Source organism: Singulisphaera sp. GP187 (assembly GCF_900129635.1).
Lineage (GTDB): Bacteria > Planctomycetota > Planctomycetia > Isosphaerales > Isosphaeraceae > Singulisphaera.
This window is the reverse complement of record NZ_FSRB01000001.1, coordinates 173,015-595,000: the sequence shown is the minus strand read 5'-3', so window position 1 is coordinate 595,000 and position 421,986 is coordinate 173,015. Positions and strand designations below refer to the sequence as shown.

338 protein-coding genes, 7 tRNA genes and 8 pseudogenes (1 of these 353 running past the window's edge) are annotated in these 421,986 nt (G+C 62.6%); 157 read left to right on the top strand and 196 right to left on the bottom strand.

The features are described from left to right. Positions 1 to 163: 163 nt before the first annotated feature. The 3 genes from BUS42_RS02430 to BUS42_RS02420 form a co-directional block, all read right to left on the bottom strand. Positions 164 to 2,500 carry a prenyltransferase/squalene oxidase repeat-containing protein gene (locus tag BUS42_RS02430; RefSeq protein ID WP_074304962.1) on the bottom strand — a complete coding sequence of 779 codons (2,337 nt, stop codon included), beginning with the start codon at positions 2,498 to 2,500 and terminating at the stop codon, positions 164 to 166. A gap of 97 nt (positions 2,501 to 2,597) precedes the next feature. Further along, a complete protein-coding gene (locus tag BUS42_RS02425; protein WP_074304960.1) occupies positions 2,598 to 3,452 on the bottom strand; it encodes a MotA/TolQ/ExbB proton channel family protein in 855 nt (284 codons plus the stop codon). Positions 3,453 to 3,583: 131 nt separating this feature from the next. Continuing rightward, positions 3,584 to 6,619 carry a tetratricopeptide repeat protein gene (locus tag BUS42_RS02420; RefSeq protein WP_254053253.1) on the bottom strand — a complete coding sequence of 1,012 codons (3,036 nt, stop codon included), beginning with the start codon at positions 6,617 to 6,619 and terminating at the stop codon, positions 3,584 to 3,586. Between the two features lie 501 nt (positions 6,620 to 7,120). Between BUS42_RS02420 and BUS42_RS02415 the strand changes: the two genes are divergently transcribed. From BUS42_RS02415 to BUS42_RS02380, 8 genes are all read left to right on the top strand, one after another. Then, complete coding sequence (locus BUS42_RS02415; RefSeq protein ID WP_074304956.1) at positions 7,121 to 7,636, top strand: hypothetical protein; 516 nt, start codon at positions 7,121 to 7,123, stop codon at positions 7,634 to 7,636. A gap of 509 nt (positions 7,637 to 8,145) precedes the next feature. Next, entirely contained in the window at positions 8,146 to 8,442 is a 297-nt protein-coding gene (locus BUS42_RS02410; protein WP_074310590.1) for an RNA recognition motif domain-containing protein, read from the top strand. 217 nt (positions 8,443 to 8,659) lie between these two features. After that, positions 8,660 to 9,484 (top strand): NYN domain-containing protein, encoded by an 825-nt coding sequence (locus BUS42_RS02405; protein WP_074304954.1) that lies wholly within the window; start codon positions 8,660 to 8,662, stop codon positions 9,482 to 9,484. Between the two features lie 74 nt (positions 9,485 to 9,558). Beyond that, the gene (locus tag BUS42_RS02400) at positions 9,559 to 10,341 is read left to right on the top strand and encodes a hypothetical protein (protein WP_074304952.1); all 783 of its coding nucleotides are present in this window, start codon (positions 9,559 to 9,561) and stop codon (positions 10,339 to 10,341) included. Between the two features lie 305 nt (positions 10,342 to 10,646). Then, positions 10,647 to 11,984, top strand: a complete 1,338-nt coding sequence (locus BUS42_RS02395; protein WP_074304950.1) for a hypothetical protein — start codon at positions 10,647 to 10,649, stop codon at positions 11,982 to 11,984. A gap of 126 nt (positions 11,985 to 12,110) precedes the next feature. After that, complete coding sequence (gene msrB, locus BUS42_RS02390) at positions 12,111 to 12,533, top strand: peptide-methionine (R)-S-oxide reductase MsrB (RefSeq protein WP_074304948.1); 423 nt, start codon at positions 12,111 to 12,113, stop codon at positions 12,531 to 12,533. 29 nt (positions 12,534 to 12,562) lie between these two features. Then, positions 12,563 to 13,912: a sigma-54-dependent transcriptional regulator gene (locus BUS42_RS02385; RefSeq protein ID WP_074304947.1), complete on the top strand. Its 1,350-nt coding sequence runs from the start codon at positions 12,563 to 12,565 to the stop codon at positions 13,910 to 13,912. A gap of 524 nt (positions 13,913 to 14,436) precedes the next feature. Beyond that, complete coding sequence (locus tag BUS42_RS02380; RefSeq protein ID WP_074304945.1) at positions 14,437 to 16,140, top strand: glucoamylase family protein; 1,704 nt, start codon at positions 14,437 to 14,439, stop codon at positions 16,138 to 16,140. 263 nt (positions 16,141 to 16,403) lie between these two features. Here BUS42_RS02380 and BUS42_RS02375 read toward each other — a convergent pair whose 3' ends face one another. Next, positions 16,404 to 18,407, bottom strand: coding sequence for a dipeptidyl-peptidase 3 family protein (locus BUS42_RS02375; RefSeq protein ID WP_074304943.1), 2,004 nt, complete (start codon positions 18,405 to 18,407; stop codon positions 16,404 to 16,406). A 249-nt stretch (positions 18,408 to 18,656) separates the two neighbouring features. Between BUS42_RS02375 and BUS42_RS02370 the strand changes: the two genes are divergently transcribed. Together BUS42_RS02370 and BUS42_RS02365 are read left to right on the top strand one after the other, a co-directional pair. Beyond that, complete coding sequence (locus tag BUS42_RS02370; RefSeq protein ID WP_074304941.1) at positions 18,657 to 20,552, top strand: hypothetical protein; 1,896 nt, start codon at positions 18,657 to 18,659, stop codon at positions 20,550 to 20,552. Positions 20,553 to 20,859: 307 nt separating this feature from the next. Then, positions 20,860 to 21,357: a hypothetical protein gene (locus BUS42_RS02365; RefSeq protein ID WP_074304939.1), complete on the top strand. Its 498-nt coding sequence runs from the start codon at positions 20,860 to 20,862 to the stop codon at positions 21,355 to 21,357. A 40-nt stretch (positions 21,358 to 21,397) separates the two neighbouring features. Here BUS42_RS02365 and BUS42_RS02360 read toward each other — a convergent pair whose 3' ends face one another. Continuing rightward, the gene (locus BUS42_RS02360) at positions 21,398 to 22,219 is read right to left on the bottom strand and encodes a ThuA domain-containing protein (protein ID WP_074304937.1); all 822 of its coding nucleotides are present in this window, start codon (positions 22,217 to 22,219) and stop codon (positions 21,398 to 21,400) included. Positions 22,220 to 22,366: 147 nt separating this feature from the next. Then, positions 22,367 to 24,451 carry a PAS domain S-box protein gene (locus BUS42_RS02355; protein WP_074304935.1) on the bottom strand — a complete coding sequence of 695 codons (2,085 nt, stop codon included), beginning with the start codon at positions 24,449 to 24,451 and terminating at the stop codon, positions 22,367 to 22,369. Between the two features lie 465 nt (positions 24,452 to 24,916). On the opposite strand from BUS42_RS02355, the gene BUS42_RS02350 reads away from it, so the two are divergent. Both BUS42_RS02350 and BUS42_RS02345 read left to right on the top strand, forming a co-directional pair. Further along, positions 24,917 to 27,337 carry a DUF3536 domain-containing protein gene (locus BUS42_RS02350; protein ID WP_074304933.1) on the top strand — a complete coding sequence of 807 codons (2,421 nt, stop codon included), beginning with the start codon at positions 24,917 to 24,919 and terminating at the stop codon, positions 27,335 to 27,337. Between the two features lie 80 nt (positions 27,338 to 27,417). After that, the gene (locus BUS42_RS02345) at positions 27,418 to 28,380 is read left to right on the top strand and encodes a metallophosphoesterase family protein (protein WP_074304931.1); all 963 of its coding nucleotides are present in this window, start codon (positions 27,418 to 27,420) and stop codon (positions 28,378 to 28,380) included. A 188-nt stretch (positions 28,381 to 28,568) separates the two neighbouring features. On the opposite strand, the gene BUS42_RS02340 is transcribed toward BUS42_RS02345, so the two are convergent. Continuing rightward, the gene (locus BUS42_RS02340; protein ID WP_074304930.1) at positions 28,569 to 29,705 is read right to left on the bottom strand and encodes a YncE family protein; all 1,137 of its coding nucleotides are present in this window, start codon (positions 29,703 to 29,705) and stop codon (positions 28,569 to 28,571) included. Positions 29,706 to 30,067: 362 nt separating this feature from the next. Here BUS42_RS02340 and BUS42_RS02335 point away from each other — a divergent pair, with 362 nt between their 5' ends. The 3 genes from BUS42_RS02335 to BUS42_RS02325 all read left to right on the top strand — a co-directional run bounded on the left by BUS42_RS02335 (position 30,068) and on the right by BUS42_RS02325 (position 31,910). After that, complete coding sequence (locus tag BUS42_RS02335; protein ID WP_074304927.1) at positions 30,068 to 30,481, top strand: GatB/YqeY domain-containing protein; 414 nt, start codon at positions 30,068 to 30,070, stop codon at positions 30,479 to 30,481. A 62-nt stretch (positions 30,482 to 30,543) separates the two neighbouring features. After that, a complete protein-coding gene (locus BUS42_RS02330) occupies positions 30,544 to 31,398 on the top strand; it encodes an arylamine N-acetyltransferase family protein (protein ID WP_074304925.1) in 855 nt (284 codons plus the stop codon). A gap of 173 nt (positions 31,399 to 31,571) precedes the next feature. Continuing rightward, positions 31,572 to 31,910 (top strand): hypothetical protein, encoded by a 339-nt coding sequence (locus tag BUS42_RS02325; protein ID WP_074304923.1) that lies wholly within the window; start codon positions 31,572 to 31,574, stop codon positions 31,908 to 31,910. 41 nt (positions 31,911 to 31,951) lie between these two features. Here the strand turns inward: BUS42_RS02325 and BUS42_RS02320 are convergent, their stop codons facing one another. From BUS42_RS02320 to BUS42_RS02310, 3 genes are all read right to left on the bottom strand, one after another. Then, positions 31,952 to 32,917 (bottom strand): hypothetical protein, encoded by a 966-nt coding sequence (locus tag BUS42_RS02320; protein ID WP_074304920.1) that lies wholly within the window; start codon positions 32,915 to 32,917, stop codon positions 31,952 to 31,954. Between the two features lie 430 nt (positions 32,918 to 33,347). Beyond that, a complete protein-coding gene (locus BUS42_RS02315) occupies positions 33,348 to 36,893 on the bottom strand; it encodes a serine/threonine-protein kinase (RefSeq protein ID WP_074304918.1) in 3,546 nt (1,181 codons plus the stop codon). Beyond that, positions 36,890 to 37,522, bottom strand: a complete 633-nt coding sequence (locus BUS42_RS02310; RefSeq protein ID WP_074304917.1) for a sigma-70 family RNA polymerase sigma factor — start codon at positions 37,520 to 37,522, stop codon at positions 36,890 to 36,892. The genes BUS42_RS02315 and BUS42_RS02310 overlap by 4 nt, the downstream gene beginning before the upstream one ends. Positions 37,523 to 37,889: 367 nt before the next feature. Here BUS42_RS02310 and BUS42_RS02305 point away from each other — a divergent pair, with 367 nt between their 5' ends. Continuing rightward, on the top strand, positions 37,890 to 38,522 hold the full coding sequence (locus BUS42_RS02305) for a hypothetical protein (protein ID WP_074304915.1): 633 nt from the start codon (positions 37,890 to 37,892) through the stop codon (positions 38,520 to 38,522). A gap of 52 nt (positions 38,523 to 38,574) precedes the next feature. On the opposite strand, the gene BUS42_RS02300 is transcribed toward BUS42_RS02305, so the two are convergent. Continuing rightward, positions 38,575 to 40,500, bottom strand: a complete 1,926-nt coding sequence (locus tag BUS42_RS02300; protein WP_074304914.1) for a RecQ family ATP-dependent DNA helicase — start codon at positions 40,498 to 40,500, stop codon at positions 38,575 to 38,577. A 223-nt stretch (positions 40,501 to 40,723) separates the two neighbouring features. Between BUS42_RS02300 and BUS42_RS02295 the strand changes: the two genes are divergently transcribed. The 3 genes from BUS42_RS02295 to BUS42_RS02285 all read left to right on the top strand — a co-directional run bounded on the left by BUS42_RS02295 (position 40,724) and on the right by BUS42_RS02285 (position 44,202). Then, the gene (locus tag BUS42_RS02295) at positions 40,724 to 41,917 is read left to right on the top strand and encodes a M24 family metallopeptidase (RefSeq protein ID WP_074304912.1); all 1,194 of its coding nucleotides are present in this window, start codon (positions 40,724 to 40,726) and stop codon (positions 41,915 to 41,917) included. Between the two features lie 391 nt (positions 41,918 to 42,308). After that, entirely contained in the window at positions 42,309 to 43,634 is a 1,326-nt protein-coding gene (locus BUS42_RS02290; protein WP_074304910.1) for a glycosyltransferase, read from the top strand. 235 nt (positions 43,635 to 43,869) lie between these two features. Next, positions 43,870 to 44,202: a zinc carboxypeptidase gene (locus tag BUS42_RS02285; RefSeq protein ID WP_074304908.1), complete on the top strand. Its 333-nt coding sequence runs from the start codon at positions 43,870 to 43,872 to the stop codon at positions 44,200 to 44,202. A 225-nt stretch (positions 44,203 to 44,427) separates the two neighbouring features. Here the strand turns inward: BUS42_RS02285 and BUS42_RS02280 are convergent, their stop codons facing one another. The 5 genes from BUS42_RS02280 to BUS42_RS02260 all read right to left on the bottom strand — a co-directional run bounded on the left by BUS42_RS02280 (position 44,428) and on the right by BUS42_RS02260 (position 49,091). Further along, positions 44,428 to 44,601: a DUF1328 domain-containing protein gene (locus tag BUS42_RS02280; protein ID WP_074304906.1), complete on the bottom strand. Its 174-nt coding sequence runs from the start codon at positions 44,599 to 44,601 to the stop codon at positions 44,428 to 44,430. A gap of 86 nt (positions 44,602 to 44,687) precedes the next feature. Beyond that, the gene (locus BUS42_RS02275) at positions 44,688 to 44,882 is read right to left on the bottom strand and encodes a hypothetical protein (protein ID WP_074304904.1); all 195 of its coding nucleotides are present in this window, start codon (positions 44,880 to 44,882) and stop codon (positions 44,688 to 44,690) included. Positions 44,883 to 45,176: 294 nt separating this feature from the next. After that, positions 45,177 to 45,887 (bottom strand): phosphoesterase, encoded by a 711-nt coding sequence (locus BUS42_RS02270; RefSeq protein WP_074304902.1) that lies wholly within the window; start codon positions 45,885 to 45,887, stop codon positions 45,177 to 45,179. A 109-nt stretch (positions 45,888 to 45,996) separates the two neighbouring features. Continuing rightward, the gene (locus tag BUS42_RS02265) at positions 45,997 to 46,857 is read right to left on the bottom strand and encodes an outer membrane protein assembly factor BamB family protein (RefSeq protein ID WP_074310588.1); all 861 of its coding nucleotides are present in this window, start codon (positions 46,855 to 46,857) and stop codon (positions 45,997 to 45,999) included. Between the two features lie 233 nt (positions 46,858 to 47,090). After that, the gene (locus BUS42_RS02260) at positions 47,091 to 49,091 is read right to left on the bottom strand and encodes an NAD(+) synthase (RefSeq protein WP_074304900.1); all 2,001 of its coding nucleotides are present in this window, start codon (positions 49,089 to 49,091) and stop codon (positions 47,091 to 47,093) included. A gap of 427 nt (positions 49,092 to 49,518) precedes the next feature. On the opposite strand from BUS42_RS02260, the gene BUS42_RS02255 reads away from it, so the two are divergent. From BUS42_RS02255 to BUS42_RS02230, 6 genes are all read left to right on the top strand, one after another. Then, complete coding sequence (locus BUS42_RS02255) at positions 49,519 to 49,965, top strand: BON domain-containing protein (protein WP_074304898.1); 447 nt, start codon at positions 49,519 to 49,521, stop codon at positions 49,963 to 49,965. Between the two features lie 339 nt (positions 49,966 to 50,304). Beyond that, positions 50,305 to 51,084, top strand: coding sequence for a glycosyltransferase family protein (locus tag BUS42_RS02250; RefSeq protein WP_074304896.1), 780 nt, complete (start codon positions 50,305 to 50,307; stop codon positions 51,082 to 51,084). Positions 51,085 to 51,373: 289 nt separating this feature from the next. Then, on the top strand, positions 51,374 to 52,483 hold the full coding sequence (locus tag BUS42_RS02245; protein WP_074304894.1) for a serine/threonine-protein kinase: 1,110 nt from the start codon (positions 51,374 to 51,376) through the stop codon (positions 52,481 to 52,483). Between the two features lie 132 nt (positions 52,484 to 52,615). Continuing rightward, positions 52,616 to 52,930 carry a DUF485 domain-containing protein gene (locus BUS42_RS02240; protein WP_074310586.1) on the top strand — a complete coding sequence of 105 codons (315 nt, stop codon included), beginning with the start codon at positions 52,616 to 52,618 and terminating at the stop codon, positions 52,928 to 52,930. Next, entirely contained in the window at positions 52,927 to 54,828 is a 1,902-nt protein-coding gene (locus BUS42_RS02235) for a solute symporter family protein (protein ID WP_074304892.1), read from the top strand. The genes BUS42_RS02240 and BUS42_RS02235 overlap by 4 nt, the downstream gene beginning before the upstream one ends. A 459-nt stretch (positions 54,829 to 55,287) precedes the next feature. Beyond that, positions 55,288 to 56,169, top strand: coding sequence for a hypothetical protein (locus BUS42_RS02230; protein WP_074304890.1), 882 nt, complete (start codon positions 55,288 to 55,290; stop codon positions 56,167 to 56,169). A gap of 226 nt (positions 56,170 to 56,395) precedes the next feature. Here BUS42_RS02230 and BUS42_RS02225 read toward each other — a convergent pair whose 3' ends face one another. Both BUS42_RS02225 and BUS42_RS02220 read right to left on the bottom strand, forming a co-directional pair. Then, a complete protein-coding gene (locus BUS42_RS02225) occupies positions 56,396 to 56,878 on the bottom strand; it encodes a DUF302 domain-containing protein (protein WP_074304888.1) in 483 nt (160 codons plus the stop codon). Positions 56,879 to 56,925: 47 nt separating this feature from the next. Next, positions 56,926 to 57,477: a TetR family transcriptional regulator gene (locus BUS42_RS02220; RefSeq protein WP_074304886.1), complete on the bottom strand. Its 552-nt coding sequence runs from the start codon at positions 57,475 to 57,477 to the stop codon at positions 56,926 to 56,928. Between the two features lie 250 nt (positions 57,478 to 57,727). On the opposite strand from BUS42_RS02220, the pseudogene BUS42_RS02215 reads away from it, so the two are divergent. Further along, positions 57,728 to 58,039: pseudogene (locus BUS42_RS02215) on the top strand (carboxymuconolactone decarboxylase family protein); the annotation flags it as partial. A 342-nt stretch (positions 58,040 to 58,381) separates the two neighbouring features. On the opposite strand, the gene BUS42_RS02210 reads toward BUS42_RS02215, so the two are convergent. Further along, on the bottom strand, positions 58,382 to 59,347 hold the full coding sequence (locus tag BUS42_RS02210; RefSeq protein WP_074304882.1) for a hypothetical protein: 966 nt from the start codon (positions 59,345 to 59,347) through the stop codon (positions 58,382 to 58,384). Positions 59,348 to 59,459: 112 nt separating this feature from the next. After that, complete coding sequence (locus tag BUS42_RS02205) at positions 59,460 to 59,930, bottom strand: hypothetical protein (RefSeq protein WP_254053252.1); 471 nt, start codon at positions 59,928 to 59,930, stop codon at positions 59,460 to 59,462. A gap of 562 nt (positions 59,931 to 60,492) precedes the next feature. Between BUS42_RS02205 and BUS42_RS02200 the strand changes: the two genes are divergently transcribed. The 6 genes from BUS42_RS02200 (at position 60,493) to BUS42_RS02175 (ending at position 68,910) form a co-directional block, all read left to right on the top strand. Further along, positions 60,493 to 60,990 (top strand): DUF3365 domain-containing protein, encoded by a 498-nt coding sequence (locus tag BUS42_RS02200; protein ID WP_143206217.1) that lies wholly within the window; start codon positions 60,493 to 60,495, stop codon positions 60,988 to 60,990. 66 nt (positions 60,991 to 61,056) lie between these two features. Then, positions 61,057 to 64,125, top strand: a complete 3,069-nt coding sequence (locus BUS42_RS02195; RefSeq protein ID WP_074304877.1) for a DUF1501 domain-containing protein — start codon at positions 61,057 to 61,059, stop codon at positions 64,123 to 64,125. A 21-nt stretch (positions 64,126 to 64,146) separates the two neighbouring features. Then, positions 64,147 to 65,484 carry a Gfo/Idh/MocA family protein gene (locus BUS42_RS02190; protein ID WP_074304875.1) on the top strand — a complete coding sequence of 446 codons (1,338 nt, stop codon included), beginning with the start codon at positions 64,147 to 64,149 and terminating at the stop codon, positions 65,482 to 65,484. Positions 65,485 to 65,593: 109 nt separating this feature from the next. After that, complete coding sequence (locus BUS42_RS02185) at positions 65,594 to 66,352, top strand: tetratricopeptide repeat protein (RefSeq protein WP_074304873.1); 759 nt, start codon at positions 65,594 to 65,596, stop codon at positions 66,350 to 66,352. A gap of 250 nt (positions 66,353 to 66,602) precedes the next feature. Next, positions 66,603 to 67,121 (top strand): GNAT family N-acetyltransferase, encoded by a 519-nt coding sequence (locus BUS42_RS02180; RefSeq protein WP_074304871.1) that lies wholly within the window; start codon positions 66,603 to 66,605, stop codon positions 67,119 to 67,121. A 502-nt stretch (positions 67,122 to 67,623) separates the two neighbouring features. Beyond that, complete coding sequence (locus BUS42_RS02175) at positions 67,624 to 68,910, top strand: IS4 family transposase (RefSeq protein ID WP_254053251.1); 1,287 nt, start codon at positions 67,624 to 67,626, stop codon at positions 68,908 to 68,910. 141 nt (positions 68,911 to 69,051) lie between these two features. Here BUS42_RS02175 and BUS42_RS42460 read toward each other — a convergent pair whose 3' ends face one another. The 3 genes from BUS42_RS42460 to BUS42_RS02160 all read right to left on the bottom strand — a co-directional run bounded on the left by BUS42_RS42460 (position 69,052) and on the right by BUS42_RS02160 (position 70,812). Then, entirely contained in the window at positions 69,052 to 69,237 is a 186-nt protein-coding gene (locus BUS42_RS42460) for a hypothetical protein (RefSeq protein WP_143206216.1), read from the bottom strand. Between the two features lie 383 nt (positions 69,238 to 69,620). Then, a complete protein-coding gene (locus BUS42_RS02165) occupies positions 69,621 to 70,190 on the bottom strand; it encodes a DNA-3-methyladenine glycosylase (RefSeq protein WP_074304865.1) in 570 nt (189 codons plus the stop codon). Between the two features lies 1 nt (position 70,191). Next, positions 70,192 to 70,812 (bottom strand): TlpA disulfide reductase family protein, encoded by a 621-nt coding sequence (locus tag BUS42_RS02160; protein ID WP_074304863.1) that lies wholly within the window; start codon positions 70,810 to 70,812, stop codon positions 70,192 to 70,194. A 439-nt stretch (positions 70,813 to 71,251) separates the two neighbouring features. On the opposite strand from BUS42_RS02160, the gene BUS42_RS02155 reads away from it, so the two are divergent. The 8 genes from BUS42_RS02155 to BUS42_RS02120 all read left to right on the top strand — a co-directional run bounded on the left by BUS42_RS02155 (position 71,252) and on the right by BUS42_RS02120 (position 76,962). Then, entirely contained in the window at positions 71,252 to 71,833 is a 582-nt protein-coding gene (locus BUS42_RS02155; RefSeq protein ID WP_074304861.1) for a hypothetical protein, read from the top strand. Positions 71,834 to 71,866: 33 nt separating this feature from the next. Beyond that, positions 71,867 to 72,301, top strand: coding sequence for an SET domain-containing protein (locus tag BUS42_RS02150; RefSeq protein ID WP_074304859.1), 435 nt, complete (start codon positions 71,867 to 71,869; stop codon positions 72,299 to 72,301). 100 nt (positions 72,302 to 72,401) lie between these two features. Beyond that, positions 72,402 to 72,641, top strand: coding sequence for a type II toxin-antitoxin system Phd/YefM family antitoxin (locus BUS42_RS02145; protein ID WP_074304857.1), 240 nt, complete (start codon positions 72,402 to 72,404; stop codon positions 72,639 to 72,641). Next, positions 72,638 to 73,030 carry a type II toxin-antitoxin system VapC family toxin gene (locus BUS42_RS02140; protein ID WP_074304855.1) on the top strand — a complete coding sequence of 131 codons (393 nt, stop codon included), beginning with the start codon at positions 72,638 to 72,640 and terminating at the stop codon, positions 73,028 to 73,030. The genes BUS42_RS02145 and BUS42_RS02140 overlap by 4 nt, the downstream gene beginning before the upstream one ends. Before the next feature lie 350 nt (positions 73,031 to 73,380). Then, positions 73,381 to 74,058 carry a hypothetical protein gene (locus tag BUS42_RS02135; protein ID WP_074304853.1) on the top strand — a complete coding sequence of 226 codons (678 nt, stop codon included), beginning with the start codon at positions 73,381 to 73,383 and terminating at the stop codon, positions 74,056 to 74,058. Continuing rightward, positions 74,051 to 74,800 carry a hypothetical protein gene (locus BUS42_RS02130; protein ID WP_074304850.1) on the top strand — a complete coding sequence of 250 codons (750 nt, stop codon included), beginning with the start codon at positions 74,051 to 74,053 and terminating at the stop codon, positions 74,798 to 74,800. Before BUS42_RS02135 ends, BUS42_RS02130 begins: the two co-directional genes overlap by 8 nt. Continuing rightward, a complete protein-coding gene (locus BUS42_RS02125; protein WP_074304848.1) occupies positions 74,778 to 75,893 on the top strand; it encodes a ComEC/Rec2 family competence protein in 1,116 nt (371 codons plus the stop codon). The genes BUS42_RS02130 and BUS42_RS02125 overlap by 23 nt, the downstream gene beginning before the upstream one ends. 787 nt (positions 75,894 to 76,680) lie before the next feature. Next, the gene (locus BUS42_RS02120) at positions 76,681 to 76,962 is read left to right on the top strand and encodes a hypothetical protein (protein ID WP_074304847.1); all 282 of its coding nucleotides are present in this window, start codon (positions 76,681 to 76,683) and stop codon (positions 76,960 to 76,962) included. A 245-nt stretch (positions 76,963 to 77,207) separates the two neighbouring features. Here BUS42_RS02120 and BUS42_RS02115 read toward each other — a convergent pair whose 3' ends face one another. Continuing rightward, positions 77,208 to 78,104 (bottom strand): sugar phosphate isomerase/epimerase family protein, encoded by an 897-nt coding sequence (locus BUS42_RS02115; protein ID WP_254053250.1) that lies wholly within the window; start codon positions 78,102 to 78,104, stop codon positions 77,208 to 77,210. 465 nt (positions 78,105 to 78,569) lie between these two features. On the opposite strand from BUS42_RS02115, the gene BUS42_RS02110 reads away from it, so the two are divergent. The 3 genes from BUS42_RS02110 (at position 78,570) to BUS42_RS02100 (ending at position 88,074) form a co-directional block, all read left to right on the top strand. Further along, entirely contained in the window at positions 78,570 to 83,687 is a 5,118-nt protein-coding gene (locus tag BUS42_RS02110; protein ID WP_074304843.1) for a DUF1549 domain-containing protein, read from the top strand. Between the two features lie 135 nt (positions 83,688 to 83,822). Continuing rightward, positions 83,823 to 85,301, top strand: coding sequence for a DUF1501 domain-containing protein (locus BUS42_RS02105; RefSeq protein ID WP_074304842.1), 1,479 nt, complete (start codon positions 83,823 to 83,825; stop codon positions 85,299 to 85,301). Between the two features lie 163 nt (positions 85,302 to 85,464). After that, positions 85,465 to 88,074, top strand: coding sequence for a c-type cytochrome (locus BUS42_RS02100; RefSeq protein WP_074304840.1), 2,610 nt, complete (start codon positions 85,465 to 85,467; stop codon positions 88,072 to 88,074). A gap of 275 nt (positions 88,075 to 88,349) precedes the next feature. Here BUS42_RS02100 and BUS42_RS02095 read toward each other — a convergent pair whose 3' ends face one another. Further along, positions 88,350 to 90,320 (bottom strand): FG-GAP repeat domain-containing protein, encoded by a 1,971-nt coding sequence (locus tag BUS42_RS02095; protein ID WP_074304838.1) that lies wholly within the window; start codon positions 90,318 to 90,320, stop codon positions 88,350 to 88,352. A 45-nt stretch (positions 90,321 to 90,365) separates the two neighbouring features. Continuing rightward, entirely contained in the window at positions 90,366 to 91,661 is a 1,296-nt protein-coding gene (locus BUS42_RS02090) for a Gfo/Idh/MocA family protein (RefSeq protein ID WP_074304836.1), read from the bottom strand. 396 nt (positions 91,662 to 92,057) lie between these two features. Here BUS42_RS02090 and BUS42_RS02085 point away from each other — a divergent pair, with 396 nt between their 5' ends. Further along, positions 92,058 to 93,515 carry a pectate lyase gene (locus tag BUS42_RS02085; RefSeq protein WP_083670025.1) on the top strand — a complete coding sequence of 486 codons (1,458 nt, stop codon included), beginning with the start codon at positions 92,058 to 92,060 and terminating at the stop codon, positions 93,513 to 93,515. A gap of 50 nt (positions 93,516 to 93,565) precedes the next feature. Further along, positions 93,566 to 94,522, top strand: a complete 957-nt coding sequence (locus BUS42_RS02080; RefSeq protein ID WP_074304834.1) for an alpha/beta hydrolase — start codon at positions 93,566 to 93,568, stop codon at positions 94,520 to 94,522. Between the two features lie 375 nt (positions 94,523 to 94,897). Here BUS42_RS02080 and BUS42_RS02075 read toward each other — a convergent pair whose 3' ends face one another. From BUS42_RS02075 to BUS42_RS02045, 7 genes are all read right to left on the bottom strand, one after another. Then, positions 94,898 to 98,917 (bottom strand): FtsK/SpoIIIE domain-containing protein, encoded by a 4,020-nt coding sequence (locus BUS42_RS02075; RefSeq protein ID WP_074304832.1) that lies wholly within the window; start codon positions 98,915 to 98,917, stop codon positions 94,898 to 94,900. Beyond that, positions 98,914 to 99,153: a hypothetical protein gene (locus tag BUS42_RS02070; RefSeq protein WP_074304830.1), complete on the bottom strand. Its 240-nt coding sequence runs from the start codon at positions 99,151 to 99,153 to the stop codon at positions 98,914 to 98,916. The genes BUS42_RS02075 and BUS42_RS02070 overlap by 4 nt, the downstream gene beginning before the upstream one ends. Before the next feature lie 40 nt (positions 99,154 to 99,193). Then, entirely contained in the window at positions 99,194 to 99,847 is a 654-nt protein-coding gene (locus BUS42_RS02065) for a hypothetical protein (RefSeq protein WP_254053249.1), read from the bottom strand. A gap of 469 nt (positions 99,848 to 100,316) precedes the next feature. Then, on the bottom strand, positions 100,317 to 102,482 hold the full coding sequence (locus BUS42_RS02060) for a glycoside hydrolase family 32 protein (RefSeq protein WP_074310582.1): 2,166 nt from the start codon (positions 102,480 to 102,482) through the stop codon (positions 100,317 to 100,319). A 173-nt stretch (positions 102,483 to 102,655) separates the two neighbouring features. Further along, positions 102,656 to 104,086 (bottom strand): sulfatase family protein, encoded by a 1,431-nt coding sequence (locus BUS42_RS02055; RefSeq protein WP_074304828.1) that lies wholly within the window; start codon positions 104,084 to 104,086, stop codon positions 102,656 to 102,658. Between the two features lie 166 nt (positions 104,087 to 104,252). Beyond that, entirely contained in the window at positions 104,253 to 109,217 is a 4,965-nt protein-coding gene (locus BUS42_RS02050; protein ID WP_074310580.1) for a DUF3320 domain-containing protein, read from the bottom strand. 267 nt (positions 109,218 to 109,484) lie between these two features. Further along, positions 109,485 to 110,042, bottom strand: a complete 558-nt coding sequence (locus BUS42_RS02045; RefSeq protein WP_074304826.1) for a YqgE/AlgH family protein — start codon at positions 110,040 to 110,042, stop codon at positions 109,485 to 109,487. A 370-nt stretch (positions 110,043 to 110,412) separates the two neighbouring features. Between BUS42_RS02045 and BUS42_RS02040 the strand changes: the two genes are divergently transcribed. Then, positions 110,413 to 110,832 carry a thioredoxin family protein gene (locus tag BUS42_RS02040; protein WP_074304824.1) on the top strand — a complete coding sequence of 140 codons (420 nt, stop codon included), beginning with the start codon at positions 110,413 to 110,415 and terminating at the stop codon, positions 110,830 to 110,832. A 596-nt stretch (positions 110,833 to 111,428) separates the two neighbouring features. On the opposite strand, the gene BUS42_RS02035 is transcribed toward BUS42_RS02040, so the two are convergent. The 4 genes from BUS42_RS02035 to BUS42_RS02015 form a co-directional block, all read right to left on the bottom strand. After that, positions 111,429 to 112,211: a class I SAM-dependent methyltransferase gene (locus tag BUS42_RS02035; protein ID WP_074304822.1), complete on the bottom strand. Its 783-nt coding sequence runs from the start codon at positions 112,209 to 112,211 to the stop codon at positions 111,429 to 111,431. A gap of 796 nt (positions 112,212 to 113,007) precedes the next feature. Beyond that, complete coding sequence (locus BUS42_RS02025; RefSeq protein WP_074304818.1) at positions 113,008 to 113,841, bottom strand: 3-keto-disaccharide hydrolase; 834 nt, start codon at positions 113,839 to 113,841, stop codon at positions 113,008 to 113,010. A gap of 94 nt (positions 113,842 to 113,935) precedes the next feature. After that, a complete protein-coding gene (locus BUS42_RS02020) occupies positions 113,936 to 114,991 on the bottom strand; it encodes a cytochrome d ubiquinol oxidase subunit II (protein ID WP_074304816.1) in 1,056 nt (351 codons plus the stop codon). Then, the gene (locus BUS42_RS02015; RefSeq protein ID WP_074304814.1) at positions 114,988 to 116,325 is read right to left on the bottom strand and encodes a cytochrome ubiquinol oxidase subunit I; all 1,338 of its coding nucleotides are present in this window, start codon (positions 116,323 to 116,325) and stop codon (positions 114,988 to 114,990) included. Before BUS42_RS02015 ends, BUS42_RS02020 begins: the two co-directional genes overlap by 4 nt. A 175-nt stretch (positions 116,326 to 116,500) precedes the next feature. Between BUS42_RS02015 and BUS42_RS02010 the strand changes: the two genes are divergently transcribed. From BUS42_RS02010 to BUS42_RS01980, 6 genes are all read left to right on the top strand, one after another. After that, positions 116,501 to 116,878, top strand: coding sequence for an ArsR/SmtB family transcription factor (locus BUS42_RS02010; RefSeq protein WP_074304812.1), 378 nt, complete (start codon positions 116,501 to 116,503; stop codon positions 116,876 to 116,878). A 175-nt stretch (positions 116,879 to 117,053) separates the two neighbouring features. Further along, positions 117,054 to 118,079 carry a low molecular weight phosphatase family protein gene (locus BUS42_RS02005; protein WP_074304811.1) on the top strand — a complete coding sequence of 342 codons (1,026 nt, stop codon included), beginning with the start codon at positions 117,054 to 117,056 and terminating at the stop codon, positions 118,077 to 118,079. A gap of 24 nt (positions 118,080 to 118,103) precedes the next feature. Then, positions 118,104 to 118,994 carry an arsenite methyltransferase gene (gene arsM / locus BUS42_RS02000; protein ID WP_074304809.1) on the top strand — a complete coding sequence of 297 codons (891 nt, stop codon included), beginning with the start codon at positions 118,104 to 118,106 and terminating at the stop codon, positions 118,992 to 118,994. A 538-nt stretch (positions 118,995 to 119,532) separates the two neighbouring features. Then, positions 119,533 to 119,919 (top strand): hypothetical protein, encoded by a 387-nt coding sequence (locus BUS42_RS01995; protein ID WP_074304807.1) that lies wholly within the window; start codon positions 119,533 to 119,535, stop codon positions 119,917 to 119,919. A gap of 171 nt (positions 119,920 to 120,090) precedes the next feature. After that, entirely contained in the window at positions 120,091 to 120,639 is a 549-nt protein-coding gene (fae, locus tag BUS42_RS01990) for a formaldehyde-activating enzyme (RefSeq protein ID WP_074304805.1), read from the top strand. Positions 120,640 to 121,318: 679 nt separating this feature from the next. Continuing rightward, complete coding sequence (locus tag BUS42_RS01980; protein ID WP_074310578.1) at positions 121,319 to 122,446, top strand: DmpA family aminopeptidase; 1,128 nt, start codon at positions 121,319 to 121,321, stop codon at positions 122,444 to 122,446. 49 nt (positions 122,447 to 122,495) lie between these two features. On the opposite strand, the gene BUS42_RS01975 is transcribed toward BUS42_RS01980, so the two are convergent. Both BUS42_RS01975 and BUS42_RS46120 read right to left on the bottom strand, forming a co-directional pair. Further along, the gene (locus BUS42_RS01975) at positions 122,496 to 123,794 is read right to left on the bottom strand and encodes a M48 family metallopeptidase (protein WP_074304801.1); all 1,299 of its coding nucleotides are present in this window, start codon (positions 123,792 to 123,794) and stop codon (positions 122,496 to 122,498) included. A 204-nt stretch (positions 123,795 to 123,998) separates the two neighbouring features. After that, positions 123,999 to 125,192, bottom strand: coding sequence for a hypothetical protein (locus BUS42_RS46120; protein WP_074304799.1), 1,194 nt, complete (start codon positions 125,190 to 125,192; stop codon positions 123,999 to 124,001). A 330-nt stretch (positions 125,193 to 125,522) separates the two neighbouring features. Here BUS42_RS46120 and BUS42_RS01965 point away from each other — a divergent pair, with 330 nt between their 5' ends. Further along, positions 125,523 to 127,085 (top strand): ascorbate-dependent monooxygenase, encoded by a 1,563-nt coding sequence (locus tag BUS42_RS01965; protein WP_074304797.1) that lies wholly within the window; start codon positions 125,523 to 125,525, stop codon positions 127,083 to 127,085. 60 nt (positions 127,086 to 127,145) lie between these two features. Here the strand turns inward: BUS42_RS01965 and BUS42_RS01960 are convergent, their stop codons facing one another. The 4 genes from BUS42_RS01960 to BUS42_RS01945 all read right to left on the bottom strand — a co-directional run bounded on the left by BUS42_RS01960 (position 127,146) and on the right by BUS42_RS01945 (position 135,095). Continuing rightward, positions 127,146 to 129,386 (bottom strand): DUF1549 and DUF1553 domain-containing protein, encoded by a 2,241-nt coding sequence (locus BUS42_RS01960; RefSeq protein WP_074304795.1) that lies wholly within the window; start codon positions 129,384 to 129,386, stop codon positions 127,146 to 127,148. A 28-nt stretch (positions 129,387 to 129,414) separates the two neighbouring features. After that, on the bottom strand, positions 129,415 to 130,857 hold the full coding sequence (locus BUS42_RS01955) for a DUF1501 domain-containing protein (RefSeq protein WP_074304793.1): 1,443 nt from the start codon (positions 130,855 to 130,857) through the stop codon (positions 129,415 to 129,417). Positions 130,858 to 131,159: 302 nt separating this feature from the next. Further along, on the bottom strand, positions 131,160 to 132,890 hold the full coding sequence (locus BUS42_RS01950) for a hypothetical protein (protein ID WP_074304792.1): 1,731 nt from the start codon (positions 132,888 to 132,890) through the stop codon (positions 131,160 to 131,162). 453 nt (positions 132,891 to 133,343) lie between these two features. After that, a complete protein-coding gene (locus tag BUS42_RS01945) occupies positions 133,344 to 135,095 on the bottom strand; it encodes a hypothetical protein (RefSeq protein ID WP_074304790.1) in 1,752 nt (583 codons plus the stop codon). A gap of 263 nt (positions 135,096 to 135,358) precedes the next feature. Here BUS42_RS01945 and BUS42_RS01940 point away from each other — a divergent pair, with 263 nt between their 5' ends. The 9 genes from BUS42_RS01940 (at position 135,359) to BUS42_RS01900 (ending at position 147,218) form a co-directional block, all read left to right on the top strand. Beyond that, entirely contained in the window at positions 135,359 to 136,213 is an 855-nt protein-coding gene (locus BUS42_RS01940) for a class I SAM-dependent methyltransferase (protein WP_074304788.1), read from the top strand. Positions 136,214 to 136,325: 112 nt separating this feature from the next. Then, a complete protein-coding gene (locus tag BUS42_RS01935; protein ID WP_074304786.1) occupies positions 136,326 to 137,228 on the top strand; it encodes a peptidyl-alpha-hydroxyglycine alpha-amidating lyase family protein in 903 nt (300 codons plus the stop codon). A gap of 86 nt (positions 137,229 to 137,314) precedes the next feature. Further along, positions 137,315 to 138,019 (top strand): 3-keto-disaccharide hydrolase, encoded by a 705-nt coding sequence (locus BUS42_RS01930; RefSeq protein ID WP_074304785.1) that lies wholly within the window; start codon positions 137,315 to 137,317, stop codon positions 138,017 to 138,019. Between the two features lie 134 nt (positions 138,020 to 138,153). Beyond that, positions 138,154 to 139,869, top strand: coding sequence for a sigma-70 family RNA polymerase sigma factor (locus tag BUS42_RS01925; protein WP_074304782.1), 1,716 nt, complete (start codon positions 138,154 to 138,156; stop codon positions 139,867 to 139,869). 188 nt (positions 139,870 to 140,057) lie between these two features. Beyond that, positions 140,058 to 141,635: a sulfatase family protein gene (locus BUS42_RS01920; RefSeq protein ID WP_074304780.1), complete on the top strand. Its 1,578-nt coding sequence runs from the start codon at positions 140,058 to 140,060 to the stop codon at positions 141,633 to 141,635. A 171-nt stretch (positions 141,636 to 141,806) separates the two neighbouring features. Continuing rightward, a complete protein-coding gene (locus tag BUS42_RS01915; protein WP_074304778.1) occupies positions 141,807 to 143,198 on the top strand; it encodes a DUF1501 domain-containing protein in 1,392 nt (463 codons plus the stop codon). A gap of 133 nt (positions 143,199 to 143,331) precedes the next feature. Beyond that, positions 143,332 to 144,693 carry a hypothetical protein gene (locus tag BUS42_RS01910; RefSeq protein ID WP_074304776.1) on the top strand — a complete coding sequence of 454 codons (1,362 nt, stop codon included), beginning with the start codon at positions 143,332 to 143,334 and terminating at the stop codon, positions 144,691 to 144,693. Between the two features lie 254 nt (positions 144,694 to 144,947). Further along, a complete protein-coding gene (locus BUS42_RS01905; protein ID WP_074304774.1) occupies positions 144,948 to 145,985 on the top strand; it encodes a S1C family serine protease in 1,038 nt (345 codons plus the stop codon). 228 nt (positions 145,986 to 146,213) lie between these two features. Continuing rightward, positions 146,214 to 147,218 carry a nuclease-related domain-containing protein gene (locus tag BUS42_RS01900; RefSeq protein ID WP_254053247.1) on the top strand — a complete coding sequence of 335 codons (1,005 nt, stop codon included), beginning with the start codon at positions 146,214 to 146,216 and terminating at the stop codon, positions 147,216 to 147,218. Between the two features lie 202 nt (positions 147,219 to 147,420). Here the strand turns inward: BUS42_RS01900 and ltrA (BUS42_RS01895) are convergent, their stop codons facing one another. The 8 genes from ltrA (BUS42_RS01895) to BUS42_RS01855 form a co-directional block, all read right to left on the bottom strand. Further along, on the bottom strand, positions 147,421 to 148,752 hold the full coding sequence (gene ltrA / locus BUS42_RS01895; RefSeq protein WP_083670024.1) for a group II intron reverse transcriptase/maturase: 1,332 nt from the start codon (positions 148,750 to 148,752) through the stop codon (positions 147,421 to 147,423). Positions 148,753 to 149,359: 607 nt separating this feature from the next. Next, on the bottom strand, positions 149,360 to 150,994 hold the full coding sequence (locus BUS42_RS01890) for a hypothetical protein (RefSeq protein WP_074304771.1): 1,635 nt from the start codon (positions 150,992 to 150,994) through the stop codon (positions 149,360 to 149,362). 73 nt (positions 150,995 to 151,067) lie between these two features. Next, on the bottom strand, positions 151,068 to 151,994 hold the full coding sequence (locus BUS42_RS01885; RefSeq protein ID WP_074304769.1) for an ABC transporter ATP-binding protein: 927 nt from the start codon (positions 151,992 to 151,994) through the stop codon (positions 151,068 to 151,070). 301 nt (positions 151,995 to 152,295) lie between these two features. Continuing rightward, positions 152,296 to 153,654: an efflux RND transporter periplasmic adaptor subunit gene (locus tag BUS42_RS01875; protein WP_074304764.1), complete on the bottom strand. Its 1,359-nt coding sequence runs from the start codon at positions 153,652 to 153,654 to the stop codon at positions 152,296 to 152,298. Positions 153,655 to 153,665: 11 nt separating this feature from the next. Continuing rightward, positions 153,666 to 156,842 (bottom strand): efflux RND transporter permease subunit, encoded by a 3,177-nt coding sequence (locus BUS42_RS01870; protein WP_074304762.1) that lies wholly within the window; start codon positions 156,840 to 156,842, stop codon positions 153,666 to 153,668. Positions 156,843 to 157,210: 368 nt separating this feature from the next. Then, positions 157,211 to 157,732 (bottom strand): 3-hydroxyacyl-ACP dehydratase FabZ family protein, encoded by a 522-nt coding sequence (locus BUS42_RS01865; RefSeq protein WP_074304761.1) that lies wholly within the window; start codon positions 157,730 to 157,732, stop codon positions 157,211 to 157,213. A gap of 527 nt (positions 157,733 to 158,259) precedes the next feature. Further along, on the bottom strand, positions 158,260 to 158,646 hold the full coding sequence (locus BUS42_RS01860) for a hypothetical protein (protein ID WP_254053246.1): 387 nt from the start codon (positions 158,644 to 158,646) through the stop codon (positions 158,260 to 158,262). A gap of 325 nt (positions 158,647 to 158,971) precedes the next feature. Then, positions 158,972 to 159,640, bottom strand: coding sequence for an HAD family hydrolase (locus BUS42_RS01855; protein WP_074304756.1), 669 nt, complete (start codon positions 159,638 to 159,640; stop codon positions 158,972 to 158,974). Between the two features lie 234 nt (positions 159,641 to 159,874). On the opposite strand from BUS42_RS01855, the gene BUS42_RS01850 reads away from it, so the two are divergent. Then, positions 159,875 to 160,909 (top strand): ADP-ribosylglycohydrolase family protein, encoded by a 1,035-nt coding sequence (locus tag BUS42_RS01850; RefSeq protein WP_254053245.1) that lies wholly within the window; start codon positions 159,875 to 159,877, stop codon positions 160,907 to 160,909. A 25-nt stretch (positions 160,910 to 160,934) separates the two neighbouring features. Here BUS42_RS01850 and BUS42_RS01845 read toward each other — a convergent pair whose 3' ends face one another. The 4 genes from BUS42_RS01845 to BUS42_RS01830 form a co-directional block, all read right to left on the bottom strand. After that, a complete protein-coding gene (locus tag BUS42_RS01845; RefSeq protein WP_074304755.1) occupies positions 160,935 to 162,194 on the bottom strand; it encodes a PP2C family protein-serine/threonine phosphatase in 1,260 nt (419 codons plus the stop codon). 147 nt (positions 162,195 to 162,341) lie between these two features. Continuing rightward, complete coding sequence (locus BUS42_RS01840; RefSeq protein ID WP_074304753.1) at positions 162,342 to 162,731, bottom strand: tautomerase family protein; 390 nt, start codon at positions 162,729 to 162,731, stop codon at positions 162,342 to 162,344. Between the two features lie 133 nt (positions 162,732 to 162,864). Further along, the gene (locus BUS42_RS01835; protein ID WP_074304751.1) at positions 162,865 to 163,437 is read right to left on the bottom strand and encodes a pyridoxamine 5'-phosphate oxidase family protein; all 573 of its coding nucleotides are present in this window, start codon (positions 163,435 to 163,437) and stop codon (positions 162,865 to 162,867) included. A gap of 40 nt (positions 163,438 to 163,477) precedes the next feature. After that, positions 163,478 to 164,266 (bottom strand): class I SAM-dependent methyltransferase, encoded by a 789-nt coding sequence (locus BUS42_RS01830; protein WP_074304749.1) that lies wholly within the window; start codon positions 164,264 to 164,266, stop codon positions 163,478 to 163,480. A gap of 222 nt (positions 164,267 to 164,488) precedes the next feature. On the opposite strand from BUS42_RS01830, the gene BUS42_RS01825 reads away from it, so the two are divergent. Beyond that, complete coding sequence (locus tag BUS42_RS01825) at positions 164,489 to 165,349, top strand: DMT family transporter (RefSeq protein WP_074304747.1); 861 nt, start codon at positions 164,489 to 164,491, stop codon at positions 165,347 to 165,349. 250 nt (positions 165,350 to 165,599) lie between these two features. Here BUS42_RS01825 and BUS42_RS01820 read toward each other — a convergent pair whose 3' ends face one another. Continuing rightward, on the bottom strand, positions 165,600 to 166,979 hold the full coding sequence (locus BUS42_RS01820; protein WP_254053244.1) for a sigma-70 family RNA polymerase sigma factor: 1,380 nt from the start codon (positions 166,977 to 166,979) through the stop codon (positions 165,600 to 165,602). Between the two features lie 206 nt (positions 166,980 to 167,185). Beyond that, the gene (locus BUS42_RS01815) at positions 167,186 to 167,671 is read right to left on the bottom strand and encodes a peroxiredoxin (protein WP_074304745.1); all 486 of its coding nucleotides are present in this window, start codon (positions 167,669 to 167,671) and stop codon (positions 167,186 to 167,188) included. Positions 167,672 to 168,171: 500 nt separating this feature from the next. Here BUS42_RS01815 and BUS42_RS01810 point away from each other — a divergent pair, with 500 nt between their 5' ends. The 5 genes and pseudogenes from BUS42_RS01810 to BUS42_RS44640 all read left to right on the top strand — a co-directional run bounded on the left by BUS42_RS01810 (position 168,172) and on the right by BUS42_RS44640 (position 173,331). Next, positions 168,172 to 170,448, top strand: a complete 2,277-nt coding sequence (locus BUS42_RS01810; RefSeq protein ID WP_074304743.1) for a DEAD/DEAH box helicase — start codon at positions 168,172 to 168,174, stop codon at positions 170,446 to 170,448. Positions 170,449 to 170,683: 235 nt separating this feature from the next. Further along, a pseudogene (locus BUS42_RS46260) lies at positions 170,684 to 170,827 on the top strand (helix-turn-helix domain-containing protein); the annotation flags it as partial. Positions 170,828 to 171,179: 352 nt separating this feature from the next. Further along, positions 171,180 to 171,890 (top strand): DDE-type integrase/transposase/recombinase, encoded by a 711-nt coding sequence (locus BUS42_RS43455; RefSeq protein ID WP_074304738.1) that lies wholly within the window; start codon positions 171,180 to 171,182, stop codon positions 171,888 to 171,890. Between the two features lie 210 nt (positions 171,891 to 172,100). Beyond that, a pseudogene (locus BUS42_RS46255) lies at positions 172,101 to 172,448 on the top strand (helix-turn-helix domain-containing protein); the annotation flags it as partial. A gap of 289 nt (positions 172,449 to 172,737) precedes the next feature. Next, on the top strand, positions 172,738 to 173,331 hold the full coding sequence (locus tag BUS42_RS44640) for a hypothetical protein (RefSeq protein WP_254053243.1): 594 nt from the start codon (positions 172,738 to 172,740) through the stop codon (positions 173,329 to 173,331). Positions 173,332 to 173,441: 110 nt separating this feature from the next. On the opposite strand, the gene BUS42_RS01790 is transcribed toward BUS42_RS44640, so the two are convergent. The 5 genes from BUS42_RS01790 to BUS42_RS01770 form a co-directional block, all read right to left on the bottom strand. Then, a complete protein-coding gene (locus BUS42_RS01790) occupies positions 173,442 to 174,809 on the bottom strand; it encodes a transposase (RefSeq protein ID WP_074304734.1) in 1,368 nt (455 codons plus the stop codon). Between the two features lie 196 nt (positions 174,810 to 175,005). Further along, on the bottom strand, positions 175,006 to 175,404 hold the full coding sequence (locus BUS42_RS01785; protein WP_074310572.1) for a GNAT family N-acetyltransferase: 399 nt from the start codon (positions 175,402 to 175,404) through the stop codon (positions 175,006 to 175,008). A gap of 266 nt (positions 175,405 to 175,670) precedes the next feature. Beyond that, positions 175,671 to 176,468, bottom strand: a complete 798-nt coding sequence (locus BUS42_RS42450; RefSeq protein WP_143206213.1) for a hypothetical protein — start codon at positions 176,466 to 176,468, stop codon at positions 175,671 to 175,673. Positions 176,469 to 176,739: 271 nt separating this feature from the next. Further along, positions 176,740 to 178,491 (bottom strand): IS1634 family transposase, encoded by a 1,752-nt coding sequence (locus BUS42_RS01775; RefSeq protein ID WP_083670021.1) that lies wholly within the window; start codon positions 178,489 to 178,491, stop codon positions 176,740 to 176,742. A gap of 364 nt (positions 178,492 to 178,855) precedes the next feature. Beyond that, entirely contained in the window at positions 178,856 to 181,111 is a 2,256-nt protein-coding gene (locus tag BUS42_RS01770; RefSeq protein WP_143206212.1) for an NACHT domain-containing protein, read from the bottom strand. Positions 181,112 to 181,574: 463 nt separating this feature from the next. Between BUS42_RS01770 and BUS42_RS41680 the strand changes: the two are divergent. From BUS42_RS41680 to BUS42_RS42445, 5 genes and pseudogenes are all read left to right on the top strand, one after another. After that, positions 181,575 to 181,758 (top strand): annotated as a pseudogene (locus tag BUS42_RS41680) (transposase); the annotation flags it as partial. A gap of 85 nt (positions 181,759 to 181,843) precedes the next feature. Then, a pseudogene (locus BUS42_RS46250) lies at positions 181,844 to 182,206 on the top strand (helix-turn-helix domain-containing protein); the annotation flags it as partial. Between the two features lie 109 nt (positions 182,207 to 182,315). After that, complete coding sequence (locus tag BUS42_RS44225; RefSeq protein ID WP_254053242.1) at positions 182,316 to 182,804, top strand: transposase; 489 nt, start codon at positions 182,316 to 182,318, stop codon at positions 182,802 to 182,804. A gap of 6 nt (positions 182,805 to 182,810) precedes the next feature. Further along, positions 182,811 to 182,990, top strand: coding sequence for a hypothetical protein (locus BUS42_RS44220; RefSeq protein WP_216820996.1), 180 nt, complete (start codon positions 182,811 to 182,813; stop codon positions 182,988 to 182,990). 84 nt (positions 182,991 to 183,074) lie between these two features. Next, positions 183,075 to 183,215, top strand: a pseudogene (locus BUS42_RS42445) (IS5/IS1182 family transposase); the annotation flags it as partial. Positions 183,216 to 183,516: 301 nt separating this feature from the next. Here BUS42_RS42445 and BUS42_RS01750 read toward each other — a convergent pair. Both BUS42_RS01750 and BUS42_RS01745 read right to left on the bottom strand, forming a co-directional pair. Beyond that, positions 183,517 to 183,960, bottom strand: a complete 444-nt coding sequence (locus BUS42_RS01750; RefSeq protein WP_074304726.1) for a GNAT family N-acetyltransferase — start codon at positions 183,958 to 183,960, stop codon at positions 183,517 to 183,519. Between the two features lie 82 nt (positions 183,961 to 184,042). Continuing rightward, a tRNA-Ala gene (locus tag BUS42_RS01745) sits at positions 184,043 to 184,115 on the bottom strand. Between the two features lie 218 nt (positions 184,116 to 184,333). Between BUS42_RS01745 and BUS42_RS46245 the strand changes: the two are divergent. Further along, positions 184,334 to 185,086, top strand: a pseudogene (locus tag BUS42_RS46245) (pseudouridine synthase); the annotation flags it as partial. A 214-nt stretch (positions 185,087 to 185,300) separates the two neighbouring features. Here BUS42_RS46245 and BUS42_RS44630 read toward each other — a convergent pair. After that, positions 185,301 to 186,089, bottom strand: coding sequence for a hypothetical protein (locus BUS42_RS44630; RefSeq protein WP_254053240.1), 789 nt, complete (start codon positions 186,087 to 186,089; stop codon positions 185,301 to 185,303). A 349-nt stretch (positions 186,090 to 186,438) separates the two neighbouring features. Here BUS42_RS44630 and BUS42_RS01735 point away from each other — a divergent pair, with 349 nt between their 5' ends. Then, entirely contained in the window at positions 186,439 to 187,317 is an 879-nt protein-coding gene (locus BUS42_RS01735; protein ID WP_074304721.1) for a dihydroorotate dehydrogenase electron transfer subunit, read from the top strand. An 18-nt stretch (positions 187,318 to 187,335) separates the two neighbouring features. On the opposite strand, the gene BUS42_RS01730 is transcribed toward BUS42_RS01735, so the two are convergent. Beyond that, positions 187,336 to 188,100: a UvrB/UvrC motif-containing protein gene (locus BUS42_RS01730; RefSeq protein WP_074304720.1), complete on the bottom strand. Its 765-nt coding sequence runs from the start codon at positions 188,098 to 188,100 to the stop codon at positions 187,336 to 187,338. Positions 188,101 to 188,325: 225 nt separating this feature from the next. Between BUS42_RS01730 and BUS42_RS01725 the strand changes: the two genes are divergently transcribed. The 7 genes from BUS42_RS01725 (at position 188,326) to BUS42_RS01685 (ending at position 195,617) form a co-directional block, all read left to right on the top strand. Further along, a complete protein-coding gene (locus tag BUS42_RS01725; protein WP_074304718.1) occupies positions 188,326 to 189,627 on the top strand; it encodes a hypothetical protein in 1,302 nt (433 codons plus the stop codon). Between the two features lie 244 nt (positions 189,628 to 189,871). Beyond that, positions 189,872 to 189,944: transfer RNA gene (locus BUS42_RS01720), tRNA-Lys, on the top strand. A 444-nt stretch (positions 189,945 to 190,388) separates the two neighbouring features. Then, positions 190,389 to 190,664, top strand: coding sequence for a hypothetical protein (locus BUS42_RS01715; protein ID WP_074304716.1), 276 nt, complete (start codon positions 190,389 to 190,391; stop codon positions 190,662 to 190,664). Positions 190,665 to 192,965: 2,301 nt separating this feature from the next. Then, the gene (locus BUS42_RS01700) at positions 192,966 to 193,361 is read left to right on the top strand and encodes a hypothetical protein (protein ID WP_254053239.1); all 396 of its coding nucleotides are present in this window, start codon (positions 192,966 to 192,968) and stop codon (positions 193,359 to 193,361) included. A gap of 481 nt (positions 193,362 to 193,842) precedes the next feature. Further along, on the top strand, positions 193,843 to 194,448 hold the full coding sequence (locus tag BUS42_RS01695) for a sigma-70 family RNA polymerase sigma factor (RefSeq protein ID WP_254053238.1): 606 nt from the start codon (positions 193,843 to 193,845) through the stop codon (positions 194,446 to 194,448). Next, the gene (locus tag BUS42_RS01690) at positions 194,445 to 195,140 is read left to right on the top strand and encodes an anti-sigma factor family protein (RefSeq protein ID WP_074304711.1); all 696 of its coding nucleotides are present in this window, start codon (positions 194,445 to 194,447) and stop codon (positions 195,138 to 195,140) included. Before BUS42_RS01695 ends, BUS42_RS01690 begins: the two co-directional genes overlap by 4 nt. 81 nt (positions 195,141 to 195,221) lie before the next feature. Continuing rightward, positions 195,222 to 195,617: a rhodanese-like domain-containing protein gene (locus tag BUS42_RS01685; protein WP_074304710.1), complete on the top strand. Its 396-nt coding sequence runs from the start codon at positions 195,222 to 195,224 to the stop codon at positions 195,615 to 195,617. A gap of 86 nt (positions 195,618 to 195,703) precedes the next feature. Here the strand turns inward: BUS42_RS01685 and BUS42_RS44060 are convergent, their stop codons facing one another. Then, positions 195,704 to 195,865 (bottom strand): hypothetical protein, encoded by a 162-nt coding sequence (locus BUS42_RS44060; protein ID WP_173878233.1) that lies wholly within the window; start codon positions 195,863 to 195,865, stop codon positions 195,704 to 195,706. Here BUS42_RS44060 and BUS42_RS01680 point away from each other — a divergent pair. From BUS42_RS01680 to recD, 4 genes are all read left to right on the top strand, one after another. Then, complete coding sequence (locus BUS42_RS01680; RefSeq protein ID WP_173878232.1) at positions 195,864 to 197,123, top strand: hypothetical protein; 1,260 nt, start codon at positions 195,864 to 195,866, stop codon at positions 197,121 to 197,123. The genes BUS42_RS44060 and BUS42_RS01680 overlap by 2 nt on opposite strands. Before the next feature lie 354 nt (positions 197,124 to 197,477). After that, a complete protein-coding gene (locus BUS42_RS01675; RefSeq protein WP_074304708.1) occupies positions 197,478 to 200,945 on the top strand; it encodes an exodeoxyribonuclease V subunit gamma in 3,468 nt (1,155 codons plus the stop codon). Continuing rightward, positions 200,942 to 204,469 (top strand): UvrD-helicase domain-containing protein, encoded by a 3,528-nt coding sequence (locus BUS42_RS01670; RefSeq protein ID WP_074304707.1) that lies wholly within the window; start codon positions 200,942 to 200,944, stop codon positions 204,467 to 204,469. The genes BUS42_RS01675 and BUS42_RS01670 overlap by 4 nt, the downstream gene beginning before the upstream one ends. Continuing rightward, positions 204,466 to 206,529, top strand: a complete 2,064-nt coding sequence (gene recD / locus BUS42_RS01665; protein ID WP_074304706.1) for an exodeoxyribonuclease V subunit alpha — start codon at positions 204,466 to 204,468, stop codon at positions 206,527 to 206,529. Before BUS42_RS01670 ends, recD begins: the two co-directional genes overlap by 4 nt. A 223-nt stretch (positions 206,530 to 206,752) precedes the next feature. Here the strand turns inward: recD and ltrA (BUS42_RS01660) are convergent, their stop codons facing one another. After that, on the bottom strand, positions 206,753 to 208,084 hold the full coding sequence (ltrA, locus tag BUS42_RS01660) for a group II intron reverse transcriptase/maturase (RefSeq protein WP_074304705.1): 1,332 nt from the start codon (positions 208,082 to 208,084) through the stop codon (positions 206,753 to 206,755). Between the two features lie 861 nt (positions 208,085 to 208,945). Further along, positions 208,946 to 212,302, bottom strand: coding sequence for a PVC-type heme-binding CxxCH protein (locus BUS42_RS01655; protein ID WP_074310566.1), 3,357 nt, complete (start codon positions 212,300 to 212,302; stop codon positions 208,946 to 208,948). Positions 212,303 to 212,766: 464 nt separating this feature from the next. Between BUS42_RS01655 and BUS42_RS01650 the strand changes: the two genes are divergently transcribed. The 4 genes from BUS42_RS01650 to zigA all read left to right on the top strand — a co-directional run bounded on the left by BUS42_RS01650 (position 212,767) and on the right by zigA (position 216,696). Continuing rightward, complete coding sequence (locus BUS42_RS01650) at positions 212,767 to 214,011, top strand: multiheme c-type cytochrome (RefSeq protein WP_074304704.1); 1,245 nt, start codon at positions 212,767 to 212,769, stop codon at positions 214,009 to 214,011. Next, positions 213,995 to 214,843 carry a hypothetical protein gene (locus tag BUS42_RS01645; protein WP_074304703.1) on the top strand — a complete coding sequence of 283 codons (849 nt, stop codon included), beginning with the start codon at positions 213,995 to 213,997 and terminating at the stop codon, positions 214,841 to 214,843. Before BUS42_RS01650 ends, BUS42_RS01645 begins: the two co-directional genes overlap by 17 nt. A gap of 376 nt (positions 214,844 to 215,219) precedes the next feature. Continuing rightward, the gene (rpmG, locus tag BUS42_RS01640; RefSeq protein ID WP_074304702.1) at positions 215,220 to 215,396 is read left to right on the top strand and encodes a 50S ribosomal protein L33; all 177 of its coding nucleotides are present in this window, start codon (positions 215,220 to 215,222) and stop codon (positions 215,394 to 215,396) included. 76 nt (positions 215,397 to 215,472) lie between these two features. Next, positions 215,473 to 216,696, top strand: a complete 1,224-nt coding sequence (gene zigA / locus BUS42_RS01635) for a zinc metallochaperone GTPase ZigA (protein WP_074304701.1) — start codon at positions 215,473 to 215,475, stop codon at positions 216,694 to 216,696. Between the two features lie 106 nt (positions 216,697 to 216,802). Here the strand turns inward: zigA and BUS42_RS43450 are convergent. From BUS42_RS43450 to BUS42_RS01545, 21 genes and pseudogenes are all read right to left on the bottom strand, one after another. Continuing rightward, a tRNA-Cys gene (locus tag BUS42_RS43450) sits at positions 216,803 to 216,873 on the bottom strand. A gap of 42 nt (positions 216,874 to 216,915) precedes the next feature. Further along, positions 216,916 to 216,986, bottom strand: a tRNA-Arg gene (locus tag BUS42_RS43445). A 434-nt stretch (positions 216,987 to 217,420) separates the two neighbouring features. Next, positions 217,421 to 218,365: a DNA glycosylase family protein gene (locus tag BUS42_RS01630; protein WP_074304700.1), complete on the bottom strand. Its 945-nt coding sequence runs from the start codon at positions 218,363 to 218,365 to the stop codon at positions 217,421 to 217,423. Between the two features lie 201 nt (positions 218,366 to 218,566). Continuing rightward, entirely contained in the window at positions 218,567 to 219,421 is an 855-nt protein-coding gene (gene hypB, locus BUS42_RS01625; RefSeq protein WP_074304699.1) for a hydrogenase nickel incorporation protein HypB, read from the bottom strand. Next, positions 219,421 to 219,750, bottom strand: a complete 330-nt coding sequence (locus tag BUS42_RS01620) for a hydrogenase maturation nickel metallochaperone HypA/HybF (RefSeq protein ID WP_074304698.1) — start codon at positions 219,748 to 219,750, stop codon at positions 219,421 to 219,423. The genes hypB and BUS42_RS01620 overlap by 1 nt, the downstream gene beginning before the upstream one ends. A gap of 9 nt (positions 219,751 to 219,759) precedes the next feature. Continuing rightward, a complete protein-coding gene (locus BUS42_RS45945; RefSeq protein ID WP_256386116.1) occupies positions 219,760 to 219,882 on the bottom strand; it encodes a hypothetical protein in 123 nt (40 codons plus the stop codon). 166 nt (positions 219,883 to 220,048) lie between these two features. Beyond that, positions 220,049 to 220,609, bottom strand: a complete 561-nt coding sequence (locus tag BUS42_RS01615; protein WP_074304697.1) for a hydrogenase maturation protease — start codon at positions 220,607 to 220,609, stop codon at positions 220,049 to 220,051. Beyond that, positions 220,606 to 220,920, bottom strand: coding sequence for a hypothetical protein (locus BUS42_RS01610; RefSeq protein WP_074304696.1), 315 nt, complete (start codon positions 220,918 to 220,920; stop codon positions 220,606 to 220,608). Before BUS42_RS01610 ends, BUS42_RS01615 begins: the two co-directional genes overlap by 4 nt. Beyond that, positions 220,913 to 221,983, bottom strand: coding sequence for a hypothetical protein (locus BUS42_RS01605; protein WP_074304695.1), 1,071 nt, complete (start codon positions 221,981 to 221,983; stop codon positions 220,913 to 220,915). The genes BUS42_RS01610 and BUS42_RS01605 overlap by 8 nt, the downstream gene beginning before the upstream one ends. Beyond that, a complete protein-coding gene (locus tag BUS42_RS01600) occupies positions 221,980 to 222,639 on the bottom strand; it encodes a DUF6084 family protein (protein WP_074304694.1) in 660 nt (219 codons plus the stop codon). Before BUS42_RS01600 ends, BUS42_RS01605 begins: the two co-directional genes overlap by 4 nt. After that, a complete protein-coding gene (locus BUS42_RS01595) occupies positions 222,627 to 223,277 on the bottom strand; it encodes a DUF5947 family protein (protein WP_074304693.1) in 651 nt (216 codons plus the stop codon). Before BUS42_RS01595 ends, BUS42_RS01600 begins: the two co-directional genes overlap by 13 nt. Before the next feature lie 45 nt (positions 223,278 to 223,322). Further along, positions 223,323 to 223,904 carry a NifU family protein gene (locus BUS42_RS01590; protein WP_074304692.1) on the bottom strand — a complete coding sequence of 194 codons (582 nt, stop codon included), beginning with the start codon at positions 223,902 to 223,904 and terminating at the stop codon, positions 223,323 to 223,325. A gap of 6 nt (positions 223,905 to 223,910) precedes the next feature. Beyond that, positions 223,911 to 225,713 carry a nickel-dependent hydrogenase large subunit gene (locus BUS42_RS01585; protein WP_074304691.1) on the bottom strand — a complete coding sequence of 601 codons (1,803 nt, stop codon included), beginning with the start codon at positions 225,711 to 225,713 and terminating at the stop codon, positions 223,911 to 223,913. 23 nt (positions 225,714 to 225,736) lie between these two features. Beyond that, positions 225,737 to 226,810 carry an NADH-quinone oxidoreductase subunit B family protein gene (locus tag BUS42_RS01580; protein WP_074304690.1) on the bottom strand — a complete coding sequence of 358 codons (1,074 nt, stop codon included), beginning with the start codon at positions 226,808 to 226,810 and terminating at the stop codon, positions 225,737 to 225,739. 369 nt (positions 226,811 to 227,179) lie between these two features. Next, positions 227,180 to 228,268 carry a hydrogenase expression/formation protein HypE gene (gene hypE, locus BUS42_RS01575; protein WP_074304689.1) on the bottom strand — a complete coding sequence of 363 codons (1,089 nt, stop codon included), beginning with the start codon at positions 228,266 to 228,268 and terminating at the stop codon, positions 227,180 to 227,182. After that, entirely contained in the window at positions 228,265 to 229,428 is a 1,164-nt protein-coding gene (hypD, locus tag BUS42_RS01570) for a hydrogenase formation protein HypD (protein WP_074304688.1), read from the bottom strand. The genes hypE and hypD overlap by 4 nt, the downstream gene beginning before the upstream one ends. Further along, the gene (locus BUS42_RS01565; RefSeq protein WP_074304687.1) at positions 229,425 to 229,676 is read right to left on the bottom strand and encodes a HypC/HybG/HupF family hydrogenase formation chaperone; all 252 of its coding nucleotides are present in this window, start codon (positions 229,674 to 229,676) and stop codon (positions 229,425 to 229,427) included. The genes hypD and BUS42_RS01565 overlap by 4 nt, the downstream gene beginning before the upstream one ends. A gap of 10 nt (positions 229,677 to 229,686) precedes the next feature. After that, positions 229,687 to 231,968 (bottom strand): annotated as a pseudogene (hypF, locus tag BUS42_RS46240) (carbamoyltransferase HypF). A 211-nt stretch (positions 231,969 to 232,179) separates the two neighbouring features. After that, on the bottom strand, positions 232,180 to 234,561 hold the full coding sequence (locus tag BUS42_RS01555) for an FdhF/YdeP family oxidoreductase (RefSeq protein WP_074304686.1): 2,382 nt from the start codon (positions 234,559 to 234,561) through the stop codon (positions 232,180 to 232,182). Between the two features lie 25 nt (positions 234,562 to 234,586). Then, the gene (gene fdhD / locus BUS42_RS01550) at positions 234,587 to 235,474 is read right to left on the bottom strand and encodes a formate dehydrogenase accessory sulfurtransferase FdhD (RefSeq protein ID WP_254053234.1); all 888 of its coding nucleotides are present in this window, start codon (positions 235,472 to 235,474) and stop codon (positions 234,587 to 234,589) included. A 391-nt stretch (positions 235,475 to 235,865) separates the two neighbouring features. Continuing rightward, positions 235,866 to 236,147, bottom strand: coding sequence for a hypothetical protein (locus BUS42_RS01545; RefSeq protein WP_074304684.1), 282 nt, complete (start codon positions 236,145 to 236,147; stop codon positions 235,866 to 235,868). Positions 236,148 to 236,578: 431 nt separating this feature from the next. Here BUS42_RS01545 and BUS42_RS01540 point away from each other — a divergent pair, with 431 nt between their 5' ends. The 34 genes from BUS42_RS01540 (at position 236,579) to BUS42_RS01380 (ending at position 260,695) form a co-directional block, all read left to right on the top strand. Beyond that, positions 236,579 to 237,892, top strand: coding sequence for a nucleotide disphospho-sugar-binding domain-containing protein (locus BUS42_RS01540; protein ID WP_074304683.1), 1,314 nt, complete (start codon positions 236,579 to 236,581; stop codon positions 237,890 to 237,892). A 429-nt stretch (positions 237,893 to 238,321) separates the two neighbouring features. Then, the gene (locus BUS42_RS01535) at positions 238,322 to 238,597 is read left to right on the top strand and encodes a hypothetical protein (RefSeq protein WP_074304682.1); all 276 of its coding nucleotides are present in this window, start codon (positions 238,322 to 238,324) and stop codon (positions 238,595 to 238,597) included. Beyond that, positions 238,584 to 239,057, top strand: coding sequence for a hypothetical protein (locus BUS42_RS01530; RefSeq protein WP_074304681.1), 474 nt, complete (start codon positions 238,584 to 238,586; stop codon positions 239,055 to 239,057). The genes BUS42_RS01535 and BUS42_RS01530 overlap by 14 nt, the downstream gene beginning before the upstream one ends. A gap of 331 nt (positions 239,058 to 239,388) precedes the next feature. Further along, positions 239,389 to 239,622, top strand: a complete 234-nt coding sequence (locus BUS42_RS01525; RefSeq protein ID WP_074304680.1) for a hypothetical protein — start codon at positions 239,389 to 239,391, stop codon at positions 239,620 to 239,622. 13 nt (positions 239,623 to 239,635) lie between these two features. Continuing rightward, on the top strand, positions 239,636 to 239,854 hold the full coding sequence (locus BUS42_RS01520; protein WP_074304679.1) for a hypothetical protein: 219 nt from the start codon (positions 239,636 to 239,638) through the stop codon (positions 239,852 to 239,854). 203 nt (positions 239,855 to 240,057) lie between these two features. Then, on the top strand, positions 240,058 to 240,384 hold the full coding sequence (locus tag BUS42_RS41670; RefSeq protein ID WP_083670018.1) for a hypothetical protein: 327 nt from the start codon (positions 240,058 to 240,060) through the stop codon (positions 240,382 to 240,384). Then, positions 240,381 to 241,265 carry a hypothetical protein gene (locus BUS42_RS01510; RefSeq protein ID WP_074304677.1) on the top strand — a complete coding sequence of 295 codons (885 nt, stop codon included), beginning with the start codon at positions 240,381 to 240,383 and terminating at the stop codon, positions 241,263 to 241,265. The genes BUS42_RS41670 and BUS42_RS01510 overlap by 4 nt, the downstream gene beginning before the upstream one ends. Before the next feature lie 52 nt (positions 241,266 to 241,317). Further along, a complete protein-coding gene (locus BUS42_RS01505) occupies positions 241,318 to 241,770 on the top strand; it encodes a hypothetical protein (protein ID WP_074304676.1) in 453 nt (150 codons plus the stop codon). After that, the gene (locus tag BUS42_RS01500; RefSeq protein WP_074304675.1) at positions 241,767 to 241,979 is read left to right on the top strand and encodes a hypothetical protein; all 213 of its coding nucleotides are present in this window, start codon (positions 241,767 to 241,769) and stop codon (positions 241,977 to 241,979) included. The genes BUS42_RS01505 and BUS42_RS01500 overlap by 4 nt, the downstream gene beginning before the upstream one ends. Further along, a complete protein-coding gene (locus tag BUS42_RS01495; RefSeq protein ID WP_074304674.1) occupies positions 241,976 to 242,200 on the top strand; it encodes a hypothetical protein in 225 nt (74 codons plus the stop codon). Before BUS42_RS01500 ends, BUS42_RS01495 begins: the two co-directional genes overlap by 4 nt. A gap of 1 nt (position 242,201) precedes the next feature. Next, the gene (locus BUS42_RS01490; RefSeq protein WP_074304673.1) at positions 242,202 to 242,546 is read left to right on the top strand and encodes a hypothetical protein; all 345 of its coding nucleotides are present in this window, start codon (positions 242,202 to 242,204) and stop codon (positions 242,544 to 242,546) included. Then, positions 242,543 to 242,686 carry a hypothetical protein gene (locus tag BUS42_RS44055; RefSeq protein ID WP_173878231.1) on the top strand — a complete coding sequence of 48 codons (144 nt, stop codon included), beginning with the start codon at positions 242,543 to 242,545 and terminating at the stop codon, positions 242,684 to 242,686. The genes BUS42_RS01490 and BUS42_RS44055 overlap by 4 nt, the downstream gene beginning before the upstream one ends. A 25-nt stretch (positions 242,687 to 242,711) precedes the next feature. After that, entirely contained in the window at positions 242,712 to 242,951 is a 240-nt protein-coding gene (locus BUS42_RS01485) for a hypothetical protein (protein ID WP_074304672.1), read from the top strand. Between the two features lie 101 nt (positions 242,952 to 243,052). Further along, a complete protein-coding gene (locus BUS42_RS01480; protein WP_143206211.1) occupies positions 243,053 to 243,574 on the top strand; it encodes a helix-turn-helix domain-containing protein in 522 nt (173 codons plus the stop codon). A gap of 39 nt (positions 243,575 to 243,613) precedes the next feature. Next, positions 243,614 to 245,005 carry a phage terminase large subunit gene (locus tag BUS42_RS01475; RefSeq protein WP_074304670.1) on the top strand — a complete coding sequence of 464 codons (1,392 nt, stop codon included), beginning with the start codon at positions 243,614 to 243,616 and terminating at the stop codon, positions 245,003 to 245,005. A gap of 406 nt (positions 245,006 to 245,411) precedes the next feature. Then, on the top strand, positions 245,412 to 246,887 hold the full coding sequence (locus tag BUS42_RS01470) for a phage portal protein (RefSeq protein ID WP_143206210.1): 1,476 nt from the start codon (positions 245,412 to 245,414) through the stop codon (positions 246,885 to 246,887). 74 nt (positions 246,888 to 246,961) lie between these two features. After that, positions 246,962 to 248,245, top strand: coding sequence for an HK97 family phage prohead protease (locus BUS42_RS01465; protein WP_159452149.1), 1,284 nt, complete (start codon positions 246,962 to 246,964; stop codon positions 248,243 to 248,245). 271 nt (positions 248,246 to 248,516) lie between these two features. Further along, positions 248,517 to 249,884, top strand: coding sequence for a phage major capsid protein (locus tag BUS42_RS01460; protein WP_074310564.1), 1,368 nt, complete (start codon positions 248,517 to 248,519; stop codon positions 249,882 to 249,884). Between the two features lie 78 nt (positions 249,885 to 249,962). After that, the gene (locus tag BUS42_RS01455; RefSeq protein ID WP_074304667.1) at positions 249,963 to 250,424 is read left to right on the top strand and encodes a hypothetical protein; all 462 of its coding nucleotides are present in this window, start codon (positions 249,963 to 249,965) and stop codon (positions 250,422 to 250,424) included. A 51-nt stretch (positions 250,425 to 250,475) separates the two neighbouring features. Beyond that, on the top strand, positions 250,476 to 250,721 hold the full coding sequence (locus tag BUS42_RS01450; protein ID WP_074304666.1) for a hypothetical protein: 246 nt from the start codon (positions 250,476 to 250,478) through the stop codon (positions 250,719 to 250,721). Beyond that, complete coding sequence (locus tag BUS42_RS01445; RefSeq protein ID WP_074304665.1) at positions 250,715 to 250,924, top strand: hypothetical protein; 210 nt, start codon at positions 250,715 to 250,717, stop codon at positions 250,922 to 250,924. Before BUS42_RS01450 ends, BUS42_RS01445 begins: the two co-directional genes overlap by 7 nt. Then, a complete protein-coding gene (locus BUS42_RS01440; protein WP_074304664.1) occupies positions 250,896 to 252,587 on the top strand; it encodes a hypothetical protein in 1,692 nt (563 codons plus the stop codon). The genes BUS42_RS01445 and BUS42_RS01440 overlap by 29 nt, the downstream gene beginning before the upstream one ends. Positions 252,588 to 252,602: 15 nt before the next feature. Beyond that, the gene (locus BUS42_RS01435) at positions 252,603 to 252,836 is read left to right on the top strand and encodes a hypothetical protein (RefSeq protein WP_074304663.1); all 234 of its coding nucleotides are present in this window, start codon (positions 252,603 to 252,605) and stop codon (positions 252,834 to 252,836) included. 34 nt (positions 252,837 to 252,870) lie between these two features. Beyond that, entirely contained in the window at positions 252,871 to 253,527 is a 657-nt protein-coding gene (locus BUS42_RS01430) for a hypothetical protein (RefSeq protein WP_074304662.1), read from the top strand. A 6-nt stretch (positions 253,528 to 253,533) separates the two neighbouring features. Then, positions 253,534 to 254,538 (top strand): hypothetical protein, encoded by a 1,005-nt coding sequence (locus tag BUS42_RS01425; RefSeq protein ID WP_074304608.1) that lies wholly within the window; start codon positions 253,534 to 253,536, stop codon positions 254,536 to 254,538. Positions 254,539 to 254,540: 2 nt separating this feature from the next. Next, positions 254,541 to 254,897: a hypothetical protein gene (locus BUS42_RS01420; protein WP_074304661.1), complete on the top strand. Its 357-nt coding sequence runs from the start codon at positions 254,541 to 254,543 to the stop codon at positions 254,895 to 254,897. After that, positions 254,894 to 255,355 (top strand): tail completion protein gp17, encoded by a 462-nt coding sequence (locus BUS42_RS01415; RefSeq protein WP_074304660.1) that lies wholly within the window; start codon positions 254,894 to 254,896, stop codon positions 255,353 to 255,355. The genes BUS42_RS01420 and BUS42_RS01415 overlap by 4 nt, the downstream gene beginning before the upstream one ends. A gap of 87 nt (positions 255,356 to 255,442) precedes the next feature. After that, positions 255,443 to 255,961 carry a hypothetical protein gene (locus tag BUS42_RS01410; protein WP_074304659.1) on the top strand — a complete coding sequence of 173 codons (519 nt, stop codon included), beginning with the start codon at positions 255,443 to 255,445 and terminating at the stop codon, positions 255,959 to 255,961. 52 nt (positions 255,962 to 256,013) lie between these two features. After that, complete coding sequence (locus tag BUS42_RS01405) at positions 256,014 to 256,406, top strand: hypothetical protein (RefSeq protein WP_074304658.1); 393 nt, start codon at positions 256,014 to 256,016, stop codon at positions 256,404 to 256,406. Between the two features lie 162 nt (positions 256,407 to 256,568). Beyond that, positions 256,569 to 257,180 carry a hypothetical protein gene (locus tag BUS42_RS01400; RefSeq protein WP_074304657.1) on the top strand — a complete coding sequence of 204 codons (612 nt, stop codon included), beginning with the start codon at positions 256,569 to 256,571 and terminating at the stop codon, positions 257,178 to 257,180. Further along, positions 257,170 to 258,045, top strand: a complete 876-nt coding sequence (locus tag BUS42_RS01395; protein WP_074304656.1) for a hypothetical protein — start codon at positions 257,170 to 257,172, stop codon at positions 258,043 to 258,045. The genes BUS42_RS01400 and BUS42_RS01395 overlap by 11 nt, the downstream gene beginning before the upstream one ends. A gap of 4 nt (positions 258,046 to 258,049) precedes the next feature. After that, on the top strand, positions 258,050 to 258,880 hold the full coding sequence (locus BUS42_RS01390) for a hypothetical protein (RefSeq protein ID WP_074304655.1): 831 nt from the start codon (positions 258,050 to 258,052) through the stop codon (positions 258,878 to 258,880). Positions 258,881 to 258,886: 6 nt separating this feature from the next. Beyond that, complete coding sequence (locus BUS42_RS01385; RefSeq protein WP_074304654.1) at positions 258,887 to 259,258, top strand: hypothetical protein; 372 nt, start codon at positions 258,887 to 258,889, stop codon at positions 259,256 to 259,258. Between the two features lie 3 nt (positions 259,259 to 259,261). Then, positions 259,262 to 260,695 (top strand): hypothetical protein, encoded by a 1,434-nt coding sequence (locus BUS42_RS01380; protein ID WP_074304653.1) that lies wholly within the window; start codon positions 259,262 to 259,264, stop codon positions 260,693 to 260,695. Positions 260,696 to 261,091: 396 nt separating this feature from the next. Here the strand turns inward: BUS42_RS01380 and BUS42_RS01375 are convergent, their stop codons facing one another. Together BUS42_RS01375 and BUS42_RS01365 are read right to left on the bottom strand one after the other, a co-directional pair. After that, complete coding sequence (locus BUS42_RS01375; RefSeq protein WP_074304652.1) at positions 261,092 to 262,612, bottom strand: prepilin-type N-terminal cleavage/methylation domain-containing protein; 1,521 nt, start codon at positions 262,610 to 262,612, stop codon at positions 261,092 to 261,094. 813 nt (positions 262,613 to 263,425) lie between these two features. After that, positions 263,426 to 264,964 carry a type II secretion system protein gene (locus BUS42_RS01365; protein ID WP_074304650.1) on the bottom strand — a complete coding sequence of 513 codons (1,539 nt, stop codon included), beginning with the start codon at positions 264,962 to 264,964 and terminating at the stop codon, positions 263,426 to 263,428. Positions 264,965 to 265,728: 764 nt separating this feature from the next. Here BUS42_RS01365 and BUS42_RS01360 point away from each other — a divergent pair. Next, a complete protein-coding gene (locus BUS42_RS01360; RefSeq protein WP_074304649.1) occupies positions 265,729 to 266,034 on the top strand; it encodes a hypothetical protein in 306 nt (101 codons plus the stop codon). A 238-nt stretch (positions 266,035 to 266,272) separates the two neighbouring features. Next, positions 266,273 to 267,508, top strand: coding sequence for a polysaccharide pyruvyl transferase family protein (locus BUS42_RS01355; RefSeq protein WP_074304648.1), 1,236 nt, complete (start codon positions 266,273 to 266,275; stop codon positions 267,506 to 267,508). Positions 267,509 to 267,597: 89 nt separating this feature from the next. Here BUS42_RS01355 and BUS42_RS01350 read toward each other — a convergent pair whose 3' ends face one another. Both BUS42_RS01350 and BUS42_RS01345 read right to left on the bottom strand, forming a co-directional pair. Further along, entirely contained in the window at positions 267,598 to 267,906 is a 309-nt protein-coding gene (locus tag BUS42_RS01350; protein WP_074304647.1) for a hypothetical protein, read from the bottom strand. Between the two features lie 306 nt (positions 267,907 to 268,212). Continuing rightward, on the bottom strand, positions 268,213 to 270,756 hold the full coding sequence (locus BUS42_RS01345; RefSeq protein WP_074304646.1) for a CehA/McbA family metallohydrolase: 2,544 nt from the start codon (positions 270,754 to 270,756) through the stop codon (positions 268,213 to 268,215). Between the two features lie 506 nt (positions 270,757 to 271,262). Here BUS42_RS01345 and BUS42_RS01340 point away from each other — a divergent pair. Then, positions 271,263 to 271,544 (top strand): hypothetical protein, encoded by a 282-nt coding sequence (locus BUS42_RS01340; protein WP_254053233.1) that lies wholly within the window; start codon positions 271,263 to 271,265, stop codon positions 271,542 to 271,544. A gap of 27 nt (positions 271,545 to 271,571) precedes the next feature. On the opposite strand, the gene BUS42_RS01335 is transcribed toward BUS42_RS01340, so the two are convergent. Then, positions 271,572 to 272,033, bottom strand: a complete 462-nt coding sequence (locus BUS42_RS01335; RefSeq protein WP_254053232.1) for a hypothetical protein — start codon at positions 272,031 to 272,033, stop codon at positions 271,572 to 271,574. A gap of 288 nt (positions 272,034 to 272,321) precedes the next feature. On the opposite strand from BUS42_RS01335, the gene BUS42_RS01330 reads away from it, so the two are divergent. From BUS42_RS01330 to clpX, 3 genes are all read left to right on the top strand, one after another. Continuing rightward, on the top strand, positions 272,322 to 272,612 hold the full coding sequence (locus tag BUS42_RS01330) for a hypothetical protein (protein ID WP_074304643.1): 291 nt from the start codon (positions 272,322 to 272,324) through the stop codon (positions 272,610 to 272,612). A gap of 99 nt (positions 272,613 to 272,711) precedes the next feature. Then, positions 272,712 to 273,203: a hypothetical protein gene (locus tag BUS42_RS01325; protein ID WP_074304642.1), complete on the top strand. Its 492-nt coding sequence runs from the start codon at positions 272,712 to 272,714 to the stop codon at positions 273,201 to 273,203. A gap of 209 nt (positions 273,204 to 273,412) precedes the next feature. After that, positions 273,413 to 274,732, top strand: a complete 1,320-nt coding sequence (gene clpX, locus BUS42_RS01320) for an ATP-dependent Clp protease ATP-binding subunit ClpX (RefSeq protein ID WP_074304641.1) — start codon at positions 273,413 to 273,415, stop codon at positions 274,730 to 274,732. A 1,040-nt stretch (positions 274,733 to 275,772) separates the two neighbouring features. Here the strand turns inward: clpX and BUS42_RS01310 are convergent. Next, positions 275,773 to 276,168, bottom strand: a complete 396-nt coding sequence (locus BUS42_RS01310; RefSeq protein WP_074304639.1) for an HU family DNA-binding protein — start codon at positions 276,166 to 276,168, stop codon at positions 275,773 to 275,775. A 502-nt stretch (positions 276,169 to 276,670) separates the two neighbouring features. Here BUS42_RS01310 and BUS42_RS01305 point away from each other — a divergent pair. The 4 genes from BUS42_RS01305 (at position 276,671) to BUS42_RS01290 (ending at position 285,550) form a co-directional block, all read left to right on the top strand. Next, positions 276,671 to 279,607: a sigma-70 family RNA polymerase sigma factor gene (locus tag BUS42_RS01305; RefSeq protein WP_074304638.1), complete on the top strand. Its 2,937-nt coding sequence runs from the start codon at positions 276,671 to 276,673 to the stop codon at positions 279,605 to 279,607. 181 nt (positions 279,608 to 279,788) lie between these two features. Continuing rightward, positions 279,789 to 282,713 (top strand): sigma-70 family RNA polymerase sigma factor, encoded by a 2,925-nt coding sequence (locus BUS42_RS01300; RefSeq protein ID WP_074304637.1) that lies wholly within the window; start codon positions 279,789 to 279,791, stop codon positions 282,711 to 282,713. Between the two features lie 77 nt (positions 282,714 to 282,790). Next, positions 282,791 to 284,173: a DUF1800 domain-containing protein gene (locus BUS42_RS01295; RefSeq protein WP_074304636.1), complete on the top strand. Its 1,383-nt coding sequence runs from the start codon at positions 282,791 to 282,793 to the stop codon at positions 284,171 to 284,173. A 117-nt stretch (positions 284,174 to 284,290) separates the two neighbouring features. After that, positions 284,291 to 285,550 (top strand): DUF1501 domain-containing protein, encoded by a 1,260-nt coding sequence (locus tag BUS42_RS01290; RefSeq protein ID WP_074304635.1) that lies wholly within the window; start codon positions 284,291 to 284,293, stop codon positions 285,548 to 285,550. Positions 285,551 to 285,604: 54 nt separating this feature from the next. On the opposite strand, the gene BUS42_RS01285 is transcribed toward BUS42_RS01290, so the two are convergent. Beyond that, positions 285,605 to 288,424, bottom strand: a complete 2,820-nt coding sequence (locus tag BUS42_RS01285; RefSeq protein WP_074310562.1) for a PAS domain S-box protein — start codon at positions 288,422 to 288,424, stop codon at positions 285,605 to 285,607. A 335-nt stretch (positions 288,425 to 288,759) separates the two neighbouring features. Between BUS42_RS01285 and BUS42_RS01280 the strand changes: the two genes are divergently transcribed. After that, the gene (locus BUS42_RS01280; protein WP_254053231.1) at positions 288,760 to 289,743 is read left to right on the top strand and encodes a protein-tyrosine phosphatase family protein; all 984 of its coding nucleotides are present in this window, start codon (positions 288,760 to 288,762) and stop codon (positions 289,741 to 289,743) included. A gap of 19 nt (positions 289,744 to 289,762) precedes the next feature. On the opposite strand, the gene BUS42_RS01275 is transcribed toward BUS42_RS01280, so the two are convergent. From BUS42_RS01275 to BUS42_RS01215, 9 genes are all read right to left on the bottom strand, one after another. Continuing rightward, on the bottom strand, positions 289,763 to 290,938 hold the full coding sequence (locus BUS42_RS01275; RefSeq protein WP_074310558.1) for an NAD-dependent epimerase/dehydratase family protein: 1,176 nt from the start codon (positions 290,936 to 290,938) through the stop codon (positions 289,763 to 289,765). Positions 290,939 to 293,275: 2,337 nt separating this feature from the next. After that, positions 293,276 to 294,286, bottom strand: coding sequence for a sensor histidine kinase (locus BUS42_RS01255; RefSeq protein ID WP_074304631.1), 1,011 nt, complete (start codon positions 294,284 to 294,286; stop codon positions 293,276 to 293,278). Next, positions 294,283 to 295,077 (bottom strand): response regulator transcription factor, encoded by a 795-nt coding sequence (locus tag BUS42_RS01250; protein ID WP_074304630.1) that lies wholly within the window; start codon positions 295,075 to 295,077, stop codon positions 294,283 to 294,285. Before BUS42_RS01250 ends, BUS42_RS01255 begins: the two co-directional genes overlap by 4 nt. Before the next feature lie 588 nt (positions 295,078 to 295,665). Beyond that, complete coding sequence (locus BUS42_RS44615) at positions 295,666 to 298,362, bottom strand: hypothetical protein (protein WP_074304628.1); 2,697 nt, start codon at positions 298,360 to 298,362, stop codon at positions 295,666 to 295,668. Beyond that, positions 298,328 to 299,095, bottom strand: a complete 768-nt coding sequence (locus BUS42_RS01235) for a PP2C family serine/threonine-protein phosphatase (RefSeq protein WP_074304627.1) — start codon at positions 299,093 to 299,095, stop codon at positions 298,328 to 298,330. The genes BUS42_RS44615 and BUS42_RS01235 overlap by 35 nt, the downstream gene beginning before the upstream one ends. A gap of 12 nt (positions 299,096 to 299,107) precedes the next feature. Continuing rightward, positions 299,108 to 299,782 carry a vWA domain-containing protein gene (locus BUS42_RS01230; RefSeq protein WP_074304626.1) on the bottom strand — a complete coding sequence of 225 codons (675 nt, stop codon included), beginning with the start codon at positions 299,780 to 299,782 and terminating at the stop codon, positions 299,108 to 299,110. A gap of 548 nt (positions 299,783 to 300,330) precedes the next feature. Then, complete coding sequence (locus tag BUS42_RS01225; protein WP_143206209.1) at positions 300,331 to 301,572, bottom strand: GYF domain-containing protein; 1,242 nt, start codon at positions 301,570 to 301,572, stop codon at positions 300,331 to 300,333. Positions 301,573 to 302,286: 714 nt separating this feature from the next. Beyond that, positions 302,287 to 303,651, bottom strand: a complete 1,365-nt coding sequence (locus tag BUS42_RS01220) for an IS701 family transposase (protein WP_074304624.1) — start codon at positions 303,649 to 303,651, stop codon at positions 302,287 to 302,289. 221 nt (positions 303,652 to 303,872) lie between these two features. After that, positions 303,873 to 305,120: an IS256 family transposase gene (locus tag BUS42_RS01215; RefSeq protein WP_074304623.1), complete on the bottom strand. Its 1,248-nt coding sequence runs from the start codon at positions 305,118 to 305,120 to the stop codon at positions 303,873 to 303,875. 131 nt (positions 305,121 to 305,251) lie between these two features. Between BUS42_RS01215 and BUS42_RS01210 the strand changes: the two genes are divergently transcribed. Next, complete coding sequence (locus BUS42_RS01210; RefSeq protein WP_074304622.1) at positions 305,252 to 306,460, top strand: ISAzo13 family transposase; 1,209 nt, start codon at positions 305,252 to 305,254, stop codon at positions 306,458 to 306,460. Positions 306,461 to 306,507: 47 nt separating this feature from the next. Here BUS42_RS01210 and BUS42_RS43440 read toward each other — a convergent pair. From BUS42_RS43440 to BUS42_RS01190, 5 genes are all read right to left on the bottom strand, one after another. Continuing rightward, positions 306,508 to 306,569, bottom strand: a tRNA-OTHER gene (locus tag BUS42_RS43440). A gap of 398 nt (positions 306,570 to 306,967) precedes the next feature. Further along, a complete protein-coding gene (locus tag BUS42_RS01205; RefSeq protein WP_074304621.1) occupies positions 306,968 to 307,915 on the bottom strand; it encodes a ParA family protein in 948 nt (315 codons plus the stop codon). A gap of 274 nt (positions 307,916 to 308,189) precedes the next feature. Then, complete coding sequence (locus BUS42_RS01200) at positions 308,190 to 308,648, bottom strand: hypothetical protein (protein ID WP_074304620.1); 459 nt, start codon at positions 308,646 to 308,648, stop codon at positions 308,190 to 308,192. A 259-nt stretch (positions 308,649 to 308,907) separates the two neighbouring features. After that, positions 308,908 to 309,909: a hypothetical protein gene (locus tag BUS42_RS01195; protein WP_074304619.1), complete on the bottom strand. Its 1,002-nt coding sequence runs from the start codon at positions 309,907 to 309,909 to the stop codon at positions 308,908 to 308,910. A 70-nt stretch (positions 309,910 to 309,979) separates the two neighbouring features. Continuing rightward, entirely contained in the window at positions 309,980 to 310,249 is a 270-nt protein-coding gene (locus BUS42_RS01190) for a hypothetical protein (protein ID WP_074304618.1), read from the bottom strand. A gap of 831 nt (positions 310,250 to 311,080) precedes the next feature. Here BUS42_RS01190 and BUS42_RS01180 point away from each other — a divergent pair. Next, complete coding sequence (locus tag BUS42_RS01180; protein ID WP_074304616.1) at positions 311,081 to 311,569, top strand: hypothetical protein; 489 nt, start codon at positions 311,081 to 311,083, stop codon at positions 311,567 to 311,569. Positions 311,570 to 311,594: 25 nt separating this feature from the next. Continuing rightward, on the top strand, positions 311,595 to 313,685 hold the full coding sequence (locus BUS42_RS01175; RefSeq protein ID WP_074304615.1) for a hypothetical protein: 2,091 nt from the start codon (positions 311,595 to 311,597) through the stop codon (positions 313,683 to 313,685). Positions 313,686 to 314,059: 374 nt separating this feature from the next. On the opposite strand, the gene BUS42_RS01170 is transcribed toward BUS42_RS01175, so the two are convergent. The 16 genes from BUS42_RS01170 to BUS42_RS01080 all read right to left on the bottom strand — a co-directional run bounded on the left by BUS42_RS01170 (position 314,060) and on the right by BUS42_RS01080 (position 326,926). Continuing rightward, entirely contained in the window at positions 314,060 to 316,168 is a 2,109-nt protein-coding gene (locus tag BUS42_RS01170; RefSeq protein WP_074304614.1) for a M13 family metallopeptidase, read from the bottom strand. Between the two features lie 107 nt (positions 316,169 to 316,275). Beyond that, a complete protein-coding gene (locus BUS42_RS01165) occupies positions 316,276 to 317,610 on the bottom strand; it encodes a M56 family metallopeptidase (RefSeq protein ID WP_074304613.1) in 1,335 nt (444 codons plus the stop codon). Next, positions 317,607 to 318,032, bottom strand: coding sequence for a BlaI/MecI/CopY family transcriptional regulator (locus BUS42_RS01160; RefSeq protein WP_074304612.1), 426 nt, complete (start codon positions 318,030 to 318,032; stop codon positions 317,607 to 317,609). The genes BUS42_RS01165 and BUS42_RS01160 overlap by 4 nt, the downstream gene beginning before the upstream one ends. 402 nt (positions 318,033 to 318,434) lie before the next feature. Beyond that, entirely contained in the window at positions 318,435 to 318,806 is a 372-nt protein-coding gene (locus BUS42_RS01150; protein ID WP_074304610.1) for a hypothetical protein, read from the bottom strand. Then, complete coding sequence (locus tag BUS42_RS01145; protein ID WP_074304609.1) at positions 318,803 to 319,159, bottom strand: hypothetical protein; 357 nt, start codon at positions 319,157 to 319,159, stop codon at positions 318,803 to 318,805. Before BUS42_RS01145 ends, BUS42_RS01150 begins: the two co-directional genes overlap by 4 nt. A 2-nt stretch (positions 319,160 to 319,161) precedes the next feature. Further along, a complete protein-coding gene (locus BUS42_RS01140; RefSeq protein ID WP_074304608.1) occupies positions 319,162 to 320,166 on the bottom strand; it encodes a hypothetical protein in 1,005 nt (334 codons plus the stop codon). A 6-nt stretch (positions 320,167 to 320,172) separates the two neighbouring features. Beyond that, entirely contained in the window at positions 320,173 to 320,829 is a 657-nt protein-coding gene (locus BUS42_RS01135) for a hypothetical protein (RefSeq protein WP_074304607.1), read from the bottom strand. A 69-nt stretch (positions 320,830 to 320,898) separates the two neighbouring features. Then, the gene (locus BUS42_RS01130; protein ID WP_074304606.1) at positions 320,899 to 321,189 is read right to left on the bottom strand and encodes a hypothetical protein; all 291 of its coding nucleotides are present in this window, start codon (positions 321,187 to 321,189) and stop codon (positions 320,899 to 320,901) included. 40 nt (positions 321,190 to 321,229) lie between these two features. Beyond that, positions 321,230 to 321,463, bottom strand: a complete 234-nt coding sequence (locus tag BUS42_RS01125) for a hypothetical protein (protein WP_074304605.1) — start codon at positions 321,461 to 321,463, stop codon at positions 321,230 to 321,232. A 15-nt stretch (positions 321,464 to 321,478) separates the two neighbouring features. After that, positions 321,479 to 322,963: a hypothetical protein gene (locus BUS42_RS01120; RefSeq protein WP_143206208.1), complete on the bottom strand. Its 1,485-nt coding sequence runs from the start codon at positions 322,961 to 322,963 to the stop codon at positions 321,479 to 321,481. Positions 322,964 to 323,780: 817 nt separating this feature from the next. Continuing rightward, on the bottom strand, positions 323,781 to 324,773 hold the full coding sequence (locus BUS42_RS01105; RefSeq protein ID WP_143206207.1) for a hypothetical protein: 993 nt from the start codon (positions 324,771 to 324,773) through the stop codon (positions 323,781 to 323,783). A 265-nt stretch (positions 324,774 to 325,038) separates the two neighbouring features. Next, positions 325,039 to 325,269: a DUF551 domain-containing protein gene (locus BUS42_RS01100; protein ID WP_074304600.1), complete on the bottom strand. Its 231-nt coding sequence runs from the start codon at positions 325,267 to 325,269 to the stop codon at positions 325,039 to 325,041. Next, positions 325,262 to 325,465 carry a hypothetical protein gene (locus BUS42_RS01095; RefSeq protein ID WP_143206206.1) on the bottom strand — a complete coding sequence of 68 codons (204 nt, stop codon included), beginning with the start codon at positions 325,463 to 325,465 and terminating at the stop codon, positions 325,262 to 325,264. Before BUS42_RS01095 ends, BUS42_RS01100 begins: the two co-directional genes overlap by 8 nt. Before the next feature lie 68 nt (positions 325,466 to 325,533). After that, positions 325,534 to 325,758 (bottom strand): hypothetical protein, encoded by a 225-nt coding sequence (locus BUS42_RS43435; protein WP_159452148.1) that lies wholly within the window; start codon positions 325,756 to 325,758, stop codon positions 325,534 to 325,536. Then, entirely contained in the window at positions 325,755 to 326,693 is a 939-nt protein-coding gene (locus BUS42_RS01085; protein WP_083670016.1) for a ComEC/Rec2 family competence protein, read from the bottom strand. Before BUS42_RS01085 ends, BUS42_RS43435 begins: the two co-directional genes overlap by 4 nt. Beyond that, entirely contained in the window at positions 326,690 to 326,926 is a 237-nt protein-coding gene (locus BUS42_RS01080; protein ID WP_074304598.1) for a DUF3006 domain-containing protein, read from the bottom strand. The genes BUS42_RS01085 and BUS42_RS01080 overlap by 4 nt, the downstream gene beginning before the upstream one ends. A 622-nt stretch (positions 326,927 to 327,548) precedes the next feature. Between BUS42_RS01080 and BUS42_RS01075 the strand changes: the two genes are divergently transcribed. Further along, the gene (locus tag BUS42_RS01075) at positions 327,549 to 327,848 is read left to right on the top strand and encodes a hypothetical protein (protein ID WP_143206205.1); all 300 of its coding nucleotides are present in this window, start codon (positions 327,549 to 327,551) and stop codon (positions 327,846 to 327,848) included. 1,264 nt (positions 327,849 to 329,112) lie between these two features. On the opposite strand, the gene BUS42_RS01065 is transcribed toward BUS42_RS01075, so the two are convergent. The 20 genes from BUS42_RS01065 to BUS42_RS00965 form a co-directional block, all read right to left on the bottom strand. Further along, the gene (locus BUS42_RS01065) at positions 329,113 to 330,081 is read right to left on the bottom strand and encodes a hypothetical protein (RefSeq protein ID WP_074304595.1); all 969 of its coding nucleotides are present in this window, start codon (positions 330,079 to 330,081) and stop codon (positions 329,113 to 329,115) included. A gap of 752 nt (positions 330,082 to 330,833) precedes the next feature. Further along, positions 330,834 to 331,121 carry a hypothetical protein gene (locus BUS42_RS01060; protein ID WP_074304594.1) on the bottom strand — a complete coding sequence of 96 codons (288 nt, stop codon included), beginning with the start codon at positions 331,119 to 331,121 and terminating at the stop codon, positions 330,834 to 330,836. 13 nt (positions 331,122 to 331,134) lie between these two features. Further along, positions 331,135 to 331,500, bottom strand: a complete 366-nt coding sequence (locus BUS42_RS01055; protein WP_143206204.1) for a hypothetical protein — start codon at positions 331,498 to 331,500, stop codon at positions 331,135 to 331,137. A 151-nt stretch (positions 331,501 to 331,651) separates the two neighbouring features. Then, on the bottom strand, positions 331,652 to 332,680 hold the full coding sequence (locus BUS42_RS01050) for a hypothetical protein (protein WP_074304592.1): 1,029 nt from the start codon (positions 332,678 to 332,680) through the stop codon (positions 331,652 to 331,654). Positions 332,681 to 333,163: 483 nt separating this feature from the next. Then, positions 333,164 to 334,360: a hypothetical protein gene (locus BUS42_RS01045; protein ID WP_074304591.1), complete on the bottom strand. Its 1,197-nt coding sequence runs from the start codon at positions 334,358 to 334,360 to the stop codon at positions 333,164 to 333,166. Between the two features lie 286 nt (positions 334,361 to 334,646). After that, positions 334,647 to 337,400 (bottom strand): GAP1-N1 domain-containing protein, encoded by a 2,754-nt coding sequence (locus BUS42_RS01040; protein WP_074304590.1) that lies wholly within the window; start codon positions 337,398 to 337,400, stop codon positions 334,647 to 334,649. Further along, on the bottom strand, positions 337,397 to 338,326 hold the full coding sequence (locus BUS42_RS01035) for a TRAFAC clade GTPase domain-containing protein (protein WP_074304589.1): 930 nt from the start codon (positions 338,324 to 338,326) through the stop codon (positions 337,397 to 337,399). The genes BUS42_RS01040 and BUS42_RS01035 overlap by 4 nt, the downstream gene beginning before the upstream one ends. 4 nt (positions 338,327 to 338,330) lie before the next feature. After that, positions 338,331 to 339,128: a TRAFAC clade GTPase domain-containing protein gene (locus tag BUS42_RS01030; RefSeq protein WP_143206203.1), complete on the bottom strand. Its 798-nt coding sequence runs from the start codon at positions 339,126 to 339,128 to the stop codon at positions 338,331 to 338,333. 227 nt (positions 339,129 to 339,355) lie between these two features. Then, positions 339,356 to 340,462 (bottom strand): GTPase-associated system all-helical protein GASH, encoded by a 1,107-nt coding sequence (locus tag BUS42_RS01025; RefSeq protein WP_074304587.1) that lies wholly within the window; start codon positions 340,460 to 340,462, stop codon positions 339,356 to 339,358. 17 nt (positions 340,463 to 340,479) lie between these two features. Continuing rightward, positions 340,480 to 341,811, bottom strand: coding sequence for a metallophosphoesterase (locus tag BUS42_RS01020; RefSeq protein WP_143206202.1), 1,332 nt, complete (start codon positions 341,809 to 341,811; stop codon positions 340,480 to 340,482). A gap of 511 nt (positions 341,812 to 342,322) precedes the next feature. Further along, positions 342,323 to 343,306, bottom strand: a complete 984-nt coding sequence (locus tag BUS42_RS01015) for a hypothetical protein (RefSeq protein ID WP_143206201.1) — start codon at positions 343,304 to 343,306, stop codon at positions 342,323 to 342,325. 472 nt (positions 343,307 to 343,778) lie between these two features. Beyond that, positions 343,779 to 344,393 carry a hypothetical protein gene (locus BUS42_RS01010; protein ID WP_143206200.1) on the bottom strand — a complete coding sequence of 205 codons (615 nt, stop codon included), beginning with the start codon at positions 344,391 to 344,393 and terminating at the stop codon, positions 343,779 to 343,781. Positions 344,394 to 344,437: 44 nt separating this feature from the next. Next, positions 344,438 to 344,833 carry a TubC N-terminal docking domain-related protein gene (locus BUS42_RS01005; protein WP_074304583.1) on the bottom strand — a complete coding sequence of 132 codons (396 nt, stop codon included), beginning with the start codon at positions 344,831 to 344,833 and terminating at the stop codon, positions 344,438 to 344,440. Then, positions 344,830 to 346,845 carry a hypothetical protein gene (locus tag BUS42_RS01000; protein WP_143206199.1) on the bottom strand — a complete coding sequence of 672 codons (2,016 nt, stop codon included), beginning with the start codon at positions 346,843 to 346,845 and terminating at the stop codon, positions 344,830 to 344,832. The genes BUS42_RS01005 and BUS42_RS01000 overlap by 4 nt, the downstream gene beginning before the upstream one ends. Further along, positions 346,838 to 347,440: a toprim domain-containing protein gene (locus BUS42_RS00990; protein ID WP_074304580.1), complete on the bottom strand. Its 603-nt coding sequence runs from the start codon at positions 347,438 to 347,440 to the stop codon at positions 346,838 to 346,840. The genes BUS42_RS01000 and BUS42_RS00990 overlap by 8 nt, the downstream gene beginning before the upstream one ends. 1,298 nt (positions 347,441 to 348,738) lie before the next feature. Further along, positions 348,739 to 349,476: a hypothetical protein gene (locus tag BUS42_RS42435; RefSeq protein WP_143206198.1), complete on the bottom strand. Its 738-nt coding sequence runs from the start codon at positions 349,474 to 349,476 to the stop codon at positions 348,739 to 348,741. Between the two features lie 269 nt (positions 349,477 to 349,745). Further along, complete coding sequence (gene xerC / locus BUS42_RS00980; RefSeq protein ID WP_074304578.1) at positions 349,746 to 351,062, bottom strand: site-specific integrase; 1,317 nt, start codon at positions 351,060 to 351,062, stop codon at positions 349,746 to 349,748. A 119-nt stretch (positions 351,063 to 351,181) separates the two neighbouring features. Then, positions 351,182 to 351,254 (bottom strand) — tRNA-Val (locus BUS42_RS00975). 251 nt (positions 351,255 to 351,505) lie between these two features. Further along, positions 351,506 to 352,087 (bottom strand): LysM peptidoglycan-binding domain-containing protein, encoded by a 582-nt coding sequence (locus BUS42_RS00970; RefSeq protein WP_074304577.1) that lies wholly within the window; start codon positions 352,085 to 352,087, stop codon positions 351,506 to 351,508. A gap of 112 nt (positions 352,088 to 352,199) precedes the next feature. Next, complete coding sequence (locus BUS42_RS00965) at positions 352,200 to 353,099, bottom strand: DMT family transporter (protein ID WP_074304576.1); 900 nt, start codon at positions 353,097 to 353,099, stop codon at positions 352,200 to 352,202. A 753-nt stretch (positions 353,100 to 353,852) separates the two neighbouring features. On the opposite strand from BUS42_RS00965, the gene BUS42_RS42430 reads away from it, so the two are divergent. The 4 genes from BUS42_RS42430 to BUS42_RS00940 all read left to right on the top strand — a co-directional run bounded on the left by BUS42_RS42430 (position 353,853) and on the right by BUS42_RS00940 (position 357,237). Continuing rightward, positions 353,853 to 354,236 (top strand): hypothetical protein, encoded by a 384-nt coding sequence (locus tag BUS42_RS42430; RefSeq protein ID WP_143206197.1) that lies wholly within the window; start codon positions 353,853 to 353,855, stop codon positions 354,234 to 354,236. 136 nt (positions 354,237 to 354,372) lie between these two features. Continuing rightward, positions 354,373 to 354,936: a hypothetical protein gene (locus BUS42_RS00950; RefSeq protein WP_143206196.1), complete on the top strand. Its 564-nt coding sequence runs from the start codon at positions 354,373 to 354,375 to the stop codon at positions 354,934 to 354,936. A 154-nt stretch (positions 354,937 to 355,090) separates the two neighbouring features. After that, positions 355,091 to 355,786 carry an ABC transporter ATP-binding protein gene (locus tag BUS42_RS00945; protein ID WP_074304572.1) on the top strand — a complete coding sequence of 232 codons (696 nt, stop codon included), beginning with the start codon at positions 355,091 to 355,093 and terminating at the stop codon, positions 355,784 to 355,786. A gap of 221 nt (positions 355,787 to 356,007) precedes the next feature. Continuing rightward, positions 356,008 to 357,237 carry a DUF1444 domain-containing protein gene (locus tag BUS42_RS00940; protein ID WP_254053230.1) on the top strand — a complete coding sequence of 410 codons (1,230 nt, stop codon included), beginning with the start codon at positions 356,008 to 356,010 and terminating at the stop codon, positions 357,235 to 357,237. Here the strand turns inward: BUS42_RS00940 and BUS42_RS00935 are convergent. The 4 genes from BUS42_RS00935 to BUS42_RS00925 all read right to left on the bottom strand — a co-directional run bounded on the left by BUS42_RS00935 (position 357,198) and on the right by BUS42_RS00925 (position 359,694). Continuing rightward, positions 357,198 to 357,809, bottom strand: coding sequence for a hypothetical protein (locus BUS42_RS00935; protein WP_254053229.1), 612 nt, complete (start codon positions 357,807 to 357,809; stop codon positions 357,198 to 357,200). The genes BUS42_RS00940 and BUS42_RS00935 overlap by 40 nt on opposite strands. Positions 357,810 to 358,005: 196 nt before the next feature. After that, positions 358,006 to 358,155, bottom strand: a complete 150-nt coding sequence (locus tag BUS42_RS43430) for a hypothetical protein (RefSeq protein ID WP_159452147.1) — start codon at positions 358,153 to 358,155, stop codon at positions 358,006 to 358,008. 7 nt (positions 358,156 to 358,162) lie between these two features. Further along, positions 358,163 to 358,591 carry a hypothetical protein gene (locus tag BUS42_RS00930; RefSeq protein ID WP_143206195.1) on the bottom strand — a complete coding sequence of 143 codons (429 nt, stop codon included), beginning with the start codon at positions 358,589 to 358,591 and terminating at the stop codon, positions 358,163 to 358,165. An 89-nt stretch (positions 358,592 to 358,680) separates the two neighbouring features. Continuing rightward, positions 358,681 to 359,694: a Gfo/Idh/MocA family protein gene (locus BUS42_RS00925; protein ID WP_074304569.1), complete on the bottom strand. Its 1,014-nt coding sequence runs from the start codon at positions 359,692 to 359,694 to the stop codon at positions 358,681 to 358,683. Between the two features lie 693 nt (positions 359,695 to 360,387). On the opposite strand from BUS42_RS00925, the gene BUS42_RS00915 reads away from it, so the two are divergent. Further along, positions 360,388 to 361,209 carry a DUF1559 family PulG-like putative transporter gene (locus tag BUS42_RS00915; protein ID WP_074304567.1) on the top strand — a complete coding sequence of 274 codons (822 nt, stop codon included), beginning with the start codon at positions 360,388 to 360,390 and terminating at the stop codon, positions 361,207 to 361,209. A gap of 263 nt (positions 361,210 to 361,472) precedes the next feature. On the opposite strand, the gene BUS42_RS00910 is transcribed toward BUS42_RS00915, so the two are convergent. The 4 genes from BUS42_RS00910 to BUS42_RS00895 all read right to left on the bottom strand — a co-directional run bounded on the left by BUS42_RS00910 (position 361,473) and on the right by BUS42_RS00895 (position 368,856). Then, entirely contained in the window at positions 361,473 to 362,831 is a 1,359-nt protein-coding gene (locus tag BUS42_RS00910; RefSeq protein ID WP_074304566.1) for a serine hydrolase domain-containing protein, read from the bottom strand. Positions 362,832 to 363,082: 251 nt separating this feature from the next. Next, a complete protein-coding gene (locus BUS42_RS00905; protein ID WP_254053228.1) occupies positions 363,083 to 364,807 on the bottom strand; it encodes a reverse transcriptase family protein in 1,725 nt (574 codons plus the stop codon). Positions 364,808 to 365,152: 345 nt separating this feature from the next. After that, positions 365,153 to 366,847: a hypothetical protein gene (locus tag BUS42_RS00900; protein WP_074304562.1), complete on the bottom strand. Its 1,695-nt coding sequence runs from the start codon at positions 366,845 to 366,847 to the stop codon at positions 365,153 to 365,155. Continuing rightward, positions 366,844 to 368,856, bottom strand: a complete 2,013-nt coding sequence (locus BUS42_RS00895) for a hypothetical protein (RefSeq protein WP_074304560.1) — start codon at positions 368,854 to 368,856, stop codon at positions 366,844 to 366,846. Before BUS42_RS00895 ends, BUS42_RS00900 begins: the two co-directional genes overlap by 4 nt. A 363-nt stretch (positions 368,857 to 369,219) precedes the next feature. Between BUS42_RS00895 and BUS42_RS00890 the strand changes: the two genes are divergently transcribed. Then, positions 369,220 to 370,428 (top strand): ABC transporter permease, encoded by a 1,209-nt coding sequence (locus BUS42_RS00890; protein WP_074304558.1) that lies wholly within the window; start codon positions 369,220 to 369,222, stop codon positions 370,426 to 370,428. Positions 370,429 to 370,566: 138 nt separating this feature from the next. On the opposite strand, the gene BUS42_RS00885 is transcribed toward BUS42_RS00890, so the two are convergent. Together BUS42_RS00885 and galE are read right to left on the bottom strand one after the other, a co-directional pair. Continuing rightward, positions 370,567 to 371,016 (bottom strand): pyridoxamine 5'-phosphate oxidase family protein, encoded by a 450-nt coding sequence (locus tag BUS42_RS00885; RefSeq protein WP_074304557.1) that lies wholly within the window; start codon positions 371,014 to 371,016, stop codon positions 370,567 to 370,569. 28 nt (positions 371,017 to 371,044) lie between these two features. Continuing rightward, positions 371,045 to 372,031 carry a UDP-glucose 4-epimerase GalE gene (gene galE / locus BUS42_RS00880; protein WP_074304555.1) on the bottom strand — a complete coding sequence of 329 codons (987 nt, stop codon included), beginning with the start codon at positions 372,029 to 372,031 and terminating at the stop codon, positions 371,045 to 371,047. A gap of 357 nt (positions 372,032 to 372,388) precedes the next feature. Here galE and BUS42_RS00875 point away from each other — a divergent pair, with 357 nt between their 5' ends. Then, positions 372,389 to 374,185 carry a DUF1501 domain-containing protein gene (locus BUS42_RS00875; protein WP_254053227.1) on the top strand — a complete coding sequence of 599 codons (1,797 nt, stop codon included), beginning with the start codon at positions 372,389 to 372,391 and terminating at the stop codon, positions 374,183 to 374,185. Here the strand turns inward: BUS42_RS00875 and BUS42_RS00870 are convergent. Together BUS42_RS00870 and BUS42_RS00860 are read right to left on the bottom strand one after the other, a co-directional pair. Continuing rightward, positions 374,127 to 375,428, bottom strand: coding sequence for a pepsin/retropepsin-like aspartic protease family protein (locus tag BUS42_RS00870; protein WP_074304553.1), 1,302 nt, complete (start codon positions 375,426 to 375,428; stop codon positions 374,127 to 374,129). The genes BUS42_RS00875 and BUS42_RS00870 overlap by 59 nt on opposite strands. A 761-nt stretch (positions 375,429 to 376,189) precedes the next feature. Beyond that, the gene (locus BUS42_RS00860; RefSeq protein ID WP_074304549.1) at positions 376,190 to 376,405 is read right to left on the bottom strand and encodes a DUF551 domain-containing protein; all 216 of its coding nucleotides are present in this window, start codon (positions 376,403 to 376,405) and stop codon (positions 376,190 to 376,192) included. Between the two features lie 771 nt (positions 376,406 to 377,176). Here BUS42_RS00860 and BUS42_RS00855 point away from each other — a divergent pair. Next, entirely contained in the window at positions 377,177 to 378,361 is a 1,185-nt protein-coding gene (locus BUS42_RS00855; protein WP_074304547.1) for a helix-turn-helix domain-containing protein, read from the top strand. After that, complete coding sequence (locus BUS42_RS00850; RefSeq protein ID WP_074304545.1) at positions 378,358 to 378,876, top strand: hypothetical protein; 519 nt, start codon at positions 378,358 to 378,360, stop codon at positions 378,874 to 378,876. Before BUS42_RS00855 ends, BUS42_RS00850 begins: the two co-directional genes overlap by 4 nt. A gap of 444 nt (positions 378,877 to 379,320) precedes the next feature. Here the strand turns inward: BUS42_RS00850 and BUS42_RS00845 are convergent, their stop codons facing one another. The 3 genes from BUS42_RS00845 to BUS42_RS42420 are packed head-to-tail and all read right to left on the bottom strand — an operon-like array spanning position 379,321 to position 380,978. Further along, on the bottom strand, positions 379,321 to 379,800 hold the full coding sequence (locus tag BUS42_RS00845; RefSeq protein ID WP_074304543.1) for a hypothetical protein: 480 nt from the start codon (positions 379,798 to 379,800) through the stop codon (positions 379,321 to 379,323). Continuing rightward, positions 379,800 to 380,525 (bottom strand): helix-turn-helix domain-containing protein, encoded by a 726-nt coding sequence (locus BUS42_RS00840; RefSeq protein ID WP_143206193.1) that lies wholly within the window; start codon positions 380,523 to 380,525, stop codon positions 379,800 to 379,802. Before BUS42_RS00840 ends, BUS42_RS00845 begins: the two co-directional genes overlap by 1 nt. A 21-nt stretch (positions 380,526 to 380,546) precedes the next feature. Continuing rightward, on the bottom strand, positions 380,547 to 380,978 hold the full coding sequence (locus BUS42_RS42420) for a hypothetical protein (protein WP_143206192.1): 432 nt from the start codon (positions 380,976 to 380,978) through the stop codon (positions 380,547 to 380,549). A gap of 511 nt (positions 380,979 to 381,489) precedes the next feature. Here BUS42_RS42420 and BUS42_RS00830 point away from each other — a divergent pair. Both BUS42_RS00830 and BUS42_RS00825 read left to right on the top strand, forming a co-directional pair. Continuing rightward, a complete protein-coding gene (locus tag BUS42_RS00830) occupies positions 381,490 to 382,173 on the top strand; it encodes a hypothetical protein (protein WP_074304537.1) in 684 nt (227 codons plus the stop codon). 68 nt (positions 382,174 to 382,241) lie between these two features. Continuing rightward, a complete protein-coding gene (locus BUS42_RS00825) occupies positions 382,242 to 382,910 on the top strand; it encodes a hypothetical protein (protein WP_074304536.1) in 669 nt (222 codons plus the stop codon). A 415-nt stretch (positions 382,911 to 383,325) separates the two neighbouring features. Here BUS42_RS00825 and BUS42_RS00820 read toward each other — a convergent pair whose 3' ends face one another. Further along, positions 383,326 to 384,471, bottom strand: coding sequence for an ISAs1 family transposase (locus tag BUS42_RS00820; RefSeq protein WP_074304534.1), 1,146 nt, complete (start codon positions 384,469 to 384,471; stop codon positions 383,326 to 383,328). 282 nt (positions 384,472 to 384,753) lie between these two features. Continuing rightward, positions 384,754 to 385,011 carry a hypothetical protein gene (locus BUS42_RS00815; protein WP_143206191.1) on the bottom strand — a complete coding sequence of 86 codons (258 nt, stop codon included), beginning with the start codon at positions 385,009 to 385,011 and terminating at the stop codon, positions 384,754 to 384,756. A 327-nt stretch (positions 385,012 to 385,338) separates the two neighbouring features. On the opposite strand from BUS42_RS00815, the gene BUS42_RS00810 reads away from it, so the two are divergent. Beyond that, positions 385,339 to 385,950, top strand: a complete 612-nt coding sequence (locus tag BUS42_RS00810; protein ID WP_074304529.1) for a hypothetical protein — start codon at positions 385,339 to 385,341, stop codon at positions 385,948 to 385,950. A gap of 183 nt (positions 385,951 to 386,133) precedes the next feature. On the opposite strand, the gene BUS42_RS00805 is transcribed toward BUS42_RS00810, so the two are convergent. From BUS42_RS00805 to BUS42_RS00780, 6 genes are all read right to left on the bottom strand, one after another. After that, the gene (locus tag BUS42_RS00805) at positions 386,134 to 387,441 is read right to left on the bottom strand and encodes a tyrosine-type recombinase/integrase (protein WP_074304527.1); all 1,308 of its coding nucleotides are present in this window, start codon (positions 387,439 to 387,441) and stop codon (positions 386,134 to 386,136) included. 152 nt (positions 387,442 to 387,593) lie between these two features. Beyond that, entirely contained in the window at positions 387,594 to 387,893 is a 300-nt protein-coding gene (locus BUS42_RS00800) for a hypothetical protein (protein WP_254053226.1), read from the bottom strand. 497 nt (positions 387,894 to 388,390) lie between these two features. After that, positions 388,391 to 388,810, bottom strand: coding sequence for an SWIM zinc finger family protein (locus BUS42_RS00795; RefSeq protein ID WP_074304525.1), 420 nt, complete (start codon positions 388,808 to 388,810; stop codon positions 388,391 to 388,393). A gap of 100 nt (positions 388,811 to 388,910) precedes the next feature. Next, positions 388,911 to 389,264, bottom strand: coding sequence for a hypothetical protein (locus BUS42_RS00790; protein ID WP_074304523.1), 354 nt, complete (start codon positions 389,262 to 389,264; stop codon positions 388,911 to 388,913). 213 nt (positions 389,265 to 389,477) lie between these two features. After that, complete coding sequence (locus tag BUS42_RS00785) at positions 389,478 to 389,900, bottom strand: hypothetical protein (protein WP_074304520.1); 423 nt, start codon at positions 389,898 to 389,900, stop codon at positions 389,478 to 389,480. Positions 389,901 to 390,091: 191 nt separating this feature from the next. Then, entirely contained in the window at positions 390,092 to 390,406 is a 315-nt protein-coding gene (locus tag BUS42_RS00780; RefSeq protein WP_074304518.1) for a hypothetical protein, read from the bottom strand. A gap of 737 nt (positions 390,407 to 391,143) precedes the next feature. Between BUS42_RS00780 and BUS42_RS00775 the strand changes: the two genes are divergently transcribed. After that, positions 391,144 to 391,731, top strand: coding sequence for a hypothetical protein (locus BUS42_RS00775; protein ID WP_074304516.1), 588 nt, complete (start codon positions 391,144 to 391,146; stop codon positions 391,729 to 391,731). A gap of 660 nt (positions 391,732 to 392,391) precedes the next feature. On the opposite strand, the gene BUS42_RS00770 is transcribed toward BUS42_RS00775, so the two are convergent. Then, a complete protein-coding gene (locus tag BUS42_RS00770) occupies positions 392,392 to 393,108 on the bottom strand; it encodes a PEP-CTERM sorting domain-containing protein (protein ID WP_074304514.1) in 717 nt (238 codons plus the stop codon). A gap of 722 nt (positions 393,109 to 393,830) precedes the next feature. On the opposite strand from BUS42_RS00770, the gene BUS42_RS00765 reads away from it, so the two are divergent. After that, on the top strand, positions 393,831 to 394,154 hold the full coding sequence (locus tag BUS42_RS00765; RefSeq protein ID WP_074304512.1) for a hypothetical protein: 324 nt from the start codon (positions 393,831 to 393,833) through the stop codon (positions 394,152 to 394,154). A gap of 551 nt (positions 394,155 to 394,705) precedes the next feature. Here BUS42_RS00765 and BUS42_RS00755 read toward each other — a convergent pair. The 25 genes from BUS42_RS00755 to BUS42_RS00620 all read right to left on the bottom strand — a co-directional run bounded on the left by BUS42_RS00755 (position 394,706) and on the right by BUS42_RS00620 (position 418,671). Beyond that, positions 394,706 to 395,149 carry a hypothetical protein gene (locus tag BUS42_RS00755; protein WP_143206190.1) on the bottom strand — a complete coding sequence of 148 codons (444 nt, stop codon included), beginning with the start codon at positions 395,147 to 395,149 and terminating at the stop codon, positions 394,706 to 394,708. A 101-nt stretch (positions 395,150 to 395,250) separates the two neighbouring features. After that, complete coding sequence (locus tag BUS42_RS42415) at positions 395,251 to 395,967, bottom strand: hypothetical protein (protein ID WP_143206189.1); 717 nt, start codon at positions 395,965 to 395,967, stop codon at positions 395,251 to 395,253. 485 nt (positions 395,968 to 396,452) lie between these two features. Beyond that, on the bottom strand, positions 396,453 to 396,989 hold the full coding sequence (locus BUS42_RS44605) for a hypothetical protein (protein ID WP_254053225.1): 537 nt from the start codon (positions 396,987 to 396,989) through the stop codon (positions 396,453 to 396,455). Positions 396,990 to 397,093: 104 nt separating this feature from the next. Further along, the gene (locus BUS42_RS44600) at positions 397,094 to 398,251 is read right to left on the bottom strand and encodes a hypothetical protein (protein WP_254053224.1); all 1,158 of its coding nucleotides are present in this window, start codon (positions 398,249 to 398,251) and stop codon (positions 397,094 to 397,096) included. A 2-nt stretch (positions 398,252 to 398,253) separates the two neighbouring features. Continuing rightward, positions 398,254 to 398,841, bottom strand: coding sequence for a hypothetical protein (locus tag BUS42_RS00730; RefSeq protein ID WP_083670012.1), 588 nt, complete (start codon positions 398,839 to 398,841; stop codon positions 398,254 to 398,256). A 41-nt stretch (positions 398,842 to 398,882) separates the two neighbouring features. Continuing rightward, a complete protein-coding gene (locus BUS42_RS00725) occupies positions 398,883 to 399,497 on the bottom strand; it encodes a hypothetical protein (RefSeq protein WP_074304502.1) in 615 nt (204 codons plus the stop codon). Continuing rightward, positions 399,487 to 400,095, bottom strand: a complete 609-nt coding sequence (locus tag BUS42_RS00720; protein WP_074304500.1) for a hypothetical protein — start codon at positions 400,093 to 400,095, stop codon at positions 399,487 to 399,489. Before BUS42_RS00720 ends, BUS42_RS00725 begins: the two co-directional genes overlap by 11 nt. A gap of 65 nt (positions 400,096 to 400,160) precedes the next feature. Next, a complete protein-coding gene (locus tag BUS42_RS00715; RefSeq protein WP_074304498.1) occupies positions 400,161 to 401,939 on the bottom strand; it encodes a hypothetical protein in 1,779 nt (592 codons plus the stop codon). A 57-nt stretch (positions 401,940 to 401,996) separates the two neighbouring features. Beyond that, a complete protein-coding gene (locus BUS42_RS00710) occupies positions 401,997 to 402,671 on the bottom strand; it encodes a hypothetical protein (protein ID WP_074304496.1) in 675 nt (224 codons plus the stop codon). A gap of 133 nt (positions 402,672 to 402,804) precedes the next feature. Continuing rightward, positions 402,805 to 403,071 carry a hypothetical protein gene (locus tag BUS42_RS00705; RefSeq protein ID WP_074304494.1) on the bottom strand — a complete coding sequence of 89 codons (267 nt, stop codon included), beginning with the start codon at positions 403,069 to 403,071 and terminating at the stop codon, positions 402,805 to 402,807. Between the two features lie 403 nt (positions 403,072 to 403,474). Next, on the bottom strand, positions 403,475 to 403,852 hold the full coding sequence (locus BUS42_RS42410) for a hypothetical protein (protein ID WP_143206188.1): 378 nt from the start codon (positions 403,850 to 403,852) through the stop codon (positions 403,475 to 403,477). 383 nt (positions 403,853 to 404,235) lie between these two features. Beyond that, complete coding sequence (locus BUS42_RS00690; protein ID WP_074304488.1) at positions 404,236 to 404,814, bottom strand: hypothetical protein; 579 nt, start codon at positions 404,812 to 404,814, stop codon at positions 404,236 to 404,238. A gap of 442 nt (positions 404,815 to 405,256) precedes the next feature. Then, a complete protein-coding gene (locus tag BUS42_RS00680) occupies positions 405,257 to 406,321 on the bottom strand; it encodes a hypothetical protein (protein ID WP_143206187.1) in 1,065 nt (354 codons plus the stop codon). An 86-nt stretch (positions 406,322 to 406,407) separates the two neighbouring features. After that, the gene (locus BUS42_RS00675; RefSeq protein ID WP_074304483.1) at positions 406,408 to 406,743 is read right to left on the bottom strand and encodes a hypothetical protein; all 336 of its coding nucleotides are present in this window, start codon (positions 406,741 to 406,743) and stop codon (positions 406,408 to 406,410) included. Positions 406,744 to 407,342: 599 nt separating this feature from the next. Continuing rightward, a complete protein-coding gene (locus tag BUS42_RS00670) occupies positions 407,343 to 409,406 on the bottom strand; it encodes a DNA primase family protein (RefSeq protein ID WP_074304481.1) in 2,064 nt (687 codons plus the stop codon). 15 nt (positions 409,407 to 409,421) lie between these two features. Then, positions 409,422 to 410,174, bottom strand: a complete 753-nt coding sequence (locus tag BUS42_RS00665) for a hypothetical protein (RefSeq protein ID WP_143206186.1) — start codon at positions 410,172 to 410,174, stop codon at positions 409,422 to 409,424. A 356-nt stretch (positions 410,175 to 410,530) separates the two neighbouring features. Next, positions 410,531 to 410,875, bottom strand: a complete 345-nt coding sequence (locus BUS42_RS00660; RefSeq protein ID WP_074304477.1) for a DUF1580 domain-containing protein — start codon at positions 410,873 to 410,875, stop codon at positions 410,531 to 410,533. A 216-nt stretch (positions 410,876 to 411,091) separates the two neighbouring features. After that, positions 411,092 to 412,369, bottom strand: a complete 1,278-nt coding sequence (locus tag BUS42_RS00655) for a tyrosine-type recombinase/integrase (protein WP_074304475.1) — start codon at positions 412,367 to 412,369, stop codon at positions 411,092 to 411,094. Positions 412,370 to 412,478: 109 nt separating this feature from the next. Beyond that, positions 412,479 to 412,552: transfer RNA gene (locus BUS42_RS00650), tRNA-Arg, on the bottom strand. A 150-nt stretch (positions 412,553 to 412,702) separates the two neighbouring features. Next, positions 412,703 to 414,010: an efflux RND transporter periplasmic adaptor subunit gene (locus BUS42_RS00645; RefSeq protein WP_074304473.1), complete on the bottom strand. Its 1,308-nt coding sequence runs from the start codon at positions 414,008 to 414,010 to the stop codon at positions 412,703 to 412,705. Between the two features lie 35 nt (positions 414,011 to 414,045). Continuing rightward, positions 414,046 to 414,780, bottom strand: a complete 735-nt coding sequence (locus tag BUS42_RS00640) for a hypothetical protein (protein ID WP_254053715.1) — start codon at positions 414,778 to 414,780, stop codon at positions 414,046 to 414,048. Positions 414,781 to 415,027: 247 nt separating this feature from the next. Next, a complete protein-coding gene (locus BUS42_RS00635) occupies positions 415,028 to 415,963 on the bottom strand; it encodes an NAD-dependent epimerase/dehydratase family protein (RefSeq protein WP_254053223.1) in 936 nt (311 codons plus the stop codon). Beyond that, positions 415,960 to 417,015 carry an N-acetylmuramoyl-L-alanine amidase gene (locus BUS42_RS00630; RefSeq protein WP_074310548.1) on the bottom strand — a complete coding sequence of 352 codons (1,056 nt, stop codon included), beginning with the start codon at positions 417,013 to 417,015 and terminating at the stop codon, positions 415,960 to 415,962. The genes BUS42_RS00635 and BUS42_RS00630 overlap by 4 nt, the downstream gene beginning before the upstream one ends. A gap of 161 nt (positions 417,016 to 417,176) precedes the next feature. Then, positions 417,177 to 418,127: an SDR family oxidoreductase gene (locus BUS42_RS00625; protein WP_074304471.1), complete on the bottom strand. Its 951-nt coding sequence runs from the start codon at positions 418,125 to 418,127 to the stop codon at positions 417,177 to 417,179. Position 418,128: 1 nt separating this feature from the next. After that, a complete protein-coding gene (locus tag BUS42_RS00620; protein WP_074304469.1) occupies positions 418,129 to 418,671 on the bottom strand; it encodes an inorganic diphosphatase in 543 nt (180 codons plus the stop codon). Between the two features lie 411 nt (positions 418,672 to 419,082). Here BUS42_RS00620 and BUS42_RS00615 point away from each other — a divergent pair, with 411 nt between their 5' ends. The 3 genes from BUS42_RS00615 to BUS42_RS00600 form a co-directional block, all read left to right on the top strand. Next, positions 419,083 to 420,675, top strand: coding sequence for a hypothetical protein (locus tag BUS42_RS00615; protein WP_074304467.1), 1,593 nt, complete (start codon positions 419,083 to 419,085; stop codon positions 420,673 to 420,675). A 512-nt stretch (positions 420,676 to 421,187) separates the two neighbouring features. Continuing rightward, positions 421,188 to 421,418 (top strand): IS5 family transposase, encoded by a 231-nt coding sequence (locus BUS42_RS00605; RefSeq protein ID WP_074304464.1) that lies wholly within the window; start codon positions 421,188 to 421,190, stop codon positions 421,416 to 421,418. 38 nt (positions 421,419 to 421,456) lie between these two features. After that, on the top strand, positions 421,457 to 421,986 hold the 5' end (the start) of the coding sequence (locus BUS42_RS00600; RefSeq protein WP_159452146.1) for a DUF2268 domain-containing putative Zn-dependent protease. 706 nt of this gene lie beyond the right edge of the window; the window shows 530 of its 1,236 coding nt (coding positions 1–530); its start codon is at positions 421,457 to 421,459; its stop codon lies beyond the right edge, outside the window.

Genomic DNA, 421,986 nt, shown 5'->3' with positions numbered 1-421,986 from the left:
GCAGATTTTGTCGGGTGGGCACGGCCCATCAGGCTACCTGACGAGTGGCTTTGCATTGATGAGGTGCCTTACTTTCTTGGGGCGAATCCTGGTGGGCCGTGCCCACCCGACAAAGCACACCGGCTGACCACGATGGTGGAAGCGAGATCGTGGGAGAGCCACACTAGGATCGATCGCGCGAGGGGGAGCGGGTGAAGCGTCCTGGAGGAGGGGTCGCTGGTGTGTGAGTGGAGGACGGCTCCTCGTAGAGTCTGAGGAAGCGGTAATAGACTTCCAGGGTGAGTGTCGCCATGGCCGTGCAATAGATCCGGCCTCCCCGGGCTCCGTAGTCGCTGTCGTCGGGGTCCCAACTCCCCGCGCGGTGGCCTTCGAGTTGCTGGCGACGGACGATCTGGTCGCGGACGCGATCGTTCCAGCGAGTCCAGGCATTCCCTCCTTGCTGATACATGGCCAGGGTGCCGTAGTACCAGTAGTAAAGGTTATACGAGTCGCGTCCTTTTTTGCCCGGCCCGTTTTCGAGCAGGTAGCTGGCGGCTTCGTTGCTCATCGGCCCTGGACCGCCGACCCCAAGGAACTGGCGGCAGACCCAGGCTTCGGCGGTCATGGTGGGGGTGGCGGGTTGGCCGGGCTGATAGCTGGCCAGTCCTCGTTCGGGTCCGCTGGCCACCTTGCCGAGCCAGCCAAGCGTGCCGCTCTGGATTGAGGCGGAGATCGGAATCCCCGAGACCTTGGCCGACTTCAGGGCCATAACCACCCAGCCCAAGATGCTCGTGTCCCCCCGATCGGCCCCGGGCAAGTAACGCCAGGAGAGTCCGTCGCGAGCGCGGGAACGGCTCAAAAAGCCGACCGCACGTTCGACCGCGCCGCGGAGTTGCACGTCACCCGTCAGGGCGTAGGCCTCGCAAAGGGCCAGCGTGGCCATGGCGTGGCAATACATGCCAACCGATCGGCTGTCGCCGCGGAGGTCGCCGTCAGGTTTCTGGGTCAGACGAAGGAACTCAAGGCCCCGGCCGACGGCATCGGCGTATTTTCCATCCGTGTGGGTATAGCCCGAGCCTAGGAAAGCCAGCAGCGCCAGTCCGGTGACGGCGGTATCGGCCTCCCAGTAAAGGCACTCACCGGCACAGGGTTCCCCGGGAGGACAGTGGATCGTGAAGTCGTCATCTCCCTTGACCGGCGTGCCATCGGCGTGCCGCGCGGTGCCGGAATCCCAACGACCGTCGGCGTCTTGGTGGCGAGACAACCAGGCCAGCGCTCGTTCCACGGCCTGCTCGCTCGCCGCGGTGGCTCCGGCCCGCTGCGCCAGGGACGAGCGGTTGGGATCGAGCCGCGAGCGATAGACTTCGGGAACATCCTGCAAGGGACGCCCCCCCATGGCCCCCTGGATCTCGGGGAGCCGAGGAAGGCCGTTCGGCGTCGCCCGCGACAAGGTGAGCGGCCCTAAGGACTCGGCCAACGAACGGACGGCGGGAGCCGGCACGGAAGCGGGGCGCTGGGTGCGTAAGAGGCGGCGAACGTCGGTCCCGGCCAGTTCAGCCAGCGGAGGCGCAACCTGAGCACGGCGAACGACCTGCAGATCCACGCCCGAGGACGTCGGGTCGCCCGCCACCTCACCCGCTGCGGTGCCCGAGCGGAACGATCCCGCTGATTCTCTTCGAGGAGCCGCGATGGTTTCTCTCTTCGCCTCGGCGGTTTCGGGTCGCGCGAGCGTCTGGGCATCGAGCGAAGGGACCGCCGGCAACACGAGGGTAGGAGCGGAGCGGGGCGTGGCAAGTGTCAGTTCGCCCGATCGAGTCGCCAACGCACCGGGCCGCCGCTCGGCCTGCTCGGCCTGGCCCGGGCGAGGCCGCGCGGGGATCCGATCGAGGGGGGACGACGCATCCATCTCAGGAGCACTCGAGGTGGTGAGCACGGGGGCCGCGATCTCGCTGGGATCACTCGGCGCGGCCTGAGGCTGCGGCGGCTCGATCACGACCGATTCCGCGGCGGGCGGCGGCTCGGCAACCGCCGCGACGGCCGGCTTGACGTCGGGTACGGTTGGCGGAGGGAGGTCCGGCAGCAAATTGGGACGAGCCGGCTCCGAAGGCGCGGATTCCGGTCGAGGCGCGGCAACCTTGGTTTCGTTCAAAGCGAGCACGTCGCGCGGTCGGTCCCACGGATCCTGAAGGGGCTTACCGCGTCCGCCGGCCGCTAGCTTCCCCGGCCGAGACGGCCCTTCGGACCAAGGCGTGATCCGGATCTGCTGGATCCGCTCACGAGTGGACTCCCCCTTGTCCTTGGGGTGGAGCACCAGCAGGACTTGCGGCAAGGTGCTCCCATAAAAGCCGAGCACCATGTGCGAAGCGACCGAGAGCACCAGGCACTTGCGCAAGACGCGGCGTGACCCCCAGCTTGTCCAGGTCATCAACGCGAGCAGCAGGGCAATCACGCCCAAGGTCGTCCAGACGCCGACGTCGGCCCTGAGTAAGTGGAGGAAGCTTTCCAGGTTCAGGCCGGTCATCGCGTCATGCCTCGACAGGGATCCAGAGCCTAGGTCGGTTCATTGAACGGTGAGGATTCCATCGTACCGACTCTGCCGGCCAACGCACCGGATGGATTCAGGCGTAGTCATTCTCGCGGTCGACGGGACGAAGCTGGGTCTCGGGAATCTCGACCCGGAGCGAGTGAGGCGTCCGACCGGCCCGAGGCTCGAGCGGCGTATTCATCGCGATCGCGTCGACGGTCTCGGTGCCCACTCGTTCGAGGTTTCCCACGAGCGCGTCGATCCGTCCGGCCAAACCGTCGTAGGCCACCAGCGCGAGGATCGCCAGGGCGACTCCCGCGGTGAACGGGCCGAGTGCCGAGCCGAGGGCGGGTGCCCAGTCGGTTCGCGTCGACGTCAGCGCCCGGGTGGTCGACATCAGGGTCCCGAGCAAGCCGAGCAAGGGGGCCAACGCCGCGATTCGGCGGAGCGTCCCAACGTTTCGCCGGAGCCGCTCGGCCTCGACCCGGACCGTCATCGCGAGCGCCCGTTCCTGGTCAGTCACGGGCCGATCCCAGCGGCGAACTACGCCGAGGGCGACTCGCGCCGCCGGGCTCGGATTGAGCTCGCAGAAGTCGAGCGCCTTGCCTCGATCCAGCTTACCGTCCTGGAGCCGGACAAGGAAGCGTGCATGGAAGTCGCGCGGGATGATCCGTTTGGCGCGAAGTCGGACCAAGCGGCCAAGCAGCACGAGCGAACCGAGCCCCGCACAGGCCGTCAAGCCTCCCCAGGCCACCCGATCGGCGGGCGGGGTCTTGTGATACCAGGCCATCCCCCGGGTCCAGGCTTGCCTGGCCGGTTGGGCCAGGAATTCCAGATCAGCGCCCAGGCTGAGACCTCCGTCGGCCCCTCCGGAGAACAGAAGGGCGAGCAGGGCGAGGGCAAGTCCGGCTCGGGCCGGTTTACGGCCCCGGGTCGACGGTCGTTGCATGGACGAAATCCTTCTCGAGTCGTGGAAGGGACCCGCACTCTTCTTCTGGAAGCTCAGGCGACTTCCCACCGTGGCGTCAGCCCATGACGCGTCATCGTCATCATCGGCCGTCGACCTCGGTCAGAACGTCGTCAGCGTGTTTCCGTCTCCGAGGAAGCTTGAGCGTGCCTACGGGCCGCCTCGAGCCGGGTCTTGGCCTCCGAGGCGGTCGGATCCTTGGGAAACTTCGCGCGCAGCTCTTCATAAGTTTCGGCGGCCACCGCCCACTGGTCGAGTCGTTCGTAAACTTTTCCCGCCTCGAGCAGCGCGGCGGCCTGCCAGGCAGGGGCATCGTAGAGGGTGGCCACGCGGAAATATTCGCGGAGCGCCTCCTTATATTGCTTCTGCCAGAAATACGACTCGCCGCGCATCAACTGGGCACGGGCGGCGAGATCTCCCCCTTTGCGGGCGTCGATCACCGCCTGATAAGCCGCCAGCGCCTCGTCGAACCGGGACAGTTGCTGCAAGGCCCGACCGCGGTCGTACTCAACCTCGGCGATCAGCGGATCCTTGGCTCCAAACGACTTGAAGTCGGCGGCGGCCTCGATCACCTTGTCCCATTGCTTGAGCGCGACCAGGCTCTGGATCCGACCACGGCGAATCGCCACACCGAACCGTTCGGGGTCGGTTTCGGCCGGGGGTTCGGTGGCGAGCGCCTCGAACCCAAGGGCAGCGGCCCCGGCATCCCCCCCCTTCAGGGCGATATCCGCCCTCAAGAACCGCGCCTCGCGGCGATAGCGATCCTCGGGAAATTCCTTGAGCAGGCGGTCGATCGCCTTGGCCGCCTCGTCCAGCTCCGCGCGTTTGTCGCGGGCCCGGCCCATCAAGAACAGGGCCGAGGGCAAGAGCCGAGGCGCAGTGTTGGCCCCCTCGGCCACGAGTGGAGTGAGCAGGCTCACCACTTCGTCATAAGTTTTGGCATCATAGGCAGATTGAGCGAGGATGAGTCGCGCATCCGCGGCCCGGACACTCTCCGGATACTCGCTCAGGAGGCGACCAAAGACGCGATCGGCCTCCGCCGTCTTCTCGGCGTCGAGCAAGGCCCAGCCCCACTCGGCCAGCACGGCGTCGGGTTCGGCCCCCTTGGGTGCTTTCGCGGCCTTGTCAGGATAATCGGTGAGGTAGCGCTGGAAAATCTCGGCCCCTTCGGCGGGCTGCTTGAGCTCGACCAGCAACCGGGCCCGAGCCAGGTCGGCCTGCACCGCCTGGTCGGTCTTCGGGTATTTCTCGGCGATGAGGGCGAACGCTTTCAGGGCGTCCTCCGGTTGTTTGGCCGTTTGCAGCGCCTGGGCCCGCCCGAGCGCGGCTTCGGGGGCCAGCTTATCGTCGGGAGCCGAGTCGAGTAGGGTGGCAAATTCCGCGGCGGCCTCGACCGGGCGTTCTGCCTCGAGCAAGGCCCAGCCGAGACGGAGCCGGGTCGAGGGCAAGGTCTCGGACTTCGGGAACCGTTGGGCCAAGCGACCGAGCGCCTTGGACGCCTCATCGACCTGGCCGAGCTCGAGGCGTGACCAGACGATGTAGGTCATGGCATCGGCGGCCACTTCGCCATTGGAGTTGCCGGCGAGGTATTTCTCGAGGGCGGGGATCGCCTCGGCAAACCGCTTCGCCTCGAAATGGCCCTGGCCGACAAGATACTGAGCGTTGGCCGCGGCCGGCGCAGCGGGGGTCTTGGCCAGCGAGTCGAGCACCTCGTCCGCTTTGGCTTTCTGCCCATCGGCCCGATAGGCCAGCCCGAGGTAGTAGAGCGCGGCCTGCGCGGTCTCGGGCGCCGGCTTCGCTTCCGCCAGCAACTGGCTCAGGATCTGAATCGCCTGCTTGGCTCCCCCCTCGTTGTACGCCACCTGCCCTTCGATCAACTTCGCGTCGGCGCGGAGCGGACTCTCAGGAAACTTGGTTGCGAACGAGCCGGCGAGCGCCTTCGCGGCGGCCTTATCGCCTGACTCCAGGGCCAGCCGCGAGGCCCGAATCAAGGCGTCGTCGGCCCAGGGGTGTTTCGGATCCGAGTCCGCCGCCTTCTGGAACCGGGTCCGGGCCTCGTCCAACTGACCGAGCTTCTGCGCCGCTTCACCAGACCGGAAAATCAGGGCAGGCGCCAGCGCTGTCTTGGCGAACTTCTCCGAGGCCTGATCGAACGTGGCAAGCCCCTCGGCCGCCCGGCCCCCTTCTAGTTGCGAGCTGCCGAGCGCGAAAGCGGCCTGCGCGGCCAGGTTCTGAGACGAGTCGGCCATCAGGCCACTGAGGAGGGTCTCACCTTCGCCACGACGATCGAGCAGAATCAAAGCCTCCGCGCGGCCGAGTCGGGCTTCCCCCACGAGCGGGCTCTTGGGGGTGACCCGTTCCAAGGTCTCGAACGCCTCGACCGCGGGGGCGAACTGCTTGGCCTCAACCTGGGATTGACCGATCTGAAGCCAGGCTCGGTCCGTCCAGTCGCCTCCGCCCTGCTCGGCCAGTTCGGTGAGAATCTTGACCGCCTCGGCCGACTTCCCCTGCAGGGCCAAGGTCCGCCCCAGGCCAAACCGCGACCGATCAGCCAAACGGCCTTTCGGGTGGAGTTGGAGCGCCTGCTCATACGCCTGGGTGGCTCGGGGCAGGTCCTGCATCCGCAGGCAGACCTCTCCCAGATAGGGCCAGGCCGTCTCGAGGTTCCGGTGCCCCTTGGCGTTGGCGGTAAACGACTCCAGAGCCCGCCGCGCGACGGGCAAGTCGCCCAACATGTAAGAGGTCTCGCCGACGCGATACAGGGCCGTCAGCCGATTGGCATGCTGAGGAGCCGCCTCGAGAAAGGCCTCGAACTGACGACGGGCCTTGTCGTACTGCCCCTGAAAGAGCCGAGCGTTGGCCAGGCCGAATCGTGCCTCGTCGGCGTGAGCACCCTTGGGCGACTCGTTCAGGAACCGCTCGTATTCCTCGGCGGCCAACTCGTAGCGGCGATCGCGGAAGAGGCCGTTGGCATAGTTCAGGCCCTCGGGGACCGGCTCGGCCCGGGTCGACGAGACCGCGGCGGATTTCTCCTTGGGGGCCTCCTGAGCGGGGACCGAACCGGGCCAAACGGCGGAGAGTAAACCGAGAGCGAGTATCGGCGTCAGCCGGTCGCGGCCCGACCGGGCCTGAGTCGGGGTGAGGGGCACGAGTCCGTCTCCCTGGACGTCGACAACCACTAACGTCCACTTGTGAATTGAGTTGCGCCGAGCGACCAGACACGCCATTGTCGCCACTCACGGCATCCGCTTTGTTATACCCGCTCCCGCTCAATCCGCTCAAGGCCGAGAACCGCGGCCGCTCTCGTCGCTGGAGGTGGCAGAATCTCTCATCGGAATTCCTCGGGGACCTTCCCGAGTCGAGTGCGGTACGATTCTCGGCTCACGTCCGGGAACCGCGGGCTTCGTCTGACAATTTCGGCAAAACCGAAACAAAACCCAAGAAAAGGCACCTGATTCGCCGTCATAATCCCTACGTTCCACGACAACCACCAATATCCGGCATATTCTTCTGAAAATCCGCAAAACACCCAGAGACCGCAGTTATTTATCAAGTATAATAGAGCAAACCATGACCGGATCGGGTCTGGTTTTTTCGATCACGGTAGACGGTTGAGGTTGGCTTCGCACCCCGTTGAGGAGACACAATTCATGAATTTCCGCCGCATCTTTGGTATCGCCGGCGCAACGCTGGCCTTCGGCCTGACCTCGTCGGCCATGGCGCAAACCGCGCAGACCCCGGCCAAGGTCCTGCCCGAGGCCCAGGCTCCTACGAAGGTCGCCCCCGCGCCCCAGGCCCCCACCAAGGTCGCCCCCGCGCCCCAGGCTCCCTCCAAGGTCGCCCCCGCGCCCCAGGCCCCCACCAAGGTTGCCCCGGCTCCGGAAGCTCCCTCCAAGGTGGCTCCGGCTCCCCAGGCTCCCTCCAAGGTCGCCCCCGCGCCCCAGGCCCCCACCAAGGTTGCCCCGGCTCCGGAAGCTCCCTCCAAGGTGGCCCCCGCTCCTCAGGCTCCCTCCAAGGTTGCCCCCGCTCCCCAGGCCCCCTCGAAGGTTGCCCCCGCTCCTCAGGCTCCCTCGAAGGTTGCTCCGGCTCCCCAGGCCCCCTCGAAGGTTGCCCCCGCTCCGCTTCCGGCCCCGCAGGCTCCCGTCAAGGCGGCCCCGCAGGCTTGATCGGATCGTCAACTCGAAGCCTACCCCCGGCCGTTCTTACGGCCGGGTTTTTTTTTGTCGATCGGCAGGGAACCCCGTCTCACCGGTTCCAAACCGGTTCGACGCGAAGGGAGCGAGTCAGCCAAAATGACTCGAAGTTCGTCCCGCCATACGCGCAATCCTTCCTCGTGGGCTCCGGAGTGGAAGACGGATGCCCCTGGCAGGCCAGCCTCATATCCGTTAAACTGCCATGATCGCCGAGGTCGCGTGTGAGGGGTTGCGAAGTCTGAGTGTGGCGACGTCGCCCCGTCCCGAGCGCCTTTCCGTACAGTTTTGAGGGATGACCACACGCCTGACCTGCCCCTCGGGTGGGGCCGCTGGCGCTTTTATGGTTGTTTTCGAGACTGAATCGCCTTGTTGACGTCAGGACGTTGGGGTCGCCTTGGCTCCTCCCTCCGGGCGTTCGAGGACGTGACTGGTCTCGATTGGTGATTTCTGTCGTCTTGCTTGATGAGGAGTTGAAGCCCGTCATGATGATCTATGTCGGAAACTTGGATTACGCCGTGACTTCAGACGATTTGCGGGCCTTGTTCGACCCGCTGGGCGCGGTGACGCTGGCCGAGGTGCAGGTCAAGTCGCGGACCGGTCAGTCGCGTGGTTTCGGCATGGTGGAGATGCCTAGCGACGCGGAAGCCAAAGCGGCGATCGCCGCTTTGAACGGCGCTGAGCATCGCGATCGAAAGTTGACGGTCAATGAGTCTCGCCCACGTCGTACGGTGCGCGACCTCTACGCCGGTGGTGGTTGGTTTGGCGGGGGTGCCGGCTAAGTCGCCTGGCATCGGCCTCTCTGACAGACTGATTGAGCGGATGAGACAATCCGGCCGGCCCGCGAAATTCCTCGCACCGTGCCGGGTTGCGGCACAGCGACTTCCAGCGTAAGTTGAGAGGTCCCTCCGCTCTTCCTCCCACTCCTCGTGGGCGAGCGGGAGAGAGATTTATCCCACGTGGCTGGGCCTTCGCATGCCGCGGGTAGTTGAGCGATTCATGTCTAAAACCGATCGGGAACGCAGCCTCGCGGTCTTTGTGGATCTGGAAAACCTCGCCATGGGGTTTCAGAACCAGCGCAAGACCAAATTTGAAATCCAGAAGGTTCTCGAACGGTTGGTGGAAAAAGGGAAGCTGATCGTTAAAAAGGCTTACGCCGACTGGAACCGTTACCAAAACTACACGGCCCCGTTTCACGAAGCCGCGATCGAGCTGATCGAGATCCCCAAACGTAGCCAGACCGGGAAGAACTCGGCCGACATCCGACTGGTCGTCGACGCGATGGACCTGGCCTGGAGCAAGCCCCACATCGACACCTTCGTGATCGTCTCGGGCGATTCCGACTTCTCGCCGCTCGCCTCGAAGCTCAAAGAGAACGGCAAGCATGTCATCGGCCTGGGCATGAAGGGCTCAACCTCCAACCTGCTGCGCGACAACTGCGACGAGTTCATCTACTACGAAGACCTCGAACGCCAAGAACAAGATGAACAGCAACTGGCGGTGAACGTCTTCGCCGACATGCCCGAGCGGAAACGCGAGGTTTACACGCTGCTGATCGAAGCCTGCAATGCTTTGAGGCGCGAGAACCACGAGGTCCTCTACGCATCAATGATCAAGGACACGATGAAGCGGAAGAAGCCCTCGTTCGATGAGAGCTATTACGGCTATCGCAGCTTCACTCATCTGCTGGAAGAAGCGGACAATCAAGGCGTCGTCGATATCGAGCGCAACCCGAAGAGTGGGACCTACGTCGTCACCCGCTTCGGCGTCCGCGAGCCCGCCAAGGACGCGACCGAAAAACCGCGTCCTTCACCGCGGCGGTAGCGTGAAACCCGACACAATCGTTGCCACCTCTCCGGATTCGCCACCACCCTCACACCCCCGGAAGGTTCGATCCCATGGTGGGCCCTCTCAATGATCGCGAGACACCCCCCACCGCCAGCAAATCATGCACGGCCCCGTCGATCCCGATGATCGCCGGGGTCTGCGTTTTGCTGGCGATCGTGGCCGCCTCCGCGACGAACTCGCTGGCCGGGAACCCGGTCGCGTCGGATCCATCCGCAGCCGCGACGCCAGCCGACTCGCTCAGCTCGCTCAAGACGGAAATCGAGCGGCTCTCGGCCCGGCTCAAGACGCTCCAGGAACGGATGGTCACGACCTCCAAGTCGAGCCCTGCCGCCGAGCTCGACGCGCTCCGAACCAAGATCGACGGGTTCGCCAAAGCGACCGAGGCGCTCGCCCCCCTCCTCAAAAAGGTCGAAGCCCTCGACGGCCGGGTCACCGCCATCGACAACCAGGTCACGACGGTACGCGAACAGGTCAGGGCGTTGAAGGCGGCCCGTGAGAAGGCTGCCAACTCCGTCCAGCCTACGGAAGCCGATGAAATTGCGCAAGGGATTGAGGCATTCAAGGCATCAAGGTACAAGGAGGCGAGCGACCTCTTCCGTGCCCTGACCGTGTCCCGGCCCGAGGACGCCCGAGTCTGGTACTACGCCGCTCTGAGCCACGGCCTGGCCACGAACGAATGGAAGGACGAAACGATCCGTCTCTTCAAGCAAGCGGTCGAGCGCGAGAAGGCCGGCACGCCCGACAAGGCCAAGATCGACGCCAGCCTGGCCACCGTGACCGAGCCCAGCGTCAAAAAATGGGTCGACTACTTCCGCAGAGCCGCCCAGCGCTGAGCTCGTTCTCGAGCCAAACGAACGCGTTGCTCCGCGAAAAAGGTCGCCGCCGCCGTCACCGACATCGACGATCTCGAGGTTCATCCCACGACGCGGACAGTTCCACTCAGCTCCGCATTCCTGCCCGCACCCGTGGGAGGCTCCGTCCTCGAGACATTCTCCGGACGCCGTGGCGGGTGCGCTGGATTTCATCGTGCGATTGAGTGAACCATCAATCAATCATCAAGACCACGAGAAAAACCATGTCGATACCTCCCAAAGACCGACGAACGATGCCCCCTCTCCCGGCCGCGGGAGTGCGTCCCATGGCTCACGACGAGTCCTCGGCGCAGGATGACCCGATACCGGACAACCCGGCGGTTCCCCCGCAGTCGGGCTCTGGTCCCGAGCCGAATGCCACCCCGAAGTCCAACGCCATCAACATGACTTTGCTCGAGCTTCAGGGGGACAACAATTCCGCGGACAGTCCCGCTCCGCCGACCGAGCCGGCTCGACCTGCCAGCGAGCCAACGGCGCCGGAAAGCCGACTCACCACACCGCTGGTCGAGAACCCGGTCGCCGCGCCGGTTCCACCGGCGCCTCAGCCCGAGCCCGAAAGCGTCGCGGCCGCTCGCGAACCGTTGACGGTTGAACCCACGTCGGCTCCGGTATCGGGAACGCTGTCGTCGACTCCCCCCATCGCCGGACGACTCGAACGGCCGAGCCAACGGCCAACGCCTACTGAGCCCCACACACCTCTGCCAGCGACCGAGAACGGCCCCTCGCTCACCACTGTGCTGATTGCGGCGGCCGTCGTTTCGCTCGCATTCGGCCTCTTAGGGGCCTGGACCTACGATCATTTCTTCCAGGAAGGTAAGCCACCGATCGAATCGGCCGTGGCCTCCGAGCCGAGCGCACCGGACGTGGTCGCTCCACCCAGTCTGAGCACGGCGGAGCTCAAGCCCCTGAAGACCCGGCTCGGCGAACTCGGCGAGCAAGTGGACGCGTTTGAGAAGCAACTCGACGAAGCCTCGTCTCAACCCTCGGCAACCACCGACCTCGCGCCGATTCGCCAACAGATCGATGGCGTCGCCAAAGCGGTGGCCACAATCGACCCGCTCTCGAAACAACTCGAGGGCATCAACGCGCGGATCGAAGGACTCGAAACGTCGCTCAATGGTCTCAAGGAGGACCTGGGATCGCTGGAAACGAAAACGGTCGAGCCCGAGAAGGGAAATGACCCACCTTCCGCAACTCCGACCAGCAACACTCCGACCCCCGTTCCGGCGGCCGCCGAGCCAAGCACGCCCGCTCCGCTTACCCTTGAGAATGCCGACGCCAACCTTGAGAACAACGCCTTGTCGGAGGGGGTCGAACTCTTTAAGCTGGGCAAATATCAGCAAGCCTACAATTTTTTCGAGAAGCTCGAGAAGACGAACGAGAAAGACGCGCGGGTTTGGTATTACGCCGCCTTGAGTTATGGCCTGGCCAGTGGAGATTGGGGCGAGACGACGCCGACGACGACGAACTTGGTCAAGAAGGGGGTCGAACGCGAGAAGGCGGGATCGCCTAAATCCTCAGAGATCGACGCCTTTTTCCGTGATCTGGACACGGGCACCGGCAAGGAATGGCTGGCATTCCAACGCAAGAATGTTACCAAATAAATGACATGCCAGCATTTTGAGTTGCAAGCTCGTTCCTTCGTTCAAGCAGATCCGAGTGGCCGCAACCGCGACCACCAGGACTCGGGTCTCCGGCATGATTCCCAGGAACCTTGAGGAGCCAGGCAGATGGCCGAGAACCACCCCAAGACGGATCAGCAGTGGCGCGAACAACTGACCCCCGAGCAGTACCACGTCCTCCGCGAGAAGGGGACGGAACGCGCCTTCACGGGCGCGTACTGGAACACTAAGACCCCGGGCCTCTATCATTGCGCGGGCTGTGGCCAAGAGCTCTTTGAATCGGACATGAAGTTCGACTCGGGCTGTGGCTGGCCCAGCTTTTCCCAGGCTCTGGAACCGGGAAGGATCGACGAGCATCGCGACGTCAGCCACGGTATGATCCGGACCGAGGTCACCTGCAGCCGTTGCGGCGGGCACCTCGGGCACGTCTTCAATGACGGGCCGGCGCCCACCGGGCTGCGTTATTGCATCAACTCGGTCTCGGTCCAACTCGAGAAGAAAGAGGGGGCCGGGGAAACGAGCGGATCCTGACTCGTCACCACTCCCTTGGATCCGCCACCATGCGCGTCCTGATCGTCGATGACGAGCCGAATATTCGACGCACCCTCCGGGTGGCGCTCGAGGCGACGGGGCACGCGGTTGAGGAGGCGGACTCGCCGACCACCGCGCTCCGCCACGTGGAACGGCACCCGTTCGACGCCGCCTTGCTCGACGTCCGGCTCGGCGATGAGTCAGGGCTCGACCTGATCGAAACGCTGTTGACCCAGTTGCCGCGCCTGGCGATCGTCGTGATCACAGCGCACGCCAGCGTCGACACCGCGGTCGAGGCAATGCGCCGAGGCGCGTTCGACTATCTGCCCAAGCCGTTCACCCCCGCCCAGGTCCGTGGAGCGCTGGAACGGATCGCCAAGGTCCGCGGCCTCCGCGATCAGGTGGCCGGCCTGACGGAGCGGGTACGTTCCGAAATTCCCGAGGTCGAGCTCGACAGCCCCGACCCGCAGATGAAGCGGCTTCTGGAGCTCGCCCGCGTGGTCGCCTCGTCCGACGCCGCCGTGCTCATCCGAGGGGAAAACGGTACCGGAAAAGGCGTGCTCGCCCGCACCTTGCATGCCTGGAGCCGGCGCGCCCAAGAACCGTTCGTCACAGTCAGTTGTCCCAGCCTGAACCCGGAATTGCTCGAGAGCGATCTGTTCGGCCACGCCAAGGGGGCATTCACGGGCGCGATCCGCGAGACCGCCGGCAAGGTCGCCGCCGCCGAGGGGGGCACCCTCTTCCTGGACGAGGTGGGGGACTTGCCCCCTGCCCTGCAACCGAAACTGCTCCGGTTCCTCCAGGAGAAGCGCTACGAGCGCGTCGGTGAGTCAAAGACCCGGTCCGCCGACGTCCGACTGATCTCCGCCACCAACCGAGGACTCGAGGAGGCGGTTACCGCCGGAACCTTCCGCGAAGACCTGCTCTACCGCCTCAACGTGGTCGAGCTGACGCTCCCTCCGCTCCGCTCACGGACCGACCTGCTCGCCCTGGCCGAGCACCTGCTGGCGTTCTTCGCCCGCCAGACCAACCGCCCCCTGACTGGCTTCAACGCCGAGGCACGGACCGCCCTCACACGCCATACCTGGCCGGGCAACCTCCGCGAGCTCCGCAACGCCGTCGAGCGGGCCGCGATCCTCGCCTCCGGCCCCGAAGTGGGCCTGGCCGACCTGCCGGAACGGATCGCGCAGACCCGGTCGCAACGCGGCCCCGTGACTGCGATCCGGGTCGGCGCGGCAGTGAGCCTGGAGCAAGTCGAAATCGAGCACATCCGCCAGATCCTCGCCACCACGGCCAGTCTCGACGAGGCGGCTCAAATCCTCGGCATCGACGTCAGCACCCTCTACCGCAAGCGCAAGCTCTACGGCCTCTCGGTCTGACCCACGTCGTGCCAACTCCCGTTCGCGGCGAAAAGAGACGTTGGGTTGCATAGGCCCGGTGCCGACCCTCAAAAACTCGGCCAGGATCTCATATTTTCGATTCAGAATCGTTCAGAGCGAGATCCGGGCCGATAATTCCATGGGAACGACCGCCGGTTTTCCCAGGAGAGCCCGGGCCCCCGGTGCTTCGTCAGTGCCGCGTGCGAGCGTGACGGAGAGGCGGGCATCCATCGTCGTGCCTGGATGCTTGGTGACTCAAAAACCCGATTTCCAACCGTCCCAACATGATCGGGAGGCCGTAGAAGCTCCGTGGCAAGCGATCCTTGGACCAGGTTGTCCGAGGCCGCAATTCCGATTCAAGGGAGAGGCGCCAGGGGCGAACCGAGTGCGAGCGAGCTTCGTAACAAAAGTATACATGCGATCCCTCGATGGCCTGTTCCTCGCGACGGATCGGCTCGGACCGGGTCTTCGGTGAGAGAAGCCTGGTTCGACCGCGCCTCGAAGGTGACATGGGAGTAAATCCAATGACCCCACGTAAGGTCGCAGCCACCGTGGCGCTCACCTTGCTCAGTCCGGCCGTGTCGACGGCTCAACCGAGCGGGCTTGGACCGGAAGACCGGGCGCAGTTGGCCACCTACGCCCGAGACACCTGGCGGTCGATCGAGACGATCACGTCCGGTGTCGATTTGCCGGCCGACGCACTCCGGCGCGAGGGGGACGTCTGGATTCCCACCGGGCTCACCTCGCCATCGAACATCGCGGCCTACCTCTGGAGCACTCTGGCCGCGGAAAACCTCGGCCTGATCACTCGTGATGAGTCGACCCGGCGACTCTCGCGAACGCTCGAGGCGGTCGCTCGCCTCGAGCGTTCGAACGGTTTCTACTACAACTGGTACGACCCAACAAGCGGAGCAAAATCACGGACCTGGCCGGGAGGTGGTCTGGTCCGCCCTTTCCTCTCGAGCGTCGATAACGGCTGGTTGGCGGCCGCCCTGATGGTCCTCAACAACGCCCGTCCCGAACTCCGCCCCGTGGTCGCGCCGCTCCTCGACCCGATGAATTTCGCCTTCTTCTACAACCCGTACGACGCCAATGATCCGGTCGCGCACCCCGGCCAGCTTCGGGGAGGGTACTGGCCCGACGAACGAGTGTTCACGGAGTTTCATTATGGAACGTTGAACACCGAGCCGCGAATTGCCAGCTACGTCGGGATCGCCCGGGGCCAGTTGCCCGGCGCACACTATTACCACATGCACCGCGCGGGGGGCTCGCCCGGAGCGCCGACGCGAAGTTATGCCGGCGTTTCCGTGGTGGAAGGGAGTCAGGAAGTTCGCGGCATGCGGCTCGTGCCCACCTGGGACGGCACGATGTTCGAGGCCTTGATGGTCACGCTGTTCGTCCCTGAGGCCGAGTGGGCTCCCGAGAGTTGGGGCGTCAACCATCCGCTCTACGTAAAGGCTCAGATCGACTTTGGCTTGAACGACCCGCGACTCGGTTTCTGGGGCGTTTCCGCCTCGTGCGATCCCGAAGGGGGGTACTATGCCTTCGGCGTGCCGGGCGTCGGCGCCTGGTCGAGCCTCAATCCGCCGGCACATGGGCGCGAGGGCGTGGTCACTCCTCACGCGTCGCTCCTGGCGCTTCGGTACGCACCGGCCGAGACCATGGCCAACTTGCGGGCCATGGCCGCGCGGTTCCCGGTCTACGGCCCCCACGGCTTCGCCGACTCCGTCGACGTCATCACGGGGCGCGTCTCCGACCGAGTCCTGATCCTCGACCAGGGGATGATCCTGGCGGCGATCGCCAACGCGTTGCACGACGACGTCCTGGTCCGCGCCTTCAGCGACGGTGCGGTCGAAGCGACGGTCCGCCCCTTGATCGCCCCCGAACGATTCGAGGCGGGACTCACCAGCCACACGTCCTCGCGAACCCCGCGAGCCGTCCCGGTGAGCCTGGCGACCGCGAGCGTCCTCGCGGCCGAGACCGAGTGGCTGAGCGACTCGCCCACCGTTCCGCCAATCCCAGCGCCCCATCTCAGCCCGAGCCGGCAAGCGGTCAAGGCTCCGTTTGCGCTCGGAGACACGCTGCAAGCCACGACGGAAGGTCGTCCCAACCCGCCCCCGAAGCGCCGGAGCCGCAAGGGACGCCGCAACAAGGATGGCGAATTCGCCGACCAGGAACGGCTCGTGCAAGCTCCTCCCGACGAACGCGACTTCCTCCAAACGGGCTGACCCTTGTCTTGCCGGGTGGGCCATGCCCACCCGGCAAGCAAGCCACTTCCTCACACAAAATCTCCAACGACCCGAAACAGGGCCAGACGACGCGGAGCGTCGGGGACGGCATTCCCACCTATGCCTTACCCACAAGTCGTAAGTCGTTAGCAATCCGGAGGTTACGGAAGGGGGCTGTGGCCCGAGCTGGATACCACAACTGGAGGACTCTCAAGCACTTGCAACGAGGGTGATTCCTCGCTCTCTAGCGGGTCGTTCAAAATCTAACGCGTTTTACCCGCGGCCGAGAACTCGAGCATCTGCTCGGTCAGGTCCTTGGGATAAGAGATCGTCACGTCACGAATCGTGCCATCGTCGCCCTTGACCGGCGTCAGCCTGGGCATAACGTAGCCGGTATAGGAGGGCAGGTCGAGCGTCTTGACCCGGGCCAGAACCTCGTCGCGGAGCTTCGGGTCGAAGTGGATCCCGTACGTCTCGAAGAGTTTTTTGGCGGCCGCGTAGTCCCCTTGAGACTTGATCCGCTGGACCTCGGCCAAGAGCTTGCCGACTCCTTCGTGGAACGCCTTGACATCGGTCATGACGTAGTATGTTTTGCCATCGCGTTGACGGACGTCGATCGCCTTGGTCTGATCGATCAGCCAGCGTACGACCATCTGTCGATTCCGCATATGATCTTCCTCGATCTGCGATCCCGTGGGGATCCGACGGAGTTGGACCAAGGCGTTGCGTGCGTAGTTCTCATAGACGGCCTGGGTGACCTCCGCCTGATCCTCGGCTTTAACCAAGCCGAGCTCGGCGAGCCTGGGGTCGGGCATGAAGTAGAGCGCCACGAGGTCGGCACGCCCTTCCTCCAGCGCCGAATACTGCTCCTTGAGCAGGTCCTGCGGCTTTCCCTGGAGCTTCGGGTCGATCCGTCCCGAGGCGTGGCCGATCACCTCGTGCATGTTGACCAAGAGCTCACCGCCCAGCACGCTCCACTTCGTCGCTCGGGCCACTTCCTCGGGGGTCCAGGAGAACTCGGCCCGAAACGTGGTCGGCGTCGACTTGTCACTCGCTTCCAGGACGTTCGAGAGCGAGACCGACTTGCTCCCGTACCGCTCGCGAACTTCTTGATCGTTCGGCAAGTTAATCCCGATCGGCGTGATCGGTCCACAGTCGCCGGTCTCGATCACCACCTCGATCGCGTTGGCCGTGATCCCCTGGACGTTCGGCTTGCGATACTCCTTGATCCAGGGCATGTGGTCCTCAAACCACTGCGCATCGGCCGCCAGCTTACGAATCTCCCCCGTCTTCTCCTGATTGACGAAGAAAACGACCGATTCCCACGAGCCTTTGACTCCGCGTGCATCCATATACACTTCAATAAACCCGTTAATCGTATCGACGGGTGAATTCTTATCGCGAACCCAGGCGATGTCGTACTTCTCGCGATCCGCGTTCGCACCGGTCCGATAGAACTGAACCAGTGCCAGCAGGGCGTCCTGCATGGTCGCCGGCGCGTGCTTGGCCGCTTCCTCCAGATGCCCCGTGATCCGCCTGATCTGCGTGCTGTACATGCCCCCAATCCGGTAGGGCTCCTCCACCAACTGGCCCTCGCGCTTGACCAGACGCGAATTCAACGGGTACTGCTCGCGGAACCCGTCGAGGTCCTTCATCTCGACCCCGACGTAAAGGTTGTTCGCGCTGGTAGCGAGGATGTCCTTCCCCGGCCCCGGCGTCTTGTTGGTCACGATGGGCTCGAAGCTCGCGTCAAAGAACGACGGCCGAAGTCGTTCGAGCAGCGCTTCGAGGGTCTCACCATCTTTTGACGGGAACGTGGCCCCCGCCTTGACCGCGCTCTTGGCCGCGGCCGCGAACGCTTCAGGCGTACACTTGAGGACGAACTTACGAGCGGTCAAGTGGTTGTACGGACCGCTGTTCAGCCAGAAGAGCTTGGTGTAGCGACGAACCTCGTCGAGCGTCGCGGGCTCAACCTCCACGCCGTGGGTGAGGATCGCCTCGAGGAGATCGCGCATCACGAGCGAGTGCACGTAGCGCTGATCGTAGTAAATGTCGCGGCCCGCCACGGCGGCCTGATAGAGGTGATAAAGCAACACCTTCTGGTCGAGCGGCAGTTTCGTAAAGCCATCGGCATACAATCTCGTGACGGCCGCATCATCAACGCGTTCGAGCAAGTAGGGGCGGTCGGGATTCGGCTCGGCGGCCAGCGTGGGAGCCGCGAGGAGGGGAACGATGAGGGTCGGGAGCAACCAGGCGGTTGAACGCATCCGTTAGCGACTCCTATGGGTGCAGGCGCAAGACATCTCGACTCGCTTCGCAGGCGCGCCGCGAGCCTCCAGATGGCCGCCATCATAACAGAGAGGATGGCCACTCCACTTCAGAAAGCTCATTCAATCGGGTCAAGACGATTTCGTTGGATTTACGGTATCATGAGATCCGCCAGGGGTGATTCTTAAGCTCAGGTCAACCTGACGTATTGTATTCCCAAGGGATCCGCTCGGTGGAGTCTCAAGACGATGATCCAGGCTGCGCTTTTCCTGATGCTGTCCCTCGTCACCGCCGAACCCGCGGCGGAGCGGTTCTTCACGATTGAGGTCGTCGACGATCAGTCCGGCCGCGGCATTCCGCTCGTCGAGCTCCGGACCGTGAACGACATTCGGCTCGTCACCGACAGCAATGGGATCGCGGCCTTTGAGGAGCCAGGGCTGATGGATCAGCCGGTCTTCTTCCATGTCCGTAGTCACGGCTACGAATTCCCCAAGGACGGCTTCGGCATCCGAGGCAAAGCGCTTCCGGTCCGTCCCGGGGGGTCGGCGCAGTTGAAGCTCAAGCGGATCAACATCGCCGAGCGGCTCTACCGTGTCACCGGAGGGGGAATCTACCGCGACAGTGCGCTCGCGGGCCGCCCGACTCCGCTTCGGCAGCCGGTCATCAATGGCAAGGTCCTCGGCTCGGACAGCGTGGTCAACACGGTCTATCAAGGCAAGATCTACTGGTTCTGGGGCGACACCAACCGCCCTGGCTACCCTCTGGGCAACTTCAACGTCCCCGGTGCCACCTCACGACTCCCGGGCGAAGGCGGGCTCGACCCCAACCGCGGTGTCGACCTCGATTATTATGTGGGAGAGGACGGCTTCGCCCGCGCCGAGGCTCAGATGCCGGGCAGTGGCCCAACCTGGATCGACGGCCTGGTGGCGATCCGCGACGGGTCGGGACGAGAACGGATGTTTGCCGGATACGCCAAGATCCGCAACCTTCTCGACGTCTATGAACGAGGACTTGTGGAGTTTGACGATCCGACTCAGCGGTTCAAAAAGGCCGCAACCTTCCCGCTGGACAGCCCTGTCATTCCTGGCGGGCACCCCTTCCTCAAGGTTGTCGACGGCACCGAGTATGTTTATTTTTCCAAGCCATACCCTTTAGTCCGGGTCAAGGCCGACCCGGAGTCCCTGGTGCGTCCCGAACGGTACGAGGCGTTCACCTGCCTGGTGAAAGGGAGCCGGCTGGACGCGCCGAAGATTGACCGCGCGGAGGATGGCTCAGCACGCTATTCCTGGAAGACCGACACGCCGGCCCTGTTCGCCGCCGAGCAGGCGAAGCTCGTGCAAGAAAAACTCCTCAGGCCGGACGAAGTCCTGCTCTCATTGCAGGACGCCGACACAGGGAAAGCGGTCACCGCCCACGGCGGTTCGGTCTACTGGAACAACTACCTCAAACGCTGGGTCATGATCACGGTCGAGTTGGGCGGCACCTCGCTGCTCGGCGAAGTCTGGTTCGCCACCGCCGGCTCGCCGCTCGGACCGTGGGTCTACGCCCGTAAGGTCGTCACCCACGACAACTACAGCTTCTACAACCCCAAACAGCACCCGATGTTCGACCAGCAGGGGGGCAAGCGAATTTTCTTTGAGGGAACGTACACTCACACATTCTCAAGCAACAAGGACGCGACTCCACGGTACGACTACAACCAAGTCATGTACCAGCTTGACCTGGCCACCCCTCAGCTCAATCTCCCGGTCGCCGTCTATCGCCAGGACGATACGTTCGTCCTGGGCCAGTCGCGTCGCAAAAACGTTGAGCCCGCGAGCGGATCCGTGCCCTTTTTCGCCTTGGAACGCCCTGGGCTGAAGACGGTGCCCGTCTTCGCGACGACGACCGAGGGCACCCTGAAATTGACCCTCCGCGCAAGCCCGGACCAAGCGGTTTCCTCCCCCTCGTTCCACGCCTTGCCGGCCGACGCTGAGGATCCGCCCGCGACCACCGTGCCGCTCTACGAATTCACCAGCTCCGATGGTAAATCACGGGTCTATTCCACGGAAACCACCCGGCCCGAACCGGGCTATCGTCGGACCGAAGCCGCCTTCTGCCGGGTCTGGCGAAACCCCTCACGCTTTAACCCGCCTTGGGAATAAGCCATGCTCATGTCTTCACTCTTCATGATTCGCTTGCCTGCAAGGAGCTCCCTGGGACCGCGGGCGACCCGCCCGCTCTTGCATTGAATTGAAATATCAAATCGAATGGAATTGCGGGCGGGACGCCCGCGGTCCCAGGGGGGGACGTAAGCGCCCCGCTCACCTCTTGAATCCGCTTCGCTCGCCTCGGAGTGTGTTCGTTTCGTGCGGTTCCGTACTATAATGGTGGGAGAGCAAGTGGGCACGGCATCGAAGCCGTCACCCTTGGGGCAAAGCGCACGACCCAGGCCACGAGGAGGAACTCGCGATGATGACTCCGCTTTCCAAGCCGATCCGGATCCTGGCGCTCGCGCTCTTGGTCCTGATTGTGCCGGCGACCCGCTCCCGCGCTCAGGGCTTCGGGTATGGTGGTTATGGCTACCCGGGCTACGGCTTCGGCTACGGATATGGGTTTCCGCCGGGGGGATACTACGGCTACGGCGGCGCCTTGGGTTTTGGCGGCGGGCTCGGGTTCGGCTATGTTCCGACGAGCTACGGCTACTTCGGGAACGCCTACCCACCAGGGCTCCAAGCCCCACTCATCTCCGGCGTCGGCGACACGAACCCTCTGATGGGGTTAGGTCTGACCCCCCTGGGGGTTCAGAGCGCTTTGGCCGAGGGAACCTTGCTCCGAGGCGCGCGAGCACCGATCGTCGTCCGACCCGGCGTCGCCAACCAGGCTCCCGGAACCGGCCTGACCAACCCACTTCCCAGGACGAGCGCGGCGAGCCAGTATTCCGGGACCGGCTCGGCTCGGCCGCGTTGAGCCGTCGTGCCGGTCCCGTCACGAGTTGTCCCACGCACGCTCAGTCGGTCGAAGCGGTTCCGTAACCGGGCTTGGGCGTGCCATCTTTCTCGAGCTTGTCGCAAGCCCAGAGGAGGCCCCGAGTCAGCATGTCGAGATAGACTTTGTCACGCATCGTCGTGTTGTTGTGTGCAAGCGTGGTTCCGAAGACGCGTCCCTTGCCGTAGGTATTGGTCCAGATGACGGCGTGATCCTTTTTGTTGTCGAGCGCGTAGGCCTGGGCCAGAGGGACTGCGCCGGGCCATACCTTTTCGATGGCGTAGAGTTCCTCATTCCCGGTGGTCCAGACGGCGGGAAAGCCTTTCATGATCGGGTTATCGGGAGCGAGGTTCTTGACCTCGAGCGGCTGTTGCGGACCGTGACGCCGCGTGGTCACACCCACGCATTCACGCCATTCATCGGTCTTCAGATCGCGAAAGGTGTGCATTGCGCAGTGGATCATGACCGCGGGAGTGCCCTGGTGATGCGCGGCCACCACTTGCTTGATGAAGTCGCGGTCGCCCACCCCGCTGAAGCATTCATTGTGGACCACCACGTCATAGTTTTTGGCCCAGTCGGGATTCGAATAGATGCTGACTCGATGATTACTCGTACTGCCTCCCTCGTGAACGATCGTCCATTCGACCGGGGCTCGGGCGCTGATGCCCTGGGAGAGGATCACCTTCTGGGCGTCATAGTCATGGCAGCAGCCCCCCGTGATGAGCAACGCACGCAGCGGTTTGCCCGGCGTGGAATCGTCGGCTCGGGCCGGTGAGAGCGGGGACAGTAACGCCCCCACGGCAACCACGACCGTCAGCGAAAGCCACCTTGGAAGCAGGCGCATCGTCACAATCTCCTCGAAGTCGCTGGAAAAAGACGGGAGAGCACGAGATCAGGAATCTCGCGTCCTACCCTATCCCAGCGGAGGACCGGACGATAGGCCGTGGCCGGCCCGCCGCCCTCGCCTCGAACGAGGTCTCTCCAACTTCCCTCAGAGGATGGTGGTCGTCGGCTCGACTTCGGTCGTTTTCAAGGGGAGCCGGATGATGAAGGTGGTCCCGTGGCCCGGTTCCGACTCAACGTCGATCGTTCCGCCATGGGACCGGACGATTCCATAGCTGATCGAGAGGCCGAGGCCCGTCCCCTCACCCACCGGCTTGGTGGTGAAGAACGGGTCGAAGATCTTATGGCGGATGGCCGGATCGATCCCTTTACCGGTATCAGTGACATGGATCTCGACCCCGCTGTCGACGGGGTGGGTATGAACCGTCACCCGGCCCCCTGAGTCGGTGGCGTCGATCGCGTTGGAGAGCAAGTTCAGGAGCACCTGATTCACCTCGCCCGGGTAGCAGGCCACGTTTGGCAAGGGGGCCAGGTCGGTCGTCAGGTCCACCCCCTTGGTGCGGGCTCGGCCTCGGATGATGTTGACCGTGGATGCGACCCCATCGTTGAGGTTCACCTCTTTGAAGTCCCCTTCATCGAGTCGAGCGAAGTCGCGCAGGTCTTTGACGATCTGCCTGATCCGCCTCAGCCCTTCGCTCGAGCGGTTGAGCAGCCCATCCAGGTTCTCGAGCATGAAGGGAAGATCGATTCGCTCCGCGCGTTCGCGAATCTTCTCGAGCAATTCGGGGCGGTGGATCGCCAGCGTGTCGGACGCCTCGAGGCAGAGGGCGAGCAAGTCGCGAAGGTGGCCCACTTCGCGCCTGAGCACCGACACGTCGCTGGTGACGAAGGCGAGCGGGTTATTGATCTCATGGGCGACCCCGGCCACGAGTTGCCCCAAGGCGCTGAGTTTTTCGGCATGGACGAGCTGACTCTCGGCCCGTTTGAGCGCGTCGTGCGCCTGGCGCTCCGACCTGACCGCTTCCAGGAGCAGCTCGTTCTGGCGGAGGAGTTGTTCCTCGGTCCGCTTCCGATCGGTAATGTCGGACGAGATCCCGCCGACGGCCCAGGGCGAGCCCGACGAGGTCCGCAACGGGAACTTGATCGAGATATAGGTGTGCAGGCCATCGGAGTGGGGGATCTCCTCCTCGAACGCGATCGGTTTCCCCTTGCGAAGGACTTCGCGATCGTTGGCCCGCACCGCGTCGGCCTGGTCCCGCGGCCAGATCTCGTGATCGGTCTTGCCGAGGATCCAGTCACGCGGGAGCTTGAACAAGGTCTCATACCACCGATTGACAAGAATATACCGCCCATCGGCATCCTTGACGTAAATCACTGCCGTCGAATTGTCAAGAATGGCCTGGAGCTGCTCCTGGCTTTCCCGAAGCGCCTCCTCCGCCTCCTTCCGCGCCGAGATGTCGCGGGAGGCGCACTGGATCTCGACAACCTCGTCGGTGAGCGGGTCCCGAATCGTGCGGACCGTAGACTCGAGCCAGATCAGGTGGTCATCCTTGCAGTGCACGCGAAAGACGACCGTGGAAGTCTCCGTCGACTCGAGAATTTGCTCATGCGTCGTGGCGACCTCGAGCTGGTCGTCGGAATGAACGAATTCGTAGGGTGAGCGGCCGATCAGCTCCTCGGGCTCGTAGCCCACGAGTGCGCGGCAGGCAGGTGAAATATAGAGATACGTCCCGTCCGGATCGTGCCGCGAGATCATGTCGGTGGAGTTTTCGGCGAGCAGGCGATACTTCTCTTCGCTCTCCCGGAGCGCGAGTTCGGCCCGCTTCGAATTGCTGATATCGCGAAACGCGATCACCACGACCTCGACGCTCCCCGCCTCGCCCTGCATCGGCGTCAGCATCGTCTGCCAGGTGCTGGTCACCCCTTGCGCCGTGAGCTCCACCTCGCCGACAAGCGATCGACCCGTGTCGAAAACGACCTCGCGTTGCAGACGCAGAGCCTCGGTCGTCGCATGGGGGATCCCCAACTCCGGCCAGGTCATGCCGAGGACCTCCTCTCGCTCGAGCCCCCAGTGCCGGGCTCCCGAGACATTCACGTAGAGGATCGTCCCGGCTCGGTCGCAGAGGTAGACACAGTCGGGGGTCGCCGCGAGCACCGCGTCAAGCGTCCCGGTGCGCCACTCACGACCCGCGGAGAAGGGGTTGTTGTGATTCCCGTCGCGGGCAAAATCCATGGTCGGAACTCCAAAAGGGAGCCACAACGACACCCTGACTTGCCCGAAGCCAATCCCCGGCCCGCGGGGCACTTGGGAACTCTTCCAGAGAACCCGCGCAGTTTTCACGGCGGGGGAAGAGGGACGTGTTCCGCTTGATGCTGGAGAATGAATCGCTACCGCGGCCGACGACGTGAGTCGTCCTTTCCGCTCACCCCATTCACGACGTCATCATCCTGGATGCTACCAGGGGCCGGCAACCCGGTCAATCGCGAGACATGAGGGCATACCGATCGTTTTTTTCACGAGGTAGGGCACACCGGCACCCCGTCAACCGAGAGCGCGTGGCGGCGACGGAACCGTGTGGAACGCCGGAAGGCGTTGTCGGCTATGGGTTCAAACTGATAGGGTTGGGTCAAGAAAAACGCCGAGGAATCCAGGCGCGTCGCCGCCAGGACGAATCAGATTGCAGGTCTGAGGGCACGTATGAGTTCACCACGCTATCTTTGCATCCACGGTCATTTTTACCAACCGCCCCGCGAAAACCCTTGGCTCGACGTGGTTGAGGTTCAGGACTCCGCGCAGCCGGACCACGACTGGAATGAGCGGATCACCCGCGAATGCTACGGCCCCAACACCAGGTCCCGTCTGCTCGATGACCACGGCCGGATCCTCAATCTCTCGAACAATTACGCGCGGATGAGCTTCAACTTCGGTCCGACGCTGCTCTCCTGGCTCAAAACGTCCGCGCCTGAAGTACTCGCCGGGATCGTCGAGGCCGACCGCCTCAGCCACGAGCGCCGGGGCGGGCATGGCAATGCCCTGGCCCAGGTCTACAACCATATCATCCTCCCCCTGGCCAACGCACACGATAAGCGGACGCAGGTGCTCTGGGGGATCGCCGACTTCCGCCACTACTACGGCCGCAACCCCGAGGGAATGTGGCTGGCCGAGACCGCCGCCGACGTCGCCTCGCTCGAGGCCCTCGCCGACGCCGGGATTCGGTTCACCGTGCTGGCGCCGCACCAGGCGAAACGCTGGCGCCCCATCGGCAAGCAAGAATGGGACGAGATCCCCGGCGGAATCGACCCCTCGCGCGCGTACACGATCCGGCTCCCCTCGGGAAAATCGCTGGCGATCTTCTTCTACGACGGCATCGTCTCCCGCCAGGTCGCGTTCGAACGGCTGCTCGACAGCGGCGAGAAGTTTCTCGACCGGTTGCTCCGCGGGTTTGACGACTCTCGCAGCCACCCCCAGCTCATGCACATCGCCACCGACGGCGAATCGTACGGCCACCATCACCCGCACGGAGACATGGCGCTGGCGTACGTGCTCGACCGGCTGAGCCACGACCCGAACATTCGGCTCACGAACTACGGCGAGTTCCTCGAGCTTCACCCGCCGGCGTGGGAGGTCGAGATCCACGAGAAGAGCGCCTGGAGCTGCGCCCACGGCGTCGAGCGCTGGAACTCCGACTGTGGTTGTCGGACCCGGGGAGACTGGCACCAGAAATGGCGCGGACCGCTTCGCAAGGCGTTCGACCTGCTCCGGGAACAGATCGATCACCTGTTCGCCACCAGGGGCCGCGAGTGCTTCCCCGACCCCTGGGCCGCGCGTGACGCCTACCTTGAGGTGATCCTCGACCGCAGCCCGCGCTCGGTCCGCCACTTCCTCAAGGAACAGGGCCATGCCGACCTCGACGACACCCAGATTCGCGACGCCTTGCGACTTCTGGAAATGCAGCGCGACGGCATGCTGATGTACACAAGTTGCGGCTGGTTCTTCGACGAGATTAGCGGCATCGAAGCGACCCAGTGCCTCCACTACGCCGCCCGCGCCATCCATATGGCCAAGCACTTCCATCGCGACTTCGAAGGCAAGTTCGCCCAGGCCCTGAAGCCGGCCCTGAGCAACCTTCCCCAGTTCAAGAACGGTCGCGGAGTCTGGGACCAGATCATCCGCCCCGCTGTGGTCGACCTCGACCGGGTCCTCGCCCACTACGCCGTGAGCCTGATCTTCCCACCTCGCGAAACCAACACCCGGCTCTATTCGTTCAACCTCGATGTCCTCGACCAGGAAGTCCGCGGTCGAGGCGCCAGCCACCTGGCCGTGGGCCGGCTCCGCGTCCGCTCGGACCAGACCTGGGACGAAGCCGAAACCGCGTTCGTCGTCATCCACTACGGCGGCCTCGACTTCCACACGGTCCTCCGACACGTGGACTCTGTCAAAGAATATGACAACTTCAAACTTCGACTGATCAACGCCTACAAGACCGGCTCGATGGCCGACGTCACCACCCTGGTGGCACGCGAGTTCGAGGGCAAGGTGCGCCGGCTCGACGACCTGTTCGTCGACGAGCAACGGCGGATCATCGGCATCGTTCTCCAAGACCGCATCGAAGAATATCAGCGCACTTTCGAGCGGCTCTCCTCGCTCGACGACGATGTGCTCAACCGCCTCGGCCAGATGCACTACCCGATCCCAAAGCCGCTCCAGGAGGCCGCGTCGTCCTACCTCGACCTCGCGCTGAGCCAGGAACTCACTGAGCTTGAACCCGACGGCAACCTGGCGCGCATCCAGGGGCTCTACGAACGAGGCCGAACCTGGGGCTATCATCCCGAGCGCGAACCGTTGGAGCAGACGATCTCCCAGGCCCTCGAACGCATTCTCCGGGGTCTCGCCCCTGACGCCGACCTCGCGGCGATCGTCGCCCACGCGGCGCTCCTGCTCGATGCCGCCACGTTCCTGGGACTCGGCCCCGACCTCTGGCAGGTGCAGAACCAGTTGCTCGACGCCTACGTCCAGCTCTCCGATTCGGGCGCAATGAATCAGCCGCTTCAAAATGTTTTTGCCAGTCTGGCCGTCAAGCTGAACATGAGCCAGAACCTGCTCGGCTGGCGTCCGTGATGCGTTGCGATCGGCCTGCGATCGGTTAATCTTGTCGGGTGGGCCATGGCCACCCGACCTCCGTTTGAGGGATCCATTCGATGCCACTCCAGATCTTGCCAGCGACTCCGCCAACCCCAACTTCACGCGAACTGGGATCCCTCGACAGCCCGCCAAGCCGCCGCGAGTTCCTGGCCGGGCTCGCCGTCGGCGGCGCATCCCTGCTGCTCGGGACGCCCGCCCGGAGCGCAACGGCCGAGGATCCGACCGCCTGGTACGCCCTGGTCTCCGACATCCACATCGCGGCCGATCCGTCGACCCAGTTGCGCGGACAGGTCATGGCCGACAACCTCCGCGCCGTCGTGTCCGATATCCTCGCCGCGGACGCAGCGCCTCGGGCCGTCCTGATCGACGGCGACCTCGCCCTCCAGAAGGGTCAATCCGCCGATTACCGCACCGTCGTCACACTCCTCGATCCGCTCCGCAAGGCAAAGCTGCCGATCTACCTGGGGCTCGGAAACCACGACGATCGGACCAACTTCCGCGAGGTGCTCCAGGGCGTCATCCCGCACGAGTCCAAGGTCGTCGATAAGCAGACCGAGACAGTCGACGGCCCTGGGCTCAGGTTCGTCGTGCTCGACTCGCTCGACCAGTGCAACGTCACCCCCGGCAAGCTCGGCAGCGCCCAGCTCGACTGGCTCACCGCGGAGCTGGATGCACAGCCCGAGAAACCCACGCTCGTCTTCGTCCATCATAATCCGGTGCCGGTCCAACCCCCGCCCCCGAGCCTGCTCGACACCGAGGCGTTCCTGGCCATCCTGCGGCCGCGCCGCCAGGTGAAGGGCGTGGTCTTCGGCCACACCCACGTCTGGAACGTGCGTCAAGAGGAAGGTCTGTACATGATCAACCTCCCCGCCGTGGCCTACTCCTTCGCCCCGGCTCAGCCACTGGGCTGGTGCCGGTTCCGCCCCGAACCGGGAGGCGGCCAGCTCGAGCTCCGCTGCATCGGAGGCAATCGCGAAGCCGACCAGCAACGCATCGCCTTGCGTTGGCGTGAGGCGTGACCCTCCTGGAGAACGACATACCCGCCATGACACCCGGACTTGGCAAATCGGGGTGGTCATGGCAGAGTCTCCAGTTTCGAAGCGAACGCAGATGCACCCAACACCGATGGCTCAGACCGACGCCGCCGGTAAACCGGTGTAGCTCAATGGAACGCCAGTTAGACCATGGGAGAGAGAAACCCAAAACATCAAGGCGTGATCACTCGTCCCAGACCGAACTGGTCACCGTTGCGGACCGGTTGGGCGCCGGCGAAGTCGATCTCGAGCATTTTCTCGCTCTGGACGGCCGCGCCATGTTCGTCGGTCAGGTTCGCGACGATTTTGCGAGTCGCGGTGTCGATCACGTCGCCGGTCGAGGGGTAGGCATAGCGGCCGTCGAGGGTGAAGGTCAACCAGCCCGGCTCGTCGCGGACTTTGAGGCTCTCGAGTTGCTTGGGGGGCTCGGTGGTGGCGTCGAAGATGTGGACGTGCTCGTTGTGGGCGTCGACAACCCACAATTCTTTCTCGTTGGGCGTCAGGCCGATCCCGTGACTCGGGCAACCGTGCCGCTTGACCGGCCCTTGTTTGTAGCCGGCCACCTCGACGCGATGGAGCGGCTTGCCCGTGGTCAGGTCGCCCACCTCGAAGCCAAGCAGCTCATTCACGTTCACGAAGCAACGGGTCTGTCGGCCGTTGACCGTGAACGGACGGATGCTCTGGCTGAAGGGGCCGACGGTCCGCTCGGCCTTGAGTTCCTTGGTATTGGCGACCGTCAGGAGCGGCGACTTCAGACCGGCCAGGTAGGCCTCTTTGCCATTCAGGCCGGCGACTGTGTTGTGCGCTCCGGAGCGGGGGATGATCTTGGCGAGCACGTCGCCGTTGCGGGCGTCGACCACATGCCAGTGATCCTTCTCGAACGAGGGGAGATAGATCGCCGATCCGTCCGGGGTCATCGACATCCGGTCGCAACCCCCTTCATAGGCGCGTTCCCAGAGGATTTTCTCGGTGACGAGGTCGAGGCAAGTCAGCGTCTTGGTCGTGCTGATATAGAGGCGCTGGGTCGCCGCGTTGGCGCAGACTCCTTTGACGTTGTCCGGCTTCCCCTTGTCATCGAGGCCCGCGATCGGGATTCGCTTGACGAACTTGTGGCCGTGGTCGATGTCAAAGACCAGCAAGCCGTGGCCGCCGTACTCGAGGTAATTGCGAATCCCAGGCACGGCCACGTAGAGCAGCCTGCGCTCCTCGGCATCCGCGGCCGAAGCCCGGCCGAGAAAACCGGCATTCAGCACGAGCAGGGCAAGCGCGGCCATGAGCCTGTGAAAGAACAAGGCATGCGAACTCATCATGGTTGTTTCGCCTGATTTTGATCCCGGTTGTGGGTTCGACTCGCACGAACGAGGAGGGGGTCCGGCTCACGCAATCGCCTGATTTTGGCCCGATGTCCCCAACAGTAACCTCCGTCGTCGGCCTCCACAACGCTCGACTCTCGACGAGACGCTGTCCGTTTGTCTCGCCACCGTCGGCCTCGCTTTGTTAAGATAGAGTGGCGAGTCACCAGGCGGTCGGGCGAGTCCGAGCCGGTGACTGGTTGTGGGAAGACTCGTCGTTGGCCCGAACGCAATCCAGCCGGACCGTGTCTCATCAAGCGATGTCACGGGATCGGATCGGGCGCCGCAGGGCGCGACGAGTTGAAAGAGGAAAGGCAATCATGACGATCGTGCAGCGAATGCGGGCCAGCCTGACCGAGTCGATGAAAGCGCGCGACGCGACGCGTACGCAGTTCCTGCGTTACTGGATCGCGGGCCTGACGCTCGGGACCGGTGAGGAAATGCCCGACGCCGACGCGGTCAAGAAGATGCGCGGCGTCCTGAAAGAAGCGAAGGGCGGGACCACCACGTTCACCGCCGAAGAACTCGCCTTGCTGCAAGACTGGGTCCCCCCGGCCATGTCCCGGGAGCAGGTCAGCGAAGCCCTCGCTCCCATCGCCGAGCAGATCCGCAAGGCGCCGAAGGAGGGCATGGCCATCGGCATCGCCATGAAGACCCTGGCGGGCCAGCCCGCGGATAGCGACGACGTCAGAGCCGTGATCGCCGAGTTGCGTCAGGGCGTCGAAGGCGTTTGAGAAATGGGCGGGAATGGGATCGGTCGGATCTGACAACGCACTCAAAGGAGCGCACCACTCGCATGGATCCGGTCGACCCCGCCCCCAACGTCAACATCCACGCCATCGACGTCGATGCCTACCTGGACCGCATCGGTTACTCCGGCGCTCGGACGCCGACGCCGGAGGTTCTCGAGCAACTCCAGTTCTGCCACCTCACCCGGATCCCGTTCGAGAACCTCGACATCCATCTCGGGCGGCCGATCCGGCTCGACCTCGCGAGCTTGCAGGCCAAGCTCGTCGGCCGCCGCCGCGGGGGCTACTGCTTTGAGCAAAACACCTTGTTCGCCGCGGTCCTGGAGCAACTCGGATTTACGGTCACCCGGCTCTCCGGTCGCGTGCGACTGGGGACGGATCGGGTCTTACCACGCACTCACATGCTCTTGAACGTTACGATCGAGCAGACCCACTGGCTCACGGACGTCGGCTTCGGCGGCGAAAGTCTCTTTCGGCCCATCCCGATGGTGAGCGGACGCTGGTTCGAACAGCATGACCGGACGTTCCGGTTGAATGACGACGAGGGCCCCTGGTGGGTCTTGCAGTCCCTGATCGAAGGGGTCTGGACCAACCTCTACGCCTTCACTCTCGAGCCCCAGTTCGACGTCGACTACGAGGTCGCGAGCTATTATACGTCGACCCACCCCGACTCACGCTTCGTCCACACCCTGACCGTTCAGTCGCGGACGCCGGACGTCCGCCAGACCTTGCACAATCGAGACCTCGAGATCAAACGCAACGGGCAGGCGACCCTGCGCGCGATTGACGATCACGACGAGCTCCTGAGCGTCCTGACCGAGCGCTTCGGCCTGGAGTTCCCCCCCGGCACTCGGTTTCAGGCCCCTGCTCCGCCCATGACTGTCGATGAGCACCCATCCTAAAAAGGTTTCGTGATGCGTCCCGATTCCTCAAGGCCAGTTCGCTCCCCCGTTCCAACGATCAATCTCTCGGACCACGGCATCTACCATCGATCGGCCGACCGCGATCGACGCCAAGGCGTGACGCCTTTCCTCCACTCACTCGAGCCGCGCACGCAACCCAGGAGAAACGCCTGATGGGAGCTTTCAATACCGTTCGGAGCGAACAGACATGCGCGTCGTGCGGCCGCCTCAGCGCATTCCAGGTCCAATATAAATACGGCGAGCTCTGGCAATATGAGTATCAGATCGGCGACTCAATCGCCTGGTCCACCAAATACAAGAAGTCCGAGGCGGGAAAGCCGGGGCGCCCGCAAGTCGTCGTGGAAGGAATCGCCGAGAACTGTCCGCATTGCCGGGCTGAGGGAGGAGAGTTCGAGGTCTGGCTTGCCCACGACCAAATCGTCGACGTGCGTCCACTGACCGACCCCAAAAAATTCATCGAAAGCAATTTCATCGTGCCCGAGAAACATTAGTTCATCAGCAAACCAGCGACCGGTGAGGGCGACGAATGACGTCATCGCCCCGCGGTTCTTGACAGGTCGGCCCGGGCCCGGACGGCAAGAGGGGCGTACCGCGTTTGGAGTTCGGTCTCGAGTTTTGCCACGGACTCGGCGTTGAAGTGGCGAACGGAGGCCAAGGTCGAGAGCGGTGGTGAGAACCGGATCGGTGTGCCTTGGGGGATTCGGGCCACGGCAAAGGCGTCGTCCGAAGGGATCCCGAAGGTGAACTTCTGCCCGTCCACACTCATGACCCGATCTTCACGGAGCGACGTCGGCAGGAGTTGCAAGGTTGTCTCGGCCCGGGCATAGCCCCCTTTACCGTTCGAGCCCAGGAGCCAGACGAACGTGGTGAGCCGGCCCGTTTGGGGGGCGACGAGGATCACGTGGCGGATCACCATCCGGCAATGCTTGCCATCGTAGCGGACATAGGCGTGGGCGTCGAAGACGAGCATCGTCCTGGTTCGCGCGACCTGGCGAAAGTCGTTGGCCAGCACGCGCTCCCCTTTGGCGAAGACTTTCTTACCGAGAAACCCAAGCTCGTTGCCAAAAGTCTGGTCGCTGGTCGCGACGATGGTCTTCCCTCCCCCCTCCAAGGCGCCTCCCACCGCAACCTTTTCCAGGAAGAAGCTCGGCGCATCGGTCCCGTTCGCGGTCTCGGCCACATTCGCCAGGACCGTGAACAGAAACGTTCCGCTGTATTGGGCCGCCGTCTTGGAGACCGAATCGACGTCGCCGATGCCGAGACGCGGCTTGGCGAGCATCACCAGGTTCGTCCAACCTTTCGGGGCCTCTTCCCCTGCGCCGATGATCGTGCCCACCGGAATCTGGGCGAGCGGCTTGGGGCGAACATCGACCGTCGCGACAGCCTTGGAGGCTGACCCGGCGGCAGGCACCGGATTCGCTTCCGCGCCCCGGGCCGGAACCAAGGCGCCCGGAATCAGCAAAGCCGCGAGCCAAGAGACCAGGATCTTTCCGTTCACGGCGGCCCTCCAGATTCGCGGTACCGAAGGAGAGATCGCAAGACGAGAAGGCCCGACTCGCCTGAAGCTCCGTGGCCTCAACCTCAAGTTGACCCGACTCGCGGCGGTCTTCGTCGCTCAACGAGCCATGGGGGCAACTCCGCCCGCTCCTGCCCGTCGATCGCCGGTATCGTAATCATCGTTGGCGGACGGATCATTTACCATCTGGCTCTGTTTTTGTAAAGAAGAGTTGGAGTTCCTCAAGCTCCGCGCACCGGGCCTTCACCCCCGCGCTCTCCGACATCTCCCCACGATGCCGAAACACATGCGTCGCCACAACTCGCGGCCAACCTAACCCACAAAACATTCGCAATAACCATATATCATGATTTCACAAACAACAAAAACACACCGCGGCGCCCTTCAACGCGTGCAAATGTTAACATAATAATTAATTCGATTTCCAATTTTTCAGACGATCTCGCTTCTCACGCCAGGTCGCGTTGTCGAGAGACAGGATAACCCCTCGGGTCGCATCGAGACTTAACCCCGTGAAAACCTCGATCGCGGTGGCCACCTGTTCCAGATCGTCCGGAAACGCCTGGGGGACGGCGAAGATCCGCGCGGTGCTGGCGGTATCACCGGTCAGAATCGACTTGCCGTCGGGAGCGTAGCCGACGGACCAGACCTGGCTCGAATGCGGGAACGGCGGTCCGATCGGCTGGCCGGTGGCGGCATCCCAGAGCCGCGCCGTTTGATCGCGGCCTCCGGTGAGCACCGACTTACCGTCGGGGCTGAATGCCACTGCAAAGACCCAGTTCTGGTGGGCAAGCGGTGGCACGCGAAGGTCGCCCGTGCTCAGGTTCCAAATCCGAGCCAGGCCATCCTCACACCCCGTAACGATGGTCTGACCATCCGGGCTAAACGCCACCGCGCCCACCGCACCAGGGTGTCGAAAGGCAGGTCCGACAGGACTCCCCTTCGTCAAATCCCAGAGCCGGGCGGAGCCGGTATCACAGCCGACAGCGATCGTTTTGCTGTCGGGGCTGAACCTGAGGGCGTCGACCGGCCCGGCGTGGCGGGCGGGCGTGCCGATCGGATCACCGGTGATGGCATTCCAAAGGCGAGTCGTCTGGTCCCTTCCTCCGGTAGCGACGGTCTTGCCATCGGGGCTGAACGCCACGACATGGGCCCCACCAGGGTGGGCGAGCGCCCGTCCAAAGGGGAGGCATGTGGTCGCATTCCAGAGTCTCGGCAGCGATCCGCTCGCCACGAGGGTCTGACCATCGGGACTGCACGCGACGCTCAAGTCCGGCCCTTCCGACTCCATATCTTGCCCGACCGGGAGTTCAGTCGCGACGTCCCAGAGCCGAACCATACCGCCCCGATCCGCGGCGAGGAACGACTGACCGTCGGGACAAAAAGTGACGGCTTGCCCACCTCCCGTGATTTCCAAGCGAGGCCTGAGGGTTCGGCATGACTCGGTGTTCCACACCCGCACGGTATGGTCGCTGCTGGCAGTCAGAAGGGATTTGCCATCGGCTTGAAACGCCACGGCCACAACCGGTCCTTGATGAACCAGGCTAGGGCCGAGCGGGTGATGGCTGAAAGCATCCCAAAGCCGTGCCGTTTTGTCCTCGCTCCCCGTCAAGTAGCTTCGCCCGTCGGGGCTGTAAGCAATGGCACGGACGGAACCTCGATGGGGACTCAACCTGCTCCCGACCTGTTGCCCGGTGGCAACGTCCCACGCGTCGACCGTATTGCCCCACTTCCCGGTGAGCAGGGTTCTCCCGTCCGGACTGAACGCCACGGCAAGGAGTTGCGTCGTTTGGATCGCGGAGGGACCAATCGAGTTCCCGTCAGAGGGATCCCAGAACCGCGCCATGCCGTCTTTGCTCGCGGTGACAACGAGATCGCCTTCGGGATTGAACGCGAGGGATGAGATCGCCGCCTCACACACGAGTGGTGGTCCGATCGGCTGGCCGGTCGCGGTATTCCAGAGCCGCGCCGTCTGATCCAGGCTCCCCGTGAGCAGGGTCATGCCGTCCGGGCTGAACGCCACGGCGACGACTCCATCCGAGTGCCGCATCGGTTGCCCGACGAGCTCTCCGCTGGCGATATCCCAGAGTCGAGCCAGGCCGTCGGCTCCCCCGGTGAGGGCGGTCTTGCCGTCCGGACTGAACGCCACGGCTTGGACCGTGGCCGGATGGTGTAAGTGGTGGCCGATCGGCCGAGCCGTGGCCGCATCCCAGAATCGCGCGGAGAAATCCTCCCCACCGGTGAGAATCGTCTTGCCGTCCGGACTGAACGCCGCGGCGCAGACGGGGCCGGCGTGCGAGAGGACCCCCTCCAGGCGGGGATGGTGGACGCTCCATGCGGCGAGATTGGTCAGCGCGACGCGCTGCCAGGCGGCATCCCCCGCATCAATGGCCAACCGCCAGCTCGCCAGCAACCAAAGCAGGCCGGGCCCGACTTGTTGCTTCTCGAAGGCGGTCTGGCTGCGATCGAAGTTGCGAATGGCCAGGACGCGTCGCGATTCGGCCAGCGATGCCCGGAGGCTTTTCCGTTCCGTGCCAAGTGCGGTGACGAGACCACGGATCTCGCGTGCCGACTTGCCTTGTTCATAGGCGTAGATCATGGACATCGCCACCGTCGCCGCAATCGCCGCGGCGACGACGACGACCGCCCCGGCCCCCGCCGGATTGCGCTTGCACCAGCGCCAGACATGCTCGATCGTGCTGGACCGACGCGCCAGGATCGGCCGGCCCGCAACGAACCGCCGGAGATCCTCCGCGAACTCCTTGGCCGTCATGTAGCGTTCGTTGGGCGCGTTGGCAATCGCCTTGAGAACGATGGTCTCCAGGTCGCGAGGAATCCGCCGGTCAAGCTGGCGGAGCGGCGTCGGACTGCCGTGCATGATCCGATCGATCAACTTGATCCGGTCCGGCTCGTCGAACGCGGCCCGGAACGTCAAGAGCTCGTACAACGTCGCCCCCAGGGCGAAGATATCGCTCCGAGGGTCGGACCAGCCGTTGAACCGCTCGGGCGCCATGTACCGCAAGGTCCCGACGATGTCGCCGGTTCGCGTCAGCTCGTCGCCGTCGTGGGTCTTGGCCAACCCGAAATCGGTGACCCAAACATGCCCATGCACATCCATCAGAAGATTGGATGGCTTGATGTCGCGATGGAGAACGCCCTCCTGATGCGCATATTCGAGGGCTTCGGCCACCTGCACCCCGACCCAGGCCACACCGCGGAAGTAGCGGGGCTCACCCTGACTCGACAGACCGGACCAACTGACACGCGTTGTCGAGAGGTGCGACCTTGGCTCGCCGCCAGGGTCTGCGCCCAGCGGGGAATGGGGGAGAAATCGGCCCTGGTACAGGCCCCAAGCCAGTCGGCTCGGAAGATCGGGCCCGTCCGTCGCGTCGCCGGTTTCTCCCGGAGCGACCGGATCGCGCCGCAAGCGATCGACCTCACGAAGCACCGAGTCGAGCCCATGCCCACGAATGAACTGCATGGTGTAGAAGTCGATGCCGTCGTGTTCGCCGATTCCGAACACGGGGACAATGTGGGCATGTTGCAGCCGCGCCGCCGCGAGAGCCTCGTGGCGAAAGCGTTCAAGACGTGTCCCGTCGTCGGGGTGACGATAGGGAAGGGTCTTCAGGGCCACGTGCCGGCCAAGCGACTCCTGGATCGCCTCATAAACGACCCCCATGCCTCCCGAACCAATCACTTGAATCAGGACATAATCACCCAGGCGATGAGGCATCCGAGTCAGCGACCCGGACCGCCCGGATTGCGGGCCGACCTCGCTCTCAGGGCCGAACTCCTCGAGAACCAACATGGCCGGGACAAGCGATCGGATTCGCGCGGCATACTCGGGGTGGGCGGCGGCGAATTCGGTCAATGACGGCCGCTCACCCCGTCGGTATCGATCCAGAAACGCGTCGACCAGGACCTCGAGCGGGTCGGCTTCGGAAGACAGGTCGCTCATGGCACGTCGCCCTCGAAGCGACCGAGAATCTGCTTCAGCTTCTCGAGGGCCCGGATGTACCGCTTGCCAGCCGCGGCCTCGGAGACTCCGAGCACTGCCGCGATCTCCGAGCGGCTCAATTGCTCGAAATGCCGTAACGCCAGCACCTCGCGATCGAGCGGGGACAGACTCTCGAGCCCGTTCTGAACCCGTTCCTTCAGCTCTTCGCGGATCGCGGCTTCACTCGGTCGGGTGTCTTGGTTGACGAAATGGGCGGCCATTGCGGCGGAAGACGCGCCCGGGACCAGACCCTGCCCCAACGCCACCTCCTGGCCGGCAGCCCTCATCTGGACGCCCAGGTGGTGCCGGTGCAAGGTGACCAACTTCTGGCCGGTGAGGAACCGAAGCCACAAAAAGAAGGGCATTGAGGGAGCGCGCAAGTAGGTCGTCAAGCGAGCCGAAGCCTCGAGATACGTCTCCTGGATCACATCCGAGGGGTCGATCCGCTTGCGGAGCCGCTGATCGAGCCGTACGGCGACCATGCGGCGAAGCCGTTGACGATACCGCCCCAGCAGCAACTCCAGCGCCTGCCCATCCCCCTCAGACACCCGTTCGAGCAATCGGTTCGTCTCGCTGGAGTCGCAGTTCATCGCAGTGCACCACAACGGTTACGCATGACCTCTGTCGAGCTGGGTCGACAACCAGGAGACCGCGGATTGCGGTCGCGCACGCCCCCTCAAAGAACAGAACCGCGCCAACAGCTCGATCCGAGACAAAGATCACGAAAAAATTAAGAGTATACCCCGATCAACCTCGATCGTCAGCCGTCCGGATCGCCCCCCAGTCCATCGCGAGCGAGAGAGAACGCGATGAGCCTGTGCCGAGCGTCACCCCGCCCCAGCGCGGCTCGGTGCCCCTGTGGTGAATTTTCCAACCGACTTGTCCCGGTCGGGTCAAGCCGCGCGGTTCAGGTATTAGAGCCTATTCCAACCCTAGCGGCCTCGGTGAGATTTCGCCATGCCCCGCTCGTTCTCCACCAGCCTCGAACGCTCACCAACCCGGCTGCTCACGACCGAAATCAACGATCGAGGCACGGGTCGCCCCACTCACGGTTGGCTCCAACGTCTTCTCACCGTCAAGGGAGAGAAGATCATGATCGGCTTCTTCCTCGCCACGGCGATGACCGGGTTGGCGGGCGTGAACTTGAATGGGATCCGACCGGCTCAAGGCAATGACAACGACGAGGTGGCGGGCGCGGGCATCATCGTCCGATCCGAGGTCCTTCACCTCTGGTTGCCCGAGACGTTCCGGGAGTTAGCCTACAGTCCGGCGCAAACCGTCCGGGATCACCAAGAATTGCGGCAATTCCTCGAACAACGGCATCTGGAAACGCTCAGGTATTCCGTGACCACGCGAGGCCACCAAGTCGACGGAGGTTACTCCGACATCAGGTACACTCGTCAACCGTACGAAGACGCTCACCAGTTTCAGGAATTTCTGGATATCCTGGCGGGAGTTGGCGGAATACCGGATCACGACCTTGCCGCCGCCTTCCCCGGCGCCTCGGTTCACTTCATCGCAGAGGCCCTCGGTGACGTTGGCCGTCCGGATCGTTCCCCTCAAGGGGAGCGCGTGAGCTCCGTACCCTGATTCTGAACCAGAAGCCGACGATGGTGGGCCGCGCCCGCCCTCTACAATTTAATCACATGTGCTTTTCTACAAAATCAAGCACGCGAGGAAAGGGCACGTCGGCCAGGGCGGCGAACTGGCGATGCTTGGCGAGCTTGCCTCGGCTGGAGGCGGGGGACAAGAGACCGCACAAAAACCGGGTGAGCTGGCGCGACGTGGTCAGCGCTTTGTGCCGTTCGGACCGCACGCCCTGGAGGATCTCGTTCTCAAGGACGCCCAGGACTCGCTCGGGCACCGGCGGCAGGGGCAGCGGGGGTTCACCCAGGCAACGCGCACAGTGACCGCAATCGCCCGCGAGGGCTTCGCCGAAATAGGCGAGGAGCCGGCCAGTGAGACAGCCCTCGGCCTGGGCGTATGCGAGCACGGAATTGACGCGTGCGATGTCTCGGCGCTCGCGGTCGAGAAACCGGACGATCAGCCGCTCGCGCAGCTCGTCCAGGTCGGCTTCTCCCGTGGTCCGACGATAACCTTGGCGAAGACCGGCGAGTTGAAGCTCGACGTCCCCCTTCTCTTCCAGGTGGTTCAAGGCCGCACTGATGCGTTCGCGCGGCTCATTGAGGGATCGGGCCACCTCGGGCACGTCGAGCGCGAACCAGATCTTGCCCGGGCGGGCCTGCCGGAAGATCTGACGGAGGAAGGCGGCCCGCGTCGGGTCGTATTGCGCGAGGATCTCGCCCGAGGAGCGCAACGGACGGAACTTGCAGTCCGAGTAGAACGGCCCGGTCGCTTCCAGAATGCCTTGAAGCTCGAGATAAGTCATCAGCGTCTGCACGACGAGTTGTCGGATATCGTGCCGCTGCGCGAGGTCGTAGGCCGAGATATCGAACGTGGGCCCAAGGCCCAGGAGTTCCCCAAGCAGGCCGGAGATCGCTTCCGGGGTCGGGGTGTCGCCGTACGTGAAGTTTCCGAGCGTCAAAACATCCTCAGCGCACGCGAATAACTCACACCGAGCCGGTTCTCCATCGCGCCCGGCGCGGCCGATCTCTTGGGCAAAGTTCTCGAGACTCTTGGGTAAGTTGAAGTGATAGACCGCGCGGATGTTGGACTTGTCGATCCCCATGCCAAAGGCGATCGTCGCCACGACGATGCCTGCCTTGCACGCCATGAATTGATCCTGGACGACGTGCCGCCGCTCATCATTCATCCCGGCGTGATAAGCCATCGCGTCGAACCCGTGCCCGACAAGGTAGGCGGCGAGATCCTCGGCCGTTTTCTGGAGGGTGACGTACACGATCGTCGGTCCCGCCGAGCCATTTTTGAGGCTCTTGAGCAGCCTCGCGTGCCGATCCTCCGCGGCGCACGCATTGGCGTGCAGCTCCAGGTTCCGGCGATGGAACCCAGTGATCACGACGTCGGCCTCGGCGATCCCGAACGCGCGGGCGACCTGCCCCGCCACGTCCGGCGTGGCGGTCGCGGTCAGCGCCAGCACGCGAGTCACTCCGAGCCGCCTGGCAAGGCGTGCAAGCTTGAGGTATTCCGGCCGGAAGTTGTGGCCCCACTCGCTGATGCAGTGCGCCTCGTCCACCGCCAAAAGCGCGACTTTGGTTTTGCTCAGCGTCTGAAAGAACCGCTCGCTCGCGAGCCGCTCCGGGGCCACGTAGAGCAGCTTGAGCCGATCAGCCCGGAGGTCGTCGAGGATCCGCCGCGCCTCGACGGGTTCGAGTGTAGAATCGAGCCGAGCGGCGGCGATGCCGCGTCCGACGAGGAAGTCGACCTGGTCCTTCATTAGCGCGATCAGCGGCGAGACCACGACCGTCAGACCGTCGAGCAAGAGCGCGGGGAGTTGATAGCAGAGGCTCTTGCCGGCCCCGGTCGGAAAGACGGCCAAAACCGGACGGCCCTCAAGGAGCGCGCTGATCGCGGGCTCCTGCCCGTCGCGAAACCGGGTGAAGCCGAAGGTCTCTTGGAGCGTCCGCCGGGCGTCGTCGATATCGCTCACAGAGCATTCTCCCGTCGCGAGGCGTCGCGTGCAGGGTCCGGTAACCAATCGAGCCCTATCATAACGTACCTCCCCCCAAAGGATTCCCGGCCGATTTCGGGACCGAGCCGAAGATCGGTTGAGTTCCCCGCCCTCTGAGGACAAACTTGGGGGGAGAACGAATTTGTCCCCTGATCGCTCGACAGACGAACACTACTCTCGTCCCCCGATGGAGTCAAGCTCGATGTTCGACCTCTCCGCCGTCCAGTCCGCGCTCCGCCAGTTTGGTTTCGACGGCTGGTTGCTCTGCGACTTCCGGGGCGGGAACGTGCTGGCCCGGCGGATCCTCGAACTCCCCGACACCCTGCTGACCTCACGCCGGTTCTACTACGTGATCCCGGCCGAGGGCGAACCGCGCAAGCTCGTCCACCGCATCGAGTCGGGCGTGCTCGACCACCTTCCGGGCGAGGCGCGCGTCTATCTCCGCTGGCAAGAGCTCGAGGCCGGAGTGGCGGAGCTCGTGACGGGAATGAATCGGGTCGCAATGGAATACTCGCCACGCAACGCCAACCCCTACGTCTCGAAGGTCGACGCCGGAACGGTCGAGCTGGTGCGAGCGTCGGGCGTCGAGGTCGGCTCGTCGGGGGACCTGGCCCAGATGTTCGAGGCCACCTGGGACGACGACCAGTGGCGGATGCACCGCGCGGCCGAAACCCACACCTGTTCGGCGTTTGATCTCGCCTGGGCGTTGATCGCCGAACGCACCCGCAACGGCCAGTCGGTCACCGAGTGCGAAGTGCAGACCGCGATCGTGAACCACTTCCACCAAAATGGCCTGATCACCGACCACTCGCCGATCGTGGCCGTCGGCCCGCATAGCGGCAACCCCCACTACGCCCCCGACCCGACCGCCGACACCCCGATTCGCGCGGGCGACTTCGTGCTGATCGACCTCTGGGCCAAGCTCGACCAGCCTCGGGCCGTCTATAGCGACCTAACCCGGGTCGGCTTCGTCGGCGATCAGGTCCCCGCCCTCTACGAAGACGTCTTCCAGTTGGTGGCCCGCGCCCGCGACGCCGCCATCGCGCGGGTCAAAACCGCGTTCGCGGCAGGTCAGCCGTTGCGTGGCTGGGAAGTCGACGCGGCCGCGCGCCACGTCATTGAAGCGGGGGGTCAAGGCGCGAAGTTCGTCCACCGCACCGGGCATAGCATCGGCCAGGAAACCCACGGCAACGGCGCCAACATGGACGACCTCGAAACCCACGAGGAACGGCTGGTCCTCCCTCGCACCTGCTTCTCGATCGAGCCCGGCATCTACGACCCCACAACATTCGGAATCCGCAGCGAGGTGAACGTCTTCGTCGCTCACAACGGCCAGGTCCACGTCACCGGCGGACTCCAGACGTCGGTCGTGCCCATCCTGGCCGGGCAACCCTGAGCGGAACGCCGGCAGGCCAGACCAGGCGCCTTACCTAAGACCTTTGGGCGCCACGGGTTGTACTCAACCCGCGAGCGATCGCCCAGGTTTTTGGCTCACGGGTTGAGGACAACCCGTGGCACCCAGAGCTTGCACATTATTCAATATCAAGGCAGAATAGGTCCACCTGGTTACCGCTGTTTACCCTCGAGTGGCTCACGTCTGGGTGGCTGGGGTCCACTCGAACGTAAACCACTGAAGACTCTTCAATCGCGGCCTCGCGAGCCACCCACTCCGAGGCCGTGAACCGCTTCCGCATCCACACGTCTCGAACGTTTAGCTTTACTTCCCGTCACGACCCTCTAGAATGACTTTGTGAATGATTTCACGAAGGATCCGAGGATATTCGGCGATGAACCCGAGGGATTTGACCAAGGATGGTGGGGAGGTCGGAAGCGTGGTGACGGCGCGACGGATCGTCCTGGCGACGTTCGGATCGCTGGGGGATTTGCACCCGTTCATTGCGTTGGCCAAGGAGTTACAGGCCAGGGGGCACGTCCCGGTCATCGCGACGAGCGCGTATCACCGCGAGCGGATCGAGCGGCAAGGGATCGAGTTTTACCCGGTCCGCCCCGACTTACTGGATGTCGAGACCAAGCCGGAGTTCTTCCGCGAGTTGATGGATCGGAAGAAGGGGTCGGAGAACGTGATCCGCCAGGTCTTCATGCCGAGCTTGCGCGAAAGCTACGACGACCTTCGACAGGCGGTTCAGGGGGCGGATCTCCTGGTGTCGCACATGATCGCGTTCGCCGGCCCGATCGTGGCCGAGACGACCGGAATCCCCTGGATCTCGGCGGTGCTCTCGCCGATCTCGTTGCTGTCGAAGCATGACCCATCCGTCCCTCCCCAAGCGCCTTGGCTCAGGCACCTGCGCTCGCTCGGGCCGCGGTTCCACGGCTCGCTCCACGGTCTGGCGCGGCTGACCCTCCGCAAATGGACCGAGCCGGTCCAACACCTGCGTCAAGAGTTGGGCTTGCCCGCGGGGGCCGACCCGCTCTTTGAGGGCGGGACGTCTCCCACCTGCATGCTCGTCTTCTTCTCGAAGGTCCTGGGCGAACCCCAGCCCGACTGGCCGTCGCAGGCGGTCCAGACCGGATTCGCCTTCTTCGACGATGTGCAGGCGACCGGAATGACGGCCGAGTTGAAGCAGTTCCTCAGCGCAGGGCCACCGCCGATCGTCTTCACGCTCGGATCGTCGGCCGTAATGGACGCGGGCACGTTCTACGAACGGAGCCGGGCCGCGGCCGAGCAACTCGACCGCCGAGCGGTCTTTCTGATCGGGATCGACCCCCGCAACCTGCCCCGCGAGCCCCTTCCCGAGTCGATGCTCGCCCTGGAGTACGCCCCGTATTCGGAACTCTTCCCCCGCGCCTCGGCGATCGTCCACCAAGGAGGCGTGGGCACCACGGCACAAGCCCTCCGAGCGGGACGGCCGATGCTGGTCGTTCCCTGGGCTCACGACCAACCCGACAACGCGTACCGGGTCTGCCGATTGGGGGTCGCGCGAACGCTCACTCGCGACCGCTACACCGTCCGACGCGCCGCCACCGCCCTCCGGCACCTGCTCGACGAGCCGACCCACATCACGCGTGCCAGCGAGGTAGGACGCATCGTCCGCGCGGAAGAAGGCGCAGCCTCAGCCTGTCTTGCGATCGAACGTGCCCTCGCCGTCCGTTAAGCGCCGACAGACCCAATGCGCAAGCAGGAAATCGAGTGCTCGATTCCCGAAACACCGAATCTCATTGCCCAGTCCCTGCTGCAAAAATGCCCACTTTCCCTGGAAATGGGCGTGAGCTTCGTCACGGGTCCCTGCCTTGCAAGGTAGACGATAAGATCGATCGATGATCGCAAGGGTTCGGGGAGCGTCGGGCTCGGCAACGATCCCTCGGGTGGGGTTAAGGAGCGCCGTGAGTATGGGCTTGTTGAGATGTCCCTCATGCAACAGTAAAGGCGAAGTGCTCGGCAATGATCCTCAGGGCCGGTTCCGCTGCGCCCAGTGCGGGCACCGCTTCCTTGCCGGTGAGGCGAACGCAACTCAGGAGTACAACATCCTCGCCGACGACTCGCCCCCCTTCTTGTCGGACGCCACGTTCGAACGCTATGACCTGGGGGTTGAGCCGAGTTGGCGAGAGTGGGTGAGCCGGCTGGCCGAATATCGCGGCCTCAGTGAGGACGATCTCATCCACCGCGCCCTGGTGGAGTTCGCGAAACGAACGGGGTTTTCCGAGCCACCTCCCCACTCCTAAGCCGTTGGTCTCGGTTTTCTTTGATTTTCTGAGGGGCGACCGTCGCGATAAACATCCAGACATCTCGGCCATCAACAAAAAAACAAGACCGCGACCCTTGGCGGCTGCCAAGGGTCGCGGTCTTTCGCTTGCGTGTCGTCTCGACCTGACCGAGATGAGGCTCGAAGGCGCGGACCTTCACCTGGGGTCTCCGTGGGTGGACAACGCCCACCCGACGAAGACCCGCTAGACAATAGGGCCGCCGGCTCTCCGGCCGAAAATCAGGGAGACCACGAACAAGATCAGGAAGAGGAAGAAGAGGATCTTGGCGAACTGCATCAGCGTCCCCTCAAGGCCGCCAAAGCCGAGAACGCCCGCGATCAAAGCAAGAATCAAGAATGCAAGTGACCAACGCAACATGGTGGTGAGATCCTTTCGCAAGCAAGTTCAGTCAGCAAAGGAATGACGCGACGTCAGAGATCAACAAAAAAAAGGGAAAAGCCGGCTTACTTCCCCAGATCCTTGACCTTCTCGCCCGCGTTCTCGATGTGCTCTCCCGCTTGATGAGCGACGTCCTTCGCCTTGTTCGTGGCTTTCTCCGCGACGTCTTTTGCTTTGTCCGAAACTTTTTCCGTCACTTCCTTGGCTTTCTCAGCGGCAGTGTCGATCCCGCTTTTGACCTTGTCTTTGAAATCGGACATGGCATCGCCTCGCTTCGCTGAACTGAAGAGAAGAAGTGGGAAACTGGTTGACCATCAAGCAGGTGGCATGCCAATCCTGAGGATTACTGACAAATTTGATGTGAGGTTTCGAGATCGAGGGCACTTGATGACCGTGGTGACGCAGTCACAGAAGACCGGGCGCGAGCCCAAGTCATCGAGCGACTCGCTTGGGGCTCGCGGAACGCCTCGATTCAGGGCGCAACCACGGACAACAAGTGATTCGAAGCATCCATGTTCTTTGGCGTGTGTGCCATGCGAGCGAGAACCGCTCGATCAGCCCCGGGAGGAGCGACCGCGAAACGGATCGAATTGTCCGCTCTCTCGTTTCAAGACTTCGAGGGCCTGGAGCTTGGGACGAAGGCAATCGAGAATCTCATCGAGCGACCAGACCTGATAGTCGTGACCGTCGAAGCCGACGTCGAGTGCGGCCCAGGCCTGGGAATACTTGATCGGACACGACTCCAGATCGCGCTGATAGAGAGCGTGAACATGCCCATAGAGATGAATGTTTGGGCGTTCCACCGAGCCGTGGTGCTGTCCGCTCCAGGTGAGCATCGGGTAGTGGTTGAGCGTCATTCGGACGTCTCCCAGGTTGATCTCAACCTGGTCGAAGGTGGCCGCGAACAGGTTGCCGATCCTCCGATCGTCGTGGTTGCCCCAGACGAAATTGATCGTGCGGCAGTGAATCTGGTCGCGAAACCAACGCGCATTGCGAAAGTAGTCTCCGCCGTAGCCAAACACCCAGTCGCCTAGAAACCAGAGCACATCATCGGATCCGACCCGCGCGTTGATATTCGCAACCAAGCCCCGATTCATCTTATCGATCGACTCGTCGCTGATACGGAGTGATCGAAAGTCTCCCCCGGAGGACTCGAGCTCGAGAAAGGCCGCAAGGTCGGAAGGGGTCATAAAGGCGGTTCGACGGCAATACTTCATGATATTGCCGTGGAAGGCGTGGGAATCGCTACAAAAGTACGTGGACATCTCGGCCTCTTCTCCACCGGCAGGCGGCCGTCGGGGTCAATCCCAAACGGCCGGACCGCCAGAGTCCCCACGGCTGGTCGTCCGGCCGGGATGGATATCCCTGATAAGATTATTCGTCGACCACAACCAGAGTGCACGGATGCTTCATCGCAGGGCTCCGAACGGTGCGGACGGTCTTCTTGTCGGGGGAAACCTCGCGGAGAACGCCGTCCTGGGCGATCGAGATGATCGTGTTGCCGTTGGCTTTCCGGACGAAACCGGAGGGCCAGTTCAGGTGCTGGTCGGCGGGGCTGTCCTTGCCACCGTACTTCCAGACGACTTCGCCCTTGCCGTCAACCTCGACCAAGAAGTATCCCGCCTCGCTGCCGTAGCCCGCGCCGCTGCTGATGAGGGTGTGGCCATTCTCGAGCCGCGTCGCCAGGTAGGGGAACGGAAGCGCGTAGCTCCAGACCACCTGCTTGTCGGGCGAGACTTCGAGAACCTTGTCCTCGGTGCTGGCACAGATCAGGGTGTTGCCGTTCGGCAAGCGGCGAACTTGCCGCATCGTCGGGGTGGGGCGTTTGTTCGTATTCGCCACGTCGTACTCCCAGACGATCTCCTTCTTGGGGTTGATCTCGATCACCCGGTGCCGCCCGTTGTCGGCGATCACCGTGTTGCCGTTCGCCAATCGCTGGGCCGACTCCGCAACGTCGACGACCGGCTTGCCAACCTCCCAGACCACCGACTTGTCCGGAGCGATTTCCTGAACGGTCTGGCCGTTGATGATCAACAGGTGACCGTCAGGCAGCAACTGGACGTCGTGGCCGTTGTTGTTCGTCGCATCCCAGAGGAGGGTGCCGTCCTCCTTGATCTTAATCACTTTCCGGGTTTCATGATCGGCAACGTAGATGTGGGTCTCGGCGATGGCTGCCGCCCCCGCCCCCAGTGCCAGCCAACCCGCCGTAAACGCAGCCAGACCTCGGGTTCGCATCAATCGCAGTCCCTTCCGAGCCAAGGAAACGGAGCGCGGGTCGTCACGGGAGAATCGATCGACCCTGATCACGCCCACTCTCCGAATGTCATAACCGAGCCGCCCCGCAAACGCCACAGGTTGCGGGACCGGTTCACGCCTCTCCCACCCCGGCCGTGGGATTTTCTGCCTGGCGATCCGCTCCCCGCTCGGCTTCAGAATCGAGAACCGAGTGCGGATCGTCCCGGACTTCCTTAACGAGCCTGATCCCACTGGAGCCAGACCGACGGATCGGCGTCACTCGGCATCCGCCAATCGCCCCGCGGCGAAAGGCTGACCGAGCCGACCTTGGGGCCGTCGGGAACACAAGAACGCTTGAACTGTTGACTGAAGAACCGCGTAAAAAAGGTTCGCAACGCCCGTTCGATCGGCTCACGGGTGTAAGGCTTGGTGAATCGGGCATGCTCGGCGAGAAAGAGGATTTTTTCGGGGGTGTACCCGCAGCGGATCGCGTTGTAGAGGATGAAGTCGATGAGCTCGTACGGGCCAAGGATGTCCTCGGTCGACTGAACGATCTGCCCCTCCGCGTTGAGGGGGAGAAGCTCGGGCGAGATCGTCGTGCCCACGATCGAGAGCAGAGTCTCCCGCACCGGTCCGTCCTCAAACTCATTGAGCGCCACGTACCGGACCAAGAACGTCACCAAGGTCTTGGGAATCGAGCTATTAGGATTATACATGCTCATATGGTCTCCATTGTACGTGCTCCACCCGAGCGCCTGCTCGGAGAGATCGCCCGTACCAATGACGAAACCACGTGACATGAGCAAAAATGTACGAAGTCGAGCCTGTACATTCTCAAAAGTGAGGTCGTGACGCCGCTCCGGCGGGAGGGTGGCCAGCTCCGCCATGAACGACGCGACGTCGGTGGTCCGGGTGTCGATCCCGAACGGGGCGTGGCCGAGCGCCTGGAACGATTGCAGGCTGAGCTCGGTGATGTCGATCGTCTCGCTCGTGATCCCGAGGTGCTCCATCAAGCCCAACGCGTTCGTCCTGGTGCGCTCGGTGGTGCCAAAGCCGGGCATCGTGATCCCCTGGATCGTGCGGCGCGAGACACCGAGCATGTCGCACGTCTTGACCGCCACCAGCAGCGCCAGCGTGGAGTCAAGCCCTCCCGAAATGCCGAGATTCAGCGGCGTGCCGGTGGGAAGCTGCTCCAACCGCTTGGCCAGCCCCGCGCACTGGATCCCGAAAATCTCCGCGCAACGGCCGTGCAACTCACTCCCTTCGCGGGGGATGAACGGCGTGCCCGACACGGTCCGCGCCAGCCCGCTCATCCCCGGTGCGAGCCGGAACGGGACCTTGCGGAACGGGCTGAGATACTTGCGACAATCGTCGAAACTCGTCGTCGATCGCCGGTCGGTCTGGAGCTTCTCGATATCGACATCTCGGCTCAGGAAATAGCTCCCCCGTTCGATCGGTCCGCCATCGCCGACCCTGGCCGATTCCCCCAGGAGCACGCCATTCTCGGCGATCAGGCAGTGGCCGCCGAAGACGAGGTCGGTCGTGGATTCGGACGGACCGGCGCTGGAGTAGGCATAGGCGGCGATGCAGCGGCCCGACTGGCCCACCACCAGCTCGGTGCGGTATCGGCTCTTGCCGATGGTTTCGTTGCTGGCCGAGAGGTTGAGCAGGAGGTTGGCCCCGGCAACCGCTTGCACGGAGCTCGGCGGGATCGGCATCCAAAGGTCTTCGCAAACTTCGATCCCAACCAGGACTCCCCCTTCGGCCGCGAAGAGCAGGTCGATTCCAAACGGCACTTCACAACCGCCGAAATCAATCGAACGAGGCTCCCTCCCGGTGGCCGAGCTGAACCAACGGCTCTCGTAGAACTCCTTATAGTTCGGAATGAACTGCTTGGGCACGATCCCAATCACCGCGCCTTCGGCGATCGCCACTCCGCAGTTGTAGAGGCTGTTGCCAACCGCGACGGGCAGGCCCACGACCACCAGTTGCTCGCGTCCCCGGGTCGCCTCGGCGATCCGGGCCACGGCGGCAATACCAGCCTCGAGCAGCGCGGACTGGCCGAACAGGTCCGCGCACGTATAGCCCGTCACCCCCAGTTCGGGGAAGAGGATGACGTCGCTGTCGCGAACCTGGTCCAGCACCTGGACCATCTCCTCGGCGTTGGCCCTGGGATTGGCCACCACCGTCTTGGTCGAGGCGGTCGTGATGCGGACGAACCCATAGCGATTCATGTCGATTCATATCCCGAGGCTTCAAACCCGCCTGGGTCGCAGCCCCGATGAAGCGAAGGGGCGGCCTTTGCGGTAATTCTGGTTCCGACCCGCGATAGTCTACCTGCCCGAAGCGGTTGCAAACAGTTTGAGTTCGCGGTCCCTCGAGCGAGCGGCGCGAATGCGCGGGCTGCCTTCGCAGCCTGGCTTGACAGCAATCACGATTCCCAATAGGGTGACGCCCCCAAGCGTCGAACGGCTCAAGCGGAGGCCAAATCGGCTGCGGCTGTGACGGCCCCATCGCGCGAAACGATCGCACCGATGGGGTTTTCTGTTGCGCCTTGGGGGGGTCGCTCCCTCTCGAATGAAATAAAGAAATGGAATATGGGCACGCAGGTCGAGCCCCGGCGGCTTCCACCCTCGTTCTCTGACCAGGAGCCGGACAAGGATGCGAACGCGATTGGCCTTACTCGGAGTTCTGAGTCTGTCCGTCATCGGCCTGGCGACCAATGCCGGTCTCGCCCAAGGGGTGGCCGCACGCGCCGGCCAGGCCATCGACGGCGTGGGCCGAGGGATCAAGCAAGAGGCTCAGAACGTCGGAAGCGCGTTGCGCAGACGGTTTGATGCCGTGCGGAACGAAGTCAACCGGATGGGAGTCCCCTCCCGTGTCTACTCCCGCTTGCATTGGGACAAGGCCCTGGTCTCCTCGCGAATCGAGGTCCATCCCGTTCGAGGCGGCTCGATTCTGTTGCGGGGAACCGTCCCCGACGCCGAGACGAAGCTCCGCGCAGTGACTCTAGCCAGCGAAACGGTGGACGTCACCTCGGTGATCGACGAGTTGACCGTCCTGACCACGGCAACCACGGTGATCGCGCCGGGACGCGTGATCCGTTGACGGGCCCGCGTGAGCTCGGGGTCGACGGCGACCGCAAGTCGCTCCCGTCGCTTCATGCTCGCATGCACATCGACCGAGGTTCGCCTTGACCGATCGGTGAGCTTCGGGTAGGAACCTCTATCTCAGTCCTATTTTTATCATTCAGGCTGGGTCGGCCAGAACATCTCGGACATCCACATCCCCTGACAACCGAACTGGACTGACCTCCTCTCTCGAAGAGGGGAGGGAAATCGTGCGGGTGCCCGTCGCGATTGCGCCGGGGTCTTCCCGTCGAAGGAGAGTGGCCCACCGCGGGTGGCCTCTTCTTTGAGTGAATCATCACGTCGAAGGGAGAGCGCGATGGGCGGATTGAGAGGGGTCACGATCCTGCTGGCCATCAGCTTGGGGCAGGCTCTGGCGCTCGGCGCACCTCCCGAGCCCGCGGCTGCTCCTGAGCCTGTGAAAACCCAGGAAAAGCCCTCGGCCTTGGAATTCATCAAGGCAGGGGCCTACCTTTATAACAAAGGGCAGGTCGACAAAGCATCGAGTTATTTCAAAGCCGCCGATCGGTTCCGCGACCAGCTCACCGAAAATGAAGAGGTCGTCCTCGAGGTCTACCTCGAGGAGGTTGAGAACTACTACAAGAAACGTACGGCCACGGCGGTGGCCCCAGTCCAGCCCCCGGTCGACGCGGCGGTGGCGCCCGCAAGCACCACGGCCACCGCGCTGCCCCACCTGGTGGAGACTGCCCGGTCCGCGGTGCCGATGGCCTCCCAAGGCCGAGCGAGCATGATGCCCGACCTCCAGGGCGTTCGCCAGCCGTCTCGCTTTGACTCGATCGATCCCAAGCAAAAAGCACGCTGGCTGCTTCAGGAAGCACGCGAACAAATGGCCCAGGGACACTACACGGAAGCCGCACGGAAGATCGCCGAGGCGAAGGCGATGAACGTGAAATGGGGCTTCCTTGACGAGTCGCCCGACAAGGCCTCGAAGCTGCTTCAAAAGGTGATGGCCAAGTCTCCGAACGGGCCCTCGACCCCTTCGGCTCGCCCCCTGGGCGTTCGTGTGCCCGACTCCACCTCGCCCCAACCCGCAGGGACCGGGATCGCGCCGGCGGGCACGCCGAACCGCAAGCTTTGACCGCAATCGGTGACCGCGCCGGCCTTGGAAAATCCAGGGAGAGCCAAAGCCATGTCGATCCGGTTCGACATGGCTCTCGAAGGCCGATTCGTGGTACAAGGAAAGACTGGAGACATGGAACCTGTTGACGCGGGAGCGGTGGGATTCCGTTCCAAGGCTCGACCGACATGTCGCTCTTCTTCTCGTGCGCCCCAACCCAAAGCCCCTATCTCCCCCCATTTAGGGATCGACTCGCTCCTCAACAACGAGCGAGCGAGGCGCTTGCCATGCCCGACACCGAGGTGAAACGATGCAGCAGACGACCATCAGCTCCTACGACGGAAAGGAGTCGATGATCCTCTCTGACGCCTCTTCTCCCCCCCCGCCCCATGACTTGATGACCCGGTACGCGGGTCTCCTGCAAGAGCCCCGGCTCGCCTGGATCGAAAGTCATCGTCGGCTCCGGAGGTTGGGTGAAGGCGGTCAGGGCGTCGTCTATCTCTGCGAGCGCCTCGGAGCCGACAACTTCACGATTCCGGTCGCGATCAAGGTTTTTTCGCCCGAGCGCTACGACAGTATCTCCGCCTACGACAAGGCGATGGCCCTCCTGGCGCGGGTGGCCTGCCGGATTGCCATGATCCAGCAGGACAACCTGATCGACGTCCACAACCTGATCGAGCTCGACCGGATCCGGGTGATGGAGATGGAGTGGGTCGACGGCTACGACCTGCTGCAACTGCTCACCCCGAAGATGCTCCAACGCGCCCGCGACCGGGTGAACGACGACCGCTGGAACTACATCAACGACGTCATCGTCACCAGCGGACCGACCCAGCCTCGCCTCAAGCCGGGCGTGGCCATCGCCGTGCTTCGCGACGCCCTGGCCGCCCTCTCGGCCCTCCATCGCGAAGGGATCGTCCACGGCGACGTCAAGCCCTCGAACCTCATGCTCAAGCGGACCGGCGACGCCAAGCTCGTCGACATCGGCTCGGCCTTCGCGTGGTCGCCAGGCGCCGGGTCGCTGACCTGCACGCCGGCCTACGCAGCCCCCGAGGCCATGGAAGGCGTCGGGGAATCACCGCAATCCGACCTCGCCAGCCTCGGATATGTGCTTGTCGAAATGCTCGCGGGGCTTCGACCCTTCGGCGCCGTGCAAGACCGCGATGAGCTGCTCACGCTTAAACAGACGCTCCCCGAGCGACTGCCCCAGATCCTTCCCGAAGACGTCGTCCGCAACGAGCTGCTGATGAGCCTGATCCAGGGCCTGATCGCCCCTGACCCGGCCAACCGATTCCCCAGCGCCGAGGCAGCCGACCTGGTCGAAAAGGGAGCCGCCAACTTCCATCGGCAACTCGTCCGAGGCAACCTCGCCAGCGAGTACAACAACGAGATTCGGGTCTGGCTCGAAGAGCTCGAATAACCGCCATCAGCGGCGCCCGCGGCACACCTTTCAGGATGATCGCTCGTTTTCTTTGTTGAGAAACGTCGATCCGACCGCTAATCTACCAGCCTCTCGACTCCAATTCGCAGTCTCCGACCCTGGGTGTTGCCCGTGCATATTCAGCCCGAGTCCGCCCCATCGGGTGCGACCGCCGCCCCCTCCGATGACGATCACCCGGAGCTCGCCGCGGCCAACGCCCAGGCCGGGCTCTGGTTGTTCGCGGTCTACCTCGCGTTCTACGCAGGGTTCGTGGGCCTGAGCGCCTTCGCCCCCGAACTCATGGCGCGAAGCCCGTTCGGCGGTCTGAACCTGGCCGTCCTCTATGGGTTCTTCCTGATCGTCATGGCATTGGTCCTTGCCTTGATCTACATGGCCGCGTGTCGACGCGCGGCCGGTCGGCATCCGTTGGAGGACCGTGGACAATGATCTACGAACCTTCACTGACCGCCGTGATCGTTTTCGCCAGCTTCGTGGCCGTCGTGCTCGGGCTCAGCTTCGTCCTCGGGGCCAAGGCCAAGTCGTCCCAGGGCTACTTCGCCGCGCACGGGCAGATCCACTGGTTCATCAACGGCGTCGCGTTCGCCGGCGACTACCTCTCGGCCGCCTCGTTCCTGGGCATCTGCGGGATGATCGCGTTCTACGGCTACGACGGATTCCTCTACTCGATCGGCTACCTGGCGGGCTGGGTCGTCGCCCTGTTCGTGATCGCCGAACCGCTCAAACGACTCGGCAAGTTCACATTCGCCGATGCGTTGGACAACCGCTTCCAATCACGCGGGATCAAGTTTTCGGCCGCCCTGAGCACCCTGGCCGTGAGCCTCTTCTACCTGATCCCCCAGATGGTCGGCGCGGGGACCCTGGTCCGTCCGCTGCTCGGCTTCTCGCATCAGGCCGGCGTCCTCACGGTCGGCGTGGTCGTGATCCTCATCGTCGTGACGGCCGGAATGGTCTCGACCACTTACGTCCAATTCATCAAAGGGGCGATGCTCGTCGCCTTCTGCACCCTTTTAACCGTGATGATCCTCCGCCGCGGGCTGACGGCCGAACCGGTCGCCTTCGCCGAACCGACCCAGTCGAGGATGCTCGGAGCGCCCGGAACCCACCAGCTCGCCGAGAGTGGAGGCTGGAAGGGGAAGCCGTATGTGCGCGTCGAGGAGACCGCCACCGGCGTCGTCACCGTCTGGCACAAAGATGAGTCCGCACGCATGGGACTCGCGGCCACCCAGACCCTGACCGTGTTGCCCGACGGCAAGAAGCTGGCCAACGGCCTGCCCCAAGGCAAAGGGAAAGGGCAGACCGACCTCGCTCCCGTCGGCCGCGTGCTCGAACTCCCCGACGGCCGCACCCAGACCGGACCGCTCGGCCCGTTGTCGTTCCTGACCACACTCCAGAACAGCAAGGTTGAGCTCTGGGGGTCGGACAAGATCCGTGATGAGGATGGCTCCGAGACGACCGTCTACTACCCCAAGCCCACCGAAGGCCGCGACATCCTCGTTTCCGGGGCGAGCCCGACGTTCAAGGGAGTGCGAAGTCCCAAGCTGACCGACAAGCTCGACTTCTTCTCGCTGATGCTCGCGCTCTTTTGCGGCACCGCATCGCTGCCTCACATTTTGATCCGTTACTACACCGTCAAGGACCAGACCGCCGCGCGGCGGAGCACGGTCGTCGGAATCGCGGTCATCGGGTTCTTCTATGTTCTGACGCTCTACCTGGGGCTCGGAGCAATGACCGGCGGTGCGCTCGACGTGACCAACTCGAACATGGCCGCCCCCCTGCTCGCCCGCACCTTCGGAGAGCTCCCGTTCGCGGTGATCTCGGCGGTGGCCTTCACCACCGTGCTCGGCACGGTCAGCGGCCTGATCCTGGCCGCCAGCGGCGCGGTCGCTCACGACCTGATGGACAGCGTCATGGGCATCAAGATGACCGACCACGGCAAGGTCCGCGCGGGCAAGACCGCGGCCGTAATCATCGGCGTGGCCGCCATGGCCTTGGGCATCGTCTTCGAGAAAATGAATGTGACCTTCCTCGTCGGCTGGGCGTTCAACGTGGCCGCCTCGGCCAACCTCCCGTCGCTCGTCATGCTCCTCTTCTGGAAGAAGACGACCAAGGAAGGAATCACCGCCGCCATCCTGGTCGGCATGGCAAGTTCCCTGGCCTGGATCCTCTTGAGTGCGCAAGCCTACCGCGACGTCTACGGCCTCCCGCCCGAAACTGCGCCCGTCCCGTTCAGCCAGCCGGGGCTCGTGACCATCCCGCTCGGGTTCCTCGTGCTCGTCGTTGCCTCGCTCCTGACGCAACCGAAGGGTCAGAAAACGCACGGCTGACGAATCGATCCCGGCCGGGCCTGCTTGCAGTCGCCCGGCCGGGATCGGCCGCCCACAGAGAGTCGGCCACCCCTCCCCTGGGATACAGACCGGATCGTCGGGACAATCTTGCGCCCACTTGCCCCATGGTGGAAGGCCAGGCAGTCATCGTCAACGGCAGGTCGGAGTGGGCGTCCCACAAGGGAGAATGTCGATGGGACGGGTGCCAACGCGAGAAATCACTGAATTGACACCGGGGTTCCCAGGGCGTGAGCGTGGAGATTGGCAAGAGATCGCTGGGCATTCGGTGACCCGGCTGATGCTCTTCACATTGGCGACAAAAATAAGAGAAGCGGGATATAGTCTGGCGATTTTCGAACTGAGATAATAGCCAATCTCTTGCAAGCTGGCATGCAGGTGATCACGTAGTCAAGGGTGGGCAGAATCCAAAGCTTCGAGCCTCGTACAGGAAGAGTGGAAATGCGATTCAGGCCCGCGACCATTAATCTTGTTGCCAAATTTGTATGTGGCGATACACCGCTACCTTTCCCCTACCGCACTGCCGCTGAGATACAGAACTTCTTTAGAGGATTCGGACATAAGTGTCCACAGGAAGGACAAAGTCGCAATCTGACGGCTCAGCAAATGCTGATATCGATAAATCTTGCATCCTCCATCGAAAGCGACATGCCTTCTCCTGATATGACCGCGATCATTGAAGAGCTGATGAACAGCGTCTATTTCGAGGAGTCACGGGACGCAAAGGCGATGTACCGTGAAGCCCTGGACAAGCTGAATGGCATATTGATTCAGGACTTGTTAGTAATGACGCAATCGCATTTAGGAGGGAGTGCGAAGCTGCAGAAATTGAATAGCAGCTACATTTCATCGGCCCAACCAGAGCTTGAAGCATTTAGAAAAATCACGTTTTGCCCATCGGTATTCAAGGTACCAACAAAGGATGCAGTACAGGACCTGGCGGCAGTAATGATGCCGTTTGCAGCACATTTCAGCCCAGTTTACGCGTCAATAAGAGGGGCATGCCAGTGGGCTTCGTTACGCTGCGAACGTGCCGATGAGATCTGGAACAGCAGCGCAGTGATACAGGACATTTTCGAGCTAATCTTCATTTCACGCATCGTGATTGTTGATTTCTCTGAGCGAAACCCCAATGTCATGTATGAAACAGGAATAGCACACACGCTTGGCAAACACGTCGTTCCCATAACGCAATCAATGGATGACGTGCCATTTGACTTAAAGCAGCATCGGGTACTGAAGTATCTACCGAACAAAGAGGGGCTTGCGAGGCTTCGGGAAGAGCTATCGCGACGACTCATAACAATATGCAAGGAATTCTAAATAGGATATCTCTAATTTTTGACGCAGCCTGGGCAAGATCATCCTTGTGTGACTCCGTGCAACATCCCATATCGCCCAAACAACGGCAACATTGAGAAATGCCCCCATTTTCGATCCGAGTTGAAGACAGAGGTCATGACCGAAAATGATGACCTCTGCCATGCACTCCTCATCGCCTGTCTCGACGCCCCGTGCAAGCTTAGCTTAAAGGATGCAGCTTGACCTCTCATTGTGTAGCCGTCGCGATCAAGGCCTCCAGTTTTCGGTCCAGCGAATCGGCAACCCGATTGACGCGATCGTCGCCGAATTGGCCGAAAAGCGACGACGGGAGGTCGTATTCCACGCAGGTCCCTCCGCTTTCGTCCTCGTAGATCAAGACGCGCAGGGGAGCGTAGAGGGCCGCCCCGATGGCGTGCTGAGTCATCTCGACGGCGATCAAGGGATTGCCGAGAAGGTATTGCAGCGCCTTCCTCGGCTTGCCGACGAGCCGAAGGACAGCGCCATGGTCGCTCGTGCGGAACAGCATGAAGCCGCTCGGTCCGGCCATGGACTCCAGTCTGGCCCTGACCGCCTGCGAATCCCCGTCCTCGACGAACCCCTCGTAGGCACTCGGATCGAAGTGCCCGAGCTGACCCTCGAAAGTCGCACGGAACTCATCAAATGGCTTGCCAACCGTCTGGCGAACGTGCTCGATGCTGATCCGGCTCATGGTCCTTCTCCCGGGATGTTAGGCCATCGTATGTTCGCTTTTCTCATTCACAACCGACTGATGCTTGCCTCCGCCTCTTGGAGGATCTCCGCCGACAAATTGGTGTCGTTGACCATCCGCGCCATCGCCAGTGCACCGATCATGGTCGAGGCCGACACCAGGGCCCGCCGCCGGGCTTCCTCGGGGGAGAGCTTGGCGAACTGCCCAGCGAGGATGCCGACGAGCCGCTCGAAGCCCGCCGTCGCCACCTCCCGTGTCCTCTCGTCGCATCGGGCGAGTTCGGAACCCAACGCGGCGAGCGGGCATCCGTCGGCCGGGTTGTCGCGGTGACGGGCGGAGAGGTAGGACGCCACGGCCGAGCCCTTCGAGGCATTGGCTGCAACCTTCTCCGCCAGCGCCCTCCCCGCCTCGGCACAAGCCTCGGCAATGAGTTGGTCCTTCGACTCGAAGTGCTTATAGAAGCCGCCGTGGGTGAGCCCGGCGGCCTTCATCAGGTCGGATAGCCCGGTCGCGACGATCCCGTTCTTGCGGAACTCAGCCGCGGCGGCGGCGACGATCCGCTTCCGGGTCTCCGCGGCCTCAGCCTTCGACTTCCTCATGACGCCCCCAGACTTTATGGATTTCGGTTGACATCCAAATTATACCGCCTACCATTGGGATGTCGAGGCAAATCTTAGTCAGCGAACCGCGGAAAATCCTGGTGAGTCGGGGGCAAGGCACTGGTCGCCGGCGCTCCGGGGGACGCCCAACCAGGAAACCCGCGATGAACGTCGTCAAGGCGGCCGCCGTCCAGTTGAGCCCGGTGCTCTACAGCCGCGAAGGGACGATGGCAAACTGGCCCCCGAGGCCATGCGGGCGCTCGACTCGCTCGGCGCATACCTTGCAAAGTGTGGTCTCGAGCGCCCGCTCCTCGAACTGGTCAAGATCCGGGCGTCGCAGACCAACGGCTGCGCCTACTGCATCGACATTCATACGAAGGACGCCCGGGCGGCGGGAGAGACGGAACAGCGGATCTACGCGCTGAGTGCCTGGCGAGAAACGCCTTTCTACTCGGACCGGGAGCGAGCGGCGCTATTGTGGACGGAAGCCGTCACGCGCGTCGGCGATGGCGTGACCGATGCCCGGTTCGCGGAGGTGAGGGAGGAGTTCTCCGAGAAGGAGAATGGCAGGTAGAAACAGGCCAAGGTGATGAAGTCTGGGACGGCCCATTTCCGCGAGCGTCCGCCGGTTGGGCGGGAAAGGAGAGGAGAGCCACTACGGAGCCGCTCAAGAGCAGGAGGAGCACGGCGAGCGGGGCGTTGAAGAGGGCCACGGCAATGATACCTACAGCGAGCATCAGGCCTCGGATCGTGAACCACCAGCGGCAAAGGTTCATGTTCCAGACTTCAACGGGCAACCGGTTCGGTCAATTCCGGGCCGTGGCCTCCTGCACCCACCTTAGTTCCACCCCAATCCGGTCCAGGCTGGCGCCGGGCTCTGGTCTTGCCTACCGCCCGGACGGCATCACGGAAGGCTCTGTTTGATGCGGGGGCAGAGGAGTTCGGACACCACCGAGTAGTGTTCCATCAGCCCTTTTTCGATCAGCGTCGACCAGTACTTATCGGAGTTGTCCAGGAGCGGATCGACGATCCTCCGAACCTCCTCGTAGCGATTGCCGGCCTTGGCCCTGGCGAGGATGTCGTCAGTGGACTGGAAGGCCACCATGTCCAGCTCCGCGCCCGGCAAGGCCGGGGCAAGAAACACGTTTCTCATCCGACCCGCGGCCGGGATCGGGCTCTTGGGAGTGCCGTAGACCCGCTTCCAGAAGCCGAGCACATCGGCATTATCCGACGGCTTGGTGCCTTTCCCAAAATAGAAGTAGAGGGGAATGCCCGTCCGCGCCTTGGCCCACTGGAACCAGGACTGTCCGTCGCCGTACAGGCAGTCGAATCCCCAGCACTCGCGGAGCCTGTCTTTATAACTGCCGAGTGCGGCGACGGCGCTGATGATGCCACTCCCCCCGCCCGAATGGCCCGCGATGTAGAGATTGGCGAGCTGGAACTTGGTGGGTTCCCCGCCCATCTGCGCTCGCTCGCCGGCGATGAACGTCCTCTCGTACCAGTCGGACAGGGCGCCGAGGATCTGGTCGAGATAGAGTGCGGTCTTGCTGCCACCTCCCAGGGCCGACGCGTCGTACTCCGCGTGCGTCTTGTCGCGCAAACCCAGCGCGGGTGCCACCAGGATGACGTCCTTGTTGGACTCGCTGACGGCCTTCAAGAGTTGGGTGGCCTCATGATAGAACAAGTACGGAGCGTCTTTGACCCGATAGCCGTGAAACCAGAGGAGCAGCGTCACCGCTTCGTGACTGTTCGTGATTCCCGCTTGGGGCACGAAGACCCCCGTCGGCCTGATCCAGCCGCTCCCGCTGGAGAAGAGCACGAACCCGTCTCCCTTATTGCTTTTATCTTCAACGAGCGCAAGTTTACTCATAAGAATTCTTTCCCGACCGGCAGCCGGTCGCATGGGTGGTGCAAAACGGCCCGATGACGTGGTGGCACGAGACGACGTGACACCGGCTCGGCCAGCCGGTCGCAAGGCTTGCTCAGTGTTTCCGCAACGACGTCCCACACATATCCGTCGAGAACGAGGTCCCGTGATCCTCGCCACTGACCGACCCGGAGATGAAGGTAATGTCCCAGTGGTTGGACTCTCGCGCGTAAATGTTGCCCGCGCCATCCTTGAACATCTTGGCGCCGTCGCCACGCACCCCCACCGCTTCGAAATGGGTCTCGATAAAATCACTGACGCAGACGCTGGGGTTGATATCCACCTTGAAACCGTTCCAGTGACTCTTGGTCGAGGTCGAATGGCCGGTCTCGGTGCCCCCGGTGATTCGGACGTCACATCCGCTCAGCTTCTTGAAGGAAATGATCCCCTCGACGGTCTCGGAGTTGATCTCCTCGAACGAGGTACAGCGTTTGTTATTGCGGTCGCTGCAATTTCCGCTCGACGACCAGGTAATTCCCGCATCCTGAAGCTTCTTGGCCGCTTCCGCTTGAGTCAGTTTTGCCATGGCTATCACCTCCAATTTCACGTGATATCCCCTGCGTAAACATACATCGGCCATCTCGCGTTGTGACAGAGGGGCTCGGCAGGAGGGCGATGGTGCCGACGCGTTGCGATGGCTGAGGCATGCGGCCTGTCCTGGCGCAACCCATCACAAACGACGGTCGCCGGGTGGGCCACTTCGGGCTTCGAGCGGAATCGCCCGGAGGAAGTTCCCACAAATCACGGCAGACTCAGTGGTTCCGGGCATTCCAACCTCACATCCTATTCATTAGGACGCGTAGGGTGAATCAGCTTCAATGATGTAAACTATCCCAGGTTTCTCCTTGGCTTTTGATGGGAGGTCATTCATGCCCTACCGACTCGCCGGCCTCTTCGCAATCCTGGCGACAACCTCCGCATTCGCATCCTTGTACTGGACAAACTCGTTGTTGGACGTTCGATCCAAAGTCAGAACCATGACCTCGGTGACAACGCCAACAACAACCTCGCTCGCGGAGAAAGAGTGCCCGATCGAGGGAATGAACCAAACCATTCAAAGTCGATTTCATGCGCAGACGAAATTTGGCATGTCCCGGTTGCCGATTGCTCATTTAGCAGCCCGGTACTTTAAGCCGGAAACGGCCCTGGAGCAGACGGTCGTTGCGGACTTCGAGAAAAACGATTGGGAAGTTTCTCTCTACTTGGTCGGTCGTGAGGCGTTGACGTGGGATCTGAGCAAGGCCGAAGAGAATTTCGATGAGTGGATGGATCCCAGAGCGATCAACGGGCCGGTCCTGATCACCGCGGCGACGGTCCCCAAGGATCATCCTTCGGGCCGGGAACTCCGAGAGTTCGGCCGGGATGCCTTGATCAAGGCGGCATCGGGTGACTCGTTCATGACCACCAGCGGCCGCTGGAAAATCGAGGCGCGGCCGGTGCGAGCCGATCGCCAGTCCTGCCTGAACTGCCACACGTCGGAAAGAGCGACTGCAGATCCCACGATTTGGGAAAAACAGGGACCTCCACTTCGGGTGGGTGATGTGCTTGGTGTCGTCCTCTACCTCTATGCTCGCAATCCGAAGTGAGTTAAGATCGGCCTGATCGACTCCAATCCACTCGACTTCTGACTCAGGCGATTCATGAGGGCGCCGATGCGTAGGCTCGCCTTGCTGTCCCTCTCCCTTGGGCTATTCGGCGGATGGGCGGCCGCACAAGCCGACGAGCCTATCGCCACCCCCGACGGGGTCGCCTTCTTCGAACAGAAGATTCGCCCGGTCCTGGCGGAGCATTGCCTCAAATGCCATGGCGGCGGTCCGACGGACAAGATCAAGGGGGGGCTGCGACTCGACTCGCGCTCGGCGATCCGCAAAGGGGGTGACGGCGGCCCGATCATCGTCCCGGGCGACCCGGAAGCCAGCCGCCTGATCCAGGCCCTCCGCCACGACGACGATGAGCTCAAAATGCCGCCTAAGCAGCCGCTCTCGGACCGGGAGATCGCTGACTTCGTGACCTGGGTGAAACTGGGGGTCCCCGACCCGAGTGAGGCACTCGCCGCAACCCCCGGCCAGCCTGCCGAGCGCAGCGCGATCGATTGGGCCAAGGCGCGGGAGTTCTGGTCGTTCCGGCCAATCACTGACCCCGCGGTCCCCGAGGTTCACGACCAAGCTTGGGCTCAGAACGATGTCGACCGGTTCCTGCGCGCGAAGTTGGCAGCCAAGGGACTCTCCCCTGCCCCTTCGGCCAGTAAGCGGACCTTGATCCGTCGTGCCACGTTTGACCTGACCGGGCTGCCGCCCACGCCCGAGGAAGTGGACGCGTTCCTCGCCGACGAATCGCCAAACGCCTTCGAGAGCGTGGTCGACCGCCTGCTCGCCTCACCTCACTACGGCGAGCGCTGGGGTAGGCACTGGCTCGACCTGGTCCGCTATGCCGACACCTCGGGATGCAACTCCGACTACCCCGTCCCCTCGGCCCACAAATATCGCGACTATGTGATCGACGCGTTCAATCGCGACACGCCGTTCGACCGCTTCGTTCAGGAGCAGGTCGCGGGCGATCTGCTCCCGCACCAGAGCGAGGCCGAGCGAGTCGAACAGATCGTGGCCACCGGCTACCTGGCGATCGCACGCCGGTTCGGGTCGCACAACAACGAGTTTCACCTGACCTATGAGGACATGATCGACAACCTGGGCAAGACGGTCCTCGGCCTGAGTATCAGTTGCGCCCGCTGTCACAATCACAAGTTCGACCCAATCCCCCAGCGCGACTACTACGCGATCTACGGGATCCTCCAGAGCACGAAATACGCTTTCCCCGGCACCGAGATCTACCAGCATCCCAAAGACTTCGTCGCGCTCGGTACGCTCGAGGAAGCCGAAGCCCTGCGAACCCACGAGACGCGACTCGACGAAGTGAGTCGCCAGGTCCTGAAACTGGGTGTGGAGAAGAAGGCGCTCCTCGCCCTCGAGAAGACGAATCAGGCCGCCGTCCTCAAAGGTCGGACCCTCCTCGAAGTGAGGGCCGAGCTCGGCGACGCGCTGGACCTTCTCAAGAAGCTCGAGAACGATCCGCCGGACGTTGAGAAAGCGTTCGCAGCCTCCGAAGGCACTCCGGGCGACGCGAAACTTCAGCGCAAGGGGGATCCCAAGAACGAGGGGGATCCGGTCCCACGCGGCTTCTTGCAAGTCCTCGGCGGCAACCGAGTCTCCGAAGGATCCCCCACGAGCGGGCGACTCGAACTGGCCAGGTGGCTGACCGCCAAGGACAACCCGCTGACGGCGCGGGTGATGGTCAACCGGATCTGGCAACACCACTTCGGCCGTGGCATCGTCGCCACTCCCAACGACTTTGGCACCCGAGGCCAGCCGCCGACCCATCCTGAATTGCTCGACTGGCTGGCGACCCGGTTCATTGAGGAGGGCTGGTCGGTCAAGGCGATGCACCGTCGGCTCATGCTCACGCGCGGCTACCAGATGGCAAGCGTCGATGACCCCGCCCGGGCCAAACGGGTCATCTTCCTCTACATGAGTGGTGGGGTCTCGCACCTGGACTCGTTCGACCCCAAGCCTCGGCTGGTGGCCGATCAAGGGAAGCCGAAGGCGAACGTCCCGGGAGCACGCCCTTACTTGCCCCCCTTCTGGGAATTCCAACCGCGCGGGCAGTGCGGCACCGAGATCAGCAACCTCTTTCCGAATCTCGCCGAGAGTGCCGACGAACTCTGCCTGATCCGGTCGATGCACGGAGACCACAACGACCACTTCCAGGCGACACTGGGGATCCACACCGGCTCGGTCAGCGTGGCGCGGCCGAGCTTCGGTTCTTGGGTCAGCTACGGACTCGGCACGGTCAACCAGAACCTCCCATCGTTCGTGGTGCTGGCCCCGCGCTTGCCCTATGCCGGCAGCCAGGTTTGGAGCGCCGACTTCCTCCCGGGCTGCCACCAGGGAACGCGCGTGCTGGCGGGCGCCGAGCCGATCCCCGACCTCAACCGCCGCAGTCCGTCGCCGCGGATCCAGCAAGCGGAACTCGGGCTGCTCGATCGCCTGAACCAGCGTCATCAGCACGACCGGCCGGGCGAACCCGCATTGGCGGCGCGGATCCGCTCGTTCGAGACCGCGTTCGGGATGCAGCAGGCGATGCCCGACGTCCTCGACCTCACGCGCGAAACCAAGGCGACGCTCTCGCTCTACGGCCTGGAACGAGGCCAGACGCAAGGGTTCGCCTGGCAATGCCTGGTCGCCCGGCGCATGGTCGAGCGCGGGGTCCGCTTCGTGGAGTTGATCGACTCGGGATCCTCAAACAACTGGGATTCCCACGCCGACATGAAAGCACACGGTCCGATGGCACGCAACGTGGACCGGCCGATCGCCGGCCTGCTCCGCGACTTGAAGTCGCGGGGCTTGCTCGACGACACGCTCGTCGTCTGGACCTCGGAGTTTGGCCGGACGCCAACCACCGACGGCCCGACCGGCCGGAGCCATCAGAGCAGCGCCTACTCGTCATGGCTGGCGGGGGCCGGGGTCAAGGGGGGCCTCGTCCACGGCAAGACCGACGACTACGGCGCCAAGGTCGTCGAGGACGGGGTCCACGTCCACGACTTCCACGCGACCATCCTCCACCTCCTTGGCTTCGACCACGAGCGGCTCACTTATCGCCACGCCGGCCGCGACTTCCGACTGACGGACGTCGAGGGCCGCGTCGTTGAAGAAATCCTGGCCTGATCTCATCCTCGGAGACAAGACATGCATCGTCGCCGATTCCTTCAAGCAGGCTCCGCCGGTGTCGCGGCGTTCTCGTCCGTGGGGGGCCTCGCCGCGGAGTTTGCGGGCGCCGAGCCAAAGCGGGTCGGCCTGATCGGCTGTGGTTGGTACGGCAAGGCCGACCTGTTCCGCCTGGTCCAGGTGGCGCCCGTCGAGATCGTGTCGCTCTGCGACGTCGACACGTCGATGCTCGCCGGGGCCGCCGAGATGGCCGCTGCACGCCAGACGTCGAAGAAAACTCCGCGCACCTACGCCGACTACCGCGAAATGCTCAAGGAGCAAGACCTCGACATCGTCCTGGTCGCCACCCCCGACCACTGGCACCCCTTGGCGATGATCGCCGCGGTCGAGTCGGGGGCCGACGTCTACGTTCAGAAGCCGATCAGCGTGGACGTCGCCGAGGGCCAGGCCATGCTCGCCGCGGCCCGCAAGCACAAGCGGGTCGTTCAGGTCGGCACCCAGCGCCGGAGCACCCCGCACATCATTGAGGCCCGCGACCGGATCATCAACGAGGACAAGCTCGGCAAGATCGGACTCGTGGAAATCTACTGCTACTATCATATGCGTGCGAAAGGAAACCCGCCCGACACCGCCCCGCCGGAGTCGCTCGACTACGAGATGTGGACCGGGCCAGCTCCGATGCGGCCCTACAATGCGCTGGTTCATCCGAGGCGGTGGCGGTCGTTCACGGAGTATGGCAACGGGATCGTGGGCGACATGTGCATTCACATGCTCGACATGGTCCGCTGGATGCTTGGCCTGGGCTGGCCGAAACGGATCAGCTCCGCGGGGGGCATCCTGCTCGACAAGCAGAGCAAGGCGAATATTCCCGACACACAGACCGCCACGTTCGAGTTCAACGACCTACCGGTGATCTGGCAGCACCGAACCTGGGGACACGCGGCCGACCCGAAGTATCCCTGGGGCGCAACCTTCTACGGCGACAAGGGCACGCTCAAGGTCGGCCTGCAGAGCTACGACTTCACGCCGATGGGCCAGGGCAAGCCGATCCATGGTGACGTCGTCATGGAGCTCGACCAGTACCCCGAGGACCGGACCGAGAAAGACCTCGAAACGCATGTCGCCCCGGCGATCCGTGGCCATATGCAGGATTTCCTGAAAGCGATCGGGACCCGCGGAAAACCGGTCGCTGACATCGAGCAAGGTTACATCTCCACCGCCAGTTGCATCCTGGCCAACAACGCGCTTCGGCTCGGACGCACGCTCGCCTGGGATGAGCAGGCGGGGCGCGTTGTCGGTGACGACCAGGCCAACGCACTCCTGAGCCGGCCCTATCGCCAGCCCTGGATCCACCCCTGAATCGGGCCGGAACCGTGATCACCCTTGTCGAGTGGCAGGAGCCCCCGAATCATTCACCAAGGAGCATGGCGGGCTCTGCCACACGACACGGAGACGGAATCAAGACGCGATGTTGCACACCTGCACGATGAATCTGGCCCTCCTGGTCATGGCGCTGACCGGCCAACTGAAGTCGGCGGATGGTACGCCGAGCGAGGTCCTGAGCGACTGGCAGATCGCGAACGACGCCGGATGGAGAGCCTTCCTCCGTGGCGACTTAACCCAGGCCGAGGAGCGTTTCAAGGCAGCCAGTGAAGTGGTGCGTCCCTACCAGAAGGGCGATCCGCGACTCCTGGCGCGGAGCTATTGCGACCTCGCCCAAGTTCTCATGAACCAGTCGCGCTATGACCAGGCCGAGCCCCTGGCGAAGTGGGCCTTGAAGGTCAGGGAGCTCCATCCTCGCATCCAGACCGAGACGCTTTATCAGAACCTTTATGTCCTGGCCCAAATTCATTGCGGCCAGGGCCGGCTCGCCGAAGCCGAGCCCCTGCTCCGCCGGGCACTCGCGCTCCAAGAAAAGGCGCTCGGCCCCGAGCACGCCTCGCTGGCCGAAACGCTCAATGACCTGGCCTGGGTCGACTCCGAAGTCGGGCGACTCACCGAGGCCGACGCGCTCTACTCCCGGGTCCTGGCCATCCGTACGAAAACGCGGCCGACCAACAATCTCGAAATCGCCGAAACGTCGGAGCACTATGCCGTCCTCCTCCGACGACTGGACCAGTTGACCAAGGCCCAATGGCTGGAAGCCCGCGCCAAGACAATCCGCAGCGAAGCCGCCGCGGCAATCCTCGCCATCCCCCATGATCGGACCAGCGACAGAAAGCCCTAAAAACCGATACGATATTGTCTGCCGCAAGGGAACTGGGCCGTCTGTCTGCCTCGGAGGCCAGAATTCGCGGCCCCACCCGCCGGGGAGGACGACGCAGAGCGTCGGGGACGGCATTCCCACGCAGAGCGTGGGAACGAGATTCCTGCATCCTTGCTACAATCTCATAACTGTAGAACATTATTTTCTGCTCGGACCGTGAGTGGGAGCTCCCCTACGTCGTTTCGGACGCCTTTCCGAGGTTCACCCGACCATGAGAACGCTGCGGATTCGGCCATTTCGTGCCGGAGAGGAACATCGGCTTCGTGAAGTGTTCTATTCGTCTGTTCACGAAGTCGCTTGTTCGCATTACTCCAAAGAAAAGCGCGATGCGTGGGCCCCGAGAGCGTATGACGCCGAAGCTTGGGTAGAACGAATGCGTCGTAATCGTCCGTTTGTCGCAGAGCTCGACGACATCATCGCGGGCTTCGCCGACGTTCAGCCGGACGGCCATATCGACCAGTTCTTTGTTGCCAAGCACGCCGTGCGCCAAGGCATTGGCAGCGCACTCATGCGGCATCTCGAGCAACATGCACAGACGTTGAATCTGACAAAGCTCACGTCCCATGTCAGTCTGAGTGCTCAGCCTTTTTTCCGTCACTCAGGATTTTTGATCGAAGCTGAGCAGACGGTCACGGTACGGGGAGTTTTCTTGGCAAATGCCAGAATGTTCAAGATCTTACCGACGAGCCAGTCGTCCCAGGCCCACGATCCTGGCGTGGCACCAGGTTAAGATTGGGGCCAAGAGGCCGCCCCCCCCCAAAAAAAACAACCACCCGATCCAGGGCCAGGAAGCCGCTCGCAACTCGTTCCCACGGTCCCCCGTGGGAATGCAGTCTGGGACGCTCGGCGTCCTCGGCTTGCGAGGGCCAGACGACGCGGAGCGTCGGGGACGGCATTCCCACGCAGAGCGTGGGAACGAGGGGGATTCCTCGCTCTTTGGCGGGGCGTTGAAAAAACTCGGAACTCGATCAAACACTTCGGTTCATCCCAAGAGGGAACCGGACGCCGCGCTCGGCGTCGACGTACCTGATGGGGCGGCCGCGGGGGGCGAACCGACGGTGCTGGACGCTGGCGTGGAAGTCGTTGTGGCTGAGAGTGAAGGTGGTGGAACGGGGGGCGGCGTGAATTCCGGAGTCATCAGACTCACGAGCACTTTTTCCAATAGTGTCCGGGATCGACCTTCATCAAATCTTCGCTTGCGCTTTTGGTTACGGTCGGCCACAGTATTCGTCATGGCGGCCAAGAAACCACCCCTGGTTGACACTCCCCCTTCCCAGCGACCTGAACGGGTCGGGGCACCGGGGTGGCTCTCTCGTGATTTGCCCATCTGGCCCGATCAAGTGGTCGGGGCCAAGCACATCCATTCGATCGAACGGCTCATCGCACAACTTCGCGACCAGGACCCCCATGGCAACCGCGACCTCTTCCTCGACGACGTCTTCGTTGCCATGCTCCTGGCCTTCTTCAACCCCACTCTGCGGACCCTCAGGACGATCGAGGATTTCAGCCAAACCCGACAAGCCCAAAAATTCCTCTCGATCCAGAAACTCTGCAAAAGCACCCTCTCCGACTTCAATAAGTTGGCCGACCACACTCGCTTGCAGCCGATCCTCGATCAGCTCCGACGCAACGTTCTCAAGCCCAGTCCCAACCCGAACCAGGCCGCCGATCCCCTGAGCTCGCTTCACCGCCAGGTCCTCGCCGTCGATGGCACCTTCCTTCATGCCGCCGCCTCAGTGGCCTGGAGCGTCCGCCGCCGCGGCGGCAAGACCGGCGCTCGACTCGACTTCCATGTCGATGCCCAAACCTGGCTCCCCGAGCTGATCGTCGTCCCCGAGGCCGGCCAGAGCGAGGCGACCACCGCCGCGTACTCCATCACCCCCGGGGCGATCCATCTCTACGACCGGGGGATCTTCAGCTTCAAGCTGATCAAGGCCCACGTAGAACCGGCGGCGGATTTCGTGATGCGGTTCCGGAAACCCGGAGAACGCACCCCCAACCTCGAGACGACCGAGACGAGGGAACTCACCCAAGAGGCCCGCGACGCGGACGTCATCTCCGATCGACTGGTCCGTTTTCCCGGCTCGACGCATCGCAAACCGCTGGGCATCGTCCTTCGCGAAGTGGTCATCGTCCCCAAGGATGACCCCGAGAATCCGGTCTACCTCTTGACGACCCTGCTCGAGCCTGACGCATCAATTATCGGAGTATTATATCGTCATAGATGGCAAGTTGAACTGTTTTTCCGCTGGCTGAAAAGCTACGCGCGGTTCGATCATCTGATCAGTCACAGCCGCGAGGGTGTGCTGTTGAGCTTCTACGTCGCCGTGATCGGCGTCACGCTCATGTACATCCATACAGGGAATCGCCCCAGCAAGTATATGTTTAGCCTGCTGGGAATGGTGGCCAACGGCACGGCGACGATGGACGAGATCATGCCGATCCTTCGCGAGCGGGAGCGTCAGTGCCAATTACAGCGTGACCGCGTTGCGCGGAAGCGTGCCGAAAAACCCAAATAAGCGATCAGGGCCCGTCCACGCGCTGCGGACGAGGTCATGCCGCGGCATGCGCCGGGATCGCCCTCCAAACCGAAGGAGGCGGCTGCAAGGCTGTTCAAATCGAATTATTCTGGGATGTCCTGACGAAAAGCCTCCTCGCCATCAGGAATCCCGGACACTATTGACTTTTTCTGGGGTGGGAAGCCCATTCCCCTCGGTGGGAAGCGGGAGCGGCTTGCCCTGTTGCGGATAGAACCGGGCCAGGATCAGCTTGTCCGGTAGCGCCTTGGGCTGCTGCCCCTCAACATACATCTGCTTCGCCCCGTCCGGCGAAAACCCATGAGACATCGCGATATCGACGTTGATCTTGGAGGACGTTGAGGGTGAGAGGAACGGGCTGAAGTTCGGGAACGGTACAGGTACGGGGGAAGGCCCCACCTGCTTGAGACACTCGAAAGCTTTGACCTCCGCGGGGGAAAACGGAGCCGATTTAGGACCTAAGAATGAGAGGAATGACATGATGCATTCTCGATAGGTTCTCCGCGATTCCCGCCACCAACGCGTCGGGGCGGCTCCAAGAATCTATCCAGGACGCCCGCCAATCGCAATCAGGCCTTTCCAATATCTGAGAACCATTGATTTTGCGAAACCCCGTGGATCACGATGTCATTTCCCCAAGCAACATCGCCAGATCTTACCGACAACCGCCGTTCACCGGGGGCACAAACCACTCATTTCCGCGAGATAAAGGCGTTTCCCTGGATGTAGAAGCGGAGCGGCCGCCCGGCCCACTCCCCTGCGTAGTCCACGCCGACCCGCGGCCGCTTGACGATCTCGAACGGCTCGGATCGCTCGGGCGCGGCGATGAAGAAGTCATCGCTCGTGAGGTCGTGTCCGTAGAGCCGGCGGTCGATCCCCATCGCGCGGCAGAGGAGGCCCGGGCCTTTTGTCCCCCCTTCGAGATTCTCGATCGGCTCCAGCGCACGGAAGAGGACGGCCGACCCATGACCTGCCGCTTCGGTCACGGCATTCAAACAGTGATAGATCCCGTAAATCAAGTAGACGTAAGCATAGCCGGGCGGACCGAACATCACCTCCGTGCGTGCGGTCCGCCCTCGTGAGGTATGAGCGGCGAGGTCGTGAGGACCGAGGTAAGCCTCGGTCTCGACGATCCGCCCGATGCGCGGCTGACCGTCAACGCGATGCACCAAGTGCATCCCGAGGAGCTCTTTGGCCACCGTTTCCGTGTTGCGATCGTAGAACGTTCGCGGGAGCGTGTGCCCGGGGACAACCCACCTCACTTCAGTTCACCTTCTCGGCCAGGAGGAGCTTGATGGCATCCTCAACGTGATCATTCTTGCAGTCGAGGATCCGAAGCTTGCCGGCGCGGTCGATGAAATAGTAGTCGGGGAAGCTGTCCACGGCGAAGGCCGCGACGGTCGCACCGTCGACGTCGGCGGCAACCGGGTACTTGATCCCCTTGTCGTCGGCCGTCTTGCCCATCAGGTCGGCCCCGCGACTATGGCAGACCCCAATCAGGACGAGTCCGTCCCCCTTGTAACGCGCGTAGAGGTCATTGTTGTGGGGAATGCTCGCGAGGCAAGGCCCGCACCACGTGGCCCAGAAGTCGAGCAGGACGACCTTGCCCTTGAGATCGCCCCACGCCAACGACTCGGCGTTCTTCCATTCCCCGACCTTCAGCGCCGGTGGGTTGTCCCCCTCCTTCAACAACTCGGCGAACCGCTTGGCCCGCGCGCTCCGGGTTCCCTCGAGCCACGCGTCGGGAACCTGGCTCGGACCGGCCGGAGCCGGCACTTCGTCGGCGGGCCGATCCGCCCCCAGGCTCACGAGTCCGAGACCGAGGGCGATTCCGAACGCCGCGACCAGCCCCACGCCACGACGAAACACGTCCGAACTTGGCATCGCAGGCCCTCCCGAAGCGAATGAGACCGAGCTCACCAACCCGCGCCCCGCCGATCGGAGCGTTTCAAACCCAGACGTTCAGCTTGACCCGCTTCACTTGCGTACGCAAGCACGCAGTCGCCCGGGTCGCAACAGCGCCTTGGGTGGAGTGCCTAGGACGTCCCGACATTCCACACCAGCCCGACAACCCCTACAGGCGGCCGGCCCTGACCAAAAAACCCCAGGTCTCAACCGGTATTTGGGGACTCAGTTTGCCGATGAGCTAAACATAAGCTTCTCTTATACGGGCGGTCGATGAAAATCTGCGATTCGGACAAGAGGGGTCCTCGTAGGGTGGGCACCGCTCACCCTCTTCTGGGTCTCGAGGCCGACAACGCGGGTGTTGTGAGCCGCGGGTCAGTCGTACTCCGGTCACTCCATCTTCAAAAGGAGGGCGGCGGTGGATGATCTTTCGTCATCGAGCAAGACATTCGACAGCCTCTCATCCTTCTGCCGCTCGTTCTCGAGAAGGTCACGGCCCTCGGGCGTCCACAAGCCGCACATGGTGAGCTACGCCGAGCTCGCGCCGCTGACGGTCGTCACCGAATCGATCGCCAATCACCGCGCCCTGGCCATCGAGCAGACCGAGTCGGCGCTCGATCACTTCCTGGAACTCAAGCATCGGCTGACCGAAGTTCGCCGCCGGCTCGAAAACAGCAAGCACTTTCAGGAGGAGGCCGGAGCGTTCGGTCGGAGCCATGCCGCGATCGAAGAAAAGCGAGCCTGGGAGAGGTGGATGAACGTCATTCAACGAGCGCTACAGAACGCCGAGGAAGAGATCATCCTGGCGGTCCAGGCGTGGGAAGAGTCGCGCAGATCCTCCGAGGCAAGCGACCGATCCGCAAGTGGAGTGATCTACAAAGGGCACCTCTATCTCACCGTCCCCACCGACGATGGCAATCGGCACCGCCTGCTGGTGGCCGACCTGAAGTCGTCATTGAATCTCGACCGAAGCCTCGCCGTCGTCGACCTGATGGGTTGACGGGGCGGGAGCAGGGACCGCGGAGCGCAAGGGATGGTGCTTGAGCATTCGGACGCGATTGAGGTCCGGCGTTCCCCGGGCAAGGGACGCGGTGTCTTCGCGCGCCGGCGAATCGAAGCGGGTGAGGTGATCGAACGGGTTCCCGTGCTCGTCGTGCCCGTCGAGGATCTCAATCAGGGCTCGGCCTGGACGAGCCTCGGGAACTACTGCTTCGTGTGGAACAAGAGCACCGTGGCCTTGGCCCTCGGCTACGGTTCGCTCTACAACCATTCGTTCCGCCCCAACGCCCGCTATGACGACCGGGGCCAACAGATCAAGGTCTTCACATCGCTTCGCGAGATCGAGCCGGGCGAGGAGATCACGGTCAACTACAACGGCGATCCGGACGATCAATCGGCGGTCGGGTTCGCGGTCGTCGAGGCCAAAGCCGAGGCCCCAACCCGACCGCGGAAGCGAATCAAACCTTAGCCCGGCCCCCGGATGGTGCCACGCAGGTTCCCTGTGCAATCCGAGGGAAAAACCGCTCTCAACCTACTCATGTCCGCGTGGACGGGATAGAATAACCTCTATGAGTACCATCAGCCTGCAAGACCTGGAGCGGGACCCCTCCGGGCTCCTCGACCGCGTCGAGGCCGGGGAGCGCCTTGTCGTCGCCCGCGACGGCCGACCGGTGGCCGAACTCTGCCCGCTTGCTTCGGCCGCCCGCGGGCCGCGACCGTTCGGGCTGGCCGCCGGGTCGTTCACCGTACCAGCCGACTTCGACGCCCCGTTACCCGACGACCTCCTTCGGGCGTTCGAGGAGCGATGAAGCTGCTGCTCGATACCCATGTGTTCCTCTGGTACATCACCGCCGACCCGAGGCTGCCCGCGCCCTTCCTGGCCGCCATCCAGGAGCCCGCGAACGAAGTGTACCTGAGCGCCGCCTCGATCTGGGAGGCGGTCATCAAGCACGGCTTGGGGAAACTCCCGCTCCCTGCCCCGCCGGCCGACTACCTGCCTCAGCAGCGGGATGCCCACGGCATCGATGCCCTGCCGATCGATGAGGGTGCGATGCCCCACCTCGCCAACCTCCCCGCACTGCATCGCGACCCGTTCGACCGCCTGCTGATTGCCCAGGCACTTCAACACGGGCTGACAATCGCCACTGTCGACTCCCATGTCGCCGTGTATCCGGCAGCTCGGCTTCCCGTGGCCTAGGTCGTGAAACCACAATGACGCGCATTGTAAACCCAGGCTCGCAATGCATGTCCTTGTCATTGGATCCGCATGAGGCCTGCCTGCACGATGTTTGCACGGATGCGGCGCCTCGTGAATTAGTGGTCAAATGGCCACACGCCAACAGCACCACCATTCAAGCAGTCATAAATCTCGTTCTAGCGGCTAAGGGGTGTTGATTATCCGCCTTGAACCGTCCGCGACTGTCAACTGACTCCTTGTCTCCACCACTCGTCCCGGATATCGTTAGAGAACGTGAGGTATATTCATTGGCAAGAGGCGAAGCCTGAGAATTCTGGAGAATTTCGCTTAGAGGGCGAGAGCGGTTGAAAATGGCTATCCAACTCCGACTGTCCAAGACTCAAATCTCCGACTTAAAAGCAATCGTCGAGCTTGGGTCGGAAACACTGAACCGGCTGGCTGAACAGATTGAGACCGTCACACCTCCGCCATTTTCTCCGCCTGAGCTGAACCGCGTGGTCACGGAAACCATCCGAGAGAACCCGGAGGCTGTCGATCCAGTCACACGGCAGCTACTCTCCTTCGCCAGTCTTCGTCGCCGTCGTGGGCTTGAAGTCGATGATGTGCTTAGCGGGCTGAAGGCCGCCCTGCGGGACAGCGGGACGGAGGTCGCGGCCGCGTGGGAGGGGACCGAGGCGGCGTTCCGCCGTTTGCTCTCTTCCGGTAGGATCGCCACGATCGCTAAGGCCCTGGACCTGTCCTATGATTACGAGAACCTGGTTCAGTCGGCGCGCATTGTTACGGACGTACGGCCCGTCTTCGATGACGAGCTAAGCCGGATCGATGGTGCGGTTGTTTCCTTCACCCTCCGCTTGAAGTACGTGAGCCTGGAGGGGGACAACGGCATCAGCCTCGCCATGGACAAGGGCGACGTCGAAATGCTTCTGCGGGAATGCGAGCGAGCCTTGCAAAAGGCGACTCTCGCCACCGAAACGCTCTCCAAACTGCCTATCCGAACACTGATTTCCGGGGCTGGCACTCATGAATAAGGAACTGATAGGAGGAAGCATCGCACGGAGCGGGCGTGAACGGTATCCAGTCACTCGCTGGACGGAAGACATCCAGATCGCGTCCTTCGATTACGAGGATGCGGAAGAGGCGGAAGAGGCGGAAGAGGCGGAAGAGGCGGAAGAGGCGGAAGAGGCGGACCGCGTGCTGAAGGACGAAGTCCCCACCCCTGCCGATCCCAAGTCGATCTTCCTGGAATCCGCGCGGTTACGGAACAAAGACGCCAAGCAACACGGCGTCGTGAAGATGCCTGAACGCGACACGAAGGTTAGCCCTCGCGCCGTGACCGCACCCGTAGATGCGAAGCTGGCGGATGTGCTTGCCAAAATTTCAACCCTTTTGGAAGGGAACGCTCTGCCAGAGGCTCAGTCCCTTCTCGAATCGCTGAAACGGCAGATGCTGCTCTCCAGCCCCAAGGTGGAGACCGTGCTTGAAACTTTAGACGGGGTGCTGAACTGCATCGACGGGGATACCGCCAGCCTGACGCTCACGAGCAGAGCCAATGGCAGGGTGTACTACGCTCAGTATCCCGCCGCAGAGTTCGCCGAAAAGGGGATCGAGGAAGAGGACCGCTTCATCTGCAAGACGGTCGAAACGGATGGCGGAACCCGCATCGAGATCGAAGCCGTCCCCGACGTCGAGCTGACTGACGAAGACATTAGGGCGATCCGCGAGAAGATTAATAAGGTCCTCCCCCGAAATGACCCAGGCGTCAGGTATTGAAAAGGCGTCCCTAGAGGTTCATATCCTCGGCGGTGGGCAGGGCGAGAGCATTGTAATCAGGATGCCGGACGGTCGGTGGGGCGTGGTTGACTGCTTCACCACATCTCCGGACAGCGGCGATTACAATTCAACCGCCCTGTTTCTGCGTGCGCACGAAGTGCCCCAGCTCCATTTCGTCTGCCTGACGCATCCCCACCAAGACCACTTCATGGGGATGGCCGAGCTGCTTGAAGAATTCCGCCCGCGCGAGTTCTGGCGGTTCGGGAGCTTGTCGCACGAGCACATCAACAACCTGATCCACTACTACGAGGCTAAGGCCATCGTAAAGGGGCAAAGCGAGTTCAGCCGGACGGCGGACGAGCTGCTCGCCCTCTTCGGAAAATCGCTGGAAGGCGTTCAGTCCAATACCATGAACGTGGAGTACGCCACGGGACGGGCGTCGCTCTACCCGCCAGCCATCGAAGGGCCGAAGCAATACCACATCGAAAGCCTGTCGCCCACGGGCAACCAGGCCGAACTCTACCAGGCGGCTATCATCGGCTGCGTCACGCCGGAAGGAAAACTGGGCAAGAAACTCACCAGGACGCACCACAACAACATATCAGTTGTTCTAAAATTAACTTACGGAAAGACGGTAGTTTTCCTCGGCGGCGACCTTGAAAAGAAGGGATGGGAGGAGCTGTTAGGCAGGTATGCCGACCACATGCTGAAGGCAACGGCGGTCAAGGTCAGCCATCATGGCTCGCCGAATGGCTACTGCGATCAGCTCTGGGAACGATTCTGCTGGAAGGACAAGCCTGTCGCGGTCGTCACCCCGTCGAATCACCATCAGCTCCCTAAAGAATCTGCGGTGACGCACATCAAGCAGCACGCCTCCGCCGTTTACTCAACCTGCACGCCTTGGAACGTCTCCGACGCCCCCGCCCCTGAGCCTGAGTCCTCGCAGCAATCACTGAAGAGCCTGGGCGCCCTTCTCGGGAAAATGTCTGCCGTCCTTGCCCCCTCACGCCCTACTGCAGGCTGTTGCTCCCTCATCTTCGACGACGAAGGCGGCTGCACGGTTTATTTGACGAGGCCAGCCCAGAAGCTTTGACTTCCAGCCTTCCTTCGCTTTAGAGGGTGCTTCGATTCCTGGAGCTGGGTCGTTGTACGCCCGTGCGCCACGGAAGAAACCGCTTGCGTGAAGGGACAGAATGCCCCATGCTCCGCCTCAGAAACGAACTGAGTGGAGCGGCGGTGACGAAGCAAGGAGGAATTCAAAGGGGTCATGAGACGATATAATCATATCATCTATTTTCGCATTTGAATTTTTGTGAAACAAGAGCACCGTGGCCTTGGCCCTCGGCTACGGTTCGCTCTACAACCATTCGTTCCGCCCCAACGCCCGCTAGGATGAGCGGAGCCAACAGATCAAGGTCTTCAGATCGCTTTGCGAGATCGAGCCGAGGAATCCACCAGGACATGCATTGTGAACCCAGGCTCGCAATGCCTGTCCTTGCTTTCGGACTTGGATTGGCAACCACAAGATCGGGGGCCGGGGAGTCGCGGGATGGGCCGAGGGGTGAGATCAAGTGGCGAAGGCTGATCAGAGCGGCTAAACTCGCCGGAACTGCCCAGGGAAGGGATTCAGGTCCCGCGGACGGGGCCGGTTCCATTGGGGGCCAGATACTCGTTTGGATACCCGCATATGAGGAGGAACTGAGATCCAAGCCAATCCCAAGGGCATCGAGGCTCCAAAGCCTCAAGCTGCGCCGACCCTGTCGATCGACGATATTCGATTGGTGGTTTTTATGATTCGGTGTGCAAGAACAATCGCATTTCTCCAGCAATTCGTGCCCGAAAGATATTTGCCACCACACGAGGACAGAGTACCACCGGCGTTGTTGAAACGACTGATTTACGAGTTGAAGAAGCTGATTCCAAGGTGGAAATGGACGTCATCTGCGCGGGTGGTCCCGCTTTCGCCCGCCAAGCTCGGCGACGAATTCTTCTATGCGATCACAGCGCTGCGCTTGAGCCGCATGGAACTCTGGCGGGCGGGCTACGCGGATTGCGTTGCGGTCCTGGATGACACCTACTCACTCCTGTTTTCGATAGGAATCCGAGCGAGAGAACGGAAACACCGCTCGAAATCGCAGCAACCCGAAGTGCCAACGCAGTGAAACGACTTGCCGGAGAATTCAAAGGGGTCAGAAGCTGATATAGCCATATCGGCTCCTGACCCCTTAGAATTCTCCAACAGATCAAGGTCTTCACATCGCTTCGCAAGATCGAGCCAAGCGAGGAGATCACGGTCAACGACAACGGCGACCCGGACGATCCATCGGCGGTCGGGTTCGAGGTCGTCGAGGCCAAAGCCGAGGCCCCAACCCGACCGCGCAAGCGAATCAAACCTTAGCCCGACCGATCATGCTCCCGCATGCTTCAGGCCGGCGAGGGCACCCCGCACATAACCGATGCTCTCGGCGACACCGGGTAGCGGGTCGTTCATATCGGCTTCGTACTCGAGACCGACGTGGTAGGGATACTTGATCTCGAGCAGGGCACGTAACATCGCGAGCGTGTCGAGCACTCCCCAGCCGACGACCACCGGCTTCGACTTCCCCTCGCGGCTGCTCAGGTCCTTGAAATGCAGGTCGTAGAGCCGGGGCGCACACTTGCGAATCGCAACGGCGGGGTCCACCCCACACCGCGCGGTGTGGCCCACGTCGATACAGACGCCGATCCGCTCGTCGAAGGGCTGCACGGCCTCCCAGGCATCGAGCGGCGAGGGCCAAACTTTGTCTTCGGGACCGTGGTTGTGGATGGCCAGGCGAATATTGAACTCTTTGACCAACTTATCCAGTTGCGCGAGGGATTGCCGCGTCGGCTTGCAGACGATGGTCGGGATGCCGGCGTCACGCGCGTACTCGAACGCGTTGCGGAGGCTGGCCTCATCGTCGTTCAGGCCCACCACGCCGCAGCTCAAGGGAGTGATCCCGGCGTCGCGGAACTTGCGGACCACGGCTTGCCGCTGCTCGGCAGTGCTCTTCAGCGAGAGGTGGGAGTCCTTGATCGAGACGTAGTTCACCCCGACCCGACGAATGCCCTTGATCGCGTCGTCGAGCGCGAGCTTGCTGAGGCTGTAAGAGGCCACCCCGACCTTGAGGCCCAACCAAGGATCGTCCCCCACTTTGGCGGATTCCGCTTCACCCGCCGCGGCCACCACGCGTGGAGCCAACCCGGCCAGCGGCGCAAGCAGGGCGGCCGACGCCCCGAGCCGGACCAAGCCCCGTCGAGAAACACCCGTCGATGAACTCATCATCGTTCTCCCTGGTTCATTCCTGCTGAGACAAGCCGGCAACGCCTCGATCCGCCGCCGCTTCGGTCGATGGAAGTCGGTCGCCCCGACCGCAGCCGATTTTTATGATACCGCGGCTCCCAAGGCCGGTCGCCCTGGCACCGACTTGCGCCCCAAAATCGGTTTCGGAGCCACGCGCATGACGCTTCGGTCAACCCCCAGTTCGCGGCTGGTCCCCGGCCCCGACTCGAGGGGTTCTGGAGAGAACCGTCGCGTTTGACGTTGGATTTCACCATTGCGTTGACAGCGGCGACTTTCGCTCGCTACAGTGCAAAGGTTAAACCTTCCCTAAACTGATCGCCCGTGGGTTGCCCACGCGACACCGACTTTCCGCCCGCCTCGACCGTTGTGCGTCCCGGTCCGACTTCGTTCGTTCCAAGTTTCCGCCCCCTTGGAACCAGCCACGGGCCCTATCGAGGAGTGAGCCAGATGGCAATGAGACAGACGTGGAACCTGCGGGTTCTGGCCTTCTCGATCCTGGTCGCGCTTCCCATCGCCGCACGTGCGGCCGACGACCCCGCGAAGCCCGCCGCGACCGATGAGGCGGTCAGCTACTACAAGCAGATTCGCCCGATCTTCCAGGCGCAATGCCAGGGCTGCCATCAACCGGCCAAGGCGGGCGGTGGATACGTCATGACCGCGTTCGACCGGCTCCTGGCCGGTGGCGAGTCGAAACTGACGGCGATCGTCCCCAAGAATCTCGAGGAGAGCCACCTGCTCGAGCAGGTCACTCCCGAGGCGGGGAAAGCGGCGATGCCCAAGGAGAAGCCCCCCTTGAGCCCGGCGGAGCTCGACCTGATCCGCCGCTGGGTCGCGCAAGGGGCCGGCGACGATACCCCGGCCGCCGCCTTGGTCCGCTATGATAAGGACCATCCCCCCGTCTACACGCGTCCCCCGGTCATCACCGCGCTCGACTACTCGCCCGACGGCCAGGTCCTGGCGATTGGCGGATTCCACGAAGTCCTGCTCTGGAAGGCGGACGGCTCCGAGCTGGTCGGCCGCTTGATCGGACTCTCCGAACGGATCGAGTCGGTCCGGTTCTCGCCCGACGGCAAGCGGCTCGCGATCACCGGCGGCCGTCCCGGGCGCATGGGTGAGGTGCAAGTCTGGACCGTCGCGCCCCAGAAGCTCGCGATGTCGGTTCCGGTGACGTTCGACACCGTCTATGGCGCAAGCTGGTCGCCCGACGGCGGCAAGATCGCCTTCGGCTGCTCCGACAACACGGTCAGGGCCATTGACTCCCAGACCGGCCAGCAGGTCGTCTACATGGGGTCGCACAACGACTGGGTGCTCGACACCGCGTTCTCGACCGATGGCTCCCACCTGATGTCGGTCGGCCGCGACATGACGGCCAAGCTGACCGAAGTGGCCACCCAGCGGTTCGTCGACAACATCACGTCGATCACCCCCGGGGCCCTCAAAGGGGGCCTGGCGTCGGTCACACGGCACCCCAACCGCGACGAGATCCTCATGGGAGGGTCGGACGGCGTCCCCAAGATCTACCGGATCCATCGCGAGACCGCACGCAGGATCGGCGATGACGACAACCATGTCGCTTCGTTCGAGGCCATGCCCGGGCGGATCTTCAGCGTCTCCACCAGCGCGGACGGCAAGCGGTTCGCCGCCGGCAGCAGCCTCGACGGCCGGGGGCAAATCGACATCTACGCCTATGAATTCGACCCGGCCAAGGCGTCCGACCCGATCAAGAAGATCCTGGCGAAGGAAGGCAAGAGCCGCTCGGCCGAAGAGCGGACCGAGCTGAACAAGGCTCAAAAAGACTCGGCGAAGCGACTGGCAAGCCTCCCCGTGCCCCAAGGCGGCATCTATGCGGTGGCGGTTCGGCCCGACGGCCTGGCCGTCGCCGCGGGCGGGGCCGACGGTCTCATCCGCCTCATCGAGACCGAGGGGGGCAAGCTCACCAAGGAGTTCCCACCGGTCCCGCTGGGTGGCACCCCGCCCGAACGACCGGCCTCGGTGGCGAATGCAGTCAGCCAGCCGCAAGGGCCGACCGCGACCGAATCGCTCCCCAAGGGCGCGTCGATCGCCGAACTGACGGTCCAACCCCCGGCGGTCGAGCTCAGGAATCGGTTCGACTACGTTCAACTCGTCGTGACGGCGAAGACGGAGACCGGCGACCGGATCGACGTGACCCGGCAGGTGACCGCGAACTTCTCGACCCCCGTGGCCGCGACCACGCCCGGCGGCCTGATCCGACCGAAGAGTGATGGCAAGGCCACCTTGAGCCTGTCGATCGGCGGCAAGACCGCCGAGGTGCCGGTGACGGTCATCGGGGCCGACACCGCGATCCGGGTCGACTACGTCCACGACGTCAATCCGGTCCTCTCACGCCTCGGTTGCAACGCGGGGACCTGTCACGGCTCAGCCCAGGGGAAGAACGGCTTCAAGCTCTCCCTCCGCGGCTACGACCCGTTGTTCGACGTCCGGGCCCTGACCGACGACCACGGCGCCCGCCGCGTGAACCTCGCCTCGCCTGACGATAGCCTGATGCTCTTGAAAGCAACCAGCAGCGTTCCCCACGTCGGCGGCCAGGTCATGCAGCCCGGCGAGCCCTACTACGAGATCCTCCGCGACTGGATCAACGACGGAGCCAAGCTCGAGGCCGCGACCCCCAAGGTTCAGAAAATCGAGGTCTTCCCGGCCGACCCGGTCGTCCAGCAAATCGGCGCCCGGCAGCAGCTCCGCGTCCTGGCGACCTACGCCAGCGGCGAGATCCGCGACGTGACCCGTGAAGCGTTCCTCGAGAGCGGCAACAACGAGGTGGCGATCGCCGACCGGGGCGGCCTGATGACCGCACTCCGACGCGGCGAGGCCCCCATCCTCGCTCGCTACGAAGGTGCCTATGCCGCCTCCACGCTCACCGTCATGGGCGACCGCACCGGGTTCGTCTGGGAGCAGCCCCCCACCTACAACAAGATCGATGAGCTGACGGCCGCCAAGTGGCAGCGGATGAAGATCCTCCCCTCGGAGCTCTGCTCCGACGGCGAGTTCCTCCGCCGCGTCTACCTCGACCTGACCGGGCTTCCCCCCTCGGCCGATGACGTGCGTCACTTCCTCGACGACCCGAAAGAGTCGCGCGTCAAGCGCGACGAGCTGGTCGATCGACTTATCGGCAGCCCCGACTATGTGGACTACTGGACCAATAAGTGGGCCGACCTGCTGCAAGTGAACCGGAAGTTCCTCGACGTCGCGGGGGCCTCGGCCTTCCGCCAGTGGATCCGCCAGCAGGTCGAGAAGAACCTGCCGTACGACCAGCTTGTCCGGACGATCCTGACCTCCTCGGGCTCGAACCGAGTCAACCCCGCGGCGGCCTATTACAAGATTCTCCGCGAGCCGACCGCGATCATGGAGAACACCACCCAGCTCTTCCTGGGAGTTCGGTTCAACTGTAATAAGTGCCACGACCACCCGTTCGAGCGCTGGACGCAAGACCAGTACTATGAGACGTCGGCCTACTTCGCGCAGGTCGGCTTCAAGGAAGACCCCGAGAGCAAGGGAAGGAAGATCGGCGGGACGGCCGTCGAAGGCGCCACCGCGCTCTACGAAGAGGTGTTCGACAAGAAGACCGGTGAGGTCCAGCACGACCGCACCAAGCAGGTCACGCCGCCGAAGTTCCCCTTCCCCGCCTCGCACAAGGTCGTCGAAACGGCTAGCCGTCGCGAAAACCTGGCCGACTGGATCACGGCCAAGGACAACCCCTACTTCGCCCGGAGCTACGTCAACCGGCTCTGGGGCTACCTCTTCGGCGTCGGGGTCATTGAGCCGATCGACGACATCCGCGCGGGCAACCCGGCCACCAACCCCGAGCTGCTCGACTACCTGACCCAGGAATTCGTCGGCTCGAACTTCGACGCCCGGCACATCCTGCGGCTGATCTGCAAGTCGCGGACCTACCAGCTTTCGGTGGCCACGAACAAGTGGAATGAAGACGACAAGATCAATGGCTCGCACGCGGCCGCCCGGCGTTTGCCGGCGGAAGTGTTGCTCGACGCGGTCTACCGGGTCACCGGATCGCAGTCGAAGTTCCCAGGCGTGCCGGCCGGCATCCGCGCCGCGGCCTTGCCCGACTCCGGGGTGGAGTTGCCGAGCGGCTTCCTGTCGACGTTCGGCCGCCCGGTCCGCGAAAGTGCCTGCGAGTGCGAACGGTCGAGCGGCCTCCAGCTCGGCCCGATCATGGCCCTGGTGAGCGGCCCGACCCTGGCCGACGCCATAGCCGACCCGGGCAACGAGATCTCGAAGCTGGTGGGCCGCGAGACGGACGACGCCAAGCTCGTCAACGAGCTCTTCATGCGGGTCTTGAATCGCGCGGCCACCCCGCCCGAAATTGCGGCCTGCCTGAAGGACCTCCAGTCGATCGATGAAGATCACCGGACGATGGCCATGGAGTTGGGTAAGCGTGAGGCCGAGTTCGCCCTCAAGCGTCCCCAACTGGAACGCGAACGGGAAGCCGGCATCGCCACGGCTCAGGCGAGCCTGACCGCCTATGAGGCGGAGCTCGCCCCCAAGCTGGCCGAACGCGAGAAGCAGAAAGCCGAGCAGACCGCCAAGCTCGAGGCCGATGCGAACGCCTACGAGGCCGGCCTGCCCGCCAAGGTCGCCGCCTGGGAGAAAGGGCAGTCGCCGATCGCGCAGTGGCAGCCGCTGACCCCGTCGGCCGTCGACGACCGCAACGGGGCCAGCTTCAAGATCCTGCCCGACGCGACCGTCTTGGTCTCGGGCAAGGACGAGCAAGGCGTCGTGCGATTCGTCGCCCCGACCGACCTGACCGGGATCACCGGGATCCGGCTCGAGCTCTTGCCCGACGACAGCCTACCGAACAAAGGGCCGGGACGGGCTTCGGACGGGAACTTCGTGATCAACGAGATCAAGGTGACCGCCGCGTCCAAAGCTGACCCCAAGAAAACGAAGCCGATCATGCTGACCACGCCGCTGGCCGACTTCAGCCAGGCCGGCTTCGAGATCAAGCATACGGTCGACGGCTCTCCCAACGGCGGCAAGGGCTGGGCGATCTCGCCCGCGTACGGTGTGAACCACTGGGCGACCTTCGAGACCGGCGAGCCGGTGGGCTTCGACGGTGGGACCGTGCTCACGGTCACCATGAGCCACCTGTTCAACGGCAAACAGTTCATGCCGGGCCGGTTCCGGGTCTCGGTCACGCGCCTGGCCAAACCGATCGGCCTGGGCCTACCCGAAGACCTGCGAGCGATCGTGGCGACCGCCCCCGAGGTCCGGACCAAGGCCCAGCAAGAGGTTCTCCTCGCCTACCACCGCGCGGTCGACCCGGAGTTCACCAAGAAGCGCAACGCCGTGAACGCAAGCAAGGCCCCCCTGCCGGTCGATCCCAAGCTTCAGGACCTACGGAACCAGCTCGAGTTTGCGCGCAAGCCGGTGCCGGTCGACACCACCCTGGCCCAGCTTCGCAAAGACGTCGAGATGAGTATCCAGCAGGCCACCGCGAGACGACTCACCACCGCCCAGGACGTCGCCTGGGCCTTGATCAACAGTCCGGCGTTCCTGTTCAATCATTGATGATCCCGCTCAAGGTCTCAAACTCGGGTCTCACGCGCTGAGGCCAACCCGCCGATCGCTCCGACTGACCTCTTCCCTCCGGCTCACGGCTGGGGGAGAATCGGTCGGAACGCTCGAACCACAAGGAGCTTCGCGATGATCATTGTCCCCGGACGGCCTGGGAAAGACCTGTGCGACTCACACCTGGGGATGACCCGCCGGGACATCCTCCGTGTGGGCGGATCGAGCCTGATGGGCCTCTCGCTCGGCTCGCTCTTCCAGCTCCAGGCCGCCTCGGCCGCCACGACAACCGCCCCTAAAATCGGGGGCGCAGGCTGGGGGAAGGCCAAGAGCATCATCATGGTCTACCTCCAGGGGGGGCCGAGCCACCTCGACCTCTGGGATCCCAAGGACAACGTGCCGGACAACGTCCGGAGCGAGTTCAAGCCGATCGACACCAAGGTCCCCGGCGTCCGGTTCACCGAGATCCTCCCCAAGCTGGCGCAGATCACCGATAAATTCACGCTGATCCGGTCGATGAGCTACACGCCCAACGGCCTGTTCAACCACACGGCCGCCATCTACCAGATGATGACCGGCTACACGACCGACAAGGTCAGCCCGTCCGGTCAGCTCGAGCCCCCGAGCCCGAAGGACTTCCCGAACTTCGGGTCGAACCTGATCCGGCTCAAGCCGCCGACCGAGCCGATGCTTCCGTTCGTCATGCTTCCGCGCCCGCTCCAAGAGTCGAACGTCGTCGGCAAGGGGGGGACGGCCGGCTTCCTGGGCAAGGCGTTCGACCCCTACACCCTCTATCCCGAGGGTGACGACATGGACATGGCGAAGATGAGCCGGATCAAGGTCGACGACCTTCAGCTCCGGCCCGAAGTCTTCTCCGTCCGGCTCGAGCGCCGGGCCAAGCTCCGCGACGCGATTAACTCGGGCATGCCGGTGCTCGAAAAGGCCGTGACCGACTACAACCTCGACGAGTATTACGATCGCGCCCTGAAGCTGATCGTCTCGGGCCGGGCGCGTGAGGCGTTCAACCTCGAGCAAGAGACCCCCAAGACGCGCGACTCCTACGGCCGGAACACGTTCGGGCAAAGCTGCCTGCTCGCTCGACGCCTGGTCGAGGCCGGCACCCGGGTCGTCGAAGTGGTTTGGCCCAAGGTGGCGAACTCCGACAACCACTCGTGGGACCACCACGTCGGCCTGACCCAGCGGATGAAGGATCAGTCCGGGCCGATGCTCGACACCGGCCTGTCCGCCCTGCTCACCGACCTCGACGAGCGTGGGATGCTCGATGAAACGTTGGTGGTGGCCGTCGGCGAGTTCGGCCGGAGTCCGCAAAAGGGGGTCAGCACCTCGGGCAACGGCAACAGTGCCGACGGCCGAGACCACTGGCCCTACTGCTACACGGCCGTCGTCGCGGGCGCCGGGATCAAGCGCGGCAACGTCCACGGCAAGTCGGACAAGACCGGATCGGCCCCCGCGGAAGACCCGGTCCACCCCGGCGAGCTGCTGGCGACGATCTACCGCACGTTCGGGATCGACCCGGCGACCATCGTCTACAACCACCTGAACCAGCCGCGCGAGCTGGTCAAGGCCGAGGCCGTGACCCGGCTCTTCGTCTGAAATCCGCGCGAATCGCCACGCGGACCGTCCGGCCCCGCCATCTGGGGTCCTCGGTCCGCGTTCTCGTCTCTCCGGAACCATCTCGAGCCGGCCGAATCGTCGGCCGGTTCCTCTCTTTCCCGGCCGAGCGGGCCGGGGGCCACTTCGATAGGGTCCGACCACGATGCATCGCTCTTTGACGCGTACGGCGCTGGCCATCGCGCTGTTCGCCACGTGCTCGACAGCCACCTGGGCGGCCGACCGCCCCAGTCGCGCCTCCGCCACACCGGCCGAACGGCTCAAGCCGCTCAAGGGCTTTCAAGTCGACCTCCTCTACTCGGTCCCCAAAGACGAGCAAGGGTCGTGGGTCAACATGACGACCGACCCGAAAGGCCGGCTCATCGTCTCGGACCAGTACGGCAAGCTCTACCGGGTCTCGCTCCCGGCGATCGACGGCAAGGCCGAAGACCTCAAGGTCGAGCCAATCGCCGTCGAGATCGGCGAAGCGCAGGGGTTGCTCTGGGCGTTCGACAGCCTCTACGTCGTCGTGAACACCGGCGGCAAGTTCAAGAGCGGACTCTACCGGGTCACCGACACCAACAACGACGACCAGCTCGACAAGGTCGAACTGCTCCGCCAGATCGATGGCGGGGGGGAGCACGGCCCACACGCGGTCCTGCTCAGCCCGGGCGGTAAGTCGCTCACGATCGTCTGCGGCAACGCCACCAAGCCGATCGCCGTGGATGAGTCGCGCGTGCCGCGGATCTGGGGTGAAGACCACCTGCTCCCGCGCATGCCCGACGGCAACGGCTTCATGCGCGACACCCTCGCCCCCGGCGGCTGCATCTACCAGACCGATCCCGACGGCAAGAAGTGGGAGCTGATCGCCAACGGCTTCCGCAACGAATTCGACGCCGCCTACAACCATGAAGGGGAGCTGTTCGCCTACGACGCCGACATGGAATGGGATATGAACACGCCCTGGTATCGCCCCACCCGGGTCAACCACGTCGTCAGTGGCGCGGAGTTCGGCTGGCGGAACGGAGCCGGCAAGTGGCCCGCCTACTACCCGGATAGCCTCGGGGCCGTGGTGAACATCGGCCCTGGCTCGCCCACGGGCGTCGTCTTCGGCTACGGAGCGAAGTTCCCGTCGAAGTATCAGCAGGCCTACTTCATTTGCGACTGGAGCTACGGCAAACTCTACGCCGTGCACCTCAAGCCCGATGGAGCCTCGTTCACGGGTGAGCTCGAGGAATTCATCTCCGGCACCCCGCTCGCCTTGACCGACCTCGTCATCAACCCCAAAGACGGCGCCATGTACTTCGCCGTGGGCGGCCGGAAGACCCAGTCGGGCCTCTACCGCGTCACCTACACCGGCGATGAGCCGACGAACCCCGCCATCACCGGGACTATCGACGCCGGCTCCGAAGCCCGCACCCTTCGCCGCCAACTTGAAGCATTCCACGGCCACCGCGACCCGAAAGCCGTCGACACCGCCTGGCCCCACCTGGGCAGCCCCGACCGCTTCATCCGCTGGGCCGCCCGGGTCGCGATCGAGCACCAAGACCCCGACACCTGGCGCGACCGCGCCCTGGCCGAGCAGGATCCGCAAGCCTCTCTCTCCGCCCTCCTGGCCCTCACCAGGGTCAGCGCCAACGACCCGTTCCACCGCAAGCCGACCGACGCCAAGCCCGATCCCGCGCTCCAAGGGCGAATCCTCGAGTCGCTCAACCGACTGACCTGGACCAAGCTCTCCGACGCTCAAAAGCTCGACCTGCTCCGCGTCTACGAAGTCGTCCTCAATCGTCTCGGTCGCCCCGATGCCGCGACCGTCTCCCGCCTGACCGCCTTCTTCGACACGATCTACCCGGGCAGCGGCCCCGCCATCAACGCCGAGCTGGCGTCCATCGTCGTCTTCCTCGAAGCCCCCTACGCCGCCGCCAAGACGGTCGCCTTGCTCCAGCAGTCTCCCACCCAGGAGGAGCAGTTGGAATACGCCCGCTCCCTCCGCGTGCTCAAGACCGGCTGGACGCCTGAGCTCCGCAAGGCCTACTTCGAATGGCTGGGGCAAGCGAACGGCTACCGGGGAGGGAACAGCTTCCGCGGGTTCCTCAAGATCATTCGCAACGACGCAATCGCCACGCTCAACGACGCCGAAAAGTCCGCGCTGGGATCGCTGCTCGCCGAGCCGCCCCCGCCGAAAGCCATCGTCGCGGCCGGTCCGCCCCGGCCGTTCGTGAAGGCCTGGACCCTCGATGAACTGGTTCCGATCGTGGATAAGGGCCTGAAAGGCCGCAACTTCGATCGCGGCCGCCTCCTCTTCGGCGCCGCCCAGTGCGCCTCATGCCATCGCTACAACAACGAAGGGGGCTCGTTCGGCCCCGACCTGACCGGCGCCTCCGGCCGATTCAGCGCCCGCGACCTCCTCGAGTCGATCGTTCAGCCGAGCAAAACGGTCAGCGACCAGTACGAGGCCGTGACCATCGCCACGGTCAACGGTGACATCATCACCGGCCGGATCGTCAACCTCAACGGCGACCACCTGACGATCAACGTCAATATGCTCGACCCCAACGGCCTGGTGAACGTCGACCGCACCAAGATCGAAGAAATGAAGCCGTCCCCCGTGTCCATGATGCCCGAGGGCCTGTTCAACACGCTCAACCAGGACGAAGTCCTCGACCTGACCTCCTACCTCCTCTCACGGGGCGATCGCAACAGCGAGATGTTCCGCCAAGCCGGTCGAGCCGATCAAGGGGGATCCGTCAAGGCTGAGAGCCGAGCGGCGAAGTGAGCCCTTGAGGTGATCTGTAAACCGAATCCTTTGCAGACATCAGGGACTCTCAACAAGAGAAAGGCCCCGGTTGCGTTGCAACCGGGGCCTTTCTCTTGGTTCTCGAGTCATTGAACAGACTTGCGAACCAAAAGCCGGCCAGCGTTCTTTCTTTCCCTGGGACCGCGGGCGACCCGCTCGCTCTTCAATTCGATTCCATTCAAATACAAGAGCGGGCGGGACGCCCGCGGTCCCAGGGGGAAGCAATTCAGGCGGAAGCGGCTCGCGAGTGAAGTTCAGCGGGTCCGAGGGTTCTTGAGGTAATAGAACCGCCCGTCCTCGGCGCCGACGAGCAGGTCGGGGACCTTGTCACGGTTCCAGTCGACGACCGTCGGGCTCGTGTCATGACCCGCCAAAACACGGCCGTCGAGCGCGCCGAGGCCAACGAAATTGGTCTGACCATCGGTCGTCCCGGTGTTGCGTAAGACGTCGACGTTGCGGGTATTGACCAGCAAATCGAGTTGGCCGTCGCCGTCCCAATCCGTCACGCAGAGCTTCCGTCGGCCGCTCTTGCCAGCCTTGCCCGCGTTGAGCCGGAGCAATCCACCCGTTTCGTTCGTCGGCTTATGATTGGCATCGAACTCTGACGCCGAGTCAATGCGGAACACACGCCGTGGAGGAAGCAGCTTCAAGGCACCGCCCTGCTCGACGCGTTCGAAGAGCGCCAGGTATCCCTCGTGGTCGAGCATGACAAGGTCCGGCAGTCCATCCTGAGTCCAGTCGACCACCACGGGGGTCGTCCGCCACTGGGTGGCGAGCGCCTTGCCCGCCGGCTCCCACCAGGTCCATTCCGGTTTGACTGGGGTGCCAGGCCATTCGACCTCGATGGGCCGGGCCGCTTCGAGGACCGGCTTGGAGCGAGTACCAGCGTTGCGATACCAGATGACCTTGCCCCAGATCGAGTTGACGATGAGATCAGGCTGGCCGTCGCGATCCCAGTCGGCCACGCTCAGGGTCGTATACCCCCACTTGGCTTCGCACGGGCCTTGGATTGAGCCGTTCGGACCGGCCATGATCCGGATCGGAGCGCCGGCGGCTTCCAGGAGACGCGGGGCCGCCCAGCGCGGAGGGTTGCCACCATCGAGGTTCTCGATCAGGCCGATCACGCCCGACGAATTGCCGCAGACCAGGTCCTCATCGCCGTCGCCGTCCCAATCCACGCTGCAAGGGGTAACCAGGGCGCCGAACTTGAGGTCGGCAGCCTGTTGGCGAAAGTAGGCCGGGGTCTGGAACCGAGGCAAGCCGGCAACGACCTTCCCCGTGTGCTCGATCAGGGCGACCCGGCCGTCCTCATCGCCGACGACCAGGTCAACGTCGCCGTCCTTGTCCCAGTCGATCGCGACCGGCACGATCATCTCGAGGTTCATGAGAATTGGCTTGTCCTGGCCGTCGACCAGGCGGCGGCCCCTGGCGTAGACCGGGGCTTGCCTCGTTCCGGTATTCTCGAAGTAGGTCAGGCCGTCGACGAACTCACCGCAAATGAGGTCGAGGTCGCCGTCCCCATCGAAGTCGGCCAGGTTGGGGGATGGCATGCCGAACGTGTCGATCGGCCGGCCCCCGGCCTCGACCTTCACGGGCTTGGCGTATTCGGGCTTGGCGTTGGTCCCCTGGTTCCGGAGCCAGTAAACCACCCCGTGCAACGGCCCGCGCATCCAGCGCCCGCGTGCATCGAACGTGTCATCCCAACCGTACTCGCTCCAGTCCTCCACTCCCACAATCAGGTCGAGCTTCTCGTCCCCATCAAAATCGGCGTACTTCCACTGATTGGCCCGGAGCTTCGCCTTGGGGTCGTGAACATTCTCTTGCGGGTAGACGCGATTGAGCTTCGCGGCCTGGCCCCCCCGAAAGTCGACGAGTTCCTGCGCAGGCGTCAAGAGCCGGACCTCGCCATCGACGTACGAGGGCTGAATGTTCCTGTGGGCCGGCCCCAGTCGCACCGGCGGCTTGAACACGGGGGCCTTCGGATCGCCCCCCGGGTTCTCGAAAAAATAGAGCCCATTGAACGGGACGTCGGGGCAGGAGACGAGCAGGTCAAGGTCGCCGTCCCGGTCATAGTCCATGGGCAAGGGCCAGGCCCAGAGGCCGACGCCAAGGTCGACCACCAGGCCTGGGTTATTGTACTGGATCGGCTCCAGACCGGCCGCGGTCGCCGCTCCCGCCGTACCGAAAATTGTCAGGAACGCGAGCGAGCGAAGTCGTTCGATCATGAGAGTCCGATCTCTGCACAAGTTCATTTTTTCACAGGAACACAGTTATGACAGTGCCCAACCCTTACGGTACTCGCGCTGGAGGTACGCATCGGCGTTGGGACAGTTGGTCGCCTTCAGGTTGACGGCGTCCCACTCGATCTTCTGGCCGAGGCGATAGGCGACGTTGCCCAGCAGGACCGACTCCGTCAGCGCTCCGGAGTAATCAAAGTTGCAGGTGGTCGGGCTCCCCGTCTTGCACGCGGTGATCCACTCAGCGTGGTGTCCGGTCGACGCCGCGATGGTCGGCTCCGGGGCTTTGAAATCGCGGAAATCATCTTTGGGGAAGAGCAGCCGTTGACCGTAGTCGGCCATGAGCATCCCCTTCTTACCCACGAACAGGACGCCCATGTCCCAGGCAGGCAACTTCGCTTCCGCGAGGAGAGGGGGCCGCTTCTCGCCGTCGTACCAGTTCAGCTTGATTGGAGGCGCATCGCCTCGGGCGGGGAACTCGTACTTGACGACCATCCAGTGGGGCGTGGTCTCGGGGTGGACCGGCGGTCCCGCTGACTCCACCGAGGTGGGATGCCGCAGGTCGAGTGCCCAGAACGGCAAGTCCATCAAGTGGCAGGCCATGTCCCCGAGCGTGCCGCTGCCGAAGTCCCACCACCGCCGCCAATTCGCGGGCTGATAGGTCGGGTGGTACGGTCGTTCGGGAGCCGCACCGAGCCAGAGGTCCCAGTGGATGTTCTTGGGAACCGGCGGAGTGTCCTTCGGCCGTTCCCCTCCCGACCAGGTCTTCCCGCACCAGACGTGGCACTCGCTGATCGGGCCGATCGCCCCGGAACGCACGAGTTCGACGACCCGGCGGTAGTTGTCGGTCGCGTGGATCTGCGTCCCCATCTGGGTCGCGACCTTGGTCTCGGCCGCCACCTTGGCGGCGAGCCGAGCCTCCGACACGAAATGGCTGAGCGGCTTCTCGCAATAGACGTGCTTGCCAAGCCGCATGGCCATCACGGCGGCCGGGATGTGGGTGTGATCGGCCGTGCTGATGACGACCGCGTCGAGGTCGCGCTGCTCTTCGAGCAACTTGCGGAAGTCGACGTAAGTCTTGGCGGCCGAGAACTGGTCACTGGCGCGGCCGAGCAGGAGGTCGTCAATGTCGCAGACGGCGACGATATTCTCCCCCTTCACCCCGTCGATATTCCCCAGGGCACGCCCGGACGTGCCAATGATCCCGATGTTGAGCTTCTCATTGGCCGACTTCGGGGCCGCCCAGGCCGGCAAGCCGCTCGCGGCCAGTGCCGCGGAGGTCGCGGCCATCCGACGGAAGAGATCACGACGATTTAGCTGATTGGCCATGCGCAGAGTCTCCGTGCCAGGAAGGGTTTACCCGATGCTATCGGCAGAAAAGGCCGACCGCAATCAGCAACCGAGGCGTTGTTAAACAACAACGACCCGCCAAAGAGCTAAGGATCCCCCTCGTTCCCACGGTCCGGTCCTCCGTGGGAATGCCGTCCCCGATGCTCCGCGTCGTCTGGTCCTCGAAAGCCGAGGACGCAGAGGGTCCCAGACTTCATTCCCACAGGGGACTGTGAGAACGAGTCGCAAGCGGCTTCCTACCCTGGATCGAGTCGTTGATAATAAGATCGCGACGGCAGGTTCGTCGCCTCGAACCATGCTTATCCTCCAAGCGAACACACATTGATTTCCTGAATTATCCATGAGATTTTTTGTCGAGAAAGTCGAGGATCCAGGATGACGCGAACCGGGGCTTTTACCTTGGTCCTGGGCCTCGGTAGTTTGCTCGGGCCACTGGGCTTTCTCAAGGCGGCCGAACCGCCCCTCCGCGCACGGGTCACGGAAGCGTTGCGGCGGGCGACGGACGGTTTCCGCACGGAGGTCGCCGCCGAAGGGGGCTACCTCTGGCGCTACACCGCAGACCTGTCCTACCGTGAGGGGGAACGGCCGGCCACCGCGACGATGGTCTGGGTCCAGCCGCCGGGTACGCCCTCGGTGGGGCTCGCCTACTTGCATGCGTTTGCGGCGACCAAGGACCCCTTCTATCGCGACGCGGCCCGCGAGGTCGCCAGGGCGCTCGTCAAGGGGCAGCTCCGATCGGGCGGTTGGGACTATCTCATCGAGTTCGACCCGAAGCTGCGAGCCCGATACGCCTACCGGGTCGATCCCGGGCCGGGGGGAAAACAGAATGTCTCGACCCTGGACGACAATACGACTCAGGAAGCCGTTCGACTCTTGATGCGCGTCGACCAGGCCCTCGAATTCCGCGACCAGGCGATCCATGAAGCCGTCGAATATGCGCTGAGCCGGCTGATCGAGATCCAGTACCCCAACGGCGCGTGGCCCCAACGGTTTACCAACCCGCTCGACCCCGCCCCGTTCCCGGTCAAGAAGGCAAGCTACCCCGAGTCATGGTCGAGAACCTACCCGGGCAAGGACTACAAAACCTTCTACACGCTCAATGACAACGCGATCTCAGACACGATCGACGTGATGCTCGAGGCGTCGAAGGTCTACGCGAACCCGAAGTACGAAGCCTCGGCCAAGCACGGGGGCGACTTCTTCCTCCTGGCTCAGATGCCCGAACCGCAACCCGCCTGGGCCCAACAGTACGACGCCGACATGCACCCAGCCTGGGCCCGCAAGTTCGAGCCCCCGGCAATCACCGGCCTCGAATCCCAGTCGGCCATTCGGACGCTCCTCGAACTGTACCGAGCGACCGGCGACGCGAAGTATCTCGAACCGATCCCGCGGGCCCTCGCCTACCTCCGTAAGTCGCGACTGCCCGACGGTCGAATGGCCCGGTTCTACGAGCTCAAAACGAATACGCCGCTCTACTTCACCAAGGACTATCAACTGACCGAGAGCGATGCCGACATGCCAACCCACTACGGGTTCAAGGTCGGCGACGACCTCGATTCTCTTGGCAAAAGGTATGAAGCGCTTCGCACCCAGGGCTCAGAGAAGCCGACGCCTGGGTCGGCCAAACCTCGATCACCATCGCGGTCGAGCAAGCCGGCTTCGGAACAGGTGGAAGCGATCGTCAAGGCTCTCGACGCGCGTGGCCTCTGGTCGACCGAGGGGCGGCTCAAAACCCAACCCGCCGACCACCCCAGCCGACGACAGATCGACACAAGCCTGTTCATCAAAAACGTCAAAACCCTGTGCCGCTACCTCGAATCGACCCGGCCCTGAGAACCTGGCCGGACGTCGAACCCTCCTTTTTTTCCTTCAGGAACGCATTCATGCACCGTTATCGCTTCCTCCTGCCGTTCGCCCTGATCGCCCCCTTGGCCATGATCGCTCCGGCCGCCACGAGGGGAGACGAACTCCCGTACACTCATCAGGAAGATATCATCTATGGACGCAAGTTCGGCACAGCGCTGACCTTGGACCGGTTCACGCCGAAGCGTGAAGCCAACGGCGCGGCGATCGTCCTGGCCGTCAGCGGCGGCTTCTTCTCGTCACACGAGTCGATCAACCCGTCGCTGGTCCTTCCGCTGATCAACCGGGGCTACACGGTCTTTACCGTGGTCCACGGCAGCCAACCGCGGTACACCGTCCCCGAGATCGTTGAGGACATGAACCGGGCCGTCCGCTTCATCCGCCATCACGCCGCCGACTACAAGATCGACGCCAACCGGATCGGCGTCACGGGCGCCTCGGCCGGAGGCCACCTTTCCCTCATGCTGGGAACCGCCGGCAGCCAAGGGGATCCGCAAGCCAAGGACCCGGTCGATCGCGAGTCGAGCCGGGTTCAGGCGGTCGCCTGCTTCTTCCCGCCCACCGACCTCTTGAACTGGGGCAAGACCGGCAAGGAAATGATCCACGCCACCGATCATGACCCGCGCTACCGCCCGGCCTTCGACCACCGCGAACGCGACGAAAAGACCGCCCTCTGGGTGCCGATCACCGACCCCGAGAAGCTCCGCCAGATCGCCCACAAAATCTCTCCGATCGACCACGTCACGCCCGATGACCCGCCGACCTTGATGATCCATGGCGACGCCGACCCGGTCGTCCCGGTCCAACAAGCGCAAACCATGGCCGAAGCGCTCAAGAAGGCAGGCGTCGAGACCAAACTCATCATCAAGGAAGGAGCCGGCCACGGCTGGCTCAGCATCCTCAACGACGTGAATCTGTTCGTCGACTGGTTCGACGCTCACCTCAAAAAGGCCGACGCTTCGGACGGAGCGAAGTAGATCTGGAACCCCCTGAGCCGTCAGCCTCGGTTATCTTTGCCATTCTGACATGTTAACGCGGAGACACACAGCTCACTGGCTACTACGTGTTGGACTCAACCCGTGAGCGATTGCCCAGGTTTTTGGAGACTGTAGCAAGGATACTGGGATCTCGTTCCCACGCTCTGCGTGGGAATGCCGTCCGCGACGCTCCGCGTCGTCTTCCCGAGCGGGTGGGGCCGCAGAGCGGCCAAGACGGCATTCCCACGCGGAGCGTGGGAACGAGTTTCTCCCGCGAATTTCGGCCTCCGGGGCAGACAGACGACCCGGTTTCCTTGCGACAGCCTCGGCTTCGGACTCACGGGTTGGGTACAACCCGTGGCACCCAAGCCTCACTCAGATGATCGAATTTTCAGACGATTTCTCACCGTTGACCGCCGCGGCTCGCTTCTGGAGTTGCATTCGCACCTGGGCGAGCCAATCTTCGCCAGGCAGACCGTAGGGGCGGAACTTCTCGAGCCGGTTCTGCTCTTCGCTGGAGAAGAGGGCGCGATGGGGGCCGAGGCGGCTGGCGTGGGGGGCGTCGAGCAGGTGACCGGAATCGTTCGGGCTCATCTGGAAGAGGACGCGGAGCTCGAACTCACGCAGCAACTGGTGATCGAAATAGCGGTTCAGGTTGTTCAGGTTGTCGCACCAGGTGAGAACATGAACACCCAGGCTCGGGCCTTCGCGCACGATGGTGGCGAAGTGGTCGGAGGGGCTCGCCTCTTCGTCGCGCCGGGAGAAGCCGTAGTCGTTCTCGCGTTTGCGGAGGTCGCGGAACCGGGGCAAGTCGTGGACCAGGAGGAAGAGCTCGGGGCCATCGGGGGCGTCGGGTTGCTGACGCCGTTCGACCTCCCTGGCCACCTCGGCGACAATCCGACCGGCGTCGCGCCAGCCGCCGGCCAGGACGGGCTGGGGGATGACCCCGGCCACCCGGGTGAGAAGGCCCGCCTCACTCTGGTCCTCGGGAGTGCCGTCGAGCACGTAGAACCGCGCGCCCGAGCGCGTGGTGTCCGACTCCGACCCCGAGACCGAGTCGGGGGGCGGATACTGAGCGGCGAGACTCACGAGCGCTGAGCACATGATGCCAAGTGCCGACTCGTCATTCTGGCCGACAATTAAGAGGTGGTTTCCCCCTTGGCGGCGGAACAGGGCCGAGGTCGGATCCTTGATCGCGATCGGGTCGCCCAGCCAGGCGAGCGCCGAGCGGGGCGTGGCAGGCCAGGTCGCCGGGGCGAGCCGCGCCTTGAGAAGCGGGTTCCGCGCCAGATCGGCCTGGGCGTCCCCTTCGAACACCAAGGGAGTCCGCGCGAGGACCGGCTTGCGCTCGCGGGCCAGCGCGCGAATCTGCTTCAAATACGCCTCGCGGCGCTCGTCGGAGAGCCAGACCACCTGGAAAAAGTGGTTCCCTTCAACCAACCCGTTCGCGTCGTTATAGACCGCCTCGCCGGGGCGTGACAGCAAGTGAGCGGCCGGGTTCTGTTCGCTCAGGATCAACGCGGCGTCCGAGTCGCTGCACTGCAAGGCAATCCGAACCGCCATCTGGCCAAGTGTCGTCCGCGCCAGGGCATAAGCCCCCCCCAGCGACTGCGAGCCGAGATGAACGTGGACGCCGAACGCCCGCCCTTGACGAACCAGCCGGTCGAGCAGGAGTGCGGCCTCTTGCGCGAGCTTGTCCTCCTCGACGAAGAACTCCTGGAACTCATCCACAATCAAGAGGATCCGCGGCAGTGGAGGCGTCCCGGGTGCATTGCGGTAGCCGTTCAGGTCTTGAACGCCGGCGTCGCGGAACAGGTCGGCCCGCTCTCGCATGGCAGTGTCGAGCCGCTGCAACACGCTGATCCCGAACTCACGCTCACTCTCGATCGCCACGACGCTCGCGTGCGGAAGCTCCTGAGTGGCGTAGACCTTGAACTCAACCCCCTTTTTGAAGTCGATCAAATAGAGGTCGATCTCGTCGGGGCTGTAGTTGAGCGCCAGGTTCGTGATCAAGGCATGCAACAGCGTCGATTTCCCCGAGCCGGTTCGTCCGGCGAGCAGGACGTGCTGGGAGGTCCCTTGCCCCAGTGTCAGGTGTTGTCGCTTCGTGGCGCCTGCCTTGCCAAGCGGGATATCGATCCCGGCGCGGCTGTCCTTGGTCCACCAGAGCTCGGCCGGAGGGCTGATGAATTCGAACGGGACCTCGACGCGTCGCGCGTCCCGGGCGGCGGCGCCGGTTTTGACGATCAGGCGGGTGGCGAACTCGGCTGGCGCGGGGGGATCGAGGTGCAACGGATAACGGGAGAAACCCGGGTCGTCCCAGACAAGCCGCCCCTCTTCCCAGGAGAGGATGACCGCACTGCGGCGGAGGTCGTCGAGCGAGAACCCGGTCGGCAGCGGACGGTCCCGGTCGACAACGACCAGGGTCAAGACCCCGCAAGGAACACCGGAGGCCGCGATGCTGGCCAGACGTGCCGCGGACTTGTCGTCGAAACCGGCCGGAAAGTCGGCGACGACCAGGACGCGGTAGGGTTCCGCGACTTCCTCCGCAACGGCGTTGTATTCTTCGATCGTTGCATATTCATTGCGCAAGTATTTCTGGGTCACTTTCTCCATGTGCGCAGAGAGGTCGGCCAGCCGCTCCTCGATCTGCCGAGGCTCGGTCCAGACCTGGCTGGTGACCAGCGCCTCATCGAAGTCGGCCAGGTGCATGAACGCACCAAAGCCACGGCCAATCCCGATCGGATCGACGATCGTGAAGCGAACCTGGCCGGGAGGAAGGCTCGTCAACAGCCTCAACATCGCCGCCTGGAGGACCTCGGTCGCCCTCCCCTTGCCCGCTCCGGGAGCGTCCACCAGGAGGTTCATCTGGCTCGGGAATGGCAGGAGCGCGGGGATCGTGAAGCCTCGAGGAATCCCGTCCATCAACCGGGGGTCGGCGGCAATCCCGTTCGGGATTCCCTCGAGCTCGACCCGGACGTCGCCGATCCGAACCACCGGCGGGACCAGGCGCGGCGTGGGGTGGTCGCTCCAGGCGGGGTCATCCCACCGCGGCCCGTACCCGTCGACCTCGCGGTTAATCTCGTCCAGGGTCGAAACCACCTGCTCGACCCCGGTGCGCCAGCGCTTGGCCAGTTCGTTCCAGGCGGTTTCGTGCTGAACCTTGATCTTGGCCTTGAGGTCGGCAAATTTCTCGTCGAGCTTCTGGGTGTTCGCCTCGTACGAAGTCCGAACGTCGACCTGGCGGCGCTCGTACGAGGCGATCGCCGCGCGCATGTCGGTTTGCTGGGTCGTCTGGATTTCGACCATCCGCTGCGCAAAGACCTCGTTGATCCGCCGCAGCCGATCATCACGCATCGTTTCGCCTTCGGCGATCGACTTCGCTTCGGCGAGCTTCACCTGTTGCAGGTCATTCTGTCGTCGCACGGTGGTCTGAGCGCGGTCGGATTTGAGCCGCTCGGCGGCCAGCGATCGGAAGTGGTTGGCCATCGCCTCGGTGTCAACCAACGACTGGAAAACCGGGTAGTAGAGACGGCTGACTTGCTGCCATGCCAGCGCATAGATCCGGCCGCGAAGTAAATACCCGATCACTGCCGCGCTCACGACGGCCACCCCAAACCCCGTCGCCGGATCCGAAAGCTTCGCCGCCGGAACGATCAGGATCAGGAACAAAACCAAGTACATCCAGAGATAACGATTTCCCTTGAGCATCCTCGGGAGATAGAGGGCTTCCAGCAGTGCCAGGTCGGGCTCGACCCTCGTCAGGCCATCGAAGAGCGGGCCGGTCGGATCTTCAAAATCGTAACGTTGCCGGGACGACGTCGTCGGCGGTTCGGCCAGACCGAACTTGCGATAGTGCTCGAACACGACCCCGAGTCGCTCGCGCATCGACTCGAGCCGCTTCATCGCCTGGTCGATCGGCCGGATCGCCTCGGTGTACTTGGCCAGCGACTCGCGTTCCCCCTTATCGTACGCGGCGGCCGCTTCGGCCTTGCCGCGGTGAGCGACCTGCTTGGCCCGTTCGCGAGAGCCTTCGTAGTCCGCGGCGATCCGTCGGCTCGACTTGGCGAACTCGGACTTCGCCTCGTTCTCTCCCGTGACAGCGGCATCGACGATCGCCCGGCGCCGCTCTTCGTCAAGCTTGCGATCCTCTACCGTCCGCGTCGTATACCGATCGGCCTGATCCTGTTTCGAGGTCTGATAACCCTGCTCGGCGGCCGTGGCGGTCGACGCATAACGAGACGTCACCGACGTCTCCGCCGAAGCCCGCTCAGAAATGAGTCGGAGCAGCTCTTGCAGCGTCTCGCGCTCACGCTCGATGATCGCCGGCTCGGAGCGAGGGTCAGTGACAGGGCCGGGGAGAACGGGCTCGGTGATCGGGGGCGTCGCACTCACAGCATCTCGCTCCGGTCGGAACAATCGCGACGAACGTGGTCGAGGATCTCGGCGAGCTTCTGCATCCCGATCAAGGCGGCGTCGACGGCCGGGTCGAGCGGCATGAGGTGACGCTCCTCGAACTTGCGCCGGACCGAGTCGTTCCAGGTCGATTCGGTGGCCAGCCAGTGTTCTTGAAGCGTCTTGATCGCGTGTTTCAGCCGATGGGAACCGGCCATGACGTTCGCGTTGGCCATGCGTCTCTGCCTCGATCGAAGTGGTTTGAGGACCGTCGAATCAATGCGACGGCTTAGCTTCATCGTGTTCCGCCGCAGGTGTCGGTGTCGGAATTGGACCCGGCTCCTCGGCGGTTGGCACGGGCTCCGGCTCTGGCTCTGGCTCCTCGTCGAGAATCGTGTTCGCGATCGACTCGAGCGGCGAGGCCGAGGCCTCGCCCCGGCCCGACGGCGGGGTCACGCGGAGATAGGCTTCAAGGGCGTCGACCATCCGTTCCAGCTTGAGCATGGCTCGCGGGACGTCGCCGCTCGAGAGATCCTTGATCCGGCGGATGCTCCCGTGGTACTCGAACACAGCCTGCTGCAAGGCTGTGTCCCACTTCTTCACCATCGCCGACCGCATTTCCGCGTCGTGCAGGCTCGCTTCGGCTCTTCTCAGGAGTTCCTTTTGCTCGCCGCACGACGGTGACGAGTCGGGCCGCTTGCCCAGTTGCCGCCGAAACAGTTCGGCCTGGGCCGAGGCCACTTGCTCCCGGCGCCGCTTGAGCTGGTCCTGCCAGTACATCCGCCGGTCATGCTGCAACCACTGGACCGTCCGCCGCGCCTCCATCTCGACGGCGCCCAAGGCACTCAACGCATCCTCCGAGAACAAAGCCAGGGCGACCCGCAGGTCCTTCAACGCCTCGATCGAGTGGACGGCGGCCTGGTTGCTCATGGGACGTTGCCTTCGTCTGGATCAGTGACGGAATCTCGCCGGTACAGGGGAGTTGTCTACTAAGACTAAGGTCTCTACCTCGAGACATTCTCTTCGTAACGAGGGTTACGGTCCACCATTCCAATCGGGCAGAGCGACGCGAGCCTGGGCCTTGCTTTGATGTCTCTTGTCGGGTGGGCACGACCCATCATCCGGGAATTGGTGGGCCGTGCCTACCCGACAAGAGAGTCACGCGGTGGATACTGGCTCGTTTCGCACCGAGACATGGAGGCCGAACATCGTTCGACACGTCAGAATCCAAGACCGATCAAAGGCGTCATCCCACGGAAACCTCGATCCGTTTGGCCGGATCGCAACGGGCCAAACTCTCATGCTCGCATGGGCGAGCGTAACACGCCCCTCCCATCCTGTAAAGCTGGGCGATTCGCCGCTTGGCGTTCCCTTGGAGGAGAAATGCCGAGGGCATCAATCAACGCCAGGTTGAGCCCAGCTCATCGACCTCCAGCAGGCGAATCCGGGGCGGCTCTCCATCGGTCGAGGCGGAGAGCGGCTGCACCCCTTTGGCCGGAATCACGCCCAGGGAAATCGCAACCTGGCCGTCGTTGCCAAAGACTTCGATCGAGCCGCGATCGACCAGGATCTGAAGCCTCACGGTGCCCTTGTTCGACGTCAAGGGGGCGGAATGCTTGCCGCAGGAGAGCCTGTTCTTGCCGGCGTCGTACACGACCGGCACCCCACGCACTCGCAGCGTCAGCTTGCTGGTGGGACCGACCTCGGCCTCCACCTTGATTTCGAGGAGCTCAGCGGTCACTGCGGCGAGCGGGTCACGGGCGAGCTCCGACGCGCCGAGGTCGCGCCAAGCATGATGTTTGGTATGGAGCGAGGCGAGCTCGGCTACCGGGCGGGCGAACATCCGGATTCCCTCGTCGGTTGTCCGCAAGCTCAGCTCGGCGGGGATCGCCATCTGCTGGTTGAACGGCATGGCGGGGAAGGAAATCTCGCGGCCCCAGCCGATCTGGATCCGACGCTGGTCGGGGGTATCGCTGAAGGTCTGCGCCGCATAAAAGTCGCCATACCAGGTCCGGAGCTTGGGCGAATCCGGCTTGAATCGATGGCCGTCGAACTGGCCGAGCATATACGCTCCGTCCGCGCCGTAGAGCACCCAGCGCGACGCGCCGTCGGCTCCGCCGGTCACTGGCAGTTCGAAGAGGTCGGGGCATTCATAAAAACCATCGATTCGCGACTCATAAGTCCACTCCTTGAGGTCGGCCGAGGAGTGGAACGCGATCGCTTGTTTGCCGTCGGCCTCATCGTAGACGGCCATCACCCAGCGGTTCGTCGGCTCGTGGAACAACAAGCGAGGGTCCCGGCCCTGATGCTTGACGACCGGGTTCTTCGCATACTCGGTCGAGGTTCGCCCACGGTCGTTGCTAAAGATCATACACTCACCCCGCCCCGTGCTCGTATAGGCCGCCACCAGCGGCGGGGCGGCGGCGGAGCCAAACCCAGAGCTGTTTTTCCGGTCGACCACTCCGCTGCCCGAGAAGCACCAATCCCCGTATTTCCGAGGCGAGAGCGCAATCGGCAGTTCCTTCCAATGGAGCAGGTCGGGGCTGACTGCATGGCCCCAGTGCATGTTGCCCCAGTCCCACCCATAAGGATTGTGCTGATAGAACAGGTGGTACTCCCCCTCATACCAGAGCAGGCCGTTGGGATCGTTCAGCCACCCCCGCCGCGAGCTGAAGTGAAACTGCGGGCGATCGGCCTCGCGATAGAGTGATGGGGCGTCCGGAAGCTCATCCGCCTGGACGATTTTCTCGAGGCTCTTGGCTTCGGAGGGGAGCACGGCCTCGATCGTCAGCGTCTTGCCACGGAGCGCATGGACGTCGTCGAAGACCAGGAAGTCGGCCCGCGCTTCAGCCAAGCGGATATCGAACTCGCGGACGGTCTGGCCATCGGCGCTAACCTTGAGCTTTCGCACGGGCGCATCGCGTTGCACGGGCAAGTGGAGGTAGCGGGCATTCACGACCAGCTCCCGAGTCACCGGTTCCACCCCTTGCTTGCGGTGGCTCTGAACAATCTGATCGACGTTGATGTGGCCCCAGCCCCCTTGATGCTGGTCGACGATCCGAACCACGGCCGACTTGCCGATGAATTCGGACACATCCCACGCCGCCCAATCGAGTCGCTCGGTCCCCCCCGGGATGTCGTTCGGGCCGGTCTCGCTCCGGACCACCGCGTCGGCGACGACCAATTCCAAAGCCGTCCGGCCAGGATACTTGCCGCCACCGATCAGGAAGTTCAGAAACGGGCGTTGGATCACAAACGAAGGCGAGGTGAGCGTGCCGGTACTCGCGTCGCCCCCGTGGAACGAGTTGACCAGCCTGGTTCCTTGAAACCCGCTGACGCTCATCTGGCCCGGGAGCGTCCCCCGCGCGGGGCCGGAGCCAAACGCCGTCCCGGTGGTCGTCCAGGCGCCATACGTTTCTCCTTCGAAGTCCGCGATCACGAGATCGGCGCGATCCTGGGCGATCGCGACCGAACCGGTGAGGGCCAGGATCCAGGCGAGACCAATCCAGGCGACTCGACCAGGAAGGAGGGATTGGTCAGACCGCGTGGCGGGATGCAGACTCATGGAATCGACCTCGCACGAAGGCGTCCGGCTCTTCTGATTCATCAGCAAAGAGCGGGTCAGGAAAAAATGGATCTCGACGTCGTCGGCGTCCCGGTCGCGACTGTCCGTCGAGGTTAACCCGCAGGCGCCGACCAAGCAATCGCCCCGTCCCGGGCACCCGAGCCCGCAAACCATTACCGAGGGGCCGGCTCATGGTTCGCGGCGGCCGGTTTCAACCCGTGGTCCGCCCCCGCTCGTTCGGGCGGCTGCCAGGGCACGGTCCCGGCACGCTGGACGTGGCGTCTCAGCACGTCGCTGAGGGCGAGGACGACCGCGCGTTCCCCAGCCGATCGATCGTGCTCTTCCCGCGGGTCTTGTCCGAGGTGGAAGAGCTGAAACGGCTCGAACGGGCTGTTCTGGACCAGCTTCCACTCCCCTCGGCGCACCGCGTAGTAATCTTGCCCGTGGTACTTCATCCCTCCCTCGCGGCGCACGAAGATGAGGTCACGTTCGACCGGCGGCCCGCCGGGTCCCTTGTGGCCCAGGAAGGTTGAGAGTAACGAGACGCCGTCAATCGGATGCTCGAACCGAGCGCCGGCCGCCTCGCAGATGGTCGGGAACAGGTCCATCGTCACCGCGACGCGATCGCTCCGCGTGCCGGGCGCGATCCGGCCCGGCCAGACCGCGCACAACGGCACGCGAATGCCCCCTTCGTACATATCTTGTTTGCCGCCTCGAAACGGACCACAGTGGGCGCCGGCGTCGAGTTGCCCGCCGTTGTCGCTCGTGAACAGGATCAGCGTCCGCTCCGCCTGTCCGTTTGCGTGCAAGGCGGCGAGCACCTGGCCGATCCCGTGATCGAGATGCTCGATCAGGGCCACCAGCCTGGCCCGCTTCGGGTCAAGCCCCGGCGCTCGCTGGCGCACCTTGGCGAACCACTCCTGGGGCGGCTGCACCGGCGTATGCGGAGCGTTGTAGGCCAGTTCGAGGAAGAAGGGATGATCCATGCCCTTGCATTCGTTCAAAAAATCAATCGCCCACTGGGAAAAGAGGTCGGTGGCATGCCCCGCCGGATCGATCTCCCGGTCGTCCTGACGCATGTAGTTGATTCCATGGCGGCGATGGTTGTGGTAATCATCCATCATGTCGCCCAGGAACCCGTGAAACCGGTCGAACCCGCGCCGGTTGGGCAGACTCGAGGCCCCCAGCCCCAGATGCCACTTACCGACAAGCGCCGTGCGATAGCCGGCCCCTTTGAGGACCTGCGGCAGCAATACGGCCTGAGGCGAAAGCGCCCCCCAACTGTCCTCGGGGTGGGTGCGGATGACGCCCGGCACACCCACCAGGTCGGGATAGCGCCCGGTCAGCAGGGCCGCCCGGGTCGGAGAACAGACCGGGGAATTCGCATAGAACCGATCGAACCGCACGCCGGCCGCCACCAGCGCATCAATGTTCGGCGTTTTCAGGTCGGCCGCGCCAAAGCTCGAGAGGTCGCCATAGCCCAGGTCGTCGGCCAGGATCAGGAGCACATTGGGCCGGCCGGCATCGGCTGCCGCCTCGGCCGGTTCGGGGACGCCCGCCAGAACGACCATCGCAAACAAGATCACTTGAGCGAATCTCTGCATGATGTCCACGCTCCTCCTCCTCCCCTCCCCCCTGGGACCGCGGGCGACCCGCCCGCAATTCCATTCAATTTCATTTCATTTCATTTCATTTTTTTAAATAAAAATTCAAGAGCGGGCGGGACGCCCGCGGTCCCAGGGGGGGGGGGAGGGGAAACAAATTCATTCCCTAGGCCGGGTCCGGAGGCAACAGATGGTCTCCGCGTTTGATGAGGCGATTCTGTCGGACCAGGTCCTCGACGATGGCATCAATTCGCTGGCGCATCTCGTCGCTGACCCGGGGAAAGCCGAGCAGCCGGCAGGCGGCGGATGCGACCTCCGTGGGTTCCATGCCGAGGGCTTCGGCCACCACGCGTTCGACCGCACCCCCGATCTCTTCCGGCGCGATGAGATCCAGCTTGCGCGCCGCCGTGGGCAAACCGCTTCGATCACGTAACGGCGGCAGGTTCATTTCGGCCGACCAGAGGAAATCGCCCTCGCGTCGGAGACTGCCTTGGCGAATCGACAAGTCAAGCGCGAGGTCAAAGGCCGCCTGGATCCGGGTGCCGATCCGTTTGACGCCGGCCGCGTCGGCGAGCCGTCGCGTGGCCTCCGAAGCGAGGATCGGCCCTTCGGCCTGAACCACCTTGATAACCCATGAAGCCATCCGACGCGGAGGCACTTCATGAAGTTCTTGTCCGCCGAGCTTGACGTCCAGAGCGGCGAGCTGATAGGCCGGGATCGCGGCGGAATCGACGATCAGCTCCCCATCGATCGGGTCGTCGGCCTCCTTCGGCTCGGACGACGCTTCCTGGGGCGGAGACTCGGGACCGGGCGTTTCAACCACCGGCGGGGTCTGGGCGGCATTGATGGCGGAACAGGCCTTGCTCAGCTCGCCCTCGGGGTCACGGAACCACTCGGTGCTCCAGATCCGGTGGAGTTTCCACCCCAGGTTCTCGAGCACCTGCTGGCGCAGCCGGTCACGGTCGCGGGCCGATCGAGCACTCTGGTAGACCGGGCCGTCGCATTCGATCCCGAGTTGGTAGTGACTCGGTCGATCCGGGTCGACGACCCCCATCTCGAGCCGGAATCCCGAGCTGCCGATCCGCTCCCGCACGCGATGCCCGGCAGCCGTCAGCGCCCCTTGCACCGTCCGCTCAAACGAGGAAGCGGACTCGGCTCCGGTCGCTTCGACCGACTCGAGCATGCCGGTCTGTGCGTACGTGAAAAAGGCCTTCAAAGCCTGGACCCCGCGGGCGCTGGTGCGGGCGAGGTCGATATCACCGGCCGTCAGGTTGGTGAAGACCTCGCAACGCCGCCGGGCGCGGGTGATCAGCACGTTCAACCGGCGCTCACCCCCCTCGTTGTTCAGCGGCCCGAAGTTCATTGCCAGGTTGCCATCGGCCGTCCGGCCGTAGCCGACGCTGATGAAGATGACGTCACGCTCGTCCCCTTGAACGTTCTCAAGGTTCTTGACGAAAAAGGGTTCCACGGTCCCTGTCGCAAAGAATTCTTCACATGCTGGCTCTTCACGGCGCAGACGTTCCAACTGATCGATGATCGCCTGCATCTGCGACACGCTGAACGCCGCCACTCCGAGCGTCTGTCGACTCGATTCAGGGCGAGCCAGTTGGTCGCGTGCAAACGCAAGAACGGCCCGCGCCACTTCCTCGGCCTCGCCGGGGTTGGTGCGGGTTCGGCCCCGGTCGTAGTGGGTTTGCGGCAGGTGGCGGAAGACCAGGCCCGACTCGCTGCGCCCGGCGTCGGGGCTGGGAAAGACGACGAGGCGGTTGTCGTAGAACTCGTGGTTGGAGACGGCGATCAGCGACTCGTGCCGGCTTCGGTAGTGCCAGCGAAGCATGCGCTGGGGAGCACCCTGCGAGACGAAGAGACCGAGGATACTCTCCACGTCGTGCAAGGCCTCGTCATCCTCGCCGTCATCGGTCCCTCCCGTGAGCCGGTCGAAGAAGTTGGTCGGGGGAAGCTGCCGGCTATCGCCGACGACGACCGCATTCCGACCGCGCAACAAGGCGCCGAGGGCGTCGACGGGCCGGACCTGGCTGGCCTCGTCGAACACGACCAGGTCGAACTGAAGCGCCCCCGGGGGCAGGTACGAGGCGACCGACATCGGGCTCATCATGAAGACGGGCTTGATCGCCTGCACCGCATTCCCGGCGCGAACCATCAGTTGGCGAACGGGAATATGACGTGATTTCTTCTCGAACTCACGGCGGAGCACGGCGAGCTGTCCCCCTCCGCCTTTCCGCGGCAGCCCTTGCCAGTGGTCGTGGGCCAGGCGGGCCTGGGCGTGGCGCAGGGCCAGCCGGTCCAACTCGCGGAACTTGGCCACGGCCTGATCCTGGCTCGTCCCCTCGAAACCGGCGAGGGGAGGCCGCTCGCGGTACGCCTGTTCCAGCAAACCCTCGTACCACCAGCGGCGGAACGTCGGTGCCAGATGCAGCCGGGCCTCGGGCCACCAGTCTGCCAGGGCCACCACGTCGTCCAGCCCCTCATTCCTGCATCCGTTCACCTGAAAGTTCCAGGCGGCGAGCCCGCGAAGGTCGCTCGTCCGGGACGCCCAGAGCGCCAGCAACGCGGACTGATCTTGGAGTCCAAGGCGGTCGTATCCGCCCGGCCCGAACCGGGTCGTCTCATCAAAGTCAAGGAACGTGAAGAGCGATTGGAGCGCCGCGTGCCGGGCCGTGAGCGCCTCCTCGACGGCGGAAGTTAGGGCTTGCAGACCTTGCAAGTTCGGCCGAGTCGCCAGCAGGTCGACGACGGTGGACGGGACCAGCCCCTCGCGCACATCGGCATGGAGCTCGACAATCGTACGGGCGACCGTCGCCAAGTCTGCCCAGTTCGAGCGTTCTCCGCGCCACTGGGGTCCGAACAGGCGAGCGGCTAGCCCCTCATGGCGGCGGACGGTCTCGCGATACCGCCGCGCGGCCATGATCGCGTCGATCAAGGCGAGTTGCTCCTCAAGCCCGCGCGGTGGCGTTCGGCGGCAGAGCATGGCCACGCGACGCTTGGCACGCCAATACGTTGGCGAGACGAAACGCCACCAACGCCGTCCCGAGACGTTCAGGTCATGGCGGGTTTCGAGAAGGTCCTGGTCCCAGGCCTCGGGGATGACCGATTCATCGTGGCGCTGGTGGAGGTCGGCCAGGGCCTGGCCGTCCTTGAGGAGCTCTTCGGTTTCCCGGGTTCTCGAACCCCAATCCTCGGTTCGGAGGTCGGCCCCGGTCCGGAGCGCCTCCATGCCGGCCCAGTGAGCGGCGCGGAGGAGGATCGCCAACCGATCGGGTCCTTCGGGGGGATCGAAGCCGAGCTGACCGGCGAGCCGGATCGCGGTATCACGCACGCGATCGGTCGTCCGCCGCGCCTGGTCGATCAGGCCACGGAGCTGTTCCTCCTCGCTCGCCAGGAGCATCGTACGACGACTGCCGAAGAACGGGTGGTCGCGCGGGACGCCGGCCTGGGCGAGTCGCGCTTGCAGTTGCTCGACGAGATCGAGCCGGCGTTTGAAGTCGAAGCCGGTCCAGGTGAGCATCGCCGGCAGGTCGGGACGTGGCGGCGCGACCGTAACCGCGGCCGGCGTCGAGCCGTCGCGCAGGTTCAAGAATTCCCCGAACGCCTCGTGGGGTGTGACGCCGCTGGCGGCGATCGGCGTATTGACCGCCTCGCTGTACGCGTTGAGGCGGTCGCGCACCTCCGTCAACATCCGCAGGTCGTCATCGATCGGGCCGAGCCGCGGGCGGGTCAACTCCAAGGTCCGCCGCAGCTCGTCGAGCACCCCTTTTTTCTTGGTCTTGTGGCTGTGGAGTTCGAGGCAGGCCCCGCCGAGCCCGGCCGCGTCGAGCCGCCTCTTGACCACCTCGAGCGCGGCCATCTTCTCGGCCACGAACAAGACTTTTTTCCCCTTGCCGGCCGCCTCGGCGATCAGGTTCGTGATCGTCTGCGACTTGCCGGTCCCCGGCGGCCCTTGGATCACCAGGTTCCGACCCCGATCGGCGTCGAGGAGCGCGAGCATTTGCGTGCTGTCGGCGTCGACGACCTGGCGGTTTTCCCTGGGGTCGAACCAGCGATCGATCGACTCGTCCTCACCGACCTCCGCCGCCGGTTCCTGGAACCCGTCGCCCAGCAGGGCTTTGAGGATCGGGTGCCCGGCGGGCCTGGCCTCTTCGGGCCAGCTCTGCTCGTCGAGGTCCAGATACATCAGGAACTTGCCGAACGAGAAGAAGCCGAGGGCGATCACCTCGGGTTGGACCGCCCATTTCGGCCGATCCTGCACGGCCTCGGCCACGGCACTGAAGTAGGCGGCCACATCGAGGTCATCGGCGTCGGGCATCGCGGGCAGAACGATTTGGAACTCGGCCTTGAGCCGTTCCGCCAGCGAGAGATTCACGCCCAGGTCCTCGCCGTCGTGGCGAAGCCGGAATCGTTCGCGGGCGCTGGTCCTTGCCAACTCGACGGGGACCAAGATCAGCGGGGCGTTCAGCCGCTTCTGAGGAGCGTCGGACTCGTACCAGGAAAGCATCCCCTGGGCGAGGAAGAGCGTGTTGACCCCCTGCTCTTCAATCGAGGTTCGGGCCGCCAAATAGATGGCCAGCAGACGCGACTCCAGCCGAGGCGCCGACAAGGCCGTCTGTAGCTTGAGGTCGGTCGTCGACGTGGGCAGGAAGGTCGGAGCGAGCACCGGAGCCGGTTCGGAGGACAAATCCGGGCTCGGCTCGATGACAAGATCGGTGGATGGCTCGGAGGCTGGTGCCTCGGGCTCCGTCGGAACGACCGGCTCATCGGCAGGCGTCATGAGTCGCAGGTCGCGACTTGGCTCCTGGGCCGGTTCAGGGGTAAGTTCCCCAGGCGGCTCAGGAACGGGCTCGGACGCGAGGTGCGCCTCGGGGGGCTTCGACTCCTGTTCCTGCTCGTGCTCCTGGGCCGGATCGGGATCTTCGGGGGCGGACGGGTCGTGCAGGAAGGTCATGGTCCGCCCTTCGCGCACGAGGATCCGAAACACGTCCGGCGACGACTCCCCGACGATCTCCAACCCGCGCAAGCGCGGGCGATAGTTCAGCAACGGGTTTCGCAGGCTCAGGTCGAGCAGGTCCCTCCGGTCGGCATTGAGTCTCGAACCCACGGGATCGTCGTTCGGCATGACCAGCGATTCCATCGAACGATGCGCCGGGCAGCCCTGGGAGCTCCTTCCCGAGGCCGCGACGCGAAGGAAGTACGACGATCGCTCGAGCCTGGGGAGGGGAGGCCGGCATCGCGTCCACGTCAGATCGATTGAAGCGGCCCCATCCTAGCAGCGCGGCGGCCCGTGCGGAATGCGACCCCGGCAGCGTCGCTCAAGGCCGCGGGCCCTCGGTTCCATTTCGGCCGGCCTGAGGCGACTCGGCCCACGCCACCGCCACGGTTCGAATCAGTTCATCGTCGGGTCGGCAGGCAGCTCTCGGAGCCCCAGAAACTCGGACAGTTTCTGGGTATTGACCTCGGAGACCACCGCTTTCCAGAGCTCCTTGTCATCCTCCTCGCGGAAGATGTGCGCGATCTGAGCGGGCAAGGTAAGCCAGGAATCGGTCTCGAACTCACTTTCCAACTGGTCGGGGCCCCACCCGGAATAGTTGGCGATGACCAGCGACGGCTCCGACTTGCGGCTGATGATCTCCTGAACCTTGGTCGCCTCCATCGTGCAGTAGACACCGGGAATGACCTGCTGGTCGGCCATCGCTTCGATCGTGTGCAGGACCATCAACGGCCCGGTGACCGGTCCGCCCAGACAGAGGGCCTTGTCCCAGACGAACTCCTCATCGAAGATTCGGCCCGAAAGATCGGTCACGACGACGTTCATCGGATGGTTCAGGATCACGCCCATCGCGCCGTCTTCGCCATGATCGAGCATGAGGATGACCGAACGCGAAAAGATCGGGGTGTCGAGCTGAGGGGTCGCGATGACAAGCTGGCCTTTAAGGGAGTTCATAGTTCGGCAGCCCCGCGAGGCGATGCGATTGCGGATGGATTCGTCCTCATCACCAATTCTCCCCCTTCGCGTGCACGAGGCCAACCCCAAACTCCCACGAAACGCCCCTGAATTGGCACGGCCATCCAGCTTTGCATTCGGTTCCATATGCGTTCGATCCACTCAACAGCTTCTCTCCAAATCAATCAATGACTTCATCGACAATAATTTTTCTGCACATTTGCATATCTAAAATTAACGAAACGAAATCCAAATTCGCGACCCGTCGGATTTGCACAATTTACAAAGAATGGGTTGAACGACTGGGTTTTAGTGATTATCCTGGTCCAACTTGACTTGACCGATCACCATGAAGGAGATGATGAGTTTAATGCATGATCTTATTCTTGTGCTCAGCCTTGTATGGTCTTCCCCGCTCGGTCCCGGCGTCCTTGAGGCCCAACCGGTGCGGTCGGCGCTCTCTCTGTCCGCTCGGGTTGTTCCGCCCGCAACGGCCGCGTTGAAGGTGGCCGTTCCGAAGCCGGTCGCCAAGAAGCATTCGATCCTCTTCTTCACCGCATCCTGGTGCCCGGCCTGCATCCAGATGAAGTCGCAAACATTGCCTTACATTTCATTTCCTGGGCACGAACTGCGAATCATCGACGCCGACGCGAATCCTCAACTCCTGCAGGCGTACGGCGTGCAGAGTCTCCCCTCCTACGTCGTCCTTGACGGGACAGGGCGAGCCTACAAGCAAGGCGTCGGATACCGTGATGTTCACCAGTTTGTTGATTTCCTCAAGACGAGGTAATCGGCCTCGACGGCCAATTCTCACTTGAGTGACCAAGCTTCCAGGGGCTTGCGCCCCTGGCTAAGGAACGGGACGCAAATCACTTCCCGAGTCTAACCCCACGAAGGTAGGCTGGGGCGAGACCTACAGCGGTTTACCGTCGAGTGGCACACGCTCTCGCCGGTTTCAGCCCCAAGGGGGCGGCCCAAGGTAGCCCGGGGCAACGCCCCGGGAAATCGATACGTTTAAATAGCATAGCCCTGTAAGGGCGGCCTAGTTCGAGCGGCGGACGTGCGATGTAGGTCGTTCTGTTATAACCTTTTAAGTCGCCCTTTCAGGGCTGCTAATCCTCGTGCTTGAACCCCCAGGGCGTTGCCCTGGGCTTCCTTGGACCGCCCCGTCGGGGCTGAATATAAACCAAATAGCCCGGGGCGTATTCAAGATATAAGGTTGTTTTGCAGTTTCAGAGTCTCATAAAGTGTTAACGACGTAGCGGGGCACGTCCGTGAATCGTTCTGAAATCGGGAAGTGATTTGCGTCCCGTTCCTAACCTGCTTCAGAGACTGTTGCCACGCGACCGGGATTTCCCCCCCGGCCCCGGGCGGCTCGCGATCGGGTCATGGCGATCCGAGCGAACGACGAACGCAGTACTGAAAGTGCTTCGCGTTCATCTCGATGCGTTGATCGATACTGAAACGGTCAAGAAAACCGAGGGCCGTCGCCCGCGGGAGCTGTTCGAGGTGCTCCCCCAGCAGGAAATGAAGGATCTTCCAACGATTCGGTTCGGAGTCGGGGAACGCGAGCGTGTATTGCACGTCCCGGCGGCGGAACGGGAACGCCAGCGCGACGAGGGCGTCCTCGAAGTCTTCCGCCGTGTGGTAAGGAACCGGCCGACCGAGCACGGCGAAGGCTTCGATCCAGATCTGGATGAGAACGTTCTCTTTTCCGGCGATCGAAGCTAGAAACAAACCGTCGGGCTTGAGCGCGTGCACAATCCGTGCGATTTCCTCACGCAAGGCCGGGACGTAATAGAAAACATGGTTGGACAGGGCCAGATCGAAGGAATCGGCCAGGCCCTCCGGCAGTTGCGCCCAGGCCTGAACGGGTGACGTTACATGCCCTTGAAGTCGCTCGATGGCCGCGCGTCGATAGTCGTCGACCGGCTCGACGAGGGTGAGTTCCACCTGACCGGCCGGCCAACCGGCGCGATCGAGGAACGGCTCGGTGAACGTACCCGGACCGCAGCCGAAATCGAGTATTCGGACGGGGCCCGCGCCAAGGGGGCACTCTCGAAGCCAGTCCAAGTAGGCGGCCAGATCGGCCTCGGCTTCGGTCGCGTGGGTGACGAAGAACTCGTAGTCGCTCTGGATCGGAGCGAAATCCTTCTCGGTCGCGGTCATTGTCGGATCACCCCTCTCTCAATCAAAGGAAGCGGCTCAAACAACCGACGCCGGATCGGGCCTTCAGACCCACGGAGTCACCGGTCCCCACTGGGGTCATTGAGGCGATCTCCTTCCTCGGCTCCCGGGAAAGGGCTCGGACGAACACTCCTGAGGAAGCCTTAACGTGGGGCAACGTGGACGAGGAAATGCCTTTCGTCCCGCCACCGGCGGCACGCGACAAGCTCAAAAGCGGCTCCCGTTTCACCGATCTCGATCGAAATCCAAAAAAAGATGTCACACCCTGGCGAAGCGCCGTACAGAACTCAACCTGACGAGAAACGAACCGGTAACGAGACCTCGAAGTGGCGAGGCATATCAATGGGTCGAAAGAAAAGTCAAGTGTGGTTACGTGTTTTCTTTGGACCTTCCACCAGTTTCACGACCCTTTCCCCCTGGGACCGTGGCTCCCTGGAAGCCCACTGGATGCACACGGTTCGGTCGCAACGACTTCGAGAACTCCAGGCTAAGGCGATGCGACAGAGGCGCGGGATTTACGCGAAAATCTGGCCGCCCCGACGGAAATACCTGGATGGCCTGCTCCATGGACTCGCCGGCGAGCTCCATCGGAGGGACAAGGGGGATTGACACAGTTTTCGGAATTCCCCCAATAACCAAGCGATCATCCCCCTCCTTCCCTCCTTCGAAAAATACAGAAACCACGAAGAATCAGAAAAACAAATCAAGCATTCATTTCTCATTCTCCGTGATTTCTCTCCCCTTCCGTGGTGAGCCAGCCTCCCTCACCTGCTCGCGTTCACTCCTCCAGTTCGAGAATCTCCACCTTGCGGAACTCGACCGGGTGACTCTCGCTCTGGAGCGAGATATAGCCTTCGCGCAGTCGCTTGTCCCCGCCTTTAATCAGCGCCCGGGCGTCGGCATCCTTCTCATCGTACTGGGTCTTCTCGTACGTCAGCACGGGTTCGCCGTTCACCCGATGCGTGATGATGCCGTCACCGTGGACCTCGACTTCCACCGTAACCCACTGGTCGCCCGCGTAGGTCTTGGACTTCGAGTCGGTGCAGTGCTGGGTGATCAGCTTATCGTTCATCACGATATGCGTCCCAGGGGTGCAGACGTTGGCTGTCGACCGCTCTTTCTTGCCGTCGCCCCCGAGAAACTGGACCTCAACGGAGACCGGAAACTCCTGATCCTTCCTCATGCTCTCGGGCGACTGGCAATGGAGCATCACACCGCTGTTGCGGATCGCCCAACCGGGACCGCCGGGGCACTGGTCGCCCACGAACCGGTATTCGATCCGCAGCTTGTAGTGGGAATACTTCTTCGCCGAGAAGAGATGACCGAATCTGCCGTCAAAGTTGGGATATCCATCAAAAGAGACCTTGATGACCCCATCTTCGACCCGAAACGTGTTGGCGTAATTCTCACCCACCTTGGACTTGGTGATCTTGGGGGTCCAACCTGCGAGGTCCTTGCCGTTGAACAGGCTGACCCAGCCTTTCTGACTCGCGGCCTCTTGGCCCCGGGCATCATTCCTTCCCACCAGAACGAGACAGAGGGCCAGAGGAGCGATCGTGACCAAGGTTCGGACGGATACGGGCCGAGGGCCGGCGGGGCGATTCTGGAACATGCGCGTTCACTCCGGGCTGAAGATCTAGCCGATTTCAAGTCAACGGCTGATTAGAACGGCCGCACGCGACCTCGTCAAAGGCCTGGATCGCAATTCAAGACTCGCCCCCCGTCGATTGCAGCGCGGCGCGATTCGCGGGGCGTGCGAACGTGTGCCCTTTGAAAACCCGGAAGAGATAATAGATCGACGGGAAGAGGATGAGCGAGCCGGCCGCCAGGGCTCCCAGCAGCAGCTTGTGGATCAGCGGCGGGGCCGCGCTGTTCTGGACCGTCAGGTCGGGGGGCACGAGATAAGGGTTTTGCGCCAAGGCACAGCCCCAGAGAATCAGCGCCACCTGAACCATCGCGGCCGCGCGTGCCCACTGATACCAGCGAAACCAGAGGCCGACCAGGGCGAGGATGGCACACGCCCCGGTCGCGATCCGAACCGGCAACCCCCAAGGTGAGCCGTCGAGCCCCTGAAAGACGAGCGGAGCGTCGCGGCGGGCGAGCAAATAGACCGCGTAGGCGAGCGCACCGACCAGCACCGCGGACACCAACGCCCGGCGGCGGAAATCATCCTGGAGCGCCACGTCCGCCGTCTCCAAGGTCAGATAGACCGCGGCCAGGTAGGAGAAGATCGCCAGGGTGAAGAAGCCGACCGTCAGCGGGAACGGGCGGAGCCAGGACGCGAAGAGAGGGAACCCTGCCTCGGGGTGAATGGCCAGCCTCCCGTTGGCGATCGCGCCGACAATCGTCCCGAGCAGCACGGGCGTGACCACGCTGGGGAGCGGAAAGGTCCGTCCCCACCGCTTCCGACCGAGCTCGGTGGTGTCATAGTGGGCAAACGTAAACGCCGAGCCCCGCAGGACGATGCCAATCAGCATCAAAGAAATCGGAACGTGCAGATCCGTCATGATGACCGCGAATGCGGCCGGAAAGCCGGTGAAGAGCAGGACGATCACGATGATCAGCCAGACGTGGTTCGCCTCCCAGACCGGGCCGATCGCATTCGCGATCAATTCATGCTGGGCCTCGGCGCGCGGTCCGCGCGCCAGCAGGTGCCAAACCCCCGCGCCGAAGTCCGCCCCGCCGAACAGGGCGTAGAGCGTCAGGGCCAGCAGCATCGCGAGGGCGATACCAACCTCCGGGGAAATCGCGATCAGGTTCATTTTCCACTCTCCGCGTCTGCAAGACCGGTCAGATCTTCCGCCCCGGGGCTCCTCCGAAACTGCATCCGCAAGAGCAGCACGACGACAACTCCAAGCATCAAGTAAAGCGTTGTGTATCCGACCATCGAGACCCAGAGCCCGCTGACCGGGGTCACAGCCTCAGTCGTCCGCATGATCTTCTGAATAATCCAAGGTTGCCGACCCACCTCGGTGACCGTCCACCCCGCCTCAATGGCCACCATGCCAAGCGGACTGGCCAGAACCACCGCGCGGAGGAACCAGGGGCCGTCGGGCAGCCGACGTTTCCGCAGGGCAACGATCCCGCCCCAAAGCGCGACGCCCATCATCACCGACCCGCATCCGACCATGGTTTGAAACGCCAGGTGAACGACCCGGACCGGAGGCCGGTCGGCCTTGGGCACGTCGTTGAGCCCGACCACCTCGGCGTCGATCGCGTTGTGCGCCAGCAAACTCAGGGCGCCTGGGATCTCCAGGGCAAACCGCGTTTCTCCAGTCTCGGGGTTGGGCCAGCCGCCGATCCGGAGCGGTGCGCGGCGCTCCGTCTTGAACTGCCCCTCCATCGCCGCCAACTTCACCGGTTGCGTCCGGGCCACGACCTTGGCCGAATAGTCTCCGCTGAGCGGTTGCAGGAGCGCCGCAGTGCCTCCTACCGCCAACGCGATCGCCAACGCCCGGCGATGAAATCGTACCGTTCGGTCGCGACTCAGGTAGAACGCATGCACCCCGGCCACCATGAACCCGGTCGCCGCGTAAGCCGCCAAGGTCATGTGCAAGGTTTCCGCCACCATCGACGGATTCCACAGAGCGGCGAACGGGTCGATGTTCGTCGCCTCCTTCCCCTGGAGCAGAAACCCGGCCGGCGTGTTCATCCAGGCATTCACCGAGACGACCAGGACCCCCGACAGGGCCCCGCTGACCGCCACGATCACGCCCGCCAGCCAGTGCGCGAGCGGAGGAACCCGATCCCACCCATAAATGTAGATCCCCAGAAAGATCGCCTCCGTAAAGAAGGCAAATCCTTCGAGTCCGAACCCGAGACCGATGATCGGCCCGGCGAAGTGCATGAAGTGGGGCCAGAGCAAGCCGAGCTCGAAAGAGAGGACCGTGCCCGAGACCGCGCCGACGGCAAACAGAATGGCCGCCCCACGCGCCCAGCTCCGCGCCAGGAACCGGTAGACCCCGTCACCGGTCCGCAGCCAACAAGCCTCGGCGATCACCATCATCAAGGGCAAGGCGATCCCAATCACCGCGAAGATGATATGGAACCCCAGCGAAATGGCCATCTGCCAACGTGCGGCCAGGAGGTTCGACATCCGTTGTTCCATCGTGCCTTGGGGGAATCCGCCCGCGCGGTCATCCCATGATACGACAACTCCGCCAACCCTGCCGATGGGGTAGCCCAAGACCAACCAACGGCCACGGTTGACAACCGCCCCGCAGCCCCCTATATTCGTCTAGGCGAATAAAGCGAACCGCGAAGGCGAACCGATGCCAGACACCCGACCGACTCCGACGTCCCCGACGCTTGCCGGCTCCACGGGCCTGCTTAAGGCGTTTGCCGACCCGGTCCGGCTTCGGCTCCTGAACTTGCTGGCCGAGGATCGGGAGATCTGCGTCTGCCACCTTCACGAAGCGCTCGGCTTGCCGCAGCCCACCGTCTCCCGCCACCTGGCCTACCTCCGAAAGCACGGCCTGGTCGTCGGTCGGAAGGAGGGGCTCTGGGTCCACTATCGCCTGGCCAAGCCGAAGTCGAGCCTGCATCGCACCTTGGTGGATAGCCTCGAAACCTGCCTCCACGAGCTCGACGTCTTCCAGGCAGACCGCCATCGACTCGCCCGGGCCGTCTCCTGCTGCGACGGCACCTGAGTCGATCGCCCCGAACATTTTTTTAGCCCACTCAATTCGCATTGCCCCATATAGAGCAACCCAGCAATTCAATTTACGTGCAATTACTGGTTCATCGGGTGGCCACAGCCCACCCAGGAATCGGCCAAAGAACCGACGCTGATGGGCCGAGCTCTCGCTTAAGAAAGGAGCAATCTTGACGACGCGTCACTTCACTTTCCTGGTGTCTGCCGCCTTGGCGACCGCGACGACCAGTGCTTCCCCTCCGCCAACGGCCCACGATCCGGGACCGCTGGTGCGTGCTCTCTGGCTCGTTCAGCGCCACGGCACACCGCAAGCGCTCGACCCGCAACGCGATCAGGCCGTCAAAGGGCGGCTCTTCAAAGCGTTGGGCAAGGAGCTCACCCTGACGGCAACGGAACTGAATGGCCTGATGGCAGCGTCGACGTTCGCCAAACTCGCCGGCCCCGACCAGCGGCTCGACCCCCAGGAGATCGCGATGGCACTGACTGCCGACGAACCCGCGTCGCGAACCCGATTGCTTCCCCAGATTCGGGCGCATGCGGACTTGCTGACAACCTCGTTCGACCTGATCGACGCGTCGCACCAGGCGGCCAGCCAAACGTTCGTCGCCTGGATCAGTCAGAAATACGTACCGGGCCAGACCTTGGACGTCACCTTGATCTGCACGGGAAATAGCCGACGCAGCATCCTCGGGGCGACGATGGGCAACATTGCCGCCGCCTACTACGGCATGCCCGAGATCCGGTTCCATAGTGGGGGCACGGCCCCGACCGCGTTCAACCCGCGCACCGTGAACGCCCTCCGCGCGATCGGCGTCGAGATCGACCCGACGGGTGACGAAGCACCGCGGGGAGAGCCCGCGACCGCGAACCCAATCTACCGGGTCCGCTGGGGAACCCCCAGCGCCTCCGATTCGCCCCGGCTCGAGACGACCGAGTTCTCCAAGCTCTACTCCGACCCTGCAAATCCCCAATCCGGCTTCGCCGCCCTTTTGGTCTGCGGTGAGGCCGACGCCGGATGCCCGGTCGTTCGAGGCACCTCCGTCCGGATCGCGATGCCCTACCTCGACCCCAAAATCTACGACGACGGCGACTACGAAACCGCCAAGTATGCCGAGCGGCGCGACGACATCGGCCGCCTGCTCTTCTCCGTGATGATGCGTGTTCGCAACCAACTCCACGAGCGTCCCACGAACTGACCGAACCCAGAGAGCCATCCTCAAATGTCTGATGCAATCACCCAAGCCGTAAAAAGTAAATATGGATCCGTAGCCCTGAGCGGCCTCTCGAGCGACCAGGCCGGAGTACGCGCCGTGGCCGAGGCGTTCGGTTACGCAACGGAAGAGCTGGCCTCGATTCCGGCCGAAGCCAACATGGGTCTATCGTGCGGCAACCCCACCGCCTTCGCCGGCCTCCGCGCCGGGGAGACGGTCGTCGACCTGGGCAGCGGCGGAGGGCTCGACGTGCTCCTGGCCGCGCGTAAAGTCGGGCCGACCGGCCGCGCCATCGGCATCGACATGACCGAGGAGATGATCGCGCTGGCCCGCAAAAACGCGGTCAACTCGGGCCTGACCAACGTCTCGTTCCACCTCGCGACCATCGACCAACTCCCCTTGCCCGCGGGCACGGTGGACTGCGTGATCAGCAACTGCGTGATCAACCTGGCCACCGACAAGGACGCCGTCTTCGAGGAGATCGCCCGAATCCTCAAGCCGGGCGGCCGACTCGCCATCAGCGACATCGCCCTCAAAAAAGAGCTCCCCCAGGAGCTGGCCGACGACGTGCTGGCCTACGTCGGATGCATCACCGGGGCCATTCCGATCGAGCAATATCGCGACGGTCTCGTCGCCGCCGGCTTCGCCCACGTCGAGGTGATCGACAGCAATGCCGACCTGAACGCCTACGCCAACGTCGAGAACCAGGCCGTCTGCTGCCCTCCTCCCCTGCCCTCCGCCACGGGCCTGCTGGCCGTCGTCGATGCCGGCTGTTGCTCCCCCGCCCCAACGCCGCCCAGCGACGAGTCCCTCCACGCCCGACTCGCCGACCTCCTACGGCGGTACGACGTGAACGACTATGCGGCCAGCGTGAAGGTCTACGCCGTGAAGCCACGTTGAATCCGCCTCAAGGAGCCCGCAAGCTCGCCTCACGGCTCCTCGCTTCCCTGGGACCGTGGGCGTCCCGCCCGCTCTTGAATTCGGCTCTTCAGCGGAATCAGTGGGTGGAGGGCATGGGAGGATGAACCACGGAGACACGGAGGCACAGGGAAGAGGAGAGCAATCCCGGCCCGAGCACTCGATGAACTTCGATTGCCGACTCGATCACCCGACCCATTAAATCTTGATCATTCACGACTCTTCCCTCTCCTCTGTGTCTCCGTGTCTCCGTGGTTCATCCCATTCTCTTCGGCAACAGGAACATCCAGGCCCGGACACTACGCCCTGAGTCGAATCACACCCACAGATTTTGCTGAGGAGCCTTGAATTCGATTCACCCGGCGAAATCCAAACACCGAACGTCCCGATCAGCCCGGGCCGGAGACATCACGAAAACTCGTATCGATTCCTCTCACATCCAGTGCTATCCTAAGAACCAGGACTTAACGTCTCCTTGCATCTGAATTCTTTCGTTGATCGAATCAGAGGGAGGATCACCATGGCTCAACAGGTGCTCCACGGATTCGCCTGGTACACCTATCCCGACGTCTTCGGGGCAGAAGAAACCGAATCCATCGCCGACCCCGGTCATCCGTTCGGCTCCCCCGTGGGCGAGGTTCGAATCCCGGAGGAGGTCCTCTACTATCGGCCCACGCAGGCGGCCGATGCCGGGGTCCGAAACGCGCAGCGGGACCACGCGTACCTTGTCCTTTCCAAGACCCAGTTCCACCCCAGACTTTGCAACGGCTGGGAGTCCGAGCCGGCCGCCCTGACCGACACGTTCAAGACCGGGGACGGGAAGGTGCGTCTGGTCAAGGTCGTTCAGGTCCACCATCGACACTCAGGGGACCTCATCGAGTGCGAGTTGAAAGTCGATGAGGGTTGATCGTCACGAGGAGGGAGGGAGGCTCGAAGCAGAATTGAGGCGCGTCGCTTGGGTTGGCGCGGTCACGGCTACGGGCAATAATCGTGCCTTCGAACTCGAGGCCGACGGGGCAAGAGGGAATCCCGATCTCCGAGCCGCCCTCATTCCAATGACGAGCGTGAAGGAACCAACATGAGCGATCGAATCGTCCTGCGGACCGGCGAAGCCTTAGTGGAAGGTCCCGAGGACTACATGGCCGCCGAGCCCGAGGTCGTCATCGGCGAGCTCGACGGCCCGGTCGGAAACGCGCTGGCCAGCCTGATTGGCGAGCAGGTCAAGGGACACACCAAGGTCTTCGCCATCCTGAACAGCGACGTGCAAGTGCGGCCGGCGACCGTCATGGTCAGCAAGGTCACAGTCAAGGGGGGCAAGTACACCAACATCCTCATGGGCACCGTCCAGGCGGCGATCGCCAACGGCGTGCTCGACGCCGTGCGTGAGGGCGTGATCCCCAAGGACAAGGTCAACGACCTCGGCATCATCTACTCGGTCTGGCTCGACCCCGCCGTCACCAAGGCTGATAAGCTCGACCACAAAGCGCTGTTCGACGTCCATCGCGAGGCGACCCTGAAAGTGATCCGCAAGGCGATGAACCACGAGCCGACGATCGACTGGCTGCTCGAGAACCAGGACAAGGTGGAGCACTACTACCACAAGCTTGGACTTGACGGCGAAATCTGAATTCAAGTAGGCGTGGCCCCGATCTGCTCAGAAGCGGGGCCGCACGGTTTGTTGTGGAGCATTGCCGTAGCCTATCTGTTCGTGAGCGGGATCGAATGATGAACGCCGCTCACGTAACCACATACGGCCCGAGTCGCCCCCAGGATTGTCGCGGCCTGAATTCGAGGTCGTCGGCCCAATCGTAATCCGGTTCCGCGTTGTAGATTTTGCAACCCCTCTTGGCGACCTTTGTGAGCCATCGGCGGCGGCGTCGGAGTACACACGGCTTCAGATAGCAATCGTGCCGCTTCTTGTGCCACTTGCAGTGATGGAGGGGGAACGCACCCTCGGCGAGGATTAGCTTGCGGAACCTACGAATTGCGTCGGCAATTGACTCATCCTCGCCTACTTCGATCCAGACACCCATACTTACGCGCGTCTTCACGGCTAACGCAACGCCGGTGGAAATGTGTAACTGCCCAATGGAACCAAGTCTCAACCCATGATGCCCTGATCTAGCCTGTTCCGCAAGAGAACGGTAGCATCACCAGCAGGGACTCGAGGTCGGGGACAGCATCCCCACGGAGGACCGTGGGAACGAGGGGGATTCTTAGCGCTGTGGCGGGTCGTTAAAAATCATCCCATTCGAGCCAACCTGCGATCGAGGTGAGTGTTGTTTTCATCAATTTTGCACGCGATGATGTTGATCCTGGTCGTTGCGAGCTTCGCGAGCGCCGCGGACGGAAACGAACGCCGGCCGCGAGCGCGGGAGCTCGGGATCGCGCCTGGGGTTTTTCCGCCTGGGCCGCTGAACGCGATCACCGACGTGGCCGGCTTGGAAGTCGGGCATACGACGATCGTTGAAGGGGATGAGGTCCACACGGGAGTGACCGCCATCCTGCCGCATGGCGGCAACCTGTTTCAGGACAAAGTCGCCGGCGCAGTGTTCGTGGGCAACGCGTTCGGCAAGCTTGCCGGCTCGACTCAGGTTGAGGAACTCGGCACGATCGAGACGCCGATCGTCCTGACCAACACCTTGGCGGTCGGCACCGCGATCGAGGCGGTCGTGGCGCACATGCTGGCCCAGCCCGGCAATGAAGCGGTCCGCTCGGTCAACGCGCTGGTCGGCGAGACCAACGACTCGGAACTGAACGACATCCGCCGGATGCCGGTGACGCGTGCCCATGTGCTCGCGGCGATCCGCGACGCAAAGGAAGGGCCGGTGGCCGAAGGGAGCGTCGGAGCGGGGACCGGGACCCAGTGCTTCGGCTGGAAAGGGGGGATCGGGACCGCTTCCCGAAAGCTCCCCGCGCGGTATGGCGGCCACACGCTCGGCGTGCTCGTGCAGACGAACTACGGGGGCGTGCTCACCATCGCCGGCGCACCGGTCGGCAAGGAGCTCGGCCGCTATTCGTTCGCGCCGCCTCGGGAGGAAGTCCAAGGCCGAGATGACGGCTCGTGCATGATCGTCGTGGCCACCGACGCCCCGCTCGACGCACGCGACCTCCGCCGGCTCGCGGCGCGGGCGATCTACGGCATGGGACGCACCGGAGCCTCGTACGCAAACTCCAGCGGCGACTTCGCCATCGCGTTCTCAACTTCACCCGAGGCTCGTTCGCAACACGGCGCGATGCAACCGCGGACGCGAACGCTCGTCCCCCCCGATGCCCTCTCCCCCTTGTTCCAGGCAGCCCTGGAAGCCACCGAAGAGGCGATCGACAACTCACTGCTCCAGGCGACCACCGTCCGTCGGGGCGGTCAAACCGCCGAAGCCATCCCCATCGATCGGCTCCGAGCGATCCTCAAGAAGTACGGGACAACGCCCTGAGCCGGGAGCGTCTTCCCACGAATCGGCATGATCGGGCGGCCCGCTCCAATCAGGTCAGCGAGCCATTCCCTACTGGCGATGGCAAACCCACTGGAAACGCGTGGCGCCCTTGAAAATCCGTCAACGCCTCGGATTCTCCATCGATCTGATTGGATGGCGCGAAGATAGACCCCAACCAAACCCAAAAAAGGAACAATATAACAATGGACGGGAGATGGGCCATGAAATTGCGAGGAGGAGGCATGGGCCTGGGATAGTCGGGCGTCACTCCCGCGGTAATCATTCGATCATAGAGATGCGGATGCACCTCCTTCAGAGGGCCAACCACCGGCATCAAGTTCGCCTCGTACATCTTCTCGAGCGCGCGAGCGTAAGTGCCCGCGGTCTCCCCCTCGTGGGCATGTCCAAGCTCGTCCGAGCGTTCCTCCATGCGTCTCCCGAACCGCCCGAGAACGAGCCGGCCCAGAAAAAAGACCGCCAACGGGACCACCGCCGCACCAACACCGTAAGAGCCAGCCAACGGAATCGCCGCCACACTAACGACCGACAGATAGGCGCCGGCAACCTGGGTCATATACACGATTCGCGGTTCGTTGAGATGTCCCAACTCGTGCACGGCCAGGGCGACCAGCTCATCGTCTTCCAATGCATCAAGAATCGGCATCGTGAACACAAGCGATTGCGAGACCGGTAAGGCGAGCGCCATGGAATTGGGCGAGCGGAGTTCAAAGATCGCTCGAGGACGAATGCCTACCCGCGTGGCGGCCCGTTCGACGATCTCGGTCAATCGAGGCGAGGCCGGGCCGGCCAGACCGAATCGAACGAGCAGGGTCAACCACGCTCCGGAGACGAAAAAGGTCGCGATGGCCGTCCCCAAGGTCAGCACGGCCACGGCGGCCCATCCCATCCGAGTCGGAATGAGCGCGAGCATCGTCGCGAATACAAAGAGCCCCGGGGAGGTAAGAATCCAGTGGAGGGCTATTCCCGTGGCACCCGGCTGGCGGCTCGGCCGGCTCAAGCGACGTTCGAGCCGATTCCCCTCGACCAAACTGCCGAGTGACAAGGCGAAACCGCCAATGGCTGCAGAGAGGGACGCTCCTCGGCTGATCGGAGCTTGAGCCAGCATTACGAAGAGCAAGACGCCGAAGTAGACTGGCCAGAAAACCGCGTTATAGGCGACGAGCTGACGCGCAGGATAAACGCGTCTCGCCCGCTCGAACCAGGGTTCATTGTCCGCCTGACGTATCCCTCTCAAGGCGATCGTCACCCCGAGCCAGGTCATCAACCAGCCGAGGCCGAACGAAGCCAACCCCAAAAGCAAAGCAATCACCGCGATCGACAAAGACATCAAATGCGACCTCCCTCGCCATCATTCTCCGCGCCATCCCAAGGCCGGATTGTGACCGCGAGCCGACGCCAGGGGTCAGTCTGGTCGCTCGACGATATCAGAACGGGCGGTCAGCTCCTATCAGATCGCGATGAGATCATTCCCCGTTCTTTTGGATTTCGCCCACTTGGTCGTCCTGGTCAGCAGGGATCAGTTCAGTTCAGATCAAGGCAAAACCCGATTCAGGAGGCGCTGAACGAACGGCGGCACCGCGTCGGGGACGACCACGCCCGCCGGCCCGTAGAGAGGACTCGGAGGTCGAATCATGCGATAGGGCATCCGATAGCGATAGTCGACGATCGGAGGGCCGACTGGCCCATAGCGGCCTCTCGGGGTCACGACCACAATCGGTGGTGCCGGGTCTAATGCGCGGTCGGCGGCCTCTTGCTCCGCCTCGGACAACAGGTCGCGGCCCCCGTCCGAGGGAGGCAGATCATCAAGGCCCGCGTTGGGATCCGTGGCCGTTGCCGGTTCCGATTCGATGATGGCCGGAGGAAGTTCGCCGGGACGAGCCACCGCGTGGCGGCGGATGTCGGACAAACCTGGCCCCGTGTCTCGGGTCCAGTAGCCAGCGCGATAGTGCCAGCCATCCGCCTGACGGGACCAGCGTGCCGAAACCCAGTCCCAACCGGGTTGAACTTGCGCCCAGAAGCCGCTCTTCCAGACCGCGCGGTCACCGTCGGGGGTGTACTGACCGGGGATGTAGAAAAAGTCGGGGCCGGGCGCGGGACCAGGTGATTCCGCGGGACGATCGGCGGGAGGTCCGCTGATCCGCCATCCGGGCGCGTTCGCGGCAGCAGTCTCAGTGGCAGGAGCAAGTGCAGCCGCCGGAGCAGGTGCGGCATCCCGACCCGCCCGGCCTTGCTGGCGCGGGCTCCAGAATCCAGGAACGCGATACCAGCCGTCGGCGTCGCGCATCCAGCGACTCTCGACCCAGATCGAGTTGGCGGGAGGAACGCGCCAGGCCCCCGAGACCCAGTCGAAGTCATTGCGGGCCGGATCCCATGACCAGTAGCCCCCAAACCATCGTGCCGAGGGAGCCGGACGATCGGTCGAGGGACGCTCCGCCACCGGAGCGGGGGGCGACTTCGGGGCCCGCTCCGGTTTTGACCGAGTCTCCGTAAGCCTCAAGGCATCGTGGAGCGGGGCGTTCGTGGTCTCAAGTTCGCCCGCCTGAGCCGCTTCAGGTTCAGGCGCCTCCGCGGGTGGAGGCGGAAGCGTTGGCTCCCCGACGAGCGGCCCCTCAAGGACCGGCGGGGCGTCCGGCTTCGCCTGAGCCCGCGCCTCCGAAGCGACGAAACCCGTTCCCGACCCGAGCAAAACGGTCGAGATCACCCAACCCCAGCGTGAAACGACCATAACAATCACTCCGACGGTGCAAGCTCTCACGAATACAGTCCGTTCGAGTTCATTCCGCCTCATGAACCTGCATATTCCGGGCCAGCGCGTCCAAAGGGCCGGGCAATTCGCCTTGGCCACTCGTCAGGGAGGCCCATGCGCGCTCCCAGGATGAAGCCCAGCAGGCGGGCCGCCCAGGCCGATTCCCAACGGCCGCGGGAATCCCAGACGGCAGCGACTCACCCCAAAGATACAGAATCGGAAACATGGGTACGGTGCCCAGGGTATCGTGTACGACTTGAAAAAAACACAACGCTCCCACCTGGTCCGCGATTGAGGGCGTCAACGCTCATGATAATGCGAATCCACGGGTCCCCCCATTTCGCCCTGCTTTCCCTGGCGTGTCTCTTGTTATTTTCAAGCGAGAGCAGGGCCACGGACGGGACCGATCCGGCCGCTCCTCAAGTTGAGCTCAAGAAGGGGTCGGTGACGTTCACCAAGGACATCGCTCCCCTGGTGTTCAACCACTGTTCCTCCTGCCATCGTCCCGGAGAGGTGGCCCCCTTCTCCTTGCTGGGCTACCGCGACCTGAGCAAGCGGGCCAAGTTGATCCGATCCGTGATCGAGGAGCGAGTGATGCCCCCCTGGAAGGCGGAGCCGGGCTTCGGCCATTTCGCCGACGAACGGCGGTTGAGCGACGACCAGATCGCCACGTTCGTCCGCTGGATCGAGGACGGCACTCCCGAAGGAGACCCGGCCGACCTTCCCCCAGCGCCCAAGTTCGTGGCGGGCTGGAAGCTCGGCGAGCCGGACCTGGTCGTCAAGATGGCCGAGCCTCACCCCCTCGAGGCCGAGGGCCCCGACATTTACCGCTGTTTCGTCATCCCGCTCAAGGTGCCGGCCGGCAAGTATCTCAAAGCGGTGGAGTACCGCCCTGGAAATCGGCGGATCGTGCACCACGCCGTGCTGACCACGCTTCCCGAGCGGGTCGCGAAGGCGAAACTGGCCGAGGGGGACGGCAAGAGCTTCGGCAGCGGCCTGGCTCCTCCGGGCCAGTTGCTCCCGGGCCAGCTCGCCTTCTGGACCCCCGGCATGGAGCCCCGCCCGCTGCCGGACGGATTCGCCGCGGAATTTCCCAGCCAGTCCGACCTCGTCCTGCAACTCCACCTCCACCCCAGCGGCAAGCCGGAGTCCGAGCAATCGTCGATCGGCTTCCACTTCACCGACCAGAAACCACAGGGAAGACTTAAACTTGTTCTCTTGAACAACAATCGAATCGATATCCCTGCCGGAGATGCGCACCATGTCGTCAACGCCTCGAGAACACTCCCAGGCCCGGTCGACCTCTACGGCGTTTTCCCGCACATGCACCTGATCGGTCGCTCCGTGAAGGTCACCGCAACGCTCCCCGACGGCACGACGAAGCCGGTAATTTCCATCCCCGATTGGGACTTCAACTGGCAGAACTATTATCAATATCAGACCCCACTGAGCCTCCCGGCCGGAACCAAGCTCGAGGGGACCTGGACCTTCGACAACTCCGCCGACAACGCGGCCAACCCAAGCCATCCTCCGACCCGCGTGACCTACGGCGAGCAGACGACCAACGAGATGGCGATCCTCACGCTCGACGTCATCCCCACCGGCCCCGCCACGAAACAGGCGGCCGAGCCCCCCAAGCCCCCCTCCCCCAAAGAGATCACCAAGCGAACCGCCGATGCGATGCGCCTGATGGACAAGGACGGCGACGGCAAATTGAGCCTCGACGAAATCGTGACGATCATCGGCGCCTTGGAAACCAGGGCCGAGATGGAGAAGCGTTTGATCGAGTTCGATCGCGACGGCGACAAAAAGTTGAACCCGGCCGAAGTCGCCGAAACGCTCAAGTCGCTTCGAAGCCGCCGAAACCCGTAACCGAGCCCGCCTGACCTGTCTTGTCGGGTGGGCACGGCCCACCCGACAAGAGGCTCTCGTTCAGTCAAGATAGACAAATTCATTGACGTTGAGCAGAGCGAGACAGAACCCGGTGAGACTTTCGCCGGTTTCAGAAGTGAGGAACCCCCGAGCCAGCTCGCTTTCCTCAGCGCGGGGAGTCCGGCCGAGGGTCAGTCGATACGCCCGTTCGATCCGGGCGGCGGGGTTGGGGCCGGCCTCGCGGGCGATCCGATCGGCGAGGCCGTGGGCCGCATCGAGCGCGAGTTTGCTGTTCATTAGGCTGAGCGCTTGAGGGGCGATCGTCGTGACGGTTCGCACGGGGCAACTTGCGTTGGTATCGGGGCGGTCGAACGCCTCGAAGAAGGGATAACGCAGGTTGCGGCGGACGAAGACGTAGAGACTGCGTCGGTTGCGTTCTTCGCGAGTCCGTGAGACAGGCCAGACCGCGCCATGGCTGCTGAGCTTGGTCAGCTCGGCGGGCAGTTCCGGGAAGACGCAAGGGCCGCCGAGGCTCAGGTTCAACTCGTTCGAGACGGCCAGGAGCGCGTCGCGGATGGCCTCGCCGTCGAGCCGTTGGCGCGCGTGCCGCCAGAGCAGGTTGTTCTCGGGGTCGGCCTTGAATGCGGCGGGGTCGTTCCGACTTGATTGCCGATAAGTGGCACTTGTCAGCATCAGCCGGTGCATCGCTTTGAGGCTCCAGCCTCGGGCGACGAACTCGGTGGCCAGCCAGTCGAGCAGCTCCGGGTGCGAAGGCTCCGCGCCCATCATGCCGAAGTCGCTGGCGGTCGCCACGATCCCGCGGCCAAAGTGGCGCTGCCAGATTCGATTGACCATCACCCGACCGGTCAGGGGATTCCGCGGTTCGAGCAGCCATTCGGCCAGCTTGGTCCGGCGGCCGGTGCTTCGCCTGATCGGCCGGATCACAGGAATCTGGGTGGCGGTCGAGGTCAGAACGGCCGGGAACCCCGGATCGATTTCGGGCCCTGGGTTGGCGAAATCGCCCCGGCGCAGCAGATGAGTCGGCGGTGCCGACGTGGCCACCTCGTCCAGGCCACGCGCCTGGGGCAGCGCGGCCGGCGCGGCTTTCTGGACGACGCGCAGGCGGGCACGCAAAAGTGTTCGGATCGAGGCCAGGTCCGATCCCAGGAGCAGGTTGAAGACCTCCGACTTGATCCGGCGGTCTTTCTCCAGGGCGTCGAAAACCAGCATGACCTCTTGCGGGGTTCGCTCCTGGGCGGACTTCTGATAGGCCGAGACCACGTCGTCGGTCACCGTGGCACGAAGCCCCAGCGCGAGTTGCTTGCGCAACGGGATCTCGATCGCGAGAATCGAGGATTCGAGTGCGGCGAGTTCGGCAGTCCAGGCGGCCACCTGCCGTTCGTGCTCGTGCCTGATCGAGGCCGGAGCGACCGGGTAGTCGTCGCGGAATCGCGCCGGTGCAAAAAAGGCCTGGAGCCGGTAGAAGTCGGAGAGACGGATCGGGTCGAACTTATGATCATGGCACCGCGCACAGCCGACGGTCAGCCCGAGGAACACCAGGCCGGTCGTCTCGGTGATGTCGTTGAGTGCGTTCTGCCGCCTCAGCTTCTGGTCGTTGAGGTCCACCATGTCGGGATAGCAACGGTTGAAGCCGGTCGCCACGAACGACTGGGCATCGTCGGGATCGAGCTCATCTCCGGCGAGCTGCCGGCGCACGAACTCGTCGTACGGCATGTCGTCGTTCAGTGCGCCCACGACCCAGTCGCGATACCGCCAGGCATCGGGGCGGGCCTGGTCGAACTCGAACCCATCGGTGTCCGCATAGCGGGCCAGGTCGAGCCAGTGCTGCGCCCAGCGCTCGCCGTAATGGGCGCTAGCGAGGAGGCGGTCGACGACCCGGTCGAAGGCGTCAGGCGCCTGGTCGGCGACGAAGCGGTCGAGCTCCTCGGGAGTCGGCGGCAACCCGGTCAGGTCGAACGTCACGCGGCGAAGCAGGGTCGGTCGATCGGCCTCGGGGGCATGAGAGAGTTCGTTCGCTTCGAGCTGGGCGAGGACGAAGGTATCGATCGGGTTGCGGACCCACCGTTTCTCGCGGACCCCAGGGAGCTCGGGACGCGACGGTGGGACGAACGCCCAATGCTCGCGATCCGCGTTCGTGATCGCCTTTTCCTTCAAAGGGGTGCCGTCGCGGGCCGGGTTGCTCGGCTCATCGGCCCGGAGCACAAAGCCAGCGCCCCCGAGTGCCGCGAAAAGCAGAACGACACGGACACGGGACGGTCGCCGCCAGCGATTCCAGCTCATGGATGCGGATCCGTTTGTGGAAAAAAGGTCAGGCCAGTATCGAGGTGACCACCTTGCCCGCCGTGTCGGTTAATCGCTCGTCGCGACCGTTGTGGGAGAAGGTGAGCTGCGTGTGGTCGAGCCCGAGCAAGTGGAGAATCGTGGCATGAATATCATGAACATGAACGCGGTCGACCTCGGCTCGAAGCCCGACGGCGTCGGTGGCGCCATGGACCGTCCCCCCTTTGATTCCGCCGCCGGCCATCCAGACGGAGAACCCATGCGGGTTATGGTCGCGGCCCCTGCCCCCCTCCGACATCGGCATCCGACCGAACTCCCCGCCCCAGATCACCAAGGTGCTCTCCAAGAGCCCCCGGCGCTTCAGGTCGGTCAACAGGCCGGCAACCGGCTTATCCGTCCGGGCACACATGCGGGCATGATTTTCTTCCACATCTTCGTGGGCATCCCAACCGGCCACGTCGCCCGAGTAAAGTTGGACGAACCGAACACCGCGCTCGACGAGCCGCCGGGCCAGCAGGCAGCGGGTGCCGAACTCGGCCGTGGTCCGCTCGTCGAGTCCGTAGAGTGTCCGGGTCTCGGCCGACTCGCGCGCCAGGTCGACGGCGTCGGGGGCCGCACTCTGCATCCGGTAGGCGAGTTCGTAGGCCTGAATCCGCGCCGAGAGCTCGGAATCTTCTTCACGCCCCTCGCGATGGATCTGATTGAGCCTGCCGATGAGGTCGAGCGTCCGGCGCTGACCGTCGACGGCGGCCGCCTCGGCCGGCCGGAGGTCGAGGATCGGGCTCGCGCCCGAGCGCACGTTCGTCCCCTGGTAGCTCGCGGGCAGGAACCCCGACCCGTAAGCGGGCGGCCCCCCTTTGATTCCGCCGCCGGGGTCGGGCAAGACGACAAACGCGGGGAGGTCCTGGTTCTCGGTCCCCAGGCCGTAACCGACCCAGCTCCCCAGACAGGGCTTGCCCATCAGAACGGACCCGGTGTTCATCTGATAAACGGCCTGCGGGTGGTTGACGCTATCGGCCCAGCACGACCGGATCACGGCGACGTCATCGACGCAACGGGCGGTATGCGGGAGGAAGTCGGAAACCTCGATCCCGCTCTGCCCGTACTTGCGGAAGGTTCGCTTGGTGGCCAGCATCGGGTTCGCCGCCACCTTTCGACGGGTCTCCACCACGCCAAAGCTTGCGGGCAAAGGCTGACCGGAAAGCCGTTGCAGGTCGGGCTTGGGGTCGAACGTCTCGAGGTGGCTGGGCCCGCCGTGCATGAACAAGTAGATGACCCGCTTCGCTTGAGGAGCAAAGTGCGGGGAGCGGGGCGCCAACGGATCGGCCACGGGCTCGGCCCCGAGGAGGAGCCGTTCCTGAGAAAGCAACCAGGACGCGGCCAAGGCCCCGAACCCTCCGCCCGCCTGACGAAGGAACTCACGACGACTGCGGGCGGCCGGAAAGTGCGGAGAAGAGAGGTCGAGTTCCATCAGGATCCTCGGCGAACCGAAAATAGAGGCCGGAGCTCTCGCCTGGTCGACCCAACGCTCATGTCGGAACAGGCTGGCACGTCGATCCGATCGACATTGACTGTATCAGACATTCCCCGCCTTCCGCTCGCGAAAATTTCGCCGTCTCCCCTTCATTTCACTCCGACTGGGTTTCATAGGTCCCATTCGAAGTGTGGGCACGGCCCACCATCTTAATGATCCTGATCAAATGCTAACTTCATGGCAAACTGTGTCCCGCCGACAAGCGAATATCACGAGAATTCGGACCGCTTGAGCCGGTTCTAATCGGCCCTGATGAATGGTGAGTAGGCCCTGTCGCCAAAGTACGAGTAGCCAACCTCGTCGAGCCTGGTTCCCGAGAGGAGGCTCTCGATGAAGCCGTTCCGTTCGACTTGAACCGTGTGAAAGATCTTTTTCTCGGGGTTTTCCTTGAGGAAGAAAGTCACCCGGCCGTCCAAAGCCGTGATCCGATGCATGCCGTCGGTGAGTCGTTTCTGGAACGGGAAAGAACGCTCGAGGTCGGCTTGCATGAGTTGGCTCCGGCCCCAGGTGCCTCCCGCCGCGCTGACGAAGGTTTTACCGTTCAAAAGGGCCACGGCGTCGTTGTACGCGAGCACGCAGAGAACGTGCGAATCGGACGCGCGGAGCCAGACGGCCAGCTTGTCACGGTGCCGGTCGGTCTCATAACCGTAGTCGGAGTCGAGGAAGGCGATCCGCTCGACCGCGTCCGGGATCGTCTCCAAGCCATTCAGGTAGCCGAAGATGAGGCTCCCGCCACCGCTGTGGCCGTTGAACACAACGCGCGTGCGCGTGGGGTCGAACCGGCCTTGCACGGTGTCGAGGATTTTCGCGATCGTCTTATCTCCATACGTCTTCCGCCAGGCGGGCCAGCTCTTGAGGTCGTTCTCGAGGTAGGCCACGACGAGGGTTCGGTCCTTGAGCTTCTCACGAAGGAAGCGGGTCTGGGCTCCGATATGCTGGATGTCGAAGTGCCAGTCGTCGCCCGGCTTGGTCGCCTTGCCGATCGTCTGCTCGATCGTGGCTCCGTTGGGAAGCGCGTAGTAGACCAAGAGTACGGGCTTCTCGGAACCGGCGTCGGGCCGGTTGATGACGATCCGGACGCCCGGCTCCAGGCGAAACTCCTCGTTCGTTTCCCCGGGAGCCGCCTCGAAAGACTGGGGCTGGGGTTGAGGCTTTACCCCTGGTTCGGCGGGAAAGGCGGTGAACTCGTACCGAGAGCGGGTCATCTTCCCGTCATGGCTCAAGAGCGGGGCCAAGGCGGGATCGGCGAGGACGTCATCCACCGTGGCCACTTCGCCGTTCACGGTCAATCGCCGCTGGATCAGCCGGATGCCATGGCTATAGTCGACCCACGACGCGACATGGCCGGTGAAAAGCGGTTGAATCGGCCGCCCGTCCTCCCGCTTGTGCCAGCCGTAGATCGCCACTTTCCCGGGCGTCGCGAAAAGGCGACTCGCAATCACGACGTCCTTCTTGTGGCCGGCGATCAGCGCCCCCAGCGGCATGCCTTTGCGCTGGCCGCGGACCGTCTCATTGTGTTGGATGAAGACGGGCACCGTCGTCATCGCGGGCGTCGGCGGAATCGGTGACGGACTCAGCTTGATAGCCGCGGCCGCGTAGATGTCATCGACCATCTTGGGGGTCGGCAAAACGCAGTCGAGCCGATCCGCAAGCTTCTGGGCCGTGAACGGGGTCATCGGGACCAGGACGTAGTCGTCGTCGGAACCAATCGCGAGGTAGTCCGGGGTGACATAGTACGTCGCCTTGGCCTGCTCGGTCGTGACGCTGACCGGAACGAGTGTCCGGAGAAAACGGGGGACGTTTCCCCGCTCAAATTCCACCAGAATCTTCGCTTCACGCGCTTCCAACGGTAAATCCGCCAGCGAACGGGCGAACTCCACTCCGCCCAGCGCCGCGGATGGCCGGGGCGGCAAGTCGAGCTCGGCCGCCTGAACTTGCGACCCGAGGCCCATCAAAAGGGCCGTGATCATGAGACAGTCGCAAGGAAACCGGGATCTCGTTCCCACGCTCTGCGTGGGAATGCCGTCCGCGACGCTCCGCGTCGTCTTCCCCGGCGGGTGGGGCCGCAGAGCGGCCAAAACGGCATTCCCACGCAGAGCGTGGGAACGCGTTTCTCCCGCGAATTTCCGCCTCCGGGGCAGACAGACGGCCCGGTTTCCTGGCGACAGACTCGTGATCATTGCGTGCTTCATGGGAGCGTCCGTGAATTATGTCCTTGGGTCGCTGGCCGCTTTGACTTTGCAACCCTGAAGCGACCGCACATCGCGAACTACATAACTAACCATAAAAATTTAAATTTTCGTCTATCATAGCCCCGCGGGGGCGACCGTTGAAGTCCAACCTCGGCGTTTGACGGTCGCCCCTACGGGCGTGCGAATTGACGAGGAGGGCGTACTGGAACCGCCCACGATGTCGAGCCGCAATTATTGCGGGACGTTCCCTGGCAACCCCTGGAAGAGCGGGATCATCCCCTTCTCGATGACGGGGCCGACCTGGCTCGGGAGCACGAAGTGGAACTCATAGCCCTTGGGCGCCCGGGGGGTCAGCGAGCCGCCGAACAGGGCCGGCTCCTTGGGAAGGTCCTCGGGGACTTTCAGATCGGGCTTGTTCAGGGTCGCGCTCAGTTGGGAGGCGAACATCCGCACGAGTCCCTGGGCGCTGGCGATCATCAAGAGGCTGGCCTGTTCGGGCAGCGCGGCGCGTACGGACTGGTACGAAGGAACGGTCCCGACACCGGAATCCCCCTTCAAGTAGGCGTCGAGTTGTGCCTTGGCCTCGTCCCAGGTCGGCGACGTGACGTGCAGGACGCGCTTGCCGTCGATGCCGATCCAGTAGTGGAAGGCATCGCCGCCAAACATCGCCTTGAGGCTCGCTGCCCCTCCTGGATTCCCCCCGCCAAGCTTCGTGAGCTTCTCGCTATCGATCGTCGCGACGACATGCGTGAACTTTATACCTTGATAGGTTTCCACGTCGGCGTCAACCTTGATGTCCTTGTAGATATTCAGCGGGCTCTCTGCCTTCTTCATGGCCTGGAGCATCGCCTCGAGCGCCGCGATGTACGCCTTGGGGTCCGAGACGTTGACGACGTTGAACCCGCGCATCCCGTTGCCGAACGTCATACTGCCCTGGGTTTCGATCCGCCCCTGTTGATTGAACAGATCCATCGCCTTCGTCAACTCGGGGCTGTCCTTGGCTCCGGGATTGACCATGCTCAAGCTCAGGTTCTGCAACCGCGCCACTTCCTTCGCGTCCATGTTCATGTAAACGTAAAACGCGGCATCCGCAGCGAACTTGCTCAGGTCGGCCGCTCCCACCCCGCTTGAGGCGATCGCCTTCACAGGCGTGGCTCCGGCCTTCACGTCGAGCAGGCCGGCCAGGTGGAATCCTTCCGCGGCGAAGTCGAGGTTGAGCGTCAGCGAATCGGCGTCTTTGATCGCGTCAAAGAAACGGCCGTACATCAGTTTGACGCCCTCCATCGACGGGCCGTTCGGCGTCCTCTGGCCGGCCTGGTCGAGGGAGTCCATGAACTTCTGGCGGCCCTGATCGATCTGGTCGGCGTATCGGACCGAGAGTTTCGAGGCGTTGACGAACAGACCGAGGTCGCCGGCCAGGAACGGCTTGGCCAGCGCGGGGGTGAGGACCTGATCGAGCGTCTTTGCTCCGGGCTTGGCGAGTGCGGCGATGAACTCCTTGTCAGGGCCGAACGCCACGAACCCAGCCCCCTTGACGGCGTACCAGAGCCCGGCGCCGTGGGGGTTGTCGAACGCGTCAAACCCGCCGTCCTGGGGCTTGAGCACCACGTCCTTGCCGGCCGCGAGCGCCTTGAGCACGCCACGGTAGTCCTCCTGGATGACCAGGACCGCGAACGGGATCACGCCGTCGGGTCCGGGCGCGACCGCCCGGACCAGGCCGACCCACGCGGTTTTGAGGGCCAACTCGCCGTGTTGATCCTTGAACTTGGTCAAGAGATCGGCCAGAGCCGGCTCCGCCATCGCCCCCAACCGGGGGCTCATCGCCTTGAGCATCGCCGTCAAATCGGCCGAGGTCGACTCCAGGCCACGGCCCCGGATGACCAGGTCGACATCACCCGGGACCGCCTTTAACCAGGCGGTCTCCGCCGGGGTTTGGCCCAACGTCGCGGCCACGATCCAGATCGATACGAACTGTGCTAACATGGGACGAATCACCCTCCGTCGAGTATGGGCAGTGGATCGGCTCCCCTCCCCCCTCCCTTGGGAACCTCTGACTCAAAGAGGGGGGCGGGTTGTCGACCTCCGAGAATGCGTCACTCTATCGGGTGCTACCAGCCGCCGCAAGCGACGCTTGAAGCGAAACATGACACGACCATTCACATGCAATAACACTCAATTTTATCACCTGACGGTCGCTTTTCCTCTTTATTGAAAATTCAGAAATTCTTGATAAGTCGGAGCCGAGTGTGAATCGATCGAAGGGACGGCATCTCGAATTCAATGCCGGGAGTCGCGGCCAGTGGGACGGGTTTGCCGATCATCGGGCGCGGGTCACGCGGTTGCTCGAGACCGGAGCTCGACCGGGTGAGAGCCGGCTCTGCGTGCTTGGAGCGGGAAACTGCAATGACCTCGACTTACCGACCCTCCTGAAGGCGCACGGCGAAGTGTACCTGGTGGACCTGGACCAAGAGGCCCTGACGCAAGCCGCCGAGCGTCAAGGGGTGGCGGACCACCCGTCGCTCCACCGGCGGGACGGGATTGACCTCACCGGGATGATCGACGTGCTGGCGACCTGGTCCGCGACGACCGCAATCGGGCCTCGAGAGCTCGCGTGCCTGGTCGATGAACCCGCACGCCGGGTCGTTTCGACTCTCCCGGCGCCGTTCGACCTGGTCGCCTCGACCTGTCTGCTCAGCCCGCTGGTGGGTAATGCCTTCCACTCGGTGGGCGAGGCGCATCCTCAGTTCATGGCGATCGTGCAAGCGATCCGGGCGGGGCACTTGCGGCTCTTGACCCAACTGACCGCGCCGGGTGGGACCGCCCTGCTAATCACCGACGTCGTATCTTCGGAGATTGTCCCCGCCTTGGTGGCGTTACCGGACGCAGCGCTGCCCGAACTCCTGAACCAGATCGTCCGCGAGCGCAACTACTTTCACGGGGTCAACCCGGAAATCCTCTGGTCGCTCTTCGAGGACGACCCGTTCCTGCGCGTGCTCGTGACCGAACGGGAGTCGCTCACGCCCTGGCGCTGGAAGCTGCACGCACGCCTCTACCTGGTCTGGGCGATCCGATTCAAGGTCGCGTCCGGCTTGATCCGGTAAGGTTGGGCGCCCCGTTGAGTCCGCCCACACCAGCGCATTGGGATCGTTCAGGCGGTCCGTTACAATGCGGGACCGCCTCATCGAAGAGAGGAACGCGCCGGGGAGCCACACAATGAACGGACGTCGGGTCGCCCTTTTCTTGATGCTCACAAGCCTTGGCCAGCCCACCTTGGCGGCCGAGGAACCGGCCTACCGCCCGGTTCCTGACTGGCCCGAAACGCCAAGCTCGATCCAATTTGGTGCCGTGTCGGCCCTGGCGACCGATTCGACCGACCGAATCTTCGTCTTCCACCGGGGTGAGCACCCGATCGTCGTCTTCGATCGCGACGGCAAATTCGTGCGGTCGTGGGGCGACGGCCTGGTCAAGAAGGCCCATGGCCTGCGAATCGACCACAACGACAACATCTGGATCACCGACATCGGCGACCACCTGGTGAGGAAGTTCGCTCACGACGGCACGCTCTTGATGACGCTCGGAACCAAGGGCAAGCCGGGTGACGGCCCCGACCAGTTCAATCAGCCGACCGACGTGGCGGTTACTCCCTCGGGTGCATTCTTCGTTACCGACGGGTACGGCAATGCGCGAGTGTTGGCGTTCTCCCCCGAGGGTCGCTACCTCAAGGAGTGGGGGAAGCGAGGGACGGGCGACGGCGAGTTCCACTTGCCCCACGCGATCTGCCTCGACCGCCGCGGCCGGATCTACGTCGGGGATCGCGAAAACGATCGGGTCCAAATCTTCAACCCCGAGGGCAAGTTCCTTGCGAGCTGGACCGCGGGCGGTGCGCCCTTCGGGCTCGGCCTGGCCGTGGACGGCCGCCTCTTCGTCGCCGATGGCCGAGCCAATCGGGTCACCGTGCTGGATCCCGATGGGAAGGCGCTGACCCATTGGGGCCAGAAGGGGACCGACCCCGGGCAGTTTCTGATGCCGCACGCCGCTTGCCTCGACGCGCAGGGCGACGTTTACGTGGCCGAAATCAACGGCAAGCGCGTGCAAAAGTTCACGGTCAAGAAGTGATTCGCCGGATCGCCTCCATGGCTGGAATCGAGCCAGCCGGCGATCACGCGATCAGATCTAAATTTCCTCAAGCCAAGGCATGTTCAATGACAACCGAACGCCGATCCGCCCTGTTTCTGCCGCGTCGCGGGTCCCTCGTGATGGCGGTCCTCGCGATGCTCATGTCGACCATGGGCGCGGACCAGGCCGAGAAAAAGCCGGACCAGCCGACCGTCCTCTTCGACGGCAAGAGCCTGGACGGCTGGAAGAAGACCGACTTTTTCCGCGCGGGGCTGGTGCAAGTGGTTGACGGCGTCCTCGTCATGGCGCCCGGGCGTGCGATGACGGGCATCACGACCACCCGGATGGATTTGCCCACGACGAACTACGAGCTGAGCTACGAGGCCAAACGAATCTCCGGGTCCGACTTCTTCGCCGCGGCCACCTTTCCCGTCGGCAAGTCGTTCGTCACCTTGGTCAACGGCGGCTGGGGAGGAAACGTCACGGGCATCTCCAGCCTCAATGGTTCCGACGCCTCGGAGAACGAAACCAACAAATTCGTCAAATATGAGAACAAGACCTGGTACAAGTTCCGGGTCCGCGTCACCGACCAGACGATCGCCTGCCAGGTTGACGACAAGGAAATCATCCACCTCGACTATCGTGGCCTGCAACTCGCCACCAGGATCGAAACCCGCCCCAATCAGCCGCTCGGCTTCGCGACTTACGAATCCACCGGCGCCCTCCGAAAGATCGAGATCCGCCCGCTGACCCCCGCCGAGATCCAGGCCGCCAACAAAACCGAGGAATGATCGGATCCGGCCCGCGGCCCGGGACCCTCGCGAATCCTCGAAATCCGGCGTCCGACGCCAAAAAGTCAGATCCATTCGCCGCAAACGTGCATGGATAGAGACAGAGAGGGCAACGAGGACCGGAGAATGGAGCGATGGCCAACGACACGACGACTGCCGGCCTGAGGCCGCTCTCCACCCTTTTCTCCGCCGGGACAACCACCGGCCTCAGCGACGTCCAACTGCTGGAGCGGATCAGTGCCGCGACCCGGGCGACCCACACGGCGGAAGCCGCTTTCGAGGCCTTGATGGCCCGCCACGGGCCGATGGTGCTCGGCGTCTGCCGCCGTGCTTTGTGCGACCCGCGCGACGTTGAGGACGCGTTTCAGGCCACGTTCCTGGTGCTCGTCCGCAAGTCGGGAGGGGTGCGGGTCGACGACTCGTTGGGCCGCTGGCTCTACGGCGTGGCCCGGCGGGTGGCGCACCGGGCTCGGACCCTGGCCGAGAAACGGAGAGCCCGCGAAGCTTCCTCCACCACGTGGGAGCCGGCGATTCCGGCCCCCGACGAGGAACGGGCGGAACTGCTCGCGGCCCTGGATGACGAACTGGGCCGGTTGCCCGAGAAATACCGCGTACCGGTCTTGCTCTGCGACCTCGAAGGACTCACGCACACCGAGGCGGCCAGCCGGCTCCAGTGGCCGGTCGGCACGGTCAAGGGGCGGCTGGCACAGGCCCGGAGCCTCCTGAAGGGAAGGCTGACGCGCCGGGGGCTGGCTCCCAACACCCTTTCTCTGAGTTCGATCATCAAGGCGGAAGCACGACTTGCCGTGCCCGCGCACCTGGCCGAAAAAACGGTGCGCTCCGCCTTGCCGTTCGCGATGGGCGGTCAGACCGCGGCCACGTGGGCCTCGGCATCGGTGCTCGCCCTATCTCGGGGAGTGTTGAGAGCCATGCTTTTGACCAAGCTCAAAATGGCCGCCATCGGCCTGGTGGCCGCGCTGGGGGTGACGGCGGGGGCCGGAGCCCTCGCGAAGGCCGGCCATGGCGACAAGGCGGAAACTGTCAATCGCGGGCTGGAAACGGGCCTTGCGTCCAACTTCGCCAGGAAGAACAAGGGCGACTTTCGCCCGGCAATCGCCGTCGCGATCATCAACGAAGTCGAGTCGGATACGAAGATCATCGCCCTCGCACCCAACGGTTCGAAGCTGAGGCAAGGCGATCTGATCTGCCGGCTCGACTCAGCGCGCCTGGAAGAACGACGGTTCAAGCAGGGCGTCGCGAGGTCTGAGGCTGAGGCTGCTCATCAAAATGCCAAGCTGATTCGCGAGGTCGCCGAGATCGAAGTCACCGAGTACCTCGAAGGGATCTACAAAAAGGAGTGGGAGGCGGTCGAGGGCGAGATCAGTCTGGCGGAGTCCGAGCGAACCCGCGCGGAGGATCGGCTGGAATGGTCGCAACGAATGCGTGCCAAGAGCTATGTCTCAAAGGCTCAGAACATCGCCGACAAGGTCTCACTGGCGCAAAAGGTCCTCACCTACAAACAGGCGCTGACGAAGAAGGACGTGCTCGAGAAATTCACCTACAGCAAGAGGGTCAAGGAGCTCGAAAGCAAGGTGGAACAGGCCCGCGCCGAAGAGCGAATTCGGGAACTGGAGTGGAAACGGGAGAAGGACAAACTGGCGAAGATCGAGAATCAGATCGAGCATTGCCGGATCGTGAGTCCGATCTCCGGCAGGCTAGACTATGCCCGCTGGCCAGTCCCCGGGGTCGACGGCCAATTCGCCACCGTCGAAAAAGGGATGACCGTCCGCTGGGCTCAGCTCCTCTTCTGGGTCGTCCCGACTGATCGGGGAGGAGAGCGATCACAATAGCCCCTCCCACGATCGCAGGGATACCGCCCTTGATGCGCTCCGAATCGTTCCCATTTCGATTGACGTGGGCCACCGGCTTCGGTCCAATAGCTGACCAATCCGACCGACATGATCCAGTTTCAGACCAACCCGACTTTGGTCGCACGGTCTTTCTGACGTGACTCCTCGGCCCAGGAACAAGTAACGCTATGAGGTCATTGCTCGCCCCCCTGCTCCTCGCGACCCTCGTCGGCTTGGTCGATCCGGTGGAGACCGTTGCCGCGGGCGGTCCGGACCGGCCCAACGTGCTGTTTATCATCTTCGACGACTGGGGCTGGAACCACGCCGGCGCCTATGGCTGTTCCTGGGTCAAGACACCGAATTTCGACCGGGTCGCTCGCGAAGGGATCCTGTTCAAGAACGCCTTCACCTCCAACCCGAAATGCAGCCCATGCCGGGCCAGTATCCTCACCGGGCGGAATAGCTGGCAGCTCGAGGAGGCGGCCTGCCACTACGGGATCTTCCCGCGCAAGTTCGCGGTCTACCCCGAGTTGCTCGAAGCGGCCGGTTATACGGTGGGCCTCACGGGAAAAGGGTGGGGGCCGGGCGATCATCAGTCCACCGGGTTCAAGCGCAATCCCGCCGGGCCGCTCTTTGATGAGCACACCACCCAGCCGCCGGCGTCGGGGATCGCCCGGACGGACTACGCGAAGAACTTTGAGTCGTTTCTCGGCAAGCGGCCGGCCGGGCAACCGTTCAGCTTCTGGATGGGATTCAAGGAGCCCCACCGCGGCTACGAACGCCACTCCGGCACACGGCTCGGCAAGCGGCCCGAGGACGTGAAGGTCCCCGCCTACCTGCCCGACCTCGACGTGGTCCGCGACGACCTGCTCGACTACGCCGTCGAGGTGGAGTATGCCGATGCGCAGATCGGCAAGGCCCTGCAAGCCCTCGAGAACGCGGGCGAACTCGAGCGGACCCTGATCATCGTCACGTCCGATCACGGCATGCCGTTCCCGAGAGTGAAGGGGCAGATCTTCGAGGATGGTTTCCACCTTCCGCTGGCGATCCGCTGGGGCGCGACGATCAAACCAGGGCGGGTCGTCGAGGATTTCGTCAACGTGCGCGACTTCGCGCCGACGTTCCTGGAACTGGCCGGCTTGCCGCCGCATCCGCAGATCACCGGCAAAAGCCTCGTCAACGTGCTCCGATCGCAAGCGTCGGGCTGGGTCGACCGCGACCGCAACGTGATGCTCGCCGGTAAGGAACGCCATGACCTCGGCCGGCCCTACGATTGGGGCTACCCCGCGCGTGCCATCCGTACTCCCGAGTTCCTCTACGTCCACAACTACTTCCCCGACCGCTGGCCGGCCGGGAACCCGGAGACCGACTTCGGCAACTGCGACCCGAGCCCCACCAAGGAGCTACTCAAGGCGATCGGTGGCGAGTTCTACGAGATCAGCTTCGGCAAACGACCGGCCGACGCCCTCTATCGCCTGACCGACGATCCGGAATGCGTCCGAAACCTCGCCTCCGACCCCGCTTACACCACCGTCATGGCCACCCTACGCGATCAAATGGTCAGCATGCTCCGCCAGGAGCAGGACCCGCGGGCGCTCGGCAACGGGGCGATCTTCGAGTCATACAAGTACGTCGGACCACGAGCCAAGGGATATGACGCCTGGCTCAAGGCTCATAATCCGGCCCCCGCGACGGTCCCCGTGGGCGACGACGACGCCCCCGCGAAGAAAACCGCCAAGAGGAAGAACCAGGCGGACGCACCATGAGTGCCCGTCTGATCCGTGCGGCCCGCACCACAAACCAGGTGCAAACGAGTCAGGCCAAGCACCGCCCCGAAAGAGTGCTGGATCTTTCGTCAGCAAATGTTAAACTACATTGTAAGGATGCGTGGCTGAGAGCGGGCTTTGCCTGATTCTGGCAACACCGGGAGATTGGTCATGGGCCAGCGTAGTTCGACTCGCAGTGGCGGCGAAGGCATGGCGACGCGACGCGACTTCCTCCAGGTCGGCTACTCGGGGCTGCTCGGGATGGGGCTCCCTGGTCTCCTGGCGGGTCGGTCCGCTACGGCGGCCACCGCCGGCGCGACCCCGGGACGGGCGAAGTCGGTCATCGTCATCTTGCTGAGTGGCGGCCTGGGCCAGCACGACTCGTTCGACTTGAAACCCGAAGCGCCCGACGGCATCCGGGGGGAATTCAAGCCGATCGATACGGCGGCCCCCGGCCTTCAGTTCTGCGAACACCTGCCCGGCCTGGCGGCTCGTGCCAAGCGGTTGGCGATCGTCCGGTCGATGTCCCACCCCGAGGGGAACCACCTCTGTGCGGTCCATCGGATCCTGACCGGGCATGCGTCGACCCCGCGGGGCGCTAGCGACCTCGACCGCGTCGCCTCACGCGACGACTTCCCCTGCTACGCGGCCGTGCTCGACAACCTCCGCCGCCGGAGCGACGGGATCCCGAACGGCGTGGCCCTGCCGACCCGCCTGGTCGAAGGACCGCTCACCTGGCCGGGACAGGACGCCGGCTTCCTCGGCCCCCGACACGACCCCTGGCAGCTCAAGCTCGACCCGAATCAAGCGGAATCCAAGGACGACAGCCTCGCCTTGCCGGACGGGCTCGACCCGGCCCGGCTCCATCGCCGCCGCCACCTGCTCGGCCAGACCTTCGTGGTTCCGCCCACCGGGGATGCGTTCGCCGACCAGCAGGACGCCGCCCTCGCCCTGCTCTGCAACGGACAAGTCGGCCGCGCGATGAGCGTGGAACGCGAAGATCCGCGCCTGGTCGATCGCTACGGCCGCCACTCGTTCGGCAAGTCGCTCCTGCTGGCCCGGCGGCTGGTCGAGGCCGGGGTGCCGATCGTGCAGGCCTCCATGGGGATCGTCCAGACCTGGGACACCCACACCGACAACTTCCCGCGCCTCAAGAACGACCTCCTGCCACCGCTCGACCGGGCGGTCTCGGCTCTGCTCGACGACCTCGAGGTCCGCGGCCTGCTCGACGAGACCCTCGTCGTCATGCTCGGCGAGTTCGGCCGGACCCCTCGAATTCATCCGCTCAAGCCGGGCGACGTCCCGGGCCGCGACCACTGGCCGGCCGTCTTCCCCGCCATGTTCGCTGGGGCTGGGGTCGTCGGCGGCCAAGTCATCGGCAAGTCCGACCGCCTCGGGGCCTACCCTATCTCGCGGAGCTTCAGCCCCCCCGACCTCGCCGCGACCATCTATAGTGCCCTCGGGGTCGACACACGCACCGAACTCCGCGACCGACTCGGACGCCCCTTGACCCTCTGCGCCGGTGAACCGATCGCGTCGCTCTACTCAACCGCGCCGGTCTGATCCCGGCGCATTCCCCACCACGCCTCTGATATTTGTCCTTGAGAGTTTCGCTCGACCCCATTACAATTGTCGTTCGCCCCGCGTGAGGAAGCAACTTCCAACCCGCATTGCGGTCAGCGAACGAGTTCTTGTCATGAGCGTCACGATCCTGGTCTGCCCCTGCGGGCGTCGGCTGAAGGTGGCGGGGCTCCCTCCCGGTAAGACGGGGCGTTGCCCGAGTTGCGGAGCCTTGATCCGGATACCAGGGGGCGAGCCCACAGCGCCACCGGCCGCCGTCGAGGACGACGAGTGGAACTGGGAGGGGACCTACGACCTGGGCCAGGCGGCGAAACCACTCGCGCTTCGCCCGTTCGAGCCGCCGGATCCGTCGCCGCGTCCGGTATTGGATCCCTGGCTCGACGATCTCGAGTTGCCTGACGCCAACGCGCCGGCGGCTGCTCCCGAGGGCGATGACCGGCAGGCCGACGATGAGTGGGGCTGGCATGGGACGGCCTACAACCTCGGCGCCGACATCGCCGCACCGCCCCCGAATGCCGCCTCGGTTCCGCCTTCGAGCGAAGGCGTCGTCGAAGGTCCCGTCCCGACCCCCGCCCCGATTGGCTGGAGCAAGGACGGGGAAGCAAAGGCGACCAACCGACCACCCCCGGACGCCTGGTGGCCTCTCTCCCTTTTCTACCCGCTCCGAGGCGCGGAAGGGGTGGCGATGGTGGTCACGCTCGGCCTGGTGTTCTGGGTCATGGCCAATCTCGTTCCGGAGTATTGCCTGTCGCTCCAAGACAGCGCCGAGGCCTCGGGAGCCGGACTGATGGGCATCCTCATCGGTCTGATCACGGCCTTGCCCTCGGTGATCTTTTTGCCGATAGCACTGCTCTACTGGATCCAATATCTCGCGCGGGTGCTGACCGCTTCATTCGAGGGGGAGACCTTGCCTCCGCGCCCGCCTGACCGGAACTTCGAGGGGCTCTTCGACGGCCTCGCGTCCTGGATGCTCTGGGGCGTTCTCGGCGTTTGCGTCGGATTCCTTCCGCTGACCGCCTACGTCGTCAGTGTGGAGGGGGGGCTCCCCTGGAACCCCGGCATCGCGATCGCTCTCGGCCTACTCGGGGTTCCCTACGCGCTGATGGCCTTGCTGATCGTCTTCCTGAACGACGACCCGCTGGAGGCAAAGCCAGGGGGCGTCCTGGGCGCCATCGGACACCGCGTCCCCTCGTTCTTCGGGCTCTGCCTGACGATCGGCACGATCGTCGGCTTGACCGCCGCCGCCTTCCTCGGCGCGTTCTTACTTCGGCCCAAGTTCTTCTGGCTCTACATCGGGGCGAGCCTGGCCTGCTGGTTGCTGACGGCCTGGAACTCGATCGTGGCAATGCACACGCTCGGCTCTTACTACGAATCACATCAGCAGGCTTCGCGTTCCACCCATCGCCGTCCGCGTCAGGGACAGACAGGCACCGCCTCCTCATCATCCCAAAACGTGGCGGCTCCCGCCGGTCGATAGAATCGCAGGGCCTCACGTTGGCGATGCGTTTTCCTGGGACGGTGGGCGGCCCGCCCGCAAGGAAATGGCATTCATGCACATGAAAAATTAAATTGCGGGCGGGACGCCCGCGGTCCCAGGGAAGATAAAGAATATCAACGGCCGATTCATCGTAGAGACCGCTTGGCACGTTGAGCAGGGCCAGGTGCGGACTTGTCCAGGCGGTTGCGGCTCCCTACAGTTCCTCTTGGACTTGGATACAAGGGGAAAGCACCATGGGATTCAGCAGTCTGGTTGGAGTGGCGGGCCCGGGGTTCGATCAATCCGAGGGGCTCGCCGATGCCGTGGGAACCAAGGCCACCGGGCCGAACGATGGTGAGTTGCTCGACGCTTATTCGCACGCCGTGATCCACGCCGCGGAGCGGGTCAGTCCGTCGGTGGTCCACATCAAGGTCGAGCATGGCGGCGGCGGACGGAACGGAGGACGAGGCAGCGGGTCGGGCTTCGTGTTCACCTCCAATGGGTACATTTTGACCAACAGCCATGTGGTCCATGGCGCCAGCCACGTCGAAGCGACTCTGGCCGACGGCCGCAAGCTCCCGGCCGACCTGATCGGCGACGATCCCGAGACCGACCTCGCCGTCGTTCGCGTTCACTCCCAAGGGCTCACACCCGTGGCGCTGGGCGACTCCCAGGCGGTGCGGGTCGGGCAACTTGCGATCGCGATCGGCCATCCCTACGGCTTCCAGTGCACGGTGACGGCCGGGGTCGTGAGCGCTCTGGGGCGAAGCCTGCGGAGCCGGTCGGGCCGCTTGATTGACGACGTGCTCCAAACCGACGCCGCGCTCAATCCGGGGAACTCGGGCGGCCCGCTGGTGAATTCGCGAGGCGAAGCGATCGGGGTCAACTCGGCCGTGATCCTCCCGGCCCAGGGCATCTGCTTCGCGATCGCCATCAACACTGCGAAATATGTAGCCGGCCGTCTGATCCGGGATGGTTGGGTGCGCCGGAGCCGGATCGGCGTCCACGTTCAGTCGGTCACGCTCCCTGCCCGCGTCATCCGTCGCCACAACCTCACGACCGAAGGCGGAGTCTTGATCGTCGCGATCGAGCCCGGCGGCCCCGCCGAACATGCGGGCATCGAAGAGGGGGACGTGATCGTCGGCCTCGACGGCCATGCGGTCGCCGGTATCGATGACCTGCACCGTTACTTGACCGACGAGCGGGTCGGCGTCCAGACACCGCTCACCGTCCTCCGCGGGGAAACAAGGCAAGAGCTTGCGATCGTCCCTCACGAAGTACGTGGGGGCTAGAGGTCCCTAATGCGGCATGTTACGTGTTGAAAACTTGATAGGCTGATCCCGAACGATGCGGCAAAGATCAAGCCGACACAAGGGATCACGATCAGAAACGCCGGAGGGGCTGGCTTTCATTGCAACGATGGTATCAAAAGCGGGATTCCCCCTGGCACGGATCGCTTCGCGAGCAGAGAATGGCGACTGATTCCGAGTCTCGCGAGGGGGGGGGATGCGATGGGTTTGATGAGCCGTTTGCACGAGTGGTCCGAACTCCAGAAGGTCAGGCCAGTCGAGGAGTTGCCCGACGTGACCGGGGGGAGGGACGGTGAGTTGCTGCTCAAACAGCTTGTCGGCGCTTCGTTCCAGTTCAAGAACGCCCATCTCCTCACAGGCCGGCGCATCCCCTCGAAGGGGCAAGGAAGGCGGCGTGAGATTGACCTGATCGTCTGCACCCCTCAAATGATCCACCTGATCGAGGTCAAGAACTGGTCGGGGCGGCTCGAGGTCCGCCAAGGTGCCTGGCGGCAGACGCGCCGGGGTGGGGATGTGGTGGATCATGGCAACCTGCTCGAGACGAACCTCCTCAAGCAAGACGCCGTGGTCGAGTACCTGCGTGAGCGCGGCGTCGCGCTCGACGACCGGACGATCCGCGGCCACATTGCCCCGAAGATCATCTTCACGAACCCCAACCTGCAACTGGAACAGGCGATCGAGGCTCGCCCCGACGTCATCTCGCGGCGGGAGTTGGACGACTACCTCCAAAAGCAGGCCGCGAAAAAAGGGCGGGCCGAGTCGATGTTCTCATCACTCATCGACTGCTGTCTGGCCCGGGAGCCAAAACCTGGCGAGAGCCTCGGATCCGCCACGTCAGGGCAGATCCCAGCCGCCCCGTACCAACAGATTGTTTCCTGTTTGACGGAGGTTGGGACCTGGGACCAACTCCAACACTACGGCGGCCGGGCCGTCACGGGAGACGTGGTAAGTCTGCGGCTGGGGGGGACAATCTTTCGGGTGGGAGAACTCAGAGAGAAGGCAGGATTGCGTCCGATCCGAGTCCAGTGGACCAGGGGTCGGTCCTGGGGCCTGTTCAAGGCGATCACGGGCCTGGGCGCACTCGGGAGCCTCAAGCTGGGAAGGACCAGGTTCAAACTCTCCACCACCGACACGGTGATGTTCCACGCGGTGGGCGAGCCAGAAACGACGGTCCGCAAGCTCGTCGACCTGCAACAGGTCGTGCTGGGGTCTTGAGGCGAGTTCGAGGACTGGGGATCGGCAACAACAAACAACACACTATTATTTTATATAACGACCCGTCATAGAGTGAGAAATCACCCTCGTTCCCACGGTCCTCCGTGGGAATGCCGATAGGGGTAGGGAGAGCGGATTACGCTCCCCCTCCCTCCAAACCGTACGGGCGGATCTCCCGCATACGGCTTTCCCGTTGGTGGTTTTACCTCAAAGAGGATTGACTGGCTAACTCATGGGCTCGTTCCAAGCTGAAAAGTCCATGGTCGGCAAAGAAGGCGTTGGGCCAACGTTGATGGTCGGTGCCACGACCGCGGCCTCGTTTCTTCATCCGTTTACGGAGCAGACTCCGCAGACGCATGCGGATCCAGCCGTCGAGTCGTTCAAACGTCCACTTGTGGCTGTGCTTGAAGTATTCAAACCAGCCACGAAGCGTTGGGTTGAGGCTAGCGATGATCGCGGAGAGGCTGCCCCCGGTCGTACGCGAGGTCTTCGTCCGGACCGTCTCCTTGAACTTGTCCAGGCTCTTCGGTCGCGGGCGGCGTGTGCCGTCCTCAAACCGGTAGCCCAGGAAGTCGAAGCTTTCGGTCCTGACGGCGATGATCCGCGTCTTGGTGGGATGCAGGGTCAGGCCGGCCGAGGCCGTCCACTCCTGCACCACCGCCATCGCTTGGGCCGCTTCCTCCGAGCTTCGACACAGGATCACGACGTCGTCCGCGTAGCGCACCATCTCGAAACCCGATTCGGCCATCAGGTGGTCGAGCGGATCAAGGTAGATGTTGCTCAACAGCGGGCTGATCACCGCACCCTGCGGCGTCCCCTGTTCGGGCGTCGATACCTCCAGGTCGTCGAGGACGCCCTGGTGCAGGAACGCGTCGATCAAGTTCAGCACCTTCCCGTCCGCTACCTTCTTGGCGACCAGCGCCAGCAGGCGGTCGTGGGGGATCGTGTCGAAATAGCTCTTCAAGTCGGCATCTACCACATGTGTGAATTCGCCTTTAAGCAGCTCGTCCACCCGCCGCAGCGCGTCCTTGCATCCCCTGCCGGGGCGAAAGCCGTAGCTGTGCGCGGCGAAGTCACGCTCGAAGATCGGTTCCAACACCTGCCGGAGTGCCGTCTGGACCACCCGGTCGCGGACGGTGGGAATCCCGAGCGGACGCTTCTCCTGGTTTCCTGGTTTGGGAATCCAGTGTCGGCGGATCGCTTGCGGACGGTAGGTTCCCGTACGCAGGGCGTCGCTGAGATCCTTCAGGTTCTCTTCCAGGCGGTCCTCGAACATCGTCACGGTCACGTGGTCCACGCCCGCGGCACCCTCGTTGGCGGCGACTCGAGAGTATGCCGTATACAGGGCGCGTTGCGGGTGGACCTTGTCCATCAGGCTATACCAGACTCCACCTTTGACCCCCTCGATGAGGGCCGTCAACATCCGCTCCGTCCAGACCGTCGGTTCGACCCAGACCCATGGGATCGGGATCTCTCTGGCGCGCCTAGCCCTCGCGGGCACTGCCTCCAGTTGGAATTCCTTCGCATCGGACATCGCGTCTCCACCTCCCTGCACCCCTTCGCTCCACCGGAGTTACCCGGCTTCTGCGCTACTATGGGTGCTCTGACTCCTGGACCCCCGGCTCTTCGTATCCTTATCAGGGACAATGAACACCGGCTTTGGCGAGGTCCAGGTCTCCCTGTGTTTCGTCATCGAACCTTCCGATCATTCCGTCTCCAACAACCTACTGTCGTCCCGACGCCATTCTGGGGTTTTGTGCGTCGGTCTTACCGGACCACATCACTGTGGACGCCCTTTCTGAGGGGCCATGCGTCAATTGGGCTTCGCCATCGAGGAGCAGGCTCGCCACGACAGTCGGCCGAATCGAGTTTACTTGCGTTACGGACTGATCGTTCACCTACGGTTGCTTCCCACCCCGCCTCGCGGCGACGCAGTTACCCTCGGTTACGAAGTGCCAGAACACTTCGGCAGGAACTCACACCCTGCGGATTCAATGCAATTACAGGCGCACTCCCCGACGCTCCGCGTCGTCTGGCCCTCGCAAGCCGAGGACGCAGATCGTCCCAGACTTCATTCCCACGGGGGACCGTGGGAACGAGTCGCGAGCGGCTTCCTCGCCCTGGATCGGGTCGTTGTTTTTTTACGCGATGTCGAGCGACGATTCAGACCGCTTCGGGGCATCGTCTGACGACTTCGCGGTGGGCTTTTCCGCGGCGAGCAAGCGGCGATCGAGCTTGCGCTGGGTGATGACGAGGAGATAGTTGAAGAGGAAGGCGAACGTGATCGAGGGCGCAAGTGCGGCGAGTTGGATCGTGTCAGCGCCGGGGAGCTTGCCCATGCCTGAGGACAGGGCGATACCGGGCAACGGGCTGAGGGCGAAGATCGCGATACCACGCGTCTGGTTGGTTCTTGCCATGCCCAGCATTGCGCCCGCCAGCAACGGGACGAGCCAGGCGAGAAAGAGGAAGAGAGTCATGAGCGCAAGCCCCGACGACCGGGTGCGAAGCGAAAAGAGCTGGAGGCCGAGACCGAAATAGGCCACCGTCAGGACGCCGATGGCGATCGGTCGCGAGAGTAACGCCTGTCGCGACGTCAGCCAGGCCTCGTCGGTCATCGCGTTGTCGCCGTTGTAGGACTTCCCGTTGACCGCAGGGCCGATGTACATCTCGTGAGCCCGTTGCCGGCCCACCACGTGGACGACCGTGGACGCTCCGACCATGACGAGCACGCAGAGGGCGAGCAGGGCGAGCCGATTGCTCCCCGAGTCCGACCAAAGGCTCATCCGCCGGCGGCCTTGACGCGCAGCCCTGCGCAGACCCTTGACATACTCACCCGCGTCGGGCGTGATCGCGATGGCCAGGATCATCGCCAGTAGCGAAAGAGCATAGACCGACGCGATCATAATAACGTCGACATGCGCCGGTTCAAAAGGAGAAGCCTCGGGCAGGATCCGCGCGAGGTTCCAGAGTCCGCCGATGAGCAAGGTCGTCAGGCTCGCCATGCAGGCGAGTGCTTGCGGTTTGGTGAGGGCGTGCGCCCGCTCGGCCGCCATCTTCCGTGACACCGCAAGGCCGACGAAGCCGAGGATCGGCATCTCGACAATCAGGACCCAGGCGAGCCAGGGGATCATGAACCCGAAGAAGTTCAGCATCCGGCTCTCTTCCAGCAGCCAGCGGGTCCCAAAATAGAAGCCGATCGACCCCATATATCCAAAGAAAATCATGCCAATGATCGTTACAATCGTCCCTTGGATCGAGCCGCGCGGCTTCTTGCGCGTCATGCAGCCGAGCATGGTGAGGGCGTGAACGATCCAGGTCGTGGTCAGCACCGCGACCTCGAGCTGGGCGAGCCAGAACAGGCCGCGCCACGGATCGGCCCCGTCCACATGGGAGGCGCTGAAGTAGGCGAACGGGAGCGTGATCGCGGCGAGAAAATATTCCCGGATCGGCGCCCCGAGGAAGAAGCCGAGAGTCACCACGCTCGGAGGCAAGGGAGAAACACGGTGAAAGTCGATCAAGCCGGTTTCTCGGACCCCGCCCAGCGACGCGTTGAGCTGGTGCGACCCGCCATACCAGAGGAGCAAGATCTGGCCCCCGAGGATGAGCGCGACGGCCGACTCATTCCCAATCCAGTGGTAGTATTCCCCCGCCCACACGATGCATGCGGTCAGGACCAGGACGATCAGGGCCCAGGACAACGCCTGCCCGACCCGAAGTCGGGCGCGACAGTGCTTGACCAGAATCGGGTTGTCGATCATGACCTGAGCCAAGCCCATGTTTCGTTCGCCCCCGCGCGATCCCATGCCCAGAAGAAGAAAAGAACAAACCGACACCCCGGCACTCGTCGAATCAGGAAAGCTCCCTGGCCCCCACCTTGAGGAAGAGTTCTTCAAGCCCCTCGCGCTTCCTCGAGAACGAGGCGACGCGCACTCCGCCTTGGATCAGGGCCGCAAGCAGGTCGCTTGCCTGCTCGGAGTCGCCACCGTAGCGGATCGAGAAGAGGCCGTCCGCTTGCTCGACCCGCTCGGCGAGCGGGTCGGACGCGACGATGGTGGCGAACGCTCCCGGGTCGCCCAGCACCTCGACGACCAGGACGGCGGCCCCCATGATCCGTTCCTGGATCTCGGCGATCGTCCCGCTGACGACCATCCGGCCCCGCTCCATGATCGCCACGGACGTGCAGAATTCCGACATCTCGGAGAGGATGTGGGACGAGATCAAGACCGTTTTCTTCTCGGCCGCCAGCGCCTTCACCACATTCTTGAGGTCGATCCGCCCTTGCGGGTCGAGGCCGCTGGCCGGCTCGTCGAGCATCAACACTTGCGGGTCGGGGATCAGCGTCTTGGCCAACATCAAGCGCTGACGCATCCCGCGCGAGAGCTCGACCACCATCGCCCGCCGCTTCTCGGTCAGTCCGACCAGGGCCAGGGAACGGTCGATGACCTCGGGACGCTCGGCGCGTGGCACGAAATAACTGGCGGCGAACAGGTCGAGGAATTCCCAGCACATCAGGTCGTCGTACATCGGCGGGAAGTCGGGCATGAACCCGACCACGCGGCAGGCGTCGCGCGGGCGCTCACGCATGTCGACCCCGGCCAGTTCGATCTCACCGTAGGTCGGTTCGATCAGGCCGAGGATCGCCTTCATCGTCGTCGTCTTCCCCGCCCCGTTCGGGCCGATCAGGCCGCAGACCTCCCCCGGCCCCACCTCCAGCGACAGGTCACTCACCGCGCAGACCGAGTCATAATCAATGCGGAGGTCTCGCACCCGGATCATCACCCGTCCTCCCTCGAACCTATCCTCATGACAAGGGCCCGCCGCCTGTCCCTGGTCGCATCAAGGCCGGAACCGGCGGCGCACTTGCTCATCACCGCGCTCTCTACGCGAGTGGTTCGCTCCGCGAAGCAATTCCTTGACTGGCCAGGTTCGCTTTCTCCAAGAAAAAGGTGAGCTCTGCCGCCCGAGGACGTGAACATACGCTTCCATTCAAACGACCGGGCCGGCCGGGCTTCGAAGCGGAAGCACGGCCGGCCCGTGGAGTAACAACGACCTAATCGGCCGCGGAGCGAAGACTCACTCAATCCACGCCGGTGTTCTCGTGCGACGGCGCGCCCGTCTCGAGTCCACGCGAATCATCGTGGATCTGGGCGAGGATCAAGGCCCCGACCGACACGACGGTTTCCCCCGCCTTCAGACCGTGATCGATCACCACATGATCGTCTTTTTCCTGGGCGACCACGACCCGCCGGCGCTCGTACTTCTCCCCCTGCCCCGGGTGGTGCACGAAGACGCAGTAGCGGCCGTCGTCAACGAGCAGAGCGGTTCGGGGGATGACCGTACGACCGGGAACCGGAGGAATTTCCAGCATTCCCCGCACGAGCATATCCGACTTGAGCTGCTGCCCTGGGTTCGGGATCGACGTCCTGATCTTGACGGCGTGCGTATCGGGGTCCACCCGGTTGGAGATCAACTCGACCTTGCCATGAAGCTGATGCTCGAGGAACGGGAACCGGACCTCCCAGGACTGCCCGAGCTTGACCAGGTCGAGGTCGCTCTCAAAAACATGGCCCCAGACCCAGAGGCGGTCGAGCGGAGCGATCACGAGCAAGGTATCGTTGTCGTCGTAGAGGTTCCCCGGGACCACGTCGCGCTCGATGACGAAGCCGTCGGCCCTGGAGCGAAGCGTGACCCGGGCCTTGTTGGCCCCCTCCTCTTCGTCGACCTCGTTGACCTCCGCATCGGAGAGCCCGTAGATCAGAAGCTTGTCACGCGCCACCTCATATTCGCGGCGGGTCTTCATCTCGTTGTTCTTGGTTTCGTCGTAGAGTTGATGCGAGATCGCGTTCGACTTTAAGAGCGGCTCGCGGCTTTTGAGCAAGTTCTGATCATACAGCCACTGGATGCGCTCGATCTGATAGTTGCTCTTGGCCTCGGCCAGATCCTTGCTGTAAAGCTCAATCAGTGGCTCGCCCTTTTTCACGGCCTGACCGACCGACACATGGACCTTGTCGACCCGCCCCTTGAACATCGGGCGGACCTTGGTCAAGGTGTCGGTCATATAAGCCGTCGTGCCGAGCAATTCCAGACGCATCGGCTTCGTCTGAGCCTCCACTTCAACCGTGGTCAGCCCCATGGCGGTTCGAGCACGGTCGGTCACCGTGACGAACCCGTCCCAGGGCACGGTCGACTCCAAGGACACCGGTGCGACGATCGGGTGTTCCGAGTGGGCCTTGCCTGCGCCAGCGACCGATTGCCAGAGGCGACGAGCTTCATCCGGATATCGGGTCGCAAGATAGCCGCCCCCCCCGACCAAAGCCAGCGCCACCGCGGCCTTCAGGAACTTGGGAAACGACGACCGACCACGCGAGGACAACGGCGGCCCCGGTTCGATCCGGTCCGAGGAATGGAGCGGGGTCTGGGTCTGGGAAATCGCCATGATGGGCTTCCTCATTGTTCCGCACCGTGCCGCTCGGGGCCGCGTGGCGCGGGGAAATAGCTGTAGAGGGCGGGGATCAGGTACATGGTAAAAAAGAGGGCCGTGGTGATTCCACCAACAACCACGATCGCCAGCGGCTTCTGGGCCTGCGATCCGATCGAGGTCGCAAGCGCGGCGGGGAGCAGGCCGAGGATGGCCGTCAACGAAGTCATCGCGACCGGGCGAAGCCTGAGCTCTGCCCCGTGGGTCACCGCCTCACGCACGCTGGCGCCCGAGGCCCGCATTTGGTTGAAGAACGAGATGAGCAAGACGCCGTTCTGCACGGCGACGCCGAAGATCGAAATGAACCCGACCGCCGCCGAGATGCTGAAGTTGGTCCCGGTCAGCTTCAAGGCCCAGATCCCCCCCATCGCGGCGGGCAGAACCCCCAGCATCACGAGCAGGGCGTCCTTGATCGACTGGAACATGGTGTAAAGCAGCACCATGATCAGGATGACAGAGACGGGGACCATGACGACCAGTCGCGCGTTGGCCTCCTGCATCTGGGCAAATTCGCCCGACCACTCCATCTGATAGCCGTCGGGAAGTTTCGCACCGGTCCGCGGATCGTCCACCTTACGGCGGGCCTCCTCGATGGCCGAGGAGAGGTCGCGACCGCGCACGCTGAACTTGATCGGAATGAACCGGCGATTGTTCTCCCGATAGATATAAGAGGCGCCTGACTTGTGAGGAACGATCACGGCCAGTTGCGACAAGGGGATCCGGGCCCCCGGTCCGCCGCCCGCCTTGGGAACGTCGATCGGGATCCGGGCAATGTCCTTCGGGTCGTTGCGCAGGTCTTTCGGCAGCCTGAGCACGATCTCGTAGAGCTTCTCCCCCTCGACCATCTGCGAGAACGCACGACCGCCGATGGCGACCTGGATGACCGATTCAACGTCGTCGACGTTGAGTCCGTAACGGGCGCAAGCGCGACGATCGATCCGGATCTCGAGGTTGGGCTGACCGACGATGTGGAACAGGCCCACGTTCTCGATGCCCCGCACCGAGCGGAGAATGTTGACGATCCGCTGGCCCGTCTCCTCCAAGGTGTCCAGGTCACCGCCGAAGAGCTTGACGGAGTTCGCCCCCTTGATTCCCGAAAGCGCCTCGTCGATGTTGTCTCGGATGAGTTGGGAGAAGCTGAAGCTGAGCCCGGGGAAGTCCTTGAACTTCTCGGTCAGTTCGTCCTCGATTTTCTCTCGGGTCATCCCGTGCCGCCACTCTTCCATCGGACGGAGGGGGACGTTGAACTCAAGGTTGAAGAAGCTCGTGACGTCCGTGCCGTCGTCGGGGCGCCCGACATGGGACATGACGTCGCGCACCTCGGGGACCGACGCGATCACCCTGCGGAGCCGAGGCGCCATCCGCGCGGCTTCCTCGAACGAGACCGTGCGCGGCATGAGCGCCCGGATCCAGAGGTTTCCCTCCTCGAGTTGAGGCATGAACTCCGCCCCGAGACCCGGCAGCAGCATGATGGTGTAGACCAGGAGGCCCCCCATCACGGCAAGGAGCGCCCAACGCACCCGGAGGACGACCCGCAGCAATTTCATATAGACAAACGTCATGATCCGATCGATCAACGTCTCTTTCTCTTCCGTCTTATTATGGAACAAGAACGAGCAGAGAACCGGGGCCAAGGTCACCGAGATCAGCAAGGCACCCAGGATCGAGAACGCGTAGGTCGCGGCCATCGGACCGAAGAGCGCTCCGGCCGGTCCGCTCATCGTGAACAGCGGCAGGAATGCACAGACGATGATCAAGGTCGAGAAGAAGATCGGCCGCTCGACCCCGCGCGAGGCATCGGCGATCCGATCGATCAAAGGCCGAGACCGATCGGCATCCGGTTCGCAAATCTTCCGATAGATGGTCTCCACGAGAATCACCGAGCTATCCACGATGATCCCGAAGTCCACCGCGCCAATCGAGAGCAGGTTGGCCGACTGCCCTCGGATCGACAGCACCGTGATCGCAAACAGCAAGGCCAGCGGAATCACCAGCGCCACGATTCCCGCGCTGGCCAGGTCGCCCAGGAAAATCAGGAGGACCGCGATCACCAGCCCGATACCGACCACCAGGTTATGGATCACGTTGTGCGTCGTGACATGAACCAGGTCGGTCCGCTGATTGAAGACCGACAGCTTCATGCCCTTGGGCAAGAGCTTGGTGCGTTCGATCTCCTTCAACTTCGCCGCAACCGCGTTGGCTGTCGGCAGTGATTTTTCATACTTGCGCATCATGACGATGCCTTCAATCACATCCCCCTCGTCCCCTCGTCCCACCTTGCCCAGCCTCGGCCGATGTCCGACGACGACCTGGGCGACTTGCCGGACGTAGATCGGCGTGCCGTCGGCGGAGATGTCGACCACGACGTCGCGGATGTCGTCGAGCTTCTCAGACTCGATGACGGCGGCCCGGTCGACGTTCGCCGGCTCGAGCGGGTCGACTCCCCCGCCGAGCAGGCCGATGGCCCTGACGTTGTGCGACTGGGTTCCCAAGGTCAGGATGTCACCGCCGACGTTCGCGTTGGAGCGTTCAATGGCCTCCTCCACCTGCTGCATCGTCACGCTGTACTGCTTGAGCAGCCGCGTGTCGACCAAGACCTGGTATTGCTTGATCGTGCCGCCGAACCCGACAACGTCGATCACGCCCGGGACCTGTTTCAAGGACCGGTTGAGCACCCAATCCTGCACGGCCTTGAGCTGGTTCGTGGTGTACCCGGGGCCTTCCAAGACGTAGCGGACGATTTCACCGGTCGGGCTCCAGGGGGAGAGCTCCGGCCGAATCCCTTTGGGAAGGTCGACGGTATTGATCCGGTTCAGAACGTCTTGCCTGGCGACCCAGTAGTCGGTGCCATAAGCGAACTGGCACTTGATATCGTTGAGTCCCGCGATCGAGGTGCTGCGCAGGTCTTCCAGGCCTGGCATGCCATTCAGGGCGGTCTCCAGCGGAATCCCGACCAGCCGCTCCATCTCCTCGGGGCTGGCCCCCGAGTTCTGGCTGATGATCTCCACAATGGGAGGCGTCGGGTCGGGATAGGCCTCGACGTTGAGGTTCAAGGCCGAGTGCACGCCCGCGGCGATCAGCGCCAGTGCGCCGAGGATGACGATGAGCCGATTGTGCAGGCTCCACTTAATCAACGCATGGACCATCGATCTTGATCCTATTTCCAGCAGCGAGGTGGCTTGTTGAAGACGAGTACCCGAACCGCCCCATAATTCATTTTTATGCGTACTTGATCGTGATTCCGCCCAATCCGATTCCTCAAGCGAAATCGTCGGGGTGGCCCCTTCTGTGCCAAGAGGGGCGACCGTCAGTAGCCCAGGACACAAGCCCTGGGGGGGGAGATCAATGCCGCCAGAGAACTCTCCCTTCTCACGGCACGGCCGACTTCGATCGGGTACATTTCCGGCCGCCCGGCCGAAGCGAGTCGTGGCAGAGCTTTCCGTGAGACGATCGTGTTCCTGGGCTACTGACGGTCACCCCTCTTGGAAACGACAACCACGATCCAAACCGAATCTCAGGATCTCGGGTGCGATTCGTCGGCGACGGGAGAGGAGGCGGTCGCCAGGTGAACGCCGACGATCGTCCCGTGGAAGACCATCTCGGTGCCGACGAAAGCCTGGGTGGCAAACATGGTTTGGCGGCGCCGAAGGCGTTCGGCTTTCCCCACAATCAGAAGGCGATCGCCGGGTCGGACCGAGCCCTGAATCCAGACGTCGTGCATCCCACCGAACCCGATGAACCCGTGAGCGAGTTGCTCCATCGAGTGGCAATAGAAGCTACAGAGCTGCGCAGCCGCCTCGCAGATCATGACGCCCGGCATTTGCGGGAGTCCGGGCAAGTGACCACGGACCCAGAACTCATCCTGGTTGACGTCCTTGTAGCCAACAATTAACCGTGCCTCGAGATCCAGACTGACCACGGCTGTGAGTTGTTCCATCTCGAAGCGCTGGGGGTTGGCGCGACGGATCGTCTCGATGTCGAACAGGACCTTTGAGGTGTCGATTCCAGCGGGATCGACCAGGGCGGCCGGAGACATCGGATCGACTCCTTCTACGAATAAGGCTGGGAAAATCCCCCTGGAGCGAGTCGCCCCACCAGCGACTCGCGTCGGTCAAATGGGAAAGCCGTGGACCGGCTCTGCCCGACACGAAAACATCGTTTCGTCAGAAACAAGCAAACATATTGAGCCTCTTGACCTATCCCATTCATCAGACCGGTCGTCGACGAAATCAGGTACAGGCGAGTCTTCCGAGTTCTCGGACCCAAGGGAACCGCGCCGCGAAACACAACATTCGCCGCCCGGAGCGTTCCCTTTTCCAGTCCGAAAGCCATTTCAAGTCGGAACGACAAGGACCTCGAAAAAAGGCGACCGAACGTCCCCAAAGCGGGCCGCCCGATCGACGAAGGACGCATGGTGCCGCCCCCGATCCTTCAGCGTGCACAGCGAACACCGCACCGTCGCCTGGGATCTCCGATCGATCCATGGGACAGTCTGAGTCGTGACGAGAATGCGCAAGATGATCGCAAAAAAACGGAGGGGGGGAAGAGGATTGAGGCAGGTGTTCAAATCAGCAGACGACAGAGGCTCAAGAAACGAAGCCGATCACTTCCGAAGGGATAGCTCTCGCGGGCCAGCGGACGCGGAACCGGAGTCGGTCGAGAGGCGTCGCTGACGCATTCGAACGCGATGACCGGAGACACGGGACTGCCCTGGGGGAGCGCATCTCTCGGCTCATCCCCCAGGTCGTCCTCCGACTCATCGGAGGCTTCGACCGCATCATTCAGCGCCAAGGTTTGCTTGAACGAAAGCAGCGACTCCGCGCGGAGCGCCGCAATCCGAGCCTGGTGCAATGCCCGCGCATGCGTAAAGTCGACGCGACGGGAATGGAAATGGAAATGCGAATGGGCCTTGAAACGGCTCAAAGACGATGCGGAACACGCCTCGGACATGCCGAAGATCGCAAAAAAAGCCGCGATCAGAACGTAGTTCCGAAATCCGTTGAGCATGGTGGGTGTGAAAGCTGGAGAATCACTCGTCGTGGAGAAACCTCGTCTGCCCCAAATCGCCTCGTCCCAAACGGAATTTGGCATCGGCGTACATATTACGTCAGCGCCCCGGTTCCGCCAAGCCGAAAAGTTGGCAGCTTCTCCCTTCGCCAGAGAGCTCGACGACGCTTAGACTTGGCGTCCACCCCGAAGTTCCCCGCTTTCCGAACGAACCGGCGGACCATCCTGGCTGGTTCTCTTCGTCGGATGAACCCGATTGGTTCGACGATCATGCGCCGGCATTCAAATGGTTGATCGCATCATGCAGGTCGGACACCCGTTCGCAGACGAAGTCAGCGCCGGCGTCGCGCAGTCGCTCGGGCCGGAACGCCGCCCAGAGCACGGCCGCGGTCAGCGCTCCGGCCCCTCCGCCCGCTTGAATATCCGCGGGAGAATCCCCCGCCATTAGGATCCGAGCGACGGGGACCCCGAGCGTTTCGGCGGCCTGAAACACCCCTTCCGAGTCGGGCTTCGGCCGGGTCACGTCGTCACTCGAAACCAGGTGCTCGATCCGCTCCCAGAGGCCCAGCTCGACCAAGGTGAACTGCGCGGACCGTCTCCCCTTGCCCGTGAAGACCCCGACTCTCCAGCCCAGCGAGCGAGCATGGTCGATCACCTCGGCAATCCCCTCGACGAGCTGCACGTTCCGGCCGAGCTCGGCCTCGTAATAGGAGTGGAACCGCTCCTCGGCCTCGTCGAGGTTGGCGACAGGGACCATCACGCCGATACAATCGCGTTCGGCGGGCCCGAACGTCGCCTCAACCTCGGCGTCCCTCGGCGGCTTGGCGACCCAAGGGGCCACCGCATGACGATAGGCGTTGAAGATATGTGGCAAAGTATCCGCGATCGTGCCATCCAGATCCAGGAGCAGGGCACGTGGCTTTTTCTCGGGATTCATCCGTGCGAAACTTTCCGAAGGAGAGGGTCGAAAGGCCAACGGTCCTCTGAAACGACAGTCCAGAAGCCGACTCTGAAAAAAAGCTACGGCAGAACGGCCCAGCCTGACAAGGGAACGTTCGTCCTCCCATTGCCATCCTCCGTCACTTGCCACAGGGCAGAATGATGGCCGTGGCGATTGGGCCAGGCGACCAACTTACTCAAACCACGATCATGTCCACGCTCTTCAATAACAATGAATCCGATCACCGACCGATTGGCGGGAACTCTGCTGGGCACGGCCCTGGGTGACGCGTTGGGCTTGCCCGCCGAGGGCATGTCCGCGCGGGCCATCGCCCGACGATTCGGACGGATGGATCGATTTCATCTCCTCGGTCGCACGGGATTCGTCTCGGACGATACGGAGCAGTCGGCCCTGGTGGCTCAAAGCCTCATCCGGTATCCCGACGACCTCGAGCAGTGCACTCGGGCCTTCCGACGCTCACTGCTGGGCTGGTTCTGCCGGCTCCCGTGGGGCGTCGGTCTGGCGACCATCCGCGCCTGCGTTCGCATCGGGTTCGGCATTCGTCCAAGCGGCGTGATGTCGGCTGGGAACGGGGCCGCAATGAGGGCCGCGATCGTCGGTGCCTTCTTCCACGACCGGGTCGAACCGCGTCGCGCGTTCGGCCGGGCGCTCGCCCAAGTCACGCACCGAGATGAACGTGCGATTGAAGGGGCCCTCTATGTCGCCGAACTGACCGCGGCCTGCATCCGGAGCACTCAGGAGACCTCAGCCGCGGCCTGCCAGCAAGAGGCCCGCCAGGTCGTGACCCATCCCGAACTCGGCCAAGCGATCGATCGAGCGCGGCAACTGGCTCTGAAAGGGGTCAGCCATGAGGCGGCGGCCAGGAGCTGCGGAACCTCGGGATATGTGGTTCAGACCTTGGCATTCGCCACGTTCTGCTTCGTGCGACAGGGTCCAGATCCCTTGCCAGTGCTCAGCGACGCGATTGCCGCCGGTGGCGACACCGACTCCATCGGCGCGATCCTCGGCGCCTGGCTGGGCGCACTCCACGGCGAGTCAGGCCTCCCCATCGACCTCATCAACCGGATCCACAACGGCCCCTTCGGCCCCTCACATCTCCGCGCTTTGGCCGCGAACCTGGCTCGAGCGAAGAACGGCCAATCGAGTCGCCCGCCAAGCTATTCCAAAACCGCGGCGATGATTCGCAACCTGGCGCTCTTTCCCATCATCCTCGGACACGGATTCCGCCGGCTCTTGCCGCCTTGAGCCGAGAACAAACAAAACAAATTGCTTACGCCAAGATATCCACCTCAATCAAGGAGAAGTCGTCGGCGAGCAGATCGGATTCCCCATATTCTTGGGCAAACTGCAAAACCTCGTCGGGACCGCTTGGGCCGGCACTCGAGGCGAGGTAATCCATCAGTTCTTCGAGCCTCATCATCGAGCCGCCCGGTTTCTTGATCTCATAAACGCCGTCGCTAAAAACGAAGAGTTTATTGAACCGATCCAACGCCACAACTCCGGCGTGAAATTCGGCGTCGGGAATGATCCCGACGGCGTAGTTTCCCACGCTCAACGCGACGGATGCAGTCCGGTCGGCCGACGGTCCCGACAGCAGAAGCGGCGGGGGATGGCCGCCGTTGGCATAGGTCAACGTCTGGTTCTTGCGGTCGTACACCCCGTACCAGATCGTAAAGTATTTTTCGCCATGCCGCTCCATCGGGAAGGCGTCGTTGAGCCGGGCCAGCACCATCGCGGGGTCACGGAAGTCGGTATTGGGCAGCGACCGACCGCGCAAGGCGTTGGCCACCGAGATCGACAGCAAGGCAGCCCCGACCCCATGACCGGAGACGTCGAGCAGGTAAATGGCGAAGTGGTCGAGGTCGATCCAATCGTAGCCGAAGAAGTCCCCTCCGAGTTGCGAAGAAGGCTGGAACGTCCAACGGATCCGGATCTTGCCGTCGAGCGGTTCGGGCAGGAGCGTTTGCACGTACTCGGCCGCCTGAGACAACTCGCGCATCAGGTAGTGCTGGCTGGCGATCAGCTCTTGCTGCAGGTGGGCCACCTCCGTGAGCCCGAGCTCGCGCTCGACGAGTTGTGCCAATTCCTTGAAGATCAAGAGTTGGTCGGGCTCAAGCTCTCTCGGCTGATGGTCGGCGATGCAGAGGGTGCCCACCTTCTGGCCACCCGGCCCGGCGATCGGATACCCCGCGTAAAACCGGACGAAGGGGTCGCCCGTCACGAGCGGGTTATCCCAGAACCGCTCGTCCTCGGTGGCGTCCGAAACCACCAACGGCTCGTCCGAGAGGATCGCATGCCCGCAAAACGAAACCTCGCGGGGCGTCTCGGACGAGGCCAGCCCACACGACGACTTGAACCACTGGCGGTCAGAGTCGACCAGCGAGATGTACGCCATCGGGACGTCCATCACGAGGCCCAAGACCCGGGTGATCCGGTCGAATCGCTCTTCGGGAGCCGTGTCGAGGAGGTCAAGGGAACGGAGCACCTCCAGGCGTTCGGCATCGTCCACGGGGATCGGTGCGGCGATCATCAAACCTCCTCAAAGGAACGCGAGTGAGGGCCAAGGCCCCATGGGCCCCGCCTCCGAGCTCGCCAAGCTCCGACATCGCTCATTCTAGCCGCACAACTCCCGTTCGTGAACGAGCAGCCGAATCCGCGCAACCCACCTCGGGTTCGCCTACACCTCGACCTGGTAGTTCAAGTCGATCTCATGCCCCGGGAGCCCGCGAAAACCCCAGTTGTGGCGGGGTGTTTCCGTGATCGTCACCTCCACATCGTTGGGGCTGATCCCGATCTCTTGCCCGATCCGCTCGAACAGCAGGCGGATCAGGTGAGTCTTGGCCTCCACCGATCGCCCCTCGAACATGCTGATTTCAATGATCGTGTACCGGTTCGTGCGGCCCGCGGGCGAGTAAAAGTCTTCCGCCTCCATCGGAAAGAACCGATGAGCCCGCTTGTCGGCGGGAAAGTGAAGCGCATCCACCACACACGAGTGAATCACGTCCGAGAGCCGTGCCTTCACTGGGTTCAAGGCTTCCTTGATTCCGTAGATCTTGATCTGGGACAAGACGGTAGACTCCTTGGCAGCGAGGGGCGACCGTCAATCGCCCTTGCATTACGCAAACGGCCGCCTCATCGGTACGACAATGCACAATCTGATCAAGCCAAGACTCAATCGACATGCTATCCGATTCAAAACCTCAATCTATTGATGATGGCGATCCTTCAAGCCGTCGGAGCCCAGCGAACCCGTCGATGCTGGCTCGATTCTTCTCGGCTTTGTAGCGGTCGAGACCCTCTTTCCCCTTGGTCTCGGCATAGTTGGCCAACTGATCGCGCTCCCCCTTGTATTCATAGCGAGGGACGCCCCAGCCGCACGAATCCGCGATTCGTTCGATGTCCATGACGACCACGGAGCGAGTCGCAGGGTGGTGCGGGAAATGCGTCAGCAGGTCGTCCCATCCCGGTTCGCCCGGCTCGACCGCCCTGCCCTGGCCGTACAGCCGCAGGATCAAGGGGCGTCCCTCCAAGGCGCAGAACATCAGGGTGAGCCGGCCGTTCTGGCGCAGGTGGGCCAGGGTCTCGATCCCGCTGCCGATGAGATCGAGATAGGCGACCGACTTCGGGCCGAGGATCCGGAAGGTGTCCAGCCCTTTGGGGGAGAGATTGAGCATCCCGTCCAGCGAGGTCGGCGCGGTGCCGACGAAGAAGAGATGCTGGCGCTGGATGAACTGGATCAAGCTGTCGTCCAACTGTTCGTAGACCTTACCCATCCGAATCCTCGGCTTTCTCAAACGAAGGGAACCGCCAGGGTCAGCTCGGCTTCCGCGCGGACAGGATCACGAGCGGGAAGGCGAAGCGAATTCGGCCCTCCACCGGGTGCGCACCAACTCCCAGCCGGTCAACTCCCAGGTCCTGGGTAAAGATCCGGCGGACCTCATCGGCATCGCCCTGATTCGGGAACGACGCGCCGAGGAGCTCCTCCAGGTCCACGCCGAGCTTGTCGAACGTGATCGTCGTCCCTTCCAGGCCCGCGTCGTCAAACAGGCCCTCGAGCTCGTCCAGACCCAAGGCTCGGACGTGGGACGGGTCACGGAGCCTCTCGACCTGATCGTAGGCCTCAGCCTGGTCGGGACTGACCGTATAAACATCCACCACCACGACCCGGCCCCCCGGCGCACAGACTCGCACCATCTCGGCGAGGACCGACTTGGGATCGAGCAGGTGATGAAACGAATATCGCGTGAACACAAGCGAAAACGAGGCGTCGGGAAACGGCAACGAACCGACGTCGCCGACGTGCCAGGCCAGGTTATCCAGCCCCTTGGAGCGTTGCAGGGCTCGAGCCTGGTCGATCATCGCCGGGGTGAGGTCGACCCCAGTCACCTGAGCGGCCAGCTCGGCAAAGCTGCAAGCGGTCAGGCCCGGGCCACAAGCCAAGTCGAGGACCCGATCCGATGCAGAGACCTTGCAAGCCTGAAGTACAAGGCGGAAGGCATCCTCATTCGAGTGTGCAGGCATCTCTTGAAAGGGGACGGCCTGACGCGTGAACTGATCGACAATCCGCTGACGATGGCCTTCGGTATCGCTCGTTTGACTCACAACTTCGCTCCCGATTTGATTTGGAGATCGTGGGCTCCCGGCTTGACCCCGCCTGGACACACGAAACCCGCCCGAGGTTCACCCCCCGCGCGGCGAACCGGCGCCCACCAATTGACGACGACGCGAACTCAGGAGACACTGGCGGTCCCACATCGAGGGGAAGCGGGCCGGTTCGAGCCACGCACCCAAAACTCAACGCAACACCACGGAAACAAACCGGTTATGACGCTCACGGCCCTGGCCTTGATCCTGTCCGCGGCCGTGCTGCACGCCCTCTGGAACCTGCTGGCCAAACAGGCCGGCGGAGGCGCCGTTCTCGTCTGGCTCTACGGCACCACCTCGGCGGTCTTGCTCACGCCGTTCGCCATCGCCTTGGCCGTCATCGACCGTCCGGCGCTTGGCCCGACGGCCCTATCGTACACTCTGGGCAGCGTCCTGATCCACGTCGCTTACTTCGTTGTCCTCCAGCGCGGATACAAGGTCGGCGACCTCTCCTTGGTCTACCCCCTGGCGCGAGGCACCGGACCGGTCCTGAGCACGCTCGCTGCGATCGTGCTCCTCGGCGAGCGCCCGACCGCGTTGGCCCTGCTCGGCGCGGTCCTCATCGCCCTGGGCGTCTTCACCCTCGCGGGCCCGTCCCGCCGCACCTCATCGGCCGACACCAAGCAGGCGGTCGCCATAGGTTTGTTGACCGGCCTCCTGATCGCCGCCTACACCATTTGCGACAAGCAGGCCGTGGGCCGGTATGGCGTGCCGCCGCTGATTCAGCAATGGGGGACGAGTGTCGGCCTCGCCGCCGTCCTCGCCCCGCTGGCGATCCGCCGCCGCGCCGAGGTCCGCCACTGCTGGAATCAACACTGGCGAGCGGTCCTTGCGATCGGCGTGCTGGTGCCGACCGCCTACATCCTCGTGCTCGCCGCGATGAGCTTCACCCCGGTGAGCTACATCGCCCCGGCCCGAGAAGTCAGCATCCTGATCGCCACCCTCATGGGCACGCATCTCTTATCAGAGCGCCAGTCGATCATGCGGATCGCCGCCGCCGTGACCATGGTCCTCGGCCTGACCGCGCTGGCCTTGGGCTGAGCCGAACTGTCGCCAAATTCCCGGGTATTCCGCCCGGCTCCGGGCCACCCCGATCCATCGACCCGATCTCCTTGCTACAGTAACCTCGAATCGAGGCCGTTGGTTCCATGTTCAGCGATCCCCAAACAGCTCACGATTCCTCGAAATTGCGTGATTCTTCCGGTCACCAAGTTCCTTCCAAATGACCTTACTCTCCTGCCATTCCTTAACATTCACCGGGCTATCAACCGACAAATCAATCATATGGTAATTACTGACGTCTGTAATCACTGACGAATGCCAAATCGAGATCAAGAATGAGTTGAGGCAACTGATCCTTTGTCTTGAAGTCCTTCGGCCGCTTTTGACCAGGGAAGTTCAAACCAATGAGAAGATGACCGCGTTCTAGTGAATAGATTCCGCGATAGGTCAACGGAGGTTTGTTGTGGTTCACGATGGGCGAGACCGTCAGGTCAATCGTCGGCTGGTTCGCTTCGACCCCCAGTTTCAAGGTGAATTCCGTATCCTCAACCGATCCGAAGCTGATCAACTTGTCGAGTCTCGGGCCTCGAAAGCGGAGTTGGTCCCCCTCGAAGATGAGTTTCACCTGGGGTGGAATCCTGACCGGCTTGGCGGGATCACGCTCGCCGCCGAATTCCGTGACTGACCCAAACCAGGTCCCCTCAAGAAGTTTGAGGTCCGACTGGGGCCTGGCATCCCCTTTCACCTCGCCTTTCGCCGGTTCCCCTCGGGGAGATTCCGCCCGTTTTGAAATCGCTTGTTCCTCGAGAACTTCGGCCGTCACAACCTGCCCACCCAGGCTGAGGCCGAGGAGACCCGCCATCAGCCCACATACAATTATTACCTTAATCTTAGACAAGACCAAGGCCGTCAGCACGCTTTCCGTCAGGGCTATCACCTGGCCCGAGAGCAACTCCGTCGCCACGCGTCCGCCCGCGAATTGCGCGGCGGCCCTGGCGGTGGAATCGACCAGCGCGAGGGGAACCGGCGCCGCCGTCGCTTCTCGAGCCAGCGCCACCGTCAGGGTTCCCGCCGAAAGCCCCTGACCGTGGCGGTTCAGCCGTCGCGTCAGGAGGTCTCGTGCCCTCGAAAGTCGGCCCGAGAGCGTTCCAACCGGCCAGCCCAGCCGGCCGGCCGCCGCTTGATGGCTCTCCCCTTCGAGGTCGCATAGCACGATCGGGGCGCGGTACTTCTCGGGCAAGCGACTCAGTTCCTCATCGAGCCAACGGCCCAGGTCGTCCGAGAGGCGGGGTCGATGGGCCGTCGGTTCGGGCATCGTCATGACCTGCCTCTCGCGGTCCCCTCGTTTCAGGATCAGGCTCCGCGCCTTGAGAGCGGTTTGCACCGCGACCCCGTATAACCAGTTGCCGAGCCGCTCTCGAGGAACTATCGAGTCCCCCTTGCGGGCGAGCACCAGGAACGTCGCCTGAAACGCATCCTCGGCGTCATGATGACGATGGAGGATGCGTCGGCAGACGCCCCAGACCATCGGCCCGTGCCGGTTGACCAGCTCTTCAAACGCCGCCTCCTCCCGGCGGGCAAGGAAGTCGTCGAGCAGTTGGCCATCCGTACATCTTCCAAGCGCCCCAGCGCCAAACAGGGTCCGAAAGTCTCGGCTCATCGTCTTCATCGGGCTAGACTCCCTGGCGCCGGCCGCTCGGTGCTGTTCGCCTCGTGGGCCGCTCCTCTGAATCTATTACCCTGGGGAGCCTGGTTTCATACAACTTCATTTTTTTCGGCCGCGAGGAATGACGGCCAATCGACTCCTGGCCACCTCCCGCGACGTCGACGAACGAGCCGGTCGCACCACAAATCCAGTCGATGCATTGACTTTACTCACGGTGCCGGGCGCTTGGCATGCAGGCGCTGCAGGACGCCCAGTGTCTCGGACACATGCCGGGCCGCCTGGAACTGCGAGGAGAAAAGACTCCTGATGATCCCTTCGCGATCGATCAGAAACGTCGTTCGCCCTGGGATGAGTCCCAGCGTTTTCTTGACGCCGTAGCGGGCCCGCACTTGCCCGTCAGCGTCGCTAAGTAGTAGAAATGGTAGGTGATTGCGCTCGGCGAATCGCTGGTGCGACGCCGCGGAGTCGGAACTGATGCCGATCACCTCGGCACCCGCCTCTTGAAACGCCTGATAGCTGTCCCGGAACGAGCAGGCTTCCTTGGTGCAGACCGCCGTCTCGTCCTTGGGATAAAAGAACAAGACGACGTCGGCCCTCCCCCGATAGTTCGCGAGGCTCACCATCTCCCCCGTCGCCGACGGGAGCGTAAAGTCAGGGGCACGGTCCCCAACCCGAAGTTCTTGACTCGCTGCCATGATGATTCTCCCCCTCAATGAACCCACCCGATCGTGGCGAGCTCACCGATGCTCTCGGTTCATCGACGAATGGCACCAGCTTAAGAAGCAATCCTTTGCCTTCAAACGACTTGATCCTTCTGTTCGACCGCGCCGATGACGCTCACCGCTTCGCCGAGGCCACTCACGACGCCTGCCGCGTCCATAACTCTACCAAGACGGTCGACCGCCCGCGTGTCTCGTGTTCCGAACGGCCAAGACGCCGCGAACATGCTTTCTCTCGACCTCCGCGAATCTCATCAAGGGAGCGACCGGGTTTCGGGAGATCGCATCGTCGGTCATACTGGAGGGGGTCTTGTATGGGCGGTCGACCCGGAGCTGAGCGTCCGGTCCGAATCTCGTGCTCAATTCGTAGGGCAGGCTGAAGCCAGCCGACCCGATCGAGACGGCAGGCTTCAGCCTGCCCTGTGTGAGAGAATCTCGATAGAGTCCTTGTCCACCTGCTCGGGGGAATGCGCCTGATGTCGTTGGAGATTCCGACGCGCGACGAGTTGTACGTGCGGTATGTGGACCAGTTGCCCTACGAGCCCTATCCCGTCCAAGACCTCGCGCTGGCGGCCTGGTTCGAGTCAGAGCAGGGAGTCCTCGTCTGCGCGCCGACGGGCACGGGCAAGACCCTGATCGCCGAGGCGGCCCTCTTCGAGGCGCTCCATACAGGGAAGGTCGCCTACTACACGACGCCCCTGGTCGCGCTGACCGAGCAGAAATTCCAGGAGATGCAGGACCGTGCGGTTGAGTGGGGCTTCCGCCGCGAGGACGTGGGGATGATCACCGGCAGCCGCAAGGTCAACCCCGAGGCCCCAGTGCTTGTCGTCGTGGCCGAGATCCTCCTGAACCGGCTGCTCAACCGGGCCGACTTCTCCGACGTGACGGCCTGCGTCATGGACGAGTTCCACAACTTCGCCCAATTGGAGCGCGGGATCGTCTGGGAACTGTCGCTCGGCATGCTGCCCAGCCACGTCCGCCTGCTCCTGCTCTCGGCGACGGTCGGCAACTCGGCCGAATTCGTGGGTTGGCTGGCGCGGCAGCATGACCGCAAGATCGCGCTGGTCGAGGGCAACGAACGCCGGGTGCCGCTGACCTACGAATGGGTGCCCAACCAATTCCTCAACGAACAGCTCGTCGTGATGGCGGGCGGCGACGAGGAAGGCCCTCGGACGCCCGCCCTGGTCTTCTGCTTCGACCGTGAGGAATGCTGGAGTGTCGCCGAGAACGTCATGGGCAAGGACCTCAACCTGTCCGACGAGCAGAAGAAGGAACTCCACGACCGGGTCAACGCGCTCGACTTCGGCCAGGGAGCCGGCCCCAAACTCAAGCGATTGCTCCACCGAGGGGTCGGCGTCCACCACGCGGGGCTCCTGCCGAGGTATCGCCTGGCCGTCGAGGATCTCTTCGAGCGCAAGCTCCTCCCCGTCGTCGTCTGCACCGAGACCCTGGCGGCCGGCATCAACCTCCCCGCGCGCTCGGTGGTGCTCTCGTCGCTGGTGAAAGGCCCCTTCGGCGCCAAGAAGCTGATCGACTCCAGCATCGCCCACCAGATCTTCGGCCGGGCCGGCCGGCCTCAGTTCGACGACCGGGGCTTCGTCTACGCCCTGGCCCACTCCGACGACGTCGACATCCTGCGGTGGAAGGCGAAGTACGACGCCATCCCCGAGGACACCCGCGACCTGGGCCTGTTGAAGGCGAAGAAGGCCCTCAAGAAGAAGAGGCCGAAGCGCCGCGAGACCGAGCAATACTGGGTCGAGGGGCACTTCAACCAGCTCCAGGCTGCCACGCCCGGCAAGCTCTACAGCAAGGGGGCGCTCCCCTGGCGGCTGCTGGCCTACTTGCTCGAGGTCTCGCCGGAAGTCGAGATCATCCGCGTCACGGTCCGCAAGCGGCTGATGGACGACCCGCGGATCGCCGCGGGCGAGAAGGCACTTGACCGAATGCTGCTGGCGCTGCACGACGGCGGGTTCGTGACCCTGAGCCCCGAGCCGCCGCCTCCGCCGGAGGCCGGCCAGCCGCCGATACCTTACACACCGACCCTGGCTTGGCCGACGCCCGCGCTGGGGAAACTGCTGGCGTTCCGGAGCATCCATCCCCTCTACGGCGCCTACCTGACCGACATCCTGGCCGGGGCCGATGCCGACGAGCGAGTGCAAGCGCTGGAGAGCGCCCTGGAGGTGCCCGGCCCGGTCCGGAAACGTCTCCGGGTCCCGCTCAAGCTGCTGGAGTCGGGCGCCCTCGCCACCTCGAAGCTCAATGCCGAGCTGATCCAGCGCGGGCTCATGGCCGCGCTGGTCGAGGAAGAAGACGAGGACGACGACGAAGACGATTGGAGGAAGAGGCCGCCGACCGTGGCGGAGAAGCTCAGGTCCTATTTCGACGTGTGCTACCCCGACGTCACCGACGTCCGCACGGACCCGCTCTGGTGCATCGGCGAGCTGATCGAGTTCGGCGGCAACTTCAACAAGTTCGTAACGAGCCTCGACCTGACCAAGCAGGAGGGGATCATCTTCCGCCACGTCCAGCGGATGATCATGCTCTGCGGTGAGTTCGAACGGGCCTGCGCCCTCGATGTCAACGCCGACCCCTCCACCAACGCCTGGCGGGCCGAGCTGCACGAACTGGCCGCGAAGCTGACCGAGAGCTGCCGGGCCGTCGACCCGACCAGCACCGATCAACTCATCGCGAAGATCGGCGAGCCCGACGTGATCGATGCCAAGGCGGCGAACCTCGCCGCCGGGGCGTCCTGAGAGTCTGTCTCGGAAGTTCAGTCCGAACCGGGAAATCAGGGATGTTTGGGTGCCACGCGGTTCCGTACTTGTCACGCGACAGTAAGTTAGGCCGCGCAATCGCGACACGAAGTTTGTCCGCGCAATCGCGACAGTAAGTTAGGCCGCGCAATCGCGACACGAAGTTTGTCCGCGAATCGGTATGGCTTTACAGTAGAGACTCGTTCTTTCGCCCGTCGTCCGTGGAGAACGGCTCATGCCACGCCACGTCCCCCTTCCCATTCGTCAAACCATCTGGAATCGCTTCCAGGATGGACAGGATGTTCGGACCATCGCCAAGGATTTGGGCCTCTCCTTACGCACCGTTCGGCGGTTGTTTCAACGTTTCCGTTCCGAGAACGCCGATCCGCTGGCCACGTCCTACGACCGTTGTGGAGTCGCGACACCTAAGCCCATCGAGACCCTTGTACAAGCCGTGCTGGAGCTTCGCCGCGAGCACCCAACCTGGGGGGCGGGGTTGATCCGCGTGATGTTACGTCGCAACGGTCTCGACGGACCGCTCCCCGCCACTCGGACTCTTCAACGGTGGCTCCTCCGAGCCGACCTCGCGCCCGCCCCGCCGGGACGGCGGCCCTCGAGCGATACTCTACGGGCTGCCAGGCCTCATGAGGTCTGGCAGATGGACGCCGCCGAACTCGTTCCGCTCCAGACCGGGCAGCGAGTTTGCTGGTTAAGAATCGTTGACGAGTGCAGTGGCGCAGTCCTTTGGACCGAGGTTTTCCCCCCCGGCCCGCTGGAACCAGGTCTCGCCCGCGTCGACCCAGGATCAACTCCGCCTGGCCTTCGCCCGCTGGAGCCGACCCGATCGGATCCGGGTCGACAATGGGACGCCGTGGGGTTCGGCGCGGGGCGACCTGCCGACGGACCTCGGACTGTGGCTGGCCGGGATAGAGGTCGGTATCGACTACAACCCTCCGGCAACCCCCCAGGACAATGGGGTGGTTGAGCGGTCCCAAGGGACGGCCAAGCGGTGGGCGGAACCGCAGGCCTGCGCGACCCCGGAAGAGTTGCGGGAACGCCTGAAGATTATGGACGACATTCAGCGTGGCGAGTATCCCAGCGTGAAGGGCCGGAGCCGATTGGAAGCGTACCCCGAGTTGGCGAGCTCCGGTCGCGAATTTACACCGGCGTGGGAGCGGGACAACTGGAGTCTGGAATCGGTCAATAGGCACCTGGCCAACTCCACAGGTCGACGATGGGCAGGAGCAACTGGATACATTTCCGTATACAATAGAAATCTTTACATCGGAATTCTCGACAAAAATAAGCATGTTTATGTGAATTTTGACCCCTTGGCTTGTGAGTGGGTAATCGCGGACACCGAGGGGCGACAGTTGAGCCGGCAAGTGGCGTCCGAGATTAGTCGCGAGCGGATCATGGGATTAGCGGTGACGAACAAGTAGGTGTCAAACGAACAGGTTGCGGACAAACTTCGTGTCGCGATTGCGCGGCCTAACTTACTGTCGCGTGACATAATCGGAACCCGTGCCCCCCAGGCCAAGGCATTCCCGCATGGGTTCCGAGTATGTCACGCGACACGAAGTTTGCTCGCGAAATCGCGACACGAGTTTGATCCGGAGTCCACATCGGTACAGTATGATGGGGCCGTACTCATGGCGATCCTAACTCGAGGTTGCACCATGCCACGCCCCATCCCTGTTCCGGTTCGGCGCATTGTGACCCGACTCTGGGAGCAAGGTCAGACCCCCGGTCAAATCGCCGAGGCACTGTCGCTGTCACGCCCGACGGTGCGGCGTCTGATCCGTCGATTCCGGGAACGAGGTGTCGAGGGCCTCGAACCGGATTACCGCCGAACACCGGACACCGAGGTGTCGGCCTCGGACCTGCGAAACGCCGCCTTGCAATACCGCCGCGACCACCCCGCTTGGGGGGCCGAGTTGATCCGGATTCACCTCCTGAATGAGACGTGGAACGAACCGGTCCCCTCGGCGCGAACCCTCCAACGATGGCTCCTCCGGGCCGACCTCGCCCCCGCCTCCGCGGGCCGTCCGGCGAAGGACAACCCCGCCAGGGCGACCGTGCCGCACCAGACCTGGCAGATGGACGCCAAGGAATTGATAAAAATCGCAACAGGCGATTTAGTGAGTTGGCTTCGACTCGTTGATGAATGCAGTGGCGCGGTGTTCCGGACCGCGGTTTTCCCCCCAAGGGAGATGGAATCAAGTCCCACCCGAAGGCGTCCGGGGGCAATTGCGGTGTGCCTTTTCGCGGTGGGGCTTGCCCGGGAACATGCGGGTCGACAACGGCTCGCCCTGGGGCTCAAAGGGGGATTTCCCGACCGAACTTGGGTTCTGGCTGATCGGCCTGGGGGTCGACATGATCTGGAACACGCCGAGCCGTCCCCAGGAGAACGGCGTCGTGGAACGATCGCAGGGGACCGGCAACCGCTGGTGCGAGCCGGGAACGTGCCAATCGCCGACGGAGTTGCAAGCCCGTCTGGAAGCGATGGATCGGCTGCACCGCGAGGTCTACCCTTACCGCGAGCGCCTGAGCCGCCTTGCCTATTACCCGGGCCTCGTGCACTCGGGCCGGCCCTATTCGGAACCGTCGGAGCCCGACCTTTGGGTTTGGAACCGCGTCACCACCCACCTCTCGGGTTACGTGGGCGTCCGACGCGTGAACAAGAATGGGTACGTCTCGATTTACAACCGGGCCTACTACGTCGGGGAGAGGTTCCAGGGGCAGGACCTCTACGTGACGTTCGATCCGGAAACCAACGAATGGGTGTTCTCCGACGCCTCGGGCCGCGAACTTCGCCATAAACCCGCCAGGGAGGTCACTCCCGAGCGGGTCATGGCGTTGGACGTCACTGGCCGGCCATAGTGAATATCTGATCACTGCGAATCAAACTCGTGTCGCGATTTCGCGAGCAAACTTCGTGTCGCGTGACAGAGTGCGGAACCGCGTGCCACCCAACGTCGATTACTGATGCCTCATCCTACTGCACTCATGTGCTTGTTTAGCAAGGCTTTCTGTTCCTGAGTCAGGGTGTGGAGCACAGGCGGTTTCGGCGGCTTATGCGGTTTGCGACGAGGCCACTTGCGTGTGGCTTTCGGGCTCTTCTGCTTCCGGCACCCGGCGCGGCAGCCCGCGAGTCGCTTGTGGTAACACTTGGCCTTGGGTTTCACGGCCGCGTCGATCTCCTTGCGGATCTCGATCAGAACTTTGCGGGGGCTGATCACTGGGCCATCGGTCGCCGACGCCGACGCCGGCCGAAGCGCCAGGTCGGCATGCGCCAGGAGGATCTGCGTGGCCAGCAGTGACAACTCGGCCTCGCGATGCACCAAGGCCACCGTGCGGCTAGCGAGTTTCAATTTATTGATTATACGCTTGTATGTGCGAAATAGTCCTTCATTACGCCATCTCCAGCGGTAGAATTTGGCGGCCGTCGCCGCCGACATCCGGGCTGGGTCGAGGACGTCGGTCAGGAGCCAGACGTCGCGTTTGACCGACCCCTTACCCTTGCCCTTGGCCGGGATCCGGATCAAGCGGCATTGGATCGGCGCTTCCCCTTTCTTCTGGACATAGTTCGGCCAGTACAAGACAGGGCCTTCGGTCCAATCCTCCAGGTTCGCCACTTCGAGGGTGTAGAGGTCGACCCGCGACGACATCCGGAACAGGAACGATCGCTTGACACCGAGGATCGCCCGGACCAGATCGAAGCCCATATAAGCGGCGTCGCAGACGATCAGGGCCTCGGGCGAGAGGGTGGCGAGCAAGTGCCTCAAATGCTCTTGCTCGGCCGCGGTGCCCGGGCCGAGTCGCCACGACCAAAGCAGTCCCGTGGGCAAGTGGACGAACGCCGTCAGCCAGACGTTGGGGGCCGCGTCGTTCTTGCCGGCCTGCCCGAGTCCCCGTTCCAACTCGGGGGTGCGGGGGCACTCGATCCGCGAGCCGTCGCAGCCCATCGGCTCGAAGCCGTCGACAATCCGCCGCGACCCCAGTCGGGCGTGGATCTGTTGCCGAACCCCCGCGGCCAACGCCCTGAGTTGTCGCATGGGGACGCGTCGCATCGCTTTCTGGAAGCCGACGAGGGTCTTTCCCGGGCGTCTTCGCGACTCATGGCAGGCGACGTAGTATCCCCGGGCCTTCTCAAACCTCTCGGACTCGGAGTCGCCGGTGGCCCAGGTCATGGCGAGCATGACCACGACCAGTGGCTGGAGATCCCACCGCGGCGCCGACCGCCTTTGAGGAACAACCCCTCGGGCTTGCTTCCAGACCGTCGGGGTGAGAAACTGTCGGACATAGCCGATCAACGACTGCGGTTGCTGCAAGCCTTGCAGCGTCCGAGCTGCCTTCATCGCCGTTCTTCCTCAATCCAGGTGAGTGCCGGTTGCTAGCCGCACCCATCATGACGAAGAACGGCGATTTTTTGCCCCCCCTTCTCTCGAACGAACCGCAGCCACGGAGCGGCAGTAATTCTCTGGTCCGGTGAGAGTTACATCCGTTGTTGACGACGCCGAGTTACTGACGTTGCGTGCCACCCGGCGGCGACTCTCAGGTTCTGTCTCGCTCTTCCGACCGTTTGAGCGGCTTGGAGAGAAAGTATCGTTCCTGCCCGGCGGGATAATTGGGCAACGTACCGAAAACCGTGAATCCGAGCCGTTCGTAAAAGGGGCGAGCCTGAAAGCTGAACGTGTCGACCCAGACATGATGGCAGCCCCGGTCCCGCGCAAGCCGCTCCATCTCCCCAACCAAGCGACTCCCCCAACCTTCGCCGCGAAGGTCTTGCGACACCGCGAGGACGGTCAAATGAAGCCAGCCCCAGTTGGTCTCGCCGATCGCCCCTCCCACGATCCGGCCCTCGTCGTCGCGCAACGTTCCGACGATCGGCCGCGGAGCGAGGAAGTCGCCGAGGTTCTTGACCAGTTCGCCGACAATGGCGCCCGACATCATCGACATCACTCCGAGGCTCAATCGAGAATTAAAATCGTAATTCCTTGGCCTTACGAGACCGAGACCTAGCAGAATAGAAACCAAACTGTTACCACACATGCAGTACCGCTTGCAGACAGCAAGAGATCACCACAGCAGACATAGTTGCATCAGGCAACACAACACACGCGACCATGCGTGCCAATGCTTGGAGAGGCTTAAATTCAACAAAAGGCTCAACATAATTCGTGAGACCGATCGAGCCACAGGTCGCGACATTCTATTCATCAATGCGAAAGCCCCAGCCAAAACTCACGAAGCTTAGCCCAATCTTCCGCAACTCCTGAGTTGCGGAACACAATCAATTCTCCATCATCCAAAACCTGCTTACTTTGACGAGACGACTCCTGAGGAATGTTTCCGAGGAGTGGAACACGGCGAGCCAACAAGGCTTGCAAATAGTCACGGCGTCCTCTAACCGAACGCAGCCTCTTCAGAGTAGCAATCGTTTGCTCCTCTGTCGTTTGCTCAGGCAAACCGTAAGCCAGAATCGCCTGATCGCAATGATATCGCCACGCCATTTGGACCACCACATAAACCAGTACCACCAAACCAACAATCACATGAACACTCATATAAATAAAACCAATTATCATCACAATCCGCCCAGCAAAGAAAAAAATCAGCGAAACCACCAACAGCATCACCCCAAACATGAAACCGCCAATCCATGTACGCCTTGCAAAAACGAGCATACTAGCGATATCTGCACTTAGCAATATTCTCAAAAAGCGTCGACAGATAGCCCACACGGTTTCCCAGCCTACTACCGAGAGAATAATAGCACTAAACAACGCAACAAAAACACCATTTTGCCCCATCGAGTTCCCAAAAGCATGCTCGCCCGATTTCCTAACATCAATAGCCTTAAACACATCATTAAATGCCAATGGCCAATAGGAGAGATCAAACAAATCGTGCAACCACCCTCTTGCCGACGGAGGTCGCGACATATTCACGTAAACACCAAGAATCCCAATATATAAAAATGTTACCAACAAGCTTACAGCATCGTGACGGCCCAATTTCCAATATATCCTCGCAAATGGTGCCCTCAAATTCTTAGCCACTCCGCGACTGGAAAGCGGATTATCGGCAGAAAAACCCCAACGCCAGGTATAAGGTCTCCCTAGCCATCTTGAAGAAATAATCGCACTTCCGGCCGTGGATATGCAGAATAGAAATGGCAAAAAAAAGAATCCCGGAATGGCCTCAAAAGGATGTGTGACGAAGATCGCAACCTACGTTCCGCACATCTCTGGTTCATTATCTCCGAATTTCCGGCGGCCTGCAATTTCAGCGATCGTAGGCCGTCGCCATGCCAAGCAGGTTCAGAATCTGGCGTTGCAACTTGGAGAGCTCGGTCGTGAATTCCACTGGCGCTTGCCCCTCCACGATCAGCTGATGACGCTGCACCTCCTCGAACAAATCAATCACCCGACGTGCCGTCGGGCGATGGCACGCTCGACCTTCCGGGTACAGAGGCACACTCTTCACACCATCGCGTTTCATCGCCGCACGCAGTTCCCGCTCCAGCAGCGCCTCGGTCAACAGGGCCAAGAAATAGACGCAAAGCAGCGACTGGATCCGCCCCACGTTCTGCAGGTACACGGGAGCCACTTCGAAGTCTGTCTTGAGTTGCGAAAACCGCTTCTCGATTACCGGCTGACGCTTGTATGCTAATAGCAATTCTTCCTCAGTAAGCAATAACTCGTTGGTGATTAGGGGAAAGACACCGTCGACGCACATTTCCGCCGCGAGAGCAACATGGTCGATGCGGTAAGTCAATGCGATGCGAACGGTCTCCTCTTTCACGTAGCGCGTCTTGTCGTTGGGACGGCCACGCCCCTCCTGACGGTAAGTTTCCTCCCGTTTTTCCACGACTTCGACTGTGATCCACCGGGCCAAGTCCCGCGGCTCCAGGATGGCCGCGACCGCCTCCTTGACCTTTCCGAGTTGGCGATAGCGGCTACGCGGCGAGCTGAGTTTTAACCGCAGTTCCGACAACGCCAGCAACGCACGCTCCACTTGCTGATGACGTGATGATGCGTCGACTTCCGCTTTCCGTGTGCTGTGACACCAGATCAGACGGTAGCCCTCGGCACTGAGGGTCGCCTGGTCGGCCACGCTGTAGCGTTCCAGGAGAACTCCCTTCTCATCCCGCTTCTCATGGATCGGCTTCCAGGTCACCTGGTCCTGGTACAACAACGCGCGGAATTCGCCATCTTCGGAGCGGGTACGAGGCAGGATGCTCAGGAATCGGCCGCCGTGCTGGTGCAGGTAAGCCATGTTCTCGGCGGTGGCGAGCTTGCAGTCGGCCACATAGAGAAAGTCCCGTCGCCCGGTCAACTGGCACAGCAGGTCCCAGGTGGCACGATGAGTGCGGTCGTCGGTGGTATTCCCGCTTTCGACGCGGAAGTGAACCGGTACGCCGCCATCGCGAGTGACGGTCAGGACGTAGAGCAGTTGTTTGAGGTCAGGGCGATGATCCTTGTTGTGCCCCCAGGTAATGGCCTGGGTCTTCTGGCCCCGCATCAGGTCCTCTTGGGCCGCCTCGCGATAGTCGCCGTGGAAGGTGATTGTGGTCGAGTCGTTATGGAGTTCGTCCAATGCGACGTTGAACTCCGCCACGGCATGGGTGGCGACGGCCAGGGTGAACGAGGGGACATTGGCGTCGAAGAGTCGGTCGAGACAACGTCCGACGCGGTCGTCGTTCCAGTGGGGCAGTTGGGCCGGGGTCAGAGCGAACCACTCGGCGGGGTGGCGACTCGCCCATTGGCCGACGCCATACATGGGTTCACGGGAGACGAGAAGGTTCTTGAGCAAGAGAAGGAGGCCGGTGGAGGTGGCGATCTTTTGGCGGGCATCCTCGGGGGGAAGGTATTGGCGGAGGAAGTCATCCAGTCGAAGTCGGCGGATGATCCGATCGAGGATGGGAAGGGCGCCGAGCCGGAAGGACTTGAGGGACTGACCGCCGGTGTGGGCCGCCTCGCCGGGACTGAGATCGGGAGCGGGATTCGACTGGCGCGGTCGTTTTTGTTCTGGCATGGACCATGGCCTCGAGAGGGATCAAATCGTCCTCGACATGCCCGCGATTGGCGACAGGCGTCGGGTTGTGATTCCCGTCGGCATGATTGTCCGAGAGTCGAGCGGGTCAAGGTGGAAAATTTTGTTGACTTGCAGAAATAATTACGCCTTGACGTAAGTCTAGGCCCGCAAGACTTACGTCAAAAGCGAATCCTCAAGTTTGACTCCGAAAGGAGGCAGGGAACGGTTGGGACATTGCCTTGCATGGGAAACAAGCGAAGAATCGATGGGGAACGATCACGATGGGTTGGCGGGACGAGGAGGCGTGATGTGAGCAAGTCAGTGGCGGAGATCATGGAAGGAGCGGGTCGCGGGAGCCAATACATCAGCGTATGCCAGAAATAGCAGGAGGTGAAAATTCCGAGAAATTGCAGGCGAGATGTGCGGAACGTATGATCGCAATGGTCAAGACAATAGCAATAAGAGCCAACAAAACACCTTCCAAAATGTCACCCCAGTATGCGAGGCGGATGGGACGAAATGCTTCGGAGAGACTGAGCGCAAAATCCAAGTCAGCGAAGTTTTGCACCTTTTCCAAAATCGGCTTCATTCTGTAAAACGTACGAACCGACTTTGCAGTCACTTCGCTAAGGCTAGGAAGATTACGACAAGCATCAACAGTCGTCTCTTGAACCCAAAGACTTCTATTTCCCATGGCTTGCAAAATTGCCCGTTGCTGGTTCTGCCCATCTACCAATGGAATAGCTTCAGCTGCCAACTTCGACGCCAATGTACAATTGGGCCGTGCATGACCGCTAAAGGACTGTTTCTTGAGGATTCTCCTTAACATAAGCCCTAGCTTACTATTAAATTTAGCCACAGGAATAGTGTCGCTTTGGAATGCGGCCACTAAAAATCTGAGGCAATGGATCGCTTCTCGAGCTTCTTCAACCTGGCCCGAAGCTAATGCTGGGGATTGCTGAAGGATACGTTCCCAACAAAACTCTGCGACTCGAACGCGTTCCTGTTCCGCAGCGACACCGCAATACATAACGAGACCATCACGCCAACGGGAGTCGGTTGGTATTTGCTCAAGAGGGGCAGGTCTGCCTGATGACTGCATCGCTTCAACTGCGAAGAATTCCGCGAATCGGCGATGGGCAAATGAAAACGCCACACGTCCATGCCCTCCTACACGTGCCAAGCGGGCATACTTTAAACCATCTACTAGACTTTGCCCCTGGCCTTCGAAGTCTTGGTCAAGGAAAGTCACCGCCCAGGCAGCACTGGTTTCCAAACCACGATTATCAGTAAAGATTGCTAGCGCCAATTGCTGAGCCGCTTTCCGAACTTCGCTGGCAGAAACATTTGACCGCTCAATCAACATCGGCTCATCATTAATTAATCTTGAATTCACATAAGCATTAAATATATCAAACATGCATGATGGCAATTCACCATTCCTGTCTCTAGCAAAATCCGTCAAAAGTTCCGCTGTAAATGGATTTCGGAGCAAAGACGCAAGTTCCGGCCTCTCGCGAAAAACCCTCCGTACAAATTCGTTTGGATCAAAGCCTCGTCCTAGCACTCGCGAGCCTACCACGCGACGTACTTGTTTCTCGGTCAGAGGACGAATCACAAGCCGAGCCCCCTGCACATTTAAAGGCGACCGATATTCGCGAGAGGCAAGAACTTTTCTACAAGCCCGAATCTCCTGAGTAAACAAGCGGTCAAATTGCAAACAAATATTTTTATGCGCATCACTTCGCTCGTCAGCATCAAGTATCTGCGGCATTTCGTCAAATGAATCTATAACAAAGAACAGTTTTCCTCTTAGTCGAAAATCTTCGTACCATCCATTCAAAAACGCTTCTCCATCCCTGCCAGTCTGCAATCGGACAGACTCGCGAGCAAATTGCACTAGCCCATTCACGGAAATTTGAACACCTGCAGGAAACTCGCGAAGGTTAACGTAGACTGGAACCACCCCAGTATGTTCAGCCTCACTGGAAAGACATCGCACCAGATTCCTCAGCGAGACACTTTTTCCTGAACCAGGATCCCCTATGACTACAAATGTCTGCGACCCACGATCCCGGCGCACAGCCTCCACTAGGTTTACGACGACCTTGGGCCGGAGACGCCCAGATACCTCGGTCTCAACCTCAGCTTCAAGAGGGCTATAATCTCTATCAGACCAATTCACCTCTCTATCGTAGTTATTAAGATAATCAACTAATGATCCACAGTAGCGACTGAGTGCCCTCCGAAAATCCTCCTTACTCAACCTCTCGTCGCGTCCCCTATCTGCAACATCGCGACCGACGGGATTGGTAATTGCTTGACGCGGCCTCCATACCCAAAACAGCGCAAGTGCCACAATTCCTGAACAAAACAACACATAATTTAAAAACAGACTCTCGTTTGCTTGCACAGATGGAAACTTCCAGCCAAATGCTCCCATTCTACCAACCAATTCTATAGCAAGCATTTCTTTGAATGAACCGGATGCTGTCAAGGAAAACCCTGCCAACAACGACCCAACCATATACATCCATAATTTTGTCTCACTTTGAACCCTCGGACGGTTCAGGTAGGTGACGCCAAGAATAGAGAACACCTGCACAAAAAACACTACCACACCTACCAAAGTCCCCCGCGCAAACCGTGATAACCTATCGAAACGTAAGCGACAGATAACGCAATTGCTGGCGCCGCCAGAATCCCCAGTAGCAGCAGCCCAGTCACTATCCAATCTGCCTGCCTAGTATAATTCATCGGAGAATTCCAAACACTCACGAACAATAACGCCCGCATCCGGGCCTTAACCTCCGGACGAGGGCGACGAGCCGAGGCACGGCAAACCGGCCCCGGATCAGCTTGTGGCGTGGTTAAGGCACGCGATTGATATGAGCCTACCACTTCCTCGCTACCTGTACAAGTCCGCAGTTCACTGTTACGGTCTCGGACTGAGAGCGTAATCCGGTAGGCCGGAACTATAGAATTTTCTGGAGATAGTGACTGCCACAGGAGATCATATCATGCCCAAGGTCCGGGCCGCCTTGAAGTTGCCTGCCGTCCCCGTCCTCGATAATCCATAGCGCATCCCCGACACCCTCTTGGGGCGGATCGAGTCGCTGTTGCCGCCGCACCGCGTGGGGTGCCATACACCGGGTCAATGAACGCCAGGTTCTGGACGCGATCTTCTTCGTCCTTCGCACCGGTTGCCAGTGGAACGCCCTGAACGTCACCGGCATCTGCTCGAGCAGTTCGGCCCACCTCCGGTTCTAAGTGGTGCATCCGGCAAGTGAACTGACGCCTTTGGCTGAGCGTAGAAAGGGTTTAGCCTGCGTGCCAGAGGGGGCATACACCCATGACATCCGCCAAACTCGCACTTCGGAAATTGACTGCCGAGGAACTTCTGACGCTTGAGCAACTGGCCGCCTCGCGCACCGCCCCCGCCCGTTCGGTCGTGCGGGCCCAGATCTTGTTGCCCATTGCGGCAGGGCAACGGCCCAGCGCAGTGGCCCGCCAGTTAGGGATCTCACGCCCCACCGTCTACACCTGGATCCGTCGCTTCAATGACCAGGGGGCCGGCGGATTGGAGGATCAGCCCCGCTCGGGACGGCCCCCGACCTACACCGCCGACCACCGGGCCAAGCTCATCGCCACCGCTATGACCGCCCCCCATCGCCTCGGGTTGCCCTTCGCCTGCTGGACTCTCGATCGGCTCCGGGCCTACTTCAAGGAGCAGCTGGGAATCCCGATCAAACGCAGCCGGATCGGCGAGATCTTGGTGGCAGAAGGGCTGCGATGGCACCATCAGGAGACCTGGTTCGGCAAGCGTGTGGACCCCGAGTTCGCCCAAAAAGGGGGCTCTGGAGACGCTCTACACCAAGCCGCCGGAAGGCTCCGTCGTCGTCTGCCTCGACGAGATGGGACCCGAGTCGGCCAAGAGCTTCCCCGGCGAGCAACTCGTCCACGCCGAACTCCCGGTGACGACCGAAACGCAGCCCCTCCCCGTCCGTGAGCGGGCCCGACAAGAGATTGACTATGGCCGCCGTGGCAAGGGCTACATCTTCGGAGCGTTCCGACCGGCGACCGGGGAAGCCTTGACCCACCCCTATACCGGTCGCAGCACCGCGACCTGGGTCGACTTCCTGGAGCGGGCCAAGGCCTGGATTCCTGCCGAGGTGAGTCGCGTGTATGTCGTGGTTGACAATCTCTCGACGCATCAGGCCCTGGACGTACTGCTGTTCGCCTTGGAGCACCCGCGTTGGGAGTTCGTATTTCAACCGAAGTACGCGGCGTACCTGAACCTGATCGAATCGTGATGGAAGGTGCTCCAGTCGCTGGCCTTGAAGGGGCTTCGGTTCGAGACCTGGGAGGAGATTTGCGAGGCGGTGGCGGCGTCCACCGCCTACTGGATCCAGCACCGGCACCCCTTCATCTGGGGCCGGAGGCGGCGCCACCGACAGCGCCGCCAGCCGGGAATTGCGATCGTCCCATGTGTCAGCTGACTTGGCGGATGCACCACTTAAGAGTGAACAGCGGCGGGCGTATTCGTCACCCTCTGAGTCGAAGGGCTACTGGAGGACAACGCCTTGAAGGGGCTGGACTGGTCCTCGCTGGCGATGGACGGGGCGATGACCAAAACCCCGCTGGGTGGCGAGCGGACCGTTACGAACCCGACCGACCGGCGCAAGTTGGGCACGAAGCGGAGCTTGCTGACGGAGGCCCACGGGGAAGCCCATGGGCCAGGCACCTAAACTGTGCAAAGTAGGGAGTGTGGATAGCCCATTCAGTTCAGAAAGCCGAGCGACAACCTTCCTAAACGTCCCAACCTACCCTGCTGAAGTGCCTGGCCACGACGTCTGACCCCACCCGATCGTGGCGACCTCACCGATGCTCTCGGCTCATCGACTGTAACGCGTCCGGAGTATCATCATCCCGCGACCCAGCGATTTCCAGGCCATCGCATCGGGATTCACAAAGTCGACGCCATGCAAATATATGAGTTTCTCCGCGGCGGCGAGGCGGCGGCTCTCAGGGTCTGTCTCGCTCTTCCGACCGTTCGAGCGGCTTGGAGAGAAAGTATCGCTCCTGCCTGGCGGGATAATTGGGCAACGTACCGAAAACCGTAAACCCGAGCCGCTCGTAAAAGGGGCGAGCCTGAAAGCTGAACGTGTCGACCCAGACATGATGGCAACCTCGGTCCCGCGCGAGCCGCTCCATCTCCCGAACCAAGCGACTCCCCCAACCTTGGCCGCGAAGGTCTTGCGACACCGCGAGGACGGTCAGATGAAGCCAGCCCCAGTTGGTCTCGCCGATCGCCCCTCCCACGATCCGGCCCTCGTCGTCGCGCAACACGAGCGTCAACGGTTCCGGCTGCCAGATGAAACCCTGCGCCCGGCTGAAGGCGTCGAGCGGGGCCAGGATCGCCTCCCGCTCGGTCGGGCTCGGCGCATCGAGCTGATCGATCCGTGGCATGGCAAGTCACGCGGTTTGAAGATCGCAGCCAATAAAAAAAAGCCACTTGCGAAGAATCGCAAGTGGCTTTTGATCGAGTCAGTGGAGCGGAAGGGGATCGAACCCTCAACCTTCGCATTGCGAACGCGACACTCTCCCAATTGAGCTACCGCCCCGGGTGACTGACGGATGTTAGATTAACTTCCCAAGGCCGCGGACGCAAGCCTTTGTCGGGCAAACGAGGGGCCTTTTTCTTTGAGGAGGCGTCGACAACGGCTGATCCCTGGACAAATGGGCGGGGCGAGGCGTATTATACAGGTTAAGGAACGCTCAAGCGTTCGTCTTTTTTTGCGCGAAGTTCACGGGACCTGAACCTGTTCAGGATCGGATCATCATGGCCAATCGACGGCCCCCACGGCCGGAAGAACGGGGAAACAACGGTCCAGATCGCAGACCAAGGGCCGGTCGTCCCCCGCAACAGAGGCAGTCTCCCAATCCCCGAGCTGAGGGGCAGGAAACGCCGGCGGGTGTGGAGCGACTGCAAAAAATTCTCGCGCACGCCGGAATCGGCTCGCGACGCGCCTGCGAGGATGTCATCCGCCAAGGGCGGGTGACGGTTGACGGTCAAGTCGTCAAAGAGCTCGGAACCAAGGTGGACGCGCGGCAGGCCAAGATCGCCGTCGACGGTCAGACCATCCATCTCGAGCGGATGGTCTATTACGCGGTCTCCAAGCCCAAGGGGTACGTCTCCACCAATAACGACCCGGCCGGCCGCCCCCGGGTGGTCGACATCCTTCCCGAGATGCCCCAGCGCGTCTATACCGTCGGCCGCCTCGACGAGATGAGCACGGGGCTGATTCTCCTGACCAACGACGGCGAGCTCGCCAATAAGTTGGCGCACCCCAAGTTCGGCGTCGAGAAGCTCTACCGCGTTATCGTGGCCGGAAGCCCCGAACGCGAGGTGCTCGACAAGCTGATCGACGGAGTCTGGCTGGCGGAAGGCAAGGTCCGCGCCCGACGCGTTCGCGTGGTCGGCAAGAAGGGGCAGTCGACGATCCTCGAGATCGTCCTCGCCGAAGGGAAGAATCGCGAGGTGCGCCGGATGTTGGCGCAACTCGGGCACAAGGTCATGTCCCTGACCCGGATCGCGGTCGGCCCCATCACGCTCAAGGGCCTCGCATTCGGCGAATATCGCCCGCTCTCGCAGAATGAAGTCGAGATGCTCCACCGGATCGCCTCGGGCCAGGCCATGGCCCCCACGCGATTCCAGAGCAATAGTCGGCGACCACCCCAGCAGTCTCCGGGCCGTGGCAGGCCCTCGGACGGCCCGGAACCGCGGCGCGACCGGGACTCGGGCGATTTCAACGCGGGAGGATATGGATCCCGACCGCCGCAAGGGCGGAGAGAAGGACCGCCCTCCTCGGGTGGACCTCAGCGATCATCGTACTCGCAGGGCCCGCGCGATCAGGCGGGTGGTGGACCACGTCGTCCGTCGTTCGGTTCAGGATCGGGACGGCCCGACTCCGGCGGTGGCGGCGGCTATGGTTCGAGGCCACCGCGCCCCGATGGACCGCCCCCTTCGCAGCGCGGACCGTTCTCCGGAACGGGACGACCCGCTTACGGGGCTTCGGGCTCGCGGCCACCACGGCCGGATGGACCGCCGCCGTCCCAGCGTGGACCGTTCTCAGGAACGGGGCGACCCGCCTACGGAGCTTCGTCTTCGGGGTCACGGCCGCCGCGACCGGATGGACCGCCTCCCTCGCAGCGCGGACCGTTCTCCGGAACGGGACGACCCGCCTACGGAGCTTCGTCCTCGGGACCACGGTCGCCGCGTCAGGATGGACCGCTTCCTCAGCGGCGCTCGTCCTCGGGATCAGGGTCGGGACGGCCGGACTCGGGTGGCTATGATTCACGGCCCCCGCGCCCGGATGGACCGCCGCCTTCGCAGCGTCGGTCGGAATCGGGTGGCTATGAGTCGCGACCCCCGCGCCCGGATGGACCGCCGCCTTCGCAACGTCGGTCGGAATCGGGCCCCGGATCGGGGTCGGGACGGCCGGCTTATGGGGCCTCTTCCTCCTCGGGGTCACGGCCGCCGCGCCCGGGGGGTGGACCTCCTTCTTCCCAGCGCCGGCCGACGAGCGGAGGAGCACCGAAGAAGACGGGCCGGAGCAAGCCGCCCAGCAATGAGCCGCCCCCCCGGCGGATCATCGGGATGGAAGGCTTGCCGAAGCGTGAGGGCCCGCCGCAGCCGCGTGAGAAGCCGCACATCATCAAGCGGCGCCCCCCGCGTTCGGCGCTCGGCCCGCGACAGCCTAAGCCGAAACTGCCTGGCGACGAATGAGCCGGTTCGGGCGAGAAGCCGGATGGTTGATCCTCTGAATCGCCGGTGGATCCAGGAGCAAGTCTCCCGGATCCACCGGCGATCCCACGTCGGCCATCAATTCTCAACAGAATGACATCAACCGACGCAAGTCGGACTCGGAATCGAGGGTCAGGACTTTGGAAGCGGTTGCCCCGGCGTGTGTGGCCCAGCGGACCGTGACGGTGCTTGAAAACGTCACGGTCGCACATGAGACGTTCCGGATCCGGCTCGACGATCCCGAGATGGCCCGGGTGATTCTTCCCGGTCAGTTCTTGATGATCCGAGGCACGCGCGGATCCGACCCGCTCATGGGCCGGCCGTTCGCCGTCTATGACGTGGCTCGCGACGCGAGCGGAACCGCAACGGCGGTGGATCTGGTTTATCTGGTGATCGGTCGCGGAACCGCGGCACTCGCCGCGCTTCGGGCGGGCGACCGCGTCACCGTTTGGGGTCCGTTGGGACACGGCTTCGGGCCTCCTCCCGAGGGGCCCGTGATCTTCGTGGCCGGCGGGATCGGCCAAACCCCCTTCCTGGCACTCGGGAAATGGTGGCTCGGCCGCGCGCCTTTCGGAGCGGCCGAACCGGCGAGTCCAAATTCTCCCGGGCGGTACGCCTCCTCGGCGACCTTGCTCTACGGCGTGCGGACCGCCGCGCTGGCCGCCGGGGTCGACGACTTTGAGCGAGCCGGCATCGCCGTCGAGCTGGCGACCGACGACGGGACCGCGGGGCACCACGGCTTCGTGACCCATCTCCTGGAGCGGCGGCTCGAGCGCGGTGAGCGCCCGGCGAAGGTCATCGGCTGCGGCCCGCCGCCGATGCTCGCGGCCTTGTCGCGGCTCGTCGAGCGCTACGAGGTTCCTTGCGACCTGTCGCTCGAAAACCACATGGCGTGCGGCTTCGGCGCCTGCTTCAGTTGCGTCGCGCCGATTCGCCAGCCGGACGGCTCGACCGACCTCCGCCGAGTCTGCGTCGAAGGCCCGATCTTCCCCGCCGCCGACGTCGTCTGGTCGGTTTGAGCGGATCGCCCCCCTCACTCAGCGCGTCCGCAAGCGGATCTGATCGCGGAGCCTGGCGGCGAGTTCGTAGTCTTCCTCGGCGACGGCGTCTTCGAGTTGCTCGCGGAGCGTCTTCTCGACCGCGAAGTTCTTGCGGATCTCCTGCTCGAGAACGCGGAGCTGCTCGATCAGGGGCTGGTTGGGGGTTTCGCTGTCGCTGTGCTCTTCCGACCATCGAGTGTGGTGCGTGGTGAGCCGGTCGGCCCCTTCGCGAACCACGTCGATCGCCTCGTCCGGCTTGCGCCGCTCGAGGGCAAGGGCGGCGGCGGCCTGGGTCCGGTGGAACAGGACAAGGCCGCGGAACCGCTCGTGCGAGGCGATATAGTCGTCGTCGATACCGTGTTTGCAGACGAAATCCATCAGGGCCAGGGTGTGGTCGGCATCCAAAAGCGCCTTGTCGTAGCGCTGGAGCGAGAGCCAGGCCACCCGGCGATGATAGAACTGGACGAACTCGCGGTCGGCCTCGGCGCAGTGATCGGGCGACATCGTCCAGTGGGTCGTCTTCCCCGCCTCGGTCTGGCCACGCCCCGAGGCGCGATAGCGAAGGTAGTCAAGATAGCTGGGGAAGCCATGGGGACGGGTGCCGTCGGGGCGTCCCCCGACCTCGAGTTGAAGGACCCCGAGTTCGACCCGGACCTGGACGACCATCCGGCCGTCCCGCGCCCGCACCTCACGCGCGATCACTTCGCCGGGCTCCGGCTCGTACGGCCAACCTTGGATGGTGTCGTCCATATCACGACGCATGACCTGATCCTGCGTAAGGCCCAGTCGACCGTCGATTTCCGCACCGATTTCCAATTATATCCGACACGCCCCGCCGAGCCTATTGCCTGGAAATTGCCCTGACACGGCTTCGGCTCGTCCTGTGCTCGCATTGACAGTGCTCCGCGCGGGCTTCATGATGAGCCGTTCGAACCGAATCGCCGACTCCTCAACGACCGAGCACAGCACAGACCCCTCGAGCTAACGATGTTTACGAGCGAGCCCAGCCTGGCCCAGCGCATTGAACGAATGATCGCCGACACGCCGATCATCGATCCCCACACCCACATCCGCTGCGACCAGCCCAATGCGCCCGACCTGGCGAGCTTGATGAGCTACCACTGGGTCCAAACCGAACTCCGAGCCGTCGGGATGCCGGCCGCCGACTTCGCCGCGGAATTGCCCGCCGACGAGCGGGTTCGCCGCTCGATCCCGTACCTGCGCAAGATGCGCAACACGGCGACGGCCTGGTGCCTCTACCGGATCTTCCGCGACCTCTTCGACTTCTTCGACCCGGACCTGACCGAGGCGAACTACCGCGACCTCTTCGACGCCGTGGCCAAGACCGGGCAAGACCCGACCTGGGCCCCCACCGTGCTGGGCGAGCGTTGCCATATCGAAACCGTGGTGACCAGCCTCGGGAACCGGAGCGCAGACCCCGCCAAGAATCCCGCCAACGTCCTGTTCAGGCTCGACGTCCACGACCTGTTCAGCCCCGGGGTCACCACCGGCCAAACGACCAAGGGGGCGTACTACGAAGCCCTCGCCCAACTCCTCGGCGAGCGCCCCGCAACCACCGAAGGGTTGTCGCGCCTGGTTCGCGACTGGCTCGACCGCACGGTCACCGGGCCGGTCCGATTCACGAACACGCACCTGCCGATCGAGCAGCGGCTCCTGCCCCCCGACGCGATCGAGACCCAGCGCGTGCTGACCCAGGCCGCGAACAACGGTGCGCTGTCCGACCCGGACATCGACGTGCTGGTTCGGTTCGTCACCTGGCAAATCCTCGGCTGGCACCACGACCATCAGAAGGCGATCCAGATTACGGTGGGGGCCGAGTCCAACATCTGCGACGGCAAGAGCATCCCGCGGTTCCAGGAAAATTGGACGAGCGAGATGACCCGCGTGTTCCACCACTTCGGCAACGCGCGGTTCGACCTGATGATGGCCTCCGACCTCCTGACCCACGAGACGGCCATCCTGGCCCGAAAGTTCCCCAACGTGTACGCCTCGGGCTACTGGAGCCACAACTTCTTCCCGGCCACGATCGAAAAGATTTTCGGCATGCGGGTACAGATGGCGCCGATGACGAAGTTCAGCGGGTTCCTGAGCGACGCCTCCCACGTCGAATGGACCTACGGCAAACTCCAAATCGTCAAAAAGGCCATCGCCACGTCCCTCTCTCATCTGGTCCCGTCGGGCTACTACGAGGAATTCGACCTCCCGGCGCTCCTCCACCAAATCCTCCACGACACCCCGCGCGACCTGTTCAACCTCAGCCCCGCCTGAGTCGTCACCCCGCAAACCGACCCCGGGGCGGGGCCCTCCACCGGAGGCTCCGCCCCAATCTTTTGCCGCCTCAGTCCCGCTCAGTGGCCCAGGACAGGGCGAACACGGCATTTTTAAAGCTCGCTTTTCGCTTAAATAAACAATTTCAACCGTCGACTGAGATTGTCTGAGAAAGTCTGCACCAGGGTCTTGTAATCGCGATCACCCTGTGGCATAATCCTCCTCTCGGCCAGCAACGAGGGCCGCCTTCCTAGCTCAATTGGTAGAGCAGCTGACTCTTAATCAGCGGGTTGTAGGTTCGAGTCCTACGGGAGGCATTTTGAAGCCCGTCTCATCATGAGGCGGGCTTTCTTCGTTGATTGCTCTCAATCGCCTAGAAGCAAGACGTTAAGACCGGCGTTGCGTCAGCCGCTAAGACGCCATTCATGTCCGTTAGAATCGAGATCGGGGACAGAGAACTTTTGTCTGAGGCACTTCGACGCTTCAACAAATCGGTTCGCCTCGTTTATCGGCGAGGATGGGCCAAGCGACATTATGGTTACTTTGAGAAGCCGAGTGTCTTGAGTCGGAGGAGATGCAAGCTCGAACGCATCGGTCGCCGCCGAGGGTTTAGCTTCCGTCGGAGAACAGATTTTCCGGTACTGTTCTCCCGTCAGGAGGACAGTTCACCCACGCATCGCTCGGCTCCTTCACAACGAATCGGCTTTATGATCAGCCGAGTTTGAGGGCTTGGTTCCGATGCTGAGTCGAAAGGACACCCAATGGAAATCCAGACGCTGATCATCCTCGGCCTAGCGGTTGTCGACGCGGTCATCATCGCGGGCTTCTCTCTGTGGCTCCGCTCAACCCTGCCCATGGATGAAAAAGCCCTCTCCGCCAACCGTGCAGGGCTGTTTATGTTCGTGGTGCATGCCCTCTTGTGCTTCAAGGGGGTATTTTTGATTCTCCAGCTCGCAACCCTCGGGGTCCTCTTCGCCCTTTGCTATCTCCAGCACATGGGAAAAATCTCGAAGGCCTCGCCCGTCGCGTCGAAGTAGCGGCCCTTCAGGTCCCGCCGAGGCGAACTCCTTTTCTGAGATTTCCGAGACAAAGGATCGCATGTCGCCAGGTGAGCGTCCTTTCGGTCCCCCTGCCGTCGTCGAGTCTTCCCCCAATTTCGCTTCTTCAACCTACGTCGGCCTGAGAACGATGAGTCGCTGATTCGAAGCTGGGGTGCAGCAAACGGCGTCCTGCACGCACAATTGGTCTCAGCTTGTTAATCCGACATGATGAAGCGAAGGGCATCATTGAAATCTTGTGGGACCGTCGACGAATACGCGCCTACCAAGCGATTTGAGATCGCCAACCGAGGGGACGCACATGACAAGGTACTTCGTTGCTGCCAACTTCTGGCTTGCCACCACCCTTCTTGTGCTCCTTGGGCAAAGGTTCGAACGATCAAGCCCCACTTACTATTCGTTCTTCGGTCAGGCGTGGATGACGCCGACCACCTACAACGTCGTACTCCTCCTCTGCGGCACCGTCTCGGTCGTTTTCTTCGGCATGACGTGGACGACAAGATCGAATCGGGCTCCATCGAGGAAGCCGGACGACGACCCAGGGGTCTAAGATGGCTCGGAGAGTGCCGGCCCTCGGTATGAGATCGATGGTCGATTTCACTACGGAATGAGATCACTCGTTGCGAGTTCAGCCTCGCTTCACCCGACTCCCCCAACCATCCGGGACCTCGCTGGGTTAGCCTCACTTCCCTGGTCCAACCCGACGTAGGATGGTTGCTTGGCCACTCACAGGCCAGACCTAAAAACAGGGCATATCTACAAATAAACACACGCACATGCACGAGCTCGCAGCATTCCTCCCACCTCTGAAAAGTGGGCTTCCTGCCTAGCTTTCCTGTGAGCGGGCGACCGCGTTTGGATCGGGCGAATCTCCCTGCTGCCCCTTGCGACAATCCGGGCAGATTGGACCGCCATCAAACGTCCATCCACGATCGATGAACTTCTCGCAGGCCCTTCGTTTATGCTTGTCGCTGTGGAACGAATGGGGAGAGGCTGAGATATGGTCTTGGCGGTGGCAAGCGGTCCGCGAACAAAGCAGCCGGAACGAAAGGCCGAGTCTCGATCCACATGAGCTTACGGACGGGAGGATCAGTGAAAGAAGAGGACTCGTCTCGTGAGGCATCGGGGCACCTCAGGCCGTGTTTCGCCTCGTCCGTTCTCTCTGACACGACTTCCCCGCACGTGGTTCAGACCCCACCGTTCAATTCTGGATCGCCACCCAATTCCTTCGACTTTTCCAAAGCGTCAGCCTAAGCCCGTGAGAATGCCGACGGCGACCGCCTCAGGAATGAGGAACTCAACATGCCAATCGACTCAAGACGGTGCCGCCCGTTCAATCTGGGCGATGGGATGATCCCTGGGCGATGGGATGATCCTCGTCGCAGCGACGGCGGTTGGGCTGTGGGGCTACCAGTTCAGTAATCACGTCGTCACGCCTCTCGGGACGGTATTCTCGTTCTCGGCCTACCTCTCCCCGGTTATGTTGGCATTAACCCTTGCGTATTATCCGATCCGGTTCCGACCCCCGCATCCGAACCGTCAACGAACGATGAGGCAAGCTGGATTTCTGTCATGCATGTCAGTTGTTGCGAGCGTTGCAACATTTATCGCGTTCGCATTCGTTTCCGGCCTACCAAAACACAAGCCGTCTCTCAACCGATTACTCGTCGAAATCGCTGGCGAGCTACCCGACATCGCCGCGTTGAGTGGAATACCTGTACTGACGACCTGGTTCCTATTTTGGCTGGCGGGGGCCATAAGGAAAGAACCGGGGTGGATCGATCGTCTTGGAATAACACTCGGGTGCGGGTGGATCGTAACGACCCTTTTCGTGTTTTACGAAACGCCATGATCATTTGATATGGCCCCTCCCCCACCTCGGCGCTCCGTCGCGACGGCGGGGCTCTGACCACTGTCCAAATAGGCCCTATCCCAGGTCTCCGAGAATCACCCAACTCTCAAGCCTTCCCAGACACCCCAGCCGAGCGTTCGCATCGCCCCGGCCCTGGTACGGCTCCATCGCCAGAACACATGCCCGAATCACGAACTTTGTCTCTTTATAGGCTAGTTCGGACTGGCGCGCCGGCGATGACGATTCGCCACAACGCGAGACGCCGGCACCGACTCAGGGAGATTCCCGGCGATTGTCGACTGGGACAATGGAAAACAATCCCCTATACTTGACGGGGTCACACCGATGAGCCAAACCGAAAAACCTTGCCACGGGGGCAAGGCCACTGACTGACCACCCACAACGCCCAAACCGTAGGGAATTCCGACATGGACCAGCCGGCAGGATCCGCCGATCATTCCGAGTCTTTGCATCAGGCCAGTGGTCGGAAGAAGAAAGAATATCTAAAGCACCGCCAGGATTTTGCAGTGTCGCTCGCCGCGATTCACAACCTTGTTGGCGAAGATAAATTCAGGAGCATGTGCACACTCAGCGGAATCGAGCTGGGGCCCGGCGGGTCCGGCGGGACCGAACTCGGAGCGGTCGCGGCCAACCTCGCGACCCCGGAAAGCCGCCATAGCCTCAAAGAAGCGTCCAAGGTGAGCGCGAACGAACTGCGCGATCGCTTCAGCCATCCCCGATCCCTCGATCAAGGGACGTTCGACCGAATGGACCGGAGCCATGCCGAGCTGGAACGGCTCGAGCGCGAAGGCGTCACGGCCTGATCCCGTGGACGTTCGGCTTGCCGCCCTCATGGGGTGGTAGGGATCGCGTTCAGGTCCATCGCCAAGCACGGGCCTGACGTGCCTTCCCTGCGTACCAGCCAACCCCTCCCTCCCCCCTCCTTTGGGACCGCGGGCGTCCCACTCGCTCTTCAATGGAATCGAATTCTCATTGAATTGAATCGAAATGCGGGCGGGACGCCCGCGGTCCCAGGGGGAGAAGGGTAGAAGCCGACACCGGGGGAACACAGAGGGTTTCCGAGGCTCGTCGGGCTCCCGTTCCTTTTTTGTTTTTGCGCTTTTTTTTGTCACACCCGATCGGCTCGCGACAATATCGGGTTGTCATGAGTGATGTCGAGCCGAGCCCCAGGAATGGACCTGTTCCGAGCCGTGTCCCCTGCTCCGTAGCAAGAGGATTGAGCTGCGACGCAACTCCAAAGCCAGGCAAGGAGTTGCTGACCGGAAGGCATTCCGGAGGACCGAGTTGCCACCGAGACCCGTCTGCACACCGGAAACGTCGACTGGGGTTGGCCTGACATCGCGGTCAAATCCGCTCGCGCTGGGCGACGTTCGCGTGGCCACGCTCGAGACGCTGGTGCGAGACTATCAGGCCGGGGTCCGTGCCTTCATCCGTGCGCTCGGGGTGAACGAGGCCGGGGTGGATGACCTCGCTCAAGAGACGTTCCTCATTGCCTACCGTAAGCTCGACGAGTGGGATCCCAGCCGTGACGCCGGACGCTGGCTGCGGGGAATTGCACGACATCTCGCCGCCAACGAACGTCGCAAGGCCGGACGGCGAACCCGCCTGCTCGCGGGCGGGCTGGCTGATTTCCTGATCGACCGGGCGGAGCCGGAACCGGATTCGGCGACGCCCACGGCGGAATGGCTCGAGGCGTTGCGGTCTTGCTTGCAAGAATTGCCGGAAGCCGGCAGAGAGTTACTCCTCAGGCGCTACGCCGAGGGCGAGCTCGCCGAGACGATGGCCACGCGAATGCAGACGCGTGCCGACACCCTGCGTCAGAGGCTCCTCCGCCTCCGGCTGCTCGTGAAGGGTTGTGTCGAGCGCAAGATGGGGGAAATGTGGTCATGACCGGGGCGCGTTACCACGAACTGCTCGGCCAACTGCTCGATGGGTCCCTTTCCGAAGCGGACGCCGGGGAGCTGCGGCGGGAACTCGAGTCTGATCCGGACCGATTCCGCGACGTGCGTGAACATCTGATGCTCTCGGATCTCTTGGCCCAAGAGTTGGCGCCGCATCGAGCCCCCGAGGCGTTCTGGCAAGGCGTTCAGTCCCGGCTCAACGCCCCGTCGGACGAGGGGGCCGCGGTGGAAGCGTCGACACCCCCGCGCCCGTTCGCCCTCGAGCCGCCGGCGCGGCGCAAGTACGGGCGGCTGGCGGCCGGAATCGCCGCGGGCGTTCTGCTGTCATTCGCACTCGTCTCCCAATGGTTCGCCTCAAAACCTCACGGGGTCAACAACGTCCCCCTTTCGTCCGGCAGCCTGGAATCAAGGTTGCCAGGGGCGACGCAGGTCTCGCTCCGGGGGGTGGTCGTGTGCGTCCATTGCACCCTACATCAGACCGAGAAATGTCAGCCGGCGGTTCGCATTCACGAAGAGGGGCATGAGGAAACGCTCTTCCTGGACGACAATGCGGTCCGCCGTGATTTCAATCGCAAACAAGGATGCGGCCGCACTCCCTTACAGGTCCTTGCCGAAGGGACCATGCATACCGAGAACGGCCGGCCGCTCCTCGCAGCCACTCGCCTGGAGGTTCAGCGTTAGCGCGTTCCTCGTGTCATCCCGTTCGTCCCCCACGCCCTTTCCCTTTACGTTAGGGAAGATTCTCAACCCAAGGAGAGTTTGATGCGACATGTTTTTGCGCTGGCCGTTGCCCTGGTCCTCGGAGCCGGAACCGTTCAGGCCGCCGATCCGACCTACCCCGACATCACCCATGACGAGCTGGTGACGGCCGTTGAGGCCAAGAAGGTGACCCTGCTCGACGCGAACGGAACGGACTCGTACAAGGCGGGCCACATCCCCACCGCGATCGATTTCGAGAAGGCGGAAAAGGACCTCGCCGCCAAGCTGCCGGCCGACAAGTCCTCCCTGATCGTCGCCTACTGCGCGAACGAGCGCTGCACCGCCTATCGCTCGGCGGCCCGCGTCGCCAAGGAACTGGGGTATACCAACATCAAGCATTACTCCAAGGGCATCTTCGGCTGGAAGGCCGCGGGCGCCACGGTTGAAACCGCGAAGTAACAGCAGCTTTGAACCAGCTCACCCTACGTTGACCCTCCGAGTGGGAACAACCGGGCAGCCGACTTCGGCTGCCCGGTTTCGCTTGGTCAGCTCACTACTCCATCCCCCGGCCCGGCCAGCCGGCTGGCTGGCCTCATCACGGCTCCCGATTCGAGCCGATTCGCTTCGAAAAGGAACGGCATGATCCAGCCAGCAAGCGTTCGTTGGAAGCCGCGGAGCATCGTGACCTCGTGGGGACGGTCCTCCATGCTCGTGCTCGTCTTCGTGTTCGCCCTGCTGGGTGCGGACGCTCTCAAGCCACCCGTTGGCGCGGCGGAACCGCTCGTGTTCGGTGTCAACAATCCCGTCCACGGCTACGACACGCGGCCCACGCGCGATCGCTTCAGTCGATTCAAGGCCGACCTCGACGCGGGCCGGATCACTCTGGAGGCCGGAGACGAGCTCACGTTGCTCCGGAGCGTGCTGGGTGCGCTCGAGATCCCCGTTTCCTCGCAGATGCTGGTGACCTCGGCGACGAGCTTCCAGAAAACGATCATCTCGCCTCGACGACCGCGGGCGCTTTACTTCAACGATGATACCTATGTCGGCTTCGTGCCGGGTGGCCAGATCGAAGTCGTCTCGATCGACCCCGCACTCGGCCCCATTTTCTCCATCTTCGGCCGCCCGACGGCCGCCGGGAAGGCGCCGCGGATCCAGCGGATCGCGTCCTGTTTGACCTGCCACGCGACGCCGCAAATGGACGAGATCCCGCAACTCGTGATCGAATCGGTCGTGCCGAGCATCACGGGCGGCGGTGAAAAAGCGTTCCGGCGCGACCTGAGCGGGCACGGCGTGCCCCTGGACCAGCGTTTCGGCGGCTGGCTGGTGACCGGGGCTCCCTGGTTCTCCCAGCACTGGGGCAACATCCTCATCGAGCGAACCAGGTCGGGCGCCAAGCAACGGTCGATGGAGCCGGGCGAGCTGTTCGACCTGGGCCGCTATCCCATTCCGACCAGCGAGCTCCTTCCGCAACTCCTCCACGAACACCAGGTTGGATTCACCAACCGCGCCGTCACCGCCACCTATCGCACGCGGGTGCTCCTCCAGGAAAACGCCGGCCGCATCGAGGCCATCAAGCCCGACCTGGAATCGCTGGCGCGTGGCCTCGTCCGCTACCTGCTATTCGCCGACGAGGTGCCACTTCCCCCGGGCGGCGTGACGGGTGCCGAGGCGTTCAAAACCGACTTCCTGGCCAAGCGCCGCGTCGCTTCCAACGGTCATTCGCTCCGTGACCTGGAGCTGAGCACCCGGCTCATGCGCTACCGCTGCTCGTACATGATCGACTCGCCGGCCTTCGCGGGCCTCCCGCAGCCGCTCCGCCAGATCGTGGATCTCGAGCTGGAACGGGCGCTCGATCCCGCAACAACAACGCAAGAGTATGCCTACTTGCCCGCTGAGGAAAAGCAGGTCATTCGAACCATCCTTCAAGAGATGCGTCCCCCCTCGGCTCAGGAAGATCCCCGCTGATCCCCCCCATCATCGCCCGCCCCTCCGCAACCGGATCTGGTCTTCCCTGGGACCGCGGGCGACCCGCCCGCAATTCTATTTTCACCTAAACATTAATTCATTTAAAACAAATTTAAGAGCGGGCGGGACGCCCGCGGTCCCAGGGGGGGGGGGGAAGAGAGAGGGAGCGGAGCACTGTACGGTTGACACCTTAGACGTCAGATGACCACTCGGTCGTGTATATTGGGTCATACCAACAGAGCAGAGCCTGGAGACGAGACTTCCTGAGCGAAGCCTCCCGGGAACGCGATGAGCGCTGGCTCCTCGTTGAGGAGGCCGTGTCATACGACGCCGACAAATGGAGTTTTCGAGTCGATGATCCGTGTCTGGTACTCCAATCACCTCGATCGCCTGGCCGAACTTCTGTCCGAGAACCTTGACGCCGCAAACCGCGACCCGGCGGCCGACCTGTTCGAGCGGCCCCCCATCGTCGTCCCGAACCCGCAAATCGCGGTCTATCTGAAATACGAGGTGGCGCGCAGGACTGGCATCGCCGCGGGGCTGTCGTTCCAGGTGACCGAGCAATTCCTGGCGACCCTCTTACCCCCCTCGAAACCGGCCCTGCGGCTGCTCGATCGGGCCTCCTTACGGGCCATGTTTCTCGAAATTCTGGGGGCGGAGGCAAAGACCGAAACCGCTCGGCCCCTCCCCGGCCCCGTACGGACCTACCTCGACGCGGCGGGCGACGACATGGCGGCGCGCGACCTCCGGCAGTTCCAGCTCGCGACCCGGCTGGCGCGGCTGGCCCGGCAGTATGGCGACACCCGGCCCGAACTCCTCCGCGCCTGGGCCGAGGGAGACACCGACCTGGGTGACGGCCCGCTCGCCGAGACCGAAGGGTGGCAGCGCGACCTCTGGACCCGGCTCGTCGGTGACGGGGGAACCCTCAGTCGGAGCCGGGCCCAAGGCGGCGACCAGTTGATCCTCCCGCTCGAACTGTTCGGCCGGCTCGATAAGCTCGACGGCTACCGGCCACCGCCCCTGGTTCATATTTTTGGATTCTCCTACATCTGGACGGGTTTGCGCGAGATGCTCGAACACCTCGGGCGATCCTCGGAGGTGCATGTCTACGTCCCCTCATCCTGTCAGGCGTTCTCGGATCGCTCGGTGAAGAAGGGGGTGGAGGGGCACGACCTGGTCCGCACCTGGGGCCGTCCCGGCGCGGAGTTCTCCAAGATGCTCGCCGGTCTCCGCAAGGTAAGCGTCACCACGGCGTTCGTCGAGCCCACCCCGGCAACCACGCTCGAACACCTGCAAAGCGCGATCCTCCAGGGAAAAGACGCCGACAGTCCCCCGCTCTCGCCCGACGGCAGCCTCGCGGTCTTGGCCTGTCCGGGCATCCGCCGCGAGGCGGAGGTCATCGCGGGTGAGATCTGGCGGCTGGTCCGCGAGGACGACGCCCGGCAAGGAGCCGCGGCCGACCGACTCCGGTTCCGGGACATTGCGGTGCTGATCGCCGACTCCCGGAATCGCCAGAGCTATCAGGCGCACCTGCGAGCGGCGTTCGAGGAGCTGTTCGACATTCCGTCCACCATGATCGACCTGCCGCTGACCGGCGAGTGCCGGGCGGTAGAGGCGGTGCTCCGACTCCTCGACCTGCCGTTCGGCGAATTCACGCGCCCCCAGCTTCTGCCCCTGCTCACCCACCCGGCCGTGCAGGCGAAGTTTCCCGGGGCCGACGCCGACCGCTGGCGCGCCTGGTGCCACCAGCTCGAGATCGTCCACGGGGCCGACCGACTCGATCATGAAGACACGTACATTGATCGCGACCTGTTCCACTGGGATCAAGGTCTGCGCCGGCTGGTGCTCGGCGGGTTCATGACGGGCCCCCGCTGCGGCGACGAGCGCGGCTTCCGCCTCGGCGATTCCGAATGGCTCCCCCACGATGAGCCGGTCGAAACCCAGGCCGACGCCGCGCGACTGCTCCTGCTCGTGCGCTCGCTGGTGGCCGATGCCCGGTTCGCCCGCTCGGCAAGGCTGACCTTCACCGAGTGGTCGGCCTTCTTCACCAAGCTGATCTCCGCCTACCTCGCGGGCGACTCCGACCTCGAGCAGCGAGCCCTGGCGTCCTGCCTCCGCGAGGCGGCGGACCTAAAACGCCTCGACCTGAACGGCGCGGTCGTCGGCTACCGGGTCGCCTGCGAGTGTCTTCGTGAAGCGGTCGAGGGCCTGACCGACGCCCGCGGGCACTACCTGGCCGACGGCGTGGCCGTCGCGCCTTTGCTGGAGATGCGGGCGCTTCCGTTCCGGGTGGCGTTTGTCTGCGGCCTGGGCGAAGGGTGCTTCCCCGCGGCCGACGGTCCCGATCCGCTCGACCTGCTGTCAGGCGGCAAGCGCCAACTCGGCGACATCAGCCCGCGCGACCGCGACCGCTATCTGTTCCTCGAAACGATCACCTCGACCCACGACCGGCTCTACCTCTCGTACGTCGCCCGAGACGCCCAGACCGGCGAAAGCCTCGAACCATCCTCCGTGATCCACGAGTTGCTCCACCATCTCGAACGCGAGGGACAAGACGAAACCGACGCGGCCGACTGGGTGCGCAAGGAGCCGCTCCGTCGCTTCGACAATATCGACATATTGACCGTCCCTGTCGCGTCGACCGCCGCGTGGCGGGAGGCGCGGGCGCGAGCGCTCCGGCCCTCATTCCGGGCCCATTGCGGTCCCGCCACGACGATCTCGCCCGAGCAAACCTGGCGGCTCGGCGGCGGACTCCGCGACTGGCTGGGCCTCTGCCCTCCCTACCAGGCGAAACCGACCACGGAGCCGGCCCGCCGGATCCAGGTCTCGATTCGCGAGATCCGCCGGTTCCTCGAATGCCCGCTGCAAAGCTGGGCGCGACTCATGCTCCGGATCCGCGAGAACGAAGGCGACGGCGCGGCCGACCGCGAAGACGAGCCGTTCGCCACGGCGACGCTCCACCAAACGACCCTGCTCCGCGACGTCTTCCACGATGGGCTTCAATACCCCTCAAAGGAGCTCTCCCCAGCCTTGCTGGAGGCGATGTACGCCCCCCGGGCCGAAGTGATGGCACGGTCCGGCCTGATGCCCGTCGGCCTCTTTCGGGAGTCGGACCGCCGCCGCCATCTCGCCTGCCTGGGCGCCTGGCACCATGGGGCGATCCACCGAGGGCTGCTCGACCACGGCCCGTTTCAGATCCAGCGGTTCGGCCGCGCCTCGGAGAACGAGGCCGTCGACGCGCTCCGCGACCCGATCGTGGTCGACGTCCCACTCCCGGGGCCCGACGGCTCGACGCGGCCCGTCCCGGTCGAAATCCACGGCCGAACCGAATTGGTCTCGGCGAACTTGCCCGGCTCGATGACCTGCGTGACCCGAGACAAGGCCAAGCCCAAGGACTTCTTCGCCGGCTTCCTCGACGCCGTCGTCCTCAATCTCACGCCCGGCCCCCAACGCCAAGCGAGCTATCAGGCCCACGTCCTGACCCACTCGGCCAAAGCCGGCCCCGAGCACGAACGCCTCTTTCAGGGGATCGATTCGACCAACGCACGAACATTCTTGAGCGATATCCTCTCGGACATGTTCAGCGGTTCGCACGCTTACCTGCTCCCTTGCGAGGCCGTGTTCGACTTCATCATGAAAGGGAAACGCGTCTCGGAGAGCATCGACGAAATCAAGGATGACAACCGCAAGCCCTGTAGCTCGCGCTATGGCCCCGTGCCCAATTTCGCCCGCTACGACCCGCCCGGCGACGACCTGGCCGAAGCGATCATCGCCAGGCGCTTCGGTCTCTTCCAGAAAAGCGGCGGGGTGGTGAGCCAATGACCGTCCATTACCCGAGACCGGCGATCCTCGATCGGATCCCGCACGACCGGCACGCCGTGATCGAAGCGTCGGCCGGAACCGGCAAGACATACACGATTGAACATCTTGTCATTGAACTGCTTCTGCGGGAACAGGTTTCGATCGACCAACTGCTCGTCCTGACCTTCACCGAACGAGCCGCCGCCGAGCTCCGGCAACGGATCCGCGCGATCATCGGCAAGATCCTCGGCGCCTGGTGCGAAGGGGGGCTCGAGTGCCGCTGCGACCGCTCGGGCACGTTCTGGCGGGTCGACGACGCCCGGCGGGAACAGCTCAGGCACGCCCTCGCCTCGCTCGACGGCGCATCGATCGGCACGATCCACGGCTTCTTCGCCCGGGTCCTCAACGAACATGCGTTCGCCGGCGGTCGCCTCTTCGACGGCACCCTCGAAGACGGACGAACCCGGTTCGGCCGCGCCTTCAAAACGGCCCTGCGCCGCGTCCTCGCCCGAGGACCGAGCGACGCCGCCGAGTTGCTCGCGCTCTGGGTCGACGGGGGCAATGAAGGCATCGACGGCCTCGAAAAACTGCTTTACCAGTGCCATTCGTCGCGCCGAGAGGTCCGGCCTTCGTTCGATCTCACCGCGCTCCGGCGCGAGCTGGAAACGAATCCACTGTTCGAGATCGACATCAGTGAAGAACTGGAACAAATCGGCAAGTCCTTAAAAGCATTGAAGGTTCACGGAGCCACGACCAAGGCGATTTGCGGCAACCACCTCCCGGCCGTCGCGGCCAAGACGCGAGGGAGGGGACGCTCACTGAACCTCCTGGGGGACAAGGACTTCACCACGTCGCTCCGTTACCTCAATGAGAAACTGGGCGGCCTCGACCTGGATGGCACCGCCGCTACAATCCGCGACGCGATCGTCCAGCTCAACGACCGGCTCGCTCCGCTCAAGGCCGCGGTGATCCAGGCTTGCTTGATCCCGGTGGTCGACGAACTCGAACGGATGACGGCCACGACCGGGGCGTTCGACTTCGACGGAATCCTCGCCGGGGCCGCCGCCGCGGTGGACGGGCCGGACGGTGAGTCACTCGTGAACTCGCTCCGGGACCGCTTCCGGTACGCCTTGATCGACGAGTCGCAGGATACGGATGAACTGCAATGGTCGTTCTTCAAGCGAGTTTTCGTCGACAGTGACCGCAACAACTTCGTCTATCTGATCGGCGATCCGAAGCAGTCGATCTATGGATTCCGCGGCGCCGACGTGAAGGCATTCCTCACCGCCAGAGCACGGATCGTCAAGGATCAGGCGCCGGCCACGCTCGGGGACAACCACCGCTCGACCCCCGACTTGATCGCCGCGTACAACCTGATCCTCGACGGAGCGGCGAGCCCCCCCTTTCTCGAAGGTGAGATCACCTATCAGACGCCCGTGAAGCCGGGTCGAAAACTCGTGGCGCTCGCACGTGACGGCTCGCCTTCGAGCCCGGTCCACGTCCTCGAGATTGGCCCGAGGGGGGAATCGCTCTCCAAGAACGAGCTCTTTCGAGGGCTGGCGCGTCAGATCGCGCGCGAGGCCGCGCACATCTGCTCGGAACGACATGGCTTGCGGTTCGGCGAGCCTGGCGAGGAACGGCCGGTCCGGGCCGGGGACATCTTCATCCTGACCGCCTCGAACTCCGACGGTCCGCGGATCGCCGAGGCGCTTCGCGATGCCGGCGTGCCGTTCGCGTTCTACAAGCAAGAGGGCTTGTTTCAGACCGCCGAGGCCTCGGCCGTCCGCGACCTGCTCGCGGCGATCGACGACCCCGCCGACGTCTCACGCCGCAGCCTCGCCTGGATCACCCCGTTCTTCTCGGTGCCGCTCGACGCCCTGCCCGACCTGTTCGAGCTCCCCGACTCCCACCCGCTGCTGCGCCGGCTGATCGACTGGAAAGACCTGGCCGAGGCCCGGCGGTTCGAGACCCTGTTCGCCCGGATCCTCGACGAGAGCGGGATCGTCCGCCGCGAGCTGCTGTTCAAAGACGACGAGCGGGCATTAACCAACTATCTCCACCTGTTTGAATTTCTCCTGGAAGAGGTCCACGCCAACGGTGATGGGCTCAGCGAGCTGGTAGCCACCCTCGACGCCTACCTCCTGGGCACGCGCGAGCCGGCCGCCCAGGACGGCAACGTTCAGCGGCTGGAGAGCGACCGCGACGCCGTGCAGATCATGACCATCCACAAGAGCAAAGGACTGGAAGCGGCCGTCGTGTTCCTCTACGGCGGGTTCACGTCAAATCCGTCGGACGGGCTTTACGAATACCACGACGACGAAGGCACGCGCGTCCTTGATGTCGATCCCGACGCCCACGCCAAGGAGACGGCGAAACGCGAAAACGACGAGGAACGGCAACGGCTCTATTACGTCGCCCTGACCCGGGCCAAGGCTCGGCTCTACCTCCCGTTTGTCCCGAACGAGCACATGAGCAAATATTGGACGGGCGGATACCGCCGGGTCAACGACCGGCTCGCGGCCGTGCTCGACTTGCCCGAGGCGTCGCGTTTGTTCCACCGTGTTCCGTTCCGTGACGAGCCGATCCATCCGACGGGCAGCGGTCCGGGACGCTCCCCCGCAACCTGGCGGCCCCATCGGCACGACCTCGAAGCGAACGACGAGTCGAGCGAGTTCGCCGGGCTTCGCGACCGCCATCGGGCCTACGAGGTGACGTCGTATTCCCGGATGAAGCGGGACTGGGTCGGCGACTCCGAGCCGATCGAGCGCGACGAGCACCGGCGCGAACCGGGCCCATCGGCCGGCGCCAACATGCTGGCCGAGGGGGACCTGCCGGGCGGCCGCGCCGTCGGCACCTTCCTGCATGAAATCATCGAAGCGATCCCGCTCGATGAGACCGCCACGGCCGGGTCGCTCGACGCCTGGCGCACGCTCCCGAGCGTCGCGGAGACCATCGACGCCGCGATGGCGCGGAACGCGATCGAATCCAGCCACCGCGCCCATGCCGAGGCAATGATTTATCACGCCCTCACGGCCGATGTGCCGGTCGGTGCGGATCGCAAGATCCCTGGCTTCTGCCGCTGCCAGCGGTCGGTCCGCGAGATGGAATTCCTGTTCCCGTTCCCCGAGGAAGCGCACCCCGGGCTCGCGGACCCGAGACCCGGTAAGCTCGTCGTCGAACGCGGGTTCATCAAGGGATTCGTGGATCTTGTCGTTGAGCACGATGGCCTGGTGTATGTCGCCGACTGGAAGGGGGACGTCCTGCCGTCGTACGACGCCGAGGCCATTATGACCCACGTCGCCAAGCATTATGAGCTGCAAGCGAAGCTGTATGCGTTGGCGTTAGTGAAGGCGCTTCGGGTCCATTCGGAAGCCGAGTACGACCGCCGGTTCGGGGGCATGATCTACGTCTTTCTCCGGGCGGCACGTCAACCCGGGCTGGCCGGCCACGGGCTCTACTTCGCGCGACCGGCATGGAGTGACCTGCTTCAAAACGAGGCCGATTTGATCCGATTCGGCGCACGCCCCTCCGGAGGGATTCGATGAGACCGCTGACCGAGCTCTCTCCGTTCGGAACCGCACGCGCCGCTGTCAGTGCGGGTGCCCCCTCAGGTGACGACGACGAAACCGCACTGCTCGCCTGGCTCCGGCCGGTCCGCGAGCGACTCGCCGCCTCCTTCAACCTCGAGGAAGAGGTGGCGTTCCTCGCCTGGGAACTCGGCCGACTGCCCGACGGCTTGAACCGTCAGGAACGCGCGGCGCTGATTCTCCTCGCCTTGACCGCGTTGGTGACCCTCGGCCAAGGAAGCACCCGGCTTCCGTTTCGCGATCGGGCCGTCCGACTCGACACGGCGCGGCAGCTCCTCCCCGCCGAGGAACCGGTGCTCGGCCTGGACGCCGCGCAGGCCGTGGCGATGGCGGATGCACTCATTGAATCCGGACGTGCAAACGCGATCATTGGTGATCCGGACGACTTCAAGCCGCTGATCGTGGATGGTCCCTATCTCTATCTTCAGAAGATGCGGGCGCTGGAGGAGCGATTCGCCGAGGCGTTGCGCCGGCGGATCGAGGGGGACGGGGACGACGCCGGCTGGCCCGAGGCCGAGGTCTCGGCGGCGTTGCGCGACGTGGCGGGACGTCCCGCCATGCGCGGAGGCACAGCGCTGCCGCTCTCGCGCGACCAGTTCGCCGCCGTCCGGGTCGCGGCCAGCCACCGGTTGGCGGTCATCTCCGGTGGGCCGGGGACGGGCAAGACGACGATCGTCGTGTCGATTCTCCGCGTGCTCCGTCGCCTGGGCCTCCCTCCCGAGGCGATGCTCCTGGCCGCGCCCACCGGCAAGGCCGCGCAACGGATGGGGCAAGCGATCCAGTCCGGCCTCCGGGCCATCGCCGAACCTTCACCCGAGGATCAGGACCTGGAAGCGCTCCCCGAACCACGGACGCTCCATCGCCTGCTTGGCTATTCGCCCTCGACCGGACGGTTCTTGCATCACGAGAACAATCGGCTCGCCGGGCGTCTGATCGTCGTGGACGAGGCGTCGATGATCGACCTCGTTCTGATGGAGCGGCTCGCGCGGTCGCTCCGCGACGACAGTCGGCTCGTGCTGCTCGGCGACGACCACCAGTTGCCCTCGGTCGAAGCGGGCGCGGTGCTCCGCGACCTGCTGGTGGAAACCGACGACGGCCCTTCGCCACTCGGGCCTCGCGCGGTTCGGCTCACGGAGAGCCACCGCATGCGCCCCGACGACCCGGACGGCCGCAACATCCTGACCGTCTCGCAAGCGATCGACCGCGGCGCGCCCCCGAAGTTCGCCGCCAGGCGCACGAGCGACGACCTGATCGTGGAGCGAAACTCGTTCGCCGCAGTCGAATTCCGCGGGGTCGAGTTCCTCGAAGCCCCCGAAGGCGCGGGCGTGATCGACGGCTTTCTCGATCGCTGGAATCTTGAGGTTGTCCGGAATCTCGCCGACTTCGACCACCTGGTCGGTCGCCGCTACCACCTTGGCCGGGACGGGTTCCCCGAAGCGGAGCAAGGCCGGCTCAACCAGTTGTTCGACCACTTCGACCGGTCGCGGGTGCTCTGCCTGACCCGGGTGCTGGCGACGGGTGCCGATCGGATCAACGACCTGCTCCATGATCGAGCGCTCGTGGCCCGACCCGCGGGCACGTTCCGCGACGACGACCTGATTCCCGGTGAACCGGTGATGATGCAAGTCAATGATTACGGCCGCATGCTTTTCAATGGCGACCAGGGGCTCGTCCTGCTCGTCTCCGAAGCGGGCCGCCCCGCGCCGATGGTCGTCTTCCGCCGGGCCGACGGCTTCGCCACCCACCGGATCGGTTCGCTCCGATCGGTCCTCCGCCGGTCGTACGCCATGACGATCCACAAGGCGCAAGGCTCGGAGTTCGACCGCGTCGCCCTGATCCTGCCCGACGCCGACATCCCGCTCAACACCCGCGAGATCCTCTACACCGCCCTGACCCGAAGCCGGGCCGCCGTGACGTTGGTCGGCTCGCGCGAAACCTTGGCACGCGGAATCGCCCGAACCGCCCGCCGCTGTTCCGGAGTCGCCGAGCGCGTGCGCGGCCCTCGCCCGCCGGCCTGATTCGTATTATTAAATACCCAAAAAACCATATCCACCTGTTTGGATGTCCCAGGGGAGGGAGAGAGGGGGGGGAAGAACAACGACCCGCTACCGAGCGAGGCATCCCCCTCGTTCCCACGGTCCCCGTGGGAATGCCGATAGGGGTAGGGAGAGCGGATTACGCTCCCCCTCCCTCCAAACCGTACGGGCGGATCTCCCGCATACGGCTTTCCCGTTGGTGGTTTTACCTCAAAGAGGATTGACTGGCTAACTCATGGGCTCGTTCCAAGCTGAAAAGTCCATGGTCGGCAAAGAAGGCGTTGGGCCAACGTTGATGGTCGGTGCCACGACCGCGGCCTCGTTTCTTCATCCGTTTACGGAGCAGACTCCGCAGACGCATGCGGATCCAGCCGTCGAGTCGTTCAAACGTCCACTTGTGGCTGTGCTTGAAGTATTCAAACCAGCCACGAAGCGTTGGGTTGAGGCTAGCGATGATCGCGGAGAGGCTGCCCCCGGTCGTACGCGTGGTCTTCGTCCGGACCGTCTCCTTGAACTTGTCCAGGCTCTTCGGTCGCGGGCGGCGTGTGCCGTCCTCAAACCTGTAGCCCAGGAAGTCGAAGCTTTCGGTCCTGACGGCGATGATCCGCGTCTTGGTGGGATGCAGGGTCAGGCCGGCCGAGGCCGTCCACTCCTGCACCACCGCCATCGCTTGGGCCGCTTCCTCCGAGCTTCGACACAGGATCACGACGTCGTCCGCGTAGCGCACCATCTCGAAACCCGATTCGGCCATCAGGTGGTCGAGCGGATCAAGGTAGATGTTGCTCAACAGCGGGCTGATCACCGCACCCTGCGGCGTCCCCTGTTCGGGCGTCGATACCTCCAGGTCGTCGAGGACGCCCTGGTGCAGGAACGCGTCGATCAAGTTCAGCACCTTCCCGTCCGCTACCTTCTTGGCGACCAGCGCCAGCAGGCGGTCGTGGGGGATCGTGTCGAAATCGCTCTTCAAGTCGGCATCTACCACATGGGTGAATCCGCCTTTAAGCAGCTCGTCCACCCGCCGCAGCGCGTCCTTGCATCCCCTGCCGGGGCGAAAGCCGTAGCTGTGCGCGGCGAAGTCACGCTCGAAGATCGGTTCCAACACCTGCCGGAGTGCCGTCTGGACCACCCGGTCGCGGACGGTGGGAATCCCGAGCGGACGCTTCTCCTGGTTTCCTGGTTTGGGAATCCAGTGTCGGCGGATCGCTTGCGGACGGTAGGTTCCCGTACGCAGGGCGTCGCTGAGATCCTTCAGGTTCTCTTCCAGGCGGTCCTCGAACATCGTCACGGTCACGTGGTCCACGCCCGCGGCACCCTCGTTGGCGGCGACTCGAGAGTATGCCGTATACAGGGCGCGTTGCGGGTGGACCTTGTCCATCAGGCTATACCAGACTCCACCTTTGACCCCCTCGATGAGGGCCGTCAACATCCGCTCCGTCCAGACCGTCGGTTCGACCCAGACCCATGGGATCGGGATCTCTCTGGCGCGCCTAGCCCTCGCGGGCACTGCCTCCAGTTGGAATTCCTTCGCATCGGACATCGCGTCTCCACCTCCCTGCACCCCTTCGCTCCACCGGAGTTACCCGGCTTCTGCGCTACTATGGGTGCTCTGACTCCTGGACCCCCGGCTCTTCGTATCCTTATCAGGGACAATGAACACCGGCTTTGGCGAGGTCCAGGTCTCCCTGTGTTTCGTCATCGAACCTTCCGATCATTCCGTCTCCAACAACCTACTGTCGTCCCGACGCCATTCTGGGGTTTTGTGCGTCGGTCTTACCGGACCACATCACTGTGGACGCCCTTTCTGAGGGGCCATGCGTCAATTGGGCTTCGCCATCGAGGAGCAGGCTCGCCACGACAGTCGGCCGAATCGAGTTTACTTGCGTTACGGACTGATCGTTCACCTACGGTTGCTTCCCACCCCGCCTCGCGGCGACGCAGTTACCCTCGGTTACGAAGTGCCAGAACACTTCGGCAGGAACTCACACCCTGCGGATTCAATGCAATTACAGGCGCACTCCCCGACGCTCCGCGTCGTCTGGCCTTCGCAAGCCGAGGACACAGCGCGTCCCAGACTTCATTTCCACGGGGGACCGTGGGAACGAGTCGCGAGCGGCTTCCTAGAGCGGTTTTCCTTTGCATTGCGCACAGCGGAGGAAAAAGGGGACTGGCTCCCGGCCCCTGAGCCCTTGAATCTCGCCGAACGCTTTGGAGACCGGGTGCCTGTCCCCTTTTTCCGTGCGCCAGCCGGTCGGGAACCGCTCTAGTCCTGGATCGGGGGTCGTTGAAAAAGAAAGGGCGATCGGCTCTTACCAGGAACAGAAGCTGGGACAAGGCCATGCCACGAGTATCCCTCCCCTCCGACATCAGCGAATGTCGGAGGGGAGGGGCAAAAACTCGCTTACTTCGCGTCCGTGGGTTTCACGTCCTGATTCTGGGCCCCCAGATACTCGATCAGGTCGACGAACTCCGAAGGGGCCAGGGTGGAGGCGGTGCCTTCGGGCATGCTGCTCTGGGTCCGGAGGGCACGTTCCTCGATATCCTTGACGAGGATCTTGCGGGTGGCCTTGCCGTCGAAGAGCTCGACCTCCTTGTCGTTTTCGCTGACCACCAGGCCCGACGCGATCGTGCCGTCCGCCGTCGCAATCATGGTTGACCGATACTTGGGATCGACATCGGCGTTGGGGTCGATCACGGAGTGGATGATCTTGGTCCTGGGCATGCGCTTGGCGACGCCGGCGAGGTTCGGCCCATACTCGCGGCCTTCGCCGTTGCCCACCCGGTGACAGGCGGTGCAGGTTCGGACGAAGACCTCACGACCACGATTCTGGTCGCCCCGCAATTGCGCCAGGCCGGTCATGGCCTTATCCCGTTCTTCGTCCGGCTTCGGCTCCTGGCTCAGGAGCGACTGAAGGAACGGCAAGGCCGCCGCCCCTGCCTTCGAGGCCGACATCAACTCCGTGACCATCTGCACACCGCGCGGGCCTGACTTCGCGAGCCGTCCCGTCAGGTAGTCGGCACGCCAGACGCTCTCGTTGGCCCCGAGTGCCTGTTTGACGGTGTAGTCGCACCAGTAGTCGGCCGGCGCCTGGGTCATCGCCAGGAGCGCCGCGGCGGCCTTGGGCTCGGGGAAGTAGCTGAGGCCACGCGCCGCTTCGGTCCGGACTCGGGGATGAACATCCTTGGAAGCGGCCAGCAACAATTCAAGGGCCTGCGGGAACGATTCCCGCTCGTCCGCAAGGATCCGGACGGCGGCGGCTCGGGCCTCGAACGTGGGCGAGTCCTTCAACACTCGGGTCAGCAGCTCGGCATCAAGGCGATGATGCGACTCCAGGATCCAGAGCGCCTCACAACGGAGCCGGTCGACCTCGGGGTCCTTGGGATCCAGCTTGGCCACCCAGGTCTTCACGGCGGCGGCGACTTCGTCCGACGGGCGGTCGCGGAGCTCGCGACGGGCCCGGTAGCGGGTGCGCCACTCGTATTGCCGCAACTGGTCCAGGAGTTCGGGCACCGGCTTACCGAACTGGGTGACCGGTTCCACCAGCGGCCGTTCCGGATAGACGAGTCGATAGATCCGACCGCGGGTGTGGTCGCGATTCGGGTCGCGCTGGCTATACTGCATGTGACCGATCAAGGCGTTCGCCCAATCCCCGAACCAGAGCGCTCCGTCGGGCCCGATCTGGGGATCGGCGGGCCGGAAGTGCTTGTCGGTCGAGCGAATCAGGTCGTCGGGCTGACCGTTGGGGAGCTTCAAGCGGGCGCCATGGTAGCCGCCGCCGTCGTCCTTGAGGCTGAACCGAGGCATTCCATTCATGTTGATGACGCAGGCGTAGGTGAACTGCCCTTGGACATCGTCGGGGAAATGCCGACTGACCAGGAACTCGCTCCCCAAGGCGGGCCTCATGCCTTCGTTGTCGAAGACCATGTTCAGGCCGGTCCGGCCGCGGTACTGAGCGCCGGAGAGAGGCGTATCCCAGGCATGGTTGGCCGTCGTGCCGTCGCCGACAATGCCTTGTCCCCAGCCGTTGAACACGTAGCACCACATGTTGTACTGGCCAGGCAAGGCGAACTGGCGGATTTTGAGGGTGCGCGGGTCCATCACGTAGGCTCCGCCCGTCCCCTGGCTGCGATGCGGCCCCCAGGGGGTCTCGAGGGTCGTGCTCGTGGCGATCCCTTCGAGCATGTGCAACGACCCGCCGTGGTTCCACTCGAATGCGCCACAGGTGTGGTGGGTGTCGTCGGTGGCCCAGCCGTCGACGAGGTGAACCACCTCATCCGCCTTATCGTCGCCGTCGGTGTCCTTCAGCCAGAGCAACCGCGGCTGGTCGACGACCAACACGCCGCCGTTCCAGAACTCGAAGCCGGTCGGGCATTGCAGCTTGTCATAAAAAACCTTGCACGTATCCGCCTTGCCGTCCTTATCGGTGTCTTCGAGAATGACGAGCTTATCGTTCGGCTTGCCGTCGCCCGGCTTCCACTGGGGATAGGTGGGCATGCAAGCGACCCAGAGTCGCCCTTTGTTGTCGAAGTTCAACTGGACGGGCTTGGCCAGCTCGGGAAACTTGGTCTCGTCGGCGAACGGCTCGATCGCGAACCCAGGGGGGACGGTGGTCGTCTTGACGAGCTGGTCGGGCGTCAGATACCGCAACGAATCGGCTTCCGAGTATTTCTGCCGTGGCTCACCGAATCGCGTGGCCGGGACGATCAGGTCGCCGGTGCCGGAATCGTCGGGCTGCTCGGGAACCGGCTTGTTCTGGACGAGGTTCCAGATATACCGGTCGCGGACCTCCGCCATCTTTCGAATCTTCACATATTCACGCGGAAATGTCTCGGTATCCCAGGTCCGTCGCCCGCCGTAAACGTACCAGCCATTCAGCATCCGATAATCTTGCAGGTGCACCCAGGACTTATCGTTGACGGCAGCCCGGAGCTTCTCGTAGGCAGGGCTTCCCACACTGGCCGTGGAGGGAGTCGTGAACATGGCTTCGTCGATCAAACGGGCCACTTCGCGATCACCGCGCTCGTTCAGGTGGCAACCGTTGATCGTCAGTTGCATGCCGGGTTCGGCGGTCATCAGGCCGGCCGACTTTTCCAGCAGGTCCACAAAGGCGACCCCCTTTTTCGCCGCCACCTCGGCCGAGGCGCGGGTGTAGAGGCTCAACCGTTCGTTCTCCGCGCGACCGTCGGGCAAGAGCGGGTCACCGGTCGGCTCGAACGCGATCGGCGAGATTACCACGAAGCGCGGGGCCGCCTTCGTATCGTCGCGGGGGTACTTCTCGGCAATCGTGTCGAAAAACCGCAAGTAGTCGGCCTGGAACTGGGCGACACCCGCGGCGCCCGCGTACGACTCATTGAAGCCGAAGAAGCAAAAATAGGTATCAGCGCCGAAGGCGGTCAGGGGGTCGTCCAGGGCCGTGTAGTCGGACGAACGTTGGCGGATCCCCACCTCGTCGGCGGGACGCGCAAAATTGCGCACCACGAGTTCCTTATCGGGAAATCGCGTGTGGAGGAGGGTCTCAAAGTGTCCGAACAGGTTCATACGTTCGGCGAACGAGTTCCCGACGAAGGCGATCCGTTCGCCCTTGAGAAAATCGAGGGGCAACCGACTGGGCGGCAAGGCGGGGCGCTGCGGCCTTGGCGGCAAGGCGAGCAGTTTTTTTGCCAGTTCCTTGGACGGTGCCTGGGCACTCGCCGGCTCCGCCTGGCCGTAAGCCAGAAGCGAACCTAAGACGAGGAGAGCACGCTTCGCGTGAGTCATGGGATCAGGGGCCTCGGCGTGGTGCACGATCAGTTTCACACGGCTCAGCGAGCGGGCGAGTTCGCCCCTTCCGCCGATCGCTTCGGAAAAGCAGTCTGTGAAAGCCGTTGGAAGATTCCCTCCGCAAACGTCCAGATTAAACGGTTGGATCATGAGGGACAACCAGTGGTAACCGGCTCGCCGCCGTATTCGACGGGAGACCCGTCGCTCACCCTTTGGTTTTACGTTTCCCGCAGACATGAGACCTTGGGATGTTCAGGAACTTACGGCAAACCATTCCCGCGGACCATCAACGTGGTCGGGCGACCTGGCACGGGCCAACGCCGGAATCAACCGCGGTTGCGGATCAACCCATTGAGGTCGTCTTGAGAATCGGGGAAACTTCTCCTGGGTGATTCCCCTCATGTCTGGCAACGAAACGCGGCTTGAATCCGAACCCAGCGCACTTGGTAGGGAACCGGGCCATGTCATTCCGTTCCGTATTCATCGCCCTGGTCTTGAGCTTCGGCATGATCCTGGCGGGTCTCTTGATCAACGGGCGAAGACCGGCGGTCGAGACGATTCAGCCCAACGCCTCGTTCGTGAGGGCGACCGGTAAGTGCGCCTCGTGCCACACGCGCACCCAGCATTCGATTGTTCACGAGTTCGAGTTGAGCGAGCACGCCAAGAAGGGGGTGACATGTCTCGACTGTCACCAGACCGCGGAGGGGCAGACGAAGGAAGCCCATCACGGGTTTGAGATCAGCAAGACGGTCACCTCCGCAAATTGTCGGAGTTGCCACGAGACCCAGTACCAGCAATTCCTCCGCAGTCGGCACGCCGCGCCCTCCTGGGCGGCCGTCTACGGCGAAAAGGGGCTGACCGCCGACCAAGTGGCCTTCTCCGAGAAGTTTCATCCCGGCGCCTGCAAACGCGCGGCGAATGCCTTGGTCAGCCTGGAGGGCCAATCGGCCGTGACCGTCGGCTGCGTGAAGTGCCATAGCGTCGGCCGGCCCAACCCCGACGGCACCATCGGCTCGTGCACCGCCTGTCATACCAGGCACACCTCCTCGGTCGAGATCGCCCGCCTGCCGACCACCTGCGGCCAGTGCCACATGGGGCCCGACCACTCGCAGTTGGAGATCTACAACGAATCCAAACACGGTGTCATGTTCGCCGCACAGAAGTCGCAGCTCAAACTCGACGCGCCCGCGAAGTCACTGACGACTCAAGACATGTTTGTCCCTACCTGCACCACCTGCCATATGAGCGGCCTGAACGGCCTCAAGTCCACCCACGACACCTCGGAACGACTCTCGTACTGGCTGGCCGATGAAATCTCAAAGAAACGTCCGAATGCCGAGCAGGCGCAAGTGGCGATGAAAGAGGTCTGCAACCAGTGCCACACCCAACGTCTGATCGATCAGATTTACGAGGATGCCTCCAAAGTCGTCGAATCGACCAACGAAAAGGTCAAGGCCACCTCCGACATTATGACCGCCCTGCGCAAGGAAGGCGTCCTCGGCCCAAAACGGTTCGAGACGCCGATCGACTTCATGTACTTCGACCTCTGGCACTATTACGGACGGACCACCAAGCACGGCGCCTTCATGGGAGGGCAAGACTTCGCCCAGTGGCACGGCGCTTACCCGATGCTCAAGCACAGCGTCGAGATCAAAGCGCAAGCGGAAGAACTGCGGAGGGCGCACGGCAATGCCACCGCGAAGTAGTCGACCGTGGTATCGTGAACCCAGGCTCTGGCTCGAAGCCTTCGTGATCGTCAACATCGCGTTCCTGAGTCTTGATATCTGGCTGGCGCATTCCGTCAACAAGTTTGCTCATCCCGCCGAGTCCATTCCGCTCTACTTCTCGATCGTCGCCCCGCTCGTTCTTCTCGCGGCGCTCGGCCTGGGCGAGGGCCTTGGCTACCGAGCGGCCTGGCGCGACCTGGGATATTTCGTCGGCTGGATCGCGGTGGGAATCGGCCTGATCGGCCTGGTCCTGCATCTCGACAGCCGCTTCTTTGAAGAACGGACGATCAAGAGTCTTGTCTACGCCGCCCCGTTCGCGGCCCCCCTGGCGTACACCGGGCTGGGGTTGCTCTTGATCGTGAACCGAATGATCCCCGACGACGCGGCGGAGTGGTCCTACTGGGTCTTGTTGATGGCGCTCGGCGGCTTCCTCGGCAACTTTGTCTTCAGCCTGACGGACCATGCGCAAAATGGGTTTTTCCACGCGACCGAGTGGATTCCGGTGGTCAGCAGCAGCTTCGCGGTCGGCTTTCTGACGGCCCCGTTCTTGACCTCGATCGGGCGGAAGTTCTTGAGGCTCAGCGGCCTGGTGCTCCTGGCCCAAGCGGGCGTCGGACTGCTGGGTGCCTACTACCATCTCGCGGCCGACTTGCAGGGCCCGGCGCCAAGCTTGCTCACCAACCTGATCGACGGCGCCCCCGTCTTCGCCCCCCTGCTCTTCCCCAACCTCGTGCTCCTGGCGGGCATCGCGCTCTGGACTCTCCGCGATCACATCGAACAGGATGCAGACGCAATTTCCTCAACAATTTAAAACTTGTTATCACACAACACAGAATAATTCACGGTTCCATGAACCCCACGGCTTGATCACATCAACGTCGCAGCGCGAGTCCGCAAAGACGATCTCCTCGACGCCATCGCCGCCCTCCGAGGTTCCTCGAAAAGGGACGGATCGAAGAGGCTCGAGCCCGGTTCGCCCCTGACCTGTGGGTAAGAGCGCCTCACAATCCCCGGTGGGGCGGGCGAGACGCCCGCGGTCCCAGGGAATTGGAGCCACGGGGGGTTTCGTCGGAACGCGCTGGCCTCCACCGGCACTGGGTTGTTAAGGGTTGCGATGATGCCATCGCCATTCGGGCCAAAACCTGACCCGACCTGACGGCCAAAATGCGGGAGGAAGGGAGAAAACCATGGCCAAATCTCAAGGCCGCGAATACGTCTGGCTGCAATGCACAGAGACCAACGACCTGAACTACCGCATTCAGATCAACACCCGCGGCGGGGTCCCCGATTCCATGAAAGACGGGTTCCGGAAGTATTGCCGCCGACTTCACAAGCACACGATTCACAGAATCAAACGAAAATAGGCCGATCGATTTGAGCGTTTGACCACGAATCCCTCGGCACTCGACTCGTCCGAACTCTCGTCGGTGGAGGATAGCAATGATCGAGAAGCTGCCGGTGACGGTTCTCTCCGGATTCCTCGGCGCCGGAAAGACGACGGTCCTCAACCACGTCTTGAACAACCGCGAGGGGCGCAAAGTCGCGGTCATCGTCAACGACATGAGCGAGGTCAACGTGGACGCCCGGCTCGTCCGCGACGGCAACGCCTTGAACCGGGTCGAGGAGAAGCTCGTCGAAATGACGAATGGCTGCATCTGTTGCACGCTCAGGGAGGACCTGCTCGTCGAGGTGGCCCGGCTCGCCCGCGCAGGACGGTTTGATTATCTGCTGATCGAATCCAGCGGCATCTCCGAGCCGCTCCCCGTCGCCGAGACCTTCTCGTTTGAAGATGAGGAGGGACAATCGCTCTCGGACCTGGCCCGGCTGGACACGATGGTCACGGTCGTCGATGCCGCGAGCTTCCTCCCCGACTACCTCGCCTCGGAGGAGCTCAAGGAACGCGGTCTCGCCATCGGCGAGGATGATGACCGCACGGTCGTCGACCTCCTCGTGGACCAGGTCGAGTTCGCGGACGTCATCGTGGTTAACAAGGTCGACCGCGTCTCACCCGCCGATCTGGAACAGCTCGAGGCGCTCCTGCGCCGGCTCAACCCCGAGGCCGAGCTCGTGCGGACCTCGTTCGGCCAGGTCCCCCTGGCGAACGTGCTCGACACGGGCCGGTTCGACTTCGAGCGTGCCGCGCAGGCGCCTGGCTGGCTCAAGGAGCTGCGTGGCGAACACGTCCCCGAGACCGATGAGTACGGAATCTCGAGCCTCGTCTTCCGCGACCGTCGGCCGTTCCACCCTCGCCGATTTCACGACTTCCTCGACGAGGGGTTTCCCGGCCTGCTCCGCGGCAAAGGCCAATTCTGGATCGCGTCCCGACCCGACTTCGTCGCCGAGTACTCACTGGCCGGCGGCGCCTGCCGCATCGAACCGATCGGCCGCTGGCTCGCCGCCGTTCCGAAATCCGAATGGCCCGAGGACCCCGAAGAGTGCCAGTCCGCCCTCGACGGCTGGGACGACCATTTCGGCGATCGCCACCAGGAACTGGTCTTCATCGGCAGTGACCTCGACCAGGAACAACTCCGTGCCCGCCTCGATTCCTGCGTCCTGACCGACCGCGAAGTCGCCCAAGGCGAATCCGCCTGGGCGGAACTCGACGACCCCTTCGCGCAGTGGGACGAGGAAGGATCAGATCGGGAGCACGACCCCGCGAATTAACACCGTCACCGCTTACGCAACCTGTACGCTGCTTACGCAAGAACGTACGCCGGCGATCGCGGCAAGCGACGCGGGCGGGACGGCCGCCCGTCGCTTGCTGACATAGAGACGCAGGTGGGAGTCGAACCCACTTCAACCGGTTTGCAACCGGCCGCCTGGCCGTCTGGCTCCAGCGTCATCGAGAGGAGGAACGCAACCAAACCACGTGATCAAGACAAGTGCCCTCGCCAGGAGTCGAACCTGGCCTTCGACCTTCGCAGAGTCGCGTGCCTCCCACACACTCCGAGGACAAACCATCCATTTCACAAGACTTGTCGCCACGTTACCGGTAGCTCCCTGTTTTTGGACTCTCGCATCGGCTGGTTCTTTTGACACCGTGGCAACAGCATCGGGTTGATGGAACCGGGCGAATAACCTGGTCACGTGGCGACAATGTCCATTTGCGTTTGCCTCGGTTGTGCTCGCAGACCGCTTTGGCCCGCATCGATCTTTCGTCCATACAGAGGGAAGACGGCGCATGCCCGCGAGAAGTTCGCGCTTTTTGTGAGACTGTCGCAAGGATACCGGGATCTCGTTCCCACGCTCCGCGTGGGAACGAGCTTCTCCGGTGAGTCTCGGCCTCCAGGGTAGACAGACGGCCCGGTTGCCTTGCGACAGACTCCTCTTTGTGGATAATTCCCGGCAAGGAAAAGCATTCTCAAATACGGCTATTCCGATCAGTCAATCACTTCGGGGAGATGTCTTCCCCCGGGCAACGCGCGGTGGCTCCCGCGTATTCCGTCAGGTGGGATTTCATCACGTCCATCCACAAGGCGAGCCCGCACCACTCGCCGAACGGCTCGTAGTAGAGAGCGATCTGCTTGTCGCTCGCCGGCTCACCTCCGTTCCGCTCGCGGAACGAGGCGCGGCAGCTCGAGTCGAGCCCGAGCCGGTCGAAGGAACCGAGCAGCCGGCACATGCTTCCGGCGGCGTACTCGCCGAACCCCTTCAGGCCCCGGATCCGGCGGAACAGGTCGTCACCGGACACGCCCGGCTCTCGCCACAACTCGAGGTCCAGCCCCTGCTCGACGATCGCCCGGGCGAGTTGGCTCAAGTAAGCACTTCGGTAGCCGGCGCGCACATGATCATTCAACGCGTCGACGCTCAGACTGGCAACGCGCTCCGGGGTCGGGAAACTGTGCTCTCCCTCGCCGAGTGGCGCGCCAAGGGTCGCCAGCCGGCGGCACATCTGGACCGTCGCCCCCCAGGTGGTGTTCGTCGTGAGCAAGGTCTTCGCCAGGTCCTCCCAGACCGTGGGAGACACGAGCATCCGCCCCGCGCCCATCGTCTCGACCCAGCGGTATTCCGGGCGACGACGAGCCGATCGGTAGAACGGAGTCAGGTCTCGGGTCAAGTTCAAACAGGTGCCGACCACCCGCACGACCTCCTCGCGGCGCTCGCGACTGAGCCGGCCCTTGCCTCCCGCTTCGACGGACACACGGACCGTCCCGTCGTTCTCTCCGCCGCCAATCCGAAGGCGAGCCACCCCGCCGTCGCGGAACTGGTGGACCCGCGTCAGGACCTGGCTCGCGTGGTCGTAGGAAAACGGGGGAAGCTGATACCAACCGTGGCTAAAGACCGTGGGAATGAACCGAAAGCCGGCCGGGACCGGGATGAGGATCGCTGCCATCAGGGCGGGCTCCACGCGTCAAGGATCGCTATATTCCGGCGCAGAATGGCAGGCATGGATTCGCCGAAGCTCGACCCCATGCACACCCGTGCGCCCTCGATCGACGCGCTAGGCTACCGAATGAGCGACCCCGTTCGCCAGAGGAGTCGCCCGGTTCCCCCGCCAAAACACAACAGAATCCTCACACAATTCCCTGTCGATCTATTGAAAGGCGGAAGCGGCGGAAACGACCGAACCCGGGGCGGCCTGCACGCGGAGCCACTCATACCAGTCGGGAAGCCCCTCGCCGGTGGTTGCCGAGACGCGGAGCACCTGAAGCGCGGGATTGACCTGGCGGACGTGGGCGAGGAAGCGTGTCACGTCGAAGGGGACGTAAGGGAGCAGGTCGACCTTGTTGAGAACCACGAGCGTACTGGCTCTGAACATGTGAGGGTACTTGAGCGGCTTGTCGTCCCCTTCGGCCACGGAGGCAATGACGACCTTGGCTCGCTCGCCGAGGTCGAAAAGGGCCGGGCAAACGAGGTTGCCGACGTTCTCGATCATGACGATGGAATGGAGCGGCGGGTCGAGCTGATCGAGGCCTCGGGCGAGCATGGCGGCGTCGAGGTGGCAGCCCGTCCCGGTGTTGATCTGGACCACGCGACAACCGGTCGCCCGGATCCGCTCGGCGTCGTTCAAGGTCTCCTGGTCCCCTTCGATGACCGATAGTGACAATTCACCCGCCAGGTCATGAATCGTGCGCTCGAGCAATGTCGTCTTACCCGCCCCCGGCGAGCTGACCAGATTCAGCGCCAGGATATCGCGCCCGGCGAGCCACCCTCGGTTCCGCTCGGCCAAGCGGTCATTCTTGGCGAGAACGGCCGCCTCCAGTGTGATCGTGGTGCCGGACCGTTTGGAATGGTCATGGGAATGGTTATGGGTGTGATCATGATGATGCGAATGTTCGTGATGACTGTGGTCGTGTCCCTGGACCTCGTCGAGCGTTATCGTCAGGCCGGTTGTCAAGTTGGTGAGTCTCGGCTGAGAGCTGTCGGAGCATCCGCAGGTGGTGCACATCAAATCACCTCGAATTCCTTGATTTTCAGTTCCTCACCGGAGAGCCACTCCAAGTCGGTGCCGCCACATTCACAACGGCCGAAGGGGCGTTCAAGACAGACCTCGCCCCCACAGTCGCAGCACCGGGCCAGACCGGGCGTCTCGAGGATGACCAGGCACGCCCCTTCCATGGGGGTGCCTTCAACGCAAAGGTCGAAACAAAACCGCACGGCGTCAGGCAAAACCGCTGAGAGCTTGCCAATCTCCAGCACAACGCGAGTGACCCGCGCACCGCCCGAATGTTCGCAGATCATCTCAACGATCGCCTGCGCAATTCCGAGCTCATGCATTCGGCCACCCTACATCGATTTGTTCCGCACGTATCGACTCATCGACCCCACAGCGAACAGGCTGCCCACAACCAGGATCAGCAGCGTCACCATCCCCAACGCCAATCCGCCAATCACTTCAAGCACTTTCATCGCAAACAACCTCCCTTCAACCAAAGGATACCGGGATCTCGTTCCCACGCTCTGCGTGGGAATGCCGTCCGCGACGCTCCGCGTCGTCTTCCCCGGCGGGTGGGGCCGCGAATTTCGGCCTCCGGGGCAGACAGACGGCCCGATTTCCTTACGACAGTCTCGAACTTCACGAGTATTTCTTTTCTGCCCCTCGATAAGAAACCCCGACCCCACGGCCCTCGCGGACCTGTTCGACGAGCGACTCGACGAGGAGAACCGCATCGTCCACGGCCCGTTCGACCGGTGCACTCAGCTCCATCGCCGGGGTATCCTCTTCGCCCAAGGGAGTCGGTTCGCAACCGACCAGCAGGACCGGCCTGGGATGACCACCCAGGGTGATGACGAGGCGGAAGACCTTCACGGGATCAAGGGAATGGGTCTCGAACATCACCCCATCCGTGGAGTCGCAACCAACCCCGACGTTCCACTCGGGCTCGATCACGGAGAGCGTACCGGGCGGTTCGCCGCGCGGGAGTGCATCGACCAGGATAACGACCTCGGTGGCTTCATCAAGAAGTGCGAGCGCCAGGTCAAACCCGCGAATGCCGAAATCGACCAGGCGGACCCCGTCGGGCCGGGGGCGGCCCGCCAGCCGGCGGGCGACCTCGGGGCCAAACGCATCGTCACCCAGGAAGATGTTCCCAACACAGGCGATGAGGACTTGCGGGGGCTTGGTCGTCGTCGTCATGGGGGAACCTCCGACTCATCGCCGAGCGGCTCGACCTCTTCGGGCCGGAAGAAAAAGCGATGGCCCGGCTTTCCCGCCACCCCTAGGTCGCGCCCAGGGTCATCGTCAACGGTTACGGCAAGATGAATCTTATCTTCAAAATCTTGTTCAATCGCCGTGATGATGGCGGTCTTACCCTTCAAGGCCAGATCAATGATGTCGGCCGCGCCCAGGGGCCAGAGCCGAACCGGAGCGCCCAGGCGAAACTCGACCCCGGCGACACGGACGCTCTGGAGCTTGGGCGGTTCGCTGGTCGGATCCCACCTATCCATGAGCCTCGTCCCCTCTCCCCGAGAACGGTCGGGCTTCGCGCATCGATCCATGCAGCTCCATGAGTTGCCCGCGTGCCAGCGACTCGGTCCGTTCCAGCAAGGCGCGGCCACGGTCGTCGAGCTCGCCCATCGCTCGCTTCTCCTCGTCGCTGAGCGTCATGATCCGGAGCGTGAGGATTTCGTCGATCTCGGTCGCGTCAAACAGGTCGCCGGGACTTTCCGGGGCAATTTCAGGATAGTCGTAAAGAATGATCGGCGAGGAGAGCATCGTGTCGACTTCCCCCTCGGCCCCGACGAGCACCGGCCAGGTCCCTTCGTTCCGGCAGGCCGCCGTCAACGCACGCAGCGGTTCGGGAGGGTCGAGCAAGGAGATGAACTCACCGTCTCGGACGCCCAGTGACGTATGCGTTGAAACCAGGCTGTTCAGGAGAACCTCGTCACGGTCGTCGGACGCCGCTTCGAAAGCGGTCTGATTCTCGATCCGGACCGTGATCCGGTAGAGCCGATTGCCCACGGCCTCGGCCGAGAGTTCGACGATCCCCTCAACGCGGCGTTGCTGACGCTCGACAAGCCCGACGATCTTCCCGGTGGCGTCGCGCACCGGCTCGCGTTCCGCTCCGGGGCCGAACTGGAATTCGATGCGCCGGGGATGGGCGGCGAGCTCACCCAGGTCGGAGTCGTCCCGACCGATCTCCCGTTCGACGGCCTCTTGCCAGGAGTGAACCACGGAGTCGCCGACCTGGAGCGATTCGACGAAGCGGACCGGCGTCGACGCATCGATCGGTGCGTCGGCCAGGGGAGTGTCAAGCACGCCGACCCGACGCGTGACGAGATGGAGGAATCGGACGGAAACGGTCAAAAGGGTACTTGGGGATCCTCGCACAAGGCATTGCGTCTGCATGGTGGAAGCGTCGGCCCCAGGTCGGTCCGCCGTGTACGACGGCGGATAGAGGCCGCCGAACGACCAGCGCTGGCGGTTTTTCACCGACGGGCGGTAAGGATACAACAGGTAGCCCTCATAAAGGAGGGCGTTGACCAGGCGGTCGACCAGGCATTGATTCATGGTTCAACTCGCTCGCGGCACGTGTCCAGGAGCCGTTCCAGCGCCTCTTCCCAGGTCGGCAATCCCAGCCGGCTCTTGTACAGATAGAGTTGATCGAACACATCCTGCCGTAAACAGAGCCAGGCGCTGTTGGGGTAATAGAGCTCCATCATCGCCTTCCAAACCGGGACCGGGAGTCGATAGTCCGTCTCTTTCTCCCAGGAGATCGGGCTGACTTGCAACGCCCCACTTTCATCCTCGGCGTAGAAGATGGTGCCACTGAACAGCAGAGTAAGCGAGACTTCTCCATCCTCCAGTGCATAAAAATACTTGGTGGACGCGACGTTGAAGTCATACGTACAAGGCACGGGGAGATCGACGACGGTCTGGCCGGTGAACGGCGGCACGCTCAGGCTCGTGTGGGTCCAGAGTAGGCTCCGGAGCGTCTGACCCCAGCGTGACGGCTCGCCAAAGAGGTCGAGCAGGCGGTCCTGCTCCGCCGAGGCGTACCGCCGCCGAGTCGGCTCGATCCGGATCTGGCACCGCAGGGCCACGGCCGGGATCGGCAGTGCCCCGGCTCCGGCCGAGTCGGTGATCCGGAGCCGGAAGTTCAGTTGCGGCGCGGCGGAGAACGGGATCGGCGCGGCCCCCTCGACCGCAAAGTTCAGGTCCGGCATGGTGGCGTGTCCCCCGACGGCCGAGACCGCCGCTTGAGTCCTGCAAAGAACGTACCGATCTCCGCCCAGACCGTTGTCCCCCCTGACAGACCCCGCCAGTGCGTACGGATCAGGCCGACCAGTTTATAACACTCGTCGATCGACACATAATAAGACTCGTTCAACTCTCCCAGCCGGTTGACGAGAAGGGCCTCGACATCCGGCTCCATCGTCTCAAGAACCGAGTTCTCCCTGACCAGTTGGTCCCACGTTTCCAATGACAGGAGCGACTCGGTGGCCCCCGCCGGGCTCGGGAAATAAGCGAGCACACGACCCGCCGCGGTGCATCGAACGAAAAAGGCGAGGTTGATCGGCAGATGCAGATCTTCCCATTGCTCATCACTCAGATGAAAGTCCGTGAGCAACTCGACACGCGCGGGGACTCGGCGGTAGCGTGCATCCGGCCGCTGGCCACTGAACAGGATCGAGCACGCGTCGCAGCAACAATGGAGTTGTCGGGTGGCCGATTCCCACAGGTGCGGATGCTCGGCCGCCAGCCCGAGGCCGCAAAGTTCGCAGCGTTCGACGGGTGGCCGGCCCCGCACGAATTGACGGAGCATGGCCCACGGTTGTGGTTCCGCCGGCGAGTCCGATAACATCACGGCTCCTCTCCAGAGTCGGGAACGTCCCCCCGGAACCTCGTCTCAAGGCCTGTTTTCATGTTGCCCATTGCCACCGGCCAAAGCCGGTTCCAGCGTCACGATCGGGAGCAGTGAAGAAAGGTTCGCCGGCTCGACGACCCCTTCGACCTCGATGGAAGCAACGTCAGGCGCAGCCCCGAAGATCGCCGACTCGATCGTCTGCCTCAGGGTGGCCGCCGACGAGGGACAGCCATGACAGCTCCCCTGCATCCGGAGTCGAACCACGTTGCCGTCAATGCCGAGCAACTCGACGTCACCTCCGTGCGTCTGGAGTTGAGGGCGGACCTGGTTGAGTGCTTGGGCCACCCTCACGTCGAGGTCGTGGGGGTGAAGGCCATGGAGCAGGAGCAGGTTTGCAGCCAGTTCATCCTGCGCGACTTGCTCCATGATCGCGCGGCCCGGTGGGCCGGCCGCGGTGATATGTCCGACGAGGTTCGCCAGGGCCGCGCCATGGAATTCGAGGAGGGCCTGGACGATCTCGCGGGCTTGCTCCTGCGCGACCGGGTCGGCGAAACACTCGATCTCATCGATCAGGGTTTCAATCCGGCCGATCCGGCCGCGGAAGTCGTTGTCGGGCGCATTCACGGGTGGTCACTCCGGTCGATGGGCACCGAACATGGGGGAGTGGCTGACTTGGAGGACCTTGCCGTTGCCCATGAACATGTGGACGCCACACGGCAGGCAGGGGTCAAAGCTGCGGACCGCTCGCATGATGTCGATCCCTTTGAACTTGTCGGGGCCGTTCTCCTCGAAGATCGGCGTGTTCTGGACGGCGTCCTCATAGGGACCGGGCGTACCGAAGCTATCGCGCGGGCTCGCGTTCCAGGGGGTCGGGGGATAGGGGTGATAGTTGGCGATCTTGCCGCCGCGGATCACGACGTGATGCGAGAGGACTCCGCGCACCGCCTCATGGAACCCACAGCCGATCGCCTCTTTGGGCACGGTGAAATCGGTCCAGGTCTTGGTCCGACCGGCGTGCAGCTCCTTGAGCGCCTGCTCGGCGAAGTAGAGAGCCGCCGCGGCCGCATAGGCCTGAAAATAAGTCCGGGCGCGGTCGCGTTCGATGGCGTTGCTCCACTTGGGGATCTTCCATTCGAACTCGACCTCGGGCTTTGTGGCGGTCTTGGGAAGGTAGATCTTGACGCTCTGGCCAGTCGCCTTGATGTAGCCGATGTCGACGAGACCAGCGAGCGCAGTGGCCCAGAAGCGGGCGAGCGGGCCGCCCCCTGTGTCGAGGGCCAGGTAGTCCTTGGTCCGCGCATCATACCAACGCGGCGACATCACCCAGGTGTACTTATCCTTGAAGTCGCGCTTCTGCGGCTTCGGGTTGGTCGTCTGGTTCCACGGGTGGCGGGGGTCGACCGGGTTGCCCAGGGGGTCGTTCTTGACGAACATCTCGCCCCCTTGCCAGTCGTCGTAGTACGAGCTGCCCAGGAGGATCCGGAGGCCGAGGTTGATCTCGACCAGGTCGGTCGTCACAAGCTTGCCGTCGACGATCACACCGGGGGTGACGTACATCGCCCGCCCCCACTCCGTCATGTTCTTATACGTATAGTCGCACACGTCCGGGTTCTGGAACGAGCCCCAACAGCCCAGAAGCACACGGCGCCGCCCCACTTCTTCATAACCGGGAAGTGCTTGGTAGAAGAAGTCGAACAGGTCGTCGTGCAGCGGAACGACCTTCTTCATGAACTCGACATACTTCATCAGCCGGACGATGTAGTCGGTGAAGAGTTGAACCGTGGGGACGGTGCCGACGCCGCCGGGGTAAAGGGTCGAGGGGTGGACGTGGCGCCCTTCCATCAGGCAGAACATCTCGCGAGTCAGTCGGCTCATCTGGAGGGCTTCGAGGTAGAACGACCCGGTGAACGGGTTGAGCGCCCGCATGATGTCGGCGATCGTGCGGAAGCCGTGGAGGTCGGCATGCGGCGACTCGGTCCGCTCGGCCAGGTCCAGGACCCCCGGGTTGGTCTCCTTGACCATGGTCTCGCAGAAGTCGACGCCGACCAGGTTATCCTGGAAAATATTGTGGTCGAACATATATTCGGCCGCTTCGCCGAGGTTGACGATGCACTCGGCCATCTTGGGGGGGCGGATGCCGAAGGCCATGTTCTGGGCGTAGCAGGCGCAGGTCGCGTGGTTGTCGCCACAGATCCCGCAGATCCGGCTGGTGATGAAGTGGGCGTCGCGCGGATCCTTGCCCCTCATGAAGATGCTGTAGCCGCGGAAGATCGACGACGTGCTGTAGCACTCGGCGACCCGGTGGTTGATGAAGTCGATCTTGGTGTAAATCCCCAGACTGCCCACGATCCGGGTGATCGGGTCCCACGACATATCCACAAGATGGCCGGTCGAAGCGTGAACATCTTTTTCGGGAGTGACGACTGTCGCCATCGTTCGGCTCCTTTCTGGATTTTTCAGGATTTGACGGGGGTGGGTGGGTGATATCCGGTGGTCAGTTCGGGGCGGCGATGACGCCACTTCGGCTCCTTGTTGGCCGTGTCCATGGTCCAGCCGCGCAGCTTCCGGATGATCCGGCCGTAGAACCCGATGGCGACCGAGGAGAGGCGAGCGCCCGGAGGTTCGTCCATGAACGGCATGAACTTGTCGGGAAAACCTGGCATGGTGCAGCCGATGCAGATCCCGCCGACGTTGGGACAGCCACCGAGGCCGGCCATCCAGCCCCGCTTGGGCACGTTGCAATTGACCACCGGCCCCCAGCAGCCGAGCTTGACCAGACACTTGGGCGAGCCGTATTCGTGGGCGAAGTCCGCCTGCTCGTAGTAGCCCGCACGGTCGCAGCCGTCGTGGACCGTTTTGCCGAACAGCCAGGTGGGTCGCAAGCAGTCGTCGAGGGGAATCATGGGGGCCAGTCCGGCCACCTGATGGAGGAGGTAGAGCAGCGTCTCCATGAAGTTGTCGGGCTGAACCGGACAGCCCGGCACGCAGACGATCGGCAGCCCGGCCTTCGACTTCCAGTCCCAGCCCAGGTAGTCGGGCAGGCCCATGCAGCCGGTCGGGTTGCCTTCCATCGCGTGGATCCCGCCGTAGGTCGCACAGGTGCCGATCGCCACGACGGCCACCGCCTTGGGCGCGAGCCGATCGATCCATTCACAGGTCGTGATCGGTTGGCCGGTCTTCTGATCCGTCCCGAGCGCGGCCCAGTACCCCTCCCGGTGGATCTTCTCGTTGGGGATCGAACCCTCGACGACGAGGACGAACGCACCGAGGCGGTCATCGTCGGCGAGATACCAGTACTTCATGAATTCATCGCCGTTTTCGTAGGCGAGAACCGGGTTATGCAGGTAGACCTTGGGGAGCCCGGGGATCGCCCCCCGCAAGACGTCCTCGATGCTCGGCTGGGTGGCCGCGGTGATCGAGACCGTGTCTCCGTCACAGCCGAGTCCAGCCGTGATCCAGAGAACGTGGACTTCCTTAACCGCCGGCGCGTGCTGCGTCTTCCGGCCGTAAGGCACTGTCGCTGCCGTCATGGTCAGACTCCTCTCGGGTAGGTGCGAATCAACAACAGATGTTGGCTCTCCTCGCGTTTACGCTTCCTTCCCACGATTTGGCGTGCCGGTGCCAATGCCTGCCTTTTCCTATCGGGAACTCAGGGTCCCTGAACAGGTGGACCTGGCTGCCCTTTACATTAAATAATGTTCAATTCTTTGGTGCCACGGGTTATACTCAACCCGTGAGCCAAAAACTTGGGCGATCGCTCACGGATTGAGTACAACCCGTGGCACCCAGCGGCCGTTGCATCCCAGCGATCGCCCATCAGAAAATCAAGGAAAACCGAGACCAACGGCTTAGAGTCACCCGGCTCGCCAGCTCAATCGGTTGCTCGCTGGATGCATCCCTCAGCAGATGCGCGGCAACTGTTCTCCCGAGAGCAGGGTGACGACCCGCTCGCCCCCCACAATCGAACGCAGGGTGACCATCCCCGGGTGCTCGGCCACGACCTGGCCGATGAGCGCGGTATTCCGGCCGAGCGGGTGCGAACGCATCACAGTCACGAGTCGCTCGGCATCCGCGGATGGGACGACGGCGATCAGCTTCCCTTCGTTGGCGACATAGAGCGGGTCGAGCCCAAGCATTTCGCAAGCGCCCCGGACCTCGGCGCAGACCGGGATGGCGGCCTCATCGAGCCTGACGCCCACGCGTGACGCTTCGGCCAGCTCGTTCAAGGCGCTCGAGACACCGCCGCGGGTCGGGTCGCGCATCGCCCGGATCGATGGGCAGGCGTCGAGCATGACCCGGACCAGGTCGGTCAGCGGGGCCGTGTCGCTCTCGAGCACGGTCTCGAACTCGATCCCCTCACGAACCGACATGATCGCAATGCCATGGTCGCCGATCGTCCCCGAGACCACGAGATAATCGCCCGGCCGCGCGGACCGGATCGAAAGCGAGCGCCCTTCGGGGACCAGACCGATCCCCGAAGTGGTGATGAAGACCTGATCGCCCTTGCCGCGATCGACGACCTTGGTGTCACCGGTGACGAGCACGACCCCCGCCTCGTCGCAGGCCGAGCGCATCGAGGCGACGATCCGTTTCAGGTCGGCCAGCGGCATCCCCTCCTCGAGGATGAACGCCGCCGACAGGAAGAGCGGACGCGCCCCTCCGACCGCCAGGTCGTTCACGGTTCCATGCACGGCAAGCTTGCCAATATCTCCACCGGGGAAGAAAAGCGGACGCACGACAAACGAATCGGTCGTAAAGGCAATTCGAGGCGCCTTCACACCGTTATCCGTCCCCAGGCGAAGCGTGGCTTGATCCTCGAGCGCCTCGAGCACGTCATTTCGAAACGCGGGGACGAATAACCGCTGGATCAATTCGTTCGTCAGGAGCCCGCCGCCGCCGTGACCGAGCACGATCTGGTCGTAACGCGACTGGGGCACCGGGCAGGCGCCGAAGAGTTCGGCATCGAGCGTCCCAACGGGCTCACTCATCGGATGACCTCCTTGCCGGAACCGAGGGGAACCAGGCTTTCCAGCGGAACCAGCGCGTCGCTCGGATTCCTCTCGAGGTGGCGGCCATACGCGTAATAGGCGGCGCACGCCCCTTCCGACGAAACCATGGTCGCGCCCAGCGGGTTTTGCGGCGTGCAGGTCAGGCCGAACGCCGGGCAATCGTGCGGCTTTTTGAGCCCCTTGAGGATCTCTCCGCTGATGCAGATCGCCGACTCTTGCGTCTCGATCCCGGAAACGGCGAACCGCCGTTCCGCGTCGAAGTCATAATACGCAGGGCGGAGCTTGTAGCCACTCATCGGGATGAGGCCAATCCCCCGCCACTTGCGATCACAAACCTCAAAGACATCTTCAATCAAGGACTTCGACGCTGGATTCCCTTCCGGCCGGACCGCGCGGGCGTACTGGTTCTCCACCTCCGCGCGCCCCTCTTCCAACTGGCGGACCACCCAGAGCACACCTTCGAGCAGGTCGAGCGGCTCAAAACCGGTGACGACGATCGGCACGTGGAAGCGGTCGGCGATCGGCCCGTACTCACCGCACCCGACCACGGTGCAGACGTGCCCCGGCCCCAAGAACGCCCGAACGCGATTGCCGGGAGACTGGAGAATCGCCGTCATCGCCGGCGGCACGAGCACGTGCGACACCAGGACACTGAAGTTCGTCAGCCGCTGTTTTCGCGCCAGCCAGACGGCCATTGCGTTCGGCGGCGCGGTCGTCTCGAACCCGATCGCGAAAAAGATAACCTGGCGGCCGGGGTTGGCCACCGCGAGGTTCACGGCGTCGAGCGGCGAATAGACGATCCGGACGTCCGCCCCTTGCGACTTGAGCTGCAACAGGTCGCCGCGCGACCCGGGGACGCGGAGCATGTCGCCGAACGAGCAGAAGATCACGTCGGGCCTCGAGGCGATCGCATGCGCCCGGTCGATCATCTCGAGCGAGGTCACGCAGACCGGGCAGCCCGGCCCATGCACCAACTCGACCTCGGCGGGCAAGATCCGGTCGATCCCGTACTTGACGATGGTGTGGGTCTGTCCGCCGCAGACCTCCATGATCGTCCAGGGCTGGGTCACCGTCCGCGCGATCGCCGCCGCGAGCTTTCGGGCCCCGACACTGTCTCGATACTCGTCGAGATATTTCATGGCGAATGCGCCTCCAGGTCGTCGAGCTGATTCATCTCCTCGAGAAACGCGAAGACCCGCTTCGCCTCGACCTCGTCAATCCGAGACAGGGCGAATCCCACGTGAACAAGCACGTATTCGTTGGCCACAATGTCGGGCACGTGCTCCAGGCAGACTCGCTTGTAGACCCCGCCGAACTCGACGCGGCCCATCAGAACGTCATGCTCGGTGTAGGTCTCGACCACCTTTCCGGGGATTCCGAGGCACATCGGCAACTCCTCATCCAGGGACCAACCCCGCCGCTTGCCCTGCCGCCGCGACCGCGAGCTGGCCCAGGCACAAACCGCCGTCATTCGGGGGAACGCGTTGGTGGCGATAGACCCGGAACCCATCCTGCGTCAGTCTTGCCACGGTCTCGGTCGTCAGCAGGACGTTCATGAACACCCCACCGCTCAGGACCACGGTGCCAAGCCCGTGCTCCGCGGCCAGCCGGCCACAGACTTGTGCAATCATCTCGACCAGAGTGGAGTGGAACCGGCGACCGATCCGCGCCGCCGTGCAGCCCGTTCGAAGGTCGTCGACCACCCCGGCGATCAGCGGCCTCGTGTCGATGACAAGGCTCGGACCAGGCTGGATCACAAACGGATAGGAGTCACAAGCGGCGGGAAGGTCCGAGGCGAGTCCCTCGAGTTCGATCGCCGCCTGCCCCTCGAACCGGACACGGTCACGAACCCCGGCCAGGGCCGCCACGGCGTCGAAGAGCCGGCCCACACTTGAGGTCAAAGGAGCATTGAACCGCCGCTCCAACTGCTGTTGCACAACCAGGAAGGCCGGCTCCTGAATCCGAGCGAGCCAGCGAGCGCCATCTTGTCCGGCATCGGCCAGATGCGCGCAAGCCATCCGCCAGGGTTCCCGAATGGCCTGCTCGCCTCCGGGCATCGCCACATACCGCAAGTGGGCCGCGCGACGGAACTGGCGACAATCCCCCATGAGGAACTCTCCTCCCCAGATTGCGCCGTCGGTTCCATAACCGGTTCCATCAAAGGCCACGCCGATCACCGGCTCATCCAGGCCGTGCTCCGCCATGCAACTCGCGATATGCGCATGATGATGTTGGACCGCAACCCGAGGAATCTCCCCTGGGTGCTCGGCCGCATACCGGGTCGACGCATAGTCCGGATGCAAGTCGTGCGCCAGCAACTCCGGCTGAAACGCAAACAACCGCTGGTAATGAGCGATCGCCTCGACGTAGGCCCGGTACGCCTCATAGTGATCCAGGTCGCCAAGGTGGTGGCTCAGCACGGCGTGTCGCCCACGTCCCAGGGCGAACGTCCCCTTCAACTGGCCCCCAGCGCCAAGGTGGGCCGGCGACACTCGACCGCCAGTCTCATCGGTTGAGGAGCATATCCCCGAGAGCGGCGGAGCGGCGATTCCTTGCCGTCGACGATTCGCGTGACCGAGTCATCACACCGCATGTGGATCGGGCGATTATGAGTCAGATAGAGGTAGGCAATGCCCGCGAGACGCACGCTCGCGTCATCGTCCTCGTAGGCGATCGGCTCGTCGGAGCGGTTGCCACTGGTCATCACCAACGGCAGCGAACCGAGCGTTCGGAGTAAGAGATGGTGCAGCGGGGTGTACGGCAACATCACGCCGAAATCAGGACTGCCCGGCGCGACGGCAACAGCCACGTCCGCCCCCGGCCGCCTGCGGACCAGGACGATCGGCCGGCGCCTCGATTCCAGCAACGCCGCTTCACTCGTGGAAACCTCCGCAATCTCGCGCGCCCCGGCCAGGTCACCCACCATCAGGGCGAATGGCTTCGCATCGCGTTGCTTGCGACGCCTCAGCTCCGTAACCGCCCGCGCGTCAGCCGCCAAGCAAGCCAGGTGGTATCCCCCCAACCCTTTCAGCGCAATGATCCTCCCTTGACGCAACGCGGCGATCGCGGCCTCCAGGGGATCAGCCGACGCCAGCCTTGCGCCCTGGGCATCGAGCGCCTCCAAGCGCGGTCCGCACGACGCGCAGGCGATCGGCTCGGCATGGAATCGACGATTATACGGATCTTCATACTCCGCGCGACACTCCGCGCACATGACGAACGATTCCATGGTCGTCCGTTCCCGGTCGTACGGAGCATTCCGGATAATCGTGAACCGTGGCCCGCAGTTGGTGCAGTTCAAGAACGGATACCGATACCGTCGGTCGCGAGGATCGAACAGCTCGGCAAGGCAGTCAGCGCAGGTGGCGACGTCCGGGGAGGGAAAGATCAGGCTCGCGGCGTCGGCACTGCTCGACTCGATCCGAAAGCACGTGTCGTTACGAGGCAGGCAAGATGTCCAGCTCACTTCCTCGAATTGCGCCAGCGGCGGAGGCCGCTTCATCAGCGCGAGGAAGAAGCCGTCGACGGAACGATCCTCCCCCTCCACTTCGATCAGGACGCCACCCGTCTGGTTCTTCACGAAGCCGTGAAGACCAAACTCCGACGCCAACCCGAAAACGAAGGGGCGGAGTCCGACTCCCTGCACGATCCCACTGATCGAGATCGCTCGGCGTTCCATAAGCGCGCAACTCCGGACGTATGGCTCACCACCAAGACCAAGACTCAAGTCCTCAAATGAGCGACATGGTCGACCTTAGAGGGGAGCGATCCGCTCGAGAGAGAAGCCGTTACAGAGAACCCGTGAACATCCTGATTTCATCCAGCCTTTCACTCGTCCCTTCGCCTGTCAACAGCAAAATCCCACGGGCCGCTCGGATCAGCCCAGAACACTAGTTAGACAAATGAGACATGGGCCGACTTTGATCGGGCGAATCGGTCGGGACCACGCGGATGACGACGGACTTCGAGGCGGGGGTTCGGCTACCGTCGGCGAAGTCGTCGACCGGGACGAGCACGTTCGCTTCGGGGAAATAGGTGGCCGTGCAGCCGCGTGGGATGTCGTACGGGATCACGATGAACCGAGGGGCCAGGCGACGCTCGCCCCGGAACTCGCCGATCAGGTCGACCACCTGGCGGTCGACCAGGCCGAGCGCGACGATGTCCTGTTGGTTCATGAAGACGACGCGCCGCTCTTGGTAGACTCCTCGATAGCGGTCGTCCAGGCCGTAGACGGTCGTGTTGTACTGGTCGTGGCTGCGGACGGTCATCATCAGCAACTGGCCGGGGGCCAGTTCGATCCGAGGGATCGGCAAGACACTGAACTGGGCCTTGCCGGTGGCCGTCACGAACCGGCGGGCGGCGGCCGCGTTCGGGAGGACGAATCCGTTGGGCTGGCGGACACGGTTATTGAAGTCTTCAAATCCAGGGATCACCTGGGCAATCCCGTCGCGAATCCGGTCGTAATCGGCCGCGAGCGCTTCCCAGTCGACGCGTGAGTCAGCGCCGAACACGGCCCGGCCGAGCCGTGCGACGATCGCCGGCTCGCTCAGCAGAAACTCCGAGGCCGGTGCCAGGCCTCCGCGCGAGCTATGGACCGCGCTCATCGAATCTTCGACCGTCACGAACTGAAGCCCGCCCGCCTGGGTATCGAGTTCGGTCCGACCGAGGCAGGGCAAGATCAGGGCCTGGCGGCCGGTGACGAGATGACCTCGATTCAGCTTGGTCGAGACTTGCACCGTCAGCCGGCAACGGCGGAGGGCCTCGGCCGTGTAGGCGGTGTCCGGGGAGGCGGAATGGAAGTTGCCGCCCATCGCGAAGAAGACGTGAGCGCGGCGATCGTGCATCGCCTTGATCGCGGCCACCACGTCGAAGCCGTGGGCGCGAGGCGGCTCAAAGCCGAACGTGCGGCCAAGTCGATCGAGGAAATCGGCAGACGGGCGTTCATAGATGCCCATCGTCCGATCCCCTTGCACGTTGCTATGTCCCCGGACCGGGCAAGCCCCCGCCCCCGGCCGGCCCAGGTTGCCCCGGAGCAAGAGCAGGTTAACGACCTCCTGAATGTTCGCGACCCCATTTTTATGCTGGGTCAGCCCCATCGCCCAGCAGACGATCACCCGGTCGGCCGCGATATAGATCTGGGCCGCGCGCCGGATCAGGTCGAGATCAACGCCGCTCTGCTCGAGGATCTCCTCCCAGGAGGCGGCGTCGAGCGCCGCGGCAAACGCGTCGAATCCTGACGTATGCTCGGCGATGAACGATCGGTCGAGCACCTGGCCGGGCCGCCGCCGTTCTTCCTCGAGAACCTCCTTCATGATCCCCTTGAGAAGGGCGACGTCACCGTTGATCCGGACGGGGAGGAACAGCTCCGCGATGGCGGTGCCCCCCTTGAGCATGTCGCCCACGTGCTGCGGATGGGCGAACCGGTCGAGCGCCCGCTCGTGGAGCGGATTCACGCTGACGATGTGACAGCCGCGCCGCGCGGCGGCTTCGAGCGCCGAGAGCATCCGGGGGTGATTGGTCCCCGGGTTCTGGCCGATCACGAAGATCGCGTCGGCCAGGTTGAAGTCGGCGAGCGAAACCGTCCCCTTGCCGACCCCAATCGTGTCGCCCAGGCCGACGCCGCTCGACTCGTGGCACATATTCGAGCAGTCGGGGAGGTTGTTGGTGCCGAACAGGCGGACGAAGAGCTGATAAAGGAAGGCCGCCTCGTTGCTCGTGCGTCCCGACGTATAAAAGATCGCCTCGTCGGGAGAGTCGAGCTTGCGGAGCTCGCCGGCGATCAGGTTGAAGGCATCCTCCCAGGTGATCGGCGTGTAGCGGGACGCGCCCTCGGTCAGGACCATCGGGTGGGTGAGCCGCCCTTGCGACTCGAGCCAGTGGTCCGACTGCTCGAGGAGCAGAGGGATCGACCATTCGTTGAAGAAGTCGGGCGTCACGCGTCGGGTCGTGGCCTCGGCCGCGACGGCCTTGGCCCCGTTCTCGCAGAACTCGGCGTGGGAGCGGTGATCGACGCCCGGCTCGGGCCAGGCGCAGCCGGGGCAGTCGAATCCGTGGGCCTGGTTGACCTTCAAAAGGGTCGAGGCGCCCCGGAACATCCCCATCTCATGCATCGTGTGCTTGACGGTGCTTGCAATCGCGCCGAAGCCGGCCGCGGGATGGTGGTAGGGCCGCACGTCGACCTGGGCCAGCTCGGTGGGATGGGCCGCGGGTTGATCGCGAACCGGGCCGGGGTCCGGGGCTGTCGTCGATGACTTGCCGATCGGATCAGACATGGTCGCCTCTCCCCCTTCGGAACCGTCACCGCCGCGGGTCGATCCGATCCGCGTGGGTGTACACATTGAAGCTCGCGCCGCGGAGGAAACCGACCAGGGTGATCCCCAGCCGCTCGGCCACGGAGACCGCGAGCGTGGAAGGAGCCGAGACCGCGCACACGATCGGGACCCCGGCAACGGCCGCCTTCTGAAGGATCTCGAAGCTGGTCCGCCCCGAGACCAGCAAGATTCGCCCCGAGAGCGGCAAGGCCCCATCCAGGAGCGCGCGACCGACCAGCTTATCGACCGCGTTGTGCCGCCCCACGTCCTCTCTCAAGACGATCAGGCGGCCGTCCGCGTCGAACAGGCCGGCGGCATGCAAGCCTCCGGTGCGGTCGAAAACCGTTTGCGCTCCCCGCAAGGCTTCGGGCAAGCCGATGAGCACCGACCGGCCGACCACCGGCCCCGGCTCCACCGCCGCGCAGCGCACGGCGATCTGCTCGAGCGTGGCCTTCCCGCACACGCCGCAACTGGAGGTCGCGAAAAAGTTTCGCTTCAGGGCCGAGCCGTCGAACGGCCGCGCCAGCGCCACCTCGATGATGTTGCAAGGCGCTCGGCCCGGCCTCTCGTTGAGTGGCTCGGCGCGGACCACCTCCACGCGCGAGGCGATCAGCCCTTCCGTATAGAGGAACCCGACGGCCAACTCGGGGTCAGCTCCCGGAGTCCTCATGGTCACGGCCACGCTGGTCGCCTTCTGACCGGGCCCACTGGCCCGGATCTCCAGCGGTTCCTCGGCCACGATCCAATCGGTCCGCTCGCGCGCTCCCTCCGGCCCCATGACGACCACCTTTACGGAGGTGGCATCCCTGGGGACGCCTGGTGCCGCGTCGAGGTGCGTGATGGGGAGACTCGAAGAGGGCTCGTGGCTCATCATCGTTTCAGGCAATCAGCCGCCTTGCGGCAGTGAAACGAACCCCGTTGGCAATGCGACCGATCCCTAACAAGACCGAGGTCGATTGCGAGGAACGCTCAATCGTCTCAAATCTTCTGGAATTTTAGAGCCGAACGATGCGGGGTAAACCCCGCGGTGTCGGGAAGGATTCAGGGCCAGGCGTCCGTCAGGCACCAGGAGGACCCGTCCCCATCAAAATCCTCAAGCGCATCCGCTCCAAAAGCCAGACTAACACACAGGTATCGGGAAGTCTATTTTTATGACGGTTCGACAAAAAATGCGAATGAACCAACGGCCGGGCCCTCTCCAGGACGACGGCCGGCCCGGCCGTTGGGATTCACCGACCTTGCTCCGCGACCCAATTCAGGTCAGGTCAACTCCCGTGCCGGGGGCTAACCACGCGCCAGGAGAGCACGTCGTAAAGGCGGTCCAGGGTCGCCTGGACCGAGTTCCGAGTCCCCCAGCCCCCCCAGGCGAAGAGCACTCCGCTCTCCACCCCCAGGTAGGTCAACTTGACCCGCACGCCTTCGATCCGTGGCTCGAGCGCCACGGCCGGGCGCGCCTGCCCGCTCGGCGTCCAGGCTTCAACCGCGGCGACCAGTTCCGGCTCGGCACCCAAGCTCGGGATCATAACGATGTCCTTCATCGTGTTCATCTGGATGTTTCCTGGCTCCTGCCGGGAGACTCACAGCGCGAGGCACGCTCCTCCAGGGGGCGCGACCCGCTGCGTAGATCTACCCGATCAACTGATCGCATGTCAACCGACTTTTGGGGAATTTCGGCGAATCGACGGCCCAACTTGAGGGCACATCGCCTTTATTGTTCGGCCGGGAGACCCCTCTGGATTCCCCTCGAACACCGTTTCTTCATCATTCTTGGTCGGGCGAATCGCTTTGATCTGGTCATCCGGCACAGCCTCAAGCGAGGGCGGGCCGCGGAAGGCGAATCCTCGCTCCGAAGACAGGCTTTGCGCGGATTGGTATGCTTGAGTAAGAGAACGTTGCCAGCAAGAAACAACCCATTGTTCCGAGGAGTCCGGTTTTGGCGACTATCGCAATTTGCGTCTTTCCCACGCCGAGCGTGATCATGAGTGCGATCGCTCTGGCGAAGCGGCTGCGCCAGCGCGGGCATGCCGTCTGGATTATCAGCACGCCGGACGTCGAGGAAATGGTCCGAGCCGAGGAGATCGAGTTCAGGCCCGTACTGGCGGGGCTCTTTCCGTCCGGATCGTTCGCCGCGGAGTTGCGTTCCATCGCAGCGCTCTCGTGGTTTGCCAAGCTCCGAGAAGGACGCCGGCTCACGCGCGTTTACCGGTCGATCCTCAACCGGATGCTGGCCTCCCGGGACAACGAGATCGACCAGGCCTTCGATCGGATCGACCCCGACCTGGTGCTGAGCTACTCCGACGTCCCCACCCTGGTTGTGGCTCCCCTGGTCGCGTTGCGTCGGGGATTGCGATGTGCTTATGTGACGCCCTTGTTCTATTCGTATCGAGGCCCGGCGTCGCCCCCAATGCGGGTCGGACTGGTCCCGCGCCCCGGATTCTGGAGCGGGTGGGCGGTCCGCTGGGCCTGGACCCAATTCCTCACCAAACGAAACGCGTTCCGGCAGATTGACATCGTGCTGGGGCTCGACGTCAATCTGCCTCAACTGGTGCGCCAACTTGCTCCCCCCAAAACAGGAGCCGGCCACCCGGTCCACTGGGACTGCTTCCTCGCCCCCAAACTCTCACTGCCCGAGTTCTTCCTCGCGCCTCGAGAGTTGGAGTTCGACTTCGAGCCGCGCGCCGAGAGTCACTGGCTCGGTTGGTGTTTTGACGCCGATCGGGCCGAACCCGACGTCCCGTCCGATCCGATCGACCGCTCGCGGCCGCTCGTCTATTGCGCGATGGGGACCCAATTCCTTTCCTTCGTGCCGGCCCCTCGTCGTCGCGCCTTCCTCCAAGCCGTGATCGACGCCTTCGCCGCACGCCCGCACCTCCAACTCGCACTGGCCACCGGAGGTGCCCTTGAGCAGCAGGACGTTCTCGAGGTGAACGCGCCAGGCGCGATCGTCCGCGAACGCTTGCCTCAACTGCAAATGCTCAACCATGCCAAACTCATGATTACCCATTGCGGCTTACACTCCTTGATGGAATGTGCCGCTCGAGGCGTACCGATGATCGCGTTCCCGCTCGGATTCGACCAGTTCGGCAACGCCGCCCGCGTCGTTTACCACGGTCTTGGCCTGCGCGGCGATTTCCGAAGGGCCACGGCGGAATCGATCGGGCGGCTCATTGATGAAGTGCTCGCCGACGAAGCCATGAGCCAGCGCTGTGAGGCCATGGCGACAAACGCCCGCAATCACGCGCCTTACGAATCGGAACTCGCCGCTCTGGAAGCCCTGGCGGCAACCTCATGAAGGCCGGGGTCGCGTCCTGACGCCGTTGGCGTCCTCGAACGTCCCAAGCCTCCATCCCCCCCATCTCCTCCCCCTCCCCTCTCTTATTCTCGCCTCTCGAAAACGTCGGCCTGCTTTTAAGGTCCTTGCCCACCCACCATCGGGTGCAACGTCCCGAGATGTCGAACGCCTTGCCCCGGCAAGTTGCGTGTACACCCGTACCGTATTATCTTAGGAGAGAGACGACGAGATTTCCTCTTTCTCGGGAAGCTTTCGCATCAATGGCCACTGCTTATTCCCTCGACTGGAATTTTCATCCGCCTACCCCACAAAGGGTTGTGTCAACAACACGACGACAGCTTCCCGGATCGAGCCCATAGAAAGTGAGGCACAGATCAAGACGCAGTTAAATGTGACGAGTTTGAGCCTCGAGGATGAGGACGCACGACAATGATGTTCCAAACCGCGGCGGGAGACGGCGTTTTTGCAACCCCCTGCCCCCGCCGCGCTCCTCGCTTGACCAACGTTCACGGCCGCAGGAGACGCAACGCACTCTGGTTGCACGCGACAACGACCGGGCTGTTCGATCCCGGTCAGAACCGGATTCGCCAATACACCGCGAACGACCTCGCGGCCCTCTGGGCTGTGACGCCCAAGGCGGTCCGAAACGGCATCAAGGAAGCCCTGAAAGACCAAGAGAGGCTACTTGCTCATGTCGCAGGTTAAAGCAGAGACTTATCTCCCCGAGCCCGAGCTCATCCTGTTGGGCTGTCGGGCCTGGGATGCCCTGAAGCCGGCGGTATGCCCGGTCTGCAAGAATGGAATTCAACGCGGCGATGATGCGAGCTACTGCGCCCGTTGCGACTCGATGAGCCCCAAGCGGGAAGCGCAAATTCTCGCCGCTCGGCTCAGCCAGCGAACGCGAAGTGAGCGTGCGAGCGCGGAGCGGGACGCCCGGCTCGACCTCGAGCGGCTCCGCAACGCGTCGCCCATCCTGACCGAAGCCCAACGGAGGAGACTCTGGATGGGTTATAGCCAGAGCGGGATCGACTCGCGAAATCCCGACGTCGCCAACCGGGCCAAGGCCGGGCGCGACTGGCTGATCGCGATCGGCCAGGAGCCGGATTGGTCGATCGAGCTCGACGCCAAGGGGCGACCGAAGAAGGCCGCCGCCGACGCTCATTGATCCCGGCCCGATGACGCCCGGCGGCACCTCCCAGAACGTGTCGCCGGGGTCCCTCCTCCTCATTTTTCCCCAAACTCACGAATCAAGAGCCCGAGTTCGCTCTCGATCGCATCGAGCGCAACGGCTCCGCGTATCGCACCGCGCCACGCCCCGGCGCGGTCCTCTCACGCCTGGGTCGGCAGCCTTCCACGAGCGTCCCAAGGCGGACGACTCGGTGTGACGCTCGGCTTCGACGACCCGGCGTGGGAGTTCCCATTCCCCCCGCTTCCTCGCCGAATTGCGGCCCATTCGAGCCCTCCGGAACTCATTCAAAAGGAAAGGCACGAAACGAATGCCCGAACCGCTCCTGCCGCTCTACGAAGCTTACACCGCCTCCGCGTCCGATCTGATCGCCGCGCAGGCCAAGCACGACGCGGCCAAGGCCGCCTTGTTCGCGGCGATGCCCGACGGAGTCGAGTTCGCCACCACCGCCGACCATCCCCCGGTCATCAAGCGGGTGGGCGACCAGATCGAGACGGTGACGATGCCCTTTCTCGGCCACCCGTATCCGCATCCCAACGACTAGCAAGGAGCCGTCCGTGGGTCAAACCCTCGCGCAGAAGTTCGAGACGGTTCACGCCGCCGACGAGGCGGGCAAGGCGGCCCTCGCCGACTTGCTCAACCCCGAAACGGGCGAAGCGATCGCGCCGGGGGAGGCGGTGTTCGACGTGTCGTCCAAGCAGGTCTACACCAACGACAACGGCAAGCTCACCCGGACCAAGCCCCGAATCATCCAGGCACCCAAGGCGACGTCATGAGCGACGACGAGATTGACTTTCTGGATGGACTTGAGCCAAGCCTGCCACGTCCTACTCAGCCCATCCCGTCTCCTGTTCCGTCTTCGGTTCCCGTTTCGGCGACTCCTGTCAGTCCCGCGAAATCACGTGAAGCCCTGAAGTTTGCAGTGATCCTTATCGTGTGCGCGGCATGCTCTCTTGGATCGGGATTGCTGTTCGCATGGATGCTGTCGGGTCGGGGAGACTCCCCGCAACCGTCGGCTGACGCGGTGGCCCTGGGCCGCTCGTTCGCCCCAATCCTGGCGGGCACGCTGGCGGACGGGTTCGACGCGGGAGCCAAGGCTCTCGCGTCCGGCAAGACGATCGGCGAGTCCGACGCGATCTTGAAAGCCACCTTCGACCAAGGACGCAAGGCCGCGTTCGACGCACACGCCGGCCAGGCGATCCGCGACCTCGCGCCGGACGGAACCGAGATCAGCGACAACGCCAAGCGGAACGCCCTGGTCAGCCTCTTTACCGGGTTTGCCAAGGGGCTGAGGAAGGCTAAATGAGCTTCGACCCGATCACGATGGGCGGCTGGATCGACGACCCCGCCCGACATCCGATGGCCGCGACGTTCGCGCCTCCGTTGTCTCAGGTCGCCCCGCGTCTGATGGGGGCCGACGAGAATGTTTACCTCTACCGTGCCTGGAAAGAAGCGCTCGGCGACTACCCGCCTTACGTGGCCCAACGCATCGGCGACTGCACAAGTTTTGGTTCCGGCCACGCCGTCGACCTGCTCCAGTGCGTCGAGATCACGATCGGCAAGGAACCGATCACGTATCTCGAGACCTGCACCGAGGCGATCTACGGGATTGGCCGTGAGATCGCCGGAATGCTCGGCGGCGGTGATGGCTGTTACGGCGTGGCGGTCGCCAAGGCCCTGGTCGAGCATGGCGCCGTGCCCCGCAAGCTGGTGGGCCCCTATGACGGCAACCGGGCCAAGTCCTGGGGAGCTCGCGGCGTCCCCGCCGAGATCAAGACGGCCGCGGCCGAGTTCAAGCTGGGCTCGGCGGCCCTGATCGCAACCCTTGAGGAGCTCGACGCCGCGCTGGCCAACGGCTATCCGTCGGCCGGCGGCTTTTCTCAGGGGTTCACGATGCACCGCGACGCCAACGGGTGTTGCCAGCAGTCGGGGCGTTGGGGTCACGAGCAATGCTGCGCGGGGCGCCGTCGCCGCAGCGGTCGGCGGGAATATCTGCTCTGCCAGAGCTGGGGGCCGAACGTTCCCGACGGCCCGCTCACCGACGACCAACCGAACTTCTCGTTCTGGATCGATGAGACCGCCATGGCCTCGATTCTGGGCCAGCGTGACTGGCTCGCCTTCTCGAAGTTCCCCGGCTTCGAGCGCCGCCCTCTTCCCGCCGCATGGACCACCAAGGACTTCATCTGATGCCCAGCCGATCTCTCAGAAGCGTCGCCTCAGGCGAGAGGCGGTGCCGCCGATGAAATCCGTCATCCTCAACGCCCTCACCCTGTTCGGCCTCCTCTCCGTCTTCGCCTGGCTCGGCCTGGCCGTCGGAGTCTGGCGGCTGACTCGCGACCGCGGGCACGACCCACCCTCACCCCCACATCTGGGTCGCGAGCCGATCGCGGTCTCCCCGGTCGCCGAGCGCATTGCGGCGAAGTTCGCCCCGGCGCTCCAGACCCTCGCGACCGAGAACAAGGAAGGAGTTGTCGCGGCGTCGGGGAACGTCGTGTCGCGGCTTGCGGTACGAACGATCTACCCGGCGGGTGTGAAGGCCATCCCCTACGCGACGCAGATCGGCTGCGATCGCGCCCTCTCGTACCTCGATGGGCTTTCGGTCTCGCAACTGGTCGGAATGATGACCGAGCATGCGAGGGCGAAAGGACACCGGGTGCATCCTTCCGTGGCTCGACAGGCCGGTGTTCCATGACCCCCGTCCACCGCACCATCGCCGCGCTCCGCTTGCTCTGCCGACTCCACGGCGATACGGGTCAAGTCCCGGTCGTCGAGCTCAATCTGCTCGTCGCGGAGCTCGCGACCACGGAGCAGGACCGGCCTACGGAGTGGCCGGACACCGCACAACGATCGGACCTGGAACTCAACCCGCACGGATACCCTCGCGGACTTGCACTCCCATGAACATTGGAACTCTCCTCGAACTATTCATGGCAACTCTGGCGAAAGCTCAGGCGTTCGCCGCCTTGCATCGAGTCCTCCTCGTGCCGGCCGCCGAGCTCACCGGGATTCTGCTCTTGCTCTGGGGCGTGATCGATCGCCCGCGCACCTGCATCGTGATCGCGGTGGCCGCCTACCTGCTCTACCGCTACGGACCGAACTGGGGGCATGCGAAGGGGGAGTGACATGGCCTCCATCAAGACAGCAATCGAGACCGCCGTAGAGCGAGCGATCCGGTTCCTTGGGCCGGTCGCCAACGCGGTGCACGGGGAAATCTCCAAGCAGGAGACGGTGCGGGCGCTCACGAAGGCCGTGATCGTCGGCGCGGTGACCCGGGCTTCGATGGCCGCGACGATCCAGCGGCAGGAGGTCTTGACCGACGTCGTCGTGCCGCTGGCGGCCGCCGTGTTCACCGGGCTCCTCGACGCGCTCTCGCGACTGCAACAGGGCGAGCCGAAACCAGTCACCCCCCGCAACGACGAAATGCCTCAGTTTCCCCTGCCCGAACCGTCGAGTCAACACCACCCATGACCAACGGAATCTCCACCCTCTGCGCGGCGATCGCATCCTTTCTCGTGGCCTGCCTGATCGTCCGGCTCGTGGGCCAGTTCGTGGCTGGACACACGCTCCGGGTGAACCGCTGGCTCCGTGACCGATCCCGTTCCCATTGAGAAAAAAGGGGAGCCGACACACACGATGTCGCACGATATTCCCGCACAAACGTCGATCTTTGCCAGCAACGTGGCGGCCTCCGCCTGGTGGGTCGGCGACCTGCTCTATCGGCACGGGCCAAGCTGGCAGCTCGTGCCACCCATTCTGATCGGCGCCGCCTCACTGCTCGGCGCGATCCGCGGCTACGCCAACGATCGCCAGGCGCGGCGGCACAGGGACGAGCTCCATCGCATCAAGGTCGAGCGACGGAAGGAGTCGGCGTGAGTGCCGGATCAAGTCCGACCACGCCCGGCACGGACCGTGAAACTGACCTCCATTCGGTCGAACCTGAGCCGCTCGCAACCCCTTCATTGCCGAGAACAACGGTGAATGCTGTGTTCAAGTGGAGCGACGAACGACGAACGGCCGCGCTCCGGCTTGCGGAAGGCAACCTGACGGACGCTCAAATCGCGACCGAGGTGGGCGTCTGCCGGCGAACCATCTGGAGCTGGAAACAGATCCCCGAGTTTTCCGCGACGATCGAAAGCCACCTCGAGGAGTTTCGCCAGGAGGTCCGCCGGCGTGGTCTCGCCAGTCGAGAGCGGCGGATTCGGGCCCTCAACGATCGCTGGGACCGACTCCAGCGGATCATGGAGGAGCGAGCCGCCGACCCGAAGATGGCGGAGGTCCCCGGGGGCGCGACCGGCCTGCTGCTCCACAACGTCAAAGGGGTCGGAGCCGGCGAAAAGGCGAAAGTCCTCGACCTCTATACCGTCGACACCGGCTTGCTCAAAGAACTCCGCGAGCTCGAGAAGCAGGCGGCCCAGGAACTCGGCCAGTGGGTCGAGAGGCAAGAGGTCCGGCAACTGACAAAGGCTTATGTGACGGTCGGTCCCGACGACCTCTGACGATCGATAACCCGTATCCAAGTTCAACCACGACCCCACATGATCCCCCTCAATCAACGACCGTACGAACCCTTCGGGGCGGCCCGCGCGCTCTGGTCGGACCACCGCGACGAAGTCTTGTTGTCGGGACCGGCGGGCACGGGGAAGTCGCGGGCCTGCCTCGAGAAAATCCACGCGGTCTGCCTGCGGTGGCCGGGCGCTCGGGCCCTGATCGTCCGCAAGACGCGCGAGAGCCTGACGGAAACCGCGTTGGTGACCTGGGAGGAGAAAGTCCTCCCGGCGCAATCACCCATCGCCAGTGGTTCGCGCAGGAGCCACCGCCAATCTTACCTCTACCCGAACGGATCCGTCGTCGTCGTCGGGGGCCTGGACCGACCCGGCAAGGTGATGTCCACCGAGTATGACCTGATTTACATCCAGGAAGCCATCGAGCTGTTCGAGGACGACTGGGAGAGCCTGACGACCCGCCTCCGGAATGGGGTTGTGCCGTTTCAGCAGCTCATCGCCGATACCAACCCCGACCGCCCGACCCACTGGTTGAAGCGCCGGGTCGACCGCGGCGCGACGGCGATCCTCGAATCGCGTCATGAAGATAACCCGATCCTCTGGGACCGAGACGCGAACGCCTGGACGGAGAGTGGCCGAACCTATATCGGCAAGCTCGACCGACTGACCGGAGCGCGCAAGCCGAGGCTCCGCCACGGCAAGTGGGTCCAGGCCGAAGGGGTCGTGTACGACGAGTGGGATCGGCAAATCCACATCGTTGACCCGTTTGTGATCCCGGCCTCGTGGCGACGGATCCGGGCGATCGACTTCGGCTACTCGAACCCGTTCGTCTGCCTCTGGATCGCGATCGACGACGACCGCCGCATGTACGTCTACCGCGAGCTCTATCACACCAAACGCACGGTGAAAGTGCACGCGAAACAGATCAACGAACTCTCGGAAGGAGAAACCTACGAGTTCAGCGTCGCCGACCATGACGCGGAAGACCGGGCCACGCTCCGGGAGAACGGAATTGCGACGATCGCGGCCCGCAAGGAGGTCAACCCCGGCATCGAGGGGGTGCAGGAACGACTCAAGGACGCCGGGGACGGGCGAGCCCGACTCTACGTCGTTCGCAACTGCCTGGTCGAGCGCGATCCGGCCCTCAGCGACGCGAAGAAGCCCTGCTCGATCCTCGAGGAGTTCGACAGCTACTCGTGGCCCAAGGCGCCTGACGGCAAGGCAAACAAAGAATCCCCTGAAAAATTGAACGACCATGCCATGGACGCGCTTCGCTACGCGGCCATGGCCGTCGATCGCGGAATCCACGCACTCGAGCCCAGCCACGTCCGTGAGGAACGTGAGCAACGCGAGGCCGAGGACGCCCACCGAACGCACATGGATATCAACAACCCAATCTGGTGGAACGAAGGAGGCCGATGGTGAACACCTTCCTTGGCGGCCAGGCCGTCAACCGCAGTCGTCGTGGATCGGCCGAGGACCGTCGGCTCGATCGGCAGCCCCCGGCCTTCCGCCCAAGCAACGGCGGCCCTCCTTGGTTCGAGACAGTCGCAAGGATACCGGAATCTCGTTCCCACGCTCTGCGTGGGAATGCCGTCCCCGACGCTCTGCGTCGTCTTCCCCGACGGGGCCGCGGCCATGCCAAGGCTGCTGGGTGCCACGGGTTGCACTCAACCCGTGAGCATAAGCCCATGTTTTTGGCTCACGGGTTGAGTACAACCCGTGGCACCCTGGGCAAGCACGCCATTCAAAGGAAGACCAGGGTCAGTTGGGAGAACGCGTCGCTTGGCTTGCCTCTTCATCCTCCCTCCTCGATCGGGAACACCCCCACGTGCCACGCCTAAGCCGTCAAATGTCCGAATGGCTCCGCGCCGAGCGCTCGATCGAGAAGGCCCAGCCCTCGGTCGGGACCTCGTATGGATGGGGCGGCGGCCCGGTCTTCTCCGACGCGTTCCGGTTCCGCCGCGCCCCCACGCTGCCCGCGTTGGCGGAGGCCTACAAGTCACTGATTTTCACCTGCGTTCGGCTCAACTCGGACGCGGTCTCACGGGTCCCGCTCCGGCTTTACCGGATCTCCCCGACTCGCGGAGACCGGGCGACCCGGTGCGACGCCACCAGCGTCTCCAAGGGGGTCAGGCTCCGACTCAAGTCGCTCGCCCACACCGCCAAGGCGATGGCGGGCGCGGGGGAGGTCGAAGAAATCACCGGCGACTTCCCCCTGCTCCGGTTGATCCAGAACGTCAATCCGGCGATGGATCAATCGCAGCTCATCAACTACACCGTGATGAGCATGGACGTCGTCGGCACCGGCTTCTGGTGGCCCACCGAGTTCCACCTCGGTTGCCCTCGCGAATTCTGGCCCCTCCCTCCCCACCTGGTCGCTCCGGCCCTGGAAACCGGGGGGCTCGTGCCGAGCGGCTACGACTTCGGCTCGACCCGATACCGGCCGGACGACTTGCTCATTTTCAAGCATCTTTCCATGAAGAACCCGTACGGCCTCGGGATGTCTCCCACCCAGGCCGCGATCGAATACGCACGGCTCGAAGACACGTTCGTGTCGATCCAGGACGACTTGCTGAGCAACGGGCCGCGGCCCTCGGTGATCGTGTCGCACAAGGACTCGAAAGGCAGCTTCGGCGCGGCCGAGCGTAAACGGCTCGAAGAAGATATGGAACGCAAAGGGCGAGGCGGGCGATCGGGGGCGGCGTTCGTGGTGGACGGAGCCGTGGCGGTCACGCCGGTCTCCTGGGCTCCGGCCGATCTCGGCGCGGTTGCGATCAGCAAGTATGACCTGGAGCGGACCTGCGGCTGCTTCGGCGTCCCGGTCTCGATGGTCACCAACGAGTCGAGCAACATGGCCGTGGCCCGGGAAGGCCTGGAACAGCACGCCCGGAACGCGGTCGACCCGCGCTGTAAAACGATCGCCTCCACCCTCACCCGATGGACCCATGCCCTCGACAAAGACGGCAAACGGAACTGGCACAAGCTGTTCTGGGCCTTCGACAACTGCGTGCCGGAAGACAAGCTGGCCGAGGCCGACCTCCACGCCAAATACATCGCCATGGGCCTCCCCCTCAACGTCGCCTTGACCGAAGCCGGCTACGACGCCGTGGACGATGGCGATACGTCGTTCATCCCCACCTCGCTCCAGCCACTCTCGTCCGCGGCCGGAGCCCGTGCTCATCCCGAACCCAAGCCGGATTGGAGGGATGAGGACGCCGATTTCGACCAGGGCGGCAACGAGAACCGAAGTCGTTCCCCGCGGAGACGGAAAAAGCCGGGACGAACGCGAAAACCGCCGGGGTGAATCCTCAACGGCCGGGCCGGCCGTCCTCCTGGAAACGAACCATGAACACTGCGACCGCCACCGCGGAGACTGATATGTCCACTGAGACATCGACCGAGGTTCTGTTCACGCTCACCCGTAAGGTGTTCGAGCCGGTCGAAACCCATTTCACGCCCGGCGAACGCTCGATGGTCGCCTGGATCTCGACCGACTGCATCGACCATGAACGCGACGTCGTGGTGTCGTCGGGCGTCGACTACAAGACCTTCTTCCTGGGGAAGACGCCGGAGGAGGGCAACCCGTGCGTTCTCGCGTTTCATGATTTCGGGCGATGGCCGCTCGGGCGCTGCGAGTGGGTCAAGATCAAGCAGAGCCGCGCGTTCAACGGGCTGTACGCCAAGACCATTTTCGATGACGACCCGGAGACCGAGGCGGTCTGGCGCAAGATCAAGTCCCGCTCGCTCCGGGGGATCTCGATCGGCTTTCGCCCTCCCGAGGATTTGAAGCCGGGTGAGTGGGGTCCCCCGACGCGGGAAGAGCTCGTGCGCCGGCCCGACTGGAAAGGGGCCGAGCGGGTCATCCGCCGCTGCGTCCTCCTGGAGTACAGCGTCTGCAGTCTTCCCATGAACCCCCAGGCACTCGTCGCGGCCGTGAACAAAGGGGTTCACCGCCCCGTCTTTTCGCCCCAACCCAAGGCCGCCCGTATGTCCGATGCCGATGCCGATCTCGCTCATCCTCCCGACACGTTCACCCCAACGAATGCCGACCCGGAGACGTCGAGTGTCACATCCGAGGGCGGTACGACCTCGGCCGGCCCGCCGGACGCCGAGATCGGCAAGGCCGAGGAGGAGCATACGGCGGTTGCCCCCGAGACCGACACTGCCCCGAACGGCGACGAGGTCGAAACCGAAGTGGGCTCGTTTCAACGGTTCGACCACGTTCAGGTCAAGGCCCCCCATTACAACGGAGGCGGTCGCATCGAGAGCTTCTCGACCCGGGGGCACGTGCCCGATGTGGCGGAGGACATGCTCGGCACGGCCGACGATCCGGCGGCCCGGATCCAGTGCTACAAACCGATGGGCGACGGCCATCTGCCGACCCACGACTACATCGCCGCGCGACTCGTTCACCTGACGAAGCTGGCCGAGCCGATGCGACCGCCGTCGCCAATCAAGACGGCCGCCAAACGGGCAACGACGCCGTCGAGATCCCAACCGACTCTTGCGGGTCCAGAGGACAACCCGCTCCCCCAGGTCGTGGTCCAGTCCGATCAGGAGGTCCGTGCCGAGTTGATCGCCAAGCTCAATGAGATGCTCAGCCCCGACGGATTTCGCAGGATCGCCCGCGAAGAAGCCGAGCGGGCCGCCGGGTTCGTCTGAGTCTCGATCGTCCCTTCCCCTGATTCGTTGCCGTCCCATATTCATTGGGCGGCAAACATTCGCCTCGCCAACTCCCTCTTGCGATCCCTCCCAGGGCCTCACTGCGGGCCAAGGGGATCTTCGATAGAGCACGCTGAGAAGACCGATCGATCCGGACGAGCCATCCACGGAGATGGACGGGACCGGTGCGTTCGGAGCTGTCCGGCCCTCGCCCTGGTTGTTTTCCCGTGACTTACAAGAACAACAACAACCCTTCAAGGGTCCAATCCCGATGCGCATCAAGTTTCTCAAGAATTACGACGAGCACCGCAAGGGGGCCGTTGTGCCCGTGGAAGAGCCGACCGGCAAGCGGCTGATCGAGATCGGCATCGCCGAGAAGGCTCCGGAAGACGATCCGATCCTCAGCCTGGCCGACACGATCAAGACGGCCGTGGCGCAAGGGTTCGCGGCCGGCGCCGCGGAGGTCAGCACCAAGGCGTACGCCGGCCAGCACCCGGCCGGCGCCGACATCCGACCCGGCGAGTCGGAGGCGGACCGCCGGAAGTGCCTGGCCGACCAGGTCAAGTGGATCACGATCGCCCAGTGCCACAACACCTATCCGGGCCGCCAGCGTGAGGCCCAGGAGCACCTCGAAAAGGTCTACGGCTCTTCGTTCCGGGTGTTCGACAAGAAGGACCTGGCGGAGGGGTCGGGGACCACGGGGGGCTACACCGTCGCTCCCGACTACGGCAAGGAGCTGCTTCAGCTCGCTCAGGAAGAGTCGATCGTCCGGCCCTACTCGAACAACAAGAAGTTGCCGGCGCGGGAAGCGTATTATCCCATGCTCAATCAGACCTTCGTTCCCTCGGGAACGCAGGGCTCGCAGCAGTCGGCCTACTACGGCGGCGTCAAAATGACCTGGAGTGGCGAGGCCCAGCCCGGCACGCCGACCGAGCCCACCTTCAAGCAGGTCCACATCGTCACGAACGAGCTCCAGGGGCTCACGAAGATCAGTCGGTTCCTGCTTTCCGACTCGTTCATCTCGCTGGACGCCGAGCTCAAGTCGTTGTTCTCCGGCGCGATCGCCTTCGCCGAAGACTTCGCCTTCCTCGCGGGTGACGGCGTCGCCAAGCCCAAGGGGGTGCTGAACTCACCCGCGACGATCACCTATGCGACTCGCGCTGCGGCGAACAAGTTCCAGCTCGCCGACGCCGCCAACGTGATGGGAGCGATGACCCCGCAGTCGCGGCCCAAGTCGGTCTGGGTGATGACCAACAACCTGTTCAGCCAGCTCGTCCAACTGGTCGATGCCAGCGGCCGGGTGACCTACATCCCGAACGTCGGCACCGGCTACAACGAGGCCAAGCTCGCGATGGGGCAACTGCTCCTCTTCGGCCGCCCCGTCCTCTTCACCGAGAAGCTCCCCGCCCTCGGGACGACCGGTGACGTCCTCTTGGCCGACTTCTCCAAGTACATCACGGCCGACACCGGGTCGCTCGAGATCGCGGCGTCGGATCAGTACGCGTTCAACACCAACCAGATCACCTACCGGATCATCGAGCGGGTCGACGGCCAGGCCCAGATCGATGCCCCGTTCACCCAGCAGGACGGCACCACGAAGACCAGCCCGTTCGTGATCCTCTCCTCGTCGACCACCTGATCACCACCAGGGCGAGGCCGACGCCTCGCCCTGGCTTCCCTCTGACCAGACTCCATACACCCGGGGATCGATTCTCGCATGTCTTACACTCAGCTCTTCACGGAAGCGGTGGCGGTCGCCGCCGATGGGATCCACTCGGCCAGCCAATCCGCCGCCGAGAAGCTCACCGGCGCAGTCGACCTCGCGAAGTTTCGCCAGGTCCTGTTCATTATCGACTCAGGCACGCTCGGTGCGTCGGGAACCCTGGACTTCCAGGTCAAGGGCAGCGCGACCGCCGCGGGCACCTACACCGCGATCCCGAACACCTCGATCACGACCCTCGTCAAGGCAACCGACGACAACAAATACGCGGTCGTCGGAATCACCGCCGAGAAAGTCTCGGCCTTGGGCCTGAACTACGGGTTCATCAAGGGCAGCCTGCTCCCCGGCACGGCCGCCGCCAACTCCGCGGTCGTCGTGCTCGGCGAACTCACCCGGTTCGAGCCGGCCAGCGACAGTGACGCAACTCAGGTCGCCCAGATCGTCAGCCTCTGGCGTTAATTCACCGGCCGGGGCGGGCCAACCTCCCCGGCTTCCTCACGAGGTCTCACCATGCCTCCCCAAGCCAAGTCCGCGCCGTCGACCCCGAAAGGGGTCGCCTCACCCGGCCTTCCGCCTCATCGTTCCGAGGCCATCGCCAACCTCACCGCCCAGGCCCGCAAGCTCCAGGCCGAGCACGCCGACAACGCCGATCGAGCCGACAAGATCGCCTTCCGCCAGGCGGCCATTCATCGCGAACTGACGGAACTCCGCAAGCAGGTCCTCGAGCACGCCTGGGACGGCAACCCACCATGCTGACCACCTACGCCACCAAGCTGATCGCTCGCCCCTCGCCCCACGCGGCCCCGTCCGTCTGTCCGTTCTGCCGCGAGGCGGGTCGACTCGAAGTCGTCCACGTTTACGGCAAGGCGCACCAACGGGTCGTGGGCTGCCGGTGCGAGCGAAGGCACGCCAATCCCGAGGGTCAATCGCATGCCAATCGTCACCGTCAACATCAGTGATGCCGCGCTCGCTTCCAGCGCTTCGGGCTCCCTCCCTGTGTCCCGAGGCCCAGGCGCGGTCCCCCTGTTTGACCCCACCTTGAGTTATCTCAACGGATGCCTCACCAACACGGTGTCGAGCGGATACCAAGCCGCGAGAAAGATCGACCATCCCGATTCGCCGTCGGTCTGGTCCGAGACTTGGGCTCCCACGGTCTTCCCCGGCTCCCCCATCCCCGACTGCGTGCGTGCGCGCGGGATCCTCCCCGGCGACAACGGCCCCGGCCAACCCTCGATGACCTGGAACGAGGAAAGCCGATTCGTGAATGGAGCGCCACCCGGCGGCCTCTGGGAAGCCCACTACAATTACGAATCGTTTGATGGGACTGCCAACTACCGACCGATCGTCTATTATATCGATCAGAATACTCACCTCCTCTATCTTGAGTATCGACTCGGGACGGCGGTTTGGTATGGGCGAGACGCATCTTTCCCGCTCCTCTCGATTCAGTCGATCAATGGCGATAACAGCGGCAGCGTCTTTATCCAGAACCAGGGCACGAACGGCCCTCTCGCCGTGACTGGGACCGCTGCCGATATCGTGTTCGGGCTCAACGCCGGGCAGTTTTTCCGGTTGTACTCGGTCCAAGCTGCGACCATTGGGAATCCGACGCGGAATTCCGTCGGCCTCACGATGATCGGGGCTTACTGGACCGGAACCGCAAGCGCGGGCGCGGCCTCGTCACTCCAGACGATTGTTACCGGCAACAACATCTTTCACGCGTTCCTCGGTGTCGGGACGGGCGAGTTCCGGTTCCAGAACGATAACAAGGTCGGTCTCGGCGTTCCGCTCGCCAAATTGACCCAAAATATCGTGATGAGTCCCGGCTATCTGGCCGCGGTCGAATCGAACGGGATCCGCGTTTTCCGGCTGATCGGCCTCAATAGTTCGGACCGTGTCGAGATCGACTCCGACGGTCGCGGCACGGTGTTTCCCAACAACGTGTACTACGGGGCTTATGGTTCGGGGGCAGGACCGCGAATTCGCTCGGGAACCGGCGGCACGGACAACTTCCTGGTGATCAACGCCGGGTCGGCCGGGTCGAGCACGAACAACCTCTATCTCAATCTCGACAGCCCCAATGCGTCGGTGGGGATCTACGGGCAAGCCTCGATATTCGCGGCCGGCGCGTCGGGCCAGTGCTTGTCGGTGGGCGGGGTCGGTCCGACCGGGATCCTGCTCGCCGGCAACGGGGTGGGCCATTGCGGCTTGCGGTACACCCCGGCGTCGGGGCTTGTGGAACTGATGAACGCAGGCGGAAACGACCCGAGAGCCTGGACCTCGAGCGGCGCGTTCAGTTTCAAGGTACCAGGGGGGTTCGCCTCGGGCATCAACGCGACTGCCAAGACGACCGCCTACACGTTGACGACCTCCGACAGCACGATCCTTGGGAACGCGACCGGCGGTGCGTTTGCGGTCACCCTGCCCGCGGCCAACGCGGTCCCCGCGGGACGGCTCTTCACGGTCAAGAAGACCGACGCGTCCGCCAACGCGGTCACCCTGACCAGGGCGGGTGCCAATCTCATCGACGGGGCGGCAACCTACGCTCTGGCGAGCCAGTGGAAGTATGCGACGATCCAGTCCGACGGGGTGAGCAACTGGTACGTCGTTGCGAACAACTGAGCATAAGGACAAAGCATGCCGCTCATGATCGTCCAAGGGATCGCCGTTCAAGGTGATCAAACCCGCCTCGTCATCAGCGAGCCGGGGACTCGCGAGGGCGCCGCCATCACGATCCGTTCGCTTTGGTTCGGCCCTGTCCCTGCACGTTTCCAGCTCGGCGATCAGATTGAGCTTGGGGAAACGTCGTCCCTCTGGTTCCCGCGCGGGGTCGCGACTGACGGTATCACGATCGACCATATCGTGACATGAAAACTCTCCAGCCCATCAACTAAGGCGAAACTCGATGTCCGACACAACCCTTCGTCTCCGCTACCCCACGGGCGCAAATCTCTACGCCCAGATTGAAGGTGGCGGCGGCGTTTGGAATGGCACCGCCTACGTCGCATTCGTTAATGCGGATTGGGCCACCTATGCGACCCTTGTCACGGAGACGCCCGCCGGCAGCGGCCGCTACGTCTGCCAGTTCCCGACCGCCTCGCCGCCGGGCAACTACTCGTGGTCGATTTACCTCCGGGCCGGCGGTTCCGCCGCACTGGGCGACGTAGCGATCGGTCAAGGCGACGGCTACTGGGACGGGACCACGTTCGGGGGAACCTCCAAGGTCACGGACGGAATCACGGTCGCCGACCTGCCCAGTCCCGCGCCCAACGGTTACGGCCCCATCGGCACCGGCTCCGTCACGGTGAATCAGGACTATCCGACCGCCGGCAACCTCAGCTACCAAACGGTCGGTGGGCAGGGGATCGGGGGGGCCTTGGTGCGCGCCTACCTCGCGTCGGAGTACGCGTCCAACCCGAACGCGGCCACGATCCGGGGGCAGACCCTCACTCTCGACACCGGCGCCTGGGCCAACAACATCGACCTCGACCCGGAAGACTACAAGATCACGTTCAAGGCGGACGGCTATGAACTGCTCGTCATCGACCTCAGTGTGAGCTAAGCGCCCATGCCCGCAGTCCCGACACCGATTACGAACCCCGATCCGGTTGATCTGATCACCGTCCCCGACGCGACCAACGTCCTGTTGGCCGGCGGTGTCACGCTCACCACGGCGCAAGCCGCGATCCTGGGAAACCTGATTACCGCCGCCTCGCGTGAGATCATCCGGTATTGCAGCCGGAAGTTCGGCCTCGCGACCTACACCGAGATCGTGACGCCCGAGGGGGGTCGGCAGGACCGGGGCGAATCCGACTCGGCCAAACTGTCCGCCTTCCCGGTGCAGTCGGTCGCGAGCGTCACGACGGGACGATCGTCCGTTTTGACGGTCACCAACTCCGACCCGGCCACGAACCAGTTTGCGAGCGTCGCGTTCACTCTGACCGGCGACGTCGAGTATCTCGACCTCGCCTACACCGGCCTGAGCCTGAGCCGAACCGCGAGCGGGGTCACGACCAGGACCACGCTCAGCTTCACCTCGTACGTCACGCTGGGAGCTCTGGCCACGGCGATCAACACCCTCGGCGCCGGCTGGAACGCTCGGATTCAGTCGAGCTATGAGTGCTACCCCTCGGCGAGTCTCGTGGGGGTTCGCGAGCCCAAGAACGCCCTCGGCAATGGGGCGGTGCTCGACCTGTTCACGACGTCGGCAACCCGCTACGACATCGACCGTGCCACCGGAATCCTGCGGTGCCACGGCTGGGGAGGAAATGGCTTCGGCGCTGCGTTCGGCGCCCCCTCCGGAGCCTCATGGGAGGGCGCCGGAGGCGATGGCGGAAGTGGGTGCTCGGGTCAGTACCAGGTCACGTATCAGGCCGGGTGGGCCACGATCCCCGAGAACTTGCAGCAGGTTTGCGCGGAGGTCGTCAAGGGGATCTTTGCCCGACTCGATGGCGATCCCTCGCTCAAGAGCGAGACCGCCGACAAGTATTCATGGACGGCCAAGGACGCCATGACGAGCCTCCCGGACTGGGCGACGAGCGTGCTTGGCTACTACAAAGACTGGAGCGTTTAAGTGTGCGTTCCCCTTCCGCTCGCTGCCTTCCGAACCGCGTCGCGCTCTTTCGCTTCTCCCCGACCCAAGACGAGGACGCGGGCGTCGACGCCAACTCCTACGGCGCGGCCTTCGCCACCGACGTTCCCTGCTCGGTCCAGCCCGCCGAACCCGAGCGGTTCCTGGACAACGACACGGCCCGACTGATCCAGAAAACTCGGTGGAACGTTTTGTTCCGCGACAACTATTCCCTCGTCGCCGACGACAAGATCGTCTGGGCCGATGACGTCGGCGTGAACCACCACCTTTTCGTCCACGGCAACGCCGACCAGGCGGGACGGGGGGCGGCCTTCGTGGTCTCCTGCGAGGAACGAACATGAGTTCAGCCCCCGACCTGCCCGCCGCGATGATCGCGTGGCTCCGGGCCAGCCCCAGCGTCGTGGCGGCCTTCGCGGAGAACACGGCTTCGCCCACGACCACCAAGTTCTGGGCCGACGAGGCGCGTCGGGGCGTTGGCTTACCGTGGGCCGTCTACGAGGAAACCGGCAGCGATCTGATCTACATGACAGTCACCGAAAGTGTCGCCCCGTCGATCGAGACCGGGCAGATCCGCTTCACGGTGGTGTCGGCCGAGAAGAAAAGAACGCGCGATCTGGGTCGGCTCGTGGCGGAGACCCTGAACGACGCGCCGCTCGTTTTCGACGATGGCTTACTCATGAACCTTCGGGCTCGTACCCCGTTTTCCGTCCCGATCGAGCACGTCAGCGCCGACCATCCGGCCGCCTACGCTCGCGTGATCGTATTCGATTTCATGGTGAATCGTGCTCGGCCCATCTGAGTCGGCCTTTCCCATTTTTCGCATCAAGCCGTCTTGCTCTTTCTCTTCCGCCAATCCACACCGACCTCCAAACGATGAGGTGGCCTCATGGCCGTCGTCACTGGAACCGTACAGCTTGTCACAGGCTTCAACCAGACGGTCACGTCTGGTCTCGTCACCACCCAGACCTTGCCCGCGTCGATCGCGCTGACCACCCAGTACGCCAATGGGACTGGGGCGGGCCAGGTCGACCTGATCTACGCCAAACAGATCGCGTTGGTGGCGAGCACTCCGCAAACGCTCGACCTCACGGCCCTTACCGATCTCTCAGGAGCGTCGGTCAACTTCGCACGTGTGCGAGAGTTGGTCGTCCAGGTCGTGACCACCACGAGTGCCTTCAACGTCATCGTTGGGGCGGCAGCCGCGAACCCCTGGGCACCGATCTGGGGCGCCACCGGCACTGACACCGTGTTCGCCGGGTCGATTCGCTACTTCACCGATCCGACGTCGGTCGGCGCCGGGGTCGGTGCAGTCACGAGCGGCACGAGCAAGACGCTCAAGCTCGACCCGGGCAGCAACAACGTCACGATCAACCTGCTCATTGCGGGTTGTACCGCCGTCTCCTGACCGTCCGTCCCCATGATGCGACAACCCGACGCCCCCACTGAGGCAATCTCTGATGCCCAATACGTTCATCCACGGATACAAAGGCAAGTTCCTGATCGGCGCGACCGATTTCGCCGTCACCGACTTCAACCTCGATTGGGAAGTGGACGCCGATGACATCACTCACACCGGTGCAGGCGGTTCCCAGGTCGTGCTCGACGGCGTCGAGCGATTCGAAGGCACAATCACGTTTATTTATGACACCAGCAACAAGCCGACGGTCGCCCCCCAGCAGCTCAAACCGCGGACCTTCGCCGTCGTCCACCTGAAGCCCGACGGCACCGATGACTTCTCCGCCACAGTCCTCTGCTACAAGTTCGCGTTCAAGAGCGGCCCCAAGGCCGGAGCCGTCGCCGTGACCGTGAATGTCAAGAGCTCGAGCGCCATCACCTACCCAGTGAGCTAAAAACCAGTCCCGTGGCCAAGGTGACGCCGCCCCAACCGATGCCGAAACGAACCCGGGTACAGGTCAAGAAAGTTGGCTCCCCCTCCCCCCCTGAGACCGCAGGCGAGACGCCCGCGGCCCCAGGGACTAAATGCAAATGCAATTAAGATTTGAGATATCCCAATGAATTTGCCCAACGTCACCAACGCTCCGCGAATCATCGTACTCGACGGGACGGCCTACCGGGCCCGCACGCTCACTCTCGGTCAGCTCGGTGAGATCTTGGCCTGGCTCGAGGACCGACTCCCGCAAGATGACGACGACAAAAACAATCGCGTGGGGCCGCCCTTGTTCTCGAGTGAGGCATCCAGGCTCGCCCTGGCAACGACCGATGGCTTGGCCGTGATCCTCCACCTGTCGCTCCTGTCCTGCCAACCCAGCCTGACGCGAGACCAGGCGAGATCGCTTGCGGCCACGATGACGGTCGAAGACGAAGCACAACTCCACTCGACCGCATTCCGGCGCGGGCTTGCCCACGGTCGGACCGGCGGCGATCGCCCCCCGAAGGATCTGGCCGAGGTGAATTGGGGCGAGATCTTCGAGTCGCTCACGGACCATCGGGCGGACGCCTACGAAGGAGTGAGCGCGATCACGCTCGATCAGCTTGACAACCTTGTCAGCCGCGGTGAGTCAGGCGCCGAAGCGCTACTGTCACCGAGCGATGTGCAGGCTCTCTGGGAGGCCGCGCCAGGACCGGAATTCCTCGTGACAGGAGCTGCCTCCGATGCTTGTTGATCCCAGCGTAATCGCCCTCGCCCGCGCCATTCACGAAGCCGGGGCCAAGGGCGTTGACGAAGCGAACCAGGAAATCCTCGCCCTCGAGACCAACCTCACAAGCCTCGGCACCGCCCATGAACAAGGCAAACTCAAGATCACGGAATACGCCCACGAGTGCGAACGCCTCCGCGTCCAGATCGAGCGGCTGAAATCAGCCCTCGCGGCGGCCAAGACGGAGACGGAGACGGCGGTCACCCACCCGCCAGTCGTGAATTCGACGGCACGCCGGGACGGCCCGACCTTGATGCAGCTCGGCTTGCAGGATCAAGGCGCCGCCGACCGCGAGGCGAGCCGACTCGCGAACGCTCTCGAATCGTCCGGATACAACACGATCCTCAGAGCAGCCGAGCGCGGAGCGAATGCCCTTCGATTGAGCGTCGAAACGGCCCTGGCCAAGGCGGGAGTCTCGTCCCATGATCTCGACGATTTCACGACTCGAGTGACGGACAAGCTATCGGCATGGGTCGACAACAACGTCAAAGGGCGAGCCAGCCCCATGAGGTCCCTCGACACCGAGGCGCGAGCGGAACGGCCCAACGAAGCGATCGAGCCGACCCCAAACCCAAATTCACAGTCGGAGCAGCCATCAGCATCAACGGCAACAGCCATGCACACGATTGACTCCAAAGTCATCTCCAGCAAGCAATACCTTGACAGGATGCTGGTGGCCGGCTTCTCGAAGCCGACCGAGCAGGACAAGATCGCGGCCAGGCAACTCGACGAGCAGAAGAACACGAACAAAAAGCTCGACGGGCTCACGAAGGCGGTCATGGACCGGAACAGACAGGGCGACGTCGCCCGATTCGCGCGGGGGAGGACTTGATCGCATGGCGACGACCATCAACGGAATCGTCTGTCAGGAGCTCCGTGAAGGCTTCGACGAGGGCATCCACCGCGAGGGGCCGGTCGCGACCAAAAAGTTCCTCTGCAACTGGGCCGACCGCTACGCCGTGGCGAACGGCCTCCTCGGGCTCGTCACCCACTCGGGAGGCGTCGGCGGCACCACCACCTTCACCACACCCGCGCGCTATCCCGAGAGCAACAACATGTTCGCTCGCGAGATTTCCATCGAGGGCAAGGGCAAGGCCACGCAGGGTCCGTTGCAAATTCAGTTCGCGCAGGCCGTGATCACGGTCAACTACAACGTCCCTCAGTTCAACTACCTGCCCAATCCCGACATCTCGCTCGACCCCACCGCCCCCTATGTCTACGCGACCCAGGAGATCGACTTCGGCCGCGAGTTCGTCACCATCGAGAAGTCGGCGGTCACGCTGGCCAACGGGCACAAGCTGAAGGATCTGCCCTACGCGTTCCCGATCGCCCAGGCGGTCATGACGATCCAGTTGCATCAAGTGCCGTATCTGCCCGCCGCGCAGATTCTCACGGCCATGCAGCAGCCGCTCAACGACGCGACCTTCCTGGGAGTCGCCCCGGGCTACCTGATGTTCAACGGGTGCAAGAGCCACACCGAGGCGAGCACGGACGCCACCTACACCCAGTCATTAACTTACGTCTTCGCCTACCGCCCGATCCTCCGCTGGGACGAAGTGTTCGACCCCAACGGCGTCGACGGCCCCCAGCAGGCCCGCTACAACGGGGCCGCCATCCTCCTGCGGTCCGACCTGTCGAGCCTGATCCCGTCGGCCTATCGAGGGTAACCCATCGTGAAACTCCCGCGCGTCAAGCCGGGCGACCCGATCACCGACACCGACTTCAACCGGCTGATCGACGCCGCCAACCAGTGCAACCTCTCCGTCGGCCAGGGCGGAAGCCTGAACATGATCGCAGACCCGGACGGCTACGTGCTCGACGCCGTGACCTCCGAGCCCATCTGGGGCAAGGTCACGGGCCCGCTCGCAAGCGGGACGTACCCATTCACCGAGCAGTTCCCCGACTCCGGCGGGACCTGGACGGCGGGCACGCTGACGGATGTCGCTTACGAGGTCGAAGGCAACACGTCCGTCGCGACGAACACGTATATCCAGCTCTGGCGATCGGCGTCGGGCGACTGGCGCTTCCTCGCGGGGACCTGCTGACCCATGGCCAAACTCCAACACGTCAAGCCCGGCGCCCCGATCGAAGCCGACCTGTTCAACGCGATCGCCGCGAAGCTCGAGCGGTTCGCCAACCTTGCCGTGGCCGGCCGCTACCTCCGCCTCTGGTCCAGCCCGACCGGCAAATGCCTGGCCATGGCCATGCCCCAACCGACCTGGGCCCTCCTCTCGGGTTCAACCTCCCCCTACTCCTTCCAGGAAGTCCGCGACGCCGCCGCCGGCACCTGGGAGGTCATGGCCAACGGCGACCGCGGAACGACCAACGTCTACGAGCTCAACGACAAGCCGGGCCTGGCCGGCAAGGTCGTGCCGATCACCTGGACCGCCGCCGGCGATTGGCGGTTCCAGTGGGTCGGTTTTGGAACGCCGACGTGTGAGAACGGCCGGATCTGCGTCACGATCGACAGCGACGGATGCTCACCCGCGACCCCCGTCTACGGCGCCACGGTCACCATCCACGACTCGGCCGATCCCCCGAACCTCGTCGCCACCGGCCTCACCTCCGGGACCCTCACCGGGCTGACTCTCTCCCACTCGGGATCCGGTTACACCAACGGAACCGGCTACCCCCTCGGCATCAGCGGCGACGGCAGCGGTGCCGCCGGCACCTTCGACGTCGTCGGTGGCCAGATCACCAACCTTGTGTTGACCGACGGCGGCTCCCACTACACCTCAGCAACCATCACCTTCCCAGGCGCTGGCCCAGGCACGGGCGCGGCAGCCTCGGCCACCGTGAAAGGCCAGTGCTGCCTCGAAATCCCCTCCGCGGGCAATTATGGCGTAACCGTCCAAGTCCCCGGAGCCACCGATCGCACCGCGACAATCAACGCCGTCTGCAACCAAGACAACCACGTGTCCGTGACCTTTCCGAGCGATTCACTGGGAACGGTCTGCTTCACATTCCTCCGCTGCACCTCATCCGGGACGATTTTTGTCCCCGGCGCAACGGTCTCAACCACCGGCACAGGAGTGGCCACAGGAACGGGCGACGCGAACGGCCAGCTATGCCTTCGAGTCGGCCACGGATCCTACACCGCCACGATCACGTACCCGTCAGGGGCAACGCGAACTCTGGCTTTCGAGGTCATGGCGTGCTCGACCACGAATGTCACCGTCACTTCGATCACATCGGTTTGCTTTGAAGCTCGCACCAACGCCCCGGGTTGCACAGGGAGCATCACCGTCACCAACGACGACGACGGCACGATCTTGGGAACGGGGTCGATCACGACAACATTTGACGGAGCATTTTATACAGGGCAGGTCTGTGTCATGATCACTGAAGTTTTTTTTGGCGACATCAACAATTTTGGCTACGACGTAAGTTGGCCGCTTCAGTCATACCACTCCTCTGCGGTTGTGGCCTGCTACCAGTCGTCAATCCCTCTCAACGCCGATTCGATCGGAGCTGGATGTTGAAACTCGCAAAAGAGTGTCTCGATTGTCCTCGGATTGCTGCAAACCTGACCATGCCCTGCATCGGGCAATATGTGAGGGACGGCTCGTATTGTCAGAAATCGGCCGAGGAGGATCCTGTGGCAACCGATCGAATCCTCAGTTGGTCTCCACCTCATGCCGAGGTGGTCTACAACTCTGACCAGCTGACCGTGAAACCAACCTTGAAGATTAATATCGCGAGAATCCAGCCTCAGGTTGCCGAGTCGCTCTTACTGCTAATCCGAATGAAGACATGCCAACACTGGCAAGCATCATCGACGTGCGGATGCGGAGTGAATCGCTGCTCTAAGGGGAAGGGAGTCGGAGGAAAGGTAGGACACCAAGATTGTTTTAATTGCCTACGTGATGTCAAAAGTGTTACTGCAAGGGACCGCCAACGGACTGAAACATCTGACTCGTGATATCGTCCAGTCCAACGTATTCTAGCATCGTGTTTGTATCGTTTCGCAGTTTGCCGCCAAATCGGACGCTTTGAATCGAACCAACGCGATCCGGGTCCACTCGACCTGCTTGGTTTTCGACCAGCAAGTTTGCCACATTCGAATAAGACATGGGTGACCCACTTGAATCCCGCAACGACTCTACGGCACCACTGGCGAGAGGAAAAACACTTCGATCGTCGATGGCCCTGTAGTTGACGCCGAGTTGCGCCACGCCGGGAATCTTGTCTGGACCACCCGAGAGGATGAGAAACCGGCTGTAATAGGCCCGTCGGACGTAGTAACCGGTATCGGTTCCGGTTGAGCGGTCCCAAAAGGTAGCATTAGAGGCAATCGTTCCCGATGTCGCCATTGGATCAACAAGCGTAATAAAATGAGCCATAAAAAACCTCGCTGCCCCACTTATCTTGCCGCTGGCTGTGCCATATTCGCCCGGAACCGCGTTATTGAAATCGCTTCCCCACCACGCGGGAGCCAACAAGGTTTGGTTGGGATCCAGCGGGTTCTGCTCGCGCGATTCATAAACGCTAGAGTACGGACCAGGAGTTCGGCCTTCGGCGACGTCGGCTCTTAGCTTTGCGAGATCTGGAAACCCTTTCTGCGAATCCGATCGGAACAGGATCGGCCAGCGATAGAACTGAAGCGGTTCGCCCCAAGCATCGACGAACTCAAGTAGACCGTCCCCATCGGTATCCTGGACCTCCTTGCTCGTGAAATCATCGCGGTCAAATACGCCTCCAGATACGCCGACCCCCTCGACGAGGATCGCGTAGAGCATCTCACTTCGGGCGGTCTTGTGCTTGTGCCTCGCAAGTCGCTCTTTGATCACGACTACTTCGGCCTCGGATAAATCCATCACTCCCTCGAAAAAGTCATCGATGTAACCGTCGCTGTTATTGTCGTTACCATCATACCCCTTCGAACAGTAGCCAAGTTGCTTATAAATGCCGGCGGACACTTCGAACGCGGCGCCATACATTCCTCTAACAGGGACTCCGCCTGCGTTAGCCCCAAGCGGCAGCATATAATCCGTCGCATTGCCCGCCACGCCAAACACCGCAGCCGCGAAGTTCACCGGATAGAACCCCGGGGTGACCACAGCCTTGGGTTGGACGAAAAAAACATCGGGAAGCACAGACCGGAGGTAGTCGAATTGAGCAATGACTTGAGCACGTTCAATGCTCTCGATGCGCTTCGCACCACGATGATGAAGAGCGGCCATCGTGTAGTGGGCCGGCGTCGGTTCAGCCCGATAGTTCGTCAGTGCGTCCACCCGGTCCGTCATCGCGGTTTCGAGCTTGGCGATCAAGGCGATGGTCGCCTTCTCCTCGGCACGACGGACACCACCCATCGCCGCACGAATGATAAAGGCAATAAGAATTCCAATAATTACTATCACTACCAATAATTCAATCAGCGTGAATCCGCGTTGCACCATGACCCAGTCCTCTCGAGTTGAGTTCGATGAGACGCTGGCTCTCCGTAGCTCCCATTACTGACATCTATCCAGTCAATCATGCCATCAATCAATGACTTATATCGAGGACCTTGCAATAAAAGCAAATCGAGCATTGGCCCTCTCAACCTAGGCAATCAATGGCCAATCACAAGATGTTCTTCGAACCGAAGTCCATCGTTATGATAATTCACAAAACGTATGCTCGACTCAAGCGCCAAGCAAATAATTAGCCGCTCGTTGATTTTTCTCAACAGGCTAAGGAATCGACCAGCGTTCGGCGGAGCCGGGACTGCCCGGAGCCGAGTCGCTCGCGCACGAGGGCCGCGATGGACATTGACGACGGATTACGCTCGGCCAACGACACAACTGCCGGCGAGATCATCGACGCTCTGAACCGGCGGTTCGTGAGGCGCAGCCAACCGACCGGTCGTTCGCCTGTGGGACGGCGAATGACCGTGGAGGAAATCCCAGTGATTCGGCTTCACGAAGGCGGTGGGAATTGGCGACGTGTTCCACACCTTAAGCCGGTCTGCTCGGTCGGCAAAGCCAGGGCATCGCGAGAGGCTTGACGGCATCCGGTCAATCACCAGGTGGAACCGGGCTGGACGAGTTGGATCGTTCAGCAGGTCAAGCGGCGTTTCATCACCACGTCACAGGCCAGGCTTTGTGAGAAAGTCCTGGTCTCGAGAATCGGCAATTGCAAAAGCCCCCTCTGCTCCCCGGAAAAGGGAGCAGAGGGGGAAAATCAAGCACCAGAGAGAGACAGGACTTGCTTACCCGAAGCCAAGGCAATTACTGAAGCGGGCCGCCAGTGCCCTGAAGGTTCTGGCTTGTGATGTCGTCTTGGCTGTAGTACTCGAGTTGGGAGTTGGTATCGTTGCGGCCATTCGTGCCAAACGTTGACAGCTTGCCAAACTGGTCAGCCCGGTTCAGATCGACCTTACCGCCTTGGCTTTCGATGAGCAGGTTGATGACCGCGCCTGGAGATACAGCAGCACCACTTGTATCTCTTGTGCCGGTGGTGCCACCCGGAATCTCGATCGTGCTCCGATCGTCGATGCCGGCGTAGTTAACTCCAAGTTGGGCGACGCCTGGCATCTTGTCTGGCCCCCCGGAGAGGATCAGAAAACGACTGTAGAACGCACGGCGGGGATAAATTGGCCCGGTGGCAGTCGGGCTCGCAACGGTCGAGCGATCCCAGAACGTGGCGCTAGACGGTGCTCCGGCGTTCAACGCGGTTGGATCGACGAGGCATGGCCCAAAATTATTCATAAACGTGATTGCTTGACCACTGAGCGAACCAGCGTTGACTCCAACGACAGCCGGGACGGCGGTATTGAAGCTGCTTCCCCACCACGCTGGTGCCACTAAGGTCTGGTTCGGATCGATGGGGTTTTGTTCGCGTGACTCGTAGGCGCTGGAGTAGGGACCAGGCTTGAGACCGGCGGCCGCGTCGAGTGTCAACTTCGCCGTGTCGGGGTAGCCCTTCTGCGAATCCGAGCGGTACAAGATCGGCCAGCGGTAGAATTGAAGCGGTTCGCCCCACGCGTCCACGAACTCCATTAGCCCGTCGCCGTCCGTATCCTGGACCTCTTTACTTGTGAAGTCGTCCTTGTCGAATGAGCTACCGTACACCCCACCGCCTTCGACAAGGATCGCGTAGAGCATCTCCGAACGAGCGGTCTTGTGCGTGTGCTTAGCGAGTCGTTGCAACACGACTGCCTGCTCAGCGGCCGGCAGACTCCCGATCCCTTCCAATGCGTCGTCTACACTGCCATCGCCGTTGTTGTCGTTGCCGTCGTAGCCCTTGGGATGATAGCCAAGTTGCTTATATAACCCGCCAGCGATTTCAAAGGCAGCGCCGTAGACTCCAGTGACCGTTCCGTTGCCCGCGTTGTCGGCTCCAATAGGAACGGTGGCGGTTGCTCCAGCGAAATTGAATGGGTAATCCCCCGCTGCGGTCGTCGAAGGATTCGCGTTTTGGACTACGAACACATCCGGAAGTTGCGCCCGGACGTAGTCGAACTGGGCAATGGCCTGGGCACGCTGGACGCTCTGAATCGGCTTCAGAGAGCCGTCTGGATTCAGCGACGTACCGTTATACAGTGATGCCAACGCGTAGTGAAACGGAGTCGGATCCGCCCGATAGGTTGTCAGCGCATCCACTCGGTCGGTGAACGCCTGCTCAAGCTTGGCGATCAAGGCGATGGTCGCCTTCTCCTCGGCGCGGCGGACGCCTCCCATGGCGGCCTTGAGGATGAAGGCGATGAGGATCCCGATGATCACCATGACGATCAGGAGTTCGATGAGCGTAAACCCGCGACGTCTCATGGTTCGGTCCTCAATCGACTAGAGGGGTAGCCGGATTCGCTGAACAAATCGTCTCGTCTGGCTTGATGCACTTCAATCACCGGCCGGGACGCGCTTTCGACCGGATCCTCCGCCTTATGAAGTTGATGGGCGGCGGCTTCTCGGGCGAAAGGCTGATGGTATCAGATCCCGGCATGGAGAACGACGACAGGATGATCTTGCTTGAAGGTCAAGGTTCTCGTGAACGTCGCGACTCGGGTGCGAGATGCTCCGCACCCACCGAATTTGACGTTCCCGAATCCGTCCGCGTGAGCCTTGGTTCACAGGCTTTGACCCGTGCCGCTGCAAGTCTCACCGTCCGACGAAAGCCATTGTGCTCATTGGGGTTAATCTGCGTGCTTGCGCCAGTATACCGTACTACGCCAGCGCAGGAAAAGAGATTGCCTGAATAGTTCTACGGGCGAGTCCGGGGATTTGTGACGGTCCGTCACCCTGAAATCGGGAACGCCCTGCCCGGCGGTCGCCGGAATTGCGGGTAACGGAGCCTTGCGACGACCTTGCCCCGAGCTTCTCGGACGGCTGACGGGGCACGGCAAGACCCTATGGCACCGAGACTTGGGCTATTTGAAGCTTGGGGGAATCGACGCCGATTCCCTCCTGAAACCCTGCCGCCACGCACCTTGGTTCGCTCCGCAATCCGTCGGCCGACCCCGTACGGCCCGGCCGATCCGCATCACGATTTTTGACCGTTCGCCCCTCAGCCCCGGCCCGTGGAGACTCAGCGGATGACGACCGACCCCGCTCTCGATGCCAATGCCGACGACGTGTTCGTCGAGGACGACGACGCTGCGCTCGAGGAGGAGATCCCGGACGTTTACGACGCGCAGACGGAGCGACTGAAGGTTTATGCAACGCTGCTCCGTGTCACCGTCCCCAAGATCGGCGCAACGACTCGCGACGAGTTTGGCAAGGAGGCCGAGATCGATCCCGACGTCTGCTCGGCGCGCAACCTGGCGATCATGGCGATCTTCGCCGACATCCGGCGGATCGCCGGTTTCGAGGAACGGCACCACCCTCCTGACCTGCCTTGACTGGAACAAATTTGGAACACCGAAGCACGACGCAAGCCGGATTCGGGCGGTTTGTTTACAGCGCTTGGCGGGTGTGACAGGATGGGTCGTCGCGTCCGGGTGCGGCCGTTGGGTCCAAAGTGCGCTTGCAACCTCTCGAACGGTCGGTCCTCCGCACTGCGTTGCCCGGCGCTCAATGGGAGCGGAAGAAGCACGCCCCCGCAACGGACCTCGTTTCATTCAAGAGGATCAAACGCGCATGAGTCATCGACTCTCACGTCGTCATTTCCTCGCCACCGTGGGCGCGGCCGCGGTTTCCATCGCCGGCGCGGCGCCTGGGAAAAAAGCACCACGACGGATCCTGCTTCGCTCCTCGTGGCAGACGATTAACATCGGCGACATCGCCCATACGCCGGGGATGCTCACCCTGCTGGAAACCCAGTCACCCGAGCCAGAGGTCACGCTCTGGCCGTCGTCGATCGACAACGGTGTAGAGGCGATGCTCCGGGCGCGGTTTCCCAGGCTCCGGATCGCCAAGACGGTGGAGGAGAAGAACGCCGCGCTCGAGGAGTGCGACGTCTGCTTGCACGGGTCGGGGCCTGGTTTCGTCGCCGCGGCCGACATCGCCAAGTGGCGGAAGACGGGCAAGCCGTACGTCATTGGCGGGATCACGCTCAATGATGCCGAGATCAAGGACAGGCGCGACCTGCTCGGCGACGCGAAAGCCGTCTTCTGCCGCGACACCGACTCGCTGCACGCCCTCGAGGCGAGCAAGTCCCCCTGCCCGCACCGGGAATTCGGGCCGGACGCGACCTTTTTCCTCGACCTCCGCGACGACTCGAAGGCCGACGCGTTTCTCCGTGAGCACGCCCTGGAGCCAGGGAAGTTCGCCTGCTTCGTCCCGCGCCTGCGTTATACGCCCTACTGGAAGATCCGCAAGAGCGTGAAGCCCGAGGAGGTCGCGAAGCGAGAAGCGGTGAACGAAGCGCACGCCGAGTCGGACCACGCCAAGCTCCGGGCCGCCATCGTCGGCTGGGTGCGGACCACGGGAAACAAGGCCCTGCTCTGTCCGGAGATGACGTACCAGGTCGAGTTGCTCCGCCCCCTGCTCTTCGATCGGCTTCCCGAGGATGTGAAGCCGCAGGTCGTCGTCCGCCCGGACTACTGGCTGACGGACGAGGCCGCCTCGACCTACGCGCGGGCCGCCGCCGTCGTCAGTTGCGAAATGCACTCGCCCATCATCGCCATCGCCAACGGCACCCCAGCCATCCACGTCCGCCAGCCCACGGATACGCGCAAGGGGCAAATGTGGCGCGACGTCGGTCTGGGCGACTGGCTCTTCGAGGTTGAGGCCGCCCAGGGTGAAGAGATCTCGAATCGCCTGCTGGCACTCGTTCGCGAACCCGAGGAAACCAAGGCCAAGATCGCCAAGGCCCGCGCGTTCATCGCCAAGCGCGGCCGGGCCATGACCGACGCTGTCGCCGCGGCCGTATGAGCCGAGTCTGGAGTCAGCCCCCCCTGGAAACGCATGCCGTTTCAGGGGGGTAGCTCCGATCACCTTGAATTCAGGAAGGCACTGGCCGCTTAAACAATCACCGCCTCAATGGTGACTGTGACTTCGTGCGCTCCGATGATGCCGCCGTTGACTCCTGACAGGCTCTTGAATGTCCACCTGACCTGCCGGTCGTTGCCGCGGGCGGAGGCCATCGCAGCCTGGATCGCGGTGTCGAGCGCTTCCTTGATGTCGCCTTGCTTCGAGGTTCCCTTGAAGACTTTGCCGTTCCCAAGTTCGTCGGCCGCGTTCGTTGCTCCCGCGGCGGACGCGAGAAGGACGCCCGAGGCCCCGGCTCCCAACGCGTTCAAAAAGTTGCGCCGATCGTTTCCAGTCGCCATGGTTTCTTGCGTCCTTTCGCTGAAAAAAAACATAAAGAAAGAGGAGTCTGTCACAAGGTAACCGAGCCGTCTGTCTACCCCGGAGGCCGAAATTCGCGGGAGAAACTCGTTTCCATGCTCTGCGTGGGAATGCCGTCTTGGCCGCTCCGCGGCCCCACCCGCCGGGGAAGACGACCCAGAGCGTCGCGGACGGCAAGAGCCCTCGGTCACGTGGCGACACTCTCGGAAAGAGCCGTAACCACCAAGACCAAGCCAGGCCGAACGGAATCGGCCTGGCCGGTCATGTCATGAGGGGAACATCGGCGCTCAGCGACCGCCCTTGACGGGCAAGCCGCCCAGGAGATCGCCATTGGGCTTGAAATCGCCGCCGTCGACGTCCACGTAGATCGGGTTCGAGACCGCCACGGGCTTGTCCTTGGCGTGGTCCGGCCCCATGACCGGTCCCAGCGCCGATCGCTCGCCGATGGCAACGACGACGACGTGGGTGTCGCGTTCGAGCCGGAGCGGGATCTCCTGATCGAATTTCAGGACACCGTCGGAGAATCGAGCGGGTGCCGACTCCCGCGTGAAGTTCAACGTTTCGGCCGGCTGGCCATTGAGAAAGACCTGAACGCGGTCGACGTCAAACCAGTTCGGGCACTGGACCCGGACCTTCAGCAGCGCCGCGCCGCCGGGGGCGGAGAGGTCGTTGCCGGGGATCGCGGCCGCCCCCGAGCTTCCCTCCGCGCGAAGTTCGACCTCGAGGAACGGGCCGCTCGTCATGACCATGTTACCACGCTCGGCGGTATGGACGATGTCGAGCGTCTGGATCTCGGCCGGGTCGTCGGTCGGGCTCCGCAAGTAGTTTCTCAGGAAGCCCGACCCGTGAAAGTTGTAGTGCGCGTCGGTGTTGACCACACCCGGAATGCGGAGACCTTGGTTCAGCAGTTGGAGCCAGTTGACGACCGTATTGTTGTGGGTCAGCCCGCGGGCCTGGGTCGTCGGCTTGGCGAAGATCGTATGGAGCGGGTGGACCTCGACGACATCCATTTTCCCACGCATGCCCGCGAAGCCGGTGTCGGGCGTCCCGTCGCCGTTACGGTCGTGGAACATCCAGCCGATGTCGGGGTGGTTGACCTGCACGAGCTTGTCGCTGGCGCCGTCCCAGAGAGCCAGCCGCTCGATCTGGATTTCGGGGTCATTGTCGGTCGTCGGTGCACCGTTGTCCTGGGTGTGGGGCCGAAGCACCAGCGGGAAGGCATTTTGATGGTTCAAAGGGAGCGGAACGTTGGTCAGCTCCATCCCGACGCACGTGGCCATCCGCCGCTCAGCGCCAAGGTGCTTGAGGTGGGGGTCATAGGTCGAGAGCCGATTGTGCTCGGTGCAAGGGGCGAAATCGATTTGTTCGCAGAGGAGGTTGAGCACGCGGCCGAGCTGGCTGGCCGTGTTGTCGCCGGAGGGGCTGGAATGGCTGTGAAAATCGGCGCTGATCCAGCCGTCGGTCTTCACGGAACGGACCAGTTTCGCCTCGAGGAGTGACTCCTGACCGCGTTTCAGATCCAACTTGGTGAAAACGGCGTCGTGCTCGGGTCCATAACTGACGATCACGTCATACGAACCGGGCTCGAGGTCACGGCGGAAGCGGCCGTCGTGGCTGTAGTACGCGTTCTTGACCGCGTGCTCGCCGCTGTCCGGGCCGAAGTCAGGACTCTTCGTGCCGTCGCGGCCGATGAACTGAACCTTGCAAGGAGTCGGTTGACCGTCAGCGTCGGTAATCCGGGCCACGACCGTCGCGGCCACGGGCAACTCGACCGTGAGCGACTCCGGGGCATCCGGAGGGAGCGTGACCTTTTTTGCGTCGTGCCCGAGCGCCGAGACCGTCAATTCGCCCGCCGCGTCACTTGCGGTGAGCCGCACCTGTCCCGCGTCGTCGGTCCGGCCCCAGGCGTACGGCTTCCCGCTCAGCGCGAGCACGACATCGGCCTCGGACACGGGGCGACCGCCTTCGTCTTTCACCGTGAGGCGAACGGGACGATCCTTCTTGCCGGCCAGGCCGTCGGCGACCCGGCGGACGTCGAACAGGTTTGCACCCGGGATGAGCCGACGGGCGAACCGGTAGCTCGCGCCCGGGGCGATCCGGACGGCCGCCTTACCGTCGTCGTCGCGATAGCGCAGAAGCAGGCGTCTGGCATTGGCGGCGAGCACTTCACGGCCCTCGGCGACGACCCCGTAGGCCTGGCCGAAATGCTTGTCGTACGCCCAAAACAAGGGGGTCGGGGCCTCGGGGCTCGACTCGAACGAGTGATCGGCGCGGATCGCGTCGAGCAAGTCGACATCGATCGGCTTGGTCCCCCGGTTCGAGAAGGTGGTGGTCACCAACACGGAGGGCCAGCCGTCCTCGAGAGTGTAGGCAACCTCGACGTCGGGTTCCTTCTCCTTGGGCGTCGCGACCAGTTTGAGCGTGACGCGACGCGCCTGGACGAAGACCCGATCGAGCTCGGCCGCCTCGTACATTGTCGGGGCTTCCACCTCGATCCCGGCGAACCTGAGGTCGCGAAGTTGCGCCCCCGGATAAAAGGCCGAGAGCTGATCGCTCTGGCGCTCGCGGCGCGTCAGGTCGATGAGCGCGCCCCCGACTTCGCGAACGCCCATGTTGGCGTTCCGGCCTCGCTTGGGGTGCGCGACCACTGCAACGAGCTGGTCGTTGGCCAGCACGAAGTCGCCGTAGATCCCATCGACCTCCTTGCCCTGGGGAAGAAACCGCTCGATGGTCTGTGGCGAAAGGGCGATCAGATCCGCCCCCCGCGCCGGTAGGGCGAGGGTCGCCAGGAAAAGAGGCGCAAGCAGTCTTCGACACAGCACGGCAGTCATCCGCGGTTCCTCCCAGCCAAGATCGTCCTCGTCGCCCCCGATCTCCGCCCCAAGATGGGGCGGGGATCAGACCAGCAACGTCACTTTTGCAGGTCGAGTCTTACTCGAAAACCCCCGTGGGTTGACAGTGAAATCTTCGTGAAACTTCGCATTACCCCAACAATCAAGCACTTTTCAATATCTTGTAATCCGAGGCCTGAGAGCCCCAGCGAATTTTCCCAAACAGCTCAATTGACAAGTCGCATGAAATCCCTCATAGTCAGTGTACGCACTAACACTATTCTCCTCAATTAAGCCGATCTGAGGTGGCATGTCAGAGCCCAGGAAAGGGGGAGGCCGAATGAAGCTCGCGAAAGGGAGTCTCGGCCCGCGGCGATCGGATTCAGGGTCAGAGGGAGGGGAGGTTTCAGGAGGCCAGGGATGCCTCAGAGATCAACATCAGCGCTCAAGCGAGCGGAGACCGATTTTAGAGATTCGATCCTGTCCATGCGTCGGCGTCGGAGCCCATGATGATCGTCACGCTCACCCCACCTCCACCGCCACCGCCCCCTGCTTCCTCGCCTTCCCCTGCGCCTGCTCCGCTCGACAAGGTTCGAGTCCGGTGCCGCATCCCGCTCTGGTTCCGGGTCGAGGTGGTGAAGCGGAATCGATTGACCGACGAGATCGTCGTCATCGAGTTGATCTGGGGAACGCGCAACCGCTGGGTCCGATGGGCGGCCGAGCACGAGACCAAAAAGCTGGAGGCGTTCGCGATCGGCCCGTTTGTCATGGCGGTCGGGCTGGAGTAACCCACGATTCGAGCGACAAACCCACCGTCAAGGGGACGCCTTCCCCTTGCCGCCCCCTTTACCTTTCCCCTTCACCGGCTCCGAGTTGCCCTGGACCTGGTTCGGCTTGCGGCTCGTGCCCTCGCGTGACTGACGATTCTTACGGGTGATCTGGGCATTGTCGCCATCGGTTCGTTGGCGAATGCCTCCGGTCACCCATGGCTGATCCTCACTCGCCCCAGACGAGGCGCCGAGCCTGGGTTCGGCCTCCGACTCAGGCTCGGTCCCGGGCGGCTCAGACGTCGTCTGGGAGGCTAAAACCTCGTCCCAAACGTCCTCGAAATGCGTGAGATGAGGACCAAGATCCTCCGCCAGGTCATCGGGGTCTCGATCCGCGGCCCAAAGCAGGAGCGCGTTGATGATCGCGTCGTTGGACGTATATCCCTTCTTCGACGAGAGCGCGTCCGTGGCGCGAAGCGCCCCCGTCAGGCGGTTATAAAACCCCCGCAACTTCGGCGTCGTTCGAAAGTAAATTTTGAGACCATGATCTTTCGCCATTGACGCTATTGTTGCAATTCCGCCACGCGAGGTCCAGAGCCCGCCCGGCCCCTGCAATCATTCCCACAATTCCGTTAAATAAACCGCTTGACACCGCCCGAATCGCGACTAGGATACCTTCAGAAACAATTGCAACAATTCCTTCAAATCGAGCGGAGTCGTCTCGGGCTTCATGCGTCCCATGGATCTGCTCCGGATCAGGGAGCGGTTGAAGTGTCGGGAACAAGAGGAGAGCGCGTCATGCCGAGTCTTGAAGCGATGATTCTCCGTGCGATGTTCGCCGCCCATCACAACACGCTGGAGCAGGTGCGGGCCCTGGCCCCGGATCGGGATTCCGCCAGTGCCGTGGCGGCCCGCCACGGTCATCTGGTCGCGCAACGCGACCTCTTCCGGGCGCTCCACGAGTTCACGCCCGGGCACCGCCTGACCTTCCGTGACGGACGCGGCGTCGCGGCCGACTCGGAGGGGGGCATCCACTGGAGAATGGGGACCCGCCGCCTCGTCACGGGGAGGTTGTTCTCGGCGTCATGAAGCTGACTTCCGAACGGAATGGGAGCATCCAAACGTCTGACACCTCGCACGCACAACCGACCGTTGAAGTAAAGCCACCAGCCTCGGAGGGACTGTTTCATGCCGACCGCGATCATCCCAAACCCGGTGACCCCAACTGCCGCCCCCTGCGTCTGCTGCGGAACGACCGAAGGATCGAAACGGAGCGACGGTCCGCAGTATGTGCGTTATCGAGGCGAGCGATTCGGGCGAGCCGGTATGCTATGCGCCACCTGCCGCGCGAGGGAGATTCGCCATCAGCGGGCGCTCGCCCTCGGATTTGAGCCGGGCAAGGTGGGGAGAAGACCGTCGGGGGCCGTCCCGAGCCGCAATCGCCGACGCGCGGGGGGGCCTCGTGACGAAGCGGCCGACGCTTCGACGCGGGCCGCGCTCTCGCCCGAGCAGGTCGCCGAGAATTTGCGAGCCGTCCGCGAGGAAGGCGAGCGGAACGGCCGCCGACCGAGTGCCGGAACGTCGCTCTCGGAGCTGCGTCAGCAGCGCTGGGCTGACCTGGCGGCGTCGGATCGGCGGCTCGTCGTCGAGGCGAGGCGGCAGGCGATGGCTCGAGTCTGAGAAAGAAAAATGAAAAGAGGGAGGGGCCAAAGCCGTGCCGGCCGTCAGTCCCCAAAGCGAACGGCCGGGCGCCTTCCGGTCTTTTCCTCAGGAGGACGTCTGGGATTTCCAGGCTCGCCGGTTTATCCTTGGTAGCAGACAGAATCGGAATTCCTCTGCGACGGGCGGGGACTTCATGACCGGCCTCGCGGCTTCGCTGGAAGGGAACCATGACGCAAGAGAATGGCGGCCAGGACCAAGGACAGGGATTCGGTCGAGGACAGGGACAAGAAGGGGCTCCGCCGACATTTTGCGACTTCTGCGGCCGGGCGACGACCGAAGTCGGTCCCATGGTTGAAGGGAATGCCCTGGTCTCGACCGGGATCCGGAGCATGCCGTCGCACGTCTGCGGTCAATGCGTCACGGCCTGCGACTCGATCTTCTCCAAGCACGAGCAAAAGCATGCCCTTGACGGGGAGCTACCCACCCCCCGCGAGCTCGTGGCCCACCTCGACACGTATATCATCGGCCAGGATCGGGTCAAGAAGACCCTGGCGGTCGCCGTCGTCAATCATTACAAGCGGCTGCTGGCCTCAACCCGGCAGATCGACGATCCCGCGTTGAAGGACGTGGAGGTCGCCAAGAGCAACGTCCTCCTGATCGGCCCGACCGGCTGCGGCAAAACGGCCCTGGCGCAAACCCTGGCCCGTCGGCTCAAAGTCCCGTTCGCGATTGGCGATGCCACCACCCTGACCGAAGCCGGGTATGTCGGCGAGGATGTCGAGAACCTCATTTTGAAGCTTGTCCGTGAGGCGGAGTTCGACGTCTCGCTGGCCGAGCGCGGAATTATTTATATCGACGAAATCGACAAGATCGGCAAAACCTCACAGAACGTCTCGATCACTCGCGACGTCTCCGGTGAAGGGGTCCAGCAAGCGCTCTTGAAGCTGCTCGAAGGCACGATCGCCAACGTCCCCCCCCAGGGCGGGCGTAAGCACCCCGAGCAGCAGTACTTGCAAGTGGACACCTCGAACATCCTCTTCATCTGCGGTGGGACGTTCGGCGGCCTGGAAGAGATCATCGGCAAGCGGCTCGGACGCAAGATGATCGGCTTCGGCCACGCCGCCAGCCCGGACGCGGAATTCGAGCGCAACGAGCTGATGGTCCAGGTGACGCCCGAAGACCTCGAACGATTCGGCATGATCCCCGAGTTGGTGGGCCGGTTGCCGGTGATCAGCAGCCTGAACCAGCTCTCGGTCGAGGACCTCGCGCGGATCCTGACCGAGCCGAAGGATGCGATCCTGAAGCAGTACCAGGTCCTCTTCCACCACGACAAGGCCAAGCTCGAGTTCACCGACGAGGCCGTACGGGAGATCGCGCGTCAGGCCAAAGCGCGAGGGACGGGGGCACGAGCCCTGCGGTCAATCCTCGAGCGCATGATGCTCGACATCATGTTCGAGTTGCCCGAGCACCCCGAAGGGCATACCTACATCATCAATGAGCGCGTGGTTCGCGGGGAAGAGAGCCCGTTCACTCACGCCGCCGCCTGAGGCCAATCAATCCAACCCCCAAAAGGCGGCCTCCGAGCAAGAGGATCAGCTCAGGCCGCCTTGCGGCGGCCTGAGCCGCCCACGTCATGACGAATCTCTCTCAATCGAGCCGTTCAGTCAGTCGGCAACAACGGTCTCAACGACCGCGATGGCAACTGGCTCAGTGGCGTCCGGCTTCTTGGCTCGCGGCCGGGGCGGATCGGCTTGGAGCATCGCGCACTGCGGGTGGATACCCGCGAGCGAGTAGACGGATTGGTGGCAAATCGGGCAGCGTTTGCGAGGCGGATTTGCGGTGATTGGCGTATGATAGTGTTTAGGGTTCATTTTTTTGGCCATGCCTAGATTTTTCAATGGTCGTAAAGTCGTGCGGCACAAGACCCAATGATAACCAATTCCGTTCAAAAAATCGATAACCAATAAAAAAGACGTGGCATATGAGTCCAATTTGACGGCAACTCTTGGCTCGAGGACCGGGGCTTGGTGCAGCCACGAGACGTGGTCGTGTCGGACGAACTCGGCCTTCCATTGCCTTTTGAGAAGAGACTTGGCGAGCGTTGCCGCCGCTCTCCTCTGAGGCGCAACAGGTGGGCAACACCCTCACAGCAACCAAGGCTGACTGGTTCCGCGCGTGCGCGATTACGGCGGTTTACCGTCGGATGACGCACGGAAATCATGGGGACTGGCGTGGACCCATCGAACTCGGATCTCAGAGCACGCTAGGAGCCCGAGGATTCCTTGGGTGGCGTGCGAGCGAACAAATCGTTGGACCACGTCTTCACAAAGACAGGGAGCTTACGCTCCCCGCTCGCCTCACTGGCGAGCGAGAACCGCTGCAGGCGGAGTCGACCGCCTTCAGCCGCCTCTCCAGACCTGGGCGGTCTGCGGGCAAAACCAGGCTCGATGAGCAGGCCAAGGCGCCTCATGCCTCAGTGTGGGTCCTGCGTACGTAAGACGACCTCCACGGCCAAAGGGGGTGGACCTCGGCGTGGAGGAGAATCGCATATCGGGGGGATAAAGACTTGGGAGGGGGGATGAATTCTTCAGGCGAGCCTGGGGAACGATTTCGCGGCCTCGTCTTCCCCGTCTCTCGCTTCCGCCCCGCTGCCGGATTCGGATTCGGGCTCGGGCTCAACCGCGGGCTCCGGGAGCGTTTTCAGGTCGATCTTGCGGACTTGTTCCTCCATCTCCTTGCCCGGCTTGAACGTCACCACATTCTTGGCCGGGATGTCGACCTTCTCACCGGTCCTCGGGTTGCGAGCCTTTCGAGGAGCATGCCGCTTGATCTCAAACACCCCGAAGTTCCGCAGCTCGATTCGCCCCTCGGCGACCAGCGTGCGCGTGATCTCATCGAGGGTGCGCTGAACGATGTCCTTGGTCTGGAGTTGGGTCAGCCCCATTTCCTCGGAAATCATTCTGACGATTTCTTTCTTCGTCACGTTGGGGATTCCCTATGGGGCCCGGATCTGGAGATTGGCTTGGCTCAAGAGTAATGGTGCCTTGGAGTAATGTCAAGAAACCAAACGGCAGGCGAATCCAATTCATTAATTCAGTATCTCTTGGTTTGACGCAAGGACAACGACGGTCACGGGACCGCGGCACCCCGCAAAAAAAGGGAAGGGCTGACGTCAATTCCCAACAAATGTTGGGCGTGGAGAGTTATGGCGTCGTCACCCGTGTTGACCGACCTCCCTCGTGCGACGAATCGCGACGAGATCTCCGACCGTCCGCGGCCGTGGGTCGAGCCGAGTGGCCGATCCTGCGGATTCCCCGGCTCTCCCTCGATTCCGTGGTTCTGACAAATTTTCAGGGACAACCTCGGATAAGATGAACGCCAGCCAGGCAGTACAGGCTCGAGGGGATGAGAGGACGCCGGGCGCATCGGGCTCCCGAGCCGTCCCAGGCATCGACTTTGACCTTACACCCGAGGGTTCCGCGGCAATGGCTCACGCGGCATCGCCATCGCTGGCCCAACAGCTCGGCACGCTTTTCGACGGGGGTTCGGCCACCGGACTCTCCGACCGCCAACTGCTCGAGCGGTTCGTCACCCGGCGCGACGACAGCGGCGAGGCCGCCTTCGCCGTGCTCGTCGCCCGACACGGGCCGATGGTGCTGGGCGTCTGCCGCCAGCTCCTCGGCGATCGCCATCACGCTGAAGACGCGTTCCAGGCCGTCTTCCTGGTTCTCGCCCGCAAGGCCCGATCGCTTCGCGAGCCCGAGTTGCTGGGCAACTGGCTCTACGGCGTAGCACTCCGCACCGCCCGCAAGGCTCGCGACCGGAACGCGCGTCAACGTAGAACTGAAGCGGATGGAGCCGTCCGCTCCGCAACGGCCCCTACCGATGCGCCGGCCGACCAGTCGATGCTCGAGCGTGAGCAAGCCGAGGCCCTTCATCGCGAGATCGACCGCTTACCGGACGTCTTCCGCTCGGCGATCCTGCTCTGCTACTTCGAGCGCCTCGCGTTGGACGAAGCCGCGCATCGGTTGCGATGGCCGGTCGGCACGCTCCGGAGCCGGCTGGCCCGCGCCCGGGAGAAGCTCCGTCGCGGCCTGTTGCGCCGCGGCGTCACGCTCTCGGGTCCCGCGCTGACCGCGGCACTGGCCCCTCGGTCCGCCTCGGCGTCCGTCTCACCCCTCCTGTGTTCCACCACGACCCAGGCCGCGACCGCCTTTGCGTTCGCGGCCCGTCACGCCGCGAGCGGAGCCTGCTCCGCCTCGGCGACGACCCTGGCCCAGGAGGTCCTTCGTACCATGCTGCTCCACACGCTCAGGCTCACCGCTCTCTCCCTGCTGCTCGTGGCGGCCGTCGCCACCGGCGCCGGCTTGCTGCTCACCCACGGCCTGGCCGTGGGCGAGGAACCCGTCAAGCCGCTGGCAAGCCCGGCGGCGAGCGACGCACCACGAGTTGTCGATCGACCCCACCCGGTAGAGAAGGCCGAGGCCCCGGCTCCGGGCCGGATGACCGTGACTGGCCATGTGTTGGACTTGCAAGGCAAGCCGACGGCGAACGCACAGGTCGACATCATCGGCGCGCCTCGTGCGCCGGAGTCGGGAATCGACGTGGAGAAGAATGCCTACATCCTGCTCGGCAAGGGGGCAACCGATGGCGAGGGCCGCTTCCACATCGAAGTGCCGCGCACCGCGTCGGCTCATTTCCAGGACGTCTACGCCCTGGCCGGTGCCCGCGTGCCTGGCACCGGCTTCGGCAGCCTGAAGCTCGATCCGGACGCCGAGCACCCTGCGGCGGAGATCCGCCTCCGACCCGAGCAGGTCATTCGCGGCCGACTGGTCGACGTCAACGGTCAGCCGGCCGCCGGGGTCGAGGTCCGGCTCAGCGGGGTCTACAACGCATCTCCCAATGCCGCTGGCGACCATTTTGAGATCCCTGGCCCCGGCCAAGGCTACACCTGGTCCGATCTCTTCGTGGCCCTTCGCGCCATCCCGTCGGCCGTCAAAACCGACGCCGAGGGCCGGTTCCGTTTCACCGGCATCGGCCGCGGACTCTCCGTCTCCCTGGCTGTCCGCGACCCACGCTTTGCCCAGCAGCGATTCGACCTCGAGGCCAGCGGCCGAGACGCCGCCAAAGAGGTCTCCCTCGCCCTTCATCCGGCGAAGCTCATCGAGGGCCGCGTCCTGGCCGCCGACACCGGCCGGCCGATCCCCAACGCCGTGATCTCCGTCCGGGCGAGCTTCGACATGTTCGGCGCAATGGTCACGACCAAGTTCCGCGCGGACGATCAGGGAGAGTTCAAGATCATCCCCTACGCAGGTGACTACTTCCGCATGCGTGCCTTCCCCCCCGAAGGCCAGCCCTACCTGGGCCGGGAGGCCGAATTCGCGTGGACCAAGGGGGCGGTCAAGAAAACAATCGACCTCACGCTGCCCCGCGGTGCCTTGATCCAAGGCAAGGTGGCCGAAGCAGGGACCGGCCGGCCGGTGGCCCGAGCCAGCGTGCAGTTTTTCCCGATGGATCGATCCGGGGACGTCGTCCACGGGTTTGAAGCCATCGTCGCCAGTCAGGAAAACGGCTCGTTCCACGTCGCCGTCCCGCCCGGCAAGGGGCACCTGATGATCCTGGGGCCAACCCTCGACTACCTCCCCGAAGAGGTCAGCGGCGGAACCCTTTATGCGAGCGGCCAGCGCGGGGGCAAGCGCTTCTACGCCCACGACGTCATCGCTTACGACGTCAAAGCAGGCGACAAGCCGACTGAACTCGCCGCCACGCTCCGGCCGGGCAAGACGCTCCGGGGCCGACTGCTTGGCCCGGAGGGGGAGGCGATCGAAGACGCAATCACCATTGCCCGGCAACCGATCGATCCCCTCAACCTCACCTGGCAGGGCCATCGATTCGTTCACGCCCGAGGCGGCCGTTTTGAACTCCACGGTCTCTCCCCCGAAGCAGCCAATCCGGTCTACTTCTTCGACGCCCAACACAACTGGGGCGCGACGGCCGAACTCTCGGGCAAGCAGGCGGGCGAGGACCTGACGGTGCGCCTCCAGCCCTGCGGCCAGGCCAAGGCCCGGTTCGTCGGGCCCGACGACAAGCCCCTTGCCAAGCTCAGCGCATGGCCCTACGTTCAGCTCCTGATGACACCCGGCTCGACTCATTCGCTGTTCGTCGACAAAGGCGAGCACTTGGCGGCCGACGCGACGTTCCTCTCCAATGTCGCCCCCAAGCACTACGGCAACGACTTCGCCACCGACGCCGAAGGCCGCATCACCATGCCCGCCCTGATCCCCGGCGCGTCGTATCGGATCAGCGACTGGTCCACCAGGAACGACAACATGAAGGGGGTCCAGCTCCGCAAGGACTTCACCGTCAAACCGGGCGAGACCCTCGACCTCGGCGATATCCGGATCGAGCACCCGGAGGATTGAGCTGCCCCCAAATCGGCTCGGCGCAACACCGTGGCCGGAGCGAAATTTACGTCATTCTCGAAGCAAACTCGGGATAACTTGGCCGGCGGCGCCACAGTACCTTGCGTGGGGATGAAAGGGACGTCGGGTGCGGGCGCACCGGCCTGAACGACTTTGGGAACCAAAAGGAGAGCGATCGGCCATGGCGCATACGGCAACGAGGTCCGTGGTCCGACAGCTCGAGTCCCTCTTCGAGGGGGGCTCCGTGGCCGGGCTCTCCGACCGCCAGCTCCTCGAGCGGTATCTCGCCGGCGGGTGCAACCCGGCCGGCGAGGCCGCCTTCGCCGCGCTGGTCGGTCGGCACGGGCCGATGGTGCTGGGCGTCTGCCGCCAGTTCCTGGGCGACGCACAGCATGCCGAGGATGCCTTCCAGGCCGTCTTCCTCGTCCTGGCCCAAAAGGCACGGACGATCCGCGACCCCGACTTGTTGGGCAACTGGCTGTACGGGGTCGCGATCCGGACGGCGCGATGCGCCAAGCAACAGATCGGCCGCCGACGCAAGCGGGAGGAGGGCAACGCCATGAAAGGTCCCGGTCCGGGTGCGTGCCACCTGGCCGAGCCAACCGCTCCGCCGGCCGACCAGCCGGCAATCGACCGCGAGCAGGCCGAGGCAATCCACGGCGAAGTCGACCGCCTGCCCCGGTCCTTCCGGCTACCGGTGGTGCTCTGCTACTTCGAGGGTCTCACCCTCGACGAGGCCGCCAGGCGACTCCGTTGTCCGGCCGGCACCCTCCGCAGTCGACTGGCCCGGGCCCGTGACAAGCTCGGCCGCGGCCTGTCGCGTCGCGGAGTGACCTTGCCTGCCACCGCATTGACCGCATTCCTGGTATCCCGATCCGCCTCGGCGTCCATCTCACCCCTCCTGTGCAACACCACGACCCAGGCCGCGACTACCTTCGCGGCTCATCACGCCGCAAGCGGGGTCTTTTCCGCCTCGGCGGCGACTCTGGCCCAGGAGGTCCTCCGTACCATGTTCGTTCACAAGCTCAGGCTCACCGCGCTCTCACTCCTGCTCATGACGGCCGTCGCCACAGGCGCCGGCTTGCTCACCCACTCCCTGGCGATGAAGGAGGAGGTCATGGAGAACCCGGCGGCACCGGAAGCGAAGATACCGCCTGGCGACGCTGACCGGCCCCGTCCGGTGGCGAACCCCGACGACGTGTCTTTGGCCCGGATGACCGTCGCCGGCCGCGTGCTCGACCCCGACGGTAAGCCGGTCAGGGGCGCGGTCGTGGACCTGGTGGCACGGCCACGCGCCCCCTGGGTTGGCGCGAGCGAGGATGTCGCCCCGTTCACCCTGCTGAGCCAGGGTCAGTCGGATGCTGACGGCCAATACCGTCTCGACGCCCCCCGCACTGCGTCGACCCGCGTCTTCGAGGTGATTGCGCTGGCCGCTGTGCCCGGATACGGCCTGGGGTGGGCCGAGCTGAACCCCGATGCCGAGCAGCCTTCGGCCGACCTCAAGCTCCCGCCCGAACAGACCGTGCGAGTCCGGCTCGTCGACGTGTCGGGAGCGCCTGCCCGCGGTGTCGAAGTCCGCGTCCTGGGCCTCGGGAGGCCGGACGACCAAGGCCATTACAAGGGGGTCACTCTCTGGGCCAACGCACCGAAGGGCCTCCGCACCTGGCCCCAGTCGGTCGCGACCGACGACAACGGGAGGATCACCCTTCACGGCATCGGCCGCAGTGTCGGCCTCAATCTCGGTGTCCGTGACCTCCGTTTTGCCCAGCAAGACTTGCAGATCGCTCCCGACAGCGGGGCGGCCGGCAAGGAGACCACCCTCGCGTTGGAACCGGCGAAAATCATTGAGGGCCGCGTGCTGGCCGCCGACACCGGACAACCCATTCCCAACGCCATCGTCTCGGCCTCGGCCCAGGTCATGAACGAGCAGACCCGAGGCTCCATCACCACCAAGTTCCGCGCCGACGCCAAGGGGCGATTTACAATAAACCCAATCACTAGCACGAGTTATACCCTCGGCGCCTTCCCTACCGGCGGCGAGCCCTACTTGATCCAACAGGACGAACTCAAGTGGACCAAGGGGACGATCAAAGCGACTCACGACATCAAAGTCCGTCGCGGTGTTCTGATTCGCGGCAAGGCCACCGAAGTAGGGACCACTCGCCCCCTGCCCGCGTCGAGCATTCAGTTCATCCCGACAAGCGGCGGCGACAACGTGATCTCGGGCTGGCCAGCGATCGTGGCCAGCACGGCTGACGGCTCGTTCCAGATCGCGGTGCCACCGGGCAAGGGACACCTGCTCGTCTTCGGCCCGACCAGCGACTACGTCCTGGGCGAGATCGGGGCCAGGCGGCTCTACAACGATCAGCCCGGCGGCAAACGCTACCATGCCCACGCCATCATTCCCTACGAGGCCAAAGCCGGAGACTCGCCCCTTGAGGTCACCGCGACGTTGCGGCCCGGCGTGACGATCAAGGGGCGTGTCGAGGGACCCGACGGGCAGACGATCACCGACGGCTTCATCCTTTCAACGCTCCGAATCGAGGCCTTCAACCCCTTTTGGCGCGGCGATTACCAGATTCCCATTCGCGATGGCCGTTTCGAGCTGCACGGCCTGGCCCCCGAGGCGTCCACACGCATTCATGTCCTCGATCCCGAGCACGAGTGGGGCGCCTCGGTCGACATCACCGGAAATCAGAGCGGCCGGGACCTGACGATCCGCTTGCAGCCTTGTGGCAAAGCCACGGCGCGGTTCGTCGGGCCCGACGGTAAGCCGATCGCCAAGCACCGTCCCCACTTCGAATTCGTCGCCACCCCCGGCCCGAGTCCATATAGCCGGAATCAGCGAGACCGAGCCGAGCTGGCGAGCGACGTGGAGTTCGTTGCAAACATCGATCGCAAGCATTACTGGAATGCTCCGCGCACCGACGATGAGGGCCGTGTCTCCTTGATCTCCCTGATCCCCGGTGCCCTCTACCGGATCATCGACTTCTCGACGGTCACTGACCAGGACAAGGGGGCGCAAGTCCGCAAGGAGTTCACCATCAAGTCCGGCGAAACCCTCGACCTGGGCGAGATCCAAATCGACAAACCGGACGCGCAGTGAATCAACACGCTGCATAGGCTTCCGCCTCATACCAGCAAATCCCACGGACATGATGCTCGTGCCCCGCGAGGTGTGCCATGCTGAGATCAACGAACGCTTCTCCCTGGGCCCGCTATGAACCCAGGACCGACGATCCCTGGGACCTTCGCAAGGTCGCCCACCTCCACCGTCGCGCCGGCTTCGGCGCGACTCGTGCGGAATTACTCCGGGACGTCGCGGCCGGACCGGAGGCCAGCGTCGAGCGGCTGTTCCGGCCGGACCCGCTCTCGCCCGAAGCTGGCGAGGCCATCGCCGGCCTCCGCCAGACGGCGCGGGCCTCGGCCAACCTCGACCTGCTCAAGGTCTGCTGGCTCAACCGCATGCTCCAGGGACCCGACCCGCTCCGCGAGAAATTGACCCTGTTCTGGCACGGCCACTTCGCGACCAGCCACAAGAAGGTCGAGTCGATCGCGCTCATGGACCGGCAGAACGAGACGCTGCGGACGCACGCCTTGGGCGACTTCGCCACGCTCCTTGAGGCGATGGTTGCTGACCCGGCGATGCTGGTCTGGCTCGACGGCGGGACAAGCCAGAAGAACAAGCCCAACGAGAACTTCGCCCGCGAGTACCTCGAACTGTTCACCCTGGGCGCAGGGGCCTATTCCGAGCGAGACGTCCACGAAGCCGCCCGGGCCTTCACCGGCTGGGTCCGCCAGGATTCCCGGAACGGCATGATGGAGACACCGGCCTTCACTCGCGAACCTGCGCAGTTCGACGACGGAATCAAGTCGTTTCTCGGTCGCAACGGGCGTTGGGGACCAACGGACATCGTGCGGATCACGCTCGAGCAGCCCCAGGCGGCGACCTTCCTGGCGAGCAAGCTCTATCGATTCCTGGTCAGCGAGTCGGGCACGCCAAGTCCCGAGCTGATCGAACCACTGGCCGAGGAGTTGAAGCGAAACCAGTTCGCCATCGGGCCGATCGTGGGGATCATCCTCCGCTCACGGCACTTTTACTCCCGCGCCGCATTTCGCCAACGGATCAAATCTCCGGTCGAGTGGAGCGCCGGGCTGGTCCGAACGCTCGAGATCCCGCGAGCGGCACTCAACCCGTTAGCACTCTCGGCCGCCTGCGACGCCCAAGGGCAGGAGTTGTTCGCTCCGCCGAACGTCGAGGGCTGGATCGGCGGCTCGGCCTGGATCAACAGCGGCACCCTGCTAGAACGCACCAACTGGGCCGCCGACCTCGTCTGGGGCCGCGGCGAGAACGGCCTGACGTCCTTCGACCCCCTGGCATGGGCAGCGCGATACCAATTGCCCGCCGACCGCGTCGCCGATGCGTGGCTCGACCTCCTACTCCAGGGCGATGTCGGCGACGAGGCTCGCCGGCTCGTGCTCGACGCTTGCCGCGACGGCACCCCCGACGGACTCCGCAAAGGGCTGCAACGACTCGTCAACTGCCCTGAGTTCCAACTCTCTTGACCTGAGTGAAACCTGGTGGGCCGTGCCCACCCTACAAAAGCCAGATCAAGACCTGACGCAGCCAATAATCCCTTTATACACACAAATACCACTGCATCCTCAAGCGAAGGAATCCCGATGCACCCGACTCGCCGCGAGATGCTTCGTCTGGGCCTGGGCTCGTCCGCGCTCCTGGCTTGCGGCCCGACGGTCCCGCAGTTCCTGGCCCGCTCCGCGCACGCCTTGGCCGAGGATCGGCCGACCGCGAAGGGCCAAATTCTCGTTGTGGTTCAGCTCGATGGTGGCAACGACGGGCTGAACACCGTGGTGCCCTATCGCGACGACGAGTACCGCAAGCGCCGGCCGAAGCTCGCGATCTCCGCGGGTGAGGTGAAGAAGGTCGACGATCGCGTAGGGCTGCACCCGAGGCTCGAACCATTCGCGAAGCTGCTCGAGCAAGAGCGGCTGGCGATCGTGCAGGGGGTGGGTTACCCCAACCCGAACCGGTCGCATTTCGACAGCATGGCGATCTGGCAGACCGCCAAGACTGAACTGGACAAGGCGGCCCCCGGCTGGCTCGCTCGTACACTCGACCGGCAGCTCGCCCCGAACGGCGACGCGGCGGGGCTGCACATCCACGAGGCATTCCCGCTCCCCTGGGCACTTGCGGGCGGCCGGCAAGTGATCCCGTCGATGGCCCGGCTCGAGCAGTTCCGCCGCCGGCTGGGCATGCCGCAGGGCGCGGAGGCCACCGCACAGATCGAAGCCCTCGACCGCCTGGCACGGCAAGCTCGTGGCGAACCGGGCTCGCCACTCCAGTTCGTCGAGCGTTGCGGCCTGATCACCTACGCCAGCAGTGCGCGGCTCGAACGAATCCAGCAGGACCAACCGACCGCCAAGGCCGACTACCCCGAGGGCTACGGCCTGGCCCGGCGGCTCCAGTGGATCGCCCAGTTGATCAAAGCCGGTCTGACGACCGCGATCTACTACACCCACCTCGACGGCTTCGACACCCACAGCGGTCAACTCCCGCGGCACGCGAACCTCTTGAGCGAGTTGGGGACGTCGTTACGAGCGTTCCTCAACGACCTCGAAAAGTCCGGCGAATCCGAACGGGTGGTGGTCCTCGTCTTCTCCGAGTTCGGTCGACGGCTGGACGAGAACGGCAGCGGCGGGACCGACCACGGCACCGCCGCGCCTGTCTTTCTCCTGGGCCAGCCGGTCAAGGCGGGCCTCCACGGCCCCTACCCCGACCTGACCCACCTCGAGGACGGCGACCCGATCCACGCCGTCGATTTTCGCCGGATCTACGCGACCCTGCTCGACCGATGGCTGGGAGTCCCGCACCGCGACATCCTCGGAGCGGACTTCGAGCCGCTGCCGGTGCTGCGAGGCTAACGGCTCCTCGATCGATCGCCTCGAAATCCCGGAAAGCATCGAACGCGTCTGGTTTCAGTGACCCGTCGGGGCGACTTGGCGGATCATGGCTTCCAGCTTTGTGAAGTCGATGGGCTTGGTCATGTGGGCGGTGAAACCGGCCGCTCGGCTCCGCACGATGTCTTCCTCCATCCCGTACCCGGTCAGGGCGATCGCCGGCACGGGCCCTCGTTGCTTGACGATTCGCCGCATCAGCTCCAGCCCGCTGCCATCGGGGAGGCCGATATCGCTGACGATCAGGTCGAAGAGGTCCGCCTCGGCGGTTTCCGTGGCTTCGGCGATCGTCCCCGCCGTCGAAACGTCGTGGCCGAGCCCGCGGAGCAGTCGCGCCATCAGCCGGCGGGTCGCCTCTTCGTCCTCCACCACCAGGATCTTGAGCGTGGAGGACGGCGACGCGGCCCGCACGCTCACGGGATGCTTCCCTTGGAGCTGGCCGTTTTCCTCGACCTCGCGGCTCGGCAACGCTTTGAGCACGATCCGAAACGTGGTCCCTTGAGACTTGCCCCGACTTTCGGCCGTGATCGTTCCACCGTGGGCTTCGACGACGCCCCGGCAGATCGCTAACCCGAGGCCCAGGCCTCCGAATCGCCGCGTGATCGAAGTCTCCCCTTGTTGGAAGGGGTCGAAGATCGTCGGCAGGATGTCCGGTTCCACCCCGATCCCGGTGTCGGAGACCTCGACGATGAGCCGATCGTGCTCGCCCCCTTCGTTCCGGGTGCGGATGGAAAGCATTCCCCCCTCGGGCGAGAACTTGACGGCGTTCTTGATCAAGTTCCAGAAGACTTGCTGAAGCCTGGCCGAGTCGGCGTTGACGTGGTGGCGGTCGGCGGAAAGGTCGAGTGTGAGGCCGATGGTCTTGCCGAAGACCTCGCTCTGGCAGACTTGAAGTGCATGGCGAATCACGTCGTGGCAGTCGGCCACGCCCCAGTGGAGCGGCATCTTCCCTTGCACGATCCGCATCACATCCAGGAGGTCGTCGATCAGCCTTGCCTGGAGGTTGACGTTGTGACGGATCATCTCCAGCGTGGGGTGAATTTCCTCGGGAGGAGTCGGGCGGTCGAGCATCGACGACGCGGCCAGGAGAATCGGGTTGAGAGGGGTCCGTAACTCGTGCGAGAGAACGGCGAGGAACTGGTCCTTGGCCCGGTTCGCCCGCTCAGCCTCCTCCTTCGCGGCCCGCCTCTCCTCGTCGGCCCGCTTGCGGTCGTCAATGTCGGTGGCCACGCCAACCCACGAGACGACCTGGCCCGCTTGATCCTTGACCGGCACCCCCTTCGCAACATGCCAGCGGTACACTCCATCCGCGGCCCGGCGAAAGGGGATCTCCACCTCGTAACTCGCGCTCTTGACGGCGGCGGCGAGCCAGACGTCCCGCACCCGGTCCCGATGGTCGGGGTGGATCGCCTGCAGCCAACCGCTCCCCTTGGCGGCCGCCAAGCTCAAACCGGTCAGGTCGAGGAACCAGGTGTTGCAGTAGGTCAGAGAGCCGTCCGACTCCCCGTACCAGACGACCTGTGGCGCCACTTCGATCAGGGTTCGGTAGCGATCCTCGCTCTGCCGGAGCCGATCGTCGGCCCGCTGCCGTTCAATGGCCACACCCGCCGTTCGGGCAAAGAGATCCATCATCACCTGGTCGTGAGCGGTCGGGCTCCGGGGCGAAGGGAAGTAGAGGGCGAAGGTGCCGAGCACCTTGCCCTCGGAGGATGGGATTGGTGTGGACCAACAGGCATGAAACCCCTGGTCGAGGGCAATTTTTTGGAAGCCGTTCCAGAGCGGGTCGTTGGCGATGTCGGCGACGATGACCTGCTCGGCCCGATACGCCGCCGTCCCGCAGGAACCATGGGAAGGGCCGACCGGGACCGGATTGATGGCGGTCGAGTAGCTCGCCGGGCAGCGGTGGCCGGCGGCAAAACGAAGGCTCCGCCCCTCGTCCTCGGCCAGCATCACGGTGGCGACACAACCGACCGCTTGCCGCTCGACGGCCTCGCACAACGCCTCCAGCACTTCCCCAAGCGGTACTCCTCGGGCCATTTGCTCGAGAATCTTCCGTTGGTCGGTCAACAGCAATTCGGACCGTCTCTGCTCCTCAACATTCCGGAACACCATCACGACCCCGACGACCGCCCCATGCTCGTCCCGGATCGGTGCGGCACTATCCTCGATGGGGGTCTCAACGCCCTCCTTGGCGATCAAGACGGTGTGGTTGGCCAACCCGACGATCACCCCGTCTCGGATCACCCTGGCAACCGGGTGCTCGGCAGGCACGCGGGTCTGCTCATTGACGATCCGGAACACCTCCTCCATCGGCCGGCCCGACGCTTCAACCTGGGTCCAGCCGGTCAGCTGTTCGGCGATCGGGTTCATGAACCGGACCTGGCCTTGACCGTCGGTCGCGATCACGGCATCCCCGATGCTCCGAAGGGTGGTGTCCAGCCGTTCTCGAAGCTCGTGCTCCGCTTGCAGATGACGGTAGGCCTCCCTAGCACTCGCCTCGGCCTGCTGTCGAGCCGATCGCATGGCACCGCCCAGAAACGCGATCATCAGCCCGACCATGGCAAAGACGAAAGTTCCCACCCGGGCCTCGACCCCGCCGAGCTCCAGGCCACGCGACGGCAAAAAGAGGAAAGTCGCGGCGAATCCGCCCAGCACCAGCGCCAAGACCGATGGGCCGAACCCACCATACCAGGCGGCGAACGCGACGAGGGCAAAGAAGGTCATGAACGGAAATCGATCGCCCACGAGCGGGCCGAGGGCAAGCCGCAACGCCGTGGCAATGACCGCTCCCACGACGGCAACACCGTAGCGCACAACGGTGGATTCCGAAATTCTGAGCATCGTGGTCATTCGTTTCATGACTCTCTTGAGGCCCGTTCGCGAGATCCTCCGGCGACACGCCGTGCCGAACCTGCCGCCTTGATCGATTGCGGTCGAAGGTTCCTTTCTTGATCCGACCTATTGTATCAAGGTTTCCGCCAAACCTCGCTGACGTTGGCTCGCTTCAAGATACCACGGGTTGGACAAAGCTTTGATCGCTCATCCACCGATCAATCGCCCACGGCTCCACTCCCCGAACCTCCGCCTCCGTTGTTGAATCGCGAAACGTGCTGTCCTATTCTCGGGAGGGCAATGATGCCGCTGTCGAGGTCGTTGTGGCACGAGAGGGAAACGGCATGCTGATCCGGCGAAGACTTTGTGGTCATGCTCTGCTGGCGACCCTCCTCGTCGGGTTGGGGCCGGATGACCCGCGCGACCACGCCCCGATCACGCAACGCGAACGCTTGATCACCGCGGCGGAGCCGCCCCCGGCGCATCGCGTCGACGCCCCCGGAATCGAGAATCTTTTTCGGCTCGGCCCCGGTCTTTACAGCGGTGCTCAGCCCGAGGGTCGGCAAGGATTCGAGTCCTTGAAACAGCTCGGCGTCAAGACGATCCTCAGCGTGGACGGTGCCTGGCCCGAGGTGGAGCAGGCTCGTCGACTCGGAATGCGCTACGTCCACCTGCCGGTCGGCTACGACGGCATTGCTCAGGACCAGGTGGTGCGCCTGGTTAAAACCGTCCGGAGCCTGCCCGGGCCGCTGTTCATCCATTGCCACCATGGCAAACACCGAGGGCCCACCGCCGCGGCCCTCGGTGTCATGGCGGCCGAAGGGTGGAGCCGGGGGCAGGCTCGAACCTGGCTCGAGCAGGCGGGCACGGACCCGAAGTACAAAGGCTTATACGCCACGGTGGATCAGTTCGTCACGCCTTCCGCCGAGGAACTCCAACGCGTGGGTCACGACGACCTGCCCGACCATGCCCAGGTGCCTGGCCTCGTCGCGTCGATGGTGCGAATCGATCTCTGTTGGGACAGGCTCACGGCAGCCCAGAAGTTTGGGTTCCGCTCGCCGCCCGGCCCGCCTGAACTGGACCCGGTCCACGAGGCAACCCTTCTGGCCGAGCAGTTCCGTGAAGCGGCTCGACACGAGGAGACCACGGAGAGGGGCGACGAGTTCACCCGGCTGATGACCGATACCAACCGAGACGCCGCCCGCTTGGAGGCGGCGATTCAGGGTGTTCAGACAACCGCTTCTCCCGCCAACAAGCAAGAAGCCGAAACGAGCCTGATTCGAATGCGTCGACACTGCGCGGCGTGCCACGCCCGGTTCCGGGATTAGCCCTGACTAAGACAAGCCCCTATGGCGCGGGCAACTCGCCAGCCACTTCGGGCTCAAGCGCCAGACGCTCCACACACTTCCTGAACTTGAGCCACGGGGCTCGGCCCGTCCGCTGGAAGTCGGCGAGCGCTTGATAGATTGACTGAATGGGCGGCGGGTGACGCAGGCCGAACGCGACGTCGGCTCGCCCTCCTTTGACGTGAAGTCGAAGAAAGCCCGCGGCCACGGCGGCCGCGGAGAGGGTGATTCCTCGGCCCCGCACGAGTCGATCGACACCGCCGGCGAATCCCGAGAGCGGGCGCTCCCAACCATCGGAGATCGTGACGATCCAGCGCGGTCGGCCCGTGAGCTGCGCGACGAGCTCCGCCTGCTCGCGATAGCTCAGATAAGGACCGACCAAAGCAAACCGTCGCCCTGCTTCGTTCGATTCCAGGGCACGTTGATGGGCCAGCGCCAGGACATGGGCGTCGATCACGGGAATTCCTCCGGCCGGCAGAAAGGCCACCGGAGTCTTGGCCATTTCGAGCAGAACTTTGGTCGAGGTCGGTCGTGAATCTCTCGGGCCGATCACCATCCCCGGGCAAAGCACGAGGGTCGAGAGCCGCCCCCCCTGCCCTGCCAGAACGTCCCGCTCAGCCTCGCGTTTCGTCTCCACGTACGGCGAACGAACTCGGTCGAGGTTCCACGGAGTCTCTTCGTCCGCAGGGCATTCCGCAGTGCCGGCGGCAAGCGTCTGGAGGGTCGACGTGTAGACGAACCGCTCGACTCCCGCCACGACACAATCGGCCAAGAGTCCACGGGTGGCCTCCACATTGACAGCCCAGGCCTCACCGCGGTGGTCTGAAGCCAGATTGACCCAGCCGCCGCAATGCGCCACGCCCCAGGCCCCCTCAATGGCTCGCATGCGGGCGTCGGGGTCGCGGAGGTCGCCGAACCTCCACTCGATCGGAGGGTCAGCGGGATCCACCCGGGGCATCCGCCTGACCAGGCCGCGAACTTGGTAGCCGGCCGCCGCCAAGGTCCGGGCGACATGGCCACCGACAAAGCCACCGGCACCCGTGACGACGACGATCCGTTTCCCTGTCACACTCGAAGCCGATGCTCCAATGGACTGACCCTGAAAGCCGGAGGCCGGGACCGGCACGTCAGGAACAGCGGGCTGGCCCGCCTCGACCGGTTCGGTCCGTCGGTCCATCGCATCCGGCTCCTCGTCGTCACGTGACTTCTTGACCTCGCCATCGCCGACTGATTGGAAGGCCGCGGCGACGAGTAAAACCAGGCAAGAGAAATGCCAAACCGTTCCGCTCGCGTCAAGCCCACGCCCCACTGACATCGCTCGCCCGCACCGATCGGAATGGCTCGTCCGCCTAAACAAGTGTTCGGACAGCCAAAATCTAGCCTTGGTTACGGGTGGCGAGTTCTTTCTCGAACAGGTCGATCATCACGTTCAAGTAGCTTCGCCAACCCGGAGCGATCCAGGCCAGTGGACCACGACGCCACCGTCGAGCCTGTTCAAGTTGGCTTCGAACGAACCGGCTCGGCCCAGCGTTGATCCGATGGGCATCCAGGGAGGCACGCTCCCTGTGCGACATCGCTTCGCACTGCGTCAAAGAAATCAGCAAATGCTGAAGCGGACTTCTAATTCTTGTCTCTCCGAAACCAAAGGGAAGGATCAAGAGCGACCGAAGCGACACGATCGAACCAGGGTCGGAATCCAAACAAAAAAAAGGCTAACGCGTTCTCGGGCAAAGCACAAGAGGCCGACCACTCCAACACACGACTGTCATCAAGAAACACCGCACCCCTATCACCCATTAATCATAAAAATATATTAAATTTTCCAAACACTCTGGCGGGCCCGTCACCCAACTCGAGCGGACTACAGCGACCGACGGGTTCCCATGGAAAAGGCCTGCGATCCCTCCCGTTGGATCTTCACCGAGACACAACGAACGTATGAATCTTAGCGACCAAGCTCCCCCAGTCAATCCAGCCGATGACGTCTCGATCTAAGCCCCAAACAGCCACGTAACCGGCCTGGCTTATCGCGTTTTTGGAGCCAGCGATTCAGGCAATGACGCTCATTCATAACGGGGGATGAGGCAGAGCCTCACGGTCGATGATTGACGAACCCCGAAAAGTTGGACCGTCTTCGAAAGACGATTCCCAACTCACCGCGTGAGTTGGCCGTCGGGGGTCCACATCGGTTTTCCCTGGCAAAACTTCGCTTTAAATCGGTCGCGACACCTCGATTGATGTCAAGGGTGATTCTCTCCTGCGGGAAATGGCAATGCGTGTTCTGCGTTCGGCGGTTCGACTGTTCCTGACGTTGTTGGCCCTACTGACGATGTCGGCGATCCTGCTGGGGCGATATGGCCCGAAGCCATCCGAGCGCCGCCAGGCCGGGGCTCCGCGTTACCAAGCTCTGACTGCCTCCCCGCTCTCGAAGGGAGCCAGCGAATTCCGCATCCAGAACGTCAAGACCGGTGTGGTCGAGCGGATCCAGCTCGATGAAGCGGACCGGGTCGATTACGCCTCCTGTTCCCCCTGGCAGGACAGCCAAGGGCGATCCCATGTCACGGGCTTGTGGAAGAGTTTCGAGGGTTCCCAGGTTCGCAAAATGGGCCTGGCGCGCATTGCGATCCCAGGGGGTGAAATTCTCGATCGGGTCGCGCTCAACGCCGTTCCGGCAAGTTCGCCCTGCTGGTATCCAGGCACGTCGGCGTCGGTCCTTTTCTCAGGATGGGACGGTCAACTCTACAGCTATTCGTTTGACGATCCGCCAACGGGTGCCGAGGAGTCCTCCGACAGTGTCGCAAGCAGGCCGACCCCCTTGGCCTGGCGAAATCCCCCTCCCTGGGACAACCATCGCCAGTTCTGGGAACCGACCTGGCCGACCGACCCGAGACTGGGAAAGAGACTGATTGTCTCGGTCTCGTTCCGCGAGTTGGGACAGGACCAGGAAGGCCGGACCAGGACGCAACTCTGGTGGCTCAAACTCACCAGCGACCGGGCGGAAATCGAAGACCTGGGCCCCTTGATCACACCAGGGCCGACCGACGCAATCGCTGAGGAGCGATTGGCCAACATCGCGGCCACACCTGACGGTGGCCTGGTGCTGGCCTACCTGGCCCGCCAAGAAGGGGACCCCAAGCTCCATCTGCGGTTGGGATCGGTCAAGATCGACGCGACGACTGGCCATCCCTCCGTCGACGCCGCCGACGTCGTGGAGTTACCCGGCCCGCGGCTCGCCAACCAGCCGCGATTCTCGGCGGACGGCGGCTGGATCGATTCCGTCTCGAGCGATGCAAAACCGAACGACGCGGCCGAGCGATTCTCGGTCATCGCCGCACTCGCCGCGCGTCCCAAATCGGAAACAAAGCCCGCGCCGCTGTTCGCCGCGCTTTCCGTCGCATCCACGGCCCGAACGATCCGCAACCTCATTCTCTTGCGGCTCGCTCCGTTGCGGTTCAACCCAAGCCGCCTCAAGCAGACCAGGCATGCCTGGGAACGAACCGACACCCGACAAGGATCACGCCTCGTCCGCTTGCGCTTTCGCATGAGGCAATTCGATCGTGACGACCAGGCCGGGGTTTGCGTTCCGCGCCACGACCTTGCCTCGATGAAGGTTGATCGCACGTTGGGCGATCGACAGCCCTAGTCCGACGCCGCCGCTGGTCCGAGCCCGGTCATCGTCCACGCGAAAGAAGGGCTTGAAGATCTGATCCAGCCATTCGTCCGGAATCCCAGGTCCGCGGTCGCGCACGGTGATCGTGGCCACCTCTGACACGAGCGTCATGACAACCTCGACGGTCGTTTCCTCCGGAGCGTAGTGGATCGCGTTGCGGAGCACATTCTCGACGGCGCGACGGATCAATTCCCGCTCTCCGAGAAGAAACGCGGGACTATCGATCCTCAGGACCAGGCGGCGATGCCTCGCCTCGGCCTCCAGTCCGCAATCCGCAACCAGCGATCGCAAGAGCTCGTTCAGAGGGATGACATGGAGGTCCTGCGACGAGGGGTCGCCCTCGGCGCGCGTTAACTGGAGGAGTTCATCGACCAGGTTCGCCAATCGCTCCACGTCCTTGGCGATCTGCGTCAGGGCCTCCTCACGATCGCCATCGGTGCGTGCCAGTTCCACGGCGAAACGGAGCCTCGCCAGTGGAGAACGGAGCTCGTGAGACACGTCCTGCAAAAGCCGGCGCTCGGCGGTCAGCAACGTCTCGATTCGTTCGGCCATCCGGTCGAACGCCCGCGAGAGTCCCCCGATCTCGTCCTTGCGAAGCGAACCGGTGCGCGCCGTCAAATCGCCCCGGCCGAACTGCTCCACCGTGCGTCGCAGGCTTTGCAGGGGCCGGACCAAATTGATCGCCACGAGGTAGCCGAGAACCGCGGTCCCCACCAAGGTCCAGAGATAGATCGGCAGGAACGCCGGCGTCTGCCTCGAGGGCGAGAAGAACGACGAGGTCGCCAGAAATGCGGCGACCGAGAGCAGACTCGTCCCAAGGAACCAGAGGAAGATCTTACCGAACAGCGACCTCATCGTTCGATTTCGCCTTCCCCTTCGACCTCCGTGCAGAAGAGGTAGCCGACACCCCGGACGGTCCGGATCCGGTCACCATGGCGCTTCAGCTTCTTACGGATGTGGCTGATATGGACGTCAATGGAGCGATCGAACGGCGTGGCCCGGCGCTGATAGAGCGCGGTCATCAGGGCATCGCGCGAGAGCACCCGTCCCGCCGAGCGCACAAGTTGCTCCAGGACATCGAATTCGACCGAAGTCAGACCGACGCTCCGCCCCTCGCACAAGACATCGCGGGCCCCGGGAATCAACCGGATCGGGCCGACCACCAACGACTCGAGCTCGATCGGCCGCGCGTTGTCGATCCGACGGAGCACAGCGCGGATCCGGGCGAGCAGTTCCTCCGGACCAAACGGTTTCGGCAAATAGTCGTCAGCACCGGCGTTGAGGCCAAGAATCCGATCGGCCTGGGCCGTCCGCGCCGTCAGCATGATCACCGGGATCTGGCTCCGTTGCCGGACCTGGCCAAGCAACTCGAACCCGTCGAGATCGGGCATCATGACGTCGAGCAAGACCAGGTCGTGAGCACCCGCCAAGGCACGTACCAAGCCCCGATGGCTGTTGTGGACGATCTCGACACTCATCCCATGCCGAGCGAAAAACTTCTGCATCAAGCCACACAACTCGACATCATCGTCGATGAGCAAAATCGAGACCGCCGCCGACCCGGACATCGGAGCCGCCGAGTCGTCGCCCGACAGCATCAGAGTGGGAGCGTCCGGAAGTAGTGGGAACGATTCCTGAGCATTCATCGGAACTGGTCTCCCGACCCCACTACCGCCGCATCGGACACCCACTCGGCGTTGAATCTCGACGCGTCCTGCGCGAAGCGGTCTTGGCTCCATTACCACTCGGGCCGATTATAAACGGGCAAGCCCCCTCCCTCTGTTAAAATTCGTAAAAATCAGAACCGGCTGCGGCCGGCCGCTCGTCGACCTCCAGAGCGATCGCGGACCGTTCCGTTCGAGACGCCGCAAGGAGGAAATCAAGAAAAGAAGCGTCGAGTCTTGGCCCCTGGGACGAGACGCCCCTCGACTCCCTCTCGGAGGTTTGGCGGACGAGGACATCGGGTCGCAGCTCGTTTTCTGTCATCGGCTCAGAATGACGGACTTTAAGCGGTCGGCCCTCCACATGAGGGGGGGTACTCTAGCTCGATTAGTAACGTCATTTGTCCGAGTTCGACTTCCGAATTGCACCGCCATCCGGATTCCAAAGACGACGATCCGGCTTCGTACACAAGGGAATCTCAAGCGGATTCTATCGACATGAATCGGATGGTGGCGGAGATCACCGGAGAGAGGACGCATCGGGTGAGGCGGTGAACAAGGACTCGATCCAGATCACGACAACTTCATCGCGTTGACATGGGCCTCGGCAAAAGCGGCGTTCTGAACGGCAGTCCCGATGGACTTGAGTAGTTCGCCCTCTCGGGTCCGGTGCGACCCAGCAATGGACTCCAGATCTTGGATCGCCCCCTGGATCGATTGGCCCAGCGGTAGTAGTACTGGTGTATAGCGGCTGGCGATTCGATTCTTCTCCAATTCCGGCAGCGTCTGCTTGGGCACGAACGACGATGCCAGAGTATCCCGCCATGCAAATAACCGACCACTCAAGACCGCCCCGATTCCCGGCACCTTTTGGTTGGTCAGTATCGGGACATCCTTGGCCGTCTCGATCCCGAAGGATTCCAGAGAGAGAATGCGATCGTTGGTGATGCCCTTGAGCTTCGCCAGGCGTATCAAGGACTTGTCAAGGTGCTCTTCCATCTGGATCTTCTTGGAGTCCATCTCGGCCTGCTTGAGTTCCTTGGCGTAATCCTGCATGGCACTGTTGTGGCTCGCCACGATGCCGTTGGCCCCGTCCTTCCGCTGCTGGAACCTCACCAGGCTCGCCGAGCGCTGGGCGTTGAACTCGGCCTCCAGCCTCCTTAACTCGGCTTCCGACTCGGCTGATCGGTCACGCCATCGTTTTTCCTCCGCGATCCAAGGCGAGTTGGCGGTTTCCCACTCGGCGATCAGGCGGCGATTCGCCGCGTCGACCTCCCTGCAGTCCCGGCTGTGCTCGGCCTGGCGGGCGGATTTCAACGCTTCCCAAGCTTCGATCAGTCGCTGGTTGGCGGATTCGACCTCCCTGCGCGCTCGGTCGTAGCCCGCCTGGCGGGAGACATTTTCTGCTTCCCATGCCGCGAGGACGCGGCGGTTTGCCTGATCGATCTCGCCATGCGCCCGTTCATGCTCCGCCTCGATTGCGGCTCTTGCTGCCTCCCATGGTGCTAGCCTTCGGCGATTTTCCTCGTCTACCGCCCTGCATAGGCGAGAGTGCTCCGCAGCCTTGGCCGCGTTCGCGGCTTTCCAGGCGTCTAGTCTCCGCTTATTTGCTTCCTCGATCGGCTGGCACAGCTCCGCGTACGCCTCGTCCATGCGGTTGCACTCGAACTCATGGGCCGCCTGCAGGGACTTGCGGGAGATTTCCCGCCGCTGGTTCTCGGTGACGAACATGAGGCCCCACCAGACGGTGAACGCAGTGATCGTGCCAATGCCCACCGGTATGGCGACGAAGACGAGGCAGAAGCCTCCTACCATCCCAACGATGCATAACCTCGGGAGGAACGGATCCGGCGGCCCGAGCGTCGGTAATGGAGGGTAGACCGGAGGCAGGGGAACGGGGTTAAAATTAGGGCGTGGGGGCTCGACAGGGGCCGAAGGGTGGGGCTTAAGTGCGGGCGAGTGAGCGATTGGCGGCCGAGCGGGAAGCGGCTTGAGCGGCGGCATCGGCATCAGCGACGGGGGCGGAGGCACGGGCGCGAGCACGGGCTTCTGCACCGGTGCGGGCGGAGCCGGATGGGTCAAGAGCGACGGCTTCTTGACGGAGCGCAGCCCTTGGGGAAGCACAACCTGGACAGGCAGCGTCGGCTTGGGCTTGGGTCGCGTGTAGGGTGCGAACGCAATCCGCATCCCGGCCAGCTTATGGATGAGCTTCTGGATGTCCTCGGGCCTGAATGGAGTCGCGGCGGCGCCTTGGCCCGGCAGGAAGAACATTAGCCTCGCCGCGGCGATCAGCTCGCACCATGGGCATCTCCCCGCGGTTGCCATGTAGGAATGCTTGGGGTCGTTCTTGCATCGGGCGAGTTGCTTAACGGACGCGTCCAACGCGGTGCGCCATTCGGTCGCGGTGGGGCGGCGCATCGAGCCGAAGGCCCGTTCGAATAGGCCGAGCACCGTCGGGTCGAGCATCGTCACCGGTGGGACGTGCGGCGGCGGCTTGAGCCGGGCCGTGGCCGTGCTCCGGGTGTAGGCATAATAGCCCTCCTGGATCGCCTTCTCTATCGGGATGTCTGCCTTCACCAGGGGCACGCCGGAGAAGGGATGACGGCCCATCATCAGCAGGTGGAAGACCAGCACGGCCAGGCCGAACATGTCGTGGTTCGCCGCCCGGTCGAGGCTCGCGAAATTCTTGCCGTGTAGCTCGGGTGGGGTGTATTCCGGGACGCCGACCCCGCAGCGGAAGATGCGCGATCCCTCGGCGACCTGGAACGAGTCGCAGTCAACGAACGCGACGATGCCCTTCTTGGACACCATCACGTTCTTTTGGTTGACGTCCCCGACCACGTGCCCGTGCTCGTGGACTGCCTCGAAGGCGATGGCGCAGTTACGGGCGGTGTGAAGCAGGAACCCCCAGTCCGCCTCCGGGAAGTCCTTCTTGCGCTGGGCGACGCTGTAGAGGTGGTGGATTTCCAGGTAGCCCATCACCTTGGGCATCAGGATCCCGTCGACGCCCGCCGAGTTGTCCGCGTTCAGGGTGGTGGTGGGCCAGGCCGCGATCTTGAGCAGGTCGGGACTGCACAATTTGGCCATCGCCCGAAGCTTGTCGCAGCGTTCCTTGCTCTGGGGCTTGGTGTAGAGCTTGGCGACCAGGTCGGGCTTGCCCAAGACGTCGAAGACCGCACCTTCCCCGCCGACCGCGAAGGGCTTGGGTGGAAGCCGGACTTCGTTCCCTAGATGGTCACGTAGTTGCGTCGGATAGGCTTGGCGAGACATCGGGGGCGTTTCGCGTGGCGAGTAGGAGTGTTTTGTCGTCGTCAGTCCGGTCGTTTACTCGCTTCGAGTCCATGAATTCCAGCAACGAGGTCCGGAGAATTCCCTCGTCCGGGCCGTTTCGTACCGTCTTGAACAGAGGCGTGAAGAAGCGGTCGTGGACCTTCGCCTGGCCGAAGTCCAGGGCGAGCATCTGTAGGCCGTCGGTGAGGACGGCTAGCTCGGTAATCGAGCGTTCGACGAACTCGATGCGGAGATTTTGACGGTAATCGTCGTCGGTCAGGAACCGGGTGGTGTTCGCGTATTCGCCGTTGTCCGGCCAGAAGGCGAGCTCATACCCGGCCTCGCCGCCGAAGACGATGACCCCGTCACCAATCTGAACGAAGGCGGCCCAGGTCTCGCCGACGATCGCGCCGAGAAACGTGCAGGCGAGCTGGCGTGGCGTCATCCCCAGTTCCTCGGCCTCCTCAAGGACTCGTCCGCGCGCGGCATCCACCCAGGATGCGATCGTCTCGCGCGTCGGGGCGGATTCGAGAGAGCATCGCGCCGCTTCTTCCATGAATCGTTCGACCGCCACCCGAGAACCCAGGTGCGAGCGCTCGGCGCTACCCGCCCCGTCGGCGCAGGCGGCCACCGCGGTCGTGCCGACGACGGTGCCTGCGCAATAATCCTGGCAAGGCTGCCCAGACTGGGCGTGAGACGTGCCCCGCACGGAGCCGTGAACCAGCTTCCACATGGCAGCCCCCGGTCAGATTTCGGCCCAACCAGCGGGCGGGAGCGAGACCTTGTCCCCAGGCGAGGATTGGGAAACCGCCTGCATCGATTGCGAGAGCCAGAGAAAGAGATCGCGGAAGTTCAGGCCCTTCAGCTTGACCGGTGCCCGCGTGGCAATCTGGGCCAGGATGTTGATGTTCGCGCCCTCGACCCCGACCGTGAAGAAGGCGAACGACTTGGACGCCTCGCCCTGCTTTACCCGCTCGGCGGCTGACTGCCACGGGTCATTCGAGTCCGGGCCGCCGTCGGTGATGAGGAAGATCCAGGGGCGGTAGTAGGAAATGCCATTCGACCGGTAGATGTCCTTCCGCTGGACGATCATGTCGAGGCCGGTGCCGATCGCCTGTCCCATCGGCGTGCCGCCCGACGCGTGCAGTTGCGGCGGCTGGAAGCTCTCGGCAGTGACGAAGTCCTGGATCACGTTGACCGAGCCGCCGAATGTAACGATCGCGAGCTCGGCCCGCTTGCTGGCGAGTGAGTCGGCGGACAGCGTGTCCTTTAGTGTCACCAGGCCTTCGTTTAGCTCGGCTATCGGCTGGCCCGACATCGAGCCGGACACGTCGAGGAGCAACACGCACGGGACACGGGGCTCGGGATTCTCGGCGAATTCGCTCGCCTCGAAACCGGCATATTCAATTTGATCGCTCATTGAGAGGGCACCTGCCTGGGGCTTCCTCGACGACGAGGTTAGATAGCACACAAGCATACAGTGACGTACGTCAGAGCCCAAGAGCCTTGCGGACAACCTCTCGCAGATTGGCCTTGGGCGTCCCGGCTCTGCCGTCGGTATCTCATGGGGGGCCGTCGTACGGGCCGGCTACGCTGCCTTCTTGCCCCCTGAAAGATGGACCGGGCTTCTGTAATTCCAGCATCGGCCCGAAGCGTTCGTTATAGGGAAGGGACCAAGCTTCCGCGCTCGTGCAGCCGTGCCTGGCCCTCTACCACCTCGAAGATGAGATGGCTTCGCTCACCCTTCTATCAATCCAGGTGCCTTCGCCACATTTGCGTTTTTGAATTCGTGTGCATTCGTCACACGGCTTAAACACAAGAACAAAGCGGCATTTCCAGACAACGCTTTCGATAATCGCTATCCAGAACTGTCTCCTTCAGGCATTTTTCACTACCCTGTGTGCCGACAAGATGAAGCGAATCGCGGATCGGCTCCGATTATGTACGGAGAACTATCCACAATTCACCTCAGCGCGTCATGCGGTCCAGCTTCGGCAGCGTCTGGCAGAACGAGCCAGGTGCGTTGGGGTCGGTCGTCAGCAGGCTCATCGGCAAATCGGCCACATCAAGTGTCAAGATGCCACAACGAACCAGCGGCACCTGGAAGTTCGACTTGAACCGCCGGTCCGGCGATCCGTCGCGGTTAATGTACTTCCAACGGCGCTCGAGGATCATTGAATCGGGAAATACGTGTCCCTGGGTCTCGACGTATTCCAGGTGGGTCTGGGCAATCCCCACCTGGCTGTAGGGCACGTGCCGGATCTGTGTCCCGTCAATGACCAGGAGTTTCTCGGGAAGGAAATAGATCGCCAATTGGCGGTACGCTACGCCGCAGACATCAATGTTCGTCTCGAGGTTTGGGATCGGGCGGTTGAAGATCGCGATCGGGAGCTTGGCGACCGAGAACAGTCCGCCCGCGTTGTATTTCCACTGCTTGTCGTTCGCATTGGCCTGCACCTGGAATGCCCAGACGCCGCTGCAGCGGCTCAGGGTGGCGAACGCACTCAGGATCTGATTCAGCTTTGCCTCAGCCTCGGGCGCGAGGACGTACCCGATGAAGACCTTGGTCCGCTTCGTCTTGTAGATGTAGCCTAGGACCAAGAGGGTCAGGAAGAGGGCGAATTTTAGTGTGCCGAAGGTCAGGCTGAACTGCCCGACGAGATCCACGATGGTCCAGCCGCCCCAGATCAGCGCCACGACGAACGCGAAGCCGGCGAACCAGTTCGATTGCCGGATGCCCGCTCTGAGATCTCGCTCGAACTCGTCCTCGCCGACATCGGCAGCCTGCTCACGCTCAAAATCGTAGCGGACGTGCTTGATGCCGGTGGGGCTGATCTCGGCGATGACGAACCCCTTGCTGGGCAGCGTCAGCCTGGCCCACCAGGCCCGAGCGTTCTGGAGCCAGGGCATCGAGTCCTTGAAATGTTCGTTGTTAAACACAAACTTGTCGACGAACAGCGCGATCTGCTCGTTCCGGGTCAGGTCCCGATACCGATTGACCCGCGACACTTCGGCAGCAAGCGTCTTGTCGACGGTAGAGAAGAGGTCCGGCACCTTCGCGGCGAGGGTCCATTTCTGCTGGGTCGAGCTTATGTGCCAGGAGGGCAGGATTCTGCCGTCTCGGGCGGCTTGCTTTAGGGCATCGACGCTGAACGGCCCGGCGACCCTTCCCTTAGCGTCGCGAACATAATACTGCATAGTTACCCACATGCCTCGACGTCATCGTGAGGACGGCGACGGTTCTCGATCGAGAATCACGAATTTACCATCTTCACGCACGAAACCGTTCGTGGCAAGGCTCACGGGAGCAGGCGTAGTCAACGGGCAGGTGGCCGAAAACTATTGGGGATATGCTGGATTTTCAATAAATTCAGAGCAACAACATGAAACATTATGATTTTTGATATTTTCAATCAATGAAACAGCCAGGCTTCTCGTTTTCCTCCAGGTCCAACGTCGTGAGGCGATCGAAAACGATGTTGTCATCGTCCTCAGACGTTCGAGCTCCCGATAGAACCGTGCCTCGGAGGCCAATTAGTCGCACGTCGGTTGGCTCAAATTCTTGAACAGAATCAGAAGAAGGCAGGTCCGTCTGGCCTTCACCCAATGCCGTACGCCAAGAGTACCCACCACCCTTTAGCTGTACTCTGCACGATCAAACGCTGTGGCAGGTCGTTCCATTGTTCGCTCGGAGCCGCCACTCAACCGCTAATTTGCGTTCAGCCGCAATTCGCAATTAGTGCAATTGCACTGTTACTGCACATTTTTGGCTCGCCAGTGCCGCGCAGCAGAAAGCCCTTGAGAACCTTAGTTCAAGTTTCGCATAAACAGGGACGGATCGGGAGCGGCCCGAGGCCTGTTATCGACCCCGGCGACCCCTTGATCAAGTGCGAGTGAGGGCCGAAATCTCCGGCCGATGTCGGCTCAGCCCGCGCGGCTGAGAAACTCGGTGAGCTGCGCAATCCAGGCTTTTAGGTCATACCGGTTGGATAGCGCTCCCTCGGTTTTCTCCTCATAGCTGACCCGCCTCAAGGTCGTCAGCAGGTCGGCAAACGAGGCCTCTTGCTTCTTCGGATACCACGGGCGGACCGGAAAACGAAGAAATCGATGACCGGTCTGGTGGAACCAAACCACCACCAAGCTGTAGAGAAACAACGCCATCGGCGCGGTTCGCTCGATGGCCTTGGGGAGGCGATTGGCGGGATCCTCGAGGCCGAGAAGTTGCTTGGTATTTTCAAAAGTACATTCGATTGCCCAACGGTACGAGTAGGCCGAGAGAATCTGCGGGACGGTCCAATCGAGCTTGGTGCAGTAGAACATCTGATCGGGACGTTTCCCCTGGAGGTCACGCACCAAGACGATCGTCAGGAGTCGGTCCTTGCCGGCCTTGTAGTAGAGGGCCTGGATCGTCTTGACCGCCAAGCTGGCATGGAGCCCGAACTGGTCAAAGTCGTGTGGGGTCCAGGGTTGATTCGCATCCTCGGCCCACTCCTTCATGCCGGGGAGGCGCTGGCCTTTCTTGCGGGGCGCCCCTTTGGATTTCTCCTCCTTGGGAGGCGCTGGCTCATAGAGGGCCCCCTTGGGATGGACATGGCTAATGAGATGGACCGTGGGCGGAAGTTGGCCGAGGATGCTCTGGCCCCCATAGGCGCTGTCGCCGGTGATGACGATCTCGTCGTCGGGGAACCAGTCCGCCGCCAAGTGGATCAATTCCATCGCGAGTTCGGGGCGGGTGCGATGATTGGGATCGGGCTTTGCCTTTTTCTTTTTCTGGTTCTTTTTGCCCTTGGTTAAGCCTTGGCGGTTGACATAGAGCCGCATGGCGATGGGCAAGGCAAAGACTTTGGTCGGTGCCCAGAACGGGTGGACGACGATCAGGCAGAGGACGACCCAGTCGTGTCCCCAACTGACGAGAGCTTTGGCTCGACTGGAGATGAGTGGGTCGTAGTGCATGCCGGCGCCGTAGAGGGTGAGTCCGCGTTTTCGGCAGAGGGTGTCGTCGACGGCCCAGTAAAAAGTGGCGCCCGGTGCGAGGATGGAGACGACAAGCTTGGCCAGGGACATCGAGAAGTGATCGAGGTCCCAAGCGGCATGGCTGAAGAAGCGATGGAAGCGTGACCAATGTCCGATGCCAACCTGGCCGCTGGAGAAGATGAGTTCGGTAATATAGCGGTGGCGATTCGAGAGGATCCAGCCGGAGGCGATCAAGGTGAAGGTGTGGAAGGAGGGATTGGTGAAGACGGGTGTGAATTGCTGTAGCAAGAGGAGGAAGGAGGGTGTAAGTTCCATGGGTCGGCGTCCTGTGTCAGGGGAAATTGTTCGGTGTAAGGCCCAAACAATTTGCCAAAAACTGACAGAGACGCCGACGTTTTTTTTGGAGCCCTATTGAATCTACAAGTCGGAATTTGACATTTGGGAAAAGTGCGAAACTTGAACTTAGGACCCGTAAAAAATTAATCGTTACAGTTGATGCAGAAGGAGGTATTGTCAATCTTCGTGGATGGAGAATTTCAGGCGGCGGTGGTTTTCTTCACTCCGTCCTCGAAGATGACCCCAGCGATCACCTCCCTCAAAAGCTCCGATCCATTCAACGATCGCCAACTCTTTGATGCACTCTCCATCAGCTTGTAGACCATCGTCAGGCACGCCGTCCGACTCCCGCTCCCCTTCGTCTTGTTGTGCCTCAGACGCACCGTCGAGAACGTCGACTCGATCGGGTTCGTCGTCCGGATGTGCAGCCACTGCTCCGCCGGGAAGTCGTAGAACGTCAGCAGCACATCTCGATCCTTTGACAGGCACTCCGTCGCCTTCGGGTACTTCGCCTCGTACGTCTTCACGAACAGGTCAAACGCCTTCACCGCCTTCTCGCGGCTCTCCGCCAAGTCGATCTCGTGGAGCATCCCCTTGGCCTTCGCCTGGCTCCCCTTGGGCAACTTGTCCAGCACGTTCGCCGTCTTGTGCACCCAGCAACGCTGCTCCTTCGTCGTGTCCCACACCTGACGCATCGCCTTCCAGAAGCCCAAGGCACCGTCGCCGATTGCCAGGTGAGGCTCGACTTCCAGGCCACGGGCCTTGCAGTCCAGTAGCAACTCCTTCCAGGATTGCTCGCTCTCCCGATAGCCGTCGGCGATGGCAATCAGCTCCTTCTTGCCGTCGGCGGTCGCCCCCATCAGCACCAGGATGCACTGCCGCCCTTCCTCCAAGCGGATGTTGAAGTGCACGCCATCGGCCCAGACATAAACGTACTGCTTCCCCTTCAAGGACCGCTGACTCCAGGTTCGATGTTCCTCCTCCCAGGCCGACTTGAGCCTCGTCACGGTGTTCGCCGACAGTCCCGGGGCGTCCGGGCCGAGGATTGCCTTGAGAGCCTCGGGGAAGTCGCCGGTGCTGATGCCTTTGAGGTAGAGCCAGGGGATCAACTCGTCCAGGCTCTTGGTCCGCCGGAGGTAGGGCGGCAGGACTGCCGGAGTGAACGTCTCTCGGGATTCAGGGGGTCGTCGGTCCTGGACTCGGGGTTGCTTGACGTCGATCGGTCCCAAGCCGGTGAGGATGGTCCGCTCGGGGTGGGAGCCGTTGCGGACGACCTGGCGACGTCCGGCCTCGTCCTTGAGATGAGCGTGGTCGTCGATCCAGGCGGCGACCTCGGCCTCGATGGCCCTGGCGAGCATCTCACGGGCTCCGTTGCGAAGGACTTCGGTCAGGACATCATGGCTTCCGGCCAATGGCAAGATCCGGATCTCGGAGGTAGACTGACTCACGGTGGCGTACTCCTTTGCCTTGTTGGCAAGTTTGGTGTGGGTGAGACTTCACCAAGGGTACGCCGCCCTTTTCATTTCCTCCATCCACGACTTTCGACAATACCTCATGTAGAAGAAGCTATGATGCCAGGATGAGTAATACCGAAGAACTTGAGCGGAAATACGCCGTACTGTTTCCGCATCTCAATGAGCGACAGCAACACTTGATCGCTGCCTTTGATGGCCAACGATTAGGGCGTGGAGGTATTGCCCTCGTCTCTCGTGTTACTGGGTTTTCTCGCCCGACTATCTATCGGGCCATTGAGAGCCTTTCTCAACATCCCCTCCCCGTTGAGCGGGTACGGCACTCGGGAGCCGGACGGAAGCCATTGGTCCAGCATGACCCCCTCTTGGTCCAATCCTTGGAAGCTTTGATCGACCCCGATACTCGGGGCGATCCCATGTCTCCATTGCGGTGGACCTGTAAGAGTACCCGCCAGTTAGCCAGCCAACTGACGGCTCAGGGACATCCCATCAGTCATATGACGGTCGCCCAATTGTTGCATGACCTGCACTATAGTTTGCAAGGTAACGCCAAGACCAAAGAAGGAAAGCAAAATCCCGATCGAGATGCTCAGTTTCGCTACATCCAATGCCAGAGCAAGTCATTCTTGAGCCGAGGCTGGCCGGTCATCTCGGTCGACACCAAGAAGAAGGAACTGATCGGAAACTACGGGAAATTCGGGCAGGAATGGCAGCCGGAAGGGCAACCTGTTGAGGTGAACGTGCATGATTTTCCCGATCCGGATATTCCCAAGGCAGTGCCTCGTGGTGTCTACGATCAGCAATGCAATGTGGGGTGGGTGACAGTTGGTTGTTCTCATGACACGGCCAGTTTTGCCGTGGAGAGTATTCGCCGGTGGTGGAGAGAAATGGGCCACCCTCTTTATCCCAAGGCGGGCGGTCTATTGATCTGTGCTGATAGTGGAGGCAGCAATGGCTATCGTCTCCGGCTCTGGAAACTGGAATTGCAGCGTTGGGCGAACGAGGCGGGATTGGACATGACGGTCTGCCATTATCCGCCAGGCACCAGCAAGTGGAACAAGATTGAACATAGATTGTTTTCAGAGATTACGAAAAATTGGCGGGGCCGTCCCTTGGAGAGTTACCAAGTCGTTGTCAATCTGATCGGAGCGACGACTACAGAAACGGGACTGCGAGTGCGGGCAGACTTAGATAGCGAATTTTATCCAACCAAGGTGAAGGTCACTGATAGAGAACTGGCAACCGTGGACCTGCATCCTCACCATTTCCATGGGGAGTGGAACTACACGATCAAGCACAAAACCACTAAAGTGTAACGATTATTGTTTTACGGACCCTTAGTTCCCAAGGGCTTATCGCGAAATGGGCGGCGCTGGATTCGAACCAGCGACTTCCACCGTGTGAGGGTGCTCAAGTACCCAGCCGTTTTTACCGGAACCTTGGTGTCATCAAGGTTTTACGCGAATCACCCGATCATTGCAAGCCCCAATAAACCTGTACAAAAACCGGCAGAAAACAGCGGTAATCGAGCGCAAAACGGTAACAAGACGGTATGGCGACCACGGCGTCAATTTTGCCCCAAGGCCCGTCAGAGAAGGTCAAGGGCCCGACCGGTGCGATCGAAGTGGATCCCCCTCAGAAAAAGAAGAGTTGCGACCGTCTCAACCGTCTCGTCCGTCCCCGTGCCCGATCAGCTTCGACGAAACAGCCATGGCAGCAAGTATTTGCGTCACGTGCAATTTGGAGACGGTTGCCGGGACGATTTCCCGGTTTGGAGACGGTCGACCGTCCCGGTCGCGGAGTTCGAACCACCATCCAGCCCCTTAACCGAGTTGCCAACATCCGGCATTGGAGTCGAAATCGTCCTCGCCCAATAGAGGCTTCTCGATGGATAAAGCCTCTGTCGTTCCGCTCGGCCCTCCATCAGCCGCGTCGTCGGTGATGGTCGAGGCCTTCCCGCCGAAAATCCGTTTCGGCGACCCCATGCGTGACAAGACCTCGTTTGTAAACACCTCCATTTCGGGGCGTGGATCTCGAAGAATATTTGTGTCGAACTTCAGTCTTCCGTTGCGTCCAACGATGGGCTCCTTCGCAAAGGCGGAGAGGGAGGGGATTGCGGCCGGGAATACCGCGTCGCCGTGGGCCGATCGCAATTGGGCCTCGTGCTTGGGCATTTCCTTCGACCGAGCGTCGCGCATCGTAACGACGATCCCGCAGAGCCGAAGCCCCGGATTGAATCGTGACCTCACCACTTCCACAAACTCCAGTGTCTCCTGCAAGCCCATAGTCCCAACGACGCCAGCCTGAACCGGGATGATCACTGCATCTGCGGCAACCAACGCCGCCTCGGTCAGAGGACCATTCCAGGCGGTGCAATCAATCAAGATCAGATCGAACTGGGGTTTGACGTGTTGCAGGAACTTGCGGAGCCCTTGGTTTGGGTATTCGCCCAGAAGACTGCCCCGGTGATCGTGAGTGGAGAGGTTGGGAGTCGCTGGTATCAGGAAAAGATTGTTGAAGCGGGTTTTGCGAACTATCCGCCCCGGAGGCGGACCGGGCCGACGTTCGTACACTAACCCGATGTCTGAGCGTTTGATTGTTCTCAGATCATCCTTGGTCACCATGATCTGGGTGAGATTGCATCTGGAATCGTTGTCAACCACGAGAGGTCTGAGGCCGGCCGCCGCCAGGTAGCCGGCACAGTGGATTACAAGCGTGGTCCTCCCGACGCCGCCCTTCGCATTCACGAACGCGATGATTTGCGCACTCACGTCGAATGTCCCCCGGTGACACTTTCTTCCGTTCCTACACACCGGAGACGAGTCTTAATTAGGAAGATCGAACAAGTCAATGCAGGTGAACAATCAACCAGTTTATAAATTCTAATCTTAAATCCAAATTCAATCTCGATTTCCGATTATGCTATTTGCCCTGCCCTGCCGCCTGATTTCAGGCTAATCCGATCGAGCCGGCCCGAGAAAAGACCCGGCCCGATCGAATTTTTATCTGAATCCGAATTGTCAAAGATCTTCCGAGAGAGAACCCTCAGACCACGTCCGCGATTTCAGTCAGAGGGACCAGGTGGACCGTCGGCCCATCTTCCTGCTCCGTTGTCTCGATAACGACGACGAGCATCCCCTGGACGACAACGGCTTGCGGTGCGGTCTCCTCAACGAGCGATCCGAGTGGCGAGGGCTTCGGTCGGCCCTGGACCGTGCGAACGGCGTTGACGACTGCGCTCCTGGCCGCGAAGAATTCCTTGGTGACAGCGTCGAAATCATCGTCACTGCAAGGCTGTGCGCTGCTGAAATCGACGGCGGCGGCGTGATAACGATTTACTGCACTGACCAGACGAGAGCGTTGGGCATTCCGCCGGGGAGAAGCCGCCGGGTGGCTCGTGGCAATTCCTCCGATCGCGGCAATCGTGCTGGTTGCCCTGAGGAGCGTGCGGTGGCTCAAGGGGGGTGCGAAAGTGGCGGCGGATGCGGTGCGTGGCTTGGACATCGGACGATCTCCGGATGGATGTATGACGGGGATGCGGATCAAAACGAGGGCAATGCGGAAGGCTGCTGGGGTCACCGATTAACGGAGTCCCTCGAGTTATTCAGGGGACAACCCCTACCGGAAGGGTTGCCGTATTCCCTCGGTCGAAGGGTACGCGCTTTCTGCGTACCTCCTGTGTTTGTCGCCAAGGAGGGGTGCTCACAGTGTGAGCACCCTCAGGCGGAGAAGGATCTCCACGTTGTGGAGCTCCTTCGGCGGATCAGACGATGCGGCCGCCGGGTGTCATCTCCGGCTCCGACAGCTCCCACGCGGCGGCATGCTCGGTGAAGTCGCGATCGAGCACACTGACGCGCTCCCAGACCTGGTCCGGGCGGGCGGCCGAAACGACCCGAACGACCCGCGCCAGTTCGGCCAAGGCGCCGGCCATCAGGTCGTAAGCGTCCAGGCCGTGAGCCCGAAGACGCTCCGCCTCGACGTCGATCAACTCGGCCAGCGTAACCCGCGGCTCAGGCTCAGCGGTCGGGGTAGGTGTCCAGTAGAATCCCGTGGTCCAATCACCCCATCCTGCGAACGCAGGGAACCGGTCCAGCTCGGCCTCCACAGCCCCGGCCGGGTTCATCGCATTGAGCTCGGCCAGGTCAGCCAATTCGTCGGCGGTCATGTGTTCGTCAGCACCGGTGGGCAATGCAGCGGGCTCGTCCGTCCCGTCGACGCAGGCCGTACAGGGGGCCGGCTCATCGTGGTCGCAACAAGGCTCTTCGACCTGGTCAACCGCGGCCGTCGTGACTGTGCTTGCGGCGAGGCGGTCGCGAAGGACGGCCCGCAGTCCATCCTCTCTAGCCTTACGCTCGACCCGGTCGAGCTCGATGGAATCGACGTCCGGCATCCCCGCGGCGTAGGCGGATCGAGCGCGGTTCCCGTAGCCGTTCACCCGGAAGAACTCGTCCTGGGTCAGACCAGCGCCGTTGATCGTCGGGAGGGTTCGCTGGCCGATTGGGGTCGAGCGCCCGGGGGTCTCGATGGCCGGTGTAGTCATTATGACCACACCAGGCGACTCGACGTCGGCCGCGCTGCAGGCGATGCAAGGAATCTCCTCGGCCGGAGCACAGCAGGCGACCGGCTCGGCGGCAGAGGTCTGCAAAACCTCCCCCCCCGGCTCCTCGATCGTCGCCGGGGCGAACGCGGCCTTGGCGTCCGCCCACTCTTCGGCGGACGGCTTGAGGATGTTGGTCGACTCGAGGGTCAGGGTTGCGGTGGCCATGATCGGGGTCCTCATCTTTCAGCGTGTGGCGGAAGAGAGGGACGGGGATACACTCCCCGCCCCGATCAGGTCAGAAGCACAATCCCATGTCGACCCGGGCCAGGCCGATAGCCTCGGCCTCCATCTCGTCGTAGCGCCGATCCTCGGCGGCGGCCAGCTGCTCGACGTACCAAGCCTCGTCGGAGAGGGCGAAGGGGACCGAGTAGGTGGGGCGGGTGGCCAGGATGCCAGCACCGAAGTGGGCGACGGGCTTGGCCGTGCGGCGGGGTTCTCGCACCGGGGGAAGTTGGCGGGCAAAAGAGCGGATGACTCGGGGAGCGGTCGCAGTTAGGATGGGCATGGGAGACTCCTGCTAGATCCAGGGTTTCCTTCGGGCCGGACCGGTGTTACCAGCACCGTTCCGGCCTATTTCATTTCAGCCAGGGTCACTCCCCGACCGACAATTAGAGTATATACCCGGGAAACATCGAAATCAAGATGCCTACTCGGTATTTACCGAAATTCATTCTGAGGCCTGTTCCCTGGACAATTATCTCGTACAATCAGGACATACCGGGTTTACCTTTTAGGAATACTCGCCTAGGATGTAGTTAGTCACCTGGAAGAGTCCTGAGCCGTGAGCTAATTGACCGGGAGGGCCTAACAGTGCTGGTGGTGGCACCGATGGCAGAGAAGAAACGAAAGCCCGGTCGCCCGAAAACGCCTCTCAGACGTGAGACCGTTATCGGCCTGAAGGGGACTCCTGAGTGGAAGACATGGCTCGAGGAGTTTGCAGAACACTGTCGCCTGAGCATGGCGGATACGATCGATCAATCCCTGACTGAGCAGGCTGAACGAAAGGGGTTCCGTCCTCCTCCTAAGCGATGAGTTGACAGCCAAGGAAAAGTGGTCGCTACTGGCCGCTTTTTCTTCGGTCGCGTCCAACGACGCATGCATGGATACGTAATGTACCGACGAACACAAATCGAGAGCCCCTCTTTGAGGACGCACGTTAGCCGATGAGCGAAGGGGTCTCAGCGGTCCTCAGAGAAGGATGCCGAAAAACGACTCCTATCAGCCCTGTTTGGCAACGAGATTCAGCCGGCCCTCACCCCAGATTGAGACTTCCGCGATGGCGAGCGCAGTCCGTCCTGAGGTTCATCCCCAAACCATCAAACTAAGGGCAACATCCATGACGACCCTCCACGAACATGCCCTGCGATTGCCGACCTTTCGCGACGGCGAGCCGTGCCTACTCAGTGACGGCCAGATCTGGACCTTCCGCACCCCCCGGGTCGTCGTTGAAGCGGTCGCGGGCGAGTTGGGGACGACCCTGCTCCCGCGCTGGAGGCTGGGCGGAATGGCCGAGGTCGATGAGCTCTTCGATCGTCTCATGTTGGCGAGAGTAGGTTTCCAAGGTGACCATGCCGATCACTACATTCAGCACGTGCTTCCGGTGGCGATTATCCAGTTGCAGGGGAACTATCATCTCTCTCAATACGAGGCGCACATGCGCCTGATGCCTCGCGAAGCCAACACGCCGCAAGAGATGCTCGACTTGATGTCCAGGGTCGCCACCGCCGCGGTGAACCGTCCTTTCGAATTGCTGGCGGCTGTCCAGGCCACGATGCCTTACCAATCCGCTGAGGACTATCGGCAGATCGAACCCCTGGCCAACTGAATCGGATCACCCATGGAGACGACACATGGCACGCAAACGCTATGACCTTGCCTTCCACATCGACAGTTCCCGCGCTGTGGATGCGGGCAAGCGGGTGGTGCGCATCCTCGAGAATGCCGAAGCCGCAGCCAAGCGGGCAGGCACCGCGATGGAGGCCGCCTACAACCGCGCCGCAACCGCGGCCAACCATGCTGCAACCGCGATGGCCAACGCCGCCAACCGAATGCCAGTGGGCGGCGGTGTGGGGGGAGGAAGTGGGTCAGGTGGTCGACGGGGCGGAGGAGGAGGAGGCGCGAACTCAGCGGAGGATCGCTACCTCAAGGCAGATTACGATCGAAGGGTTCGCTACGAGGCACGCAAACAGCAGATGGCCGATAACGCGGCCTCGGCGGCAGCGCGACAAGCCACGGCGCAGGCCGACCAACTCTCGGCCATCGAGGATCGGTTCGCCCAGCGCGACTATACCAGGCGGGGAGTCTATGAGCGGCGCCAGGTGGCTCAAAAGGAGCGGACCAACCGCCAGCTCTCGGCGATCGAGGATCGATATCTCCGGGACGAGTACCGCAAGCGTGTGGCGTACCAGGCCCAGGTACAGCGGGCCTCAGAACGGGCCGCAGCGGCCACCGCGGCCCGGAACGAGCGGATCCTGATGAGTGGGGTTGCCGTGGCCTCGACGGCCGCCCTGGCTGGCCTACGTGTCCTCCATGAGACCTACGACAAGATCCACGCCGACGCCGAACGGGCAGCGGAGGCAAGCTTCGCCAATCGGCGAAACCTTCTCACCGAGAGCGTGCTGAAGGGTGCAGAAAGAACGACCAACAAGGAATTGCTCGAGTCGTTTCGGTTTCGGGCGGAGACCGGTTTGGGGGAATTCGACGCCACCGAGTTCACCCGCCAGTACCTCGGTTCGGTGCCCATTGCCCGCCAGAAGGGAAACATCACGCCCCAAGTCGAAGCCGACCTGATGAAGCAAGCGGGGATCATGGCTGCGCGACAGGGAGGGAGCGCCTCGACGCGCGGCGAACTTGCGGGGTTGCTCGGACAGTTTGGCAAGGTCGATTCGGCGGCGGCCGGCCTCTCGCAACTCGAGGCGATCCGCATCGCGCTCATGGAAGGTCGGGGCGATGACACGCCACTCACCAAGCAACTCCTGGCATCGGCCGGAGCAATGGTCAGCCAGGGGGGAATCGTCGGTAGCCTGCCTGAGCAAGCCGCGCTAATCGGCGTCACCTCGCTTTCCGGTGGTCCTGGCCGGGCCGGAACCAGAGCGGAGCAGCTCTCGCGAGCACTCAGGGGTGGCATCGGTGACAGTGGGACGCGAGGGAATTATCTCCGGGGGCTCAAAGTCGAGGAAAATGACAACCTGGAGACCTTGCTCGACAAAATTGTCCCCGACCTGCGCAACGCACGTGGCCAAGGACGAAATCTCGACACTTATTTGAAGGAAAATAAGTTCGGCAATCAGGCCGAACGCCGAGCGCTGCTCGAAGTGGAACAGGTCTACGACCAGTTGAAAGAGCGATTCAAAGCTGCGCGTGAGGCGGGAGCAAACGCCGAACCGGCTAACCAGCGATTTCTCGCCTCACCGGAGGGCCGGGCCGCAGTGGGCGATGCGCTGAACAAGGCGGCCGAGCAAACCCGAGGTATCCGTGGCGAACGAATGGCCGCTTACATGCGAGAGGCCGCCGCCAGTCCCGAGTTCCAGATGAGCGAGAATTCACCTGGCGCGTCGATCGGCGACCGGATTGCGGGTTACCTGTCAGGCGAATTCTCTGATCCAGTCCAATACGGCCGAACGACGCGTTTGCAGGGGATCGCCGGCCGGATCCAGAGACAGCGTGCGCTCGATGTGGGGGTAAGCGAGGAGCAACTCACCGATGCCCGGCACAAGTCCTATCGAGCCGGAGGCGACTTCATGGAGGAAAATTTCAACCTGGTAGATCAGCTCATCTCCCAGAAGGGGGGTAACCTCTCGGCAAACATTACGCCAGTCATGGATCGCCTGGCCAAAGCCCTCGAAGAGAACAACCGACTGGTCAAGGAGAATAACGCCCGCATGGGCCCGCCACCGCCAATTGCCGCAGCCGCGCCGCGTCAGCTCGGGCCGCGTCCGTAGGCAGTGTCAACGTCAACGTGTGAGAGACTGATTCCAGGCTGGTGGCCTGGAGCGCCCTGAGCCGACCAAAGTTGCCCATTCGACTCACCGGGGAGAAGTCCGGTCTCGGCTGCAGTGGTCGCCGAGGGCCGGCGATCGAGCTGTGGTGATGCGCCGCGCATCGCCTCCAATGACCAGATTCTGCCGCGTCGTGCTCGGGAACTTCGAGGCCGCAGCCTCACGGTGCCGGAGATCGCCGCGGCCTTGGGAGTCAGCCGACGAACAGCCTTCCGATATCTGGCCGACCCTACCCGGGAGAACGGCCAACCTAATCGACATGTTATTTGTGATTGCGCTTGCGTTTATAACAATTATCGATTGGATCTCGGGCCGCATCACCAGAGCCTCACGCGCGCCTCCGGGGGCAGGTAAAGTCCTTGATCCAGGGTGACGCCAAAGGCATCGTACCAGGCGTCGATGTTCCGCACCACGCTGTTCACTCGATACTTTGCCGGAGGACGATATCCAGTTTTAATAATATAACGTATAGCATCTTCGGGCGCGATATAGCGCCATGTCTGACCCCAGGAGAGAAAGAACCGCTGGTCGCCGGACAAGCCGTCGAGCACCGGCGCCGAGCCGCCGTGATGATCGCGCAGGTAGAGCCGATAGGCGCGGTAGGCGATCGACACGCCCGTGAGGTCACTGATGTTCTCGCCCAGGGTCTGTTTGCCGTTCAGATGGAGCCCTTCGATCGGAGCGAACGCACTGTATTGCCCGACAAGCGCAGCGGTGCGGTCCTTGAAATGCTTGCTGGAGTAATCCGTCCACCAGTTGCGCATACGACCCTGGCCGTCGAAGAGCGCCCCCTGGTCGTCAAATCCGTGGCCCATCTCGTGCCCGATGATCGCGCCGATCGAGCCGAAATTGACCGCGGGGTCGGCATACGGATCGAAGAACGAAGGCTGGAGAAGTGCCGCCGGCAGCTCGATGGCATTCAGCAACACGCTGAAGCTGGCGTCTATCGTCTGGGGGGTCTGGTACCATGACGAGTCCAAGTTGCGATCCCGCTGGCTCAGTCGTGAACGTTGACGGGACCAGTCGGCTTCGCGAATGCGTCGGGCGCTGCCGACGAGATCATCCCGCTTGATGGAGATGGTCGAATAGTCTCGCCAAACTTTCGGATAGCCGATCTTGAATCGGAACGCCGCGAGTTTGGCCTGCGCCTCGGCGCGGGTCTTGTCGTCCATCCAGTCCACCTCGGCCAACCGTTCGGCGAAGGCTCGGCGGAGATAGTCGAATAACTCCGAGGCCCTCGCCAGGCTCTCCTGGGGGAAATAGCGCTCGACATAGAGCTTGCCGACCAGCTCGCCGAGACTGCTGTTGACGAACTGGAGGGCCCGAAGCTCGCGCGGTCGCTGATCCTTGGCACCCCTCAGACGCCGTTCGTAGAAGTCGAAGCTCGCCGTCTGAAACGCGGAAGGCAGAAGGTCGACCTGATTCCGAATCCAGTGAAACGCGAGGTAAGACGACCACACATCCACCGGGGTCGCGCCGAAGATCTCCGCCTGTGCCTTGACGGCTGTATCGGTCCCCAACACGACTTCCTTGACATCGCCGACCTGCCTGGCGGCGAGGAAAGCGTCCCAGGGGAAGGCCGGAGCATAGGCCGCCAATTCTCCGCGAGTCATCAAGTGGTAATTGGCCTTTCGATCGCGGAGTTGCTCCAGGTTCCACTGCCGAGCGGCGAGCTTCGTCTCCAGGGCCAGGATGTCCGAGGCGCGTCTCGCCGGATTGTCGATCCCCGCGCGTTGCAGGGTCTCCGCGACGTAGGCCACGTAGGCGGCACGATGGCCGGGGATGGGGCCGTCCATGCGCTCGTAAAAGTCCCTGGGCAGGCCGAGCAGGTCTTGCCCAGGATTGACCTGGTCGAGATGAAGCAGCCAACGCGTCGTATGGCCGGCATCTGGGTAGACGTTGATCATCACAAGGGAGCTTGAGCGGGGATCGGCCATCCAGCGGCCCGCCTCTTCGTGGGTCCGAATCGCCAGGATCCGGTTCAGCTCGGCTTGGATCGGCGAAAGTCCCAGTTCCTCGATACGGGCCGTATCGAGAAAGGCGGCGTACAGGTCGCCGATCTGCTGTCTCGGATCGCCCGGGGGGGCAGCAGCCTTGCGGGCTTCGCGAATGAGGGAATGGATACGCGGTTCGTTCTTCCGAATCAGTTCGTCGAAGCCGCCGAAGTCCCAGGAATCCGGCGGCACCTTCGTGGACTTGATCCACCCTTCATTGACGTAGGTGAAGAAGTCGTCGCCGGGACGAACGCTCCGGCTGAGATGCTGTATCGCGACGCCCCAGTTGCCGAAAGCTGGCTTGTGGACGGTCACGGCTTCCGTGGCGGGGCGGCCCGACGGATCGGGGGCACTGTCCTGCGCCGAGCTGGGGCGTTCGACCTGACTGGCCATGAGCATAACGCACGCGCAGCCCAGAAGAGAGGCTTTCATTGGAGATCCTCACGTGGTGAAAATCGTGACAGAGTTTCATCGCGCAACGTCTCGGGCACCCAATACCCGGACGGCGGAAAGCGGCAATCGGAACTCGCGACTTGCCATCAGTGGCGGGCCGCCTCAGCTTGGACCGGAGAACCTACGGGCCTACGGATCGGCACGCTTACGGGCACAGGGGTCGGTGAACTCACGGGCCTGTGGACGGGCACGCTTATGGGCACAGGGATCGGTACACTCACGGAGAATCCGGCGGTTGTCCGCTTGAGGCGAGCCCCTTTGGTTCTCTCGACGTGCGCGCCGGTCGGGTCGATGGCCAAGCGGAAAGCCGTCTCCTTGTCCCATGGCAGCGCGTCGCCGCCTGGCGTCGCCGGGCACCCGGGGGCGACGAGCAGAAAGAACAGGCCGATCAGGAGAGCCGCGGCGCGGCCCGGCCGGGAGAGCCGATGGCATCTCGGCTCGTCGAGGATCATCGCCACTCGGCTCTTGAGGACGGGCAGTCGCCCCGCGCCGCCGGTTGCCGGGATGAGAATCGGACGAGCCTCCGACAAGAACTCGACTGTCTTCAACAACGCCTTGGCATACGCCAGTGCCGCCTCGGGCAGCAACCACACGACCCAGGAGTCGCAGCAGTACTCCTCGGCGCGGCCGATCTCGCGGCGTGCCCACCACACCACGGGGTGCCACCAGAAGAGGCCGATCGCCGTCAGCTCCAGTAAGCGGACCCAGTTGTCGTGTCGCCGAAGGTGGGCCAGCTCATGAGCGAGGAGCGTGTCTCGCTCCTCGGGCTCCAGGCATCGGAGCAGATCGGCCGGCAAGACCAAGCGCACCGCCCGGCGGATGCCCCACAGCGAGGGCGAGATGGGCAACGGGGTGACATAGACCCTCGGGCATAGGCTCACACCCAGACGGCCGGATAACTCCTGGGCACGCCCCTGCAATTCCGGAGGCGCCGGCAGCGCATGTCGAAGGAAGCGCCGGAAGCGCCGGATCCGAAGCGCCGCCATGACGAACCAGAAGACCGAACCCGTCAGCCAGACCGACGCGACCCAGGTCACCCAGGAGGCGACGGCCGCCGGTTCCGCCGCCACGGGTGCGGGGTAATCCCGGCTCTCCCGCGGCTGTCGACCTCTACCCCCGGAGCGATCACCGGGTGTCGCGGCCGACGGGCGACTGTCGCGGGTTCGGCCGGTGAGGCCGAGTCGCTCGCGGGACGACGGATCGCTCGGAGCTGCCCCCGCTCCGAGCCCGATGGATGGCGGGGTCGCGGGCGGCATCGGGAATAATAGCAGCGGCGGTGTGATGAGCTTGAGCAGGACCAGGAGCCAGAGGCAATGGCTCAGGGCTGGGCGCCGGCAAACCCCGCCCACGACCCCGGCAACGACGCCGATCGCCGTGGCCATCACGGCATTCGTCAGGGCGATCTCGAGTAGCCATCTCATGCCCGGCCCCTCCTCTCGGTTTCGCTACTCTTGGCCTTGCCCTTCCGATCGAGCTCGTCCAGGAGCGCACGGACCTCGCGCCGCTCGCGGGCATTGAGGTAACTCGCGCGAACGAGGTTAGTGAGCAGCGGAACCAACGATCCCCCGCAGAGTCGGTCGGCCGTGGCACGGAGCCGGCGCGCGATGAGCTCTTCCCGGTCGATTGTGGCGCGGTAGAGATGGGGCCTCACGGCGCGATCGCAGCCGATGCACTCCTTGGCCTCGAGCCGATCCAGGAGCTTCTGCACCGTGGCGCACTGCGCACCGCTTCCGGGGTCGTACAGGGCGTTGGCAAGCTGACGGACGGTGAGCGGCCCCGCTTTCCACAGCGCCTCGAGGACAGCCAGCTCGGCGTCGGCCACAACCTCATCGCGTCGACCCATCGCGTCGCTCCACTCGATCCAAGACTGTTTGTCTTAGACAGAATAAGACTGTTTGTCTTGGTTGTCAAAGGCCGTGCTCTCGGGGAGCACGAAAGGCCACCGCTCCGCTTGGCTCGAGATCAAAGCGTCGACGTGCGTCGCAAGGGAAAGATGGTGGGTCGATGGACCCCGAGTGAGTCGAGGCCCCACACGTACGCCCGCGTCCGATCCGACAAGATGTGCGAAGACCTCGGCGGAGACAAGCTCCACCCGCTCGTCCTGGTTACGGCTCGCCAAAGCGAGTGTCGACCGGCGAGCAGGTTTCCAAATCGAAGGTGACCGGCGCCCACTCCTTTGTTGGCCGGTCACTCGAACCGTTGCCGGCGCAGCGGCCGTTGCGCCGGTTTTCTGTTCCATTGCTACTCACGGGCCGCCACAATTCCTCGGCCGCGTCGCCCAATCGCTGGAATAGGCGATTCCGGCAGATCCGACGTCCTTGTAGCTCCCGCTCCGGCCCCTTGAGCTCCCCCAAACGCGTGGATGGTGAGACACCAGACCTGGACGGGGCCCGGTCTCGATCGACGGGGCGACACTTTCGGTGGCTGTCATGTAGATCAGATCGCTGCCGGTTTCCTCGTAGACGGCCCACGGCAAGCCGACGCCCCGTCGCGCCTCGTCGGCCCAGAATTTGGTGGTCGTGGGCGATGCCGTATTCTCCGCGAAGGCCGCCACGACGCTGGGGCTGGCCCGGAGCCACGCGATCATCGCGGCGGGCAGGTCGGGGGCTGAACTCATGTTCGTTCCTCGCAGGAGACCACGAAGGCTGCCCCCCGTCCCGCCTGGTCGGCGTTGCCGTGGACGAAAAGGTGGTGGTTCACGCCGACGTCATCGGCCCAGACGATCTTGTCGTCGGCGACGAGGGAATAGTTGTCGCGGAACAAAACGTTCCACCGAGTTTTCTGGATCAGTCGGGCCGTGTCGTTGTCCAGGAACCGCTCGGGTTCGGCGGGCTGGACCGAGCAGGGAACGTCGGTGGCGAAGGCCGCGCCGTAGGAGTTGGCGTCGACGCCCGCGTCCTCGTTTTGGGTCGGGGAGAAGCGAAAGAGCGCGACGCGGTTCGGAAGGCTGCGAGCGGAAGGGGAACGCACACTTAAACGCTCCAGTCTTTGTAGTAGCCAAGCACGCTCGTCGCCCAGTCCGGGAGGCTCGTCATGGCGTCCTTGGCCGTCCATGAATACTTGTCGGCGGTCTCGCTCTTGAGCGAGGGATCGCCATCGAGTCGGGCAAAGATCCCCTTGACGACCTCCGCGCAAACCTGCTGCAAGTTCTCGGGGATCGTGGCCCACCCGGCCTGATACGTGACCTGGTACTGACCCGAGCACCCACTTCCGCCATCGCCTCCGGCGCCCTCCCATGAGGCTCCGGAGGGGGCGCCGAACGCAGCGCCGAAGCCATTTCCTCCCCAGCCGTGGCACCGCAGGATTCCGGTGGCACGGTCGATGTCGTAGCGGGTTGCCGACGTCGTGAACAGGTCGAGCACCGCCCCATTGCCGAGGGCGTTCTTGGGCTCGCGAACCCCCACGAGACTCGCCGAGGGGTAGCACTCATAGCTCGACTGAATCCGAGCGTTCCAGCCGGCGCCGAGGGTGTTGATCGCCGTGGCCAGAGCTCCCAGCGTGACGTACGAGGTGAAGCTGAGCGTGGTCCTGGTCGTGACCCCGCTCGCGGTTCGGCTCAGGCTCAGGCCGGTGTAGGCGAGGTCGAGATACTCGACGTCGCCGGTCAGAGTGAACGCGACGCTCGCAAACTGGTTCGTGGCCGGGTCGGAGTTGGTGACCGTCAAAACGGACGATCGTCCCGTCGTGACGCTCGCGACCGACTGCACCGGGAAGGCGGACAGTTTGGCCGAGTCGGATTCGCCCCGGTCCTGCCGACCCCCCTCGGGCGTCACGATCTCGGTGTAGGTCGCGAGGCCGAACTTCCGGCTGCAATACCGGATGATCTCACGCGAGGCGGCGGTAATCAGGTTTCCCAGGATCGCGGCTTGCGCCGTGGTGAGCGTGACACCGCCAGCCAACAGGACGTTGGTCGCGTCGGGGACGGTGATCAGATCAACCGGATCGGGGTTCGTAATCGGTGTCGGGACTGCGGGCATGGGCGCTTAGCTCACACTGAGGTCGATGACGAGCAGTTCATAGCCGTCCGCCTTGAACGTGATCTTGTAGTCTTCCGGGTCGAGGTCGATGTTGTTGGCCCAGGCGCCGGTGTCGAGAGTGAGGGTCTGCCCCCGGATCGTGGCCGCGTTCGGGTTGGACGCGTACTCCGATGCGAGGTAGGCGCGCACCAAGGCCCCCCCGATCCCCTGCCCACCGACCGTTTGGTAGCTGAGGTTGCCGGCGGTCGGATAGTCCTGATTCACCGTGACCGAGCCGGTGCCGATGGGGCCGTAACCGTTGGGCGCGGGACTGGGCAGGTCGGCGACCGTGATTCCGTCCGTGACCTTGGAGGTTCCCCCGAACGTGGTCCCGTCCCAGTAGCCGTCGCCTTGACCGATCGCTACGTCGCCCAGTGCTGCGGAACCGCCGGCCCGGAGGTAAATCGACCACGAGTAGTTGCCCGGCGGTGAGGCGGTCGGGAACTGGCAGACGTAGCGGCCGCTGCCGGCGGGCGTCTCCGTGACAAGGGTCGCATAGGTGGCCCAATCCGCATTAACGAATGCGACGTAGGCGGTGCCATTCCAAACGCCGCCGCCACCTTCAATCTGGGCGTAGAGATTTGCGCCCGTGGGATGGCGGAGACGAAGGGTTGTGTCGGACATCGAGTTTCGCCTTAATTGATGGACAGGAGATTTTTCACGTCACGACATCGTTGATCGTGACGTGAAAAATCATGAGTGTTCGTTCGTATTTGCCTGATCGATCGGCTCGAGTCGCATCGTCTTGAGATTGACGAGGAAGCGTGAGCCGATGTCCACGGGATCGAGTCCGAACCGCGAGGCAAGATCCTCGAACAGCTTCATCTCCGCGGCCTGGATCGTAGCCAGCCTGAGCCGGAGTTCGTTCTGCGCCACTTCTCGCTCATACCCGGCGCGCAACAGTGCCGTGCGATCGTGATCAGTGAGGATCATCGGTTTCGCGGCCGTGACCGGGATGGTTGCTGTTTCCTTCGGCTTGCTCATTTGTGTACCTTTGAATTTACTGGGATCGTGGAGGTCTCACTCACTCGGAGACGTGCTCGAGAGGGATGCCGTCGCCGGCAACCCCGCGCGGGAACCAGAGGGACGACGTTTCCCCAAGCTCAATCTGATCGCCGAGCTGGAAACGTGCAGGGACAGGGCCGAACCAAAGTGAACGAATCGTGATGGCGGCGCCCTCGCGAGTCCCCGGCTCGCTGATGACGAGGCGGGTTTGATCACCTTGAACGGCGATCCCTTGGACGATCATGAGCGGCATGCTTTGTCCTTATGCTCAGTTGTTCGCAACGACGTACCAGTTGCTCACCCCGTCGGACTGGATCGTCGCATACTTCCACTGGCTCGCCAGAGCGTAGGTTGCCGCCCCGTCGATGAGGTCGGCTCCCGCCCTGGTCAGTGTGACCGCGTTGGCGGACGCGTCGGTCTTCTTGACCGTGAAGAGCCGTCCCGCGGGGACCGCGTTGGCCGCGGGCAGGGTGACCGCAAACGCACCGCCGGTCGCGTTCCCAAGGATCGTGCTGTCGGAGGTCGTCAACGTGTAGGCGGTCGTCTTGGCGGTCGCATTGATGCCCGAGGCGAACCCCCCTGACACCTTGAAACTGTACCCGCTGGGGGTCCAAGTCCTCGGGTCGTTTCCGCCCGCGCTCATCAGTTCCACGAGCCCCGTCGTCCCCGTCGTTGGAGTGTACCGCAAGCCGCAATGGCCCACCCCGTTGCCGGCGAGCAGGATCCCGGTCGGTCCGACCCCACCAACCGACAAGCACTGACCCGACGCGCCGGCCGCGAATATCGAGGTTTGCCCGTAGATCCCCACCGACGCATTGGGGCTGTCGAGATTGAGATAGAGGTTGTTCGTGCTCGACCCGGCCGACCCGGCGTTGATCACCAGGAAGTTGTCTGTGCCACCGGTTCCCGAGCGAATTCGCGGGCCTGCCCCCGACCCATAAGCCCCGTAGTACACGCTGTTGGGAAACACCGTGCCGCGACCGTCGGAGTCAATTTCGACACGATCTGAACTATTGAGGCCGATGAGCCGGAAAACGCCGATCCCGTTCGATTCGATCGCGGCCAGATAGCCGGGATTCATCACGATATTTTGGGTCAATTTGGCGAGCGGAACGCCGAGACCGACCTTGTTATCGTTCTGGAACCGGAACTCGCCCGTCCCGACACCGAGGAACGCGTGAAAGATGTTGTTGCCGGTAACAATCGTCTGCAGTGACGAGGCCGCGCCTGCACTTGCGGTTCCGGTCCAGTAAGCCCCGGTCATCGTGAGGCCGACGGAATTTCGCGTCGGATTCCCGACGGTCGCATCCTGGACCGAGTACAACCGGAAAAACTGCCCGGCGTTGAGACCGATTACGACATCGGAGGCGGTCCCGACCACGGAGAGTGGGCCGTTCGTTCCCTGGTTCCTGATGGCGACACTGCCGCTGTTGTCGCCGCTGACCGATTGTACAGAAAGAAGAGGGAAAGATGCGTCTCGCCCATACCAAACCGCCGTCCCGAGGCGATGCTCGGTATAGAACAGGTGGGTATTTTGATCCATGTAGTAGATGATCGGTCGATAGTTGGAGGTCCCATCAAACGATAGATAATTGTAGTGAGCCTCCCAGAGGCCACCAGGCGGGAATCCATTAACGAACCGGCTTTCCTCGTTCCAGGTCATCGAGGGTTGGCCGGGGCCGTTGTCGCCGGGGAGGACCCCACGCGCACGCAGTCGGGGATGGGGGAGCCGGCGAAGACCGTGGGAGCCCAAGTCTCGGTCCAGACCGACGGCGAATCGGGATGGACGATCTTTCTCGCGGCTTGGTATCCGCTCGATACGGTGCTGGTCAAACACCCGTTGCGATAACTCAAGGAGGGGTCGTAAAGCGGAATCGCGCCCGGGCCTCGGGACACAGGGAGGGAGCCGGGAGTACTGGAAGCGAGCGCGACATCACTTATGTTGACGGTGGCGATAGGCATGCGATTGACCCTCGGGATTGGCGTGTCTTCGCGCGAATGAAATCAAGTCGTTCGATCTCTGGATGTAGCGGCTCGCCGGGCGCCCCTTGTTCAGGCCGCACGCGGGCGCGCTCGAGGTAGCCCTCGAGGTCGTTTAAGGCCACCCGATAAGTCCTACCGATCTTCAGGGCCGGACGATTGCGGCGAGAGACTTCCAGAGCGTACGCGCAATCTCACAGACCTTGAGGTGGGGGGTCATTGGGTGCCCCCCTGCGTCAGGAGACGATCGTCAGACGCCGCGAGGACCCGCTGGGGCTTTCGGTAGCGGAACCTCCATCCCAGGCGGTCTAGCTCGGCCTGCGCTTCTGAGGCGCGTTGGAAGTCGCAACGATCCCGTGCGATAAGCAGCTCGGCAAACCACGCGATCGGCGAATCAGCATATTGATCTGGCGGTCTATCAGTCTGAGATGATTTGGTCATGGACCCGATCCCCGGGCCACCGTCGTAAGTGAGGCGGCTCCGGACTATCGGGGGGGCTGGGGTGTGCGTGGTGTGCGTTAACTCGCTCAGACCCTAGTAAAATCGAGACAAAAAAAATTTGCGTGGGGTCCAAACGTGGGGTGTGGGGTCTACTCGCCAATCTCAACGACCCCATCGATTGTGCCGGTTCGGCGGTCGATCGTCGCGCGATGGGGGAGACGGTCGGTTTGCCCCAACTTGGCGATGGCGGCCACTATCTCAGGCCATCTCTTTCCAATATTCTTCCGGTCGACTCCGGCCCGCTCGCATGCGGCCTTGACTGAGACAGGCTTCCCTGCAGATACCAGCTCATAGGCCGCTGCCAACGCCCGGGTGCCAGTCTTGGCCGGGGCCACAGTCTTGCCTACCCCCACTTCACGTTTGCGGATCTGGTGTACTTTGGGCAGGAGTTTGTCCTGGGCCACTCCCTCCAAGACGTTCGTTGCGGCTCTCAATACAGCAGCAGCATCGGCAGCAACCTGCTCCCCACGCTCCTGGAGGGTCCTTTCGAACTCGTCTCTTTCCTTTTTGAGGATATAGCGGAGGAGCCCGATCTCCATCTGATCAGCGATGGGGTCAGCGATTGAGGACTCGCCGCCCAGTGAGAAATCCGCTTCCTGGAGATCCCGAGCGATCGATTGCAACTTAGCACGAGATTCGGACTCGGACATGGAGGCCCATGGCGGTTCTGGAGCAAGATGTCCTGCGAGTAGCGTCCACGAAATCCCATAAAAAGTCGTCAGTGTATTCCAGTAAGGCTGCGGATTTTCAACTCCCCACCCTGAGTCCTGGTGCGCTTCCAACTCGAGCATGTGCTCGATCGTTTCAACACGATGGACGATCCACCGCCAGATTCGTGGGGCCGTAGTGAGATCGTGGCCCATTCGAGGATCGAACCCACGGAAGATCCAGTGCCGAGCCTCACACGCCGCCATCGCCTGCTTGTAATCAGCGTAGCCATAGTTGCGAGGAGCAACCGGTTCACCCGTCCAATCGGCCACGAGTTCGGCCACACGGGCCCGCTCCTTGGCCTGGTTCCATTGGCGCTCGATGGCTTCACGCTCGGCCATGTATGCACTGATCGATCCGGTCGAATTGCTCAAGCTTACTCCCCCCCACAAGGTAGCTGGGCCGGATCCGGCGGGACGTCGCGGGCAGGGGGCCGCGCCGGAGCCACCGGATCCCGGAGGTCATGACTCCTGCGTTTGCCCGAGCTTCATACCATGATACGCATGTCCATGAAGGAAGCAACTCAGCCGGTCAACCGAGCGGCTGCGGCGGTTATCTGGGTCCATCCCTTGGCTTCCAGTGCGACCTTGAATCGCTGGCCAAGGCGTTGAACGGGGGTGAGCTCATCGGAAGGTATCATCAATTCTCGGCGTCTCGCGGACCGTCTAGCAGTGACGCCCAATAGGTGACAGCTCGTCCGATCGGCTCGCTATTTTCCGTCTCGAAGCGCCCTCGCGTCTGGCAGTAATAGGCGACCACCGAATGAAGGTCGCCAAAGTTCGGCCAGACGAGTACAGGGTCGCTGAGTCCGTCCTCTGCGTAGGGCATCCGGTTCTTTACGCTCATCCAGATTGGTCGGCCGTCAGGCATTGGGGGCCTCCTTTGGCACTTCCGGGAGCACACACCAGTGGCTCACCTCGAAGGGGAGCGTGTTGCCGGCTGACGTCCATACCCCGTCCTCATACTTGGCGACAAGGCGGATCGGATGGCCCTCGCTGTCGTCGCCGCAGTACACGAGGTACGGGCCGGGGTGAGTGGGTGGCATGGAAATGGGAGTCCAGTTCATGAAGGGGTCTCCGTAGGCGTCGCGGGAAGTGGTATCCAAAATCTCACTTTGCCTCACGGGCCGCCTCCTCATCTTACCCCTCGTCCGAGCATCCCCAATACCCTGGCCTGCTCAATAGCCCGGTGCCACGCCTCAGCCTGAGTTGCCCCATCGGCCCTGATGAGGTTCTCCCCGTTGTAGCCAGAGACGACCCAGACCCTCTCGCCCGACTCGCCCACGAACGCAGCATCCCCGATCGACCAGCCGGCCCGCTTCAAGGCGATGATGGCCTCGGCGACGTCTTCAGTGGTCATGGCAGGATTTCCTTGCTCGGAATAAACCTCCACCCACTACCCTCGCTGACGACCCGCACCGTCCCGTCGAGATCCGTGCGTTTAAACGGGATCCCCTTCGTTTCGAGCAGGTCGAGGACCTGCGGGCTTGGGTGGCCATAGGAGTTCCCCGCCCCGCACGAGATGACGGCGAGCTTGGGATTGACCAGTTCCAGCCAGAATCCATCGGTGCCATTGCGACTCCCGTGATGGGCCAGCTTGAGGACATCACAATTGCGGGCCAGAGTCGGGCATGTTCCCGCCCAGAAGTTACGTTCCGCCTCTTGCGAGTCACCAATGAGGAGCATCGACGATGCTCCGTGTTCGACGCGGAGGCCGACGCTATTGTTGTTCTCCTCCGAGGAGTCCACCGGCGGCATCGGAAGCACGGTCAAGAGAACCGAACCAGCCTCAATCTTCCGAGACTTTCCAGTGGCAAAGACGACCACGCTCCCCTCGGCTTCGATCAGCTCGAGCAATGCGAGGTAGGCACGGGTCGTGTGGGGCGAATCGGTCAGGAGGATCGTCTTGGGATGGAATTCGCGGATCACGTCGTCCATTCCGCCATAGTGGTCGATGTGATGGTGTGTGATGATCGCGAGATCGATCCCCGTGATGTCCCGCTCGCGCAGCAGCTTTATGATGCCTTTCGAGGGGCCGGCATCGACGAGTACCGTCTTGCCCTCGGGCGAGCGAATCAGGATGGCGTCGCCCTGGCCGACGTCGAGGAAATCGACGGTGGCAACGGAAAGTGAAGGAGCCGCGGCTTCGGTTGGGATTCTTGCCGGGACCGAGGCCTGCCGAGGCGGTAGCTCCGGACGACGCACTCGCTCCGAGCGCAATAGGAATACGATCCCCGCAAGGCAAGCCATGCCTGCGAGCAGGAGGGCGGCGAGGAGGAGGACGAGCCGCTTCATAGTTTCAGGTCCCCGCCCGGATCCCGTTTCTTGAGCTCAGTCTGGACGACTTTCGTCTCGGCCTGAAGTTGGCTGGTTGCCTCGGTATCCCGCTCGATGGCGAACGTGAGCACATCCCCTGCCCTCGTACCTTTTGGCAGCAGGTCGACGGGAAAGTTGATCTGCCGGCCGCGATCATCGACCAGAACGGCCAGATCCACTTCGATGCGATCGATGGAGAGGCGGAGTGGCATAAGGCCGTCATCCTGAATACTGTTTCGCCGACTCGTACCACCTTAGGTTCGAGCACGGCGATTGGGTTCAGGATACCTGCCCTGGTTGGGAACACCAGGACATAGCGTCTCACATGGCCTTGCCGTAGCAGCCGGCCAGAAATAACGCTAAGGAACTGGGCGTGTTGAGTCCCAGCGTGCTTCCACCGGGCATGGGCTCTGCGACAAGCACGGCCCATAAGGGCTTCCGATACGCGCCAGGCCACTTTGGACTTGCCCAGTCTCGTCCAGGACGACGACTCGGTAGATCACCCAGAGCCAGCGCACACTTTTATGACGACTTGGCAATCTGTAAGGCCTTGCGCCCGTCCATCTAACCTGATACACCCTCCACCGTGTCGTGAACGAGACTCGGTGACCGTAGAGCGGCGATGGCGAACGAACTCAGCAAGCGGGACGAGCTGGTGGCAGACTTCTCCGCCCTGGAGGATCCTCGATCCCCTATCAATCGCCGTCGTCCCTTGCCTAGCGTCCTGGTCCTCGCCGTCCTCGCCGGCGCCGCCGGACCCATCGCCTCGACTCAGGACAACTCCCCTCGCAAGCGGGCCAGGTCGGCGCAGCCCTGTTATTCGCGGACCTTGAGGTGCGGAACGCGAGCCAGATCGACATGTTCGCGGACTATCGCGATCCAATCTTCGAAGGGCGCCTCGACCCCTGGTGCGTTGAGGACGACGAAGGCCACCTCCCTTCAGAGGTCGCTCCGACTTTGGCAACATACGATCCTGACCATCCTTTGAAACGCCTTGTGGCCGATCCAGTGTTCACCGTCGAGAAGCGTCGCGGGCAAGCCTTCGAGGAACCTGTCTCGCGCATGGGACCGGTTCCCCAGGCGGGGATCATGGCCTTGCTCTCTCAGTTGGACCGGACGCCGCCGATCTTTTAGCTCAGACACTAGCCCGAGAGGTCCTCGACGTTGTCCCACTGCTCGGCCCGATCACAGGAGCACTGATCCAAGCGAATCGATTCGTCGCCACCAACCCCTCCTTTTTGGGTTGCTAATCCAAATGTCTCGCTACTACGAACGATGTTTCACGACCGTGAGGAGTATTGAAGGGCATGCGAAGCTCACCCGGAGGGCGGTCGGGAGCAATACGATCCCAATGAATTACCTGCTGTGTTACAAGTGTGTCGAATCTTTAAGCAACTGGGTGTTGGAGCCTTGCAAACAGTAGAATTATGCGTGACCTACGGTGGGCGAGCTTCGCAGGCGAGTGGTTGAAGACGAGGAAAGGGAGCGAGATGCCTCGAGAAAGGTAGAGATGGAAAGGCGAGTCGCGAGAACGAGACCGAGCCCGGATCGCAAACCGAGATCGATGCTTGGGCCCAAGTAGTGGCAACCGAGTCGCTTCTTTTTTGGGTTGCATCTCGGCCAGACGGACGATCGGGACCGCATCTACATCGAGCGGCATGACGACGGCCGGATGTCGTTCGATCGTTCTCGCTCCCGCTGTGGCGGTACTGGCCGCGTCCGCGACGCAGAACTCGAGTGGCCAGTCACTGGACGTTGGGATACCAATCGGCGACCCCGGTGGTCTCGGGAATCGGCAGCTTCCTAACTTATCGGTTCCATCTCAGGGATGAGGAATGGAACACGACTATCGGGAAGGATGCGAAGGTCTGGGCTTCGTTCGACTTTGACAGGCTGTATAAGGGCCGACATCGATAGTGGTCTGGAAAAAGCGGGTTGGCAAGACGAGATCGAAATTTTCATTATTGATGATGCAACGGCAACGCCACACCCTAGAGTGCGGCGTTTTTGTCGATTTCAACAAGCATCCAACTTTGTTGCAACACCAGAAGACAGCGGGAGAGCGGGGACGAATTTTTTATTGGTCGTCTTTGCGGTCCAACTGGCGCATCTTGTCATGAATGAGATCTCGGAGGCTTTTCGGTGCAGGCGTGTGCTCATTCCTGACGGCTTTAGTGTTTTTTGCGATCGGGTGTGTGAGAGACTCGATCGTTGCCCGCAAGCCCTGCGCCCGAGCCTTGCGTGCGGCCTCGTTATCAAGGGCCATGACCATACTCCAAAAAAGTGTCCGGGACCTCGGCTCGCCGAACGAGCCGAGGAGGTATTGGAATTCTACACGCAAAGGCAATTCCCAACCATCACGTTGCGAGCATTTAGCTCGCAGAAAAAACACTGGAGACTAACGGCGACGACGGGGTGGACCTACGGGGTTAGGTGACGACGATGGACTCGAGAGGTTGGGCGCTTGGCGACGCCGTGGAGGTGCCGCCTCGGACCTTCCTGTTTCCTCGGAAACCCCCAACTTAGGTTTAGCCAGTAAGCCCTCGATCTGATCGCGCCATTGCCTTGCCTTGGCGCTGCTCCCACTGGCGACTAGGACGGACGAGGGTCTGGCCGCCATCAAGGCGGGTGCCTGCCCGCGGGCGAGCGACGGACCCGCTAGTCTGTTTGTGAGCTCATCAACTTGGGATCGCAAGGACCGCGTCTTGCCGGTCAATTGCCCTAGTTCGCGGAACTCGGACTCGTCGCCGTCGAACCAAGTCTCCTGAAACCAAATGTCCGTAACCGGTTCATGCCAGCTCAGGTAGCCGCCGCGGAGGACGTCACGCGGCGACACAATCGCGCCCGTGAACGAGTACCGCACGCCAGGAGCCTTAACCGGGTCGAAGTAGGAGGGCGTGTAGAAGTCCGAGACCAGGACGCCGTTGACTGGATAGCCGAATTCGGATGCCTCGCTCGGGTCGCTAACTTCGACCAGGAATTCGACACGACCCTGGTCGGGATCGGGGGAGTCGCCCGCAACCAGCCGATTACCGAACGGATCCACTAGCATCTCAAGTGCCTCGTGGCTGGCCGTGAGTGACCAATCTTTACCGGCTGTGATTAGCGCGAAGGGTTGCCCCTGGTCGTCTTGGTGGACGCCTGCTGCCCCATCGAGGCCGATGTCGTCCTTAACAATCATCGGCCAATAACCTAGCGGCACGTCATCCAAATTGTCGAATGCGTCGACTGTTGCCTCAACCTCCCAAATGGGACCCAGGTCCCGTGTCGCCTGCTTCTGCAGGGCGGCACTGACCCGCGCCAACTCCTTAAAATTCACTCTGTTCGTCTCCGATACCAAAGCTAGCTGTCGTAAGATCGTGCTCATCCTTCACCCTCTTCTTGTGGGGGCACTCACTCGCGAATTCGCTTGCGGCGCCTGCCACGGTGCAGACTTGTCGCCCCAGTCTACGCAGACAGTCCCGCCTGCCTGAATACTCGGATTGTAACCGATTGCGACAGAAGTATCGCGAATCCAGCAATGGCTTGCAATCAGCTTAAGTCAATTAATCGTGAAAATCCGCAAAACAGGTGAATGCTTCGCACATCTGCCCAACACCAGACGTTTTCGGTTAAGTTGCGAGTACTTCGAGCCATCCCGCGATTCTTATTGCAACGAGCATTCATGCTTTACATTGCATTATCTCACTCTTGGGATAGTTGATTTTTTCGGAAGGCAGAAAAAGACAACGCCGCACCCCAAAATGCGGCGTTCTGCGTTAGCGGATGGGATCATTTATCCGACGCCGGCAAACTGATCCCATCCGCTACGAATCAGTTGTCCGTAGCGGTTTCGAATTGTGATCCGCATTGCTGGTACGTGATCGCGGCTTCGCCAATCCGGATGAACTTTCGATTCCGGCAGACCCATTCCCCCTCGAGTTTGACCTTGCAGACCTCGAGACGGAAGAGTTGCACCGGCCCCTTGCGACTTGGTATCAATCCCGCCAGCCAGGCGATGCCGGTGACTTGCCCGTGAGTGTCGAGTCCCCCATCAATGGAGCTTCTTCACCCAGGATCGAGCCGTCGCGCGGCCCATTATTGCTTTAAAACGGACCGGCTGGTATGAAAGGTTCAGCCTCATCCGTCATGGCGAACCACCGAGTAGATGCTCGCCGTGTACGTCACGACCTTGCCTGGCGGCCAAGGGCCAGCCACGGGTTTCGTGAAACGTGCTCGGGTCACGCTGATCCTGCCCTCGTTCAAGAGTGCCTTGAGGCTCCGGTCAACGTGCCCGACGCTCACCCGCCCGTCGAGCGATTGCCAGATGTCAGCGCGGGGGATGGGGCCTCGCTCCGCGAGGAAGGCGAGCACGACGGCCTTGTATGCCTCGAGCTGCTCGGGACTGGCGTTCCCCCAGTATCGCACGATGAACCTCGGGTTACTCGGGCTGGGGCGGATTCGGGGCCAGCTTCGCCCAAGGATACCATGCGGCGAGTTCGTATTTTCGACTCAGCTCCCCGTGGTATTCGGCCATCTTGAGTTGCCACGCCGCACGCCTCTGACGCTCCGCCTCCGGCTCAAGCAGATGCACGCCTCCGTATGCGGTCGTCTGGGCGGCGGACTTGCTCGTGACACCCGAGGCTTTTCGGAACCATTGCTCGGCAGTGGCGTGAAGGGAGGCCGTATGCCGGCGAAGACCGGAGATCCGCGCGAGCCTGTTGATCGGCCGCTCCACCGCTAATCCCAACGCCAGGATCGCCACGCCGATCATCATTCGCTGGGTGGTGAGGCGAGGGATTCGCATGGTGGTCTCTGGACCGAGGAGCGCCGGCATGTCCGGACACATGACCGGGCGTCGGAGCGCCAGTTCCACGCGGTGGTCTGCGCCCTGACCGTCCATCAGTGGCGAGACGGGAGGCCCCGCGCCGTGGAAGACCCCACCGAGGGGATTGTCGTCATCCCCGATTTGCCGTAGCGGCTCTTTCGACCGCTAATGGCACCGGGGCTCGCCGATCGAGATCAGAAGTAGGCTCACCGTCTCTTCCCTCGGTGACGTAGGGCACTTCTCCGGCTGACTTGGGTTCCACCCTTTCCCCACTTGGCCCTGATTTTCGCTCTAACTCCTCGCCCGAAGCGACGGGGTTGCTGAGGATCGCAGGGCGATCGATGCCCGCGGCTTCACCTCGTTCGCCGGCCGAGCCGAAGCGCCTTCCGGGAAAGGCGGCTCGAGACCGTGGTCGATTGTAGTGCAAGCATCTCCCGTAGAAGCTGTCGATGACTTGACCCGCCTCCGGGCGATGGAACGCGATCACCTCGATGATTTCTTCCCAGGTGAGGCAGCGAACCTCGACCCGCCGCCAGGTCGGTTCGAACCAGTCGCGGAACCAGGCGTCGCGCTCCCCCGCGTAATCTTCGACCCGTCGGCGGACCTTACGGCGGATGGCTTCGTGCGCGGCCTCCCAGACGAAGATACCATCGTCGACCCGAGCCTGAGGGGCGAGGATCAACAGGGCGAGGTCGTCCATCGACTCAGCCTGGCGTCCGGCGCGGCGGAGGACCTCGGCGATGCAGGCCACGCTACGAGCCGCCTGATCGAAGTAGGGCGCGTTCTTCACGCCGGTGGAGAGGCGGGCGAAGAGCTTGGCCTCGAGGACGACGAGTTGGGTCGCATCGGGCTGGAGCGTGAGGCCCGCCGTACCTGGGTCACCGATGGAAAAGTGTCCGAGCACGCCGTCGGCGTGCGAACGCGCCTCGGCCAGGCGATCGCCGCGGTAGCGTGGGAGGAAGGCCGAGGGGAGCCAGGGCTCGGAGAACCAGCGGGCGCCGGGTCGCGGCGAGAGCGGATAGCGATCACCGCCATGGTGCTCGAACCAGTCGAGGACAATGCGCAGCAGCCAGCCCTCGTTGAACAGGACGGACGGTGGAAAAACCGGGTGCCCGGTCTCGCATGCTTCGAGCATGCCCTTGATGCTCTCCGTGATCATCGTCTCGCCCCGTCCGGCTCTCCGTCACCCACATCCACTTCCTACGCCACGGATCCCGAGCGGGCACTGTCCGACGCAATCGCGACCAACCGTGGGGTGCCCAGGCCGATCGTGGCCTACTGAGACGAAAGACAGGGGGGCTCTCGATCCGTCGACTCGACCGTCCCTAATTTGGCATTCTAACAGCGTTGGCAGGCGAGCATCAGCTGCGCTTCTGTCGATCCCCGATGCCCGAGTGTCCAACGTGCGCCAGTTCTCGATCATTTTACTGGCGTCAGTAAAATGATCGCCACTGGCAAGGGCGCGAAGCGTCAAATCGCCCATGTCGAGTTGACCCGATATGCGTGCTCTCTCGTCGCCATGAACGGCGATCCGCGCAAGCCGAAGATGACCCGGGATGCGGAAGTGGCGGCCGCGCCGTTGCCGATTACCGTCGACGCGGTTAGGAGCCTCGTGAACCTGCACTCACAATCGCGGCATGCCCTAGTCACCGTCCTTGTTGAGGATCAGCACTGCGTTATCGTTGAACAAATCCTTCGCTATCGGCGATGTGGTCGCGACCTCCAAGGGAACGACCCATTCAACGAGGGCGTGTTCGGTGGCATGGAGCGAGTAAATAAAGTAGCGACCACCTGGTACGTTCTCGAACTGGTACTTCCCATCGATGTTCGAGATTGCCTTCGCCGCACTAACTTTTGGGACCAGGACCGTCCAGGGGTCATCTTGGGTGATCGCCCTGAATTTGCCGTTGTTGGACCGGGTCGATTCGTCCCCGATGGCGGCTTGCCTCGCGAGCGTGTAAAAGTACGCCATGTCGATCTTGTCGGTCGAAGGCTGTCGCCCCATCTCCGCAAAGTGGTCTGCGAGCCTGGTAAAAGCTGCCGTGTGGCTGTCCTGCATCTTTTTTGCTTGCTCCCTTGTGAGGAACTCGAACGCCTCGATCGGCCGCGATAATTCGTCGCGGGGCATTTTGAGTTTGACCAGATAAACGTTCAATCCTCGGATTATGTCGGACTTACCAAGCTTGTTTACGATCCAGGCGCCACCGGTTACGTCAGCGGAAACCTTCGCGTATCGTTCCGCTTCTTCCTTATCTCGTGCCAATGCCGCCTGGACTCTCTCGGCTTCTTCGGCTTTCTCTTTCGCCTCCGCTTGGAGACGTTCACGTTCCTTCTGCTCTCGTTCGAGTTGGGCGGTTACGATGGGTTCGAGTTTCAGCCGGTGCGTTTTCGCTTCTTCAATCGCCGGGCGAACGGTCTCGTCTGCCAAATCCTTGGGCTCAAACAAGCTGATGGCCTGATCATACTTGTCATACGCTGCTTTAATTTTTCCGGCCAAACGATCGCGGTCGGCATCCGTCTTTATCGATATGATCTGCTCCCTGTGCACGCGCCCCGCACGCTGGATGGCCAGATAGACGAAGAAGGCCAGTAACACCACAGCGGGGACCGTCGCCCCTACGATAAACACAGGGTCTTTCCAGAACGGCCGCGAAAGAGGCTCGGCTGGGAGCTGGGCTGCCAAATCGATCCCCAAGTCCATCCGGTTCGCCTGATTGCTTACTATCGGCGGGATCGGGATGTCGATTGATTCGCCGCATTTGGGACACTTCGCCGACTTGCCGGCCGACTCGTTTTTGGCTCTGAGCAGCTTCCCGCATCGACATGTGACGTCGATCATGATCGCATCCTGGAAACCAGAACGCTCCGCCCGGGCCTTAACCTCCGGACGGAGCGCTGAGAATCAGGGACGAATCCCCGGTTCGGATTGTGTCGCGGTTAAGGCTCGCGATTGATCGAGCCTACCGCGAGGGATGAGGCCGGACAAGTGAGGCGGTCGACTCCGCAGACCAGGTGTGGTCAGGAGGCACCAATTGTTTTCGGGATTACTCACCATGATTGCGGTAATGCAGAGAGCATACTTCGATCGATCTAGAGCGGGTGATCCTCGCGATCCAATGGACGGCTCAATCCCACGGTTCGTAGAAATCCGGATCCGAATAGAGTCTTTGTAAGACCTCGCGGGATTCAATAGCCCGCGGCTCGTCTCTGGAAGCAAGGTCCTCGAGCATCGCCTCGATGTAAAGGTCACCCTTCCACCGCTTCCTCACTCGCTTGAAAACCTTCCTCAGGAGCTGTTCCCCGCCGGCCGCAATCGCCAGATCGCCCGGCCTCCAACCAGAATCGAGAAACGCCGCGACGAGAGCTTTTCTCAGCTCTTTCGCCCTATCCCAGTGGAAGAAGCGAAAGATCCCGCTGGGCTCCTGTCCGCTGCTCGTGGAGATGACCTCATAGACCGTCGGAAACGCCTCTGCGACGACGGCACCGAGCGGCCTGCGAAGGTGACCGAACGAGAACCCTATTGCGTCGAAGCAAAGCTGGAGATGGGTGGAGGGGCTCGCTTCATGCTTCGATCGTCGGAGGACGGCGATCCAGGCAATGCAAATAGCGTCCGATATCTCGTCGAAAGGCCCAGGGAGGATCCCCTCTATGAGTCCCGGGAGGACGGACGGCTCTCGTCCGTAAAGCACCGAAGGCGCTTGGGCGACCCACGACCAAGCACGCTCGCGGGAGGGAAGTTCTCTCGCATCGGGCCTGAGGAGCCGCGAAAGCTCGCCCGCCGGAATTCGATCGAGCCACTCACTCCCCCACGTGGTTGTGATCCAAGCATCGCACGAGCGAAGATCGATATTTCCCCCAACAAAATCCTTCAGAGCGCTCTGGAGAGCCTGGTCGGCGAGTTGGGGGAAGAAGTTGAAAAGCGAGAGTCCATCGAGAGCCGGAAGGAGCTCCGGTGTCCTCGCAACCGGAAGCTCAAATCCCTCATCAAGCATCCTCGTAATACATCTCTCGACGCGTGGGGGAATCCGTGAGCCAGCGGCGAGAAGCGGTAGCAGGAATTCCCCGCTCTGGCGTGCGTATTCCCTCAACCAAGTCGGGAATCGCCTTGCTACCGACCGTTCAAGGAAGGCGGCGAGCACCTCAGAACGACGGACATCGTCACTCGGCGAGTAGGAAACACATTCCCTGAGACCGAGCGCGGAAGATTCGAAGGTGGCCCCGACGACCTCCGCCGATCCGTCCGACCAGTCTGTCGAACGCCGGCCCCACTCCCGGACCTCGTCCCGATGCCGTGCGGCAAGCACCTCGCACGCGACCTCTCGCACCATCTTTGCGCGGAACCCGCGGGTCGATTGGTATAGGACATCCATCGCCCAGTAGGCCCGTCCATGTGGCAAGTCTCTGAGCAGCTCTTCAGCGAGGGATGCCTGCTCGTCGCGCTCGATCTCGGGGAGGAGATGCTCCCTCAATTGCTCCCGAACTTCCCATGCCGAGGCCTCCGCAACCCAGCGGACGAGCGGCTGTAGTGCCTCCGGACCAGACCGCTTCGCCCCCATTAAGTAACCACGTGCGACGATAGGGCTAAGGCAGACAACCATCCCCGCGGTGTCTGGATGCTCGCGAAGGGCGAGCAGCGAGGACGGTGCTTTCTCCGCCACCCGCTCGAGGCCACGGAGGAGGCCATCGACATAGGGCGGTCTCGTCATACCACGGGGCGAGGCAAGCGACCTGCAAGGGACAGAGACCGCCTCCTGGACATGGCCTGGGATCCCCGCCGCTACAGCAAGTGCGAGTCTTGGAGCCGCATGGTGTGCAGCCAAGCCATAGGCGGGATGGGAGAGCCGCTCGCCGATCAGGAAGAGGCTCCGGAGAGCATCTTGGCCTTGAGCCGCCTCCAAGGCTACAAGTGCCTCGCCGAGGATCTCTTCCTTGTAGCCAATGGCATCACCCGGGCCCGGGGCCACAGTCTCGAGTAGGTCCATCAGGCCAACCCCTGCCGTCAGCGACATCGAGAGTCGCGAGCGTAGCTCGCGCAGCAGGAAGAGGGTGCGGATCAACGTCGGGTCGCCCCCGAGTTGTGGACCGAAGACGCCGAGTTCTCGAGCAAGCGACGGATCCTCTCCGCCGAAGATCGATGCTGAGAGCTCCTCGATCCACGGCTCGTGGGAGGATGTCCCCTGGGATGTCGCCGGTTGAAAATGGCGAATAATCCCCTCGCGAGCAACTCCATGGTAGCGAGGATATGAGGATCCCGGTGCAAACATAAGGTCAAAGGGACCATCCGCCGTGGATCGCGGCTGGAGGCAGAACGTACAGGCGGAGAAACGCTGCCTGAGAGAAGGCCAGAGAGACGAAAGGACCGCCCAAAGCGTCTCTTCCGGTGCCTCGCAGTCGAACCACGCGACGGGGCGGTTTCCCTCGCCGAAGTATTTCGCGACAAATTCCGTTCCGCCCGAAACCTCGAGAGCCAGCTGGGGACCAATCCCCTCGAATTCGTTCAGATCAATCTCAAGAGGCGAGTTAAATCGGCTCTTGTCCCGAGACGTTGGGGACGGAAGGAGGTATGCACCGAGTGCCCTGAGATTTCGGAATCGCTTCCACCCCTCTTTGGGGACAAGAAGCGTATGAGTCAGGACGCAGCCGCTCCGCGGAGCCTCCTCGTCCAAGTGTGTCCTCGCGATCGCGTAATAGTCGCTCCCCGCGACGGGGTAGGCCGTGAGGTAAGGCGAGAGTGGCGTCCCTGGCGGCAAGGCCCCGGACAGGTCGCTTATCCTCGCGGCAAGATCCTCAGCATCGCTAGAGAGACGGACGCTCCCCGCGAGGAGTTGGTGCCCCTTCCGGTAGCCGTGTAGTAATTGGTGGACGAGGACGGTACTCACGGCACCGCCCCATCACGACCTACGGCCGATTCGGTTACGAGGCCCATCGCCCAGGCCAGGGGAAGAGTGTGGTCACCCGTACGGGTCGGCACCCCTCCCAGTGCATGCACAACATACCCAGCCTGAGCTGGCACGCCCCTGAGGTAATTCTCGCGGAACCCGGGTGCAAACTCGAAGTCTCCCCCTACAATACTCACCCCGAAGCACTCGAATGCAAACCTCTCCCGGTTGGAAAGTATGAAATCATGAAACATTGGAAAATTTTTCGCAACGTAGGACTGCGGGGCCTCTCCCTGCTGCTCCGTTGGCACCCGGTCCCAAGCAGAGACGATGACCCCAACCCTTAGGAGCGATCCGCCCCCGTGGGCCGAAACGGCGGCTCTCAGACACTGGAGCCAGTCGATGAGGACTACCTGAGTCGGCATTGCGAACTCCTCACCGTCGGAGTCCGGGGCATCGGGCAGATTGTCGGCCGTGCCGAAGTAGTCGAAGCAGCTGACCCAATCGAGTGGCGCGTGGATCTCGAGTGAGCCCGCGCGGACGAACAAGAGACAGCCCAGCAACGACGGGATGGCCTCCTCCCACCGCTCGGACCACTCGCGGTTCCGGTGGATGAGCATCCACTCCTCTCCCGAGCTGTCCGGCACGACAAGTTGTCCGCGAAAGTCCGATCTATTGGAAGTGGCCCTGACAGGGATGACGTTTCGCGTGTGGACTTCCCGAGAGGTCCGGGGGGCGAACTCGCCCCCGAGGAGCGTCTGGGCGCCCGCGTTGAGATACTCCATGTCCTCAGGGAGCCCGTCGGATTGGAGGCGTCCCTCGCCCGATTGCAGCGCGATCCAGAGCCTGATGAGGAAGTTAGTCTTTCCCGCGTCGGGCCCCCCTACGAGGAGGACGGAGTGGTTGTTTGCCGTTGGTTTGGTCATCGCCTCACCAATCTCGATGTTGCCAGAAGGAGCGGAAGGGCTTTTGAATTTGAAGGGGCGGGGTCTGTTCCAGGATGGGTGGCAGACCCTTCAGAATGGCGTGGACCACATCGATAACGCCCTGACCGTTCGGGACCCGTTCGGGTCTCCTTGAGAAGGAGGCCGTGGGGACGATCGCCGGAAAAAAACCCAAGTCGCGAGCGTAGCCTTCGGCCTCGGCTAGCGCGGGTGGGACAATCATATTAAGTTCATCGCACTTGCTCGCCACGAGCACCAGCGGTGCGTGGGCGTCGACTCCCACGTCGTCGGCCAGTCGCCTCAGGAGGTGCCGCAGATTCATGAGCTCGGCGTGCCTGGTCGAATCAAAGGCGAGCCGCGGTCCCTCGACGACGATTACCAGGGCGTCGGCACGGGCGAGGAAATCGAAACGCTTCGCTGTGGAGGCTTGGTTGATGAGCTGCGACGACCATTCTCCCGGCAAGTCCGCGAGGAGGAGTTCGACCCGGCCCTGGCCGCCCGGCCTGCCCGGCCTGTCGAGCGCCATGTGTACGAACGCCGGGCTCCGCGGGTCTGCGAGCACCGTGTGATCAGCGAACTGATCAGGCATGCTGCCGTTCGTCCAGGTGCGAAGCTTTCGCGCCCGGAGCTCGAACCCTTGCAGGGTGAGGCTTCCCGCGAATCGGAACTCGGGTCTGAGGAGGCCGTGGCACGCCTGGAGGTAGAGCGAAGTCAGGAGACATGTCTTCCCGGCGTTGGACGACCCAAGGATGCCAACGAGGTGCGAGTACCGGGCCCGCGTCACTGGGAGGACGTCCTTAAGCCCAAGCTCGAGGCCCGGGTGGAAACGACGGCCCAAAGCCCTGATCGTAGGAGGTGGTGTTGCAGGCTTGGACGCCGCGGCCGTCTCTCCTCCTGCGGCGTCCCGGACGCTGAAATGTGGGCATTCCCCCGGGGACGGGGCGGATTCCAAGCATCGCCCCGTGAGGGCCGCCGTGCAGTCTGCCTGGGCACAAATGCCCGGGTATGCGGTCACTCCCGGCCCCCTTCCGCGATCAACCGCTGGGCGACCCGTTCTCGGAATGCCTGCTTCGCGAGCCCCGGGATGACGACCGCATTGGAAGGAGATATAGCGGTCTTCTGCTCAAATTCCACCTCCCAGCTCGCCGCACCCCGGCTCTCGACCATGCGGATACTGAGCCAGCTGAGGGGGAGCAACGCCGGGAATTCGAGTGCGAAATTCCGGGACTCCGGGTCCTGAGGGTCGAGGAGCTTCCGGGCGGGCTCCTCCCAAGCAGAAGCGATGATCGCAAGGGCTTTTGCTGCTACTTCGGTCTTTTTCCTTCCCCTCGTCGCAGCGTCCGCCACCATCTCGATCAGCCCGGAGTGTGGAGGAAGGAGGACGCGGCCCCCGACTTCTACCCCGCACACGAGAGCGGCGACATCTGCGGGCAACGACGCGACCGGCTTCCTGAACGATTCCGAGAAGGCATTGTAGAACCACCAGAGGACTTCCAACTCTTCGCGGTCCGCCTTCGCCCTGTCTTCGACGACGCCGAAACATTCTACGAGTACGGGGAGGAACTCCTTCCAGAATGTGGCGATATCCCCGACAGGTGTGATCCTTTCTAACTGGGAAAGGTCCAGGTCGTTACGCGTCCTCGCTTCGAGCGCCCTGTTTTGGATGACCGTGCGTGCCTCGCCGAGAAGCTCCGAGAGGATGTCGCGGAGGTGTTTACCTTCTTCTTCGGGCCTCAACCCGATGCCGGCTAGGAGGAGGCTCGCCACGAGAACCCGATCAGTCTGGGAACCCTTCTTCGGGCCCCTCGTCAGAATCTCCCCGATGGCGATAAGGCAGCTTACGCGGAGATCGAGCGCATTTTCGGAGAGGTCGGACGGGAAAGCCGGCTGGAACTTGCGGATACTTTCCACAACGCTCGTTACGGGGTTGGAATCGGGCTCGAAACGTCCTTCAAAACCTGCCAGGGCTCCAGTGAGGAATGCGCCGAGCAAGCGATGGTCCTTCGCCTGGTCCAGTTTGCCGAGGAGGTCGCTGACGGCCTTCGACCGCCCCTCGACCGCCTGGTTGTCCGGCTTCGGGTGGACGACGCGGAGCCATTCGAAAGTCTTCTTGAGCATGCATCACCCTCTGACGTTCACAGCCCCGAGAACGGGTTTTCTCCCCGCTTCTCTATCGGGACGGATCGCATGACCACGTCCCAGAGCGCCTCCAGCCTGCCATTCTTCTTCGCCGTCTCCAAGGCCATGCGTTCGAACGTCTGGGGCACGGGCTGTGTCCGAGTCGCCGGCAGAACGTCGATCTCGACGAGCGCTTTCAGGCGATCGTGCCAATCCAGGTAGGTCCAGAAGTAGTATTGAAGCCGCTCGAAATCGCGGGTTCCCTGCTCGGCCATGGTCTCCCCGACGAGTGTCACTTGCGGCGAATCCAAGCTCGGGATGGCCGGCGCCACCGCCGGTGCTGGTTGGAAGTTGGGGCACGCGACCTCGGCCACGAAGGATGTCTCGCCGTTTAGCCGGGCCAGATCCGCCGCAAATCGCGTCCGCTCATAATCCCATACGCGGGGGTGGATTGTCACGCGCAGACGTCGCTCGGCCCTATCCTCAGCGAGTGCGAACTCCAGCCAATTATAACGATAGGGATACCCGGCTCCGGTCTCGGGCGGATTGGTGGCTCCAGCGTAGATCTCTAATTGCTCCTCGCCGATGTCATGTGACACTTTTTTGATCTCCAGCGAGTGCTCGTGGCCGACCATGAGGACCCTTGCCTGCTTCAGGTAGCGGGACGCGTTCGCCCGGTCCCGGAACCAATGGAGCGGGTGGTGGACCAGCACTACATACTCGACATTCTCGTCGGGCGTGAAGATATACTGCGCATTCCCGAGGATCATTTGCCCCTCGAGGTCTGCGGAGTCACAGACCTGTACGCTGTTCATGCCGATGAAGTCGAGGCGGTAATGCGGCCCCAGGGGATAGCCCTTCTTCCAGGACGGGTTTCGCGCGGAGGGGAAGTCGCAGCCGAATCGAGAGGCGAACTCGCGGTAGGCTGCGAGCTTCGGGAGGAGCGAATTCCCCTCCTCCCTGGCATCCATCATGGATTCGAGCTCCGCATCGACCTTGCCCGTCTCGGTCGTCCTAAGGTGTTTGTGGGCAATCTGGCAGAAGCGATCGATACAGCCACGGTCGACGTCGTGATTCCCGGGGATTATTCGGACGTCGATGGTCTCGCAGCCAACCGCCTCGACGAGCAGATCGATCCACTGCCCCGCCCGGTCATATTCCTCCTGCTTCCCGCCGAACGCCACGTCCCCCGTGATTAAGATGCCGTCAGCGGGGCCGAGTTGTTCCCGAAGCAGGCGGCAGTCCCGAATCAATCTGTTCCGGGCGTGGTCGTGGGTAACGAGAGTGCCATCCCGCTCCTGCCCGAAATGAACGTCGGACAGATGGACGAATCGATATGCCTTTTTCATCAATTGCCCCACGCACTTATATCGTCCTTCGCTGGACAGCTTGCGAGTATAGCGTCACGTGGGACCAAGTTCGTCTTCGGATCGGATAGAGCCGGCCGAATTCTCAATCCTCGGCGTCCAAAGGGTCTTGTCGGACTCATGCCCAACGCGCTCGAGCCCATACGAACTCAAGTTAGCCGCAGTCAGAGGCGCTTACCTCGGCTTGACAGTGCGTTCATTTAGCCGACCTGCCGCTCGGTGCAATCGATCCTGCCGGAGACTGAGCTACGAAGTCGTTGCCTCATCCCCATGTAGACGCGGTCGTATCGTCCCTGTTCATCGGTCGAGGGTTCGATGCGATTTGAGCTTTTCGACCTTAGACGGCGTGATGCAACGCCTAGGTCGGCAACAATCCCCAACGCTGGCCTCTAACTTAACTAGTGCACTTCGGAGGATCATAGCCACATTTTGGAATCGCAAGCTGTGACTGAGCAAGGGGTTTATGGATTCCATTTGTGGTCAGCCTTTAGCCTCAAGAAGCGGTTGTGGACTCCCCCAGAATATTGACCTGTCGCTCCGCCACGAACATCCGAATCGCCGGGACCGCCAGCCGCCTCACGATCGCCAGCGTCTTACACGCCTCGTTGAACTGGCGATTCGTCCTCGCGATCCGTCGTTCCATCGTCTCGGCCAGCGCCGGCCCGAGATTGTGCGTCTCTCGCTCGTACTGAAGTTCGAGCGAGTGCAGGGTCAGCCAAGCGAGCGCGACTCGGTTTGCCAAGACTCGCTCAAGTGCCGACGGCTCGGGTCCGGAGAGATCCATACGCATCCGCTCGACTTGGGCGAGGAGTGATGTCCTTGCCACCTGGTCGTCTCCAGCGATTCGATGGACGAGGATCCGCTCGATCTGCTTCGCCGCGCTGGCCCCGTAAAGCTCTGCTAGTTTTCCGACCGGATCTGTCAAGAACACGCGGTACATCCAGTCGAGGGTCTCTAAGTCCCCTTCCTTGGCGAGTCCGATCCGCTGCTGAAACTCGTCCTCGGGCAGGGTGACGAAATCGGTCAAGGCCTGGCGGTTCCGTGTCTCCTCGGTTGCTGCTGAGGAAGCGGCGACGGCCAGCGAAAAGTCCTGGCCGCCCTTGTGCTCCCCAGCAGATGCCGATGGGCTGGCCAGGGCTAGTTCAGTGTTCGATGCGTTCACTCGCGGCATGCGGCGTTTCCTCCACTCGGATCGCTTGTGTCGGCGGTAGCCAGCGGCTTCGAGGGCGGCGCGGGCTAGGTTCTCGACTCGGCGGTGGAATGAGTCGAATCCCAGCTCACGCTGCTCATCCTGGAAGTGCTCGACGTCAAGAAGGTCGGCCTCTCGGAGCTTACGGCGAGTTGTCCGGTTGACCTCGGAAATCTCCGCGAACAACTCGCCGATTTCGCCGCCGCCCTTGTACACCGAACGGACGCGACTTCCGACCCTGACGGATCGATAGTAATAAACGGTGTCTCCGCGACGCTTCCATGGCATCAGTGCTTTGCCCTACGCTATTAGCTTCGCCCCGCCTTGTCCGCCGCCGGCCGCCGCCATCATCTCCTGGATAGTTGGATTTCTCGGGCTCGGATCCGCTCGTCCAAAGCACGCGCCTCAGCCTGTGCTGCCGCCAACTTCTTCTGTGTGGCCGCCCACCCCGACGTCAAAGCTCGAGGCAGGCGGCCGCGCGTCGTGAATTCAGGATGGCCAGCGCCATGAGCCACGACTGCCGGCGGAGTCATACCGGAGCAGGCCGGTACCTGAGGGAAAGCGGAGGCCGGCGGTGTTCCGCACCGTCACGGCACTCGTAGGACTGCCTGGCGATTGCACGCTCGTGACAACGAGTCGCGCGGACCGTCCATCCAAATCGGTCGCCTCCACGAGTGAGAATTTTTCCCAAGAGGGCACTCGTGACATGCTCGACAACGAAACCAACGGTTCAAACGCATTCTGATGCATGGGAAAAACCTCAGGTTGATGAATATGGTGCGAACTCTGTGATCTCAGTTATCGGGGCCGCCTCCAGCTCAAGCTGGCGCGGTGCGTGGGCTCCTCCTTGGTCTAACTGCAGGTCGTCAAGGACGGCGAACCAGGCCGTCTCGGTGGACCTCTCCCCGGTCTCCCCCGGGCTGAGGAGGAGATGGTAGGATTCGATCTGTGGGCTTTCGGCTTTGACGGATCCCGACGATTCCTTGGTCGAATCGATTTGAGCCGGACTTGGCCAGACTATTTTGTCATAGCGCTTCCTGGCGTTTTCACAGAACCATGCCGCGTCCGTGACTGCTCGCAGGACCAACGCCCTGCTGAGATCGCCCCTCCTCTTGGCCGCGTTGAACATCTTGATCCGGCCGGCAGTAGCCAGCGCGAGTTGCTCCTCGGATTCACCGATGAGACGAGCGACGGGCTGCTTGATCGCCGCGGCCTGCTCTCGGATCTCTGGAGAAGGCACCAGCCTGGGGTCTTGGATCTTGGCGATCCAGCAGACGAACCGGTAGCAACCACCGCACACCAGCTTGCCGGCATGGCGACCGCGTTTGAATCGCTCCTCGACTAGCTCTTGGGAGCCGCAGCCCCTGCAAGGCACGCGATTGATCGGCTTGGGTCGGGTGGTCCTCCCTGCTTGCTGACTCATCGTCGGGTCTCCAGAGGTTGCGGCTCGCCGTGAGCTTCGGCCACTTCGCAGTAGGCTTGCTGCTCGGCCGCCCGCCAATCGAGACCCTCGTCTTCGAGTTGATTGGCTCGGCGGCCCCAGAGTTCCCGCTTCTCGAGGGACCATGAGGCCAACTGTTTGGGCCGGGGCGGCCAGGAGTGGGTGGCGCCAAGCGACGAGGTCGAGTGCTCCGCGGGAGACGTGGCCTCCGACTTGAGTAGGCCCAGGATCTCGACCTTGTGGGCGATCAGCGCCTCGCGCAGATCGGGAGTGAACGCTTCGCGCGGTGAGTCGACGGCCAGGCGGCCTGCGCTCTCGGCGAGATTTACTCCCCGACGTCGCGCTTCAGCCAAGGTCGTGGCAGCGGAGGTCATAGGAGTTCCTCCACCCGGTCACTACTGGGGGTAGGAGAAAAATTTGGAAGACGACCGTCCCAACCGTCTCGACCGTCTCCTGGACTTGCAGTGATAGGATCTAACTCAAACAGAGCTAAAGAGTTGAGGGGATTCTGGCTTGGAGACGGTTGGGTGGCACGATTCGTTGCGTTGAGACGGTCGACCGTCTCCGGCAAAGGGTAACCGTCCCCGCGACCGTCTCCATCCAGTCCTGGATGTAAATCGTTGCCCCATAGGAGAGTTCCGTTTGAATCCTCGCATGCCTGGGACGGTGGAGACGGTTGGGACGGTGCGATCCCTGACTTCTCTGATGTCCGCTCCAGGAGGATGAGTCGGCGTCTCTTTCCCCCCTTCTCGGACCGGAAAGAGACATCGATACCGGCCCTCCGGAGCACGGGCATCACTCTGCGGATCGCCCCGGAGAGACCGCGCGCGGATGAGGGCCAGTCCTTGGCCTTGGCGACCCGCTCCCCCGCGATCTCGGCCAACTCCTGGAGGAGTTCGCCGGCAGTTGTCTCGAGATGCGGCGTCCGCTCCATCAGGGCGATGACCGCCGGTGCGACGGGGGACGCCTCCAGGGCTTGGTCGTTCGCCGATGATCTGTTGACTTCGTAGGCCGCCAAGAAGGCGCCATCCGTCCAGCCGAGTCCTCGCCCCACGGCCTCACCCCAACGAGCAAAATCAGCCATTCGGGGTAGTTTCTTGAGTTCCACGGAAGGAAGCCGCCTGAGCCCGCCCACCACGGCATCGAGCAGGGCGCCAAGGATTCTTGGGTGCGCCTCGTCGAAAGCTCGCCAGAACGGTCCTTCCTCACGTCTTTTCTCCTCGGGAATGGTCGGAAGTGAGAGGACGACGCTGCGATCGAGCAGGTCGGGGCGGGTCGCGACGTCTTCAATGCCGTTAAGCAGCACCGGCCTCATGGCGTCGAAGAGCATCTCCTCGGCGTCCTCGTACAGGACTCTCGTCGCGAACCCGCCACCTGTCGCGAGGCGACAGAGCGAATCAGCCAGCCAGACATGCAGGCTCGATAGATTGTCAAGCGTGACGATCCACGCATTTGTCGCCGCGATCATTAAGTCGCGGACCTCTTTGGGCTCGCAGCGGAGGAGCGTCGCGTTCGGGTCGATGAGTTTCCTTGCGACCCGTGTGAAGGTCGATTTTGCCGAGCCTTGCTCGCCGTTGACCGCGACGATCGGGTACGGTCCGTGAGGCCTGAGCGCGGCGGAAAGGCATGCAACAAATAAGTACCAGTCGTGGTCAGATGCGAGGTTAGTAAATGCTCTCAGTTCGTCGAGCGACCCGGCCCTGACCGGCTCCGGCAGCGACATCATCCCTTTCGGGCGTCGGAACCGCACCGGTGGGTCATTCACCAGTTCCCAACCGGAGCGAGAGATCTTGACCGCCCTCCATGCCTCGTCCCCCAAGTCGAGGAAATACGACGGGTCATCGGGATCGGCCGGATTTGGGATGTTCGCCACTCGCACCCATACAGCCTGGGTGGGCCCATCGAATTGGGCTTTGGCCTCGAGGACGCCGAGGGTTGATTGCATGGCCTCTGTCGACGGTGGGCTCTCACGCTCCTCATAAAAGGCGCGGACAAGCCATCTGCGAAACGATGTCGAACGGATGAGGTGGACTTCTCGGTGGCTATCGACCGGAACCGACGCATACGTGCGCCCATCGGCGGTGTGGAACAGTTCCGCTCCCTCCGCCAGCCGGAGGAGCGCCCTGGCCTGGGTCTCCGGCTCCGGCTGGCTCGCGCGGGCGACCGCCAGCTCACCAGCCAATTGAGCAAGTCGATCGGCCGCTCCGGATTCCTCAAGGCCGGGCCGCAGTTTGGCGAGATCGACGACAAATCGATCCCGTTCCTGAGACTTGATGATCTCGATCTGGTCGACGTGGATGGTTTCATTGCCAATCTTCGCGGTGACGACGAAGCACCCTTTGCGTTCTGACGGGATAGCAGTGAGCTCGAGTTGGATGTCATCCATGCGTCCCCCCTTCGGTTCGTCGGGGGATCGAGAAGGCATGTGCTCGGACGCGGAAACGCTCCGCGACATCGATAACCTGGAGGACCGACTCGTGCGTGGCGTTTGAGCGTAGCCACGCACGTGCGTCCTTCACCTGATAAGGGGGCGTGATTAGCCGAAGGCGAGCCACGTAGGACACCAGGCGCATCGCCAGTGCCAATGCACCATCCTGCCCGGGCCGACTCCCATCCGGTCCTGGCTTATCGTTGTCGGAGACAATCACCACTTCATCCGGCCGGTATCGCCTGACCAGGTCAACAAGCAAATCCGAGCCACCATGGCAGGAGGGCCGGCCGATCGCCGAGAAGCCGAGGTCGAGTAGCGCCGCCGTGTCGGTCGGGCCCTCGGCGATCAGGAGCGTGCCATCGGACTCCAGACCTGAGGGGATGAACAGACCCTCACGACCTCCCCGGATTGCAAATTTCTTTCCCTTCCACGTTCGGAGCCGGATCCCCCGCACACTTCCCGTCACGTCGGTCATCGGAAACGCCCAGGCACTGCTCTGCTTGCACCAGCCGATCCCGAGCCGTTTCAGGCTGCTGGCCGATAGCCCCAACCTTGAAGCAACACCTGCTAGATGGCCAGGATCGACTGCCTCCCGGAATTCCGATGCCAAAGACTCCAGATCGGATCGTGGTTTGGCCAAGGACACCTTGACCGAGAGCCACGCAGACCGAGGCCAAGCCTCGATCTGTCGGTGGTGATGCAGCCAACCGGCGGCGGTGACCTGTCGAGTCGCTCCTGCAGCAACACGAGCACAGATCGACGCTCCGTCATCCGATGCTCTGAGGCACCAGTCGACCCTGCCGCAGACCAAGCAAGGGCGATCTCGTCCGACGCGCGTCCATGAGGCCGTTAGATCATGACTCATTGACGCCACCTCCTTGATGATGAGGTGGGAATCGCCTCTTGGACGTCGACCATGTAACCGCCTGATACCCTCACTGAGGGCAGTATCCCAGAGAGAAGAGACTGCCTGACGATAAACGGGCGCTCACCCCAAAGCTGAGTCAGCAAGGCAATATTGATCAGAGATCCTTCATTAGATCGGCGCGGGTGGAAGTTATAGGGCATTGGCCCGTACCTCCGTCACCTCACGAACGGGGGACACAATGACACCGCGGCGAGCCAGGGACGCGGCCCAGGCGCGTGCTTCGTCGAGGCAACCTCGCCGAATAGCCCTCCTGAGAGCATCGATTGACTCTTCGACACTTGCGATTCGCGGATCTGGACGCGATCTGGACAGGTCGGTAGAATGAGAGTTGGCCATGTGCTCCTCTTGGGGTTGCGGGGTGCGATACGCTGCCGGTAGCACGGCGGGCATATCTCCGGATGGATGATGTGGAATCACTGGATCGCCCGGGAGGCTAAACTCTCCCGGGCGATCTCATGCGCGGAATGGGGATCAGATGCCGAGGCGCGTGAGCTCGCGATCAGCGGCGGCGGCCGCCTTGCTTCGGGCGGATGGGCTGCGCGTTGAGTCGGTCGCGACTTCGTGCGGCGCGTTCAGTCTCGCGATGAATGCGGCCCAGTCCGAGTCGCTCACGTACCATCGGCCCCCCCTACGAACTGCCCTCAAGTAGACTCGATCGCCGGGGCCGGCCTGATCCTGAATTCGTATGCCACGATGGATCCAGCGGTGGATTGTCGCGGGGTGACATGCTTCGTCTTTAGCGAGTTGGGTCGTTGTACGCCGAAGCTCAGGAGGGGCAGCAGTCATAGGGCAATCCTTGTGGGTGATGGCGAGCTTTTTCGCTGTCCACAAGGATTGTTAGACGAAACAAAGAAAGTATCAAACTATGAAGCAGTATTCTCCACGATCTGCCACGAATTTCCACGATCTGCCACGAATTGCTACACTTTTGGCTTCTTGCGAGTCGGATTTCTCGGCTTTGGAGAGAACTTAACCAATGCACGCTGATGGTTAATCGGATCCCTCAGAGCGACCCAGAATTTTTTGCCTTCCTTGCGATATGGATAGATAAGCCCATCACGAACAAACGTGTCTATGATGCCGCCACGATTTCCACGTCCGAGGAAAGTTGCCAACTGACTCTGGCTGCATGGGAACTCTTGTATCAGTGCGTCCTCCCTTTCGATCTCCTGCCGACAAGGCTGGTCGATCGGCCGACAAGCAGGCCTACTTGTCGGCCGCACTGCTTCAGCAATCTCGATGGCATCTTCTACCGGCTTCGCCGCAATTGGTTGCTGGAGATCCTCGGGCAGGTCGTATTTCCCCGACCGATCAAGGGGGCGTTGGCATTTCAGGAGAAGCTGCCGCGCGGTTGCCTTCGGGATCTCGACACGCCTCACATGCTTGTTTTCCCGATCAGGTCGTTTCTGGTCAAAATGCATGCTTCCTATGAGGATATACTTTTTGCATTTCAGCCTAATAAGGGCAAAATACCTAATAGGATCCTCATGCTCGTCCTCAAAGCGGACACCTGTAAGAAGTCGACGATCTTCATCGTTGTCTTCGGCCTGTAGATCGTCGACGGCCACTGGATCGTGGAGATCCCAGAAGTGTGTGGGCGCTTGGAAATCGAATTCCTCGAGTCGGGTCCCCGAGAACACAGCGAGTAAGTCGCGCATGACAACCCCCTACCCATCGCGGGCCAGGCCGGGCTCGCGCGCCGACGTAGGGGTGTCGACGCGTCCGCCCGGCCTTTCGACCGGTAGCTACTCCGGTCGTCCCGTCTGCACTACTGTACCCTAATGGACGGCCGTGTAAAACTCGGCCGATCTGGCTTATGACGGAGAGGGCATAGTCGGCTCGCCGCAAGCTGGCGGAACTGGTGGGGTTGCCAGTGGGGCAAGTCCACCTTGTGGAGCACCGTCCTGATCCCAGTCGATCGCATGAATCATCCGATCTCGGCCATCACGCTCGCCGCTCTGGCCATGTCTCGCTCGGCGTAGACTTGGGTGATGTCGGCTCGCGCGTGCCCCAGGACTGTTTGAGCGGCCTCCAGGCCGAACCGCTGCCGGATCGCCGTGGCGGCGCTGTGTCGCAGCTGATTCGGGTGCCAGCGGTGCTCCCGATGCCAATCAGCCAGATCGGCGCGATGCTCGATTCGCCATGCCTTCAACTCTTCCCAGAGCTTGCGGCGTTGATCCTTGGACAACCCCTTGTCCTTCGCCTCGGCCCTGCGTCTCGATTCTTCCGGGTGCGGGAAGGCCAGCTGGCATCCCCGGGCGACGGCCTGGCTGTAGGAGTTTTTGTCGTATCGCTGGCGAGGGGGCCGCTTCGGGTTCCGCTTGGGTTTTCTCGCGTTCTGGCTCGGCGTCATGGGGGTCTTGCGGGCGGCTCTGCGTGACGTGTTTCGGGCCTCGACCGCCACGACGGGCCTGAACAGGTAGGCGGAGGGATCCGCAACAAGCCACGCCCTCAGAATGTCCTGCGCGCGGGGACCGATGAAGATTGGACGGGCTTTGCCGAGGTGATCGGACTTGTGCCGCTCCGGCGAGTAGACCCAGACATCGCCAGAGCGGTCGAGGTCAGCTCCCCTCATCGCAGTGGCCTCGCCCGGGCGCATGCCCGTTAATCGCTGCAACTCGATCATGGCGCGGATGGGGGTCGAGACGCAGGGCAGGACTGCGGCCACGCGCTCGTCGGGGACCGGCCCGACCAACTCCGTCTCTCGCACCCCGTCGCGCCCGCGCTTCAAGGCCTTGACCGAGGCCAGCTCGTGGAGCACGTCGGCCGGGACCAGCCGTTCCTCGGTCGCCCATCGGAGCATCGACCGGATTTTGCCGAGGCGGCCGTTGATCGTGTTGCGGCAGAGGCCCGCGTCGATCATCGCCTTGCGGACGGTCTTGAACGCCGAGGCCCCGAAGTCGGCGGCCCGCGTGTGGCCGTACAGGGCCCGCAAGGGCCGAATCGCGTCTCTGATGTTGGCCAGGTGGCGGGTCGGTGTGCCGTCTCGAGTGTAATGGGCCTCGGCATGGGTCCAGTAGGCCAGCAGCAACTCGTTGACCGTCAGGTCGGTTGGGGCCTCCATGGAGGTCGACAGGCGGCGGCCGTGCGCCAGCCACTCAGCGATCAGCCGATCGTATTCGGCCTTGCTCGTCTTGGTCCCGTGAGCGCCGAGATAGAAGGCCTTCCCGCTGAGGACGACTACGGCCTGGCCACTGGCCCGATGGTGGCGATAGGAGGGGAGTTTCTGCGTGAGGCGGGGCATGCGGACTCCTTCCCTAGGAGACGCAAAACGGTATTTACCGTTTTGGCACCAAGGTTCAGGCCGCACTGCCCAACGCGGGCAGGTACGCTAAGTCTTGCGTTCGGCGGGACTTAAGTAAATGGGCGGCGCTGGATTCGAACCAGCGACTTCCACCGTGTGAGGATGGCACTCTAACCACTGAGTTAGCCGCCCGGGCTAATTCGATCTCGGAAGTCTCCGAGGAGCGAACAGGGAAAATCCTAACTCATTACCGAGGCGGGGGCAAGACCGTTTTTGGACGATTGGGAAGGTTCGGACGTGAGCATCACCGGGTTTATGGGTCAGCTGAGGGCATGCGAACAGAAGTCGGCCGGTTTCGGTCGGGATTGAGGAGCGTCGTAGGGCGAGTCAGGGATTGAACTTCAGAGGATCCAAGCGGGTACGGCTCTTTCTTGTGGTCGGGTTCAGGGGGTTCGCAGGAGGAGGCCGGGATTGAGAGGGGTTTCGCGGTGGGCGATGATGTCGCGGTTGGCACGCCAGAGGGCGGTGCTGGCTTCGGAGGTGCCGTAGACTCGGAGAGCGACATCAGTCAGCGATTCGCCTTCGCCGACTTGGGTGAAGGCGGAGTGGCGGCCGGGAGGGGGCGATTGGCGTCGCGAGACGACCTGGATTACGGCCGGAGGGTCGGACGCGGCAGGGGGTTGCGCGGGGGGGGCGACTCGAGGTCGAGGACGAGACGGTGGGGTCGTCAGCTTGGGCGGGGCAATGCGCTCGGGCTCGATCAAGGCGACGGCTTCGAGGGGGCGGGTGGTGATGGAGGAGGCGGGCGGCTCGGCGGTGGCGGCGGACTCGATGAGTGGGACGCCAGGGGTGGGTGGTGGGGCTTGGGTTGCTTCGACGGGCTCGGACGTGGAGCCGGGGGGAGAGACGGGGCGGGCGTGGTCGGGTTCGTAGAGGATGACTGCGAAGAAGACGACGACCAGGACGCTCAGGGTGAAGCTGGCTCCCACGTGCTGGTTCATGAGATTCGGGGCCTCGGCCGGCATCAATGGTGTCTTTCACGGTGTGGTATCGCTCGTTATCGGCGATTGGGCGGCCGGACTTGAATGACTCCGGGATTTTTTTTTCGGGACTGGCTGAATCGCCGCGACTCGGCCGTTATTCGATCGGGGCGATGCCTTCGCCGCGGCTCTCGTCGGCCCGGCCGGTCAGCCAGGCGGTGGGGGCCAGGACGAGGCAGAAGCCGAGGTAGCCGAGCGGGGTCATCGAGCGTCCCCAGATCACCAGGTCGAAGAGCATCCCGAACGGGACCTGGATCAGGCTGATCACCGAGACCCTCGCGGGGGCGCCAGCGGCGTAGGCTTTGGTGAGGAAGAACTGACCAATCGTCCCGCTGACTCCCACCCCCAAGAGCATCAGCAGCGTCATCGAGTCGGGCCGGCTCAAGTGGATCGTTCCGTGGTCCCAGCGCACGGCGAGCCAGGTCCCGGCGATCAGGCTGGCCACCCCGGAGAAGTGGGCCACGATGGCGCGGGGGTCGACCCCCTTGAGCCGGTGCAGGCCGAGCATGGCCAGGGCGCTGGCGACTGAGGCGGCCAGCGCGACCAGCGAGGCGAACTGATCGCCGGCGAGTTGGGGACGCTGGATCAGGACGACGCCGATCAGGCCGCTGACGACGCCCAGGGACTCGGCCGTGGTCGGGATCTGACGCAGCACGAGGGCCGACATCAAGACGATCCAGAGCGGGTAGGAGTTGGTCAGGGTCAGCACGTCGCCCAGTGGGAGCCGGGTCATCGCGAAGAAGTTGCAGACGAGGCTGAAGCTTCCCGCCAGGCTCCGAAGCCAGAGCGTCCGAGGGCGGATGAAAACGAGCCGGACCCCCGAGGCGCGGGCCAAGACCAGGGTAGTCGTGAACATGAAGACGACCCGGACCAGAGCGATCACAAGCCAGTCGCAGCGGGTCCGAAGCGACGAGGTGATCGCCCCCATCGCAGCGAAAGCCAGGGCGCCTTGGAGCATCCAGAGAGCGGGACGAACGGCCCTGTCGCTGTCGGTCATCGAGAATCCAAAGCGGTCGCGGGGGAACCCCGCTCTTTTCTCGAGACGGGTGAGTCGGAGATTGTCTATTCTGCCCGCGGAACGCGAATCGGGAAAGGGCAGAGCGACAATCTCAAACACGCAGGACAATCCAGGCGGGAGCGGAGAAAGTCACCCAGCACGGCATTCAGATTCATGAGCGCGGTGATATCGATCAGGACTGGAGCCCCGTGGTGGTTCTCTGACTTCGATCGAAGAAACACCCTCGCCTTGGACGAGATGCAGAATCTCAAGACCCCGCAGACGAAGCAAGCGCAAGCCGCGAGGACTGGCTCCCCGACGAGGGGCACGACAGGACCATCGTGCAAAGCGAATGGGCCGTACGGGTGACCCGACGGTTAGTCATTCTCAGCGGCCAGGGACGGATCAAGCAGATCCCCCGGATGCATCGCGACCGTATGACCGGGGAGGGAAGGTCGGTGATCGCCGCTCTGGTGGCGGCAAACAAGGCGTCCCTTCAATAACGGACTTCCGCGGCGCAAAATCCGCATGGGACAACGAGGGAATCCAAAAGTGTCATTCCTATTGGAGGGCGTCGAACGCCTATGTCATCCCTGAAGACTACGACTTCGAGCCCGTGCGGCCGGGCGACGTTCGATAATAAGGAGGGACGCGCGATGGACAAGGAGACGGCGGATCGGGTCGACGACTCCGAGGATTGGGGGACCAGGCCGGACGACGTGCCGGCGCTGCTCCGGATGTTGGACGACCCCGATGAAGACCGGCGGATGTGGGCCGCCGAAGGCCTGGCGAGCGGTCGCATCGCCGCCGCCCGCATCGTTCCAATCGTCGCCGCCTTCCTCCGGCGGGAGTTCGCCGCCGGGGAGCCGACTCACTTACGATGCCGAGGGGTGGCTCACCGACAAGCTCCTCATACTCATGAACTACGGGGCGGAGGCGACGCCCGCCGTCCCGGTCCTGATCGAGACGCTGGGGAATCACAACCGGCAGATCATCGGCAAGGCCGCCCAGGTCCTGGCACGGATCGGGCCGGCGGCGTCGGCCGCCGTGCCGGCGCTGAGGGCGGCGTCCCTCAAGTTCGATCTGGCCGACACGTTGACGGCGCGGGCGCGCAACCAGGATTCGACCCGGACCTGACCTAAGGGATTGTGCTCATGACATCTATCGTACGTTTTTGATAAAATTCCTGTGATCTGTATCAATGATCTCGCCTCATATTCGATTGAGGGACCTGCCGTTGTCGGTGGCGATCCCCTAACCAATGGAGACGACGATGGAAGACTGGGATGAATTCGCCCGGACCCTCGAGTGGCGCATCGAGCCAGGCTCGAAGACGCTCCCCAAGCCGAAGCCTATGGACTTCGACGCCTACGAGGCGAAGACCGAGTTCAGGCTCCCCCAGAGCTACCGCGGGTTCCTGCTCGCCGCTGGGCCGGGCCGACTGTGCGGTGAGTTCAACATCGCCTCCCCCGGCTATCCCGAGCACCCGCGCATCGAGACGCTCAACAGGGAATATCGGGAGACCCAGACGCCCGCCGACCTGGAGCGGTATTCCAACGACATGGACCGCGCGTTGCGGCTGCACGTTTTCGGCTACTCCGACGTCTCGTTCTTCGGCTGGGACCCGCGAGAGGTCACCGACCCGACCCGGAGCGAATCCGCGGTGTACGAACTGGACCGCCTGTACAAGGTGATCCGGCTGGCCGACTCATTCCGCGGGTTCCTCGAAGACTTCGTCCTGGGCGACGGCTACCTCGATCGGATCGGCGGCGAATGGGATGAAGACGACTTCGGACCCCGCCGCGAGTTTATGCCCGTGCGGACGGTGAAAGGCTGATGAGGTCTGGCTTGAAGACCGACGAAACGCCGCGACAACGACAGGACCAACGAGCAAAGCGAATGGGCCACGCATAGGCTCCGGGGGCCGGCACTGGTACACTCGTTGGTTCGTTCGCTCACTTCGGGACGACAAAAAGAAGGGAACGGCCAAGATGCCCGACCGGCCTGGCGAGCTCATCACGCTGGAGGGGATCACCAAGGAATATCCGATGGGGAGCGAGATCGTTCGCGCACTCCAGGGGGTTGACCTGGCGATCGGGACCAATGAGCTGGTCGCGATCATGGGGCCGTCCGGGTCGGGGAAGTCGACTCTAATGAACATTCTCGGCTGTCTTGATGTGCCGAGCGCGGGGCGGTACTGGCTGGACGGTCGCGACGTGGCGAGGCTTTCGCAGTCGGAGCTGGCGCGGGTGCGCGGGGGGCAGATCGGCTTCGTGTTTCAGACGTTCGAGCTCTTGCCGCGGCAGACGGCCTTGCGGAACGTCGAGCTTCCCTTGACCTACTCGGGGGGGCCGAACCGCCGGGGCCGCGCGACCGAGGCGCTGCGACGCGTCGGGCTGGCCGACCGGATGGGGCATCGGCCCAATCAGATGTCGGGGGGGCAGCGGCAGCGGGTGGCGATCGCACGTGCCCTGGTTCAGCGCCCGGCCTTGCTTTTGGCGGATGAGCCGACCGGCAACCTCGATACGCAAACCGGAGAAGAGATCCTCAACCTTTTCGCCGACCTCCATCGCGAGGGGCAGACCATCGTCATCGTCACCCACGAGCCTGAGGTCGCCGCGCGTTGTCATCGCATCGTCCGGATCCGCGACGGCCGGGTCGAGTCGGACCTCGAGACCGGAAATTAGCGTGGTTTCCTCGTTTTGGTTGGGTATCGTGGGATTGTCGGGAAGTCTGGGTCAGACGCGTCTGAAAGCCTCCTTGACCGACCCACTCGGCTTCAACCTCACAACACTCCGTCGGCCGTCTCAAGTTGTGCCAAGTCGGCCGGAAGCTCTGGCTATGTGCGGGGGGAGCCGGTGAAATGGAGCCGGAGGAGAACCTAAGGCCGGTGTACCGGAGCGTTGCTTTGCGAATACTTGATCGATTCTTCGGTCCGCCCAGCGAGGCGAGGTTCGCGCGGCGGCTGGCCGACGCGATCCGGCGGGCCGGGGAAACGAACCCGATCCACATCGACGCACGCGAATTCCGGCTTGTTTCGGCGGGTGAGTCCTCCAACGTCATGAACCTTGGGAATCTCTACGGTGAGTATCGCGCGGCCTCGCGCGGGCACAGGCCGGTCATCCTGCACGCGTTCGTGCGGAGCTGGTTCGATCGCTACAAGGAGATTCCCGAACTCTACGAGGATCTTGGCCCCGACCTCCTGCCCACGATTCGTCCTCGGATGTTTCATGAGTCGGGCCGGCTCGAGGCGATGATCGCCGGCTCGTCTCCGTTCAGTCTGCCCCACCGGGTGGTCGGTGAGCATTACGCGGGCGGCCTGGTCTACGACCTTCCCCAGTCGATGATCCTGGTCCAGGGTCGGCACCTTGATGCGTGGGAGACCGACTTCGACGAGGCCTTCGAAGTCGCGTGCGGCAACCTTCGCGAAATCAGCCGGCACCGTTGGCGGACCCCCGCGCCAGGGGTCATGGCCTCCCCCTGGGGCGACCACTACGACGCTTCAAGGCTCTTGGTGCTCGCCGACCTGATCGATCGCGACGAGGTCGCTGGCGACCTCATCGCGATGATCCCGAATCGAGACACTTTGTTGGTGACCGGCTCGGGCGACGATGAGGGATTGGCGGCCCTGGCGAGTCTGGCCGAGGAGACCTTGAAGAAACCGAGGCCGCTCCATGGTTATCCGCTCTGTTTGCGGGACGACGATTGGGTTCCCTTCGTCCCCGAACCCGACCATCCCAGCGCGGGGTCGTTCCGGCGGCTCCGGATCAAGTCGCTGGCTCGCGATTACTCCGAGCAGGCGAGCCTGTTGAACGAGCTCTACCGCAAGACCGGCGACGACGCCTTTCTGGCGGGCTTCAGCGCCATGGAGCACCCGCGAACCGGCGAGGCGATGAGCTACTCCGTCTGGGCTGAGGGAGTTTCCACACTTCTGCCCGAGACGGACCGCGTCTTCTTCTTTCGCCCCGGCGGACCGCGGAACGGCGAGGTCGTCGCGAGCGGTGATTGGGACCGGGTGACCCAGGTGGCCGGCCACTTGATGACCGCGCTGGGGACTTACCCCGAGCGCTATCGCGTCGAGGACTTCCCGACCGACGCTCAACTCGCCGAGATTTCCGACGGATCAGGCACCCCTTGAATGGCTGATTCGTCGGGACTTCGCCAGTGGTTCAGGTAGTTCGCTGCGCAACCGCCGAGAAGTGGAACCAATGCCAGGCACGACCCGTGGATAATGCGGATGAAAGCCTGGGGCGCGTTTGACTTTTCAGCCCAGGAACCGATTGCGAGCCCGATCGGAGTGAAGACGGCCAAGCCAATCAAAGCTCCTTGGAAAAACGACCCGAAATACCGAATGCGACTGCCAGGTTGCGATGCCCAGCGATCCACCAGGCGCGCGACCAGCAGACCGGCCGCCCAGGCCATGAGAAGGCCGAGTGTGCTCGTTGCGCAGCGCTCGGCGCTCTCGAGGTATTGGTAAATGGGGTGATTCCACGACAAGTTCCCAGCGATGGATTCGTACCACCGGATCAGTGTTCCCAGGATCTGCAACGAACCCGTCTTGCCGCTCGTCGTGGGCATAAAGGCGAGCACTGTGAGCGCCATCGACGCCACGAGACCGACAACCAGGAAGGTGTAGTGGAAAGCACGCAGGGGGCGGCCGAGGATAACGGACTGGACAAGCACGATGTCGAGCAACACCAGCGCGAACAAGAAAGGGGGAGACTGGAGGATGAAGGGGATGGATCGCACGATCGTGAGATCCAGCGCGATGAGCGCCGTGAATTTCATCACGTGGGAAAGTGGTATACCCTTGTTGGACATGTTGGATCGCTCACAATTACGTGTGGATATGCCGCTTTTTAATTCAGTGCTGCAGTATCGCCCACGATAAGCATTGACACGGCTTTCAGCCGAGAGCGTGCCCGAACGAGACAACCCCGACGGAGAGCCAAATCAGCCAGCCGAGTGACCAGAGCACGTGGAGGATGTACCAGCGGACCTGCGACGGGCGGGATTGGGACGCTCCAACCTCAGTAAAATCGGCGCTGTGGCTCATGCCGCCCTCAAAAAAATTCGTCGTCGAACGCCTTCGGCGTTTTAACAGGTTTCGTGTCGTTGACACCGATCCTTGGCCAGAACATGAGCATAAACGGACAGAACAAGGCGAGCGACCCCATGGCCCCCATCCATTCGCCGTGGATCAGGAGCCCAACGGCAGGGCCAGCAGAGATCAAGCCACCCACCGCACAGCTGAACCAGGTCGGGATCGAACGGCCCGACCAAATCATCCTCCCGAGCCATACCACCATCCCGACGATCGGCCAGACCAGTGCCGTCAGCAGCACGACACGCCAGTTACCGGAAAAGAGAGACACTAACGCCACGGCGGCCGTCGGGAGTCCCATGAAAGCGGCGAGATTGAACAGGATCAGGGCCAGGATTCGTGGAAGCGTCAGGTCGGTGCGGGGAATCGTCGGGTTGGCTGGGATCATCGAGTCGGTCCTCCGCAAGTGCGTTCGTTCCCGAGCCAAAATCATTTAATGATTTTGATACCTGCCAGGATGTCCCGCGTGGCCACTGCTCATGAACCCGCCGCGGCCCAGAGCGCGTCGAGGTATTCCTGCGTCTTGAGCGTGGCCTCAGCATAAGCGGCCCGCTGGGCGGCAGTGCCGGAAGCCGCCAACTCAGCGAAGTCGTCGATCATGGCCGCCTCCTGGGAGGACTTCGAGGGCGTCGGGATGAACGTCACGTCCTTGCGAGTCGCCATCCCGGTCCGGTGGGAGTACCCGGACGGGTTGCCCGAATCCTTGAACGCGGAGCTACTCTCCCAGTCCAGGACGAAGTCGTCCATCTCGAGGACACCGGTCGTTCCCAGGAGTTGCAAATCCATGAGGATTGTGCCCGCGGTATAGCCGACGTCGAAGGTTGAGACCTGGCCGCCCTCGAAGGCGATCAGCCCCGAAGCACGAACGATCGCGTTGGATTCGCGTTCGGGGGCGACGACGGCCTGCGTGATTCGTCCCTCGGGCCGGAGATACTCAACCACCGCCCGCATCGAGTACCACGCCATGTCCCCCAGCGCGGTCATCGGCTCCTGCGTCGGGTCGAAGCGAATATTGCTGCGGTCCGAGAATGGGAAGTAGAAGGCCGTATGGAGGGAACGGGGCGTGCCGATCTTCACCGCGATGGCCGCTTGGAAGGCCGCGGTGCGGGGATGGTGGACGAAATGCGTCGCGTCCATGAACAGCACGCCCTTGGCGGCGGCGGCCTTGGTCATCCGCAGGACGGAGGCGTGGTCCACGAACGGCTTGTCGACCAGAACATGCTTTCCCGCCGCGATCGCCGCGAGCGCGATCTCTTCTTTGGCGACCGTGGGGGTGGCGATGTAGACTGCGTCGACATCGGGACGGGCCAGCAGGCTGTCGGCTCCCTGAACCGCCTCAACCCCTTGCCGACCGGCCGTGAATTGCCGCGCGTTCTCGATTCGGCGGCTCGACACCGCGGTCAACCTGGCGTTGGCCGATTCGGCGATCGCATCGGCAATGACGCCCGCAATGAAACCCGGACCGACGATCCCAAATCCAAGTTGCGACATCTTCGTTGGCCTTTCGGAGATTCAGGGGGCGCGAAATCAGTTTCGCTGATTTTATCGAAAGTGGATGCGGGCGTCTCGCCGAGTTCGACCCTCTGCGACGCCAGGACCTACCCGGGCAAGGAGTTGGGTGAGTTGTTCCGCCAACGTTCGGTAAGCGGAGAGTTTCCATCGGTTCGCGGCATTTCCGCTCATGCCCGGTTGAGTCCAGAGGATGACCCCTCCTGGTCTCTCGAGTTACGACAGAATTGACGTGCGTCGAGTTTGACGTACGTCAATGTTAGTGTCCAATGCTGGCAACGGTTTGAGGAGATCGTCATGAAGGCTAACCTAGGCGGGGTTGTTGATCCAGGCAATATTTACTGCCGGGACTGGCTCATTGCGGGGATTGGGATCAACTGGACCGGCTCTGTAGACTCATGCACGCCGAGCGGCGGATCGGGAAGACGAGTGTTTTACGTAAGATGAAGCATGATCCCGCCCAGGGCGGGGAGTTTCCGGTTCTCCTCGAGCTTGAGAGGTTTCATTCGGCGGAAGAGTTTGCGATTGCCGTGTATGAGCCGGTTCAGGCCTACCTGAAACGTAAAAAAGGAGTGCGAATGCGGTCGTTGTCTTCAGCCGTCTTATCGGAGTCAGAGCAGGACCACTGGCTCGGCTGTGTTGTGGTATAGGCACACTTTACAGAGGTCTCGGCTTATGAGGCTCCTCCGCCTGCGGTTCACGGTCAGGCCGATGATAATCGCGGTGGCCCTGTTCGCCACCGTGGCGGCGGTGACTGCCTTCCTGCAACGATCGTCCGAGGCCGCCCAGCGGAACAGATGCCAGGGAAACCTGCGCCAGCTCGGGCTGAGCTTGATGAATTACTCGACTGAGTGCGACTCCTTCCCGGCCGGAACGATCGCCAACGACCGACTGCCGCCGGGGCGGCGGCTGAGCTGGCTGGTCCTCGTCTGGGGCTTTCTCGACCAATGGTTCTGGCTCCTGGACCAGTCCGAGCCGTGGGACGCGGTCACGAACCGGCCCACCCGAGGGCACGGCGTCGCGGAAAAGCCCGTGCCCGTCGGCAGATTGCCGCTCCTGACCTGCCCTGCGGCGGCCGGGGCGGCGGACGAACACATGCCCGGCTGGACTTGGTACGTCGGCGTCGCCGGGGTCGGCCGCGATACGCCCGAGCTCCGAGTCGGCCACCCCCGCGCCGGGGTTTTCGGGCACGACCGCCGCACCAGGGTCGCGGACATCAGGGATGGAGTCTCCACAACCCTGATGCTGGCCGAGACGGCGTCCGCCAACGGCCCCTGGACGGCGGGCGGCCAGGCAACGGTACGCGGCCTCGATCCGGACCGTCAGCCCTACATCGGCCGGGGCCGCCAGTTTGGCGGGACGCACCGGGGCGGGCTGAATGTCGCCTTCGCCGACGGGTCCGTCCGGTTTCTCGGTGAGTCGATCGACCCCAGGGTGTTCGAGGCGTTGGCGACGATCGCGGGGGGCGAGACGGTGCCCGCCGGGTGGGACCGTTAGTCGCGAGAACTTTTGTGGCTCCCAGATTTCGGACCACTCGGTAAGTCATCCTTGGGGGAGGTCTTCTCGAGGCCAAGCATGGAACAAATCCGCAATCGCCCCCCCTCCCCCGGACTGCCGTCCGTGCGTCCTGCAAGAGGATCTTTCGAGTCGGTATCGAATCGTTTCGCCAAGGCGACGAAAGGGTCCTTCTCGCCTTGGTGGCTCTCGAGCGCACGATCCTCCGTCAGCCACTCGGGCTCGAGCGGAGAGGCGACATCAAGTCACTCCTGCATTCGCGAAGTGGTCTTGCTGGAGAAGAGATCTTTATCCGGCCAGTCTTTGACGGCATTGGCGGCCTGGTGGACCAAGGGGTCGATCGTGACGGCCGCGCTCTTGCCGTTGGACCCGGTGTCGGAGTTGAAGAGAACGGCCCAGGTCAGGCCGTCGTGGCGGCGGACCAGGATACTGGTGGCGCCGTCGAGATAGCCGCCGTGCCAGGTGTTCTTTCCACCCCCTGGCTGGTTGACTCGCACGTCCCAGCCACAGGCGTAGTAGACGGCCGTCGGGCTACCGTCGGCTTTGTGTCCGGCGCGTCCCTCGGGGCGGGTGAACAGGGTTTGAATGCTGGACTCATTGAGGATCGTGCCGAACCGGGGAGCATCGAAGGCGGAGGCGAACCGGACCAGGTCGGGGGCCGAGGCGAGCCAGGCGCCGTGGGCATCCATCGCTTCGAGATACCAGCCGCCGTAGGGCATCGCGATCGGTTCGCCGAGCGTGGGGCCGAGGACTGCCGGCCCCTGCTTCTTTCGGCCGTTGGCGCCCATGAAGTACCGCACCTCGCCGGGGGCCCGATCTTCGAGCAGGGTCTTGCCGATCCGCATGGAATCGATGGCGAGCGGCTTGAGGATTTCCGTGCGGACGTAGGCCTCGTAGGGCATCCCCGAGACTTTTTCGATGATTCGCCCGAGCAGGCAATAGCCGTAGTTGCAGTAGCTGTAACGCTCGCCCGGGGCGAAGTCGAGTGGGCGCGACCACATGGCCGTGATGACCTGTCGTGAAGTGGCGGGAGGTTTGACGCCCAACTCCCTGGCGAATTTCACCGAGCGGAACATCGGGTCGAATGACAGGTCACGGTCCCAGCCTCCACGATGCTGGAGCAAGTGGCGGACCGTGACGTCCTTCAGGCGAGGGTCGCCCGGCGGCACCGGCTTCCCCTCGTGCCGGACTTCGAGGAGGTCGACGAGGGGGGCGTCGAGCTTGAGCCTGCCACGCTCGACGAGTTGCATGATGGCGGCCGCGGTGATCGGTTTCGAGATGCTGGCGATCCGGAAGAGCGAGTCGGGTTGAACCGGCGTGTTTGCCTCGACGTCGCTGAGGCCGAAGCCGCGGGCATAGACGAGACGACCGTTTCGCGCCACGGCCAGCGCGGCGCCTGGTAGCTTGTTCTCGGTCAGGAACTCGGTCATCAGGCGGTCGAAGCTTTCCAACCGTGCGTCGGCGATCCCGGTGGCGACGACGACGAGGGGCTTCGCCACCTTGGCTTGTTCCGGTTCACGAGCCAGAGCCGTCGATGCGATCAGCGCGAGGAGGCCCGTGGTCATTGTGATGACGGGCCGCGGGACAGAGTGCGGTGCTCGCATGGAGATATCCTCCGGTCATGCGGGAAACGAGCCGCCAGGGCGATTCCCCGACCGGCCGGTCCTAAACCGTTGGTCTCGTTTCTCTTTGATTGACTGATGGGTGAGCGCGGGGATACAAAGCCCACTGGGTGCCACGAATTGTACTCAACCCGTGAGCGATTGCCCAGGTTTTTGGCTCACGGGTTGAGTACAACCCGTGGCACCCAGGGTTTGCACATTATTTAATATCATGGAAGACCACGTCCACCTGCTTAGGGGGTGAGTAGGGCATCCAGTTCGGCTCGAAGCGCGGCTCCAGCCTCGGGCCGGGCCATGGCGACGAAGGCGATCTTGCCATGGAGCCAGGCGAGGAAGTCGGGGTGGCCGGCGTGGTTCTGGCTCGCCAGTCCTTCGGACTTCGCCCGGTGGAGGATCGCCCTGAGCCGACGGACCTCGGCGCGGCGGACGCCGGGGCGGTCGTTGACCACCAGGCCCGTGACCGTTTGCGCGGTCCCTTGGCGGAGGACTCGGCTCTTCGCCTCATTGACGGCGAAGCCTTCCTCGCTGGCGATGTGCCGGAGCCTGGCCATCAGGTAGCCGACTCGGGCTTCGAGCGTGGCGTCGCCCGAGAGCGTGAGGTCGTCGGCGTAGCGTGTGTAGGAGAGGTCGAACTTGCGGGCCAGGCCACCGAGCCGGCGGTCGAGCCGGATCGCCACCTGGTTGGAGAGGCCGGGGCTGGTGCAGGCCCCTTGCGGGAGCCCGCGGGGGCCGGTGGCCACGTGGTAGGTGGCCCCGTCGTAGACGACCGGGCGGCGGGGGCATTCGGTGGTCAGGAGGGCGAGAATCGTGGCGACGGCCGGCGAGTAGCCGAGCCTCCGGAAGACGCGGCGGACGCGCGGAAAACCGATGCTCGGGAAGAACCCCTCGAGGTCCATGTTCACGACAATGGCGCGGTTGCAGTGGGCTGAGGCGTTGCTGACGATGCTCCGACCGGCGACGAACCCGTGCGCGGCGGGATCGACCGGTAGCTTGGCCACGATTTCCTGGAAAATCCAGCGTTGCGCTACGGCCAGGGTCCGATGCGGTGCGGAGAGCGTTCGCAGGCCGCCGCTCTTCTTCGGCACGGTGAACTGGACATAGTGGGTTCGTGTCGCCGCCTCGGTGTGAAACGCGAGCCAGCGGAGTTTCGAGATCGGTAAGCCGAGGGCCGCGGCCAGATCGGCGGGTGAACTCAGCAAGGGCAGGCCGGCCTGGGTCAAGGCGTCGAGGTCGCTCTGGCGGTCGCCCAAGCCTGCGCTGACCCCGCGGCCGAGGAAGACGATGTCCGTCGCCCGGCGATGAGCGACCTCGTCGATGCGCTGTTGCTTGCGCTGGGCGGCCTCGGCCTTTTTTCGAGCCTTCAAGAGCGCGCGGGCCTCGCGGTCGGCCGCGACGGCCGCCACGCCATCCAGGGCCGCCTGGTGGTCGATCGCGGCCAGCGACGGCTTGACCTGATCCATCCGGGCGCCGACGTCGTGGATTTCCTGGAGTTGCTCGGGGGAGAGCAAGCCCTGAGTCACCATCGCGCGGTCGATCAGATGGGTTCGGGGGTCGTCGGCCGGCGGGATCAGGTCGCGTCGGCCAAACCAGGGGTTGCCGAACCGATCGATCCCCTTGGCGGCCTTCTTGATCTCCTGGCGGCTGATCGGCAGATAGGCGCTGGCCTCGAGACCGAGCGACGTCTTGCCATTTCCCTTGCCATTGCTCTTCGGCGCGGCGTCGGTGGTGGCGGCGAAGTAGGGATCAGCCGCGGCTTCGGGCAGCGGGGCCGCGGATGCGGAAGGAGGTGTCTCAGCTGTTTTTCCGAACGCCTCGGCGCGGGGCACCGTCGTTGCGAGTCGGTCCGACGTGGTCGGAGGCACCGAGGCAGGGACGGGAGCGGAACGTGGACGTTCCTCGGATCGGGTGGGGGTCCCGGAACCGAAGAGGAACCGGAGGAGGCGATGGAAAAGATTCATGTCGCCGGCCGAGGGATTCAGGGTAGGAAGGACGGGGACGGGCCGTTGCCCGACTTCGAAGCGACGACCAAGGGTGTTCACCGAGGCCCGGGGCGGTAGCCGTACGCCGGGAACAACGGTTGACTCAGCCCGGCGTACGGCTACCGCCCCGGGCCAAAAGAACAACACTCTTGGGGAAGCAGTCTCGGGGGCAAAGTCGACCGCGGCGGAACGCCGCAGCAAGCTGGTCTCGGGCCCCGGCCCGCCTCGTCCTGGAGGCCACTTTGCCGAGCGAGCCCCAGGATGTCAACAAAAAAAGTGGCAGAGTATCGCGGTCTTGAATGTTGGTGTGAAAGCCGTGTTGAATCAGAACCCGAACGACGCGAACCAGGCGTCGAGCGACCGGGAGGTCTGGGCGGGACGGGTGCCATCGCGGAGCGCCTGCAAGTGCCGGCACGGTCCCCGGCGCAGGCCGCCGGTGAAGTGGTGCGAGCACGTACATTTGCCCCGGAGCATCCGGCCGTCGGCGTCGAGCAGGAGCGAAACGGGCCGGTCGGGGATCTCTCCCTCAAGGATTCGCAGGCCGTCGTCGCGGCGATCGTCGCGGGTGATCTTGACCTTACCGTGTGCGACAAGTTCGCGCGCGGCGGCCGTCTCGGCGTTCTCGGGACCGATCGCGTCGAGGGCCAGAGCCACCGGCATGATCTGCCGCCAGCGGTAGAGACCGGCGTGGAGGTCGTGGATCAACTGGCCCATGAGGGCGAGCCGGTTCAGGCCGGCGGTGACGTAGGCGGGGGCCGCGCCGGTACGTTGGCGGATCTGGTCGAAGGTCTTCGCCGGGCTGTCCTCGAAGGCGGCCGCGATGTCTCCCAAGAGCGCATCGCTCGGTTCGGCGGGGGGAGCGAGCTGGTCGAGCGCTCCGGATCCGGTCCAGTCATTGGCCGTCCAGCCGGAGAGTCCCAGGAGCAGGCGCATTTCTCCCATTCGGACCGACCAGAAGCTCGGCAGGCCGGTTCCGAGCAGGTAGACCTCGGCCTCGTCCATCAGGGGGAGAAGGCGAGCGAGCAGCCGGAGCCGATCGCGGCCCCAGACCCGGATCACTTCGGACCGAGGGCCGTCGTAAGGGTGCGAGTGGAGCACGATCCGCCGTTCCCAAGGCTCGAGAATGATCGCCACGGGCTGCCCCGGGATCAACTCGAACCGGACGGCGCGAGGGCTCCGCGAGGCCCGGTGCCGCTTCAGGAAGGCGAGAACGCTGTACAGGCCCTCGCGGCTGATCGAAACCCGGCGCATCGGCAGGCTCATCGCCGCCTGGATCTGCATGAATCCGCGGAGCCAGCTCGGCGGCAGGTCGATCTTTTCTTCGCGATAGCTCGGCTCCTCGCCGGCCTGCACTTCGATCCCGGCGGGATCGACCAAAAACCGGGTCTCGCGGTAGCTCCGAAGCGTCTGAAAGTGTTCGTAGAGCGACCACGAGTAGTCGACGTTCGTGGTTCCGAGAGCGACGTCACGCTCGCCTGAGAAGGCGGCGCGGTCGACCGTGAGGCAGCCGTAGCTACTTTCGTCGACACTGAAGCATTCGAAGAACAGGCAGTCGGGGGCGACCGTGACGACAGGGTCGCAGGGGACCAGGAGACGCCAGAGTTCAGGGTCGTGGCGGGTCAGATAGTTCGAGTAATTCTGACGGGCTCCCCAGTACTGCGTGCGCAGCCGGCGATAGTCGGTCTCGAGCGCGGCAATGTCGGCGGGATCGAGACCGGCCGATTCCTTGAGGATCGCCGTTCGGGAACGCGAGGTCGTCGTGCGGCGGAGTTCGGCCTCACGCTGATTGCGGTCGGCCAAGTGGCTTTCGTAAGCCGAATTGTCTTTGGCATGGTAGCGGTGGTCGCTGACGACGACGTCGTGGAGCGCCCCGATCGCCTCGCGGAACCGGAGCGGCTGAAGAAAGGCGGCGTCGAAGGCGACCCGGTCGCGGCGGAGGTTCGGGGCCAGCGCGACGGCCAAGCCGCCCGGCCTCGAGACGATCGCGCTGCGGCCTCGGTAGGCGAGGGTCAGGTTCATCGAGACTCCTTGGCTTGGTGACGCGATGGACCTGGTCCGGCGGTCTGGAACTGCAATTCCGGAAAGGCAAGGCCGACCAGGGTGGCCGACGCCTCGTCTCGCTCGGCCAAGCGAACCACGGCCGAGAGCCCGGCTCGCCATTCCGGCCCGCGCACCGAGCGGAGCGCGACGGCCAGCAGAGGAAGCAGACGAGGCAGGTCGGCGGGATGATCCTCCGCGCGGCGGAGCAGTTGTTGCACGACCTTCGGCTTGGCTCGGCTACCGCGATGGATGTTCAGAAGAACCGACGCCCAGAGCAGGCGGAGCAGGTCGGGGTCGAGCTTCCCTGGTCTCAGGTGAAACGCATCCAATTGCCGGCTCCGCTCGTCGAGCGCGGCGATCAGGGCGAGCCGGATGTCGTCGTAGGGACTCTCCAGCAAGCGCTGCCAGGTGGCGACGTCGTCGCGAACCTGCGCGTTGGACTCGAGCCACCGCCATCCCTCGGCGCGGACGTCCTCGTGCCGGCTATCGAGCCATTGGAGGATCCAATCGGGCTGCAACCAGGGAGAACTCGCCAGGGTCGGACGCAACCAAGCGAGGATTTCGCCTCGGAGCGGATCGGCCCCGGCCTCGAGCAGTCCGAGGAGGGTCAGACACTCTGCTTCGTCGCGCGGGTCCTTGGTTCGGAGCCATTCCAGCCCGAGTCGGGCGACCGGCAAGGGGCGGGCGACGGCCAGACGAACGGCCTCGGCCAGGGTGACACGATCGGGCGTGACAAGCCGCTCGATCAGGCCGCAGAGGATGTCGAGGGCGGCCGGACTCGCGGTTTCGACCAGGGCCAGCCACCGTGACACTGGGACAGCGGCCAGGCCGGGGTCGTCTCGAATTAGGTCAGCCGCCAGCCCGACCACCTCGGGGTCGTCATCCTCCAGAAGCGCCAGCCGTTCTTCGAGCGGGAAGACGGCCAGGATCGCTGTCGGGTTGCGACGAATCGTGCGAATGGCCCAGCCGCGAACCGGCCGGCAACGGCCTTCGATGAGCAGGTCGACAAAGACGCGCGGGTTCGCCCCCCAGAGGGCCTTGTACCGAGGTGCCGGCTCCAACTCGGCCAGCGAGCGTCCAGGCGCGACCCGCCAGCCGCGTTCATTGGGGACCAGAACTGGGCTGAACCGAAACAGGATGTGAATCAGGCCCCAGTTGTCGATCAGGGCCAGGCCGTTGTCGACATCGGCGTCGCGATACTGGAGGAGCGCTTCCGTAACGGCCGGGAGGTAGCGTTGAGGGGCGTTGCGGCCGAGCCGGCGGAAATAACGCCAGGCGCGGCGGCGAAGATAGTGCCGCGTGGTGACCGAAAAGAGCCGGTACCGTGCCAGGTCTTTGCGGCGCTCTTCGGGGAAGGATTCCCCTTGGCGAAATTGACGCGGTTCGAGTTTGAGCGCGAATACCCAGTCCGGGACCGAGAAAGTCTGGTAACGGCCGAGCTGGGCGTTCCAGGAATAGAGGTCGTACGTTTCCTTCAGCGCACCGCGAGGCATCGTGGTGTTGCGTGGAGCGACAAGACAGGGCTCAGACCAACGGCCTGAGACCTGGTAGCGCTGACGCCAGTTCCGCCAGACGTTGACCGACTCGAACCCGCGGTCGCGCCAGGAAGCCGCCAGCGCATTGGCGGTCGGTTCGTCGCTGACCTCCTCGGACTCGAAGTGGACTTGCTTCCCCATGGTTCGCCGGATCGAGCGGTCGAGCGCGACGAGGAATCGGGCCATGAGCGCGTCGTCGCCCGCGGCTTCGGCCAGTTTGAACAGGCGCTTCACCAACGCTTCGTGCCGATAGGCGTTTAACGGCCGGTCGAGGTAGGAGAACAGGAGGCTGCGGGCCTCGGGCCGCCGGTCGGCGAGCCATCGTGGGGCAAACGCCCCGAGGACCTCGGCGTCGTCGAACGCCCGCAAGGCGTCGACGAACGCGGGTTCGCCCCGCTCGAAGAGCTCCTGGATCAAGAGCCAGTCGCCCGAATTTCCGCCTGTCTTGGCCATCGCCGCCCCCTCTGCGTCCGCCGCTTTCCAATCGCGGCGTCCTGAGACCTTAGAGCGTGCGCGAGGTTAGTCTGGCTCTTGTAGGGTGGGCACGGCCCACCAGGTTTCTTAGAAATTGGTGGGCCGTGCCCACCCTACAAGAGGCGTTCTCACGCACGCTCTCAGGAACTTAGAGATAGAGGCCGGACCGGGCTGAGTCAAGTGCTCGGGTTTGAAAGTGGGCCGCTGAAATCCCTCCCGAAGTTTCCTGAAACCATCGGGCCAGCCATCCTGGTAGTATCAGACAAAAGGAAGAGGACCAACCCCGGGCATCGGCGTTGCGATGCCGGGCGATGACTCCCCCATCAGGAACGACACCACATCGTGCTCGCCAACGTCCAGAACGCCCTGGAGCAGCTCTGGTCGCACAAGATGCGGTCGCTCCTGACCGTGCTCGGGATCGTGATTGCCGTGACCTCGACGATCACGGTCGTCGGTGTGGTCCAGGGGTTCACGGCTTATGTGTCCGAGTTCCTCCAGGGACTGGGCACCAACGCGATGTGGGTCTGGCCCCAGCGTCCCGCAGGAGAGGCGGGCAAGCGACTCGGGAGGATCGAACTCGACGAACGCGACCTGGCGGCCGTCGAGGCCGGGTGCTCGGCGCTTAGACGGATTTCTCCGCTGGTGCGGCGGCAGGCGGCCACCGTGCGGTATGGTCGCGAAGAGCTCTCGATTCCCCTGGAAGGGACGGCGGCCGAATACCACGCGATTCGCAACTTCCCGGTCGGCGCGGGGCGGCCGTTCGCCGTGGTCGACGTTGAGCGTGCCCATCACGTCTGCGTCGTCGGCCGTGAGGTGCTCCGCAAGTTGAATGTTGATGAAGGGCTAGTTGGCCAGACCCTCCTGCTCGACGGCCAGCGGTTCCGGGTGATCGGCGTGCTTGAGGAGAAGGGGAGCTTTCTCGGAGACAACCAGGACAATCTGATCCTGATTCCGTACACGATCGCGTTGAAGATGTACCCGGCCTCGCGGCACAAACTCGCGTTCACCGCGCAGGCGGTCTCGGAGCAAGGAGTTCCCGAGGCCCGCGCGCAGATCGTCAACTTACTCCGCCGCCGCCATGGGTTGGCTGCATATCAACCCAACGACTTCAATATCATGACCCAGGACGAGATCCTCGAAACGTTCAACAACCTGAGCCTGGTCGCGACCGCCGTGCTGGCCGGGATCGTCGGCATCTCGCTCTTGGTCGGCGGCATCGGGATCATGAACGTCATGCTCGTGAGCGTGACCGAGCGTACCCGCGAAATCGGCCTGCGCAAGGCCGTGGGCGCCCGGCGTCGCGACGTCCTGGTCCAGTTTTTGACCGAGGCGGTGACGCTCAGCGTCGCGGGAGGGGGCCTCGGCATTGCCCTAGGCCATGCCTTCTGCGCGATCGCGAGCCTTCACCCGCAGATGGTCGACGTGGTCGTCCCGTGGTGGGCCGTCGTCCTCGGATTCGGCATCTCGGGGAGCACCGGAGTCGTCTTCGGACTCGTTCCGGCCGTCAAGGCGGCGCTCCTGAACCCGATCGACGCGCTTAGGCACGAGTGAGCTCGACTCCACTCCCCGCCTATTGTGAGAAGCCGGTCTGACTTTTGTAGGGTGGACACGGCCCACCAGGTTTCGCTTTCGCGAAGCAAAAGACCTGGTGGGCCGTGCCCACCCTGCGAGAGTCCATCTCACACATGCTCAAGATTCGAAGATCACCTCGTGATAATCAAGCGCCCACTCCTTCATGTATCGAACGCGGACTGGCCGGATCCGGTAGAGGAGGAACTGCGGGTTGTCGATCGCCCCGAGGTATTGGCGTAAGAGAGGGTTGGCGTCCCAAATCGACTGGAGCAGGTCGCGCTCAGTGACCAGCTCGGCCAGGCCCGTGATCCGGACCTGGTCGTGGTGCTCGTCGAGGTAGCAGAGCTCGACATTGGGGTTGGCCGCGATCTCGGCCGTTTTGTGGTAGCTCCGCAGATTCGCCACGTAGACCGTGAAGCCAACGGTCCGGACCGGTGAGACGGGCCGGACGCGCGGTTGGTCGCCGTCGATCGTCGCGAGCATCGGGAAGCGGGCCGCCTTGATGACAGCCAAGGCCAATTCCACGAGTTGCTTGGAGTCGATCGGTTCCGGGGTCGGTTTGGTCATTGCAGGAGACCTCCCGCGGGTTCGTTCGTTATCGGGACGCGTAGCCGTGAGGATGGGTGGAGTGCCATTTCCAGGCCGAGGCGACGATGTCGTCGATTTTGGTATAGCGAGGCGACCAGCCCAGGTCGCGCTGGATCGCTGCCGACGAAGCGACCAGCGCCGGCGGATCGCCGGGCCGACGAGGGAACATGGCCGCCGGGATCGGCCGTCCCGTGATCCGCAAGGCGGCGTCGAGCACCCCTCGGACGCTGGCGCCCACGCCTGTGCCCACGTTGTAGGTCAGCCCTCGGCCCGGTTCAATCTTCGCCAGGGCGCGCACGTGGGCGTCGGCCAGGTCTTCGACATGGATGTAGTCGCGAATGCAGGTTCCGTCAGGCGTGGGGTAGTCGTCGCCGAAGATCGAGAGGCGCTCACGCTGGCCGAGCGCGACCTGGAGCATGATCGGGATCAGATGGGTTTCGGGGGTGTGGTCCTCGCCGATCGTCGCGTCGCTCGAGGCGCCGCAGGCGTTGAAGTAGCGGAGGACTGCGTAGCCGAGTCCGTAGGCGTGCGCGTAGTCGGCCAGCGCTCGCTCGATGGCGAGCTTGGTGAAGCCGTAGGGATTGATCGGCTGGGTCGGGCTCGCTTCGGAGATCGGGACGACGTCGGGGACACCGTAGACGGCCGCGGTGCTGGAGAAGACGATTCGGCTCACCCCCGCGGCGTGCATCGCGTCGAGCAGGTTGAGGGTTCCGACCACGTTGTTGCGGTAGTATTTCGCGGGGTCCGCGACGCTCTCGGGGACCGATGCGAAGGCCGCGAAGTGCATCACTGCGTCGATGTCCCGGCCGCTGAGCGCCTGGTCGAGTGCCGTGCGGTCGAGCAAGTCACCTTGGATCAAACGGTCGCCCCGAGCGGCCTTGGCGTGTCCCTGGCTGAGGTTGTCGAAGACCCAGGCCTGTTGGCCGGCCTTTTCAAGCTCGCGGACCGTATGACTGCCAATATAGCCAGCGCCACCAACGACAAGAATTGCCATGAATTCATCCCGGGGCCAGAGTGCGGGAACGGATCACATCCCGTCGACCATTTCCGAAGCGGAAGTGTCACGCTTGAAGGAATCGCAAAAACGGCCTGGTTTGCGACCGCCACGCCACGGCGATAATGTAGCGACTCCCGTTCAACCCTGGCAATCGGGAGGGTGAGGTTCGCGGGCCAGGTGGTGGCTTTCGGCACGGTTCCGAAGCGTACAACCCTCGGCTTCGGTGGGAGGTGCGGTCGTCACGCGTTGGCGAAATGGCATGATGCGCGGAATTCGTTGGCGATGATTCGCAAATGTTGGAGAATTGGCGGATCATCTGACGATGGGGCTGGTCGATGAAGCGGAGGGGGCGGCATGCTGCGGATTCTCGGTTCGGAGAAGATCCTGTGCGATGGATTGACGCGCCGCGACTTGCTGCACATCGGGGGCTTGGGGGCGCTGGGCTTGACGCTGAGCGATGCGTTGCGGCTGGGCGAGGCTCAGGCCGAGGCGGTTGCCCGTGCCTCGTCGTTCGGCAAGGCGAAGGCGTGCATTCTGCTTTTCCCTTACGGATCTCCCCCGCAACATGAGACGTTCGATCCCAAGCCCGACGCCCCCGAGCAAATCCGCGGTGAGCTGAAGCCGATCGCGACGGTCGTCCCCGGTCTGAACATCTGCGAAGGGCTGCCGAGAATTGCCCAGGTCATGGATCGCGTGACCGTGGTCCGCTCGATGACGCACGACTACCCGGCTCATGGAGTGGCCTACGCCGTCAGCGGCATCCCAACCTACACACCGGCCCTTGAAACGGCGCCCCACGACCCAAGGCACTGGCCGTTCATTGGTTCCGTCGTTGACTACATGGGCGAGCGTGACGATCCGCGCGGAGCCTCGTCGGCGGTCCCGAGGAACGTCGGCTTGCCCTGGGTCTTGAATTCCCACGCGGATACGGTCCCGCTGGCTGGCCCGTATGCCGCGTTCCTGGGCAAGGCATACGATCCCGTCTGGGGCGACTTCGACGGCAAGGGGACGGGTCTGGGGCCGCTGCTCAGCGACACTCAGACCCGGACGTTCCTCGACCCCTACCATGGTGTCGAACCCGGCGGTCACTTTCGGGTTGCCTCCGAGGGACAGACCCCCGGCGCGGTCGCTTCGGGGCGTCTTCGAACGCGCCGGAGCCTTTTGGAACAGTTCGACCAGACACGAGCCGGCCTTGATACGACCGAGGCGTCTCGCGCGTTCGACAAGCACCAGGGGCGTGCCTTCTCGATGTTGACCACGCCGTCCTTTCGCGAGGCGCTCGACGTCCGTCGCGAGCCGTTGGCGGTTCGCGAGAGTTACGGGATGACGATGTTCGGCCAGGCGGCCCTGGCGGCGCGTCGGCTGGTCGAGGCGGGATGCCGGTTTGTGACCGTCTTCTGGGACGCCTTCGGCCTTTTCGCCGGGTGTGCCTGGGACACACACGCCAACCACTTTCCGAGGCTCAAGGACTACCTGCTCCCCGGGTTCGACCGGGCGTTCTCAGGCTTGATCCTCGACCTGGAAAGCCGCGGCTTGCTCGACGAGACGCTGGTGATGTGGCTGAGCGAGCACGGCCGGACCCCTTTGATCGACTCGAAGCCGAAGGGGGCGGGCCGCCACCACTGGTCTCGGGCCTACTCGACGGCCTTCGCCGGCGGCGGAGTGGCCGGAGGCCGGGTCGTCGGCCGGGTCGTCGGCCGGACCGATCGACTCGGCGGCGAGGTCCTCGACACGCCGGTCTCCCCCAAGGACACCCTGGCGACCGCCTTCCATCTCCTCGGCATCGACCCCGACGCCACCGTCCCGACCGACTCGGCCGGCCGATGCGGATCGCGGGCGATGGACTCGTACGCACTGAGTTGTTTTGAGCGGCCTCGTCACAGTTGGCTGACGACCCAGGCCAAAAGATTCCGGCAGGCGACCTGGGGGGCCGCTTGCAAAGCGACGATCCCAAAGACGGCGGCCGTTGTGCAGTCGGTCGAGCGGGATAAAGCAATCAGCGGTTTCTTCTTCTCATCCTTTTACGACCAGATCTGTACCGTCGAGATGGACGAGTGCGATCAGGTTTTGGGCCTCGGAGACCGTAGAATCTTCACTCGACAGCTCGTAATCCATCTTTCCGTCCCCGTTTATGTTGCCTTCGATAGATAAACCATCCAGAGGCTGCGATCAGCAGGAGGCCAAAGATGACAATGACTCGTGCCAGGTAGTATTCAGGGTTTCTGAATGGATCGCGAGCGAGGGTGTTCGGCTGCAGGTAAATCAAGCCATTCTGATTGTCGAGAATGACATTAAATCGCTTCAAAATGTCATTGCCTAACAGCCCTAACCGGTCGTCATCCCCCTCGTGATTCCTGATGCTGTAGTTGAAGCCTGCAAAGGCATGGTCTCCGACGCTCAGCCGAGGAGCGGACGACGTTGCCTGGTTGTTCCACAGCAGTTTCTGCAGTTCGTCGAAGAGCTTGCTCCCAGGCGACATCTTATTGGAACTCAGGATGCTGGTGTAAGCTCCCGTGTCAAACATAAACCAACCTTTGCGTTGTTCATCAGCAATCGACAGGGTGCCTTGGATGAATGGAACAACCCCATCAAGAATCATTTTGTGTTTTGAATATTTCGAATCAATGGGTGGCAGAAAATCGTGTACGACCAACACTTTCCGATCGTAGTTGATTTCGATCACTTTGTCTTGAAATAGGGCGTTGCCCAGGAGGCCGTCTTCCCTGCGAGTCATATTGTCACCGACCACGAACGGCAGGCCATCCCAATGAAGATGCTCGATCTGCAGGTGATTTGTGCTACTGGAGGGCACCACGTTATTGCCGTCACTATTGATGAGATTGGCGGTGCCGTCAAATTGCATGTTTGCATTCAGGACAGAGCTTTTTTTGATCACACTTCCCCCGCAACCCAGATCAAACTGGAAGTCGAGGAATTTCCCTTTGTTTAGACGGGCTTTTATGTAAATTTTGTCGTTATCTCCCAAGCTGAACGGGATGGTAATACCAGTGGCGGGACGGTCGGACGCAGTGCGGGAATAGGGTTGGAGCTTCCTGTAGGCAGCACGAACTTGAGTCGCACAAACGACTTTGTCATTCAGAAGAATCGCAAAATCGTACTGGTCACCATAATTGACGGAAAATGTGATCGAGTCGATGTCCGAACGGAAAGTCACGGAGTGTGGTTTCATCGGAAGCTCGACATAGTAAATGTCGGGATGCCTTTCCGGCATAAGAGTCCAATGATTGCTCTTGACGTGGTCGCCGTCGACGATCGTGATCACTTTCGACCGTGATTTGAGAATCGGGATATCTTGTTGTGCCGTTACGGGATTCGGAAACACCGTACTCGCCAACAAGCAAAACATGAGTACGTTAAACACAGTCGATTTCAATGGAGGCACTCCCCCTCATTAGGTTGTCAGAATCGGCCATGTGGTCAAAAAGTTATTCGGCCTGATCGACGAATCATTGTAACCGCTCATGCCCCATCACCCAGGATCGAAGGCTTCTGGGACTGATTCTGGTGGGCCGTGATCGCTTGCGTGAGAAATTCCATCACGTCACGGGCTTGGGATCGGCAACTGGCAACGACTGTCAACATCCATTCCACGAACCGAGTGCCCTGCTCGCCGTGGTGCCGTAGCTTGTCTTCCGCCAACAGACCGCGTAACGGACGGCCCGTTCCACGGCATTGTTCGTGGGTTCTATTGCCGGTCTCGACGCGAACGTCCAGAGGCTCGCCTCAAGGCAGAGAAGTTCGCCACAGACCATGGCGGGCTTCACGCCACCGCACTGTGAGCCGGCCTCAACGTGGATCGAGTGCAAGGGCGAGACTCGTCCTGGCTTCGAGCTTATCGACACTGCCCAGAGCCATCGGGATGTCGAAGAGATCGGAGAAGAGAAGAGCCATCGACCCTTGCTGAGTCGGCTGACGCCGCGGAAGTAGGCCGTGGCCGTGGGGGGCGGCCTCGAGTTCAAAGCGGGCTGGGCCGATCAGTCATGCCCCCTCGATCTGCCGAAGTGGGGACCGATCGCGGCCGAGTGAAGCGAGACGCCCCGGTGGGAGCCGGGGCGTTTTTCATGTGCTATGCCCGGCTCGTCTCACGTTAGCCGTACAGGCGTTCGGAGAGCCGGTTCTCGAACTGGGAATCGCTCACGTCGGCCCCTCCGGCATGAGCATCCAGTGTGTCACTGAGAGGCTCAGCCGGTAGTCTCCAGACTCGTCGACCCACACTCTATTGCGGTGATTGTAGATCCCAAGCCGCTGGTAGACGCTCCCGGCTTGCGCCCGAGGCCACACCAGGACCGGCTCGGAGAAGTCGCCGTCGACCGCGACGGGGAGGACCTCGTTCACGCTGGTCCAAGTCACGGTGACTTCTCCTCGAGGGCCTTCTGCCCGGCCTCAGTCAGGCGGGGCACATATCAGCTTAGCCCGGCCGGGCACTTCCGCCATGGGCGGCCCTCCTAGTCTAGTGTCCGCCTGAACACAAAGGGATACCCCACAACCTCTTTTGTCCGAAATCGTTCGACAATCGAACGACACGTTGAACGATTCGTAGAACGACAGACGTGTTCTAAGCTCTTCGTTTTCGGCCCCGATTGGCGCAACAAAAAACCCCTGGTTTCCCAGGGGTTTCCGTTTCAGTGTGCCCGGCAGGAGTTGAACCTGCAACCTTTGGCTTCGGAGGCAGCCCAAATTACCAATCGAAAACGTAGTAAGTCTAATGCCAGGAATAGTCTACCGAAGTTCGACGTATTTGCAAACAGTAATCTACCGGCGCAAAAACACGCGAGGGATCGCAGTATTTCAGAATCAAGGCCGGTAGTGATCCGGTAACCGGGTGAGGGGGCTTGCCGCCGACCCGGCCGGTCAATCACCTCGACTCGGGATGATCCGGAGCAACCGGGCGCTAGATTCGGACTCCCGTCGCGTGAGCCCCCATGCGGATTCCGATGTCAAGGTTCTGTCGAATGGCGAAACCGGTCTTGATGAGCGTCGTCGGGGTGGTCGACTATCAGCCCTTCATGCTTGACCGCACAAGGTGCGCGGGGCGTAAATTTGGAAATTCTGTAAATTTCTTGTTTGTCTATGGGAGGGAAATGGATATTATGTCCATGTCGCAGTCGAGACGGAGTCGCCATGACCGAAGACGCACACGGCACCGGGTACGCGCCGCCCCCAGGTGACCTGATCCGAGAAGAGCTGAAAAAGCGTGGTTGGACGCAATTGGACTTGGCTCAAGTGCTTGACCAACCTGCCCCACGGGTTAATCAGATCATTCAGGGCAAGCAGACCATTTCGCCCGAAACCGCGATCGCTCTCAGTAAGGCGTTCGACATCTCGGCCCAAGAATGGATCACCCGCGAGTTTGCCTATCGGCGATATCTCACCCTCCAAGAAATTGAGCGACTCCAAGGCGATTCGAAACACTACCAAAATTCGCCGGTCCAGAAGCGAAAGAAACTCTACGAGCTAGCCCCGGTTAAGGAGATGCAGAGGCGGGGCTGGATTCGCGCGGACACTGACGCCGATGCAACCGAGGCTTCGCTTCGCCGCTACTTCGGCATTGAGTCAATCGACAACGAGCCTCCTATTCACGGAAATATGCGCAAGTCGGCCCCAAGCGTGCCGGCTTCGCCGGCGCAAAGAGCATGGGCGTTTCGGGTGCGGCAACTGGCCAGCGCGATCCCTGCGGCGTCGGTCGGACGATACGACGAGTCTGCAATCGACGATTGCATTCGTGATCTTCGCAAGCTCGCCGCGTATAGTGCCGAAGTGCGCAAGGTTCCGACTGCCTTGAAAGCTTACGGCATCAGGTTTGTGATCGTCGAGGGGCTCAGCGGGGCAAAGGTGGACGGATTTGCCACCTGGCTCGACGACGCTTCGCCGGTCATCGGCCTCTCACTTCGCTACGACAGGTTCGATTCCTTCTGGTTTACGCTTGGCCACGAACTGTCGCATATCAAGCACAGGGACATCTCGCCTGTCGATAGCGATATCGGGACCGAGCGAGACCCTTCATTGGAGGTGAAACCGCCAATGGAACGGAGGGCAGATTCGGAAGCATCGAGCATGTTTATCCCAGATGACGAATTAAAGTCGTTCATCCTGCGAGTCGGCCCGCTCTACTCGACCGAAAAGATCAATCAGTTCGCCAATCGTATCAAGATGCATCCGAGCATCATCATCGGACAACTCAAATATCGCGGCGAGATCGGGTATTCCGCTCACAACAAATCTGCCGTTCAGGTCCGCGATACGCTGATCAAGCACGCAATCACGGACGGTTGGGACAGAACGATCAACCCCGGAGCGCTTCCATGAACGGCCGCAGTCGCCGAAAGCCAGCTCGCAGCAACTACGCGAAGGATCTCGAGCGATTTATCGAGGTATATATCCTGGCGACAGGCGATCAAGCATGGACCACGTTCAAGATCGCCGATTGGCTCATCAAGACAGGCCAGTGGGAAGATCGGCAGATCAACTCGATCCGCTACCTCTCTCGCCAATTGTCCGCAGCCGCGAGGCAGGCAACGATCACGGATGAGAATGGGAATCGAATTAGGAGGTATCACGCATACCGTCTCGGGCCGCAACAGCCGATGCTATGGTCCGAGATGGAGAGCATTCACCCAGAGCAAATGAGTGAATCGAAGACGATGCGACGGAACAAGTTGGCGGCAGGGAACGTTCAACTATGGCTCGATCTCGATTACTACAACAAACACCATAATCCGGGCGAACCGATCCTCTTCGACCCAGACTATTCGAATGATATCGCCGAACGGACACAATCCGACGACTACGACGACACGCCCCCCGAAGACGATCAGCTTTAATCTAAGTCCTTGCTCCATCGTTTCCGGGTCTATCTTGGCGATCAAGGGCGCCGATCAGCGGATCATCGACGTCCTGATGAGCCATAAAGGGGAGGCGATGCGGAAACGGTACGCCTAATTCTTCCCGAAGGATTTCAGGAGGGCGATTGAGCTCCTACTGAGCTGAAGTAGAAGCCCCCCTCTATTTGCGACACAACGCGGCCACCTATCTCCGGAAGGAGTGGCCTAGACGTCGCGCGGGCCGTCTTGGGGCATTCTTCGCCGGCTGTCGATCGATGCAACGAAGGCTGCCGAGGCGATGGAGAAGTTGGGGTAGCCCTGGAGCGAAAGCCAAACACCCCTCGCAGGCCGCTAAGTCATCAACTTACAGGGTGGCAAGTTGCTCTCGCGAGCAGTTCGGCTCAAACCGCACAGTGAACAGGAGTTTAGAAACAGTGCCTCACATCACTTGCCAGGTTTGCCAATCCGGTGGACTGGCACGATTACAGGAGGTAGACCCATTCTCGATGTTGCGCTTCGGACGAATTCACGCCAAAACGGCCATGCGTTGAACACTCCGTTGAGCATCGCGAACGCCTGGAAATTATCCTCGGTGAGTCCATCGAACGAATTAAGCGTGTAAACGACAACAAATGCCGCTGAAACCTCGAGGGAGGGTAGGTTCTCTTGATCGTGTTTTGATCCCTTCAGCTCGAAATCGAGAAAAACGAAGAGTTTTCCTTCATCCTCATCCTTGTTGATGCCATACCTTGTGATGTTCGACTGCGTCGTAAATGAGTCGTCACTTGGATTGGTATCAGCTTCCCGACTACCGCTGAATTTTGTGAGGATCACATCATCAATTTGAACGCGATCCGAGACGAGGGCCGCCAATTCGATCGGATTAACCCTCGTCTCAGGCTGCAGTTCGCTGCTGTTGGACATTACGCGGCCCCCTTTAAAGTCGCCCCCTTTAAAGTCGATCGGGAGAGCGCATCAAGTTCCTCGAGCTTGGTCCAATAACCGGAACTCAAATCCGTCCATACAATGTGGCCCGTCGCTGTTTTTGGTGACTCCCAGACGAGGGCCGCGTTTTTGGCCGAGGGCACCGAATTCGTGAGAACCGGGGAATGAGTCTCGGTTTTCCCAACGTGAAAGTTGGGCCAGAGGTCAGATGCAGGGATGCTCAGGGCCTCTGCGATTTTCTTGACCGTACGGCGTTGGGGACGGCAGCCTCGAGAAAGCATCATCGAAACGGCAGGCTGTCCAACGCCGATTGCGGTAGCCAAGGCACTCTGAGTCATCTTCTTCTCGTTCATCGCCGCAGAAAGTCGACTTGCAAAGGTAGCCTCCTCAGCGTCGAGTTCGGCGCAAGCGGCTGCCTCTTCCTGGCTCAATGGCGATCCGAAGTCCCTTGAAGCAGACGAGACAACTTCGGACATCGGAAATAGTGCCTGGGCAATGGTCGCAAAGAGAGACTCACGTTCCAGTTCGTCGACATCCGGATCGCGAGCGTAGGCGATCAGTTCTTCAATGTCGGCCCGTGTCTCCGCATCACATGCCTGGAACGCCGCGAGGCAGTCTGCAAAAGTCCGGCAGGCCGCCACAAGCTCGTCGAAGCTGGTATTTTTCTGTTCGACGTTCATGACGCCCATATCGTGTTTCTCCAACGAAAGTTCCTGAAGTGGAAGCTAGGCACCTGCATAATGCTCATTCCGTACCGTTTTTCTACGTAATTTGAAGCTGGTGAGATCGCCTACCGTGAAATCATTTCGCTTCTTTGGAAAAACGGCCAGAATCCAAATCATTGGAAGTGGCTGACACACCGTGCGACCTCCGTGATGAAAAATGATCCGGAGATTTCGGTGGCCACCTATTACGTCGTCGATACGCAACTCGCCAACATCATTGACTTTGCCAGCAATCCCCTTTACCCACTCCCAGTCCAGGTCGCATGCCTGACCACCATTCGTGTGAGGAGAACTATCTGGCCAAAATGCGAGCTTGAGGGCATGGCGCCGGACCTCCATGCGGTCCTTCGTCTTGGGGAAATGCTTGGAGACATCATGGTATGCGGCGAGGGTTGGCCGCACGCGATAGCTGCCTATCAAGTTTCCACTCAAGACCGGATTCCCTGCTCATTTATCACATAATTTTGGTCGTCTCCGTGAGTATTATCACAAAACTAGGTCGAGGATCAACAACAAGGCACCGCGATTGTGAAAATAGGCCTCGAATCCCGATTCCGTGTGCCCTGTTCTCTGAACGTCTGTTCCTGATCTGGCGTAATCGATATTTTCGGGATGCGGGATTTCCCCTCTTTACACTACTGGGCATCTCGCACCAAGGTCTGTTTACCAGTCGATAGCGAGAAGTCGAGGGACTCAGGAGATCGCCACGATCACAAAAGTTCGAGAGATTCACCACACGCCACCCCCCGTTTTAAGTACTCGACGAGAGATCCTGGTGCGGGACCGCCGTCGCAACGCGTCGGCGATTCACCAGATCAAGATTTTCGACGTGGGAAGTGTCGTCGGTCCTTAACGGGACCGTCTGAGATTTGGGACGGAAAAATCGCTCGTAGCCGTCCCCGTAATTCATAATGGCAAGGAACCACCCAAAAGGAGATTGAGCATGTGGCGGACACAGCGGGGAGTGCGGGCCTTGAGAATCGCGGAGTGGGAGTTGTTCCGCGAGGGGATCGACACGCTGTGGGATTCGATAGAGGAGTCCTTCGATTCTCCCGGGGACTTTACCACTGGCGTGGAGGTGTTCGACCGCCTGCAGCCAAATCAGCAGCTCGCAATGCTTGTCCTCGTCGGTCAGGCTCTGCGGGACAAAGACCTGCCGGCCCCAGACCTAACCGCCACGACAGAAGGGACCGTGGCCGCCGTTTTCGAGCATCTCCGGAACGAAGTGGCGATGGAGATCGACCTGGAAGATGACATCAAACGCGACCAGCCCGAGTCGGCCGATGAGGTCACCCTCTTGCGACGACGGATCCTGGCAGCGTGTCGGGAGTGCAGGGGATTCGGAGGCGCAAGGCCACCGGCCGAAACCTCTCGGAAGGGAGAAACGTGGGAATCGCTTCTCGAAACCTTGGCCTCCCGGATCCTCTGGGATGACGGAGACTACGACATGGCGGCCGATTTCATTGACGAGGAACCCGAAGAGCGTCGGGCCAAGATGGCGTTGATGGGCATCGCCCCTGATTATTTCGTGGACATCGCCCCGGACCCCACTGACGAGGAATTAGAGACGATCCGAGCCGACTTGAGGGAGCTAACCGGCCGAGTTGGCGGCAAGTCAGTAGACTGAGCGTGACACGACGTAACTTTTCATCCATCGTTTGATCGAGTCATAGGCCAACATCGGAGACTGCATTATTGGAGTCTAACGAGCAAGTCAGTCCTGCGACCAAAAGCTATTTCGGCACGGCGACACGTTGGGTCGGCGGAAAATTAAAGTGTCTTATATCTTGGCTCGAAACAAATGGAAATCTTGCCAATGCAATTGCCACGATTTTATCTGCGTTCATCGCTTTCGTCGCTCTTTTCGCGTCGCTAGTCTCTGTCTACCTCGCACGAGAGGCATTAAAGGATCAGCACCATCACAACGTCCTGTCCGTGAAACCCCTTCCGATGTTGACCGTTTTTGATGGGGAGGAAAAGATTCAGGTCGTGCTGCGCAACAACGGCTCGGGTCCTCTGATCATCAAGGATATCGGCGTCACCGATGGCAAGCACGAGAAGACGAGCGTCATCGAATGGATGCCGGAGCTGCCCGACGGGATACAGTGGGATACGTTTGCGAGCGAATCACGCGAACGGAGCCTTGCACCAGGAGACGAGATCGTTCTGGTTCGGTTGCTCGGCGAACCGTCAGACCCAGCATTCCGGGAGGGACGCGACAAATCCCGCAACGCCCTCAGAAATCTCACTGTTTCTGTGAGGCATACTGATATTTATGGAACTTCGATGGTTCCGCACGTAATGGATCTAACGTGGTTCGGACGTCGAAAGAAACCCGATGCTGCTTCGGGAAAGCCACACTGATAATAACCTCTGATCTGCCCATTCCATCCCTGCCCCCTCCGCATCCTGACCTAGCAAGAAGCTGCCGGGCTGGGTGACTGACCTCGCCCAGCCCGGCACTGCATGCATCAGTCCATTCGGGTCGAAAGATCAGAATGCACAGAGGATCGAGTGGGGGTGAAATTGGACCGGAAGCATGGTCCACTCTCGGGGCTTCGCCCCGAACCCGGGATGGCCAGGAAAGGAGGATGGCGGGAACCCACGTCAGTAGCAGCAGCCGACCAACACGCCTTGCCCGGCTGTCGATCTTCCCGCCCCACTTCGCCATTCCTTTCCTCTGGCCGTCACTTCGGCCGAAGGCCGACTGATGAGCGACTTGAAACAAAAAGCCCCCACACGCGGCGTGACTCGCGTATGGGGGCAAGGCCAGCGCATATCAAAGTGGCTGCAATGAAAGAACTTGTGTAAGATAGTCCGTATTGATCATACAGGACATCATCTTGCCGCGAAGACTATCCTTGTCGGGATGACGCTTCAGGAGCGTCACGGCGAACCGCCGAAGCCAGCTCAAATTGTTCCCCAAAGTTCGCTCGCGAGTGCGGTGCTCGTCCTCGCGAAAGTTGACATCCAGGACCCAATGCATCGACTCGATGCCCCAGTGTCCGCGCACCGCTTCGCCGAACCGCTTGCCACTGAGATCGCAAGTGCTCAGATAGTAACGCATCTCCTCCGACTCCGTACCGTCGGCATGCCGCGTGACTCGCACCGAATAGCCGATCGCTTTGACCCACGGCCACTCTTTCCCCGGGGCGAAATCACTGGGCACCTTGGCCAGAAGATAGGCCCGTTCGTCGATGCGGCCGTGCCCGTCATCGCGGGTCTCGTGATATTGATACCGGAGGTCTTCCAGGTCGCGTTCCATGTGGTCGGAAAAGAACGACTGGATCGCTGCTGCAAGCTTCGGCTGGTTGTCTTTGACGGCGATCACGCAGTCGCCCTTGCCAGTGACGATCTGCTTGACGATCTCTTTCTGGCAGCCCATCGCGTCGATCGTAATGAGCGTACCGGCGAGGTCGATCTGGTTGAGGAGTTGCGGTATCGCCGTGATCTCGTTGGACTTGGCGTCGGTGGCGACCTGGCCCAGTGCGATGCCCTCCTCGCTGGCCCAGGCGCTGACAATGTGGAGATTGCCGAGGCCTTTGGCCTTGTCGTGCGACCCGCGACAAGCCTTGCCGTCGATGGCGACGAGACGGTGGGGATTGTTGACGTCGACCGGAATCGCCTCACAGATCCAGGCTTGAAAGACGCGTTGAAACGCTTCGGGCTTGAGCGTCATGAGCAAGCGTCGGATGCAGTCCCGGGAGGGGATGCCGTTGGGCAGAGTGAGATGCAGGGCCAGCCAGGATTCTCGGTTCTTGGCCCATCGATGGATGGCGGTGGGTCCATCGCAGCCACAGATGACGGCGCAGACCGCAATGACGGCGATATCGACCAGCAAGTGCTTGCGATTGCGTGTATGACGGGGATCGGAGAGCGATTCGAAGTAGGAACCGATCGAAGCCACGTCGACAAACTTGGCCATGAGACGAGATCCTGAGTTCGGTCCGTGTCCAACCTCCACGCGCCAAGTGTCGAGGCAGGCGATCACGAAAACCGTATCTCAGGATATCGAGTTGAATCCTCTCGCGCTAGACCGCCTAAACCGTACAGCTATGCGCGCTGGCCTTGCGTATGGGGGCCTGTTCGCCAGAACATGCGTCGGTCTGGGATTACAACGAATCCCAGCCGAGTCGATTCTACGGGAAACATGGACGGAGGTCCACTAATCACCCGGACCGGGTTGAATTAAACTTCCCGACCCGCGTTACCTGGATGGGGCTTGGCCGGCAGGGAAGTCGACCGGTTTCGGCGGTTCCGGCGGCACCAGCCGCCATGGGTGGCTGGCACAGCCAAGATAGACGTCGCTCGCGGCCAGATGCCACGCGGCATGCGGCGACCGTCTCCGCCACATTTCCTCGACTTCCGGCGGGAGGGGATCGTGTTTGCCGTGGAAGGTGATCACGAAGAGCTTGCTGCGGTGCTCGATCGACTTCTCGAGGCAGTAGGCTCGACGCCACCTCATCCTTTCACCCCAGAGCCCCAGTGCGATCAACGAGACGAACATTATCACGGTCCGTACCCGTACCTTCGGCCTGGCCATGGGAGACTCCGTTCCGTCCAAGGATAGCGTGCCAAGAGACTTCGACACACGGACAGCGAGCCTATCCCATTCGCACCTACGGAGGAATCCCGTCCGAGTGCTTAGGTTGGGGCGGATGTCCCAAACCCAGATGGCCAGGAGAGAGAAAGCGCTGGCATTCTTCCCTCTCATCCAGAATAGTGAAATTGGCGTGAGAACTCTGGAAGATGAGCGCCGAGAGGCCGGGTTCGATGGAAGGGAGCGACCGCGATGGCCAACCAAAACGGCTTGGCAGTTACCAATCCAAGGATCCGATCTGTTCAGGAATGGCTACGCGATCAAAAGAATGATGAGTTGCAGGACGGGTTTCATGACAATTACCACGGGCTCATGGTTGGTCCTTGCGATCGGAAGACCATTCGTCGAGAAGAGTCTTGCCGATTGCTGGTGATTCTGGGTTCTTGCCACATGGACCAGTTCGATTGCAACTACGAGGAATGGACCGTTCCCTACCGAATCGACGTGTATCGGGCTGAGGCTCAAGGTTGGCCCGGTCCCGCAGATCCCAAGATGCTTCTCTCACCGAAGCAGTTTGCCGACTGTCGCAGGGCGAAAAGGACCGGCGAGCAGTTCGAGATCGAGAGCCGCCACCTCATCACACCCATGGAAGGCAGGTGGAGGGTGATGACGGACCGTGGATTGTATCTCGTCAACGTTGAGGAGAACGGCTACGCCGAGGACGTAGAGGGCTACCCGACTGCTTCCTTCGAGACGCCGCTGGAAGCGGCCTCTGCCTACCTTTGGGCCGTGGCGATCGGAAAAGCTCGCGGAGCACGTTACACGGCGGCAATGAGGAACTTCGGGCGAGAGGAAAGGGAGTAGGGATCGCAGGGCAGAACAAGCAACCCAAGAAGGAGGGGAGCAGAAATGGGGCCTTCCTCGAAAAACCTGCTGACGGTTGCCGACCTCACGGACCGTCAACTCGGCGACTATCTCGACCTGAAGCCCGATGGCATAAGACAAATCGTGCTGTGCTTGATGCTTGGTGAGATGGTCAGCGAGAAGTTAGGCCCCTATCGCCAACTTCTCTCTCAGCCAATTCAAGGCTAAAAAGAATTCGTCGTCGGACGGAACGACGTAATGCGTGTTGGCGATCCCCTTCGGTGAATCGGCGAGGAAGTGATTCGCGTAAAATTTGAACTGGGGATGTTGGCCTAAGGTCGTGGCTGACGTCTTCCGGAGATGCTTGAGGCTGAGTCGGATCTTCGCGCCCATCTTTGCTGCAAGCCGGTTCCAAGCTGATTGGATCGCGTCGTAGCGGCGCATTTTTCCGTCCTCCAGCCAGAACTTCACGAGCGGGTTCCCCTCGTCCGTAGTCAAAACCAGGTCGCCTGACGCTCGAAACTTCTTGAGCAGGACGAACGTTTCCGGCCAGAGGCGATAGGTTACGACCGGGCCTCCTCGTTCACGCGTCTTGCTCCTGGCTCGAGTGATGGTCCCTGTCTTCCAGTTAACCTCCTCCGTCTTCAACTCCGCGATGTCGTTCTGGTACATCCCGCAGTTGAGCATCAGAAGCAGGTAGAGTTTGGTTCGTTCGGAGAAGCCGTCGCAGGCTGTCAGCAGTCCTTTAATCTCGTCTGCCGTAAAGACCTCGATCTTGGCCGCTGACGAGTGGTTGAACCGGAAGCGACGGGACCGCAGGTTGCCTGGGACCGGGATTAATTTCATCTCGGCGAGTCGGCCGACAAACTGCTTGGCGGTCATGAGGATCGAGTGTGCGTAGGTGGGCGCATAGGCACCCTCGCTGACCTTCGCTGAGAGGTGATTGAAGAACCTCTCGATCTTGGTTTCGTCGATCGCGTCGATTGCCGTTTCGGGTCCGATCCATGCAGCGAAAATACCGATGACTCGACAATAGGCGTCGAACCGGCCTTCGGAGATCTGACCAGACTGGCAGATCCCAAGAAGGAGGGTTTTCCAGGATTCGACCTGGGCGGCGACGGTGCGATTCGGAGGTGTCGTCTCGATCGCCGACTTGAGAATCGCCTCCGCTTGGGCTTTGATCTGTTGGTACTTCCCCTCTCCCAAGAGGGAATCGACCACCCTTCCCCGGTCTTTCTCGGCAATCTGGTCCCAGTCTCGAACCATCGACCAGAATTTAAAGGCGTTTGCCCGCTCCTCGGACTCAGAGGGTGGCGCGTTGTCGGTCAGCCCCTGTTGTTGTCGCCACCATGCGTTGGCAGCCCTCCACGAGGCTTCCTTGGTATCCTCCGTGCCAAGTTGCCGGCACGAGACGGAGTACCAAACGTTCTTGTATTTCTTGCGCCAGCGGCGGCTCCCGCCAACCCACGTCATGTAAAACGGCTTCGCCATGACGACCTCGCAAGCAGGCGATGGAAGCCACCAATCAGGGGATCCCCCAAGGAGATCGCCAACTCCCGTGTCGGAGTCGGCCCTGAGACGCGAGCAACCCAAAGGAGAGGGGCGACGGGGCCTTAAGCCTGCCGCCCTTTCTTTTGGGTTGCTCAAGCGAGTCTTCGCCTCAGATCCGGCAATAACCCTTCCTTCTGATACCTCAACAATTCTTGGTGACTGATCGCCCAAGAAGGATACAAACCCCTTCCTGATTGCCGCTTCTGACCTTTAATCCTCCCCAGGCGACACCACTCCCGGCAGGTGAAGGGAGCTTTGCCTACAAGCCGGGCGAACTCTTCCACCTGATAGTAGTCCTTGATGGTCTGTCTTTTGATAAGAACCTGAAGAAGGGTTTCCATCCGATCCAACCGAGCTTCCATGCCCTCTCCAACTTCGGTAACTGCAAGCACGATCGACCTCTCAAGCAACGTGAAAGTGAGGCTGAGACTTCCGTTGGGCGTGAGTCGCCTTTTGCATCCAAATCAAGCCTAACATTGCGTTAAATGGAAGTCAAATTCTGTAGTCAAAAAAAATCAGATTCCATTTCATAAAGAGAATTCCATTATTCCATTATGGAATTCCACATGGATTCCAGTCAAAAGATTGGTACGTGTTTAGCGTGTCCGAAGGCCATTTTTCAGGGGTTTTCGTGAATCTTACAAGTGTACGACGAAAGTTCTACGAGTGTAAGACATTCGCGAGACCCCTGTTTTCAGGCGGTGAGACACACTAAACACGTACAAAGATGGAATCCATGTGGAATTTCAAGCGTTTGAGAAGCGAAATCAGGCAACCCAAAAAGGAAGGGGCTTGGCCGTGATGACCATGCCCCCTTCCTTTTTGGGTTGCTCGTATCAAACGCTATCGTGGCCACGCCTAAGGTTCTTCTAGCCCAACGGCGACTGAGTTAACGTCTCCGAATCCCATATCGAATGTTGTCGGACCAATCCTTGGCCATGGCCTTGGACTCCTGCTCTTCATTGAATGCCGAAGGCGGTGGCGTGCGGACGCGGGCAGGGCGGGTATCGACAACGCCCATCGCCGTCAAAGCCCGAATATGCTTACAGCCGAGCGGATCCAGGTAGTTGCGATTAAATTCGAAATCTGCACAAGTGCACTGGGTTCCATGGTCGTGCTGTGACACATGCCAGACTTCGCCATCGGGCTTGCGAAGCTCGAAGCACTGGCGGACAACCTCCGCTTCGACCTTGATCGGCACAATCTCGTACGCCGTGGCGTTGATTATCAAGATCATCCGGACGGCATGCTTTGGCCTCTCGGTCGCGGCGAGTTGGTCGGTCTTGGAATTGGAAGTCGCGGTTGCCATTCGTTTCCTCGGCGATGGGTTTGATTGAGTCAGGAAGGGAAGTGGCCGGGCGGCGTGCTGGTTCTCCACCCGGCGATTGAATTTCACGTCTCAAAGTTGTTCACCAGTCGATGCCGATGAAGCAGTCAGGGCACAGACGGCAAACATCGCCGTTCCGAAGCTCGATGACGACCGCGTGCGAGGACTTCTCCCCGCAAGTCCAACAATGCGGATCTCCGTCGAACGCGTCGGCGGCCTCAACGTCCAGGATGCCGACCACGCTGGACTGGCCGACATAGCGAGTCGTGCGTTCCTGGTTGTCAAACCACTCGTCTGTGTCCTCCGTGGCCGGTTGATCGGGCTCGATCGCGGCGAGGGAATCCGCCGCTCCCTGAAACAAGCGGATGTCGTCGAAGATCATCGCTTCGGCGGGGTTGACGGGCTTACGGGAGGGGGCTTTGAAGGCGACGGTCATGGGAGACTCCTGGATGGTCGGGGGATATTGAACGTGGGAGGTGGATTGAATGGATCGGACGCGAAGGGGTCGGAGATCGTGAGGGACGGGTGGGGGACTGATCTTGCCCCCACGCCCCTCCTTTTTGGGTTGCCAAACTCAGGCGCCGTTGGGCGTCTAAGCACACCGGCGTCTGAAGTGCGTGACCGGGAAAGAGCCGGCCGAGCGATCGGGTCACGCTCGCTTGTCGAATTCCACAAAACACGATGGGCAGGCGCGACAAACGTTCCCCCCCGCAACCATGAACACGACCATCTCCCCTTTCGCCAGGCCGCACGAGGGACAGTGGGGGTCGGTGCGGTCGTAGTCGGTAGCCTTCTCGACCGCGAGGATCAAGGCAATCCGGGACTTTCCGTCGTACGTCTCGAGGCCGGGGTCATACTGGCCGCGATGACCGTCGTTCCGGCTGTCACGGGAACCGTCGTTCCGGTTGCCATTGCCGGCCTCGGCTTTGGTAGCTGGCTCAGGCCGATTCCGACTGGTCTGGCCCTCGGTCGCAACGCGGCTTGTCGCCCTGGCCTTCGTTCCGAAGTGGTTGTGAATGGCGATTTTCACGGTCCGCTTGACGATTCGCTTGTGTCGATGGTCGCGAAGCATAGGGAGACTCCGGTACGGATGATGAAATTTGTGGACGTACGACAGACGTAAGATCACTGCGGCCAGCGGGCCGGATGATGGCGATGGGTTGACCGAGACATGGACGAGGTCCGCCACCTGATGGATGAACCTCAAATCCCCAAGCCCAACGGCGCCTGAGTTCGTTGGGCTTGGGGAATGGGAAGAGACGATCAGTTCGGGTTGACCGATGCCTGGGAAAGCTTCGAGGCTCGGTAGGCCGCAAACTTCATCGCGGCTTCGCGGCTCGCGTAAATCCGGCCTCCTTCGGAGACCTGCCAGCCCATCGCCCATGCGCCGGGGATGAAGACCTCGCGAACCGCATAAGGGGCTTCTGGGGAGGCGTACCGACCTTTGGGGCTTCGTGCCCGTCCGACTGGCTCGGGACCTCGCTTGGGGGCCGTGAACGGAGTCGGGTTGATGTGGGGGTGGCTGTCGGCCGTGATGGTGGGGTTGACGATGGCGGTCTGGCTGGAATAATGATTCATTGGTCGGCCTCTTATCCAGGCTTGCCATTTGGCCCCGTGGGTGGTGACACACCTGCGGGGCCGTTTTGTTTTGCGGGTTTCGGCCATTCCTCGACCCGACAACCGTATGGTACAGACGAGTCAGTACCGAGTCAACTGGGTACTGACGAATTATTTTCCGGTACTGATCTATACTGGCCGGGAGTTCATGCCTACACTTGGAGGAATGGCCCTGTCGTGCGGGCTGAGGTATCATGACTCCGTTGACTGGAGAACAGACCTGTGAGTACCTCGACGATGGCCAAGAAACGAACAACAACAAAAGAGGGAAAATCCCAGGACGATCCGGGTCCGCGTAGCACTGTGCTAACGATCAAGGGAACCGACGAATGGAAGGAATGGCTGAACGGCTTGTCTGAATTCCTACGGATACCGACGTCGACAATCGTAGACCTGGCTTTAGTCAAATTCGCGAAGCAAGAGGGGTATGAACCAGTACCGCCAAAGCGATGAGTTGGCGCAAGCATCCCTCCCCAGGAAACACAAAACGCCCCGCCAGTCCTCATCTGGGATCGAGCGGGGCGATGTTGTTTTCATGGCGTGGGAACCAAGTCTAACGACGAAAAAGCTTGGCAACCCAAAAAGAAGGGGGGGGGATCGCCTCTCTCGATCCGTGGCTGTTAAAATCGTGAGGCTGTTAGCTTTATTCGAGCCAAATCGTCCAGGACAGCATTCGTCACCCAACCATGTGATGTATCATGAGTTCCCGATTTATCGATTTCTCAGGGCTCTTCGATTTGGTTTCTCTTTCGCAGATCGAGAACGATCCGAAGTACAAAGAGGCGGCCGTTTTCAAAGAAACGATCGAGCCGTCCAACGACGTCGATTACGAGTGGGTCTGCGAGTACGCGCGGGATTGCTACGACCGAAGCGAGAAGATCTTCGCCGTTCTCGACGGGAAAGCGAACGACATCATCAAGTATCTTGGCGGCGGTGCCGGCCTCTTCACTCTGGCTGTATTGACCAACCTGAAGCCTGAGAACGCGAGGATTGTGATCTGGACCATCCCCGCTTATCTGATATCGATCATGGCCATTTATTTTGCAGTTAAGGCCAAGCAACCAAATTCAGTCGCCCTCCCGCCTTCAGTCAAGTCCGCGTTTGATTACGCGAATCGGTTCGAGGGGACCTCGCAGGCGTCGTTCCTCGGCCAGTGGAACATGATGTGCGTCGGGATGTCTGTAGCAAACCAAGTCAAAGCTAGGTCGGTGAGGAAAGCAACCTGGGCATTTTTTGGGGCCATCGTCGCGCTGATCTTCCCTCTGGGGGCTGCAATCTGGAGGTGAGGCCGATTAATCGAGTTCCTTGTCCTTTTCGTACCGTTCAATTAACGGGCTTTCGGTTTTGCGGGGATCAGGTGCCTTCTGGGTTGTTTTGGTCTCCTTGGCCTTGCCAGGTACCGCTTTAGACTTGTCCTTGTCACCTGATCCCGTGCCTTTCGGATTCCGAGGCATAGACAGTCCCTTTTAGCGAACGAATTTCAAAAGCGTTTGACACATGGCAATTCGTGATATTGTCAGGTCTAATCCACGTGGTCAAGGTTGGCCAGGCGTATAGATGGTTTACCATGCCTCCGAATAATGACGAAATAATTTCGTCTTTAATCGGCGATCCAATTGAACGTTTGTTGATCGGTCGAAAGGGCTGCGACCTTCGGTCGCCGGGGACGGCCAGAAGGAAAGGTTGGCGGGATCGACTGGATTCAATCTAACGCGACGTGAGCTGATCGGGACGACTGGCCAGATCCCACGGGAGTGACGTGGGAAAGGGAGAGGGCGGCAACGGCGAGAATCCCCGTCGTCTCTGCGCTCTCCCGGTGAACCCCGCGCATTGAACAGCCCCGCCAACTCGCGATCAAACGAGGGACGGGGCCAGAGTCGTGAGGGTTACCATATCGTGGTCGGTCGCACGATCCGACTGGATAGCTTGCCACGGCTCATCAGTCGTCAGGCAGTCACAGCCTTGCGACGACGCTTCCAGGCGAATCCCAGGCCCATCGGGAGGGCGGTGAAGACCAGGGCGATGGTGGAGGGTTCGGGGACGGCGGAGACGACGGGCGAAGAAAATTCGGCACGGAATGCCGCGTCGAATGTGCGGACAGTCCAAGTGCTGGTCGTCAAAAGGGAGAAGTCAGAGCCATTGCTTAAGTAAACAAATGATCCGCCTGGATAGGAGTTTCCGGCGGCGATTGGCATGGAACCATCCCCGATAACGCCGTCGAAGAACTTAGATGCGCTGAGGAAGGCAACGTAGTTCTGCCCCGCCTCTAGGGTCAGGCCCCCGGTGGCAAAGTCGAACCGCTCGTATCCGTCGCTCCCTCCGTTGTTTGTTGTAGTCTTCATGTCGCTTTCATACAGGACCGGCCCCACCGCCTTGCTGGTCGAAGGGTCCCATTTCATCACGTACCCGGCGAAGTCGATCGTGTCCGGATCGACGAAATCGTTTAGTGAGAACGAAAACTTGTCGAGAATCGTATCGGTACCGACCGTGAAGGTCTGACCAAATGTCGATGGCCCTACAGAACTCTCGCCCAACGAATCAAAATGCCCAATGATCGATGAGTACGTGTCAATAACAAGCCCGGCATTTGCCTGCCCCGCCGCCGTGGCCATCAGCCCCAATACCGCCACCGCAAGCCCCAACCGCTTCGTTATATTCTTCATCGAATGACTCCTGCCGGCCCGACTCGTCCGAATTTGCGAACGTGGGTTCAACATGAACTCCCGTGCGGGCAGCTTCGCCCGGGCCGGAAGCCGGATCATGGCTAATTTATGTGCAGGATACAAGCGGGTTGATTATTTTGTGATCAAGTTAAGGTTTGAGCAATTTTATACAAAGTCATTTCTATGGCGCAACGACATAGATCGACTATGGCACGACCGCAAGTCGGCTATTTCTAACGCAATCTCGCGTAAAACGGCCATTCTCGACGGTCAAAGTGGGGGGTCGGCTCTTATGACTCGGCCGGGCGGCTTTTGGATAAGCCTGCGCGATCTTTTACTAATCCTGCAAGTCGCACCGGAAAGGTAACAGGGAGATCCAGAGAATCGGGAATTCTGGGTGATTCGCCACCCAGGTAGAGGCATGGTGGAGCCCTATCAGGTTAGGGGGGATCGGTCCGCGACGAGCCTGGATGGCCAGCGATCCCGCTCCCGAACGAGTTGCGAGAGCGTGCGGATTGCGTGGCGGCATGGATTAATGGCTGATTGCTTGTCCGTCGAGCGAACGACCCACGAGTCTTAAACACCTGGGCGAACTGACAAGAAAGAGGTAGAGTGATTGAGCGGCATTCTTGCAGTTCCAGCAACCGCCTGAATCGGGCAATCAGGCCCCCCCTAGGTTTAGATCCCGCACTTCATCCCACCTGAAGGCCGGAGACTCGAAAATGGCTACCCACGGCCAAGTCCTCGCCACCATCGATCGCTCTGTGACCGCGATACGCCGCTATCACGACGCCCCGCGAACTCAGCAATCCATTCTTCTGATGGTCGCCGAAGTTCAAATGGTTGCGGGATGGGTGCATGAATTGATGCTCGCAGCCAATGAGGTTGATGAGCTTATCGTGCATCCCGTGCGAGGGTATCTTATCGAGCGATATGGTCACGAGCTGGGGGTAAGGCTTGCGGGCGAATTCCTGCGGGCGTTCGACGGCCTTTTGGCGGAAGAGCAAGGCACGTTGGTCTATGAGCGGCTCAACGGTCTGGCTTAAGGTTGCACGTTCTGCCTGCGTGGCCTGCCCCGATGCCCATGGCACTCCCGATGCCGTACGATCCGCCCTGAATGCGAATCGGCCCCTCGTCCGGACATCCATGCCCAGGCGGGGGAACCAATTCGCGTCTTATTGGGCTGGATCCGAGCGTAAACAATCGTGTTGGCCATGTCAACACGTACGGTAGACCCGATTGGATCCTGTGGGATCCCAGGCCGCACAGCGATCAACTTAACCCAACCACGATTGAGTTGAGCAACCCAAAAGGGAGGGGTGGTATCGGCTACCATCCTCAGCCTTTCCTCGTCCTGAGCAGCTCGCCGGCTTCACGGCCGATCAATGAGCAGTCGGCGTCGAGGCGGCCAGATGGATCCTGCTCAACGACTGCTTTGGGCTCGAGGATCAGGTGGACCTCAAAGTCCTTGCCGCTATCGAACGCATCTGGGCCTGATTCGGCGCCTGAGTATGTGAGATTCAAACGCAAATTTCAGAGGACCCAACTTTTAAGGATGGGTCCTCTGCTGAAACCTTCTAAATTCCGTAAGGCTTCGTCACACAGGATGCGGAGAAATCATGCCCGGATTGACTATATCAACATAGTCATCAGGACCGCATCCGACGAACGCCTCAAGCTCGGGAGGCGAGAGTACCCGGGAGTACTCCTCGATCGAGCGTCGCACAAGGGAGTTTACTGAGAAGGCATGCTCCTCGGCCGAAACCTCTCCGCGAACGTGGCGACCGACTGCGGCCTTGAGATCTTTCCGTAAGGCACGATGTACAAGCAGCAGGGCCTCTCGGCGATCCTTGGGAAAGGTTTCGCCGAGTCGGAAATTGATCAAGAGTTCAAACTCGAGCTCAAGTCGGATATCGTTGACCTTCTTTTTTGGCTCTCCGGCTTTCAAGGCGGCACTGACACGTGCCTCAATGCGTCGGAGTGCTTCATTGTATTCAGCGACGGTCATCCTTGGCCTCGCCGTCTCCGAGATAATTGGCATTTTGGTCCCTCCCACGGAGGGCGCGAGCAAATCTGGCAACCCGCTTGGTATCCTGACCTCGCGTTCTGCCACTCGCCCCTATCTGACCTCCGGAGCGGAGACTACACCCCAGAAGTAACAGGGTGATCCGTGCCCACACTCTCGGGATCGACTAGTTGCGTTGTTTCGCTGTAGGGAATACCCAAAAGGTCGACGTAGGCGCTCCCTGCAATCGATAACCTCAGCAGAGCCAGCCGCTCATTGAAGAGATCGTTCAGACGATTCGCGTAGGTTATGTCGTCAATCAGCCCGTTGAAATGATCGCGGGTAAGTTGCATTCGAGCGACGTAGAATCCATCAATAACCTCGAGAATCGTTTCTCCAAAACGTCTAATCTGATCAGGCCGAAGGCAGAACTGCATCAGAAGCGTAACCTCATCGCGAAGCTGCTTCCGGATTTCTCGAGAAGTGGCCGGACGACCACCTCTTCCCTTGCGAACGTCCTGCAGAAAGCGTCGAAGAACTACCGTGTAGTCACGAATGTTCATGTTTTTATGAACATGAAATTTGGATCGACGAGTTCGGGGTGACTTCTTCACCGGTGGCAACGGGGGTCCGCCTCCCTGCGAACAACGACTTTTTCGGTCATCCCAATCTTCCACTCCGTCAGGCTTGGGTCGACCAAATTCCTCTTCGTCCCAATCCAGGCCGTAATGACCGTAACCAAGAACCGCACCTCTGAATCCCTTTGCATCGAAAAGGTTTCGATTTGCCGCTGCGAAGATTCGGTTTGCGGCATGATGGCAAACCCCTGTCTTACTGTACAGGATTCCCGCCATCGATTCTTGGTGCGAATAACAGTCAGCAAGGTCGAGGTCGCCAGATCCTTCAATCAGGAGTCGCCCTCCGTAATTCCGCCCAAAACATCCCCAAGCCCTACCCGGAGCGAGGACGTAAGTATGGTGGGAATAGCCACCGGTCCAGAGCAATGGGATGCCGTACACCGAGAGAGTGACATGGGGCATGGTATTTACGTTACACGTGCCAATCTTGAGGGTTATCCCGAATAGTCTCGGGTCCGAACTCTTAATTGTATTCGAAAGACCTGAAAACCTCAAGGCCACTTAATATCGCCTCAATGACAATAACTTCGGCGGGTCGAACGGACAGCCAAGTTCGACCTAGCCTGCCTTGAACTCCATGCCACATCTGCACTTCCGGTATCGATCGCGATCTGTGTCGTAGCACGCGCACCTCCGACGGATCGCAAGCCGGGCCGCTTGCTACTCGTCACTTGCTTGAAGCCTGGGCTCGACCCACCAGGTCATCCGAGTTCGTCAGGCTCGACCCTGACCACAATCGGGCCGACACCGGAACGAGCCGACTCGGCAGTCGTAGAGGCCACAGCCTCGCCGAACGAATCGGCCTCTCTGGTGAAGTCCAGGTTGGGTACGCCGCAACGGATCCCCACCAGAGCATCGTCGTAGCCCGCCTCGAAGAGAGCGTCGGAGGCGGGCTCGACGTCGAAATCACCACCATCAGCCCGCGTCACGATCAGGGTGAATTCATGCGAGCTCATCCCTGGCCCCCCCCCCCCCACTTCCTGAAGGCACTCGAAGCAGTCCTGATGGCTCACCTTACCCTCTCGGCCCTTCCCAGCCAGGCAGCGGTTGACCCCACAGCCGCACTCTGACGACGCCTGCCAGTGCGGGCAGGCTTTCATCCTGGCGATCAAGGCTGTGGATTCGGCGACTGTTGGGCGGGGAGGACTGAGGGCCGGATTGACCTGAACGGACACACCGCCCATGCTCGGGACTACGACCTGGCCGAACGCGACGATCTTCTCGATAATGCTTGGCATGTGCAGGTCAGAGGTAGGATCCGCCCGCACGCAGACCCTCTGTCCCCGCTGCCCCAGACAAGGCCTCTCTTGATTCAGCAGCGGGCAGTGCCCGCACTTCTCGTTCATGGCGTCACAGTGATCGAGCCGCCACCGCCTGGAATTGCCAGGTCGGAGCAATAGATCGGCGGTCCATACCCATAAGTGGTTGGCATGCTGAAGACGAGCATGGAAAAATCGCATGTCCAAGGGATGGTAACGGATTTAGTGACGGTGCTCGATCGTACGGCCGGGTTTCCATAGCACGGAGTTTGGCAATTCTGGCCTTGCGGCTGGCAACTCCACCAAGGAAATGAAATGCTTAACTGCCAATATCTTAAACCCGATATCAGCAGGCATGGAGCCAGTTGGTATTTCACCTCCATATTGATCAGGCCAGCGCTGACGCATGGGCCGCCAAGAAATTCGTTGTAGCACGTATCGGTATTCGCGATGAACGCGGATCCCTGCCAGTTCCCAGTCAGTGCATTCCAGGTCAGGGTGGGCGACAGTCCGTCGCCCACGTAGAAGGTCTTCGGGAACGGCGTAACGCATCCGCATGAACAAATGTGATTTGAGTCGGCAACGCATCCGCAGCCACACGGCAGAGTATCCGTGCGCGAGTACTTCTGGACCAACAGGCCGCCTTGGAGTTTCGAGAGGAAAACAGGCAGGATCAGGTTGCCGCTCGAAGAAGTGGCCAGCGGCCCGTAATGTTCGAATGTCCCGGGGTCTTTCGACGTGATGACCGGGGTGGGAGTGGCTGTCAAGTTGTCTTTGCAGTCGGCGTTCGCCGGGTCGTGGTGGCTGAATTCCTCTGGTTGAGCGTTGTAAGAGGCCGATAGCCGTCGAGTCCAGAGCCGATCGATCTCATAACCCCATTCGATCAGGTCCGTCAGGCCATCCACCGTGGGTGCGATGATCTCCGGGAAGGCTTCGTCGAACGCAACCGAGAGCCAGTTGTAATGGTCGGCGGCAAGCTGGACCGCGAGGGTGTCCAGGGCCGTTTTGTTCGTTGGATCGGTCCCGCCTACGTTGAACAGCGCAATAGCCGCATCATGCAGCACCTTCGTCCCGTCAAAGCCTTGCACGCCGTTTCCGGCCCCGGTCCATCCTGATTCTTCCAGGGTGACGACTTTTTTGTAGATGGTGGGAACCAGATCACTGGGCTGGCCGTTGCACCGCCTGGAACGAAAGACAACCATGACGTTGCCGGGCAGGATCGACGATAGGTCTCTAGACATTTTTATTGCACGACATCAGTTGATACAAACTTGATATCAAGTCGACCGTCCAGCAAGCAGAGCTTGTAGCGAGTCAGGTTCGGCTTACCGCTGACGCAGACCGCCGGCGGCCCGTAAAAGACTGCACATGGTGTCTGGGTAACAGTCACTCCCGTCGAATCGACACACCCGTTATTCGCCGGGTCGTGATGGGCCAACTCCTCTGGCTGAGCGTTCCACGGTGCCGATAGCCGCCGGGTAGAAACCTGATCGATCTCATAACCCCATTCGATCAGGTCCGTCAGGCCATCCACCGTGGGTGCGATGATCTCCGGGAAGGCTTCGTCGAACGCAACCGAGAGCCAGTTGTAATGGTCGGCGGCAAGCTGGACCGCGAGGGTGTCCAGGGCCGTTTTGTTCGTTGGATCGGTCCCGCCTACGTTGAACAGCGCAATAGCCGCATCATGCAGCACCTTCGTCCCGTCAAAGCCTTGCACGCCGTTTCCGGCCCCGGTCCATCCTGATTCTTCCAGGGTGACGACTTTTTTGTAGATGGTGGGAACCAGATCACTGGGCTGGCCGTTGCACCGCCTGGAACGAAAGACAACCATGACGTTGCCGGGCAGGATCGACGATAGGTCTCTAGACATTTTTATTGCACGACATCAGTTGATACAAACTTGATATCAAGTCGACCGTCCAGCAAGCAGAGCTTGTAGCGAGTCAGGTTCGGCTTACCGCTGACGCAGACCGCCGGCGGCCCGTAAAAGACTGCACATGGTGTCTGGGTAACAGTCACTCCCGTCGAATCGACACACCCGTTATTCGCCGGGTCGTGATGGGCCAACTCCTCTGGCTGAGCGTTCCACGGTGCCGATAGCCGCCGGGTAGAAACCTGATCGATCTCATAACCCCATTCGATCAGGTCCGTCAGGCCATCCACCGTGGGTGCGATGATCTCCGGGAAGGCTTCGTCGAACGAGGTTGTAAGCCATTTGGCGTAGTCAGTGGCAATCTGGGTGGCAAGAGCGTCGAGGGCCGTCTTGTTCGTCGGATCGGTCCCGCCTATGTTGAACAAGGCCAGAGCGGAATCGTGGAAAAGCTTTTCGCCGTTGAACCCGACTCCAACATCGGGGAGAACGTCCGCCAGGTTGACCGTCTTGATGTACCACGCCGGAACCGAGTCAGAAACCGCGCCGTTGCAACGGCGCGTCTGGAACCGTACGGTTACGCGTGCCGGCATCACCGATCCAAGATCACGCGACATGACATCCCACCTGGGTCATTCCCAGATAGTGGACGACGTGGCGACCGTCCGCGAACTCCAGGGCGAATTGCGTTGCCTGGAGGATACTTCCATCCGCCCCACGGATATCCGGCGGCCCGATGAACTTGCAGAGCGGTGCCGGATTCTCAACATCGAGATAGGGAGCCTCGGTGAGATCCAGGGGCCGGCTCGGATCCTCATACCGGTAAAAAAAGCCGTCTCCGGGCTTGTCGCCAGGTTGACCCTCGCCGGCCGTCTCCTGTCGTGAGAACTTGACCCAATCGATGTAGTTGCGGGCCGTCTCGAGAGCCAGGGCGTCCAGTTCCTCCCGGTTGAGCGGATCGCTCGCCGCGGGGCCCGGAGTTTCCCCGCCTTCCCTCTGGGCTCCGCGGCGAGCGAAGATGGCTTCCTCGGGACGCTGGAAGTGACGCACCGGTGCGAATCCCGCTCCGACGTGTCCGGCTTCGGCCAGACAGACACGCCTATCGCAGAACTCGGTGGTCGGTGTGGCAGTCTGGTCGGTCAATTCCGACGCAGAGCGGATGGGGAACGAAACAACGATGTATCGCGGCAAGAATTCGGAGATGTGCTGGGTCATGGTGCGTCCTCAAATAGATTGGATAAACGGGTTATGATCGATCGTCACGGTCTGGTCTACTCCCCTCAGCCCGGCGGTGCTGCGTTTACATCATCCGCGAGGATACCTGGGCTGAATCCCGGACCCCCTATGATCTGACTTGAACCCCCTGGGATAACGCCAACATTGTCCCCAATGGGATAGTCCATCCACGGTGCCGCGTCGATCTGAAGGGTATCTCCGGCTCCCTTCTTTTTCTTGCATGAATACACGTAAATTCCGCTGATCTTATAGAGGATGTCACCGCCGGCCAGCATCTCGTAATTCGCCAAGCCGACATCACTAGAGAGTAGCGTGAAAAAGTCCGAGGGGAGGTTCGGGCTGGGGATTGCCGGGATCTCGTTCACCCGCTCGCAAGTCCACTCAACGAGCCGTTGTGAGGTCGGAGCGTGCAGATTAACGACGCTGGATTCAGAACTGTCTGGACCTGCAACCGGCGACTGATATCGGCCATTTTGAGTCGTGTATGTCGACTTGATCTTGTATTCGGTGTAAGGATACCGCTTGGTTTGCGGCGAGTAATGATCGGGAGTCGGACTGAGAATGTCAGTCGAGGTGACTTCGACGGCGGGCGGTGGTCCGTCGTACGAAGAACCAACTCCGTATCCGCCACTGATTTCGTTAGGTTCAGGGGGCCTAACCGGATCACAGACGTTCTTCATGATCGCGGTCCGAAGCGTCTCGAACATCGTCCCCCGTGTGCCTGCTGAGTTCGGCAATCCAGGGTTAAGTCCATTCTGGTCGCCGAAGACGTTCGTGGCGCGAAGGCCATCGATTGCGAGGAGGTTCAATCCCTTCTTCGGGTTGTCGATGGGATTCATCTGAAACTGAACAGAGACCTGTGCGTCACGCCCGGTCAGATTCTGGCGAACAGCAACGTTTCGGAGGAACCCTGACGTGATGTCGACCGGGAACTTGGAGAATACCACGAAGAAACATGCCTGCAAGAGTGTCCAATTGTTGGAATATTTATTGCCCCAGACCTGGACGTCGCACTGAGCGACCGATGTGAGAACCGCCATTCCACCGGCGTTCATGGACGACACGCCGTAAGAGGCTTCGACTCGTAAAACCCCGGTTCCACCCGCACGAGGATCTGATTCTCCGAGGTCGTAGAATCGCTCCTCGTCTACCGTTGTCCACTGAATCGCATTACCTTCCGGAGCCACATTAATCCGGACCTTCTCGCGGTAGTATCCACGTGATATCGGCGGAAGAAGCAAGTGACGAAACGCGTCGGCGAAGACACCAGCGAGGCCGAGAACGTCAGTGCGGAAGATCGCGAGTCCCTCTGAGGTCTTGACCGTGCGATGTTGGCCGTCGATCTCGTGCGTCTGGGAATAACGGTTGGAAACCAAGCCGCTCACATCGTCTGAGGATCCGTTGCATGCCACGATCCACGTTTCGATCTCATAACTGACGTGGTACGTTCGATCGCCGTCCACTCGCTTGATCGAGCAAGAGATCGGCTTGGGGCCGTTATTGGCGTCAACGGTGTGACCGAGGTCGACGCGAGGACTGACGATCTGATTGGTCCCGAAGTTCGCGAAAACCAGTTGCTTGTGAGGCGTCATCAGAGCCTGGCGGATCGCGATATCCGTCATGGCGGGCAAGATCCCAGGAAACTGCTGAGGCGGATTCCCTACGGCGTAAGAGGTCATCTGGGGGTTGTAGAGGGCCGAGAGCGAAATCCGGAAATGAGTGTAGAGGTAATCCACCCCGTCATTGGAGTAGACGGGGTTCTGTTGGATTTCGTGGATCTTGACAGGCTTCAGCACGATGCCGTTGTAAGTGAAGTCGCTCATTTTGATGCAAGTACATGTAAGAAATTGGAATTGCGTAAAGTCTACGAGGGCCGCGAGTTATTTCTTGTTTTTCTGGGCCACGCGGCGAGCGGCGATATACCCCTCAACCGCGCGGGTGGCGTCCTCGGGAGACTGGATCAGGATACGCTGGTCCCGGATATAGTTCTCGACGCCCTTACTGCAGAGCTCTTCGTCCGCCAAGGGATCGAACTCGTTGGGCGTCGAAACGTGACCCTGGTAGTGAGCCGGCTCAGACCCACGGCTGTAGTGCTCGAGCTCGGGAAACCTGGCCGGCGTCTCCCTGCGTGCTGTGGCCGTGCCCGTCCTGGACTTGCAGTAGGATTCGACGGCTCGGGCCGCGTCCTCAGGAGATTGGATCGTCAACTTTTTATCGCGGCAGTAGTTCTCAAAACTACGGTTGTTGATCGGTTCATCGGCATGTGGGTCATCAATCGCCGGGACGCGAGCGTAATTCTCCTTGGCCTCGATCGACGAACTCAGACGCCGTTGGGCTTGGGAATCGAACTCCTCGTCCGTCTGTTTGAAGTATCTTTCCGGGCCACGCGGCGAGCTGAGTTTCGCGGCCTGGCATTCCCTCTCGGCCACGAATCCGGCAACCGAACGCCGGGCATCATCCAATGTCTTGATCTTCAGTCCGTTCTGGCGGATGTAGCTCCGAAGTTCGTTCCTGTCGATCTCGGCGGCGGCGGTGGCGACAGCGGCAGTGCCCATGCTCGTTCCTCTTTCTGGGATGACTAAGTGACATCGAATCCAGTGGATTGGATATGACATCCAACTATGATAAGGATTTCAATTTCAGGATCGATCGTACCCGAAAGTGTCGCGGGACTCAAGATGCAAACGTTCAGGTGGAAGGGAGATGTCCGTCCGGAACGATCCAATCCGGTTCGAACTCCCAGCCATTGCACGTCGCCACGAACTTTGCCGCCGCGATGACAGCCTCAACTTGCTCGTTCGTGAGTCCGTGAAGTAGCCGATCCTGGATCGTGTCCTGGGCTGCCGTATCCACGGACTGAGCGGGCTCCGGGGGAATGCTTACCGCTCGCGGCCGGGAGGTTCTCGCCGGTCGTAAGCGGAACCGAAACCAGTCGAACCAGCTCGTGAGGCTCATTAGTCGGTCTCCTCGTCCTGGACATGGCCCGTGCCTTTGCAGAGTGAGCAGTGTTTGTCGAAGCTCAAATGGCCACCGTCTGGCCTGCCGATGCACGTTCGGTCCGGATCGTCGGTCGGGCCGAGTTGGACACACCGGCAGTCGTGGCCGAAGAGAAGCTCTGTACCGGGGGCCAAGTTTAGAGTCGCCGGGCGAGCGTTGATGGCCGACAACCTGACGAATTCGGGCCAGTGGGAGTGGTGTCCACAGAACGAGTTGATCTCTTTGGGGGTCGAAACTGGGTTCAGATGGCAGATGCCTTGGCCTTCGCCATCAAGAACAAAACACAGGCAGGTTCCACACGTTGGTCGGTTCAAATGATCCTCGGGGTAAGAGTCGTAGCAACCCAAAAAGAAGGGTGTGGTTATTCGTTGTCGAATGGCATATCGCGATCCTGATCGGGATCGACTTTCACCTTCTCACGCTCGATCCGCTGGCGATGTTCCTCGATCGAGGGTCGATAGGGATTGACCGGCCTGAAGTTTGGGTCAATCCACGCGTGGATGAAATCGGTGCAGCGTACACACAAACCCACAGTTGCTAAGAAATTGATTTTTCCTACGATGCGACGATCGAGCGTGAGTTGCGACTCGATCCGTGGCGATTTGCATCTATGACAATATTTTTGAATTTTGGATTTCTTCGTTTGAGTTTTGGTTTGCCAACACGATATCGGGAAAACCTGGTCGGGCTTCGCCCGTTGACTGCCAGGTGGAGGAGGTTCGCCGGTTGGTGGTTTCACGGTTTCCCTTTCTTCCTCTTTGATGATGGCGTCGGAGGCGTCGGAGGCGTCGGCTTCGTCGGCTCTGACGTGGGCGGCGCGAGCGTCGTCTGTTTTCCCCCTCCGGGCCCAGCGGCGAGCTCGGCGAGATTCGTGGGCGTCGTGGCGATTGGTGGTTTGACGACGGGGCTTCCCAGTTTCGGCGGCTGGATAAAAACGCGTTCGGGTCGCTTGAGCGGCACGTGGAGTTCCATGAGGTACTTATGCCATCCGTGACTGCAAGATTCGCATAACCGATACTCTTCGTCGACTTCATGCGGGCCGACGGTAAGCACGACCTTGAAATGGGCGGTCAGATTCTCTCGGCTTTTGCATCGTGAGCACCACGGGCGCAAAGGCATGAGCTAATTCTCCTGAGGTTCGGTCGAGAAGTACGAAGTAACCCGGTTTCGGCCAGTTTTGGCCTTGGCTTTGTCTTTGGCTTTGGCGGACTCTCTGGCAGTCTTGGCCTGTTCGTCGCGTTCGGCGCGGGCCGTGGCAATCGCCCGTTCGCGGATCAAATCAAGTGCCTTGATCGCATTGAGATAACGTTTTTCCGCTCTGAGCCGTCGCCTATCGAGGAAGTCCAATTCCAGAACGCATCCACGTGCAATCTGCCCTATGGTCCGACTGCACATCCCGTCAGCCAGGTGCAAATCAATCCAGTTGATAACAATTCTTGATATCAGCCGATTTTCGATTTCAGTTTGGTTCGGTCGTGCGAGAGACCTCCTGATTTTCTCGGCCTCAGCCTTTACAGCGGCGCGGGCGGAGGGCGTCTCACGCGAAAGGAGTGCGTCCCTCACCTCGGCTTCGAGGTCACCTCCGAGACGAGCGGCGAGCGTGCCGGTTTCGTCATCCGCGATGTTCCTGCGGGTTTTTTCCTCGATCAGAGCCTCATGGAACTCTGTTTCCTCCCGTTGCTTCGCCTTTCTAGATTTCATGGATCGGAACCTCCACTCGCGCCGGTGCCAGAACATGCCCAGGGCGTCCGCAGCGATGCGGGATTGGCCTTCAACGAGGGCGTGGAAGGCAATGACGCGATCTTCAAGCCGAAGAATCTCATCGCGTTGCTGTTGCCTCTCTTGGCGTTTCTTCTCTCGCCTAGATCTCCGCTCGGCTCGTTCCCGCTCAGTTTGCTCTTCCCCACCATCCCCAGGCCCGAAGTAGAAACTCCGGGTCTGACCGTTGACTGTCCGCTTTAGATAATAATATAAATTATTGCCGCGACGTTCGTATCCCATTGGATTGTGCTGATTTTGCTGAGAAAATGCCCATTATGGTGCAAATCGTGAGACTGGCCCGGCCCGATCCCCTCCCTCTGGGCCCAACGGCGAGTTGGCAACCCAAAAAGGAGGGGGCGTTCTGGTCAGTCCCTAACCGGTCTCAAGCTTTCGCCGTGAGGATGGCTGATTCGAGAAGTTTCGCGAATTCGTCTTGTGCTTGTTGCACACAAGCAACGCACGCCTTCAGAGACTGGCCTCCGATCTCGGTCGCGACGAGGGAGTGAAGTGGAACTCTCGCTCCACAACGACAGGTCACGAGGTTCTTCGTCAGTAGTTCGATCCGCTGTGGTTCGTACTTCTGTCCGATCGGCACGATATCGCAGTACTCGAACCGCTGGCCTCGCGGCTCGCCGTTGAGGCGTTCGATGTTGTCCTGTGGACCGCAACCCGATAGGAACACTCGCGAGGTATCCGGGCCTTGAGTGGGCGGTTTGTCGTCGTCGTACACCGCAAGCCGAACCACGGTCGGGCTGATGCTGATCACTTCCGTGATTCGAGCACGGTAAACCGTCAACTGTTCAAACACGGGATCCAATGTCGCATGGATATATGCGACAGTCATCCCGAGCATAGGAACCCTCTCACCACGCGATAGGGCATCGGCGATGGGGTCAACGGGCTCCGGAGCAACAGCGGTCGCTTCGGACGGCCGGGGAAACCGGAGCCTGAGGACTTCGGGAAGCTGATCGACTCCGCGTTGCACGGCAACCGCGATCGAGCCATCGGGGTAAATCTGGGAGATGACCGCCGTCCGCCCGTCCCAGACAGACACCTCGCCGAGTTTGAATGGGACCGCGCCCGGATACGGTGCCGCCGGGGTGACAATGGCCGGGGCTGCCGGCGTTTCCGGGACCGTCGGCGTTGGCTCCGATGATTCCAGAACCGCGTCTGGAGTCGATGCTACTTCCGTGTCCGCCGTGGTTTTCCGTTTCTCGGCTTCCCTGTCACGGTGCTCATGAAAGTCTTTTTGGGCGCGGTTCCGGACGTCGGCCTCGGTGATGACGTCGGTGGTGCCGGCCTTGGGGGACTCGCCGTTCTCGACGGCTGCGATCGTGTCCAAGACGTTTTCGCTCTCGCCGCTGGTGACGCCGCTGGTGATGGCGTTGCTGATGATGTCGCTCGCGTCGGATTTCGCGACGACCATACCAATTCGTTTTGCTGCCATGATAGAAACCTTTCGATTTGGTGAGTCTAGTGAATGTGAAATTACTACTGAAAATCTACACGTCTGCGACGACATATTCCTTGAGTTTATCCAATCCTCGAATTTCTGGCCATCGGTACACTGCTTTCCTGATCGATCCTGCTGTGCTTGAGCCGGGACAACACAAGGTTCCTCATCCCCTCTGCCGTGAGGCTCATCGTCGTATCGACTTCAAGTTCACTGTCGGGGTCGTCATCACGGACGATCACAAAGCGGACGGACGGTAGAGGAACGAATCCGAGATCATCCCGTGGTTCAAGGTCGCCGACGAAGACGCGGACCTCGATAGAATTAAACTCCGACTGAACTTCGCTCGCGGCGCGGTAAGCGTTTCTGACGCCCCTCGCGATAATCAAACTGCGGATCCGCTTTTCGGTGGTCATCTGAGGCTCCGGGGGATCGAGTTATGATCCAGACCGTTTAGGCACGCTGACTGATCGACTGCTCAGAGGCCGATTCCGTTCGGCGGGCAGGCTCCTGAAGGTTCATGGAGATCCGAGCCCAACGGCAAGCTCGGCGAGTGGCAACCCAAAAAGGAAGGTTGCCGGGCAATAATTAGGAACTCAACCGCACAAATAATCCATTACGTCGATTTTGTCCGGGTAGAAATGCGTTTCTGAGTGCGGCTGAGCATACGTTGAGCATAGGAGAAAAATCTCCTATGCTCAGACTTAACAGATTGACTGACAACGGATTGCGTCGAAAATTTGTTGTTTTGAGCATAGTGAGTACGGCAGAAATGCATTTCAGCGTGTACTCTGCCGGCGCATGACCTCGTCAGGATAGAATCCCTATCACCAAACATGATCTTTCCCACTATGAATTGAATTTTTGAATCTCCTATGCTCACTATGCTCAGAAGACAAAAAACAGTTGCTAAACCCTTTTCTGGCAACTAGTTACATTGAGCATAGGAGCCTCGTTTCTCGTGTGCTCAGCCTACGCTCAGCCTTTCCCTCCTGTGCTCAGCCCGACAAATGGTTCAGTAGCCTCGCTTAAGCTCGATTCCCTCGTAGCAGGTGACCTGGATGCTTTTGTTGTTCTCATCTCGCTCCCGGGGACGGCTCTTTTTGATACCCGGGAACGCGGATCGTAAGTTCTTGCCGAACTGGGAGTCGTTGCCGATCGGGAATCCTTTGGCGAGCGCCCAATTCCGCCACGCGTTGTACAGTGCCTCTGCCGTGATATCGCCATCGACGTTAAGGTTGCATTGCTCGTCGACAAACCTCTTGATCGGACTTGCGATCTCCGTAGCGAGTGCCATCAAATCCAGCCCATCATCCGGTTGCAGGAACCGGCGCCTCGCTCTGAGTCGCTGCAACCCTTCGACGGCCAACCCAAGAATCCCTGGAAGTTCAGTTTTAATTATTTCGTTAGCCAAATCGGGATTTCGGTCCTCTGGCGGAATCGTATGTGAAAATGGGACAACAAGATATCGCGATACGATTGCGCCGGATGAATCGCGGAAGTTTGGCAGTTCGTTAGAAACGATGATCAATCGGGTTCCGAGTTTGACATTCGAGAGCATGGTGCGATTTTTCCGGTTAACCTCCAGTGGGTCTTCCCCTGAGATCCGCAAGAGTCGATCCATCATGATCGACGAATCGTGAATGTCGTTGGTCCGAAGATCCCCCATGACGGCCACCTTCTTTCCCAGAAGTGGCTCAAGACCGAACTGGCCTCCCAAGGCGATAGCCGAAGTGCTCACGACATTTGCGGCTCCAAGGAGGGCGGTCAGGACCTCCCTGATCGTGCTTCGTCCACTTCGGGGAGGCCCGATCAAGAGGAGCATCTTTTGGAGGCTGGTGTCGGATGTGAGGCAATATCCGATGAACTCCGTGAGCGTGTCGTAGGATTGTTGTCCCCCATCCTCGTAACCAAATTGTCTCCTCAGTAAGCTGTCCCAGAGGATCGGAAATGGAGGATCAGGCTCGTAGTCGTAAGGCAAGACGTACGTCGAGAAGAGACGTGGGCCATGCGGATGGAGCGATGGCGGATTGTGGCTCAAGTCGAGGATCCCGCTTCGTGTCGGGATGATATCTCGCGGGTCGGGGTCACCTGGCTCAGACGAAAGGAAGAGCGGTGGATCGTCTTGGCGGCGGATACTGACGCCAGCCTGAACGTGTTGCTCGACGTCGTTCACGAGTGCCTTGGTGACCCGGACAGGCGTAGGGTAGGCGGGTCTTTCGTCTTCAGGTTTGTCGCTGTGCAGGTTTTGAAATTCACCAACCCGAAGAGCATGACGGTTGTCGATTTCTCGCTGAACGCCTTCGATCAGTTCAGTTTTGCGCCAGTCTTGAGTTAGATTATAGCAGTAATTCTTCGAGTCGTACAAATAGTAATCATCTCTGAAATAGAGAATTAAAGGAGAATCGTCCTCCATCTGGTAATTCTCGACCAGAAGTGAGGCCGCGATCGATGACGGGTCGTTGTCGGCCTTCTTGAAGACTTCTTCAGCACTTTCTGGCTCGCTATCGATGTCCTCCGAATCCCATTTTTGGGGTTGCTGTCGATTCGGATTGCGGGTTCTCCAGGAGATAAACTTGTGCTCTTCCCGGCGAAATAGGCCCCATCCTCGCTTTCGGCCACGTTTATCCTCTCGACAAAACGCGTCATCTATCTTGTGCTCAAGCTCTCGCTCCGACCAAGGCGGATCGCACTTCGAGCCGTACTCCCGGACGATATCTGTCGCCTGAGCAACAGAAAGATCATATTTGTGGACGATTGTGCACGCGAGATCGAAAGTCTGGGGGTGTCCCCCTTGGTGACTGACTGAGATCGCGAACTTCGCGGCACACTTTTGGGCGAGACGCATCTTGAGATCATCGTCGGTCTCGTCCGTTCGGTTCCTCGCCCTCTTCTTCTTGGGTTGCTCATCAGACTTCGTCTCACTGGGCCGTCCGCCCTGCTGAGTCGTCGCCGGAAACCCACCCAGGAAGTCCACCAGATCGAGCGTCGGGACCGGCGCAACCAGAGTTCCGTTGGTGCTGGGGTTCGTGGTGCCGTTGCGAGAAACGTCCGGCTGTGTCGTGTCCTCGGTCGCCATCTGCTGACTCTGGGGTTAGAAACCTCTGCCGTCCACTGTGATAATCCGCCAGGGGCGATCCGGGAGATCCGCCCCTTTGCATTTGAGCGTTCCCGGGATCCCGAGATGCCGATTGGGATTCTTTGTGTCCGTGTCGATGAAGGCTTTGTCGCGTTTCTTCTTGCCGTGCCGTTCCGCCAGGGTGTGGAGAGAACCAGCAACCAGATCACGATGCTTCTGGTCGTTTGGGTAGTCGGGCAATCGAACGAGGATCCATCCGCCGTTCCCTGATGTTCCCCAAAGAGCGGCATCTCGAAGTTTTGGATGGGCGTCGAGGATCTCATCTCGCTTCCCGAGAGCGAGGGCAAGCTCCTCGTTTGTTGCGCTGATCCCCTCTTTTGGGTTGCCCTTTTCGATGCCTCGTTCCACATCAATATCGACGATCATGTACCGCAACAGGGCAACATCATCGGCTTCGGTTCCGTACCTGCCATTCTTCCGGCTGAGGTACTTGAGCTCGTTCTTCCAGCGGTCGGAAGCCAGCGAGGAGTTGATCGGATTGACTGTGAGGTATCCGCTGACCCCGTGCAGTCGCTTCGCCTCAAATCGGATATGATCAACCCGGTCAAACCAGCCGGCCAAAGTCGGCTCGTATCCCTGGTTCGCGAGCTCGATTTTGTTGGCCTTGCTGATCGCGGCATTCAGGGCGCGGAATTCGTAGACTCCGGCCGAGAAATCGAAGATTGCGTTGGCGAATTTTTTGAATTCCGATTCATCAAACTTCAGCATCACGAGCACACACGTTAGAAAACACATAAAGGCGAGTTAACTTGAGCAACCCAAAAGGAGGGGCGCGGAGCGATCCGGCCCGAACGGGATTCGAGCGAGCTCGACGGCCGACGTGGGCAGGCAGGCGGGCAGACGGGTGATCCGGTCCCGGTCGGTCCCGAATAATTCAGGTCGATTGATCCGACGATCCGACTAAACAATCGAATTCGTGGATTTGACGCGAGAACCCCTTGATTGCGGGATCCCGCGAGGGTATCATAAATAGGCACATTAGATCCGATTTGGTTGCCAAGCCCGATCGATCGAATTACGAGGCCTCCGGGAAGCCACTCCCGGGGGCCTCACTTTTTTGCACGTCACACACCCAGCTTATCGAGCTCCTTCTCAGCCCTCTCGTGGGCTTTTCGCCTTTGAGTGGGAGTCGCGGGGACTGGGATCACAGTCCGCTCGGGCGATTTTCCTGCGCGACGGTCCGTGAGCCGTTGAGAGAACTCGGAGAGCCACTCCCGCGTCACATAGGTCTGTCGACCGATTTTCGTGTAGCGGAGGTATTCGCCACGAATACCCTTGAAACACCAGCGCCAGACTGTCGCGAGAGCGGGACGACCGGGGAGGACGCTCGCAGCCTGGGCAAGCGTCAGGTAATCAACCTCAAAATCAAGTGTTCCCGAATCATGAATTATTTCATTGTTTGAATCCATTGCCGACTCCTGGGTGCTACCGTCGTGTCTGCCCTCCACTGTTCGTATGTTATGTTGCGTGCGGTTCAACGTCAAGATATGAAAATGACGTAATTTGAAATTGAGTGACGTAAGTTGTCTAAAGAATCTCGATTTGACTTTGACATGGAATGAAACCTGGTGGAACGATCGGCGTGGGGGCCGTCGTTCCACCACGTCCCATCGAGTGACGAAATTTCACCCGATCTGCTCCATCACGCCGATGGCCTTCGCCTCATCGACCTCAGCGTAGACCTCCGTCACGGCTGACGAGGAATGCCCCAGGATGACCTGGGCGACATCCAGGCCGAACTGCCGCCGCAACTTCGTCGCGGCGTTGTGGCGAAGCTGGTTGGGATGCCAGCGGCGAGCATGGTGCCAAGCCTTGAGTTCCCGTTGCTGATCGGGCGTGAGATCCTTCTGGGGAATCTTAGTCAGCTCGGGATGAGGAAAGGCGAGCTTGCAGGCTTTCACGATGGCTTCGCGATAGGAATCGGCCGTGTAGCAGGCCCCTGGAGCCTTTTTTGGAGAATGCTTCCTGGTCCGTGCCTGTTGCGACGGAGTCATCGGTGACTTCCGGTTGCGGCGACGTTCCGCCAGCGATTCCTCGACAACTTCCCTGGGTTGGAACAGGTAGTCATTCGGATCCGCCCGGACCCACTGACGCAGGACGGCTTGTGCGGCGGGGCCGAAGTAGATCTTCCGATCGCGTCCGTGATGCTCGGTTTTGTGCGTTTCCGGCGTGTAGACCCAGACCCGGCCCGATGTGTCGAGATCACAGGTACGTAGCATGCAGACTTCGCCGGGCCGCATGCCCGAGAGCCGTTGGAGCTGAATCATCGCTCCCACCTGCCGGGAGACATACGGGGCAATCGCGTCCACCAACTCGTCGGGGACCGGCTTGACGGGTTCGCTCTCGCGGGCCTCGGATCGGCCTTTGCGTAGCCCGGAGACTGCCCGCAGGCCGTGGTGAATACTCAGCGGGACCAACTCATTTTCGGTCGCCCATTTGAAGGCCCGAACGATGATCCGCGTGCGTCGATTGACTTCGTTGCGGCATAGTCCGGAATCGATGATCTGCTGGCGGACGGTCTTCAACGCCAGGGGACCGAAGTTCTTGGCTGAAGTGTGACCGTAAAGCCGCCGGAGGTGTCCCATGGCGTATTTAATGTGTGGGACTTCGCCGGTAGGTTTCCCGCCTTTCCGGTAGTAGCCTTCGGCGTAGCGAAGGTAGGCCAGGATCATCTCACTGACAGTCAACTCGTCCGGTGAGACGGAGGCCCCCGATGGGGGGTTGTCGCGGGCGCGAGCGGTGACGTGTCGCCCATTGACCAACCATTCGGCCAGCAGGCGATCGTATTCGGTTCGGCTCTGGGGCGTGCCGTGCTTGCCGAGGTAATAATCTCGGCCGTTCAAGGTGACAACAGCCTGACCGGACGGCTTGTGGAACCGGTAGGACGGAGTGCGTACTGACATCGGGGCGGCCTCCAAATCCGGTAGTCTACCGGGTTTGTTGGAGTTTTTGGGCCGCTCCGTCCGCCAGGACAGGTGAGCTAAAGTTAGCACTCGGCGGGATTTAGATCAGTGTGCCCGGCAGGAGTTGAACCTGCAACCTTTGGCTTCGGAGGCCAACGCTCTATCCAATTGAGCTACGGGCACGTCGCACGCACGAATTACACTCGAAGCAGGGCCTCATGTCAAGGGGCAAGCGCGTCTGATTGCCTGATTGCGGTTCGGACCTCTGAGGGTTTCGGTGGTGGAGCGAAGGATTGTTCCCGCGATCGGGCTGGGCATTCGTCCCGCCGAGGCCTATCGCGCGGCCTCGGCCTCGGAGAGGGTTTTGACAGGTTTGACGGGGTCGCCGTCTTTCAATTCGTCCAGGGTGCGGAAGGGGCCGACGACGACTGGCTCGCCCGGCTTCAGGCCGGAGAGGATTTCGACCTTGCGCTCATCGCTCAGGCCGGTTTCGACGGGACGGGCGCGGGCGATCCCTCCTTCGGCGACGAAGACGATCTTGATGTAGCGGAGTTCGGCTTCCTGGGCCTTTTCGCCGGGTGATCGGGCGTTGCGCTCGGCCCAGGCGCGGACGCTTGGGGTGTTGGGTAAATCTTTGCGGCGGCGGTGGACGACGGCCTGGGCGGGCACCCCCAGCGCGGCGGAGGCGCGGCGAACTTCGATCTCGACCGTTGCGGTCATCGCCGGCCGTAACGCGGAGTGTGCGGCGGCGGTGGACCCGTCGAGGCTAACCAGGGTCTCGAAGCTCACGACTTCGTCCTTGGTCTTGCCTTTGGGGGCCACCATGTCGACCGTGCCGGCGACGGGGTGGAGTTGGTCGGCCTGGAGGTAGACCAAAGCCGGCTGGCCGCGGCGGACGAGCGGGACGTCGGTCTCGTCGACATCGGCCCGGACACGCATCCGGTTCATGTCGCTGATGGTCATGAGCACCGAGCCCGGCAGGTTCGTCGTCCCTGCGATCACGACCTCGCCGACGTCGACATTGACCCCGGCCACCACGCCGTCGATCGGTGCCTTGATCGTCGTCCGGTCGAGGTCTTGTTGGCTGGTTCGCCTCATCGCTTCGCTCTCGATCAGCTCGTGACGGCTCATCGCCAGCGCGGCCTGAGATTTGGCGACGGCCGTGCGGGCGTCGGCCAACTCGTTGGGAGCCGTGAAACCGCGGCCCGCGAGCGTGCCCGATTGCTTGGCGTCGCGATTGGCCTTGTCCACGTCCGATCCTGCCTGCTCGATCGCCGAGCGAAGCCGCTCGATTCGCGCCTTGGACGAGTCGAGCCGGGCCTTGGCGTCGGTGTCGTCGAGTTGAACGAGGACATCGTCCGCCTTGACCGAGTCTCCGTCCTTGACCTTCACCGCGACGACTCGCCCCACGAGTTGCGAGGCGATCTCGGCTTCTTCGACGGCCTCGACCTTGCCGGGCGCCGCGACAGTCTGGATGATCGCCCCGCGGGTCGGTGGCTCGACGATGACTTCACGCGCCGGCGGCGAGACCAGCCGCCAGTCGACCTCGAACGCACCGGGATCGCGACGCAGGTTGGCGGCGGCCAACCCCGCCACCAGGATTCCCAGAGCGATTGTGGCTACGACGATTCGAGACATCATGGCTCTCTTTGGTTCGACTTTAGTCGCTACTTCGCTCAACCCGGCGCAATCACCAGTCTCGCCCCGGCCCCGATCACCAGGCCGAAACCGATCCGGATGACCGCCTCGACGAGCCAGAGCATGACGCAGATCAAGACGGCGGCGGTCAGGTTGACCTGCCCCCGTCGCCAGGCGCCGCGCGCCAGGGCCGACCATCCCAAGACCGCGAACAGGTCGAGCTGCCGGAGGGCAAGCCAGGCGGCGGCCGGGTAGACGCCCTGGGGCAAGAGCAGGGTCGGAGAGGTCTCGATGTCTCCTCGCCGCAGCGTCATCATGAGGGCCGCCTGGACCGCCAACCCGAGCACCCAAAACCCTTGCGCGGTCGCACATTCATTCAGGGCCAGTTCATAGCGGACGGGGCGACCCACCAGGGCCGCAACCGAGGCAAAGAGGGTCGCCGCCGCCAGTGCTCTCGCGGCCAAGGCCAGCGGCTCGACCAAAAAATCCCCCAACCAGGCCAGCGTCGTCCAGAACGAGAGCGTGTCGTGTTGCGTCTGGATCGCCCGGCGGATCAGGTCGTCGCTTACCTCGCCGATTCCGCGTGACTCGACGCGTGCCGCCCCCTGCTCGACCCCCTCGGCCAGCGCGCTCGTCCGGAACCCCGCGAGCCAGATGACTCCGTTGAGACCGAGCACCAGCGCAGCCCAGAGTGCCAGGGTCGGGCCGAATCGCGGGCTGTCCGAGGCGGCTCCGGCCCGGTTCGACGCACCCATGCTCACCGCCTCGACCATGGCCAATGCCGAGTCTCCGCGCGACCAATCTTCTCGAGGGAGAAGTCCCCGCGTCGACGCTCGACCTCAATGGGGCCGTCGTCAATACCCATCGACGACGCCGATGGTTTCGGCTTTTTTATGAGGCTTTGCGGTTCCCGAAACGATTCCGGCGCGGCGAGCGATGGATTTCGAGTCTTCGTTATTGTGCACAACGCCCCACGATTTCCACCCATGGCGTGGGGACTCGCGGGGATACGTCCTGGTTTCAACTCTGTGTTGAGGATGTTGCGCCAAGCATTTCGGCGATGGTTCGCTCCAGGAGGGGGCGGCCGCCGAACTGCATCCCCAGGGCCTGCAGTTTGGTCGTGACGATCTGGTTTTTGGGGGCGGAAGGCGTCCCCAGGATCTCGCCATTGGCTCCCGATCGTTCCCGAGCGATCGTGGCCACTTCATGCTCGGAGACGTAGCGGTCGCAGCAGTTGAATGACTGCCCGGTAATGGCCTCAACCTCGGCCGCGAGCAGGATGGCGACGGCCCGGGCGACATCGGCGGCGTGGACTTCCTTGCCGCCGCGACGGCATTCCACGGGCTCGCCTCGCGCCACGGTGGAGACCAGGTCGAACCACTTGCTTTTTTGGGGAGGGTGGGCCAGGCCGTAGATCCCGGTCGGACGTAAGGCGCAGATCGGATAACCGTGGCCCTGGCCGTAGCTGTGGACAAAGGCTTCGAGGGCCGCCTTGTGGGCTCCGTAATGGCTAGCCGGCCAGAGCGGATGAGTTTCGTCGAGTGGTCGATCGCCGAGGATGGTGTCGTAGACCGCGCAGGTTGAGATGAAGACGAACCGTTTGACCCCGGCCGCTCGCGCGGCCTCGATCAGGCGGATCGTCCCCATGAGGTTCGTCTCCAGGAACGGGAGGAGGTCACCCTCGCCCCCCATGAAGCCGCCTGAGGGATGGTAGAGCGCGGAGTGCACCACGGCATCGCACCCTTCGACCAGCGCATCCGAGGCGTGATCGTCGCCCAGTTCGCCCGGCACCCAGGTCAGCGAACCCTGGAAGGGCTCCAACCCCTCGTGTTGACTCGTGGGGCGGTGCCAGCAGCGGAGGCGATGCCCCGCCGTGGCCAGGTTCGCAACCAGGTAGCGGCCGAGGAACCCCGTGGCACCGGTCAGACCGATCCGCATGGTCGTGCCTTTCTTCATTTCGCCATCAGCGCCCGGGCGCCGTCGATGACCTTGTCCCACTGGAACGCGGGCCCCGGGTCGGTCTTGTTGGTCTGGATGTGATAGTGGCCCAGGACCCCCTGGAACTGATCGTACTTCGCGTCGGGCAGCACCTGCGTCAGGAGGGCCCCGGCGGGGTCACGAGGGTAGTCGCACTTGATCTTGGGGAAGACCGTGCAGAGGGTGGCGGTCAACTTGGTCAGGGAGTCGTACTGCTCGGGAGTCAGGTCGTACTGCTGGAGTTTTTGGCCGTGGATCGTCCCGACGACCGGCTCGGGCCGGCTCGGTCGAGGCACCCAGGTTGGGTCCTCGCCCCGCTTGCGTTCCGCTTTCAGCTCGCCCTCAGGCAGGAGGATCTGGACCTGGCCGTTCGGGTCGCGGCGATACCAGCGGTCGAAGGTGTCGGTGCCGCCAATCGGGTAGGCGCCCATATTGGCGATCTCGATCCCGATGGAGCGGCCGTTCGCCTTGGTGGCGTGCCAGGCGCCTTCCTTCAGGTCAAGGGTCTGGTAGATCGTGCCGTCGAGGTCGAGCATGAACTGGACGCTCAGGCCTCGGCTGTCGTGGAGAACCTGGAAGCAGCGTCGGCTCGTCCCCGCGACGTCGTAATGGATCACGAACTGATCGACGACATTCTGAAGCATCGGCAGGTCCCAGCCACCACCGCGCACCTGTTCGCTCTGCTCCGGCGTGAGCGGCACCTTGCGCACCCCGAAGCCAATGGTGACTTCGTTCCGTTCCTTGACCTTGGCCTTCTCCCGGACATCCGTGAGCGGTCCAAATCGGCGGTCGACGCGATAGGCGTCGTATCCGCCCGGATCGGTCCAGAGAACCACCGGCGCGGTGGTGTGGAACAGTTGGCCGCAGACGACGATCTCGTCTCCCCGGCGCGGCAGCTTCTCGCCGGCCTTCGGCTCGGCGGCGGGAGCGGAAGCCGAAGCCCCGAACCCGAGCAGCAGAAGCAGGCCGGTTCCTCGCAGGGCTCGACGGCCGATCGCCGCATTACGAAGGCGCAACAGAACATTGGTCATGGTGTTCGTCATCTTGATGGAGTATGAAAAACAGCAGGTCAAGATCCGGCCGGGAGGCCGCTCATCACTTTGCCACGACGGGGAGAGAGGCCGTGGAGGGAGACGCGTGGGCGTCGTCTCTTAATTCAATCATGGCCAACCCACCTCCAAAAGGCCAGACCTCACGCGTCTAAGTTCGGCGTGAGCGGCCGGACCCATCCGCCGGGCTCGTTGAGCCTGATCTGGAAGTCGCGAAGGCATTCTGACAAGGGGCGCATCAGTCCGGGGAGCCAGGCGTCCAACCGGGGGATCAGCAACCCGCTGTTCAGGGGACGGGGTGCTCCCTGGGCGAGTTCGGCGGTCGTCCTGGCCTGGATCAGTTCCGCGTCTAGCCCGAAGGCTCTGGCCAGGGTCTTGGCGAAAGTGACCCGGTCGATGAGGTCGGGACCGGCCACATGGACGAGGCCCGATCGACCTTGCTCGATCAGTCTGACCACCGCTTGCGCGACGTCCGGTCCGTAGCTTGGGGTTGAGACCTGGTCCGAAGGGCTGGGGAGCGAACGTCCTTCACGCAACGCCTTGACAAGCTGGTAGGCGAAATTCTTCCCTTGGCGTTCGGGGCCATAGACCCAGGTGGTTCGCGCGACCAAGAGCCGTTCGCCCAGCGTGTCGGCGAGGGCCTGTTCGGCTTCGAGCTTGGCCTGGCCGTAGACGGAAAGGGGGCGAGGTTCGCTCGCTTCGTCGTACGGACCGTTCCGGCCGTCAAAGACGTAGTCGGTGGAGAAGTAGACGAAGCGAGCCCCGATCGTGGCGGCCGCTCGGGCCAGGTTCAGGGGCTGCTCGACGTTGGCGGCCCGCGCTTTTCCTGGGTCTCGTTCACAGCCGTCGACCCAGGTGAACCCGGCCGGATAAAAGACCACGTCGGCCTTCTGGTCGCGCACCCAGTCGGCCGCGGCCGTTTGGTTGGCGGCGTCGAGCGGAACCAGGCCGGGGAAAGCCGTGGTGGCGAAGGTGCCGCTCGCGTCGTGCCCTCGCTCGGCGAGCACGCGGAGCAGCCAGCCGCCCAGTTGTCCCGAGCCGCCGATCACGACCGCACGCATCCGGACGGCGGCGGCCGTCGATCGGTGGCTCATTTCAATGGAACCCCTTGCGGCGGACGGTGCTGTAGCGTTGAAGCGACTCCTCGATGATCGGCAGGGCGAGCTCGGCCGACTGGATCTCGTCGACCGCGACGTCCTTCCCCTCGAGTTGCTTGTAGTCCTGGAAGAAGCGGCGGAGCATGGTGAGCCGGTGGGGAGGAAGATCCAGGGCGTCGTGGAAGCTGTTGAATTCCGGGTCGCCCACCGCGACCGCGAGGATTTTGTGGTCGCGCTTGCCGCAGTCGATCATGGTCATCAGACCGATCGCCCGCGCGGTGACCAGGGTCATCGGCGCCACGGCCTCCTGGCAGAGCACCAGGACGTCGAGCGGGTCCTCGTCCTCGGCGTATGTCTGGGGAATAAACCCGTAGTTGGCAGGGTAATAGACGGCCGAATAGAGCACCCGGTCGAGCCGAAGCAGGCCCGTGCGCTTATCCAACTCGTATTTGACGCTCGATCCCATCGGGATCTCGACGAGAGCGTTGAACTCCCTGGGCAGGTGTTCGCCCGGGGTTACGTCGTGCCAGGGATGAAGCATGAGACCCTAATCGTTTCGAGGTAATGCCTTCGCGATCCAGAATCCAAGGCCCCCATCATACCAGACCGCCCCCGCGACGGCCAACGATCGATCTCGTCGCCTGCCTCTCGACCTCTTCTCCATCACGCGTGCCCTCGATTGGCCTGAAGGCTTCATCCCGGAGCGTTTGAGTCTTACCAACGTCTTGAACCGCCCCCCGCGGACCACGGTCGCGCGCTGAGCGTCGACTTGCGACTCTTCCTGAATTAACGATTCTTTACAGGGTGAGACCGCGAAAATGCCAATCTCTTATCACCATGAGCCTGCCTCAATGAGCCAACACCGGGTGCCCAGCTGGGGACTCGGGGCGAACCCTGGAAGGATGCCAGCGCCCCCGCGGTTTTCTTGCCTGAAATTCAAGGAATTCGAAACATGGACTCGATTCTCCGTCGCCTCATCGCCAGTTGGATCAAGAGCCAGGAACTCGCCCCTCGTCGTGCTCCCACCGCGGCCGTGCGCTGCGAGTCGCTCGAAGGTCGTCAACTTCTCTCCACGACCGGCCTGCTCCGGGGCCACATGGGGATGCCGTCCTCACCGACCACTCAGCGTGTCCAGCTTTCCACCAGGGGCACGATGGGCGGGCAGAATGCCGGAGGATTCGGGAGCGGAGCGGCCGAAACCTCCTCGTACACACAAGCAAGGCCGTTTGGGAACTTCAGCGGGCATGGCAATGCGATGAGCGGCGGGGCGGGCCGCGTCGGGTTCGCCATGCGGCATGGCCAGGTGGCTCGTGCGGGCTCGCAGAGCCTCCCGACAACGCCACCGACGGCTCCTCCCACGACTCAAGCCGTCAACGCGGTCGTTGCCACGAACACCGACACGACCACCGCGGCCGTACCAACCGACACACCGACGCAAGCCGCGGTCACCACGACGCTCCAGGCCGCCCCGACCAATACTCCCGTGACGACGACCCAGTTCAACGGGGGAGCCCCAGCCGTGGGAGCGGGCACATTCAATGCAATGCCGAGCGGGCCGATGGGAGGCTGGTTCGGTGGCAATGCCGAAAACCGCCAGCCGGTGAACTCCAGTGTGGCGTCCGGCCAGCAGACCAACGGGTCGGGAACCACGAGCAGCAGCACGTCGGGACCCAGCGATGCCTTGAAGAGTGATTTCGAGAAACTCCAGACCGATCTCCAGGCCATTCACGACAAGTCGGAAGTGACGCCGAAGCTTCTGGCCGCCGTCCGCAATGACTTCGACGCCATCCAGAAGGCGTCCACGACCGATCCCGATCAGGATGCGGTGAAAGCGCTGGCCGCGACCGTCGATTCGATCGCGGGTCAAATCCCCACGGCCGACCAACAGACTCAGCTCGTGGCGGATTTCACGGCCGTTCTCAAGAGCCAGGGCATCACCGACCAAACGCTGATCGATACGGCTGTCGCCGACATTCAGGCCGTGGTCGCGGCCTCGCACGTCACGGCCGACGACCTGACGACCATCGCGGCCGATCGGAAGGCGATCAAGACCGAGATGGACGCCAATGCCAATCCCGATGCGCCGCCGTCCGCGACGCCGACCACGGGCGACGCGGTCGGGAGCCTGATGAGCGGGCTGACCGGAGGATTCGAGTCGGGAATCCCGATGGCCGGCGCGTTTGACGGTGGTGCGCCGGGCGGTCCGTATAGCGTGTCCCCGATCGCCTTCTCGTCGGCTGGCGGCGTCATGATGGGTGGCGGAGGCCAGTTCAACGGTTCGCCGATCACCGTTTCACCGAGCGGCGGTGGGATGACCGGCCCGATTCACATCGCGCAGGGTAGCGTCATGATGGATGGCGGTGACCAGTTCGGTCCGTTCAGCGTCACCTCCGCCAACGGCGTCGGTACGAGTGGCCAGTTCCGCGGATCCCGGACCGACGTCTCCTTCGCCGGTGGCGCGCCGGGTGGTCAGTTCGGCCAGTACAATGTTTCGCCCAACGGTGGTGGGCCAGGTGGCCAGTTCGGCGGCCGATGGGGTCGTTGATCCGAGCGGGAGAAAGGCTTGAACCCGGCCCGAGATCACCCCTCGGGCCTGGGGCCTCCTCCGGTTGAGCCTTGCGGACCTTCGAGCGGGCGTCGAGGGTGGGGTGAGGAGCGTCAGTCCTTGGGGCCAGGACTCGACGCTCCCCTTTTTTTTCCTAACAAGGGCGAGGCGGGCTCCATGGCCGGTCCGCCGAGGACGTTCCGCGTCGCCGGGGGTAAGGAGTTCGACTCGGAATCGATTACCAAGCTGGTAAGGCCGCTACGGCTTACGTCGAGTGAGTTCTGGCGAAACCAAGTCGGGTCGTCGATAATCACGCTTTGACTGGGCTAGGTTCTGTCCATGCCGCGCGTTCCATTCGACGTCGAGGTAACGATGTCAAGACTTCCACCCGGGACGTGCTTCGGGCATGGCCTACGACTAGTCTCTGTCGGGAAAACCGCCAACGCCTCGTGACGATTGACCTGCCTCCCAGATTTGTGCACATGCGTTCACATCAACGAGGCAGCGGCAAAATGGTGCGGCACCGACTCACGGATCAACAATGGGAGTTGGTCCAGGACCTCTTCCTCCCACCCGCCCGCACGGGCCGTCCCAGGCGAGATCGACGCGAGATCCTCGACGCCGTCTCCTGGATCCTCCGGACCGGTGCACCTTGGCGCGACCTGCCCATCGATCCCGGCGGGCCGAGCGTGGTCGAGCGAATGCTTTATTTGAACGGGCAACTGACCGACTTCATCCATTGAGGTGCCTTATGGTAGCGAGCATTCTGTTGGCGAGCTTGTTGGTCCAGGCGTCCGGTCCCGATGCGTCTGCCAAATTGCCTGACTTTAAGAAGGTGTTTGCGGACATCGAACGTTTTACCGAGGCAAAGCGATTTGTCGAACTGGCCCAACTGTATGCGGACAGCAACGAACAGCTGCGCTCGCCGTTGGTCGCGATCAACGAGGCGGTTGCATGGGCTGATGCTGGCCGATCCGCTCAAGCCATTCAGGCATTGGAACACTCGATCGAGTACGGGATCCGCAATCCCAACGTGGTCACCAAGTACAAAAGCCTTGGTCGTTTGAAATCCGACCCTGCATGGCCTCGTGTCGAATCGCAGCTTGCTCAGTTGCGACGCCAACTGAGCAGCGTTGACGGCTTTGAAGTGCATACGGACGATGCAGAGGCATTTTGGAAGGCCTTTGACCTCGCTCGCGCGGAGCCGGCTCGGGCCGAGGAGTTCTTCTCGAAGATGATTCTGGACGGGTCGCCCGCTCTGCGGGATTATTATGCGAATCGCTACTTCGGGGTTGATGACCTGGTCAAGGC

Coding starts and splice junctions, on each gene's coding strand:
- BUS42_RS02430 (WP_074304962.1), bottom strand. CDS start 2,500: ATGACCGGCCTGAACCTGGAAAGCTTCCTCCACTTACTCAGGGCCGAC.
- BUS42_RS02425 (WP_074304960.1), bottom strand. CDS start 3,452: ATGCAACGACCGTCGACCCGGGGCCGTAAACCGGCCCGAGCCGGACTT.
- BUS42_RS02415 (WP_074304956.1), top strand. CDS start 7,121: ATGAATTTCCGCCGCATCTTTGGTATCGCCGGCGCAACGCTGGCCTTC.
- BUS42_RS02410 (WP_074310590.1), top strand. CDS start 8,146: ATGATGATCTATGTCGGAAACTTGGATTACGCCGTGACTTCAGACGAT.
- BUS42_RS02405 (WP_074304954.1), top strand. CDS start 8,660: ATGTCTAAAACCGATCGGGAACGCAGCCTCGCGGTCTTTGTGGATCTG.
- BUS42_RS02400 (WP_074304952.1), top strand. CDS start 9,559: ATGGTGGGCCCTCTCAATGATCGCGAGACACCCCCCACCGCCAGCAAA.
- BUS42_RS02395 (WP_074304950.1), top strand. CDS start 10,647: ATGGCTCACGACGAGTCCTCGGCGCAGGATGACCCGATACCGGACAAC.
- msrB (WP_074304948.1), top strand. CDS start 12,111: ATGGCCGAGAACCACCCCAAGACGGATCAGCAGTGGCGCGAACAACTG.
- BUS42_RS02385 (WP_074304947.1), top strand. CDS start 12,563: ATGCGCGTCCTGATCGTCGATGACGAGCCGAATATTCGACGCACCCTC.
- BUS42_RS02380 (WP_074304945.1), top strand. CDS start 14,437: ATGACCCCACGTAAGGTCGCAGCCACCGTGGCGCTCACCTTGCTCAGT.
- BUS42_RS02375 (WP_074304943.1), bottom strand. CDS start 18,407: ATGCGTTCAACCGCCTGGTTGCTCCCGACCCTCATCGTTCCCCTCCTC.
- BUS42_RS02370 (WP_074304941.1), top strand. CDS start 18,657: ATGATCCAGGCTGCGCTTTTCCTGATGCTGTCCCTCGTCACCGCCGAA.
- BUS42_RS02365 (WP_074304939.1), top strand. CDS start 20,860: ATGATGACTCCGCTTTCCAAGCCGATCCGGATCCTGGCGCTCGCGCTC.
- BUS42_RS02360 (WP_074304937.1), bottom strand. CDS start 22,219: ATGCGCCTGCTTCCAAGGTGGCTTTCGCTGACGGTCGTGGTTGCCGTG.
- BUS42_RS02355 (WP_074304935.1), bottom strand. CDS start 24,451: ATGGATTTTGCCCGCGACGGGAATCACAACAACCCCTTCTCCGCGGGT.
- BUS42_RS02350 (WP_074304933.1), top strand. CDS start 24,917: ATGAGTTCACCACGCTATCTTTGCATCCACGGTCATTTTTACCAACCG.
- BUS42_RS02345 (WP_074304931.1), top strand. CDS start 27,418: ATGCCACTCCAGATCTTGCCAGCGACTCCGCCAACCCCAACTTCACGC.
- BUS42_RS02340 (WP_074304930.1), bottom strand. CDS start 29,705: ATGATGAGTTCGCATGCCTTGTTCTTTCACAGGCTCATGGCCGCGCTT.
- BUS42_RS02335 (WP_074304927.1), top strand. CDS start 30,068: ATGACGATCGTGCAGCGAATGCGGGCCAGCCTGACCGAGTCGATGAAA.
- BUS42_RS02330 (WP_074304925.1), top strand. CDS start 30,544: ATGGATCCGGTCGACCCCGCCCCCAACGTCAACATCCACGCCATCGAC.
- BUS42_RS02325 (WP_074304923.1), top strand. CDS start 31,572: ATGGGAGCTTTCAATACCGTTCGGAGCGAACAGACATGCGCGTCGTGC.
- BUS42_RS02315 (WP_074304918.1), bottom strand. CDS start 36,893: ATGAGCGACCTGTCTTCCGAAGCCGACCCGCTCGAGGTCCTGGTCGAC.
- BUS42_RS02310 (WP_074304917.1), bottom strand. CDS start 37,522: ATGAACTGCGACTCCAGCGAGACGAACCGATTGCTCGAACGGGTGTCT.
- BUS42_RS02305 (WP_074304915.1), top strand. CDS start 37,890: ATGCCCCGCTCGTTCTCCACCAGCCTCGAACGCTCACCAACCCGGCTG.
- BUS42_RS02295 (WP_074304912.1), top strand. CDS start 40,724: ATGTTCGACCTCTCCGCCGTCCAGTCCGCGCTCCGCCAGTTTGGTTTC.
- BUS42_RS02290 (WP_074304910.1), top strand. CDS start 42,309: ATGAACCCGAGGGATTTGACCAAGGATGGTGGGGAGGTCGGAAGCGTG.
- BUS42_RS02285 (WP_074304908.1), top strand. CDS start 43,870: ATGGGCTTGTTGAGATGTCCCTCATGCAACAGTAAAGGCGAAGTGCTC.
- BUS42_RS02280 (WP_074304906.1), bottom strand. CDS start 44,601: ATGTTGCGTTGGTCACTTGCATTCTTGATTCTTGCTTTGATCGCGGGC.
- BUS42_RS02275 (WP_074304904.1), bottom strand. CDS start 44,882: ATGTCCGATTTCAAAGACAAGGTCAAAAGCGGGATCGACACTGCCGCT.
- BUS42_RS02270 (WP_074304902.1), bottom strand. CDS start 45,887: ATGTCCACGTACTTTTGTAGCGATTCCCACGCCTTCCACGGCAATATC.
- BUS42_RS02265 (WP_074310588.1), bottom strand. CDS start 46,857: ATGCGAACCCGAGGTCTGGCTGCGTTTACGGCGGGTTGGCTGGCACTG.
- BUS42_RS02260 (WP_074304900.1), bottom strand. CDS start 49,091: ATGAATCGCTATGGGTTCGTCCGCATCACGACCGCCTCGACCAAGACG.
- BUS42_RS02255 (WP_074304898.1), top strand. CDS start 49,519: ATGCGAACGCGATTGGCCTTACTCGGAGTTCTGAGTCTGTCCGTCATC.
- BUS42_RS02250 (WP_074304896.1), top strand. CDS start 50,305: ATGGGCGGATTGAGAGGGGTCACGATCCTGCTGGCCATCAGCTTGGGG.
- BUS42_RS02245 (WP_074304894.1), top strand. CDS start 51,374: ATGCAGCAGACGACCATCAGCTCCTACGACGGAAAGGAGTCGATGATC.
- BUS42_RS02235 (WP_074304892.1), top strand. CDS start 52,927: ATGATCTACGAACCTTCACTGACCGCCGTGATCGTTTTCGCCAGCTTC.
- BUS42_RS02230 (WP_074304890.1), top strand. CDS start 55,288: ATGCGATTCAGGCCCGCGACCATTAATCTTGTTGCCAAATTTGTATGT.
- BUS42_RS02225 (WP_074304888.1), bottom strand. CDS start 56,878: ATGAGCCGGATCAGCATCGAGCACGTTCGCCAGACGGTTGGCAAGCCA.
- BUS42_RS02220 (WP_074304886.1), bottom strand. CDS start 57,477: ATGAGGAAGTCGAAGGCTGAGGCCGCGGAGACCCGGAAGCGGATCGTC.
- BUS42_RS02210 (WP_074304882.1), bottom strand. CDS start 59,347: ATGAGTAAACTTGCGCTCGTTGAAGATAAAAGCAATAAGGGAGACGGG.
- BUS42_RS02205 (WP_254053252.1), bottom strand. CDS start 59,930: ATGGCAAAACTGACTCAAGCGGAAGCGGCCAAGAAGCTTCAGGATGCG.
- BUS42_RS02200 (WP_143206217.1), top strand. CDS start 60,493: ATGTCCCGGTTGCCGATTGCTCATTTAGCAGCCCGGTACTTTAAGCCG.
- BUS42_RS02195 (WP_074304877.1), top strand. CDS start 61,057: ATGCGTAGGCTCGCCTTGCTGTCCCTCTCCCTTGGGCTATTCGGCGGA.
- BUS42_RS02190 (WP_074304875.1), top strand. CDS start 64,147: ATGCATCGTCGCCGATTCCTTCAAGCAGGCTCCGCCGGTGTCGCGGCG.
- BUS42_RS02185 (WP_074304873.1), top strand. CDS start 65,594: ATGTTGCACACCTGCACGATGAATCTGGCCCTCCTGGTCATGGCGCTG.
- BUS42_RS02180 (WP_074304871.1), top strand. CDS start 66,603: ATGAGAACGCTGCGGATTCGGCCATTTCGTGCCGGAGAGGAACATCGG.
- BUS42_RS02175 (WP_254053251.1), top strand. CDS start 67,624: ATGGCGGCCAAGAAACCACCCCTGGTTGACACTCCCCCTTCCCAGCGA.
- BUS42_RS42460 (WP_143206216.1), bottom strand. CDS start 69,237: ATGTCTCATGGGTTTTCGCCGGACGGGGCGAAGCAGATGTATGTTGAG.
- BUS42_RS02160 (WP_074304863.1), bottom strand. CDS start 70,812: ATGCCAAGTTCGGACGTGTTTCGTCGTGGCGTGGGGCTGGTCGCGGCG.
- BUS42_RS02150 (WP_074304859.1), top strand. CDS start 71,867: ATGGTGCTTGAGCATTCGGACGCGATTGAGGTCCGGCGTTCCCCGGGC.
- BUS42_RS02145 (WP_074304857.1), top strand. CDS start 72,402: ATGAGTACCATCAGCCTGCAAGACCTGGAGCGGGACCCCTCCGGGCTC.
- BUS42_RS02140 (WP_074304855.1), top strand. CDS start 72,638: ATGAAGCTGCTGCTCGATACCCATGTGTTCCTCTGGTACATCACCGCC.
- BUS42_RS02135 (WP_074304853.1), top strand. CDS start 73,381: ATGGCTATCCAACTCCGACTGTCCAAGACTCAAATCTCCGACTTAAAA.
- BUS42_RS02130 (WP_074304850.1), top strand. CDS start 74,051: ATGAATAAGGAACTGATAGGAGGAAGCATCGCACGGAGCGGGCGTGAA.
- BUS42_RS02125 (WP_074304848.1), top strand. CDS start 74,778: ATGACCCAGGCGTCAGGTATTGAAAAGGCGTCCCTAGAGGTTCATATC.
- BUS42_RS02115 (WP_254053250.1), bottom strand. CDS start 78,104: ATGATGAGTTCATCGACGGGTGTTTCTCGACGGGGCTTGGTCCGGCTC.
- BUS42_RS02110 (WP_074304843.1), top strand. CDS start 78,570: ATGGCAATGAGACAGACGTGGAACCTGCGGGTTCTGGCCTTCTCGATC.
- BUS42_RS02105 (WP_074304842.1), top strand. CDS start 83,823: ATGATCATTGTCCCCGGACGGCCTGGGAAAGACCTGTGCGACTCACAC.
- BUS42_RS02100 (WP_074304840.1), top strand. CDS start 85,465: ATGCATCGCTCTTTGACGCGTACGGCGCTGGCCATCGCGCTGTTCGCC.
- BUS42_RS02095 (WP_074304838.1), bottom strand. CDS start 90,320: ATGATCGAACGACTTCGCTCGCTCGCGTTCCTGACAATTTTCGGTACG.
- BUS42_RS02090 (WP_074304836.1), bottom strand. CDS start 91,661: ATGGCCAATCAGCTAAATCGTCGTGATCTCTTCCGTCGGATGGCCGCG.
- BUS42_RS02085 (WP_083670025.1), top strand. CDS start 92,058: ATGACGCGAACCGGGGCTTTTACCTTGGTCCTGGGCCTCGGTAGTTTG.
- BUS42_RS02080 (WP_074304834.1), top strand. CDS start 93,566: ATGCACCGTTATCGCTTCCTCCTGCCGTTCGCCCTGATCGCCCCCTTG.
- BUS42_RS02070 (WP_074304830.1), bottom strand. CDS start 99,153: ATGGCCAACGCGAACGTCATGGCCGGTTCCCATCGGCTGAAACACGCG.
- BUS42_RS02065 (WP_254053249.1), bottom strand. CDS start 99,847: ATGAGCAACCAGGCCGCCGTCCACTCGATCGAGGCGTTGAAGGACCTG.
- BUS42_RS02060 (WP_074310582.1), bottom strand. CDS start 102,482: ATGAGTCTGCATCCCGCCACGCGGTCTGACCAATCCCTCCTTCCTGGT.
- BUS42_RS02055 (WP_074304828.1), bottom strand. CDS start 104,086: ATGCAGAGATTCGCTCAAGTGATCTTGTTTGCGATGGTCGTTCTGGCG.
- BUS42_RS02050 (WP_074310580.1), bottom strand. CDS start 109,217: ATGCCGAACGACGATCCCGTGGGTTCGAGACTCAATGCCGACCGGAGG.
- BUS42_RS02045 (WP_074304826.1), bottom strand. CDS start 110,042: ATGAACTCCCTTAAAGGCCAGCTTGTCATCGCGACCCCTCAGCTCGAC.
- BUS42_RS02040 (WP_074304824.1), top strand. CDS start 110,413: ATGCATGATCTTATTCTTGTGCTCAGCCTTGTATGGTCTTCCCCGCTC.
- BUS42_RS02035 (WP_074304822.1), bottom strand. CDS start 112,211: ATGACCGCGACCGAGAAGGATTTCGCTCCGATCCAGAGCGACTACGAG.
- BUS42_RS02025 (WP_074304818.1), bottom strand. CDS start 113,841: ATGTTCCAGAATCGCCCCGCCGGCCCTCGGCCCGTATCCGTCCGAACC.
- BUS42_RS02020 (WP_074304816.1), bottom strand. CDS start 114,991: ATGAACCTGATCGCGATTTCCCCGGAGGTTGGTATCGCCCTCGCGATG.
- BUS42_RS02015 (WP_074304814.1), bottom strand. CDS start 116,325: ATGTCGAACCTCCTGGCCGCACGTTGGCAGATGGCCATTTCGCTGGGG.
- BUS42_RS02010 (WP_074304812.1), top strand. CDS start 116,501: ATGCCAGACACCCGACCGACTCCGACGTCCCCGACGCTTGCCGGCTCC.
- arsM (WP_074304809.1), top strand. CDS start 118,104: ATGTCTGATGCAATCACCCAAGCCGTAAAAAGTAAATATGGATCCGTA.
- BUS42_RS01995 (WP_074304807.1), top strand. CDS start 119,533: ATGGCTCAACAGGTGCTCCACGGATTCGCCTGGTACACCTATCCCGAC.
- fae (WP_074304805.1), top strand. CDS start 120,091: ATGAGCGATCGAATCGTCCTGCGGACCGGCGAAGCCTTAGTGGAAGGT.
- BUS42_RS01980 (WP_074310578.1), top strand. CDS start 121,319: ATGTTGATCCTGGTCGTTGCGAGCTTCGCGAGCGCCGCGGACGGAAAC.
- BUS42_RS01975 (WP_074304801.1), bottom strand. CDS start 123,794: ATGTCTTTGTCGATCGCGGTGATTGCTTTGCTTTTGGGGTTGGCTTCG.
- BUS42_RS46120 (WP_074304799.1), bottom strand. CDS start 125,192: ATGGTCGTTTCACGCTGGGGTTGGGTGATCTCGACCGTTTTGCTCGGG.
- BUS42_RS01965 (WP_074304797.1), top strand. CDS start 125,523: ATGATAATGCGAATCCACGGGTCCCCCCATTTCGCCCTGCTTTCCCTG.
- BUS42_RS01960 (WP_074304795.1), bottom strand. CDS start 129,386: ATGAGCTGGAATCGCTGGCGGCGACCGTCCCGTGTCCGTGTCGTTCTG.
- BUS42_RS01955 (WP_074304793.1), bottom strand. CDS start 130,857: ATGGAACTCGACCTCTCTTCTCCGCACTTTCCGGCCGCCCGCAGTCGT.
- BUS42_RS01950 (WP_074304792.1), bottom strand. CDS start 132,890: ATGATCACGGCCCTTTTGATGGGCCTCGGGTCGCAAGTTCAGGCGGCC.
- BUS42_RS01945 (WP_074304790.1), bottom strand. CDS start 135,095: ATGTTAGCACAGTTCGTATCGATCTGGATCGTGGCCGCGACGTTGGGC.
- BUS42_RS01935 (WP_074304786.1), top strand. CDS start 136,326: ATGAACGGACGTCGGGTCGCCCTTTTCTTGATGCTCACAAGCCTTGGC.
- BUS42_RS01930 (WP_074304785.1), top strand. CDS start 137,315: ATGACAACCGAACGCCGATCCGCCCTGTTTCTGCCGCGTCGCGGGTCC.
- BUS42_RS01925 (WP_074304782.1), top strand. CDS start 138,154: ATGGCCAACGACACGACGACTGCCGGCCTGAGGCCGCTCTCCACCCTT.
- BUS42_RS01920 (WP_074304780.1), top strand. CDS start 140,058: ATGAGGTCATTGCTCGCCCCCCTGCTCCTCGCGACCCTCGTCGGCTTG.
- BUS42_RS01915 (WP_074304778.1), top strand. CDS start 141,807: ATGGGCCAGCGTAGTTCGACTCGCAGTGGCGGCGAAGGCATGGCGACG.
- BUS42_RS01910 (WP_074304776.1), top strand. CDS start 143,332: ATGAGCGTCACGATCCTGGTCTGCCCCTGCGGGCGTCGGCTGAAGGTG.
- BUS42_RS01905 (WP_074304774.1), top strand. CDS start 144,948: ATGGGATTCAGCAGTCTGGTTGGAGTGGCGGGCCCGGGGTTCGATCAA.
- BUS42_RS01900 (WP_254053247.1), top strand. CDS start 146,214: ATGAGCCGTTTGCACGAGTGGTCCGAACTCCAGAAGGTCAGGCCAGTC.
- ltrA (WP_083670024.1), bottom strand. CDS start 148,752: ATGTCCGATGCGAAGGAATTCCAACTGGAGGCAGTGCCCGCGAGGGCT.
- BUS42_RS01890 (WP_074304771.1), bottom strand. CDS start 150,994: ATGGGCTTGGCTCAGGTCATGATCGACAACCCGATTCTGGTCAAGCAC.
- BUS42_RS01885 (WP_074304769.1), bottom strand. CDS start 151,994: ATGATCCGGGTGCGAGACCTCCGCATTGATTATGACTCGGTCTGCGCG.
- BUS42_RS01875 (WP_074304764.1), bottom strand. CDS start 153,654: ATGGCGATTTCCCAGACCCAGACCCCGCTCCATTCCTCGGACCGGATC.
- BUS42_RS01870 (WP_074304762.1), bottom strand. CDS start 156,842: ATGGTCCATGCGTTGATTAAGTGGAGCCTGCACAATCGGCTCATCGTC.
- BUS42_RS01865 (WP_074304761.1), bottom strand. CDS start 157,732: ATGTCTCCGGCCGCCCTGGTCGATCCCGCTGGAATCGACACCTCAAAG.
- BUS42_RS01860 (WP_254053246.1), bottom strand. CDS start 158,646: ATGTCCGAGGCGTGTTCCGCATCGTCTTTGAGCCGTTTCAAGGCCCAT.
- BUS42_RS01855 (WP_074304756.1), bottom strand. CDS start 159,640: ATGAATCCCGAGAAAAAGCCACGTGCCCTGCTCCTGGATCTGGATGGC.
- BUS42_RS01850 (WP_254053245.1), top strand. CDS start 159,875: ATGAATCCGATCACCGACCGATTGGCGGGAACTCTGCTGGGCACGGCC.
- BUS42_RS01845 (WP_074304755.1), bottom strand. CDS start 162,194: ATGATCGCCGCACCGATCCCCGTGGACGATGCCGAACGCCTGGAGGTG.
- BUS42_RS01835 (WP_074304751.1), bottom strand. CDS start 163,437: ATGGGTAAGGTCTACGAACAGTTGGACGACAGCTTGATCCAGTTCATC.
- BUS42_RS01825 (WP_074304747.1), top strand. CDS start 164,489: ATGACGCTCACGGCCCTGGCCTTGATCCTGTCCGCGGCCGTGCTGCAC.
- BUS42_RS01820 (WP_254053244.1), bottom strand. CDS start 166,979: ATGAAGACGATGAGCCGAGACTTTCGGACCCTGTTTGGCGCTGGGGCG.
- BUS42_RS01815 (WP_074304745.1), bottom strand. CDS start 167,671: ATGGCAGCGAGTCAAGAACTTCGGGTTGGGGACCGTGCCCCTGACTTT.
- BUS42_RS01810 (WP_074304743.1), top strand. CDS start 168,172: ATGTCGTTGGAGATTCCGACGCGCGACGAGTTGTACGTGCGGTATGTG.
- BUS42_RS44640 (WP_254053243.1), top strand. CDS start 172,738: ATGCGGGTCGACAACGGCTCGCCCTGGGGCTCAAAGGGGGATTTCCCG.
- BUS42_RS01790 (WP_074304734.1), bottom strand. CDS start 174,809: ATGAAGGCAGCTCGGACGCTGCAAGGCTTGCAGCAACCGCAGTCGTTG.
- BUS42_RS01785 (WP_074310572.1), bottom strand. CDS start 175,404: ATGATGTCGGGCGCCATTGTCGGCGAACTGGTCAAGAACCTCGGCGAC.
- BUS42_RS01775 (WP_083670021.1), bottom strand. CDS start 178,491: ATGCCAGAACAAAAACGACCGCGCCAGTCGAATCCCGCTCCCGATCTC.
- BUS42_RS01750 (WP_074304726.1), bottom strand. CDS start 183,960: ATGCCACGGATCGATCAGCTCGATGCGCCGAGCCCGACCGAGCGGGAG.
- BUS42_RS01730 (WP_074304720.1), bottom strand. CDS start 188,100: ATGCGTCGTGATATGGACGACACCATCCAAGGTTGGCCGTACGAGCCG.
- BUS42_RS01725 (WP_074304718.1), top strand. CDS start 188,326: ATGTTTACGAGCGAGCCCAGCCTGGCCCAGCGCATTGAACGAATGATC.
- BUS42_RS01715 (WP_074304716.1), top strand. CDS start 190,389: ATGGAAATCCAGACGCTGATCATCCTCGGCCTAGCGGTTGTCGACGCG.
- BUS42_RS01700 (WP_254053239.1), top strand. CDS start 192,966: ATGGACCAGCCGGCAGGATCCGCCGATCATTCCGAGTCTTTGCATCAG.
- BUS42_RS01690 (WP_074304711.1), top strand. CDS start 194,445: ATGACCGGGGCGCGTTACCACGAACTGCTCGGCCAACTGCTCGATGGG.
- BUS42_RS01685 (WP_074304710.1), top strand. CDS start 195,222: ATGCGACATGTTTTTGCGCTGGCCGTTGCCCTGGTCCTCGGAGCCGGA.
- BUS42_RS01680 (WP_173878232.1), top strand. CDS start 195,864: ATGCTCGTGCTCGTCTTCGTGTTCGCCCTGCTGGGTGCGGACGCTCTC.
- BUS42_RS44060 (WP_173878233.1), bottom strand. CDS start 195,865: ATGGAGGACCGTCCCCACGAGGTCACGATGCTCCGCGGCTTCCAACGA.
- BUS42_RS01675 (WP_074304708.1), top strand. CDS start 197,478: ATGATCCGTGTCTGGTACTCCAATCACCTCGATCGCCTGGCCGAACTT.
- BUS42_RS01670 (WP_074304707.1), top strand. CDS start 200,942: ATGACCGTCCATTACCCGAGACCGGCGATCCTCGATCGGATCCCGCAC.
- recD (WP_074304706.1), top strand. CDS start 204,466: ATGAGACCGCTGACCGAGCTCTCTCCGTTCGGAACCGCACGCGCCGCT.
- ltrA (WP_074304705.1), bottom strand. CDS start 208,084: ATGTCCGATGCGAAGGAATTCCAACTGGAGGCAGTGCCCGCGAGGGCT.
- BUS42_RS01655 (WP_074310566.1), bottom strand. CDS start 212,302: ATGACTCACGCGAAGCGTGCTCTCCTCGTCTTAGGTTCGCTTCTGGCT.
- BUS42_RS01650 (WP_074304704.1), top strand. CDS start 212,767: ATGTCATTCCGTTCCGTATTCATCGCCCTGGTCTTGAGCTTCGGCATG.
- BUS42_RS01645 (WP_074304703.1), top strand. CDS start 213,995: ATGCCACCGCGAAGTAGTCGACCGTGGTATCGTGAACCCAGGCTCTGG.
- rpmG (WP_074304702.1), top strand. CDS start 215,220: ATGGCCAAATCTCAAGGCCGCGAATACGTCTGGCTGCAATGCACAGAG.
- zigA (WP_074304701.1), top strand. CDS start 215,473: ATGATCGAGAAGCTGCCGGTGACGGTTCTCTCCGGATTCCTCGGCGCC.
- BUS42_RS01630 (WP_074304700.1), bottom strand. CDS start 218,365: ATGGCAGCGATCCTCATCCCGGTCCCGGCCGGCTTTCGGTTCATTCCC.
- hypB (WP_074304699.1), bottom strand. CDS start 219,421: ATGTGCACCACCTGCGGATGCTCCGACAGCTCTCAGCCGAGACTCACC.
- BUS42_RS01620 (WP_074304698.1), bottom strand. CDS start 219,750: ATGCATGAGCTCGGAATTGCGCAGGCGATCGTTGAGATGATCTGCGAA.
- BUS42_RS45945 (WP_256386116.1), bottom strand. CDS start 219,882: ATGAAAGTGCTTGAAGTGATTGGCGGATTGGCGTTGGGGATGGTGACG.
- BUS42_RS01615 (WP_074304697.1), bottom strand. CDS start 220,609: ATGACGACGACGACCAAGCCCCCGCAAGTCCTCATCGCCTGTGTTGGG.
- BUS42_RS01610 (WP_074304696.1), bottom strand. CDS start 220,920: ATGGATAGGTGGGATCCGACCAGCGAACCGCCCAAGCTCCAGAGCGTC.
- BUS42_RS01605 (WP_074304695.1), bottom strand. CDS start 221,983: ATGAATCAATGCCTGGTCGACCGCCTGGTCAACGCCCTCCTTTATGAG.
- BUS42_RS01600 (WP_074304694.1), bottom strand. CDS start 222,639: ATGCCGGACCTGAACTTTGCGGTCGAGGGGGCCGCGCCGATCCCGTTC.
- BUS42_RS01595 (WP_074304693.1), bottom strand. CDS start 223,277: ATGTTATCGGACTCGCCGGCGGAACCACAACCGTGGGCCATGCTCCGT.
- BUS42_RS01585 (WP_074304691.1), bottom strand. CDS start 225,713: ATGGCGACAGTCGTCACTCCCGAAAAAGATGTTCACGCTTCGACCGGC.
- BUS42_RS01580 (WP_074304690.1), bottom strand. CDS start 226,810: ATGACGGCAGCGACAGTGCCTTACGGCCGGAAGACGCAGCACGCGCCG.
- hypE (WP_074304689.1), bottom strand. CDS start 228,268: ATGAGTGAGCCCGTTGGGACGCTCGATGCCGAACTCTTCGGCGCCTGC.
- hypD (WP_074304688.1), bottom strand. CDS start 229,428: ATGAAATATCTCGACGAGTATCGAGACAGTGTCGGGGCCCGAAAGCTC.
- BUS42_RS01565 (WP_074304687.1), bottom strand. CDS start 229,676: ATGTGCCTCGGAATCCCCGGAAAGGTGGTCGAGACCTACACCGAGCAT.
- BUS42_RS01555 (WP_074304686.1), bottom strand. CDS start 234,561: ATGTCTGATCCGATCGGCAAGTCATCGACGACAGCCCCGGACCCCGGC.
- fdhD (WP_254053234.1), bottom strand. CDS start 235,474: ATGATGAGCCACGAGCCCTCTTCGAGTCTCCCCATCACGCACCTCGAC.
- BUS42_RS01545 (WP_074304684.1), bottom strand. CDS start 236,147: ATGAACACGATGAAGGACATCGTTATGATCCCGAGCTTGGGTGCCGAG.
- BUS42_RS01540 (WP_074304683.1), top strand. CDS start 236,579: ATGAGTGCGATCGCTCTGGCGAAGCGGCTGCGCCAGCGCGGGCATGCC.
- BUS42_RS01535 (WP_074304682.1), top strand. CDS start 238,322: ATGATGTTCCAAACCGCGGCGGGAGACGGCGTTTTTGCAACCCCCTGC.
- BUS42_RS01530 (WP_074304681.1), top strand. CDS start 238,584: ATGTCGCAGGTTAAAGCAGAGACTTATCTCCCCGAGCCCGAGCTCATC.
- BUS42_RS01525 (WP_074304680.1), top strand. CDS start 239,389: ATGCCCGAACCGCTCCTGCCGCTCTACGAAGCTTACACCGCCTCCGCG.
- BUS42_RS41670 (WP_083670018.1), top strand. CDS start 240,058: ATGCTGTCGGGTCGGGGAGACTCCCCGCAACCGTCGGCTGACGCGGTG.
- BUS42_RS01510 (WP_074304677.1), top strand. CDS start 240,381: ATGAGCTTCGACCCGATCACGATGGGCGGCTGGATCGACGACCCCGCC.
- BUS42_RS01505 (WP_074304676.1), top strand. CDS start 241,318: ATGAAATCCGTCATCCTCAACGCCCTCACCCTGTTCGGCCTCCTCTCC.
- BUS42_RS01500 (WP_074304675.1), top strand. CDS start 241,767: ATGACCCCCGTCCACCGCACCATCGCCGCGCTCCGCTTGCTCTGCCGA.
- BUS42_RS01495 (WP_074304674.1), top strand. CDS start 241,976: ATGAACATTGGAACTCTCCTCGAACTATTCATGGCAACTCTGGCGAAA.
- BUS42_RS01490 (WP_074304673.1), top strand. CDS start 242,202: ATGGCCTCCATCAAGACAGCAATCGAGACCGCCGTAGAGCGAGCGATC.
- BUS42_RS44055 (WP_173878231.1), top strand. CDS start 242,543: ATGACCAACGGAATCTCCACCCTCTGCGCGGCGATCGCATCCTTTCTC.
- BUS42_RS01485 (WP_074304672.1), top strand. CDS start 242,712: ATGTCGCACGATATTCCCGCACAAACGTCGATCTTTGCCAGCAACGTG.
- BUS42_RS01475 (WP_074304670.1), top strand. CDS start 243,614: ATGATCCCCCTCAATCAACGACCGTACGAACCCTTCGGGGCGGCCCGC.
- BUS42_RS01465 (WP_159452149.1), top strand. CDS start 246,962: ATGTCCACTGAGACATCGACCGAGGTTCTGTTCACGCTCACCCGTAAG.
- BUS42_RS01460 (WP_074310564.1), top strand. CDS start 248,517: ATGCGCATCAAGTTTCTCAAGAATTACGACGAGCACCGCAAGGGGGCC.
- BUS42_RS01455 (WP_074304667.1), top strand. CDS start 249,963: ATGTCTTACACTCAGCTCTTCACGGAAGCGGTGGCGGTCGCCGCCGAT.
- BUS42_RS01450 (WP_074304666.1), top strand. CDS start 250,476: ATGCCTCCCCAAGCCAAGTCCGCGCCGTCGACCCCGAAAGGGGTCGCC.
- BUS42_RS01445 (WP_074304665.1), top strand. CDS start 250,715: ATGCTGACCACCTACGCCACCAAGCTGATCGCTCGCCCCTCGCCCCAC.
- BUS42_RS01440 (WP_074304664.1), top strand. CDS start 250,896: ATGCCAATCGTCACCGTCAACATCAGTGATGCCGCGCTCGCTTCCAGC.
- BUS42_RS01435 (WP_074304663.1), top strand. CDS start 252,603: ATGCCGCTCATGATCGTCCAAGGGATCGCCGTTCAAGGTGATCAAACC.
- BUS42_RS01430 (WP_074304662.1), top strand. CDS start 252,871: ATGTCCGACACAACCCTTCGTCTCCGCTACCCCACGGGCGCAAATCTC.
- BUS42_RS01425 (WP_074304608.1), top strand. CDS start 253,534: ATGCCCGCAGTCCCGACACCGATTACGAACCCCGATCCGGTTGATCTG.
- BUS42_RS01415 (WP_074304660.1), top strand. CDS start 254,894: ATGAGTTCAGCCCCCGACCTGCCCGCCGCGATGATCGCGTGGCTCCGG.
- BUS42_RS01410 (WP_074304659.1), top strand. CDS start 255,443: ATGGCCGTCGTCACTGGAACCGTACAGCTTGTCACAGGCTTCAACCAG.
- BUS42_RS01405 (WP_074304658.1), top strand. CDS start 256,014: ATGCCCAATACGTTCATCCACGGATACAAAGGCAAGTTCCTGATCGGC.
- BUS42_RS01400 (WP_074304657.1), top strand. CDS start 256,569: ATGAATTTGCCCAACGTCACCAACGCTCCGCGAATCATCGTACTCGAC.
- BUS42_RS01395 (WP_074304656.1), top strand. CDS start 257,170: ATGCTTGTTGATCCCAGCGTAATCGCCCTCGCCCGCGCCATTCACGAA.
- BUS42_RS01390 (WP_074304655.1), top strand. CDS start 258,050: ATGGCGACGACCATCAACGGAATCGTCTGTCAGGAGCTCCGTGAAGGC.
- BUS42_RS01380 (WP_074304653.1), top strand. CDS start 259,262: ATGGCCAAACTCCAACACGTCAAGCCCGGCGCCCCGATCGAAGCCGAC.
- BUS42_RS01375 (WP_074304652.1), bottom strand. CDS start 262,612: ATGGTGCAACGCGGATTCACGCTGATTGAATTATTGGTAGTGATAGTA.
- BUS42_RS01365 (WP_074304650.1), bottom strand. CDS start 264,964: ATGAGACGTCGCGGGTTTACGCTCATCGAACTCCTGATCGTCATGGTG.
- BUS42_RS01360 (WP_074304649.1), top strand. CDS start 265,729: ATGACGACCGACCCCGCTCTCGATGCCAATGCCGACGACGTGTTCGTC.
- BUS42_RS01355 (WP_074304648.1), top strand. CDS start 266,273: ATGAGTCATCGACTCTCACGTCGTCATTTCCTCGCCACCGTGGGCGCG.
- BUS42_RS01350 (WP_074304647.1), bottom strand. CDS start 267,906: ATGGCGACTGGAAACGATCGGCGCAACTTTTTGAACGCGTTGGGAGCC.
- BUS42_RS01345 (WP_074304646.1), bottom strand. CDS start 270,756: ATGACTGCCGTGCTGTGTCGAAGACTGCTTGCGCCTCTTTTCCTGGCG.
- BUS42_RS01340 (WP_254053233.1), top strand. CDS start 271,263: ATGATGATCGTCACGCTCACCCCACCTCCACCGCCACCGCCCCCTGCT.
- BUS42_RS01330 (WP_074304643.1), top strand. CDS start 272,322: ATGCCGAGTCTTGAAGCGATGATTCTCCGTGCGATGTTCGCCGCCCAT.
- BUS42_RS01325 (WP_074304642.1), top strand. CDS start 272,712: ATGCCGACCGCGATCATCCCAAACCCGGTGACCCCAACTGCCGCCCCC.
- clpX (WP_074304641.1), top strand. CDS start 273,413: ATGACGCAAGAGAATGGCGGCCAGGACCAAGGACAGGGATTCGGTCGA.
- BUS42_RS01305 (WP_074304638.1), top strand. CDS start 276,671: ATGGCTCACGCGGCATCGCCATCGCTGGCCCAACAGCTCGGCACGCTT.
- BUS42_RS01300 (WP_074304637.1), top strand. CDS start 279,789: ATGGCGCATACGGCAACGAGGTCCGTGGTCCGACAGCTCGAGTCCCTC.
- BUS42_RS01295 (WP_074304636.1), top strand. CDS start 282,791: ATGCTGAGATCAACGAACGCTTCTCCCTGGGCCCGCTATGAACCCAGG.
- BUS42_RS01290 (WP_074304635.1), top strand. CDS start 284,291: ATGCACCCGACTCGCCGCGAGATGCTTCGTCTGGGCCTGGGCTCGTCC.
- BUS42_RS01285 (WP_074310562.1), bottom strand. CDS start 288,424: ATGCTCAGAATTTCGGAATCCACCGTTGTGCGCTACGGTGTTGCCGTC.
- BUS42_RS01280 (WP_254053231.1), top strand. CDS start 288,760: ATGCTGATCCGGCGAAGACTTTGTGGTCATGCTCTGCTGGCGACCCTC.
- BUS42_RS01275 (WP_074310558.1), bottom strand. CDS start 290,938: ATGGACCGACGGACCGAACCGGTCGAGGCGGGCCAGCCCGCTGTTCCT.
- BUS42_RS01255 (WP_074304631.1), bottom strand. CDS start 294,286: ATGAGGTCGCTGTTCGGTAAGATCTTCCTCTGGTTCCTTGGGACGAGT.
- BUS42_RS01250 (WP_074304630.1), bottom strand. CDS start 295,077: ATGAATGCTCAGGAATCGTTCCCACTACTTCCGGACGCTCCCACTCTG.
- BUS42_RS44615 (WP_074304628.1), bottom strand. CDS start 298,362: ATGTCTCGCCAAGCCTATCCGACGCAACTACGTGACCATCTAGGGAAC.
- BUS42_RS01235 (WP_074304627.1), bottom strand. CDS start 299,095: ATGTGGAAGCTGGTTCACGGCTCCGTGCGGGGCACGTCTCACGCCCAG.
- BUS42_RS01230 (WP_074304626.1), bottom strand. CDS start 299,782: ATGAGCGATCAAATTGAATATGCCGGTTTCGAGGCGAGCGAATTCGCC.
- BUS42_RS01225 (WP_143206209.1), bottom strand. CDS start 301,572: ATGTGGGTAACTATGCAGTATTATGTTCGCGACGCTAAGGGAAGGGTC.
- BUS42_RS01220 (WP_074304624.1), bottom strand. CDS start 303,651: ATGGAACTTACACCCTCCTTCCTCCTCTTGCTACAGCAATTCACACCC.
- BUS42_RS01210 (WP_074304622.1), top strand. CDS start 305,252: ATGAGTAATACCGAAGAACTTGAGCGGAAATACGCCGTACTGTTTCCG.
- BUS42_RS01200 (WP_074304620.1), bottom strand. CDS start 308,648: ATGTCCAAGCCACGCACCGCATCCGCCGCCACTTTCGCACCCCCCTTG.
- BUS42_RS01195 (WP_074304619.1), bottom strand. CDS start 309,909: ATGGCCACCGCAACCCTGACCCTCGAGTCGACCAACATCCTCAAGCCG.
- BUS42_RS01190 (WP_074304618.1), bottom strand. CDS start 310,249: ATGCCCATCCTAACTGCGACCGCTCCCCGAGTCATCCGCTCTTTTGCC.
- BUS42_RS01180 (WP_074304616.1), top strand. CDS start 311,081: ATGACGACCCTCCACGAACATGCCCTGCGATTGCCGACCTTTCGCGAC.
- BUS42_RS01175 (WP_074304615.1), top strand. CDS start 311,595: ATGGCACGCAAACGCTATGACCTTGCCTTCCACATCGACAGTTCCCGC.
- BUS42_RS01170 (WP_074304614.1), bottom strand. CDS start 316,168: ATGAAAGCCTCTCTTCTGGGCTGCGCGTGCGTTATGCTCATGGCCAGT.
- BUS42_RS01165 (WP_074304613.1), bottom strand. CDS start 317,610: ATGAGATGGCTACTCGAGATCGCCCTGACGAATGCCGTGATGGCCACG.
- BUS42_RS01160 (WP_074304612.1), bottom strand. CDS start 318,032: ATGGGTCGACGCGATGAGGTTGTGGCCGACGCCGAGCTGGCTGTCCTC.
- BUS42_RS01150 (WP_074304610.1), bottom strand. CDS start 318,806: ATGAGTTCAGCCCCCGACCTGCCCGCCGCGATGATCGCGTGGCTCCGG.
- BUS42_RS01140 (WP_074304608.1), bottom strand. CDS start 320,166: ATGCCCGCAGTCCCGACACCGATTACGAACCCCGATCCGGTTGATCTG.
- BUS42_RS01135 (WP_074304607.1), bottom strand. CDS start 320,829: ATGTCCGACACAACCCTTCGTCTCCGCCATCCCACGGGCGCAAATCTC.
- BUS42_RS01130 (WP_074304606.1), bottom strand. CDS start 321,189: ATGAGCAAGCCGAAGGAAACAGCAACCATCCCGGTCACGGCCGCGAAA.
- BUS42_RS01125 (WP_074304605.1), bottom strand. CDS start 321,463: ATGCCGCTCATGATCGTCCAAGGGATCGCCGTTCAAGGTGATCAAACC.
- BUS42_RS01100 (WP_074304600.1), bottom strand. CDS start 325,269: ATGCCTGACGGCCGACCAATCTGGATGAGCGTAAAGAACCGGATGCCC.
- BUS42_RS01095 (WP_143206206.1), bottom strand. CDS start 325,465: ATGAACTGGACTCCCATTTCCATGCCACCCACTCACCCCGGCCCGTAC.
- BUS42_RS43435 (WP_159452148.1), bottom strand. CDS start 325,758: ATGACCACTGAAGACGTCGCCGAGGCCATCATCGCCTTGAAGCGGGCC.
- BUS42_RS01085 (WP_083670016.1), bottom strand. CDS start 326,693: ATGAAGCGGCTCGTCCTCCTCCTCGCCGCCCTCCTGCTCGCAGGCATG.
- BUS42_RS01080 (WP_074304598.1), bottom strand. CDS start 326,926: ATGCCACTCCGCCTCTCCATCGATCGCATCGAAGTGGATCTGGCCGTT.
- BUS42_RS01065 (WP_074304595.1), bottom strand. CDS start 330,081: ATGAGCACGATCTTACGACAGCTAGCTTTGGTATCGGAGACGAACAGA.
- BUS42_RS01055 (WP_143206204.1), bottom strand. CDS start 331,500: ATGCGAATCCCTCGCCTCACCACCCAGCGAATGATGATCGGCGTGGCG.
- BUS42_RS01050 (WP_074304592.1), bottom strand. CDS start 332,680: ATGATCACGGAGAGCATCAAGGGCATGCTCGAAGCATGCGAGACCGGG.
- BUS42_RS01045 (WP_074304591.1), bottom strand. CDS start 334,360: ATGATCGACGTCACATGTCGATGCGGGAAGCTGCTCAGAGCCAAAAAC.
- BUS42_RS01035 (WP_074304589.1), bottom strand. CDS start 338,326: ATGACCAAACCAACGGCAAACAACCACTCCGTCCTCCTCGTAGGGGGG.
- BUS42_RS01025 (WP_074304587.1), bottom strand. CDS start 340,462: ATGCTCAAGAAGACTTTCGAATGGCTCCGCGTCGTCCACCCGAAGCCG.
- BUS42_RS01020 (WP_143206202.1), bottom strand. CDS start 341,811: ATGAAAAAGGCATATCGATTCGTCCATCTGTCCGACGTTCATTTCGGG.
- BUS42_RS01015 (WP_143206201.1), bottom strand. CDS start 343,306: ATGCCATGGAAGCGTCGCGGAGACACCGTTTATTACTATCGATCCGTC.
- BUS42_RS01005 (WP_074304583.1), bottom strand. CDS start 344,833: ATGACCTCCGCTGCCACGACCTTGGCTGAAGCGCGACGTCGGGGAGTA.
- BUS42_RS01000 (WP_143206199.1), bottom strand. CDS start 346,845: ATGGATGACATCCAACTCGAGCTCACTGCTATCCCGTCAGAACGCAAA.
- BUS42_RS42435 (WP_143206198.1), bottom strand. CDS start 349,476: ATGCGCGACTTACTCGCTGTGTTCTCGGGGACCCGACTCGAGGAATTC.
- xerC (WP_074304578.1), bottom strand. CDS start 351,062: ATGCCCCGCCTCACGCAGAAACTCCCCTCCTATCGCCACCATCGGGCC.
- BUS42_RS00970 (WP_074304577.1), bottom strand. CDS start 352,087: ATGCCGGCCGAGGCCCCGAATCTCATGAACCAGCACGTGGGAGCCAGC.
- BUS42_RS00965 (WP_074304576.1), bottom strand. CDS start 353,099: ATGACCGACAGCGACAGGGCCGTTCGTCCCGCTCTCTGGATGCTCCAA.
- BUS42_RS42430 (WP_143206197.1), top strand. CDS start 353,853: ATGAAGACCGGCGGATGTGGGCCGCCGAAGGCCTGGCGAGCGGTCGCA.
- BUS42_RS00950 (WP_143206196.1), top strand. CDS start 354,373: ATGGAAGACTGGGATGAATTCGCCCGGACCCTCGAGTGGCGCATCGAG.
- BUS42_RS00945 (WP_074304572.1), top strand. CDS start 355,091: ATGCCCGACCGGCCTGGCGAGCTCATCACGCTGGAGGGGATCACCAAG.
- BUS42_RS43430 (WP_159452147.1), bottom strand. CDS start 358,155: ATGAGCCACAGCGCCGATTTTACTGAGGTTGGAGCGTCCCAATCCCGC.
- BUS42_RS00930 (WP_143206195.1), bottom strand. CDS start 358,591: ATGATCCCAGCCAACCCGACGATTCCCCGCACCGACCTGACGCTTCCA.
- BUS42_RS00925 (WP_074304569.1), bottom strand. CDS start 359,694: ATGTCGCAACTTGGATTTGGGATCGTCGGTCCGGGTTTCATTGCGGGC.
- BUS42_RS00915 (WP_074304567.1), top strand. CDS start 360,388: ATGAGGCTCCTCCGCCTGCGGTTCACGGTCAGGCCGATGATAATCGCG.
- BUS42_RS00910 (WP_074304566.1), bottom strand. CDS start 362,831: ATGCGAGCACCGCACTCTGTCCCGCGGCCCGTCATCACAATGACCACG.
- BUS42_RS00905 (WP_254053228.1), bottom strand. CDS start 364,807: ATGAATCTTTTCCATCGCCTCCTCCGGTTCCTCTTCGGTTCCGGGACC.
- BUS42_RS00900 (WP_074304562.1), bottom strand. CDS start 366,847: ATGAACCTGACCCTCGCCTACCGAGGCCGCAGCGCGATCGTCTCGAGG.
- BUS42_RS00895 (WP_074304560.1), bottom strand. CDS start 368,856: ATGGCCAAGACAGGCGGAAATTCGGGCGACTGGCTCTTGATCCAGGAG.
- BUS42_RS00885 (WP_074304557.1), bottom strand. CDS start 371,016: ATGACCAAACCGACCCCGGAACCGATCGACTCCAAGCAACTCGTGGAA.
- galE (WP_074304555.1), bottom strand. CDS start 372,031: ATGGCAATTCTTGTCGTTGGTGGCGCTGGCTATATTGGCAGTCATACG.
- BUS42_RS00875 (WP_254053227.1), top strand. CDS start 372,389: ATGCTGCGGATTCTCGGTTCGGAGAAGATCCTGTGCGATGGATTGACG.
- BUS42_RS00855 (WP_074304547.1), top strand. CDS start 377,177: ATGACCGAAGACGCACACGGCACCGGGTACGCGCCGCCCCCAGGTGAC.
- BUS42_RS00850 (WP_074304545.1), top strand. CDS start 378,358: ATGAACGGCCGCAGTCGCCGAAAGCCAGCTCGCAGCAACTACGCGAAG.
- BUS42_RS00845 (WP_074304543.1), bottom strand. CDS start 379,800: ATGTCCAACAGCAGCGAACTGCAGCCTGAGACGAGGGTTAATCCGATC.
- BUS42_RS00830 (WP_074304537.1), top strand. CDS start 381,490: ATGTGGCGGACACAGCGGGGAGTGCGGGCCTTGAGAATCGCGGAGTGG.
- BUS42_RS00820 (WP_074304534.1), bottom strand. CDS start 384,471: ATGGCCAAGTTTGTCGACGTGGCTTCGATCGGTTCCTACTTCGAATCG.
- BUS42_RS00815 (WP_143206191.1), bottom strand. CDS start 385,011: ATGAGGTGGCGTCGAGCCTACTGCCTCGAGAAGTCGATCGAGCACCGC.
- BUS42_RS00810 (WP_074304529.1), top strand. CDS start 385,339: ATGGCCAACCAAAACGGCTTGGCAGTTACCAATCCAAGGATCCGATCT.
- BUS42_RS00805 (WP_074304527.1), bottom strand. CDS start 387,441: ATGGCGAAGCCGTTTTACATGACGTGGGTTGGCGGGAGCCGCCGCTGG.
- BUS42_RS00795 (WP_074304525.1), bottom strand. CDS start 388,810: ATGGCAACCGCGACTTCCAATTCCAAGACCGACCAACTCGCCGCGACC.
- BUS42_RS00790 (WP_074304523.1), bottom strand. CDS start 389,264: ATGACCGTCGCCTTCAAAGCCCCCTCCCGTAAGCCCGTCAACCCCGCC.
- BUS42_RS00785 (WP_074304520.1), bottom strand. CDS start 389,900: ATGCTTCGCGACCATCGACACAAGCGAATCGTCAAGCGGACCGTGAAA.
- BUS42_RS00780 (WP_074304518.1), bottom strand. CDS start 390,406: ATGAATCATTATTCCAGCCAGACCGCCATCGTCAACCCCACCATCACG.
- BUS42_RS00775 (WP_074304516.1), top strand. CDS start 391,144: ATGAGTTCCCGATTTATCGATTTCTCAGGGCTCTTCGATTTGGTTTCT.
- BUS42_RS00770 (WP_074304514.1), bottom strand. CDS start 393,108: ATGAAGAATATAACGAAGCGGTTGGGGCTTGCGGTGGCGGTATTGGGG.
- BUS42_RS00765 (WP_074304512.1), top strand. CDS start 393,831: ATGGCTACCCACGGCCAAGTCCTCGCCACCATCGATCGCTCTGTGACC.
- BUS42_RS00755 (WP_143206190.1), bottom strand. CDS start 395,149: ATGCCAATTATCTCGGAGACGGCGAGGCCAAGGATGACCGTCGCTGAA.
- BUS42_RS42415 (WP_143206189.1), bottom strand. CDS start 395,967: ATGGCGGGAATCCTGTACAGTAAGACAGGGGTTTGCCATCATGCCGCA.
- BUS42_RS44605 (WP_254053225.1), bottom strand. CDS start 396,989: ATGCCAAGCATTATCGAGAAGATCGTCGCGTTCGGCCAGGTCGTAGTC.
- BUS42_RS44600 (WP_254053224.1), bottom strand. CDS start 398,251: ATGTCTAGAGACCTATCGTCGATCCTGCCCGGCAACGTCATGGTTGTC.
- BUS42_RS00730 (WP_083670012.1), bottom strand. CDS start 398,841: ATGGTTGTCTTTCGTTCCAGGCGGTGCAACGGCCAGCCCAGTGATCTG.
- BUS42_RS00725 (WP_074304502.1), bottom strand. CDS start 399,497: ATGTCGCGTGATCTTGGATCGGTGATGCCGGCACGCGTAACCGTACGG.
- BUS42_RS00720 (WP_074304500.1), bottom strand. CDS start 400,095: ATGACCCAGCACATCTCCGAATTCTTGCCGCGATACATCGTTGTTTCG.
- BUS42_RS00715 (WP_074304498.1), bottom strand. CDS start 401,939: ATGAGCGACTTCACTTACAACGGCATCGTGCTGAAGCCTGTCAAGATC.
- BUS42_RS00710 (WP_074304496.1), bottom strand. CDS start 402,671: ATGGGCACTGCCGCTGTCGCCACCGCCGCCGCCGAGATCGACAGGAAC.
- BUS42_RS00705 (WP_074304494.1), bottom strand. CDS start 403,071: ATGAGCCTCACGAGCTGGTTCGACTGGTTTCGGTTCCGCTTACGACCG.
- BUS42_RS00690 (WP_074304488.1), bottom strand. CDS start 404,814: ATGAAATCTAGAAAGGCGAAGCAACGGGAGGAAACAGAGTTCCATGAG.
- BUS42_RS00680 (WP_143206187.1), bottom strand. CDS start 406,321: ATGGCAGCAAAACGAATTGGTATGGTCGTCGCGAAATCCGACGCGAGC.
- BUS42_RS00675 (WP_074304483.1), bottom strand. CDS start 406,743: ATGACCACCGAAAAGCGGATCCGCAGTTTGATTATCGCGAGGGGCGTC.
- BUS42_RS00670 (WP_074304481.1), bottom strand. CDS start 409,406: ATGGCGACCGAGGACACGACACAGCCGGACGTTTCTCGCAACGGCACC.
- BUS42_RS00665 (WP_143206186.1), bottom strand. CDS start 410,174: ATGCTGAAGTTTGATGAATCGGAATTCAAAAAATTCGCCAACGCAATC.
- BUS42_RS00660 (WP_074304477.1), bottom strand. CDS start 410,875: ATGGATTCAAACAATGAAATAATTCATGATTCGGGAACACTTGATTTT.
- BUS42_RS00655 (WP_074304475.1), bottom strand. CDS start 412,369: ATGTCAGTACGCACTCCGTCCTACCGGTTCCACAAGCCGTCCGGTCAG.
- BUS42_RS00645 (WP_074304473.1), bottom strand. CDS start 414,010: ATGATGTCTCGAATCGTCGTAGCCACAATCGCTCTGGGAATCCTGGTG.
- BUS42_RS00640 (WP_254053715.1), bottom strand. CDS start 414,780: ATGGTCGAGGCGGTGAGCATGGGTGCGTCGAACCGGGCCGGAGCCGCC.
- BUS42_RS00635 (WP_254053223.1), bottom strand. CDS start 415,963: ATGAAGAAAGGCACGACCATGCGGATCGGTCTGACCGGTGCCACGGGG.
- BUS42_RS00630 (WP_074310548.1), bottom strand. CDS start 417,015: ATGACCAATGTTCTGTTGCGCCTTCGTAATGCGGCGATCGGCCGTCGA.
- BUS42_RS00625 (WP_074304471.1), bottom strand. CDS start 418,127: ATGAGCCACCGATCGACGGCCGCCGCCGTCCGGATGCGTGCGGTCGTG.
- BUS42_RS00620 (WP_074304469.1), bottom strand. CDS start 418,671: ATGCTTCATCCCTGGCACGACGTAACCCCGGGCGAACACCTGCCCAGG.
- BUS42_RS00615 (WP_074304467.1), top strand. CDS start 419,083: ATGGACTCGATTCTCCGTCGCCTCATCGCCAGTTGGATCAAGAGCCAG.
- BUS42_RS00605 (WP_074304464.1), top strand. CDS start 421,188: ATGGTGCGGCACCGACTCACGGATCAACAATGGGAGTTGGTCCAGGAC.